At 41.3% G+C, this 461,373-nt stretch carries 336 protein-coding genes, 1 tRNA gene and 1 pseudogene (2 of these 338 cut by a window edge); 211 read left to right on the forward strand and 127 right to left on the reverse strand.

The window, feature by feature from the left end:
• The 5 genes from C2869_RS05430 to C2869_RS05450 all read left to right on the forward strand — a co-directional run.
• Window positions 1-5,329, forward strand: partial view of an FG-GAP-like repeat-containing protein gene (locus C2869_RS05430; protein ID WP_159084052.1) — the 3' portion only. Its footprint begins 1,691 nt before the window's first position; 5,329 of the gene's 7,020 nt are visible here — the last part of the coding sequence; its start codon lies off the left edge, out of view; the stop codon is at window positions 5,327-5,329.
• 1 nt (window position 5,330) lies between these two features.
• A complete protein-coding gene (locus C2869_RS05435) occupies window positions 5,331-5,921 on the forward strand; it encodes a hypothetical protein (RefSeq protein WP_108601992.1) in 591 nt (196 codons plus the stop codon).
• Between the two features lie 646 nt (window positions 5,922-6,567).
• The gene (locus C2869_RS05440; RefSeq protein ID WP_228710817.1) at window positions 6,568-7,896 is read left to right on the forward strand and encodes an RHS repeat-associated core domain-containing protein; all 1,329 of its coding nucleotides are present in this window, start codon (window positions 6,568-6,570) and stop codon (window positions 7,894-7,896) included.
• A gap of 322 nt (window positions 7,897-8,218) precedes the next feature.
• Window positions 8,219-9,481, forward strand: coding sequence for a hypothetical protein (locus tag C2869_RS05445; protein WP_108601012.1), 1,263 nt, complete (start codon window positions 8,219-8,221; stop codon window positions 9,479-9,481).
• A gap of 169 nt (window positions 9,482-9,650) precedes the next feature.
• The gene (locus C2869_RS05450) at window positions 9,651-9,884 is read left to right on the forward strand and encodes a hypothetical protein (RefSeq protein WP_108601994.1); all 234 of its coding nucleotides are present in this window, start codon (window positions 9,651-9,653) and stop codon (window positions 9,882-9,884) included.
• A gap of 709 nt (window positions 9,885-10,593) precedes the next feature.
• On the opposite strand, the gene C2869_RS22570 is transcribed toward C2869_RS05450, so the two are convergent.
• Window positions 10,594-10,821: a hypothetical protein gene (locus tag C2869_RS22570; protein ID WP_108601995.1), complete on the reverse strand. Its 228-nt coding sequence runs from the start codon at window positions 10,819-10,821 to the stop codon at window positions 10,594-10,596.
• Window positions 10,811-11,215, reverse strand: coding sequence for a DUF6088 family protein (locus C2869_RS05460; RefSeq protein ID WP_108601996.1), 405 nt, complete (start codon window positions 11,213-11,215; stop codon window positions 10,811-10,813). Before C2869_RS05460 ends, C2869_RS22570 begins: the two co-directional genes overlap by 11 nt.
• 144 nt (window positions 11,216-11,359) lie before the next feature.
• On the opposite strand from C2869_RS05460, the gene C2869_RS05465 reads away from it, so the two are divergent.
• Window positions 11,360-11,539, forward strand: a complete 180-nt coding sequence (locus C2869_RS05465) for an RHS repeat-associated core domain-containing protein (protein WP_108601997.1) — start codon at window positions 11,360-11,362, stop codon at window positions 11,537-11,539.
• A 164-nt stretch (window positions 11,540-11,703) separates the two neighbouring features.
• On the opposite strand, the gene C2869_RS05470 is transcribed toward C2869_RS05465, so the two are convergent.
• On the reverse strand, window positions 11,704-12,654 hold the full coding sequence (locus C2869_RS05470; RefSeq protein WP_108601998.1) for a M56 family metallopeptidase: 951 nt from the start codon (window positions 12,652-12,654) through the stop codon (window positions 11,704-11,706).
• Between the two features lie 4 nt (window positions 12,655-12,658).
• Window positions 12,659-13,126, reverse strand: coding sequence for a BlaI/MecI/CopY family transcriptional regulator (locus C2869_RS05475; RefSeq protein ID WP_228710772.1), 468 nt, complete (start codon window positions 13,124-13,126; stop codon window positions 12,659-12,661).
• A gap of 94 nt (window positions 13,127-13,220) precedes the next feature.
• On the opposite strand from C2869_RS05475, the gene C2869_RS05480 reads away from it, so the two are divergent.
• On the forward strand, window positions 13,221-15,257 hold the full coding sequence (locus C2869_RS05480) for a TonB-dependent receptor (RefSeq protein WP_108601999.1): 2,037 nt from the start codon (window positions 13,221-13,223) through the stop codon (window positions 15,255-15,257).
• A 148-nt stretch (window positions 15,258-15,405) separates the two neighbouring features.
• On the opposite strand, the gene C2869_RS05485 is transcribed toward C2869_RS05480, so the two are convergent.
• Window positions 15,406-16,599, reverse strand: coding sequence for a GAK system CofD-like protein (locus C2869_RS05485; RefSeq protein WP_108602000.1), 1,194 nt, complete (start codon window positions 16,597-16,599; stop codon window positions 15,406-15,408).
• Window positions 16,600-17,576: 977 nt separating this feature from the next.
• Between C2869_RS05485 and hppD the strand changes: the two genes are divergently transcribed.
• From hppD to C2869_RS05510, 5 genes are all read left to right on the forward strand, one after another.
• On the forward strand, window positions 17,577-18,659 hold the full coding sequence (gene hppD / locus C2869_RS05490; RefSeq protein WP_108602001.1) for a 4-hydroxyphenylpyruvate dioxygenase: 1,083 nt from the start codon (window positions 17,577-17,579) through the stop codon (window positions 18,657-18,659).
• 52 nt (window positions 18,660-18,711) lie between these two features.
• A complete protein-coding gene (locus tag C2869_RS05495) occupies window positions 18,712-19,836 on the forward strand; it encodes a homogentisate 1,2-dioxygenase (protein ID WP_108602002.1) in 1,125 nt (374 codons plus the stop codon).
• A 266-nt stretch (window positions 19,837-20,102) separates the two neighbouring features.
• Window positions 20,103-21,107: a fumarylacetoacetate hydrolase family protein gene (locus C2869_RS05500; protein WP_108602003.1), complete on the forward strand. Its 1,005-nt coding sequence runs from the start codon at window positions 20,103-20,105 to the stop codon at window positions 21,105-21,107.
• 49 nt (window positions 21,108-21,156) lie between these two features.
• Window positions 21,157-21,804: a maleylacetoacetate isomerase gene (gene maiA / locus C2869_RS05505; RefSeq protein WP_108604970.1), complete on the forward strand. Its 648-nt coding sequence runs from the start codon at window positions 21,157-21,159 to the stop codon at window positions 21,802-21,804.
• 27 nt (window positions 21,805-21,831) lie between these two features.
• On the forward strand, window positions 21,832-22,383 hold the full coding sequence (locus C2869_RS05510; protein ID WP_108602004.1) for a cyclic nucleotide-binding domain-containing protein: 552 nt from the start codon (window positions 21,832-21,834) through the stop codon (window positions 22,381-22,383).
• 2 nt (window positions 22,384-22,385) lie between these two features.
• On the opposite strand, the gene rrtA is transcribed toward C2869_RS05510, so the two are convergent.
• A complete protein-coding gene (gene rrtA / locus C2869_RS05515) occupies window positions 22,386-23,009 on the reverse strand; it encodes a rhombosortase (RefSeq protein WP_108602005.1) in 624 nt (207 codons plus the stop codon).
• 36 nt (window positions 23,010-23,045) lie between these two features.
• Between rrtA and C2869_RS05520 the strand changes: the two genes are divergently transcribed.
• The 4 genes from C2869_RS05520 (at window position 23,046) to glpD (ending at window position 28,638) form a co-directional block, all read left to right on the forward strand.
• Window positions 23,046-23,756: a DTW domain-containing protein gene (locus C2869_RS05520; protein WP_108602006.1), complete on the forward strand. Its 711-nt coding sequence runs from the start codon at window positions 23,046-23,048 to the stop codon at window positions 23,754-23,756.
• Between the two features lie 11 nt (window positions 23,757-23,767).
• Complete coding sequence (gene ggt / locus C2869_RS05525; protein WP_228710773.1) at window positions 23,768-25,579, forward strand: gamma-glutamyltransferase; 1,812 nt, start codon at window positions 23,768-23,770, stop codon at window positions 25,577-25,579.
• A gap of 71 nt (window positions 25,580-25,650) precedes the next feature.
• Entirely contained in the window at window positions 25,651-27,135 is a 1,485-nt protein-coding gene (glpK, locus tag C2869_RS05530; RefSeq protein WP_108602007.1) for a glycerol kinase GlpK, read from the forward strand.
• Between the two features lie 9 nt (window positions 27,136-27,144).
• Complete coding sequence (gene glpD, locus C2869_RS05535) at window positions 27,145-28,638, forward strand: glycerol-3-phosphate dehydrogenase (RefSeq protein WP_108602008.1); 1,494 nt, start codon at window positions 27,145-27,147, stop codon at window positions 28,636-28,638.
• On the opposite strand, the gene C2869_RS05540 is transcribed toward glpD, so the two are convergent.
• The 3 genes from C2869_RS05540 to C2869_RS05550 all read right to left on the reverse strand — a co-directional run bounded on the left by C2869_RS05540 (window position 28,635) and on the right by C2869_RS05550 (window position 30,734).
• On the reverse strand, window positions 28,635-29,093 hold the full coding sequence (locus tag C2869_RS05540) for a hypothetical protein (RefSeq protein ID WP_108602009.1): 459 nt from the start codon (window positions 29,091-29,093) through the stop codon (window positions 28,635-28,637). The genes glpD and C2869_RS05540 overlap by 4 nt on opposite strands.
• A 134-nt stretch (window positions 29,094-29,227) precedes the next feature.
• Window positions 29,228-30,190, reverse strand: coding sequence for a cysteine synthase A (gene cysK, locus C2869_RS05545; RefSeq protein WP_108602010.1), 963 nt, complete (start codon window positions 30,188-30,190; stop codon window positions 29,228-29,230).
• Window positions 30,191-30,419: 229 nt separating this feature from the next.
• Window positions 30,420-30,734, reverse strand: a complete 315-nt coding sequence (locus C2869_RS05550) for an isoamylase early set domain-containing protein (RefSeq protein ID WP_108602011.1) — start codon at window positions 30,732-30,734, stop codon at window positions 30,420-30,422.
• 572 nt (window positions 30,735-31,306) lie between these two features.
• On the opposite strand from C2869_RS05550, the gene C2869_RS05555 reads away from it, so the two are divergent.
• The 4 genes from C2869_RS05555 to C2869_RS05570 are packed head-to-tail and all read left to right on the forward strand — an operon-like array spanning window position 31,307 to window position 34,745.
• Window positions 31,307-31,936 carry a paraquat-inducible protein A gene (locus C2869_RS05555; protein WP_108602012.1) on the forward strand — a complete coding sequence of 210 codons (630 nt, stop codon included), beginning with the start codon at window positions 31,307-31,309 and terminating at the stop codon, window positions 31,934-31,936.
• Complete coding sequence (locus tag C2869_RS05560) at window positions 31,933-32,589, forward strand: paraquat-inducible protein A (protein ID WP_108602013.1); 657 nt, start codon at window positions 31,933-31,935, stop codon at window positions 32,587-32,589. Before C2869_RS05555 ends, C2869_RS05560 begins: the two co-directional genes overlap by 4 nt.
• A gap of 15 nt (window positions 32,590-32,604) precedes the next feature.
• Complete coding sequence (gene pqiB, locus C2869_RS05565; protein ID WP_108602014.1) at window positions 32,605-34,239, forward strand: intermembrane transport protein PqiB; 1,635 nt, start codon at window positions 32,605-32,607, stop codon at window positions 34,237-34,239.
• Window positions 34,239-34,745, forward strand: coding sequence for a PqiC family protein (locus C2869_RS05570; RefSeq protein WP_108602015.1), 507 nt, complete (start codon window positions 34,239-34,241; stop codon window positions 34,743-34,745). Before pqiB ends, C2869_RS05570 begins: the two co-directional genes overlap by 1 nt.
• Window positions 34,746-34,747: 2 nt before the next feature.
• Here C2869_RS05570 and C2869_RS05575 read toward each other — a convergent pair whose 3' ends face one another.
• Entirely contained in the window at window positions 34,748-35,122 is a 375-nt protein-coding gene (locus C2869_RS05575) for a helix-turn-helix domain-containing protein (RefSeq protein ID WP_108602016.1), read from the reverse strand.
• Between the two features lie 159 nt (window positions 35,123-35,281).
• On the opposite strand from C2869_RS05575, the gene C2869_RS05580 reads away from it, so the two are divergent.
• Window positions 35,282-36,109: a CPBP family intramembrane glutamic endopeptidase gene (locus tag C2869_RS05580; protein WP_108602017.1), complete on the forward strand. Its 828-nt coding sequence runs from the start codon at window positions 35,282-35,284 to the stop codon at window positions 36,107-36,109.
• Window positions 36,110-36,115: 6 nt separating this feature from the next.
• On the opposite strand, the gene yfaE is transcribed toward C2869_RS05580, so the two are convergent.
• The 5 genes from yfaE to ubiG all read right to left on the reverse strand — a co-directional run bounded on the left by yfaE (window position 36,116) and on the right by ubiG (window position 41,737).
• The gene (gene yfaE, locus C2869_RS05585; protein WP_108602018.1) at window positions 36,116-36,385 is read right to left on the reverse strand and encodes a class I ribonucleotide reductase maintenance protein YfaE; all 270 of its coding nucleotides are present in this window, start codon (window positions 36,383-36,385) and stop codon (window positions 36,116-36,118) included.
• 50 nt (window positions 36,386-36,435) lie between these two features.
• Entirely contained in the window at window positions 36,436-37,566 is a 1,131-nt protein-coding gene (gene nrdB / locus C2869_RS05590) for a class Ia ribonucleoside-diphosphate reductase subunit beta (protein ID WP_108602019.1), read from the reverse strand.
• 101 nt (window positions 37,567-37,667) lie between these two features.
• On the reverse strand, window positions 37,668-39,941 hold the full coding sequence (gene nrdA, locus C2869_RS05595) for a class 1a ribonucleoside-diphosphate reductase subunit alpha (RefSeq protein ID WP_108604972.1): 2,274 nt from the start codon (window positions 39,939-39,941) through the stop codon (window positions 37,668-37,670).
• Between the two features lie 390 nt (window positions 39,942-40,331).
• Window positions 40,332-41,006 carry an HAD family hydrolase gene (locus tag C2869_RS05600; RefSeq protein ID WP_199915631.1) on the reverse strand — a complete coding sequence of 225 codons (675 nt, stop codon included), beginning with the start codon at window positions 41,004-41,006 and terminating at the stop codon, window positions 40,332-40,334.
• Between the two features lie 2 nt (window positions 41,007-41,008).
• Window positions 41,009-41,737 carry a bifunctional 2-polyprenyl-6-hydroxyphenol methylase/3-demethylubiquinol 3-O-methyltransferase UbiG gene (ubiG, locus tag C2869_RS05605; RefSeq protein ID WP_108604974.1) on the reverse strand — a complete coding sequence of 243 codons (729 nt, stop codon included), beginning with the start codon at window positions 41,735-41,737 and terminating at the stop codon, window positions 41,009-41,011.
• Between the two features lie 530 nt (window positions 41,738-42,267).
• Between ubiG and gyrA the strand changes: the two genes are divergently transcribed.
• The 8 genes from gyrA (at window position 42,268) to pyrF (ending at window position 51,044) form a co-directional block, all read left to right on the forward strand.
• On the forward strand, window positions 42,268-44,910 hold the full coding sequence (gyrA, locus tag C2869_RS05610; protein WP_108602020.1) for a DNA topoisomerase (ATP-hydrolyzing) subunit A: 2,643 nt from the start codon (window positions 42,268-42,270) through the stop codon (window positions 44,908-44,910).
• Window positions 44,910-45,995: a 3-phosphoserine/phosphohydroxythreonine transaminase gene (gene serC, locus C2869_RS05615; protein ID WP_108602021.1), complete on the forward strand. Its 1,086-nt coding sequence runs from the start codon at window positions 44,910-44,912 to the stop codon at window positions 45,993-45,995. Before gyrA ends, serC begins: the two co-directional genes overlap by 1 nt.
• Before the next feature lie 29 nt (window positions 45,996-46,024).
• Window positions 46,025-46,723, forward strand: a complete 699-nt coding sequence (cmk, locus tag C2869_RS05620; protein WP_408011890.1) for a (d)CMP kinase — start codon at window positions 46,025-46,027, stop codon at window positions 46,721-46,723.
• Between the two features lie 103 nt (window positions 46,724-46,826).
• The gene (gene rpsA, locus C2869_RS05625) at window positions 46,827-48,500 is read left to right on the forward strand and encodes a 30S ribosomal protein S1 (protein ID WP_108602023.1); all 1,674 of its coding nucleotides are present in this window, start codon (window positions 46,827-46,829) and stop codon (window positions 48,498-48,500) included.
• 89 nt (window positions 48,501-48,589) lie between these two features.
• Entirely contained in the window at window positions 48,590-48,868 is a 279-nt protein-coding gene (ihfB, locus tag C2869_RS05630; protein ID WP_108602024.1) for an integration host factor subunit beta, read from the forward strand.
• Between the two features lie 19 nt (window positions 48,869-48,887).
• Window positions 48,888-49,184 carry a LapA family protein gene (locus tag C2869_RS05635; protein ID WP_159084053.1) on the forward strand — a complete coding sequence of 99 codons (297 nt, stop codon included), beginning with the start codon at window positions 48,888-48,890 and terminating at the stop codon, window positions 49,182-49,184.
• Complete coding sequence (locus C2869_RS05640) at window positions 49,184-50,335, forward strand: hypothetical protein (RefSeq protein ID WP_108602026.1); 1,152 nt, start codon at window positions 49,184-49,186, stop codon at window positions 50,333-50,335. Before C2869_RS05635 ends, C2869_RS05640 begins: the two co-directional genes overlap by 1 nt.
• A 7-nt stretch (window positions 50,336-50,342) precedes the next feature.
• The gene (pyrF, locus tag C2869_RS05645; protein ID WP_108602027.1) at window positions 50,343-51,044 is read left to right on the forward strand and encodes an orotidine-5'-phosphate decarboxylase; all 702 of its coding nucleotides are present in this window, start codon (window positions 50,343-50,345) and stop codon (window positions 51,042-51,044) included.
• Between the two features lie 97 nt (window positions 51,045-51,141).
• Here pyrF and C2869_RS05650 read toward each other — a convergent pair whose 3' ends face one another.
• Both C2869_RS05650 and rne read right to left on the reverse strand, forming a co-directional pair.
• A complete protein-coding gene (locus C2869_RS05650; protein WP_108602028.1) occupies window positions 51,142-51,546 on the reverse strand; it encodes an Imm39 family immunity protein in 405 nt (134 codons plus the stop codon).
• Between the two features lie 145 nt (window positions 51,547-51,691).
• Entirely contained in the window at window positions 51,692-54,790 is a 3,099-nt protein-coding gene (gene rne, locus C2869_RS05655; protein WP_108602029.1) for a ribonuclease E, read from the reverse strand.
• 739 nt (window positions 54,791-55,529) lie between these two features.
• Here rne and rluC point away from each other — a divergent pair.
• Both rluC and C2869_RS05665 read left to right on the forward strand, forming a co-directional pair.
• The gene (rluC, locus tag C2869_RS05660) at window positions 55,530-56,480 is read left to right on the forward strand and encodes a 23S rRNA pseudouridine(955/2504/2580) synthase RluC (RefSeq protein WP_108602030.1); all 951 of its coding nucleotides are present in this window, start codon (window positions 55,530-55,532) and stop codon (window positions 56,478-56,480) included.
• Between the two features lie 10 nt (window positions 56,481-56,490).
• The gene (locus C2869_RS05665; RefSeq protein ID WP_108602031.1) at window positions 56,491-57,138 is read left to right on the forward strand and encodes an HAD-IA family hydrolase; all 648 of its coding nucleotides are present in this window, start codon (window positions 56,491-56,493) and stop codon (window positions 57,136-57,138) included.
• Window positions 57,139-57,285: 147 nt separating this feature from the next.
• On the opposite strand, the gene C2869_RS05670 is transcribed toward C2869_RS05665, so the two are convergent.
• On the reverse strand, window positions 57,286-57,879 hold the full coding sequence (locus tag C2869_RS05670) for a Maf family protein (protein ID WP_108602032.1): 594 nt from the start codon (window positions 57,877-57,879) through the stop codon (window positions 57,286-57,288).
• 98 nt (window positions 57,880-57,977) lie between these two features.
• Between C2869_RS05670 and yceD the strand changes: the two genes are divergently transcribed.
• The 20 genes from yceD to C2869_RS05770 all read left to right on the forward strand — a co-directional run bounded on the left by yceD (window position 57,978) and on the right by C2869_RS05770 (window position 76,468).
• Complete coding sequence (yceD, locus tag C2869_RS05675) at window positions 57,978-58,508, forward strand: 23S rRNA accumulation protein YceD (protein ID WP_108602033.1); 531 nt, start codon at window positions 57,978-57,980, stop codon at window positions 58,506-58,508.
• Window positions 58,509-58,517: 9 nt separating this feature from the next.
• Window positions 58,518-58,688 (forward strand): 50S ribosomal protein L32, encoded by a 171-nt coding sequence (gene rpmF / locus C2869_RS05680; protein ID WP_108602034.1) that lies wholly within the window; start codon window positions 58,518-58,520, stop codon window positions 58,686-58,688.
• An 11-nt stretch (window positions 58,689-58,699) separates the two neighbouring features.
• Window positions 58,700-59,728, forward strand: a complete 1,029-nt coding sequence (plsX, locus tag C2869_RS05685; RefSeq protein ID WP_108602035.1) for a phosphate acyltransferase PlsX — start codon at window positions 58,700-58,702, stop codon at window positions 59,726-59,728.
• Between the two features lie 7 nt (window positions 59,729-59,735).
• Entirely contained in the window at window positions 59,736-60,695 is a 960-nt protein-coding gene (locus tag C2869_RS05690) for a beta-ketoacyl-ACP synthase III (RefSeq protein WP_108602036.1), read from the forward strand.
• A 43-nt stretch (window positions 60,696-60,738) separates the two neighbouring features.
• Complete coding sequence (gene fabD, locus C2869_RS05695; protein WP_108602037.1) at window positions 60,739-61,674, forward strand: ACP S-malonyltransferase; 936 nt, start codon at window positions 60,739-60,741, stop codon at window positions 61,672-61,674.
• A gap of 4 nt (window positions 61,675-61,678) precedes the next feature.
• Window positions 61,679-62,419, forward strand: a complete 741-nt coding sequence (gene fabG / locus C2869_RS05700) for a 3-oxoacyl-ACP reductase FabG (protein ID WP_108604975.1) — start codon at window positions 61,679-61,681, stop codon at window positions 62,417-62,419.
• 297 nt (window positions 62,420-62,716) lie between these two features.
• Window positions 62,717-62,953 (forward strand): acyl carrier protein, encoded by a 237-nt coding sequence (gene acpP / locus C2869_RS05705; RefSeq protein ID WP_108602038.1) that lies wholly within the window; start codon window positions 62,717-62,719, stop codon window positions 62,951-62,953.
• Between the two features lie 92 nt (window positions 62,954-63,045).
• The gene (fabF, locus tag C2869_RS05710; protein ID WP_108602039.1) at window positions 63,046-64,284 is read left to right on the forward strand and encodes a beta-ketoacyl-ACP synthase II; all 1,239 of its coding nucleotides are present in this window, start codon (window positions 63,046-63,048) and stop codon (window positions 64,282-64,284) included.
• Between the two features lie 332 nt (window positions 64,285-64,616).
• Entirely contained in the window at window positions 64,617-65,297 is a 681-nt protein-coding gene (locus tag C2869_RS05715; protein WP_108602040.1) for a YehS family protein, read from the forward strand.
• Between the two features lie 375 nt (window positions 65,298-65,672).
• A complete protein-coding gene (gene pabC, locus C2869_RS05720) occupies window positions 65,673-66,446 on the forward strand; it encodes an aminodeoxychorismate lyase (RefSeq protein ID WP_159084054.1) in 774 nt (257 codons plus the stop codon).
• Window positions 66,436-67,452: an endolytic transglycosylase MltG gene (gene mltG / locus C2869_RS05725; RefSeq protein ID WP_159084055.1), complete on the forward strand. Its 1,017-nt coding sequence runs from the start codon at window positions 66,436-66,438 to the stop codon at window positions 67,450-67,452. The genes pabC and mltG overlap by 11 nt, the downstream gene beginning before the upstream one ends.
• 24 nt (window positions 67,453-67,476) lie before the next feature.
• On the forward strand, window positions 67,477-68,094 hold the full coding sequence (gene tmk / locus C2869_RS05730) for a dTMP kinase (RefSeq protein WP_108602043.1): 618 nt from the start codon (window positions 67,477-67,479) through the stop codon (window positions 68,092-68,094).
• Complete coding sequence (gene holB, locus C2869_RS05735; protein WP_108602044.1) at window positions 68,087-69,028, forward strand: DNA polymerase III subunit delta'; 942 nt, start codon at window positions 68,087-68,089, stop codon at window positions 69,026-69,028. The genes tmk and holB overlap by 8 nt, the downstream gene beginning before the upstream one ends.
• A gap of 10 nt (window positions 69,029-69,038) precedes the next feature.
• A complete protein-coding gene (locus C2869_RS05740) occupies window positions 69,039-69,365 on the forward strand; it encodes a PilZ domain-containing protein (protein WP_108602045.1) in 327 nt (108 codons plus the stop codon).
• Between the two features lie 213 nt (window positions 69,366-69,578).
• Window positions 69,579-70,361, forward strand: coding sequence for a TatD family hydrolase (locus tag C2869_RS05745; RefSeq protein WP_108602046.1), 783 nt, complete (start codon window positions 69,579-69,581; stop codon window positions 70,359-70,361).
• Between the two features lie 83 nt (window positions 70,362-70,444).
• Window positions 70,445-70,705: a DUF3565 domain-containing protein gene (locus C2869_RS05750; RefSeq protein ID WP_329604291.1), complete on the forward strand. Its 261-nt coding sequence runs from the start codon at window positions 70,445-70,447 to the stop codon at window positions 70,703-70,705.
• Between the two features lie 189 nt (window positions 70,706-70,894).
• Window positions 70,895-72,820, forward strand: coding sequence for a molecular chaperone DnaK (gene dnaK, locus C2869_RS05755; protein WP_108602047.1), 1,926 nt, complete (start codon window positions 70,895-70,897; stop codon window positions 72,818-72,820).
• Window positions 72,821-72,997: 177 nt separating this feature from the next.
• Window positions 72,998-74,122, forward strand: coding sequence for a molecular chaperone DnaJ (gene dnaJ, locus C2869_RS05760; RefSeq protein ID WP_108602048.1), 1,125 nt, complete (start codon window positions 72,998-73,000; stop codon window positions 74,120-74,122).
• Window positions 74,123-74,354: 232 nt separating this feature from the next.
• Entirely contained in the window at window positions 74,355-74,675 is a 321-nt protein-coding gene (locus tag C2869_RS05765) for a c-type cytochrome (protein WP_108602049.1), read from the forward strand.
• Window positions 74,676-75,217: 542 nt separating this feature from the next.
• Window positions 75,218-76,468: a glycoside hydrolase family 27 protein gene (locus C2869_RS05770; protein WP_108602050.1), complete on the forward strand. Its 1,251-nt coding sequence runs from the start codon at window positions 75,218-75,220 to the stop codon at window positions 76,466-76,468.
• Window positions 76,469-76,570: 102 nt separating this feature from the next.
• Here C2869_RS05770 and C2869_RS05775 read toward each other — a convergent pair whose 3' ends face one another.
• The 5 genes from C2869_RS05775 to C2869_RS05795 form a co-directional block, all read right to left on the reverse strand.
• Window positions 76,571-76,732 (reverse strand): hypothetical protein, encoded by a 162-nt coding sequence (locus C2869_RS05775; protein ID WP_329604292.1) that lies wholly within the window; start codon window positions 76,730-76,732, stop codon window positions 76,571-76,573.
• 32 nt (window positions 76,733-76,764) lie between these two features.
• On the reverse strand, window positions 76,765-77,328 hold the full coding sequence (locus tag C2869_RS05780) for a hypothetical protein (protein ID WP_108602051.1): 564 nt from the start codon (window positions 77,326-77,328) through the stop codon (window positions 76,765-76,767).
• A gap of 92 nt (window positions 77,329-77,420) precedes the next feature.
• Window positions 77,421-78,524, reverse strand: a complete 1,104-nt coding sequence (locus C2869_RS05785) for an SGNH/GDSL hydrolase family protein (protein ID WP_108602052.1) — start codon at window positions 78,522-78,524, stop codon at window positions 77,421-77,423.
• 261 nt (window positions 78,525-78,785) lie between these two features.
• The gene (locus C2869_RS05790; RefSeq protein ID WP_159084056.1) at window positions 78,786-81,884 is read right to left on the reverse strand and encodes a TonB-dependent receptor; all 3,099 of its coding nucleotides are present in this window, start codon (window positions 81,882-81,884) and stop codon (window positions 78,786-78,788) included.
• An 88-nt stretch (window positions 81,885-81,972) separates the two neighbouring features.
• Window positions 81,973-85,188: a glycosyl hydrolase gene (locus tag C2869_RS05795; RefSeq protein WP_228710775.1), complete on the reverse strand. Its 3,216-nt coding sequence runs from the start codon at window positions 85,186-85,188 to the stop codon at window positions 81,973-81,975.
• A gap of 1,475 nt (window positions 85,189-86,663) precedes the next feature.
• Here C2869_RS05795 and C2869_RS05800 point away from each other — a divergent pair.
• Window positions 86,664-87,206: a hypothetical protein gene (locus C2869_RS05800; protein ID WP_108602054.1), complete on the forward strand. Its 543-nt coding sequence runs from the start codon at window positions 86,664-86,666 to the stop codon at window positions 87,204-87,206.
• 99 nt (window positions 87,207-87,305) lie between these two features.
• Here C2869_RS05800 and C2869_RS05805 read toward each other — a convergent pair whose 3' ends face one another.
• The 5 genes from C2869_RS05805 to C2869_RS05825 all read right to left on the reverse strand — a co-directional run bounded on the left by C2869_RS05805 (window position 87,306) and on the right by C2869_RS05825 (window position 93,862).
• Window positions 87,306-88,418, reverse strand: coding sequence for an ABC transporter substrate-binding protein (locus C2869_RS05805; RefSeq protein WP_108602055.1), 1,113 nt, complete (start codon window positions 88,416-88,418; stop codon window positions 87,306-87,308).
• Between the two features lie 3 nt (window positions 88,419-88,421).
• Entirely contained in the window at window positions 88,422-88,928 is a 507-nt protein-coding gene (locus C2869_RS05810) for an NUDIX hydrolase (RefSeq protein ID WP_108602056.1), read from the reverse strand.
• 405 nt (window positions 88,929-89,333) lie between these two features.
• Complete coding sequence (locus C2869_RS05815) at window positions 89,334-90,692, reverse strand: phosphohexomutase domain-containing protein (RefSeq protein WP_108602057.1); 1,359 nt, start codon at window positions 90,690-90,692, stop codon at window positions 89,334-89,336.
• A 22-nt stretch (window positions 90,693-90,714) separates the two neighbouring features.
• Window positions 90,715-92,628, reverse strand: coding sequence for a sulfatase-like hydrolase/transferase (locus tag C2869_RS05820; RefSeq protein WP_228710776.1), 1,914 nt, complete (start codon window positions 92,626-92,628; stop codon window positions 90,715-90,717).
• A gap of 61 nt (window positions 92,629-92,689) precedes the next feature.
• Window positions 92,690-93,862: an AGE family epimerase/isomerase gene (locus C2869_RS05825; protein ID WP_108602058.1), complete on the reverse strand. Its 1,173-nt coding sequence runs from the start codon at window positions 93,860-93,862 to the stop codon at window positions 92,690-92,692.
• Between the two features lie 796 nt (window positions 93,863-94,658).
• On the opposite strand from C2869_RS05825, the gene ltrA (C2869_RS05830) reads away from it, so the two are divergent.
• Window positions 94,659-95,894, forward strand: a complete 1,236-nt coding sequence (gene ltrA, locus C2869_RS05830) for a group II intron reverse transcriptase/maturase (RefSeq protein ID WP_108601131.1) — start codon at window positions 94,659-94,661, stop codon at window positions 95,892-95,894.
• Between the two features lie 103 nt (window positions 95,895-95,997).
• On the opposite strand, the gene C2869_RS05835 is transcribed toward ltrA (C2869_RS05830), so the two are convergent.
• Window positions 95,998-96,996: a LacI family DNA-binding transcriptional regulator gene (locus C2869_RS05835; protein ID WP_108602059.1), complete on the reverse strand. Its 999-nt coding sequence runs from the start codon at window positions 96,994-96,996 to the stop codon at window positions 95,998-96,000.
• A 408-nt stretch (window positions 96,997-97,404) separates the two neighbouring features.
• Between C2869_RS05835 and C2869_RS05840 the strand changes: the two genes are divergently transcribed.
• The 5 genes from C2869_RS05840 (at window position 97,405) to C2869_RS05860 (ending at window position 103,938) form a co-directional block, all read left to right on the forward strand.
• The gene (locus tag C2869_RS05840; protein WP_228710777.1) at window positions 97,405-98,793 is read left to right on the forward strand and encodes an MFS transporter; all 1,389 of its coding nucleotides are present in this window, start codon (window positions 97,405-97,407) and stop codon (window positions 98,791-98,793) included.
• Between the two features lie 156 nt (window positions 98,794-98,949).
• Window positions 98,950-100,110 carry a glycoside hydrolase family 130 protein gene (locus tag C2869_RS05845; RefSeq protein WP_108602060.1) on the forward strand — a complete coding sequence of 387 codons (1,161 nt, stop codon included), beginning with the start codon at window positions 98,950-98,952 and terminating at the stop codon, window positions 100,108-100,110.
• Window positions 100,111-100,122: 12 nt separating this feature from the next.
• Window positions 100,123-101,340 carry an AGE family epimerase/isomerase gene (locus C2869_RS05850; RefSeq protein ID WP_108602061.1) on the forward strand — a complete coding sequence of 406 codons (1,218 nt, stop codon included), beginning with the start codon at window positions 100,123-100,125 and terminating at the stop codon, window positions 101,338-101,340.
• Window positions 101,337-102,917, forward strand: a complete 1,581-nt coding sequence (locus C2869_RS05855; protein ID WP_108602062.1) for a glycoside hydrolase 5 family protein — start codon at window positions 101,337-101,339, stop codon at window positions 102,915-102,917. The genes C2869_RS05850 and C2869_RS05855 overlap by 4 nt, the downstream gene beginning before the upstream one ends.
• Window positions 102,918-103,218: 301 nt before the next feature.
• Window positions 103,219-103,938, forward strand: coding sequence for an outer membrane beta-barrel protein (locus C2869_RS05860; RefSeq protein WP_108602063.1), 720 nt, complete (start codon window positions 103,219-103,221; stop codon window positions 103,936-103,938).
• Between the two features lie 167 nt (window positions 103,939-104,105).
• Here the strand turns inward: C2869_RS05860 and C2869_RS05865 are convergent, their stop codons facing one another.
• From C2869_RS05865 to C2869_RS05875, 3 genes are all read right to left on the reverse strand, one after another.
• Entirely contained in the window at window positions 104,106-104,585 is a 480-nt protein-coding gene (locus C2869_RS05865; protein WP_108602064.1) for a CreA family protein, read from the reverse strand.
• Between the two features lie 152 nt (window positions 104,586-104,737).
• A complete protein-coding gene (locus C2869_RS05870) occupies window positions 104,738-105,724 on the reverse strand; it encodes an IS110 family RNA-guided transposase (protein WP_108602065.1) in 987 nt (328 codons plus the stop codon).
• A 697-nt stretch (window positions 105,725-106,421) separates the two neighbouring features.
• A complete protein-coding gene (locus C2869_RS05875) occupies window positions 106,422-107,384 on the reverse strand; it encodes a diguanylate cyclase (RefSeq protein ID WP_159084057.1) in 963 nt (320 codons plus the stop codon).
• Between the two features lie 354 nt (window positions 107,385-107,738).
• Between C2869_RS05875 and C2869_RS05880 the strand changes: the two genes are divergently transcribed.
• The 4 genes from C2869_RS05880 (at window position 107,739) to C2869_RS05895 (ending at window position 116,958) form a co-directional block, all read left to right on the forward strand.
• Window positions 107,739-109,088 (forward strand): sugar porter family MFS transporter, encoded by a 1,350-nt coding sequence (locus C2869_RS05880; protein ID WP_108602067.1) that lies wholly within the window; start codon window positions 107,739-107,741, stop codon window positions 109,086-109,088.
• A 172-nt stretch (window positions 109,089-109,260) separates the two neighbouring features.
• The gene (locus C2869_RS05885) at window positions 109,261-110,484 is read left to right on the forward strand and encodes a hexokinase family protein (RefSeq protein WP_108602068.1); all 1,224 of its coding nucleotides are present in this window, start codon (window positions 109,261-109,263) and stop codon (window positions 110,482-110,484) included.
• A gap of 877 nt (window positions 110,485-111,361) precedes the next feature.
• Window positions 111,362-115,606, forward strand: coding sequence for a CBM35 domain-containing protein (locus tag C2869_RS05890; protein WP_108602069.1), 4,245 nt, complete (start codon window positions 111,362-111,364; stop codon window positions 115,604-115,606).
• 167 nt (window positions 115,607-115,773) lie between these two features.
• Window positions 115,774-116,958, forward strand: a complete 1,185-nt coding sequence (locus C2869_RS05895; protein WP_108602070.1) for a cellulase family glycosylhydrolase — start codon at window positions 115,774-115,776, stop codon at window positions 116,956-116,958.
• 460 nt (window positions 116,959-117,418) lie between these two features.
• On the opposite strand, the gene C2869_RS05900 is transcribed toward C2869_RS05895, so the two are convergent.
• The 3 genes from C2869_RS05900 to C2869_RS05910 all read right to left on the reverse strand — a co-directional run bounded on the left by C2869_RS05900 (window position 117,419) and on the right by C2869_RS05910 (window position 125,078).
• Window positions 117,419-121,060, reverse strand: coding sequence for an Ig-like domain-containing protein (locus C2869_RS05900; RefSeq protein ID WP_108602071.1), 3,642 nt, complete (start codon window positions 121,058-121,060; stop codon window positions 117,419-117,421).
• A complete protein-coding gene (locus C2869_RS05905) occupies window positions 121,060-123,675 on the reverse strand; it encodes a hypothetical protein (protein WP_159084058.1) in 2,616 nt (871 codons plus the stop codon). Before C2869_RS05905 ends, C2869_RS05900 begins: the two co-directional genes overlap by 1 nt.
• Before the next feature lie 386 nt (window positions 123,676-124,061).
• Complete coding sequence (locus tag C2869_RS05910; RefSeq protein WP_108602073.1) at window positions 124,062-125,078, reverse strand: AraC family transcriptional regulator; 1,017 nt, start codon at window positions 125,076-125,078, stop codon at window positions 124,062-124,064.
• A 216-nt stretch (window positions 125,079-125,294) separates the two neighbouring features.
• Here C2869_RS05910 and C2869_RS05915 point away from each other — a divergent pair, with 216 nt between their 5' ends.
• Window positions 125,295-127,256 carry a sulfatase-like hydrolase/transferase gene (locus C2869_RS05915; RefSeq protein ID WP_228710778.1) on the forward strand — a complete coding sequence of 654 codons (1,962 nt, stop codon included), beginning with the start codon at window positions 125,295-125,297 and terminating at the stop codon, window positions 127,254-127,256.
• A 771-nt stretch (window positions 127,257-128,027) separates the two neighbouring features.
• Here C2869_RS05915 and C2869_RS05920 read toward each other — a convergent pair.
• The 3 genes from C2869_RS05920 to C2869_RS05930 all read right to left on the reverse strand — a co-directional run bounded on the left by C2869_RS05920 (window position 128,028) and on the right by C2869_RS05930 (window position 131,472).
• On the reverse strand, window positions 128,028-128,642 hold the full coding sequence (locus tag C2869_RS05920; RefSeq protein WP_108602074.1) for a GntR family transcriptional regulator: 615 nt from the start codon (window positions 128,640-128,642) through the stop codon (window positions 128,028-128,030).
• 272 nt (window positions 128,643-128,914) lie between these two features.
• The gene (locus C2869_RS05925; RefSeq protein ID WP_108602075.1) at window positions 128,915-130,885 is read right to left on the reverse strand and encodes a carbohydrate binding domain-containing protein; all 1,971 of its coding nucleotides are present in this window, start codon (window positions 130,883-130,885) and stop codon (window positions 128,915-128,917) included.
• Window positions 130,886-130,908: 23 nt separating this feature from the next.
• Window positions 130,909-131,472, reverse strand: a complete 564-nt coding sequence (locus C2869_RS05930) for an RNA polymerase sigma factor (RefSeq protein ID WP_159084059.1) — start codon at window positions 131,470-131,472, stop codon at window positions 130,909-130,911.
• A 254-nt stretch (window positions 131,473-131,726) separates the two neighbouring features.
• Here C2869_RS05930 and C2869_RS05935 point away from each other — a divergent pair, with 254 nt between their 5' ends.
• The 3 genes from C2869_RS05935 to C2869_RS05945 all read left to right on the forward strand — a co-directional run bounded on the left by C2869_RS05935 (window position 131,727) and on the right by C2869_RS05945 (window position 136,908).
• Complete coding sequence (locus C2869_RS05935; protein WP_108602077.1) at window positions 131,727-133,649, forward strand: sulfatase-like hydrolase/transferase; 1,923 nt, start codon at window positions 131,727-131,729, stop codon at window positions 133,647-133,649.
• Between the two features lie 140 nt (window positions 133,650-133,789).
• A complete protein-coding gene (locus C2869_RS05940) occupies window positions 133,790-136,123 on the forward strand; it encodes a beta-galactosidase (RefSeq protein ID WP_108602078.1) in 2,334 nt (777 codons plus the stop codon).
• 89 nt (window positions 136,124-136,212) lie between these two features.
• Window positions 136,213-136,908 (forward strand): SDR family oxidoreductase, encoded by a 696-nt coding sequence (locus C2869_RS05945; protein ID WP_108602079.1) that lies wholly within the window; start codon window positions 136,213-136,215, stop codon window positions 136,906-136,908.
• Between the two features lie 868 nt (window positions 136,909-137,776).
• Here C2869_RS05945 and C2869_RS05955 read toward each other — a convergent pair.
• The gene (locus C2869_RS05955) at window positions 137,777-138,505 is read right to left on the reverse strand and encodes a hypothetical protein (protein ID WP_108602081.1); all 729 of its coding nucleotides are present in this window, start codon (window positions 138,503-138,505) and stop codon (window positions 137,777-137,779) included.
• Between the two features lie 339 nt (window positions 138,506-138,844).
• Between C2869_RS05955 and C2869_RS05960 the strand changes: the two genes are divergently transcribed.
• On the forward strand, window positions 138,845-139,939 hold the full coding sequence (locus C2869_RS05960; protein ID WP_108602082.1) for a transposase: 1,095 nt from the start codon (window positions 138,845-138,847) through the stop codon (window positions 139,937-139,939).
• Window positions 139,940-140,213: 274 nt separating this feature from the next.
• Here the strand turns inward: C2869_RS05960 and C2869_RS05965 are convergent, their stop codons facing one another.
• The 5 genes from C2869_RS05965 to C2869_RS05985 form a co-directional block, all read right to left on the reverse strand.
• Window positions 140,214-140,528, reverse strand: a complete 315-nt coding sequence (locus C2869_RS05965; protein WP_159084060.1) for a DUF3592 domain-containing protein — start codon at window positions 140,526-140,528, stop codon at window positions 140,214-140,216.
• 90 nt (window positions 140,529-140,618) lie between these two features.
• Window positions 140,619-141,002, reverse strand: coding sequence for a hypothetical protein (locus C2869_RS05970; RefSeq protein WP_108602084.1), 384 nt, complete (start codon window positions 141,000-141,002; stop codon window positions 140,619-140,621).
• A gap of 122 nt (window positions 141,003-141,124) precedes the next feature.
• Entirely contained in the window at window positions 141,125-141,559 is a 435-nt protein-coding gene (locus tag C2869_RS05975) for a hypothetical protein (protein WP_108602085.1), read from the reverse strand.
• Window positions 141,560-141,687: 128 nt separating this feature from the next.
• Complete coding sequence (locus C2869_RS05980) at window positions 141,688-142,113, reverse strand: DUF4262 domain-containing protein (protein WP_108602086.1); 426 nt, start codon at window positions 142,111-142,113, stop codon at window positions 141,688-141,690.
• 362 nt (window positions 142,114-142,475) lie between these two features.
• Window positions 142,476-143,408, reverse strand: a complete 933-nt coding sequence (locus C2869_RS05985; RefSeq protein WP_159084061.1) for a hypothetical protein — start codon at window positions 143,406-143,408, stop codon at window positions 142,476-142,478.
• A 132-nt stretch (window positions 143,409-143,540) separates the two neighbouring features.
• On the opposite strand from C2869_RS05985, the gene C2869_RS05990 reads away from it, so the two are divergent.
• A complete protein-coding gene (locus tag C2869_RS05990; RefSeq protein ID WP_228710779.1) occupies window positions 143,541-144,446 on the forward strand; it encodes a response regulator transcription factor in 906 nt (301 codons plus the stop codon).
• A gap of 134 nt (window positions 144,447-144,580) precedes the next feature.
• On the opposite strand, the gene C2869_RS05995 is transcribed toward C2869_RS05990, so the two are convergent.
• From C2869_RS05995 to C2869_RS06005, 3 genes are all read right to left on the reverse strand, one after another.
• Window positions 144,581-149,977 (reverse strand): hypothetical protein, encoded by a 5,397-nt coding sequence (locus C2869_RS05995; protein WP_108602088.1) that lies wholly within the window; start codon window positions 149,975-149,977, stop codon window positions 144,581-144,583.
• Window positions 149,978-150,405: 428 nt separating this feature from the next.
• Complete coding sequence (locus tag C2869_RS06000; RefSeq protein ID WP_108602089.1) at window positions 150,406-153,876, reverse strand: bacteriohemerythrin; 3,471 nt, start codon at window positions 153,874-153,876, stop codon at window positions 150,406-150,408.
• 1 nt (window position 153,877) lies between these two features.
• Window positions 153,878-154,840, reverse strand: a complete 963-nt coding sequence (locus tag C2869_RS06005; protein ID WP_108602090.1) for an ABC transporter substrate-binding protein — start codon at window positions 154,838-154,840, stop codon at window positions 153,878-153,880.
• A gap of 345 nt (window positions 154,841-155,185) precedes the next feature.
• Here C2869_RS06005 and C2869_RS06010 point away from each other — a divergent pair, with 345 nt between their 5' ends.
• Both C2869_RS06010 and C2869_RS06015 read left to right on the forward strand, forming a co-directional pair.
• Window positions 155,186-157,066 (forward strand): sulfatase-like hydrolase/transferase, encoded by a 1,881-nt coding sequence (locus C2869_RS06010; RefSeq protein ID WP_108602091.1) that lies wholly within the window; start codon window positions 155,186-155,188, stop codon window positions 157,064-157,066.
• Window positions 157,067-157,451: 385 nt separating this feature from the next.
• Complete coding sequence (locus C2869_RS06015; RefSeq protein ID WP_108602092.1) at window positions 157,452-160,157, forward strand: DUF7133 domain-containing protein; 2,706 nt, start codon at window positions 157,452-157,454, stop codon at window positions 160,155-160,157.
• 598 nt (window positions 160,158-160,755) lie between these two features.
• Here the strand turns inward: C2869_RS06015 and C2869_RS06020 are convergent.
• The 3 genes from C2869_RS06020 to C2869_RS06030 form a co-directional block, all read right to left on the reverse strand.
• Window positions 160,756-162,006, reverse strand: coding sequence for a DUF1501 domain-containing protein (locus tag C2869_RS06020; protein ID WP_108602093.1), 1,251 nt, complete (start codon window positions 162,004-162,006; stop codon window positions 160,756-160,758).
• 19 nt (window positions 162,007-162,025) lie between these two features.
• Entirely contained in the window at window positions 162,026-167,257 is a 5,232-nt protein-coding gene (locus tag C2869_RS06025; RefSeq protein WP_108602094.1) for a DUF1800 family protein, read from the reverse strand.
• Between the two features lie 1,080 nt (window positions 167,258-168,337).
• A complete protein-coding gene (locus C2869_RS06030) occupies window positions 168,338-171,814 on the reverse strand; it encodes a cadherin-like domain-containing protein (protein ID WP_108602095.1) in 3,477 nt (1,158 codons plus the stop codon).
• Between the two features lie 367 nt (window positions 171,815-172,181).
• Between C2869_RS06030 and C2869_RS06035 the strand changes: the two genes are divergently transcribed.
• Together C2869_RS06035 and C2869_RS06040 are read left to right on the forward strand one after the other, a co-directional pair.
• The gene (locus C2869_RS06035; RefSeq protein WP_108602096.1) at window positions 172,182-172,838 is read left to right on the forward strand and encodes an HAD family hydrolase; all 657 of its coding nucleotides are present in this window, start codon (window positions 172,182-172,184) and stop codon (window positions 172,836-172,838) included.
• Window positions 172,839-173,272: 434 nt separating this feature from the next.
• Window positions 173,273-176,179, forward strand: coding sequence for an RICIN domain-containing protein (locus tag C2869_RS06040; RefSeq protein ID WP_108602097.1), 2,907 nt, complete (start codon window positions 173,273-173,275; stop codon window positions 176,177-176,179).
• Window positions 176,180-176,269: 90 nt separating this feature from the next.
• Here C2869_RS06040 and C2869_RS23025 read toward each other — a convergent pair whose 3' ends face one another.
• Window positions 176,270-177,121, reverse strand: coding sequence for a bifunctional transcriptional activator/DNA repair enzyme AdaA (locus tag C2869_RS23025; RefSeq protein ID WP_108602098.1), 852 nt, complete (start codon window positions 177,119-177,121; stop codon window positions 176,270-176,272).
• A gap of 403 nt (window positions 177,122-177,524) precedes the next feature.
• On the opposite strand from C2869_RS23025, the gene C2869_RS23120 reads away from it, so the two are divergent.
• Window positions 177,525-181,913 (forward strand): carbohydrate-binding protein, encoded by a 4,389-nt coding sequence (locus C2869_RS23120; RefSeq protein WP_108602099.1) that lies wholly within the window; start codon window positions 177,525-177,527, stop codon window positions 181,911-181,913.
• Window positions 181,914-182,360: 447 nt separating this feature from the next.
• Here the strand turns inward: C2869_RS23120 and C2869_RS06055 are convergent, their stop codons facing one another.
• Complete coding sequence (locus tag C2869_RS06055; protein ID WP_159084062.1) at window positions 182,361-183,356, reverse strand: Fic family protein; 996 nt, start codon at window positions 183,354-183,356, stop codon at window positions 182,361-182,363.
• Window positions 183,357-183,631: 275 nt separating this feature from the next.
• Here C2869_RS06055 and C2869_RS06060 point away from each other — a divergent pair.
• A protein-coding gene (locus C2869_RS06060) for an IS3 family transposase (protein ID WP_108602101.1) occupies window positions 183,632-184,782 on the forward strand; the annotation gives its coding sequence in 2 pieces (ribosomal slippage) (window positions 183,632-183,872 and window positions 183,872-184,782; 1,152 coding nt in all).
• A 22-nt stretch (window positions 184,783-184,804) separates the two neighbouring features.
• Here C2869_RS06060 and C2869_RS06065 read toward each other — a convergent pair.
• The 3 genes from C2869_RS06065 to C2869_RS06075 form a co-directional block, all read right to left on the reverse strand.
• Window positions 184,805-186,580 (reverse strand): TonB-dependent receptor plug domain-containing protein, encoded by a 1,776-nt coding sequence (locus C2869_RS06065; protein ID WP_108602102.1) that lies wholly within the window; start codon window positions 186,578-186,580, stop codon window positions 184,805-184,807.
• A gap of 166 nt (window positions 186,581-186,746) precedes the next feature.
• Window positions 186,747-187,106: an SPOR domain-containing protein gene (locus tag C2869_RS06070; protein WP_108602103.1), complete on the reverse strand. Its 360-nt coding sequence runs from the start codon at window positions 187,104-187,106 to the stop codon at window positions 186,747-186,749.
• An 8-nt stretch (window positions 187,107-187,114) separates the two neighbouring features.
• A complete protein-coding gene (locus C2869_RS06075) occupies window positions 187,115-187,786 on the reverse strand; it encodes a FlgO family outer membrane protein (RefSeq protein ID WP_108602104.1) in 672 nt (223 codons plus the stop codon).
• Between the two features lie 183 nt (window positions 187,787-187,969).
• On the opposite strand from C2869_RS06075, the gene C2869_RS06080 reads away from it, so the two are divergent.
• Window positions 187,970-188,614: a response regulator transcription factor gene (locus C2869_RS06080; RefSeq protein ID WP_108602105.1), complete on the forward strand. Its 645-nt coding sequence runs from the start codon at window positions 187,970-187,972 to the stop codon at window positions 188,612-188,614.
• A gap of 50 nt (window positions 188,615-188,664) precedes the next feature.
• Here C2869_RS06080 and C2869_RS06085 read toward each other — a convergent pair whose 3' ends face one another.
• Window positions 188,665-189,822 carry a tyrosine-type recombinase/integrase gene (locus C2869_RS06085; RefSeq protein ID WP_108602106.1) on the reverse strand — a complete coding sequence of 386 codons (1,158 nt, stop codon included), beginning with the start codon at window positions 189,820-189,822 and terminating at the stop codon, window positions 188,665-188,667.
• 315 nt (window positions 189,823-190,137) lie between these two features.
• Here C2869_RS06085 and C2869_RS22785 point away from each other — a divergent pair, with 315 nt between their 5' ends.
• From C2869_RS22785 to ltrA (C2869_RS06120), 6 genes are all read left to right on the forward strand, one after another.
• Window positions 190,138-190,464: an NAD(P)H-binding protein gene (locus tag C2869_RS22785; RefSeq protein WP_228710780.1), complete on the forward strand. Its 327-nt coding sequence runs from the start codon at window positions 190,138-190,140 to the stop codon at window positions 190,462-190,464.
• Window positions 190,465-190,496: 32 nt separating this feature from the next.
• Window positions 190,497-190,688: a hypothetical protein gene (locus tag C2869_RS22790; RefSeq protein WP_228710781.1), complete on the forward strand. Its 192-nt coding sequence runs from the start codon at window positions 190,497-190,499 to the stop codon at window positions 190,686-190,688.
• 202 nt (window positions 190,689-190,890) lie between these two features.
• Complete coding sequence (locus tag C2869_RS06095; protein ID WP_108602107.1) at window positions 190,891-191,376, forward strand: AAA family ATPase; 486 nt, start codon at window positions 190,891-190,893, stop codon at window positions 191,374-191,376.
• A 218-nt stretch (window positions 191,377-191,594) separates the two neighbouring features.
• Window positions 191,595-192,617, forward strand: a complete 1,023-nt coding sequence (trpS, locus tag C2869_RS06100) for a tryptophan--tRNA ligase (RefSeq protein WP_108602108.1) — start codon at window positions 191,595-191,597, stop codon at window positions 192,615-192,617.
• A 288-nt stretch (window positions 192,618-192,905) separates the two neighbouring features.
• Entirely contained in the window at window positions 192,906-200,075 is a 7,170-nt protein-coding gene (locus tag C2869_RS06105) for a LamG-like jellyroll fold domain-containing protein (RefSeq protein ID WP_108602109.1), read from the forward strand.
• 810 nt (window positions 200,076-200,885) lie between these two features.
• Window positions 200,886-202,157 carry a group II intron reverse transcriptase/maturase gene (ltrA, locus tag C2869_RS06120; protein ID WP_108602111.1) on the forward strand — a complete coding sequence of 424 codons (1,272 nt, stop codon included), beginning with the start codon at window positions 200,886-200,888 and terminating at the stop codon, window positions 202,155-202,157.
• Window positions 202,158-202,415: 258 nt separating this feature from the next.
• On the opposite strand, the gene C2869_RS06125 is transcribed toward ltrA (C2869_RS06120), so the two are convergent.
• The 3 genes from C2869_RS06125 to C2869_RS06135 all read right to left on the reverse strand — a co-directional run bounded on the left by C2869_RS06125 (window position 202,416) and on the right by C2869_RS06135 (window position 204,720).
• Window positions 202,416-203,039, reverse strand: coding sequence for a zeta toxin family protein (locus C2869_RS06125; RefSeq protein ID WP_108602112.1), 624 nt, complete (start codon window positions 203,037-203,039; stop codon window positions 202,416-202,418).
• Window positions 203,027-203,290, reverse strand: coding sequence for a hypothetical protein (locus C2869_RS06130; protein WP_108602113.1), 264 nt, complete (start codon window positions 203,288-203,290; stop codon window positions 203,027-203,029). Before C2869_RS06130 ends, C2869_RS06125 begins: the two co-directional genes overlap by 13 nt.
• A 279-nt stretch (window positions 203,291-203,569) precedes the next feature.
• A protein-coding gene (locus tag C2869_RS06135; RefSeq protein ID WP_108602114.1) for an IS3 family transposase occupies window positions 203,570-204,720 on the reverse strand; the annotation gives its coding sequence in 2 pieces (ribosomal slippage) (window positions 203,570-204,480 and window positions 204,480-204,720; 1,152 coding nt in all).
• A gap of 96 nt (window positions 204,721-204,816) precedes the next feature.
• Between C2869_RS06135 and C2869_RS06140 the strand changes: the two genes are divergently transcribed.
• The 4 genes from C2869_RS06140 to tnpC all read left to right on the forward strand — a co-directional run bounded on the left by C2869_RS06140 (window position 204,817) and on the right by tnpC (window position 207,493).
• A complete protein-coding gene (locus tag C2869_RS06140) occupies window positions 204,817-205,131 on the forward strand; it encodes a hypothetical protein (protein WP_108602115.1) in 315 nt (104 codons plus the stop codon).
• Window positions 205,132-205,209: 78 nt separating this feature from the next.
• Window positions 205,210-205,524 (forward strand): IS66 family insertion sequence element accessory protein TnpA, encoded by a 315-nt coding sequence (gene tnpA, locus C2869_RS06145; protein WP_108602116.1) that lies wholly within the window; start codon window positions 205,210-205,212, stop codon window positions 205,522-205,524.
• Window positions 205,521-205,886 (forward strand): IS66 family insertion sequence element accessory protein TnpB, encoded by a 366-nt coding sequence (gene tnpB / locus C2869_RS06150; RefSeq protein WP_108602117.1) that lies wholly within the window; start codon window positions 205,521-205,523, stop codon window positions 205,884-205,886. Before tnpA ends, tnpB begins: the two co-directional genes overlap by 4 nt.
• Before the next feature lie 35 nt (window positions 205,887-205,921).
• Window positions 205,922-207,493 carry an IS66 family transposase gene (gene tnpC / locus C2869_RS06155; protein ID WP_108602118.1) on the forward strand — a complete coding sequence of 524 codons (1,572 nt, stop codon included), beginning with the start codon at window positions 205,922-205,924 and terminating at the stop codon, window positions 207,491-207,493.
• Here tnpC and C2869_RS06160 read toward each other — a convergent pair.
• Together C2869_RS06160 and C2869_RS06165 are read right to left on the reverse strand one after the other, a co-directional pair.
• Window positions 207,490-208,098, reverse strand: a complete 609-nt coding sequence (locus tag C2869_RS06160) for a hypothetical protein (RefSeq protein ID WP_108602119.1) — start codon at window positions 208,096-208,098, stop codon at window positions 207,490-207,492. The genes tnpC and C2869_RS06160 overlap by 4 nt on opposite strands.
• 23 nt (window positions 208,099-208,121) lie before the next feature.
• Entirely contained in the window at window positions 208,122-208,541 is a 420-nt protein-coding gene (locus tag C2869_RS06165) for a hypothetical protein (RefSeq protein ID WP_108602120.1), read from the reverse strand.
• A gap of 342 nt (window positions 208,542-208,883) precedes the next feature.
• Between C2869_RS06165 and C2869_RS06170 the strand changes: the two genes are divergently transcribed.
• From C2869_RS06170 to C2869_RS06185, 4 genes are all read left to right on the forward strand, one after another.
• A complete protein-coding gene (locus C2869_RS06170) occupies window positions 208,884-209,558 on the forward strand; it encodes a hypothetical protein (protein WP_108602121.1) in 675 nt (224 codons plus the stop codon).
• Between the two features lie 98 nt (window positions 209,559-209,656).
• Window positions 209,657-211,663, forward strand: a complete 2,007-nt coding sequence (locus tag C2869_RS06175) for an AAA family ATPase (protein WP_108602122.1) — start codon at window positions 209,657-209,659, stop codon at window positions 211,661-211,663.
• 58 nt (window positions 211,664-211,721) lie between these two features.
• Entirely contained in the window at window positions 211,722-212,156 is a 435-nt protein-coding gene (locus C2869_RS06180) for a DUF2787 family protein (RefSeq protein ID WP_108602123.1), read from the forward strand.
• Window positions 212,157-212,178: 22 nt separating this feature from the next.
• Entirely contained in the window at window positions 212,179-212,613 is a 435-nt protein-coding gene (locus C2869_RS06185) for a hypothetical protein (protein WP_108602124.1), read from the forward strand.
• 24 nt (window positions 212,614-212,637) lie between these two features.
• On the opposite strand, the gene C2869_RS06190 is transcribed toward C2869_RS06185, so the two are convergent.
• The 3 genes from C2869_RS06190 to C2869_RS06200 form a co-directional block, all read right to left on the reverse strand.
• Window positions 212,638-212,724 (reverse strand) — tRNA-Leu (locus C2869_RS06190).
• Window positions 212,725-213,045: 321 nt separating this feature from the next.
• Window positions 213,046-214,968: a sensor histidine kinase gene (locus C2869_RS06195; RefSeq protein WP_108602125.1), complete on the reverse strand. Its 1,923-nt coding sequence runs from the start codon at window positions 214,966-214,968 to the stop codon at window positions 213,046-213,048.
• Window positions 214,965-216,209, reverse strand: a complete 1,245-nt coding sequence (locus C2869_RS06200) for a sugar ABC transporter substrate-binding protein (RefSeq protein WP_108602126.1) — start codon at window positions 216,207-216,209, stop codon at window positions 214,965-214,967. The genes C2869_RS06195 and C2869_RS06200 overlap by 4 nt, the downstream gene beginning before the upstream one ends.
• A gap of 147 nt (window positions 216,210-216,356) precedes the next feature.
• Between C2869_RS06200 and C2869_RS06205 the strand changes: the two genes are divergently transcribed.
• The 3 genes from C2869_RS06205 to msrP all read left to right on the forward strand — a co-directional run bounded on the left by C2869_RS06205 (window position 216,357) and on the right by msrP (window position 218,401).
• A complete protein-coding gene (locus C2869_RS06205) occupies window positions 216,357-216,899 on the forward strand; it encodes an RNA polymerase sigma factor (protein WP_159084063.1) in 543 nt (180 codons plus the stop codon).
• A gap of 15 nt (window positions 216,900-216,914) precedes the next feature.
• Window positions 216,915-217,289 (forward strand): DUF6768 family protein, encoded by a 375-nt coding sequence (locus tag C2869_RS06210; RefSeq protein ID WP_108602128.1) that lies wholly within the window; start codon window positions 216,915-216,917, stop codon window positions 217,287-217,289.
• Window positions 217,290-217,384: 95 nt separating this feature from the next.
• The gene (msrP, locus tag C2869_RS06215) at window positions 217,385-218,401 is read left to right on the forward strand and encodes a protein-methionine-sulfoxide reductase catalytic subunit MsrP (protein ID WP_108602129.1); all 1,017 of its coding nucleotides are present in this window, start codon (window positions 217,385-217,387) and stop codon (window positions 218,399-218,401) included.
• A 110-nt stretch (window positions 218,402-218,511) separates the two neighbouring features.
• Here the strand turns inward: msrP and C2869_RS06220 are convergent, their stop codons facing one another.
• Both C2869_RS06220 and C2869_RS06225 read right to left on the reverse strand, forming a co-directional pair.
• The gene (locus C2869_RS06220; RefSeq protein WP_108602130.1) at window positions 218,512-220,017 is read right to left on the reverse strand and encodes a sulfatase family protein; all 1,506 of its coding nucleotides are present in this window, start codon (window positions 220,015-220,017) and stop codon (window positions 218,512-218,514) included.
• A 66-nt stretch (window positions 220,018-220,083) separates the two neighbouring features.
• Window positions 220,084-221,352 carry a right-handed parallel beta-helix repeat-containing protein gene (locus C2869_RS06225; protein ID WP_108602131.1) on the reverse strand — a complete coding sequence of 423 codons (1,269 nt, stop codon included), beginning with the start codon at window positions 221,350-221,352 and terminating at the stop codon, window positions 220,084-220,086.
• A gap of 365 nt (window positions 221,353-221,717) precedes the next feature.
• Here C2869_RS06225 and C2869_RS06230 point away from each other — a divergent pair, with 365 nt between their 5' ends.
• The 3 genes from C2869_RS06230 to C2869_RS06240 all read left to right on the forward strand — a co-directional run bounded on the left by C2869_RS06230 (window position 221,718) and on the right by C2869_RS06240 (window position 225,832).
• On the forward strand, window positions 221,718-222,350 hold the full coding sequence (locus tag C2869_RS06230; protein WP_108602132.1) for a 3-keto-disaccharide hydrolase: 633 nt from the start codon (window positions 221,718-221,720) through the stop codon (window positions 222,348-222,350).
• Window positions 222,351-222,368: 18 nt separating this feature from the next.
• Window positions 222,369-224,171, forward strand: a complete 1,803-nt coding sequence (locus tag C2869_RS06235; RefSeq protein WP_108602133.1) for a glycoside hydrolase family 43 protein — start codon at window positions 222,369-222,371, stop codon at window positions 224,169-224,171.
• Window positions 224,172-224,452: 281 nt separating this feature from the next.
• Window positions 224,453-225,832, forward strand: coding sequence for a hypothetical protein (locus C2869_RS06240; RefSeq protein ID WP_108602134.1), 1,380 nt, complete (start codon window positions 224,453-224,455; stop codon window positions 225,830-225,832).
• A gap of 630 nt (window positions 225,833-226,462) precedes the next feature.
• Here the strand turns inward: C2869_RS06240 and C2869_RS06245 are convergent.
• The 3 genes from C2869_RS06245 to kdgT form a co-directional block, all read right to left on the reverse strand.
• Window positions 226,463-227,176 (reverse strand): LrgB family protein, encoded by a 714-nt coding sequence (locus tag C2869_RS06245; protein WP_108602135.1) that lies wholly within the window; start codon window positions 227,174-227,176, stop codon window positions 226,463-226,465.
• On the reverse strand, window positions 227,169-227,540 hold the full coding sequence (locus C2869_RS06250; RefSeq protein ID WP_108602136.1) for a CidA/LrgA family protein: 372 nt from the start codon (window positions 227,538-227,540) through the stop codon (window positions 227,169-227,171). The genes C2869_RS06245 and C2869_RS06250 overlap by 8 nt, the downstream gene beginning before the upstream one ends.
• A gap of 434 nt (window positions 227,541-227,974) precedes the next feature.
• On the reverse strand, window positions 227,975-228,979 hold the full coding sequence (gene kdgT, locus C2869_RS06255) for a 2-keto-3-deoxygluconate transporter (protein WP_108602137.1): 1,005 nt from the start codon (window positions 228,977-228,979) through the stop codon (window positions 227,975-227,977).
• A 546-nt stretch (window positions 228,980-229,525) separates the two neighbouring features.
• Here kdgT and C2869_RS06260 point away from each other — a divergent pair.
• Window positions 229,526-230,980: a tetratricopeptide repeat protein gene (locus tag C2869_RS06260; protein WP_108602138.1), complete on the forward strand. Its 1,455-nt coding sequence runs from the start codon at window positions 229,526-229,528 to the stop codon at window positions 230,978-230,980.
• Between the two features lie 671 nt (window positions 230,981-231,651).
• Here the strand turns inward: C2869_RS06260 and C2869_RS06265 are convergent.
• A complete protein-coding gene (locus C2869_RS06265) occupies window positions 231,652-232,791 on the reverse strand; it encodes an IS110 family RNA-guided transposase (protein WP_108601389.1) in 1,140 nt (379 codons plus the stop codon).
• Window positions 232,792-233,493: 702 nt separating this feature from the next.
• Between C2869_RS06265 and C2869_RS06270 the strand changes: the two genes are divergently transcribed.
• The 3 genes from C2869_RS06270 (at window position 233,494) to C2869_RS06280 (ending at window position 241,514) form a co-directional block, all read left to right on the forward strand.
• On the forward strand, window positions 233,494-236,835 hold the full coding sequence (locus C2869_RS06270) for a TonB-dependent receptor (protein ID WP_108602139.1): 3,342 nt from the start codon (window positions 233,494-233,496) through the stop codon (window positions 236,833-236,835).
• A 96-nt stretch (window positions 236,836-236,931) separates the two neighbouring features.
• Complete coding sequence (locus C2869_RS06275; protein WP_108602140.1) at window positions 236,932-238,548, forward strand: VCBS domain-containing protein; 1,617 nt, start codon at window positions 236,932-236,934, stop codon at window positions 238,546-238,548.
• 26 nt (window positions 238,549-238,574) lie between these two features.
• Window positions 238,575-241,514 carry a VCBS domain-containing protein gene (locus tag C2869_RS06280; protein WP_108602141.1) on the forward strand — a complete coding sequence of 980 codons (2,940 nt, stop codon included), beginning with the start codon at window positions 238,575-238,577 and terminating at the stop codon, window positions 241,512-241,514.
• Window positions 241,515-242,508: 994 nt separating this feature from the next.
• Here the strand turns inward: C2869_RS06280 and C2869_RS06285 are convergent.
• Together C2869_RS06285 and C2869_RS22975 are read right to left on the reverse strand one after the other, a co-directional pair.
• Window positions 242,509-245,670, reverse strand: a complete 3,162-nt coding sequence (locus tag C2869_RS06285) for a TonB-dependent receptor (RefSeq protein WP_108602142.1) — start codon at window positions 245,668-245,670, stop codon at window positions 242,509-242,511.
• A gap of 777 nt (window positions 245,671-246,447) precedes the next feature.
• Window positions 246,448-246,573 (reverse strand): hypothetical protein, encoded by a 126-nt coding sequence (locus C2869_RS22975; protein ID WP_268958804.1) that lies wholly within the window; start codon window positions 246,571-246,573, stop codon window positions 246,448-246,450.
• Here C2869_RS22975 and C2869_RS06290 point away from each other — a divergent pair.
• The 13 genes from C2869_RS06290 to C2869_RS06350 all read left to right on the forward strand — a co-directional run bounded on the left by C2869_RS06290 (window position 246,572) and on the right by C2869_RS06350 (window position 263,541).
• Window positions 246,572-247,831, forward strand: coding sequence for a BNR repeat-containing protein (locus C2869_RS06290; protein WP_228710782.1), 1,260 nt, complete (start codon window positions 246,572-246,574; stop codon window positions 247,829-247,831). The two genes, C2869_RS22975 and C2869_RS06290, sit on opposite strands and share 2 nt — an antisense overlap.
• Window positions 247,832-247,991: 160 nt before the next feature.
• The gene (locus C2869_RS06295; protein WP_108602144.1) at window positions 247,992-248,954 is read left to right on the forward strand and encodes a class 1 fructose-bisphosphatase; all 963 of its coding nucleotides are present in this window, start codon (window positions 247,992-247,994) and stop codon (window positions 248,952-248,954) included.
• An 830-nt stretch (window positions 248,955-249,784) separates the two neighbouring features.
• Window positions 249,785-251,977, forward strand: a complete 2,193-nt coding sequence (locus C2869_RS06300) for a bifunctional rhamnulose-1-phosphate aldolase/short-chain dehydrogenase (RefSeq protein WP_108602145.1) — start codon at window positions 249,785-249,787, stop codon at window positions 251,975-251,977.
• Window positions 251,978-252,089: 112 nt separating this feature from the next.
• Window positions 252,090-253,352, forward strand: a complete 1,263-nt coding sequence (rhaA, locus tag C2869_RS06305) for an L-rhamnose isomerase (protein WP_108602146.1) — start codon at window positions 252,090-252,092, stop codon at window positions 253,350-253,352.
• Window positions 253,353-253,512: 160 nt separating this feature from the next.
• Window positions 253,513-255,216 carry a purine-cytosine permease family protein gene (locus C2869_RS06310; protein ID WP_108602147.1) on the forward strand — a complete coding sequence of 568 codons (1,704 nt, stop codon included), beginning with the start codon at window positions 253,513-253,515 and terminating at the stop codon, window positions 255,214-255,216.
• Between the two features lie 405 nt (window positions 255,217-255,621).
• Window positions 255,622-257,028: an FGGY-family carbohydrate kinase gene (locus C2869_RS06315; RefSeq protein WP_108602148.1), complete on the forward strand. Its 1,407-nt coding sequence runs from the start codon at window positions 255,622-255,624 to the stop codon at window positions 257,026-257,028.
• A gap of 122 nt (window positions 257,029-257,150) precedes the next feature.
• Entirely contained in the window at window positions 257,151-258,830 is a 1,680-nt protein-coding gene (locus C2869_RS06320) for a methyl-accepting chemotaxis protein (protein ID WP_159084064.1), read from the forward strand.
• A gap of 415 nt (window positions 258,831-259,245) precedes the next feature.
• Window positions 259,246-259,743 (forward strand): hypothetical protein, encoded by a 498-nt coding sequence (locus C2869_RS06325; protein WP_108602150.1) that lies wholly within the window; start codon window positions 259,246-259,248, stop codon window positions 259,741-259,743.
• A gap of 154 nt (window positions 259,744-259,897) precedes the next feature.
• Entirely contained in the window at window positions 259,898-260,302 is a 405-nt protein-coding gene (locus C2869_RS06330) for a hypothetical protein (protein ID WP_108602151.1), read from the forward strand.
• 125 nt (window positions 260,303-260,427) lie between these two features.
• Complete coding sequence (locus tag C2869_RS06335) at window positions 260,428-261,324, forward strand: alpha/beta hydrolase (RefSeq protein ID WP_108602152.1); 897 nt, start codon at window positions 260,428-260,430, stop codon at window positions 261,322-261,324.
• Window positions 261,325-261,339: 15 nt separating this feature from the next.
• Window positions 261,340-262,143: a helix-turn-helix domain-containing protein gene (locus C2869_RS06340; protein WP_108602153.1), complete on the forward strand. Its 804-nt coding sequence runs from the start codon at window positions 261,340-261,342 to the stop codon at window positions 262,141-262,143.
• A 92-nt stretch (window positions 262,144-262,235) separates the two neighbouring features.
• Entirely contained in the window at window positions 262,236-262,721 is a 486-nt protein-coding gene (gene fabA / locus C2869_RS06345; protein WP_108602154.1) for a bifunctional 3-hydroxydecanoyl-ACP dehydratase/trans-2-decenoyl-ACP isomerase, read from the forward strand.
• An 85-nt stretch (window positions 262,722-262,806) separates the two neighbouring features.
• On the forward strand, window positions 262,807-263,541 hold the full coding sequence (locus C2869_RS06350; protein ID WP_108602155.1) for a helix-turn-helix transcriptional regulator: 735 nt from the start codon (window positions 262,807-262,809) through the stop codon (window positions 263,539-263,541).
• Window positions 263,542-263,571: 30 nt separating this feature from the next.
• On the opposite strand, the gene C2869_RS06355 is transcribed toward C2869_RS06350, so the two are convergent.
• From C2869_RS06355 to C2869_RS22455, 4 genes are all read right to left on the reverse strand, one after another.
• Window positions 263,572-263,820, reverse strand: a complete 249-nt coding sequence (locus C2869_RS06355) for a DUF2798 domain-containing protein (RefSeq protein ID WP_108602156.1) — start codon at window positions 263,818-263,820, stop codon at window positions 263,572-263,574.
• A 345-nt stretch (window positions 263,821-264,165) separates the two neighbouring features.
• Window positions 264,166-264,735: an NADPH-dependent FMN reductase gene (locus C2869_RS06360; protein WP_108602157.1), complete on the reverse strand. Its 570-nt coding sequence runs from the start codon at window positions 264,733-264,735 to the stop codon at window positions 264,166-264,168.
• Between the two features lie 161 nt (window positions 264,736-264,896).
• Window positions 264,897-265,574, reverse strand: a complete 678-nt coding sequence (locus tag C2869_RS06365) for a pirin family protein (RefSeq protein WP_108602158.1) — start codon at window positions 265,572-265,574, stop codon at window positions 264,897-264,899.
• Window positions 265,575-266,044: 470 nt separating this feature from the next.
• Window positions 266,045-266,416: a helix-turn-helix domain-containing protein gene (locus C2869_RS22455; RefSeq protein ID WP_159084065.1), complete on the reverse strand. Its 372-nt coding sequence runs from the start codon at window positions 266,414-266,416 to the stop codon at window positions 266,045-266,047.
• 299 nt (window positions 266,417-266,715) lie between these two features.
• Here C2869_RS22455 and C2869_RS06375 point away from each other — a divergent pair, with 299 nt between their 5' ends.
• Window positions 266,716-267,408, forward strand: coding sequence for a GntR family transcriptional regulator (locus C2869_RS06375; protein ID WP_108602160.1), 693 nt, complete (start codon window positions 266,716-266,718; stop codon window positions 267,406-267,408).
• Window positions 267,409-267,580: 172 nt separating this feature from the next.
• Window positions 267,581-268,279 (forward strand): FadR/GntR family transcriptional regulator, encoded by a 699-nt coding sequence (locus C2869_RS06380; RefSeq protein ID WP_108602161.1) that lies wholly within the window; start codon window positions 267,581-267,583, stop codon window positions 268,277-268,279.
• 196 nt (window positions 268,280-268,475) lie between these two features.
• Here the strand turns inward: C2869_RS06380 and C2869_RS23125 are convergent, their stop codons facing one another.
• From C2869_RS23125 to C2869_RS06395, 3 genes are all read right to left on the reverse strand, one after another.
• The gene (locus C2869_RS23125; RefSeq protein ID WP_408011891.1) at window positions 268,476-270,674 is read right to left on the reverse strand and encodes a thrombospondin type 3 repeat-containing protein; all 2,199 of its coding nucleotides are present in this window, start codon (window positions 270,672-270,674) and stop codon (window positions 268,476-268,478) included.
• A gap of 750 nt (window positions 270,675-271,424) precedes the next feature.
• On the reverse strand, window positions 271,425-274,400 hold the full coding sequence (locus tag C2869_RS06390) for a TonB-dependent receptor (protein WP_108602162.1): 2,976 nt from the start codon (window positions 274,398-274,400) through the stop codon (window positions 271,425-271,427).
• A gap of 648 nt (window positions 274,401-275,048) precedes the next feature.
• Window positions 275,049-275,897, reverse strand: a complete 849-nt coding sequence (locus tag C2869_RS06395) for a type 2 periplasmic-binding domain-containing protein (protein WP_108602163.1) — start codon at window positions 275,895-275,897, stop codon at window positions 275,049-275,051.
• A gap of 513 nt (window positions 275,898-276,410) precedes the next feature.
• On the opposite strand from C2869_RS06395, the gene C2869_RS06400 reads away from it, so the two are divergent.
• From C2869_RS06400 to C2869_RS06480, 17 genes are all read left to right on the forward strand, one after another.
• The gene (locus C2869_RS06400; protein ID WP_108602164.1) at window positions 276,411-277,877 is read left to right on the forward strand and encodes a mannitol dehydrogenase family protein; all 1,467 of its coding nucleotides are present in this window, start codon (window positions 276,411-276,413) and stop codon (window positions 277,875-277,877) included.
• A 115-nt stretch (window positions 277,878-277,992) separates the two neighbouring features.
• Window positions 277,993-278,763, forward strand: coding sequence for a 2-dehydro-3-deoxy-D-gluconate 5-dehydrogenase KduD (kduD, locus tag C2869_RS06405; protein WP_108602165.1), 771 nt, complete (start codon window positions 277,993-277,995; stop codon window positions 278,761-278,763).
• A 17-nt stretch (window positions 278,764-278,780) separates the two neighbouring features.
• Window positions 278,781-279,623, forward strand: a complete 843-nt coding sequence (gene kduI, locus C2869_RS06410; protein WP_108602166.1) for a 5-dehydro-4-deoxy-D-glucuronate isomerase — start codon at window positions 278,781-278,783, stop codon at window positions 279,621-279,623.
• Between the two features lie 72 nt (window positions 279,624-279,695).
• Window positions 279,696-280,685, forward strand: coding sequence for a TRAP transporter substrate-binding protein (locus C2869_RS06415; protein ID WP_108602167.1), 990 nt, complete (start codon window positions 279,696-279,698; stop codon window positions 280,683-280,685).
• The gene (locus C2869_RS06420) at window positions 280,678-281,169 is read left to right on the forward strand and encodes a TRAP transporter small permease (RefSeq protein WP_108602168.1); all 492 of its coding nucleotides are present in this window, start codon (window positions 280,678-280,680) and stop codon (window positions 281,167-281,169) included. Before C2869_RS06415 ends, C2869_RS06420 begins: the two co-directional genes overlap by 8 nt.
• Window positions 281,170-281,176: 7 nt before the next feature.
• Window positions 281,177-282,475 (forward strand): TRAP transporter large permease, encoded by a 1,299-nt coding sequence (locus C2869_RS06425; protein WP_108602169.1) that lies wholly within the window; start codon window positions 281,177-281,179, stop codon window positions 282,473-282,475.
• Between the two features lie 11 nt (window positions 282,476-282,486).
• Window positions 282,487-282,966: a gluconokinase gene (locus C2869_RS06430; protein WP_108602170.1), complete on the forward strand. Its 480-nt coding sequence runs from the start codon at window positions 282,487-282,489 to the stop codon at window positions 282,964-282,966.
• A gap of 4 nt (window positions 282,967-282,970) precedes the next feature.
• Complete coding sequence (locus C2869_RS06435; protein WP_108602171.1) at window positions 282,971-284,260, forward strand: lactate racemase domain-containing protein; 1,290 nt, start codon at window positions 282,971-282,973, stop codon at window positions 284,258-284,260.
• Window positions 284,261-284,295: 35 nt separating this feature from the next.
• Window positions 284,296-285,582, forward strand: a complete 1,287-nt coding sequence (larC, locus tag C2869_RS06440; RefSeq protein ID WP_108602172.1) for a nickel pincer cofactor biosynthesis protein LarC — start codon at window positions 284,296-284,298, stop codon at window positions 285,580-285,582.
• A gap of 18 nt (window positions 285,583-285,600) precedes the next feature.
• On the forward strand, window positions 285,601-286,473 hold the full coding sequence (locus tag C2869_RS06445; protein ID WP_228710783.1) for an adenine nucleotide alpha-hydrolase family protein: 873 nt from the start codon (window positions 285,601-285,603) through the stop codon (window positions 286,471-286,473).
• Window positions 286,470-287,141 carry a nickel pincer cofactor biosynthesis protein LarB gene (gene larB, locus C2869_RS06450; protein ID WP_108602173.1) on the forward strand — a complete coding sequence of 224 codons (672 nt, stop codon included), beginning with the start codon at window positions 286,470-286,472 and terminating at the stop codon, window positions 287,139-287,141. The genes C2869_RS06445 and larB overlap by 4 nt, the downstream gene beginning before the upstream one ends.
• Window positions 287,141-287,767, forward strand: a complete 627-nt coding sequence (locus C2869_RS06455; RefSeq protein ID WP_108602174.1) for a hypothetical protein — start codon at window positions 287,141-287,143, stop codon at window positions 287,765-287,767. Before larB ends, C2869_RS06455 begins: the two co-directional genes overlap by 1 nt.
• Window positions 287,768-287,800: 33 nt before the next feature.
• A complete protein-coding gene (locus tag C2869_RS06460; RefSeq protein WP_108602175.1) occupies window positions 287,801-288,688 on the forward strand; it encodes a hypothetical protein in 888 nt (295 codons plus the stop codon).
• A gap of 83 nt (window positions 288,689-288,771) precedes the next feature.
• Window positions 288,772-290,094 (forward strand): alginate lyase family protein, encoded by a 1,323-nt coding sequence (locus tag C2869_RS06465; protein WP_108602176.1) that lies wholly within the window; start codon window positions 288,772-288,774, stop codon window positions 290,092-290,094.
• A gap of 339 nt (window positions 290,095-290,433) precedes the next feature.
• Window positions 290,434-291,150, forward strand: a complete 717-nt coding sequence (locus C2869_RS06470) for a FadR/GntR family transcriptional regulator (RefSeq protein ID WP_228710784.1) — start codon at window positions 290,434-290,436, stop codon at window positions 291,148-291,150.
• Window positions 291,151-291,265: 115 nt separating this feature from the next.
• On the forward strand, window positions 291,266-292,720 hold the full coding sequence (gene gnd / locus C2869_RS06475; RefSeq protein ID WP_108602178.1) for a decarboxylating NADP(+)-dependent phosphogluconate dehydrogenase: 1,455 nt from the start codon (window positions 291,266-291,268) through the stop codon (window positions 292,718-292,720).
• 59 nt (window positions 292,721-292,779) lie between these two features.
• Complete coding sequence (locus C2869_RS06480; RefSeq protein ID WP_108602179.1) at window positions 292,780-293,685, forward strand: DUF4861 family protein; 906 nt, start codon at window positions 292,780-292,782, stop codon at window positions 293,683-293,685.
• 36 nt (window positions 293,686-293,721) lie between these two features.
• Here the strand turns inward: C2869_RS06480 and C2869_RS06485 are convergent, their stop codons facing one another.
• On the reverse strand, window positions 293,722-294,468 hold the full coding sequence (locus tag C2869_RS06485) for a FadR/GntR family transcriptional regulator (protein ID WP_108602180.1): 747 nt from the start codon (window positions 294,466-294,468) through the stop codon (window positions 293,722-293,724).
• A 251-nt stretch (window positions 294,469-294,719) separates the two neighbouring features.
• Here C2869_RS06485 and C2869_RS06490 point away from each other — a divergent pair, with 251 nt between their 5' ends.
• The 11 genes from C2869_RS06490 to C2869_RS06535 all read left to right on the forward strand — a co-directional run bounded on the left by C2869_RS06490 (window position 294,720) and on the right by C2869_RS06535 (window position 306,118).
• Window positions 294,720-296,672 carry a sulfatase family protein gene (locus C2869_RS06490; RefSeq protein WP_108602181.1) on the forward strand — a complete coding sequence of 651 codons (1,953 nt, stop codon included), beginning with the start codon at window positions 294,720-294,722 and terminating at the stop codon, window positions 296,670-296,672.
• 41 nt (window positions 296,673-296,713) lie between these two features.
• Window positions 296,714-298,483, forward strand: a complete 1,770-nt coding sequence (locus C2869_RS06495) for a sulfatase family protein (protein ID WP_228710785.1) — start codon at window positions 296,714-296,716, stop codon at window positions 298,481-298,483.
• Between the two features lie 131 nt (window positions 298,484-298,614).
• On the forward strand, window positions 298,615-298,803 hold the full coding sequence (locus tag C2869_RS22460) for a hypothetical protein (protein WP_159084066.1): 189 nt from the start codon (window positions 298,615-298,617) through the stop codon (window positions 298,801-298,803).
• Between the two features lie 7 nt (window positions 298,804-298,810).
• On the forward strand, window positions 298,811-298,972 hold the full coding sequence (locus C2869_RS06500) for a hypothetical protein (protein ID WP_159084067.1): 162 nt from the start codon (window positions 298,811-298,813) through the stop codon (window positions 298,970-298,972).
• 55 nt (window positions 298,973-299,027) lie between these two features.
• Window positions 299,028-299,447, forward strand: a complete 420-nt coding sequence (locus C2869_RS06505) for a hypothetical protein (protein WP_108602183.1) — start codon at window positions 299,028-299,030, stop codon at window positions 299,445-299,447.
• A 14-nt stretch (window positions 299,448-299,461) separates the two neighbouring features.
• The gene (locus C2869_RS06510) at window positions 299,462-300,208 is read left to right on the forward strand and encodes a DNA alkylation repair protein (protein WP_108602184.1); all 747 of its coding nucleotides are present in this window, start codon (window positions 299,462-299,464) and stop codon (window positions 300,206-300,208) included.
• 290 nt (window positions 300,209-300,498) lie between these two features.
• A complete protein-coding gene (locus C2869_RS06515) occupies window positions 300,499-301,476 on the forward strand; it encodes a phosphotransferase (RefSeq protein ID WP_108602185.1) in 978 nt (325 codons plus the stop codon).
• Window positions 301,477-301,926: 450 nt separating this feature from the next.
• Window positions 301,927-303,063, forward strand: coding sequence for an ATP-grasp domain-containing protein (locus C2869_RS06520; protein ID WP_108602186.1), 1,137 nt, complete (start codon window positions 301,927-301,929; stop codon window positions 303,061-303,063).
• 24 nt (window positions 303,064-303,087) lie between these two features.
• Complete coding sequence (locus C2869_RS06525; RefSeq protein WP_108602187.1) at window positions 303,088-304,866, forward strand: lysophospholipid acyltransferase family protein; 1,779 nt, start codon at window positions 303,088-303,090, stop codon at window positions 304,864-304,866.
• Complete coding sequence (locus C2869_RS06530) at window positions 304,856-305,377, forward strand: DinB family protein (RefSeq protein ID WP_108602188.1); 522 nt, start codon at window positions 304,856-304,858, stop codon at window positions 305,375-305,377. Before C2869_RS06525 ends, C2869_RS06530 begins: the two co-directional genes overlap by 11 nt.
• Window positions 305,378-305,389: 12 nt before the next feature.
• Window positions 305,390-306,118: an NRDE family protein gene (locus C2869_RS06535; protein WP_108602189.1), complete on the forward strand. Its 729-nt coding sequence runs from the start codon at window positions 305,390-305,392 to the stop codon at window positions 306,116-306,118.
• 197 nt (window positions 306,119-306,315) lie between these two features.
• Here the strand turns inward: C2869_RS06535 and C2869_RS06540 are convergent, their stop codons facing one another.
• Window positions 306,316-306,654: a hypothetical protein gene (locus tag C2869_RS06540; RefSeq protein WP_108602190.1), complete on the reverse strand. Its 339-nt coding sequence runs from the start codon at window positions 306,652-306,654 to the stop codon at window positions 306,316-306,318.
• Between the two features lie 358 nt (window positions 306,655-307,012).
• Here C2869_RS06540 and C2869_RS06545 point away from each other — a divergent pair, with 358 nt between their 5' ends.
• Entirely contained in the window at window positions 307,013-309,481 is a 2,469-nt protein-coding gene (locus C2869_RS06545; protein WP_108602191.1) for an alpha-amylase family protein, read from the forward strand.
• A gap of 249 nt (window positions 309,482-309,730) precedes the next feature.
• Here the strand turns inward: C2869_RS06545 and C2869_RS06550 are convergent, their stop codons facing one another.
• Both C2869_RS06550 and C2869_RS06555 read right to left on the reverse strand, forming a co-directional pair.
• On the reverse strand, window positions 309,731-310,243 hold the full coding sequence (locus tag C2869_RS06550; protein ID WP_108602192.1) for a DUF3087 family protein: 513 nt from the start codon (window positions 310,241-310,243) through the stop codon (window positions 309,731-309,733).
• A gap of 341 nt (window positions 310,244-310,584) precedes the next feature.
• Entirely contained in the window at window positions 310,585-311,037 is a 453-nt protein-coding gene (locus C2869_RS06555) for a hypothetical protein (protein WP_108602193.1), read from the reverse strand.
• Window positions 311,038-311,498: 461 nt separating this feature from the next.
• Between C2869_RS06555 and C2869_RS06560 the strand changes: the two genes are divergently transcribed.
• Genes C2869_RS06560 through C2869_RS06575 form a run of 4 tightly spaced genes read left to right on the forward strand, consistent with a single transcriptional unit; the run spans window position 311,499 to window position 312,984 of the window.
• Window positions 311,499-311,927, forward strand: a complete 429-nt coding sequence (locus C2869_RS06560; RefSeq protein WP_108602194.1) for a tetratricopeptide repeat protein — start codon at window positions 311,499-311,501, stop codon at window positions 311,925-311,927.
• Window positions 311,928-311,951: 24 nt separating this feature from the next.
• Entirely contained in the window at window positions 311,952-312,140 is a 189-nt protein-coding gene (locus C2869_RS06565) for a hypothetical protein (protein ID WP_108602195.1), read from the forward strand.
• A gap of 9 nt (window positions 312,141-312,149) precedes the next feature.
• A complete protein-coding gene (gene sodN / locus C2869_RS06570) occupies window positions 312,150-312,653 on the forward strand; it encodes a superoxide dismutase, Ni (protein WP_108602196.1) in 504 nt (167 codons plus the stop codon).
• A 7-nt stretch (window positions 312,654-312,660) separates the two neighbouring features.
• Window positions 312,661-312,984, forward strand: a complete 324-nt coding sequence (locus C2869_RS06575; protein ID WP_108602197.1) for a S24 family peptidase — start codon at window positions 312,661-312,663, stop codon at window positions 312,982-312,984.
• 534 nt (window positions 312,985-313,518) lie between these two features.
• Here C2869_RS06575 and C2869_RS06580 read toward each other — a convergent pair.
• The 6 genes from C2869_RS06580 to C2869_RS06605 all read right to left on the reverse strand — a co-directional run bounded on the left by C2869_RS06580 (window position 313,519) and on the right by C2869_RS06605 (window position 322,498).
• Window positions 313,519-314,376: a sugar phosphate isomerase/epimerase family protein gene (locus C2869_RS06580; RefSeq protein ID WP_108602198.1), complete on the reverse strand. Its 858-nt coding sequence runs from the start codon at window positions 314,374-314,376 to the stop codon at window positions 313,519-313,521.
• Window positions 314,373-315,701 (reverse strand): DUF6005 family protein, encoded by a 1,329-nt coding sequence (locus tag C2869_RS06585; RefSeq protein WP_108602199.1) that lies wholly within the window; start codon window positions 315,699-315,701, stop codon window positions 314,373-314,375. Before C2869_RS06585 ends, C2869_RS06580 begins: the two co-directional genes overlap by 4 nt.
• Before the next feature lie 241 nt (window positions 315,702-315,942).
• Window positions 315,943-317,217 (reverse strand): AMP-binding protein, encoded by a 1,275-nt coding sequence (locus tag C2869_RS06590; protein WP_108602200.1) that lies wholly within the window; start codon window positions 317,215-317,217, stop codon window positions 315,943-315,945.
• On the reverse strand, window positions 317,210-319,057 hold the full coding sequence (locus C2869_RS06595; RefSeq protein ID WP_108602201.1) for an IucA/IucC family protein: 1,848 nt from the start codon (window positions 319,055-319,057) through the stop codon (window positions 317,210-317,212). Before C2869_RS06595 ends, C2869_RS06590 begins: the two co-directional genes overlap by 8 nt.
• Window positions 319,044-320,915: an IucA/IucC family protein gene (locus tag C2869_RS06600; protein ID WP_108602202.1), complete on the reverse strand. Its 1,872-nt coding sequence runs from the start codon at window positions 320,913-320,915 to the stop codon at window positions 319,044-319,046. The genes C2869_RS06595 and C2869_RS06600 overlap by 14 nt, the downstream gene beginning before the upstream one ends.
• Window positions 320,916-321,112: 197 nt before the next feature.
• Complete coding sequence (locus tag C2869_RS06605) at window positions 321,113-322,498, reverse strand: MATE family efflux transporter (RefSeq protein WP_108602203.1); 1,386 nt, start codon at window positions 322,496-322,498, stop codon at window positions 321,113-321,115.
• A 157-nt stretch (window positions 322,499-322,655) separates the two neighbouring features.
• On the opposite strand from C2869_RS06605, the gene C2869_RS06610 reads away from it, so the two are divergent.
• Both C2869_RS06610 and C2869_RS06615 read left to right on the forward strand, forming a co-directional pair.
• The gene (locus C2869_RS06610; RefSeq protein WP_108602204.1) at window positions 322,656-323,339 is read left to right on the forward strand and encodes a response regulator transcription factor; all 684 of its coding nucleotides are present in this window, start codon (window positions 322,656-322,658) and stop codon (window positions 323,337-323,339) included.
• A gap of 182 nt (window positions 323,340-323,521) precedes the next feature.
• Complete coding sequence (locus C2869_RS06615; protein ID WP_108602205.1) at window positions 323,522-323,857, forward strand: DUF2218 domain-containing protein; 336 nt, start codon at window positions 323,522-323,524, stop codon at window positions 323,855-323,857.
• 33 nt (window positions 323,858-323,890) lie between these two features.
• Here C2869_RS06615 and C2869_RS06620 read toward each other — a convergent pair whose 3' ends face one another.
• Window positions 323,891-324,328, reverse strand: a complete 438-nt coding sequence (locus C2869_RS06620; protein WP_159084068.1) for a hypothetical protein — start codon at window positions 324,326-324,328, stop codon at window positions 323,891-323,893.
• Window positions 324,329-324,710: 382 nt separating this feature from the next.
• Window positions 324,711-325,019: a hypothetical protein gene (locus tag C2869_RS06625; protein ID WP_108602207.1), complete on the reverse strand. Its 309-nt coding sequence runs from the start codon at window positions 325,017-325,019 to the stop codon at window positions 324,711-324,713.
• A gap of 204 nt (window positions 325,020-325,223) precedes the next feature.
• Here C2869_RS06625 and speA point away from each other — a divergent pair, with 204 nt between their 5' ends.
• The 3 genes from speA (at window position 325,224) to nspC (ending at window position 329,707) form a co-directional block, all read left to right on the forward strand.
• Window positions 325,224-327,203 (forward strand): biosynthetic arginine decarboxylase, encoded by a 1,980-nt coding sequence (gene speA, locus C2869_RS06630; RefSeq protein ID WP_228710786.1) that lies wholly within the window; start codon window positions 325,224-325,226, stop codon window positions 327,201-327,203.
• On the forward strand, window positions 327,200-328,411 hold the full coding sequence (locus tag C2869_RS06635) for a saccharopine dehydrogenase family protein (protein ID WP_108602208.1): 1,212 nt from the start codon (window positions 327,200-327,202) through the stop codon (window positions 328,409-328,411). Before speA ends, C2869_RS06635 begins: the two co-directional genes overlap by 4 nt.
• A gap of 111 nt (window positions 328,412-328,522) precedes the next feature.
• Entirely contained in the window at window positions 328,523-329,707 is a 1,185-nt protein-coding gene (gene nspC, locus C2869_RS06640) for a carboxynorspermidine decarboxylase (RefSeq protein WP_199915632.1), read from the forward strand.
• A gap of 240 nt (window positions 329,708-329,947) precedes the next feature.
• Here nspC and C2869_RS06645 read toward each other — a convergent pair whose 3' ends face one another.
• From C2869_RS06645 to C2869_RS06660, 4 genes are all read right to left on the reverse strand, one after another.
• The gene (locus tag C2869_RS06645) at window positions 329,948-331,036 is read right to left on the reverse strand and encodes a heparan-alpha-glucosaminide N-acetyltransferase domain-containing protein (RefSeq protein WP_108602209.1); all 1,089 of its coding nucleotides are present in this window, start codon (window positions 331,034-331,036) and stop codon (window positions 329,948-329,950) included.
• 542 nt (window positions 331,037-331,578) lie between these two features.
• Entirely contained in the window at window positions 331,579-332,010 is a 432-nt protein-coding gene (locus C2869_RS06650) for a hypothetical protein (RefSeq protein WP_108602210.1), read from the reverse strand.
• A gap of 25 nt (window positions 332,011-332,035) precedes the next feature.
• Entirely contained in the window at window positions 332,036-332,878 is an 843-nt protein-coding gene (locus tag C2869_RS06655) for a DHHA1 domain-containing protein (protein ID WP_108602211.1), read from the reverse strand.
• Between the two features lie 131 nt (window positions 332,879-333,009).
• On the reverse strand, window positions 333,010-334,680 hold the full coding sequence (locus C2869_RS06660) for a polysaccharide lyase family 7 protein (protein WP_108602212.1): 1,671 nt from the start codon (window positions 334,678-334,680) through the stop codon (window positions 333,010-333,012).
• A 609-nt stretch (window positions 334,681-335,289) separates the two neighbouring features.
• Between C2869_RS06660 and C2869_RS06665 the strand changes: the two genes are divergently transcribed.
• From C2869_RS06665 to C2869_RS06705, 9 genes are all read left to right on the forward strand, one after another.
• The gene (locus tag C2869_RS06665; protein ID WP_228710787.1) at window positions 335,290-336,033 is read left to right on the forward strand and encodes a response regulator transcription factor; all 744 of its coding nucleotides are present in this window, start codon (window positions 335,290-335,292) and stop codon (window positions 336,031-336,033) included.
• Between the two features lie 2 nt (window positions 336,034-336,035).
• A complete protein-coding gene (locus C2869_RS06670; protein WP_329604293.1) occupies window positions 336,036-337,379 on the forward strand; it encodes a sensor histidine kinase in 1,344 nt (447 codons plus the stop codon).
• A gap of 310 nt (window positions 337,380-337,689) precedes the next feature.
• The gene (locus C2869_RS06675) at window positions 337,690-339,816 is read left to right on the forward strand and encodes a TonB-dependent receptor domain-containing protein (protein ID WP_108602213.1); all 2,127 of its coding nucleotides are present in this window, start codon (window positions 337,690-337,692) and stop codon (window positions 339,814-339,816) included.
• 260 nt (window positions 339,817-340,076) lie between these two features.
• Window positions 340,077-340,385 (forward strand): hypothetical protein, encoded by a 309-nt coding sequence (locus C2869_RS06680; protein ID WP_108602214.1) that lies wholly within the window; start codon window positions 340,077-340,079, stop codon window positions 340,383-340,385.
• Window positions 340,382-341,980, forward strand: coding sequence for a PepSY-associated TM helix domain-containing protein (locus C2869_RS06685; RefSeq protein WP_108602215.1), 1,599 nt, complete (start codon window positions 340,382-340,384; stop codon window positions 341,978-341,980). The genes C2869_RS06680 and C2869_RS06685 overlap by 4 nt, the downstream gene beginning before the upstream one ends.
• Complete coding sequence (locus C2869_RS23130; protein ID WP_108602216.1) at window positions 341,980-342,288, forward strand: DUF3325 domain-containing protein; 309 nt, start codon at window positions 341,980-341,982, stop codon at window positions 342,286-342,288. Before C2869_RS06685 ends, C2869_RS23130 begins: the two co-directional genes overlap by 1 nt.
• A gap of 655 nt (window positions 342,289-342,943) precedes the next feature.
• Complete coding sequence (locus C2869_RS06695; RefSeq protein ID WP_108602217.1) at window positions 342,944-343,414, forward strand: hypothetical protein; 471 nt, start codon at window positions 342,944-342,946, stop codon at window positions 343,412-343,414.
• A 274-nt stretch (window positions 343,415-343,688) separates the two neighbouring features.
• A complete protein-coding gene (locus tag C2869_RS06700; RefSeq protein ID WP_108602218.1) occupies window positions 343,689-344,360 on the forward strand; it encodes a hypothetical protein in 672 nt (223 codons plus the stop codon).
• Window positions 344,361-344,462: 102 nt separating this feature from the next.
• Complete coding sequence (locus tag C2869_RS06705; RefSeq protein WP_159084069.1) at window positions 344,463-344,711, forward strand: hypothetical protein; 249 nt, start codon at window positions 344,463-344,465, stop codon at window positions 344,709-344,711.
• An 800-nt stretch (window positions 344,712-345,511) separates the two neighbouring features.
• Here the strand turns inward: C2869_RS06705 and C2869_RS22805 are convergent.
• Window positions 345,512-346,621, reverse strand: a complete 1,110-nt coding sequence (locus C2869_RS22805; protein WP_228710788.1) for a transposase — start codon at window positions 346,619-346,621, stop codon at window positions 345,512-345,514.
• 235 nt (window positions 346,622-346,856) lie between these two features.
• Here C2869_RS22805 and C2869_RS06715 point away from each other — a divergent pair, with 235 nt between their 5' ends.
• Entirely contained in the window at window positions 346,857-347,177 is a 321-nt protein-coding gene (locus C2869_RS06715; RefSeq protein ID WP_159084070.1) for an energy transducer TonB, read from the forward strand.
• A 258-nt stretch (window positions 347,178-347,435) separates the two neighbouring features.
• On the opposite strand, the gene C2869_RS06720 is transcribed toward C2869_RS06715, so the two are convergent.
• From C2869_RS06720 to C2869_RS06750, 7 genes are all read right to left on the reverse strand, one after another.
• Window positions 347,436-348,191: a substrate-binding periplasmic protein gene (locus C2869_RS06720; RefSeq protein ID WP_108602221.1), complete on the reverse strand. Its 756-nt coding sequence runs from the start codon at window positions 348,189-348,191 to the stop codon at window positions 347,436-347,438.
• A gap of 433 nt (window positions 348,192-348,624) precedes the next feature.
• Window positions 348,625-350,679: a methyl-accepting chemotaxis protein gene (locus C2869_RS06725; protein WP_108602222.1), complete on the reverse strand. Its 2,055-nt coding sequence runs from the start codon at window positions 350,677-350,679 to the stop codon at window positions 348,625-348,627.
• Between the two features lie 686 nt (window positions 350,680-351,365).
• Window positions 351,366-352,808, reverse strand: coding sequence for a sulfatase family protein (locus C2869_RS06730; RefSeq protein WP_199915633.1), 1,443 nt, complete (start codon window positions 352,806-352,808; stop codon window positions 351,366-351,368).
• Window positions 352,809-353,100: 292 nt separating this feature from the next.
• The gene (locus tag C2869_RS06735) at window positions 353,101-354,621 is read right to left on the reverse strand and encodes a sulfatase family protein (RefSeq protein WP_228710789.1); all 1,521 of its coding nucleotides are present in this window, start codon (window positions 354,619-354,621) and stop codon (window positions 353,101-353,103) included.
• A gap of 31 nt (window positions 354,622-354,652) precedes the next feature.
• Window positions 354,653-356,098: a sugar porter family MFS transporter gene (locus C2869_RS06740; RefSeq protein WP_108602223.1), complete on the reverse strand. Its 1,446-nt coding sequence runs from the start codon at window positions 356,096-356,098 to the stop codon at window positions 354,653-354,655.
• Window positions 356,099-356,117: 19 nt separating this feature from the next.
• Window positions 356,118-357,239, reverse strand: coding sequence for a hypothetical protein (locus tag C2869_RS06745; RefSeq protein WP_108602224.1), 1,122 nt, complete (start codon window positions 357,237-357,239; stop codon window positions 356,118-356,120).
• Between the two features lie 19 nt (window positions 357,240-357,258).
• Complete coding sequence (locus tag C2869_RS06750) at window positions 357,259-358,443, reverse strand: glycoside hydrolase family 88/105 protein (protein WP_108602225.1); 1,185 nt, start codon at window positions 358,441-358,443, stop codon at window positions 357,259-357,261.
• A gap of 597 nt (window positions 358,444-359,040) precedes the next feature.
• On the opposite strand from C2869_RS06750, the pseudogene C2869_RS06755 reads away from it, so the two are divergent.
• Window positions 359,041-360,028, forward strand: a pseudogene (locus C2869_RS06755) (IS110 family RNA-guided transposase).
• Between the two features lie 222 nt (window positions 360,029-360,250).
• Entirely contained in the window at window positions 360,251-361,021 is a 771-nt protein-coding gene (gene tpiA, locus C2869_RS06760) for a triose-phosphate isomerase (protein ID WP_108602226.1), read from the forward strand.
• A gap of 83 nt (window positions 361,022-361,104) precedes the next feature.
• Here the strand turns inward: tpiA and C2869_RS06765 are convergent, their stop codons facing one another.
• The 3 genes from C2869_RS06765 to C2869_RS06775 all read right to left on the reverse strand — a co-directional run bounded on the left by C2869_RS06765 (window position 361,105) and on the right by C2869_RS06775 (window position 365,312).
• Window positions 361,105-361,827, reverse strand: coding sequence for a tetratricopeptide repeat protein (locus tag C2869_RS06765; RefSeq protein ID WP_108602227.1), 723 nt, complete (start codon window positions 361,825-361,827; stop codon window positions 361,105-361,107).
• Window positions 361,828-361,894: 67 nt separating this feature from the next.
• Window positions 361,895-363,103, reverse strand: coding sequence for a sugar ABC transporter substrate-binding protein (locus C2869_RS06770; protein ID WP_108602228.1), 1,209 nt, complete (start codon window positions 363,101-363,103; stop codon window positions 361,895-361,897).
• Window positions 363,093-365,312 (reverse strand): ATP-binding protein, encoded by a 2,220-nt coding sequence (locus C2869_RS06775; RefSeq protein ID WP_108602229.1) that lies wholly within the window; start codon window positions 365,310-365,312, stop codon window positions 363,093-363,095. Before C2869_RS06775 ends, C2869_RS06770 begins: the two co-directional genes overlap by 11 nt.
• Window positions 365,313-365,994: 682 nt before the next feature.
• Here C2869_RS06775 and C2869_RS06780 point away from each other — a divergent pair.
• Window positions 365,995-367,575: a BNR-4 repeat-containing protein gene (locus C2869_RS06780; RefSeq protein WP_108602230.1), complete on the forward strand. Its 1,581-nt coding sequence runs from the start codon at window positions 365,995-365,997 to the stop codon at window positions 367,573-367,575.
• Window positions 367,576-367,880: 305 nt separating this feature from the next.
• Complete coding sequence (locus C2869_RS06785) at window positions 367,881-369,281, forward strand: IS4 family transposase (RefSeq protein ID WP_108602231.1); 1,401 nt, start codon at window positions 367,881-367,883, stop codon at window positions 369,279-369,281.
• A 156-nt stretch (window positions 369,282-369,437) separates the two neighbouring features.
• Here the strand turns inward: C2869_RS06785 and C2869_RS06790 are convergent, their stop codons facing one another.
• The 3 genes from C2869_RS06790 to C2869_RS06805 form a co-directional block, all read right to left on the reverse strand.
• Window positions 369,438-370,628, reverse strand: coding sequence for a sugar efflux transporter (locus C2869_RS06790; RefSeq protein ID WP_108602232.1), 1,191 nt, complete (start codon window positions 370,626-370,628; stop codon window positions 369,438-369,440).
• Window positions 370,629-371,056: 428 nt separating this feature from the next.
• The gene (locus C2869_RS06800) at window positions 371,057-371,551 is read right to left on the reverse strand and encodes a DUF4411 family protein (protein ID WP_108602233.1); all 495 of its coding nucleotides are present in this window, start codon (window positions 371,549-371,551) and stop codon (window positions 371,057-371,059) included.
• Window positions 371,548-372,690, reverse strand: a complete 1,143-nt coding sequence (locus C2869_RS06805) for an XRE family transcriptional regulator (protein ID WP_108602234.1) — start codon at window positions 372,688-372,690, stop codon at window positions 371,548-371,550. Before C2869_RS06805 ends, C2869_RS06800 begins: the two co-directional genes overlap by 4 nt.
• Before the next feature lie 490 nt (window positions 372,691-373,180).
• Between C2869_RS06805 and C2869_RS06810 the strand changes: the two genes are divergently transcribed.
• From C2869_RS06810 to C2869_RS06845, 8 genes are all read left to right on the forward strand, one after another.
• The gene (locus C2869_RS06810; RefSeq protein WP_108602235.1) at window positions 373,181-373,555 is read left to right on the forward strand and encodes a BlaI/MecI/CopY family transcriptional regulator; all 375 of its coding nucleotides are present in this window, start codon (window positions 373,181-373,183) and stop codon (window positions 373,553-373,555) included.
• A gap of 40 nt (window positions 373,556-373,595) precedes the next feature.
• Window positions 373,596-374,783 (forward strand): M56 family metallopeptidase, encoded by a 1,188-nt coding sequence (locus C2869_RS06815; RefSeq protein WP_228710819.1) that lies wholly within the window; start codon window positions 373,596-373,598, stop codon window positions 374,781-374,783.
• Between the two features lie 464 nt (window positions 374,784-375,247).
• Complete coding sequence (locus C2869_RS06820; protein WP_108602237.1) at window positions 375,248-377,854, forward strand: heparinase II/III domain-containing protein; 2,607 nt, start codon at window positions 375,248-375,250, stop codon at window positions 377,852-377,854.
• Between the two features lie 154 nt (window positions 377,855-378,008).
• On the forward strand, window positions 378,009-379,175 hold the full coding sequence (locus C2869_RS06825) for a hypothetical protein (RefSeq protein WP_159084071.1): 1,167 nt from the start codon (window positions 378,009-378,011) through the stop codon (window positions 379,173-379,175).
• Between the two features lie 33 nt (window positions 379,176-379,208).
• Window positions 379,209-379,802 carry a hypothetical protein gene (locus C2869_RS06830; protein WP_108602239.1) on the forward strand — a complete coding sequence of 198 codons (594 nt, stop codon included), beginning with the start codon at window positions 379,209-379,211 and terminating at the stop codon, window positions 379,800-379,802.
• 172 nt (window positions 379,803-379,974) lie between these two features.
• Window positions 379,975-380,544, forward strand: coding sequence for a hypothetical protein (locus C2869_RS06835; protein WP_159084072.1), 570 nt, complete (start codon window positions 379,975-379,977; stop codon window positions 380,542-380,544).
• On the forward strand, window positions 380,541-385,862 hold the full coding sequence (locus tag C2869_RS22810; RefSeq protein ID WP_108602241.1) for an RHS repeat domain-containing protein: 5,322 nt from the start codon (window positions 380,541-380,543) through the stop codon (window positions 385,860-385,862). Before C2869_RS06835 ends, C2869_RS22810 begins: the two co-directional genes overlap by 4 nt.
• Before the next feature lie 22 nt (window positions 385,863-385,884).
• A complete protein-coding gene (locus C2869_RS06845; protein ID WP_159084073.1) occupies window positions 385,885-386,373 on the forward strand; it encodes a hypothetical protein in 489 nt (162 codons plus the stop codon).
• A gap of 106 nt (window positions 386,374-386,479) precedes the next feature.
• Here C2869_RS06845 and C2869_RS06850 read toward each other — a convergent pair whose 3' ends face one another.
• From C2869_RS06850 to C2869_RS06870, 6 genes are all read right to left on the reverse strand, one after another.
• Entirely contained in the window at window positions 386,480-386,668 is a 189-nt protein-coding gene (locus C2869_RS06850; RefSeq protein ID WP_108602243.1) for a hypothetical protein, read from the reverse strand.
• A 327-nt stretch (window positions 386,669-386,995) separates the two neighbouring features.
• Window positions 386,996-387,169 carry a hypothetical protein gene (locus C2869_RS22465; RefSeq protein ID WP_159084074.1) on the reverse strand — a complete coding sequence of 58 codons (174 nt, stop codon included), beginning with the start codon at window positions 387,167-387,169 and terminating at the stop codon, window positions 386,996-386,998.
• Window positions 387,166-387,972, reverse strand: coding sequence for an ExeA family protein (locus C2869_RS06855; RefSeq protein ID WP_108602244.1), 807 nt, complete (start codon window positions 387,970-387,972; stop codon window positions 387,166-387,168). The genes C2869_RS22465 and C2869_RS06855 overlap by 4 nt, the downstream gene beginning before the upstream one ends.
• Window positions 387,969-389,207 carry a DDE-type integrase/transposase/recombinase gene (locus C2869_RS06860; protein WP_108602245.1) on the reverse strand — a complete coding sequence of 413 codons (1,239 nt, stop codon included), beginning with the start codon at window positions 389,205-389,207 and terminating at the stop codon, window positions 387,969-387,971. Before C2869_RS06860 ends, C2869_RS06855 begins: the two co-directional genes overlap by 4 nt.
• Before the next feature lie 172 nt (window positions 389,208-389,379).
• Window positions 389,380-389,925: a hypothetical protein gene (locus C2869_RS06865; RefSeq protein ID WP_108602246.1), complete on the reverse strand. Its 546-nt coding sequence runs from the start codon at window positions 389,923-389,925 to the stop codon at window positions 389,380-389,382.
• Between the two features lie 433 nt (window positions 389,926-390,358).
• On the reverse strand, window positions 390,359-391,747 hold the full coding sequence (locus tag C2869_RS06870; RefSeq protein ID WP_108602247.1) for an SEL1-like repeat protein: 1,389 nt from the start codon (window positions 391,745-391,747) through the stop codon (window positions 390,359-390,361).
• A gap of 172 nt (window positions 391,748-391,919) precedes the next feature.
• Here C2869_RS06870 and C2869_RS06875 point away from each other — a divergent pair, with 172 nt between their 5' ends.
• The gene (locus C2869_RS06875; protein WP_408011892.1) at window positions 391,920-392,996 is read left to right on the forward strand and encodes an energy transducer TonB; all 1,077 of its coding nucleotides are present in this window, start codon (window positions 391,920-391,922) and stop codon (window positions 392,994-392,996) included.
• A 288-nt stretch (window positions 392,997-393,284) separates the two neighbouring features.
• On the opposite strand, the gene lldD is transcribed toward C2869_RS06875, so the two are convergent.
• Entirely contained in the window at window positions 393,285-394,424 is a 1,140-nt protein-coding gene (gene lldD / locus C2869_RS06880; RefSeq protein WP_108602249.1) for an FMN-dependent L-lactate dehydrogenase LldD, read from the reverse strand.
• A gap of 150 nt (window positions 394,425-394,574) precedes the next feature.
• Between lldD and C2869_RS06885 the strand changes: the two genes are divergently transcribed.
• Window positions 394,575-395,480: a LysR family transcriptional regulator gene (locus C2869_RS06885; protein WP_108604991.1), complete on the forward strand. Its 906-nt coding sequence runs from the start codon at window positions 394,575-394,577 to the stop codon at window positions 395,478-395,480.
• Window positions 395,481-395,734: 254 nt separating this feature from the next.
• Entirely contained in the window at window positions 395,735-397,228 is a 1,494-nt protein-coding gene (locus C2869_RS06890; RefSeq protein ID WP_108602250.1) for a sulfatase, read from the forward strand.
• Between the two features lie 429 nt (window positions 397,229-397,657).
• On the opposite strand, the gene C2869_RS06895 is transcribed toward C2869_RS06890, so the two are convergent.
• Window positions 397,658-398,188, reverse strand: a complete 531-nt coding sequence (locus C2869_RS06895; RefSeq protein WP_108602251.1) for a Crp/Fnr family transcriptional regulator — start codon at window positions 398,186-398,188, stop codon at window positions 397,658-397,660.
• Window positions 398,189-398,267: 79 nt separating this feature from the next.
• Between C2869_RS06895 and C2869_RS06900 the strand changes: the two genes are divergently transcribed.
• The 5 genes from C2869_RS06900 to C2869_RS06920 all read left to right on the forward strand — a co-directional run bounded on the left by C2869_RS06900 (window position 398,268) and on the right by C2869_RS06920 (window position 405,761).
• Window positions 398,268-399,071: an SDR family oxidoreductase gene (locus C2869_RS06900; RefSeq protein ID WP_108602252.1), complete on the forward strand. Its 804-nt coding sequence runs from the start codon at window positions 398,268-398,270 to the stop codon at window positions 399,069-399,071.
• Between the two features lie 104 nt (window positions 399,072-399,175).
• Window positions 399,176-399,571 (forward strand): DUF2141 domain-containing protein, encoded by a 396-nt coding sequence (locus C2869_RS06905; protein WP_159084076.1) that lies wholly within the window; start codon window positions 399,176-399,178, stop codon window positions 399,569-399,571.
• A 27-nt stretch (window positions 399,572-399,598) separates the two neighbouring features.
• A complete protein-coding gene (locus C2869_RS06910; protein WP_108602254.1) occupies window positions 399,599-400,270 on the forward strand; it encodes a TVP38/TMEM64 family protein in 672 nt (223 codons plus the stop codon).
• 789 nt (window positions 400,271-401,059) lie between these two features.
• Complete coding sequence (locus C2869_RS06915) at window positions 401,060-404,932, forward strand: Ig-like domain-containing protein (protein ID WP_228710790.1); 3,873 nt, start codon at window positions 401,060-401,062, stop codon at window positions 404,930-404,932.
• A 367-nt stretch (window positions 404,933-405,299) separates the two neighbouring features.
• Window positions 405,300-405,761 carry a hypothetical protein gene (locus C2869_RS06920; protein ID WP_159084077.1) on the forward strand — a complete coding sequence of 154 codons (462 nt, stop codon included), beginning with the start codon at window positions 405,300-405,302 and terminating at the stop codon, window positions 405,759-405,761.
• 228 nt (window positions 405,762-405,989) lie between these two features.
• On the opposite strand, the gene C2869_RS06925 is transcribed toward C2869_RS06920, so the two are convergent.
• The 3 genes from C2869_RS06925 to C2869_RS06935 form a co-directional block, all read right to left on the reverse strand.
• Window positions 405,990-406,244: a hypothetical protein gene (locus tag C2869_RS06925; protein WP_108602256.1), complete on the reverse strand. Its 255-nt coding sequence runs from the start codon at window positions 406,242-406,244 to the stop codon at window positions 405,990-405,992.
• Window positions 406,245-406,319: 75 nt separating this feature from the next.
• Window positions 406,320-407,963 carry a LamG-like jellyroll fold domain-containing protein gene (locus tag C2869_RS06930; RefSeq protein ID WP_108602257.1) on the reverse strand — a complete coding sequence of 548 codons (1,644 nt, stop codon included), beginning with the start codon at window positions 407,961-407,963 and terminating at the stop codon, window positions 406,320-406,322.
• A complete protein-coding gene (locus C2869_RS06935) occupies window positions 407,960-408,544 on the reverse strand; it encodes a sigma-70 family RNA polymerase sigma factor (RefSeq protein ID WP_228710791.1) in 585 nt (194 codons plus the stop codon). Before C2869_RS06935 ends, C2869_RS06930 begins: the two co-directional genes overlap by 4 nt.
• A gap of 429 nt (window positions 408,545-408,973) precedes the next feature.
• Between C2869_RS06935 and C2869_RS06940 the strand changes: the two genes are divergently transcribed.
• The 6 genes from C2869_RS06940 (at window position 408,974) to C2869_RS22580 (ending at window position 416,673) form a co-directional block, all read left to right on the forward strand.
• Window positions 408,974-412,330 carry a glycosyl hydrolase gene (locus tag C2869_RS06940; protein WP_108602258.1) on the forward strand — a complete coding sequence of 1,119 codons (3,357 nt, stop codon included), beginning with the start codon at window positions 408,974-408,976 and terminating at the stop codon, window positions 412,328-412,330.
• 28 nt (window positions 412,331-412,358) lie between these two features.
• The gene (gene rhaT / locus C2869_RS06945) at window positions 412,359-413,441 is read left to right on the forward strand and encodes an L-rhamnose/proton symporter RhaT (RefSeq protein ID WP_108602259.1); all 1,083 of its coding nucleotides are present in this window, start codon (window positions 412,359-412,361) and stop codon (window positions 413,439-413,441) included.
• Window positions 413,442-413,642: 201 nt separating this feature from the next.
• Window positions 413,643-415,049, forward strand: coding sequence for an L-fucose/L-arabinose isomerase family protein (locus C2869_RS06950; RefSeq protein WP_108602260.1), 1,407 nt, complete (start codon window positions 413,643-413,645; stop codon window positions 415,047-415,049).
• Window positions 415,050-415,351: 302 nt separating this feature from the next.
• Window positions 415,352-415,924, forward strand: coding sequence for a hypothetical protein (locus C2869_RS06955; protein ID WP_108602261.1), 573 nt, complete (start codon window positions 415,352-415,354; stop codon window positions 415,922-415,924).
• Between the two features lie 23 nt (window positions 415,925-415,947).
• Window positions 415,948-416,250, forward strand: a complete 303-nt coding sequence (locus C2869_RS06960) for a hypothetical protein (RefSeq protein WP_108602262.1) — start codon at window positions 415,948-415,950, stop codon at window positions 416,248-416,250.
• Window positions 416,251-416,673: a protein-export chaperone SecB gene (locus C2869_RS22580; RefSeq protein ID WP_199915634.1), complete on the forward strand. Its 423-nt coding sequence runs from the start codon at window positions 416,251-416,253 to the stop codon at window positions 416,671-416,673. It begins immediately after the preceding gene.
• Between the two features lie 122 nt (window positions 416,674-416,795).
• On the opposite strand, the gene C2869_RS06970 is transcribed toward C2869_RS22580, so the two are convergent.
• Complete coding sequence (locus C2869_RS06970; protein ID WP_108602263.1) at window positions 416,796-417,092, reverse strand: type II toxin-antitoxin system RelE/ParE family toxin; 297 nt, start codon at window positions 417,090-417,092, stop codon at window positions 416,796-416,798.
• Between the two features lie 6 nt (window positions 417,093-417,098).
• Complete coding sequence (locus tag C2869_RS06975) at window positions 417,099-417,341, reverse strand: type II toxin-antitoxin system Phd/YefM family antitoxin (RefSeq protein WP_108602264.1); 243 nt, start codon at window positions 417,339-417,341, stop codon at window positions 417,099-417,101.
• Window positions 417,342-417,817: 476 nt separating this feature from the next.
• On the opposite strand from C2869_RS06975, the gene C2869_RS06980 reads away from it, so the two are divergent.
• A complete protein-coding gene (locus tag C2869_RS06980; RefSeq protein ID WP_108602265.1) occupies window positions 417,818-419,317 on the forward strand; it encodes a BNR-4 repeat-containing protein in 1,500 nt (499 codons plus the stop codon).
• 118 nt (window positions 419,318-419,435) lie between these two features.
• Window positions 419,436-420,329, forward strand: a complete 894-nt coding sequence (locus C2869_RS06985) for a DUF1961 family protein (protein WP_228710792.1) — start codon at window positions 419,436-419,438, stop codon at window positions 420,327-420,329.
• A gap of 537 nt (window positions 420,330-420,866) precedes the next feature.
• Here C2869_RS06985 and C2869_RS06990 read toward each other — a convergent pair.
• A complete protein-coding gene (locus C2869_RS06990; RefSeq protein WP_108602267.1) occupies window positions 420,867-422,006 on the reverse strand; it encodes an IS110 family RNA-guided transposase in 1,140 nt (379 codons plus the stop codon).
• A gap of 236 nt (window positions 422,007-422,242) precedes the next feature.
• On the opposite strand from C2869_RS06990, the gene C2869_RS06995 reads away from it, so the two are divergent.
• Genes C2869_RS06995 through ybaK form a run of 3 tightly spaced genes read left to right on the forward strand, consistent with a single transcriptional unit; the run spans window position 422,243 to window position 428,491 of the window.
• Window positions 422,243-425,725 carry a glycosyl hydrolase gene (locus tag C2869_RS06995; protein ID WP_228710793.1) on the forward strand — a complete coding sequence of 1,161 codons (3,483 nt, stop codon included), beginning with the start codon at window positions 422,243-422,245 and terminating at the stop codon, window positions 425,723-425,725.
• 31 nt (window positions 425,726-425,756) lie between these two features.
• On the forward strand, window positions 425,757-427,973 hold the full coding sequence (locus C2869_RS07000) for an alpha-L-rhamnosidase-related protein (RefSeq protein WP_108602268.1): 2,217 nt from the start codon (window positions 425,757-425,759) through the stop codon (window positions 427,971-427,973).
• A gap of 50 nt (window positions 427,974-428,023) precedes the next feature.
• Entirely contained in the window at window positions 428,024-428,491 is a 468-nt protein-coding gene (gene ybaK / locus C2869_RS07005; protein WP_108602269.1) for a Cys-tRNA(Pro) deacylase, read from the forward strand.
• Window positions 428,492-428,544: 53 nt separating this feature from the next.
• Here the strand turns inward: ybaK and C2869_RS07010 are convergent, their stop codons facing one another.
• Entirely contained in the window at window positions 428,545-429,432 is an 888-nt protein-coding gene (locus C2869_RS07010; protein WP_108602270.1) for an AraC family transcriptional regulator, read from the reverse strand.
• Window positions 429,433-429,634: 202 nt separating this feature from the next.
• Between C2869_RS07010 and C2869_RS07015 the strand changes: the two genes are divergently transcribed.
• The 13 genes from C2869_RS07015 (at window position 429,635) to ltrA (C2869_RS07075) (ending at window position 451,163) form a co-directional block, all read left to right on the forward strand.
• Window positions 429,635-431,065, forward strand: coding sequence for a sugar porter family MFS transporter (locus C2869_RS07015; protein ID WP_108602271.1), 1,431 nt, complete (start codon window positions 429,635-429,637; stop codon window positions 431,063-431,065).
• Between the two features lie 33 nt (window positions 431,066-431,098).
• Window positions 431,099-434,329 (forward strand): DUF5107 domain-containing protein, encoded by a 3,231-nt coding sequence (locus tag C2869_RS07020; protein WP_108602272.1) that lies wholly within the window; start codon window positions 431,099-431,101, stop codon window positions 434,327-434,329.
• A gap of 5 nt (window positions 434,330-434,334) precedes the next feature.
• Complete coding sequence (locus C2869_RS07025; protein WP_108602273.1) at window positions 434,335-437,307, forward strand: sugar-binding domain-containing protein; 2,973 nt, start codon at window positions 434,335-434,337, stop codon at window positions 437,305-437,307.
• A gap of 190 nt (window positions 437,308-437,497) precedes the next feature.
• The gene (locus C2869_RS07030; RefSeq protein ID WP_108602274.1) at window positions 437,498-439,129 is read left to right on the forward strand and encodes a sulfatase; all 1,632 of its coding nucleotides are present in this window, start codon (window positions 437,498-437,500) and stop codon (window positions 439,127-439,129) included.
• 137 nt (window positions 439,130-439,266) lie between these two features.
• Window positions 439,267-442,128: an alpha-L-rhamnosidase gene (locus tag C2869_RS07035; RefSeq protein WP_108602275.1), complete on the forward strand. Its 2,862-nt coding sequence runs from the start codon at window positions 439,267-439,269 to the stop codon at window positions 442,126-442,128.
• A 233-nt stretch (window positions 442,129-442,361) separates the two neighbouring features.
• Window positions 442,362-443,867, forward strand: coding sequence for a BNR-4 repeat-containing protein (locus C2869_RS07040; protein ID WP_108602276.1), 1,506 nt, complete (start codon window positions 442,362-442,364; stop codon window positions 443,865-443,867).
• Between the two features lie 58 nt (window positions 443,868-443,925).
• On the forward strand, window positions 443,926-445,125 hold the full coding sequence (locus tag C2869_RS07045; protein ID WP_108602277.1) for a glycoside hydrolase family 88/105 protein: 1,200 nt from the start codon (window positions 443,926-443,928) through the stop codon (window positions 445,123-445,125).
• A 96-nt stretch (window positions 445,126-445,221) separates the two neighbouring features.
• A complete protein-coding gene (locus C2869_RS07050; protein ID WP_108602278.1) occupies window positions 445,222-446,277 on the forward strand; it encodes an energy transducer TonB in 1,056 nt (351 codons plus the stop codon).
• A gap of 84 nt (window positions 446,278-446,361) precedes the next feature.
• Window positions 446,362-446,760 (forward strand): hypothetical protein, encoded by a 399-nt coding sequence (locus C2869_RS07055; protein ID WP_108602279.1) that lies wholly within the window; start codon window positions 446,362-446,364, stop codon window positions 446,758-446,760.
• Window positions 446,761-447,126: 366 nt separating this feature from the next.
• Window positions 447,127-447,525 (forward strand): GFA family protein, encoded by a 399-nt coding sequence (locus tag C2869_RS07060; RefSeq protein WP_108602280.1) that lies wholly within the window; start codon window positions 447,127-447,129, stop codon window positions 447,523-447,525.
• 116 nt (window positions 447,526-447,641) lie between these two features.
• Window positions 447,642-448,106 carry a DUF4265 domain-containing protein gene (locus tag C2869_RS07065; RefSeq protein ID WP_108602281.1) on the forward strand — a complete coding sequence of 155 codons (465 nt, stop codon included), beginning with the start codon at window positions 447,642-447,644 and terminating at the stop codon, window positions 448,104-448,106.
• A 279-nt stretch (window positions 448,107-448,385) separates the two neighbouring features.
• A complete protein-coding gene (locus C2869_RS07070) occupies window positions 448,386-448,973 on the forward strand; it encodes a hypothetical protein (RefSeq protein WP_159084078.1) in 588 nt (195 codons plus the stop codon).
• Window positions 448,974-449,927: 954 nt separating this feature from the next.
• The gene (gene ltrA / locus C2869_RS07075; protein WP_108601131.1) at window positions 449,928-451,163 is read left to right on the forward strand and encodes a group II intron reverse transcriptase/maturase; all 1,236 of its coding nucleotides are present in this window, start codon (window positions 449,928-449,930) and stop codon (window positions 451,161-451,163) included.
• Between the two features lie 244 nt (window positions 451,164-451,407).
• On the opposite strand, the gene C2869_RS07080 is transcribed toward ltrA (C2869_RS07075), so the two are convergent.
• Both C2869_RS07080 and C2869_RS07085 read right to left on the reverse strand, forming a co-directional pair.
• The gene (locus C2869_RS07080; protein ID WP_108602283.1) at window positions 451,408-452,139 is read right to left on the reverse strand and encodes an SDR family oxidoreductase; all 732 of its coding nucleotides are present in this window, start codon (window positions 452,137-452,139) and stop codon (window positions 451,408-451,410) included.
• Window positions 452,136-452,612 (reverse strand): RidA family protein, encoded by a 477-nt coding sequence (locus C2869_RS07085; RefSeq protein WP_228710794.1) that lies wholly within the window; start codon window positions 452,610-452,612, stop codon window positions 452,136-452,138. Before C2869_RS07085 ends, C2869_RS07080 begins: the two co-directional genes overlap by 4 nt.
• Window positions 452,613-452,718: 106 nt before the next feature.
• Between C2869_RS07085 and C2869_RS07090 the strand changes: the two genes are divergently transcribed.
• Entirely contained in the window at window positions 452,719-453,633 is a 915-nt protein-coding gene (locus C2869_RS07090; RefSeq protein ID WP_108602284.1) for a LysR family transcriptional regulator, read from the forward strand.
• A gap of 276 nt (window positions 453,634-453,909) precedes the next feature.
• Here the strand turns inward: C2869_RS07090 and C2869_RS07095 are convergent, their stop codons facing one another.
• Entirely contained in the window at window positions 453,910-455,946 is a 2,037-nt protein-coding gene (locus tag C2869_RS07095; protein WP_108602285.1) for a methyl-accepting chemotaxis protein, read from the reverse strand.
• A gap of 320 nt (window positions 455,947-456,266) precedes the next feature.
• Between C2869_RS07095 and C2869_RS07100 the strand changes: the two genes are divergently transcribed.
• From C2869_RS07100 to C2869_RS07115, 4 genes are all read left to right on the forward strand, one after another.
• Window positions 456,267-456,500: a ubiquitin family protein gene (locus C2869_RS07100; protein WP_108602286.1), complete on the forward strand. Its 234-nt coding sequence runs from the start codon at window positions 456,267-456,269 to the stop codon at window positions 456,498-456,500.
• Window positions 456,487-456,747, forward strand: a complete 261-nt coding sequence (locus C2869_RS07105; RefSeq protein ID WP_108602287.1) for a type II toxin-antitoxin system RelE family toxin — start codon at window positions 456,487-456,489, stop codon at window positions 456,745-456,747. Before C2869_RS07100 ends, C2869_RS07105 begins: the two co-directional genes overlap by 14 nt.
• Window positions 456,748-456,972: 225 nt before the next feature.
• Complete coding sequence (locus C2869_RS07110) at window positions 456,973-460,386, forward strand: glycosyl hydrolase (protein ID WP_108602288.1); 3,414 nt, start codon at window positions 456,973-456,975, stop codon at window positions 460,384-460,386.
• 332 nt (window positions 460,387-460,718) lie between these two features.
• On the forward strand, window positions 460,719-461,373 hold the 5' end (the start) of the coding sequence (locus C2869_RS07115) for a glycosyl hydrolase (protein WP_108602289.1). 3,002 nt of this gene lie beyond the right edge of the window; only the first 655 of its 3,657 coding nucleotides appear in the window; its start codon is at window positions 460,719-460,721; the stop codon falls past the right edge of the window.

Genomic DNA, 461,373 nt, shown 5'->3' on the forward strand with positions numbered 1-461,373 from the left:
ACCTAACTTTAATACCTCAGGTACCGTGATATCTACAATGGGGAGTTATGGCTCGGATCCGGAAAATGCAAAAGTTATCGACTACAACGGAGATGGGAAACTAGATTTACTGGTTGCGAACGATTCAGACTCTAATTGGTACGTAATGTATTACGAACCATACACGATAGAAAATGGTGAATGTGTAGCCTCAGATGGGGTTCGTTGTTATGCCTATAGAGATGTAACGGTTTCATTTAAAATCGAAAATTTAGGTGTACAGGCAGTTGGTTTTGACGATTCAACTCGAATAATGGATGTTGATGGCGATGGCCTACAAGACATTGTTTTCGTGGAAGGGAATTATTTAAAAGCCTATTTTAATGAATACTTTAAAGGTGGTAAGTTCTCAGTTGCAACCACAATTCAATCATTCTCTAGCTCTCCGTCATTATCATATGGTCAGACGAAACATACTGCCGAGATGGATAACGCAGCGTCAATTGACTTTAATGGCGATGGTGCATCAGACCTGTTAACTAATGTAATCACGAACAATACTGGGTGTATTGTTAATAATAGTGTTGTAGATACCGATTATGGTACTTGTATTTATGGTCTAAGAGGACAGTGGACAGAAAACACAACACATGATTGGCAAGTATTTTTAAGTGAGCGTTCAAACGGCACTGCGACATTAGTTCACCACCAGAGCCTAGGGAATTTAGGTAATAGCGTACGAGTTGCAGATGTTAATGGTGATGGATTAACTGATATTGTTTACCACTCTGGCACTACATGGTATTACCGCCTTTCAACGGGTAAAAGCTATAGTGCCGCACGCGAATTTTCTTTTGATGTTACTAACATCAATGCCGATAGTACTTATTTTATTGATTTAAATGGAGATGGTCGCTCTGATGTGTTGGTTCCAGCAGGGAATAACTGGGAAGTGTACTTATCTAGGCCAACATCAGTCCATGATTTAGTTTATTACTCTAAGCGTGCAGTTATTAGTCGCCCGCAAAATGCGATGATCCAGTTTGCTGATGTTAATAGTGATGGGTACATAGACTTGTTATCCAGTACAGGTAGTAATTGGACGGTCAAATATAATTATCAACAACACTTTTTCAATAATGTGATCACTGAGTTTGATAACGGTTGGGGAGTTACCACAAACGTTACCTATGACAACTTGTTGAACAACGATGTTTACGTATCTAAGTCAGCGTCAGATGATAAGGTTATATCGCCAGTGTCGCCTATGGTGGTGGTAAAAAGAGTCGAGAGTGATATTACAGAATCAAACAGCTTGGCTATTTCATATGAGTACGGCGGCTTGAAGTTCCATCGCACAGGGTTTGGTAATCTTGGTTTTGAGATGTTAGCAACCATTGATGAACAAACAGGTATTAAGACAGTCACTCAATATTACCAAGATGCTGAGAATGGTATCAAAACAGGACTTCCTGTCAGTACTCAACAAGTTTATACAGATGGCAATATAGTACTAAGCGAGTCGATCAACGATATTCAGACGATGACAACCAGCCAAGGCGGCTATTTTCCTTATATTGATAGTTCAACGGAAACGAGTTATCAACTGACATCAAACTTAACCCAAGCGTTTATAAATAAAACTATCAGTGGGTTTGTTTATGACGAGTGGGGAAATGTTAAAAATAGTGCAGTCTCTGTATACGACAGCTTAGATATTCTTCAGCACCAAACGACTAATACGAATGTTTATAACGGTGCTGGTGGAGGCAGTAAAAAAGGCCGCTTGTCTACCGCAACAGTGACTAAAACGTGTTATGCGGACACTTGTGATTCTAACTCATCAATGAGTAAATCAAGTTCATTCACTTATTACCCTGATGATGGCTTACTGGAATCATCGACGATTGATAACCTAACAACCACCTATGTCTACGATGACTTTGGTAACAAAACCAGTGTATCTAAATCTGGTAAACTTAATCGCGATGATAACGATCCAACAACGATAGTTAGTTCAACTACGTATAGTGACAATGGACGATTTATTATTAGCACGTCGGCAAGCAATTTAACGACTCTTATTGGTTATAACGATACAACTGCGCCTGACTACATTGGTCGTGTAACCAAGCAAACAGTAACCTTACCAAATGATGAGGTCACAACAAGTTATAGCGATGCTTGGGGTGTTGTATACGCGAGCAAGTCAGTCGCAGCGCCTTATAAGTACTCTCGAATAAAGTATTGCGCTAATTTTGGTTGTACCGCATCGAATGCTTATTATGTTGCGTATGAGCAACAAGAAGGGCAGCCAGAATCATTTATTGAGTTTGATAAATTTGGGCGTCAAATACTGACTAAAACCCGTCACTTCAACGGCAACTGGTTATATCAACGAAAACAGTACAATGAACAAGGCCGTATATGGAAAGATTACATACCATCGTTTAGTAGCAGCTATCCTTCATATTTTACAGAGTATTTTTACGACGAATTAGGGCGTAATAATAAAGTCATCCAAGCTAATGGCAATTTTCAACAAAGCTATTATTTAGGCCTTACCACGGAAACGGAAGACTATTTTGGCAATATTACTACCCAATACAATAACGTATTAGGTCAAATCCAAAAGGTTGTTGATGCTCTCGATGGTGAATTGGAGTACCAATACAACGCCTACGATAATTTAGTTAAAGTGACTAAACGTAGCGATAATGAAGAATACGTTCAGGTTACTAACCAATATAACGCCCAAGGCCGAAAAGAATCTATGGACGATTTAGATAAAGGCAAATGGAGTTATGAATACAATGATTTTGGCGAAATTGTTTACCAAAAAGACGCTATCGGAAATGAAACTTTCACTGAGTATGATGAATTCGCTAGAAAAAGGCGTGTGGCTAGTGACAACAGTACCCAATGTTGGATTTATGGAGCAAGTAGCCATAACAACTATGGTAAAGGACGTTTAATAGAAACCCGTAACTACGAAAGTAACCTTGATTGTGAGGCTAGTAATCCTAAACAATTAACTCAGTTAAGTTACGACAGTAAAGGGCGTAACTATCATTCAAAAGTTACTTATACAGGTGTATTAGGGGCATTGGATGGTTCTTATCATACTTATACTAGTTATGACGACTATGGAAGAGCCTATAAAACGGCTTATCCAATGTTGGGTTTAACAATAGAGAAAACGTTTAATCAATATGGCTATATGCAATCTATCGTTAATGCTGATACAGGGCGAGAATATCAAAAAATTGTAGATGTCGATGAGTTTGGTAATACCCGTGAAGTGGAATATGCCAATAATACTTCGGTTTACAACCAATCTAGCGCAAGTGATGGTTCAATATGGCGCAGTACCGTCTATAGCCCAGTCGGGACTAAAGTTCATCAGTTGTGGTATGGCTATAAAAAAGATGGTTCGTTAGCGAGTCGTGAATTTGACTTCTCTAATCGATTTAGAGATTACAAAGAATACTATGATTATGATGCACTTCGTCGATTAGAAGAGCGCCGCGTAACAGTAGACTTTGGCGGCACGGCAACGGAAAACTACGTATATAACGGCTTTGGTGATTTTATTACAAAGGCAGGTAAAGCCTTCCAATTTGAAGATGAAAACCGCAACCGACCTAGCGGGTTTGACGGTCAAAGTTTTGCCTATAACTTAAATGGTGATTTGGAGTACGCCAACGGCAACCAAATTGCTTACCATAGTTTCAATAAACCATCGATGTTGACTAAGGATGATTCAAACTGGACTCGATTTAGTTATGGTATGGGGCATTCAAGATACTATCGTAATGATTTAAGAAATCAGAAAAATACCCATACGTTGTACCTAGGTGGTTCAGAGAAGGTATATACGGTCAGTAACGGCAAGCATAACTTTGAGTATAAATTCTACGTTGGTGATGTAGTAATTCGCGAAACAGTCAATCAGTCAAAAGCGACCGAAAGTTATCTGCATAAAGATCATTTAGGTAGTCCAGTTAGCATTACTGATGAAGATGGCATCATTGTTCAACGGTCTATTTATGACCCATGGGGTAAATCGACATCAATTACTGATTCGTACTCTGGCTTGAATCTACATGACAGTGTCACTTTTACCGGACATGAAACAGTCTCTGGCATAGATATTATTCATATGAACGGTCGGATCTACGATCCAACTATCGGGCGCTTCTTGCAAGCAGACCCACATATTCAGGCACCAAGTAATAGTCAAAACTATAATCGTTATAGTTATGTGCTGAATAACCCGATGAGTTATACCGATCCGAGTGGGTATTTCTTTAAAAAGCTGCTGAAAGGTGTTCAAGAGATAACTGGTACGGGGCATATACTTCGAGCGTTAGCGGGTAATAAATACCTCAACATGATTGCGCAAGTTGGCCTTGCTGTGGCTTGTGGTCCAGCAGCTCCAGCGTGTATGGCTGCTTATAGCGGAGCACAGACTTTTGCTGTAACAGGTAGTTTAAATGCAAGTATTAAGTCAGCTGGTATCGCCTATGCAACAGGGAAAGCATTCCAACAAATAGGTGAGTATTTCAATGAGCTAGGAGGTGATAACCTAAGGTCTGCAATTGCAGGCTCGACAGAGAAAACATACAGTTTTGGTGGGAATTTACTTACCCCTGAACAAATAGCAGGACAAATATCGGCACATGCAATAGTCGGTGGAATAGCAGCAGAGTTACAGGGTGGTAAATTTGGACATGGTTTCTTTAGTGCGGGTGTTACTAAAGGTGCAGGTGGCGTTTATTTACCAGGGGGTAGTAACTTATCTACGGGTGAAATTGCTTACGGAACCGTTGTGTCAGCTGTAATTGGTGGTACAGCATCGGTAATATCAGGCGGGAAATTTGCCAATGGTGCGCAAACAGCAGCATTTCAGTATTTGTTGAATCAGGCGGGGGAAAGCCTGAAAATTGGGAAAGCCACTCCTGAAGAAGCAAAAATACTTAAATTGGTTAGAGGGCTAGCGCAAAATGCGGCTGATGAATATGATATGGCTTGTGGAGCTAGTGATTCGTGGACGTGCGGACTACCATGGATTAGAGGTACTGGCATTCACAAGATCTTTGCTGATAAAATTGATCAATTAGGGACTGATTTTTCTTCCGAGGTATCTTATTTAAATGGTGTTCAGGTTCCTTATGGGACAAAAAATTCAGTTAGGGCAGATGCTGTTTTTGGCTCTATAGCCTCTCCTAAATTAGTATTTGAGTTAAAAACTGGTTTTAAGAGTTGGCTTGGAAGAAGGGAAGCAGCTAATTATGTAGAGAATTTACCCAGCAACGATTGGCGGTTAGTAGTAACAAAAGTAAACTAAAATGAATACAAAACAATTGGCAATGAAAGTTAATCGACATTACTCAAATTCGTTTGTGTTGGGTAGTGCTTTACTGGGTAAAAAGTATGAACACGTTCTTTCTGGTTTTTTCTTTGAGAAAACCAGAAATAGTATTTATGTGTATCGATTTTTCTTTCCTTTATTTGATAACTCGACACCAATACACCTTTTATTCAGTGAGAGAATTGCAAGTATTGCTCTAGTAGAACAGAATTTTGTCAAGAAAAGTAATACTGAGTTGATAAATAATCTGATTGATATTATCGAGCTGCAAAAGGAGGTGTTCGAGGCGGTTATTAGTCTTGAAGATTTTTGCTCTTATATGGAATCAAACAATGGGATTTTAAGTAACGCTCATGGTCAACTTATTTATGCGTTTACAAATAGCTTGTTGGAAAAGCATGACGTAGCAGAAAATTACTTAAATAAGGCTTTCCCCCTGTTACATAAAACTAAATTAGAGATCTGCAAACAAGCATTATCTTTACTAGTAAGCTCTCCTGAGGAATTAATGAACTTTTTAGCAATGGAAGAAAGTAGTTTTAAACTAAGGTATTTGACTAACCAGTAAGACGTATATGGACTCCTCAGTGTTGTTTGTCAAAATAACGTCATAACTTTTCCCAATTTAAATATCGAACGATTTGGCAAAGTTACGACGTTTTTGCCCTCCATGAATGGAGGGTAAGGGAGTAACGCAGGGAGCAGTTACTTTGGCGGCACGGCAACGGAAAACTACGTATATAACGGCTTTGGTGATTTTATTACAAAGGCAGGTAAAGCCTTCCAATTTGAAGATGAAAACCGCAACCGACCTAGCGGGTTTGACGGTCAAAGTTTTGCCTATAACTTAAATGGTGATTTGGAGTACGCTAACGGCAACCAAATTGCTTACCATAGTTTCAATAAACCATCTATGTTGACTAAGGATGATTCAAACTGGACTCGATTTAGTTATGGTATGGGGCATTCAAGATACTATCGTAATGATTTAAGAAATCAGAAAAATACCCATACGTTATACCTAGGTGTGATCTGAGAAGGTATATACGGTCAGTAACGGCAAGCATAACTTTGAGTATAAATTCTACGTTGGTGATGTAGTAATTCGCGAAACAGTCAATCAGTCAAAAGCGACCGAAAGTTATCTGCATAAAGATCATTTAGGTAGTCCAGTTAGCATTACTGATGAAGATGGCATCATTGTTCAACGGTCTATTTATGACCCATGGGGTAAATCGACATCAATTACTGATTCGTACTCTGGCTTGAATCTACATGACAGTGTCACTTTTACCGGACATGAAACAGTCTCTGGCTTAGATATCATCCATATGAACGGTCGGATCTACGATCCAACTATAGGGCGCTTCTTGCAAGCCGACCCACATATTCAGGCACCAAGTAATAGTCAAAACTATAATCGTTATTCGTATGTGTTGAATAACCCGATGAGTTATACCGATCCGAGTGGGTATTTCTTTAAAAAGCTGCTGAAAGGTGTTCAAGAGATAACTGGTACGGGGCATATACTTCGAGCGTTAGCGGGTAACAAATACCTCAACATGATTGCGCAAATTGGCCTTGCTGTGGCTTGTGGTCCAGCAGCTCCAGCGTGTATGGCAGCCTATAGCGGAGCACAGACTTTTGCTGTAACAGGTAGTTTAAATGCAAGTATTAAGTCAGCTGGTATCGCCTATGCAACAGGGAAAGCATTCCAACAAATTGGTGAGTATTTCAATGAGCTAGGAGGTGATAACCTAAGGTCTGCAATTGCAGGCTCGACAGAGAAAACATACAGTTTTGGTGGGAATTTACTTACCCCTGGACAAATAGCAGGACAAATATCGGCACATGCAATAGTCGGTGGAATAGCAGCAGAGTTACAGGGTGGTAAGTTTGGACATGGTTTCTTTAGTGCGGGTGTTACTAAAGGCGCAGGTGGTGCATTCTTACCTGGAGGAGCTAATTTATCTACATCAGAAGTTATCCAAGGTACTGTTATCTCTGCTGTTATTGGTGGTACTGCATCGGTAATTTCAGGAGGTAAGTTTGCCAATGGTGCAAAAACAGCTGCTTTTCAGTATTTATTGAATCAGGCTGGGCGTTCAGCAAATGCAAAGAGGTTGAAACAAAAGAGAATTAATGCGCTCTTGCAAGGTGCTCAAGATGGTCACCTTACTTTAGAAGAAGCTAAAGCTTGGTATCGCCATGCTAATGGCGCTTCTTTAAATGTTGATATGTCAAAAATTGATTTTGGGTCTATATCCGCATCTGATTTTCCTAATGGTGTAGGTAGTTCTGAATATATTAATACGTTTTTTAAAGATACACCTGATGGGAACGTTTTGGGGAGTATAAAACTTACACTGACATCTCAAAATACTGTTGTTGCAACTTTCGGTTATGATGGCTATGACTTTAATATTAACTGGAGTGATGGTCGACTACTTCGAAATGTTGCGACTGCCGTAGGTGATACTTATCATGGAAGTGGAACGCCATTTAGAATTTATTTACAGGGTACAGGAACATTAAATCCATGACATATAAACGTTTAGCTTTTTTAGCAGTTTTTTGCTGTATGGTTGGTATCTATTTGTACTACCCTATATCCTCTGATGAGGCCAGCAATTATTGGTAAATACACAACGCCAAGGAATTCAAGGTTTACAAGGGACTAAAAAATAAAGTTTTCGCGCTAAATTTGTCGAGATAGGTCAATCGATCACAACAAGTGTGGAAAAAGATCACAGACAAAATGATTTAAGTGTTGCATGCTAATACCATAATTAATTGGCTTGCATAATTTTGAATTCTTTAACGAAAAGTAAAAAGCACCTTAGTTTCGATGCGTTGCGAAAAGCCATGTCATCGCATATTGAAAGTTTTGATGATCCTCGTCAACAAGGCAAGTGCACGTACACCCTTCACGATACAGTCATGAGTGCGTTTGCTTGTATGTATTTTCAAGACCCTTCGCTGGTTCAATTCCAAAAAAGACTAGAGAGAAAGTATCAACGAAGTAATTTAAATACCCTATTTCGTATCAAAGAGACGCCCAAAGACAACCAGATGAAAGACATTCTGGATACCATAGACAGTGAATGCTTTGCACCGGTTTTTAAAGATTACTTTGAACGACTTAGACGTCATCATCACTTACAAAGCTTTGAAGTGCTACCTGGTAAACTCCTTTGTGCCATTGATGGAACTCAATACCACAGCTCCAAAAGTGTCCACTGTGACGGCTGCCTAACGAAGCAACATCGTAATGGCGAAATCACCTATAACCATGCGGTATTACAAGGTGCCATTATGCATCCAAGTCAGCGACAGGTTATTCCGGTTATGCCTGAAGCCATAAAAAATACAGACGGTGCGAAAAAACAAGACTGTGAAATGAATGCGGCTAAGCGCTTTGTAAAAAGGCTGAAAAAAGCTCACCCTCGTCAATCCTTTATTATTTGCGGTGACGGTTTAATGTCGAAACAACCCTTAATCGAATCGACATTGGCAGAAGGGTTTAGCTTTCTATTTATGGCAAAGAAAGATGACCATAAGTACCTGTATGACTGGTTAGCGGCTTATGAGTCACTATCTAGTCAGTCATACACAGATGAAAAAGACGTGACTCACCAATTTAGTTGGCAAAATGATGTGCCACTTCATGGTGGCGAAAAGAGTATCCATGTCAATTATCTAGAATATCGGCAAATCAAAAAGGGTAAACAGACATATCTTGGTAGCTGGGTCAGTGACATTGAGATAAATAAAGACAATGTGATTGCGTTGGCGAAAGCAGGGCGCTGTCGATGGAAAATAGAAAACGAATGCTTCAACAGCCTTAAAAACCAAGGGTATGAAGTTGAACATAACTACGGTCATGGCCACGAGAATTTAAGTTACAACATGTACCTACTGACCTTGCTTGCCTTTTTCTACCATCAAATCTTTGAATTGACAGATGGAGCGTACCAACAGTGTCGGCAAGAGTACGGTTCAAAGCGTTTTTTATGGGAAAACTTCAGAGTCACAATCCGGTATGTTTTGTTTGATTCATGGGCAGATTTAATGACTCATCTACTCACAGACCATGAAATTACAGAGGAAGCTTATTATCGACCTTAAGTAGAGAAATTGTGAATAAAGGATGCTGAAGCATAGGTTCACCCCTGCGCGAAGCATAGAGATTAAATGGGTCCCACCAATCTAAGATGGCTTAACTTGGCAAAATAACAGTAAAAAGGCCATCAGTGCTTGCATATACAGCTTCACCAATAATTGCTGTGATGAGGCAATGAAACGTGCAGAAGACGAACTTTTATTTTATTGTACCGACCTTAATTTGGATTGCTCAGCATATAAATTAAATGGTCTTGTTAAAGATGACGGGGACTTACGTGTTTATGAGTGGGTGGCTAATGATGATCCTAATTACATATTGCATGTTAGAGTGCCATATAGACGTATAGGTGATGCTACATTTGGTTTAATTGGTGCAGATGTCACTGTAGGCAGTATAGGCAGGTAATTGTTTTGTTGGTTACACAAATGTAGGTTGTCGGTGTTTTTAGTAGAGCCAGTGATATTACTATCGCTGGCTCTACTAAAAACCGTCGTTGTTGTAGGTTACAAAATTAATGTCATAACTTTTGCCAAATTATGTCTCTTTTGCTACTTCAGGTATGACATCAAGTAGAAGTTGAACCTGTTGTTTGTACTTATTGCTCATGTGTATTCCTCTAGTGCGTGTGGAACGGTTTGGCTGTGCATCAGGGATATGATTATGTGTCAGCATTTCCAAATTATGGGGGGAAGTTAATGATCCAAATGGAATATAAATTTAGTCGAAGCACCGTTAATGAGTAATAATCTTTTCCGCCAATATCGAAATAGAGTTATTGATTCATGCGGTGAATCACAGCAAGTCGTAACTGTTGTTTACCAAAATAATGTCATAGCTTTCGCCAATTTAAATATCGAACGATTTGGCAAGGTTATGACACTTTTACCACGATAATATCGACCGATTTTTTCGCCTTACCAAATTCTTATCGCACGATCTGCCAACCCCGATCATAACCCTTCCCGAACTGCATCATACTTTTAACCAAACTGCCGTCATATATGATAATTTTGGTCATCTGAATATGATTAAAATTTCGCAATGACCAAACGTAAAACGCCTGAGGTTTTAACTCAGGCGTTGGCTTTATGATGATCTGGCATATTGGGTTTAACTATTCATCTTTCTGTTCTTCATTTTCCTTCAACTTTAAACGACTGCGATGATGTTGGCGTATTTCTTCCCCATAACTTGCGACTAGCATGGCTCGAATATCGTCTAGGAATTGGTTTGGTTGAAGAAGCTTTAGAAGTTGGACTACATAGTAGTCTTTTTCGACGATAGTTGGATTGCCTAAACCAAGCGCATCCGAAACATCGACAAAGTAGGAGCTATCTATCAAGGTTTACACCTTGATTGCCGATCACAATTTTTCGCTTAAAACGAGATGAAGTAGGTTTTACTTTAACCTGACTCGGGATTTGGGTGCTAAGCCCATCAATATTGAGCTGTGATAGGTCATCTAGCGTATAGTTAGTCCCAAGCCTTTGTAGTGCTTCAATCAGCACACCATCCGCTCCAGCGTTATTATCTGGCATGATTTTACCGGTAATTCGATTGATACGCGCTTTGGCGTATAGGCCATAGCCAATTTTCATTAGCTTGCCTGCGGTTACTAATTCACGTAGAACTCGGCCAACTTGATCATAACCACCAACGTCTTCAAAATCTGAACGCATAAATACAGTCTGTTTCGCGCGGCTTAAGCGATTACTGATTGTACTTTTAATAGTCATGACAAACCTCCAAATTGATGATTTAATTCTATGCAAAAATACGACATTCAGCAATGCAAAAATACGACACTTTGCATGAGTAGGATTGAATACAACTAGATAATTGTTGAGATAAATATCTCTTCTAATGTCTTGCATATACATATGAACGGTCGGATCTACGATCCAACTATAGGTCGATTCTTGCAGGCAGACCCGCATATTCAAGCACCAAATAATTCGCAGAACTATAATCGTTATTCGTATGTGTTGAATAACCGGATGAGTTATACCGAGCGATTTTTTGCCTTGCCAAATTCTTATCGTACGATCTCCCAACCCTGATCATAGTTTTTACCAACCACCATCATACATTCAACCAAATTGCTGTCAGATATGACGATTTTAGCCATCTGAATATCAATTTAATTTTGCTATGACCAAGCGCAAAACGCTCAAGTTGTTAACTTAGGCGTTGGTGTATGACGATCTGGCATAATTGTAGCAATTTACAATATTTGCGCTAACCATTCGATAAATGGGTGACTTAGGTAGACATATAAAAACATTATGCCTAACCATATACATAACATAGCTGTATTGGCCGTGAGTAAACTTAGAAAGTGCAGTGGTTGTAATGTTAGTTGCTGAGTTAAAGCTTGTTGTCGTTTGGCATTGGCCTGTTGAGTGGCGTTTTGTTGTTGGCAATGCTGGCCAATAAGCTGGGTAATAGCCGTGAGTTTTTCGGGGCTTCCGGCAATTTTTAACGCGGCTAAGTCACAGATTATTTCGCTATCATTGCTGTAATGCGTGCGAATTTGTTGTTTTAATTTGTGTGGCCATATTGTTGTTAAACAAAACAATAGCCATTTACGTAGGTTGTCGCGGCGGCTTGCATGACAAAACTCATGGGCGAGCACGCACGCTAATTGCCGCTCGTTAAGTTTATTGACTAACTTATCGGTTACATACACCTGAGTTTGCCAGTAGCCAATACACCAAGCAGACATGGCATCGGCTTTAACCAGCCGATAATTGGCCGCTTGCTCGCTAGACAGTTGCTTAAGCGCCGCCACATAATGCCGGCTAATAAACAGTTGGCGTCCTAGTATAAATAAGGCGGCCACGACTAATACCAAAAATAGGCCGAGTAAAAAAGCTCCTTCAATGGGCGTGGTGTCAAAATGTAAATTGTGTGGTCCGCATAATTCGCCATGGCAATGGCTGGCGACGAGTGTGCTAGGTAGATTAGGTGATTGCAGTAGCAATAATACTAAACTGGCCGAAATAATCGGCGTTACAACATAAATCAACTGCAAGGCATTGCGTTGATACACATTCAGCTTGTTTAGTAAGTGACAAGTAAAAGGGTAAAGTGCGGCAAACAACCAAGTTAGGCTAACGCTTAATAACAACCAAGTTACCGCTAAATTGGCAAACTGGGTTAGGGAGCTAGTCATTGGTTTAATTCTTAGGTTTAGGGTTGTCGGCTAGGTGTGGTCTAACTTGCGGAGTGACTGCGCTTTCTTGCTCGGTTTTTGTGTTGGGCGAAGCCGAGTTGTCGTCGCCAATAAATTGCATAAAGCCTGAAATCATCGGGGCTTTGTCGCCACCACTGATCTGACTAGCAATATCTTGCATTAATTGACTAATGATGGTGCTTTGGCTGATCGCGGCTTGATATACGTAATGCCGCCCTTGTTTTTCACGTTTAACTAGGTTTTTGCGATACAGGCGTTCAAGCGTGCTTTGCAGGGTACTCAGCGAAAGCTGTTGCTCTGCTATTTGCTCTAATACTTGCTGGACTGATTGATGCGGCTTGTGCCATAAAATACGCAAAACTTCGATTTCGCGTACACCTAAACTAGGCACTGTTTGTTGGCTGGATTTGTTGCCAAACCATTGGCTCAACCCCTTGCTAATACCTTTCACGAAAACCTAGCCCTTATCGGTTTTTAACTCTTAGCTAATAATGAGCGCAATTCTTGATAATTATCAGCGATAAGTCAACGCCCTAGGAGAAAAGATGAGCAAGCTGACTTTACCATTATTGCTGTCGTGCAGTTTACCTGTTTTTGCGCACGAGCAAGCCGCAGAGACAATTGAAGTACAAGGTCGAGCCTTGAATTTAGTGGGTAGCTCGGTGTCTGCCTCCGAAGGGGTGGTTGGTCAAAAAGAAATTGCCTTGCGCCCGCTATCGCGCACGGGTGACGTATTAGAATTGGTGCCAGGAATGGTTGTTACCCAACACAGCGGAACTGGCAAAGCCAACCAATATTTTTTACGTGGCTTTAATTTAGATCACGGAACCGATTTTGCTACGGTTGTTGATCACATGCCTGTCAATATGCGTTCACATGGTCATGGCCAAGGGTATACCGATTTAAACTTTTTAATACCAGAAACCATACGCCAAGTGAGCTATAAAAAAGGTGCATATTATGCCGATGTCGCTGATTTCAGTGGCGCTGGCAGTGCGCATTTTAAAACAGTGTCTAAGTTGTCTCATGGTAGTGTTGGGTTAACGCTAGGTGAGCATAGCTTTCAACGTTTAGTCGCAATGCAAGACGTGAGCCTTGGTCAAGATACATTATTGGCGGCGGTTGAATTAAATCGTTATCAAGGACCCTGGACCAACATTGATGAAGATGTCGATAAACGTAATCTGTTATTAAAGTATGAAACAGAGCTAGATCACGGCCAATTTGGCCTCACTTTTATGGGTTATGAAAATACTTGGAATAGTGCAGATCAAATTCCAAGCCGTGCCGTTAAGCAGGGTTTAATTGATGCGTTTGGCTCAATTGATGACAGTGTTGGCGGTACCACAGATCGTTATAGTTTAAGCACTTACTATCAAGCAAATAACTGGCAAGCTTCTGCTTATGTTATTCAATACGGTTTGAATTTATGGTCTAACTTTACCTATTTTTTGGATGATCCACTCAATGGTGATCAATTTGAACAAGTTGATGACCGTTGGATATACGGTGGGCAAGCCAGCTTAGATTTAGATGGCAATTGGCTGGGTGTCGATAGTAGCAATACTTTAGGTGTTGATTTTCGGCTTGACGATATTAGCGAGGTGGGTTTGTACCATACCAAGCAACGATCTCGCTTAGGTGTCACCCGCAGCGATGCGATTAATCAGCATAGCTTAGGTTTATATTGGCAAAACCGCATTGAATGGACTCATCATTTAAGCTCTGTTGTCGCGGCGCGTTATGATTATTTTGATTTTGATGTTAAAGATAAAGCTGGTGTTAATCGTAACAATGTCGATTTATCCGTTAACAGCGGTCAACAATCAGATGATTTGTTGTCGTTAAAAGGCAGTGTAATTTATACCTTTAATCCAGCATGGGAAAGCTATGTTTCGTTTGGCCAAGGTTTACACTCGAATGATGCGCGTGGTACAACCATTAAGGTTGATCCAGTCGATGGTAGTGCAGTACAAACGGTTGACCCGCTTGTACGATCAACCGGTTACGAAATTGGCTTGCGCGGTTTTATTGACGAAAAAATTAACACTTCCATTGCGCTTTGGAACCTAGAACTCGACAGTGAATTACTGTTTGTGGGTGATGCCGGTAATACCGAAGCCAGTGGCGCATCTAAGCGTCAGGGTGTCGAGCTTACCGCTTATTATCATATCAACGAAACATTCAGTTTTGATGTGGAATACGCCTATACCGATGCTAAGTTAGACGATGGCAGTGCAATTCCAGGAGCCGTTGAGCATGTGCTCCAAGCTGGGCTTAATTTAGATTATGCCAACGGCTGGTTTGGCAGTTTACGCACGCGTTATTTTGGTGAACGCGCGTTAATTGAAGATAGCACAGTGCAGTCTGATCCGACTCACATTTGGAATTTACGTGCTGGGTATAGTACGGATAAATGGACGGTCACAGCCGATATTCTCAACTTAACTAACGAGCAAGATCACGACGTTGATTACTTTTACGAGTCGCAACTTAGCAATGAAGCCAGCCCACTAGAAGACATTCACTATCATGTGTTAGAGCCAAGAACAGTGCGTATCAGCGCTAGCTTGCGGTTTTAATAAAAGCGCTCTTTGTTTAAAAGTCCCATGGCACGTGGTGGGAGTCGTACGACTACCGCCACCATACGGGTTATTTATGTTGCATAAGTAAACATAAATATAACCAGACACCCATCTAATAAACCAAAGCCAACTAAACCAAAGCCAACTAAACCAAAGACAGTAACGCTGCGACTAATTTTTGGTTGTCATAAATATTGGGGTTTTGTTTATCCACAAGGCTTACGTCAATGACTTGAATGCCTTGTTTTTGTATATATTCAAACGGCACGCCACCTGGGTAATTGCCGTTTTTGCTGTCGAGTAGAACAAAGCTAATTAGGCGGTTAGCTTTTACTTTACGCTTAAATGTTTTGCTTAGAGCAGATATGAGGGTTTCAATCGCATGTTGTAAGCTCATGCCTATTTGTTCGGGGTCGACACCTAAATTGGGAATAAATACCTTGGGGTTTTCGTTGTGTAAAATAGCTTGTGGCACACCTTCAGGTAATAAATTAGCTAATAAGCTGGTGTAAAAGCTGCCCATGGGGTAGCACAGGAGTTCGGCTTTTTCGATTAATTTGCGGTTCTTTTCTACTAAAATGGCTTGGGCGGGTTTGATTTGGGTATTGGATGAACTTAAATACAAATGTTTAATTGGGCTGTCGATGGGGGCGACTTCTTTACCGGTTAAATTATGTTGACCAATAATGCGTTTACCATTTTCTAATTCGGCCACTAGGTGTAAATGGTCGTTGACTACTGCGCGTACCGTACCTTGTACGTTAACCAGTTTAGAGAACAGAAAAATAATCTGATCCAAATTTTGTTGGTTGTTCAAATAGCCGCCCGACAAGATTAAGTTACCTATGCTTGCACCTCGTAGATCAAAACCTTTTGGCATATTTTGGTAAAACACGTTGAGTTGGGTGCAAATTAGGTTGCGCATAGGGTTGGCTATATCGTTTACTAACTCATCTTCGCCAGCGATCATGTTTTCTAATCGGCTTAGCAAACTTTTGTGTTTTTGTTCTATCGGCAATCTAAAGTTAAACAAACGATAAATTTCAGGATGGCCGGTGATAGATTCATCGGCTAACGCCATTAATCTGCTACGTAAATCGCCAATAGCCGGCATATTAAACGCATCACGTAATTTAGCTGAGCTACCACCAGAATCGAAAGGCGTTACCAAATGGGTCGAGTTATGCGTATACAGTTTTAGTATGCGGCTCAAGCCATTAAGTGCTGAGCCGCCGCTAAAAAATAAAATGCTAGGGCCAAGCTCAGGTATTTTTTGATAGCGGCTCATACGCATAGGATCAGGAATAGTGACTTGACGGCTAACTTTTATATGACTCATGGGTGTTGTTGGTCCTAAAGCTAATTTGGCTGCTAAAAAGAATGGCGTAATGTGTATGTAACAACGTTAGCTGTAGCTTGTCTACCTTATCTAACCCTGATTGGTAATGAGGTTATTTTTAACCTAAAGATTGTTATCAGCAATGTATCAATAATGTAAGCTATTTGCTATTGATAGTTTTTAGGTTTGTTTTAAGTGTGTTGCCGCTGTAAACGTGTTGAGTAACTTAGACAGAGTGAAGGCGATAACCATAGCTAAGTTGTTGCTTTTATAGACATTAAACTTCATTAAGGTTCGATTATTAGGCGCTATTGTTCTAATACAAGCGAAAAATTTAGCTAAACTATATTGGTAATGTAGGTCGAGATTTATTGGGATCGTTAATAGATCGTGTTGTTGCAGACTTTTATAAATTTCGATCTACATTATTTTGTTCCACTCTAGTTTAACTAACAAATACCTGTTCAAAAAAAACAGCGCTTTTCTAGGGCTGAATTTATTTAGGCTAGCTCTTGATTTGTCGATGTAATATCGCGCCCATTGATGAGCTGTGGTTAAATTCAACTATTCTAAATCTATCTGTTCGGTACGGTGGTTCATTATTCATTCATTTGATAACGATAATACTATGCACACCGTTATTGGTGTAATACTGTGATGAGTCAAGTTAACAGAAAATGTTGTTGTTAAATTCTCATGTAATATTGCTCTGAACCATTTGTAAATACAGGTTTACAAAAATATCGTCTTATTCGAATGGCGATAATCTTGTCATTCTACTTCTCAGTTTTACTAAGCTTCGCTTAACTTGTTTATATAGTCAAAGCGATCAGGTTTTAGGGGAAGCCGTCAAGCTTCGAATTCCCATGAGCATATGCTCTATTATGTGATTGGGGTGAGTAAGCGCTGACAATGAACCATAAGACCTGAGCGAGAAGACTATAAACTCTATTTTTACGTGAGCGAAGAGGTAGCGCATGCTGTTTAACCCGTTAGGCACAGATGGCTTTGAGTTTGTCGAGTATACCGCCGCTAATCCACAAGGTATCGAGCAGCTTAAATTGCTGTTTACCCAGTTAGGTTTTGCGCAAGTTGCTAAGCATAAATCTAAGCAGGTGTGGTTGTTTAAACAAGGCGATATTAATTTTATTGTTAATGCTGAGGCCGATTGCCAAGCGGCGGAGTTTGCAAGCAGCCATGGTGCTAGTGTTTGCAGTTTGGCATTTCGGGTTGAAAATGCGCGTTTGGCGTTAGATTACGCAATTAATCATGGAGCAAAACCCTTTACAAGTCGAGTTGCGGCGATGGAGCTTAATATTCCCGCCATTTATGGTATTGGCGATAGTACATTGTATTTGGTTGATCGTTATGGGGAACAGGATATTTATCATATCGACTTTGAGTTTTATCCCGACTGGCAATCAAAAGTATTGCAACAAGACGTGGGACTGACGCAAGTCGATCATCTCACTCACAACGTTTACCGCGGTCACATGGACCAATGGGCTGACTTTTATCAGCGTATTGGTAACTTCCAACAAATTCGTTATTTCGATATTGAAGGCCAACTGACAGGGTTAGTGAGCCGAGCTATGACATCGCCTTGCGGCAAAATTCGTATTCCTATTAATGAGGCCACTGATGAACAATCACAAATTGAAGAATTTCTTACGGCTTATCACGGTGAGGGTATTCAGCACATTGCGTTGAGCACGCGAGATATTTACCAAACAGTAGAAAAACTCAAGGTTAATGGCATACAGTTTATGCATACTCCAGCTATTTATTATCAAAATTTAGCCGAACGTATTGGCCAACATAATGAAGATATGGGCCGTTTGCAGCGTGAACAAATATTAATGGATGGCTCATTGGGTAAAGAGGGGCTGTTACTGCAAATTTTTACCAATACCGTTATAGGTCCGGTGTTTTTTGAGATCATTCAACGCAAAGGTAATCAAGGCTTCGGCGAAGGTAATTTTCAAGCTTTGTTTGAATCAATAGAGCAGGAGCAAATCCGCCGAGGCGTCCTAACCGATAAGGCCAGCCAGTCCCATTAATGGTTGCAAACTGGGTTAACGTTAACTAACCAAAATTGATTGGGAGTTCATTATGCGACAGTGGATAAAACCTTCACATTGTGAGGGACAAGTGTCAAAGCAAGCCCACGCGGATTTACCCGATCAGGCGATCTATGAGCGAGAAATTGGTCGAGAGGGTTTTTACGGCCCTGCCACACATATGCATCACAAGCATGCGCCCACGGGGTGGACAGACTGGCAAGGTGAGCTAAAACCACGGTTATTTAATTTAAATCTGTGTGTTTGTCATAGTCAATTGCCTTGGCAGCAGGTGCCATTGCTAGAGAATCAATATTGTAAGCTAAGGTTTTGGCTTTGCGAAAATGACATGGCGCAGTTGGTACGTAATGCCGATGGTGATGAGTTACTTTTTGTGCATACTGGGCATGCTCAACTGTTTTGTGACTACGGCCATCTTAGTGTGAGTGAAGGGGATTACGTATTGATCCCCCGTGGCACTATGTGGCGGTTGGACCACACTGACAATTTGCGGCTTTTAATGATTGAAGCCACAAATAGCCATTTTCAATTGCCTGATCGTGGAGTGTTAGGCCAGCATGCGTTTTTTGATCCGGCCATGTTGCAACGCCCGCAAATTGATGAAGCGTTTATTGAGCAACAAGACGAAAAGCAACATCAACTAATTATTAAACGTCATGAAAAGTGGTCAACCTTGACCTATCTATTTAACCCTTTGGATGCTGTGGGATGGCATGGTGATCTGTCAGTTGTCAAAATTAACTGGCGTGATTTACGCCCTATTACTAGCCATCGTTATCATTTACCGCCCTCAGCTCATACGACTTTTGTTGCTGAGCAGTTTGTGGTGTGTACCTTTGTGCCTCGTCCGATTGAAACTGATCCGGGAGCATTAAAAGTGCCTTTTTACCATAGCAATGATGATTTTGATGAAGTCCTGTTCTACCATGCTGGCCACTTTTTTAGTCGCGACAATATTTCCTCCGGTTGTTTGACTTGGCATCCAGCGGGCTTTACGCATGGCCCCCATCCCAAAGCCTTTACGGCTGGGTTGCAAGGTAGCAGAAAATATACGGATGAAGTGGCGGTGATGATAGACTGCCGCCATGCGTTAACAACTTGTGATGGGTTATTAGCGGCGGAAGATCCTAATTATGTTAATAGCTGGCAAGCTTAAAACCTAAGGTATAGTCTTCTCGCTCAGGTCTTATGGTTCATTGTCAGCGCTTACTCTCGACTTTGGCTCCTGCGTCGTTCTACTACCTAAATCCATTTAGGCAGCCCCAATCACATAGTAGAGCATATGCTCATGGGGTCTCGAAGCTTGCCTACATGGATGTAGGTAAGGAGCGTGAGCACGGATGCGGTAGCTTTGACGGCTTCCCCTAAAACCTGATCGCTTTGACTATAAGTATTTATGTTTTCAGCAATAAGAGAATCAAGATGAAACTAGCAAGCCTTAAAACCAACCAAGAAGGACAATCTAGCCGCGATGGTTACTTGGTTGTTGTAGATAGAAGTTTACGCTTTCAGGTTGATGTTAGCCATATTGCTGAAAATATGCAGCAAGCGTTAGATAGTTGGGCTAATGTTGCGCCCGTATTGCAGGCGATTTACGTTTCACTTAATCAAGGGCGAGTGCAAAATGCTCAGCCGTTTGACGTAACACAATGCTTGTCACCTTTACCGCGCGCTTATCATTGGGCCGACGCCAGTGCCTATGTCAATCACGTGGAGTTGGTACGTAAAGCGCGTGGTGCAGCAATGCCCGAAAGCTTTTGGCATGATCCACTGATGTATCAAGGTGGTTCCGATACGTTTTTAACCCCGAACCAAGATATTTGTATGCCGACAACCGATTGGGGTATCGATTTTGAAGCGGAATTAGCGGTGATCACTGACGATGTGCCTTTTGGAGTGTCTGCGCAAAATGCACAGCAACACATCAAATTACTGATGTTGGTCAATGATGTATCGTTACGTAATTTAATTCCTGCAGAACTCGCAAAGGGGTTTGGTTTTTATCAAAGTAAACCTTCTAGCAGTTTTTCACCTGTGGCGGTTACGCCGGATGAATTAGCATCAAATTGGCGAGACGGTAAAGCACACTTGCCGATGCGCTGTTATTTAAATGACGAATTATTTGGTCAGCCGAATGCAGGCATAGACATGACGTTCAATTTTTACCAACTGGTGGCTCATGCGGCTAAAACCCGCGCATTAGCGGCAGGAACCATTATTGGCTCTGGCACGGTTTCTAATTGCGATCGTGCGTTGGGCAGTTGTTGTATTGCAGAACAGCGCATGCTGGAAATATTAGAGTTTGGGCAGGCAAAAACCTCATTTTTACAGTTTGGGGATACAGTTAAAATTGAAATGCAAGATGAGCAGGGAGCCACTATTTTTGGGGCAATACAGCAAAAAGTGACGCGCCGAGCAGAAAGTTAGTTATCTTGAACTAAACTAAGGTTAGTTCATTCTCAACTTGGGTTTGCTTGTGAAACTTTACAGTTATTGGCGCTCTTCAGCGGCGTATCGCACCCGTATTGCATTAAATTTTAAACAACTTAACTACAAAATTGTGCCGGTTAATTTGGCGCCAGACAGTAACGAGCAGCAAACCGCCACTTATGGTGAAGTTAACCCAGCACGATTAGTGCCGGCGCTTGACGATGACGGTTTTATTATTCACCAGTCAATGGCTATTATCGAATATTTGGACAACAAATATCCGCAACAAAGGCTGATCCCAGAAGATAGTCAATCCGCCGCTCAAGTTAGAGCTATTGCGCAGGATATTGCTTGTGATATTCATCCGTTAAATAACTTGAGGGTTTTGAATTATTTACAAGATAAAATTGGCATAGACGACAAGCTAAAGCAATCTTGGTATCACCATTGGTTACACACTGGGTTTGCAGCGATTGAACGACAATTGCGTCATTGTGCTGGGCATTACGCTGTGGCTAACAACTTTAGTTTAGCTGACGTGTGTTTGGTGCCTCAGGTTTACAATGCCTTACGCTATAAGCTGGATATTTCACCTTATTCTATGATCCAGCGCGTGTATGGTCATTGCCTAGAACTTGAAGCGGTTCGCAAAGCCAAGCCTGAAATTCAACCAGATGCAGTTCACAGCCGATAACTTAAATACTTAGCGGAGGTAACAATAATGAAGAGAATAGGCTGTGTTAGTTCCATCACTGAAATGGATGTTATTGCCCGTGTACCTTTGTTTAAACAGTTGACCTCGCAAGAGCGCAGTTTTATTGCCGGCGACGAAGTGGCATTTTTTCAAGCGGATAAAGGTGATTTTGTTATTCGTGAAGGTGAATCCGACAGGTGCTTTTATGTCTTGCTATCAGGTGCCTTGCAGGTAATAAAGCATGAGCAACACAAACAAGTGGCAGTGATAGAACCTGGAGAATTTGTCGGCGAAGTGGCGTTTGTGACTAGTCAAGCCCGAACAGCCGATGTTATCGCCAGTGATACTTGTATTCTATTAAGGGTTGACCAAGCCTTAATGGCTAAATTGCCTGCAAAATTAAAAGAACGAATTAACGAGCAATTAATAAGTGCATTGGTCAGCCGAGTGGAGCATCTTACTGAGCAAGTATTTGATTTAAGTGAACAACTGGAATGCGCCATGCAACAAGACGAGGACCAAGCGGCATCTGTGCATATCGATGGTCAAGAGCAAGTTAAAGAAGTGTTTGGTGGTTAACCCTATTGATCCAACAATTTTGTCTTACGAGGTAAGTTTTTACCCCAAGTGACAATATAAATCACGCCAATAATACAACCGAATATTGTGCCAAATAGGTGGGCATCGGTTGCAACATTTGCATTAATTAGTTCGGCGACTTGCATACTACCGCCTGCAATTTGTTCCCAAATGACTTTACCAATAACAAACAGCAGAATAAGTTCGCCACCATTGACTTTACGTTTGATATCTTCAATGGCACCAAAGCAGAAAAGACCATGCAAAATCGCGGAAAAGCCAACGTAATGAGTATAACTTTGCCACATAACAATGCTAGCGGAAATGGCTAAACCGAGCAGCAAGCTAACAATAGCTAATTTGTATTTAGCATAATATTCGCCATGTAAAGCCCATACTGCCAGTACACCACCTAAGTTGAGCAAGCTGTGATAGGTATTACTGTGCACTAAATGGCCGGTAATTAAACGCCACCATTCACCATTGTTACTAAGAGCTGGAATTAAAGCCCAGCTAGCGTTTAATTGTGTTTCACCAGCCGTTGTCAGCAAAATAAGTGCGCCAAGGGTAATAAAAGGCAGACTGAATTGGCGTTGGTAAGGCAGCTGTTTTATGATGGCGAGCATTATTAAAAAATTCACTTATTGGCTGATTGTAGTTAGATGTCACGTGTTATTTGCCAAACTTGCTTTCGACCGCAAAAAGCATGTATTTGTCACCTAGTGCAGGTTGTCGAAAATTCGGCTTCGGTGCGTATTATTCAACATTGTAAGGAAGTAACACAAGCCAAAGGCACGGCAAAGTTGGCTGAGTTGTGTTTAAGTCGTTGCGAAATCGAAGTGATCAATCCAGAAACTCAGTTTTGGCAACTAGCGACTAACCAAGTGGTGTTATTTCCAGCTGATAATGCTATTGATGTTGAAAAGTGGTGGCAGCAGGTCCAAGTTGCTGAGCGTAATAGTCCAACAGTAGATGGTGATAAACGGAACAAAGTGGCTGTGTTCCATGAACCTAGTATTGTTTTGTTAGATGGTACTTGGCGCCAAGCGAATCAGTTGTTGCGTGCTTGTCGTAATTTACAAAATGTGCAGTTTATTCGTTTATGTCCGACGATAATTGATGAAAAAGCGTCTAATCTTCGTGATTTGTCGTCAATATCGCCAGCATCGAAAAAGAATAGCCAAGTTCATACAACAGAGCCAGCGACAGGTTATGCAAGGTTGCGTAAAGCAAAACGTACAGATTCTTTGTCGACTATACAGGCTATAGCCGCTTGTTTAATTAGCAGCAAAATTGATAAAAATGCCGGTTTAGAACTAATAAAAATATTCGAACGTTTTGTCGATTTTCAATTAAGGTTTCGCCCGCAATAGGGTGTTTTATTATGTTTAAAAATATTATTCGATTAACACCCAATACGTTATTCGCTTGCTTAATGACAGTATTCGCGGCGCTATCTACAATCAGCTGTGCGTCAAGCTCTATTGTTCAGTCAGAATCAAGCATAAGTAGTAACAGGAAAACCCCAGCACAAATTGAAACACGAGAACCTGAAGCTGCGACAGGCGTTACCCAGCAGCAACTTGTGGTTGCCGAAAAGTTTATGGTCGTGGCGGCTAATCCTTACGCCAGCCAAGCGGGCTTTAATATATTACAGCAGGGTGGTGATGCAATAGACGCTGCGGTTGCTGTGCAAGCCATGCTAACCTTGGTTGAACCACAATCATCAGGCATTGGTGGCGGTGCCTTTATTTTATATTGGAATAATCAAGCAAAAAAATTATTCAGCATTGATGCGAGAGAAACGGCTCCAGCTGCCGCCACACCTGAGTTATTTTTGGATGAAACCGGTAAACCAGTTAAATGGATTAAAGCGGTTGTTGGAGGGCGCTCAGTCGGCGTACCCGGTGTTTTAGCTGGATTAGATTTGGCGCACAAACGCTGGGGAAATCTGTCATGGTCAGCCTTGTTTGACGATGCCATTGAACGTTCTGCTAATGGTTTTAGCGTGTCACCTCGTATGGCGAAAATGGTTGCTATGGCCTATAACCCAGGAATTAAACAGTTACCTGAAGTTAAGCGCTATCTATATCCAAATAACAAACCCGTGGCGGCAGGGCATCTACTGAAAAATCCTAAACTGGCGCAAACGTATCGGATCATCGCAAATCAAGGCGCACAGGCTTTTTACCAAGGACAACTCGCTGAGTCTATAGTTAGTGCGGTGCAAAACGCACCGATTGCGCCGGGTACATTATCGCTCGCTGACTTAGCTAATTATCAAGCGGTTTATCGTCAGCCTATTTGTGCTGAATATCGCCAACAAAAGCTCTGTGGTATGGCGCCGCCTAGTTCAGGAGGAACTACAGTATTACAAACATTGAAGCTGCTCGAACCCTTTAATTTAGGTAAGCAAGCTAATTCGCTAGCCGCTATTCATCTTATTAGCCAAGCTGCGCGTTTAGCGTTTGCGGATCGTAATCGTTATATTGCTGATCCTGATTTTGCGCCAGTACCGGTTGAGCAAATGTTTAACGACGACTATTTAGCAACGCGTCGCCAATTAATTCAATCTAATCAGGATATGGGTAAGGCTGTAGCCGGAGTTTTGGCGCCAGTCGGCAGTGATAATGCGATTGAGCGGCCAAATACCAGTCACTTTTCTATTATTGATAAGCAAGGCAATGCTATTTCGGTGACCACGAGTATAGAGATGGCGTTTGGTTCTGCATTAATGGTCGAGGGCTTTTTACTTAATAATCAATTAACTGATTTTTCATTATCGCCTACTCAAGGGGGGAAATTAGTCAGTAACCGAGTTGAGCCTAATAAACGGCCTCGTAGCTCGATGGCCCCTTTTATTGGTTTTGATAAACAAGGTGAGTTATCTATGGTGCTTGGCTCTCCTGGAGGCTCTCGTATTATCAATTATGTCACGCAAAATATTATTGGCATGATTGACTGGCAACTCGACCCATTGCAAGCCGCTAGCCTGCCACATTTTACTCATCGTAATGATTATCTTGCGTTAGAGAAAGCTACTGAAATCACTGAGCTAGAGGTGCAATTATCGGCTATGGGGCACAAAGTGAAAGTCATCAATTTAAATAGCGGCGTTCATACCATCCAAGTAAAAAACGGCAAGTTGTTGGGAGCGGCAGATCCGCGGCGTGAAGGAGTCGCGTTAGGACAATAGCAGGAAAATTTGTAGTTTTATTGGCTTAGGCAATACTTAAGACAGGTGAAATGTCTTTTTAAGAGCGGCTAATGACTCAATATTTGATTGCGATTGATCAAGGAACAACGAGCTCTCGCGCTATTTTATTTCACGAAAATGGCCAGATCGAGTGTACAGCTCAACAAGAATTTGAACAAATATATCCTGAGAATGCATGGGTTGAGCATGATCCGACAGCCATTTTGTCGTCTGTACTATCTGTTTTGCAGCAAGTTGTGAGTTATGCTCAACAAAATAATTTGTCCGTTGCAGGTATCGGCATCACCAATCAACGTGAAACCACTATAGTTTGGGATAAAACCACGGGCAAACCTGTCTATAACGCGATTGTTTGGCAAGATCGGCGCACGAGTGATTATTGCCAACAATTAAAAAAACAAGGGTTAGAACAGCAAGTTAGCAGTAAAACTGGATTGCTGATCGACCCTTATTTTTCCGCTACTAAAATTCGTTGGATTTTAGATAATGTTGCTGGTGCCAAATTGCGCGCGCAACAAGGTGAACTAGCGTTTGGCACGGTTGATACTTTTTTATTATGGCATCTGACTGGTGGCCGAGAATTTAAGACTGATGCCAGCAACGCATCACGCACAATGTTATTTAATATTCATCAACAAGCGTGGGATGCCGATTTACTTTCCTTGTTTGATATTCCTGTGAGTATGTTGCCACAAGTGTGTGACTGTGCTGCGCATTTTGGTCACACTGATCGACAACAGATAGGAGATAGTATTGCTATTTTGGCGATGGCCGGTGATCAACAAGCGGCGATGATAGGGCAAGCCTGCTTGCAACCAGGTGCGGTTAAAACCACATATGGTACAGGTGCGTTTTTAATGCTGAACACGGGAAATCAGGCGGTACAGTCGCAACATAAACTACTCACCACTGTTGCTTATCGATTAAACGGCAAAGTCACTTATGCGCTAGAGGGCAGTATATTTGTTGCCGGAGCGGCTATTCAATGGTTAAGGGATAAACTACAAATTATTGATAGTGCAGAGCAAACGAGCCAGTTAGCACAGTCATTACCCTTAGATCACGGCGTTTATACTGTACCGGCTTTTACTGGATTAGGTGCGCCTTATTGGGACCCTGATGTGCGCGGTATGATCTGTGGCTTAACCCGTGATTCAGGGAATGCAGCCTTGGTTAGCTCTGCTTTGCAAAGTGTAGCTTTTCAAACATTGGATTTGTTAAATGCCATGCAAGCTGACAAGGCAAATGTGCAAATTTTGAAAGTGGATGGTGGCATGACGGCGAATACTTGGCTTTTGCAATTTATAGCTGATATTTGCCAGTGTCGTGTAATGCGTCCAGTAATATTAGAAACCACGGCACTTGGTGTCGCTTTACTGGCTGGTTTACAAGCTGGGGTGTACGCCAACTTAGAGCAAATTAGCCAGCAATGTTTGATGGATGTTGATTTTTCGCCAGCAATGGATCCCCAGTTGCGCGCAAGCCTTATATCGCGTTGGCAACTGGCGGTGCAATTAGCCAGTCAATTTAAGTAAGTCATTTTTATGGAAAAAAACTCTTTACGATCAACTGATTATGATATTTGTATTATAGGTGGTGGCATTAATGGGGTGGGTATTGCACGAGAGGCAGCGTTACAGGGCTTGAAAGTATGCTTGCTGGAACAAAATGATTTGGCTTCAGGTACTTCCTCGGCAAGTAGTAAATTAATTCATGGTGGATTGAGATACCTAGAACATTTTGAATTTGGCTTGGTAAAAAAAGCACTGGCAGAGCGCGAAGTGCTATTAAATATGGCGCCCCATATTATTTGGCCGTTGTCTTTTGTTTTGCCGCACCAGTCTCATTTACGCCCTGCATGGTTAATAAGAATAGGTTTGTTTTTATACGATAATTTAGCCAAGCGCTCTATTTTACCCTCATCCCGAGTACTTCAATTTGATGAAAGTTCACCCTTACAGTCACATATACAGCATGGTTTTGAATATGCTGATGCGTGGGTTGATGATGCTCGATTAGTGGTGCTAAATGCGCTTGCTGCTAGTGAGTTAGGGGCGGATATTTATAATTATACGCGCTGTGTTAATGCTAAAGCTGTTGCTGGAGTTTGGCGGGTGACACTGCAGGCGACAGCAACTGAATTACCGCAAACAATTACGGCGCGTATGGTTATCAATGCGGCAGGTCCTTGGGTCAATAATGTGTTTGAACAGGTTTTGCAACAACCGATTGAGCATCAAATTCGCCTTGTTAAAGGTAGCCATATTATTGTGCCTAAACTCCATGAACAAAATAAGGCCTATATTTTACAAAATGCGGATAAGCGCATCGTTTTTGTCCTGCCTTATGAACAAGATTTTTCGTTAATTGGTACTACGGATATAGAGTTTAAAGGTGAACTACAACAAGTTAGTAGTTCGGAAGCGGAAAATCGCTATTTAATCGAGAGTGTAAATAGCTATTTTAAAACGCAATTGCAAATTCAAGATATTGTTAGCAGTTATGCTGGTGTGAGACCTTTGCTCAGCGATGCCGCAGAACAAGCGCAAAAGGTGACGCGAGATTATAAATTAGCCTTGGATAACCAAGGCTCGGCTCCTTTACTCAGCGTCTATGGCGGTAAAATTACAACATACAGAAAATTAGCACACGAGGCGATGCAATTGATAGCGGATGTTTTTACTATTCAGCTCCCCCGTATCACGTCTGAATTAAGTCTACCGGGTGGTGATTTTACCTGCATCAACGCTTTACAAGGCGAAATAGAAGGGCGTTATCAATGGTTACCCAGTCAGCTTTTACAACGATTACTTAGAAGTTATGGTACGCGCTGTTTTGATATTTTAGGCGACAGTCAGACCCTTGAAGCGCTGGGGATGGATTTTGGCCACGGATTGTATCAAGCCGAAGTTGATTATTTACTCGATACTGAATTTGCTAAAACGCTAGATGATATTCTTTGGCGCAGAAGTAAACTTGGGCTGCGCTTAGAGGTAGCGCAGCGTAATGCGTTGGCGGACTATATAAATAGCTGTTAACTAGCGTAAGGATCTGACTTTATTTTTTTTACCTTCCAGCCATCTGCCTGCTTGGTCATTTCAACTGTTTTTAAGTCTTTCATCTTGCGGCCATCATAATGGCCACTAAAAAATAAAGTCACTTTAGCGGATTTAGCCGTTTTTTCGATTAATGGTTGGCCGCGTCCTGTTTTGTCGATTTCAATAACGACTTGATCATATTTCATATTGAGCACGTGGCGTTGCACCGCAGATGCCGTTTTATAATGCAACATAATGCGTTTGATTTTCGGTGTTGTGTAAGTGACCGCTTTGTCTAAATCTTTTTGGTTGTATAAAGCTTCAAAAAACTCAATGGCCACTTCTTCAGGGGTTGGTCCTAAATCTGAAGCGGATTGATTACAGCCGAATAAAGAAAATGAAAATATTAGGATGAAAATTTTTAGGTAATGAGCGTGATTTTGAAAAGGCGACATTACAACTCCATAAATGCGAATGACGAAACGCTTGAAATGAATTTTCGGATGAATAAAGGCGTAAGTAAAGCGCTAGAAACAAAAAAGCCAGTAAAAACACTGGCTTTTTAAAAGGATTGCGAGCTTTGTACAGATTATTGCTCTAATTCAGCTTCACTAAAGAAACCGGCAAATAGAGGGCTAGATAAATAACGCTCAGCTGAACTTGGTAAAATAACAACGACGTTTTTACCTTCGTTTTCTGGTAATTCAGCAACACGCTTAGCAGCAACTACCGCAGCACCAGAAGAAATACCCGCTAAGATACCTTCTTCTTTCATTAATTTGTGCGCCATTTCGATAGCTTCATCGTTAGAAACGGCTTCTACAGAGTCAACCATGTCTAAGTCAAGGTTACCTGGAATAAAGCCAGCGCCAATACCTTGAATTTTGTGAGGACCTGGTGTTAATTCTTCACCTGCTTTAGCTTGCGCGATAACTGGTGAATCAGTTGGCTCAACGGCAATTGATTGGATCGCTTTACCTTTGGTGTTTTTGATATAACGACTGACACCTGTGATAGTACCACCCGTGCCAACACCCGCAACGAAGATATCGATTTCACCTTTAGTGTCTTCCCAGATCTCAGGACCTGTTGTTTTTTCATGGATCTCTGGGTTAGCTGGGTTTTCAAATTGTTGCAATAATACGTATTTATCGTCAGACGCAACAATCTCTTCAGCTTTAGCTACGGCACCTTTCATGCCTTTAGGGCCTTCGGTTAATACAATGTTAGCACCTAATGCTTTAAGTAATTTACGACGCTCTAAGCTCATTGTCGATGGCATAGTTAAGGTTAGTTTGTAACCTTTAGATGCTGCAACAAATGCTAATGCAATACCTGTATTACCTGAAGTTGGTTCTACGATTTCTTTACCTTCAGTTAAGATACCTTTCTTTTCAGCATCCCAAATCATGTTCGCACCGATACGACATTTTACGCTGAAGCTTGGGTTACGTGATTCAACTTTTGCGTATACGTTACCGCTAGTAACCTTATTTAATTTAACTAGTGGCGTGTTGCCAATTGATTGTGGATTATCTTCAAATACGCTCATTGTTCAGCTTGTCCTATTTTTTTAATGAAGTAGGGGGAATTGCTATGATTAGCAATTTTGAATATCAGTTCAAAGCTTAAACCTAAACCGAGTAAACAGAAGTGTCAATTTGTTATAATAAATAGCGAACAGAGTATAAACGCGTTTTCACTGTTGGAAAGTCGTATTAAGAAGGTGCGGTAAAGAAAAACGCCAGTGGAGTCACTGGCGCTTTGGAGGCACTATGTATTTATGCTTCGCAGTTAACGACTGAGTTATCAGCGTCACCGACTGAAGATGGTGTATAGTCGTCAGCGTCCCAGTCATTTTCCCAAACATCAGCGTTTAGTAAATAACGGAATTGATAAGCTTTACCTGATTCCAAATCTAAGCCTAAGGTGAAGTCACCGTTTTTAAGCTTTTTCATTGGCGTAGCTGATTCGTCCCATTCATTGAAGTCACCAACAACGTGAACAGTGTCAGCTGCTTGGGCTTGCTCTTTAGTTAAACGAAAAGTTACTTTACAAACAGGTTTAGATTTAAGGAATTGTTTTTTTAAGCTCATGGTTGAGTCCCTTTAAAAGTTACTTAATCAAAAATTCAGGATCTGGTTAAATTATGGACTTATTGTAATTAAATTTCAATTTTTGCTGTGTATTTCATGGTTTTGGCTTGAATGTTGAACAAATGTTGAAATTTAGTTACACCATTAACCACCTTTTTAGGAGGTAATTTTATAATATGTTAGCCGCACTGGGTGTTTATTCACCTCCTAATTTTTGTCGCTTTTAGGGTGTAGATGAAAAACCGCAATATTAAACCTTGAGTAGATGTCATCTTCATTACATCTTATAAGCTGAATTAATAAAGCGAGTTTGTTCATCGTTCTGCAATATTCATGCTAGAAAATCTAACAGGATTGTTTGTGCTTGGTATATTGTCCAAACTGCCCTTGTATTCAAGCATAGAGCAAAAATCACAATTTGCTAATCTGACCATTCGATTTAGTTATTTCGATTTATTGCCCAATATGTGACCACTTGTCTGAGTATTTCGCTTAGCTTGCATTGTTATGCAGCATAAGGCTGGTTACACTTAACTTAATTCTGGTTAGCTTTGTGAGTTATAAATACATCTATGCAGGAAAATATTGCTTGTTTAGAATGTGATGCGTTACTGCATGCACCGAGTCTCAATAGTAAGCAGTCTGCTTATTGTCCTCGTTGTGGCGCATTGGTCACCGCAAAGTCGCCAAACAACTTGCAGTACAGTTTAGCTTTTTCGCTGGCAGGTCTTAATTTTATTATTGTCGCGCATTTTTTTCCTTTTCTTATTTTTGAAGCACAAGGTCAAAGTTTGCAAATGAGTTTGATGCAAAGCGCTTGGGTTTTGCATGACTATGGGCAAAGTTTGCTGGCCGTGGCTGTTTTTTTCTTTATTGCCTTGATCCCAGGCGGTTTATGTTTAGCCATCATTTATGTGTTGTTTAGTATGCTATTTTTACGCACTTTGCCGCCATTAGGACTGGTGTTAAGTCGCTGGCTATTTCAAGTCAAAGTTTGGAGCATGGCTGAGGTGTTTTTGGCAGGTGTATTAGTGAGTTTGACCAAAATAGTGACAATGGCAGATATTCGTATTGGTTGGTCGTTTTGGGCGTATATTTTGTTTGTAATCTGCTTGTCAGCCAGCTTGAGTAATTTAGATCGTTATCGCTTTTGGCATTATTATGAACATTTACGCCACAGTGCAAGGCAGAGGTTTAAATGAAGACGGCATTAGAACAAGACATTGCAGTTTGCCGAGTCTGTGGTTTTTTAAATGCTTTAGAGCACCGACATTGCCAACGTTGTTATGCAACATTGTATGCTCGAAAACCTGATAGTTTGCAACGCACCATCGCTTGGTTAATGACAGCTATTTTGTTGTATTTTCCTGCCAATTTTTTGCCGATTATGCATACACGGCAATTTAGTCAGCATTATAGTACAACGATAGTGGGTGGGGTTGTCGATCTATGGGGGCAGGGTTCTTACTTGGTGGCGTCTGTTATATTTGCAGCGAGTATCGTGATCCCTATAATTAAAATATTAGTGTTAATTTGGCTGGTGTTATCGACCCATTATTATCATGTTAGACATCAAAGGCAACGCACATTAATGTATCGCATGACTGAAGTTATCGGACGCTGGTCAATGATCGATGTATTTGTTGTGGCTATTCTAGTTGCATTATTTCAATTAGGCGGAGTATTAACTATTATGCCGGGTATTGCTGCATTAGCCTTTGCTGGGGTTGTGATTACCACAATGTTGGCAGCCCAAGCTTTTGATTCTCGATTAATTTGGGATCAAGCGACAGAGCTTGAAGATTTTTATGGGGGAGATTCAGTTCATTCCTCCCCAGATAACAACTCAATATAAATACGGAGCGTTGCCTTGAATTCTGTTGCCGCTGTGGTGAAAACCCGGCCAAAACTTTCATCTATCTGGTTTATACCTTTGGTGGCTTTGATCGCGAGTGCTTGGATTGTGACTCAATATTATCTCGATCGTGGCCCTGAAATTAAAATTACCTTTACCACAGCAGAAGGTATTGAAGCGGGTAAAACAAAAATTCGCGCGTTAAACGTTGAGGTTGGCGTTGTAGAGCGGGTTGAATTAAACAGCAACTTAGAGAATGTGGTGATATATGCGCGTATCAAGCCGGATGCGGCTAACTTATTGCGGCAAGATACGCAGTTTTGGGTAGAAAAACCGCGCGTAGGGTCGCGAGGCATTTCAGGGTTGTCGACTTTACTTAGTGGGGCGTATATTGAGCTAGAGCCTGGCAAAGGTTACCCCGGTAAAACTAAGTTTATTGGTTTAAATAACCGACCGCTCACTCCGGGCACGCAAAAAGGTTTAAATGTCTTCCTAATTAGTGATGCGACTTCATCTTTAGCTGAAGGTGCCCCTGTGTTGTACCATGGCTTTCGAGTCGGCCAAATTACCCATCTTGAAGTCTTATCGTCTGGCAAACTTAGAGCCAGTGCGTTTATTAATGAGCCGTATAATAGATTGGTCACCAGTACCAGCCGATTTTTCAATGCTAGTGGTTTTTCTTTTCGATTGACGCCAGAAGGGATGGACTTTGAATCTGAATCTATTAGTAGTTTATTGTCTGGTGGGGTGGCGTTTGACGTGCCGCAAGGCATTAATATGGGCACCATGGTAAAGGATGGCAGTGAGTTTAATTTGTATGCTGGTGAAAAACACATTCACTTGCATCCGTATCAATATACCAATGAGTATTTGTTACTGTTTGATGCGTCAACACGTGGCTTACAAGAAGGTGCCCCCGTTGAATATCGAGGCATACCGGTTGGTACTGTTGCTGCAATATCACTGGATTTGGTGCCTCGAAGTGTTCATAACCAGCAGAACGTTCCGCAAGTTCCGGTGCTTATCCGTATCGACGCTGGACGTATTGTTGGTGAAGACAGTCCCCAAGGTCAGCAAAAATTGCAGGCGCGGTTTAATGAGTATGTTGCGCAAGGTATGCGAGCAGCCTTGAAAAATGCCAGTATAGTGACAGGGCAAAGAATTATCACGTTAGACTTTTACCCTGAAGTGCCTGCTGGGCAAATGTCACAATTAGCGGGGCATCAGGTGATGCCGACGATCAGTGATGATATTGATCGCGTGATCAGCCGTGTTGGTATTTTTGTAGATAAGTTGAATCAATTGCCATTAACCGAAACCTTGGTATCTGCGCAAACTACCTTAAGTCAGGTTAATAAAGTATTGATTGATGCTGATGAGTTAGTGAGAACGGGCAATAGTTTATTGAGTCAGCCTGAGTGGCAAAATATGCCTCAAGAATTAACCGCCACTATACAGGAGTTGCAAGTGACGTTAGCGGGCTTTCAACCAGATTCAGCTTTTTATCAGGATCTGCAGCAAACCTTACAACAGGCTAAACAAACGTTAGAGAGTATTGAACGTGTGGGCCATGCATTAAATAGCCAACCGTCGTCAATTATTTTTTCTGAACCACGCCAAGCGGATATACAGCCAGGAGCAACAAAATAATGTTACGTTTAATCTTTTTCCGTTTTTTTTTGTTGATGGGCTTTTTATCTGTCCTGTTGGCTTGTTCTAGTCAGCCCATGCCCCAAACGCAATATTTTTTACTGCCAATAAAAGCCATGGCGCAAGCCTCTAATTTGCAATTAGAAGTCGCTTTAGCACCCCAGTTACAAGATGAGCGAATATTACTCAAGCAAGAAAATGCTATTATCCCTGCACACTACAATCGTTGGAAAATTGATCTAAAAGATAATTTGCAACAGGTGCTTACAGCTGAGCTAGCAAACGAAACCGAGTTGAAAAAGCTCCATGTGTTTTTTGACCAGTTTTATGCAACACAATCAGGACAAGTATTATTGCGGGGCCATTTTCAATTGCATGATAACTCTGTAAAACCTTTTTCCTACACTTTGCAGCAAGAGCAAACCGGTTACGCAGCGTTTGTAAAAACGGTTTCTGCTGGGTTAAGTCAGCTTGCTCGTGATATTGCAAAAGAAGTCACTCATTGAGCTTAAGCTTGCTGAAGCAGTCGATATTCGCCGGGTGTTTGATCTAAGTGTTTTTTAAATGCTAAACGTAATGATAAAGCAGATACGTAGCCACAAGCTTTGGCAATACTGTCGATTGATTGTGACGTTGAGGCAAGAAGATTTTGCGCTTTGATTAACCTGACTTTAATTAGCCATTCTCTAGGGCTCATATTTTGGGTTTGTCGAAAACTGCGTTCAAATGTACTACGCGAGACATAGGCTTTTTCTGCTAAAACTTGAGTATTGATTTTTGTACTGAGGTTTTTTGTCGCCCATGCGATAACGTCGTCGATCCTTGCGGTTTTTAAAGCGTCTGGTGAGTGAATATGGTTAAGGTGGGTGTCTTTTAATTGCATCTGAACTCCTCTTAGTAAAAACAAGGATGAATAAGACAATAGCGCAACGATGCTAACGTTACTTCTTTTAAGACGAATCAGAGTAATAAATCATCTATGTCTATCTTCATTATTTTACTTGATGAGCCCAATTCCACTTTATGAACGCAAAATGGGATATTGCAACAACTTGGTGAAATTAAATTGCTATTAGAACGGTTTAAGAACAATAAATGGCCTATTGGTTTTAGTGTATTTGGCTTGATTACGCTACTAGCACTGGGTGCTATTGAATTGGTTGGCTGTGTTATTGCTTGCCTTTATTTAATTCTAATTTATATGGATAAAGCGCTATTTAGTGGGTATCTGATTTTACGTATGGCTGTGTTTGTTGTTTTTACCGCAGCTTTACTTTTACACGCCTTACCTGGGTTTAATAATATACTGATTTACCAAGATTTAATTATTAGCCCAAATGCGCAACCGCATACCTTGTATTTCAACTTTGATAAGTTTGTCATTGCATTATGTTTGTTACCTTATTTATTAGTACGTGATACTAAATCATCAAATGCTCTGATGAGCCCTGACAAGTTGTACACTAAGCCTTGGTTTATTGCTATTGTCAGTATAACTCTAACATTTTCGCTAGCTGTGCTGTTAGGGATAGTAGAATGGCACAGTAAAGTACCGCCACATTTTATGGTCTTTTTGACTTGCATGCTATTTAGTACAGTTATAGCTGAGGAGTGTGTATTTCGCGGTATATTGCAAAAGCCAGCTAGTGATAAGTTGGGGGTTTGGGGCGTAGTGGCTATATCGGGTGTGTTTTTTGCTGCGGTTCACATAGGCTTTTCACCGTTATTTGCGTTAGCTAGTGTGATTGCTGGGTTAGGCTATGGTTTTATTTATTACTATAGTCGTAATATTGTCTACCCTATTGTTTTTCACTTTGTTGTCAACACACTGCATGTGTGCTTGTTCACTTACCCTATGTTGCAGGCATAGGCGAGGCTATGTTTTCTCAGGTTTGGTTTTAATGGTGATATCAGATTGAGGATAACTACAGCAGGGTAGAAATTCGCCTTTGCGTATAAAGGCTAAAGGTTCTTTGTGATAGCGGATCTCGCCATCAACGAGCTTTGTACGACAAGCGCCACAAAACCCATCGCGGCAATGGTAATGCACATCTAACTTTTGTTGCTCAATATACTCAAGCAAGTTTTGGCAGTTAGTATTTTTATAGTCTTCCGTGACGATAGTGAATTCTATTTCTTCAGACATGCGTTAAACAAATTATTGCGTGTTAACGCATTAACAATAGTTTTTGAATGTTAAAGCTCGAAGTCATCAAAGTCATTAGCGTCAAATTCACTGTCGATTTGACCCACTAAGTAGGAGCTGATTTCGGCTTCCTGTGGTGCAACTTGCACATTATCACTAACTAACCAAGCGTTAATCCAAGGAATTGGATTTTGGTTGGTGTCAAATATACTAGGTAAGCCAACACTCAACATACGGCTATTGGTGATATATTCTACATATTGGCAAAGAATATCTTCATTTAGGCCTATCATAGAGCCGTCTTTAAACAAGTAGGCTGCCCATTCTTTTTCTTGCTCGGCCGCTTTTCTGAATAACTCAATGGCTTGTTCACGACATTCTTCGGCGATTTCTGCCATTTCAGGATCATCTTCACCTGATGCCATAATATTTAACATGTGCTGCGTGCCGGTTAAATGCAGGGCTTCATCACGGGCGATAAGCTTGATAATTTTTGCGTTACCTTCCATAACTTCGCGCTCGGCAAAAGCAAAGCTACATGCAAAACTGACATAGAAACGGATTGCTTCTAACACATTTACAGCAACAATACACAGATAAGTAAGCTTTTTCATTTCACGTACGGAAACGGTTAATTGCTTGCCGTTAATGCTATGTGTGCCTTCACCTTGAGTATAATAAACTTGGCACATTTCAATTAACTGGTCGTAATAAATTGAGATGTCGTTAGCGCGCTTAATGATATGTTCGTTAACCACGATATCATCGAACACAACGCTAGGATCATTCACTATGTTACGAATAATGTGCGTGTATGAACGGCTGTGTATGGTTTCACTAAACGCCCAAGTTTCGATCCAGGTCTCTAACTCAGGTAATGAGACTATAGGTAACAAAGCGACATTGGGTGAACGGCCTTGAATACTATCGAGCAGTGTTTGATATTTTAAGTTGCTGGTAAAAATATGCTGTTCATGCGGTGTTAAACGCTGAAAATCAAGGCGATCTTTACTGACATCAACTTCTTCCGGTCGCCAGAAAAAGCTCAACTGTTTTTCGATAAGGCGCTCAAAAATAGGATGCTTTTGCTTATCGTAACGGGCAACGTTAACAAGGTTGCCGAAAAACATAGGTTCGTTAAGGTAGTCTGTGTTGGCCTGGTTAAAAGTTGTATAGCTCATATGGCTCTGTCTTTACATGCAATAAAAGTTGATAGATTAAAGGCATTAAGGGCGGTAAAAACCGCCCTTTAATTTTTGGTCAATTACCTAGTAGAGGTGCTTTATATCTTACAAGCGCCGCCTGCGCAATCATCTTCTTTAAGATCTTTTTGCGAGTCTTCGGCTCCATCACGGGTATTATGATAATAAAGTGTCTTAACACCTAGCTTATAAGCTAGCAACAGATCAGCAAGCAATTGCTTCATTGGTACTTTACTGTTCTCAAAGCGAGCTGGATCATAATTGGTATTGGCAGAAATAGTTTGGTCGATAAACTTCTGCATAATACCAACTAGGGTTAAATAGCCTTTGTTGTTAGGGATGTTCCATAACAATTCATAGTTAAAACGTAAACGCTCAAATTCAGGAACAACCTGCTTAAGAATACCGTCTTTACTGGCTTTAACACTAATAAAGCCACGAGGAGGTTCGATACCATTGGTTGCATTTGAGATCTGTGAAGATGTCTCAGAAGGCATTAGTGCTGATAAGGTTGAGTTGCGAAGACCATGGGTGGTAATGGACTCGCGTAGAGCTTCCCAATCTAAATGCAATGGCTCCGAACAGACTGAATCTAAGTCTTTTTTATAGGTATCAATCGGCAGGATACCTTTTGAGTACGTGGTTTCATTAAACTTAGGACAAGCGCCAAACTCTTGTGCTAACTCGTTTGATGCTTTCAATAGGTAGTATTGGATTGCCTCAAACGTTTTGTGAGTTAAGCCATTGGCTGACCCGTCGGAATAACGTACACCATGCTTAGCTAAATAATAAGCAAAGTTAATAACCCCAACACCTAAAGTACGACGGCTTAGGCTCGAATTTTGTGCCGCAGGAATAGGGTAATCTTGATAACTGAGTAGGCTATCTAAAGCTCTTACGACTAAATTACTTAACTCTTCTAATTCAGATAAGTCTTCAATTGCACCTAGGTTAAATGCCGATAAAGTACAAAGTGCAATTTCACCATTAGGATCGTCAACTTGCTCAAGTGGTTTAGTTGGTAAGGCAATTTCTAAACACAGGTTGCTTTGACGAACCGGTGCCACGGCAGGGTCAAATGGACTGTGTGTATTACAGTGGTCGACATTTTGTAAATAAATACGGCCAGTAGATGCACGTTCTTGAGCAAACATACCAAATAAGTCAGTCGCTTTTACGCGGCGCTTGCGAATGCTTTCGTCTTGCTCGTACTTAACGTATAGCTCTTCAAATTTGTTTTGATCAGCGAAGAAAGCATCATATAAACCAGGCACATCAGATGGGCTGAATAGAGTAATGTATTCACTTTTAATTAAGCGTTGATACATTAATTTATTGAATTGCACACCGTAATCTAAATGACGAACTCGGTTTTCTTCAACGCCACGGTTATTTTTAAGTACTAATAAGGCTTCGACTTCTAAGTGCCAAATTGGGTAAAACAAGGTGGCAGCACCACCGCGAACACCACCTTGTGAGCAGCTTTTAACCGCAGTTTGGAAATACTTGTAAAAAGGAATACAACCTGTGTGATAGGCTTCACCACCGCGGATAACACTACCTTCGGCACGAATACGTCCAGCGTTAACTCCAATACCAGCCCGCTGGCTAACATATTTAACGATTGAGCTAGCTGTCGCATTAATAGAATCTAAGCTATCACCACATTCAATCAATACACATGAACTGAATTGACGTGTTGGTGTACGAACGCCAGCCATAATAGGTGTTGGTAATGAAATTTTGAAAGTTGAGATAGCGTCGTAAAAACGTTTTACGTAATCCATACGAGTATCTGCTGGGTATTTACTGAATAAACAAGCAGATACTAAGATGTATAAAAACTGAGGGCTTTCGAAAATTTCACCAGATACGCGGTTTTGTACCAGGTATTTCCCTTCTAACTGCTTAACCGCAGCATAAGAGAAATTAAGATCACGGTTATGATCCATGTAGTCATTTAATTCTTCAATCTCTTCTTTGCTGTAGTCTTCAAGAATATGTTTGTCATAGCGTTCAGATTCGGTTAACGCTTGCACATGATCATATAAATGAGGTGGCTCGAATTGACCAAAGGCTCTTTTTCGTAGGTGAAATATTGCTAATCGAGCAGCCAAATATTGATAATTAGGCGTCTCTTCTGAAATCAAGTCGGCGGCAGATTTGATTAGCGTTTCATGAATAGTTGAAGTGTCAATGTCGTCAAAAAATTGGATCTGCGATTTCATTTCGACTTGAGAAACAGAAACATTGTCTAAGTCCTTTGCAGCCCAGGTAATAACACGATGGATTTTTTCTAAGTCTAATGACTCTTTTAATCCATTCCTTTTTTTAACGAACAGTTGCTCACTCATAATCGCGCCTAAATTTAGTGTTTTGATTTCTTTATTATTAGATACATCTTGTGAGACGACTGAGATCAAATATTTTTGCCTCTCGTCAAACTGTCATACACAAGATATAGGGTTAATCGGTTTGGAAGACCACAAGATAATGAGGTTTTGGTGATTTAGCAAGTGCTGCTCTGCTCGCATTTTGAGCGTATATAAGTGGCCTTTTTTTATGTAAGTACCTACTTACTTTTTATCTCGTAAAATGCTGAATGAAATCGCTTTGCAAATAAAAAATATTTTTTTGTTTTAGCTAAATTTTTTATTATCGAATTTAGCATTTAATTATGGTGAATCGGAATAAGCTTTTGGCTTGAAAAATGCGAGTCCATATACCACCTGACCTGCGGGCATTTACCTTAGATTCTTTATGGTCTTTGCCAATTCAAACGGGCTGTCTAAATGATAATCGGCTTGCCAGCAATTTGTCGGTAATGTGTCCTTGGTGTAACCCCACTCTGCGACAAAAGTCAGCATATTGGCATTATTCCCAGCTTCAATATCTCGTAACGCATCGCCTATATACCAACATTGACTTGGATCCACTTGCATTTGTTCGGCTGCCAACAATAAAGGTGCGGGGTGAGGTTTTCGCTCGGGTAAAGTATCGCCAGAAACAATAGCTTGGCAGTTTTTAAACAAGGGAAACTGAATTGCAAGTTGATCAGTCAAGTAACCGGGTTTGTTGGTAACGATACCCCATGGAATATTTTGCTCGTCAAGGGCTAACAAGGTTTGTTTGACACCGTCAAATGCAATAGTGGCTTGGTTAATTGCAGATTCATAGTAATCTAAGAATTTTTGCCTAAGTTCTGTTGAAATCAATTTGTCGTAATCTTCACCTAAACCTATACGCAACATGCCATAAGAACCATGGGAAGCAGAGTCACGGTATTCATCATAGGATTTTTCTGGGTAATTTAATTCTCTTAACACGGCATTTAACGCATTGCCTAAGTCACGAGCGGTATCGAGTAAAGTACCGTCTAAATCGAATAATACGGCCTGAGGTTTAGTGATTATATTCATAGTTATACTGGCTTCGTGGCATGAAGAATGTAGTTGACAGCTAAATCGTCGTTGAGTGATGCATCTTTGGTGAGCGGGTTGTAATGTAATCCCTTAACGACTCTGACTTTTAGACCTTGACGCTCGATCATGGCAATTAAATCAGCAGGGCGTATAAATTTGCTATGTTCGTGAGTCCCTTTAGGGACCAAATTTAAAATATGTTCTGCTGCCACTATACCTAATAAAAATGAGCGTATCGTTTTATTGAGTGTTGAACAAAATAAATCACCGCCTGGCTTGAGCATTTGACAGGCAGATCGTATGACTGACTCTGGCTCAGGTACGTGTTCCAGCATTTCCATACAAGTCACAACGTCAAATTTATTCGAATTTTGCTCAGCAAATGGCTCAGCATAGGTATTGAAGTAATCTATGTTGAGTTGTTCGGCTTTGGCTTGCAGTTTTGCGACGCCGATCGCTTGGCTAGCCGCATCAATACCTGTGACTTTAGCGCCTTGTTTAGCAAGCTCTGTTGTTAATATCCCACCACCACAGCCAATATCTAAAACAGTACGGCCAAAGATGCCATTAGTGTAGTGTTGAATAAAGTTGACTCGGCAGGGATTAATATTGTGCAAAGGGGCAAATTCTTGCTCTTTATCCCACCAGTTATGCGCAATTTCATCGAATTTCGCGACTTCTTGATGATCCACGTTGGCTGGGGTTGTAGTTGATTGTTTTACTTCCATATCGACCATGGTTGCTGGTTAATGACCTTAATTTGCGAGCCATTTTTGAAGTGTTACGTTAAGTCGCATTATACGGAGAATGTTTGTTGCCGCAATCTTATCGTCGATAGTTATAGTCAAAGCGATCAGGTTTTAGGGGCAGCTTCCGCATCCTGCTCACGCTAAGTACTTACATCCATGTAAGCAAAGCCGTCAAGCTTTGAATCCCCATGAGCATATGCTCTATTATGTGATTGGGGTTGCCTAAAGGGATTTAGGTAGTAGGACGACGCAGGAGCCAAAGTCGAGAGTAAGCGCAGACAATGAACCATAAGACCTGAGCGAGAAGACTATATCTATGCGATAACGGCACTGTTCTTGTGAATAGATGTGTGGATGGATGATTTATCGCGTCGATTTACAAATATTTTACATGGTAAGCTGGCACAAGTGTGGTAGAATCTGCGCGCTAATTTTTACGCTTTGGTAAGTGACCAAGCGTTATACAAGAAAAATCAAGTAAAACAACTATTTAGGGATTTGTCTGGTTTATGAGTGATTTGGCCAAAGAAATACTTCCTGTCAATATTGAAGACGAACTGAAAACGTCTTATCTCGATTATGCTATGAGTGTAATTGTTGGACGTGCATTACCGGATGTTCGTGACGGCCTTAAGCCTGTTCATCGTCGCGTATTGTTTGCTATGAATGAGCTGAAAAATGACTGGAACAAACCTTATAAAAAGTCGGCACGTGTTGTCGGTGATGTCATAGGTAAATACCATCCACACGGTGATAGTGCAGTGTATGACACTATTGTGCGTATGGCTCAGCCATTTTCTTTGCGTTATATGCTGGTTGATGGCCAAGGTAACTTTGGTTCAGTAGATGGTGATTCTGCTGCTGCAATGCGTTATACCGAAGTGCGTATGGCTAAAATCGCGCATTCATTGTTAGCGGACTTGGAAAAACAAACTGTTGATTTTGTGCCTAACTATGACGACAGCGAAAAAATTCCTGAAGTTTTACCGACGCGAGTACCTAATCTATTAGTTAATGGTTCATCGGGTATTGCAGTTGGTATGGCGACCAACATTCCACCTCATAATTTAAATGAAGTGGTTAATGGCTGTTTAGCCATGATAGAAAATCCAGATATTACGATTGAGCAATTAATTGACTACATTCCTGGTCCTGATTTTCCAACGGCTGCGATTATCAGCGGACGTAAAGGAATAGAGGAAGCGTATCGTACGGGGCGCGGTAAAATTTATTTACGTGCTCGAGCTGAAGTGGAGTTAGCTGATAATGGTAAAGAAACCATCATCGTTACTGAGATCCCATATCAAGTTAACAAAGCGCGTTTAATTGAAAAAATTGCTGAATTAGTTAAAGAAAAACGTATCGAAGGCGTAGGTGCATTACGCGATGAGTCTGATAAAGATGGTATGCGTATTGTTATCGAAGTTAAGCGCGGTGAATCTGGTGAAGTTCTGCTAAATAAGCTTTACTCATTAACCCAAATGCAAGTGGTGTTTGGTATGAATATGGTGGCATTGGACAATGGTCAGCCAAAATTATTCAACCTGCGCGACATGATACATGCATTTATCAATCATAGACGTGAAGTTGTTACTCGCCGTACTATATTTGAATTACGCAAAGCTCGCGAACGCGCTCATATTCTTGAAGGTTTAGCCATAGCGCTAGCCAATATCGATCCTATTATCGAATTAATTAAAGCATCTCCTAGCCCTTCTGAAGCCAAACAAGGCTTAATTTCAAAAGCTTGGGATTTAGGTGATGTATCAGGCATGCTTGAGCGTGCTGGTACTGATGCGGCTCGCCCTGAGTGGTTAGAACCTGAATACGGTATTCGTGATGGTAAGTACTACCTTACCGAGCAACAAGCGCAAGCTATTCTTGAATTGCGTTTGCATAAGCTGACAGGCTTAGAACACGAAAAAATTCTTGACGAATATAAAGCGTTATTAGACGAAATAGCTGAGTTATTACATATTTTGGCCAGCGCTGTGCGGTTGATGGAAGTTATTCGTGATGAGTTAATTGCCATTAAAGAAGAGTTTGGTGACGAGCGTCGTACTGAAATTTCAGCCTCTTCTCACGATATTAGTTTAGAAGACTTGATTGCCGAAGAAGATGTTGTGGTTACCCTTTCACATGAGGGTTATGCTAAATATCAGCCATTAACTGAATATGAAGCGCAGCGTCGTGGTGGTAAAGGTAAAGCGGCAACCAAGATGAAAGAAGAAGATTTCATTGAAAAACTACTGGTTGCCAACACCCACGATACGATCCTTTGTTTCTCGACTCGTGGTCAGTTGTACTGGTTGAAAGTATACCAATTACCATTAGCTTCTCGTCAGGCTCGTGGTAAGCCAATAATCAATTTATTGCCTTTACAAGACGATGAGCGTATTTCAGCGATCTTACCGGTTCGTGAATACGATGCTGACAAATATATTGTGATGGCAACGGCTAACGGTACTATCAAGAAGACCGCGTTAACTGAATATTCGCGTCCGCGTGCCAACGGCATTATCGCTCTTAACCTAAATGATGGTGATAAGCTAATTGGGGTTGATATTACGCATGGTGATAGCGACATTATGTTGTTCTCCGATGCGGGTAAGGTTGTTCGCTTTAACGAAAGCCAAGTTCGCTCAATGGGACGTACCGCGACCGGTGTTCGAGGTATGAAACTGGATGAAGGTCAGCAAATAGTTTCCTTGATTATTCCTCATTCAGATGGCGAAATCTTAACGGTAACAGAAAATGGTTTTGGTAAGCGTACGCCGCTAGAAGATTATCCAGCGAAAAGTCGTGCAACCATGGGTGTTGTATCCATTAAGGTTAGTGAACGTAATGGTTCGGTTGTCGGCGCTGTTCAAGTGTCAGATAACAACGAAATTATGTTGATCAGTGATAAGGGTACTTTGGTACGTACGCGCGTTAATGAAGTATCCATTGTTGGCCGTAATACTCAAGGTGTAAGACTGATCCGTACTGCAGAAGATGAGCGAGTTGTCGGTTTAGAGAAAATCGAAGAGCTTGAAACAGATGAAGATTTAGTTGCAGAAGATGCTGAAGTGACAAATGAAGCGGAAGCAACAACAGATAACCCATCCACAGATGCGGCGTCCTCTGAACAACAAGATCCGGCAGAAGATTAATGGATAACAGTATTTTTAATTTTTGTGCTGGTCCTGCTATGTTACCTCGAGAGGTTATGCAGCAGGCACAGCAAGAATTTTTAGATTGGCAGGGCCTAGGTTGTTCTGTCATGGAAGTCAGTCATCGCAGCCCTGAGTATATTGCTATGGCTAAAGAAGCTGAGCAAGACTTACGTGAATTGTTGTCTATCTCTGACGATTATGCCGTGTTATTTATGCATGCTGGAGGTCGCGGACAATTCTTCTCGATCCCGATGAACTTAATGCCACAAGGCGGTGTAGCTGATCACGTTGTCACAGGCTCTTGGTCTCGTGGCGCTGTTAAAGAATGTCAGAAATATGGTCAAGCTAAGGTTGTTACCGATATTACATATCAAGGTAATAATCGTGGTATTGCCCCGCAGTCTGAGTGGCAGTTATCTGATAATGCAGCTTATTTACACTATTGTCCAAATGAAACGGTCGAAGGTGTCGAGTTTGATTACGTGCCACAGGTAGACGCCCCGCTGGTTGCGGATATGTCATCCTGTATTCTATCACGCCAGATCAATGTTAATGATTTTGGCTTGATCTATGCCGGAGCTCAGAAAAATATTGGGCCAAGTGGCTTGGCGATTGTCATTGTTCGCAAAGATTTATTAGGTAAAGCACGCAGTGACACGCCATCGATCTTTGATTATCAGCAACAATTTAAACTAGATTCAATGTTGAATACCCCTCCTACCTATGCTTGGTATTTGGCGGGGTTAGTTTTCAAATGGCTTAAAGCGCAAGGTGGCGTGGCAGCGGTTGAAGAAAAAAATATAGCGAAAGCAAAGCTTTTGTATGACTTTATTGATGAATGTGATTTCTACGAAAATAGAGTGGTTAAGCACTATCGTTCACGTATGAATGTACCCTTCTATTTAGCGGATGAAGCACTTAACGATAAGTTTTTACAAGAATCAAAACAAGCTGGTTTATTGGCACTAAAAGGCCACCGTATGGTGGGCGGAATGCGAGCAAGCATATATAACGCAATGCCAATAGAAGGGGTGAAAGCCTTAACCCAGTTTATGGCAGACTTTGCTAAGAAAAACGGTTAACCCGTAAGTTACAATATTGAGGTGTAATGATGGCCGATATTTTCCCGGTGATCACAATTGATGGACCAAGCGGTGCGGGTAAAGGCACTGTTAGTAAACGCGTAGCCCAAGAGTTAGGTTGGCATTTTTTAGACAGTGGTGCGATATATCGAGTTTTGGCACTCGCCGTTGTTCATCATGATATGGATACAACGGATGAAGAATCGTTGATCCCGTTGGCAGCTCATTTAGACGTTTGCTTTGAAAATGATGAAAACGGAGAAACACGTGTTGTGCTCGAAGGTGAAGATGTTTCGGGTGCAATCAGAACTGAAGAAGTGGGTGCTGTCGCTTCTAAAGTTGCATCATTACCAAGAGTGAGAGAAGCCTTATTACGTCGTCAACGTGCATTTCGTGAAGCTCCCGGTTTAGTTGCTGATGGCCGCGATATGGGGACTGTGGTTTTTCCAAGTGCCGAAGTTAAAGTTTTTTTAACCGCGAGTGCGGAAGAACGTGCGCGCCGTCGCTATTTACAGTTGAAAAACAGCCATCCTGACGTTACACTTGAGCGCCTTTTGAGCGACATCCGTGCAAGAGATGACCGAGACTCTAATCGAGCAGTAGCACCATTAGTGCCTGCAAGTGATGCAATGGAGCTTGATTCAACATCTATGGATATCGACGAAGTGGTTGAAGCGGTTCTTAGCTATGCTATGACTAAGCTAAACCAAGAAGATTTATCTGTTTAAAATATTTTTAAACTAGTTAAAACCAGTAGTTCAGGATGAATTACTTTTTATAATAACCCTGGTGCGTTTGGATGCAAGCCAGATATTTAATTAAGTTATTGAAATGACTGAAAATTTTGCACAGCTTTTTGAAGAAAGCTTACAAACCATCGAAACCCGTCCTGGTGCCATTGTTAAAGGTACTATCGTAGCAATCCTTAAAGACGTTGTATTAGTTGACGCAGGTCTTAAGTCTGAAAGTGCTATCCCAGTTGAGCAATTCCAAAATCACACTGGTGAAATTGAAGTAAACGTTGGTGATGAAATCGACGTAGCTTTAGATGCAGTTGAAGATGGTTTCGGTGAAACTCTACTATCACGTGAAAAAGCTAAGCGTCATGAAGCATGGTTACGTTTAGAAAAAGCATGTGAAGAATCAGAAATCGTTAAAGGTTTCGTTTCTGGTAAAGTTAAAGGTGGCTTCACTGTTGAAGTTGAAGGTATCCGTGCATTCTTACCAGGTTCTCTTGTTGACGTACGCCCTGTACGTGACACTAGCCACATCGAAGGTCAGGAATTAGATTTCCGTGTAATCAAGTTAGATCAGAAGCGTAACAACGTTGTTGTTTCACGTCGTGCTGTTATCGAGCAAGAGTCTAGCGCAGACCGCGAAGAATTATTGGCGAAATTAGAAGAAGGTATCGAAGTTAAAGGTATCGTTAAGAACCTTACTGACTACGGTGCGTTCGTTGACTTAGGCGGCTTAGACGGTCTACTTCACATCACTGACATGGCTTGGAAACGCGTTAAGCATCCAAGTGAGATTGTTAATGTTGGTGACGAAATCGACGTTAAAGTACTTAAGTTTGACAAAGAAAAATCACGTGTATCATTAGGTCTTAAGCAATTAGGTAGCGATCCTTGGGCAGAAATTGCAGCTCGCTTCCCTGAAGGCGCTAAGCTAACTGGTCGCGTTACTAACCTAACTGACTACGGTTGTTTCGTTGAGATCCAAGAAGGCGTTGAAGGTCTTGTTCACGTTTCTGAAATGGATTGGACTAACAAAAACATCCACCCATCTAAAGTGGTTAACTTGGGTGACCAAGTTGAAGTTATGGTTCTTGAAATTGACGAAGAACGTCGTCGTATTTCTCTTGGTCTTAAACAATGTAAACCTAATCCTTGGGAAGAGTTCGCTAAGAACTTTGCTAAAGGCGACAAAGTTTCTGGTAAGATCAAGTCAATCACTGACTTCGGTATCTTCATTGGTCTTGAAGGTAACATTGACGGTCTTGTTCACTTATCTGACATTTCTTGGAATGCTAATGGCGAAGAAGCTGTTCGTTCATACAAGAAAGGTGAAGAGCTTACCGCTGTTGTTCTACAAGTGGACGCAGAGCGCGAGCGTATTTCACTAGGTATTAAGCAAATTGATGAAGATCCATTTACTAAGTACCTGACGGATAACAAAAAAGGTGCTATCGTTAACGGTACAGTTACTGAAGTAGACGCGAAAGGTGTAACCATTGAGTTAGCTGATAGCGTTGAAGGTTACTTACGTGCTAGCGACATCTCACGTGAGCGTGTTGAAGATGCATCTACTGAATTTAGCGTAGGCGATTCAGTTGAAGCTAAATACACTGGCGTTGACCGTAAGAACCGCGTAATTAGCTTGTCAATTAAAGCTAAAGACGAAGCAGAAGAGAAGGCTGCATTAGAATCTGTTAATCAACAAGATTCTGGTAACTTCACTAATGCTATGGCAGAAGCATTCAAAAACGCTCAAAAAGGCGAATAAGATTGCTTTTTAGGCGGGGATTATTCTCCGCCTATCCTCTCCGTCCTTCAGTAACAAAATCCTTTTTTGTTAGCGTACTGGAGGCTTAAATGACCAAGTCCGAACTGATTGAACAATTAGCAGAACAATTTCCTCACGTGCCATTTAAAGATTTAGAGACTAGCGTTAAAGAGTTGCTAGAATATATGGCGCAATCCTTGTCAAAAAACGATCGTATTGAAATCCGTGGCTTTGGTAGCTTTTCTTTACATTATCGCGCTCCGCGTGTCGGCCGTAATCCCAAAACCGGCGACAGTGTTGAATTAACTGGTAAATACGTACCTCACTTTAAGCCAGGTAAAGAGCTGCGAGATCGCGTTAACTTATAACTCAAACGGAAGTCATTTGGTGAAAACACTTAAAGCGCTTTTTGCCTTTATTCTTATTTTCTTGGTTGTGGCTATTAGCCTAGCGTTATCTAGCCACAACACGCAGTTAATTAAGCTTAACTTTATTATTGCTGAGAAAACATTAGTTTTCTCTCAGGTATTAGCCATATTTTTCTTCGTTGGCGTTGTTTTGTCGTCATTAGCTTGGTGGTGGTTATTAGCAAAATCTAAGCTGAAAAACTTTCAACAAAAGCGTAAAATAGACTCGTTGACTCAAGAAAACGAGCGTCTTCGGATCCAACTCAAAGATCAATAATGCCTGAATTACTTTTTTTATTGCTGCCTATCGCAGCACTTTATGGTTACGTTATTGGCCGTAACAGTTTTAAGCAGGCGCAATTGCGTCAACATGAAGAGATTAATCAAAACTTCTTGTCAGGCTTGAACTTGTTTCTCAATAATCAACGAGATAAAGCCATAGAGGTTTTAATTGAGAACCTTGAAGTTAATAACGAAACATTCACGACTCATATTGCGCTTGGCAAACTGTTTAGAGCTAAGGGTGAAAATGATCGTGCAATTAAAATTCATCAATTTCTAGCCAAGCAAGATGCCCTTTCTCCTAGTCAGCGGAAAACCTCGATTCTGCAACTCGCTAAAGATTTTATAGACAGTGCGTTATACGACAGAGCAGAAGCGCTATTAAAACCATTAGTTGATGATAATGATTTGGATTATGAAGCGAGAACATTGCTTTCTCGTATTTATCAAACTTATCGAGACTGGTTGCCGGCATATGAAATTATAAAAGGCTTGGAACCGCAAGAAGGGGACAATCTCGATAATGTTCGTGCCTATTTGCTTTGTGAGTTAGCAGAAAAGCAGCAGGGACAAGAGAAACAGCAAAGTTTATTACAGGCGCTAAGTTATGATTCACGTTGTGCACGGGCTTATTTAGCCTTAATTGCGTTTTCGTTAGAAGGTGAACAATTGGATAAAGCGCAAAAATATGCTCACGATCTAGTTGAACAGGCGGTCGACTTTGTTTCATTAGTCGTACCGAAACTGGATGATATTTTTCCTTGTAAAACAGAGCAGTTAAAGTTTTTACAGCGAACAGAAAAGTTAAGTACTTCAAGCACGGCTATCGCTGATAAAATAGCCAAATTACAACTAGAGAATAACAATGCATCTGCTGCGCGAAAGACCTTAGTTAATATGCTGGAAGGACACGCAACGATCCGAGGGTTTGCTAGTTTGATGGATGTTAATGCTAGCCAAGTAGATTCTGAACATGCTCGCTCTATGATGAAAAGCTTGCAGAGCATGGTTGTGAAAAAAATAGAGCAGTTACCCGATTTTGAATGTGACCAATGTGGTTATCAAGGCAGCTTTTTATTTTGGCAATGCCCTCGTTGTAAAAATTGGGGCAGTGTGAAGCCAATTAAAGGCCTAACCGGAGATTAAATAGACAATGGCGAACAATTCGCAAATTATTGTCGCGTTGGATTTTGCTGATCAGCACGACGCGCTTTCACTTGTAGATAAAATAAAACCAGAGCAATGTCGCTTAAAAGTAGGTAAGGAAATGTTTACTTACTTTGGTCCGCAGTTTGTCGGAAAGTTAGTAGATAAAGGCTTTGATGTTTTTTTAGATTTAAAATTTCACGATATTCCGGCAACGACAGCTAAAGCCTGCGTTGCAGCCGCTAATTTAGGTGTATGGATGGTTAATGTACACACGAGTGGTGGGGAAGTTATGATGAGTACTGCTCAAGAAGCATTACAAGGCTTGTCGGGCAGAAAACCATTACTTATTGGTGTAACTGTATTAACCAGTATGGATCAATCCGATTTAAATGGTTTGGGGATCCAAAAAACACCACAAGAGCAGGTGCTTTCTTTAGCAACGTTAGCGGCTAAAAGTGGTTTAGATGGAGTCGTTTGTTCTGCGCAAGAAGCAATAATGCTTAAACAAGCGTTAGGCCAAGACTTTAAGTTAGTGACGCCGGGAATTCGCCCTGCAGGTAGTGATAAAGGTGATCAAAAACGCATTATGACACCTGAACAAGCGGTTAAAGATGGTGCTGATTACTTAGTGATAGGCCGACCTATTACCCAAGCTCAAGACCCTTATGCTGTATTAGAGCAAATAAACTTATCATTAAAGGGTTAATAGCAACGCCTAAATCTGGGGTTTATTGCTGTTGGCTAAAATGTGAAGCGAAGCGCAACTTAGCCAACCGTTAGAAGTCCCTGCCTGTATTAGCTTGTTATATTGCGCTTAACTTAACTAATTCCAACTCTAATTCTTTCTTAGATAGTTTGTACTTTTCAGCAACTGCAAGTAAACATGAAAAAGTTAACTTTTTAATATATAGAGCGAACTCATCCTTATTTTTATGAATTTCTAATATATCATTTACATCTACTTCAATCGCTATTGGTAAATCACCATTCTTTTTATTTACATTTTGAAAAGCGGGGAACTCGTCATTTTTTAACCCATAACGGACAATTAAACCTACCCATTTAAAAGGAGCACCTTTAAGCCAATCAAAAGAGATTAAAATCTCTTCGACATAATCTCTAGCTTCTTCAAATGCCTCTATTGAATTATGGACTCTCGCTTTTACTAAAGCGACAGCACCTATTACTAATTTACGATTATGAGCCATGCTTTACTCGCAATATAACAGTTAATGTTTGTGGTGGGCTTATCCAGTATAAAGTTATTTATAAGCATAAAAAAAGCCGCATTTGCGGCTTTTTTGATCATGCTTTATAAGCAGAATAATAAGCCCTATTGCTAGGGCTTAGATATTAGACAGCTCGAGTCATTGACGATTGACTTTGACCTGATGCGTTCTGGCCACCAGCAGCCTTACCAGACGTTTTTATAAGTAAACGTTGGTCAACAGGCATAGCTTCGATTTTAAGCGCTTGGCTTAGATCGAGTTGCTCAGGTTGTGTTTTAGCCATTGGTGCGAAGGCATGGCCTTTTGCTGTAAAGCTAGGCTTGTGCTGCTGATTTAAACCTTCGGTAGTTTCTGACAACGCAATAGCTTCTGTTACTGCATCTGACGAACTATTAGGTGTTGTTACTGGTTGCTCAGAGCTAGCGATTGGCTTAGCTTCTGCTTCAACAGCTTCAACAGCTTCAACAGCTTCAACAGCTTCAACAGCTTCAACAGCTTCAACAGCTTCAACAGCTTCAACAGCTTCAACAGCTGCTGTAGTCGCTTCTACTTCTGTTTCAGTCGACTCTAAAGGCAAGCTTTGTTGAAATTCTTGTCTTACTTGTGGTGCTTCGACTGTTGCAGTTACTGTTGTTGAAGGTGTTGTTGTGTTTTCGCCTTCTTTAACGTCAACTTTATCAGTTTCGGCTACGACTGGCGTTTGTGCTTCAACCTTGGTTTCTTCAGCAACTGGAGCCGTTTTGTCTTCGTTAGCGACAGACGACTGTTCTACACCAGGGTAACGACTTTCAACTGGATCTGGGCTAGGCTCAGGATGACTATACAACTCCTGAGATTCAGCTTGTGTCACTTCAGGATGCTGGTTGCTTGCTTCTGCTGTGGTTTCTGGTTTAGTTTCGTCTTTACGGCGTTTTTGTCCAGATGTACGAAGGTGACGTGGTGTGCGACGACTACGGCCTTCACGACGTTTTTCTGTCGTTTTCTTCGTTTCTGCATTATCAACGACGTTTTTCTCGTCACTAACGGCTGATGTTTCTGCGCTATTATTATCTGCAATAGGCTTATCATCGACAGTTTTGGCTGTTGCAGTACCAAGTGCTTTTTCTTCTTGCTGTGGTTTTGAAGCTGGCGCCTTAGGGGCTTTAGCTTCTGTTTCGTTCGCCACATCAAGGGTATTTACCGCTTGGTTCTCAGTTTTTTCTTGGTTGTTATCTTTCACACGCACTTTACGTCTTTGATTACGACGTTGGCGGCGCTCTTCAACCTTTTCTTTAACCTCTGTATTTGCCGTTTCAGCACGACGAGGTTTTCTTTCCTTGTTAGGGCGTTCGTTAGTTTTTTGTGACTTACGCTCTTCGTCTTTATCACCATTAGGGCGACGATTACGATTGTTCCTATTACCACCGCGACGGTTATTATTACCTGAGCGTTTACCACCACGGCCATTGCGTGATTGATTACCACGTTTCTGAGTCGATTTTTTCGGCTCTGGCTCTTCTTCAACAGCGAATAGTGATTTAAATAAGTCGGCAATTTTGGCAAATAACGACTTAGGTTGCTTCTCATCTGTTTTTGGCTGTGCTGTAGGGGCTGGCGCTACAGGGGCAGGAGGTGGAGCTGAAAATCCTTTTAGTGCGGGTTCTTCTTTTTGCACTGCAGTGGTGGTTGGCGTTTCAACAAACTGCTTAATACTAGGATCAAGTTCCAACTCAGGTGTTTTGACTAACGCGTAGCTAAGTTCGTCCGTTAAATCATCTTTCTTCAAACGCACCATTTCGTAATGCGGTGAATCTAAATGCGGATTAGGTAGCACTAATACGCGAACACCATGACTTTTCTCGATAAAGCGCACAGCTCCGCGCTTTTCGTTAAATAAGTAGGTAGCAACATCAACCGGCACTGTCGCTCTGACTTGCACTGTGTTTTCTTTAATCGCTTCTTCTTCAAGTAAGCGAAGAATCGATAAGGCCAGTGACTCAGTTGAACGAATATTGCCCGTGCCTGAGCAGCGTGGACAAGGTATGTTGGCATTATCACCCAGAGAAGGGCGTAAACGTTGACGAGACATTTCTAGCAAGCCGAAACGAGAAATTCGACTTAATTGAATTCGAGCTCTGTCTTGACGGGTTGCATCTCTAAGGCGGTTTTCGACTTCACGTTGGTTGCGTGCCGGTGTCATATCGATAAAGTCGATAACCACTAAACCACCTAAATCACGTAAACGTAGTTGGCGAGCTATTTCGTCAGCTGCCTCTAAATTGGTGTTGAGTGCGGTTTCTTCAATATCACCACCTTTTGTTGCTTTAGATGAGTTGATATCAATTGATGTTAACGCTTCGGTCGGATCAATAACTATTGAACCACCTGATGGTAAGCGTACTTCACGTTGGAATGCAGACTCGATCTGACTTTCTATTTGGTAGTGAGTAAATAACGGTCGATCACCATCATACTTTTTCACACGGTTAATAAAGTCAGGACGAACACGTGATATATGTTCTCGCGTACGCTCGAATACTTTTTTACTATCGATAAGAATTTCATCGACATCACGGCGTAAGTAATCGCGAATTGCACGAACGATAACATCGCCTTCTTGATGAATTAAGAAAGGTGATGGACGTTCATCAGCAGCACGCTGAATTTCTTTCCAGTGATGCTTAAGTAAATTTAAATCCCATTCTAGCTCTTCATAAGATTTACCTACACCGGCAGTACGAACAATTAAGCCCATGCCTTTAGGTAATTCAAGCTTATTCAGTGCTTCTTTTAATTCGGTGCGCTCGTCACCCTCGATGCGACGGCTAATACCACCAGCGCGAGGATTATTTGGCATTAAAACCAGATAACTACCCGCTAAGCTGATAAAGGTCGTTAATGCAGCCCCTTTTTGACCGCGCTCTTCCTTATCAATTTGAACAATGACTTCTAAGCCTTCTTGTACAACGTCTTTGATATTAGGGCGGCCTGAAAACGTATAGCCTTCAGGGAAGTAGTTTTTAGCGATTTCTTTTAAAGGTAGGAAACCATGGCGCTCAGCACCATAGTCGACAAAAGCAGCTTCAAGGCTGGGTTCTACGCGGGTAATTTTACCTTTATAGATACTGGCTTTTTTTTGCTCGTGGCCTGACGCTTCGATATCTAAATCGTATAAACGTTGGCCGTCTACCAGAGCAACGCGCAATTCTTCTTCTTGCGTTGCATTGATTAACATGCGTTTCATGGCGTTCTAATTGTCCTAACAACGCCTAAACAAATTAATTTAAGTTACCTTGCCGTGTCGTTCTCCCGAACATCACGTATTTTTACAATTGAATTAACAAAGTCCGATAGTCGCTGATAGTTTGTGATCTCAAATGTGAGACACACAACACCGCCTAGCTCAGTGTTATTCACTTTGCTAGCAGCGCTTTCTCCTTTGCATATAGTCTTCTCGTTCGGGTTTTATGGTTCATTGTCAGCACTTATTCCCTATAACATAATAGTTCATATGTTATGGGCCTCGAAGCGTGACGGCTTCCCTTAAACCCCGATCGCTTTGACTAACTAAGGCTAGCAGTCTTTGGAGTGTTTTTTCACTCCTCATTAGCACTGCAAATAGCCTTACTTTCTTAACATCAAAATTTGTGCATTTGATGCTTGTAGATTGGGTTAACTTATTTAATCGCGTTTAGGCGAATTTTCAATATTGATGACCACTCCCGACAGGATTTTCACGTTTTAACCGACCGCGAAAAAGTACACACTCCGGATAAGTTAAAAATGCGAATGGCACATAAGTCTAATACTTAAATTAGCTTATATACATGCTGCGCGTAAACCTCTTACGTAAGCGAGGGTCACCTTCAATCTTAATACATTTGGAAAAATAACTGGCATTGTAAAATGCCATAGCGGAAAATATAGCAAACGCTTGCCAATTACGGCAATTGAAATCATCGATTAATGCAGAAATATTAACAATGAAAGAAAATGACTACAAGTCAGTTAGTTTTGTTACCTTGGATGAAGAGATTTGTGGTCAAAGAATAGACAATTGGCTAAAAAGGAACTTGAAAGGTGTGCCGACATCGCTCATCTATCGGATCATTCGTAAAGGCGAAATTCGCGTCAATAAAAAGCGAGTTAAACCTGAATATAAGTTACAAGAAGGTGATGTCGTTCGTATTCCGCCTATTAAAATAGATGAAGCCGCAGATAAACCTAAGCAAGTGGGCCAACATATTTTAGATAGTGTAGAAAAAAATATTCTATTTGAAGATGAAAGCTTGATGATTATCAACAAGCCATCTGGGTTAGCTGTGCATGGCGGCTCAGGTTTAAATTTTGGCTTAATTGAAGCTGTACGTAAATTGCGGCCTAATTGCCGTTCGCTTGAATTAGTTCATCGCTTGGACCGAGATACATCTGGGGCTATCGTCATTGCGAAAAAACGCTCGGCATTAAAGTCATTACATGAGCAATTAAGGCATAAAACGGTTGATAAGCGTTACTGGGCGTTGGTCAGAGGGCGTTGGTCCGATAAATTACGTAAAGTAGAAAAGCCTTTGCATAAAAACCAACTGTCTTCGGGAGAACGCTTAGTTAAAGTCGATGCTAAATTGGGTAAACCGAGTTTAACTAAATTTCGTGTATTACAACGCTTTGATCAAGCCACATTAGTTGAAGCTTCGCCTGTGACTGGACGCACGCATCAGATCCGTGTTCATACCGCAGCCAGTGGCCACCCAATAGCTTGCGATGATAAGTATGGTGAAAAAGATTTTGATCAAGTTGTCAAACAGGTTGGTGTGAAGCGTTTATTTTTGCATGCCGCATCGATCAGCTTTTTACACCCTAAAACCGAAACCACACTAAGAGTTGAAGCCCCTCTTGATGATAAGCTCGCGCAGGCTTTAAATAAATTAAAGTAGGAAGCAATTAATGAAATATAAAGTTGTGCTGTTTGATTGGGATGGCACCTTAATGGATTCTATCGCTAAAATTGTCAATGCGGTGCAAGTCGCTGCTGAGCTAAACCAAGTGGTTGTCCCCAGTGTTGATAAAGCTAAATCGATTATTGGCTTATCGTTAGAAACGGCCGTTGAAGTTTTATTTCCTGATTCTACTTTGGCTGTACAGCAACAAATCGGTGCTGACTATAGTCGTACCTATAATAATAGTCAGGTGGCGTCGCCTTTATTTGCGGATGCTCTTGATTGTTTAACCCAACTTAAAGACGCTGGAGCTGTATTAGGTGTTGCGACAGGAAAACGCCGCAGGGGATTGAATAAAGTGCTGGATTCAAGTGGTACTAGGCATTTTTTCTCTGCCAGTCGCTGTGCAGATGAGACAGCTTCTAAGCCTGATCCGCAAATGCTTAATGAAATATTGGCTGAGTTAGACGTGCGTGCCAGTGAGTGTGTTTATATTGGTGATACGGTACATGATTTAGCTATGGCACAAGCTATCAATATGGACCGGATTGGCGTGACTCATGGTGTTGATGATTTTGATGCATTAAATAAGCATAAGCCGGTATTGATTGCCGATAACCTGACTGGCATTGTTAATTATATTTTGCAGCCTTAATTTTTAAGCAAATGGTGTAAAGATCTAAATTGGCGAAAACGGCTGACGAAAGCTTATTAAAGTTTAAGTGCTAATACCCTAAGTACAAGATGCCAATACATCTTTTACTTAGGGAGCTAGGTTTTAATGATCTTTAAAGCATTAAATTTAAAAGTCAGTTAATGGGTTAACGCCAAATTCACGTAATACTTTTGTTAGTGCTATTAAAGGTAAACCCATTAGGGTGTTCGGATCATCACCTCTTAATGCGTTAAATAAGCTAATACCTAAAGCTTCACTTTTAAAACTACCCGCACAATTATATGGTTGTTCCTTATTAAGGTAAGCTTTTATTTCTTCTAGGGATAATTCTCTAAATTCAACTTCAAACGGCACAACTTGGGTTGAAATTAAATCTTTGGCGAGCCATTGCACACTTAAGCCAGTTAAAAACGTGACGGTTTTGCCATTAAGTTGTTGTAATTGTTTAACGGCATTTTCGAAATTTCCCGGTTTGCCAAGAATTTTATTGTCGATAACAGCAACTTGGTCAGAACCTATGACAATCGCGTTTGGCGTATTTTTAGCAACCGCTTGGGCTTTTAGTAAAGCAAGGCGCTCAACTAAGGCTGATGCGCTTTCATTTTCTAATGGTGTTTCATCGACATGTGGCTTCGCGGTATCGAACGGTAACTGTAATTTTTCGAGAATTTGCTTTCGATAGGGAGAAGTAGAAGCAAGAATGATAGATGTTTGACTCATAGGTAGACACTTTTATTTTAAGCAGGAACATAATAGGTTGTGTATTTTCGTTAAATTCGTTTGACTAAACAAGTCCAGATCTATACTATTCGCGCGCTATGCAAAAGGTTAAGATGCCAATTGAGATTGACCCAATAAAAAGTGCGCAAAAACGCTCTGATTATTCTGGTGTTTATCTATTGGAAAATTTAAAACGACTCAATGATATTACTCTCGATAAAAGCGGGGTAGTTGACGTTGAGTTATGTTGCAAGGTTGATGAGCAAGGCTTAACGGTTCTGCTTGTCGATGCTCAAACGGATGTGCTAATAACTTGTGAACGCTGTGGTGGGGAAATGCCCTATCATTTGACTTTTTCTACGGTATTTACACCAGAATCGAAAAAAGTTGATGAAGACTTAGTTCCAGCGGAATATGAAATCGTTGCAGTTGATGAGTTCGGCTTGATCAACTTACGAGATTTGGTTGAAGATGAATTAATTTTATCTTTGCCTAATTTTCCCAAGCACGAAATAGACGATTGTCTTATTTCACAAGATGCGATGAGTTGGGGTGAAATTGACGAACAAGTGTCAACCAAGCCTAACCCGTTTGATGTACTGAAAAAGTTGAAAACTCAAAAAGATTAGGAGTGGGCAATGGCTGTTCAAAAAAGTAAAAAATCTCGTTCAAGACGTGGTATGCGTCGTTCACATGATGCATTAACTGGCGCAACTTTATCTGTAGATGGTACTACAGGTGAAACGCACCGTCGTCACCACGTAAGTGCTGATGGTTTCTACAAAGGTAAAAAAGTAATCTCTAACTAAGAGTTACTGCCTTGGTCAATCTAACGATCGCGTTAGATGCTATGGGAGGCGATAATGGGCCTCCCGTAACCATTCCCGCTGCCATTGAAGCCCTTGCGGCTAATAAAAGTCTAAAGTTTCTGGTATTTGGTGATCAATACCAAATCAATCCGTTTATCCAAAACACGCCCAAATCAGTATTAGACCGTCTTGAAATAATTCATTGTACCCAATCTGTATCAATGGATGAAAAGCCGTCTTTGGCTCTGCGTCAAAAACCAGAATCTTCAATGCGCTTGGCGCTTGAGGCCGTTAAAAATGGTGAGGCACAAGCCTGTGTCAGTGCTGGCAATACTGGTGCGCTAATAACAATTGCTTATTATGTGCTAAAAATGTTGCCAGGTATCAGCCGCCCAGCCTTAGTGACTGCAATGCCTTCTTTGTCTGGCCATAAAACCTACTTGCTTGATTTAGGTGCCAATGTTGATGTAGATGAATTGACTTTGCATCAATTCGCCTTAATGGGCAGTGTATTAGCGGAAGCAAAAGGTACGCCCAATCACACCAAGCCTCGAGTGGGTTTGTTAAATGTCGGCGAGGAAGAAATTAAAGGCTCTAGTAAAATTAAACGTGCGGCTAAATTAATTAATGACGATGATGAAATTAATTATGTTGGTTACGTAGAGGGTAATGATATTTTTACTGAGCGAGCCGATGTCGTGGTTTGTGATGGATATGTCGGGAACGTGTCACTAAAAGCCTGTGAAGGTATCGCTAAACTAGTTGTCGAGAGCATTAAAGAAGCTGTTGGCAAAAGCTGGGTAAGTAAGTTATTAGCATTTCTCGCTTTACCTACGCTGAAAAAAATGTATAAAAGGGTCAACCCCGATCAATACAATGGGGCAAGTTTGCTCGGATTACGCGGAATTGTCATTAAAAGTCACGGTAATGCATCGAAAGATGGCTTTAAATACGCCATTGTTGAAGCCGTGAATGAAATAGAGCATAAGGTGCCAGAAGCAATTGGTCACCGTATTGCAGCTTTAAACGAAAGGTCTTAAGTTCGTTATGTATTCAAGAATTACAGGTACAGGTAGTTATTTTCCTTCTCAAGTACGCACCAATGCAGATTTAGAACAAATGGTTGATACCAGCCACGAATGGATAATCGAAAGAACCGGTATTTCTGAACGCCGTATTGCGGCACCCGACGAAAATGTCGCGACTATGGGCGCCGAAGCGGCTAAAAAAGCGTTAGAAGCCGCTAATCTTGACATTAGTGATATCGATTTAATCATTTGTGCTACGACAAGTTGGGAAAAAGCGTTTCCTAGTGCGGCTTGTGAAATTCAAAAAATATTAGGTGCGCCAGGTGTGGCGGCTTTTGACGTCGCTGCGGCGTGCTCAGGTTTTTGCTATGCAATTGGTGTTGCCGATAAATTTATAAAATCGGGTACGAATAAACGCATACTAGTGATAGGTACAGATACCCTTTCACGTGTTGTTGATCCGACCGATAGAACAACCATTATTTTATTTGGTGACGCAGCGGGTGCTTGTGTATTAGAAGCCGATGAAGAAACGGGTATTTTATCGACCCACCTACACGCAGATGGCAACTATGGCGAGTTGTTAACGGCGGGTATTCCAACTCGAGGCGAAGAAGAAACCGTTCACAGTTCTTGGGGTTATATGAAAGGCAACGAAGTATTTAAAGTTGCTGTCACCAAGCTAAGTGAGATTTGCGAGCAAACATTAGCGGCTAATAATCTACAAAAAGAAGATATTGATTGGTTAGTTCCGCATCAAGCGAATTTACGTATTATTAAAGCGACCGCTAAAAAATTAAATATGACCATGGATCGTGTCATTGTGACCTTACCTAAACACGGTAACACCTCCGCAGCTTCTGTTATAACTGCATTGGATGAAGGCATTCGCGACGGTCGAATTCAAAAAGGTCAAACCATTCTTATTGAAGCCTTTGGCGCAGGATTTGCGTGGGCATCAGCCTTACTTAAATATTAAGCTCTGTTAGCAGAGCTTCTATCTAGTTAACGAAGAAGAAATTATGTCAGATAATAACATTGCATTTGTGTTTCCTGGTCAGGGTTCACAAACCGTTGGTATGCTTGCCGACTTATACCAAGAATACGATGTCGTTAAGCAAACCTTTGCTAAAGCCAGTGATGCCTTAGGCTATGACCTTTGGGCGTTAGTTGCTGAAGGTCCGGCGGAAGAGTTAAATAAAACACATATCACGCAACCTGCGTTATTAACTGCCAGTATCGCTATTTTTGAGGTGTTGCGTGAAAAAGGCGTGGCCCAGCCTGCTTTAATTGCGGGGCATAGTCTTGGCGAATACTCTGCTTTAGTGGCAGCGCAAGTGATTAAATTTGAAGATGCAGTCAAACTAGTTGAATTACGTGGCCAATTAATGCAAGAAGCCGTTCCTGCTGGAACTGGCGCTATGTATGCCATTATTGGTTTAGCAGATGATAAAGTCAAAGCTGCGTGTGAAGAAGCTGCGCAAGGCGAGGTTGTATCTGCGGTTAACTTTAATTCTCCTGGTCAAGTCGTTATCGCGGGACAAAAAGAAGCGGTAGAACGAGCCGGTGCTTTATGTAAAGAAGCGGGTGCAAAACGCGCATTGCCTTTACCTGTAAGCGTGCCTTCTCATTGTGCTTTAATGAAACCAGCCGCAGATAAACTAGCTGAGAAGTTAGCTGAAATTGAATTTTCTAACCCAAGCTTGTCAGTCATCAATAATGTTGATGTGGCAATCGAAACAGAAGGCGATGCTATTCGTGATGCCTTAGTTCGTCAGCTTTATTGCCCAGTTCGCTGGACAGAAAGTGTTGAGCAACTCGCGGCTCAAGGTATTAGCCAATTAGTTGAAGTGGGCCCAGGTAAAGTATTAGCGGGTTTAACAAAACGTATTAATAAATCATTATCTGCAACATCGGTTAACGATATTGCATCAATCGAATCTTTCATTAGTGAGTAATATCATGTTTGGAAACTTAGAAGGACAAGTCGCTTTAGTCACTGGCGCAAGTCGTGGTATTGGTAAAGAAATCGCACTTAAATTAGTTGCAGCCGGAGCAACAGTGGTTGGCACGGCAACAAGTGACAATGGTGCTGCTGCTATCAGTGATTATTTAGGTGAAAACGGTAAAGGCTTAAAACTGAATGTAACCGATGCTGACAGCATTGCTGAAACATTTGATGCAATTAAAGAAGCTTACGGTGTCGTTGATATTTTAGTTAATAACGCGGGTATTACGCGCGATAACTTAATGATGCGCATGAAGGATGACGAGTGGGATTCAATTATCGACACGAATTTATCTTCTATTTTCCGCATTTCAAAAACTGCTTTACGTCCTATGATGAAAAAGCGCTACGGTCGTATCATCAATATAGGCTCAGTTGTTGGTTCAACGGGGAACCCTGGTCAAGCTAACTATTGTGCGGCGAAAGCTGGTGTTATTGGTTTTTCTAAAGCTTTAGCAAAAGAAGTGGCTTCTCGTGGTATTACAGTTAACACGGTTGCTCCAGGTTTTATCGACACTGATATGACAAAAGCGCTAAATGATGAGCAAAAAGAAGCTATCTTCGGTAATATCCCAGCTGCACGTTTGGGCCAACCAGAAGAGATTGCTTCAGCTGTATTATTCTTAGCGTCAAAAGAAGCTGGTTATATTACAGGTGAAACTATCCATGTAAATGGTGGTATGCACATGGCATAAGGCTATAAAGCCTATGTCCGCACGCACGTAATGGTTATTTATTAACCTACTTTTGCTTAACTGCGTTAAACAGCGCAGTTAATGCTTGAAATGCCGCTAATAAGGGCTATTATGTGCGTAATTTTAATTTGCACACTCAAAACTTGACACTATAAGTGCGTCAAAGATTGTTGAACTGAGCAATAAGAATACAGGTTTGACCAGAAGCAATTTAATAATTTTAACTTGCTACTGATTCAGCCAATCAAATAAACTATCAGCAATTAAAATTGCGTATTTTCTAAGGGAAACCTACTTATGAGTTCTATCGAAGAAAGAGTTAAAAAAATTATCGTTGAGCAATTGGGCGTTAAAGAAGAAGACGTTCGTAACGAAGCATCATTTGTTGACGATTTAGGTGCAGATTCTTTGGATACAGTTGAGCTAGTTATGGCTCTTGAAGAAGAATTCGACACAGAAATCCCTGATGAAGAAGCGGAAAAAATTACTACGGTTCAATCAGCAATTGATTACGTAGACGCGAACAAAGAATAAGATTCTTTATGGGCGGTTCTTCACCGCCCTTTTCATATCCATATAGATAAAGCAAAAACCCATCTGTTTTTCTCCATTCGGAGGCAAGAAAAGTGTCTAAACGTCGTGTAGTCGTCACTGGTCTAGGTATGTTATCGCCTGTTGGTAACTCAGTAGACGAATCATGGAAATCATTATTGGCAGGTCAAAGTGGTATTCAAACCATTGATACTTTTGACGTGTCTAGCTTTGCAACCAAAATCAGCGGTCTAGTAAAAGGTTTTGATATAGAAGAATATCTGCCTAAAAAAGAAGCCAAAAAAATGGATGTTTTCATCCAGTATGGCGTTGCCGCGGGTATGCAGGCGTTTAAAGATTCAGGTATCGAAGTCACCAGCGACAATGCACATCGCATTGGTGCTAGCGTTGGCTCTGGTATTGGTGGTTTAACCTTAATTGAAGAAAACCACAGTAAATTATTAAAAAGCGGCCCGAAACGCATGTCGCCTTTCTTCGTGCCATCGACCATTATTAATATGATCTCAGGTCATTTGTCGATTATGTACAACTTGCAAGGGCCGAATATTGCTATTACAACCGCTTGTACCACAGGTGTTCATTGTATTGGTCATGCTGCGCGTATGATCGCGTATGGTGATGCTGATGCCATGTTAGCAGGTGGTGCAGAAGCCGCTACGACTCCACTTGGTTTAGGTGGTTTTGCTGCTGCTCGTGCACTTTCATCACGAAATGATGATCCAACTCGTGCTAGCCGTCCTTGGGACAAAGACCGTGATGGTTTTGTCATGGGTGATGGTGCGGGTGTTGTTATGCTTGAAGAGTATGAGCATGCCAAGGCACGTGGTGCAAAAATTTATGCTGAGCTAGTTGGCTTTGGTATGAGTGGTGATGCCAATCATATTACGTCTCCGCCGGATGATGGTCGTGGTGCTCAAGCTGCAATGGCTAATGCCATTCGCGATGCAGGTGTTGAACTAGAAGCGATTGATTATATCAATGCCCACGGTACATCAACTCCAGTTGGCGATAAAGCAGAAACAGCGGCTGTGAAAAACTTATTTGGCGATCACGCATACAAGTTAGCGGTTAGCTCGACTAAATCGATGACAGGCCATTTGCTTGGTGCAGCCGGTGCCATTGAAGCGATTATCACGGTTAAAGCAGTACAAGATGGCGCTATTCCGCCAACAATTAACCTAGATAATCCAGATGAGGGCTGTGATTTGGATTATGTGCCGCACGAAGCACGCCAATTAAATATGGAGCTTGCGCTTTGTAATTCATTTGGTTTTGGTGGAACTAACGGTTCACTTCTATTTAAAAAAGTTTAAATCCAAACGCTTTTTAGTATTGTAAAAAAGGTCAGCTATGCTGGCCTTTTTTAATTGTATTATAGTCAAAGTGATCGGGTTTTAGGGGCGGGTTCTAGTTCCAGACGAAACCTAAGTACTTACATCCTGTCAGCTCCAAAAGTTGGGGCTTGTAAGCCAAGTCGAGGGCAAGCGCAGACAATGAACCATAAAATCTGAGCGAGAAGAATATTAGGAGTTATTTTCACTGTTTTGCGTATAATGCACCCAAATTAATTCAAGCTATTGCTTTTTGATGTTCAGACTGATCATCTTTACTAGCGAATAGCTATGATACTTTGGAGCAGACTAAAATGACCAACAATGATATTTTGCGTCGTATTCGCTACACCTTTAATTATAACGACGCCAAAATGGCCAGTATTTTGGAATTGGTTGGTTATAAAGTTGAACCGGCGTTAATTACCCAGTGGTTAAAAAAAGAAGAAGATGAAGCTTATGTGCGGTGTAGCGATCGCGAATTTTCTAACTTTTTAAATGGCTTTATTGTCGAAAAACGCGGTAAACAAGAAGGTAAACCTTTACCTAAAGCGGAAGACCATTTAAACAACAATATCATTCTAAAGAAACTAAAAATCGCGTTAAATTTACAATCAGAAGAACTCATTGCAATGATCTCGCATGGAGACTTTTCCATCAGTAAACATGAATTGAGTGCGCTATTTCGTAACCCGCAACATCATCATTTTCGTGAATGTAAAGACCAGTTGTTACGCAAGTTTTTGAGCGGAATGCAGGTAAAATATCGTGGTGATAGTGAAGTTTCTTCTGCAGGTAATCAATTCTCAAAAGCGCCTAAAAAGCCTTTCAATAAAACGCCCAAAAAGCCAAGTGATAACCCATATGCTAATTGGCAACCTTCTGGTAATGAAACAGTGAAAGTCACGAAAAAGTCGTTTTCTAAGCCAGTTAAAAACAAACCTAAAACCAGAATATCTAAAGATAATTTTAAATGGCCTGACATGAAAAATTAGAAAAATTAGGTCGATTTTTCTATTATTTTATCGTAAGTATAGTCAAAGCGATCAGGTTTTAGTGGCAGGTTTCTGGTTCCAGACGAAACCTAAGTACCTACATCCATGTAGGCAAAGCCGTCAAAGCTACCGCGTCCTGCTCTCGCCCCTTACCTGCATCCATGCAGGCAAGCTTCGAATCCCCATGAGCATATGCTCTATTATGTGATTGGGGTTGCCTAAAGGGATTTAGGTAGTAGGACGACGCAGGAGCCAAAGTCGAGAGTAAGCGCTGACAATGAACCATAAAGCCTGAGCGAGAAGACTATATTAGGTTTAACTTTGTTATTAGAAACACTTTAAATGCGCCTCCATTTTATTTCTGAACGGTCAAAATTGAGTCCTTATAATCGGGCTATACAATTTGGTGACGCACACTTTACAACCATGAAAGTGTGCTCGGGTGAAATTCAGCTATTTTCATATCATCAAGCTCGTCTGCAATTGGCGTCATCGAGGTTGGGTTTTGTCATTGATGAAAGTGAGTGGCAATGGCTTTTTGAGATGCTGTCCTCCCATGCAGAAGGTAAGCAAACGGCGGTTGTGAAAATCATTATTAGCCGTGGCGAAAGCCAACGCGGTTACGCCATACCTGAACCACCTGACTATCAAGCTTTTATCTATACATCGGAATTACCAATTGATTGGCTTGCACAATTACAACAAGGTATCGCGTTAAACATTGCTGATTTTACGTTAGGTCATCAACCTGCTTTAGCCGGATTAAAACATTGTAACCGCCTAGAGCAGGTAATGCTTAAACAAGAATTACAAGCTAAAGGTTGGAGTGATGCCATTGTTTGTGATTTGACTGGAAATGTTATCGAAACTTCGATTGCAAACTTGTTTTTTTATGATGGTCATACTTGGTATACCCCAGAATTAAGTTTGGCTGGTGTGGCTGGGGTATATAGACAATATATACTGCAACAGGCGAAAAAACATAATATCAAAATTGAAGTTTGTGCTATTGCTAGGCAAAACTTAACAAACTTCACCGCGGCTTTTGCCTGCAATGCATTGCAAGGTATTGTGCCTGTGACGCAAATCGCCGAAAATAGCCTATCAGTTGAACCCGTTCATCATTTTAAGCGCACTTTTGAAAATTAAATTATCCACATTTTTAAAACTATTGGCCGCGAGTATTTTTGCTTGTTTAACTGTCGCAAGTGTTTTGGCATTTAAAATTGCTAGCCAATGGCAACAACCTGCGGCTATACATCAGCCGTTATTTACTATTGAATCGGGTTGGTCGTACTACAAATTAATCGAGCAGCTTGAGCATAGCAATATGATTCAAGAGCCGTTTGCATTTAAAATACTCGTTTGGCTAAATCCGCATTTACGTGACATTAAAGCGGGGACTTATCGCTTGCCGGAAAAGGCAACTCAGCGCGAATTAGTTGAAGCTTTAGTATTTGCCAAACCAGCCGAGTTTAAAATCACGTTTATTGAAGGCAGCCGATGGCAAGATTGGTATGCCAAATTACAAGATCACTCATTTATTCAAACCACTTTACAATCATCAAAAGATGAGCAACTTAAACCTTATTATGCAAATGGCCGTATAGAAGGTTTGTTGTTTCCCGATACTTACGTATTTTTTGCTGATACCCCAGATATTAATATTGTTGAGCAAGCATATCGACGTATGCAGTCTGTGATGAATCAAGCCAAGCAAGCGCAACAGAGCCGAGGTAAACATGTTTATCCATTGGATGATTACCAAACGCTAATTTTGGCTTCGATCATCGAAAAAGAAACCAGTATAGTGTCGGAAATGCCTTTGGTTTCATCGGTATTTCATAACCGGTTACACAAAAAAATGCGCCTACAAACCGACCCAACCGTGATTTACGGTTTGGGAGACGAATATCAAGGCGATATTACGCGTGCTCATTTAAAACAAGCGACGCCATACAATACTTATGTGATTAAAGGTTTACCGCCGACTCCCATTGCTATGCCGGGTAAAGCGGCCATCGAAGCTGCGTTTAATCCACAGCAGAGCGAATATTATTATTTTGTGGCTGACGGAAAGGGAGGACATAGTTTCTCTCGAACCCTACGCGAACATAATGCAGCGGTTAAGCGCTATTTAAAACTCAGTAAGTAGTACTGCGATAAATAAGAGACAAATATGCAAGGTCAGTTTATTGTTATTGAAGGTTTGGAAGGTGCAGGAAAATCAACTGCCGTTAACGCCATTCAAACCTGGTTAAGTGAACGTGGTATTGAGTTTATTAATACACGTGAACCAGGGGGCACACCCATGGCGGAAGCGTTGCGTACGCTGGTTAAAAAAGTGCATGAAGAAACGGTTACCGCAGAAGCCGAGCTATTAATAATGTATGCAAGCCGTATTCAATTGATTAAAAATGTCATCGAGCCTGCGTTAGCTCAAGGTAAGTGGGTTATTGGTGATCGCCATGATTTATCGTCACGTGCATATCAGGGTGGTGGCCGTGGGATACCAGACGATTTAATTGAACCTATACGTCACGCCGTGCTTAAAGGGTTTAAACCTGATTTAACTTTATATATGGATATTGACCCAGCGGTTGGCTTAGCCCGAGCGTCAGCCCGTGGCGAACTCGATCGCATTGAGCTGGAACAACGAACGTTTTTTGATAACACGCGTAAAAAATATCAGCAAATTGCCGCTAGTGACGATAGCATAGTAACTATTAATGCTGAACAAAGTATTGAACAAGTCGCGCAAGATATAACGGCAGCACTGAACACCTATTATGGTTAACGAAACTTATCCTTGGTTAGAATCTACTCTGTTGAATATTGGCCAGCAATATCAACAGGGGCGTTTACATCATGGTTTACTGATTGATGCCAATCATGGCATGGGTAAACTGACACTGGTTAAGCAATTAGCTCAACACCTGTTATGTACGGCTGGTCAAGACAGGGCTTGTGGTCAATGTAAATCTTGCCATTTATTTAGCCAAGGCAATCACCCTGATTATTTGTTGATTTCAGATAGAGAGGCAAACTCTGTTGGTGTAGATGCCATTCGTGAATTAGTGGCTAAATCGCAACATAAGTCGCAGTTGGGCGGTAATCAAGTTTTCGTTATTGACCAAAGCCATAAAATGACGGAATCCGCGGCTAATGCATTACTTAAAACGTTAGAAGAGCCAAACTCCCAAACCTACTTATTGCTGACTACGACCTCTGTTAGTCATTTATTACCGACTATTTTGAGCCGTTGCCAAATTTATAAAATCACCGCACCCACTTTGCAAGCTTTACAACCTTGGTTACAAGCCAAGCAAGTTAATATTGATGATTTTGCGATAGCTTATCAAGATATGGGGCAAGCGCCGTTGTGTGCACTCGAGTTATTGGCTGACGATTATATTAGTCAACGCCAAGCGTTTTTAAATGAATTTAAGCAAGTCTTATCCGGTAAAATTTGCGCTATGGAATTTGGTGTTAAAGCTGAAGAAACTTCGTTGAGTTTTTATTATATTTGGATGATGCAAGCATTGAATAAATGGCTGCAAGTGAAAAGTGCACAGCGGCAAAAGGCGGGCTTCAATCATGCTCAGTTATATAAAATTATGGATTTGTACCAAGCCGTGTTGACCAGTCAAAAGCAAAACGGCTTAACTGGTGTCAATAAAAAACTGAACTATCAGCAACTTTGCCATAAAATAGCACAGGTAAATAAGTAAGGTTAAGGTTATGGAAGCTATCCCTCTGGAATTTAGAAGCGTTCAAGATTTATACAAAAGTTATATGGCATTTTTGCCAGAAGGCGGCTTGTTTATTGAAACCAGTCGTCAGTACGAAATGGAATACGAGCTTGAATTAGATGTGTTAGTGCCTAATGCGATTGATAGCTTAAAAGTTACGGGAAAGGTCTGTTGGATTAACCCAGTTAGCGCTTCTAGTGCCACCCCACAAGGTATAGGTGTGGTATTTACCGAAGACAAGCAGCATTTAAAAGATCGCATAGAAACCATGCTCGGCGGTTTATTAAATTCCAGCGAACCGACCTTTACTATGTAACTGAGGTTATTTTTGTATGCCTAAATCAGCAGAGCAATTTGCTGCAGCTACCACATCCTGCGCATATTTAGTTGTTGTAGCTTGGGCTTCGTACCAACAATAGCTGCTGTAAGCGTGCTCTAGAAATTTTGTTTTAGACAAACCTCAGCTAATTATATCCATATAAGCCAGTGCTAAACCTTGGTTGGTTATTCAAATGAAAGGTAAGATTTTTTGTTAGTTGATTCTCACTGTCATTTAGACAGACTAAAGTTAGACGAGTTTGAAAACGGGTTAGATACCGTATTAGCTAATGCTGAACAGCAAGGTGTTGAGCATTTTTTGTGTGTTTGCGTATCGCTGCAAGACTTTAATAAAATGCGTGACGCGGTCGCGGGCTACAACAATGTTTCGATCTCTTGTGGGGTGCACCCATTACACCAAGAAGACGCCGCCTATACTTATGACGATTTAATTGCGTTAGCCGCTGATCCCAGTGTCGTTGCCATAGGTGAAACAGGGTTAGACTTTTATTATTCGCCTGACAGTAAAGCGATCCAAACCGAATCTTTCCGTAAACATGTGCGCGCTGCAGTTGAATTAAATAAACCATTAATCATACATACGCGCGATGCACGGCAACTCACCATTGATATTCTGCGCGAAGAAGGCGCAGAGAAAGTCGGCGGGGTATTGCACTGCTTTACTGAATCGTTGGAAATGGCCCAGCAAGCCATGGAATTGGGCTTTTACATTTCTATTTCAGGCATTGTTACCTTTAAAAACGCTAAAGAGTTACAAGACACGGTACGGCAAATTCCACTCGAGCGTTTGCTAGTTGAAACCGATTCACCTTGGTTAGCGCCTATTCCTTATCGTGGAAAACAAAACCAGCCGGCTTATGTAAAAAATGTCGCGCAATTTGTCGCGGACTTAAAAGGTGTGAGCTTAGAAGAGTTGGCTCAAGTGACGACCCAAAATTATTACGATTTGTTTGCCTTGAGTAAAAAAGTCTAAGCATATTTTAATCATAGTCAAAGCGATCGGCTTTTAGGCAAAGCCGTCAAGCTTAGAGTCCCCATGAGTTTATGCTCTACTAAATGATTGGGGCGAAAAGCGCAGACAATGCCGTCCTAGAAACCGAGCGAGAAGACTATATGCTGCAACCCATTATTGGTTATTACAAGGATGAACAAGGTCATTGGGTTGCAAAATTATCCTGTCATCATAACCAACATGTTCGCCACCAACCGCCTTTTATTAATCGACCTTGGGTAACAACCCCAGAAGGACGAAACAGCAAACTGGGTTTTGAACTTAACTGTGTTAAGTGCGAGCGTAAAGCCCCTAAAGATTTCTGAAATTATCCTCAGTTTTACCAAGATATTGCCATTAAAATATGCTTGGCTAGAAATTTGCTTAGCCAAAATGAAAAAAATTCAATTATTTCGAAAAAAAATCACCCACAAAGCTTGAAAGTCTATTCCTCGACCCTACTTATAAACCAAGAAATTAATCCAGAGTTATTTATTAGTTGAGGGTTTTCCAGCATGGGTAAAATCATCGGTATCGATTTAGGTACAACCAATTCATGTGTTGCTGTTTTAGACGGCGACAAAGCAAAAGTTATTGAAAACGCCGAAGGCGATCGTACTACTCCTTCGATTATCGCTTACACAGCTGAAGGTGAAACATTAGTTGGTCAGCCAGCGAAGCGTCAGGCGATCACTAACCCACAAAATACGTTATTTGCTATTAAGCGTCTTATTGGCCGTCGTTTTGAAGATAAAGAAGTTCAACGCGATGTAGACATCATGCCATTCAAAATTGTTAAAGCTGACAATGGCGATGCATGGGTAGAAGCCAAAGGCGAAAAAATGGCACCACCGCAAATTTCTGCTGAAGTTCTTAAGAAAATGAAGAAAACAGCAGAAGATTACTTAGGTGAAGAAGTGACAGCGGCTGTTATTACAGTTCCGGCTTACTTTAACGATTCACAACGTCAAGCTACTAAAGACGCGGGTCGTATCGCAGGTTTAGAAGTTAAGCGTATTATCAATGAGCCAACTGCTGCTGCCCTTGCTTACGGCATGGATAAAAAGCAAGGTGACAACATTGTTGCAGTATACGACTTAGGTGGTGGTACATTCGATATTTCAATTATTGAAATTGATGAAGTTGAAGGCGAGCACACATTTGAAGTATTAGCGACTAATGGTGACACTCACTTAGGTGGTGAAGACTTTGATAACCGCTTAATCAACTACTTAGTGACTGAATTTAAAAACGAGCAAGGCTTTGATCTTAAAAATGATCCATTAGCAATGCAACGTTTGAAAGAAGCTGCTGAAAAAGCTAAGTGTGAACTATCATCTTCACAACAAACTGAAGTTAACTTACCTTACATCACAGCTGATGCAACAGGTCCTAAGCACTTAAACATTAAAGTAACCCGTGCTAAGTTAGAGTCTTTAGTTGAAGATTTAGTCCAACAATCTCTTGCGCCACTTAAGCAAGCTTTAGCAGATGCAGATTTATCAGTTAGCGACATCAACGACGTTATCTTAGTTGGTGGTCAAACACGTATGCCATTAGTGCAAAAAACCGTGACTGACTTCTTTGGTAAAGAGCCTCGTAAAGACGTTAACCCTGATGAAGCCGTAGCCGCAGGTGCAGCGATTCAAGGTGGTGTATTAGCAGGTGACGTAACGGACGTATTATTACTAGACGTTACACCATTATCACTAGGTATCGAAACCATGGGTGGCGTAATGACACCTGTAATTGAGAAAAACTCGACTATTCCGACTAAGAAGTCACAAACTTTCTCAACAGCTGAAGATAATCAATCAGCGGTAACAGTACACGTTGTACAAGGTGAGCGTAAACAAGCGAGCTTGAACAAATCGTTAGGTCAGTTCAACCTTGAAGGTATTCGCCCAGCAATGCGTGGTACCCCACAAATTGAAGTGACGTTCGATATTGATGCGGATGGTATTTTACACGTATCTGCCAAAGATAAAGATACGGGTACAGAGCAGAAGATCACCATTAAAGCGTCTTCTGGTTTAAGTGATGAAGAAGTCGAAGCAATGGTTCGCGACGCCGAAGCTAACTCTGACGCAGACGCTAAGTTTGAAGAATTAGTTCAAGCGCGTAACCAAGCCGATGGCCTTGTTCATGCAACTAAGAAGCAAATCGAAGAAGCTGGTGATGAGTTAGCGACTAACGATAAAGAAGCGATTGAAACAGCGGTATCTGCGTTAGAAACAGCGATCAAAGGTGACGACAAAGCAGAGATTGAAGCAAAATCTCAAGAGTTGATCACAGCATCGGCTAAATTAATGGAAATCGCTCAAGCGAAAGCACAAGCTCAAGGCGGTCCAGAAGCGACTGACGCCGGTGCACAACAAGCGTCTCCTGCTGATGATGTAGTCGATGCTGAGTTTGAAGAAGTTAATGACGACAAAAAATAAGTCAGACTTTTAAAACGACTAAGGACGGGCGTATTATGCGCCCGTTTTTGTTGTTGCTAAAGGTGAATACCCATACGTTTAAGCCTTTAGCCTTGCGTTTATTTTATTGTAAAAATAAGGCTAAAGGTTTACTGGTTTTTTAGGCAATATGCCAATGGTTGAGTGAAGTAAAAGATTATGTCAAAACGGGATTTATACGAAGTCTTAGGCGTCCAGAAAGGCGCAAGCGAGCGTGAAATTAAAAAGGCCTACAAGCGCCTAGCTATGAAATATCATCCAGACCGTAACCCGGATGAAAGTGCCAAAGAAAAATTTTCTGAGATCCAACAAGCTTACGAAGTCTTAACTGACGACAATATGCGCGCCAGATATGATCAATATGGTCATGCGGGTATTGATCCACAGCAAGGTGGCTTTGGCGGCGGTGGCGGCGCACAAGACTTTGGAGATATTTTTGGTGATGTGTTTGGTGACATTTTTGGTGGCGGCGGTGGTGGCCGTCGTCAGTCGCGAGCGCAACGCGGTGCCGACTTACGTTACAACCTAGAGCTCACATTAGAAGAAGCGGTTAAAGGTAAATCAGTTGAAATTAAAGTGCCGACTTGGGTCGCTTGTGATCCATGTGATGGCAGCGGTGCGAAAAAAGGCACACAAGCGCAAACGTGTCCAACCTGTCATGGCCAAGGTCAAGTACAAATGCGCCAAGGCTTCTTTGCGGTACAGCAAACTTGTCCAACCTGTCATGGTAAAGGCAAAATTATCAAAGATCCGTGTAACGTATGTTCGGGTCAAGGTCGCGTGCAAAAGAGCAAAACCTTGTCTGTTAAAGTACCTGCTGGCGTCGATACAGGTGACCGAATTCGCTTAGCCGGTGAAGGCGAAGCAGGACAACATGGTGCACCAGCTGGTGACTTATATGTACAAGTTTCTGTGCGCGAACACTCAATCTTTGAGCGCGACGACAATAACTTATATTGTGAAGTGCCAATTGGCTTTACAACAGCCGCATTAGGTGGCGAGATTGAAGTTCCGACTTTAGAAGGTAAAGTTAAGTTGAAAATCCCAGCGGAAACGCAAACCGGCCGTATGTTCCGCATGCGTGGTAAAGGGGTTAAGTCAGTGCGCGGTGGCGCTGTCGGGGATTTAATTTGTAAAACAGTTATTGAAACGCCGGTTAACTTAAGCGAAGAACAAAAAGACTTTCTACGTCAATTGGAAGCTTCGACCACCCATAAACATAAACCGAAAGAGCAAGGTTTTTTTGATGGGGTTAAGCGCTTTTTCGATGACTTAACTAGCTAGACCATTGTTAGTCGAGAACAATTTGACTCGTTATTAGATGCTAGAGCCCGCAGTGTTTCGCACTGCGGGTTTTATTTTGCCTGAATTTTATCTTAACCTAGGTGTAATTAACCCTAATTCTGGTACAAAATGATCTTTATCAAATGCGGGTGGGTAAATTACATGATAAATTTACTCAAAATGCCCAAGTGATTGGGTACGCAGCATTTTTACTTATCCACGGAGAATAATTATGAAAACACTTAAAACCTTGGGTGTTGCAACAACTTTATTAATGGGCGCATTATCTGGTCAAGCTATGGCGGCTGACGCTGCTGCTGGTAAAGCTAAAGCCGTTATGTGTGCGGCTTGTCACGGTGCCGACGGCAAAGCGCAAATCCCAACTTACCCAAATCTAGCAGGTCAAAACGAAGCTTATTTAGTTTCAGCCATGAATGCTTATAAAAAAGGTGAGCGCACAGGTGGTCAAGCGGCCATCATGGCTGGCATGGCAGCACCTCTGTCAGATGCTGATATTGCCAATTTAGCGGCTTATTTTGCATCTTTAAAATAAAGCTAGTTATAAATGTATAGTGCGATTAACAGCCATTTTAATCGTACATTTCTAAAAACGTCAGCTAAAGCTGACGTTTTTGACAAAGTCCCCCTCAGCCTAAATCATTTTAAAGAGCCTAATTGACAGTTGAACCGATCTTTCAAGGGCGATCTACGGTTTCTATTTCAGCTTTGTTAAGTAGGTTATTCCCTTTATTAGTTTCAATTGTTTTTTGTTTGGGCTTTATATTATTTTTAAAACCAATGTTATGTCGCAATAGCCATTCATACCCAAATTGTGCTTTAAAATCATAGAGATTTGTGAGGGTGTTATCAGCTCTATATAGCGTATAAACGCGGAGTGTTTTTCTTGCGCGAGCAACTAATGTGGCTGATGCTTTGTAGTAAACGTTGTTTGCTGCGGCTATTTTGAATTCTACTAATTAACAACGTTGGTTTTGCCGTGTTTTTTTGCTGGTATCAAGTTAGTTTGTTGCCCTGAGTATTTTACTTTTGCATTGTAACCGGTTACATTGTTTGTTTTTACGTAAAGGAAAGGATATGAAAATTAATAAGGGTCTATTTAACATCAATGTTATTTGTCTTGGAATATTGATCGTAGTTTTCTCTATGACTCAGGTGCAAGCGAGTAAAGCACCTGAATTGGCCAATTCACCACCTATGGGGTGGAACAGCTGGAATCACTTTGCATGTGATATTGATGAAAAACTTATTAAAGAAACAGCTGATGCAATGGTTGAATCAGGTTTAAGGGATGCTGGTTATCAATACGTTAATATGGATGATTGCTGGCACGGGGAGCGAGATGTTAATGGCTTCATTCAGCCTGATGAAAAGCGTTTTCCATCAGGAATGAAAGACTTAGCAGATTATGTTCATGCTAGAGGGCTTAAGTTTGGCATATATTCAGATGCAGGTTTGAAAACGTGTGCTGGACGTCCAGGTAGTCAGGGTTACGAATATCAAGACGCATTGCAATATGCTCGTTGGGGCGTAGATTATTTAAAGTATGATTGGTGTAATACAGGAGAAGGCGCCGCGCAGCGTAACCCAATTGAAGCTTACACAACCATGAGTCGCGCATTGATGGATTCAGGTCGGCCAATATTACTTTCTATCTGTGAGTGGGGGGACAGTAAACCATGGCTATGGGCAAAAAACGTCGGGCACATGTGGCGAACAACTGGAGACATTATAAATTGCTGGGATTGTGAAGTCGGCCACGGTACTTGGGCATCAAAAGGTATATTACCTATTTTGGATCAGCAAGATGCACTGCGCTCTTATGCTGGCAAAAATGCTTGGAATGATCCTGATATGATGGAGGTTGGAAACTTACCTACGTTGGGTGAAAATCGCGCTCATTTTGCAATGTGGGCTATGTTAGCAGCGCCATTAATTATTGGTACTGATGTTCGTCAACTAGACCAGCCTATCTTGGATATATTGCTCAATCGCGAAATCATTGCGATTAACCAAGATCCGTTAGCTATTCAAGGCTTTCGCTATTACCAAGATGAGAAGCTAGAAATATGGCTAAAATTGTTAACTGGAGGTGACTTTGCACTCGCTTTTTTAAACAGAAGTCAGCAAGGCGTAGAACATACGCTAAAATTTGATTTACTCGATCTAGAGGATAGCCTCCATCATTGGCGCTCCAAATTTGCTGAAAATCACTACACTATTGTAGATTTATGGAATGGTGAAAATAGCAGGGATACTAGAAGTGCATTAACAGTTCAAATTGCCCCGCGAGACGTTCAAATATATAGATTCAATAAGGTTAAATAAGCTTGATTTTAAGTCACAAAACAATAGTTTATTGTTTTGTGACTTAACCTTTTCTTTGGCAAAAATTTCTATCCAGAAATAAAAAAGAACTATTGTTGTGTATTACAACTTGTTTAATTTCGTGTGCAGCAATTGATGTTGGGTTGCTTCGCCACAATCGACTAAATACCAATTTTTACCTTGGCTTTCGATTAGGGCAATAGCACTGACATTGCGTCTTTTAGTAGGGGTGCCAGACGAGGTGCCTAAAAATAAAAATTCCATGTTGTTAATTTAATTCTTAATAAATATGCGGTTTATTGTGGGTCAAAAAATGTGTATTCATAGGAAATATACAAATGCTGTGGCGAATGGCCTCTATAGCGCTCTGGTAAAGCATTACGATCTGATTGCTTAGTCGCTTTAAAATGGACTGGAAGGTTATTTTTATCTTCTAACCATTTTAGTCGGTAGTTAGCATCAAGGCTTGCACAAATATCGACTATGGGTGCGGTATGTGGCGTTTTATAGCTGACTTTTGTCGATAGTTGCTTATCAAATCTAGCTTGCATTCTTGGTAAATATTGGCTGTATTCAGGCTCTTTGAAAAAATCTAACGGGCGCAAGTCTAATTCGCCCGTCTGCTTATTTTTCCAACCAGAGGTAACAAGCTGATTTTGTTCATCGTAAACATATACGGGTGTTGAACCTGTTCTGCCAATACCACTTTCTACAATATTACCTCGTTTATCAAAACCATAAATGTAAGTAACACAAGGAAAATATTCTGGTGGTTCTTTGCCTTTCTCGTACCTAGAGACTTTTATAAAAAGGGACTTAATTTTATGGTCGGTAAGAGTCTCTCGATCAAAATGCTCCATCCCCAGAGCTAAGCTATAACCGCTTGTTGCGAGTAAAACCAAATGTAATTAAAGTTAGCATAATAACTTCCTTATTTATAAATCAAGCAAAGTTACCACGCTAATTTCTGCTTAATAAATTTCGTTAGTTTATCGGCATTGCGTTGGTGCTGATGCACTCTTGGGTGAGCTTTGTAACCCGTAAATTCGAAAAAGAGCGTATTAATATCTGCAGTGTTATCTTGCTGTTTTATTCTTTTAACCGCTGTTTTAACTAATCCTGGCCATTTAGAATTCGACTTAGTGATATCCATACTACCTAGCGCGCAAATAACGGGTTTATTGGGGTATTTACTGCGAATAGTATTCACAAATTTGATATAGGCTTGAATAATATTTTCATCATTAGGAATAGGGGAAATGCGCTTGGGATCGTGTACCAACCAACTGTCATTTTGAAATAGGTTAATCACGACTATATCCGGTGTCCACTGTTTAAAATCCCATTTTGAATCATTATTACCCGCGCCATTTACCTGGTCGTAATACTCAGGCATAGTGAAATCAAACCAACTGGCCATTATGCCAATACCACTTAGCGAGATAGTATGGTGTTCGGCGTTTAAATTTCTGGCGGTGATGGATGCATAAGATAGGTAATTGTTCTTTTCCGACAGTTGTTTATCGCCAGCGTTATCCGCTGCTTCGTTGCCCATGCCGCTAGTAATCGAATCACCAAAAAAGGCAATTCTGCGATTAGGACGAGCAGGCGCAGGCAACAGTTTTGCGTTGTCACTTAGCTCTAACCCTAAAAAGCGACTATAACCTTCATGGCCTTCAGTACGCTTATAAATCTCTACAGTGTGGATCCCGTCTTTAAGATGATGGGCTACAGGGTAGGTGTGTAAACCTTGTTTAGCTTGAATAACGTATGGGAATTGATCGTTACCATTAATAATGACATTAAAGAAGTTTTCACCTCGTTGGTCATCTAATCTGATGTTTAGTTTATTGCCAGTAAATTTCGCTTTAATCGAGGTACCAGCAAAACTAATTAGCGGTTGCTTGGCTTGGGTAAAATCGATGCGCCCTGTGTATTGAAAGTGGTTGTTATCGGCTTCAAAAAATTGTGCCGCGCAGCTGAAAACGCTTACCGCAAGCATACATAAGCCAAATACGATTTTGTTAGCGAGTTTTAATTTAGCGCTTAGTGTCATTGTTATTTTTCTCTGTCGTCTACAAGTCCTAAGTGGTTTTGTGACAATTTTATTTTATGAATTAGGTAATAGTGTTGTGTTAAGCAGGGGCAGATTGAACAAATATAAAGTCGAAGTCAAACAAATATCTAATGGTTAAGATTTAGCAGCTTTGACTGATTAGAGTTTGATGGATTTAAGTTTGAGTAAAAATAAAAAAAGCCTTAACTCGTTTGAATTAAGGCTTTACAGGACAACACAAGGAGTTTTAATTACTGTAAATTACATTTTAACTTGAACGCCCAAAGTTAAACGGCGCTCTGCGTATACCTGACCATCGATATTAGATTCCCACTGATGGTAGTTTTCTTGATGCTCTTCGGTTAAGTTAGTACCTTGCAAAGATAAGGTAACTAAGTCAGATACCTCATAACTAACAGACGCATCTATATATGTAGTAGGGGCAGTAAAGTAAGCAAACTTATAAGCACCATCGTTTTTCAATGTTTGGAACATTTTGCTACGCTTATTTTGAGCAATACGGGCTTGTAAGCCATCTTTTTCATACCAAATAGCGATGTTACTTTGAGTTTTAGACTGGCCGACACTTGGTAATTTTTGACCATAGTAGTCAGTTAAATCACTTTCGCCAGGCGAATAAGTGTAGTTGGCGGTTATGCCGAAACCACTCCAAATGCCAGGTAAAAAGTCAAAACCTTGTTGATAACCCATTTCAATACCCGTATCTGACCAGTCGCCTTTAGCTGGTACATTAACTTTCGCTTGAATAGGTACAACGCCAGTATAGGTGCCAGTTTCTATATCAAAACCACGCACAACACCGTCACTATCTGGAATGTTATCAAGCATTAAGGTTACATCGACTTCTTTAACATTACCTTTGTTTCTAAATGCGCCAACATTAAACATACCTGACTCGCTGAAATACCACTCAAACGATAGCTCCATATTGTCATTTTGTTGTGGCTCTAGGTAAGGGTTACCAAATAGAGTACCGCTGGTAGCACAGAACACAGTCTCGCCAGTGTCGGTGGTTTGCTCACAGGTTTTAGTACGGTTAACGTTTAAGCCGCCACCAATGTTATCCGTGTCGTGGGTTGAGATTGTTTCGGTATATGAGAAACGCAACACCATATCTGGATTTAGGTTTAAGGCTAAGTTAAGTGCAGGCAACGCATTGTTATATTTATTAACCGTTCTTAAGGTATTACCCACTGGTTTTTGCATACCAGGGCCAAGCAAGAAGTCTTGACCATTAAAGTTAGCCACAGTTCCTTGTAGGGCTTCACTCTGTGTAACGTCAAACTCAGTCTCAACATAGCGTAAACCAAAATTACCAATTAACAGCATACCTGCTATGTCGGTTTCTATGTTTAATTGCGCGTAAGCCGAAGTCACGGTTTCTATTACTTCATAAACGTTGGCCGCATCTGGTGTTAAAACATGAGTGCCATATATTTCATTGTGCCAAGCGATAGGATCTTTCATGACTTCTGGGTCAACGAAATATAAAGTTCCTAAACCGGTTGTACCATGGAAATCATCAATGGCTTTGATCATGCCTTTTTCATTTAATTCGGTAAATGAAATTGGCGCAATGTAAGACTCAACGGTTTCAGGCGCGTCTGTTGCAGTATCTTTCCAACGGGCTAAGAATGCATCACCATATTGGTTAGTGCGGGCAACACCGCCGTACCAGCCTTGTTTGCTAACGGTGCGTTCTGCTGAACGAGCACCAAATTCAATTGAGGTAAAACTATCTAAAACAGGGATACTTAAATCTAATTCGTATTTACCGTCTAGTCGAATAACATCAAGATCGGCATTGGTATAAATACCGTACAAGTTACTTGATTTAGCACTGTAACGATTTAAGTTGCTACCAAATGCTTCAGTAGTGCCATCGTCCAACATCATATCTGGAAATGCCCAGTGTTGTTTGCCACCTGAATAAGCAATGCCTACTGGAATTTGTGTGTAAGCCCCCTCTACTACTGTGCCGTCTGGTAGGTAAGCTTCAGTTCCTTGATAACCCCAAGGGTTAACGTGGCTAATGAAGGTTTTACCCGGACCATGGTATGTATCACCGATTGATGAACCATCTGTTACGAATGAATCGACAACACTGTTGGTCTCATCTGCAGCCGCTTCACCATGAACCCAACGTAAGGTTAATGACAAAGAGTCGCCAACGTAATCAAGCTGTAAGTTTGAGTTAAAGGCTTCTTTTTCGTCTGCGCGAGTAAAAGATTGAGCTTTAACAACACGTGCTTGATACAAAGCTGACTGTAAAGTGTAAAACTCACCTTCGTTTAACACAGGCTCACCGTCTACATGGGTGACATTGTGATAACCCGTAGCCTCTAGTGGAGTAAACCAGCCTGTTTCACTTGACCAAGCTTGGCTTGCAGTAATGGCATTGGCCATCGCATATTCATCTAACTTGGTGTAGAACATTTCTGCGGTGAGTTGTAGCTCATCAGTAATTTGATATTGCAATGATGAGTTGATACCAGTGCGGTCACGCTCAATAAAGCGGTTAGCAGCTTGATGACCTTGGAATGAATAAAATACATCGTTGGTATCGCCGTCACCACTTACATCAATATCGTCTTGCACAAAGTTGTTAGCTTCGGTTGCCATAAAAGACCAACCGCCGTAACGACCTGGTTCACCACCTTGTGAGCCGTTAGTGTAGTCAGCTAAGTAGCTTTCTGATTTGGCGATATTTAACGTAAAGCCAAGGCGCGTATCTAGGTTATAACCCACAAAAGCAGAAACCGACGGGTCAACTTCGCCACCCAAAGAGCCACGAGTCGCTTCGACTTTACCGAGCGCTGTCCAACCTTCATCTAAGCTAAGCGGGCGAGTGGTTTGTAAATCAATCGTACCTGCCAGGCCGCTAACAAGATGTTTAGCCTGCGTTGACTTTAATACGTCAATACCCGAAACCATAGTCGAAGGAATATCGGCAAAATCGGCTTCTAGCTTGGTGATAGCACCCGCGGTGATCATTTGCTCGCCGTTTAATGTAGTCGTTACATTCTCATTACCACGAATATTAACTTTAGTACCTTCACCGCCTTCACGAGTGATTTGGATACCGGTAATACGTTGTAAAGAATCAGCGATAGTCGCATCCGGTAATTTACCGATATCAACTGCGGTAATTGAATCAGACACGTTGCCAGAAAAACGCTTTTTATTCATGGATTCAATTAAAGAACCACGAATACCTGTGACTTCTATTGTTTCTATTTTTTCTTCTTCAGCAAACGCTGGCAATGAGCCCACAGATAAGCTAGCAAGAACACTAGCGGTTAAAATATTAAATTTAAATTTGTTTGTATTGGAAGACATATTCATTCCTATTTTCATCAGTTTAATGGTGCGAGATGAGTGGGGCAGGATGCATATGGCCCCACTTTCGAGTCATTTGTTTTGGTTTTTATTTGAACTCAACTTTATCGATATAGAATTGAGCAGGCGTTGTGCTATTGTCTGGGCTCATAAACCGGACGCCAAAGCCACTTAGCTCGCTTAATCCTGATACGTCGATTGATAGTTCAACACCACCGTCAACTACATCTACCGCACCACTGTCTGACCATGTACCGTCTTGATCTTTGACGAATAACATAGCTTGAAGTGATGAACCGGCATCTTTCGCGCTAGCGGTAATATGTAAGGTTGTTACATCGCCAAGCAAAAGTCCGTCTACTGGATACGTTTGCAGAACCACGTTATCGTCGCCATCTGCTAATTGCACGACACCAGATAATGAGTTTGCACCGTCGGCAACCCAATCTTGCGCCAATTGAATACCTGATACAGGTGACCAGTTATTTTGGAACTCCCATTTTCCTGTTCCTTCAAAGTCAAACAACACTGCGTCGTCTAAACGAACATTGTCTAAATAGAACATCGCGTCAGTCGCTGTCGCATCAAAGTTTTCAATTTGTAAGCCAAAGCCGCTTACGTTGTCGATATCAGACACATCAACAGCTAGCTCTAAACCGCCTGCAACCAAGGCGGTAGCGCCAGCATCACGCCAAACACCAGCGCCATCTTTTGCCCACAACTTAATAGTTGTTGCATCACCAGCGTTGACCGCGTTGGCACTGACTTTCAACATATTCACGCCAGTAACATCAATCCCACCTTCAGGGTAAGTTTGCATAATGACGCCATTGGCACCCGCTTCAGCGGAAAGGTCTTTAACATAGGTAAGTGCTTGTACACCACTGGTAGCCCAGCCGTTAGTTACGGTAATACCAGGTTTAGTGCTCCAGTTGATCTGTCCTTCAAAGCCTGATGTTTGTGGCTCGAAATCATGGATCAGGGTGTCGTCTAAGCGAACATTGTCTAAGTAGAACTTAGCATCGGTTGCTGCAGTATCAAAACCTTCAATCTGTAACCCAAAGCCGCTTACGTTGTCGATATCCGAAACATCAATCGCTAGGTCTAAACCACCTGCAACTAAGGCAGTTGCGCCAGCATCACGCCATACGCCTGAACCATCTTTAGCCCATAATTTGATAGTGACAGAGTCACCAACATTCATGGCATTGGCATTTAGGCTTAGGGTATTAACACTAGAAACGTCTATACCACCAGCAGGATAGGTTTGCATGATTACGCCGTTAGCACCTGCTTCAGCACTTAGATCTTTACTGTAAGTTAATGAATAAGCACCACTTGCGGCCCAATCACTCATGACTGACAAACCAGGTGAAGGACTCCAATTGATTTGCCCTTCAAAACCAGCCGAGCTGATCTCAAAGTTATCAAAGATACCCGCTTCTGTTTTAGCGCGTCCGCCCGGAATGTCGGCTAAGTTAATAACACCGTCTTGTGCATAGAAGGTATCCACATCAGTTGAATTGGCACCTTGAGGACCAATCACTGAGCTTGAATCCCAAACTTCAGAATTCCAAGTGATAAAGAAAGACCACCAAGCATTGGCACCATGCATGGTTTCAACATTTGGAATGGTACCTGTTTCAGTTAAGGCAATAAGTTTTTGACCGTCGTGGCGATCTTTTAGGGTTGCGTACTCTTGAGAGAAGGTCGCACTGCTGTCGTTTCTTGGATCGGCATAGCCGTCAAAACCAACAATATCGACGTAATCATCACCAGGGTACCAATCTTCTGGCAATCCATGTGTATGGGTAAATACCCAAATCAAATTGTCTAGGCCATGGTGAGTCGTCATACGGTCGTACATTAACACCCAAAGATCTTTAAGCGCGTCTGCACCGTGGTTACCCCACCAGAACCAACCACCTGACGCTTCGTGCAATGGACGCCATAATACAGGCACATCGGCATCTTCTAGTTTTTGCAATTCTGCTGCAATGATGTCAATGTCGGCAATCAGTTCTGCATATTCTGCACTGTTAGTATCGGCTAAGGCTGCGGCCAAATCGAAGTTAGTACCATTGCTGTAGAACGAGCCTTCTGATCCGGTATTACCACTTGGCGCGCGCCAGTGCCATAAGGCAGAAATCACGATATTTTTGGCTTCGTGCTCGGCAATGATTGATTCGGTTAAGCCGTCAAAGTTGTTACCTGAGTGTGACGACGAATAATTCATATAGTCAAAAGCAACAATAGCAGGCGCATCGTCTCCAGTTGCTGCCGTGATCTTGTTGAATTCGGTCAATGGGAAGCTATCACCGTCTTTGCGTGGGAATTCTGTTTGACCAGAAAGTGTCGCAGAACCGTAGTTTTCAACTAAGAAACTCATCAAATCTTTTGCAGACTGAGTCGCGTTGTCATTAACTAGCTGATCGACGACAGGTACCGGGCCAGCAGGGGCTTCAGCAGTTACCATTGCTATTGAATCTAAGCGGTAGTAATCCCAGCCGCCACCGACTTCGATGATGTTGTCACCGGCATTTAGTTTATATACACCATAGCGATATTCGGCAAATGAGCCTGTCGCTGGAATAAATACTTCGGTAGACAGACCGTTAACTGTAATTACAGCGCCTTTGCCATCACCGTAACCAGACGCTGGTATAGCGAACGTACCATATAAAGTTACAAAGGTATCTGAAGGCACATTAACCGTAAATGTCACACTAGTGCCAGGGATGAAATCACTTGTATGAGAACCGACACCACCAGGTAAGAAATTCGCATCACCGTCACTTACAATAGTAGGCCCGGTTGAAACACCTTCGGTTTCAACTTCTAAAACAATCTTGGAAGATTCATCAAAAACGGTGATTGTTATTTCATCAAGGACTGGATTACCGTTTTCATCTAATTCAGGGTTGCCGTCACCATCGAGCACACTTAATTGAAAGGTAAATGTTTCCGTACCAGAAACGGCTGGAGCGGTAAAAGTTAATTCTTGTTGGTCTAAACCAGTTAACCCATCTAATGGAGTACCGCTCGTTTGGGTCCATACAACAGTTTGGTCAGTTACAGGGCCAAGTAACCGAGAGGTCAAGGTTACTTCTGTATTTGGTGGTACTTCTGTTTTATCTTCTTCAACACCGGCTACCACCGCGACTGGTCTTTCTTCTGGTGTATATTCAACCGTATCTGTATTTAGTGTTTTTTCTTCTACTGGACCACAGCCTGCTAATACAGCTGAAATAGTGGCAGCTAGAAGAAGAGAACCTGCCGATTTGAGTTTACATGGAATATTCACGGCTTATACCTCGCTATCGTTTGCACGTTGGCTAATGAATTCCTGCAAAGCAGGATAGACGACAGCACTTGTCGGAATACTCAATCGTGTAGACCTTGTCATTTTTCACCTCATTGTATGGCAAATGTCAGTTCCGGTGTGTGTTTGGATGGTTGACACTTTTGCGTTTAATGCTTTAACTGATAAATGCCAGTTCTAATTGTAGACCTTGGACATCTATCAGTAGAAATTAATACTTTAGTAACAAAACCTCTCTCGTTACGTAACCGGTTACATTGTTGTTTTGTTTAAAAGAAACCGGTTACATAAATTTAGAGTAAATTTTTATTTAATGCAACGATAATTTAACAAAAAATGAACTAATTTTTTTTTATATATAAAGAAAAAGTGGAATGGAATATTTACATTTAATTTTAAATGTTTGAAATATATATAAATTATTTTTTCACCGATAAATTAATAGTGATGTATTTTGTTAAAAAGACATTCGATTACAGCATTTTGTAAAAGATCATTTTTCAAATACTTTTTATTAGGCAGCGCGTGTCCACGAAACATCTAAACGTCGTAGCAAAATAATTTAACTTTTGTCATTCACTAAGTCTTTATTCCAATTATTTCGTAACTACTCAGCGAATATAATTTTACGCGCCATAGTGTCGCTAGTTACTCTCGTCTTTGCCGTGCCTACATTCATGTAGGCCTGTCTCTTGATCACAAGTTTCAGAAGCGCTCTGTTAGGTCAATGGGTCGAAATCTTATCACCGTGGCGTAGGAAAATACCCTCGTCATCCTCGCGCCAGCGGGGAACCAGCGACTTTTGTTGGATAAACATAGCCTAGTTTAAGCAAAAGACACTGGGTTCCTGTCTGCCTGCGTGGATGCAGGTACTTAGCGCTAGCAGGACGCGGTAGCTGTACCTACGCAGGAAAGACGGTACTTTTTTAACCGTTATGTACTATCTGCTAATCCGTATTTTTCATCGACTTTTGGTTGTTTAAGTTAATTTATGTTTGTGTAGAAGAGACAGACTTACATCCATGTAAGCACCAAAAGTAGGGGCTTGTAAGCCAAGTCGAGAGTAAGCACTGACAATGAACCATAAGGCCTGAGCGAGAAGACTATATTTAGCAAGTGAAGTGCAGAATGCTCATATTCCACAATGTGCCAATGAATGTAAGTTGTTTTTGTCTAAAATCTGTTTTGTTGTTTATCGCTAAATATTGGTCATTCATCTAATAACGTCAATATCTTGTTTAACCGGTTACATAAATATGAAACCATTAAACCACTTAAATTTAACGTATTGTTAAAGTTTGTTACGTTGAAAGTGGAGCTTCACTAATATTATTTAACGAAATAAGCGAATAGCAATAATGTTTATTTAAGGTGAAAACATATGGAACGGACGAATATTCAAAAATATGTAACCGGTTTCTAAATTAAACACACAAAATTAACTGAAGGAAACAATAATGAAAAAAACTATACTCGCTTTAGCATTAAGCGGACTGGTATCAAGCACCTCATTTGCCGGTAATACACTAACTACAATGGCTTCAACAGGGTCGTATGGTTATTCTTTGCATAATAGCTGTAGTTGGATCGTAGATCATTCAGGTTCAAGTGGATTGTATAAGCATTTGACTTGTAATGATGTCAATGTTGCTTTTTACGCGCAAACGACAAATGGGTGTACATTACAGCTAGCTAACCCAACGTTTAATTATACAATGACAGGCAGTGGTTGTTTTAATTACAGGATCAGCAAAGTTGAAGTAAGTTCAACACCGCCGGCTCAACCTGTTTGGGTCGCTGATGCGCATTCAACAAGCAGTAGTTGTAGTTGGGTAACCGAGTATTCCGGTTCTTCTGGCGTATATAAGCACTTGAAATGTGGTAATAAGCAAGTTGCTCGTCTTGACCAAAGCACAACGAGTTGTAGCTCTTACGTAACTGATTCCGATTATTATATGGATAAATCGTCTTGCTGGAACTTTGATATTTATAAAAAATAATGCTGATGTTTTAGCTAATTACGCCGTACTATTTTAGTGTGGCGTATATCCAATTTTTCTATAGATGTTAACCCAATTCATTAATTTGTATATAAATAGTTAAAGGCAACCGTTAGCTGTATTACTTGTAACCAATCGTTCAAAATCAAATTGGTAATATGTTTGGTTGCGATTTAATGCTAAAGAGAACTGTTTGAAATTTATACAATGCCATATTTTTGATTGCCAGAGCGAGTGAAAGTGTTTGGCATTGTCTTGGGTAATAAGCTGGTGTGACAATGGCATTGCCGCCTGACTATGGCCAACATCTAACCCCATACTATGATCGTATGCCATGATGATAGCCCATGCGGCTTGCATAAAATGTCCGCCAACGGTTGCGGATATGCGTTGCTTTTTGACGGCTTCGATAGCATCGATTGACCAATCGATGCCACCTATTATCCAATTTTTATCCGTAGCTAGCAGCTTTAGCTCTTGCGAAATGGCAATAGCGATTTGATCTGAAGCTGCCCAAATGACATTGCTATTAGGATAGCGTTGAATGGCTTTGCGAATTTGTTGCTTAGCAATAGTTGGGTTCCAAAAAGTATAGAAAACCTGTTTAATTTGCGCTTGGTATTGATTGGCGCTTGTAATCAAGCCATCAGCTCTTTGTTCCGACAGTGATGAATGATCTCCGTTAAATGCTAAAATATTCGGTTGAAGTTCACCATGATTTTTAGACTGCTTTAACAGTGCTGAACCAAGTAATTTTCCAGCCTGCCAATCGTCGTAATATACCTCAGCAAGCCATAAAGGGTATTTCTCTTGCGGTTTACCAACTTGCTTGAACTCGGTTTTATCAATGGCTCTTTCCAAAGTAATAAAGTGCACGCCTTTATCAGTGAGTTGTTCAAATGATGCTGCGGCCTTGCCTCTATGTGGCATAAAAATAACGTAATCATATTTAGTGCTTATGTTGCTGATAAGCTTGTGGTTGGCAAACCTATCGCCACCACCATATTTAACATCCAGTTTAATGTTTAAGTTATTGGCCGCGGCTTTGGCGACTTCTGTGGTTAGATCCCAAAACGGACGTCCTGGTTGATCAGGATTGATTAGCAGTATTTGCGTCGCCTGTGTTGTACAGGCGAATAAAGTCAGAGAAAAAGTTAAGATTAAACGTCCGATCTGTTGGTATATGTCCTTACATATACGCGAAAATTTCATAATTTAGCCAATTGATGCTTTGTAGTTGTCTACCGCTTGGCGCAATGAAGCAAAGGCCATTTGGCTGGTATCTAACGAGTTTAATTTAAGCCATTGATAGCTTGTGATTTCATGTTGCTCTATTTTGATTCGTGGCTTTTTATCTAAATGTGCAACGAATACACAATCCATAGTGTAGTAGGTGATGTCTTTATAGGTGTAGGTATTAGGTAAGCCGCTAAAGTATTGCCATTGATTTATGTCTATTGCCAATTCTTCTTTAATTTCGCGGCTTAGCGCACCTTCTAAAGATTCACCTGGGTCAACGAAGCCACCGGGTAAATCTAGCTGACCTTTACCGGGTTGTTTAGCCCTAACTGTCATTAATATCTCGTCACCACATAAAATGATAGCTGCAGTTGCAGCTGCTACATTGTGGAAATAAGTAAAGTTGCAATCGTCACATTTAAAAAAGCGACGATTTACAAAATCGATTTTATTGCTTTGACAGTTGGGGCATGTGTTAAACATCGTTTATTCCTAATCAATTCTAATACTCGTCATTGTGGCGAACGCCGCAATCTAGTGTCATGGAGGTAAGAAGCATGAGTTGATGAAATCTACCCAAGCGTTGAAAAAGACACTGGATACCTGCTTTTGCAGGTATGACGATTGTTTGAGTATAGTCTTCTCGCTCAGGTCTTATGGTTCATTGTCGGCGCTTACTCTCGACTTTAGCTCCTGCGTCGTTCTAACACCTAAATCCCTTTAGGGGGCCCCAGTCACATAATAGAGCATATGCTCATGGGGTCTCGAAGCTTGACGGCTTTGCCTACATGGATGTAGGTACTTAGGTTTCGTCTGGAACCAGAAACCTGCCCCTAAAATCTGATCGCTTTGACTATAGTAAATGAAGTGATTAAATTACTTCATTTACTACTCAGCTAATCCTTTGATTAGTTTAAGCAACTCTTGGGTTTTGTCATCCATTAGTTGCTTGTCATTTCTAGCTTCTACATTGACTCTTAGTAATGGTTCGGTGTTAGACATACGAACATTAAAGCGCCAGTTTTCAAACTCAATGCCTAGGCCATCGGTGTGGTCGAGTAATTTCGCTTCTTGCTGATAATGGCTCGATAACTCGGTTAAGATAGTAGCGGCATCGTTTACGCGTAGATTAATTTCGCCACTACATGGGTATAAAGCCATGCGCTCACTAACTAGTTGGCTAATGGTTTTTTTGCTATCGGCAATAAGCTGACATATCAATAGCCAAGGAATGGTGCCATTGTCGCAGAAAGCAAATGAACTAAAGTAGTGATGCGCGCTCATTTCGCCACCATAAATGGCTTGTTCTCGACGCATGGTTTCTTTAATAAAGGCATGTCCGGTTTTGCTCATCACAGGTTTGCCGCCCGCTTGTTCAATCATTTCTACCGTATTCCAATATAAACGAGGATCATAAACGATAGGTGAACCGGGTTGTTGCTTAAGTAGCGTTTGTGCGAGCAAGCCAACTAAGTAATAGCCTTCGATAAATTCACCGCTTTCATCAAAAAAGAAACAGCGGTCAAAATCACCATCCCATGCAATACCCAGATCTGCTTTATTGTCGATAACCGCTTGCTGGGTAGCTTGACGGTTTTCAACTAACAGTGGGTTAGGTACGCCATTAGGGAAGTTACCATCCGCTTCATGGTTAAGTTTAATAAATTCAAATGGTAAATGTGGTTCTAATAAATCTATGACTTTACCCGCGCCACCATTACCAGCGTTAACCACAATTTTTAATGGTGGCAGGCTAGCTAAATCAACGTATTTTAATAGATGATCTAAGTAAGCATTTTGTGGGTCTTTATAGCTAATACAGCCTTCAAATTCAGCATCGGTAAATTGATTGGCTTCGGCTAATGCTTGAATTTCGCGCAAGCCACTGTCACCACTGATTGGCTTGGCATCTTTGCCAACGAATTTCATACCATTGTAGTTTTTCGGGTTGTGGCTGGCGGTTACACAAATGCCACCGTCGACATGTTCGTTAAAGGCAGCGAAGTAAATTTCTTCAGTGCCGCATTGGCCAATATTGATTACATCGGCGCCGCCGGCCATTAGGCCTTTGGCGAGAGAATCACATAGTTGCTGACTCGTTAGACGAATATCATAACCAACAGCTACAGCTGAAGGTTTTAAAAACTGTGCATATGCTCGACCAATACGAAAGGCAATATCTTCGTTTAGTTCTTCTGGCACTTTGCCGCGAACATCGTAGGATTTAAAACAGGTTAATGAGGTCATAGTACAAAACCTTTAGCTTAATTTAATTAGGTATAACAATATCAGCAGGTGTTAAAGAACTGGCTGCTGCAATTAAGTAAAAACGACGTAAGCTATTTAATGATTGCCAGGTGGCCATTGTATCATTGCTTAGCATGGAAAATTTTAAGGTTACTTTACCTTTTGGCAGATCTAGCTGACCTATTGGTGCTAAAGCATACTCAGATAACTGGGTAGTAAAGCTGTCGACTTGTTTACCTAGAACATAAGCTGTCATTTTAAAATTAAAGCCAGCTCCAGCATGGCTTAGTTTATCTAACTCAATTCTATATTTGCCAGCTTGTTCAATATCAATTTTGTATTCTGCGAAGTCACCTTTGGCCTTAAAACCGCCTAGTTGATGCGCTTGGCTTTTTACATTACCGCCAGTCCGTGAAGGGCCAAATGCGTTAACGACACCGTATTCTGCATTTACCGGATAAATGGGTGTATCGAAGCTGCCATTAGCAGCAAATATGTTTTGATAAGCTTGCTGCATTTGGGCTTGCATACGCTTGGCGATCTTTGGCTTGGTCGTCACTAGGTTTTTGCTTTCTTGCGGATCGTTTTGCATATCAAATAGCAAATAACCTTGGGTTGGTTTAGGGTAGTGGGGTTCATCCAGTACTGGTCGTTTAATCAACTTATAACGACTGTCGCGTAAGGCAAACATTTGTTTTTCATAGTGCATATTATCGCGTGCGACTGAGTCTATCGGCGTCCATTGGTTAAAATGCTTTTTATCCGACATGACGTCGTGACTGCCAACCAACTGTGGTATTTTGCGTTTAAAAGCCTGGCCTGTTAGCAATGTGCTGCTAAATGATTCGCCATCTAGTGGTAGGTGATTTGTTTCCAGTTTGCTACCCGTCACATCAACTAGAGTAGGGAAGATATCCGTAACGTTGACGTAGGCATTGACAGTCTTGGGTTTAACTTTGGACGGCCAGCGTACAAATAGAGGTGATTTAATACCATTTTGCCAGTTACGCCCTTTCATGCCATGCCAATCATTTGGGTTGCGTTGTTGCCATTCTTTGGTTGTCATTGCGCCATAGTTGCTAGAGCCAAACCAAGGGCCATTATCACTCATAAAAATGACCATGGTGTTGTTGCTTAGCCCGCTTTCGTCCAAGTAGTCGATTAAACGGCCAATATGAAAATCCATTTCTTCAATCATGCCATATAAGTTAGCAATCGCTTCGCGCTGGCCTTTGGCTTTGTATTTATCGACATATTGTTTCGGTGCTAACCAAGGTTCGTGTGGCGCCAAGTAACTTAAATAGGCAAAGAAAGGCTGTTGTTTATTGCGTTCAATAAAGTTGATTGCTTTATCGGTAATCAGCTCAGATACCCATTGCTGGCTTTTGTGTTTTTCAACCTTGCCTTGCTGATTAGGTTGGTAACCATAGGCGTTTTTATGCACGTACAAAGCTGAGTAATAGGCTTCGTCAAAGCCGCGATCCCAAGGGCAATAACCTGGTGTTTTACCTAAATGCCATTTACCCCAGGTGCCTGTTTTGTAGCCATTGTTGGCTAATACATCTGCAATAGTGACTTCGTCTAAGCGCATATAATCGCGGCCACCATGAACGCCAGAAACTCCTGTTTTGTAATAGTGGCGTCCAGTAAGCAAGGCAGCGCGAGTGGTCGCGCACACCGGTGATACGTTGAAGTCACTAAATTGCAGAGATTGTGCCGCAAGTGAATCTAAGCGTGGCGTTTCGATGATGGGGTTGCCATGCAAAGATAAGTCGTCATAACCCATATCATCTGATGTGATTAAAATGATATTGGGTTTGCTGATAGGTTTAGCCGCCGCAGCGTGGCTAGGACCTGAAAACGCCAACATAAGAATTAATGGTCCAGCTAAAATAATGCTAAGCCAAATCAAGGGATCAATCATTTTACGGGTCATGATGGCCACCTTTACATTGCTGTCTTTAATATTGAGAGACGTAAAACTTAATTTTCCGTTGTTACGCATCTGTTTGGTTACAATAGTTTAAGGCTTCACGTGCCGCTATTATTAAATGATATAGGGTGCTGGCTGGCGCAAACTCAGCGATCACTTTATCGTCAGCGTCCAACTGGTCAAAATAGCCGCCTTTAACATCGTTATTTACATAGAATTCCATTAGGACTTCAATGGCCTCGGCAGCATTATCTTCATATTGGGCTTTTAACTCGGCATCGGTAGCTTGCTTAGCTTGAGCAACACTGGCTTTAATTAGCTCAGTCATTGGCCAACAGCGTTTTGTCGCTTTGATGACTTTTCCGGTTTCAGTTGTTTCGTCATATATTAAACCGGTTACATTTTTACCGAAAGCAATGGCATTGTCATAAAGTGTGTTGGCATAACTATCGACTGGAGCAGAAGTACGGTCAGAGTATTCACGCAATAACCACACCCATTCCAACATATGACCTGGCTCAACAATTTTGCCGTGTGTACCAAATTGCGGTGTCCAGTCGGCATTAAAGTATTCTAGCAATACCCTAGCACCGGCATCGTAAAAGTGTGATTCAAACATATTGAATATTTCACCGGCGCGCGCCAACCATTTAGGTTGTTGACTGGCATCGTATAAAGCCATAAACGCTTCAAACAAATGCATATGTGGATTTTGGCGACGTTTGTCTGCACTATAATCACCTTCTAACCAACCGCCTTTTAAACCTTTGATATAACTATCAAGGTTGGCCATCATGGCGTCGGCTTCTTGCATGGCTTTTGTGTCTTCAAATGCTCTAAAGCGCCATGCACATGAAAGTAAGTAGAAAGCTAGGTCATAGGTATCTTGTTTGCTATCAAGAATATTACCTTGTGGACCAAGCAGGTGAGCATAGGTACCAGGTTGTTCAGGATTAGCGCCATAGCGGTTTACAAATTGGTGTAGCTGATTCACTAATTGCTGGCCATTGTCGATCCAACCTAACTCATTCGCCATAGCAAAAACAAACATTTGACGATAATTAACTCTAACACGACGGTTGCATTCTAGATCTGGTTCGCCTTGTAACGTTAAGCGTTCATGAGAACCACCTGTGGTCGCATCAATGCCTTTAGTCGCCCACAAAGGAATTGATTCTTGCTTTAGCCAATTAGCAAACTTAACGCTAACTTGTTGTAATCGTGTCAGTTTTGTCATGTTTATTTTAACCAAAATAATATTGATACCGGTTACATATTATGTGTAAGTTGGTGCTGCATTTGCACTTAAACTTTACCGGCCAGTGTTAATGTTTCGTTATATTAACTATGATACATAATGTAACCGGTTACAAGTCGTTTTTATCAAAAAGTGAACAAATGGAGTTTATAGGATTGAATTGATTGGCAATTTTGTTTGTTGTGGGTGAGCATTTATGCTTACAGAGCCTGCAAAATGCAAGCATAAATGCTCGCCCAGTGTGTTACGAGTTACCAACAGTACAAGGAAGGCTGGAAGGTAACGCAACTATATAAAACATGATGGTTTGGCCCATCCCATCGGCATTCAGGTGCAGGTGGAAACCACCTTATGCGGCATTGGTTAAGAGTCACTGTCGTGAGCGATAAGGGAAAGGCAAACACAATGATTTGTCAGGTGTGAGTTAAAGAGACGAACAGCGTAGGTGTCGAAATATTTAACCGTTGCATCCCGAAACCAAGCTACTGGGTGGAGTTTGGGAAGAGCTTAGAGGCAACCTGATTACCAACTAAGCGGGAGCCGGCAAAGAGCTGACGTGAATTTAACTCGGGGTTTTATATGGAACGTAAGAACCAGTCGTTTTGATGTTAACAGATATCCTCGAATGGAAACCCCATGAGAGCCAAGTCTGAATGCAAAGCACTGGGGCGGAGCAATTCGTAGTAGTGATGATGATAGCTGTAATGGTTATCTAGCGAAGGGATTGCCTCGTTTTAAATGAAACTTTCATCAACTGCTGCAGCAGGAGGAATGATTGAATTCAGCAAAACCATTTAGTATTTCGAAATGGACAGTTTATGAAGCCTGGTTACGTGTAAGAGCCAACGGTGGAGCGGCAGGAATTGATGAGCAATCGATGAGTGATTTTGAACAGGACTTGAAGAAGAACCTGTACAAGATATGGAATCGAATGTCATCGGGCAGCTATTTTCCACCGACGGTGAAGCGTGTCGAAATCCCTAAGGATAAGGGCGTTCGAGTACTAGGCATACCCACGGTATCAGACCGAGTTGCACAGATGGTCGTCAAGATGGAGTTGGAGCCTGAATTAGAATCGGTATTCGATAATGATTCTTATGGTTACAGACCTAATCGCAGTGCACATGATGCATTAGCGATAACGCGCCAGCGGTGTTGGCGATACGACTGGGTGATTGATTTAGATATCAAAGGCTTCTTTGATAACTTGGACTGGGTGTTATTGGGCAAAGCGTTACGCAAACATACCAATAACCCATGGGTATTACTCTATATCGAACGTTGGCTTAAAGCGCCAATGGAAACCTCGGATGGTCAGATAATAGAGCGAACGAAAGGAACACCACAAGGAGGCGTGATAAGCCCATTGCTAGCCAATTTGTTTTTACACTACGCATTCGACAAATGGTTGCGAAGAGAACATCCACATGTTCAATTTGCACGCTATGCGGATGATGCAGTGGTTCACTGTCGTAGTGAGCAAGAAGCAAAGGCGTTAAAGCAAGCTATTGAGCAACGCATGTTAGATTGTTGTCTAGAATGTCATCCAGAGAAAACTAAACTGGTTTACTGCTTTGATGAAGGTAGACAAGAAGCACATGAAGTCATTAGCTTTGATTTTCTTAGTTACTGTTTCAGGCCAAGGTTAGTAAGGAATCGGTGGGGTCGCATGTTTGTTGGCTTTACACCTGCTATTAGCCCTAAAGCGAAACAGAAAATTAGAGAGAAAGTTAAAGCGCTCAAGCTACATAAGCAAACGGGGTTAACGATACAAGAGTTGGCGTATAAGCTTAATCCGATGATAAGCGGGTGGATAAATTACTTCAGTCGGTTTTGGAAAACAGCATTAAGGCCACTTATGTCTTGGATAAACCTTAAATTGTTGAAATGGGCGAAGAAGAAATACAAACGGCTGAAATTCAGTTACCAAAGAGCAAGAAAATGGATGCAAAGGGTGTGTAATACACAACCGTATCTATTTTCTCATTGGCAATTTGGTTGCAGGCCGTAAATGGTGAAACGAGAGGAGCCGTATGAATTGAGAGGTTCACGTACGGATCTGTGAGAGGCTGAGGGGGAAGCTCCCTCGGCCTACTCGACCAAATGCCTATAATTTAACGTTTAGGCGCAGCCGTACTTTCGCGCACCATAAATTCATGCGGAAGTATATATTCTTGCTGACTTAACTCTTGGCCTTCTAACATGCGATGTAAAAGATTCATCGCAGTATGGCCTAGCTCTGTTGCTGGTTGCGCAATAGTGGTTAGGGTAGGGTCGATATATTTGGCGACTTCAAGATCATCAAAACCAGTAACCGAAATATCTTCTGGAATAGAAAGGCCTGCTGATTTAAAGCCTTTCACTGCACCTATGGCCATTTGGTCGTTAAATGCGACTACCGCGGTAGGGCGATGATCCATATGGGTAAACTGTGTCGCAGCATTTAAACCGGACCATTTTGAGTAATCACCCTCGATAACGATTTTATCATCATAAGGGATCCCGGCTTGCTCTAACGCGGCTTTATAACCCTTTAAACGGTTTTTAGAGTGAGCATTGTCACTAAGGCCAGTGATAGCGCCAATTCGAGTATGACCCAGTGAAATCAAGTAATCGACAACGGTTTTTTGTGCTGCCGCGTTATCAATACGCACTGAAGGGTAGGGAGTTCCTACACAGCCACAGGCATTGACAACGGGAAAGTCGGTACCAACGAATGTGCTTTCATCGCCTTCACGGTGCGGACGTAATTGAATAACACCATCGGCTTGGCGGGTATCGATTAGTTTTAAATACTCTTGTTCGCGTTCTAACGAATCTCGTGAATCACCTAATAGGACGTTAAAGCCTTTTTTACGGGCGACATCTTCAATCCCTTTAACCACAGTCGAGAAAAAGGGGTTAGCTAAGTCAGGTACCAAAACGAGAATGGCGTAACTGCGGTGAAAACGGAAATTGCGGGCTAACATGTTGGGTTTGTAGCCGATTTGGTCTATCGCATCCTGCACTTTCTTAAGGGCTTTTTCAGACACTTTTTCAGGGTTGCTTAGTGCTCTAGATACCGTAGCAATAGATACACCGGCAACTTTAGCCACTTCTCGAATATTAGACATAAAACCACTTCCACTTGCTGTAACACTTTTTTAATGTAACCGTTATACACCAGATAAATCGTGGCTGAAAACCGTTACAAACATAAAAAAATTGTACCCGAAGTTGGCGCTAATTCCCAGTTTTTACCTGACCTTGGTAAAGTTTTGAGTTAATTTTTTAACCAGTAAAGTCTGAATTTCATATCATATCGGCTATTTAACTCCTTGTTAAATATAGAAATATCTTATTTGGTTATAACAAACTGATTTTTATCCGGTAAAAATTTTGTAAAAACACTGGAAAATTAAAAGGTAACCGGTTACATTTTAATTAGATGTTAGATTAACTATGACTTGTACTAGTGTCTGGATTTGTAAAAAACAGTCTAAGCTTTTACAAAGTCGATTAGAAATAAAGGTAAATTGAGTATGACAGTGATGACGGACAGACCCGATTTTAAAGAAAAGGTCGGTTATGGCTTGGGAGATTTTGCTTCTTCCATGTTCTGGAAATTATTTTCTGTGTACTTGATGGTGTTTTACACCGACGTATTCGGTATTAGTGCTGCAGCGGTTGGCACTATGTTTTTGTTAACTCGTATTTGGGATACCGCCAACGATCCTATTATGGGTATTTTGTCTGATCGCTTAAATACGCGTTGGGGTAAATTTAGACCTTTCTTGTTATTTGGTGCGGTGCCTTTCGCGGTAATTGGTGTAATGACCTTTACCACCCCTGATTGGTCGGCGGAAGCTAAACTAGTTTATGCGTATGTGACTTACACCTTAATGATGATGGCTTATACGGCTGTTAATGTACCTTATGCCTCGTTACTTGGGGTGATGTCTCCGCATTCTGAAGATAGAACGCAATTAGCATCGTTCCGCATGGTATTTGCTTTTGCTGGTAGTATTTTCGCGTTCTTGCTTATTGATCCATTAATTGATTTCTTTTCTACCTTAGGTACAAGCGAGCCTAATCCACAGCAAGGCTGGATGATGGCAATCGTTGTATATGGTTTTATCGCGGCTATTTTATTTTACGGCACCTTTGCCTTAACTCGTGAACGTGTGCAGCCGCCAGCGGATCAAGAGAACTCACTTAAAGACGACTTAAAGAACCTTTCAAAGAATATGCCTTGGTTTGTATTACTTGGCGCGGCGCTTTCCACTTTGATTTTCAATAGTATGCGTGATGGTTCAGCAGTGTATTACTTTAAGTACACCTTTGCTGTGCAAGAAGTCAGTTTGCTGGGTTTAACCTTGGGTGTTACCACGACTTATTTAGTACTAGGGCAGGCAGCTAATATTTTAGGTGTGATTTTAGCTCAGCCTATTTCTAAATTAATCGGTAAAAAGCAAACCTTTATGTTTGCCATGTTTGGTGCAGCTATCTTTAGTTGTGGTTTCTATTACTTAGATGAATCGACTTTCTGGTTAATCCTAGTATTACAGTGTGTTGTTAGTATGTGTGCGGGCATTATCTTCCCATTGTTATGGTCAATGTACGCCGATATTGCTGATTATTCTGAGCATACAACAGGGCGTCGTGCGACAGGCTTAATTTTCTCTTCGTCTTCATTTTCACAAAAAATGGGATGGACATTAGGCGGCGCGTTAACCGGCTGGACGCTAGCTTGGTTTGGCTATGAAGCTAATGTAGAGCAAACCGAGCAGGCCAAAGAGGGTTTACGTTTAATGATTAGTTATATCCCGGCAATTGGTGCTTTGTTATCAGGTTTATTTATTGCCTTTTACAAGTTAACCGATGACGTGGTAGCCAATATCAATCAAGAGTTGGCGTTAAAGAGAGCTTAGTGTTGTAGGCGAGCATTTATGCTTGCGAATGGCTGTAAAGCCAAACCAATGCAAGGCTACCAAAAGTAGGGGCTTGCAAGCCAAGCCTTGCCTACGATAAATATGTAACCGGTTTATTTTTAATTTGTTTTTCAGTTTGTATTTAGAGGAAAAAACATGAGTGATTTTCAACAACGTTTGCAAGGTTTACAGGCAGAGCAAGCGGCATTATTAGAGACTCCAAATCAGCCTACGGCTAAAACTAACGGTATTTATCAGCGTTACAGCAACCCAATTGTGACACCTGAGCATATCCCATTGACGTGGCGCTACGATTTTAATGAAGCGACTAACCCATATTGCATGGAGCGTATCGGGGTTAACGCAACGTTAAACTCGGGTGCTATCAAGTTCAACGATAAATACGTAATTGTTGTGCGTGTTGAAGGTAATGATCGTAAATCTTACTTTGCTGTAGCTGAAAGTGACAACGGTGTTGATGGTTTCACATTCTGGGATCGCCCAATCACTATGCCAGAAACCGACCGTCCAGATACTAACGTTTACGATATGCGTTTAACTCAACACGAAGATGGCTATATCTACGGTTTATTCTGTACTGAGCGTAAAGACGAAAATCATCCAGAAGATACGTCAGCAGCTGAAGCGCAATGCGGTATTGCTCGTACTAAAGACTTAGTCACTTGGCAGCGTTTACCTGACTTAATTACCTATTCAGGTCAACAACGTAACGTGGTTTTACACCCAGAATTCGTTGATGGTAAATATGCATTATATACACGTCCGCAAGATGGTTTTATCTCTGTTGGCGGCGGCGGTGGTATCGGCTGGGGTTTAAGCGAGTCGATGGAAAATGCTGAAGTTAAACAAGAAGTGATTGTAGATACTAAGATCTACCACACCATTAAAGAAGTGAAAAATGGTCAAGGCCCTGCGCCAATTAAAACTGAGCAAGGTTGGTTGCATTTAGCACATGGTGTGCGTAACACGGCTGCTGGTTTACGCTATGTGTTGTATGTATTTATGACTGAGTTAGATCGCCCTTGGGTTGTTACTCATAGCCCCGCAGGTCACTTTATTGCGCCTGAAGGAGCAGAGCGTGTTGGTGACGTGTCAAACGTAGTATTCAGCAATGGTTGGATCGCAGACGATAATGGTGATGTATTTATTTATTACGCATCATCAGATACTCGTATGCATGTAGCGACTAGTTCAGTTAAACAACTTGTTGATTACGCGATGAATACGCCAGAAGACGGATTACGTTCAGCGACGTCTGTACAAGCGATTAATGCGTTAATCGATCAAAATTCTTAATGGAGTTAGGCTATGTTGCAACCAGTTAGTACTCAGCTTGAAACATTAAAGCAAGAATTTGCAACCGAGCTGCAAAACATTACCGATTGGTGGTATGACAATACCCAGGACAATGAGCAGGGCGGATTTATTGGCGAAGTTTCTCATAACGGGGAACGCATTCATAAAGCCAATAAAGGCATTATTTTAAATACGCGACTTCTTTGGTATTTCAGTGAAGCCGCTTATTTTACTGGTTGCGACAAGGCCAAAGCCATGGCTGATCGCGCCTTTGATTATTTGTTAACTTATTTCGACGATAAAGAGTTAGGTGGAGTCGTTTGGGAGCTAGATTACCAAGGCAATTTAGTCGATGGTAAAAAGCAAACCTATGCGCAATCTTTCGCTATTTACGGCTTATCGTCTTATTACCAGTTAACTAAGAATCAAACGGCTATCGATAAGGCTTTGGCTTACTTTGATTTATTAGAAGCCAAAACTCATGATGATAACCGAGGTGGTTATTTAGAAGCATTCTCACGTGAGTGGCAAGAAATCGAAGATATGCGTCTTAGTGAAAAAGACGCCAACTTGCCAAAAACCATGAATACCCATTTGCATGTGTTAGAGGCTTACGCCAACCTGCAAAAGATCTACCCGACTAATAAAGTCGCGGGAGCTTTAAAGCGCTTAATCGGTTATTTCCAAGGTTCAATTGTTGATCATTCTAGCTACCATTTACGCTTATTTATGTGTCGTAACTGGGGTGATCACTCAGAGGCCTATTCATATGGCCATGATATTGAAGCCAGCTGGTTGATCCATAAATCGTTAAAAGCGTTAAAACATCCGGCTACCACAGTGCAAGTGATGCCAACCGTGATCAAACTAGCCGAAACCTGCTTGGCTGAGGGTATAGGAGAGCATGGTCAGGTACTAGATGAAATAGACATCAGTACAGGCAAAGTTCACGCAGAAAGCTGTTGGTGGATCCAAGCTGAAGCGATTGTTGGCTTTTTAAATGCCTATCAAGCCACTGGCAATCAAGCATTTTTTGATGCCGTGATTGATATTTGGCAATTTACCAAAAAATACCATATCGACGCAGAGAACGGCGAATGGCATTGGTTATCGACACTGGATCAAGACGATAACTACGACATATATAAAGCGGGCTTTTGGAAAGGTCCTTACCATAATGGTCGCGCAATGATGGAAGCGATTAAACTTCTAAAGAGCATACATTTATGATCAAGCACACACACACACTACCTTTATTATTTGCCGCCGCTAGCTTGTTGTTAACTGCCTGTGGGGCAGGCTCACAAAATACGGCTGCAAATAATCAAGCTTCTTCGTCAGCAACTGTGAGTACTGAGAGCAAAACGGATAAACCTCAGTATGCTGACAGCAAAAGCTTTAAACACTTTATTACTCGTGAGGGTCATCAACTTAAAGAAGGTGACAAGGAATTCCGCTTTGCCGGGATTCATGCACCAGAGTTGCACCGCATAGAAAACGATGCTCGTGGCAAATGTAAAGCCGATCCGCGAGGTTGGGGACAATACTTCCAATGGCCAACCGCAGACGAGCAAGAGAATTGGATTAAAGCTTTAGCTAAATCTGGCCACAAAGCGATGCGCGTTTATGTGTTATCCATTGAACACGAAACTGACTTAGCTTGTGAGCGCGAAACTCATATTCTTAAGCCGTTAACCCCAGGCGGAATGCCACGTTTTAACGAAAAAGCCATGCAGGTTTATGACCGCATGATAGCTTTATCAGACGAACATGGTTTACGTTTAATCTTGCCATTTATTGATCACTGGCATTGGTGGGGTGGTCGTGAACAATTAGCTGAATTTTATGGCGAAACCAAAGACGATTTTTACGATATAAACAGTAAAACGTACCAAGCTTATTTATACATAATCGATCAGGTGATTAATCGTAAAAACACCATTACAGGCCGTTTGTATAAAGATGAAAAAGCTATTATGGCTTGGGAAACCGGCAATGAGTTAAAAACTACCACGGCAGAGTTTTTGGCTAAAACCGCAGCCTATATTAAATCGTTAGATAGCAACCATTTAGTGATTGATGGTACTTATACCAAGATCAATGAGTTCGCGTTAAATGACGATAATGTCGATATTATTTCCAACCATTACTATTCGAATGTCGGCAATAACAACCCTGAGCAAGTCTTAAAAGATTTAAAAGCGATTGATGGTAAAAAGCCCTATTTTATTGGCGAGTTTGGATTGCTGAGTGCAACTGAACTGGGCGAAATCATGAATGCAGCGGTTAACACCGAATACAATGATGCAAAAGCAGTTGGCGCGTTTATCTGGGGCTTCCGCGGCCATAGACACAATGGTGGTTTTTACTGGCATCGTGAATGGACAGGTCACTACAGCTATCATTTACCAGGCTTCCCTGAAAGTGATTCAAATGAAGAAATGGCAATCGTCGATATCGTGCGTAAAGCGCAAGCAGATATGGCGGGTTTAGATGTAGTACCTGCATTACCAGCACCAGAAGCACCAAAACTTCGCCCGATTAAGAGTAACGGTGCGGTTAATTGGTTAGGAGCGCCATTAGGACGTCATTACACCATAGAACGATCAACCCGTGCTGATTCAGGTTGGCAGGTGATTGCTAAAAATGTGTCGGATGGTAAGAACGAATATGATCCTGCCAAAGATGACCTGTATATCGATACTGGCGCAGAAGCAGGTAAAACCTATTACTATCGCGTTACAGCACATAATGAAAGCGGCGACTCAAAACTGTCAAATGTGCAAAAAGTTACGTACAAGAAGTAGAGTACTAGGTCGCTAAATTTGTAGGTCGCACGCTTGCGTCGACAATTTTCAGTACGCAATGTTGGGCACTAATATTGCGTACTGAACTCCTGAATGCGGCTAATTGTAAGTTCGAAGTTTATGTGAAAAATCAAGTGGTTCATGCAATAACCTTAGCAACTAATATGTAAATCCAGGTATGTCTAAATGTTGATTTGTAGCTTCAAACTATTCCCTTAAAAGCAGACTTATTCTAAATAACACTAATACAACTTTGATTGGCGGATTAAAATCTTTTCTTTTAAAAAGATAACAACGGGATATGAAAAAACAGCTTTTAGGGATAGCCCTTTCTTCACTGTCATTATTTAGTTACGCTGAAATGGATATTTATGCTGAGTTGCTTGTCGGCCAATCTAGTTATAAATTAGATTCGCAAATGAAACAGGGAAATAAAGATTACAATTATTCAACTTCGTTAGATGCGACATCTTATGGTTTGCGGCTAGGTCTTGATATATCAGAGCATTTTGCACTCGAGATCGCAGCACATCAGCATGGCTCAGCAGATTTAGACTATGTACTTTACGCCTCTCAAGTAGTAACTGGTCCACCTGATGCATTTGGCAATGTCGATCTCATTGTTCTAGATCCAAAATTTGATGTCCCTTATGACACGTCTATGCCTATTGAGTTGCAATCAGTGCGCCTTGGAGTAAAGGGGCAGTGGAAAATAACTGAAAGTATGTTTTTCAATGGCCGCCTAGGTATTGCGAATTGGCGATTTAATAACTTTATTTACCAAAGACCCCCAGACAACAGTATGGCTTTATATCATGAGCGAAGCGGTGCAGATATATATTATTCGGTTGGAACTGATTACTACTTGACTGACAATTTTTACCTAGGTTTGGAATATTCGTTGCTAAATGTTAGCGAAAATTTTAATGATCATGAGTTATTCGAAGGCTGGGAGTTGGTCGATGGTTCATTTGAGCATGCTATCACCGATTTATCTTTAGTGGTTGGTTGGAATTTTTAGGCAAATTTTGTTTAAGTTAATATAAAATCGCCTATACGGTCAGCATTGGTTTAATTTATTCGACCAATGCTTGCTGTGTATTCAGCTCATGGTTGTAATCTCAACATTAAAACTAGCCACGAAGTGGTGTAAGACACCTTCAATAACTACCCAGGCTACCAATATTTCTAACTTTTAGGCGCTGGCGTAACGTAAGCCTGCGTTCCCCATAAAGGTACGGTTGATAAGCTATGTTTAAAGCTGCCTGATGTTTCTTTGGTTGAATAAGATACATACATTAATGTTTGGCTGCTGGCATCGAAGATCCGCCGTACTTTCATATTTTTCATAAAAATACTTTTCGATTTTTTGAATACCACTTCACCAGATTTCGACTTATCTATGCTAGCTATCATGGCTGGTGTAATCGCTCCGGTTTGACGACACGAAATAGAGCTATCACTAGGGTCTGACAAGCTTAAATCGGCTTCAATTGACGCTACATGACAGGTGACACCAGGGATTTTCGGATCTGTCATTTGATCTAATTTAATATCTTTAGTGGTAAACAAGCCAAGTGACACATCACCTACTTCATTATCGGAGCAAGCGACTAAACTGCTAACTGATAGCACTGTAGCAAAAGCTAATAAGGTTTTGGTTTTCATATGGTTAGGAAATTGAGTATTAGAGGCTGGCTAAAGTTTAACATAGAGACTTTTGTTCGATAGAGGTATTCGCTGTCATCAAACTGATTAATGAGGTGGTTTAGCGATTATATTGTAGATACCATCTCTCTATACCGGTCTCAAGTACTAATTTATGTTACTTGAGGCTGATAATTTGTTTGTGTTTTGACCACGCCAAAACATATTTGTGCAAGCTTTCGCATCGCAGCGCCCAAGGCTTCCATTTTCGTTTTTCCTTTGGCTAATAAGCGCACTTTCTGTGCCCTTATATCTGGATTATGCTGGCTAGCAACAACCGCTGCCATATACAATTTTTCTCTTATGTAACCCGGCCCTTCTTTGCTCAAGGTCGTTTTTCCAGCTCGCTTTCCGGACTCTTTCATCTTAGGAATTAACCCCAAATAAGCCGATAATTGCTTTGCATCCTTAAAATCTTTACTGGCAAATAAGCTCACCATAATCCTAGAAATAACTGGACCCACACCTTTGATAGTTAATAAGAAATCTCTGTTTTTTCCTAAATCTGGGTGACGGTCAATATGGTCATCAATCTCTTCTGTGAGCTTATTAATTTCTTCTTTTAACGCTGAAATCATGTTTTCTAATGATTCAATTACACGTTTTGATGCACTTGAAAAATCAGCCGCTTCAAATCGATTTTCTTCTCGTTGTAAATCTTTCTCTAGTGCTTCCAATCGACGCAACATAGCTCTTAACTCCCTGAATTCCTTGGCCTCTGGCTGCCAATGAGATAAAGAATACTGTCTGTCGTGGCCATACCTCGCTAGCATTATCGAGTCTGATTTATCTGTCTTGTGAACCAAATCTAAGGCCTGAGCATACTTGTATGCTTTACCAGGATTAGCTTGTTGTAAAATAAAGCCTTTTGCATGTAAAAAATACATCAAGGGTTCACTATAAACACCGGTTGGTTCAACGGTGATAACAATCTCTTGAGGTGTTAAACCTGTATTTTTAAGTAACCATTCGGCTAATGCTTCATGGCCTTTAGAGGTGTTTTTTAACACCTTTGTTTTCTTTTTATTTGTGGTGACATCACGAAGCCAACACACGTCTAATTTATCTTTACTAACATCAATGCCTGTAAAAGCCTTCATCTCTATTTACTCCCCTTGTACATGCAGCGTCAAGCGCTTGGATACCATTCAGTTTTATGGAGGTTAGGAAGCCAGGGTATAATCTACAAAACATCATTTTCTGATAAGACGAGCAACATACTTCACTGGCTTCCCGATGTGATAAGTGCTAGCTAAACACCTATCACAGAGAGATACAAGGCGAGCATTTATGCTTGCACGGTTGCAGGTACTTAAGATTTGTCGGGAACAAAATCTTGTATGCTTACATAACCCCAAGCCTTTTGGTGGCGATTTTATAATTAATATGCAGATAAAAAAGCCCTTAAAGCAAGGTGACCACATTGTGCTTTAAGGGCTGTGCAACTAGGTAGTTGGTATTAAAAGGAACAAAAGTCCTGACAATATAGTCTTCTCACTCAGATTTTATGGTTCATTGTCAGCGCTTACTCACCCCAATCACATAATAGAGCATATGCTCATGGGGATTCGAAGCTTGACGGCTTCCCCTAAAACCTGATCGCTTTGACTATAATATGCGGATAAAAAAGCCCTTAAAGCAAGGTGACCACATTGTGCTTTAAGGGCTGTGCAACTAGGTAGTTGGTATTAAAAGGAACAAACGTCCTGAAAATAAAAAGCCCCTAAACCTGGCGTACACTCCAAGTTTAGGGGAGGGACAGTCACGAGACACAACTGTAAGAACTGGGTTAACCGGTTACATTTTTGCAACAACTAATTGGTTTTTTTTTGCATCATTGTCAGATTCAATATCTAGCCATAATTCTTTTCGATCTAGCGGTGTTGCTGCAGGTAAGTTAGGGTTTTTGATTCTAAATACCTTTCGTTCCGACAAGTTAGCGAGTTTCAACGCGGCTTTTATATGAGGAGTGTTGTAAAACACCTTATCAAATTCGCCATTAGCTACCGCGCGGTTTAAACCTTGGCGCAGCATATTGGCTAAAGCGACGTCGTCTTTGCCTGTGAAGAAGTACATAGCCATAGGGTAAATTAGGAGAATTTGCTTCTCGACTGCGAGTTGTAGATCTTGGCGACTTTGCACCTCAGACCAAGGCTCGTGTACTGCTAACGGAAAATAATCAAAACGTTCACCATCCACCATGTAAAACAAGCTTTCTTTCTTTAACGGGGTGACGACAGGTAAGTCGGCATTTTTTAAGATTGAGGTATCGCCCCAAAATCGACCTTGCCCGGCTTTAAACTGCTGTAGGTCAGCAAAGGTATTAATTGAACTGAATCGCGCCTGATCATTAGCGCGAATGATAAATATACGATGGCCTTGTAGCCCCTTTAACAACGGAATACGAATTGGGTTTAGACGCTCTTCGTAGTCAGGCGTTGTACCAGCCCACATAATTGACAAGCGGCCGTCATTAAGGCGTATTGCCTGCTGTTGCTGATTAAGCTTTTGGTTAATCTCTTCGGTTTTATATTTATGGCCGTTGTCAGCATGTTTAATCGCTAGTTTTATTAGCTCACTAAAGTATTGATCTTGAGCAGATTGAATAGGTAAGTGGCTAATAACTTGGGTTTCTTTGGCTTCAAGCTGAATTGATAGGCCTACGGCTACTAGCACTAACACATGTAGAAATTTAAAACGACTTAACATAATAACCTCAAAGCTAATATTGGAGCCGGTTACCTTTATTGTTTTAAACACTGTTTAATACAATTCAGGTTTTATCCCTAGCGACTCGTTGTCACTGTTTGTGTGTACCACAACATTTGATGTTGCGACTTTGTTAATAGTAAAGCATAATGTGTAACCGGTTACAAACTAAATTAGCAATTAATTTGTTTGAGTATGATGCTTGTAACGCCCGGTTTACGGCTATTAATTTGTAAGTTGATGATTTTAATAAGATTAAACAAAATAAAACTAGAAAGATTATTTGGTTATAAATGTAACCGGTTACTATTTGTTTAGGTTAGGTAGAAAGTTAAAAGTAGATTGAGAGGTTAAGTCTCAATTGGTGGTATCAAAAAATAAGATGAACTGCAGGAGTTCAAGTAAATGAAAAATTTAGTGTTTTGGTCAGTTACGGTCGCAATGGCCGGCTTTTTGTTCGGCTTTGATACTGCAGTGATTTCTGGTGCAGACAAGCCAATTCAAACTTTATGGAATACTTCACCTCTAGTTCATGGAGCCTTGATAATGTCCTCCGCGCTATGGGGGACAGTATTAGGTGCACTAACTGGCAGTATTCCATGCGATAGATTCGGACGTAGAACAACCCTAATCTTAGTTGGTGTTTTATATCTAGTTTCAGCCTTGGGTTCAGCGTTAGCGACCGATCCTTATACCTTTAGTCTTTTTAGGTTTTTAGGCGGTATTGGTGTTGGTATGTCCACCATAGTGGTGCCTGCTTATATAACAGAGATTGCACCTAATCAGCATAGAGGCAAACTAGTTGCTTTGTACCAGTTTCAATTAGTATTCGGTATTTTGATCGCGTTTTTATCTAACTATTTATTATCAGGTGTGATCAGCCACGATTGGCGTTTAATGCTTGGGGTTGAGGCTATTCCGGCGGCAGCCTTCTTATTGTTAGTGCTAAAAGTTCCAGAAAGTCCGCGCTGGTTATATTTGTTTAAGAATAAAACCGACCAAGCTAAACAAGTCTTAAATCGTTTGTACACTGAACCGCAGGAAGTAGAAGCCGTTCTGCAAGAATATAAAGCAGGTTTAAGCCAAACAAAAGCTAAGTTGTTTAGCAAACCATTCGCTTTTTCCGCTTTACTTGTTTTCTTACTGGCGTTTTTTAATCAAGTCTCAGGTATTAACTTTGTAATCTATTTTGCCCCACGCATTTTCGAGTTGGCTGGCTTAGATACGTCTGCGGCTTTATTGTCTTCAACTGGAATTGGATTGACTAACTTACTATTTACTATGTTGGGTGTTTATTTAATCGATAAATTAGGGCGTAAGCCTTTAATGCTAATAGGTTCGATTGGCTATATTTCTTCATTAGCGGTTATTGCCTATGCCTTTAGTCATGATCTTGGTGGCATCACAATCGCTATGTTTGTGTTTGCCTTTATTGCTTCGCATGCGGTCGGGCAAGGCGCTGTGATTTGGGTATTTATTGCTGAAATTTTTCCAAGTTCATTGCGTACCAAAGGTCAAGCATTGGGCTGCGGAACACACTGGGTATTTGCTGCGATTATTACCCTGGTTATGCCTTGGTGTTTAACTCAATTTTCCGCTAGTGGCATATTTACCTTCTTTGCCGCTATGATGATATTACAGTTATTGTTTGTGTTGTTTTTAATGCCAGAAACAAAAGGCCGCTCGTTAGAGGTTGTGTCTGACAAAGTGGATGATGTGGAAGAGCGTGGGAAAGTCGAGGCTGCTGTTGGTTAAAACAGAGTTGTTAATCATCTGTAGGCGAGACTTCAGTCTTGCTCTTTTGGATTTGGTTTGCCAACGAGGGTTCGGTTTGCAGGCTCTGCAAGCTTAAAAGCTCGCCTACAAGAGACTGGTTTGCAGGCAAATGTTCGGCATAAGGCAAATAGATAATTTATAGGAGCTAAAGATGCGAACTGCATCCTTACTTTATTCAAATGAACAATTGATTGATATAAGTCGCGATTTTTATCGAGCGTTACAACTTGGATTGCAAGATGATAAGCAACCTATTCGTTGCTTGCCGACTTATATCAACCCAGATTTTGGCCGTTATCAAGGCCAAGTTTATGTATTGGATCTGGGAGGTTCAAACTTGCGTGCTGCGCGTGTCGAATTAACCGAAGATGGCGCGATTTTAGCGAGTGAAGTTAAAGAATTTGTTATGCCTTGGCTGCGTGGAGAAATATTTTCCAAAGCCGATTATTTACATTGCTTGGCTCGTGCTATTGATGCTGTGCGTATTAATAATAGTTTGCCATTGGCGTTTTGTTTTTCGTTTCCTTGTACCAGCCTGACAAGTGGTGATGCGGTACTTAATAAATGGACGAAAGGATTGTTTGTTCCAGATACCGAGGGGCAAAGCGTTACCCAAGATCTATTAGCGTTGTTAGACTCTGAGTATCAGTTAGCGATTAGTGGGGTGCAAATCGTAAATGATACCGTCGCTAGTTTATTAGCTGGACTTAGTGGCAATTCCGACAACGTTGACGTCAGTTTTGGAGGCTATTTAGGCTTGATTGCCGGTACTGGTTTTAATATTGCGACTATGATGCAAGTGGGGGAGGTTGCTAAACTTGAAAATGCCTCGCTTGCTAAGCAACAACCCATTCCGATTAATTTAGAATGTGGTAACCATAAGCCTCTGATGTTGGCTGATTGCGATAATGTATTAGACGCAGCATCAGAGCTACCTGGGCAACAGCAGCTAGAAAAAGCCTGTGCCAGCATGTATTTAGCGCGGTTATTTAATATATTATCCGACGATGTAAAAGTAGACGCGAGTGAGGGTGCTAAGGCATTTTCTGCTGTAGTAAAAAACCATGGTATTGATTCTACTCCTGGGCAAATAGCTACTCAGCTTTACGAACGCTCGGCGCAATTAACTGCCTGCAGTTTAGTAGCTAACTTGCTGCTATTAAGTGATAGTCGTCAGATTGATAGTATAAAAGTAGTGGCCGAAGGCGGCTTGTTTTGGAGTCAGTTAACTCCTCAACATACCTATGAGCACTTAACCCAAAACTACATAAAACAGCTGGTATCTGAGCTAGGACTAGATACTGAATTCGTTATCAAAAGAGTAGAGCACGCTAACCTATTGGGCTCGGCAATGGCTTTGAATTTGGCTAGTTAAGTATTATTTATTGGATTTTATATCTAAGGACTTAAATTCGTAATTTGGGTCGATTTCATATCGACAAATATTGTAATAGCTGGAGGAAATTCGGCTTTGCAATATATCTTGTGTGCTCTTCGGCTTAAGTCAAAATATCCTCCTGTAGGTGGCCGATGCTTATTCCAGAACGCTCGGCACTTCCTAGTTCCCTGTAGGTGCAGATTTATCTGCATAACACTAAAGTATCCGCTAACACAGGTTAAACCACCGCAAGCCTTGGTGCTGACTGTCTTTGATAGCTATCTCTAGGTTAAAACTGGTGTTTATGTAATTGGTTAGGCACTACAGGAACAGCGCACGGCGACCTACAATATTGAACAAACCACGACCCTAAAAGCTCTCTAAAATTTATTAACATATCTATAAACACACCCTTAATGTAACCGGTTATAATATTTACATATAGAATATTGTGATATTTTACATAGACCCTTTCGAGTTGAATTTATCTTTTTAAGATATTGAATTTAATAATAAAAATATCAATCAAGGATTTCATTTTAAATGTTTCAATATAGTTATTTGCAATATACATTTTGACAACATAAATGTAACCGGTTACTTTTATTTATGTAGTCAAAGCGATCGGGTTTTAGGGGAAGCCGTCAAGCTTCGAGACCCCATGAGCATATGCTCTATTATGTGATTGGGGCGAGTAAGCGCTGACAATGAACCATAAAGCCTGAGCGAGAAGACTAGAGTGATAAGTTAGCTTGCTGTGGACAAATGCTTCGCTGTATTTGTTTTGGTTTACCAAATCACCCTCGACACGATCACGGCTTACTAACTGACTCACTAATCACACATAAAAATAACAAAACAATTTGAGGTTAAAATGTTCAAGACAAAACTCAGTACGCTTACTACTTCTGTGGTAGCGCTGGCGTTGCTTGGAACCACACACGCCAAAGCCGGAGAGGTTTATCCTACTTCGGTTCAATATGATTTAAACACTCAGCAAGATATCCAAGTTGATCTGATCCCTGATCCTGGAACAGGCTTTTGGTATCTAAAAGACGTCAACAGTTATTCCAACTATCAAGGTGTACTCACCATCAACAGCGATTTTTTACAAACGCTAAGTGCAGGTGAGCATGACTTTGAAGTGTACTTTAGTGATGGTAGCTATGATGTATTAACTGTCGCTGTTAGTGATGGCTCTAATAATAGCGGAGGCAATGGCAACACGGGTAATGATACTGGAGACACAGGTTCAGGGCAGGACTCAGGTTCTGATTCTGGTAATAGCGGCTCTGACAATACGGGTACAGATGCTTCGAATACATCACTTGTATTAACTATCGATCAAGCTAACCTATCAGACGGTGCCAATCTAGCCAGTGATCACATCAATTTGAACAAGGGTTTAGCGCAGTGGAGCTACAATGCCCCGACGTCTGGTCAATATCAAATCGATGTTATTTATCAGTCGCCTTATGGTAGTAAGGTTAATAACTTTTATGTAAATGATAACGTGCAGAGTGTGACGACAGCTCAAACTAGCAGTGATGCCAGCTATCGTTTTACATTGGAGTTAGCTGCAGGAAATAACACTATAGGCGTGGATGCTCGTAATCAATGGGGATATATCTGGCTGCGTGGCGTCAATATTATTGCTCCGGCAGATAGTGACAGTAGCACAGGTGATAACGGCACTGGTGACAACGGTACCGGTGGTGATAATTCAAATTATCCAGGCAGCTATGTTACTGATAGCACGAAAGACAACTTTGCAGATTTCGCTGACACCATCCCTAGTGTCGCCAGCAATCAATACATAGTTCAAACCGATCAAACTCAGGTGTTCGGTGATTATGGTGATCTATACGATGGTGCTTTGTTTGACAAAGGTTTGGGCCAAGACGTTGGTATCGCGTGGGCAGGATGGAACCCATATCACTACGAAGCTAATAAAGCGACCAAGATGGCGGTGATTGATGAATACAATATCAAGCGCGTGTCTTTCATTCCGACCTATTTTATCAGCACATATGCAGAGGGTATTCGTTGTCATGACGATAACAATACGTTAAGTGCTGCCAAACAAGCCTCTTTAATAAAAGAATTAATCGATAAAGGCGTACGCGTTAACTATCGTCCACATATCGATCCTATCCAATTCTCTTGGTTGGGAGCTAACGGAAATGAAAATCCTGGTTCATTAAATTGGCGCGGTTTGTTTGATCAACTTGATCCTATGGCCGATGACTATAAATGCGTAATTGATAAAGGCTTAGCAATTATCGAAGATGTTTTAAACCAAGTGAACCTGCCTTTAGCCGAACCAATTCGATATGACATTGGTGCTGAGTTAATGGAGTCTACTAAAAACTATCCGGCACGTTGGGTCGAGTTATTAGCCTATGTTAGGGCGCAAGTTGCAGCCAATCCGACATTAGCCAACAACGTATTTTTTAGTCACAACTTTAGTCATCATATTCAATACTTGATGGAGCTTGAAAATCACCCTGAGTACTTCTCAAGAATTGTTTCAGGTTCCAGCTTTCAACAGTATCAACACTTGTTGTTTTTGGATGATATGACGGATCAGCAACGTGCAGATATTGCCAACTACATTAAGGCGTTGGATACGGTTACTGTGTCGCAATATATGCCAATGGATATCTTAAATCCGGTTACGGACAACAATTCAACGAGCATACCGACTACCCCAAGCGATGTAAAAGATGCCTTGCAGATCCATGAACAAAACTTTTTGCAAAAAGTGTTGATGGGCAAATTGGGTATTGCTAAAGATGATCTGCCGCCATTCCATTTAGGTGAATATGGTATGGGTGTTAAAGGCTTAGTGACACCTAATGTTTGGGATAGAGATGAAGTCACCGCTGCAGAATTGGTTAGCTACGAAGCTCATCAAAAACATGCCGAAGTTGCGATTAAGGGCTTACTTGAATATATGCAAGATCCTAATACTGTTGCTAAATCATTAATGATTTGGGTCAGCGGTGCGCCTTATGATGTGATTGGTTTTTATAATGGCGATGGTGTTGGATTAGATGTTGGTGACGCCGAGCATGGTTATCCGGGACAATCTCCGTTTAATGTTGAGGCCGCTGCAGCATTAAAAGATTACTGGACAGCTAATTCAAATAATCCTCAGGATCCAATAGATCCAATAGATCCAATAGATCCAACCGATCCGACAGATCCAACCGATCCAGTTGACCCTAACGATCCTGTGATCCCGCCACTATCCACCACAACTTTAACAATTGCTGATGCCGTTGATTCTAGCGTTACTGTGCAACCCGTTACGATTGAAGCTGACTATATTCAAATTGAAAATAGCCAAGTAGGTTCTTCTGCAGGTTGGGACTTTACCGTTGAAACCGCAGGACAGTATCGCATTACTTTAAATGTCGAAAACGTTAATGGTGATAATCGGGTTAACCAAGCTTTTCTTAATGGCACGGTTAAAGACTTTACTGTTTCTTCAACAGCACAAATAGTTTTTGATGCTGAGTTAGAAGCCGGTTCGCATAGCACTGGGATCCGAGTTGCCAATACCAGTACACATTGGGGATATGTTCAGCTTAAATCCGCTACGGTCGAGCATTTAGGCAGTTTATCGATTAGTTCACCCACTTCAGGTGCGCAATTACCAAGTGGGCAAGATATTGTTGTGCATTTTGATAAGTTAGGTAATGGTGATATCACCTACAGCATAAACAGTGGTGCACAGCAAACTTATAGTGGTGCTAGTCCATTGGTTATCCCTGTTACCAATGAAGGTTTTTATCGTATTAGTTTAGGTTTACAAGGTACGAGTACAACGCAAAGTATTGGAGTTACCGTGGGTGAACTCACCACGGGTTCATTTGTTACCACCAATGGCACCCAATTTATGTTGGATGGTAAACCTTGGTACTTTAATGGCACTAATCAGTACTATCTGATGTACAAGCCAGAACCTATGGCGCAAGACTTCTTTAATCGAGCCGAGGCGGTTGGTTTAAATGCGGTTCGCACTTGGATGTTTTGTAATGACGAGAAAACCCATGACGGGGTTTGTATTAATCTGCAATCCGGCAATAGTTTTGTATTGAGCAAAGCGCCTAGTGAGCGAACGGCTGCTGAGCAAGCCTTTATTGATCGCAGCTTTGAGTTGTTCGATAACTATGTGGCGTTAGCGGCTGAGAAGAATATTCGCTTGGTGCTGAGCTTAGCGGACGAGTGGGACTATTTCGGCCGAATTACCGATTACGGGCCCTATACCGATATGACAGGGCGCGCCCAGTTTAAAGCCTTTATCACTAACTTACTTAATCACACCAATCAAATTACTGGTATCGCCTATAAAGATGACCCGACCATTATGATGTGGGAATTAGCTAACGAACCGCGGATTGCCAATGGTTTTGCTGATTGGGTAGATGATATTGCAAGTCATATTAAATCAATTGCACCACAACATTTGGTATCGATTGGTATGGAGTCTTCGTTCAACTTTAATAGTTCAGGCGACGATTACCAAACCCTTAAATCACTTAATGCCAATCCTAATATTGATGCTGTTAGTGCGCATATCTATCCCACTTGGTGGAATATGACAGATGCACAAACCGTTAATAATTTTGAACTGTTGGCGCAGCTAGGTCGCGAATTAAACAAACCTACCTATATTGGAGAATTTAGCTGGCCAGCCAATGTAATTCGACCTGTTGGTCAGGAAGACAGCGCGGCTTATACCACGGGCACTATTGAAGCGGGTTTGGCTAAACGTACTCAAGTGTTTACCGATTGGTATGCGGTTGCTTGGAATAACAAAGACGCAATCGGCGGTATGTTGAGCTGGCAACTTAGCGGCCTTGAATGGGGCAATGGCAGTACTGGCGGCCAGTGGGGTTCAGGCCCTTATGGTGAATATTCAGGCGGTTGGTCGGCTAACAATGATGGGTTCCAATTCTACTGTGTCATCAACGATAACGAATACAACATTACTGGCTTAGGTGCGCCAGGAAATAATGTTGAAGGCAATACCATTCACTTAAATCTGCATAAGCCCGTATGTGATCTGATCAAACAATACTCAGCGGATTACCGCGCATTGTTTGAATAATCAGTAGGTTGGGCTGAAGAATGAAGCCCAACAATTTAGTAAGAGGTGTTGGGCTTCACAAGCTCAGCACCAACCTACGAAAAACAATAACAAGGCCAAGGATGCGCCACCAATTTACTTAAATAACAAGTGTAATTAACACACAAAACACGATTTTGAGGATATTTATGAATAAATTAGCAAAAGCAATAACGGCAACTTTAGCCTTAGGTATGTCAGCTTCAAGTTTCGCTGGTTTCTATGTAAATAGTGGCGATATCTACGATGGTAATGGCAACAAGTTTGTTATGCGTGGTGTTAACCATGCTCACGCTTGGTTTACCGACAAGCTTGATACTTCGCTTTCGGGTATAGCTGCAACAGGCGCAAATACGGTGCGTGTTGTGCTAAGTAATGGTCATCGTTGGACAAAAAATAGTGCTAGCGATGTTGCCAATATTATTCAAAAAGCTAAAGACCATAACTTAGTGGCCGTGTTAGAAGTACATGACACCACGGGTTATGGTGAAGATGGTGCAGCAGCGACATTATCATCGGCGGTAGACTATTGGATCAGTATTAAAAATCAACTTGTCGGTCAGGAAGACTACGTGATCATTAATATAGGCAATGAGCCATTTGGTAACAATCAGGCGGCAAGTAGCTGGATTAACGATCATAAAACGGCGATCACACGTCTGCGTAACAATGGTTTTACCCACACGCTAATGGTTGATGCGCCTAACTGGGGACAAGATTGGCAAAACGTGATGCGCGATAATGCATCTCAAGTATTCAATCATGATCCAGACAAAAACATCGTATTTAGCGTGCATATGTATGAAGTTTACGACAGCTACAACAAGGTTAATAACTATATGTCGACGTTTGCCAATAATGGCCTACCACTTGTGGTAGGTGAGTTTGCAGCGACACATAAACAATTTGATGTTGATGAAGCGTCAATCATGGAACGTGCTGAATATTATGATATGGGTTATCTAGGTTGGTCTTGGGATGGCAATGACGCCAGTTATGGTGAAATTGATATCGTTAATAATTGGAATGCTAATTCGTTAACCACCTGGGGCAATACCTTACTAAACAGCAGCAATGGTATAACTAACACCTCAGTATTATCGACTATCTATACCGGTGGCTCAGGCAATTATCCAAATTGTAGTTCAGCTGCGGCTGATCCTGATGGAGATGGTTGGGGTTGGGAAAACGGCCAAAGCTGTATTGTTGTTAATACCCATGCGCCGAATGGTTTCCCTTACTGCAGCTCATCATCGGTTGATCCCGACGGTGACGGCTGGGGTTGGGAAAACAATGGTTCTTGCGTAGTACAAGGTTCTGCCGCGGATTACTAAATCATACTGTTTTTAGCTATCTTCTAACATGGATGCCAGTTTGATCTGGCATCCATTATCTAATAGTAAAAAGCGTTTAGTTCCTTTTCAATTTAATTTTGATTAGTAGAGTGGTCTTTTGTAGGTCGGGTTCTCGCTTAATGCACCGAGTGTGATACGAGTTATCATGGACGGTAACCTAACTATATAAAACGTGATGGTTTGGCCCATCCCATCGGTATTCAGGTGCAGGCGGAAACCAACTTATGCGTCATTGGTAAAGAGCTATAGTCGTGAATGATAAGGAAAAGGCAAACACAATGATTTGTCAGGTGTGAATTAAAGAGACGAACAGTGTAGGTATCGAAATTTAAGTACACTAAGACTGCTCGCGCTCAGAGGTAATTTGTATTGTGTTTACTTTATTAAAAAGCGGGAAGGTTTATAACGCCTTCCCGCAGCTTATTTAAGTTAATTTTTGCTACTCATCATCAATATATAGCTCGCGGTCAATTGAGTGTAGATATTCGATTAAATCGCTGCGCTCACTTTCGCTGATATCGACATAATGATCACCAGTGCTTAATACATCTTGCAACGTTGCTGCACTACCATCATGGAAATACGGCGCGCTCATCCAGAGTTCGATCAAGCTTGGCGTACGGATGACAGTTAATGTACCGTTTAATCGCTGACCTGAACTAGCTTTGATGGTGCCAACATCATGACTTAGACCATCACGATACGCTTGGCCACTATGACAATCGGCACAACCTTGCTGATTAAACACTTGCTGACCACGCTGGGCAGCAGTACTTAGCTGACCAGAATACTCACGGTATGGCGAGCGGGCGACTCTGTCTTTACCCAAGCCATTTACGTATGCCGCCAATGCATCTAACTGTTCAGATTGACCACTGGTGATATGGCTTAATGGTGACATGCCTTGCGTAAAGGTAATGTCTGGAATTAAGCCATCGCCACCATTAAGTTGTTCCATTTGGATCTCAAAGTCTTGTACTTCATCAAAGTTAGCCGACCAGTGTAAGTTACCAAACCGCGTACCACTGCTACCATTTAACGATAAGGTGTTACGCAAACCTTCACCTAGGGCTGTGATATCCCAAGTCATACCATCATGACCACCATCAGCGTGGCATGAAGCACAAGTCATATAACCTTCACGCCCCATTTCTGGAATGCTCGAAAAGTAGAAAGTTTGTAAGCCGAGTAGCTCTTGGTCTGATAGCTTTTCTTGGGTCACTGTCGATAAAGTTTCTATCGTTGGAGTTAGGTTATTGCTGTGCATATAGCTGGCAACATCAATAGCACTGACCGTGCGATCCGTATAGTTTTTCACATAGAGGGTACGCAAAGTGGTACACATTTCTTGAGGCGCTGAACCTGTGGTGATCTGCGCTGAACTGTTACGTTCATGATTAGTTAAAATCAGATTGTTGTTACCACGCAAAGTATGGGCTTGGATCTGTGGATTGGCTAACAAGGTAATACCTGAAGGATCGGCGCTGTTATCCAAATCGATACTGCCTTCCGTCGTAGTCGGATCAATATTGGCATCCGCGCCTGCGGTTAAGTCGAGAATGGCGATCATAGGTCTGATCGTATTGTCTTCATCAAGTGGCTCGCCACTGCGTTGTAAACCGCGATCGACATTGGCTTTATTGGCAGTGATCCAAGCGCGTGTGCCGTCTTGATTGATAACTATGCTAGATAGGTAGTTAGGTACACCCGAGCCATTGACAATATCGTCTCTGACCAAGACTTTATTAATGGTAATGGTTTGGCTTAGCTGCATGTCATCACCAATTTCAATGTCATACACCTCGCCATGTTCCATGGTCGAAATAAAGCGTGTGACTAACAAGCGATCGGCAAATAGCGCCATGGCTTTTGGTGTTGGGCCAACGGTTATTCGTTGTGATATTTCCCGCCGACCAACATGCAGCTTAGCCACTTCACCACTGCCATATAAGGCAACATACAAGTTATCACCATCAGCTACTGAAGCTATGGGATGGCTGCCGTGGCCGGTATCTATGGTAAAGCGAGGATAACCATCTTCGTTATAAAACACTACCTTGTCATCATCGGCATGGGTAACAGCAAATAAACCAGCAACCTTGCTAACTGAAGTTGGCTTTTCAAAGTTAAGTTTAACTTCGCGGCGCAGTTGGTGAGTTTTGCTGTAGTCATTCGGGTCTAAACTTGTTGAGAATATCGCGACACTGTCGTTATCTGGGTTAACTACCCATAAGTCTTTATTTTCCGCTTCGGGCTGACAGGCCATTTGGCTCGACTGATTCGGAAAATAAGGAACACCTGAGTATGACGGCGCGACTTCTCTTGGCGCTCCACCAATTGCTCCTGGCGTTGGTTTAAATAAGTCGCCGTTATCGGTAGTAAAACTGAACTCATACGGCGTCATCACATTGCCCATAAAATCAGCAATGCCAGAAACCTGTACTCGGTATTCGGTATTCGGCTCAAGATATTCATCAGGCCAAACACCTAATATTCCGGTATGCGACAATTGCAAACGGAAGTTAACCGCTTCGCCAGTTTCAGCGATAGTTAGCTGCACAGCATTGTTTAAGGTTTCACTACGCAATGTTTCTGGGATATGAATTTGGATCAGGCCATCAATTGGGTATTCACTTTGCCCAGCTAGTGGTCTGTGTCCCGCAACATAAGGTGCATTAGTGTCAGGCTCATCGTCGGTTACAAAAAAGCACATACCTTGTTCATTAACATCATCGGTTTGCCACCAATCATAACCACCAAATAAGCCAACTTGGCCTAATGGTCGGAAGTATTGGCTGGAATCACATTGATTCGCGATATCGTCAAACTTGTAAACGATCTGTTTGAATTCGGCATCCGAGATATGTTTATCGACATAAGCAGATTCGCAAGCTTGCATATCCACTTTGAAATGATCGACATAGGCATAGTGATCTTGGAAGTTAACATACATAGGATCACTCGAACCGTCGCCATCACTTTGGTCGGTTTTATCGACATCGAAGTACAATTCACAACTTAGTTGTGGATTGGTTGGATCGGTAAAATCGACAATAAACATGCCCGGATTAACTCGGCGTGGCCCAGCATCACGAGCGCGTGCCGAGAATACCATTTTATTAGCGCCGTAAGATTCTACCCAGTAACCACCTATACCGATTTGGTTAACGCCACCGTTGCCATCAGGCTCAGACAAGGTAGGTTGATAGACACTAAGTAAACGTGGTTCGCGACCTTCTTTAAAGCCTGATACATCATAGATCGCCATACCGGTCGAGAGTTGATCCGAAGTCACCACAACTAAATTACCCAACCAAGTGGTAAAGCCTGTTACGCTAGTTGTACCAAGATGATCCCAATGGGTTAACACTTCACCTAACCAACCATGGCGCTGACTAACACCTAACACGCCATCTGCAGGAAAATCGGCAACGATGCGTGAGGTATCTCGAATAGCCATGGCACCTGAAGTATCAAGATCGTAGTTCCAGTAATTGCGCACGTAATAGGGCGCGGTTAAATGGGTATAGCTAATCGGATCATAAATAGGTTGGGTTCGATTCCAACGCCAAAAATCATCGACTCGGACGAGCTGGCTATTTGAATCAGCCCCCGATGGGTCAAATTGCAGATCACCCGCACCGCGGCCATAGAGTAATGGCCCGCGCTGCTCATCAACTCGGATCACTGTGGCATGAGCATGAATTGGCATGGACGCGACTTGGCGTGGTTCACGTAGTTCACGGATCAACTGTGGGTTAGTGAGATCCGATAAATCCCACGCTGAATCGCGCGCTACATCGATTAAATCATTGGCACCTTCAACGTTAACTAAACTACTGCCGGGTAATTCCGGTAAGTTGATCATAATTGGGCCAATCGGCATTAAGATCGCCGTGCGGCCATATTGCTCACCACGTTTAACAACAAAATCACCTTGCTGACCGTAATCGATATTCGGTGGATAGTCTGCTGCTTGGCTCAAGCCCGAAATGGCAAGGCTAGCGATTAGGCTGAGTTTTAAAAATGCTTGTTTGCCTATGATAGAGTTTAGGGTTGATCTTAGATTTGAAATATTCATTACAGCGCCTCCACAATAATTGGTTGGCTATATACGGCATTGCCTCGTTCGTCACTAGCTTCGATAAGAATGGTTAACCCAGTTAATTGGCTTAAGTCATTTAACGTGACGTTTAATGCTTGAGTGACTATCTCGTTTGGCGTTTCGTTGCCATACCAATATAAAACTCGGTACTGGTTAGCGCCGCTGTCGGCCCAGCTTAGACTAACTTGATTGCCTGTCACTTGGCTGGTTACGACAGGCTCTGCTAGCGCAATGGCTGTACTAGAAGAATATTCAAATGGATATAAATCACTGTTGTTACCTAAACCATCGCCATCTGAGTCTTGGCTTTCAGTTGGATCGGTTGGAAAGGCATCGCGCCCGTCAATTACCCCATCGCCATCGGCATCATTTTGACCATGGTCTTGCGACCAGCCGTTGAACTCGGTTACCACTTGCCACGCTAAAGCTTGATAATAGGCAGCCTTGTCAGCCGCTATATTGGCTGGGCTCGGATAAGGTGTTTGCGGATGTTGCACTGAGCTGTAACCAAACTCGCCTTTACCGTTAAATTCAATATTGGTGGTGGCATTAACAGGGTTAATTTCGTAAACGCTAGCGTAGGTAACTAACGCGATAAAGTATTCACCTTCTGGGCTTAAGCTGACGATACGGTTAGTACCATCGCCACCTTCCCATTCGTAAAAGAAATCTGGGTACTTAAAGACTTCAGAGATAAATTCACGACCTTGTGGTGGTCTTTGCCCGGCTTGGTATCTGTCGTATAAGGTCGCTAAGGCTAACCCCGCGGGGATCACGCCAACGCCTCTCGCCTCAGGTGTTAAGCTATCAACACTTGGTAAATAAAACGTACCAGGCTCTGAGCTGGGTTCAATTACACCATTTACCGTATCGGCCACTTGCTGCCAACGTGGGGTATTAGTTGCTAATTGTTGACGCCATGTCGTGAGATCACCATTTAATACAAACGGCCATGTTTGCATGAGATAGGTTTTACCTTGTGGATTTTGTTGATACAGATACTCAGCAAAGCGCGCGGTATAGCGGCTTAAATGGCCCCAGCCACTGCGGATATGATTCCAGTTATCAGCGATAATTAAGGTTGCATAATCTCGGCTGTTTAATGCGCGCTCATCATTGTAATTAATACTGCCTAAACGATGGCGTAATTGTTGTTGGCCAACATAAGCAAAGTCACCAATTTCGCCATTAAAATCGTCTCCCCAGTTTTGATACAAGGAATCATTCCAAGCCATTTGATAGCCATAATCCATAGCATGACCAAAATCATCACTGATATTTTCCAGCATGGACATCATGTTGTTGGAAGTTAGTGAAGTACCGACAAAGAAAATATCACCGACGTGATTAGCTTCAACCAAAACACTTAAGTTAGGATCATTTGGGTAAGCATCGGCGTTATCACCCACACCATCGCCATCGCTATCAATCGACTCCGTGGCATCTAGTGGGAAGTGATCTTGATGATCCAATACTTGGTCACTATCGGCATCCCATAAATAAAACTCGCTTAAAAATTGCCAAGCTAAGTTTTGGTAAAATTCGGCTTTAGCGGCAGGGATTTCTGCCGGTTGCGGGTAGGGTGTTGCAGGGAATAACTTGTCGCTATAGCCACTCCAACCTCTGTGATTAAATTCAATGCTGTTTGAAGCACCGATAGGACTGCGTTGATACAAGGCTCCATATGTTACCAGCGCAATAAAGTATTCGCCCTCAGGACTAAGATACCCGACATGTTCACCACCATTGGCGTTTTCAATACCGTTTGAAAAATCGGGGTATTTAAACACTTCCGAAATAAATTCCTGTGCTTGCGGTGGGCGTTGCGGATTTTCGTTATGAAAAGCATCGTACAAATAACCAAGGGCATTAGCAGCCGGAATTAACTCGACATCTGGCGCTAGTTCGGCGCGAATATCGGCAGGTGCTAAATAGAAAAACTCAGCTGGATTATTGTTAGCTGGCGAATCGCCATTGACGACATCAATTACACGTTGCCAATTGGCAAAACTCGAATCGATTTGCGCGCGCCAACTGGTTAAATCCAAAGATTCAACGGTAGGCCAAGTTTGAAATAGATAAGTTTGGCTACTTGGGTTGGCAATATTGGCTTCATTGGCAAATCTTGCTACATATTGTGGCGTATGCCCCCAAACATGGGCTATGGCGTTAGGTGCTTCGGCCAGTATTACTTTGTCGAAATTACCACTGGGTAACCCTTGGCTATCGTTATGGGCTAAGCCATTATGTGAAGCATATATTGGCCCAGATTTAGCTCTAAAACCTTCTGCTTCTGGGTTTATTTCATCACCCCATAAGTGGAATAAGAATCCGCCTATGTGGTAATCATACTGGTGATCAGTGCCAAATCCCGAACCTATATTTTGCAAGGTGGATAATGACGACCAATTGAGTTTGCCATAGCTAGCCACATAAAGATTACTAGTGGCTGGTGGACTGCGAAATGATGTGCTTTGAACGTCTATTAGACTATTTTCAGACTGACTGTTTCCAGATAGATTATCGCCCGGTGCGGCTAATACCACTCCTGACATGCTCGCTAACAACAGAATAGATAATGACCTATTCATAGCTATCTCCCTATTTTTATTTTGTTGGTTATGTATGCTAGAACATCAAGTATTGCTAAATAGCTATTTGCAATTAATGAAGTGCTCCAGATAAGCGTACCGGAGTTCAAACAAATTAATTTCAAAAAATAGAAAGGATTAGATTGAATTGGTTAAAAGTGCGATGGGTGTCTAATTTTTTGCATCTAATTTTTTGCAGAAAGTATGTAGGTTGCCATGAGCGCAGCGGATCGCAACACGAACATGTGACTGTGTTAAGCCCATCAAACAGAGAATATGAAAAACTTGGGTAATTAAGTAGGGAATGCCATTGGTGTCTGCAACCACAATCGGTGCGGTTCGTTGAACTCACGGCACCCTGCTGTAACCTGCGCAGTTTTTATCATTTAGGATATTTTCCTTTGCTGCTTAAGCCACTGCTTTGGTGGCAAACCATACTTTTCTTTAAAGCAGCGTGAGAAATATTGGCTATTGGAAAAACCTAATTCAAACGCTAAATCGGTTATGGATGTATAGGTTTCATTTAATAATAAGCGGCTGGCGTGTTGCAGGCGACAATGAGCTAAAAATAGGATTGGACTGGTATTAGTGAGTTGCTGACAATAATTGCTAAATGCCGAGCGCGCCATGCCGCAGTGGCGAGCCATATCATCTAATGTCCATTCATAGCCTGCGAGTCGATAGTTCGATTCAAGCTCTTGTAAAAAGACTTCTACCGCTCTTGCCTTTGTGGTTAAGTGCTCTTGCGAAACGATATTTTGTGTGCGTAATAACTCAAGCAAAGCTAGCAATAGATGATTGAGATGAATTTTTAAATGTGAAATGTAGGGTTCAATCGGTTCGGCAGTCACATAGCTTTGAATGCGCTTAAATATATTGAGTATTTCGTTATTGGCTTGCCACGCCGGATGTTCATTACCGCGTAGTAATTGTTCTAATTCTCGCTTGTCGTCTTCGGTTAAAATGCACCACTCTGGCCAGTGCCACGCTTGATTGGGGCGGCGCACACCGACATCTAAAATTATCCAATGCAATCGCCCTGGGCCAATATTGGGGCTACCGACTTGATGCAGTTGCCAAGGGCGAGTAATAGTTAAGGTTTTGGCAGGCGTGTTATAGTTTTTACCATCCACAGTCAGTGTATTAGTGCCATTTTCCTGAAAGCATATTTCTATCCCTTCGTTACGATGTGGCTCAATTCCCCAGTCTTGCTCGCCAACCACATGCATAAAACCCATACTACTGATCCCTGCTAATTGTTCGGCCGCTAACGCTTTACCAGGGTAATTACCGTGAGTTAGCGCGTGCATTTCAATTTTATTGTTTTGTACTGCCGACACCTGAGGTAAGCAATTGTCAATTTCAAAACGCAGTTTATCAAGGGTGTAGATGGGTTTATTCATTCTGGTTTTTACTGTCTGTTGGTATAACCTAAAGTCTTTATAATATTTACCAAGTGGTTCATCAAGCAGTGTTTTCACTTAACGAGTAAATTTTTGTTTTTACATGTGGCATTTTGTGGTGGTTAAGACATTAGGTATATAGGCTTAAATTTTTTTGCCCCAAGAACGTTATACAAAAAACAACTGTAAACAAAAGACAATTTTAATAGTGGTAATATGAATAAATTGATGACAAATAAGTATTTAAGTAAAACCGCAGCACTTGCTTCGGCTTTTGCCTTATCTGCTGGCATTGTTGGTTGTGCCGTGAATGGCAACAACAATAGCAGCCAACAGTCTGTTAATAATGACAGCTACGCCGTTAGTGCTGAGCGCCTTGCCAAAAATGTTGCCAAGCCTGTACCGCAACAAACCAATAAAGTTAAACCTAATATTTTATGGATATTAACCGATGACCAAAGGGCGGATTCTATCGCCGCGGTTAATATGGCTTTGCGCGGAACAAAAGAAAGTGAATTAGGTTATGTTGAATCACCAAGCTTAGATGCCTTAGCACAAGAAGGTGTGTTGTTCCCACTGGCTTATAACCAATCACCGGGTTGCTCACCATCACGTTATTCTATGGCTACAGGCCAATATCCGCACCGCAGTGGTCGCTATGGTTTTGAATACGCGCATCGCCAAAGTGAACATGCCAAACCTACTATTCCAGAAGTGTTGCGTGAGCATGGTTATCAAACCATGTTAGCCGGTAAGGCGGGCTTACGTCTTAAAAATGGCATTAATGTTAAAGGTGTACCGCTGACTTACGATTTTGAAGTTGAGCGCTATGCGTTAGAGCGAGCGGGTATTGGTGACTGGACTAAGAAAACGGTAAGAGATAAAAAAACGGGTAAGCCAAGCGTGACAGAATACTTTCACTATGCGGATGGCAGTAAAGACTCGTTCGTTTACTCACGTAACGGTAAATTTGTTGACGAGCCTAACCCAGCAGATAAAAAACTGGATATTATTCGCTCTTATACTCGTGCTTTACCTGTGTTGATTTTAGCGGGTGAAAGCCCGATGCCAGAAGACAAAACCACAGATGGTAAAATTCTCGAAGCATTTCAAAACTATTTAGGCAATGCTAACCAAAGCTATACATCTATGCTGGGTAAAAAGATCCAAGGTCCAACTGACGATAAACCAGTAATGGTGAGCTTGAGTTTTCACTTTCCGCATACTCCGGTTTTACCGCCAAAGTCTTACCAAGATCGTTTTGAAAAAATTCCTTACAAATTGCCAAAATTTAGTAAAGACGAAGTAGCTAAATTGCCACAACAGCTAAAAAAGCTATACAAGAATACCAAGGCAGATGGGTTAACCGATGCTGAAAAGCTAAGAACCATCCAAGATTATTACGCGTTTACCGCCTATGGTGATTCATTAATTGGTAAAGCGATTAAAGATTTTAAAGAATACAGCAAAAAGACTAATCGCCCTTATTTGATTGTTGCCACCGTCGGCGATCACGGTTGGCATTTAGGTGAGCAAGGGATTCAAGCCAAATTTGCACCTTGGAACAAATCTGGCCACGGCGCCATGATAGTGGTTGATTCTTCTGGTGAATACTTCCCGAAAAATACTGTGCATACGGATTATGTTGAATACGTAGACATTGCTCCTACCTTATTTGCTGCCGCGGGTGTTGATATAGATAACGATCATCAACACTTAAATGGTTTTGATTTAGCTGATGTTATTCGCCAGCCTGAGCTTAAGCGTGACTATGTATTGGGTGAAATGAACCAGATTATCGGTGATCGGGTTTATTTGCGCTCTAAACGTTGGGGTTTCTCGATGAAGATCCGCCCGAAAAATGGCAAACCGGGGGAAACTCACGAAGCCGGTGAAGATATTATGTGGGCCGTTAATGCAACACCGCAACAAGTTGAAATGGCGTTGTATGATATGCAATGTGATCCAAATGAGCGTAACAATGTTGCCTATGATCCGCGTTACAAAAATATTGTAGAGGCGTTACGCTTAAAAACTCAAAACATCTTTTTGGGTGATAACCGCTTAGAGGTTAATTGGAAAAAGCAAAACGTTTACCACATTAGTGATTTTGCGGTTGGCGCGCATGATCGTAAATTAACTCAAGTTGACGCGATTGCTGCACCTGAATGTTTTTAGACTATAGTCTTCTCGCTCAGGTCTTATGGTTCATTGTCAGCGCTTACTCTCGACTTTGGCTCCTGCGTCGTTCTAACACCTAAATCCATTTAGGCGGCCCCAATCACATAGTAGAGCATATGCTCATGGGGTCTCGAAGCTTGCCTGCATGGATGCAGGTAAGGGGCGTGAGCAGGACGCGGTAGCTTTGACGGCTTTGCTTACATGGATGTAAGTACTTAGGTTTCGTCTGGAACTAGAAACCTGCCCCTAAAACCTGATCGCTTTGACTATATTAATAGAAAGAGGTCCATTGTCAAAACGCAATGGACCTTTTGTGTTGCAATGCTTATATAGACAAGGAAGACAAGCGCGGCGTGAGATAATTAAATCCTTCCTTGGTTTACCAGCATAATCCTTAATCTTCTCTGAAATATGACATATTCATCGCTTATATTTTGATCAATAGGCCTATCAATAACCAGTTAAATTTATAACCATTTGCCAAATTGTAGGGTCGATTTCACATCGACAAATTTTGCTTTAGCCGAAATAAATCCCAACAAAACCGTGGCTGACGAAACCTAAGTGCCATGCTCTGTAGGCGCGGTAAAGGCGAGGGTAAATAGCAAAACCATGGCTTGTATAACCAACTACGCTGAATAATGACGATCTTTAGTGGCGTAGTACTCGGTATGAATTTTACGGCTGCCGTAATGTTTTTCGTCGTAAGGAGGCTGTTAGGGCGAAGAGGTGGCGGGAGGTAACCCCGCCCTTGGATGAAAATCTGGCTTAGGATAAAAAGCCTAAACTTTTGGGTAAGGCTTTTAAAGCGGCTAGTTCGTCTTGATTGGTCAGCGCCTCTATAATGGCTTTATAGTAGTCAAAATGTTCTGGGTTAATGTTTGTATAGTCGGTATTCATAACTAAGCGCATCACGATAGGGTGCCAAACATTAACTAATTCATCACCACCTTCCATATCAACTAAATACTTGTGGAAATCAATCATGGCTTCGGCAGTGTCGACTAATTGATTGTGTTTGTAATGCAGTTTAATACAACCAAAAATGATACTGAGTGAATCAATATCCGCTTGGCGTGCTTTATTAATTTGACTACTAATCGCTTGGATTTCGATTTTTTGCATTAAGGTTAACAGCAATTGACGCAAGTCTTCACTAATTAAAGGTGCCACAGTTGGCGGTGTATTTTTTTTACATTCAATTACGCCTTCAATATTCAATTGGAATATAGCATCTCGCACTGGTGCTGACGACACACCAAATTTTTTGGCAAGCTGTTGTTCATCTATTTCAGTACCTGGCTTGATTAAGCCTGAGATGATTTCTGTTCTGATCACTTTGGCTATTTTATGATGAGTCGTAATGGCGAGTGGTGCGTTCATCGTGTTACCTCGTTCTCTATTAGAGTGTGTTTTCTTGTTGTGTTGTTAATAAGATGTAATCAGAAGGCGGTTTTGACACAGGACGCGTGAAAATAATTTAAAAAAATGATGCTGTTAAAATAAAAGTGTTTAAAATCAATTAGTAATGCTTTTAAGGTTTTTTATTTTATTTTGTAATGAAGAATTAAATATTTTAATTGTTTGCAAAGTAAACATAAATGGGGTGGATAGCCACCCCATTTGTTAGTGAATTATTACATTCTTTGTTTTGACTAATTTTGCTCGTCAGCTACAAAGAATTCAAAGTTATCCATATGGAAAATTCCTTTTGTTTTTGAGTAGATATTGATTTCGAGATAGCCTGAATCAGGAATAACTTCATGCGGAACACGCATACGGACTTTGATCATACCGCGTTCACTGACTGCTTGATTAATAAAGTTAAAGCTCATGGGCTTCCAACCTGGAACAGCATGCACCCAGCCTGAAGGGGTCGTGTGTACTAAATTAACTTCCCCTTCTTTTAATCTGACGTCATAGGAAAATATGTAGTCTTTGTCAGGATCAATGCGCCATTTACTCAGGGCTTTGTAGTTTACTTTTATTGCCATATCACCCACATAGGTGTTGGCATAAATACCGTAATTGCCTGTAATTGCGGCCTCTTCACGCACTTCAATTTGCGCGTAGTTATTTTCGTTTTCGCTGACCTTTTCTTGAATATAGGTGCCGATTTCGCCGTTTTCGATATCGCCATTGTATTTAGTTAATATGTTGCCTTGCGTGATCACAGGCTCAATTTTAATGTTGTCTATGTAATATTCTTCTTCTGGTTTAAAAAACATTAGCTCAAAGCTAGTGCCGCTGGCAGGCCAGTTTTCACCAGGAATGTATTTTTCAATGGTGATCCACTCACCTGGTTCATTTATCTCAAACCATCGACCAAAAGCGGTGCCAATAGGTTTAGCACGGTTATTAAATAGTCGTCCGGTAATGCCTGTTTGACCTGTATTATTGTTTAAGCGTTTAATGTCCATCGACAATTTAAACAATTTGCCATTGTGCATATAACCTTGTGGAAAGCTTTGTTTTTTGACTTCCAAATAAACATTGCCACCTTGAGTGTTAACGTATAAACCATAATTGCCATCTTTAGCCGCTTGACTAGTGACTTCGGCATAACCTTGGGTTTCCGGCCGAGAGCGCCAATGTGTCAACGCCCCTGTTTCAAAGTCACCATTTAAACCGAGCAATAAATCATTGCTGGTAAGTTGAGATGCGGCGCGCACTTGACTATTTGCGGCTGTGTTTTGTTGGGACGTCGGTGTGGCATCGAGTAAGGCTGAATTGGCAGCATTGTTCGCCAAGGCCAAATTATCCTGTGGTGATTGGAATGAGGCTTGGTGAGCTAATAAGCTGGTATGTGTTGGTACATTGGTAATAGCTTGCGGCATATTTTGATTAAACTGAATATCGCCACTGGCACTGATATCAAAGGAGATACTGTCAGGTTGGTGCCAAGCGATCCAACTCGTTGGTTTGGTATATTCGTGTTCAGCATCATTGAGCAATTGGCTTTTATCCGCATTATGCAGTTTAAAAAATCGCCCGCGAGTTTCAATTTGGGCGTGCGTGCCATGAGGTATTTTAGTGCGTATCTGCCCTTGTAAAAGCTCAATTTCATTTTGATTGCGAATTAAAAACTCGCTATCGGCTTTGGCGACTAGCGTGATGCCATTGTCGAGTTCAATCCATTCATTGTCTTGTTCAATAGTATAGTGAGTGCCTGAATCTGTTGTTACGCCGCGATTTTGAATAATACTTGGGGTTGCGGTGCTAACGATTGGGTCGTCAAACGCGTTATCTTGCGGTAAATACAACCAAACAATGAAAGCCAGCATGATGCTGGCAGCAACTGAGGTAATGGCTTTATAAAATAGTTTATCGTTAGCCGCTGGCGCTTGCGAGAACGCTGGGGAATTGCCATGTAAAGCGTGTAGTTTTTGTTTAACTTGATCTGCAAAGGTGCTGGACTGTGGTTCGTTTAAACGCATGCGCATTTCTTTAACGAATATATCGCTGCCTTGATCTTGCGTATTAAAGCGTAAAATTCTATCAATCAATTTATGTTTGGCTAGGTAATCAAGCAATTCAGGATCGTTTTTACATTGCTTGGCGAGTGCCAACTGATGGCTGCGATCCTGTATATAAGCGGCAACGCGTTTTTCTGTTTCTTTGTCCATTCGATTACTTCACTATATTCATGTTATGCGGTTTGCGCGGCTAACTTTTCATCTATGCACTTACGTAGTTTGTCTCGTACTCTATGCAAGCGCATAGTTAATGTAGAGTGTTTAACGTCGTGCATTTTAGTTAAATCGCCTACGCTATAGCCTTCGCTATAATGTTGAACCACCAGTTTTTGTAAATCGTCGCTTAATAAGCCCATGCAGCCTTGCAGGGCCGAAACTACGGTATTTTCACCATCGTGTTGTAAGTTTGCTTCGATCTTGCTGTTTAGCATGTCTTCAAGATCGTTAGAATCACCTACCGCGAGAGGTTTGACTTTACGTCGGTAATTGTTCAGCAGATTTAATGCAATGGCTCTAAACCAATATTTAATGGGGCGTACTGGTTCGTATTCATCAATACGGCTAAAAGCGATAATAAAAGCCTCTTGCGCTAAATCTTCTGCTTCGTGCGCGGTATCTAAACGAGCCGCAAGACAAATGCGAACTTCTCGCTCATGGTTTTTCACTAATTGCGAAAAAGCGTCAATGTCCTTGTTTTGCGCTTTAACTATTAATTCTTGCTCGTCAATGATATTCAAGGACTGTCTCCAACATCTTTCAGGCTTTAGCTTAATAAAAAAGCCTATTAATAAATGTAATTACAGGGTCGTTTTGACACAGTTGTCGTTAATAAATTTTAGGCGTGATTTAGATATTATGCATATTTTAATGCTGACAGAGTTTTGTTAACAATATTTTTGTTTTTTGTGTCAAAAGGGCAGGCTTGTGACATAGAGTTAATAATGAATAGGTAATTGGCCTATTCAACCAAGCTATGTGATTAGGAGTAAAAATGATCAGCCGAGTTAATAGGTTAATAACAGGTTTAGCCAGTTTAAGTATCAGTATCTTGTTAGCTAGTTGTGCAAGTAATCAAACCGACGTTAACCAAGCCGTAGTGGTAAATAAACCCGCTTATATTAACACTAAAACCAAGCCAAATATTTTGTGGATTATTACAGATGACCAGCGCCCAGACTCAATTGCTGCTTATAATCGCGCAGTTTACGGCACAGCCAATAGTCCGCTAGGCTATGTTGAATCCCCAAATGCTGACAAGCTCGCCGCCGAAGGTGTTATTTTTACCAATGCGTTTAACAACTCGCCTGCTTGTGGTCCTTCTCGGGGCTCTATGCATTCTGGTCGCTATCCTTTTCGCAATGGCCATTATGCATTTGAGTTAACCCACCAAGAGCCAGACTTTGTTAAACCTACGGTTTCGCAAACCATGCGAGCGAATGGCTACGGTACAGCAACCTTTGGTAAAGAAGACGCATACATTTTTAAATGGGGGCCTGGCCAAGGGTTTCATGATGCTAACCTGTACGACTATAAAGTACATTTTAAACACGATTTACAAAAAAATGGCTTTGGTGATTTATTTACCAAATTAAAGTACGGCAATGTTGATGGTAAATTTTCGCCATTGGGTTTAACTGAAACCGTTTTATATCCTAATGGCGATAAAAAATCTTATTATTTAAAACGCCACAAAGCGCCGCGCAATGCTGAAGACCAAAAGCAACTGGAAGCAACAGATAAAGAATTCGATTTGTTGCGCTCTTATACTCGCTCTAACCCAGATTTAATTATTGGTGGTGAAAACCCTAAACCAGCGGGTGAAACGGTAGATGCTTATATTGTTGAAGAATTTAAGCGTTATTTGGCGAATCAAAACCAGTCGTTTAAAACCTTGTGGGGTAAAAAAGCCCAAGGAGCAAATTCAAATAAGCCGCAGTTTTTACATTTAGGTTTCCATTTGCCGCATACACCGGTTTTACCGCCAAAGTCGTATCGTGATCGTTTTAAAAAGATTAAGTACAACGTGCCGCAGTTTGATAAGGCGGCCGAGCTAGGTAAATTGCCTGCTCAGTTGGTTAAGCTATACAACGCAATGCAAGCCGACGGCATGACAGATGCTGAAAAGCAGCAAGCGATCCAAGACTATTATGCCTTTTGTGCTTATGGCGATGCCTTAATGGGTGACGCGATTGAAGCATTTAAGCAATACAGCAAAAAGAACAATCAAGAATATGTGATTATTTTTACCGTAGGTGATCATGGTTGGCATTTGGGTGAGCAAGGAATTGAAGCTAAATTTGGTCCTTGGGCGCAATCGGTAAATAACGCAGCGATTGTAGTGTCTTCTGACAAAGACAGATTCAAACCAGGTTCAGTTAATCAAGACTTAGTTGAATTTGTCGATTTTGCACCAACCATTTTAGCGTCTGGTGGGGTGGATATTAATAAGCCCGCGTTTGATTATTTAGACGGCTATAGCCTGTATGATGTTGCCGCCAAAACCAAGCCAGCCCGTGATTACGTGTTAGGTGAAATGAACTTGGTTATTGGTCCCCGTGCCTATTTGCATACTAAGCGTTTCCGTTTTTCAATGCGCACACGGCCGTTTAATAACGTCAACTTAAAACCTAAGCAATTAGGCAATAACATTAAATGGGCATTGGTTGCGCCAGCAGAAAAAGTGGATATGGCATTGTATGATCTTAAATATGATCCACTCGAGCGTAATAACTTAGCCAACGATCCTAAATACCAAAAGTTAGCGGCTTGGTTCCGCAACAAGTTGGGCAATATTGTATTAGGTGATGGCCGAGTTGAAGCAGACTGGTCTCAAGCCAATGCTTATCACATCAGTCATTTTGCAAAAGGGGCGGATGACAAAATTGCTGACATTCCAGCTCATTTAATTCCTTAACTCTTCGTTTATCGCTACGCGGAGCACTGATATGCTCTGCGTGACTTTGCTTTTTGAACTCTAATTAATCAGGCATTAATTGAGCTTTGTTGGTTAAACGGCTGTAGTTCGTCTTGCCACAAACGATTAAGTGAAAAATCATGAAAAAAAATATCAAATTATTAACACTGTCGCTTTTGCTGTCGATGACAGTTGGCACAGCTTTATTACTGAGCGCTTGTCAGCAAAATGGCAATCCAACTGATGAAAATAAACACAAGGTAAAGTCTTTACCTGATGAGCTAATTTTAGGGTTTGAGCAAAGCGTTATTCCAGCTGCAATCAAGTTAAAAAATGCCAAAGGCCAACTAGTAACAGAGGCAAGTGCCGTTAGCCAAGGCCAGCAAGCGTTACGGGTAAAGTTTGACGCCAAAAACAAAGAGCATACATCCATAGTGATTGAGCCAAAAACACCGTTTGATTGGTCACATATGCAAGACTTTAGTTTAGCGTTTGATATTGCCAACCAAGGTGAAACCTCGGTTCATTTAATGTTGGGTGTTACTGATATTAAAGGTCGCTCGTATACTCGCGCGGTTAATATTCCGGTTGGTCCTAGTAAAACCTATTACTCAAAAATGCATGGCCATGATGTCGGCAGCCCGAATAATAAAAAAGGCGATAAGGTAGAGTTGAATTTAAGCTCGGGCTTACGCTCCAATCCTGCTACATGGCAAAGTGACGACACCCAGTTTGTATGGATGTGGGGTACTAAAAACCTTGAGTTATCAGGTATTAAGCGTATTAGTTTGAGCACGTCGTACAATCTGCGAGATAAAGAAATCACCCTAGATAACATTCGCTTAATGCCACACCCAGAAATGGATAAAAACTACTTGGTTAATATTGTCGACAAGTATGGGCAAAGCGCCAAGATGGAATACCCTGAAAAAGTCCATTCCGATGAGGAATTAGCTGCCAAAACCCAAGCAGAATTAAAGCGCTTGCAAAATGGCAAAATGCTGGCCGATCGGTCTAAATACAGCGGTTGGAAACAAGGACCAAAATTAACTGGCACGGGCTATTTTAGAACAGAGAAAGTTGACGGAAAATGGTGGTTAGTGGATCCCGAAGGCTACTTATATGTTGCCACCGGAGTCGATATTATTCGTTTGTCTAACGCGTCGACGATGACAGGTTATGATTTTACGAAACGCTCAGACAAAAGCACACGTAAAGTGGTGTCTGATACGCGCGCTAATATGTTTGAGTGGTTGCCTGAATCTTATGATCATCCGTTAGCCGACCATTTTGGTTATCGTGGTGGTGCTCACTCGGGCGCGCTTAAGCGTGGTGAAGTGTTTAGTTTTTACAGTGCCAACCTTGAACGTAAATACGGTGAAACCTCTCCACAATCCTATTTGCGCTCATGGCGTAATGTCACTATTGATCGCATGCGTCATTGGGGCTTTACCTCGCTAGGTAACTGGACTCATCCTATGTATTACGACAATACTAAGATCCCTTATTTTGCCCACACATCGATTAACGGTAAGTATAAAACCGTATCGAGTGGTAACGACTTTTGGGCACCCATGCCAGATGTGTTTGACCCAGAGTTTGCTCGTATTGCAGATAAAAAGTTGGCGCAAGTGGCCAATCAAGTCAAAGGTTCAGAGTGGTGTGTTGGAGTGTTTGTCGACAATGAAAAAAGTTGGGGACGCTCCAATTCGCGCAGTACCGAGTTAGGAATTGTCATCCATACCTTAAAGCGCAACGGTAAGCAGGTTCCGACCAAAGCTAAATTTACCCAAGTTATGCGCGATAAATACAAGGATATTAAATCGCTTAACCAAGCTTGGAACACCAATATTGCCTCGTGGGCCGCATTTGATAAAGGCGGCTTTAATAGCCAATTGCAAAAGCGTAATAAGGTACAAGACGCAGACTATGCGCAATTACTTGCTGTGTATGCTGATCAGTATTTTAAAATTGTTAGCACAGCAATGAAAAAACATATGCCTAACCACCTGTATTTTGGTGCGCGCTTTGCCAGTTGGGGCATGCCAATGGAGGTTGTTAACGCGTCTGCACCTTATACCGATGTCGTGAGTTTTAATAACTATAAACCTGGGATCACCCAACCTACATGGGCGTTTTTAGAAGAGCTAGACAAACCGACTATGATTGGCGAATTCCATTTCGGCACCTCGTCGTCTGGCTTTTTTCATCCGGGCTTGATCCACGCAGCCGATCAAAAAGATCGCGCTATGATGTACAAAGACTATATGCGATCAGTCTTTAACAACAATTATTTTGTGGGGGCGCATTGGTTTCAATATCACGACTCGCCAATTACTGGCCGAGCTTACGATGGTGAAAACTACAATGTTGGTTTTGTCACTGTAGCGGATGAACCCTACGAAGAAATGGTGAAAGCTGCAAAAGAGTTACACGGAGAAATGTACTCGCAGCGCTTTAATCGCGCTAAGTAAACATATGTTGTTAATAAGTTAGCAGACAGCTAGCCGGTTAAAGCTTTGTTTTTAACCGGCTAATTGACTAAAAAGAGCAAATAATAACGATGAAAACAGTATTAATTACCGGCGCAGATCGCGGTATGGGGTTAGGGTTTGTTAAACATTACCTTAGCCAAGGCAAGCAAGTTATTGCCACTACCCGTCGAACTCAATCAAGCCAACACTTAGCTAAGCTAAAGGCGGAATACGCAGCACAATTGTTAGTTAAATCATTGGATTTAGGCCAACCAGAGTCAATTAAAAGCTTAGCTGATGAACTACAACAAGCTAATTATCAACTGGACTTGGTAATTAATAACGCCGGTATTTCATACGGCGAGCCTTTTGGCGAGTGGACAGCACCAGCGTTTAATCAGCATTTACAAATTAATACGCTAGGCCCCATGCTATTGAACCAAGCACTTGTACCTTGCTTGGCTGCGGGTTGTAAGTTAATTCAAATTTCATCAGGCATGGGCTCGATTGAATGGAATATAGGTGCAGATAATCCGTTAGATGCTTACGCAGCCAGTAAATGTGCGCTTAATATTTTGTCGCGCCGTTTAGCTGAAAAACTCAAATCACAAAATATTATTGTGCTAATGCTTAACCCTGGCTGGGTGCAAACTGATATGGGCGGTGCTGAAGCTCCTACGAGTATAGAGCAGGCAATCAAGGATATGACATCGACCATTGACAAGGTTAGTTTGGCAGACTCAGGCCAGTTTTTAGAAGCCGATGGTGCGTCCATTCCGTGGTAGGTGACTAGCGTTTTGACGTATCTCTTTTTCAAGTAGAGTGGTTAACACTTTCAAAAACTAGACGCATAGTTGGAACTATACGAGCAAGATGCATTCAGCGTAGGGTGGCCGGAGTCGGACGACTGCCGCGTTTATTCGCGGCACTTTTACTTGTGCTGGTTTATGCAAAAGCCACAATCAACCCTAAATTTGAGAGATTTTTCAAAACTAATCTCAAACGAAAATGAAGCAAACTGGCTGAAGGTATTTTTAGGTGAGGTATTTTTAGGTGGGTGTCTTGTTATTTTTAGTACCCAATATGCATTGTTCGAGGGTGAACACCAGCCGCGTAAAGCGTTTACCTCATTTATTTGAGTAAATCTCCTGTAGGTGCAGATTTATCTGCATAACACTGAAGTATCCGAGAACACGGATTAAACCACCGCCAACCTTGATTTAAATTTGGTGCTGTTTTTAAAATGGGTGTCTAGTTAAATTCTCTTAATATTTTGTCGCGCCGTTTAGCTGAAAAACTCAAATCACAAAACACCATTTTTAAACAGACACCCACCATTTTTAAACAGACACCCATTATTTATTATTACTTGCTGATATTGGTAATTTTTAAGAGGGTGTCTTGGTATTTCTTCTATTTCGTTACGGATTAGCCCTGATTTGGCGGTGATTTCCAGAACAAATCTCCTGTAGGTGCAGGTTTATCTGCATAACACTGAAGTATCCGAGAACACGGATTAAACCACCGCCAACCTTGGTTTAAATTTGGTGTTGCCTGTTTTTAAAATGGGTGTCTAGTTAATTTCTCGATACTCACGAGGAACGAGTGAAGCCAAGCTTTTTTGTGTTCTATGGCTTAATGGCTTTGTTAGTTTTACTTAATTTTCATAATCCAAACAACCGTCATTGCCGCTACTTGAAATCTTGCTTTCACTCGATAATTCGAGCTGTAAAATCCGTTTGGTTGGCCTACAAAATCTTCAGCATCATAAATTGAGAAATATGCAGCTCCATAGTACGAGCCGCGGTTTGAGAACCCGTATTTATAACCATTATCTGTAATCTGGGTTGATTCGTTAACCACACCACTTGTTGCTCCCCCTCGCAAATACAGGCCTTTCCCCGCTTCATATTTATCGCTATTTAGGTCTGGGGAATTTTGTCCATAAAGAGGTGATTCTGGATCTAAAATGATTTGTCCATTACATATAACCCACTCATCTCCTAACTCGGCAGGTACGCCTGTTAAGTCTTTGTGCCACGCTAAGATGGTTCCAACAGGGGCAGAAGGTAGCAAAGAAATGTCGTTTTGAACTTCACCTATATCTAATTGAAGGTTTTCTATTTCAGTAGAAAGCAAGCCTTTCTCATTTTGTAAATTTATTATCGACAGCTCTTGGTCGTCGATGGTTGTTGCTTGCTTGTTTAATGTTGATGTCAGTTGGCTGTTCTCATTCATAAGAGTTATTACTTGAGTAGATAGAGCATCCAATTGAGATTGCAATTGAGCTATGTCCTCCATGGTAGCTGTTTCTGCTGCAACCCCAAATACTGATTGGAACGTAATTGTTATTGCTAAAACTGGTTTTGTTAGAAATTTCATAGTGTATATATTCCTGTAATATATTAGCTTCGTGGATTGCCTTTTAAACTAACAACTTATTGATCGAAATTCACAGTTTCTAGTCTCATTCCGAACCATAAATCCAATCAATAAAAAACATTAATTTCATTAACTTAGCCACTTGAAAATTTAAGTCAACCACTAAATTTAATTGTAGAAACCGAGACTTGGATTAATTGAGAATCAAATGGCCTATTATGTAAACAATTTTAAACAGACACCCATTATTTAATAAAGTCCCCTTATTGACAAACCCTAAAAATGAATTAAATTAAACTGTATATAAACTCAGTGTTCAAATTGATTAGCAGGTGGACAATGGCAACCGCACGACGATCGCAAATTTGTTTAGAGGAAACCCAATATTATCACTGCATATCACGCTGTGTGCGCCGCGCGTTTTTGTGTGGTAACGACAAATTCACCACCAAAAACTTTGACCATCGTAAAGGTTGGATAGTCAAGCGCATCAAACAACTTGCCAGTATCTTTGCCATTGATATTGCGGCTTATGCCGTTATGAGTAACCACTATCATCTCGTGCTGCATGTTAACCGAGAAAAAGCTTTAGCATGGGATGACCAAACCGTATTAAAACAATGGGGATTACTATGTAAACCCAAACCCATTGTAGAGCGCTGGCTATCAGGTAATATCATCAGCCAGTCTGATAACCTCATTATTCAACAATGCGTGAGTGAATATCGCCAACGATTAATGGATATTAGTTGGTTTATGCGCTTTTTAAATGAACATGTTGCAAGGTTAGCCAATGATGAAGACAACTGCACAGGCCGATTTTGGGAAGGACGGTTTAAATCACAAGCCTTGTTAGATGAAACAGCATTACTGGCGTGTATGGCTTACGTGGACTTAAACCCCATTCGCGCTAATATCACGAATTCGTTGGAAACCTCTGATTACACCTCCATTCAAGAGCGTATGGGCTTACAACCTGAACCACAAACCAACCCAATTCTAGCAGGCGATAATGACCTAAACAACAATCAGCAAAACGACAAAGTCCAAACTTTACTAGAGGATAGGCTAGCATCAGTCCCATTAGCCCCCTTGCAGCGCTTTGCGGGTAACAGTCATATCGATAACGACAAACAAGCCATTCAACATGAACTGATTAATTACTTAGCATTGGTTGATTGGACGAGTCGACAAATTCACCCAAACAAACGCGGCAAAGTCGCAGCAGAGCATCCCACTATATTAACCACACTCAATATCACAGAAGATAATTGGCTCGCCTTTTCCAACCAAATAGAACAAGACTTTAGCCAAGCCATTGGTGCAGAAACCCGCTTACACAGTTTTGGACGCGCATTACATAAAAAACGCCATCGAGGTGTGGGTAAAGCCAAGCGCTATTACGCCATTCCAGCAGCATTGACATCAGCTTGAATACCGCCGAATAACAAAGAACGTAATATTAATCCCACCATCCCATCACGCGTTTATTCACGGCACTTTTACTTGTACAAGTTTAAGCAATTTCCACAACTAACCCTAAACTAGGGCGATTTTTCAAACCATTATCAAACAAAAATGTAGCAAACAGGCTTAATGGCGATATGTGTTTGCTATTCAACCCAAGTCGTTGGTTTATTTTTAAGATGGGTGTCTAGTTAATTGTAGTTAATTGATATTTTGTTTATTTTTAAAGATGGGTGTCTAGTTAATTGTTAATATTACCAACACTATATAGAACGTTTACTTGCTCTTGTTCTTTATAACAAGCAGGGCTACAACCAAAACTCGATTGAAAAGTATGCTGTTTTTTAGTTTCATCCGTGAAACTTACTACAGGATAGAACGAGTCATCTCTTCGAATTAACTCAATTACAGTGCCGTTTGCTGATAAAGCGTTGTCGATAAAATCTGACGTACTCTTTGTGATATACAAGCCGCTAAAAAACATCAAGGTACCAAGAATAAAATACAAGTATCCCACTTTAGTACTATTGTTCATCCAGTTGACGAAACTGATCATGCTTAAGTTACCTAACGCCGCAATATGGGGCGCGAAAAAGCTTGGCTATAATTAGGAACGAAGTGACGCAGCCAAGCTTTTTGCGTCCCTTCATAATTGCTTTGTTATATTGCCATTAACCATTTTGTAATAGCTAAAAATGTAAATACCAAGACCAACAATATATGCTACTGACGACATTATTTGAACAGAGTTACCTGTTAATCTATGGATAAAACTAGAATCCAAAATAGTTGAGCTTAGCAGTAGCATAAAAAACGGAAACATCATTAAAGCAATTAACCATTTATATTTTGGCTTTGTAATGGGGTAAGTTGAAAGAAACAACCCCAACTGAGACAAAACACCCCAAATTATAAAGGTCACTAATTTAATAAAACTTTCCTCACCAACACCATCTGAAAATGAAACCAATAAATAGGTTGACGCTATTGCGAAAAAACAAGCTACTATTCGAATAATGATTTTATTCATTTTTACCAGAGCCAAAAGGCAATATAACGCCCGCATAACGGGCTAATAAAGTTTGGCTATAATTAGTGAGGCACGAACTAAGCCAAACTTTATTAGTCCATGCGTTGATGCGTTTGTTATGTTTACGATTCGCCATATATCTCATGACGCAGCAAAGGTCTCACAATAGCAAGAACCACAACCATTGCGAATATTAAGCAACCAAATAATTTGTAAAAATGTATAAACCAAGTTTGCTCATAAAACTTAATTGGTGAATTAATAAGGCTTTCGATGTTGCCACTTATAGGTTGAGTTGTTTCATCAATATGCAATTTGTTTAATGCGCCCAAAGCGGTTTGATACTCTGAGGCGGGTACGAAGAGTATGCTTTCCGACGTATTAATTTTATAACTGATATCGTTGGCCTCAAGAGAGTTTACAATTTTTACTGCATTGCTCTTGGTAAGATCTGATACTAATGGTTTATAAACTGTGCTATCGCTAAACCACGCGGCTATAAAAAGAAATGCAATTAAGCCATATGAAAGATAAATGTATTTAGACTTGTTCTTCATTCCCTAACCATACTCTCCAGTAAACATAACGCCGCAATAAGTGGCGCACAAAAGCTTGGCTATAATGTGCGAGGTACGAGCGCAGCCAAGCTTTTTGCGTCCACCCTTAATTGCATTGTTATACGTATTTACGCAAGAATATCCTGGTTAACATCAGTTTCAAGTTGAAAGTTACCATCTTTATCAGGCCAAATACATTGGAGAGCTTGAAAATTGTCTTTTCCATAGTGCACTACAGCCGCTCGAAAATACTCTTCAACTTGATGAGAACTAACAGATAAAAATTTGACCGGATAGCCTTTTATTACTTCGTTACAAGTGTCACCATCGTTAAAAGTATATCCTTTCTTAATTAAATTCCCGATATTGTTTAAAAGTTTATGCATGAGTTCTGTTCTTAAACCAGACATTAATATTTCGGGGTGTTTTAATGTTTCTTGAAAACCGATGGTATAAGAAAAACTAGGAGATTCCTTTCGCAAAACGGAAAGTACATGCCAGCCATGTTTTTCTATGTCATGTTCTAGCTTTTCAAAAACGGTTGAACTGCTCACTGAACTTCCTTATACGTATAACAGTTTAGTAGACGGGCGAACCCTAACTATTACATCCGTCTATCACAACTTAAATTTTTAAAATATCGCTCTAGGCTACTGAAAACAAACCCCGCAATCAACCCTTTACAATACCCTGAGCAAATTACGGTTCAACCTTATGTTTTGCGTTAGTTCGGATTGAGTAAAATTGGCTGATAATCAGAGGCTATATTGCATTTGAAAACCAAGTTTGTAGCAGCTGTACAGCCATTGTCGAAATAAATTTCGACCTACACGGACGTAGGGAATGCCAATAAGCGTCGGGAACAGCGCATTATTTTATAAGATGGGTGTCTTGAGAATTGAGCAATGGAAAACCCTTAATTAGGTTTTATTTGATTATTTGCAGCTTTATGTAAGTCGATCAAATCGACAACGTTTGGCCATTGGTCGACCTCTTGATTAAAATAGCCTGAACTTAGGTAAAATTGGCGGATTTTACCTTGCAGCCTAAAGCGCGTAATCCCTAGGTTAATGGCTTGAATAATGGCGTTATTTGTGTTGCTTTGTTTTGTAACAATGTAATGGCGAGAATAGGGAATAGACAGTTTTATGTTACGAATGGGCTCAAGCTTAAAATGGTCTTCAGGGTAATTTTCGATTGGTGAAATAGTATACGAGAAGTCTGCAGCATGGAAGTAGAAAGGCCAGAGGACAAAGTCTGCATAACCCCTTTTGACTATGCTAAACATTTGAAACGCGGTGCGTTTTGATAACCGTTTACGCAAGGGTAGCTTGTTTAAAAGTTGCCAGTCATTAACCCAGAATTGATTGGACACGCCAGTTAAAGATTTGAAATCTTCTAAGGTTTCTATTTTTATGTTTAATGCTTTTTCGGGTGTAGTGTACAAGCCGAGTAGATATTCATTTTTTCGGTAAATCGCGTCGCTTTTTTCTACTCCTTCATTGATTAGATTTGACCAAGATGTTTCCCCCATCATATGGGCTTTTCCTTCCAACACGAGTTTTTCAGCGTGTTGGTAGTCAAAAGCCGGAATAAAGCGAAATTGGCTTTTTAAGCCACCAGCATTAAGCAATTGGCATAGTAGGTGAATTTCAACTGCGCCACGATAGGGGCTAGTTAATGCCTGATATTGTTGCTGGTAACAAGGCACTGAGTTTGTCATATGTAGGTATTTTGTACTGTGATAACGCGAGGTGGCAATATTAATATCTAATACTTGAGCAGATACGCAGGAGGTGATGGCTAAATAAAGATAACAAACTATTAACCCAGCCAATAATTTAAACACCACTTAACCCCGCTTGCTGTATGCTTATCTATTTTTATAGAGTGATTCATTATTTTAAGTATCAGTATAGCTTAGTTACTTGAAGCTCAAGAAAACTAAGGGTTATTAATTACCCACTTTTTAGCTGAAAAGTTGATTAACCTACCCTTGTTATTTAGCGGTAATATCTATAAATTGGCTTTATTACTAGTGCAATTACCCATTTCTAGCGACAATCCTTTTATGTTAAATATTGATGTAGATAATCTAGCCGTTTTATTGGTTGAGCCTTCCTCAATGCAACGCAAGTTGATGGTTCGAGAGCTGAATAAATTAGGGATTAAAAATATTGAAGAAGCGAGTAATATTGAACAAGGTATCGACCAGTGCTTAGAGTTTAAGCCTGATCTGGTTTGCAGCGCGTATTACTTTGATGATGGTACGGCGATTGATTTACTACAAAGCTTCGCTGTGTTTGATGACATGAAAGAAAGTTTGTTTATGTTAGTCAGCAGTGAGTATCGCTGTGCACAGCTTGAAATATTCAGACAAAGTGGCGTAGTTGCCATTTTGCCTAAACCGTTTGCAGCAGCACAATTACAGTCAGCATTTGATAACGTATTCTGTTTACTCAACCCACAAGAGCTTGAATTAGACGGAATTTACGAAGAAGAATTAAAAATTCTGTTGGTAGATGACAGCGACACAGCACGTAATCACATTAAGCGCGTATTCCGTAATTGTGGTGTCGAGCAAATCGATGAAGCGTCGGACGGCCAAGAAGCGATTTCGCTAGTTGAGCACAATAATTACGACTTAGTGGTGACTGATTTACACATGCCTGTGATGGATGGGCAAGAGTTAACCGACTTTATTCGCAATTTTTCAAACAAGCCGGATATTCCGATTTTAATGGTGACGTCTGAGCAAAACAGCGCCAAATTACAAGCGGTGCAAAATAGTGGAATTAATTCATTATGTGATAAGCCGTTTGAACCCACCGTGGTAAAACAGGTTATATACTCATTATTAGGGCACGAGCACGAACTGGAAGCCTAAGCTTATTTTTTGAATTAGCTCAGCTTTATGAGCCAATTTAATAACTTAATAAATTAACTAAAACAACAAAAAGGCCAGTTATCAAAACTGGCCTTTTCTTTTTACACTATAAAGTGTGTATAGGTGAGAATTGATTAAGGCTGACTTAGATCCACTGTCCAACGCTCGGCTGGGCAAGCCTGCATGCCGTAGTAGTCACATACACGACTTGATGGCGTATTGTTGTCAATCTTTTCAATAAAGGGATCAGGGAAGCCAATCATTTCTAAGCCTTCAATATTAATATTAAAGTTGTAATCCACACCCGGTTCATTGTGGTCAATGATGGCACTGGTTGATGGACCAAGATAAATTTGCCCACGGCCTGCCCACATTTCTTCCGTTGGCAAACATACGTTTTCACAGGTTTGGTTAGTACTTGAGAAGTAGTTCAACTGGTTTTGTTTTAAGTGAGCATTAGTGCCATAGTTAGCAGTCACGTTGTACACGTATGATTCAGCAAACCAACCCGGTTTTAAGTTGTGGCGCTGGTGCACCGCATCTAAACAAGATTTGATTGGGTTGATACGCGCCGCCCATTGATTAACACCACGCTGGTAAGGCTGGGCTGAACAGCCTTCACCATAGGTTTCATTCACTTCGGCCTTCCATGAATCACGCGTATAGCTTTGTCCTGCTGGGCTAAATAGCTCAACAAAACCATCGTCTACGCGCACCGCTTGTCCACAACCATTAGCGGTAACACCGTTAACTTGCACAGAGCCATTTTCTTGGAAGTGCGGGCCAAACATCAATGGGGCTAAACAATCGGTACCAATGACGTTTTCAGCAAAAATATCACGCACGCCACCTTTGCCATATTCTTTCATGGTTAAGTTGTCGGTTTCGATACGTAAGGTAATACCGCCTTGGCTATGAATGTTACGGAATAGAATGTTATCCGCACCATACATTTGTACTAGGCCGTAGCCAAACAGTGAGTTTCTTTGGTCTACGTTTTCGATAATACCGTTGACTGGCCAGTGAATATCATTGTCGCGTTCAGTAATACCCACCATGAATGAAGCAAAGATTGTTTTACCGTCTTCAATAGTAAAGTTAGCAAACTTAAAGTTTTCGATATCGCCCATTTTGAATACGGCGGTACGAATGTTAGGCGCGTTGCGTAGGTCAACTGTGAAGCCGTCACCTAAGCCAACCATGCTGACATTTTCAACCTTGCCTTGGTTGCCGTTTCCGGTTTCGAACATCCATACATTGTAGCCGCCACCTTCAGCCATGTAGAAGGTTGCACCAGCATCGACTTCCATATGGACATTTGAGCGTAAGTGTAAGCTGCGGAAGTAGTAATCACCTGCAGGCAACACTAACTTACCACCACCGTGGTTAAGGCTAATGTCGTCTAATGCCAATTGCATGCTAGCCGTGTCGTCTAGGGTATCTGTTACGTTGACAGCATAGTCAACGACTGCGTTGCGTTGAACATTGTACGACGCTGGTGGCGTGTAAAAATCACTATCTACCACAGCAATCGGTTGTGGACGAGGGTTAGAGGTATAGGTGTTGCTGCCATCATGGAAACCATAATCAGGTAATTCCACTAATGTGGTCACAGAGACACCGTACTCGTTGTCACCAACTAATACATAATCGTCAATGATGACTTTATCGCCGGTTTCTAATCCACCGAAGAAGAAAGACGGCAATACATCAACAATGTCGCTACCATTAGCTAATTGCCATGACTCTGGAATGGTGAAAATGGGTGAATTGGTATTGGCATCTACAAAGGTCACTTCAACCCACTCACCAAAGTTGCTGGCACTGACTGAAGCGGTATAGTCAGCGGTAACGGCTTGCGCAGCTGCTACTTTCTCAAATTTGTTCGAGCCGCTAATATTCCAAGGCAGTAGATGGTGTTTAATGACTACGTCATCGGTACCGACATTACCGTCTGCTTTTTCAACTTTAACGCGTAAGGTGACAGAGCGAACTTCAGTGTTGATTTGACCACCACCTAGCGCGCCACTCCATGGGTTAGCGGTGCCCCATTTGTGCCACAGTAACGAATGATTACCAATCGCGCTGCCATCGTTAACATCGGTATAGCCGATCGCTTTACTATTTTGATAGCCAGTACCTTCTTCTAAAGCAATAGCGCCAAAGCCATTAAGAATAAAACCCCAACCACCGTTTTGGGCGACGGTTGCTGCTTCAAAGTCGTATTCAATACTAAAGTCGGTTGGAATAGCTAAAGGCTCACCTACTGTTGATGTTGCAGAGTAGTCATCTAAATAAATTTTGTCGCCCACTTCGGTATTGGCAAATTTAAATTCAGGATAAATTTGTAATTCGCCACCTGTTGCATGGAACCAAGTTGAAGGAATAGTAAAGTCGATACCATTTGTGCCTTCAATAACAAAGTCAACTTCTACCCAGTCGGTACTACCGGCCGGAATAGTACCCACTAAGCGTGGTGATGCTTCAATACCCGCTGGATAGTTGACACTCTTATTGCCAGCTACAAGGCCGTAAGGCATAAGGTAGTGGATAACTTCAATATCTTTTTCAGAGACGAGATCGGTTTTTGCCCACAGTTTTACCGTATTGATAGTATGACCAAAGTTATGGAACATGGCGGTAAATGGGTTGGCATTCCAGTCTTGCAAATAGGTACCGTTTTGCTCAGGGTTAACATTAACGCTGGCATCTGTGTATGACATGGCTGAACCCGTGCGGCCTTGGTTTTCTTCAAAAGCTAACGTACCGCGATCCATAATAGAGTAAATCCAACCTTGGCTGCCTTGGCCGCCTGCCACTTCGTTAACATCAAAGTTGTAAGTGAAGGTTAGGTTGTCTTCTAGCGCAAATTCACCATTGCTGCCTGTGGCACCAGACAGTGACGCTACTGCTGTCGTAAAGTTACCGTTTGTGCTTCCTCCCGTATTACCACCAGAACTACCACCTGATCCATCACCAGAGCCTGAGTTGTTATCATCATCAACTGGCTCACAACAAGCGTTAGCGACTGGTTCGTTACCGATAAGGTAGTCGTCCACGTACACTTTATCGCCTACGTCTAAGCCGTCGAATAAGAATTGTGGATAAACTTGAATGTTTGAGCTGCCATCAAAATGCACCCAGGTATCAGGGATGGTAAATTGAGCAAGACCTGTTTTGCTGTCTACAAACTCAACTTGTACCCAAGTATTATTGGCAGATGCAGGGATCACCATTTCATATTCAGGACTTTGTTCTAAGCCGGCATTAATCGTATTGCCTTTGGTGTCGTCCACTAATGGATATGGCACTAAATTGTGACGAACCGTAACGTTGCCAGCTGTGGCTTTTTCAACCTTTACCCATAATGAAACTGACTCTAAGGTTTTGCCGTGGGCATTTGCTAAAAAGTCTGTCCAAGGGTTGATGTTGTCTTTGTTAGTACGGTTGTTAAAACGAAAGCCATTTTGGGTAATATTGCTGTTGGTGCTGGTATCTTGATAAGCATAAGCGGCTGTACCGTTTTGACCAGCTGATCCTTCAAATGTCATCACACCGCGGTTTAGGGTTGGGTATACCCAACCTTCCCAGTTGTTGTTTTCCATCTGAATTTGGTTAAGGTTAAAGTTGTAACTAAATTCACCTTCGTTAACCGGGTTGCTGGTGCTGATCTCTTCTTCAGGTTCCGTTTCGACTGGCTCGCCTTCTATACCGCTAATCTGATAGTTATCAATATAGACTTTGTCGCCGACATCTAACCCAGCGAATAAAAACTCAGGATAGACTTGAATCGCAGAGCTGCCATCGTAATGTTGCCATGAGGTTGGAATCGTAAAGTCAGTTGAGTTATTGTTGATTTCAACTAACTGAACTTGTAGCCAATTGCCGTTTTCTGAGGCTGGAATGGTCGCTTGATACTCTGGGCTAACCGCTCTACCGGCGGCAATTTGTGCGCCTTTAGTATCGTCAACGATAGGATAAGGCACTAAATTGTGTTGGATGGTTACCTCACCCGGTGTCGCTTTTTCTACTTTCACCCAAATCGTCGCGCTTTGAATAATGTCGCCGTGCGACTCTAGGTTGGCGAAAACATCTGTCCATGGGTTGATATTGGCTTGATTGATACGATTGTTAAAACGTAAGCCGTTTTGCGAAAGCGTAGTGTTAGTACTGGTATCTTGGTAAGAATAAGCAGCGCTACCATCTTCACCGGCACCCACTTCAAATGCCATCACACCACGGTTTTGGGTTGGATACACCCAACCTTCCCAGTTGTTATTTTCGGTTTGAATTTGATCGGTATTAAAGTTGTAGCTAAGCGAGAATGTACCTTCTTCGCTATAACGCAGATCGTCTAGTGGGTAGGCATCTTCACTGTCATTGTAGCCGTCACCATCAGTGTCGGCGTTGAAAGGATCGGTGCCATTGTTGACTTCATCATCATCACTGATGCCATCATTGTCATCGTCAGGATCGGCATTATTACCCATGCCATCGCCATCAGCATCCGCTGATTCAGTCGCGTCAAGCGGGAAGATATCTAAGCCGTCGTTAACACCATCGCCATCTGAATCGGCATTGAGTGGGTCAGTACCAGTAGCGACTTCTTCAATGTCGTTAACGCCATCGTTATCATCATCCAGATCGCTGTTATTGCCGATACCGTCATTGTCAGTATCAAGCCATTCGTTGGCGTCTAACGGGAAGACGTCTTCTAAGTCGTTATAGCCGTCAGCGTCTGTATCTGGGTTGAGTGGATCGGTACCGTTAGCTAGCTCATCGGTATCACTCACGCCATCGTTATCGTCATCCAGATCGCTGTTATTGCCGATACCATCGTTGTCGGTATCAAGCCACTCACTGGCATCTAATGGAAAAACATCCACTAAATCGCTGTAAATATCGCCATCAGTGTCTGGGTTGAGTGGATCGGTACCGTTAGCTAGCTCATCTAAGTCACTTAAGCCGTCGTTATCGTCATCAAGATCAGCGTTGTTACCTGCACCATCGGCATCTGTGTCTATCCACTCGCTAGGATCAAGCGGGAACACATCTACTAAATCGTTGAAGCTGTCGCCGTCTGTATCTGGGTTTAGTGGGTTAGTGCCGTTGGCTTGTTCATCTGTGTCACTCACACCATCGTTATCATCGTCAAGATCGGCGTTATTACCTGTACCGTCACCGTCGGTATCAAGCCATTCGTTTGGGTCGAGTGGAAAAACATCAGTACCGTCAATACTGCCATCGGCATCGGTATCTGGATTTCTTGGTTGCAGACCGGCGGCTAGCTCGTCGATATCTGAGATGCCATCATTGTCATCGTCGAGATCATCACCGTTTTTAATGCCATCACAGTCAAAGTCTTTACCGTTGGCATTGCCTTGGCCGGTACTTTTGTCATGGTTGGGTTGGCAGGTTGCATTTGCCTGTGCGCCGCCGATATTTTTATCAGGTTTTGCCACTACGTTACTGCTTGCACCCACTAATAGTGCAGAAAACAGCAGTGCGCGGTTTCTTGAATAAAACTTCATTAATTGTTCCCCTTAGGGTTGTAAATCAATTGCATGGTGTGTTTCACACAATCTTTTGTTATTAAAGATTTGTGATTTATTGTTATATCAATGTAAACATCATATGTATAATGCTGTATTGCATGATTTAGGTCAAGCGCTTGCTCGTTTTTACTAAGTGAAAAAGGTCATCAATTAGCCATGTTGGCTGGTGTGGTTTAAGACATGAAAAAGGTAATAGTCTTTACAGTTTTCATCGTAAATAGCTGTTTATTCGTGATTTTGTCTGAGTTGGTAATTAAATGAAGGCTGTCAGGTATAGCGAGTTTTTAAGACATTAGCGGTTTTTAGATATAGAAAAATCTTATTAAAAAAGACAGGGTTGTTTTTTTTGATTGCTTTTTGCAGTCAGGTATTAATGAGTGGGAGGAGTCGCACGACACCCATTGCTATTGTTCGGTTGTTTTGTTCCGCTCACTCATATAATGAGCAGCAGAACGGTCTAGCGTAATAATATGTTCATTCCACCAATCAGTTAAAAATAATAATATTTGCTGAACGGGGGCGTTAAATTTACTGATTTTTTCGCGGAGATCACGCGTTTCGAGTAATAACTTTTGATGGGCGAGTTTGTGTTGATCTAAATTCGGGTAGTGCGCTTTCTCCATCATTTTTTCTTCAGCGGTAAAATGCTTAATGGTGTATTTTTCTATATCCAAAAGGAGTTTATTGACTTGTTCGCTGTCTTCTTCATGATTTAAGTTTTGATTACATTTTTGAATTAAATCAAAAATGACTTTATGGTCGTGATCCATCAACGCATTGTCTAGCATATAATCTGGCTGCCAACATATCGATGTTCTGGCCTGTTGGGTTTGTTTAGTTGCTACAGCATGGGTAATAAAGTCAACGAGGGTTTTTTGGTTGTATGGCTTTTCAAGCAGCAAGGACGGGTCTAGCCGACCTGATGTTGAAAAGGCGGAAGCGCTATAGTAACCAGATGCATAGCGCACAGGTATGTTAGGAAATAAAGTGGATACTTGGTTTGCCAAATCAAACCCTGATTCACTTTCGAGTAAAATATCGGTTAATACAAGAAATATATCGGTTCGTTGTTTTAATAAAGCTAATGCTTGGCTGCTCGACTCAGCGGTAATACAGGCAATGCCAACTTGATTTAACATTTCGCTTGCCATTTGTAGCATAGATGATTCATCGTCTACATAGAGTAAAACCCCGCTAAGGTCATGACTTTTTAGCATTTCTTTATGAGTCGTTGGGGTTAATTTATCGTCGGCAAAGCGTGGAAACAAGAGTTTAAAAATACTTCCTTTTCCTAGCGTGCTATCTAATTTTATTGTGCCTTGACTCGATTGCATAAAGCCAAAGACAGAAGCTAAACCCAATCCTGTTCCTTTGCCTTTAGGTTTAGTCGTGAAGAAGGGATCAAAAATTTTATTTTGAATGTCTTGGTTGATTCCTACCCCTTGGTCTTGAATGGTGAGTTGCACATAATCACCCGCGCTGCATTGATAATAATGTTTTGCATCGTAGGCTGAAACGCTTAAGTTTTCGCTACTAATGAGTACATCGCCACCATTAATCATTGCATCGCGCGCATTGATAACAAGGTTTAATAATGCATTTTCAAAGTCGTTTTTATTAATATTTACTGCCCATAAATTATCTTGTAAACGATAATTGAGTTGCATGTTTTTATTAATCGCTTGATTCAGTAGCTCTGCTACTTCGTTAATAACCGTGTTAAGGGTAATGGCTTGTTTTTCATGTCCGTGACTGCGTGAAAAACCCAACAATTGCTTGGTTAATACAACAGCGCGTTGGGCTGATTTTTGAATATTGCACAGCTTTTGGTAATTTAAGTCGTTTGGTTCTGTTTTGAGCTTGAGTAATTCAATATTACCTAAAACAATCCCCATGATATTGTTATAGTCATGGGCAATACTGCTAACCACACGACCAACCGACTCCATTTTTTGAGCTTGGATCAAGGCAGCTTCGGTGAGCTTGTTTTCGGTTATGTCCCTAATACTTCCCACAAGGTTTATGGCATTTGTAATTGGGTTGATAAAGTAGCTTTTTCGAGTGGCAATGTATCTATTACCTTGTAATGTTTCAAGCTCATCTTGATGCTCAACTTTTTGCCGTTGTTTTACTACAACTTCATCTTGTTCTTGACTGCGTATAGCAAAAGCCTGGGGAAACAAATCAGGATCCGATTTGCCAAGTATATCTTGGCGTTTGCGCCCAACAAGTAAGCAAAAGGCGTCGTTTACTTCACTGTATTGTTTGTGTTGGTCTTTAACAAAAACGGGATCGGGCAAGCTATTTAATAACCCGAGCAAAAAGCTTCTGTTGTTTTCTAATTTTATTTCTAAGTTGTGCTTTTGCGTAACATTACTGGCGATAATAATGTGCAGAGGATCTTGATACCCTGAGCAATTTGCTTGGGAACGAGTAATTTGTAGCCAAGAGACTGCCCCCGTTTTTTCCTTCCATTGTATATGTTCATTTTGGTTATTATTCACTGGACACTGAGTCGATTGAATTAAACTACGCGACTGTGGTTCGAATTTAGTTAATTCAGCTACTGAAAGTTGATTTAAGCGCATGGCTTCTAAGCCAACGAGTTGAGCAAAGGCTTTATTAAAGGTAATCACGGTTGATTGCTGGATAACACAAAGAGCCTGTGGCATTGATTCGATAATTGTATGTAAATAGCGTTCTTTTTGCTCAATTGCGTGCTGCTGTGCGAGTTGCTCACTAATATCGCGTACCGTGGCTACGATAAAGTCATGTGCATGATGGCTAATAAATTTGGCGCTTATTTCAACCGGTATTCGCTTTCCTGATTGGCTTATATGCTCAGATTGGTATTTAGTACCTTGCGTATCGGCTAGGTGCTGTAAATTGTTTTGCCAGTCTTGTAGATTATTATATTTAGCGCCAAACTGATAAATCTTGAGCTTTTGCAATTCTTGTTTGCTATAGCCCAGCATTTGACAAGATTTTATATTGCAATCGATAACCTGCGCAGTATTCGCCTCAATAATGTATAAAGCATCATTGGCTTGTTCGACCAAATCTTTAAATAAGGTGAGCGCTTGTTCTTTTTGCTCTAGCGTGTTGATGTTTTTGCTGATTGTCAGTTGAACGTGTTGTAAAAGGGTATCTAACTCGTGTAATTCAGGCGGTTTGCAATTAGTTTTTAGCTGTAATTCAGCTGGCAATGCGTCGGTTTGTGCAAGTTGCTGGATACGGCTTAATAGATTATTGAATGGCTTGGTAATTTGGCGTTTTAATAACCAGACGAAAATAAAAGTAGATAAAAGTACAATGGCGCCAATAACAAGTGATGCATAGATAAACTTATTGACTAAAGTCGCGCGTTGCTCGCTAAGGTTAGACAGCATTAGAATAGCGCCACGTCGGCTTGCGCGTAACTCATGCGGTAAACGTTCTAATGCCAGTGGATAATAGGCTGTGATTTGATAGCTGCCTTGATCTGTCGTTACGATAGGACTTCTGCTGTCTAGTACTCCTTGAATAGCGTTGCTTGAAAACGCAAACGGTGTGTCGGCAATATGTTTGTTTATGTATTGGAAATGATTCGCCGCCCAAATATTATAATTTTCATCAATTGCCAACAGTAAGTCGTAGTTAGTATAAATACCACGACTGGCTAATGAAGCTTTTGCCCCAAGACTGTCTTGTTTGATGAGTTGGCGTTCCATCTCCCTTTGTAAAATTGAAATATCTTTGCGGATCTGTTTTTCGTTAACCGTGTAAATGTCTTGCTCAAGTTGATTGAATAACAACCAACTGCCCGTTAGCCATATGGCAGACGAGCATAATATAGCAACTAATATCACTTGTGTTTCAAGGCGGATGGCTTTCATATTATTTGTGTTTTAGTTCCAAAAGTAGGCTGGTGTCTATTATGTTTTTGGCATTAATTTGTTGCTGTAATAAGCCGCGTTCTTGCATGAGTGTTGCAAGCTGATTTAAGTTTTGTATTAATGTTTGTGGTTGCTTAAACGTGGTTACACTTTGTTGCGCGTTAGGAATAGTTAAGCCAGAAAATGCCTTTTGCAGCAGTGTGGTGTTAATGGCCAATCGTTGGCTAATTTTATGATGCGCGGTAATTGGATCCTTTTGTAGGTAATCAACCCCCTGTAAATAGCCCCGCAAAACAGTTTTAACTTGTTGGCGCTGGTTAACTAATATATCGCCTCTAACAACTAATACATCGATGATGCGTTGAGGTATATGACTACTATCAAATATAACTCGGCCACCTAAACTTACAATTTTACTTAGTGCAGGTTCAAAGGTAATTAGGCCATCGGTTTTGTTAAAGCATTCGAGATGGATATCGACAGTACAGGGCACAACGGTAATATCACTAATGACTAAATTAGCACGTGAAAGAACCGCATCAAGCATAATGGCACCAACGGCGGTACTTTCAACTCCAATGCGTTTATTGCGAATGTCGTTAATAGATGTAATGGTGGGATTGACAACTAAGGCGTCGCCACCTGAAGAATAATCCATTATTGCAATGATTTTTATATCAAGCCCGTCATCAATTAGGGTAAAGGCTTCATCTGCGGTTAAAGCGGCCATTTCTAAGGTGCCATTGCGCATGGCATGTAATACATCAGATGCCGAGGCGAGTTCAATCAGCTTGATATTATCATCCTGATAGTAGTTCATACTCTGCGCTAGATATAACGGCTCATAACCAGGCCAAGTATTGGTGCCTATGCTTAAAGACTCTGATTGCTGCTTAATACACCCTAACAGCAATCCACCCAATAAACATAACTGTACTAAGTGACGTCCATAATAATGTCTCATGCAGTGATTCCTTATTGAGCAAAATATTGAGCTATGCGCTTAATCCATTGCCTGTAATATCGCCAAATATGATAATTTAGAATTGATTAAATTAGTCTTTTATAAAGTATAGGTGAGCTCTTAATTTTTGCTGTTTTTGACAAGGATATTATTGGGCGGTTTATGAAATTTTGAGCTTAGTCCAAAGGCTAGATTAAACATAACGTGGCACAAGGTTTTTGCTGATCTTTAAAATTTTGTTAGTAAATTACTGAAAAGTTGATTAAGTATGTGTCAGTTTTGTTTTTTAATGACATTCGTATACAGATAACTGAAAACAATTAAACTCAAACCAAGTGAACTACTATGCGAAAATCGATCACTAAATTAACGACTTTATTGGGCGCTGTTTTAGCGTCTAATATCTGTTTGGCGAAAGCTGAACAACCTAATATTTTATGGATTATTACGGATGATCATCGTCCTGATTCTATTCAAGCATATAACCGCGCGACCACGGGTAAGAGCGAAAGTAAGTTAGGCTATGTATCGTCGCCTAATATAGATAAATTGGCCGCCGAAGGCGTCATGTTTACGCGAGCTTACAACCAATCGCCGGCTTGTGGCCCTTCACGTACGTCAATGCATACTGGGCGCTATCCTTTCCGCAATGGTAAATATGGTTGGGAGTCGACTCACCAAGAAGCCGATTTTACTAAACCAGCTTTGTCACAGCATTTAAGTGATGCAGGTTACGGTACGGCTTTAGTCGGTAAAAGCCATGTTGGTATTCGCGTTAAGCACAAAGGTAAAAGCCAACCGATTTTCGATTACGAATTAGAGTTTAATCGCGATTTACATCGCAAAGGTTTTGGTGGTTGGTATTCTACTGGTGCTTATGGTTTAGTGGATGAAGTATTGCTACGTAAAGATGCTACTGAAACTATTCATTATGCCAATGGTGAAACCAAGACCATTCGATTGTCGTGGGCCGATCGCCAATTGAATGCCCAAGAACAGGCGATTAAAGACGGAGTTGAAAAAGAATTTGATATTTTACGTGCTTACACTCGTATCAATACAGGTTTGATTTTAGGCGGGGTTAATCCACAACCGGCAGATAAAACAGTTGATGCGTTGATTGTAAAAGAGTTTAAAGATCATCTTAAATACGCTGATCGCTCATACAAGACTTTGGCAGGCAAAAAAGTGAAAGGTGCAGATGGCGACAAGCCGTTGTTTGTTAACTTAGGCTTTCATTTACCGCATACACCTGTACTACCCCCGAAGAAGTTCCGTGACCAATTTAAAAATCGTCAATACAAGATCCCAGAGTTTGACACGGTTGAGTTGGCGTCATTCTCGCCGCAGCAACAACAAATTTATAATGAATCAAAAACCGATAGCATGAAGCCTGAAGAGAAGCTGCAAGCGATCCAAGACTATTATGCGTTTACTGCATTTGGTGATTCATTAATCGGTGAAGCGGTTGAGGCATTTAAAAAGTACTCAAAAGAGCAGGGGCGTGAATATTTAATTGTATTTACTGTGGGCGATCATGGCTGGCATTTAGGTGAGCAAGGGATCATGGCGAAATTTGGCCCTTGGAAAGAGTCTACCAATGGTGCTGTGATTGTTGTGTCGTCAGACAAGAAAAAATACCCAGCAGGCAAAGTTGTTAACAAGTTAGTGGAGTACGTTGATTTAGTGCCGACCATGTTAGCTGCGGCAGACGTTAATATTGCAGATAAAGCATTTGAGTATCTTGATGGTTTTGATTTAGCAACGGTAGCCAATGATAAAACGTTTAAGCGCGACTACATTTTGGGTGAAATGAACTTAGTTTGTGGTCATCGCGCTTATATCCGTACCGATGATTTTGCATTTTCTATGCGAACGCGTGATCGTCGTACCGTAGCCAAAACCCCATTGTTAAATGATGATGTGACTTGGGCATTAACTACGACTCCGATTAAAGCTGACATGGCCTTATACGATTTACGAGTTGATCCGTTAGAGCGTAAAAACGTGGCTTATACGCCAGAGTATTTAGCGTTGGCTGAATGGTTCCGTAAAAAGCTTGGCAACATTGTACTGGGTGACGGTAGGGTTGAAATGGATTGGCGCACTAAAAATAACTATAACATTAGTAATTTTGCAGCGGGTTCCGACGACAAAGACATTAGTATTCCTGCTGGTTTAGTACCAAAGCAAGGGATCACTAACCCAGAGCGTTTTAATCTGTAGTCTTGACTAGTTAGCCTATGCGCAGGGTGTTAATGTTTATTAGAGGCACCTCACCCTGCTTGCTGAGTTTTTTATATGCAAAAGTCGCTAGCTCCCTGCGCGCGGAGTTTGTAACAGTACTTTTAGCATTAACCTTTCACCTTTCATTGTCAGTGCTTGCTTAGCAATCATGCTGGTTGTGATCGACTCTTTAATTCACTCTTTATCTGTTTATCAATTATAACTGAATACTAGAAAGCTGAGTTTAAGTATGAAATTTTGAATGTTGACATATGTTGAATGTCAACAATAATTAGTAATGCCAATTAAGTGACTTAAACAAGAGTTAACTTAATAACTGTTTTTATTTTTCACAATAAGCCTAACTAATTCATTGAGCCAATTAATGACTAAAACCGCATTTACGTCTTTACTATTTTTGGTTGCTAGCATTCAGCTAGGGTGCCAAATGCAAGAGGGTAGCGCTGACAGCTCAGCCAAATCCGCAAAAATAACTAATCAAAGCCAACAGCAGCCAAAAGCTAGCAGCAAGGTTAAAGCCGGTCATAGTGCTGAATATCATAAACATGATCACAAGCAGGGTAATAATCCAGAGCATATCAAAGGTTTATCGCCAGAAGATTCTCTGGCAACCATGGTGTTGCAAGACGGTTATAAAATGGAGTTGGTCGCGCATGAACCTATGGTTGAAGAGCCAGTATTAGCCACGTTTGATGGTAATGGCCGTATGTATGTGGCTGAGATGTTGACCTACATGCAGGATGTGGATGGCACTGGGCAAATGAAGCCAATTAGCCGTATTAAGCGGTTAGAAGACACTGACAATGACGGCGTAATGGATAAATACACCATCTTCGCTGACAAGCTATTGTTGCCACGTATGATTTTACCGCTTGAAGATGGCAAAATTTTAGCGCGTGAAACCAATACTTTCGATTTACTATTACTAGAAGATACCGATGGCGATGGTGTAGCTGATAAACGTACAAGGGTATTTAAAGGTGGTAAACGCGGTGGCAACTTAGAGCATCAACCCAGTGGTTTAATTTGGGGTATTGATAACTGGTTGTATGTGACTTACACCAATGCTCGCTATCGTGTAAAAGGTGACAAAGTTATTCGCCAGCCTATACGCTTTGGTGGTGGTCAATGGGGCTTGGGGCAAGATGAAGCCGGCCGTTTATACTATTCAGCGGCAGGAGCTGAAGATCCGGTATTTAGTTTTCAACAGCCGAGTGTTTACGGCATGATCCCGATTGAAGGCGAAACCGCAGATGGCTTTAATGAAGTTTTCCCGATTGAGCAAATTCCGGATGTGCAAGGCGGTAAGCCGCGCTTACGCCCTGATAACAGCTTAACCGTATTTACCGGTATTGCTGGGCAAAGTGTTTATTTGGGCGATAAATTACCTGAGCTATATGGTAACTATATTGCGCCAGAGCCAGTCGGCAACTTAGTTCGTAGTGCTAAAATCACCCGTCAAGATGGCCATACTGTGATTAGCCATCCTTATCAAGCTCAACAAAAAGAATTCATTGCTTCAACCGATACGGCGTTCCGTCCAGTTTGGAGTGAAACCGGCCCAGACGGCACCTTGTACTTGGTTGATATGTATCGCGGTATTATTCAAGAAGGTAACTGGACTAAAGAAGGCTCTTTCTTACGTAAAATCATTAAACAATTTGGTTTGGATAAAATTATTGGCGGTGGACGCATTTACCGAATTACCAAGCCAGGGGTTGAGTTAGGAGAAAAACCTAATTTATATAACGAAACACCAGCGCAATGGGTTAAACATTTATCTCATGCTAACCAATGGTGGCGTATTAACGCACAAAAATTGATTGTTCTTAAGCAAGATAAATCGGTTGTGCCTGCGCTTAAAACAATGGCTCAAAGCCATAGCAATCCGTTAGCGCGCTTACATGCGTTGTGGACGTTAGAAGGCTTAGGGGTTATCGATAGAAAATTATTGGTTAGCAAGTTTAACGATAAAGACAGCAATGTTCGTGTAGCGGCGGTGCGTATTTCAGAGCAATTGGTAACTAAAAAAGACAAGAGCATAGTTAAGGTTTGGCAATCATTATTGAACAAGGCTGATATTGAACTTGCGCAACAAATATACCTATCAAGTACTTATGTTGATATACCTAAAGCCACTAGTGGCAAAGTGACGCAAGCCATACTTGCTAAATACCCAAATAAAAAAGGCTTAATGGCCATAGACAAAGCCATTAAATACCAAATAAAAGAACAAGAAGCGCAAGCGGCTTTAGCCAAAGGCAACAAAGCATTAGCGCAAGCGGTTAAACGCGGTAAACAACACTTTAAATCGCTTTGTTCTACCTGTCACGGTGCGGATGGCCAAGGGGCGCCAGCAGGTAATGGCTTATTAGCGCCTTCATTTGTTAAAAATCCTCGAGTCAATGGTGATATTGCCTCACTGGGTAGCATAGTGCTACATGGTTTAACTGGGCCTATTGAAGGTAAAACCTACATGGGTGGCATTATGGCCTCCGTTGCGGCTAATGATGACCAATACCTTGCGGATGTATTAACGTATATTCGTAATGACTTTGGCAACAAAGCCAGTATGGTTAAACCAGAGCAAATTGCTAAATTGCGTAAGCTTAATCAGCGTACTACACCGTGGACAATAGAAGAACTCAACAAAACCTACGGCCAAAAGCTAACCAACAAAAAACAATGGAAGTTTAGTGCTAGCCACGGTAACGACAAGTTTAAAGTGTTGATTGACGGCAAGTTAGGCTGGGCTAAATGGAGTAGTGAAGATCTACAAGAAATCGGTATGTGGTTACAAATTGAGTTACCGCAAACTTATCATGTCAGTGTAGTGGATATGGATTGTCGTAAATGGGCTTGGCATTGCGCCCGCGCGTTTGATTTACAATTCTCGCAAGATGGCAAAACATGGAAAACCGTGGATACTAATGTTGAAAACGGTGGTAAACGTATTAGCCAAACCTTAGGGGAAAAAGCCCGATACATTAAATATGTGTTGAAAAACGGCAGCCCTAAAGTGGCTTGGGCGATCACTGAAATTGATATTTACGGTAGTCCGGTAGAGTAATTGCATCCGAGGTGTTTAATGTAGGGCAGGGTTTACCCCTGCTAATGCAGAGTGGTTAGATACTGAGTGTTAGCGGATATAAAGTCCGCCTCACAAGGGGATAATGTAGGGCAGGATTTATTCCTGCTAATACAGAGCGGTTAAATACCGCATGTTAGCGGATATCAAATTCGCCCTACAAGGGATTAATGTAGGTCAGGGTTTACCCCTGCTAATGCAGAGTCGTTAGATGCCGCGTGTTCCGCCCGACAAGGGGATAATGTAGGGCAGGGTTTACCCCTGCTAATGCAGAATGAGTTAGATACCGTGTGTTTGCGGATATAAAATCCGCCCGACAAGGGGATAATGTAGGGCAGGGTTTACCCCTGCTAATGCAGAGTGGTTAGATACCGCGTGTTTGCGGATATAAAATCCGCCCTACATGGGAACAATGTAGAGCAGGGTTTACCCCTGCTAATGCAGAGTCGTTAGATGCCGCGTGTTTGCGGATATAAAATCCGCCCTACAAGGGAATAATGTAGGGCAGGGTTTATCCCTGCTAATGCAGAGTCGTTAGATACCGCGTGCTAGCGGATATAAAATCCGCCCTACAAGACAGCTATACATTAAACAACCCAAGGCTGGATGCGTTAAACCCCGGTAAAACGCTATTTATATCAGCATTGGTTAAGTGGTTGCTGAGGATCTCAGCATAGATATCTCGGTAATCGGTTGCCATGGCTAAATACCGGCCATTATGCAACTGATCCGCTGCTAACCCTGGCCAGTCACCGTAAATACCACCCTGTATACCGCCACCAAAGGCGAACCATGCCGAGGCATAACCGTGATCCGTACCAAAGCTACCATTTTCACGAGAAGTGCGACCAAACTCAGTCATGGTTAATACCACCACATCGTCTAAATGGCTTTGAATATCGCGATAGAAGGCGGCTAGACCATCGGCAAAGGTTTTAAGTGAACGGCCTTGGCGACCTGTTGTTGTGCCACCGCCTTGATTAGCATGGGTGTCCCAACCGCCAATACTGACCGTGGCTAGCTCTAGCCCCACGCCAGCTTTGATTAATTGCGCAGTTTCACGTAATTGGTTAGCAAAACCGTTACTTGGATAATTGGCATTTTGTGCGGGAGTGTAACCGGCATCTCGTACTTGGGCGATAATATCTAAATCACCTAGCATTTTTCGGCCAAAGCGATTAAGCAACTGATGGTTTGTCAGTTGTTTAGCTGGTTGTTGATAGACTTGTAGCAAATTGCTCAGCAACAAGCTTTGTTCTTCACTATTAATACCTAAACTAAAAGCATTGAGGTTAGTTAAGGCCGACACACTTTCAGCACCACGTAGCGATTGAGCCAAATCATTACCAAAGCTGACCGCGCGAAACGGCACATCAAACATTTGGCTTTGAATATGACGGTTTAACCAACCGTCAGATTCGCGCACGGACTGGCCACTTTCAATATAGTGTTGCCCTGTAAAATGCGAGCGACTGCCATTGGGGTAGTGGACCGCTGGCATAACGGCCAAATGGTTGTTTTGCCACAACGGCATCATTTCTGCCATCGCTGGGTGTAAACCAAAATAGCCATTTAAATCCAGTGCGGCTTCTGGGTTACTGTCATCGGGCGGTGCTATGCCTATGGTTGGGCGTAAGTCATAGTAATGGCTGTCACCATAAGGCACGACTTCATTTAGGCCATCACAGCCACCACGCTGAAATACCACCACTAAGGTTTTGCCTGCGGCAGCTTGTGCTAAATTTACTTTAAAATTAAACGGCATCCCTGATAACCACATACTGCTGCCAGCCGTTGCCATTATGCCTTTTACAAAATTACGACGTTTCATGATCTTATCCTTTTGCTGGTTACTGGTATTGATAAGCCGGTAGGCTCAACATAAATGCCATTAATCGACGAACCTTATGCTCGGCATCTTGATGTTGCCAGTTGAAAGCGTCATCTGGCGATAAAATGCCGACTGCAAGGTTGCGCTCTACGTCCGATAAATTACCGGCTAAGGCCAAATCGGCTAAATAAGCGATAATGGCTGTATCAGACTGATAACCTTGAGTTTGCAGCAGGGTGATCACATCAACTTCAATACCGTCCTGCGAGTTAAGTATGCCTCGGCTAACAAAACGTGCACGTTGTGCTAGTGCATTGGTGTTTAGCCAATCAGCCCCTTCTTCTGAGAAGCCAGTTGGTACTGGGAACTCAAATAAACGCATGCCCAAATCATCAACCGAATCGGCTAGTTCAGCTAAGTCGACATCCGCTTGGAAGTTACGGCCAACAGATGTCACCAGCTCTAACGGTGTTTTCACTTTGGCTCGGGTTTCACCTGCTTGACCAAATTCATCTGAACTTAAAATAACGCTCAGCACCGCTGTCATGTTGGCACTGCTAGCGATCCATTCTGCTTCACATTGAGATTGCAAAGCCGGTAGTGGATCTTCATCAACAAACACCATTAGTAGCTTGCTACACAAGTACTCAGCGGTAGAACTATGGGTTGTGAGAATATCCAGCACTTGTTCCCCTTCATCTAAACCTGTGCCCAAAATGGTTTGCCCAAGGAAAGACTTATCACCAAAATCATGCAGATCTTGGTTGAAGAAGAAGTCACCATCTTGTTCATGCCAGCCGGTGAAAATACGCGCGAGTTCTGCAATATCTTGTGCGGTATAGCCGTTACCTTCGCCCATGGTATGCAGTTCCAAAATTTCACGTGCGTAGTTTTCGTTGGCGGCACCGGCGACGTTTTGTGCATTGTTTAAATAGTAAATCATGGCTGGGCTTTTGGCGCTGACTTCTAATAAATCGCGGAAGTTGCCCAACGCATGTTGGCGAAATCCTTGGTTTTCACGCCATTCCCAATCAACATTACGCGAGGTGTGGTAATTGGTATTGAAGTGGTTTTCCCAGAACCATGCCATGACTTCTTGCAATTGTTTAGGCGAGGTAAGCATATGTTGCAGTAAGCGTTGCTTAAGCTCGTCTAAGGTTTGAGGATTATCGCTTGGCAAACTGGCTAAAAATACACTGTCGTCGATATTGTCAGGCGCTAGCTGTTCTTGCAAAATGAGCTCACTTTCACCTTGATACACACGGTTGATTAAATCTGGCGTAGCACCAAAAGTGATCCGGCTCAGTAGATGCAACGGATTCAATTCAGCGGCAATGGCAAACAAGGCTAAATCGTATTGGGTTTGTTTGCCCGCGATGTCGGTGGCTAGTAATTGAATATCGATACGTTGGCTATCGCTAACTAACCCACTGGTAATGCTATAGCTCCATAACCCAGTTTCAGGGTTAAAGCCAACGGGTTGATTAGCTATTGTGGTACCCAGAGCACCATCAATTAAGTTCAGGGTTAGGCTTTGCACGCCAATATCGTCGGTGACACTGCCCGCCAAAGTGAAGCCGCTAACATTAACCGCTTGTTGTTGACCATGCGAGGTGACCTGCAAACTGGGGCTGGCGATGTCGGCTTGTACTTGATAGTTAGCCATTACACTAGCTTGGTTTAGTGCATAATCATTTGCCGTGGCGGTGATTTGAATATCTTGCAATCCGGCCAAGACACTTGCATCAATCATTTGTTGCCACATACCGGTTTGGCTGTTGTGCAATACATTGTAGGTTTGAACAACAGTGCCATTGCTGGCTAGCTGTACGCGGATGTCCGCCACGCTATTGTTGTCGGTTGCAATACCTTGCAGCATAAAGCCTTGGTCGTAGGCTAAACCTTCACTTGGTGCTGTGATGCTGATATCAGGTGCAATTAAGTCAACCCGCGTTGGGCTGTTTTCACTCACTGCAAATCGAACAAAACCAGGTTGATTCACAATTGGACCATAGTAGTTTTTGTTATTACCGAATGGGTTATGGACGCGTACAACAAAGCGTTCCCCATCATATAGGCCAGACGGATCAAAACGCACCTGACCACTTTCGTCGGTTGCAGAACGCGTTGTCCAATGTAGTTTTTGGCCGTCAATGCGATATAAGGTGATGGTTTTACCGACTAGAATGTCACCTGAATCTTGGTTAACTAACTCTACCGGTAAGCTGCCAACGGTAAAGTTCACGTCGCCTGGGGCTGAAATAGTTTGGCTGTAGGCGTAAATTCCATTATACGCTTTAGCGGCTAGGCGGTACTCGGCACCTTGGTTAATATTGTCTAGGTCGAATACGGCAAGGCCGTTTTCATCTGACATTACCGAATGTGCCCACACCCAGTTACCTTCGTCGTTTAAACGCTGGGCTGCAATTTTGACTGCGGCCAAAGGTTGGCCCGACATATAATCTGTTAAGCTTACGGTAACCGCTGGATTACCAACCACAAATTCATAGTCGCCATTGGCTTGCATACTTTGGCTTACTTTGTATACCCCATGCGCGCTTTGTGCTTTTAAGCGATAAATTGAACCAGAGCCTAAGTCAGGTAAATCTATGCGCAATTGGCCATTAACATCTGTATTGGCGCGAGAGTAGTAACGGAATTTTCCTTGATCATTTAGCTTTTCAATGTAAACGCGTTGTTCGGTTAGCGGTGGTGCCGCATCTTGACTGCCATCTAGTACATTCACTAAGGTTTTACCGACATTCCACTCAAGCGAGCCCGACGCACTAATTGGGTCGCTGTATAAATACATGTCGTTATAAACCTGAGTCACTAAGCGATACTGCGAACCAGAGTTGACGCCGGGTAAATCAATCGCTACTTGACCTGCAGCATTAGTGTAAGCGCGACTAAACCATCTAAAACGATTTTGTTCACTATCCCAGCGGCTTACGTCAATACGTTGCTCGGAAATGGGTAGCGTACTGCGAGCATCTTTTATGCTGACATTAAACGGCAAGGTGCCAACAGTGAAAGTGTGATCACCCGCTTGCGCTGCGTCGAAATAGTAACGTGTTTGCCCATCAATCGTCGATTTAGCGGTTAGCACATACTGAGCAACATTTGGTGATTTATCTAGCTGTAATAACCCGCCATCGTCTGTATTGAAATAGCCCATGCCATGCTTTTTACCATCGAGCATAATACGATGAATATAAACTGGTTGATTGGCTAGGGCGCTTGCTGGAGTTTGGCTACCATCAAGCATACTTATTTGCATACTACCTAGGTTTAAATTTACCTCTCCAGGCTGATTGATCAGCGCGCTGTATACAGGGAAGTTGTTATAAACGCGCGTCCGGAATACAAACTCACTACCTGAACCTATGCCAGCTAAGTCGAACGCGGCTAAGCCATTTTGATCTGTCGTGAGAGAGCCCGCGCCGTGCAGTTTGCCTGCGCTATCGACGCGATAGGCATCAACCCGAATATTAGCCAGCGCTTGGCTGCTAGTGGCTTGCTTGACTTTAACCAGTACAAATGGATTGCCTACGGCTAAGTCTTGCTCGCCTGTGCCACTCACGTCGTAGTAGGCCCAAAGCTTTGAGTTACTCGGACTAGTGGTTTTTAGTTGATATTTAGCGTTTGGATCTAAGTTGAAACGCAGTACGCCGTTGTCATCGCTGGTGGTGTGTTGCACATATTGTCGGCTGCCATCTTCTAGTAGTTTATATAGCCATATTTTATGGCCTGCTAGCACGCTGTTATTGGCTAAATTGCCGTTACGCAATGTTACCGCTGTGGTGCCTAAGTCGAACGTGAAATCACCAGTTTGACTAATTGGCGGTGAATATGTCCATTGTCCTGCAAAGTATTGGGTTTGTAGCTGGTAATGAGTACCTTGACCTAAGCCGTCTAAGTCTAAAACCAGTTGACCATTGGCATCTGTCGTGGCGCGTCTTAGCCAATGACGTTTGCCATTTTCATCGAGCCGTGTCACTGTTATTTGTTGATTGCTAATGACTTGTTGGCTAATCCCATCGCGCAATGTGACATTTAACGGTAAGTTACCTACCACAAAGTCATGTTGACCCGAGCTTGTAATGGTTTGCGAATACTTTTTACTATTATCAGACGGGCTGTACGCGCGTAAAACATAGGGTTGGCCACTATCAACGTCGGTTAAGTCAATCTTGATTTGTCCTTGCGCATTGCTAACAGCACGGCCTATCCAGTGTTTTTTTGTGTCTTCTATGCGGTATACCTCGACAGTGGTATCAGCTAACCCAGATTGCTCAGGGATGCCGCCATTTAAAATATTGACTTGTACTGTACCAATAGGCCAATTGATAGAGCCAGGTTGGCTTTGCACGGCAGAGTAAGTTTGGAATTGATTAAACACTTTGGCTGAGAAGTAATATTGACGTCCTTGACCTATGCCATCTAAATCAAATACAGCAATCCCGTTATCATTTGTCGTGGCGTTCCCTCTTCCTTTTCGGCTGCCATCTTTTAGCTGTTCATATACAGCAATGCGTGTTTCGGCAATGGCTTGATTGTTGCTGGCATCAAGTAATTTAACGTTAAGTGGTAAGTTACCAACAACAAATTGCGTGTCGGCTAAGCTGGTAATTTCTGGGCTGTATTTGTAGACGCCACTGGTTAAGCTTTTGGCTTGCAGAATGTAGGGCGTATCTGCGGTCGGCTCAGGTAGCGTTAAACGCACAACGCCATTAGCGTCACTTTTGGCGCGACCTAAATATTGGCTTTTCCCTGTAACTAATTTTTGCCGAATGTACACCCGGGTGTCAGCCATGGCGGCTTGTTCTGCTGTGCTGCCATCCAGCAAGTTTACGGTTAGGTTACCGATCACAAGGTTGGCTTGGTTGCTGGCACCATCGTTATCAACTAGGTCAGTTATAACGTCGCTGTAGGCACGAAATTCACTGAAATATTCAGAATAGGCAACATAGTCGTAGTCTGCATCTATTTCAAAATGCGCTTGGCCTGCATCGTCAGTGGTTGCTCTTGCATACCATTCTCGTGAGTTATCACTTTGAATTTGCAGTAAGGTAATTTTATCACCGCTGATCGCGGTATTGGATTTGGCATCCAGTAGATTTATAACGAGATCTGCCGCCAACACTTGAGTTGGTAACAGCACCATTATGCTTGTCCATAAAAGTACTTTGCAGATCAAACGATAGGTATTGCGCAACCCTTTACGCAACGCGTTTGATTGAGTTTTCATTGTATTGTCTCCAAGACAACAACTGCCAATGTTAAATAATGAATGCTAAGTGAGTGGTAAACTTGCCATTTAGCATTCGCATGAGGTGTAACTTGTATTGCACTTACAAAGAAGGGTGTAATGAGGATTAGTAGAGCCAGAATGTAAACAGGGCAAAATAATGCAAAGTTAACCGGCACTTGGCATAGGCCAAATGGACGATTTTATTGCAACTATATTTGTCGTGTTGAGCAAACTGCAATACGGTTAGCGTTAACGCTAGGTATTAATACTCAAAAACACACCTGCCTAATTTCTTAATTTGCTGAGAAACTAAACAGGTTCCAGTATAGAACCGCTTGTCATTTTCGCTGTATATAGCAGAGGAAAATTAGATGACAGGGCGATTAATTGAGAAATTAGTCACAAACTTATAGATGGGGGGATAGGGCATTTCCACAAGAGATTAATGTAGGGCAGGGTTTATCCCTGCTAATGCAGAGTCGTTAGATACCGCGTGTTAGCGGATATAAAATCCGCCCGACAAGGGGATCATGTAGGGCAGGGTTTACCCCTGCTAATGCAGAGTCGTTAGATACCGCGTGTTAGCGATATAAAATCCGCCCGACAAGGGGATCATGTAGAGCAGGATTTACCCCTGCTAATGCAGAGTGGTTAAATACCGCGTGTTAGCGGATATAAAATCCGCCCACAAGGGGGATTAAGTAGGGCAGGGTTTATCTATGCTTATGCGGAATGAGTTAGATACCGCGTGTTAGCGGATATAAAATCCGCCCTACAAGGGATTAATGTAGGGCAGGGTTTCCCCCTGTCAATGCAGAGTGGTTAAATACCGCGTGTTAGCGGATATAAAATCCGCCCGACAAGGGGATCATGTAGGGCAGGGTTTATTCCTGCTGATGCAGAGTGGTTAGATACCGCGTGTTAGCGGATATAAAATCCGCCCTACATGGGGATAATGTAGGGCAGGGTTTACCCCTGCTAATGCGGAGTGAGTTAGATGCCGCGTGTTAGCGATATAAAATCCGCCCTACAAGAGATTAATGTAGGGCAGGATTTATTCCTGCCAATGCAGATTAGTTAATTGCCGCTGTTGACTTGCTCAATACGAATATTGTCAATATAAGCATCAATTGCGCCTGATCCGGTAACAAAATACAGCTCAAATCGTGCTAAGTGTCCTTGCCAATCGACTTCATCAAAATCAATGCTGATGTTTTGCCAATTCATGTTGTTGCCAACACTGGTGCCTTTTTCAATACGGGTACTCCATACATCTTTGTTGGTTGAATCGTCACGTGCCACCATAAAAAACTTCATTGCTACGTCACTGCCAACATCTGTATTGAGTTTAATATCATAGGTTAGGCGGAACTTGCGGCCTTGTCCTTCACCAAATACCTGAGGTGGCACGCCTTTGGTTAAAGATAAGCCGTTATGCGATGAGTCATCGCTTATTTGCACATGCAAACCAAAATTACCATCTTTTGCGGCTTCGGCTTTTACATCAAACTGGCTAGACGCTTTAGTTTGCCAGTATGTACTCCAAGGCGAATAAACGCCTGTTTCGAAATCCGCATTTAAGTCAGATAACAAGTTTGGATCGGCTGCTGGAACAGTGACAGCAAGCGTGTCACTTAAGCCATTGGCAGTCATAGCCGTAATTGTTGCATTACCTTCAGCGACAGCGGTGATCAATCCTTGGTTGTCTACTGTGGTTATCGCTTCGTTATCGGATGACCAAGTCACAGACAAATTTGGCGCATTTAGCGGTGCTAAAGTCGCATTGGCTTGAAACGTTTGGCCCGCTTTAATGGTTTGGTCGTCATCGATGGTGATATTAGTGACCACTACATTATCGATCTCGTTATTCATTTCTAAAATCATCGAGCTGACTTTACCGCCACTATCTGGGAAGGTGACTTTGATTTCGTTGTTAGCTTGGATCAAGTTGTAAGGTACAGGAATATCGATTGCGCCAAAAAAGCCATCTTTACGGTTTTTCTGATCATAACCTGCCCAATCATTTGGTACTTGTACTTGCGTGCCGTTAACCGTTAAGGTTGGCTGCAGTGTACTGGTGTGAGCGCGGCCAATACTCATGCGTAACATGGCGCTAGAGCGTGCAGCATCTTTTGTTGTGACATCAACCCCATTGATATTAAAAGTTAGTGCTTGATTGGCAGTGATCTTTAATAGGTGGTCATCAGAGTAATAGCTCTTGCGTTGCAACGTATTGTTGATGGCAAGAGGCTGATCTAAATCCACAGTAAACTTAATGGTTTCGCCAACTGCGATTTTTATGGCTAGTTTGTCATTTGCTTGCCCGTCTACCGAACCCGTTATGCTTAAGTTTTCGCTAGTATGTGTGGCAGGCGAATCAACTGGTACGGTTAATCGCTCTAGTTCGACACCATCAAAGTTAGCACCCGTAATGGCTTGAATATCTAACTCAATGTCAACCGCGTCATCATCTAAGTTGTTAACTATGATGTATGCTTTATCGCCGTTAACATAAGCTATGGTTTGTAAGTCTGGATCCGGTGAATTAACTTCAATTCTATGCCCTTCAACGTCTTTCCAGAACTCAAAAAACAAATGATTAATGTTGATTAAGTAGTTGTCTGGATCACTCGGGTTTTTAAATTCCCAGCGATTGGTTGAACTGTTTAACTGAATTTTATTCGGATCCGGTCGCCATAGTGATGGAATATAAGGGTTACCATTACCACCGTTCGGATCCTGCCAGAACCAAGTCGCATGGCCGGTAATAAATGGAATAGAGGTGATCACTCTATCTTCTCGTGCTAATAGTTCCATCAATATGTTATTAATAGAACGTATAGTCTGGCTGCTTACGGTTTCATCATAGTCTATTTCGCCAGCCGCACGGTCAACAATATTGCCGTACTCGGTAATCGCATGTGGTTTGACTGTATCCCATTTAATTTGTGAATAGGTTTCAATTAAATCTAAGATAGCTTGCGAGTTTGAACCACTACGACGGGTTTCGCTTTCGTCGTCTGGCACACTGTCATCAATAATGTTGATACCGTCGTATAAGTGAACAGAAAAGGCGTCTATATGATCGCCAGCATTGTCCATAAACATCTTTTGTCGACTTTGCCAATGCGCGAAATACTCGCCAGTGTTGAATGGTAATTCCATGGATGGCCACGCAGAGGAGAAGCCAACAATAAGCGTATCTTTGATGGCTGGACGGCTATCAAAAGCTTTGCCTATTTCCGCAAACCATTTTGTCATATGCTCGCGTGTTTCGGCATCGCTGTTATTGTACTGGCTTTTGTATTCCCAAGCGTGAACAAAAGGTTCGTTCATTGGTTCATAGAACATGGGGCGAGAAGCGTTATCGTAATAATGTTCAAAGTAATCCGCCGCCCAGCGTGCGCCCTCTACCGGATCATTGCCCACTGCCATGGCGTTTTTCGGGTGGGCAGTAGATACACTTCGATTTCGTTCACCCAAATACTTTGAACGTGGATTAGTGTGAAATTTAGTAACCTCGTTTGGTCCCTGCTGCTGAGCGACACTTGTTGCAGGGTAGGTGGCATCGGCATTGGTGATTTGTTTGGCGACATCAATCGGGGTCCAAAAGCTTCGACCTTGGCCAATTTGAAATTCGTTCACATAACGCTTTAGTAAATCTACACTGTTATTGTTAGAGGTAAAACTGTCGTGCATATTGAAGAAGCGCTCGCGCTCTAAAGAACCTGAGTCTTCATAATATTGCTGAGTATCCAATGACGTGGATATTTTCAGGGCATTGGCAACTGGAACGTCTGACATGCCAGTGATGGTGACTTCTAATGTACGAGCAACCGAATCTTTGCCATCAGTAATATCAAAACTGTATTTAATTTTTTGGCTATCGCCATCATGTAACGCGCTGGCAAAAGCCGAAGGCGTGATGGTGATCTGACTGCCTGATTGACTAACTCCTGACGAAGGGTTGTTAGCATCAGCAGTTAGGTTTATCACGCTTAAAGTGTCACCATCGCCATCACTAGCACCAGCCAACAGATCAATATTTTTAACTGAGTCAGATTCAGTATAAGTTTGACTAATATTGCCACTATGGATAGGTGCTTGGTTAGAGATTGGAGTAGATTTACCACTAATCGTTACCGTTAAACTACGAGTAACAGTAGCCGTGCCGTCGCTAACTTTATAACTGTATTTGATGGTTTGGCTTTCACCTTGATCTAAGTCGCTGGCAAAAGCAGTCGGGTCGATTGTGATTTTGCTACCGCTGACGCTAATGCCTTTACTCGGGTTGGCAGCGTCGGCATTTAAGTCTGTGATGCTTAAGCTATCGTTATCTGCATCGGTAGCGCCGCTTAGCAGATCAATGACTTTACTCGTGTCGCTTTCACTGTAGTTAAAAACCAGATCACCATTATGTTGAGGTGCTTTATTACTAGGCTGTGGTTGCTCACCACCTGAGCTTGAGTCATCACCGCCTCCGCCGCCACAGGCGAGTAAATTTAAACTCGCAATAATTGCGACTAAGGGTTTAATTCTGGTTTTCAATGTCATAACAGATGCCTATACAAAATCAGTGAAAATTAAATATAAAATTTTACTTTCATAAATAGTCTTTTTTGATAATGTCACAAATATTGAGTTATGTAAACTTATTGTTAATAAGTGGTTTGTTGTTAACCTTGTAGTAAAGGCGAAGTGTTACTAGGTTATTTGCTAATTAATGTTTTTTAGCCGTACAGCTTGATTTTTAAAGTTATATTATTTGTGTTTTTATGATTTTTTATGTGATTGTTTTGGGTTTGTAGGTTTGATTCAGAAAAATGGCAAAGCTTGATGTCATGGCAATTGCTCTCGTTAAAATTTACAATGGTAAACAATAAACAGCTAAAACTGATTTAAATTACAGTGAGAACCAAACATGACCTTGCCCTTTAAGGCTATATTATTTGATAAAGACGGTACTATCTTCGATAGTGAAGCCATGTTTTGCCAATCTTGGGTGGAATCAGCCAAAGAATTCAATGTGCACTTTACTGCCGAAATGTACGATCAATTTGTCGGGGTGAGAGCCGATGAGTGCTATCGCCGCGCAGTTGATATTTTTGGTAAAGACTTTCCAATGGATGAGTTTAAAGTATACAACCGTAAATGGATCAATGATCAAAAAGCCATTGGCGTGCCGTTTAAGCTTGGCTTTCAAGCATTTTTTGAAAAAGTGTTGGCATCCAAGCTGCCTTTAGGCTTAGTCACTTCAAGCACAGCCGAAGCCACGCGTTTAAGTTTTGGTCCTTACCCTGAATATTTACCGCATTTTCAGGTGCAAATTACCGGTGATAAGGTAGCTAAGCCTAAGCCTGATCCTATGGGGTATTTAATGGCTTGCCAAGCGTTAAACGTTGAGCCAAGTCAGGCTTTAGTATTTGAAGACTCTACGGCAGGTATTACTGCTGGGCTAGAAGCGGGTTGCCAAGTTGTAGCTATTCCAGATTACCTACCGATTGCCCAACCTTTATTAGATCGCTGTGCTTATGTACTAGAAAGCTTTGAGCAAGCCGATTTTTTGCTTAACACCTAGTTAGAAATTAGGGTGGGGATGCCCCCACTCTTGCATATCCTTCAAACCTAGACGAACATAAATATTTGTAGAGCCAGCAAATACAGCCCAAGTTAAAATAATGGGTTATTCATTCTACTAAACTATCCTACCCAACTATCGTTAACAATAAACAAAATTGTGTTTATTTGATTGATCTCTAGCTCGCCGATTCTTGTTAACTATGTCACCTGCTTTTATGAAAAATATCATTTTGCAGCTTATTTGTGTCGGATATTTGTTAACTTAAGTGTTTTAGTTTACAAAACTTTAAAAAATTATTGATCTATATTTAAATTATCACATAATGAGATTGTTCAAATTAAAAAGTTGTAAGTTATATTTGAACTTAAAAGGAAGTGTATAAAGAAAAAGTAAAATAAAACACAAACACTCAAAACAACTTAGGTGTCAAAATGAAAATGATAAAATCAGTTTCAGCATGGAAAAAAGTGAGTCTTGCTCTGGCAACCGCCGTAATGTCTCATTCTACACTGGCAGCCACCACAGCAACTATTGATCTCAACACACAAAAATTTATAGGCGGGCAGTCTGATTTAGATCGCGCAAAGTATTTTAATTTGCACTCGATCAATAGCGAAAACAAAATGACGCAAGCGGAAGTATCGTATTTAGTTAACGATTTAAACGTGGGTTTTGGTCGCAGTTTTTGGAGTCCTTTTTCATCGTATAGCGGTGATGCGCCATACCCTAGTGCGTCTTACGCCCAAACTAACGGTCCAGCGGCCATTAGCAGTACAAAAAATCATCCCAATTACAATTTGTTCAGCAAAAACTATATTGTGACAGAGCACCCCAGCAAAATTTTTGTTGCGAATGAAGATCCTGTGCAAGTGGCTGAGTGGGCAGCTAACTATTTTAAATATTATTTTGATAACGATACTCGACCAGAATACTACGAACCCATGAACGAGCCATTTGTTCATTCGCATGAGTTTGGTATTGATCAGGTTGTCGCGCGCCAACAGATGACAGCCGTGTTTGCTGAAATTGGCAAAAAGTTCAAGCAGGAAGGGATCTCAACAAAAATTATCGGCTATTCAAGCGCTTGGCCTTCAATGGAAAAGTGGGACTTTGCCCATTTTGATGGTCGTATGAAGTACTTTATGGACGTAGCCGGCCCACATATTGACGGTATTTCAGTTCATCCTTATGACGGGGTAAACGTGACAGGGGCTGACAATGAACGTTCGGGTAGTAACCTTGAAGCGATTCTTGATTTAGTTGAAACGTATAGCCATTACAAGTGGGATGCCGTCAAGCCACTTGCTATCTCTGAGTATGGCGGCATTGAATCAGGCTATGGTGACACTTATTCTGATCTACGATCGGTACAGTCATTGCGTTCACAAAATAAAATGTTGATGCAATTACTTAATCGTCAAGACCGTTTATTAACCTCTATCCCATTTAATACGGGTAAATCTAGCTGGCATTATAACGCGGCTAATAATTGGAACCCTTATGGTGCGGCAATTTTGCGCCCTGATCCAAACAGCATAATTAATGGTCAACCCACACAGTTTTTCTGGACTAAGCGCGTCGATTTTTATCGTTTATGGTCTGACGTAAAAGGCAAGCGCGTTAAAGTGCAGTCGACCAATCCTGATATTCAAGTTAATGCCTTTGTTTCGGGTAATAAAGCGTATGTGGCATTAAATACTTTGGCTGATTATTGGGAAACCGTGAATTTAGACTTTGTTAATAGCTTAGGTAATGTCACGAACGTTCGTCAGAAACGCTTGGTTGCGCATCAGAGTAATACGCCGATTTACCAAGATACCACTATTGCAGCGCCAAGCAGCTATGCCATGCAACCGGGTGAAACTATAGTACTAGAGTACACCTTTGCCAATAATGTGAGTTTTACCGACACCTATCATACTGAACATTATTATGCTGATGAGCATACAGTCGCCATTACTGCTGGTACGGCACATAGCTTTACTTTTAACGGTGTGACGACAGGCGCAGGTAATAGTGTATTGCGCATTAGTATGGGACGCGCGCATGGTTTGTCTTTGCAACCTACGGTTAAAGTTAATGGTACAACGGTTGCGATCAAGCAAAATTGGGGCGGTGGATCACAAGCTACGCGAGACGAGTTTTTTGGTGCGATAGAAGTGGATTTGACTAATAGCTTACTGCAAGCCAATAACACGGTCACGGTTACCTATCCTGACACTGGCGGTAAAATTGCCTCTGTTGTATTACAGGTTAACAACGACAGTAATGGCGGCGGCGCGACTGACAGTGTTACCTTTGCTAATTCAATCACCTCGTTAGCCAGTCAAACCGACTATGCGTTCTCTATGAATTATGGTGCCGCGGCGAGCAGAGATATTGCGGTTGAATTATGGCAAGGCGCGACCTATTTAGCGGGCGGCAAGACAACAGTTAATGCTGGATCTGGTATTGCTACCGTTAACTTAAGCGTATCACCTGCGCCGACAGTTGGATCGACAGACTATATTTTAAAAGGGTCTATTCGCCCAGCGGGGACTAATTGGCAGCAAAATATTGATACTCAGCAAATCAACAACATTACTATCGGAAGCGATGACTTTGCATTTACTAATGCGCTGACCCACTTACCCAGCCAAACCAGTTATGATTTTTTAGTTGATTACGACGCATTACAAACCCGAGATTTGGTGGTTGAAATATGGAACAGTGCAGGCTGGCAAGGCGAGGGCAAAGCCACTGTTCAGCAGGGAGCTGGCACCGCGACGGTCACGGTTAATTTAGCGACAGCACCAACGGTAGGTGAAACCGGCTATATCTTAAAAGGGTCTATTCGCCCAGAAGGGACGAACTGGCAACAAAATATTGATACTGCGCAATTAAACAACATTACTATCAGTAGTTTGACTTTACCAAGCGGTTATACGCAATTGGCGTTTGGCTCGGCCGGTAAGTGTGCTGATGTGCCTAATGGTAGCGCAACCGATGGCGTGCAATTGCAGCAATGGGCATGTTACGCCAGCGCAAATCAATCGTTTCAATTAACCAATTTTAGCGCTGGTTATTACCTTATTGAAAACCAAGCCAGTGGCAAATGTATTGATAAAACTAATTCTGCCAATGCAGGCGCTATTGTCCATCAATGGACTTGCTCTGCTGCAAATGACAATCAAGCTTGGACCGTGCTAGATGCTGGCAATGGCAGTTTCCAATTGCAGAACAAACATAGTGGTTTGTGTTTAGGAATTGTTGGCGGTAATGCGGGTACAAGCAATGGTGATCAATTAACCCAAGCAGCTTGTGGTAGTGATAGTTCGCAGTTGATTAGCTTTAATTAGTTCTAATCGTGTTAGTTTCGTCGAACCTTTCCTCAAGAAGTCTCGACACCTTGGCCCTGCTGAAGGTTTTTAGCAGGGCGTTTTTGTTTTTCACCTTTTTGTAGCCCGCACTTCTTCTCGCGCTAGCATGGCTTGTTTGCGGGTTTCTCTCCAACGGTAGCCGCCTAAGCTGGCATCTTTACGTAATACTCGATGACAAGGAATAATAAATGCGAGTGGATTGGCACCAATGGCAGAGCCTACGGCGCGCACAGCATTGGGCTTGTTGATCGTTTGCGCTATATCGCTATAGGTGGCTAATTCGCCGGCGGGTATGCGCAACAAAGCCCGCCAAATGTTAATTTGAAAATTAGTGCCCTTAACCCACAACGACAAGGGTGTGACTGCTGATTTGTGGTGATGTTCTTGCGAGTTGTGATAAAAAATACGCTCTATCACCTGTTGGCACTTTGGCTGGTCATGTTGCAAAGTGGCATTAGGCCAAGTCTGCTTAAGTTTATTTAAGCCAAAGGTTATATCGTCATTGTCTAATAAATCGAGTTGATTTAGCCCTTTATCACTTAAGGCCACAAATGCAAAACCAAAGGGCGTAGGGTGCAAGCCATAATAAAGCGTTAACCCCAAGCCTGCGGTTTTGTACTCGCTTGGCGTTACGGCATCAAGCTTTACAAAATGGCCGTGCAAACGCGACTGACTGCTTAAACCTACATCTAAAGTAGTGTCGAATAAAGATTGCTGCTGGCTGATCTTTTGTTTGGCATTTTGCAAAGTTAAGGCTTGTAAATAGCGCTTTGGGCTGACTCCAGCCCAGCGACTAAACAATCGCTGAAAATGAAATTCACTTAAATGTACATGTTCAGCAATATCCGCCAGGCTAGGTTGTTGCAAAGCTTGCTGGCGAATAAATTCAATGGCAGTGGCTATTTTTTGGTAGTCAGACATAAGTTTGTTGAGTAAGTGATGTCTGTCTATTGTGGATCACTGCCAGAATTAAATCGATCCGCTTCTTGCTAATTTATTTGTAAAGTAAATAGCGATAAAAAGTACATAGATTATAAAAAATCCTTCTATATGTATTTTTAATTGTTAACAACTTCTCTGTAAGCCTGATTAAATCCGCCTTTCTGTTAACAATAATTATAAATAACCCCTGCCTAATAACGAATTTATTGTTAATTGTTAAATATTAATTATTGATCAAATCGCAATTTGAGTTAATTATTGAATGGCTTGTAAAAGCACATAACACGAAAAAAGAAGAGTTTTGAATGCAGTTAGGCAAGGTACAGGGTTTGGTATCTAAGCCTATCGAAATTTAAAAAATAACAATCAAAAGGGCATCACTATGTTTAAAACAAAGCGTTCTCTGCTGAGTTCAAGCATTGCAATATCATTTGCATTGTTTGGTGCTAAGGCTTATGCAGACACTATACAACTGCAAGCTGAAGCATTTGTTAACTCAGGCGGTACCTATCAAGACGGCCAACCTAATCCAGTTACTATCTATAATGTTAATGGCCAAGGTGCGATTAACTTTATTAACGCTGGAGATTATGTTGATTACAACGTTACTGCTGAAGGCGGCGAATACGAAATTGAATATTTAGTTGGAACCAGTGTTCAGTCAGGGCCTAACATTGAAGTATTAGTTAATGTTAACGGCGCTTGGCAAAGTCAAGGTTCGGTTGCGGTTCCTTACGGTAGTTGGGACGATTTTCAATCGTTAACTCCAGCGCATACCGTCACTTTACCGGCAGGTTCTTCAACGGTGCGTTTACTAGCCGTTGGTTCAACTTGGCAATGGAATTTAGAGTCTTTCTCGTTAACTCAAGTCACGCCAATCCCACCTGTTGGTGATTCTGATAATGACGGTGTTAATGATGATGTCGACCAATGTCCAAATACACCTGCAGGTACCGCAGTTGATGCAACAGGTTGTCAAACCGGCGGTGGCAGTCAGCCTAGCGGCGATTCATTTGTCATTGAAATGGAAGCCTTTGACTCAACCGGCAGTGATGATCCGCGCGCACAAGGCGTGGTAGTCGGTGAGCGTGGCTACCCGCAAGACAAACATACAGTGGTCGATAGCGTACAAACCACTGATTGGGTCGACTATACAATTAACTTCCCGAGTTCAGGTAATTACAGCATTAGCATGTTGGCATCAGGCCAAACCGATCATGCAACGGCAATTCTGTTTGTCGATGGTTCACAAATTAATGAAGTGCCGGTACACACAGGAAACCAAGCTGATTTCGCCGACTTTACGTTGGCTAGTTCGCTATACATAAGTGCAGGCACACACACTATACGTGTGCAAGCGGGCAGCTCTACCGGCACCTTTAGCTGGTTATGGTTTGGTGATGCTTTAACCTTTACCAACCTTGATGGTGGTAATGGTGGTGAGCCTAACCAAGATGCTGACAACGATGGTGTAGTCGATAATTCAGATGTTTGTCCGAATACGCCAGTAGGCGAAACGACAGATGCTAACGGTTGTAGCGCTTCGCAATTAGATGATGATAACGATGGCGTATATAACAACCTTGATCAATGTCCTGCAACAGCTCCGGGTGCACAGGTTGATGCCAATGGTTGTGAAATCATTATCGACAACGATACTGATAATGATGGTGTTAACAACAGCGTCGATCAATGTCCAAATACTCCGCCAGGCGCAACTGTAGATGCCAATGGTTGTGAAATTATCTTTGCTGATGCCGATAATGACGGCGTGCAAGACTCACAAGATTTTTGTCCGAACACCCCAGCTGGCGAGGCGGTTAATGGCTCAGGTTGTGGCGCTTCGCAACTGGATGACGACAACGACGGCGTGATGAACAATGTTGATCAATGTCCTAATACGCCAGCCGGTACTCAGGTTGATGCAACAGGGTGTGAAGCCGACAATGGTGGTCAGCCTCCTAGTGGTGGCTACGATCACGATGGCCAAGGTTTGTTGTGGAGCCGAGTGGACGGCGCAACTAACTTTGCAGGCGAAGCTGGATATGTGGCTAACCCGCCTAACTATGATGTGACTACAGACTTGTTAGAAACAGATGATGCTATTCGTGGTAATTCAACCGAAGTGTTCCGCGGTGAAATTTACGATGCTGACGGCCATATCTCGTTCTATGAACATATTGATGACAGTGTGCGTTTATACATTGACGGTCAACTCGTGCTGAGCAACGACAGTTGGGAAAATTCATCACAAACTACAGATTTAAATTTAACTCCAGGTTGGCATAACTTTGAATTAAGGCTGGGTAATGCTGACGGTGGCAGTGGTGCAGTCAGTGGTATCGGCTTTGGTATTGATATTGACGGCGGTACTAACTTTGTTCACCCAAGTAACTTAAGCCCAAGCTTGTTTAGATCGAGTGGTCAAGTGGTGGTTGACCCAATTTTACCGCCTCCAGGTGGTATTTATATTCAACTCGAAGACTTTGATGAAACGGGTACAGTTGGCCGAGTGGCGAGTGATCCGAACGATGGTTTTGTGGTTGGAGAATCCAATGTTGGTTGGGTGACCAATGGTGACTATGGTAAGTATCACAATGTGTTTCTTGAAGCAGGTACATATCGAGCCTTTATTACTGTGTCGACCCCAGCGGGTGGTAGCTATGGTGCGCGTATTGATATTAATGGCGAACCTTTTGCTTGGGGCTATTTTGACAGCACAGGTGGCTGGGATGTGGCCGCGGAATATGAGCTGTACGGTGGTGATTTAGTGGTAGATAGCACAGGTAACCACACAGTACATGTGGAAGCAATTGGTGGTTCAGATTGGCAGTGGAGTGGTGATTTTGTGCGCTTTGCTAAAGTGAGCGACAGCACAGCCAAACAACCGCGTGTTTATAATCCGAACGAGCACACAGTGGCCGAGATTCAAGGCCCAGCAACTGGATTGCAATACTTAAAACCGCCGGTTGATATTCCACTTGCGAACCAAGTATTGAAGTCAGATGTGTGGTACACCTATCCGCAAAATCGCAATTTAGTGGTCGATGGTGAAACGCCTTATGCCGACTTTGGTGCCACCGGTGCGTTTTGGGGACACCCACCAGAGCATGATTTCTACGACGATACTGTCATTATGGACTGGGCGGTCAACGTAGTTGACGACTTCCAAAGTGAAGGGTTTGAATATACCGCTCGTGGTGAGTTTGACTGGGGCTATGGTTGGTTTACTGAGTTTACGACTAATCCACAACCTCACTATGTACAAACCCTAGATGGTCGCAATGTACGCATGACTTTTATGGGTTACTTAAGCCATGATGGTTACAACAACAATTGGTTGAGTAACCACAGCCCAGCATTTGTGCCTTTCATGAAATCACAAGTGGATCAGCTGTTAAAAGCCAATCCGGACAAGTTGATGTTTGATACGCAAACTAACTCAACCCGTTCGACCGATATGCGTGACTTTGGCGGTGACTTTTCACCTTATGCCATGGCTAACTTCCGCACTTGGTTGTCGAAAAAATACAGCAATGCTGAGTTAGTGGCCATGGGCATTAATGATGTTAATAGCTTTGATTATGGCGATTACTTACGTGGCCAAGGTGTAACACACACGGCTTGGTCAAACGCAGGTGATAGACTAGAAGGTAATATTCCATTACTTGAAGACTTCATCTACTTTAACCGTGATGTTTGGAACCAGAAATTTGCTGAGGTGTTGGATTACATTCGCCAGCAACGTCCTAACATTGAAATTGGCGCTAGCACCCACTTGTTTGAATCGCGTGGTTATATCTTTAATGAAAATATCACCTTCTTATCGGGCGAGCTTAACCTAGGTGCGAGAACCACAATTGCTGAGTTACCGACTAACATTTTGGTACATTTAAAAGGCGCACAAGCGGTTGATAAAACCTTAGCTTACTTCCCATATCCTTGGGAATTTGACGAGCTGCGTATACAAAATGCGCCGCGCTTTGGTCGTGGCTGGGTAGCGCAAGCTTATGCTTATGGCGGTTTATTCTCTATACCTGCTAATGTTTGGGTAGGTGGTGAAGTATTTACTTGGTCACCGGGAGCGGATAACTACCGTGATATTTACCAGTTTGTTCGCGCCAAAGCTAACTTGTTAGATGGCTATACCTCGTATGCTAAAGCTGGATATGTACACGCCATGTTCTCGTCGATGAAAGCCGGATTTATTGATGGTGGTAACCAAGTGCAATCGAGCGTTAAGATCTTAACGGAAGATAATATCAACTTTGACATGCTAGTGTTTGGTGATGCCGGCTACCCTGTGGTGCCACGCCAAGCGGACTTTGATAAGTTTGAGCATATCTTCTTTGATGGCGATTTGAACTACCTAACCGCTGAGCAACAAGCTGTATTGGATGCGCAAGGCAGCAAGGTGCGTCATATTGGTCAGCGTGGGGCAATAGCAGGCTTACAAATCAACGTGAGTGTTAATGGCAGTGTGTCTAACGAAACCGTATCTGCGGTATCGCGTATTCACGAGACCAACACATCAGCACCTTATGTTGTGCATTTGGTTAACCGTCCGTTTGCTAACGGCGTAACCCCCATTTTGAACAATGTTGAAGTGGCTATTCCAGCCAGCTATTTCCCTGAGCCAGTCAGCTCAGCGACATTGCATTTACCTGACGGTACTACCACTACCGTCGGCGTAACCAACAACGCCAATGGCGATGCGGTTATCGCCGTGAGTAACTTAGAAGTGTGGGGTATTTTAGAATTAGCTCATTAATTCTTTAATAACTTAGAAACAGGAAAAAGGGCCTCGATTGAGGCCCTTTTTGTGTTTTATCTAATTCATGTCGGTATTTTGCTTTTATTATCACCTTGCTACAGGGCAATCCCCTTTGCTTACCTTGACTGTAAGGTTATCAACTTGAGAGTTCCAAGTTTTTGTGGGCGAGCATTTGTGCCAATGCCCTTAAGTTAACGACATTGACATTTATGCTTGCAAAGCCTGTAAACCTCTCTGGCTAAAAGTGCAAGACTACAGAATTTTGTTCCTGACAGCTCCCAAGTACCTGCATCCATGCAAGCACGAGGATGACGAGTGTATTTACCTGTGCCAGGTATTTACCTATGCCAGGGTTATAAAATTTCAACCCATTAACGTAAAAGATTGCTTCTGAAACTTGTGATCAAGAGACAGGTGTTGGAGTACATAGGCTACTGAAATCAGTTATTCGTCTTGAATACTTTCAATTAGGTTTATTGTCTCCTGATAACATTCTTGGCAAAAATCACTAAATGCATCTAACTCTTTTCCTGAATGGAATAAAGGCTCGCCTACACTAGGAGCTTTGTGCTTGGCACTGTAATTGGACAATATGGCAATATATTCAAGTCGACGTGTGGCGGGGATTATTAATGGGGCATATCCAGATCTGAGTAAAATCAGATTAGCGATCAATCGTGCAATACGACCATTGCCATCCCAAAATGGGTGTATCTGTCCAAACACTAAATGAGCAGTGGCATACATTTTTATTGCCTGATTGATGTTTTCCGGCTGACAGGAACCGATATATTCGACTAAGCCTTGCGTTAGCTTGGCAACATCTGTTGGTCGAGAGTAAGCGTGGTATACACTTGAATTATCTTCTAATAACAAATAAGTGCCATTGGGTACGACTTTAAAGTCACCATAAGGTTTGTCGATATCGAATACGATATCGGTTTGTACAGCTTTATGCAGCTGCTTGATTTTATCGACTGTCAGTTCGTGATCGAGCATATCGTAAAGAATATCGATTGCTGTTGCATGCCCAACAATCTCTTTATGGTCTTTTAATGGCTTCCCTGATACGGTTAAACCTTCACTTAAAATAAATCGTGTTTCACCTAAGTTAAGGGTATTACCTTCTAAAGCTGTCGAATTGTGAGTCCACATAGTTCGTAGCATGCTTAACAATTCTGCTTGCTTAGAGCTAGGTAACCCTTCTAAGAATTTAAATGAGGGTTTGCGTGGTGTTATTGTACCTATGTATTTACGCGATTTTCGCTGACCTAAAGTGACAACAACCCCTTGCTCAGTGGCTTGGTTTAACCAACGCTGCACGGTACGGTTATCAACTTGGAAGTCAGTTGCTACTTTAATTTCACTAATGGAAACTGGGGTTTTACAAGTACTTACATACTTGATTACGCGTTGTTTTTCAGTGGAATCTTGTCGCATAAAATCAAACTTTTCGGACATTTATTGCTTTATACGACATTGTCGCATAATTAAAATTATCGGACAATATTGGCTTTATCAGACATTTATAAATAGAATTGAATTTCTCCCGCTGGTATAAAAAATTACCGTCATACCTGAGTATTCAGGTATCCAGCGCCTTTATTAAAGTAAACTGAGCTCGCGTACACTAAACAAAGTCACTAGATTACTGATCTGAACCAATAATTTTGGACACCCTGTTAAGTATGTAAAAATACTGATTGAGGTGTTAAATGACAAACAAGAAATCCCGCAAAAGATACACTACCGAATTCAAAGCAGAAGCCTTGAAACTAGCAGAAAGAGTTGGTGTTAAAGAAGCTGCTAATCAGTTAGGCGTTTATGAATCACAAATTTATAACTGGCGATTAAAAGCACAAAAGAGATCAACAGTCAGCCAACGAGAATCAGACCTTGCAGCTGAAGTGGCAAAATTGAAACGTCAACTTGCTGAGCAAGATGAGGAACTATCCATCTTAAAAAAGGCGGCTACCTACTTCGCGAAGAACCTAAAATAAGCCGATTTGAGTTTATGTTAGAACATCAGCACCGATTCAAAATGAAAACAATGGTATCGGTGTTGGATGTGTCGCGTAGTGGGTATTATGCATGGCGAAAACAGGATGGAAACCCCAGCCCTAGACAACAAAAAAGGCAAGAGCGGGACGAAAAAGTAAAAGCCGCATTTGATGCAAGTAAAGGCCGCGATGGTGCTCGGCGTATTCAAGTCGAATTAGAGGAAAATGGCACGCAAGCAGACGTGAAAACGATTAATGACAGTATGAAACGGCAAGGGTTAGAAGCCAAAGCCACCCGTAAATTTAAAGTAACGACGGATAGTAATCACAAGCTCCCCGTTGCTCCTAATCTACTTAATCAAGAGTTCAGCGCCAAAGCACCCAATGAAAAATGGGTATCGGATATCACGTATTTGGCAACCAGTGAGGGGTGGCTTTATTTAGCCGTGTTTATAGACCTTTACTCGCGAGCGGTCGTAGGATGGTCGATGGCACCAAGAATGACGTCTGACTTGGTTTGTGACGCACTCACGATGGCTCAATTTAAACGAGACATGCCTAAAGGCGTGCTTATCCATAGTGACCAAGGTAGCCAATATTGCTCACACGCGTTTAGGGACATAATCAACACACATGAGCATAAGCAAAGTATGAGTCGTAAAGGGAATTGTTGGGATAATGCAGTCGCTGAAAGCTTCTTTCACTCGATGAAAGTTGAAGCGATTGACAATGAGCTAATGAAAACCCGAGAAGAAATGCGCCAAACTGTTTTTGAATATATTGAAGTTGATTATAATCGAACGAGGCGACATAGTGCGCTTGGCTATCTTAGCCCTGAAAACTACGAATTAAAGAAAATAGCTTAACTAAGTGTCCACTGTTTCTGGTTCAGATCAGTTGTTTGTAAATAGCAAATTCAGTTGATAATCGATTATCCCAGTAGAGACCTTTAAAACCCAACTCCATAAGCTTCGATCCTAAAATAGCTTCATTGTCTTCCAAGACGGATTTCGAAAGGTTGGACGAAAAACCTAAGTTGATATAATGATTTTTTTGCCATGTGGCGTATATATTACTGTTGTCGCTTGGTTGGTAGCTTAAGCTAGTTGCATAAGAAGGTTTGCTAGCGGTTTGAATACTACTTTTACTCTGTTTGTGATCATCTACCTCAATGGTAAATCGATCTAATCTGGCACCTACCATCCAGTTCAGGTTTTCAGTTATGCGAGTATATGAATTAAATGCAAACCCGGCTTCAGTTGCATTAGTGGTAGTCTCGTTAGAAAACTCGCGATGTGTATCTTGTGATGCAAGTAGAATTCGGTCATTAGATGTAACACCTTTCGATATATCGCGCCGATCAAAATATTGATAGTCAAAGTCAACAAAATAATCTGATTCACTAGTGTGGTAATTTATGGCAAATGACATGTCGGTAGAATACATATCAGACCATTTAACCTCACCTTCCAAACCTAGCTTTGTCGCATAACTATCTATTTTTGCCTGTTGCTCATAACCAAAGCTAGTTTGTATATGCGTCGCTTGGTTTTGAACAAAGTTATCTATTGAGCCTTTCCAATTACCTAGGTACCAACTATCGAACCCAACAAAAGCGTCCCATGCTTGAGTGTTCGCTATGTCACTTTCGTCAATCAAAGTATTTCTCGGAGATAAACGAGTTTTACCAAGGTTATTCAATGCTAAGTTTGGAGATACTTCATTGAGCTTAACAAAATGGGGAGAGCAGCAACCACCTTGTTGACCATGTGCAAAGCCGCCTAAACCGCCTATTTGATCCACTTCACTCCCAGATGTATAGCCATCTTTATTTAAGTCAGTATCAATAGCGCTGCCTGATATATACGTACCATGATCGATAAGCTCTTGAGTTACGCGATTCCACCCTGTTACTTGTTGGCCTTGATAATCTTGAAAACTCAGATCGATACTAAGACGACCGGGAACATTATTAAATAGGGTTTGGCTCGCTAACTGGGTGTAGATGTTTTCAGAATGGTTATTGTGATAATAACTATCACTATTGTCATACTCCGTGAACCAGCTTATGTCAGTAGAAAATTCAGAGTTTGAAGTGGCGTTTCCTTGCAATGAATAACTAACTGATCGCTTGTTATACTGACCAAGAGTTAAACCCAAGGTATGCTGAAGATCACTTGGCTTAAATATAGGTTGAATATGTATAAAGCCACCAATTCGACCACTTCCATAAATGGGCGAAGGAGCGCCCTTGTGCAAAGCGATTTGATTTAGCGGATTAATAGTCGTTTGGTAGTTACCGGGATTAATTAAACGTTTCATTCCACGATAAAAGTTATCGGTTTGACCACCTCGAATATCCATACCGCCTGCAATCCCAAAAAATGAGCTATTAAAGCTTCCCGGTGTATGAATAATAAGTTCGTTGATTGAAGTAATTGAAAGCTCATCCAGCGTGTTAGGTGACAAAATACTATGGCTTCTAGGTGATTCTAGTGAAGTTAAGTTGTGCCCAAAGAGATTGGTGACTTCGTGAAGCCCAATGTTTTGCGACGAACCAACAACACTAATTTTTTCAATTACTTGTGTATTGTTGTCTTTTGATTGTACAGAAAGGCTTGTTAGTAAAAAAACGGCATAGACGCTAGCTGAAAGGTACTTCATAAATCCATTTATAACTCAAAGTTTTAAAACCTCATGAATTCTACCAGAAAGAGTCTTAGTAACTGTGAGAATTTTTCTTATAGAAAAATATTGAGTTGTATGCTCGCAGATTTAAACAGTTTTGAAATGAATATAGAGTCAGGGGGCTGATGCCCCCCTAAGGTTTTTATCCACACTTTTTTACAAGACTGTCTTTAGGAAGCTCACTATTCGATTGAACAAAGGCTTCAGCGGCAGATTTGGTCGCGAATGAAGTCGTTTTGATAACATATAATTTTCCTACTTTAATAATGACAATGCCTTTAGTTAGTAAGCTATTGTTAGACAGCTTCTTTACACTCGGACTAATGTTACTCATTGACTCCAGTGATACTAGCTGAACGTAATAGCAATTACCTTGAGGTTCTTGTTTATCAGTTATATTTCCAACCAATTCTGTTTGTCGAATTTTCTTATTTGCAAAAGAGTCATGACTATTCGAACTAAAACTTATCAACACTAAAACAACAAACATTATTCTCATCATCTTACTCCTCAGTGTTTTGAATAACCCGTAAAGCGGTGTTGTTCTGGACCAGCAAAAATTGAGTCGGTTACAAAATATGGAATAGACAAGCGAGCAGCAGAGAGAACACTGTTGTCATTTAAGCTTATGATACGCGCATTAATAACTAAACCTGTTTCATGCCATACCATTGTTCCCGATAGGACATTATTAATACCTTGAGTAGACTTGAGCTCTCCAACTGTTCTGCTAAAAACAAAATCACCTTCTGGTGTAACCTGTATATTGCCAGTCGTTTTAAAGTCGATAACAGGTAAACCTAATTTTCTCAACTCCGTTAGCATTTCTTCGGCAATTTGATTGCCTGCCAAGTTAGTTGTTTGTAGATCTGAGCTCAGGTTAACAAAGGAAGTAACAGCAATCGGGTAAATATATTGTTGATTGAGATTACTTATCAAGTCTTTAGCTAGCCGAGATACGTAATTAGTAAGAACTTGTCGACTCGCATGATGCGAATGAGGTCGAGCTTGCCAGTTACTGTGAAAATTTTCTGGTGAGTGACTTGGTACAGGAAACAAACCTGATGGCGTAGTTTGAGCTACATTTAAATCTACATTGGGTAATACAACTTCTGATTCCGGGGAGCTTGAGCACCCGAACATTTGAACTAAGCAAGCAGATAGAAATATTTTTTTAATCATTGGGACTTCCTTTTATATTGTTTAAGTCCCTTATTGTTTCGGTATTTTAATTCGGTTATCGATAAGTAAACTTCTGATTTTGTTTCAGAAAAATTCTGATAGCATCCAAAGTAAGTTTATGTTCTAGTGTACTATCTTGTGAAAGTTACCCTTGCAACTTACTAATATTGAGAAATTCAAAACATGGATGAAATTTCAATTGCCATTCTGGATGATCATGAAATTGTTAGATCAGGCTTTGCTCAATTACTTGCTTTAGAGCCGCAACTTAACGTAGTTTTTCAAGGTTCTGATATTCGTTCAACCGTTACATTTTTGGAAGAACATACAGTTGATGTGTTGATCACCGACTTATCGTTGCAGGACGAACATGGTTTTGAATTACTTGATAATTTAGCGACATGGCAGAATAAACCAGCCATCATTGTTCTTAGTATGCACGACACTGTTGCGCATATTCAAAGTGCACTTGATAAGGGAGCGAATGGTTACGTATCAAAATCAGCCGCCCCTGAAGAATTAATAAAAGCAGTTCTTCAAGTTAATAACGGAGGCTCTTTTTTAAGTGATAAAGTGATCAGTGCTCTACATTTTTCTGCAACTGACCCTCAGTTAATAGCGATCAATAGTCTTACTGAACGAGAAAGGCAAGTATTTAAACAGTTAGCATTAGGTAAAGAAGTAAAGCAAGTCGCTTACGACATCGATATCGCAGTTAAAACGGCGCATACTCACCGAACAAACATATTTAACAAGTTAGGTGTGAGTAGTAATTTTGAGATTGCAAAAATTGCATTCAAGTATGGAGTTATAGATGGCTTTAATTAATATATCAGCCACCTTACGCAAGCGAAGTCGATATTGTCAAATTCCTCTGCTTAGCTCGAAAGCTCTTCCTGAAACATGCTTGGTACAATGTGGCTATAGTGTTGCTCTATCATGCTGACACTTGTCCCGCATTGTTTGGCCAATACATCCATTCTTATGTTCCGATTTAACAATTGCCACGTAATGTAGGTATGTCGTAGTGAATATAATGTTCGTTCGCCATCCGCTGATTGCTTTAAACCAGCATTGGTTAGAACTCGCTTAAATGTTGCGCCTAGTTCTTTAGTTTCACTGCCGTCAGAGAGAAGGAATATTTTGTCGGAGGGAAGCCGATTAGGAAAACGAGCCATCAAGGCTTTGATTGTCGGGGCAATAGAATCCTTGCAAATGATCACCCGTGTACCGGTATGCTTCGTGGTTTTACCTTTTCTGACGCGAACTTTGTAAATCGTTTTACCATCTTGTTTATTGGCTTCTATGTCACCCCAAGTCAGAGCTTCCATTTCTGTCCCCGGTCTTAGCCCTGTATTTACCGCAAACGCGACATAATCAAGAAGCAGTTCTCGTATCAAGCGTGTGATTTCTTTGCGGCTGTTGTCCCGCATATGTTTGATCGTCTTTATTACTGTCGCATATTCTTCTTTAGAAAATGCAGCACGCCTTTGGCCTGAAGAACCTTTATTGGTCAATGTCGGAACTTGAGTAGTGAGCATCCACTTCTTCTCGACTGCTTCGGTAAACACACGATTAAATGCTGCATTGTGATTCAAGATAGTTGATTTGTTTGGGATCCGTTTAAATTGTTCAATGCGCCATTGTTCAAACTCATACAGTTTCACTTGGTCAATAGATGTGATGAACATATTGCCAAAATAAGGTATGTGGTATTTGCGGAGGATCCCGATGTAGTCTTTGTAAGAACGTTTACCAGTGCCATACGAAAGTTCGTTCTGCATTTTTTGTATGGCTAAATTGGCAACATCGGCAAACCGTTTTGATGAGATCACTTGGCCAGATTCAAGTCGTATCTCATATTCCATTTTAATCCGATGTGCTTTAGCTAATGCTGGGATCAAATCTGCTTCTTTAGTGGTTTTAGAGTACCACTTGCCAGCCAGTGAAAAACGACTTAACCAGTTGTCACTATTCGCAACTTTGTATAAGTAAAACGACCGCTCGATATTATGACGATGTGTTTGTTTAGACATGATATTTTTCTCAATATAATTGTCATGTCTACTTGTAAACTTCTTGTAAAGCTAGATCTAATGACGCTGAATCCGTTAACGTATAAGGGCTTCAATTAGAGTTAACCCATTCAAAATCCCCCGCCTTCACGGGCGTGGCGGTTCGAGTCCGCCCGCTGGTACCATTCTTTCCTATATAATTCATATATTTACTTCTTAAACTTAGTATTCAAAATACTTATCTAATTCACCAAGCTCTGCAGTTTTAATCAAATTAACGATCACCTTCTGCAGTTCGAGCATTGTTCCAACTTAATTAATTGTTTGGAGATAGGTATGACAACCTTAGTTGTTGGGGCAAGCGGTGAAACAGGCAGATTAGTTGTTAAAAAGCTACTGGCTGAAGATCAACACGTTAAAATTATTGTTCGCTCTACAGAATATTTACCCTATAACCTCAAACAGCACCCTAAGCTACAGGTTACACAGGCAAGTTTGCTGGACTTGCCTGATGAAGCACTACAAGCTCAGGTACAAGACTGCCAGACGGTAGTCTGTTGTTTAGGACACAACCTCAGCTTTAAAGGCATTTATGGCCAACCCCGCCGATTAGTGACTTTGGCTGTTGAGCGTTTATGCCAAGCGATTGAGAAACGCATTTAGCCAATATCCAAACACCAATCAAGTTTATTTTAATGAATTCATCGGGTGTGCAAAATCACCATGCGGGTGAAAAAATCCCTATGTCACAAGCGGTAGCCATCGGTATGATCCGCCGCTTAGTTCCACCGCACGCCGACAATGAAGCCGCCGTAGAATATTTGCAAAAAACTACACGCACGCGCAAAGTAAAATTGAGTGGGTCGCTGTTAGGCCTGATACGTTGATCAATGCAATAAGCGAAAGTGCATACGACATTCATCCATCGCCCATTCGCAATGTCATATTTAATGCCAGCGATACCAGTAGAATAAACGTTGCTCATTTTATGGTAAGTTTAATAAACCAGTCTGAGCTATGGAATACATGGAAAATGTGGCCGCCGGTAATATATAACCGCTAAGCCAGCTTTATTAACGGAGAAATATTTTGCACAAAATTATCATTTTTGGAAATTCAGGTTCCGGTAAGTCAACCCTCGCGAAACATTTAGCAAAGACTCAAGGATTAACCCATTTAGATTTAGACACGATTGCTTGGTTAGATGTAACCCCGCCTGAACGTAGGCCAATGGAGCAATCGGTTAAGTCTATTAATCACTTTTTACAGCATAATACCCATTGGGTCATTGAAGGCTGTTATGCCGATTTAATTGAGTATGTGGCTCCAAGCGCACATAAGCTGATTTTTTTAAACCTATCAGTGACTGACTGCGTAACCAATGCCAAAAACAGACCTTGGGAGCCACACAAATACCCAAGTCAGCAAGCACAAGATGAAAACCTAACTATGCTAATTGAATGGATTAAACAATACCCAAGCCGTGACGATACCTTTTCTCTGACAGCCCATAAAAAGTTATATCAGGCGTTTAAAGGAGAAAAGGAAATGAGAACAGAAAATGAACCAACCTAATAACCATTATCGCCCTGTTCAGGATAGTTGAATTTAACTACAAATATTGCTAGTTTGCCCTTATGAAAACTATTTCAATCACTTCAACATTCTTTTTCTGGTGGCGCTCTATATAGAGCGGCACAGAATTTTTACATTCTTAAGCTGCTGGAAGGTAGCTAAGACTGTCATTTCTTTTGTATCTCCGGTAGCAATCTATTTTAACTAGGAGATATACCATGAACATAAAACAAAACACGGATAAACCAGAAGTTATTTTAACGGGTGATAGGGCAACAGGTCCATTGCACCTCGGTCATTATGTTGGCTCTTTAAAGCAACGCATTGCTTTACAGGAAAATCACGAGCAAACGATCTTGGTTGCAGATATGCAAGGGCTTACTGATAACGCTCACCAACCGAAAAAAGTATCAGCCAATATTTTAAATGTCGTTGCGGACTATCTAGCTGTTGGTATCGACCCTGCCAAAACAACCATTTGCTTACAATCACAACTTCCTGCCCTTGCTGAGTTAACTATGTATTACAGTAACCTTGTCACCATCAGCCGCTTAGAGCGCAACCCTACAGTTAAACATGAAATCCAAAGCAAGGGATTTGAACGGTCGATCCCAGCGGGGTTTCTTACATACCCCATATCACAAGCTGCTGATATAACTGGGTTTAATGCATCTTTAGTGCCTGTCGGAGACGACCAATTGCCTATGCTTGAGCAAACGAATGAAATTGTGAGAAAAGTAAATTCACTAGCAGGGCATAGTGTTTTACAGGAGTGTAAACCTTTACTGAGTGACGAATCGCGGCTACCAAGCACTGATGGCAAAAATAAAATGTCTAAGTCGATGGGCAACGCCATTAACCTTGGATCCACGGAAAAAGAAATTTCCGCCGCTGTAAAGTCCATGTATACCGATCCCAATCACTTAAAAGTTGATGATCCCGGTAAAGTCGAAGGTAATGTCGTATTTACTTATCTTGATGCCTTTCATCCTGATAAGAACTATATTCACCAATTAAAGGCGCATTATCAACGTGGCGGTTTAGGTGACGGTACAACAAAGAAAATACTCGAAGAGTGCTTGCAGGACATGCTTCAACCAATAAGATTAAGACGAAACGCATTTTTAAATGATAAGGCTTATCTCGTTGATATTTTATGCAAGGGAAGCCAAATTTCTAGAGAAAAAACATCGCAAGTCCTTTTCAAAATCAAGGATATTTTTGGGCTGAATATATTCTGAAAACTACGCTGGCAACAGCTTGGTACCAGAGATCCCATTAATGGTGCTCTGGTACCTATGTCTATAATGATGGTAACTTAAATGACAACGCCACTAGTTCTAATCTTAACCACCAACAATCTACAATAAAAAACACTACATATAAAAACCTGAATTAAGTCACAAAATTAGACTTGCAAAAATACAAGCCACCTCCGAGCGGCAACTTCCTTATTCTTTGCTTATTTCCCTTGCATAAATACAAGTTACTGAACTGGCTATTGCCAGATAACGAGGAGTTTATGCTTTATGAGCTTGAAAAAACTATACGTAACCTTGCTTGCTGGTAGCACTTATTTTGCTAGTGCCACTGCACAGGCTACGCTCGTACCCATCAGCATCGAGGTTGATGAGAATACGAAAAACAATACTACAATCGGCAAAATTAACTTTGTTGATGGCGTATCAGACAAAACAGTGCGTTTAGAAGTTGGAACAACAGATATCAAGAACTGGGCAACAAACGGTGAAGCGTTTGAGCCTATTCCATTTACGTCTAACTTTACCCAAGCACCAATAGTATTTGGGCAAATTCAATCGAATAGTGATTATGAAGTTGAATACGAAGTCAGTACTTATTCTTATAATGGTGTTGAGGATAAAAACCACAGCGACCTGTTGATGCGTCACCGTTTAGATAACGTGACTGCGTTGGGTTTTGACGCGATCCTTGAGTCACAATTAGATAAAAAAGGTACCAGTGTTATTCAAAGTTTTACTAACACAGGTGCGGGTGAAAAATTAGGTTGGATCGCGTTTGCTGAGCCCATTTCAGGGTTCTGGAATGACAAACCAATTGACGTGTCAAGCACAGGTACAGTGGTAACTCACAATACTCATGGCCATGCGTTTAGCGTGCCGATGACAGACACGCCGGTCATACTAACGTCTTTATCGTCATACAATGGTACTTCTCAAAGTGGCGTTGCCATTGAAGAACTATCGACAAATAAAGTTAAACTTCATATTGATAACCTAGATGATGCAGCCCACGTCGCGGAAAACGTTAACGTATTTGCGTTACAGGGCACGGGTTTATTAGTAACAGAAGCGAGCGCCATCGTTGGTGAAACGGGCGTGATCACGGTTTCTGATACTGACATCGAGAATCCTTTCTCCATTACATTCTCTAAATCTTACAGAGAACCAGTGGTATTCGTACAAGCGGTTGGTAAAGACAAACAAATTTTTGACGCAGCAATACGCTTAAACTATGTCGCGCCAATGATGTTACAAGGGTATCTGCACTCAGATAACGAAAATCTTGTACCTAATCGTTTTGGTGAATTTGAATTGCATTATCAAATTTTTGAAGCGGGTCGTTGGGATATTCCACTAGAACATTACACCTATTCCATCATTGCTGGTAACGATGCAGGTGTGTTCTCAGTTGATCCGGTTAAAGGTGAAATTAAAGTTGCGGATCAAGCACAACTAGATTATGAGCTTGGCAACAACCAATACGCATTAACCGTTCGTGTGACTGACGGCGTTGGCAATCAGTATGATACACAAGTCACCATTAAGGTTAATGATATCAATGACTCATTAAACAACAACGCACAGTCAATCGATGGTTTAGACGCTGATGATTGGACTGGTTGGGCAGTTGCGCCAGCGGGTGACGTTAACGGTGATGGTTTTGACGATATCATCGTTGGTGTACCGCAAATGGATTGGCGTGATAACGACAATGTAATTATTACTGAAGACATTGGTGCTGCTTACGTATTATTCAGCGATGCAACGGGCTCTTACCCAACGTTAACTCAAGTTCAAGCTGGTACTCGCGGCTTTGGTATTCTTGGTGCACAAGCGGGCGACAACGCAGGTTTTGCGGTTGCGGGTGGTGTTGACATTAACGGCGACGGATTGTCCGACGTTGTAGTTGGTGCACCTTATGCGGGTACTAACGGTGACAACTCTGGTTCAACTTATGTAGTATTTGGTAAAGATGATACTACCCATGTAGCACTGCAATACTTAAACGATGGCAGCAGCGATAAAGGTTTTGCTATTCACGGTGCATACACTCAAGACTACTCTGGTGGGTCTTTAGTGGTTGGTGATGTCAACGGTGACGGCCTTGGTGACATTGTTATCGGTGAAACAGTCACTCGTTTCTTAGCAGGTACAGGTTCTTTTGCATTAAGAAACTTGTTAGAAGATGGCGCGGCTGATCCAAACTTAGCGTATGTTGTTTACGGTAAAAAAGACAGAAACGTTGTGCAGTTAACCAACGTTGCAACCGACTACAACGAGCAAGGTTTTGCCATTACTCGCCCTAGCAGAAAGTTATTTAGCGACTGGTATTACGGTGCTCAAGTATTACCAACGGGTGATTTTAACAGTGACGGTTTAACTGACTTTATCGTCAGCAACGGTTTATACGTTGATACCGCCGGCACAAGCTATGTCGTTTACGGTCGTATTGGCGGCGAAGCGATTAAATATAACAACATTTATAAAGACGAAAACGGCATTAAAATTACGCCAGAAGGCAGTGGCAATTACGGCTTTGACTTCGGTAACGCTACACTTAATGCTTTGCCATCCTTTACTACTTCTCATGTCGGTGATGTCAACGCCGACGGTGTGGACGATATCGCATTGTTATTAACAGACACAGGCTGTTGTTCTGATATCGACGATCCTCGTGCTTACATCATTTTTGGTGGTGTTAACGTTGCTGACGAAATTAACCTAGCCGACATAGCTAACGGTAACGGTGGTTTTGTTATTCACAATGATGCCTCAAAAATCGACCACGGAGACCTACAAGTTATCTTAGGTTCAATTGGTGGTGCGGGTGATTTAAACGGTGACGGTTTTGACGACATCATTATTGGCGACCCGTTTGCGGAAAATAACAAAGGTCGTGTTTATGCAGTTTATGGCCGTGCTGGTACTGCCCCAGTTTATTTAGACAACATCATTGAAACCAGCCAAGGTTTTTACTCTGAAGGTAACGGTGGTGAGCAGTTAGGTCAGTTCATTGCAAGTGCAGGTGACATCAATGGCGACGGCATCAAAGACATTCAATTTGGTACACCTTCAGCCAACAAAAACAACCAAGAAAACACAGGTGCCGTTTATGTTCTAAATGGTGATGGCAAGTTAGTCACGCTTTGGGGTACTGACGGAAACGACACTATTACAGGTACAGCGGCGGCAGATAACATCGCAACTGGCACAGGTGACGACGTTATTCGCACTAATGGTGGAGCTGATGCAGTTTACGCCGGTCCTGGTGAAGATACTATCTACATATCAGACAATACCTTCACGCGTATTGATGCGGGCGGTAACACAGATACCTTAGTATTTGACGGTTCAGGCATTAACCTTGACCTTGCGACTCAAGCTTCTCGTGTGCGTAATGTTGAAGTATTTGATATTCGTGGTTCAGGTGCTAACTCAATCACCCTTAATAAGAGTGTGAGCAGCAACTCCAATTTACGTATATTAGGTGACAACGACGATTTTGTTGGTGCAGCAAACAACCAGTGGCTTGATTCTGGCTCAACACAAGTCATCGACAACATTACTTATAAAGTGTTCACGTCGGGTTCAGCCACTATGTTAGTGCAAGATGGTTTAACGGTTACGGTCAACAACGAGCCTACCATCGACCCACAACAATTCTCAGTCAGTGAAGCAGCTGCCAGTGGCACAGTTATTGGCACGATTGTCGCCGATCCTAACGATATTGGTGACTTTGTTACTTTCCAAATCCTAACTGGTAACGAAGACGGCGATTTAGTATTAGACGCGCAAACCGGCGTGTTAAGCATTAACAATACGGTTTCTCGTTTAGACTATGAAACAACCTCAACATACATCTTAGACGTCATCGTTTACGACCAATACAACACCACTGATACCGCACAAATCACGGTTAACGTATTAAACATGGAGTCGATGGAAATCACTTTAGAAGGTGATGTCAGTGGTGAAGGCAGTTACTGGGGTGACAACACCGTATTAGAATTGCTTGGTATGAGTTCACCAGAGTGGGCATCAACTGAAACTAAAATGACGTGGGATGTGCCAGAAGAAAATCTACCGGATGATCCTGCGATTATTAGAATTGAATCACACGGTAAAATCCATTATGTGGGCGGCATGGACTTATACGGCGGTTGGGTTGAAGCCGACATTCCTCTTGAGATGAATTTACGATTCCCTGACGAAATTGCAGCCGGTCAGCCGGTTAACTTAGCGACTAAGTTTACGGTAGGTGAACACGCGAATTTTATTGCGTCTTCTCCTGGCGTACAAATTTCAGCTGAGTTAATTTTTGAAGATTATTTAATCAAATATGAATCAGCGTTATTTGAAAAATTAAACGGTCAAACCAAAATTGATTATGCTTCTTATGAGAAAGTCGTCGGTTCAGAATCGTTTGGTGTTTATGGTGACAACTGTGCAAATGCACTGAATCGTGCTGACTGTTACAAGCTAGAAGACGGTATAGAAGTTTATGACTTAGTCCGTGAACTAACAGATGAAAAAATCACGTCAATCATTGAAAACAACTTTTATGAGTTATCAGTGGTAACTGCGGAAAACCATGCAAGAAGCGTAAGTGACAACATTACGCACGGCACTACTATGGTTAATGGTGTTGAAGTGATTGACGCTGTTTATGCGCATAAAGGTGCGGTTGATAGTATTGAAATTATCAGTACTGATGTTTCAGACCCAACAGCAACGACAATTTCTTTCATTCCTGCCAATATGACAACTGAGCAGATTTCAACAGTTGTTAAAAATTTAACGCGTGACACCTTGGCAGAAGTACCTTCAAACGCCAGAAAAGCGATTGAAAAAGCCATTAATTTAGACGTAGACAAGTTACGTTTCTTAGCGGGGCACGACTTAACTGACTGGGTATCAGAGGAGATCTACTGGGGTTCTAACTGGACGAAGTGGCATGCACAAGCAGGCATGGAATCAATGGAAGGCACGTCTGAACAATGTATTGACGGATATTTCGCCCCGTCGGGTGAAGATTTATATCGTAAATACAAATACAGTACCCTTGATACCTTCTTAAGTGCAGCGCTAGATTTAAAACAAGACTTTGAGCTGAACATTGAGTCAACCGCGATCTTAGTGTTAGAAGACGGCACAGAAATTTATTTCGACCCAGAACAAGACATTAGCTTTACTCCTGAGCTTACTCATGACGTCAACAATGACGGCATGATTGACGCTACGTTAACGGTGAATGCTGCATCTAACTTTGTTAACGAAAGTCGCATGAGAGCATTCTTCAGAATGCCGTTTAAATTGCTTGAGTTTGAATACAACGTGCAAGAAGCGATTTGTACATACGACAATATCTATACTATGGGTAACCAAGGTTTGATGTTTGAAAAAGGTTCTTATGGGCCATTATTAGACAACGAGAAAGAGATCCAGTTTGACACCACAGACTTTGGTGGTCCAACGGAAATCACCATAGCGCAAAACTCGTTCACGACTGAGTTATCCTTTGACTTGTGTAGCAACAGTGCTGCGTGTGGTGAGCCAGTATTGTTATACACAAACAATGCACCCGTTGCTTCTAATGTAACGGTCGCTGGTGAGTATGTTGGTAAATCAACGTTAACAGCATCTTATACCTACACTGATCACGAAGGTGACATCGAAGAAGCAACTCGTTACCAGTGGTATCGTTCTGCAACTGGCAGCAATGATGACGCACAAGTGATCAATGGCGAAACGTATCAGACATACAACTTGATGATTGAAGATATAGACAACTATGTTTCATTCTGTGTGACGCCAAATGACGGTACGTTATTCGGTGGCCCGGTATGTTCACAGTGGACGTATGTGGAAAGCCCATTCCATCAAGATTTATCTATCTTAAATGGTTTTGGTCAATCAATTGTGTTGAACGGCACAGATCAGGTTATGGTGCAAACCATGAACTCAGGTTTCAATCCAAATAGTTCATACACCATTGAAGCATGGGTGAAAGTGAATGCTATCAATCCTGAGGAAAACTCTAACTTATTCACCTTCTCCGAAAATGCAGATACGTCAAATGCCGCTATCCGGATCCTTACAGACGGTACATTGCGAGTGAAAGCGACAAAAGCTGCGTTTAAATCAACTCAGACTATTACCGTTGGTCAGTGGCAGCACTATGCATTAACGTATGATCAACCAACCCAAACCGTATCTTTATACTTAGATGGCGAGTTGGTTATCTCACAAGTGAATGCTGCTAACGACAGCAATGTGTACTTTGTATGGGGTGCGGGTAACGATCGTGTAAGCAAGATGTTCAACGGACAAATTGATGAAATCCGCGTTTGGGATCATGCAAAATCGCAAGATTCTATTGTTGCCCATCGTAACTTAGGTGCGTCGTTAAGTGATTCAAGCTTGTTGTCGTACTATAGTTTCGACAATGAGCTAGATGGTGAAGTTGAAGACTTAACGGGCGAAAGCTCTATGGAACTAGTGAACACACCAACCTTTGAAAAACATAATGCTTACTTAACCTTCGATGGCAATGGCGACTATGTGCATATTCCTTATGAAGATCTTGATCTTAACTTCGGAAGTGAGAGCTTTACGATTAAAGCGAAGATTTATATCGAACCAGGCACGAAAGGGGTACACCGTTTGATTGCAGCCAAAAAAGCGTCTAACAGTGATACACATAAAGGTTGGCAATTCTTGGTGAACCAACATAATCGCTTACAATTTAACTATCACACCACCAATGATGGCGCACGTTCAATAGTTTACGAGGGACATGGTAATGACCTTAAAACTGGTCGCTGGTACGACGTTGCAGCTCTTATTGATTGGGAAAATAATGATTTCAAACTATTTGTTGATGGTGTTCGAGTTAAGCGAATTAACTTAGGTCAGCAGAAAAACATGAGCAACACACATCCACTTCGCATTGGTGCATACAGTACGGGCGATACATCAACAAGTGCTTTCCAAGGGCATATTGATGACGTAGCTGTTTGGAGACGCGCGTTGACGGATACTGAAGTTGATGATTGTACTGAAGATATGGTGTTAGGTTGTGAACAAGACCTGTTTTTATATTATGACTTCGAGCAAGACAGTGCGAAGAACTTAGCAAATGATAAATTTCACGGAACTGTTTATGGCGCGATTGCGGTTGATGATGCAATAAACGCATCGTTCACAACCGGTCATAACGAAATATTTGAAGGTACCTTACCTTCTGGTGTTGGCCTTGAGTTTAACGTAACTGAGATGCCATCTCACGGTGAGTTATCGTTCAGCTACTACACAGGTGGATTCACTTATATTCCAGACGGTGATAGCACAGTAACGTCCGATTCGTTTACTTACATTGTATACAATGAAAACGACGGCTACGGCGTTGAAAAAGTGGTAAACATTATTAGGGAATAATCAATTACCAAAAAAAGAGTAATAATATTTAAACTCTGTACTTAATGTAGCCGCGACCCAGTCGCGGCTTTTTTGTTTGCCCAGCGAAGCTGGCAAACCCGCTAGGTTGAAAGAAACCTAGATCACCCCGACTGAGGGGAAGATAATCCGAATCGCAAGGGCGTTATTGGCCAACGATAAGGTCTGAAGGAAGCGATAGGAAGTTAACAGTACGCAATGAAAATGAACCTGTTTCGGCAGTTTAGGTGGGTAAGTTTGCAAAATAGCACGAAGCCCGATACTCAGTCAGACCTAAACTGTGTTTGAGGGTGGCATTGTTAACAGGGCGTCAGTGCAGTAACTGGGGAAGCCTGGCATCTACTCCACTTATGTGTGGAAACATCAGTTCAAGAAGTGATTCGAGAATGATGTTGGTGTGAGGTGGCAGATGAACCCGTAGTAGTGATAAAGCCTCGGCCGATGAAAGCCAGTAATGGTGTGGAGGACAAAACCAAGGCGACCATTAGCGAAGAGTCTAATGGCATTTGTCAGTATCAAAAGTACGACAAATGGCGAAGGGGGGAAGTATTCTTTAAAGGTATCGAAAGCACAATTTTTTTTTTTTGCAGAGGTTCATAAGCACCCTGACGAGGGTGGACACCGCAGACTGGAACACTAGGAATAGCGTATCTGGACTGACGGGTTGAATGTGGAGTAATGGTTAACCGCTCAGGCAGATTGCCGATAGGCTAGCACCCCTGAAGTTAACATGAAGCGTCAGCTCTGCAAGAAACAAAGTGACATTAGATACCGCAAGTCATAAGGCAATAGATGAAGGTATATTACAGTCTGTATAGTCGTATACTCAACGCAGATGCGTTATACAGCGCTTTCAAAAAAGTGAATAAAAGCAAAGGCGCGGCCGGAATAGATAGGCAGAGCCTGAGTGATTATGCATCTGATTTGGATAATAACCTGAATACGTTGCTAATCGAACTGCAAACGAAAACCTACCAGCCACTACCAGTCAAACGGGTAGAAATCCCGAAAGACGATGGAGGGATCAGGCTGTTAGGTATCCCCGCAGTGAGAGACCGTATAGTCCAGCAAGCATTAAAACACGTGCTTCAACCGATTTTCGACCCTGAATTTCATCCATCGAGTTATGGATACAGGCCGAAAAGAAGTTGCCATGATGCTATCAGCAAAGCGACGCTCTTTATCAGAGAGTACCGTCGTCAATGGGTAGTGGATATGGATTTGTCTAAATGCTTTGACCGACTCAATCATGAGTTGATATTAGCAGGCGTTAAACGCAGAGTGACAGATGGCAGTATTTTAAGGTTGATAAAGCAATTTCTAGACAGTGGCGTGATGATTGGTGACTTCTGGGAAGCGAGTGAAGAAGGCAGCCCGCAAGGCGGAGTGATAAGCCCGTTACTGGCGAACATCTACCTAGACGCATTTGACCAAGAAATGAAACGGCGAGGTCACAGGATAGTGAGATATGCCGATGATATTTTGATTTTATGCAATAGTCAGGCAGGGGCGAAGAACGCCTTACTCAAAGCGACCTTGATACTAGAAAAGGAACTGAAATTGACCGTTAATAGAACGAAAACGCACATTGCGCACAGTGGTGATGGTGTTAAGTTTTTAGGTGTTGAAATCGGTAGCCAATATACACGGATACAAGATAAGAAACTCAAACGGTTCAAAAGCAAAGTCAAAGAGATCACCAAACGTAATCAAGGACGGAATATTGAGAGTGTGATTAAGGAATTAAATCCAGTGGTGAGAGGCTTTGTAAACTATTTCAGAATTGCGAACTGCAAAAGGGAATTTGATAAGCTAGCAGGATGGATAAGAAGAAGGTTAAGAGCGATCCAATTGAAACAATGGAAACGGCCAGCGAAGTTACACAGGCGACTTAAGCAATTGAAGTATAAACCGCCATTTAAGTTCATCAAGATGAACTCGTGGCGCAATTCAGCGAGCCCATTGTCGAGCTTTGCGATGCCGAATAGTTGGTTCACAGAACTTGGCTTATTTAATCCTTCGGAAGTTAAAACGGGATGGCTTGTCTTAACCGACAAGATATGAAGAATACATGAGCCGTATACGAGGCCCGTACGTACGGTTCTGTGAGAGGGCTGAGGTGTAAACCTCACCCTACTCGATGTATTAGGCAATTCCTTTGTAACTCGGCCGGAAAGTAGTATTAAGCAGCCTTGAAGGGCGCCTGGAAACAAAAAGAGCCTCAATCGAGGCCCTTTTTATGTTTTTGAATTGAATTATTAAAAAATTATAACCTGCTCTTACATATTTTGCTCTGGTTGCATGCAGTACTCCTAAATAGGCCTACCTAATAATCCGAACTTTAGACTTATCCCACTTTTTCAATACATTGGCTCGAAACCACTCTGGTCGTAAGGTGTAATATACAGCCTCTTTAATATCCAAAGTTCCGCTTGGGGTTACTTCAGCAAAAGGCGTTAGCGTATTAGTATTGTCAAAAAAATAAACTCGTCGACATTGTGAGGCCATCTCGAACAACTGATTTAGACTGCGATGGTATCTTGCAATTATTTTTTCTTCTGGTACGGGATGACCGCCAGAAATAACCCTTTCATCAACTCTGCTCAAATTAATTTCAGGATCAGCGATACAGACATAATATAAATAAGTCTTAAAGCCTAAATTATTTGCCTTATTAATATACTCTAAATGACTTTCATGACTCATCACTGATTCATAGCTATGAGATATACCTTCAGTAAGCCACTTTTCTCTTTGATCTTTAGATATTTTTTGAGCTAATTTCGAGCGTTCAAGTTTATCAGAAATAGCCTCTTTTAATGATAATTCGACTTCATCTGGATTGGTATATTGCCCTAATGGAACATCATATTTATGTCTTAACGCATCCGTTAAGGTTGTCTTACCTGAGCCATTCGGCCCAGCAATAAGCCTTAATCTAGGCATAAATCATCTTCAATACGAGGAAATTCGGCTTTGGTATCTAACTCTTTAATAACCTCTTTTTTGCCATCCGGATATTTACGATACATAACTCCATCATCAACAAACGTAACTGAAGCACCATTAGCAAAGGCTTTTTTTCTAGCTTGCTTTGTCGCTGCACGCCCTATAGCCGCTAGAGTAGACATGTCTGTTAAAGGATCTTTTCTACTACGGGCTGGAATTCGAGGAATTTGATGTGTACGTATTGTCATCTAAATATCTCCTAGCTTTATTGATAAATAAATTATAAACCCAACTACCCGTAAACTGAATACACTTAAAACACAAAAAGAGCCTCAATCGAGGCCCTTTTTCCTGTTTCTAAGTTATTAAAAAATTAGTATCTACTCAGCGTAATTTGTTTTACGCACCTTAGTATTGCTAATTACCTCGTCTTTGTCGTGCCTACAGGACGTAGGTACTTAGGTTTCGTCTGGAACAAGAAACCTGCGAATACGGTATGATCTGAACCAGAAACAGTGGACACTTAGTTAAGCTATTTTCTTTAATTCGTAGTTTTCAGGGCTAAGATAGCCAAGCGCACTATGTCGCCTCGTTCGATTATAATCAACTTCAATATATTCAAAAACAGTTTGGCGCATTTCTTCTCGGGTTTTCATTAGCTCATTGTCAATCGCTTCAACTTTCATCGAGTGAAAGAAGCTTTCAGCGACTGCTATATCCCAACAATTCCCTTTACGACTCATACTTTGCTTATGCTCATGTGTGTTGATTATGTCCCTAAACGCGTGTGAGCAATATTGGCTACCTTGGTCACTATGGATAAGCACGCCTTTAGGCATGTCTCGTTTAAATTGAGCCATCGTGAGTGCGTCACAAACCAAGTCAGACGTCATTCTTGGTGCCATCGACCATCCTACGACCGCTCGCGAGTAAAGGTCTATAAACACGGCTAAATAAAGCCACCCCTCACTGGTTGCCAAATACGTGATATCCGATACCCATTTTTCATTGGGTGCTTTGGCGCTGAACTCTTGATTAAGTAGATTAGGAGCAACGGGGAGCTTGTGATTACTATCCGTCGTTACTTTAAATTTACGGGTGGCTTTGGCTTCTAACCCTTGCCGTTTCATACTGTCATTAATCGTTTTCACGTCTGCTTGCGTGCCATTTTCCTCTAATTCGACTTGAATACGCCGAGCACCATCGCGGCCTTTACTTGCATCAAATGCGGCTTTTACTTTTTCGTCCCGCTCTTGCCTTTTTTGTTGTCTAGGGCTGGGGTTTCCATCCTGTTTTCGCCATGCATAATACCCACTACGCGACACATCCAACACCGATACCATTGTTTTCATTTTGAATCGGTGCTGATGTTCTAACATAAACTCAAATCGGCTTATTTTAGGTTCTTCGCGAAGTAGGTAGCCGCCTTTTTTAAGATGGATAGTTCCTCATCTTGCTCAGCAAGTTGACGTTTCAATTTTGCCACTTCAGCTGCAAGGTCTGATTCTCGTTGGCTGACTGTTGATCTCTTTTGTGCTTTTAATCGCCAGTTATAAATTTGTGATTCATAAACGCCTAACTGATTAGCAGCTTCTTTAACACCAACTCTTTCTGCTAGTTTCAAGGCTTCTGCTTTGAATTCGGTAGTGTATCTTTTGCGGGATTTCTTGTTTGTCATTTAACACCTCAATCAGTATTTTTACATACTTAACAGGGTGTCCAAAATTATTGGTTCAGATCACAACAGAACAGTTTTTTTTCTCAACGGGATGTAGTGAACAGTTCATTATTACAAACACAAGGCTTGGAATTTAGTTTAAACGGAAAAGTTAATTCTCAATTATCAGTTACTTTTAATCATTCTCACATGGATTCGGAGTACATAAACAAGTTAAATCAATTTGCCTATTTTGGTGCCGCTGACTTATCTGATTCCATTGACCCTAAGGTATTTTGGGGCGGTACGCTAAGCGGACTTATTAACACTGAAGATGGTGGGGAAAAAGGTGGAACACCTGACGATATAAGCTCTCTGCTACTGCGCTATAAACTAACACCTACTTTTTTACTCCACTTCGATTTAAGGTAAGCGCCTAATGAACTGACGTACTTACTTTCGAGAACTGAGAACCGCATAATTTCCTCATCATTCACGCGAGGAAATAACATGACTACAGATAAACAAGCATTCTGGCAAACTCACATCGAACAATGGCAAATGTCAGGGTTAAGCCAAGCCGCCTATTGCCGTCAGCACAACTTATCTCAAAACAGTTTAAGTTACCATAAACATAAAATAGGCAATCCCAATCCACCCTGCCATGTGAGCACCGTTACCAACGGATTTGCTCGTGTGCAAGTCATGGAAAGTTACACAACCAGTGAGCCACTGAGTGTACAACTGAACAATGGCCTTAAGGTGTGTGGGATTAACCATCATAACTTAGAGTTGGTTAAACAATTGGCTCAGGTGTTGTCATGAGCCAAGTGATGCGCCCCAATACGGCACTCACACAGGTTTATCTTTACTGTCAGCCAGTTGATTTTAGAAAGTCATTTCGTGGGTTATCCGCTATCGTTGAATGTGAGTTAGGCCATAATCCATTTGAAGGCCATTTATATGCCTTTACCAATCGTCAACGCAATAAAATCAAATGCCTTTTCTGGGAAAACAATGGCTTCGTCCTTTATTACAAAAGCCTCGCCGAAGAAAAATTCAGGTGGCCTCGTCACAATGAAGAGGTGATGACGTTAACCGGCCAGCAGATAAATTGGTTACTGGATGGCTATGATATCAGTGCTATGCGAGGCCATAAAAAACTCAATTATGAGTCTGTTTTTTAACGACTTTATGACCCAGGTTTGGTATAATTCGTGGCATGAAATTGCCGCCGAACACCCCACTAAATCTAGCATCTGACTCGACCAACATCATGGAAGATATGGCGGCATTGTTGTCTGAAAAAGACGATATTATTGACAAAAAAACAGAAGTGATTGCTTGGCAACAACAGCGTATCGCTTTATTAGAAGAGTACCTCAACCTTGCTAATCAAAAACGTTTTGGCGCCAGCAGTGAGCAAACCAAAGCCGAGCAAGGTAACTTGTTTAATGAAGCCGAAATCACCGCTGAGCCAGAACAAGAAGAGTTACCGTTACCGGATACCCCTTCAAAAGCCAAAACAGGACGCAAGCCTTTTTCTGATAAGTTACCACGTGAGCAAGTATTCGCTTATTTATCTGAAGAAGACAAAGTCGGTGCCATTGACACTTTCTTTGTCAAAGTCAGAGAAGAGTTAGATATCATTCCGGCTCAAGTTCGAGTGTTGGAATACATGCAAGAAAAGGCGGTGTTTAAAGATAAGCAAGACAAGCGCATTATCAAAACTGCTGACGTGATATTACATCCTGTGGCTAAAGCCATGGGCAGTGTTAACTTGATGACTTATATTATCGTGTCGAAATATGCTGATGGTATGCCGTTGTATCGTTTAGAAAATATCGTCCGTCGTTACGGTGGTGATATATCAAGGGCGACCTTAGCCAATTGGGTTATCGCGTTAGCGAGGCAGGTTCAGCCACTTATCCATTTACTTCGTGAGTATCAACATAACGGCTCACTGATAATGGTCGATGAAACCCGAATTCAGGTACTCAAAGAGCCTGGTGCATCCCCAACGAGCAACAAATACATGTGGGTCACCCTCGGTGGAGAGCCAGAACGACAATCAGTCCTGTTTGAATATGATCCTTCGCGCGGTGAGGAGGTACCCTTGCGCCTGCTGGATGGATTCACTAATGGCTATCTGCAATCCGATGGATATGCAGGGTACAATGCTGTCTGCAAAGAATACAAACTAACCTCGTTGGGTTGTTGGGATCATGCAAGGCGTAAATTTAAAGACGCTCAGGTCGCGCAACCGAAAAAGGTCAAGAACAAAGCGAGTAAAGCGGATATGGCGCTTAGCTATATCAACAAACTGTATGTGATAGAGCGTAATATCAAATCCTTGAGTGCCAATGAAAAATATCAAGCACGTCAAAAGCAAAGTGTTCCTGTCCTGAACAAATTAAAGAAATGGTTAGATGTGCAGCGCCCCAAAGTGGTCAAAGACAGTTTAACCGGCAAAGCCATGACGTATTTACACAATCAATGGGACAAGTTAATGGTTTACTGCGAAGATGGTCGATTGAATATCAGTAATATCTTAGCCGAAAACGCAGTACGCCCGTTCGCTGTTGGCAGAAAAGCATGGTTATTTGCAGATAGTCCAGCTGGCGCTCATGCCAGCGGAATACATTATAGCTTGATTGAAACGGCTAAGGTGAATGGCCTTGAACCTTATCATTACCTCAACGCGGTATTCAAAGCCTTGCCATATGCAGATACGGTTGAAAAGTTAGAAGCACTCCTACCTTGGAATTTTAAAACAGAAAATAAAGAAAGCTAGCCCCGCCAGTTCATTAGGCGCTTACTTTTCATTAGGTGATTGAAGACCTGAACCTGCCTCTCCTTAGGTAATTCTTCTCGATAAGATTTTGTGAATGTCTCATCTATCAAATATTGGATACGTCTGAGAGTAATTGTTTGGTTCTGATTCGATTTTGCTTGCTTGTAAATCCTTCGAGTATCGTCATCAGATATATTTCCGCTACTGTGATATTTATTTAGGTACTGCAGAGCATCGCCAGGGTCGTCGGTAAATTCGGTAACATCATCAAAAATTACACCTAAAATTCTAGCTTCTTGAGATAATCGCGAAAGCTTGTCTTTATTAAAATCAAAGTGAACCTTATAGAAGTCCTCTCGGCTCATTCCAAAATCTTCAACAATATTTTGATTATCATATATGTGGACAATTGCCCTTTCTGTTATCTTGCTTTTTCCGAGCAATTTACTCAATTTAGCGAATGTACTTTTTGAAAGCGTTTTTCTTTTTGATGAATTTTCTTTAATAGAATTAAACAAGTTTATGTAACTTGCTGATATCGAAGCCAAGTTGCCGCTAATTGTTTTCTTCTTTCTGTTCGTTTTACGTTTACGAGTGATAGTCATGTTTATCTCCTCATTCAATTAAGTTAGTGGTTATCAGTTGCAGTGATTTGAATCAAATACTCTTCAGTATCTGGGCAATGAAAAACTAGTCGGCATACAATTTGGTCGTTTTCATCTTGATATAACTCACCATATCCGAACTGAACGTATGCAATTTCTCCTTCAAGCTCGTATGAAAACTCAATTCCAGCTTCGTGTGGATGGGCTATACAGCTAAAATCAACTCCGTTAATTCGCATGGATAAGTTGTCATTCTCGACAACTATAAAATCTGGGTCGCCTTTAATTTCGTTCATTAGCTCCTCTGGTAATTCCTCATCTTCTGAGACGTTAAATTCATCTCTAAGCTCTTCTTCTTTTGCCTGTTTCCAATCGGTAAGCTCTTCTTCAAATGGTAAGTATTGGTTTTTAGCTGGTTTCCAGCAGCCGTTAAAAATAGTCATATTTGACTCCTATAAATTTGTTAATAATCGGTTCTTCATGAACTTGTTGTTCATGGACTTTTTGTTGGCCAACGAAGTACATAATAGGAATTTCATGGAAATTTATTACCTAAAGAAACTCTAGTTAAATTGCAGTTATGTAAGTTGTGTAACCGTATGTTTTAAAAGGATATTTTATGGATTAAGTTGAGTTGTTTTTTTAACTTTTGTTTTGTTAGAAGAAAAAGTTGAAATTAAAGAGAGGTTTCCATTTGATGCAACCGCTACTTATCAGTACCTTAGAGGGCAATTCAAAACACATTGATTGAATTTTTTACGATTGGTTTTTATGGAGTAACGTTAATGAAGTTAGGTACTGAAGATAACCGAATAAAACTTGTTCAAGAAAACAACAAAAGGAACCTTCTACTATCGCATTCTACATTTGCTGACAACGGAGGTTATGATCTAGGAAAAATCCCTACGTCCAACTCAGATGGAATTATCTTTCTCAATAACATAATGACCAACCAGCACTTGTCCGACTTGGATATCAGAATCGCATATCATCTGTGGGAGTTAATGTGTGGAGATGATTCGATTTTATTTGGAGAGCTTTTATGTGTTGTCGTTCGCTCTTCTGATGTTAACTTAAGATTTTTTGGTGAAGATGGCTGTTTGTATTTTTCTAAAACTAACGCCATGAAATTTGACTTTGTTGATTTAGAAAAATTTAGTTTGCTAGATTACCTAAACGATAAAAAAAGACTGAGAATACAGTCTAACGAGCTAATTACTTCTTTAAACAATCTTCACTCGTTTTACTACCTAACATGTACTGAAATCGCTGATATAAACTCTGCCGAGTCCAGAAAAGGCACCCTGTATGAAAAAGAAGAAATTTTGCTTTCTAGCGAAACCAAATTAGCTTTCATTCGAATAAACTCCCATTTCGAAAGAATAGATATGACAAACAGGTGGTTCGCGAAAACTTCAAATAACTCTAAATCGAATACAGAGGTAAAAAACAGCGACTGAAACCATCCTTCTGTCTTGTTAGCCTAAAACCAATGTTAATAATCCGGAGTTGACTATAGCTCCGTATTAACCAGAACACTTGGTTTTAGGAGCAACCCATGAGTGACAACTTTCGTCCATCATCAATAAATCAGTCGGTATGCATACACGCCACTAAGATCCTCGAAAAGCTCGATTCAGACGATGAAATCAATGCAGAGATCATCGAAAATTTATCCAACAAATCACAGGGTAGTTGCAAGCTTCTAACTGTTCGTAAGGCTTTGTCTTGTCTGCGGACGAAGGTAGAAGCATCTAGTGATCGAACGAGTACGTTGAGTGAAAACCTTCTGTTTATTTGCAACACCTTTAAACTCCCCAAAATAGGCTATTCAATAGTTGAATTTACAGTTTTAGCGAACCTAAATCCGGGATTTTCGGCACTGTTAGACGAACATAGTTATTCGCTGGGCGTGGCCAGCTACTCACATTTACTTGCGACACATTTTAACTTTGATATTAATGAAGTTGACGAAGTCCTAATTAAGCTGTGTGGTCAAGGTGTTCTGTCTCGATCTGACACTTATGTCTTGGAAATCCCTGTCCTACCGAGCTATTTAAAGCAAGTAATCACAACAGAGCTGTTTAATTCTCGACATTGTATTATTAAACATCTAATTCACGAGTCATCTAGCACAGAGCTAGACGTTAAAGATTTCCCACATGTGAACTTCAACTTGCTTAATAGCTATTTGTCCGAAGCAATCGCTTCTAATCTTGTCGGTGTCAATTTCTTGCTACATGGTGAGGCAGGTACAGGAAAGACAGAGTTTGCGAGGGCATTGGCTAAGTCGAACCAATGCAAGCTTCTTGAAGTGAAAGCGACATCGTTAATAGGTGGTGAGCTGATGGATGAGCTAGAGCATCGCGATAGTGGACGTGAACGGTTGCGATACTTAAGACTAGTGCAATCAATATTACAGCACGATAACAAAACCATTCTATTAATAGATGAATGCGAAAGTTTGTTTGAACAAGCCGACAAACACTACTCGAAAGACTTGCTCCATAACCTGTTGGAACAAAACGCAATACCGTGTATTTGGATCACTAATTACTCTTATTGCTTAGAGGTTTCTTCCATACGACGTTTTAACCTTGTGCAGGAGTTTACCAGCATCAGTCCAAAGACGATTGCGCGTTTGACTGAACCGGCATTGCGAGGTCTTCGTTTAAGTAAAACGTTTAGAAATCAGTTAACTCAGGTTAGCAATATAACACCTGCCAATATTGCTAATGCAGCACATGTAGCCACCACTATCGGACATTCGGGTAAAGCAGCAGAAGAAACAATTTTGCAGATAGTCGAGAGTACATTAGAGGCTTCTGGATTAAAAGAAGATGATCTAGCGTATCGTCCAGCTCAGGAATTTATGCCTCAGTTCTTCAACACCGATGCTAACTTCGAACCATGTGATGTTCTGCTTAAAGCAGTTCAACAATATAAATCGGTTCGAGTATTGCTGACGGGTGTTCCGGGTACTGGCAAGACAGCTTTTGTCCATCACCTATTTGAAAGAGCAGATGTTCCACTGCAACACGTAAAAGTGTCTGATGTTTTAGGTAAATATGTCGGTGAGAGCGAGCAGAACTTAGCGCAAATATTTAGACAAGCTCACCTAGACGGCAGCGGCATACTGCTTGATGAAATAGATGCTCTTTTAGCATCACGAACATCTTTAAACTCTCATCATGAAAAGCAACTCGTTAACGAACTGCTCATGCAAATTGAATGTTTCGATTTGCCGCTATTTGCAGCAACCAACTTCGAAGGACAACTAGATCGAGCAGTACAGCGACGTTTTGACATAAAGCTCGCCTGCACTTATTTGCGCCCCGAGCAGGTGACCGCGTTATTTAAAAAGACAATGGGAATTAGAAAGCTCAAACAAAAAGACAACAGCTCGCTCACTGGTCTCAAATACCTAACACCCGGTGACTTCGCAATCATTGCTCGACGTCTTGAGCTAGGCCTAGAAAACATCCAAATAGTCGATGCTATCGATTTACTCGGACAAGAAAACGAACGAAAACAGCCGAAATCAAGCATCGGCTTTATCAACTAACTCACTTTACTTCCAACAGTTTTACATCAAACCACATCTTAATAATTAGGAGAAAATTATGCGTATTCTTTACGACGGACTCGCTTTGCCTGTTTCCGAGGCTCTTGGCGAACGACTTAAAAAATGTCTCGAAAATACTATGGAAAAGATGACTGACGCAGATATCTTGTCGTTATCTTCAGTGATCTTAAACTTTCGAGACCCCGATTATGATGCGATTAGCGGCGGCTATCATCCTGTTGAAATTCGTTTCGAACAAGTTAATCAAGGCTGGTGCTTTAGCTACATCACAGACTTTAGTTATCAAGGTCAACCACCATTCGCAGAGCTAGCTAAAGAGCTCGACTTTGATTTTCAGGCAGGCATTACTCAAATCATACACTGTGGCGTAATGGCTATTGAAAATACTCGCGACATCTACTGCATTTGGGAAAAGAACTTCTTGCACTATGCAAGCTGTGACATTTACCAAGTGTTTATTTCATTCGAATAGCAAATCAAGTGAGGTACTTATTATGACGACTTCAATTTTACAATCACTGACATTGGAAAAGCGCCCTGAAGTTAAGGGGGGAGATCAACAGTTACAAGCTAAACGTTTTAAGCTTGTTAAAAGGTTAGAGCTGCAACTTGAGTTAGTTCAGTATGCGATGGAAGGAAAACCATACATCCATATAGTGACTAAGCGAGTCAAAGATCCAGAAACGGGAGATAAAATAGAAAAGAAAGTTCAGAAGCGACACAAACCTTGGTTTTATCGCTGTGGCGACAACCACTACTTTGAATTAAGGGTCAGCAATCGAGTCGTTGAGCTAAAAGCGGGTTGTCCTGCTATTAAAGTTGGAACAATGTCTGAACTGCAGAAGGTGATCATTAATTTAATTAAAGCTGCAGAGCTTGGTGAATTAGATAAGTATTTTGAAACTAAGTTTAAGAAGGTTGGGAAGTAAGTATATGATTTATATAGGAAAGAATGGTACCAGCGGGCGGACTCGAACCGCCACGCCCGTGAAGGCGGGGGATTTTGAATCCCCTATGTCTACCAATTTCATCACGCTGGCACATTAAAATTACAGGCAATTTACCTAGTAACTTTTTAAAATCAAATTGTACGTTTTTAGCTTGGTAAAGCAATTAAACTTTGCAAGTGTTTACAAATTTTTATTTGCGATTCAAAAGCGTAAACTTTAAGTTTATCAACCAGTTATGCTACTAAAACTTCAAGACGGGCTCAATTTTGAATCCCCTATGTCTACCAATTTCATCACGCTGGCACATTTAAGAATTCAGGCTTGGATGCCTGATTTGCAAAGCATTATACAAAGCGCTTTATGTGTGGCAAGCACTTTTTTAACCTTTTGTTGCAAGTGGTTATAATTCCATCAATGTTTTGTTTTTTGCTCAACAATCAAGGGTAGCAACAGGGTAAATTTTACGCCTTTACCGAGATCCGATTCGGCTTCTATGGTGCCACCGAGTTTTTGAACGACTAAGTTGTAGATAATGTGCATGCCAAGGCCAGAGCCGCCGTCGCCACGTTTGGTGGTGAAAAATGGGTCAAATATTTTAGGTAAGTCTTGTTGAGGAATGCCTTTGCCGTCGTCTTGGTAAATCATGACTAATTGTTGGTCATTTAAGTAACTTTGAACTTTGATTGTATGGTGTTGTGCTTGGCTAAAGCCGTGAGTAAGTGAGTTGATGACAAAGTTGGTGATAATTTGCGCGATAGCGCCAGGGTAGCTTTGCATTTCGATGGCTAAGTCGATTTCGCTTTCTATTGTTACATCATACTTTTTCGTTTGTGGTTGCAGCGAATTGAGTACTTCTTCAATGTAGTTGGCTAGTTTAAAACGCCGGAGTTCTTCATGGCTTTGGTCAACGGCGACTGATTTAAAATTGTGGATCAAATCGCCTGCGCGGGTGAGGTTTTTAAACGTAATTTCAGAAGCTTGACGCAGGTGTTCCATAAATTCGTTAAGTTGACTGCGGGTGAGGCGATTGTCATTAAGGTTAGCCTCTAATTCTTGTATTCGAGATAACAAGGATGTGCTAGCGGTTAACGCAACACCGATAGGCGTGTTGATTTCGTGAGCGACGCCAGCAACTAATTGGCCTAAGGATGACATTTTTTCACTTTCTACTAAATGGCGCTGCATGTCTTTTAATTTCTGTAAAGTGACTGTGAGCTCTTCATTGGAATGGGCGAGTGCTTCGGTGCGTTCTGCCACTTTTTGCTCTAAATGCTGGCGTGATTCCATAATAGTACCGGCCATGGTATGCATTAAGCTGGCAAGCAACTGAAACTCGGCGTAATTAAAGTTGGGCACTTGTGCTTCAAAATCGCCTTGGCTGTAGTCTTTTACCAATTCACTAAGATTATTAAACGGTTGTGATAACTGCTTAGCCATAAAAAAGGCTATAAAAATAGAGGCTACAATAATAATCAAGCTAATAGTGAGTACCGTTATTAATGCTTTGTTGATCGGTTCGACTGCATTTTGTTTTGGGATGGCGTAACGGATCTCAAATTGAATTTGTCGCAAGGTCAATTCAACTGTTTCAAATAAGAAGTCATCTGGGTTATTGATAATTTGGCCGTGGGTGGCGATGTCTTGATCTTGGTAACGAAAGGCGATGTTTTCTTGTTCGCTTATGGGTAGACGACTAATCAGTTTATCTATCGGGATGACACTGACAATAGTGCCGACCACGGTTTTTTGATTTGGCAGGCCTTCAAAACGTTTAATTAGTGGTACACCAACAATAATAAATTTGTCGTGCGGGTAGGCAGTGCCTGTGTGTTGTTCTACTAGGGTTTTAAATTCTTGAGTGTTGAGTTGAAAAAACAAGGCTAAATCTGAGTCGCTATCTCGCAGTTTATAAAATATGTCATTCAGTGGCTTAGCTATGAACATTTCATAGTCTTGTGGGTGGGATTCAACCGGCCAATTCGTGGTGTCATACACCTGGGTTATATCCGCAATGGGGTTACGGTTTGCGTATTGGCGCAGGCGGTCTTGTACTTTGGCGGCGAATATTGCGTGTTCTGTTACCAGTACTACGTTTTGGTCGTGTGCTACTTGTTCAAGGCTGGCTGCCAGTAATCGTAAATCGGTTTGTACTTTTTCTGCTAAGCCCTGCACTTTGATTTGCATTTTAGTGGTGAGTTGCTTGTAGTGATTTTGGTTGAGTTGGTAAATCAATACAGCAGCAACAAGCAACGACGGGATAATAACGGCAGGTATGATAGTGCTCAGTAAAATTATCCGAAAACTGCGGCCTCGCGTTTGGTTATATTGATTCATGGTTGGGCCTTTTGCTGATTAAGGATGACCAATTCGCGCTCTGCGACGATCTGCATAACTTTAGCTGCACGCTCGGCACTGACCTTGGTGCGCCAATATAAATCGAATCCTTTACGCATTCCGGACCAAGCCGCTGAAATGCTAGGTTGCGGCGGAATGGGAATGGATTGGCTGAGTTGTGATACTAAAGCTTGATATTGGGCGCTAAGCTGTTGGCCAGATTCGGCTTGGATCTGGCTGAGGACTGATATTGCTCCTAGTTCAATCGACATTTTTTCTTGAAAAGTGGGTGCTAGCGTGTAATTGACTAGTTTGGTTAACGCTAGGCGCTTGGAGGAATTATGTGATTGATTGGGGAACAGCCAGCATATTGATGAAAAGTAGGCTTTCATGGGTTTGTCGTCAATATAAGGCAACTGACTGACACCTAACTTTTCGCCCAATGCTTGTTTAAAATCTTTAAATGCCCAATCGCCATTGATCGAGTAAGCCACTTTACCTTCCATAAATCGTTTAAAGCTACAATCGTAATCGCAGTTTCTGTCTATAATGTTTTGCTCTTCTAGGCTTCTATAAAATCGCAAGGCTTGCGCCATTGCAGGTGTGTTTAAATATACTTGTGTTTCGCCCACAATGTTGGCGTCAAATGCCGTGGTAAACGCAAAAAACCAATACATTTCATTGTAGTTCCAGCCTATGGGTTCGACACCTTTGGCTCTTATTTCCGCTGTTTTACTTTTTAGTTGCGCCCAATTTTTTATAGGTTGTTGCACTAAATCTCGGTTGTAGTACATAACTAAATGATTGCCAACCGATAGGGGGATCCCGTAAATATGCTGGTTGGCGGTGACGGTTAACCAAACATTGTTAGCGATAGGCTCTAGCGCAAAGTCGTTAGGATTGACTTGAGAAAAGCCCATAATATTGCGGTCACTAATGAAATCGGAAGGCGCTAAGACTAGATCAGGTGGGGTGTTTTGCATTAATGCTTTAACTAGAGCGGTTTTTAAATCGGTTGTGCGTAAGTAGGTCAGTTCGATTTCTATGCCGAGTTTTTCGCTTGCTATTTGCATTTGCTGTTCAAAAAATACAGCGGCGGCTTGTTCTTTTTGATACCAAATTTTGATCTTAGGCTGTTCGGCAGCATGACTGAATACCGCTATCATTAACAGGCTGATTAATAAAAAAATTTGGCGCACAGTGATTTCACATAAAAAGCATTTGCCACTAAGTATAAGCATGGATTTTCAGCTCTTCCATTTACTGATAGAGAAGAAAAGTTTTAATTTAATGAACCTTTTTAAAAATGGCTTCGTCTTTTAAGTTAAACACCTAGGCATATAGCAAAAGCGAGAAGACTACATTGATTAATTTGGATACGGACAGCAGTGCAGCAAGCGAAAATTGATTTACTGGTTATTTCAGCGCAGCGTGGTAATCAAGCGGCATTCTCTGAGTTGGTCAACGAGTTTAACCAGCCTTTATTGCGGTTCGGTTATCGTCTTTGTAGCGATACCGAGCTGGTTAAAGATGCGGTTCAAGAAACCTGGTTAACCTCAGCAAAGGGATTAAGCAAACTTAATGATCCGCGCGCATTTCGCTGTTGGCTTTATCAAACTTTGCGGTGGCGCTTAACGGATTTAGCGCGTAAACAAAGCCAATTTGAGTTGGTCGAGTTAGCTGAGCACAAGGACGTATCTGAAGGTGGTGTGCCGGAACAGCCAGCGGTAACCAAGCCAATAGAACTCGATAATGAGGTGTTAAAAGCGATTGCCCAACTGGGTGAAACTGAACAGCAGATCTTGCATTTGTTTTATTTAGATGAAATGAAAATGGTGGAAATAGCGGCCATTCTAAGCATCCCAGTCGGTACGGTTAAATCTCGATTAAACCGCGCTAAAAAGCAATTAAAGACCATTATGCAAGCCTAAATAGGGGTAAATGTCATGAAGTTAGATGATCAAATAAAACAATCGTTACAACAAGAAGCGCAACAGCTAGATGCCATACTGGCACAAGAGCCGGGGATATTCGGCATGATAAATAACTCGTACCGAGGCGCTTTGCGTATATGGCTGATTATTGCCAGCGTTGCGGGCGTAATAGCGACCCTTTGCTTTGTTTGGTGTGGCTATCAATTTGTTATGGCCGAATTAGCCGTTGATAAAGTGTTTTGGGGTGTGTGGTTTATTGTGGGTTTGTATATACAAGCGATGATTAAACTGTGGTTTTTTATGGAAATGAATCGTACATCAACCGTTAGAGAAATTAAACGCCTTGAGTTAGCGGTTGAAAGGCTTTACGCTCGTTTGGAGCAATAACGGAACTAATCGACGATTTAGGTCTGCTAACGAACAATTTATGCCAGTTAGCAGGTCTTATTGGTAGTCATTAAAAATAATAGAAAGAGTGCCCAGTGAAAATTAGCAAATCCAATAGAAGCCAATTTAAAGACCATCAAATTACTGACGAGAGTGTATTTAATGATCGCCGCAGTTTACTCAAGCAACTGGGTTTTATTGGCGCCTCTGGGTTAATCGCTAATCAAGCGCAAGCGAGTTTGTTAGATATTTTTAAAGACGATAAACCGCAAGCTAAACCAGCTGGAACTGAGCTACGTCCGCTTAAATTTAAAGCATCAACATTATCGCGTGAGGGCTTAACGCCGGAAAAGAAAGTGACGACTTATAATAACTTTTATGAGTTTGGCACCCAAAAATCGGATCCTGCCCAAAATGCTTATCAGCTGTCAATTGACCCATGGCAAGTTAAAGTCGGTGGTTTATGTAACAACGCGTTTGAGCTGGGTTTTGAAGATCTGTTTACGCGTTACCCGTTAGAAGAGCGCATTTATAATTTTCGCTGTGTCGAAACTTGGTCCATGGTTGTACCTTGGATTGGTTTTCCGTTAGCGTCACTATTGAAAGAAGCGGATCCAACGAGCAAGGCCAAATATGTCGCCTTTGAAACCTTGTACCGACCAGAAGAGATGATAGGGCAAAAATCACGCTTTGCTGGTGGGGGAATTCAATACCCGTATGTTGAAGGTTTGCGTTTGGATGAAGCCATGCATCCGCTGACCATTTTGGCGGTGGGTTTATACGACAAAAGTTTACCTAATCAAAATGGTGCGCCTATTCGCTTGGTAGTGCCTTGGAAATATGGTTTTAAATGTATTAAGTCCATTGTCAGTATAAAGCTGACTGACAAAGAGCCGCCAACGACATGGAATATTAGCGCGCCCCAAGAGTATGGTTTTTATGCCAATGTGAATCCACAGGTCGACCATCCGCGTTGGAGCCAAGCACAAGAGCGACGTTTAACTACAGGTGGTTTGCTAGCGCAACGTTATATTAAAACCGCTATGTTTAATGGTTACGCCGAGCAGGTAGCGAGTTTGTATAAAGGCATGGATCTCGCCAAATATTATTAGAGGCGTATAGGGTTGTTTTTGTAGGGCCGGTTTTATACCTGCAACCCCAGCGTATCTAAAATAAGTTAGGGTTGGTGGATATAAAATCCACCCCACATATACAATCCACCTTAAGATTTAATCAGTTTAAATACAGGGTCATTTGTGCTGCGCATTTTGTCTATAATCGCGTTATGCAGCTTAGTGACAATGGCTTTTTGTTGAGGCGTTAACTGGGTTTGTAATAAATTGTGAGATTCGTCCGGATCGTTGACAAGATCATAAAATTCATCGCGCCCTTGGTTGTTAAAATCGCGGATTAATTTGTATTTGCCGTCGCTATACATGCGCATATGGGTAATGGATTGATGTTGTGTCGAGTAGGCGGCGTAATAATCGGTTGAGAGCAGGGTGTTTTCATCTAAAAGTGCAGGCAAAAAGTCTTTACCCCGTACAATGTTGTTATCACTGACTTTACCTTTAGCAATGCTCACCAAGGTTGGAAACCAGTCTATGTTGGGCATAGTCGAACGGTTTTCCGTATTGGCTTTAATTGCGTTTGGCCAGCGGACTATAGTGGGCACTTTTAAGCTTGGGTCGTACATATTAGGGCGTTGGCCGCCGGGTACGTTTTCTGTACCTTTAGGTTTGTTTTTTAATAGCCAAAAGCCATTGCCTTTATGCCAAATACCATTTAAACCTATGTTGTAGCCATGATCAGAGGTAAAGACTAAAAAGGTATTGTCGGCTAAATTAAGCTCATCCAACACTTGCATAATGCGCCCGACATTGCGGTCGATACCACGCACGCTAGATAAATATTCGCGCATTAGTTTTTTGCCGCGCTTTAAATTTAAACCTGGGTAGTCAGGGTGGGGCAGTTGCATATCCATATTTTTATACGGTGCTTCATCTTCCGGTGCTACCGGTAAAAAGCGATAATGCGGAGCGCGTAAATGCAGTGATAAAGCAAATTTATTGGCTTTATTTTTGTTGATAAAGTCGATGGCGTAGTCGGTTAAAATATCAAAGGTTAAGCCCTTGTGTGCTGTTTCTACCCCATTCACTTCCATTTGCGGATTGTCGGGTGGCGCACCCGCTTTTCTAAAACCAACAAATTCATGATAGCCGTGTTTTTTAGGATGGTAATCATCGGCTTTACCTAAATGCCATTTGCCGATTAAGCCAGTGTAATAACCCGACTGTTGAAGTATTTCTGGCCAGGTTTCAAATTTAGTATCCAAGCCTAGGGTAAATTGATGACCAGTAAGGGTTTTGGCTTTGGGATTATCATTTATCCAATCATCAATACCTAACTCGTAACCGTATTGCGAGGTTAATAAACTAGCGCGAGAAGGACTACAGACAGGGGTTGTAGCATAGGCGTTAGGTAAATACATGCCTTGGCTTGAGAGTTTATCTAAATTAGGCGTTAAGGCTTGTTTATTGCCTGAGCGTCCTAGGGCCCACGGCGCTTGATCGTCTGTGTAAATAAAAACAATATTAGGTGGCTCAATGTCTTTAAGGCTAGTGTTTTTAGCCTGAGTTTGCGCATCCTCAGGTGTCTTATTACAGGCTGTCAGAGCAACCGTTGCGAGTATAGCTGGAATGATTTTTACGTTATTTATCTTAAACATACTTTTTCGCTTTCAATGTAATCAATTTGTTGGGCGCTCGCTGCCGATTAATCGCTGCAAAAAGGCTTACTTAAATTGTTGAATATCGCTATCCAAATCGTGAAACAGGTTATTAATGGCTAAGTAATCCGTTGTCGGTCGTTTGTTGTAACTACGGCTAACAATGCCATAGGTTTTAAATTTTATTGTGCGCTTTCCATTCACACCCTGAATGGTATTGTTTTTGATCACTAAATTGCCTTGTGCACCATCTAAACCAATGGCTTCATAGTGGCGGCCACGGGCATTTATCGGCGATGTTTTACCCGCGTAAATATCACCTAAACCTGAAATAACATTGTTGGCAACGGTAGCGTCATTCACTCTTTCTAATGAAATAGCTCTAACCGCGCTTTTTATCGTGTTATTACTGATATTCGCTTGGTATGAAGTTCGACCTGAAAATAAGTGCTTTATGCTTAAACCAACCGCAACATTGTTAAGCCTGTTGTTTTGCATGGTGATACGATCTGCGCCTCGCTTACTGGTAATGCCATCGTAAGCGCGCTCAACGTAATTGTTTATCAGCACAAAGTCGTCGCCAATTTCACCATTTTTTCCTGCCGCGGTAACGTAAATAGCCGCGTCTCGAATACCAAAAAAGTTATTGTTTTTAATAGTCGCTTGGCGTGTTCCGGCCATGAGAATACCGCTATCGCCACCCGCTAAATAAAAAGGATCTTTGGCTGTTTTAGTACCGACTACCGTAATACCGTCGACAATGACATTACGTAATTTTTGAAAGCCATTGTGGTGGCCTCTAATCGATAGCGCATCTGCGGTTTTTTTCGTTCCTGTTCGGCCTTGAGGTGTCATTTTAGTAATGGGAACCACCTGTGATACTTTGGCGTTGGCTATATTGATAAAACCACCAACCCAATGAACTTCGCTTTCAACCTGCAAAGCACATTTTTGAGAATGTTTGCTGTGTGCATCTAAACTGAACAGATCACCATCAAGCTTGCTGGTTGCGAAGAAAAGCGCTTGGCTTGCATCCACGATTAAGTCATTTCGTAAAATAACCTTTATTTCATTGTCTATGTAATATTGGCCGCTAATTTTTACAGGCAAGCCAGTGTTGGTGGCATTTTGCAGGGCTTGTTGCAGAGAGTTAACGTTACCTTTGGGATCAAACGGTAAAGCGTGGCATTGACTGTCGCTGCCGATACTGTCAACTCGCGATTTATTGTTGTGAGCGACAGCCGCTTGATTATTGGGGTGTGTATTTGCGCAACTCAATAGGACTGAAGCAGATAAGATGATCAGCAGAAGTTTGATTTTACATTGTGACATCATTGCTTACTTCTTAGATAGAACGCTTAACTAGTCATGATAAATCAATAAAAATTAATTAACAATCTTGTAAAGTCATTAATATATTGAATTAAGCGACTTTTAGTTGGATTTATGATTTTTAGTGATTGTTAATGACTTGTTGTGAGTGTTTTATTGATGTATATTTCGCAGCAATAAATTGGAATAAGTCATGTTCTGATGTTGGGCAGTGGTTACGATCTGCGATAATTTTTCGGCTGGATCGTGCGAATTGACATTAGACATAGAAGAGTTGGCACTTAGCAATTTGCTACTGAGTCATTTGCTACTTAGTCATTTGTTACTCAGGAATAAGCTCTTTTGAATTCACAAAATAAGGTACTCACATGAAAAAATTAGCTTCAGCGCTTTTTGTGGCAAGTTTGGCATTAATCGGTTGTCAGTCAACGTCATCATCGTCCTCAATGGTAGAAAAGCAACCTATTCAGTTGTTTAACGGTAAAGACTTAAGCAATTGGACGATTGAAAGTAATGGACAATTTTCGGTGGAAAATGGCGTTATCAAGTTAAACCGCGGCACAGGTTGGTTACGTTCAAACGATACTTTTAGTGATTATGTGCTTACCATGGAATTTCGCTTTTTAGAGAAAGAAGCCAACAGTGGCATTTTTGTGCGTACCCAAGCAACCAAACATCAAGACGAAAAAGGCTATCCAAATAATGGCTATCAAGTGCAAGCTAAAGACACGCTCGAAGGTATCGCATTGGCGCAAATGATCCCTTACGGTGCCCCACCTTTTCAACACGCGTTTGATTTAGAAGCATTAAAGCTTGCCTACAAACCGCATGGTGAATGGCACACCTACGAAATTACGGCTAAAGGCGAAACGTTACAAGTTAAATTAAATGACATCGTTATTAGTACTGCAACCCATATTAAAAACCTTGATGGCCATATTGGCATTCAAGGTGAGTTTGGCCTTTTAGAGTTCAGAAAAATTGAAGTATTACCCTTGTAATCGTTAGGAATTATTAACATGAAATTGCTTACACAAAACATTAAAAGTCTCATAGGCTGTTCGTTACTCGTTGGGTTAGCAGGGTGTAATGCTGTTGCTGATAAAAATACCTCTGCCAGTGCGCCAAAGTTGATCCCAGCACAAACGGGGAGTTTTGGTGATCAAGGCGACGGTACCTACATTAACCCTATCTTAAATGCTGATTATCCGGATTCAGATATTGAGCAAGTCGGCGACACCTACTACATGATCACATCTAAGCAGCATATGTCGCCTGGTATGCCAATTTTAGAGTCAAAAGACATGGTTAACTGGACCAACACCGGCCATGCTTTTCCTAAATTGTCATGGGCGCCAGAATATAACTGGGATCGCATGAATGGCTATTCGTTTGGTACATGGGCAGGTGATATTGCTTACCACGAAGGTAAATGGTACGTCTATCAAATTGATTACCAACACGGCCTTATGGTTACCATGGCTGACGACATTAGCGGCCCGTGGAGTGAGCCTATTATGATGCTACCGCATGCGGAAGTATTAGATGATCCAGGGGTATATTTTGATCACGAAACGAAAAAAGCTTACGTCATCATTAATACAGGCTTAAAACATAAAAGCCCAGATAACAAAATTGAAGGTAACGAAAACTACATTTATGAAATGAGCTGGGATGGCACCAAAATCCTTGACGAAGGTAAATTAGTTTACACCGGCATGGGGGCAGAAGCGGCTAAAATCTACAAGATTGACGGCACTTGGTATATCACCATGGCGCAATGGACCATGGGTGATTACTCAACCAAGCCGGGTGTTAAAAACCCTAAAAACGACCGTAAACAGTTAATTTTGCGTTCAAAAGAAAGTATTTACGGCCCATACGAAGTTAAAACTATCTTAGAAAAAGGCAAAGAGTTTAACAACCGTAGTGCCAGTCAAGGTGGCTTTATGACCGCACCAGATGGATCTTGGTGGTACATGCATCAGCTTATTCAAAATGACGATATTCCGTTCCAAGGTCGCCCACAATGTTTAGAGCCTGTGACTTGGGTTGATGGTTGGCCAATTATTGGTTTTGACGAAGATAATGACGGTATTGGTGAGCCACTTAAGCGTTATAAAAAGCCGATTAATGGTTATCCTATCACCGCACCTAAGAGCGATGATGATTTCTCATCAAGCAAACTCGGACCACAATGGGAATGGAACCATAACCCAAGAGACAGCCATTGGTCGCTAACAGAACGCCCAGGTTGGTTACGATTAAAAGCTAGCAAAGTATTGCCAAACAACAGCAACCACGGCCCTAAAATCAACGAATGGACCAATAATGATGGGTCAGATTCTGATTTTTGGCGCGCGCCAAACACCCTAAGCCAACGTATGATGGGTATCACTACCGGTACCGCAGTGGCTAAATTTGATATTTCAGGCATGAAGCCAAATCAATTAGCCGGTTTTGTCCGTTACGGCGGAGTATTTAACCTGCTAGGTGTGGAAGTGGATGCTAATGGCAAGAAGCATTTGTTCTACATGGATAAAATGAGTAACAAAACCAAAGGCCCAGAGATCACAGGTAACGACTTATACGTGCGTACATCAAACGCGCGTGACCAAGCTACCTACGAGTACAGCTTTAACGGTAAAAATTACAAAGCCTTTGGCCCAAGCTTTACCATTGCTTTTGGTAAATGGACAGGCGATCGTTTAGGTTTCTTCTCGTGGAATGAACAACGCGACACTGACGCCGGACACATAGATGTTGATTGGTTTACATACGATTATGATGGTCCTAAAGCCGCTCGTATCGCTTTTAAATAAATAACAAATATAAATCTGTAAATCTTAAGCCCGCCTTGATTGTTATTAAGGCTGGCTTTTTTGTACTTATAGGTGAGTATTTATTTACCAAAATGATAATTTTTTCAATATGGGATTGTCATTGCTAATCCTGTTGAGAGTGACAATACTTGAGTGAAAACAGGTAGCTAGTAACTTATAAATTAAGCTCTATAAATGTATAAATATTGTAAATATGCTTGATTTTAAACCTTTGGCTGGTTACATAAACTGATAAAAAATAAACGTTGAAAAGGTACAGGATGTATAAATTAACCATTTCATTATTGGCTGGTGTTGGCTTGGGTTATGGCGTTGCAGTGCTGACTCAGGGAACGGGAATGACTGAATTATCAAACCCTAATGCGCCTCAACTTGATGTAAAACCCGTTAATTTAGATAACGTTAAACGCGGCTTATCAAGCACTCACTCGCCAACGGATCCTCAATCAAAATCACCAGCTGTCTTTCAAGATGAATCTGAAGCAAAGGGCAATCAACATTCGCTGGATATTGCCGCGTCTTGGCAAGAGCAAGTTGCACTTATTCAAGCCAATACGGATTTATCTGCTGTTGATTCTCGTATTGAAATTTTAAAACTATTGTCAGGTTTACAAAAAGAGTCGGTTAGCGCCCAACAAGATTTTTTATTAGCCAATTTACACCCTAATAGCGATGCCAGCTTACGCGAAGCGTCTTTTCTTTTACTAAAAGACTTTGCCAAAAGACATCCAAGCTCAGCTGTTGATTTACTTAATATCATGACAGATGAGCAATTAGCTGACAGTGGTGCAGCCATTATGCATACGCTAACGCAAAACTCGGTAGATGTGGCCTATGAATGGTTAGTTAATGCGGATCTGGATAGAGTTAAGCAAGTGGACTCCAGTAAATTTGGTCATACTTTGCGCCGTATTTTATCCGTTGCAGCGCAAGACCCTAACATAGGTAAGCAAGCTTATCAGTTCGCTAAGCAGTCTGATTTATGGCTCAAGGCCAATCAGAAATATGCACTTAGGGATATTGCCAGCAGTTTAGCGCAGCAAGAGCCGTATTCTTTGCTCGATCAGGCCATGGCAGCAGGTAATGATAATGGACAATATGACATGATATTGGTTAGCGGGGCATTAACTGAAATTGCCAAGCAGGATGTATTATGGACCACAGACTTTTTAATTGATAACCCTAAAATAAATAATAAAGACATTAAACGGGACCTGATCCGCTCATTGACTCAAGCGGATAATCCAGAGCAGCTAAAGCAATTTTATCAAGCTATGCCAAGTCAGGATAAAGCCAATATTGCGGCTTATGCAGCGCAAGGTTATGCGCGAACCGACATGGAACAAAGTGTCGATTGGCTAAAGAAAATAGACAACCCGAAAAAACTCACCTCATCGCTTACGAGTATGTTAGTCACAGCTAAGTATAGCCAAGACATTTCTCTTAATGATCAAGTCAATATTGTTGAGCAACTATTGAATCAACATCCGCAAAATAAGGCATCTGCTTATAAACGACTTTATGCGAGTTTATCGCGTTCAGATAAAGCCCAAGCCAATGCATTAATTGAATTAGTGCCAGATGACGAAACCAACACCCGCCAGCAATTACAAGACTTTGCTAACCGCAGAAAACGCTAGGTTTGCCGGTGTAAAACCGGCTCCACAAGGTACATATTTGTCGGTTGAAATTTATTTCAACGAATGTGTACGTAGGGTGGATTTTATATCCACTAACCCTAACTGATTTAAGATACTCTAGGTTTGCCGGTGTAAAACCGGCCCCACAAAGTAGATGTTTTGTCGGTTGAAATTTATTTCAACAAATTTGCATGTAGGGTGGATTTTATATCCACTAACCCTAACTGATTTTAGAACCGCTAGGTTTGCCGGTGTAAAACCGGCCCCACAAGGTACATATTTGTCGGTTGAAATTTATTTCAACGAATCTGTATGTAGGGTGGATTTTATATCCACTAACCCTAACTGATTTAAGATACGCTAGGTTTGCCGGTGCAAAACCGGCCCCACAAGGTAGATGTTTTGTCGGTTGAAATTTATTTCAACGAATGTGTACGTAGGGTGGATTTTATATCCACTAACCCTAACTGATTTAAGATACTCTAGGTCTGCCGGTGTAAAACCGGCCCCACAAAGTAGATGTTTTGTCGGTTGAAATTTATTTCAACGAATTTGCATGTAGGGTGGATTTTATATCCACTAACCCTAACTGATTTTAGAACCGCTAGGTTTGCCGGTGTAAAACCGGCCCTAAAATAACTGCCATAACAAGGGTAGTAAGATGGCGGTGGCTAACGCGTTTAGTCCCATTGCAAGACCTGAAAATGCGCCAGCAACATCGTTCACTTGCAACGCTCTGGCGGTGCCAATGCCATGGCTAGCCGTGCCTAAAGCCATACCTAATGCTGCATTATCTTTGATTTTGATTAGTTTAACTATCCAAGGCCCAAGCATAGCACCTAAAATACCGGTAAGAATAACCAATACAGCAGTTAAAGACGCTAAGCCGCCCAATTGTTCTGAAATACCCATTGCCACAGGTGCGGTTATCGATTTGGGGGCTAAAGAAACAATAGATAACAATTTTGCATCTAATAACCATGCTATGCCAATTGCACTTACCGCTGCCGTCGACGAACCTATTAATAAGCTAGCGACAATAGCGCCTGCGGATTGTTTAATACGGTTGAACTGTTTATAGAGCGGAATAGCCAAGGCTACGGTAGCAGGCCCTAATAAAAAATGGATAAATTGTGCGCCTGTAAAATAGGTGTCATAACTGGTATTGGATAGCAATAGAAAAGACACAATAACCATAATGCTAATTAACACAGGGTTGAGCAGTGGGTTGAAATTAGCTTTTTTATAGATTTTATTTGCTAAAGCAAATACCGCCATGGTCATGGTTAAATGCAATAAAGGATTAGAACTTAAATAAACCCAAACATTTTGTTGCTCAGTCATGATGCAGTTTTCCTTTTTGCATTAATTTGTCATCTTTATTGAACATTGCCATGGAAAACGCGGTAACAATAATGGCGAGTATCGTACTAATAACGATAGCAACTGAAAGTGGCACGAGATCCGCTTTTAATAAAGATAAGTGGGTTATGACACCAACCCCAGCAGGTACAAACAGCAAAGACAAATTGCTTAATAAAAAACCACCAACACTTTCTAGTTTTTGCGGAACGCCACCTTTAATCACGAGGAACAAAAACAATAAGCCCATACCCACAACTGGACCCGGTAAGGGTGCACCAGTCGATATGACGAACAGCTCGCCCAAGAATTGGCAAAGCAAAATTAAGGTAAAATATTCAAACATGTAAGGCCTTGTGAAATAGCGCGTAGATATAGTCTTCTCGCTCAGGTTTTATGGTTCATTGTCAGCGCTTACTCTCGACTTTGGCTCCTGCGTCGTTCTACTACCTAAATCCCTTTAGGCAGCCCCAATCACATAGTAGAGCATATGCTCATGGGGTCTCGAAGCTTGACGGCTTCCCCTAAAACCTGATCGCTTTGACTATAGATATTTATGCAAGCAAATTATTAATTAGAGGCGCTGGATATTGATGAGTCAATCTGTATTGGCGGTATTATTTCGAATATTTATAGTCAGTGCAATCAGTCGGTTTATATTGATTGATTTGCGTCAACTGATAGCCGAAAGAAAGAATATTCGTAAGGTGGGAAAGTTAGAAAAACAAAAAAGCGCTACATCATATAGCGCTTTTTAGGCAATAAGGCGGCTGTGAGCGATTAGTGGCTCATTTCCACACTTTCAGTATCGATAGCACCATCGTTATCAACTTGTGATGGATCGCCATATCGCTTGAAGTACATAGAGGTAATAATAGGGACCAAAATAGAAGTTACGATCACACTTGTCGCGATCAATGCTGTTGCACTTTGCGCCGCGACAGCGAATTTAGGTTCGATGGCGGCAATAGCAGCAGGGTTAGCAATAGCGGCCCCCGCGGTAGAAGACGCAGCGACACCCGCTGTTCCGTTACCTTTACCAATCCAACGGTCAGCAAAAATCAGCGGAATACCTGTAATAACAATAACGGCAACACCTAATAAAATACCGAGTAAACCTGTATCAAAAATAACACCTAAGTTAATGGTGTTACCTAAGGCGAAACCAACAAATGGGATCATGATTGCACTGGCTCGACTAAAAAACTCGCGCAGACTAACGTCCAAGTTACCTAAAATAAAACCAGCAAGGAACGGCAATACCGCACCCACAAAGTGATGTAATTCGAATGTAGCGGCGCCGACTGAACCTAAAATTAGCATAGTCATAAGAGGGCCAGATTCTAAAGACATTAAAATAAAGGCGCCAGATTCTTCTTTTGAACCGTACTGGTTCATTAAACTGGCGTATAGGCCTCCATTAGTCATATCCATTGCCGAAACAATAGCAAGAGTTGATAAACCAGCAAATAAACCGGCTTCAATTCCGTGTTCAGGTAATAATGAGGCAGCAATAAGCGCAACAATCCAAGCAGTACCAATTTTAGTGACAACTAAAGTACCGGACTTACGTAACACGGTTCCAGTTGAACTTAGGTCGATGCTAGCGCCTATACAGAAAAACCAGACCGCAAGAATAGGTAAAATCCCAGTCATGATCCCTTTGGTGAATCCACCAAAATAATCCGCAGAATCCGGTGCTAAAGTGTTAATTACTGCGCCTAAAAATAGAGGGACTAACATCATACCGCCAGGTACACGTTCTACAGCTTGTTTTATCTTCATTGTTTTCTCTTTATCGTTAACTTGACCTAAGGAGCAAAACGGTTATTTCGCCATTTGCTCCAGTGAATTAAGTTCTACTTAAGATAATCGCATGCAATTAAAATACAATCCAGTCAAAAATGTTAATAAATAGTCATAAATAATCACAAATGTGTTTTGAAAAGTCATTGTTGGTTATAGAAAAAGGTTGTGAATGGGTGATTATTTTTAATAATTATAAGGGTTTACATAGATATGTTAGTTCCATATTTTAAACTTCATCTGATTTTTAATGATTTGTATTTTGGTAAATATATTGTAAAAGATTAAATCTGATTGTATTTTGCAGGTATAGTCTTCTCACTCAGATTTTATGGTTCATTGTCTGCGCTTACTCGCCCCAATCACATAATAGAGCATATGCTCATGGGGTCTCAAAGCTTGACGGCTTCCCCTAAAACCTGATCGCTTTGACTATATTTTGTCGATTGGTCTGATTTAGCGGGTTTTCAATATGACAATATTGCTTAAAGACAAAGCCAACGTACTCAATAAGAGGGAACTTACATGTTAAGTAAACCATATAAATCTTTAATTTTACTTGCTGCCATTTATTGTATTGGTTCAGCAAATGCCTCCATTTTTAAAGCGGATAAACATTACACGAGCAAGGAATACGAATTAGCGAAAAAAGGCTATTTAAACGCAGCTAAAGTAGGCAACCCACATGCATATTATCAACTTGGCCAAATGTATCGTCAGGGGCAAGGGGTAAAACCTGATTTGCTAAACGCCTTAATTTACTTTGCATTAGCAGAAGAATACGATTTTCATTCCTCGCAAAAAATACTAAATCAATTGCTAGAAAGTTTTACAGAAATTGAACGGCAGAAAATTATAGCCATCCTTGATGATTACAAACGCAACAATGGCAAAAGCCAGATTGAGCAAAAGTATTATCCTGAACTCATCGTAGCAAACCTGCAAAAGAAAGTGCTATTCGACGGTGAGTCTAAGTTGAAAACGCGCTTTTATGCAGATGAATATGATGCCGAAAATGAAATGTTAAATGCATCAGACTTTGGTTTTGATGATGAGGAATCAAATGACTTGTATGGCATTGTTTCGACTCCGAAACTACCTTATCTCATTGTTGACAACGACATTGGCCGTGACGGCTCGGTTAGATATGTGTCTGAAGTGCAAAAGAGTGGTTCCGTGACTTCTATTATTAAACAATACAAATTGTTTGCCGGTCCCAAGCCAACATTCGATGGTAAACCGGTAGAATTTGTTAATAGGGTGTCGATGGGCGCCGCTAATTTTGACCGGTTTGCCTTGATCCGAGAAAACGAGAAATTATATGGTGCCATTCTTAGAGCCAAGAAAAAACTGGTTAAAGACCAATCTCTTAAAAGCCAGTATGAGCTAGCGATGGCTTTGCAAAACTTCCCTTGGTTGGAGCAAGAAGAAGGAGAGGTTGAAAAACGATTATTGGATTTATCTAAACAAGGCCACCCCAGTGCTATGTTTGAATATGGTGCTAAGTTGTATCGTGAACAGCGCGATTTAGACAGTGCGGTTAAATGGATATCAAGAGCCAGCAGTTACGGATTGGCTCGCGCTGAGTATCGTTTAGGTAAATTACTCACAACTAGCCCTTGGGTTAAACAAGACGAGAAAAAAGCGTTATTTTGGTTTGAATCGGCAATGGTAAAAGATCATATTGCCGCGACCATTAAAGTTATCGAATTAAAATTATTAGCAAAAGATAAATCGCTACATGATCTGGATACAGCGATTAAATTACTGGAAAAAATAGAAAGTTCGCAAACCAGTAATCCAGAATATTTTTATCTTTTATCCTTGTCGCATATTGATCGAAAAAATCGTGATTACACTCAGGTGATCGCTAATTTGGAACACGCCATCACTTTGGCATCGCGTTTTGATTGGGATGTAGCTGAATGGGAGTCGTTACTGGGTAGATTAACACAAGGCACAGTTTATATTACGGAGTAGGGCGTTGGAACAAAAGTTGGCCGATATTTAAAGCCATGTGATCCACCCTCATTAACTTAAATAAACCCCCTTTACACAAGGATAGACGTTATCACTCTATAGCTAGAGACAAGATACAAGGGGGTATTTCACATCGACAATAGCCGCCAAACTTTTCTCCTGTAGGCGAGCATTTATGCCAATGTCGTTAACTTAAGCCAACGTAGGTTGGTGCTTGCTTATATGGATATAAGTAGCTGGGATTTGTCTGGAACAAAAATCCCTAGAGCTTGCGAAGCCCAACACAAGCCGCGGTTTTGTTGGGCTTCATTCTTCAGCCCAACCTTCTATGAAGGACAGGAAGTCAATACCCAACCTTTAATTTATAAAAATCTCTTATGCTCTTTCTTCAAACCATAAGCTTTTTCCCATTTTTGAAGTTAATCAATTGCCCAGATTAATTTATTCGTGCTACTCAACATCAAGTGTGAGCGCAACCACCTTCTATCCGTTCCAGCCCTAAGCTGGCTACCTCAAACTGCATTCGTATGTGCAGTGAAATCTGGTTGAAGGTGCCCCTTCTACAAAAACGGTCAAGCTTGGCTTACCAAGGTTGGGCACGAGCACCTTCTCACAATCGTTAACGTTAATTCCTTATGTGTTTGTTGTCATTTGTGACTGCCTCTGTGCAATTAACCTTCCGTTAATTGTGCACCCTCGGGAATAACACCATGCTCAAGGTAACGCCACAGAGCCACTAATAATTTTCTCGCGAGCGCGACTATTCCCACTCTTCGCATCCGCTTGCTGCCTTTGTCAAAGCGCTCCTTAAACCATTGACTTAATTTGCTGCCTTTTTGGTAACGTAACCACAGCCAAGCAAACTCTATCATGACCTTGCGCACCCGCTTATTGCCTGCTTTACTTATTCCCTGTTCGCGTTGGCTGTCTCCGCTGTCATAAGGTGTTGGAGTTAATCCCGCACAACTCCCCACTTGCTTAGCGTTTTTGAAATCTCGCCAGCTAAAAAATTCTGCAACTAAGTACCAACTGGTTTGCCATCCTACGGCTTTGAGTTGCATCATTTGCTCTATCTGTTTTTCCATACTGCCGTCTTGGGCTTGGGTAACTCGCTCTTTTTGTAACGCTTCAAGTTCTTTCACTTGATTATCTACCATGACATAGCGCTCGTATTCGCGTTGTAATTCGTTCTTCGTATCAACTGGAATGTCATACCCCGTGACGGCGCCTTTAAGTTTAGGCAGTAATGTTTTTAAATCTTTTATGTTTGCTAGCCGTATGCCATGCAGAAAAAGTAAAGATTTTATCCTTGTTGAATGCGCCCCTCGCTCTTCGATTAATCGCCCTCGTTCGCGTTGTAATCGTCGTTTATCTTCTTGCTCAATAGTCGGGACTCTAACAGGCCTCATTGCCGTCAAATCACCTGAACAATAACGAATGAGTAGTCTGTTTAAGGCTTTTACGTCCACACCATCACTTTTGACTTGGCGTTGACGCCGATTCACTTCAATAGCGGCTGAGTCAATCACATAATTGGTGATATTTTCTTTTTCCAATGCTCTGTGTATCCAAAACCCATCTCGACCCGCTTCGTAACAGCTAAAAACCGGACAGTCTGGTGTGCATTTTAGTTTTTCTTTTGCCAGTTCAATTTCTGCAAGTAGGCTATTCCAATCACCAGCATCAATCGTTTTCTGTCTGAGCTTAACTTTATTACTAAATCCTAGCTTCCAGCTTTTTGCACTTAATTCAAAAGCAAGGTACAAAATATTTGAATTTGCGTTATCTTTATCTTGAAGGACAGTATTCATCTTTATTCACCTTTTTTGGTTTTGTCACCTTAAGGTTAGTCGATATACTGTCCTTCATAGTTTCTACCAGAAATCGTTAACTTAATGGCATTGGCATTCATGCTTGCAGAACCTGCAAATTGTTCTACCCAAGAGAGCAAGTTTATAACTTTTAGATGGTTTGACGCTTGTTGCTTGAAATGCTGAATAGTTACCAAATCTTAAGAATAAACTATGTGATTGGGGTTGCCTAAAGGGACTTAGGTAGTAGGACGACGCAGGTGTCAAAGTCGAGAGTAAGCGCTGACAATGAACCATAAGACCTGAGCGAGAAGACTATATTGTCCGCTACGGAAACCCGCCGTCACCCACGTTCGCTTTGACTATACTACTTATCTACAGGCATTAAAAACTTTCAATTAACGTGTTTTTTACAACTGGCCAATAAATTATAGGTTCGCTTTATCTATTTAGCATTAATAGCAAAACTGAAATTTTTTGTGATTGTTTATTTTCATTTGTGCAAAAAGTAGACGTAATTTACAACATTGGGTTGACTATAAATGACTATTTATGACACTATGTTTATATTATGTGAATAAAATTGACCCTTTATTTAACAAAGTAGGGGGTAGCAATTTTAAATAATCACAGCTTTTCGTTGTAGAGGGTAAATTTCTCTACAACCTAAAATTACGTTACTAGCATGATTAGGAACTATTAATGAAGACAACCATAACTAAAAAAGCGCTACTTCTTAGCAGCTCTGCCAGCGTACTGATGACTATGTTCGCTCCGTCAGTTTTAGCAGAAGAAGTAAAAGCAGCGATAGAAAGACAGCAACAAGAAACAGAAGTGATTGAAGTGAGTGGTGTTCGAGGTTCATTGGAGTCAGCACTACTTGAAAAACGTGAAGCGCTATCAATTATCGACGCCATTTCCGCTAAAGATATGGATGCTTTACCAGCACTAGATTTAGGTGAAGCCATGCAGTCTATCCCTGGCGTTCAGTTAAATACTGACGATTCTGGCCGTAACTCCAATATTACCTTACGTGGTTTACCAGGTGGTTACGCCAAAACAATGGCTGAAGGTCAGTCATTTGCTATTCCAAGTCGCAGTAAAGGGGTTGTGGGTGCATCAAATCCTTTTGGTTCGTTCGAAGCCAGTGTATTTGATGGCGTAACCGTTGTTAAAGCGCCAACGGCTGACTTACAAGAAGGCGGCATGGCTGGTGTGGTAAATAAAAAATTACAACGCGCGCTAGGTTCAAAAGACGGTAAATTCTCACTAGGCATAAATGGCCGCTGGGAAGAACTGACTAATGATTGGAATAAGGGTTTCAAATTATCCGGTTCAAAGCACATTATCAAAGACAAATTAGCGTTTGCCTTTAAAGCAGCAGGCTCTGTACAAGAATTCCGTAGTGATACAGCCAACTTCACTGATTATATCGCGTTAAACTCAATTCAAGATCATCAAACCGTTGATACTAACTTTATCAGCCGCGCAGATCTTGAAGCTTATAAAGCAGAGCATAACATTAACGCCCCGCTTTCGGTTATTAAAACCATAGGTAAGGCGCATCAGGTTACCGTTAACAATCGCGGTGATCGTTTCTCTACAACCGGTAATATCGAATGGAAACCATTTGATTCATTAAAAGTCGGTGCCAACTTCCTTTACACAAAAAAGGAAATGCATAACAGCAATATGGAAGACGTACTGTTTTCGATTGATCGCTCGGGTAAAAATAATACGCAGCGCGTCACTGAATTAGGTACTCCGATTCAAATCGATTCAACGGCCAACCCAGATTATATAGAAGGCGTACATAACCCTGACTTAGCCATGATCCCGACTTATGTGGTCAGTAGTGCTAAGCTAAGCAATGTTTCCTATAAACCATCAAACCGTTTAAATCGTTCAGTTGATGAAGCTAAAGGTATCTTTGTTTACGCAAATTACACTAGTGATGACTGGTTAATTGATACAACCTTTGCTAAATCAGAGTCAGTCAGTGAAGGCATAAACAACGGTTACGACCTTCGTTTATCCAACAAATCACATAGTACCTATAGTGATATGGACACTGGCGAGCGTTTATCTTACGCACCAACCGGTATTGATGGCACCATCTATACTGGTGAAGGCGATATGACAAAAGCCTACGCGACTGTCACAGGTTTGGATAGTTACAATTATTCTGATGTCAACGGTGTTTTACAACAAACCGATGCTGACGGTAATTTGCTTTATGATTTAGGTGATCAATCTTGGCAGCGCTTTGCCAATGGTTGGCGAAGAGCTGGGCTAACTCAGTTTGGTCCTAGCCTTGACCCTAAAATTAATCCAGCTAACTTTGACGATTACCCCGAAGATTTCTTTTATGATAAAGCCGTTGCTGCACTTCAAGCTGCAAATAAAGAGCTAACCGCAGAAAATATCGCCGAAGAAGAAGCGAATCAAAAAAGCAAAGTTGGCGGTAAGTCGCTTGATTTTTATATAAATGGCACAGTAGAACGTCCTGAACGTGTGATGGATTCAGCTGAAATTAATTTTGAACGTTACACAGATTTAGGTGGTGATGCTTTCACATTAACCAGTGTTAAATTTGGTGCTCGTCACTCTCGTGAAACCCTAGAAGCCTATAACATGCGAATTGGCGGCGGTGGTGTTAACATGACTAATATCACAGGGGATGACTTCTATAAAGCTGGCTTAACGTCTGACAGTGAAAATGAATATTTCAACGGCGACTACCCAGGTCATTTTGGTTCAGATGCCGGTTGGTTGGTGCTTGATTCCAGAAACTTAACAGCGGTTCTGCAAGACGGTTTAGTTGCCTATGATGGCGACGGTAATGTGGATGAAGCCCTACATATTATCCCAGAAACTGGTTTTGCTAACCGTTTAAGTACTCAAGAAAATACCAAAGTTAACGAAAAATTCCGTGATAACTTTAGTGCCGATCAAGCCATCAATGCTGCTTACTTTATGGGTAAATTTGCAGGTGAAATAGGCGGATTTACCTACTCTGGTAACGCAGGTTTGCGTTATGTTGAAACCTCAAACGATGTTATCGGTCAAGGCTTTAATATCGACGGTAATCCGATCCGCGTATTAACAGAAACTGACTACACCAATACCTTACCTTCATTCAACTTAGCGGTTGATTTACATGATGATGTCGTATTACGTACTGCTTATTCAAAGGCGTTAGTCCGTCCTAACCTATTATCGCAAGTGCCCAGCCCGATTTATACTTTTGATGAAAACCGCGTAAAAGTAGAAAACTCGAAAGCAGAAGTACTGCCTTATACGTCAAATAACTATGACTTGTCCTTAGCTTGGTATAACCGTGAAGGTTCATCAATTTCTGCTGGTTTCTTTTACAAAGAAATTGAAGGCAAAATTGTCACAGAAACTATCTGTCCAATTGGCAATGAAGCAGCATGGGGTGTAGGCGAAGTTGCTCTTAACGACCAACGACAGTGTGAAGAAGTGGGTGAGTACGTTGATCCGGAAACAGGCGATGTTTACAACGGCCGTATCGTCAATGTAAAAGCGACCTACAACAGCGACATTCCTGTCAAGCTTTACGGCTATGAATTATCTGTGCAGCAAAAATTGGATTTCTTGTCTTATCCGTGGAACGGTTTTGGTGGCAAGTTGAACTTCACCAAGATTGACCTAGATGAAGGTGGCGGGATCCCAATGACCAAAATTTCCCCTCACACGGCTAACTTAATTGCGTACTGGGAAAACCATGGTTTTAGTATTCAAACTATCTACAACTGGCAAGACGAAAAGCTGTTAAGTACAGGCAATGAGTCTGGCACTTTCTTAGGCACTGATGCTCGTACGCAGACCGCAGGCGGCCGCTGGGACTTATCTGCCAGATACAGATTCCGCAAGAGCCTTAAAGGCTTAGCACTAAACCTTAAAGTAATGAACCTGAATAACCGTCAAGAGTATGAATATATCGGAGGCAATGATAGAGCCATTAGCCGTATTCGTTATCAAGGGCGTATCGTTTCTGTTGGCATGAGCTACAGCTTTTAACTGACAGTCTAATTTAGATGATTCATTACGCGTGCGTATCACGGCTTAATAGCCCTGTACGCAGCATAAGAAGATAAGATTTACAGGAATAATCCTATGAAAAAACAAATTTTAGCCATGTCGGTTATAGCTGCTTTAGCTGGGTGTGATCTTGATAACAAAGACGCATTACAAGTGCCTGCAACTTTTGGTAACGACTTTACAACAGAGGTAGGCGCACAAGGTACAACGGGTAAAGGTTTTACCGTTGATTTAACAACGGGACATGGTAATGCAAATGGTACTTTCATCGTTAACGACGTTAACTTTGGTGAAGCTGAGCCGAATTACGATCTAACACCTGAAGCCATGTACGGTACTTTTACCCTTGAGTACCTTCAATCGGGTTATGCCTCATGGACTTATGATTTGGATGAAACCCATCCAGACGTCGCGGCGATTTTAGATAACCCAGACGCTTCACTGACAGAAGAACTAACAATCACCACTAAAGATGGTTCGACTCAAGCGATCACTATTAACATTGTCGGGGTAGACCCAACATTGCCTGCAGAAATTGCAGGCGCATTGGTCGCAAACCCGTCTATCAGAAATACTTCAGCCTTCGGTGCCACCTCCATTTACGATCCAAACTTTAATCAGTCTAAGTTTGTTGCCAATGCGACGTATGATCCTTCCACAGACAAGGTCACACCAATGAAGGATGACAATGGCAATACGTTCGGTATTGTCTCTGATAATGGTTACGGTTCACTCTATATTGCAGAATCAGGTGACTGGGAGTTCAAGGTTAATAAAAAAGCCAAAGTACCAGGTGATGATACTAAAACACTTGCCGATTTATTACCTTTACCAGACAGTGACCCAGTATCAGATTCGGTTACCATAACCTCTGTTGATGGCACCACAAAAACCATTCAAGTCAATATTTATGGCGCTGTGCCTAACTTTGCGCCAGAGATCCTTAGCTACACAGATAAAGATAGTCAGTTTGAAGTAATGATGTCGCAATTAGGCGTAAATGATGGGCAATCAGGCAATGGTAAAATTACCTTTAAAGTCAAAGTTACTGAAGACATTGCCAGAAAAGCCACTTTATCTTTTGGTTGTAGTCGTAACTTCCACGACAGTGAGAACCGAAGAGTCGTGACATTCTATATTCAGCCAACTGGCGAATTACAAATGTGGGCAGCCGAACTTAATCCTGGGATTAAGCCGTCTAACCGTGAAACCAGTGGTATCTATCCAAGTACTATAGTGACAGATATAGTGACCTTTGATCAGAGCTTAGTGCCTGGTGAATGGTCTGAATTTACCATGACTTGGCAGGGCGCAAAACTGGGAACCAAAGCTTTACTTCATGCATGGCTTGATGGTGAAGCGTTAACCTCTGATCATTATCAGATGCCAACTAACCCTGCCGATGGCTTTGTCGGCCCAACCCTTGCCGGTAAGTTGCCTACCATGTGTATGAATCAGTTCCGTTTCTATGTCGATGCAGATGAGCAAAATGGCGGTATTGGCGCGCTGTTAGTTGATGACATTCAATACTATTTAGATGTCGACGCTAATCCTAAAAAAGATTCTGCAAACGCCAAACTTAACGAGAGTTTTGCTAACAACGTCGTTGGCGATATTGTCAAAGATATTATCGTTAAAAATAAGACGCCATACGCTGCTTCTAGCGAAGAACTAAAAATTGCACGCGATTGATAAAGAATAAGAAATAGGTTAATTCAATGAAACAGACATTATTATCATTATCCATTATTGCTGCATTAAGTGCTTGTAGCAGCGATGACGACAAAGTTACCGAACAATCAGCAGCAGCTCCTGAGTTTTTTGTTACTGATAGTGAAGGCAATAAAACATCAGTTGAAACATTTGAAACCGTAGCCACTAAACAGTTAAACCCTGAAGGCACCTATGAAATTTCAGATGCTAACAATGGCCAGTCTCTTTATATGCCATTGGAAGCCGTAGGCACTTATGGTGAATTATCGTTCAATAGTGCCGGTGACTGGTCTTACACACTTTGGCGTGGCAAAGAGTTTTCAGCCACGCCGGAACATGCAAGTGTCACAGATTTAGTTAAAGCTGGCTTACCTGATTTAACCGATACATTCGAGATTAAAACAGCAGATGGCACGACTAAACAGTTTAAAGTGATCATCAGAGGTATTGATGAAGACGCGACTTTCTCAGGTAACATTGAAAAAGCGGTGTCACGTGATACAGGCAAAGGCAATACTAACGGTACGGTAAATGTAGCTGACGCAAACCCTGCTGAAGCTGACTTCTTACCTGCCTCAGCCCAGCCAAATGTCGCTGATGGCGCAACCGAGGAAACTGCGACTATTCAAGGCATGTATGGCCAAATTACCATTAAGGTGATTAAAAAGATTGAAGCCGTGGCGGCTGATCCAGACAATGGGGTCGCAGCGGTTAAAGGCGTTGCAGGTAAAGTTGAGTGGACTTATGACCTTGACGAGATGCATGCGGATGTTGTCGCGCTGCCTGATTCTAGCCAAACCTTATCTGACACTTTCACTCTAGTGTCGGCTGATGGTACAGAGCAAGTGGTTACTGTATTAGTGTTAGGTGCAGATCCAATTGCTGCGACTTTCACTGGTGATGCTAAATTAACAGCGGTTGAAGGCGAAGCCGGTCAATTTACCGGTAAAGTTGGCGGTAATGTTGGCTCTCTTGTTAGTGCTATTTCGGTTGAAGATCCAAACTATGAAGAGGAATTCTTTAAACCGCTTGACGTAACCGCAACTGAGTTTGGTAGTGTATCAATTGATGCAGCGGGTCTATTCACTTACAACGTCGACTACAGTAAAGATGCAGTTAAGGCATTGTTTTCTAATGACTTACTCGACCCATTACCGACCATTGTAGACACGCTTAGCTTTGAAACTATCGATGGCACACTTGCGACTGTTAAGTTAACCATTGAAGGTGCGCAATTAGTGCCAGCTGTGATAGATGGGCTTCCCGTTGTTGAAAATGGGGTTTCAAGCACAACTGTCGATATGGAAGCGAATGAAGCGTTTGGCACATTAAGTATTACTGATGTCAACAAGTGGCAAGCGTCGTTTGAGGCAACAAGCTATGCAACAACGTATGGTTCATTCACTATTAATAGCACAGGTAATTGGAGCTATAAATTAAGTGACGCAACCATCACTTTACTTGAAGCTGGATCCTTAACGCTACCTGTTACTGATAATATTACAGTGGATGCGCTTGATGGTACTGAAGTGACATTACCTGTCAGTATCAAAGAGTTTGTACCAGCCAATAATAGGTACCTACAGCTTTCCAGTAAAGGCGGCACTCAAGGCATTACCAATATTGACGGCTTTGGTAAGCAACCTAAAGGTAAGCTGACGTTAGACGTGCGTATGACGGATGGACCAGACGTAGGTTATGTTCAATTATTCGGCGCAAATTCAAACAACCCAGCAACAGCAATGGTTAATTTACAGTTGAAGTCTTCAGGTGTTATTGATATCGATAAAATCAACGATGAAGCGCCAGAAGTTAAATACACAGCGGGTGAATGGTTCCCTGTAGAATTGACTTGGGACTCGACGCAAACGCCTGCGCAAATGTCGGTCAGTGTCGATGGTAAATTAGTCAGTGACTTTGCGACGCCATCTACAGCTACTTCTTCGCTTGCAGAGGGGGCTTTCCGTATTTCATTACGTTGTGGGAGAGGAACAGACGTGCCTCCAACCCAGTGTCACTTTGATAACCTCAAAATCACGCATATGTCTGATGATGGTGATGCGGTTGCTCTGAATGAAAAATTCCAGGATATGGATGTAGGTGATATCGATGTATCAGATAATATTTCGTTAGCTAATGGTGGCAGATTCAAGAAGCATACTACTGGTTACAAGCACGTGAATTCTGAAATATTAGAAGATGGCGGCGCACCTTCAACTCAATATGCTCAGCTAACTCATGACTCGGGTTATGGTTTGTTAAGAGTTGATTTACCCGCGCAAATCCCTACAGGTAAAGCAGTCGTTCGCGTTAAGGTAACGGATCCAGTTCAATCGGCTTACTTAAGCTTATTTGGTAATACGGGTGAACAATCGCGTGCCATGGTGGATCTAAACTTGAAAACCGATGGTTCAACGCAATTGCGCGGTGTTCAATCACGTTTAGTGACTTTTGATAAAAACCAAAGAACTTATGAAAACATTAACTTAGATCAGTCACACACTAAAGGTGAGTGGAACACGATTGAAATGACATGGGACGCAACTAACGCGGTTAATGATACTGCAGATGGTGGTGTTGGTGGTGTTATGCCAATCGTGACTATGACGATCAATGGTGAAAAAGTCAGTGATGGCGCAGGCGGTAAAATTACTGACGGTGCTTTTGATTCACCTTCTTTTATCTCTAGCAACGTAGTTAATGGCGTGAAAATGCTGGGCTTCAAATGTGGTACGAGTGCTAACGCTAATGCTGGTACATGCGACATTGATGACATCAAAATTTACCAAGATGTTGCCGGCAAACAGATGATATTTTCTCAATCTTTTGAGAAATCAGATCTCGGTACTGTTGCTAAAGGTGATATTCCAGCAAAAGACGAGGTGGGTCATGACACTGCCAAATATGGTGACTCGCGCTTAGTGACTGTAGTGGAAGTTAAATAAAGAAATTTTTTAGTCAAATTTAACGTTAAAAGCGCTACTAACGCTTAGTTAGTAGCGCTTTTTTTATTTATGTTGCTAGTGAAAAGCTGCAAGTGAAATGTCGATACCCTTGTAACTACACTTGTAACTATTCAGTATTTCAAGCTGCAGACTTTAGCCCTTCCTAAAGTTACAAAACAATAAGCCTTTTTGTAGGCAACACTTAGTTTCTCCCTCGCAACTTCTTGCAGCCTTTCTTCTTGATGCAAGTATAAAAAGCTGTGTTTTTATAATTAGTACTGTTTCCAGAAAGAAATGATCAGTTGAATCACTCGCATAATTTACTATCACTCGTGATGTTTTTAACCATATTTAGAGTAAACAAACAACTTCAGGCTGAGCTCGCTTAAGGCGCCTACTTTTGGTGTCGAAGTCTTATTACTTTCTAATTTATCGACACTTCGACTGCTTCGCGCTCAGTGTGAAAGTGATCATCAATGTTTTCAACTAATCAAAATTAAATTGAAAAGGTACTTGCTTTGTACCAAAGCCTCACAAAACCGCGGCTTTTGTGGGTGATCATTTATGCTTGCAGAGCCTGCAAACCTTTCTGATCAAAAGAGTAAGAATATAAGAATGTGTTGCAGATAAACCTGAAGTGCTTGCTACACATGCAGGCACACGGCTTCCTGCTTGAGCCTAGAAACACAGTATGTAGCAGCTCTGCTACTATTGTCGGAATGATTTTCTCTCGAGCGTGACTATTCTCAGTAGGCCGCATAAATCAAAAGCGAAAGTGTTATTTTTCTGAGCTAGTGAATATATTAATGATTGAAAGACAAGTTAATCCTGCTTGTTTATTCTTACAGGTTTGCTTGGCTGCCAATTTACTATATCAGTTAATACAAAGGGATATTGCAATGGAAATGGTGTTTTAAGAAATGAAAAACCCCATGCAAGCATGGGGTTTGGTTGTTACTCAGATTAACCGTTTAAGGTTACTTACAAACATACATTAGAATTTGTAGTTAAATGACGCTTTGTAAATACGTCCGTTGTAAGTTAACTGGTGTATTGCACGGTCGTCGTCACCATAGTGCGAAGTGACCACTTCATCTGTTAAGTTAAAGGCTTGGAAGTATACCTTCATATTCTCGTTAATTTTGTAAGAACTTGAGAAATCAAGGCGACCTTTCGCTGCAATTGTTCTATCTAACGTACCTAAGAAACTATTTGCACCAGAAGTCGTTTGGTCATCACGCCAGTTATAAGCAAAACGTACACTTATGTCTTCATCTTCCCAATAAGTAATGATGTTATAAGACTCTGGTGATACGCGAGAAAGTAGGGTCTCACTACCAGATTGTCTTAGTTTAGTGTAGTTAAACACGCCACCAAAACCATTCCAAGGGTAAGGTAAAAAGTCTAGGTTTTGCTGAATTGCTAATTCAAAACCTTCTACTTTAAGTTCTTCGTCAACATTGATAGAACGCTCAATGTTAACGTCGCGGTTAAATGACTCACCTTCAGTCTCACCTTCTGCTGGTGGTAATGTTGTAACAGCAATTTCTTCACAAGTATAGTTTGTAGCATCCCCTACACGATGGAAACTATCACCTAAGAACTCATTAACAATTGGATCAGAGCCATCATCTGGGCAATAGCCTTTTTCGGTTTTAAATAGATTGCTAATATTTTTCTGGAAGTAACCAATCGAAATAGCACTACCTTCACGGTTATACCATTCTAGTGATAAATCAAAGTTATCCGCTTCATATGGTTTTAAGGTTGCGCTTGGTAATTCAAGATCGATCTTTCTCTCAGCTGGAATGAAGCTAGGAGATGGAATTTGCTTGTTGATATTAGGTCTTACAATACCTTCGTAATATGCAGTACGTAAGATGATATCTTCAGTTAATTCCAAAGAGATGTTAGCCATAGGTAAAGTATTGCTGTAATCATCTTTAAAGGTGTATGGTGTATTACTGCCTAGCTCAAAGCCGTCAAACGTATTTTCAGTTTTAACATAACGCACACCAAAATTACCTGAGTAGCTCATATCTAACGGTAAATCACCGGCAAAGTCTGTGGTCGCGTAAAACGCGGTTAATTCCTGTTTGACATCATAGTTGGTACTAACTAACCAGCCGTGACCATTACCTCTGGCTCTATCCCAGAAACCCGCGCGGTTCATGGTTAGGGTCGGTTGCACTTCTACGCCATTCTTGCGTAATACTTTTGTTGGGTCTGTTTCTATGCCATTTTGAAATGCGGCAATAGCGAGGTCATTATCTAATGTTACCCAACCACTGTTATGGTCAAATGTGCCACCAATTTTACCGTTAAAGAATGCTGACTGGTGTGCTGAAAGGGGCTGATTTGATAAGTATGATGAACCAAAGTTAGAAGCATCAATACCGCCTAGCCCGTTAACTTTATCGATACTTTCAGTGTCTTCAACTTGATATCGTGTACCAAATTTAATTGAATCAAAACGCAACGCATCACTAAAGCTTAAATCTAGGAAACGTTGAGAATTAAATTCAAAGCTATCCAACGTCGACTTTAAGTCACGAGTACGACCATTAAGATAGGTAGAAAGGTTACGATTTTGGTTTTGCGGATCTCGAACTGACAGTAAGTTTTCATCAATGCGAGGATCACGCCACGCTAAGTCATCGACTACATAGTCTATATATGGCTCATAAACTTGTACGCCATCTAGCTTACCGTCATCGAGGCGCTCAACTCGGATTTTGTCTAAATCGCCACCACCCGTATTGATATAGGCATTAAAACCAGTTTGTGCATTACTGGCTTTATTATCACCGCGGGCACGATAACCCAAACCAATATTAGTAAATTCATTTGACGCTTTCGAAGAAACGATTTGTGCATCAAAATTCCAATCGCCTACTGCATAGTCAGCATATAAAATGACACCTTGTGTTTTCTCTTCGAAGGTGGTTTTGCGGTTTTCATGCTGTAAGTGACCGTTTGTGAAAGATATAGCAGGGGCGATATAGGCATCAGCACCCGTGCCATCTGTAGCTGTATTCACGTAAAAGAACGGCTCTACATCCATATCTAATGTAACTTCACTGCCAAACCAGTCATTTTTTGGGTTAGTTTTATGTAAGCCGGATTCAAAGTTTGTCACTTCTTTAGTACCGTCATCAAGCACACGTTGTGATTTTAACAAGTGAGCTCCAACCTTGAAATTGTCACTAATACGGTATTCAAGGTTACCCGCAAATGAATAGCGATCACCTACACTGTATTGCGTCACATTTTTCGCTTTTTGTGGAACGCGTAGTACTGCATCAGATGGTACATTCCATTTTTCACGATATTGATCAACGTTAGTTGAACGTTCATGGACAATTTTGGTGATATTGCCATCGGCATCTTTTTTCTCTTCAATAAAGTCATCCGCATCGGTATAGTCAATAATGTCGAATGTATCGCGGCGGAATTCTTGCTTTGAATGGCTAAATTTAAAACCAACGGCTAGCTTGTCTTCAATTAAGTGCTTAACCCCCGAAAGCTTAATGTTAGGGTTAGTGGCTTCAGGTAGTGCTTCGTAGCTTGCACCAACACTGATATTGAATAAACCGTCTTTTTTCGATAATGCTTGTTGTAATTGCATATCAACCACACCAGCAACACCACCTTCTTGCAGGTCAGCTGTAGGAGATTTAACAACCGTTACCCCGTCGAAGATACCTGATTCGAATGCTGAAAATGGGTTAGGAGCACCAACTTCATGGCCTGCTGCGGCAGTGGGCGTAGCAAAAGATTGACCAAACGCTGTTGTTTTAACAAAACCACTGCTTAAGCCACGTAAACTAATGGTTGATTGGCGACCTTCTGTTTCTGAGTTTAACTGAATACCCGGTAAAGCTTGTAATGCTTCACCTAAATCTAATGCGGGCAAAGCTTCCATATCTGTTGCTGAGATCGCGTCAACAATTGAAGTTGCTTCACGCTTTACATGTAATGCTTGTTCTAATGAACCACGTACGCCTGAAACTTCAATGACTTCTGTTTCTTCTTCTGCTGCTAAAACCGTAGGTGATGCCAAGGCAACCATTAAACCTGCTGCGCTGCCGACGAGTATGTCTTTGGTTGCATATTTACGCGATAAGATTGCGCGAGTAATTCGTGTCTTTTGCATGTCTTTTCTCTCTAAATTGCTTTTTATTATGATTATTTCTGTTAATTAATGAGTCATGACTAGTCATGTGGGGTCAATGATACACTCATAGAAATCATTATCAATCATGAAATGTAATAAAACTTAGCTTTTGTTATATCTTTTTTTAACATTTATCAAACAAGTGATTACTTTTGTTTATTACATGCTGGGTTATTTGCTGATTTATGAAAAAATATAGTCAAAAAAATCAAATTTTCATGTTTATTTAACGGTTTTCTTTTTATTTAGGTTGGTCCAATTCATTTTAAAATGAGTTTGTAAGTAAAATTAGAATAGATTTTTCAGTGTTATTTTGATTTTAAGTTGCTGATATATAGGTATTAATTTCCATCTTGTTGATCTTTGTTTATCATTTTTCTATGAGTTTGAACCTTGTCATAGCGCTTTATAGACTATTTAATTATGCTTGAAATCTATCTTAGCGTTTTGCGTTACTTAATATTGGTTAACTGACGTTGCGAGCAGATATGTCTTACACGTTACAAGGCTAGTTGCGTGGCTTGGCGCCTATATTGTAAGTATGAACGAGAGATGTTACAGGTAACAAATGTTAACATTTAGTAATATCTCCAGTGATTGAAAATGATTGTAAAAGGTGTGTTTGTGAATATAATGCAACAAACTTAAACATAACGTGTTTTAATTTAGATTAAATACACAAATGATTAGTGAGTTGTGTAACATGCTGACTTCTTTATTGTTCCCTCTATATTCTTGTCTATCATTTCGTCTTTTCTATTCACGATTAGTTGATTGGGTGAAATTGGCAGTATTGTTTTGCTCTCTGTTGCTGGCGAATGCAAATATGGCTGTTGCTAATCCTGCTGCCGCGCCTTCCGCTAAGGTAAATAGTCTTGCCATGGATTTTGTTTGGTCTGGTCATCGAATTAAGCCTTATTTATTAACCAAAGGTAACAATCAGTTTGTCGCCTATTTTGATGCGAACAGACAAATGACAATTGCACAGCGTGAAATAGGGCGTCCTTGGCGTTACTACAAGGTTGATAGCTGGCTCGGGTGGGATAGCCATAATTATGTGACCTTGGAGTTAGATAAAGCAGGCCATATTCATGTGATGGGTAATATGCATGGCGACGCGATGGAGTATTTTCGAAGTAGTCGCCCTTTAGATGTTAGATCATTGCAACGTGTACCCATGATGGTTGACCAAAGTGTCGAATTACGCATGACTTATCCAATATTCCTGCTTAATAACCACAATGAGCTAGTGGTTAAATATCGCGACGGCGGTAGTGGTAACGGCAACGAAATTTACAATATTTATAACACTGAGACTAAACAGTGGCGCCGCTTACACCGCAACCAATTTTTAGATGGTGAAGGTAAAATGAGCGGTTACTTTGAAGGGCCGATCCGCGATGCTAATGGTCGTTTTCATTTAATCTGGGTATGGCGTAATACCCCTAATGCCGCGACTAATCATAGTTTGTCTTACGCAATGAGTGATGATTTGATCCATTGGCAAGACTCTAATGGTAAGCCTATTGCATTACCTTTAACTTTAGATAAAACAGAAGTGGTTGATCCCGTTCCCGCATTTGGTGGCATGATCAATGGTAATGTTAAGCTAGGTTTTGACCATAACAACCAACCCGTGATTGTTTATCATAAATATGATCAGCAAGGCTTCACGCAAATTTACTTGGCTCGAAAATCAGGTAAAACTTGGCAAAGCCACAAGATCAGTCAATGGCAAGGTTTTCGCTGGGACTTTAGTGGCCATGGTTCGTTAGGGCGTTTTCAAGTTAAACCTTATGCGCCTGTTGCCATTGATAATAATCAGCTAGCCATCACTGTACGTCGTTTAGATTCCGTTAAACGTTTTATTGTTAATGGCGACACACTTGAAACCATTCGCGTTGAGAATGGTTCGCTGTACCCACCAGAAATTTTAGCTAAAACGCAAGTTGCCAACCAACACTTGTTGCAAGCCAATACGTTAGCGTTGGAACATCACGTATTTGTCGGAAAAGGCGATTTGAGCCCGAGCGGTGGTCAATATTATTTATCTTGGTATAGCCAACCCGGAAATCGTGACAGAGCTCATGCTGTGATTTCACCAGCGAGTGTGTTGTCGCTGCATGAAGTGAAACAATAGTAAAGGTCGCTATTGTTTGGTTTGTCAGACAATGTCTTGCCAAAGTCCGCTGTAAGTTTGCGGACTTGTACTAAGAAAATATTAATCATTTACAACCAGACTTTTTATAGGCTGCCTAACTGGCGGCTTATCCTCCCTCAATTGCAGTAAAGGTAAAATTATGAAACGACTTATCCCCGTGCTAAAGCAAGACGGAGTCTCAATTGATTTAATTATGTTGATCCGTACGGTATTAGCTGCATCAAAAGAGATCTCTTTTCGTGTCAGTCAAGGCGCTTTAGCCGGTGTGCTAGGTTCAACACTTGATGAAAACATCCAAGGAGAAGTACAAAAGAAATTAGATGTGTTGGCCAATCAGTTAATAAAAGACATGTTATTGGCTGATGATTCTGTACGTGCTATTGCCTCGGAAGAAGAAGACCACGTGGTTGGCGGCAACCCGCAAGGTCAATATATAGTAGCGTTTGATCCATTAGACGGTTCTTCCAATATCGATATTAATGGTCAAATAGGCACTATTTTTACCATATATAAAGCCCGAGATGATGTGCCGCATGACAGCGATTTACAGTTTTCACAAAAAGGCGCTGATCAGCTTTGTGCCGGTTATGTTTTGTATGGCGCCTCTACTTTATTGGTTATGTCTACCGGTGGTCCTACTCGTTGCTTTACCTTAGACCAAACTCACGGCGGTTATTTACTGACGCAACAGACTATGAGGGTTCCAGAAAAAAGAAATGAATTTGCTGCCAATATGGCAAACTATCGATACTGGAATGATGCCAACCGTCAGTTTTTTGCGGATGTTACCCATCAAGATGAAAAGTATGACAAGTCATCAATGCGCTGGAACGCAGCTATGGTCGGTGATGTCCATCGCGTTTTAAGCCGCGGCGGTGTATTTATCTACCCAGGAGATAAACGAGCAGGGGTTGAAAATGGTAAAATCCGTTTATTGTATGAAGCAAATCCACTGGCCATGCTGGTCGAAAATGCCGGCGGACTTGCACTGTCCAATGGTCAATCTATATTGCAGATAGCGCCGACGTCTTTGCATCAAAGAGTGCCAATTGCTATGGGCTCTAAGTTGAATGTTGAGCTATACACAGCAGCGACCACTTAGCATGATTAATATCAATTGTCGGGCCGAATTTATTTCGGCTAGCACAAGATTTGGCGATGTAAAATCGCCCCTGCAATCACCTATATTACAAAAAGAAAGTTTTATTGTAGGGCTGGCTTTATGCCAGCTAACACAAGGTTTGTCGATGTAAAATCGACTCTGCAATCACCTATATTTCAATAAGAATGTTTTATTGTAGGGCAGGCTTTATGCCAGCTAGCACAAGGTTTGTCGATGTAAAATCAACCCTACAAGTTAGCAAATGGATATAAATTTAACCCTTCATAACTTGAAAGTTGAAGTACTTGCTAGATCATCCTGTGCACTGACCTCAAGCTCCCAACAAATTAAACTCCATACAAGAATGCGAAATTCATATTAACAGGGTTGGCTTAAATGGCAGATTTTGAGCGTTTTGTTCGTTAACCTTGTTATCCAACCTGAATATCTTCAATTGTTACCCTGAACCATAATGGTACTAAGCTGTTCCAGTCATAAAATGGAAAACAAACGTCTTTATTTATCAATATAAGAAGGTATCAGTCAAAATTATTCTAACTATAATAAAACCAATCACTTATCGATATAAGCCTGGAATTTAGTTTTAAATCCTTAAATATCTATTTAAATCAGTAGTTTATACTGGTTGTTTAATATGTGTTTTTATTTTGTTATATCATTTTTTTCATTTTGTGTGATTGGTATTGATTAATTGTGCTTGACTGTGTTTGTTTGGGCGTTACTATTAGGGCATTATTTAATCGTAAATCGTTATATTTCATTTTAAACACAGATTGTTGTTAGACATCACGAGTTGGAGAAGAAGGCCAATGCCTATTAAAAAAGATGAATTTATCCATGTTGATTACAACTGGGATGATGCTGTAGCTGAAGGTTTAGACCCAGTAGAAAGTTTAGTTTACCGTTCAAATGTATTGGGTGCTGATCAACGTATTACAAACACGGGTGGTGGTAACACATCAGCCAAAATCATGGAACTTGACCCATTAACCGGTGAAGAAGTCGAAGTGTTGTGGGTTAAAGGCTCTGGTGGCGATTTACGTACAGCGAAAAAAGAAAACTTTTCTTCTTTGTATCAAGGTAAATTAGAAAACCTTGAAGAAGCTTACCAAAAGCAACCTGAAACGGGCTATAAGTCAGCCGGTGAAGATGCAATGGTGGGTATGTATAAGCATTGTAACTTCTGTTTAAATCCTCGCGCTTCGTCAATTGATACACCATTACACTCAATGATTTCTGACAAGCATGTTGACCACTTGCACCCGAATGCGGTTATTGCTGTGGCATCTTGTAAAGACCAAAAAGAGCTTACCGAAGTGATTTGGGGCGGCAAAATGGCTTATGTACCATGGATGCGTCCTGGGTGGGAAGCGGCAAAAGTATGTGAAGAAGCATATGCTGCGGCACCTGACAGTATAGGTATTTTGCTAGGTCAGCACGGCCACACTAACTGGAATAGCGAGAGCAAAAGCTGTTACGAAACGTCATTATGGGTTATTGAAACAGCAGCACGTTATATCGAAGAACATGACAAAGGTGAAATGACCTTTGGTGGTGCTAAAGTAGATAGCTTAGCAGAAGACGCACGTAACGAATTACTTAGCAAATTTTTACCGGTTGCGCGTGGCTTATTGTCAAATAAAGTTAAATTTATTGGCACAGTGCAATCAGATGAAAATGCGTTACGTTTTGTTAATAGCGTAGATGCACCGCGTTTAGCTAAGTTAGGTACCTCTTGCCCTGATCACTTCTTACGTACCAAAATTCAACCATTGTATGTTGACTTTAACCCACAACAAGACAGCTTTGAAACCTTAGTTGAAAAGTTCAAAGCGGGTATTGAGCAATACCGTGAAGACTACACAGCGTACTACAATGCGTGTAAGCGTGACGATTCACCAGCAATGCGTGATCCTAGCCCTACAGTCGTGTTAATCCCAGGTGTTGGTATTATTGGTTGGGGTAAAAACAAATCTGAATCACGTGTGACTACTGAATTCTATAACTGTGCAATTGAAGTGATGCGTGGTGCTGAAGCTATCAGTGAATACACAGCCTTACCACAACAAGAAGCCTTTGATATTGAATACTGGGCGTTAGAAGAAGCCAAGCTACAACGTATGCCAAAAGAAGCGCCACTAGCGCGTGATATCGTGGTTGTGATTGGTGCTGGCGACGGCATTGGTAAAGAAACTGCCTTCCGTGTTGCAAAAGAAGGTGCGCATGTAGTGTGTGCTGATTTACGTGCAGAAGCTGCGCAAAAAACTGCTGATGAATTAACCGCTATCTATGGTCAAGGTATTGGTGTAGCCGGTACGGGTATTTCAGGTTGTGGTCCAGCGATTGCGGCTGAAGTGAATATCACTGACCGTGAAAGTGTTAAAGCCATGTTCGACAAAGTGATTTTGGCTTACGGCGGTATCGACAAAGTTATCGTGACTGCGGGTGTCTTCTTAGCACCAGGTCAAGCGGGTATGTCAAACGACCAGCAATTTGATGTTAGCTTCGCGGTTAACGTTAAAGGTGGCTACATTGTTGGTACAGAAGCGAATGAAATCTGGCAAGCACAAGGCCTAAAAGGTGCCATGGTATTAACGACTAGTGTTAATGCAGCAGTATCGAAAAAAGGTTCATTGGCTTATGACACGTCAAAAGCCGCTGCTAACCACTTGGTTCGTGAATTAGCGGTAGAGTTATCACCATTAGTTAACGTAAACGGTCTAGCCCCAGCGACAGTAGTTAAAGGTAGCACCATGTTCCCACGTGACCGTGTGATTGCGTCATTAACTAAGTACGATGTCGAGTTTGCACAGAGCGATTCAGATGATGAATTACGTGACAAGCTAGCAAACTTCTATGCACAGCGTACCTTGACTAAAGCGCCAATTACGCCGGCTGACCAAGCTGAAGCGGCATACTTAATGGTATCTGGCCAGTTAAGTAAAACCACAGGCCAAATCATTAGTGTTGATGGCGGTCTACACGAAGCGTTCTTGCGTTAATTTTTATCAATAGGGTGGATCGAGTTGGTTCATCCGATTGAATTATTAATTTGGTACGTGCAAGAAAGCACGTACACAAGGCATATTAACTAGTTTTTAGTTGGATTAAATCATGAATAAAGATCAAGTACTTGCAGCGTATGAGCAAGCAAAAGAAGTTTTTGCTAAGCAAGGTATCGACACCGAGCAAGCACTAGCGCAATTAGCTAAAACGCCTATTTCAATTCACTGTTGGCAAGGCGATGATGTAAAAGGTTTTGAAATTGCACAACGTGAATTAAGCGGTGGTATTCAAGCCACTGGTAATTACCCAGGTAAAGCGACTACGGCGGTTGAGCTTCGTGCTGATATGGAAAAAGCGTTCAGCTTAATCCCTGGTGCTAAGCGCGTTAATTTACACGCTATCTATATTGACTCTGAAGAAGATGTTGATCGTGACAAAATTGAACCACGCCATTTCGAGCGTTGGGTAACATGGGCCAAAGAGCAAGGTATTGGTTTAGACTTTAACCCGTCTCTTTTCTCGCATGAAAAATCAGATGATGGTTTTACTTTATCTCACCCTGATGATGAAATTCGTCAATTCTGGATCGATCACGTTAAAGCCAGCCGTAAAGTATCTGAATACTTTGGTAGAGAATTAGGCACACCTTCATACATGAATATCTGGATCCCAGATGGTATGAAAGATCAGCCTGCTGATCGCTTGTCGCCGCGTAAGCGCCTGCAAGAATCATTAGACGAAGCGATTTCTGAAAAAATTGACACTAAGTATCACGTTGATGCGGTTGAGTGTAAATTATTCGGTATAGGCGCTGAAGCTTACACGGTTGGTAGTAATGAATTCTATTTAAGCTATGCTGCTACTCGTGGTACAGCGCTTTGTTTAGATGCCGGTCACTTCCATCCAACAGAAGTGATTTCTGACAAGATCAGTACGTGTTCACTTTACATTGAAAACATGCAGTTACACGTAACTCGTCCAATGCGCTGGGATTCCGATCACATCGTATCTTTCGACGACGAAACGCAAGCAATCATGCGTGAAATCGTGCGTAACGACTTATTAGACCGCATGTCTATCGGTTTAGATTTCTTTGATGCGTCAGTAAACCGTATCGCTGCTTGGGTTATTGGTACACGTAACGCGCAAAAAGCATTGCTTAAAGCGCTTCTTGAGCCGGTTGCTAAAATCAAAGCGGCAGAGCAAGATTTTGATTACACGACTCGTTTAGCATTAATGGAAGAAGCACATTCACAACCTTGGGCGGCTGTATGGGATTACCATTGTTTACAGCAAGGCACGCCAGTAGGTGCTGATTGGTTACAAGATGTAAAAGCTTACGAAGAAGAAATTTTACTTAAGCGTTCGTAGTAACTTGTCTGATATGTGAAGACTAATGTAATAATAAATAGTGAAGGTGCTTAGGCATCTTCACTTGTTTTAGATAATTAGAATTATAATTAATAACAACAATACATATTCATTGTTAGTACACAGCAAGCTGGGTGCTGGCAATAGCAAAGGGGCTAATATGTCATCAGCAGAAGAATTTGAAACTCAACCAGTCGGGCCTAAAAAGCTCCAAGGCGCAAAAACATTTGCGGCCAGTTACGCTGGTGAGCACGTTGCCGGTACAGAGTTTGTTATCGGTGCATTATTTGTTTCATGGGGCGTCGGCGCCATGGATGTCATTATCGGTTTATTATTTGGTAACCTGTTAGCCGTTTTAACATGGGGCCTTATCACGGCTCCTATTGCAACCGATACCCGTTTAACCTTATACGCCTATTTAGAGAAAATTGCCGGCCCTGGCACGATCAAACTCTATAGTGTCGTTAACGGTATTTTGTTCTGTGTACTGGCGGGCGCAATGATCACGGTATCAGCGTCGGCGGTGCGTATTCCGTTTGGTATTCCTGATCAAGTTGGTTATTTCCCAACTGATATGCGGTTTGTCGCAGTGGTATTAGGGGTTGGTGCTGTTGTTGTGTACATGGCGGTTAAAGGCTTTAAAAAGCTTGCAGCATTTGCAGAAATTTGTGCACCTTGGATGATATTAATGTTTTTTGTTGGCGCATTAGTCATGATGCCGACCACGGTTGGCGCAACAGCCGGCGTTGATAGCATTAACAGCTTTGGCGATTTTATGACGGTTGCCAGTCAATCTATTTGGAAAGATAGCGACGGCGACATTGGTATTTGGCATGTTATTGCTTTTGCTTGGGTCGCTAACTTAGCCATGCACGGTAGCTTAGGTGATATGACCTTATTGCGTTTTGCTAAAAAAGCTAAGTATGGTTACTTCTCGGCATTAGGTATGTTTATTGGCCACTACATGGCTTGGATCTGTGCCGGTATTATGGGTGCAGGTGCAGCGATTTTACTCCAAACTAGCATTACAGCTATCGATCCGGGTTCTGTTGCTTATACCGCATTAGGTGTATCAGGCATTATTGCGGTTATCATTGCCGGTTGGACAACGTCAAACCCAACTATTTATCGTGCTGGTTTAGCCTTTAGCTCGTTAAACCACGCTTGGGGTCGTACTAAAGTAACGATTGTCGTGGGTGTTATTACTACGATTATTGCTTGTTCGCCATTTGTATTCTCTGGCTTACTTGGCTTTGTTGGCTATATGGGCTTATTGCTTGCTCCTGTTGGTGCCATCATAGTGACTGAACATTGGTTGTTCCCTAAACTTGGCTTAACGCGTTACTGGTCAAGCTATAAAGGTAACACGACTAATATGGCCGCCTTTATCACTTGGATTGTATCAATGGCCGCTGGTATCGCCGTTGAGCAAGCAGGATTACTGCACTTATTCTTTATTCTTATCCCGTTATGGATTTTCTCTACCTTGCTTTATATCGGTTTAGCTTCAGCCATGGGGGCGAAAGAAACCTACCCACAAGCGGCGGTAGCTGAACAACAAGAATTAAAGCGTAAGCAAATTGAAGCTGAATATTTAGCATCACCAAGTGCTCAGCAATCAGCAGATGAGAACACCATACCAGCACTGGCTAAGATGGCTAAATATGTTTCTTGGGCAGCACTTGGACTATGCTTGTATTTAGGTGTTGCTTCATACGCTGAAGGCAATATTGCTTTAGTGACTGATTGGCTAATTTTCCCAACCTTGGTTTACTTTGTGACCGCGACTTATGCTTACATTGCTAGCAATAATGCAGAAGAAGCAGCCGTAGAAGCCAATGGCGAAACGGTTGAAGCTAATTAGTACTCCGACACAAAAGTTTTGATAAGTTGAGCTGGCTTTTATTGTTAATCTAAGTTGAAAAGCATGCAAGATTAACGACCAGCTCCATTGTAGGGCCGAATTTATTTCGGCTAGCACAAGGTTTGTCGATGTAAAATCGACCCTACAATTTAGCAAGTGGTTGTAGATTCAACCGTTCAAACTTTTGGGGAATGCCTGTAGGGCTGAAGAATGAAGCCCAACAAAACCAATACTTGTTTTATGCGCATAAGGTCGTGATTTAACCGAGTTCTAGGTTTTGCTCTACAGTAATTTCAACGGATCAATTTTTTAGCAAGCATCGATATATAACAAAGAAGCTAGTGACTAAGTTACTGGCTTTCATTTCCTTTATATTTTTTACAATTTTCAGTGCCAGATCTTGATATGACTCAATCAACTAATGAAAACACTCTGATCCTTGATATAGGTAAAACGCATGTAAAGTTACATGTTTTAGATGACAGTTACTTATCTATTTATTCAAAAGAAATGGATAACCTTGTAGTACACACAGGTCAATATCCAGCAGCCAGTGTTTCTGCTATTTGGCATTGGTTTAAAACGAATGTTAAAGAATTTGCCGGTAACTTTAATATCACTCGCATCACTATTACGACCCATGGAGCGACAGCGGCATTGATCGATCGCAATAGTGAGACAGACGACGGGTTAGTATTACCCGTTTTAGATTATGAATTTACAGGCACCGATGAGCAAAGCCCAAACTATGCTCAAGTGCGTCCCGATTTCAGTCAAACCTATTCACCAAATTTACCCGCTGGGCTTAATTTAGGTCGCCAATTATATTGGCTTAAAAATCAGTTCCCGCAGGAGTTTGCCAAAGCGACTGATATTTTGATGTATCCGCAATACTGGGTTTGGCGTTTAACAGGCCAGCGGTATTCTGAAATCACCTCGTTAGGTTGTCATACTGACCTTTGGTCTGTTGCCGGCAATGATTATTCGTCACTTGTTGATGAGTTGGAATGTCGTGATAAGTTTCCACCATTAGCGCCTGCTTGGCAAAATTGTGGTGGGCTACGTGCAGAGTTAAGCGAAGAGTTGGGTATTGATAGCCAGTGCCAAGTATTTAGTGGTTTGCATGACAGTAATGCCAGCTTTTTACGTTATAAATTAACCCAAGGTGACAAGCCGTTTACGGTTGTCTCTTCAGGTACTTGGACTATTTTAATGGCATCGCAAGTGCCGTTAACTAACCTACAACAGTCAAAAGACATGTTAGCCAATATTGATGCACTAAGCAGTCCGATTGCGTGTGCTCGCTTTATGGGCGGGCGAGAGTTCGCGGCTATTTGTGAGCAAACTCAGGCTAAAGTGAGTGATCATTTTGATGAGCAAGATTTGCAAGCGGTTATAGATAAAGCGGTATTGGCCTTGCCAGACTTTAGTGGCGGCAGTGGCCCATTTGGTGGCTGTGAGCCCGCATTTAAAGGCCCAGTCGATCAGGTGAAGGGCGCTGCGCTGGCCACCTTATATTGTGCTTTACTTGTTGATTATCAACTGAGTGTATTGCAGTCCAAGGGTACGGTTTATATTGAAGGGGCCTTCCTTAAAAACCCATTACTTTGTGCGCTGATTAATCAACTAAGAACTGAGCAAAATGTTGAACTTTCGCAAGATTCAACCGGTACTGTGATGGGCGCGGCTTATTTAACGGATTGGGATAATGTGCAAAGCCAAATTGAAACATCGCAAGCTAAAACAACCCAATTGCAAGGGCTTGCGGCATATCAAGCCTTGTGGTTAGCACAAATTAATCAGCAAAATTAACTATGCTATCTATACTCAATGTGAGGGAGATGTAAGTTAAGGAGTTTTATTAAAATATTTATGCTGTGCTTTTTGCACAGCGTTACCTTGAACAGTGGTTCGGAGCCAACATGCTAAAAAAAATGAAATTGCTTAAAAACAAATTGCTCGCAATTTGTACATTACCGCTAATTATCATTTCAGTTATTTTGTTGTGGGTTACTTTAAATGAGCTTGAGTCGTTTAAACAACAACAAATTGAGCGCGAACGAGCCACCTTGCTAGCTCAGAAAAAGAATGAGCTTAAATCACTTGTTTTGCTTGCCCTGTCTTCCATGGATGGCATTTTAAAACAAGCGCCATCCGACTCTCGTGACCAAGCGATTAAAGACATGATTTACCGCCTGCGCTTTGGCGAAGGCACTTACTTTTTTATTAATAGCTACGATTTGTATGCTATTGCTAACGGCAGAGTAGGGCCTAAACCGGCTAAAAAGCTCAATATAGACCCCAATAAATTTCCTGGTCGCAAACATCCATTGATTGAGATGGTTGATGTTGCAAAACAGGGGGGCGGCTTTATTCACTATACCGCATTTAAAAAATTAGGTGACGAGGACCAAGCGCCTAAATTGGCTTATGCGCAAAATATTCCCGGCTATGACTGGCTGATTGGTACAGGTTATTTTATTGACGATATTGAAGTCATGGTACAAAAGAAAATAGATAGCTTTGACTCAACATTTCAGCGTATTACTACCAAAACTGTGATCACTGCAATTGTTATCTTAATTGTCTGTTGGAGCGCGTGTTTAATGCTGATCCTTAAAGCATTACGCCCATTAGACAACATGAATGAAGCGTTACAAGATATCGCTCATGGTAACGGCGATTTAACCCATAAATTAAAAGTAGAATCTGATGATGAAGTGGGGCGTTGTGCAAAATCGTTTAACGATTTTTCTGAGAAAATTCGCCAGATCGTTAAAAACGTAACGGATGAGGCCAGTATTATCAATGATGCTACCGTGAGTTTAGATAACTCGTCGAAAGTCAGTTTGAAACTGGTGGAAGAGCAACGCATTAAAACCGAATACTTAAACCAAGTTATTTACGAAATGGTCGCCAGTGCGCAAGAAATCACTAAAAATGGTAACAGGGCAGCCAGTGCTGCAAATGATGCTACTAATGAAGCGTCAGCGACTTCAGAAGCTTTGTTGAAGGCAGTTAATAAACTGCAGTCGTTAGATGATGATATTCAGCAATCATCTGTCGCAATGAATGAGCTAGAGCGCGAAACTGATGCCATCGGCAGTGTATTGGAAGTGATCCAACAAATCGCTGAGCAAACTAATTTACTCGCATTAAATGCCGCAATAGAGGCCGCTCGCGCAGGAGAGCAGGGTCGAGGTTTTGCCGTTGTCGCAGATGAAGTACGCACTTTAGCTAGCCGCACGCAAGCCAGTACAGAAGAAATTCGCGAGATGATTGATAAGTTGCAATCAGGCGCTGCCAATGCCGCCGCGGCTATGCAAGTGAGTAAAGCTTCTAGTATGGAAGCGCGAGATGTTGCCGTGGCCTCGAATGAGTCATTGCAAAAAGTCAATTTGGCCATAAAGGTTATTAACGAGGTTAACTCTGTCGTCGCGACAGCCGCCGCGCAACAAACCAGTGTTACAGAAGAGCTTAATAAAAACCTCCATGACTTACACGAACTCACGAGTAATACCGAGCAAGAATCGAGAATTGTCACCGAAACTGGCCAAAAGTTAAAATCGAATGTGTTAGTGCTGAACAAAGAGGTTGGGTGTTTTACGGTTTAATTTCTTTAAATAAGGTAATTAATTTACCAAGTTTTGTGGAAAATTAGCGTTTTAAAATATTCAGTTTTTGTGGGTGAGTTTTTATGCTTGCAGAGCCTGCAAACCTTTTTGACTAAAAGAGCAAGTCAACAAGCTCTTGATCCAGTCAAATCATAAGTACAAGCTATCCATGCAGGCAAAGCTACCGCGCCCTGCTAGCGCTAAGTTCCTGCATCTATAGACAGCAAAAGTTGCTCCCTGAAGCCAAATCTAGCCTAAAACAAGGCTGATTGTGTTGTAACTTTTAGCTGCTGCTGGAGATATTGCTGTCAATCACCCCTTGGTATCACTATTTACTACTTTTTACCTTTATATCTTCTTTACGAAAAAAATGTGGTTAACTATCGATACTTAATTCCGAGATAAAAAATGCAATATGAAAATTTTAGCTGCTGTATTAGTTTTAATTACCTTAAATGGTTGCACTGTTGTTCCAGCTACAGTTGCAGGTTTGGATAGTTTGATTCCTCGTGAATCAAAACCAATTCCAGGACACTTTCTAATTTCATACCAAGACTTGCGAACATCAGAAACTACCCATATTAAAATTAGCTGCGAACACTATTATCGTGCAGGATTTAGTACCCAAGGTAACGCTTGGAGTTTGCGATACGTTCAAGAGCCGCAAAAATTCCAGTTCACTTTACCTGATGGTCAACAGGGAGAGTTTGATAATCCCAGTTGTTTTCAATTGCTAGAGCCTGAACACTATAAATTCAACAATATTCGATTCAATTTAGCGGCTCAAAAATATATCTGGTTTAGTAAAGAAAGTGATAAGTGGGTTTATCGTAAATATAACCGTACCTTAAAAAAGCCAGAGGTAATATTTGAAGTACCTATCAAAATTGAATTGCAAAAAGTAGAAGATTAAAAGACCAACCAATTTATATATTCGTCAACTAATTACATAACAACCAAAATGACATCGCTGTCATTTTGGTTGTTATGTGTTATATATTTGTCTGTAAACCCATTTTTTCTTGATCTGTATTGATAGTTCTTGAGTAACCGGAGACAAATATTTAATGAAACGCTTAACTAAAATCACCTTGATAGGTATTTTTATCCTGTCTGCCAACGCTTTTGCCAATCCGTTTTCAGGTACATGGAAATTGGTTGCTGGTGAATATATCAACCATGAAGGTGTGTTGGTCAACTACCAAGATTTAAACCTGAGTTCAATTAAAGTCATCACTAATCGCTATTTTAGTTTTGTTAGCATGTCCGGCGATAAATTTTGGAGCTCAGGTACAGGTAAGTTTAGTTACACTAATGACGAATATATTGAGGTACCTATCTACACGTCATACAAAACAGCGAGCGGTAAAACTTATACGTTTTCATATCAATTACTCGGTGATATATGGCATAACGCTAGATGGGAAAATGGCCTTAGAGTAGAGTATGAAACTTGGCAGCGTATTGAGTAGTGCTTTTCCAATAATGGAATGACCTGCTATCCTGCCGGCACCCAGTGTTGCTAGCTTAACCGAGCGGCGCACTGACAGAAAGTATTAGTATTACTTTAACTGTTTATAATTAATAAGGATTTTTGATGAAAATTTGCCAATTAATGCCACTGTTATTTTTGCTTGTTTGTGGCATAACACATGCTAGTACAATCAAAGATCCTGAGACACAACACTTATTAAATTTTACGGGTTTAAAAACAGATATTCTAATTGGTGAAATAGAAGGGGTTAAGTTAACAATTAATATTGCCCAGCCCAAAGTAAGAGGGAAGAAGCCAAGACCCGTATTGGTATTCATCCATGGTGGCGGGCTTATTAAAGGCGATAAAAATTCGTTAAACCAACGTATTGTTAAAATGGCTAGTAAAGGCGTTGTTACTGCCAGTTTGATGTATCGCCTAGCGCCAGAATATAAGTTCCCTGCTGCGATTGAAGATGTAAAAGCCGGCATTCGGTTTATAAAGGCGAATGCCAAAGTGCTGCATATTGACCCTGATAATATCGTGGTTAATGGCGCGTCAGCCGGCGGGTATTTGGCGGTTATGTTGGGGGTTACAGGCAATTCATCGGCTTTTGCCAAGCATGGCTTATACACAGAGTATGATTCGGTTGTCAAAGCGGTTATGGCGCAATCACCGCCGGTGGGCGATTATACTAAAGCCAATTATCAGGATTTTGCTTTAGTAAAACGATTTAAAAACAATAGTAACGACATGCAAAAGTCACTAGCTGCTATTTCCCCCGTTACTTATTTAGATAAACAAGACCCACCGTTTTTTATTTCGCACGGTACTGCGGATACCGTTGTCCCAGTCGAAATGAGTCGACACTTTACAGCCGAACTTAAAAAACTAGGGCATGAGTACGAATATATAGAAGTGGAGGGCGGAAAGCACAGCCTAACGCGTTCTAAGCCTCTACAAGCGAAGCTAGTATTTAAAGCTACGATGCAGTTTTTCGCGAAGCATACTAGGGACTGAACTTAAAATTCTATTATGAGTACTTTGTATAAACCTTTTCAACCGACGTTAACCCTAGCCGGTTTAACAAAATTTGGCTTAGCTTTAAATATTTGTGCCTCAAGTCCAGGTTTAAAAAATACGGTTAGCGCGTTTGTTCAAGTTTCAACTCAGCAGGCTACTTTATATCGAGTGTTGCCTGATGGAACTCAAGCTATTTATTTATCAAAAAGCGGCGCGCTTTTTTCTGGGGCGCAAATCAAGGTTTGTGATGTGCCTATGTATATGTATGCTGACGAAGAATATTTTGGGGTGTGGTTTTGCCCCGGTGTACTGAGGCGGTTGTTTAATATCGATTTATCAGAAGTGGCTGGGCAACTGGTACCGGCCGATGATCTGTTAAATAGCGAGTTACAAAGACTTACTTATCAAGTATACGATAAAGCCACTTTTGCAGAGCGTGTTACCTTATTCGAGTCATGGCTAATGACACGATTCCATCAAGTGTTAAACCCGAAATTAGAGCATGCATTGTCTTTGATATTATATTTGCCAGAGCGGCCGTCAACATTCGAAAAGGTTTCAATAATTGCAGAAAAAATTGGTGTTACAAGTCGTCATTTAAATCGCTTGTTCTTACAAAATATCGGGTTAAATACCAAGCAATTTATCAATGTAATTCGAGCCCAGCAGGCTTGTAGAACACTATTCAATCAATCTAAGGCTAAGCATTTAATCGACAATGAGCTTGGTTATTATGATCAAGCTCACTGTATAAATGAGTTTAAAACCTATTTTGGTGCTACACCGATTAACCTAGTTAACCAATATACGGTTTAAATATTGGCCTTGATTAAAATGTCCGATTCTTCCAATCAATTTGTATTTATCTAAATAAAACTAGATGTCTCAATCATTTAAGAGGCAAACAAATGCAGTTTTCAAACAAACAAATATTGGCTATGGCGCGAGGTGGCTTTTTTGGTGAGGGCAACGCTCAACTGCCTTCAGAACAAATGCTAATGATAGATCAGATTAACAATATCTGTTCCGAGGGTGGGGTTTATGATAAAGGTCAACTGGCTGCAAGTTTTAACATTAAACCAGAGCATTGGTTTTTTGATTGTCACTTTGCTGGCGATCCTGTTATGCCGGGCTGTTTGGGGCTAGATGCTTTGTGGCAACTATTAGGCGTATATCTCGGTTGGCTAGGTTTACCTGGTAGAGGACGTGCTTTAGGCGTAAATAAAGTTAAGTTTAGCGGGCAAATTTATCCAGACGCCAAAAAAATTGAATATCGGCTTGATATAAAAAGAGTGATCAAACGACCTTTGCCAGTTGGCATTGCTGATGGCAAAGTATTGTTAAACAATGAAGTGATTTATCAAGCTGATTCACTTAAAGTTGGCCTGATTTAACATATATCGAGTAAATTTTGAAATTATTATTGGCTTGCTTGGGTCAATTTAGAGCCAGTAATATTTCAGTAAAAGGAACTTATTTGTGCTCTTCGAACATACAACCTCTCAAGCATTACTTTCTTTGCTCTCTAACTGTGTAAAAGCATCGAGCGAACCACAGGATATTGCTAATGTGTTAGAAGAGCTAAACAACATCATTCCGTTTGAAAGTGCAATCATTGTTTTAGACACAGAATTAAATTTTGCTTTAAAAGATCAGCAACAAGTTGTGAGTTACAACCTTGATCATGCCTGGCCTGAAATTTATTTTAAACGCCAGTTTTACAATGTAGATCCGATTCTTAAGGCGGTTAACGAAGTGGATCAGGTTGTCAAATGGCAGGATGTGTATAACAACACTCGATTTGACGCTGTTGAATTTAAAAATATGGCCAAGCAGTATGTCGGTGAGAACGGTTTAAGCATATTAAGAAAAAACCAGCAAGGTTCTACACTTATCTCGCTAGTGTTTAGTCATGAAGATATTGAACAATGGCGCGATATTTTAGAGTTTGTAACTCCCCATATTCACGAAATATTTAATCGTGAAGGGCAATATCAACGAAAAACCTTGTGGCAGCCACAGCTTACTGATCGCGAGCTAGACGTGCTTAACTGGGTAAAAGAAGGCAAAAGTAACTGGGATATATCTCAGTTACTCTCTATTTCTGAACGCACGGTTAAATTTCATCTTTCCAATATCTATGAAAAACTCTCGGTTGTTAATCGCTCGCAGTCTATCGCAAAGGCAATTCACTTTGGTCTGATTTCGACTTAAAGCGCTTTTAATGTAAAGGCTAGATTTAATCTACCCGTGCAAGGTGACTTTTGCTGCCATTATTGCTGCTAATTTAGTTGCTAAAGCATCGACAATAGGAGCCAATAAAAATACCGTAGGTAAAGCGATTACAAAAGATAAAGCCCATGTCGAGATAAACTGCATAAATGCTAAATTAAAATTTGAAAACACAAACTCAAGTGCTGCCGACATGACACCTGACATAAAAAACGCCATGAGTATTGCCGCTAAATTAGCTTTATTACTTAGCCATTTCATTGTTAATTCCTTGTTGTATTGTAATTACTAAACGTTGTAAATTTCACAGGCCTTAGGCTCGTCATTGTCGTCCCTACAGGACATAGGTCTATCTCTTATACACAATTTTCAGAAGCGTTCTTTTACCTCAATCGGTTGTAATTTTATCACCGAGGTTTAGGAAAATACCCTCGTCATCCTCGCGCATACGGGGAACCAGCGACTTTTGTTGGATAAATATTGTTAGGTTTAAGTAAAAGACACTGGATACCTGAATTCTCAGGTATGACGGTACGCTTAGAGGCTAGCAGCCAATTTTATCTCTGCATTTAAAACTCACTGAGTAGGTACGTTGTACTTAACTTATTAAACCGCCTGACAATAGCTATCGATACTCAGTACAAACTGGTTTAGTAGATTGTCGAGTTCGCTTTCGATTAACGCAGAAAACTGGCCATCAGCATAAACATTGTAGAAATCTCCTATAGCCAGTTTGCTGATAATATTGGCTCCCCACCAAGGCATTACGTCTGATAAATGATTCAGATTAGTTAATCCACCGCGTTTACCCGGAGAGGTACTTAATAATAAAACAGGCTGGTTTTTAGGAAATACCATTTGCTGTTTGGTCTCCAAACGTGACATCCAATCTATCAGATTTTTAAAAACCGCAGGTGTTGAGCCATTATGTTCAGGGCAGCAAATAACCATAGCATCAGCATTTGCAAATAATTCTCGTGCAACATGCACTGGTTCAGGAAAGCCATGTTGTTTTTCAAATGGCAAACTATAAATAGGCAATGGGTAATCGCGAATATCGGCGAGCTTAGTTTGCACTGAATATCGAGTTGCTATTTTGTTTACGACAATATTAGCAAGAGTACGGTTAATCGATTGGTCATTATTACTGGCGCAAAAAACGGTGATTTTGTTCATGTTTAATTTTCCTCACATTACTATTATTTAAAGGTTATATAGTCTTCTCGCTCAGGCTTTATGGTTCATTGTCAGCGCTTACTCGCCCCAATCACATAGTAGAGCATATGCTCATGGGGTCTCGAAGCTTGACGGCTTCCCCTAAAACCCGATCGCTTTGACTATAGTTCAACGTAAAAAACGCTTAGGTGGACTTGTTCACTGGTAACCAATAAATTGAGATCTGCCCCGCGAACTAAATCACCATCTTGAACAAGCTGATCATTTATCGTCGCTTGGCCGTTAACGACATAGATTAAGCAGTCTCCTTGGCGCTCGATAACCGCTCCTTTGTTAAGTACGCCAACCTCAATAACCGTGTTGCTATCGAATGTTTCGGTTTGCGTTTTATTACCACCGTAAATACGTTGCATTTGATTTAAAGCTGGGTTGTACACTTTGTATTGTGCGGGTAATCCTGCTTGCTCGGGCAATACCCAAATTTGTAGCAAACGCGTTCCGTCTTCGTTAGGGTTTATTTCGTTGTGAGAAAAACCTTCACCCCCAGCACGTTGCACTTGCACCTGCGGTGCTTCTAACGATTGACCGTGTTCAAGTGAGCCTTCATGTGCGAGCTGTCCTTCCAATAACACTGTAACTATGTCTATTTCTTTATGGCTATGCATTTTCGTTTCGCCATATGGTAAGTACTTAGCATCGGCTAGATAAACAAAGTTCCCTAAGCCTTGCCAAACGTGATCAGGAGCGGAAGGGTTAATTCGTTTATCGTAAATTAAACGAGTTTCGCGTAAGCCAGCAAAGCCGCCACGAGGTAAAGAGTCTCTGTGTAAAATTTTCATTGATATTTTCCTTAGTGCTTTTTCAAATTTATCGCGAATAATTGAAGCAACTAGCAGTTCAGCCTTTGCTGAAACGCTAATTATTCGCGGCCTGAGTTATCAACTCTGTGTAACCGTGAGTTTAAATAAATTGTAAAGTGATTAATTTGTTTCACACCTGTCTGAATGGGCAGTACTGAGGGTATAGGCTGCAGAGGGTCAGTTTTACGCAGATTGTTTTAGAAACGTAGATGGCAATTAGTTGAATGTGTATATTTCGGGGAACTGTATAGAAAAACCAGATTTTTTAGCTGATGAATAAATAGGGGAAATCAGCAATGATTACCCCTATTTAACCAATTGTGGCCTGTTCAAGAAAGAACCGTATAGTTGGGTTTATTCGCTCGGCGAGCAGCAATTATTAACACCCTGATGTTAGTATGCTTATTTTGATTACATAAAATGGATTACGCTGAGTAATTACATCTAAATTAAGACTTATCCTGATTTTCAACAAATTCTCGGCGATAATAACCAGGGGTATAGCCTAAATAACGTTTGAAAATTAGGCGTAATGATAACGCTGAAACGTAGCCACACTTTTGCGCTATTTTGTCTATTGAATGCGAAGTTGTCGCTAATAAATGTAAAGCCTTTTTAAGACGCATTTGAATTAACCAAGTGCGTGGACTCACTTGTTGAGTTTGCTTAAAAAATCGCTCAAACGTACTGCGAGTTAAATAGGCTTTTTCCGCAATATCAGCAATACTGATCGGTAAATGTAGGTTTAATTCCGCCCATTTTAGTGCGGCATTAACATGTTCATATTTTCTTTGTTGTTTGTTACGTGTGTTGGTCGTCATGTATAGTTGTTTCCTATGCTTGGCAATATGCAACAGTGGATACGTTATTATTATTCTGTCACTGTTAAGTATTGGATTGTGACTGCCGTATTTAAACGAACATTTATTGATCACAACCTTGATTGTGTGTGCAAGCAAGTTAAAACGCGCTAAGTTGTTTCTAGTCTTTTTTATCATCCGTATAACAAACGAATAATTGTAACTAAATAATGTAGTGCTGGTTATCATGTTATATGATAACTAAGATTGATTTTATACACTGATATTTATATTCACTATTTATTTAGAGGTAATAGCTCTTGAAAAAACGTACCTATTTTAAAATAGGAGAGCTGATTAAAGAGGATATTTTGCAAGCGCGTTATCGGATTGGTGGCCGCCTGCCGTCTGAACGTATTTTAGCTGAGCGATTTAAAGTGACTCGCGCGATAGTGCGCGATGCTATAACTATGCTTGAATTACAAGGTTTAGTTGAAGCGCGTAAGGGCTCAGGAGTTTACGTTATCGCTTTTCCTATGGTAGTTAAGGAGCAAAGCTCTGCTAAGCAATTTCATGCTTTTAGTAAACCATATTCAACTAGTTTGCATGCGGCCGATATTTTTCAAGCCAGACAAGTGGTTGAATGCCAAGTGGCTGAACTGGCGGCAATGAACATGACTAAACCCGATTTAATTAAGGTAAAAAACGTTATAAAACAAGAGTTAACTTGTAAAAGTCATGAATTGGATGATAGCGGGTTTTATATTTCAGTAGCACAGGCCTCGCAAAATACGGTTTTGGTTGATGCCGTTCAGCGCTTACTTTCTTTATATCAATCTTCCCGCCAATGGCCGGCCATGCGCGCCAAACTATTCGATGAAAAGGCAAGGTTGAGTTGGATTGCCGAACACCAAGCCATTTACAGTGCATTACAATGTAAACAACCAAGCTTAGCTCGCAACGCGATGTGGCAGCATTTACAAAATAGCAAAAGCTTAGCCGAAGGTTTGTAAATTCAGTTAGGTTAGGTGGTCAGACAGAAATACCAGCTAAATAGCGGCTTATTGAACCCAAACGAAGCCATAAACCTAAGCGAGAAGACGATACAATTGTTTATCGTTTGCTTGGTAAATGGTAAGATAACCTTAATAAGTAGCCATTCACGTTCGATTAGGAGTTTTCAAATTGGCATTTAAAGTTATCACCACAGATCGCCTTTATATAAAAGTGGCAGACCAATTACGACAACTTATCGAAGATGGTACGTTTAAAACTGGGGATAGATTTCCTGCCGAGCGCACCTTAGCAGAGAAATTGGGAGTCAGCCGTCCGACAATTCGCGAAGCCATGGTTGCGTTGGAATTAGCGGGTCTTATAGAAATTCGTACAGGTTCTGGTATTTATGTTGCCGATACCCCAGTCGAAGAGCAAACCGAGCTATCGCAAGATGGCATTGGCCCGTTTGAAATATTGGAAATGCGCTATGTGCTTGAATCGGAAATTTGTGCCTTAGCTGCTAGACGTATCACAGATGACCAATTGCAAGAATTAGAAGATATATTGCAGGAAATGGAAGGGGCGTTAAGTGATGGTAAAGCCTGTGAAGAGGCCGACAATAAGTTCCATTTAATTATTGCTCAAGCTAGCCAGAATACGGCTATGTATGAGTCGGTTAAATGGCTTTGGAATTTACGTAATCGAGAGTACAAAAACACTGCGTTTTTTGAAAAAATTCGTGATGAAGGTATTCTTCCATCCATTGAAGAGCATCGTAAAATTCTGTCGGCATTAAAAAACCGCGACGGTGAACGTGCCCGCTTAGCCATGAAGAATCATATTGATAGCGCGACCGAAAATGCTGCCAAGCACTTTGATCACGAATAAATATTAATATAGCAAATGAATGTAAAAAGCCCGCTGCAATAGCGGGCTTTTTTTGTAGGTCGAAGGCCTACTTATGAAGCCTCGACAAAAGCTACAAAACTAAGGCAATGTAACCTCTGGAAACTAAGTCTGTGCCTAGAACGCTGCTGATGTCGAAATAAATTTCGACCTACTCAACCAAGCAAAACTTAATTGATTAATAAGCTTTAACCTTGATGTAAGGACAACTGTTGTTTGACTCAATTAATAAGGTTGTGCCACTAAGCGCTTGGCTTGAAACATAATTACTATTAATTGCCAAACTACCTGAACCATCCACCGATGTCACTGTGCCACGGAAGTTACACGAAGTATTTTCATCGCTGTCCCAAAATTGATTGTTTTCGCCGCTTAAGTCACGATCAAATCTGATACAAGTCCCAGCTGCTAGAGTGACTTCCGTTTTCGTGCTCCAAGGTATATCTATAATTTGGCTACAGCCGCCGACAACCACTTCACAACCATTGCTATCAACAGTTGAGCCGGCTGGCGTATTCGGACATTGATCAACGTTATCTAATACGCCGTCATTGTCGCTATCACCAATCACTTGACAACCATTGCTATCAACAGTTGCACCGGCTGGCGTGTTTGGACATTGATCAACATTATCTAATACGCCGTCATTGTCACTGTCGCCAATCACTTCACAGCCATAGCTATCAACAGTTGCACCGGCTGGTGTATTTGGACATTGATCAACGTTATCCAACACGCCGTCATTGTCTGTATCGTAAGTGGATGTCGAACTGGTTGTTACACCTGAATTGGGAATATTGGCGTAAACTTCTTCGGCTATTTGTTGAGTCCAAGTGGCGACTGGGCCAGAGTTATCTTCTAAATGCTTATAGCCAGTGCCATCCCAACCGAGGTAGTAAGTGACGTTTGGTGTATCAAACAATCCCCAAGTGTTGATTGCAGCGCCAGATGATAAGGCTTTTTTAAAGGTGTTATTGGTAAGCTGATTGTTTGGTCCTGTTGGCCCCGACCAGTTAGTTGCATGGTCGCCTGATGCCCACCAGAAGGGTTGCCAAGTGCCTGTTCCCGGTGCGCCACTGCTCCAGCTTTGATGTTCATAAGGGACTAACACCGTGTTATTGCGAATAATGTTATTACGCTCCCAGCCACCGTGTAAGTTGATATCGCAATTTAATGTATTGTTTTCGACAAGGTTGCCCGTGGCTGACCACTGCAATGTGATGTGTCGTACGTTTTGAATATCATTACCTGTAATCCAGCTATCATATAGTTTCGAACCACGTATATAGCCATTGCCACCAGCCCCTTTGTTCCAAGAGCCGTTAAAGGTATTGTTGGAAATCGTCATGTTTTTAGCAAATTCAGTAACAATTGGATGAGAACCAATCATTTCCATTGCGACATTATCTACCCAACCATTGTAGGCCCATTTAAATAATATGCCGTGAATGGCATCTTGTGGGCATAAGTTTTCATAGCGAAAAGTGACACCATTAGGGTTAGAGGCAGCATCGTACACTCCCGTATTATAGGGCGCACAATCTGTATTGGATTTGTCCATGGTTAAGTAAAAGTCTTGAAAACCGGCCTGTTCAATGGCAGTGACTGGCATAACCCGACTTTTATAACCACTGTCGTTGGTTAAAGCGATGTCAAATTCAAGAGGCTGATCTAAAGTCACTTGATCATTGCTATTGTTTACCGCAGTGACTTTAAATATTTGAGTACGCATGTGACCTGTTGTGACGTGACTCTTGTTACGTTTGCTACTTGGTACTTGGCCTAAATCTAAAAAAGCGGTGTCATTAGCGGCACCAACATAGATTAAATCACCTACTGAGAAGTGGCTTGCGCCGTTGTTTTCAAGCTTCAAAACGGTATCGCCAATGGCTGCACTTTGATCAAATTCAATGGCATGCTTCCAGTGAAAGTTAATACTGCCTTCGTAGGCTTGTTCATTTGGGTGTTTTAAGCGCGTTTCAACACGAAAAGCGGCAAAACCTGGCCAGTATTTTTTATCAAAATCAGGTGCACCATCGCTCGCTGTGCCATAAGGCTGCCAAGAGTTGATTACAATGTTTGTGCCGCTTGTAGGGGAGTTACCCATACCTTTGATAATTATGCCTGAGCGATCAATATGAACTTCTTGAGCAATATTAATTTCCCCTGCTGGAAGTTGAATGGTGATCAAGTTGTCAGGACTATTGTTAAGGTTTATTTCGTTATCGATGATAGATTGAATAGCCGCAGCGTCATCTTGCCCATCATTGGCAATAACACCGTAATCGACAGCATTAATAACACTATTGCTGGTGGTTGGTAATGCTGATCCATTATTAAAGCCAGCTGTGGCATAGGCTGAGCTTACGGTCGCCATACAGAGCATAGCTAAAGGCGCAACTGTATACCTTGTCTTCATTTTTATCGTGTTGTTCATAGTGTGAGTACCTAATACATTTAATTTATAGTGAACTATCATCAACCTCTTACTTGTTTAATTGGTAAGGCCATATGATAGTGATATAAGTATTGGTGATCTTTTACACTTAGGCAATGTATGTAACTAAAAATTAACAAATAATATCGCTATATGTTATTACCTTGTGTTTTTTAGTTTTTTGTAAGGGGGGTAATTTGCTTTGGTAAATAAGGTTTGCTGTAGGTTAAGGCTGGATTTTATACAGCGCTCTTGCTTTTTCAGGCTTAAAATAATCGTTTTCAAAAATAAAATTTTTGTGGGCGAGTATTTATGCTTGCAGAGCCTGCAAACCTTTATGTCGAAAAAGCAAAGCTAGTGCTGATTCCAGAAAGAAATGATCAGTTGAATCCCTTGTAGGTTGGCCTTCAGGCCAATATTTAAACCCTTGTAACTCGCGTACCCATCGGCCTAAAGACCGGCCTACACTGAACAACCTCAATTAATCAAAATTAAATTGAAAAAGTACTAGCAAAAGAAAAGTAGGGACTTTTAAGCCAAGTCTCGTCATAACAGCTTTAGTATGTTTTAACTTATCGCGAGAAGCTCGCTGCTTGAGATGTTGAATGGTTAGCTTTAAATAAAAAAGCGGTACTAACTGAGTTAATACCGCTTGCATATAGACAAGGGAGTTAATGAAGTTATGCGAGCTTAGAAGAAGTTATATTTAAGCCCAACTGTAAATACTTTACCTGCGTACTTGGTTGTACGTGGCATCCAGTCATTGGCTTGATATTCCTCATATAAGCTCTCAGTTAAGTTGTATGCTTTAAAGCTGATTTCTGCATCTTTGGTTATCTTGTAGTAAGCAGAGGCGTCTAAACGTCCCGCGGCTGCTACACTTCTATCACCTGAACCATTAGCCGTTCCTGTTGTTCTTAGGTCATAGGCTGTACGATAGTTATAAGCTAAACGCACACCAAAGCTTTCTTGCTCGTAATAAACGATAGCGTTGTACGTATCATCTGAAATACCAGGAATACGGCTTTCGTCATCATCATCTTGGCTAGTTTTCGAGTAGTTAAGAACACCGCCTAAGCCATTGAATGGGTAAGGTAAAAAGTCCAGATTTTGCTGGATTGAAAGTTCAAAGCCGCTAACTGATATTGTCTCAGCTAAGTTGACTAAACCAGACATGCGAACTTCATCACCAGCGCTTAATAAGCTTGGGTCTGACAAATTATGATTACCATCAGTAATACACGTGCCGTCAGCTTGCTCAGATAATTTACCTAAATTAACCCCAGTACCTTCTAGTGCGCTTGAATCACAAATACCCACACTATCAAATAAATTGCTAATTTCTTTTTGGAAATACGCTAACGTAATTGCACTGCCTTCTCGGTTATACCATTCAAGCGACAAATCGTACGAATCAGCTTCGAAAGGTTTTATTCCTGTACCTGGTAAGTCAACGGTAGCTAAACCTGGAATATACTTAAACTTGGCTGTTGGCGATGCAGAACGCAGATCAGGACGCGCTAAGTTTTTGTTATAAGCAAATCGCATGATCAGCTTTTCATCTTCATCTAAATTTGCCGATAAATTCACACTGGGTAAAAAGTGGTTATAGTCATCAGTGTATACACCAACTGGCAAGTTATTAATATCGCCTTGCCCCGCTAATGGCGCTTTAGCTTCAGTTTCTGATTGAATATAGCGACCTCCAACATTACCGCGTAAGTAAGTCGGACCAAATAATTCAGCTTCAAAGTTAGCCATACCGTATAAAGCATGAGTTTTAAGCCCTGAGCTATACACGAAACCATCAGCTTGACGGCCACCACGTTTAATGTACCCAGTTGGTGTAAATTCAGCGACTTCGCCATCAGATGAAGGAGCGATGTCGTTAATATTGATACTGCCAATTAATGCTGCACTCATGCTATCAAAATCAAATGAACGCCAACCTTGTGCTGCAGTAACAAAACCATCTGCTTTACCATCAAAGAAATGTTGCTCCGACACATAAGAAGGATCGGTGATTTTGCTACTGGTCATGATTCCAGTGGGATCAATACCAATAGAGGAGCCTTTAGCATAAGTTGAATCTTGGAAAGAATCGGCAAAGCGGTAACCAAATTTAATACTGCTAATTAAACCATCGTCAAAGTCACGCTTAGCGTTAAAACTAAATGAATCTTTTGAATGCTCAATTTGCTCAAAATTACCGGTTATCAACATATACAGTTTGTTAGCAGATTCAGCTGATGAAAACACGGTGGCAGTATTGGCAACGGCCATTTTAGGACTCCAAACAGCGTTGTCAAAATCCATCGCGTTTTCAGTGCCTGTCATATTGAAATAAAATGCGCCAATATCACCTTCACCTGTGTAAACCGAGCCATCGACTCCTGTTTCTACTTTATCAATACGGTTTGATAATAGAACTTCGGTACGGCGGTTAGTGGCGTCAGATAAGGTTAAATTCCCATCAAATGTCCATTGTTCGCCTTCCCATTTTGCGTCAAACATAAAGGCTTGGGCATCTTGTAATTGTTCATCTTTACGGTTGTCGTAGTAATAGCCGGCATCACTAAAGTCGATGCCAGATAATACGTATATCGATTGACCGTCTTTACCTTTTGTACCAGTATCTCGTGGCCCGAACTGTGCAACAGGCGTAATACCTGAAGTACCTTTGTCTAAACGCACCTCCAATTGCTCTAAGCGCGAATCATCTAAGTTACGCTCTGTAATAATAGTGGTGGCACCTAAGGTTAAATTATCATTCGGTTTATATTCGATACCGCCTGAGAAAGAGAAACGGTCACCGCCTGTCACTTCACTTTGTTGGCGATATTCTCCAGGGAATTGCACGATAGCATCGTCAGCAAGGTTGTTTGCCGCTTTCCACTCAGCAAAGGTTTGGTTGCCATTCTCGAACCATGAATCTTTCATAGTTTCGTAAGCATTGATTTTAATTACGTCTTGGCGGAAAGTTTGCTTGGAATAGGCTAACGTACCAGAAACGGCTAATTCACCCTCAATTAATTGTTTTGACGCGGCGATAGATACTTGAGGATCCATTGAGTCCGCTAGCTCCTCGTAACGCGTACCAATTTGCATACGTAATGAATCTTTGCGTTGTAACGGGCTTTTAACTTTTTTATTGACTGTTCCAGCTATACCACCTTCTACCATATCAGCAGTTAATGATTTTTGTACGCTAATGCCGTTGAATACTGAAGGGTTATATGCGCCAAATGGGTTTCCTGGGCCATAGGGTGAGGTGCCACGAGTTGGTGTAGCCATGGCTTGCCCATTTGCGGTAGTGGCAACAAAACCTGAAGGTAAACCACGTAAGTTAATACTTGATTCGCGGCGAGTGCCTTCACGGTTTAATTGTACACCTGGTACCGCCTGTAAAGCTTCACCCATGTCTAAAGCGGGTAAAGAACCTATGTCGTCTGCTGAAATACCGTCTACAATAGTAGGTGACATTTTTTTCTCGTTTATGGCTGACTCTAAGTTGCCTCTAAAACTACTAACGATTTCGATTACTTCGACTTCGTCATCTGAACTTTGCTCATTGGCATAGGCGCTGGTGCAGGCTAATGCAATACAAGCACTGATAGTTGTTTTTTTAAATAGTGCAATGTGTGTGTTTGGTTGCTTAATGGTCATTCTATGTCCCCATGAAATTACGATATGTGTACAACTTCGATTTAAAGATTAGCATCAAGTTAGATGATGATAAAGTGGCCTGTCCAATATTTTTTAAATAAAAGTTAATTTTCGTCAGTTTTGTTACAATGGTGAAACAAGTTTTCATGTCTTGATAATTGGTGGATTTGATGAAAATTGATTTAAAATCAGTTTGTTATGATTTTGTTGGTTGGTTTTTTAATCAGTAAGGCCAGTTGATAGATTTTTTGGATCTAAATTTAGTGCTGTTAGTATATTTTTGACTTAAAAGGTGAAATGGTAAATTTATCTATTGCTGTGATGTGCTTATCAGGCCAATTTGTGGAGGTAATGAGAATACATTAGAACGCGATTCAATCTAGGCTGGTCATTGCACATTCATTGTGGGTATTTAGCTGGGGGCTGTGTCTTTTGTGTAGGCGAGCATTTATGCCAATGTCGTTAACTTAAGCCAACGTAGGTTGGCGCTGAGCTTGCGAAGCCCAACACAAGCTTTATTTTTTGTTGGGCTTCATTCTTCAGCCCAACCTACCAAAAATCGTTAACTTAATGGCATTGGCATTTATGCTTGCAGAGTCTTAAAATTTTGCATTTTTTAAATTAAAACCTGATCGCTTTGGCTATAGATTATTGCGCAACCTTAAAAACTTTGCGAGTGGATAAATTTAATGCCTGATCTAAATGGGCAAAATACTGATTAAATAAGCGATCAAATTGACCTGTGTGCTCTAGGGTATCTAAGCCTCGTGTTATATCGACAGCTAATTGCGGCTTGGAAGGCGTAACATAAAAGTATACGGGTAGGTCAAGTTGTAACAGTATGGTTTTTTCAATAGTCAAATTAGGGTATTGCGGTTTACGATAGCGATACTCAGCAATGACTTCGTTAATGCCACGTGGAAAATAGTCAAATCGTTGCTTGCTTAACATAGCAAATAATCCGTCATAGCTAGAAGAAGTGACAAGGTTAAAGCCATGGCGTTTTAAAATGGGAGTAATCGACCAGATATGTCCGGTTCCTAAATTGAGTGCTTTAAGTTGATGTAAATGATTAATTTGATTAAACCTCACTTGCTCTTGTTGATTGATTAAAAAAACACGTTGGCCGAGCAATCCTTTTAGTATGGGTTTATTGATTTGGTTGAGTTGTTGCTGCCAATGTGCTCTATAGGCTGCCCACATAACGTGTAAGCTTCGGCCTTGGGTTAATTGTTTATAGGCGCGGGCCTCGTTAATCGGTTGGCTTAACTCGACTTGGTAGTTTTGATTGAGTTGACTGGCGTTGAGCGCCTTTTGTAAAAGAGTAAATGCATACTCGCCTCGTGCATCATTTGGCGAGTCACTCGGAGAAATTAAAATAACTTTTTCAGCGCAATAGACTGGCCAACTACAGACTAAACAAACGAGCAATATTAAAACCCTTTTGGTTAATCTATTGATAAACATTGATTTTTTATCTAAATAACGCCAAAGCATAAAGCTTAGCCTCGAACTGGTTTAATCTACTCACACTCATTATAGTGTATAATCTTCTCGCTCAGGTCTTATGGTTCATTGTCAGCGCTTACTCTCGACTTGGCTTACATGGATGTAAGTGCTTAGGTTTCGTCTGGAACAGGAAACCTGTGGCTCCTGCGTCGTCCTAATACCTAAATCCACTTTCTTCCATTAAGAGCGGCAGCCCTAATCACATAGTAGAGCATATGCTCATGGGGTCTCGAAGCTTGCCTGCATGGATGCAGGTAAGGGGCGAGAGCAGGACGCGGTAGCTTTGACGGCTTTGCTTACATGGATGTAAGTACTTAGGTTTTGTCTGGAACTAGAAACCTGCCCCTAAAACCTGATCGCTTTGACTATATATTAGTGTAATTATATTGGTAAGGCCACTTGACTATACTATTTCTATGCTTATACTGTGATTATTGCATACACAAATGATAGCTCAAATTCGTTAAAATTTAGTTATCGTATAACTTGATAGGTATAACAGTGAGATTAGGTGAGCCGTTGTTGGCGCAGTTCAAGCTAAATACGCATGCGCAATTGATTGATTATCCAAAATATCAGCGTCAGGACTTACAAATAGGGATTGTCCACCTAGGTTTAGGTGCATTTCATCGTTCTCATCAAGCGGTCTTTACCGACCTTGCGTTAAATAAAACTCAAGATACCCGCTGGGGAATTTGTGGCGTTGCTTTTAGAAATGAAGCATTAAAAAGCGCACTTAATGAACAACAAGGTTTATATACCAATGTTATTTGTGGTACCGAGCAACATTTCCAAGTGATTGGCTCGATTAAACATGCGTTAGTGGCGTCCAGCCAAATTGACCAAGTGTTGGCGACCATTGCTTTACCTAGCGTAAAAATGGTTTCACTGACGGTTACTGAAAAAGGCTATTGCCTGAACGAATTAGGCCAATTGAATCAAGAAATTGCCGATGTCCAGCACGACATTGCCCACATTGAGCAGCCAAAAACCGCGGTCGGTATTTTAGTGGCCGGTTTTAAACAACGCTTTGATAATCAACAACCGGCTTTTAATGTATTGGCCTGTGATAATTTGCCTGATAACGGCGATAAATTAAAGTCAGCTGTGATTGCTATGGCCAATCATATCAATCCTGCTTTAGCGAGTTGGATTGAAAGTCAGGCATTATTCCCTAATACCATGGTGGACTGCATTACCCCTAAAACAGAAAGCGAAACATTAAATGCTGTGGAAGCTAACTTAGGGTTTAGTGATTTAGTGCCCGTGCAAAGAGAACCTTTTGCGCAATGGGTAATAGAAGATTTAGACGGCTTTGAGCGCCCTGCGTGGGAACAAGCCGGTGTATTGTTTACCAATGATGTAGCCGGTTTTGAACGCGCTAAGTTACGCATCTTAAATGGTACCCATTCAGCGCTGGCGTATATTGGCACCTTGCTGGGCTATGAAACAGTATACGACGCGATAAGCAATGATAAAGTTCGCAGCTTTATCGCTAGCCTATTAACTTACGAAATTATCCCGAGTATAGATGCGCCAACTGGACTTGATTTAGCAAGCTATGCTGACGATATATTAAGTCGCTACCAAAACCCTGCTATTCGTCATTTATTGCTGCAAATTGCGGCAGACGGTTCGTTGAAAATTCCTGTACGCACCTTAGCCCCAATTGAAGAAAACATTAAAGCGGGACGTTCTATCGAGCAGTTAAGTATGGTGGTTGCTGCTTGGATCCGCTTTGTCGTTGCTCGCACAAAACAGGGTGATGAAATAGCAGATCCTAAAGCACAGGCTTTAGTTTTGGCAGTTAATCGTTTTAATGGTGATGTCGCTCAAGATATTAAAGCGTTTTTATCCATTGACGGTGTGGTGTGTCAGTCATTACTGGAAAACTCAATTTTCATTGATTCAGTTGTGTCTGCTTATCACAGGTTGGATGATTTATTAGCTAGATTAGCGGCTCGCTAAATGGATTTGTCGCTGGGCTTTTATTTAATGAAAGCACATTTAAAAAACTAGATGCTGTCGCAGAGTAACGTTAAAGCAACAGCCAATACGTAATAGAAAAAATAAAAGGTTTATCATGCTTGATGCAAATAAGATGTTCTCTTTACAAGGTAAAACAGCCTTAGTCACTGGTAGTAGTCGAGGCTTAGGTCAAGCACTGGCTTTAGGTTTGGCTAACGCCGGTGCCAAGGTAGTTTGTAGCAGCTCTCGCATGGGCGGCTGTGATGATACGGTGCAAAAAATTACTGAAATGGGTGGCGAAGCGATCCAGATTGCAGCTGATTTAAACGACAGTGAGTCGGTTAGCGCACTTGCCCAATCTGCTCTTGAATGGCAAGGCAGTATTGATGTGTTAATTAATAACGGCGGCACTATTGCTCGCTATCCGGCTGTAGACTTTCCTGAAGACGAATGGCTAAAAGTCATTAATATCAATTTAAACAATGCATTTTTGTTAAGCCGCTTAATTGGCAAAAAAATGATTGAGCAAGGCAGTGGTAAAATCGTCAATATCGCCTCTATGTTGTCTTACTCAGGCGGTATTACTGTACCTGCTTACACAGCCAGTAAACACGGTATTGCCGGTGTAACCAAAGCATTAGCCAACGAGTGGGCCGCTAACAATATTCAAGTTAATGCTATTGCGCCAGGTTATTTTAGAACGGATAACACACAAGCATTACAAGACAATCCTGAGCGTAATCGCGACATTCAAAATCGTATACCCGCTGGTCAATGGGGTGAGCCAGAGCAATTGGTTGGGGCTGCGGTATTTTTATCGTCTGCTGCAAGTGACTATGTCAATGGCCACATATTGGCTGTTGATGGCGGTTGGTTAGCTCGCTAAATATTGAGGAAAGAAAAATGACAGTTAATTGTACTACGCGCTACGCCATTGGCCGCAATGAAGTTAAAACCTTTGTAACCGAACAGTTACGTGACGAGTTTTTGTGCCAAGACTTTATGACGCAAGATCAGATCACTTTAATCTATACTCACTATGACAGATACATTGTCGGTGGTGTGGTGCCGGTTGATGAGGCGTTAAGCTTAACCGCTATCGATGAAACAAAGTCTGAACACTTTTTAGACCGTCGTGAGTTAGGCGTAGTTAATGTGGGTGGTTTAGGCACTGTTACTATTGACGGTACTGAATATCAGTTGGCAGCTAAAGAGGCCTTATATGTTGGTCAAGGTAATAAAGAGGTTGTGTTTAGCAGTGTTGACAAGGCTAACCCTGCTCACTTTTATATAAACTCGTCACCCGCTCATAAAGCATTTCCGATTAAAAAGGTTGGTTTGCAGGATGCTAATATTTTAGAACTGGGTAGTTTAGAAACGTCTAATCAGCGCCGTATTCACCAGCTTATTGTCAATGGTGTGGTTGATACCTGTCAGTTACAAATGGGGATCACTTGCCTACAACCGGGTAGCGTTTGGAATACGATGCCTGCGCATCAACATGATCGCCGAATGGAAGCTTATTTTTATTTTGATTTACCTGAGAATCAAGCCGTTTGTCATTTTATGGGCGAACCACAGGAAACGCGTCATATTTGGGTTGCCAATGAGCAAGCTGTCGTATCACCGCCTTGGTCTATCCATTCGGGGTGTGGTACGTCTAACTACTCATTTGTATGGGGTATGGCAGGTGAAAACTTGGCCTATGATGATATGGATGTTCATCAAGCAAGCGATTTACGATAACAGTTTGTGTGTGCGAAGGCAGTGGAGGATGGATTTATCTCTCTGCCTTCTTTTTAAAACGAGGCATTAAAAATGCGGTGGATTAAAACGAGTTTTCTCATCGGTTTAACATGGTTAATCGTTGGCTGTATGGATGGTGGCGATAAGGTTGTGTTACGCATGGGACACACCTTAGATACAGAGCATAGTGTACATAAAGCTATGGTGCACATGGCGCAGCGCTTGGCTCATTACTCTAATGGCACAATGGAAATTATAATCTATCCGAGTGCTCAGTTAGGTAACGAACGCGAAATGGTCGAATTACTGCAAATTGGTAGTTTAGCCATGGCTAAAGTGTCGGCTGCGACGATTGAGGGCTTCGTACCTGAGATGAAGGTATTTAGTCTGCCGTATATTTTTCAAAGTCGTGATCATCGTTGGTCGGTATTAAATAGCGATATCGGCAAAAGCCTGTTGTATGAGGCGCAAAAAGCGCATTTGGTAGGACTCGGTTTTTATGATGCAGGCAGTCGTAGTTTTTATATGACTGACACTAAAGTTGAGACGCCTAAAGATTTAATTAGTAAAAAAATCCGCGTGATGGAAAGCCAAACAGCGGTGCGTATGGTTGAAGCCTTTGGCGGTGCAGCAACGCCAATTTCATTTGGTGAGTTATATGCAGCGTTGCAGCAAGGCGTGGTAGACGGTGCCGAAAACAATCCCCCTTCGTTTTATTTGTCGCGCCACTACGAAATCAGTCAATATTATATTTTAAACGAACATACCTCTGTTCCCGATGTTGTCATGGGCAGTAAGCATATTTATGACAATTTAACTGCCCAGCAAAAACAATGGCTTGAATTAGCCATGGCTGACTCCGTTGAATTACAAAAAGAGCTATGGCGAGCAGGCGAGCTAGAAGCCCTGGCCGAAGTGAAAAAAGCTGGGGTTGAGGTGATTTATCCTGATAAAGCCCCTTTTGTTAATGCGGTAAAAGATTTTCATGCATCCTTTAAAGGGACGCGTATTGGCAATTACTTAGAGCGTATTGCAGCTATGTATAGGGGGGATAATGGGTAATTTAGACTCAGTGGTATTTCATATCGAGGCTTTACTGAAAAAGTTACTGGTTGCGCTTATGGCGATTATTGTTGTTGGGGTAACTTGGCAAGTGTTTAGTCGTTATGTATTGCAGTCGCCTAGCTCAACAACCGAAGAAGCAGCGCGTTTTGTTCTTATTTGGATCAGCTTGTTTGGTGCGGCTTATGCTTATCAATTGGGATCTCATTTAGGTTTGGATGTTGTGGTAAACAAACTGTCTGAGCGCGGTAAGTTGTTGGCGGCAACCTTGTCTCATAGCTTGGTTGTTGGCTTTGCTATTTTTGTAATGGTGTACGGCGGAATATCTTTGGTCGATTTAACCATGACACCAGTACAAACCTCGGCAGCGCTTGGCTTGAAAATGGGTTACGTTTATTTTGCTGTCCCTATCGCCGGTGCCATTATTGCTTTATTTGGTATTAATAAAGTTCGCCACCTCATTACTCAAATTAAATCCTTGTAGGTTCATCATGGAATATTCAGGCATTGTATTAGTTGTCACTTTCTTTGCGTTATTGCTATTGAACGTGCCGATCTCCTTTAGCATAGGTATTGCCACTGCGGTTACCATGCTGTTCAGTATCGATTTTGCGCCAGCCGTGACTACCGTTTCTCAGCGTTTGGCTGGTGGGGTCAACAGCTTTGTATTATTGGCTATCCCATTTTTTGTGCTTTCAGGTTTGATCATGGGACGCGGCGGAATAGCCAAGCGGTTAATCGAATGTGCCATGGCATTGATTGGTATGTTACCTGGTGGTTTAGCGCTAGTTAACGTGCTGTCTTGTACTATGTTTGGTGCTATTTCCGGTTCAGCCGTGGCGGCCACGAGTGCGATTGGTAGCTTTATGATCCCGCAAATGGAACAAAAAGGTTACGACAAAAACTTTGCTACTGCGGTGACCAGTGCAGCGGCAACAACCGGTATGTTGATACCACCGAGCAATATTTTAATTATTTACGCCATCGCTAGTGGCGGGGTGTCAATTGCGGCGTTATTTGTGGCGGGTTATTTACCGGGTATTTTGGTGGCATTAGCACTGATGATTGTTTGTGCTGGTTATTCAAAACTGCATGGTTACCCAACGGGTGATCGTTTACCTTTCAGTATTGTTATTGAAAAAGTGGTTGCGGCCCTACCCAGCTTATTGCTTATTTTTATTGTCATCGGCGGCATTATAGGTGGTGTGTTTACCGCGACTGAAGCGGGCGCCATTGCTGTACTGTATTCTTTAATTTTATCCGTTGGTATTTACAAAGAAGTTAAGATTAGTGAGCTTTCTAGCATTTTACTTAAAGCCGCTGAAACCACAGCCATTGTTATGTTGCTGATTGGCGCGTCGTCGGCTATGTCTTGGATTATGTCCTATGTCAATATTCCACAAGCTATCAGCGAGTTCTTATTAACCCTAAGTGAAAACCCGATTTTAATTCTACTTTTGATTAATTTGTGTTTGATTTTAATTGGCGCCTTTATGGATATGACGCCTGCGGTATTAATTTTCACACCGATCTTTTTACCGGTTGCTGAGCAGCTTGGTATGTCGCCGTTACATTTCGGTATCATGATAGTACTTAACTTGTCGATTGGTTTATGTTCGCCACCAGTTGGTTCCGTATTATTTGTTGGCTGTGCCGTGGCAAAAACCTCAATAGAGAAAATCATTAAGCCGTTATTACCTCTGTATTTTGCCATGTTTTGTGTACTCATGTTGGTAACTTACGTGCCAGCGATTAGTGAGTTTTTACCGGCATTATTCGGTTTAGGTTAAGGATAAGTTAGATGATCTATGTCGTAATGGGAGTAAGTGGTTGCGGAAAATCAACCGTAGGGCAAATGCTAGCTGAACAGCTCAATGTCGCTTTTTATGATGCTGATGATTTTCACCCTAAGGCCAATGTCGCCAAGATGACGGCAGGCATGCCGTTAAACGATGAAGATAGATGGCCTTGGTTGCAAAGTTTGGCTGACAATATGGCGCAGTGGCAACGTGATGGCGGTGCGGTATTAGCTTGCTCAGCGTTAAAGCAGAGCTATCGTGATTTATTGGCGTCAGTTGATAGCCAAGTTGTGCAATTTATCTATTTACAAGGTTCGTTTGCGACTTTGCTTGCTCGCTTAAAAGGGCGTAAAGGTCATTTTATGCAAGCTGACCTTTTGCAATCTCAGTTAGATACGTTGGAAGAACCAGCATCCGCTATTACCGTTTCGATTGATCAACCCGTAGATGAGCTTGTCTCCGATATTTTAAAGGCTTTATAATTTTATGACTTTTTCTCTTCATCAAACGGCTGAAAACGCCCAGATTAACGACACTCAATTATGCGCGTTAATTGACCAATATATTGCTACGCGTTTATCGACAGCAAAACGTGTGTTGCTATTACCGCCAGACTTAACCCGTTTTCATTCTAAAGCAGGATTCATCACTCAGCACTTATATCAACAACTTAAAGACCAATGTGAGATCCAAATTATGCCAGCGCTTGGCACTCATGATCCGATGACCGACAAGGAATTGGATATGATGTTTGGCACAGATATTCCAAAGTCTTGTTTTAAACCGCATTTTTGGCGCAAAGATGTAAAAAAAGTTGGGCAAATCAGCTCAGAGCGTATGTTGGCTTTATCTGAAGGTAAACTTAATTACACCATGGATGTTGGGGTGAATAAGTTGCTATTAGATGAAGATTGGGATGCCATTGTTTCAATAGGGCAAATTGTGCCGCACGAAGTGATTGGCATGGCTAACTATACTAAGAATATTCTCATTGGTGTTGGCGGTGAAGATACTATACATAAGTCTCACTTTTTGGGGGCTGCGTATGGTATGGAGCGTATTATGGGGCGTATTTTAACCCCAGTGCGTCAGGCATTGAATGAAGGGTTTGATCAATATCTAGCTCACTTACCTATTGATTTTATTTTTACAGTATTGGGTAAACATCAGGATGAGTTAGCGCTTAAAGGTGTATTTTGTGGCAATAGTTATGCGACCTACGAGCAAGCCAGTTTATTAAGCCAGCAGCAAAACCTAAATTTATTAGATAAGCCAATTAAAAAAGCCGTGGTGTATCTTGATCCGACAGAATTTAAAACCACTTGGTTAGGCAATAAGTCGATTTATCGTACTCGCATGGCGATTGCCGATGGTGGTGAATTAATTGTGTTGGCACCTGGCTTAAAACGCTTTGGTGAAGACATATCTATTGACGGCTTGATCCGTAAATTTGGTTACCGCACGACGGACGAAACCTTAGCGGCAATTGACAATAATCCTGATTTAAAAGACAACTTGTCTGCGGCGGCTCATTTGATCCACGGCACGAGTGATAATCGTTTTACTGTGACTTATTGTCCAAAAGATGAAGTGAGTCAGCAAGAAATTGAGCAAGTTAACTATCAATATTGCCATTACGATGAGATGGTTCAACGTTACCCAATTGAGTCTTTAAAAAATGGCTGGAATACCCTGCCTGACGGCGAAGAGATTTTCTATGTGAGTAATCCGGCGCTAGGGTTATGGACAACCAAAGAAAACTTTGAAAATCAGTAATTATCAGCCTATTTTAAAGTTTTAAGAGGTTAATTATGAGTTCCACACACATTCATCTCGATATTGTTGGCGGGATTGCCGGCGATATGTTTATTGCCGCTATGCTCGATTGTCAGCCTAGCTTAAAAAAGCCTGTGTTAGAGGCTGTAGCTCAGGTGATCCCTGACAATATTGGGCAGGCGGAGCTTTATGCTGGGATTAACTCAGGGATCAGTGGTTTAAAATTTAAGTTAGCACTTAACAATAACGCTGAAGAAAATGGCCATCATCATACACACGAACACGAACACGAACACGAACATAAGCACGAGCATGGACATAAGCACACACATGACCATACTCATCATGAGCATGAGCATAGCCATTCTGAACGCACAACTTACCGATTTATTTGCCAACTAATCAATCAAAGTCAGTTAGCTGAGTCAGTTAAATTGATTGCGATTGATTTATTAACCATCATAGGTAAAGCCGAAGCCAAGGTGCACAACAAAACCTTAGACGATGTGCATTTTCACGAATTAGCCGATTGGGATTCTGTGATGGATGTGGTCGCGATAGCCGTTATTCTGGCGCAATTAACCAAGGTTAAATGGAGTATTTCTGATCTGCCTTTGGGAAGTGGTTTAGTGAAAACGGCTCATGGTTTGATCCCCGTGCCGGCACCGGCCACGGCCGAGATATTAACGGGTTTTCGTTTTATTGATGATGGCGTAGCAGGTGAACGAATAACCCCAACAGGCGCGGCTATTCTTAGGTATTTAAAGCAACAAAAATGCTTGGTTACGCGTAGTTGCGGCGTATTACAAGCCATAGGTTACGGGCTAGGTACTAAGCAATTTAAAGGCATGCCGAATATTTTACGGGCCACCGCCTTTACCCAAAACACTTCGTTAAGTGAAGAACCCAGCTCTGAATCCATTACCGTGGTCGAGTTTGATATTGACGACATGACAGGTGAAGAGTTGGCGTTAGCAGCAGATAAATTACGTTCTTTTACCGGAGTTGTCGATTTAGTCACTTATGCTAGCAAAGGGAAAAAAAACCGAGCGACAGAATCTTTCCGTTTATTGGTTAAACCACAACAGTTAGATGAAGTCGTTCAGGCTTGTTTTCAGCAAACCTCAACGATTGGCCTGCGTTATCACCAGCAAGCGCGACAATGTTTAGCGCGTACCGCAGGTCATATTGAAAATTTAGCGGTTAAATGGGTAGACAGACCCGAAGGGCAACGCACGGTAAAAGTGGAACATGATGAGCTAGTTAGCTTACCGACACTCGCTGCGCGTCGAGCGGTAAAATACAGTAAAGAGTCAGTTTAATTTTGTGGGGTAAGTATTATGCTAGTTGATATTCGAATGTTGCTTGATCCACAGCTTAGTGAAAAATTTAATAAGTTAGTGGCGTTTGCTGATCGTTACTCGCAAATATCTGTTGCTGTTAGCGGTGGTATCGACAGTATGTTGCTAACCTATTTACTGCATCGTTTCTCTAATAGTCAAATTACCCCTGTACATGCTTACTCACCGGCTGTACCTGCGGCTGCTTTTGCCCGCGTACAGTTTTATGCTGAAGAATATCATTGGCCATTAAAAGTGATTGATGCTAATGAGTTAGATGACGAAAATTATCGACGTAATCCGGTAAATCGTTGTTATTTTTGTAAAAGCAATTTGTATGAGCGAATTTTTAGCACGACAAAGTCGGTTATTTTTTCTGGCACTAATGTTGATGATCTCGATGACTATCGTCCAGGGTTAACTGCAGCCAAAGAGCGTAAAGTCCAGCACCCTTATGTTGAAGCAGGTATTAGTAAATCGGATATTTATCAGTTAGCTACTGCATTTAAATTAACCGAGTTACAATCCTTACCTGCTCAACCCTGTCTCGCTAGCCGCATTGAAACGGGGATCCAAGTTAGCAAGCAGGATATGCGTTTTATAGACAATATTGAAAATCAAACCCGAGCGTATTTTCCTAACTTGCAACATATTCGCTGCCGTATTACTCACCAAGGCGTGATGATTGAATTAGATCATTTGCCGGAACAAAAAATATTAAACCAATTTACAACCTACATAACGCCAACTTGTCGCAAAAAAGGCTACAAGTTACTTGGGGTTCGACCGTATAAAAAAGGCGCGGCTTTTTTAACAAATAATCCGCACTCAATGCCGGCTCAGGTTATCGCGATTAAAGAGGTTAGAGCATGAATGATGCATTTATTTGGGATGCGGAGCGAGCCAGTCGCACAGGTGTAGCTGAAGCGGTTTTTTGTCAAGGCAAAGCCAATGGCGATTTAATTGCGATTATTGAGCACAATTTAAGTCAGCAACGGCCTTTATTCATGACACGTTTATCACAAGAGCAGTGGTGTGCGTTGCTTGAACAGCAGCAGTCAATTTTAGATTATGACCCGCATTCACAAACAGCCATGGCCAATGTTAAAGCCAATAGTGTCGATACCAAGTCGGTTTGTATTGTTTGTGCAGGCACATCTGACCTTAGTGTAGCAAAAGAAGCTCAGCGCAGTTTGTTGTTTAACGGCGTTACTGCGCCACTTATTGCAGATGTCGGTGTTGCAGGCCTTTGGCGCTTAATGGATAAGATAGAGCTTATCCGCCAGTACAAAATGATAATCGCGGTTGCGGGTATGGAAGGCGCGCTGTTTAGTGTACTGGCCGGCCTTGTGACTGCGCCCATTGTGGCCGTACCAAGCGCGGTGGGTTATGGGGTTTCTGCTCATGGCCAAGCTGCGTTGTCGAGTGCCCTTGCATCCTGTTCTCCGGGTATTATGACGGTCAATATCAATAATGGCTTTGGTGCAGCCGCTTGCGTGGTGAAAACCTTGCGTCAATTTAAGCAATTAGAGGATCAGTAATGATGGATATGCAAACACTTAGTGCGCTAGCGTTAGGCTTATTCGTTGGGGTATTTCACGCGTTCGATGCTGATCATGTTATGGCTATGTCATCCTACGCCAATCAAACGCAAAAGCGATTAATGGTTTTAAAATATGCCAGCAAATGGGGATTAGGTCATGGCGGTATTTTATTACTGCTGGCATTAACATTGGTTTTAGTTGGTTATCAATTACCTAACTGGTTTGTGCATTCTGCTGAATTAGCGGTCGGACTATTATTAATCTATTTAGGCGCGCGGTTATTTATTTTATTTAAGCGTAAGCGCTTAGTGGGTTATCAAGACTCATCCGCTGATAAACAGACAAAAAAAGCTGACCATGTGCCTTTATTCATTGGTATGTTGCATGGTGTTGCCGGCAGTGCGCCTATGCTGGCTTTGCTGCCAAGTATGTTAGATACGCAATTTTTACAACATATTGGCCTTTTTTCAGTGGGTTGTTTGGTAGGTATGTTTTGTTTTGGTTTGGGGTTTTCGCAAATACAAGCCAAACTTAACTTGCACGCCAAGGCATCTCAAGGGTTTACTTTGGGTCTTGGCTCTTTATCAATAGGTTTGGGTGGTTACTGGCTAATCCTTGGTTAGTTTAAGTACTTTTATATTGAGCGGAGTTTAAAGATGAAAATAGCCGATATTGTTTCAACAAATAGGGTTAAACGTTACATAAGCCTATTGTGTTTATTTGGCGCTTTCATTGGTAATGGGTTTGCTCAAACGATCAATATATATATTGAAGAATTATCTCTTAAGGAATACAACCAACATTTGTTAACAATGGCATTACGCCACGCTAATGCGCAACACATTAAAATTAATGTTATTAATAAACAGTTGTCACGAGCTCAAGCATTTAGCCAGATGGATGCCGGTTTAATTGACGTTATGTGGCTTAACACCAATCAAGAAATAGAAGACCGCTTTATTCCTGTTCGTGTGCCCATTTTAAAAGGCCTAATGAGTTATCGCACCTTGATGATCCGTGAAGGGCAAGAAGCGGTATTTAAAGATGTTGAAACGTTTGAACAACTTAAAGCGATCCGCTCTGGGGTTGGACGTTTTTGGACAACCACCAAGGTGTTTAATGCCGAAGGGATTAATACAGTACTCACCACAAAATCGAGAAATTTATACCCTATGCTTGAAGGTGGCCGTTTTGATTATATTCCGCGCGGTGTCATGGAAATAGCGCCAGAGCTTGAAAAATACAATCATTTACCGCTTAAGCTAGAAACCACTATCCTGTTACGTTTACCAACGGCGGTTTATCCATTTGTCACCAAAGCCAAGCCTGAACTTGCCACAATCATCGAGCAAGGCATGTTGAAGTCTATTGATTCAGGCGAGTTTGATCAATACTTTGAATCGACCACCTTATACAAGGATACGCTGAAAATTATTAGTCAGCACAAATGGAAAGTGATCCCGATTAATAATCCCATTTTGCCTAAAGAAACGCCATTGGATGAAGCAAAACTTTGGGTTGATTTCAGCCAATATTTACAATAACGCTTAGAGATTACAGTAAAAGCGATAAGGCTATAGCTATTGTTAAATAGCTTGCTAGAGCTAATGTTAATAAGGTAACCATAATGATAAAACGCGCTACGGCACTGCTAGCGGCAGTGGGCTGTTTGACAGCTTGTGCTTTAAACGACCAAACACCATCTGCCAATAAATTAACATCTGTTAATCCAATCATTATTAATGCTGAGTGGTTAAATCAAGGCTTACAAAGGTATAGCGACAACGAACCGGTCACCCGCCGAGTGGTTGATAGTTTAATTAGTGCGGCCGACTCAGCACTAGAGGCGAAGCCGGTTTCTGTGCAGGATAAAAATTTAATCCCGCCCAGCGGTAACAAAGCCGATTATATTAGTGTCGGACCTTATTGGTGGCCTGATCCCGATAAGCCAGATGGTTTGCCTTGGATTAAAAAAGATGGCCAAGTGAACCCCGCGAGTAAGGGTTCTGGATCAGACAAACCTGCAATGAATGACATGTTGATGCAAATTAGCAGTTTGTCTTTAGCCTATCATTATACCAAGCGTGAGCAGTATGCTCAGCACGCGGCTTTACTCATTGATACTTGGTTTTTAAACCCACAAACTGCGATGAATCCGTCTTTAAACTATGGGCAAGCTGTACCCGGTAAAAGTGACGGTCGTCCCTATGGTGTAATCGAAACACGTTGGTACATGCGTATGTTAGACGATGTTGCGTTACTTGCACCTTCGGGTGCTTTATCAACCCGCCAACAAACCCAATTAAAAACATGGTTTGCTGATTATTTACAATGGCTAACGACAAACCCCATTGGGCAGCAAGCTTGTCAGGCCCATAATAATCACGGTACTTATTGTGAGGCTCAGGTTGCTTTTTATGCTTTGTATACAGGGCAGAAGTCATTAGCTAAAACATTTGTTGATAAAGTGTTTAAACAGCGTTTGGCTCAACAAGTTGATGAGCGTGGCGCACAACCGGATGAATTAGCGCGTACTCGGCCTATTCATTATTCGCTGTTTAATTTAGAGGCCTACTTTATTGCTGCTCGTGTTGCTGACCAACTTGGTTTAGATATGTGGCGTTATCAAACAGAACAAGGCATAGGTTTACAGCAAATGATCGACTTTATTTTGCCGGCTATTAAACAGCAAGGTTATTGGCAAAATGTGAAAGATAAAAAAATGCGTTTAGGTCGCCTTTACTATTTCTTACAGCTTGCATTTGATAAGTATCAACACCCTAAATATTTTAATGGCATGCAAGATTTGTTGGCCATTGTTGCAACCGAAGACAGGGCTGAACTGGCGCAATGTTTATTGATACAACCAAAACCTGATTTTATAACACTAGATGTGCTGAAACATATCGACCCAACTGGCAGTAAATCAGCATATCGTTGTTATTATTAGTCCCTTTTCAATTTAATTTTGATTAGTTGACAGAAGCTAGAAATCGTTAACTTAATGGCATTGACATCCATGTAGGTCGCCGTACGCTGTTCCAGACGCTTAACGGCATTCCCTACATCCATGTAGGTCGCCGTGCGCTGTTCCAGACGCTTAACGGCATTCCCTACATCCATGTAGGTCGAAATTTATTTCGACAATAGCAGCATAGCTGCTACGGGCTTGATTTCTAGCGGCGACATGACTTTAGTTTCTTAACCTTGAACGAGGCAGAATAAAAGGCGCTTTTAGCGCACAAGCCATTTTTCTTGATAAACGCGAACATAATAAAAAAACGGTGAAATGATGGAACTAACCGCTATTAAAACAGACAGGCTGTACGTAAAGGTTGCTGATCAAATTACCACTTTGGTTGAGCAGCAAGTGTTAAAGCCTGGCAGTCGCTTACCCTCTGAACGAACGCTGGCGGAACAACTTAATGTCAGTCGTCCAATTATTCGCGAAGCCATGATTGCGCTTGAATTGTCGGGTATTATTGAGATCCGCACTGGGTCAGGCATTTTTATCAATGAGGTGCAAACTAAGTTACCGGTATTGGATAAAGGGGCTGGGCCATTTGAAATTTTGCAACTTAGGTTAGTTGTTGAAACCGAAGCTTGTGCATTGGCCGCGCAATATATTAGTCAAGCTCAATTATTGGCATTGCAACAGGCCATTTCAGGTATGGAAGGCGCAGTAAACTCGAAAGAATGTGCTGAAGCTTTTGATCATTTATTTCATTCCATTATAGCGGATGCGTCAAACAACAGCGCCATTAGCTCAGTGATCAATTGGCTTTGGGAGCTACGTAAACAATCTGATCTAAGCCGCTCTTTTTCATCACGCTTGTTAAAACGTGGTGTGCATCCATCGATCCACGATCACAAAGAAATTTATCAAGCCTTATCGCAAGGCGATAGCGAAAAATCAAGGCAAGCCATGCGTAAGCATATAGAGCAAGCGACAGAAGACGCAGCGACCTTTTTTGACTCTACGTCATTCAAGAAGATCAAAGTTTAAATGTATCTTTATTGGTAAGGCCACTTTACAATCATATTTCTAGGTGTACAATGCGTATATGTCGGCTTTTGGGTATAAGAGCCAATTTAACGTCTCTAAACTGGAACTGTGAAACATGAAACAAAAATCAGATATTGGCTTAGTGGGATTAGCTGTAATGGGTGAAAACCTAATCTTAAACATGGAGTCAAAAGGCTTTACGGTAACGGCGTTTAATCGTAGTTACGCTAAAGTTGAGAAGTTTTTACACGGCCGAGCAGAAGGTAAAAATATTCGTGGTGCTGCAAGTATTGCAGAGTTGGTCGACTCATTAGCAACGCCACGTAAAGTCATGTTAATGGTTAAAGCTGGCCAGCCCGTCGACGATTTTATTGAGTTACTCGTACCGCATTTAGATGAAGGCGACATCATTATTGATGGCGGTAACACACATTACCCAGACACTATCCGTCGTGAAGCTTACCTTAAAGAAAAAGGTATTCACTTTGTCGGTGCGGGTGTGTCAGGTGGTGAAGAAGGCGCTTTGAAAGGGCCTTCAATTATGCCGGGTGGCTCGTTAGAAGCATGGCAACAGGTTAAGCCTATCTTCCAAGGTATTTCAGCTAAAGTTGAAGGTGGTGAGCCTTGTTGTGACTATGTTGGTGAAAATGGCGCTGGCCACTTCGTTAAAATGGTACACAACGGTATTGAATACGGCGACATGCAATTGTTGTGTGAAGCGTATCAAATCATGAAAGAAGTGGTTGGTTTGTCAGCCGACGAAATTCATCAAGTATTCAAACAATGGAATACCACTGAATTAGATTCTTACCTAGTTGAAATCTCACGCGATATCATGGCGTTTAAAGATGAAGACGGTGAGCCATTAGTTGAGAAAATTCTTGATACGGCTGGTCAAAAAGGTACAGGTAAATGGACAGGGGTTGTCGCCCTAGATTTAGGTGTTCCGCTTACCCTTATCGCCGAATCAGTCTTCGCTCGTTGTATTTCGGCATTAAAAGACGAGCGTGTTGCAGCATCTAAGATTTTAGCAGGCCCAGAAAAGTCATTCACTGGCGACAAAGCTGCGTTTATCGAAGACTTACGTCAAGCAGTACTAGCGTCGAAAATTGTTAGTTACGCACAAGGTTATACCCTAATGCGTGAAGCGGCGAAAGAGTTCAACTGGAACCTTAACTACGGCGGTATCGCGTTAATGTGGCGTGGAGGTTGTATTATTCGCTCGGCTTTCTTAGGTGACATCAAAAAAGCGTTTGAGAAGAACCCAGAGCTTAATAACTTACTACTGGATGACTACTTTAAAGAGACTGTCGTCAACGCTCAATCAAGCTGGCGTAATGTCGCAGCGACAGCAATTGCTAATGGTGTGCCAGCGCCTTGCTTAACTGCGGCACTTAACTACTTTGATGGTTACCGTACAGCGCGTTTACCCGCTAACTTGTTACAAGCGCAACGTGATTACTTTGGTGCTCACACTTATGAGCGTACAGACAAACCACGTGGTGAATTCTTCCATACTAACTGGACAGGGCGAGGGGGCGATACCGCCTCTACTACTTACGACGTGTAAATTGTTAAAAACAGGGGCTGTATTGCCCCTTTTTGTTATTTATTTTATAGGGCAAAATTATGTATAAATTTAGCTTTCTTCACCTTCTGGTTGCGAGCGTCATTATTGGATGCAATGCGACAACCCCTTTATCCTCTCAAGACCAACAGGTTGAAGTGGCATCCGCCACTAAGTCGACTTACGCTCGCTACGTACCAGAACGCAAAGATGACTTTGCTTGGGAGAACGATTTGGTGGCGTTTCGTGCTTATGGTCCTGCTGCGCGAGCTGGCGCAGAGAACGCTGGCGTTGATTGTTGGTTAAAGCGTGTTGACTATCCCATTATCAATAAATGGTACAAGTTGCATTTTGAGCAAGGTAAAAGCTATCACGAAGACCATGGTGAAGGGTTAGATAACTATCATGTTGGCTCATCTGCTGGTTGTGGTGGTACCTCGTTGTGGCTAAATGGCCAACGAGAGCCTTTGGAAACTTGGACAAAATGGCAGATCCTTGAACAGACAAAAGAAAAGACAAAATTTAAACTGTTTTATGAACGTGACATTGCGGGTAAAACCTATCAAGAAGAAAAGTTGATCACAATCGAATTAGGTCAGCGTTTATATTCAGTGTCTTCGCGTTTTTTGGTTGATGGTCAACCTGCTCCTTCGTTAGCCGTTACTGTTGGTGTTACCACGCATGATGGCAAAGCTCAGGTTAAAACCAACAAAGATAAAGGTTGGATAGCCACTTGGGAAAACCTAGATGGTTACGGGCTAGGTACTGCGGTTGTCGTTAACCCTGAAAGTGTTGTGGAATTTAAGACGATCGACAGCAATGGAGTTAAGGATGCAGGTCATGCGTTAATTTTACTCAATACCAATAGTCAGGGTGAAATTAGCTATAAAGCGGGTTATGGCTGGCAAAAAGCCAAGGCGATTGAAACATTTAGTCAATGGCAAAACTACCTGAACAATCACAAGTAATTTGCTTGCAGCGTGTGCTAAGCACGCTGCAACTTACTATAAGTTTGGCTCTGCTACCAGATTAGCTTCCACTTGGCTGTGGCGTTTAATGCTATTGCCAAGGTGAGCTTTGACTGAGGCTTTGGCTAACTCAGGATCTTGAGCTTGAATAGCACGAGCAATCTGTCTATGTTCATCTTGGATTAAATCGAGCAATCCTTGAGCTGCGGGCTCCTGCTCATATTTGGTAATAATTTCGCGAGCTGGGATCACGCCTGAACCAATATACTCAATAAAACGCCTAAAGTAGGGGTTGCCAGACGCGTCCGCAATGGCTTTGTGGAACTCGAAATCTTCTTTAATTGCGTCTTCACCTTGGGCAATCTTTTGTTCCATTTCTAGCATGCGATCAAGTATGTTTTGCATTTGTTGCTCGGTGCGTTTTTGCGCTGCCATGGCACTCATTTCCACTTCTACCGACATGCGTAATTCTAAAATTTGCACTGCGTTGTGCACAGTTTCAAATTCGGCTTGATCTATTTCGAATCCGGCTTTTTTTGGTTTAGAGGAAACAAAAACGCCTACGCCTTGGCGGCTGTCGACTAAGCCTTCTGCGCGTAATTGAGCAATGGCTTCGCGCACTACACTGCGGCTCACACCCGTTTGTTCTTCTATTTCCTTGGAAGGGGGTAATTTTTCACCTACTTTAAATTTACCGGAGAGAATACCTTGCCTTAATAGCTCAGCGAGTTCATGAGTCAGACTATGGCTTTTCTGCACTTGAGTAAATTGGAACGACTTCATATCAGATAACAGTTTTCATATAAGTAAAGATAAGAATATCAAATCAATAGATAATGCGCTATGAATCGACTCACTCCCTAGCATTATTTACAAACAGTGCAAGCATAAACCTTCTTCTAGCAATATTTTGTAAATAAATGGTAAGTTGGTTCTAATATAGCAACAAAATTGTTAGTTTTAGCCTATCATTTGTGTCATTTATAAACCTGCTGACATAGTCAAGTTAAGGTTTCTAACTAAAGATTAACAAAATGCAAATTGCCCAAATTACAAAAACGTTAATATTAGCCGCTGGACTCGTTACGAATTTTTTCAGTGTACAGGTTAACGCAAATACCGTTAATACAACGAATAACTCAGATAATACCGTCTCCAGTAACACAGCAAAAAAACCGAACTTCGTTTGGATTATTTCAGAGGATAATTCAGCCGAATATTTACGTTTATATAATTTAGAGCACGGCGCAGCCATGCCAAATGTAGAGCGACTGGCGGCACAAGGGTTAACGTTTGATAACGCTTATGCCAATGCGCCTGTTTGCTCAACGGCGCGTAGTACTTTAGCTTTAGGCGCTTATGCGCCAAAAGTGGGTACTATGCATCACCGAGCTTTTGCCCGCGCACAATATCAAAATAGTATTAAATCGATTTATCGGTTGATGAAAGAGTCGGGTTATTTTGTGACTAATAATGCCAAGACTGATTTCAATTTTACCCATGATCCGTTAATTGAATTCAACGAGAATGGCAAAAAAGCCCATTGGCAAAATCGTCGCGCCGGTCAAGCGTTTTTCCATATTCAAACTTTCACGACCACGCACGAATTTAATTTAATGTTCAAAGCGGGTGATGTGAACAATAAACCGACTCAGCATGATCCGGCTAAAGTCGCTTTAGCCGCGAAACATCCAGATACCGCCTTATTTCGATATACTTATGCACGTTATCTTGATCAGCACCTTAAGCTTGATGTTCAAATAGGTAAAGTGATAGCGGAATTGCAGCAAGCAGGCGAACTCGACAATACATTTGTGTTTTATTTTGGTGATCATGGCGGTGTTTTACCGGGTTCTAAAAGCTTTGCTAATGAGCAAGGCTTACGCATTCCATTAGTTGTACGCATACCTGATAATTTTCGCCACCTATTGCATGATGATTTGACCTCAGGTAGTCGGGTTAACAACATGGTGAGCTTTGTTGATATGGCGCCGACAGTGCTGGATTTAGCTGGGCTACCAAGTGCTAACTACCAAGACGGACAGTCGTTTTTGGGTAAACAAAGCGAGCAAAATCGCGACAAGGTGTTTGCTTATGCCGATCGTTTTGGTGAGCGTTATGATTTGGTGCGTACGTTAAGAATAGGTAAATATAAGTATGTACGTAATTACTTACCTATGAATCCAGATGGATTGCAGCAAAATTACCGCTTTAAAAACCTAGCTTACCAACAGTGGCGAGAGCTGTATAAAGCCGACAAGTTAAATGCGACTCAGGCGCAGTTTTTTAAAGCTAAACCTGTTGAGGCCTTGTATGACTTATCTGTTGATCCGCAAGAGCTGAATAACTTAGCAACACAGGCTGAACACATTAAGCAACTTACTTTGATGCGCAAACAAGTGCAAAATCAGGTAAAAAACAGCGGTGACTTAGGCTTTATTTCAGAGGCTAAGCTTGATCAATTGCAAAACCATGACAGCGTCAAATTTGCCGCAAGCCAGAAAGCGCATATCGCTAAATTAGTCAGCGCGGCCGATCTCATGTTACTGCCTTTTAATCAAGCGCGCCCTCAGCTCAAGCGAATATTACAACTGGGCAATCAAGATGAAAAATACTGGGCGTTAGTGGCGTTAAATTATTTTGGCCAGCAAGCTAAAGCCTTCACGCGTCAAGTGCAAACCTTAACGACAAACAATCATTTTAAGTTAGTTCAAGCGCGGGCAATTGAGTTTTTAGCACGAGTTAATAATTCGGATCCAGTTGCAGCTTTTGAAAAGCTGATTGCGCAATCGGAGCATCAACTTGAAGCGCTAGAGATCATGAATATTGCAGCAGTACTGCATGATACGCTGGGCTACCAATTTAATATAACACCTAAAGAGGAATGGTCGAGTTTACCCGATAAATCAGACCCGTATTACAGCCCGAAAAAATACCAAAATGGCTCGGTCGCTGCACGTATTGCCTACTTGAAAACGGCTTGGTAGTTCTTTCATTTAATAGTTGTCATTTTATAAAGGAAAAGATTATGTTGCGCTCATTGTTATCAATGTTGGGTTATTTGAGTTTATGCTTAGGCTTGATTAGCCTGCTTGGCGCTTGCCAATCTAATCAATCTAACCAATCCAATATCGGTACCCAACATGCAATCAAGGAGGGCGGAAACCAAGGGGTATCTTCTCCATCTAGTGTTTTAGCGTCTAATGCAGGTCAATCTAGCCCTGCAAAAGTCAACACACAGCAACGGCCTAATATATTGTTTATCATGTCAGACGACCATGCTTATCAAGCGATAAGTGCTTATGGTTCTAACTTGATCCAAACACCTAATATCGACCGCATTGCTAAGCAAGGTATTCGCTTTACTAATGCTAGCGTAACCAATTCGATTTGTGCGCCATCACGCGCCACCATACTGACGGGTAAACATACTCATATAAACGGCAAAATAGATAACCGTATGCCGTTTGATAGTACGCAGATCACCTTTCCGCAATTGTTACAACGTAATGGTTATCAAACCGCTATGTTTGGTAAGTTGCACTTTGGTAATAATCCCAAAGGGGTTGATGATTTTATGATTTTGCCGGGGCAAGGCGATTATATTAACCCTGACTTTATTACCAAACAGGGCACGGTGCGCAAGCAAGGGTATGTGACAGATATCATCACAGATGAAACCTTAAACTGGTTGAAGCACAATAGAGATGAGTCAAAACCTTTTATGTTGGCTTATTTGCACAAAGCCCCACATCGCTCTTGGTGGCCACGCGCAGATAAATTTGCCGAATTTTATGGTAAGCAATATCCCATTCCAGACACGTTATTTGATGACTATGCAACACGAGGAGCTGCGGCAAAAAGTGCAGAAATGACATTGCGCAAACATTTATTACCCGTTAAAGACACGAAAGTATCGCCAGACAGATACGATCCGCGTTACGAGCCTTATGTAAACCCGTGGGATAACATTAAAGTATTTGAACGTCAGTACACTAACCGCGCAACGCCAGCTCAAAAAGCGCAATATGAAAAAGTTCTAAGCCAAATAGCCAAAGACTACAATGAAAATTGGCCAAATATGACTGAACGAGAAAAAACCATCTGGAAATACCAGCGCTATATGCAAGATTACTTAGCGACGATTTCGTCAGTCGATGACAATATTGGTCGGGTGCTCGATTATTTAGACGAGGCGGGTTTAGCCGACAACACCATAGTTGTCTATACCTCTGATCAAGGGTTTTATTTAGGTGAGCATGGTTGGTACGACAAACGCTTTGCTTACCAAGAATCCATGAAAACACCTTTGGTTATTCGTTGGCCGCAAAAGATAAAACCGGGGCAAGTGTCAGATGAGTTAGTGCAAAATTTAGATTACGCTCAAACGTTTCTTGATGCGGCGGGACTAAAACAGCCAGAAGATATGCAGGGGCAAAGCTTTTTACCTTTGTTAACTGGCCAAACGCATAAATGGCAGCGTGAAGGGGTTTACTATCACTATTACGAATTTCCGGGCGCGCATGCGGTTAAACGCCACTATGCCATCATGACTAAACGTTACAAGTTGATCCACTTTTATCATGACGTTGATGAATGGGAGTTATATGACTTACAGCGTGATCCAAAGGAAGTAAATAATGTTTATCATGATGCTAGCTATCGCGATCAATTAGCAAAACTTAAACAACAACTGCGCGACTTAAGGATCCAATACAAAGATTCCCCTGAGCTTGATCAACAAATGATTGAGCGAACCAAAAATTGGAAAAATAGCAAAAACAAAGCGAAGCACTAAATTTATTTGCCTGATATTTGAGTAACAATGTCAATCAGTTTTTGATTGGCATTGTTTGTATAAAAACTGTCGCTAGTTTGATTGTTTTACGTTAAGTTACTGTTGGATATTGATTTTTTAATAGTAGTTTTATGAAGTTCAAACTGGCAATTGCCGCTAGCTGCTTGTTGTTTACCTCGCTTTCTAGCTATTGTAAAACGACTTATCCGCAGTTGATCCATCATCAGGTTAATCCTTACGATATTTATGTCAGAACGGGTCGAGGCGAGCAAAACTGTGGTCGTAAGAAAATGGCAGAAAATCGACATTCCAAGGCCTAAACATTTAATGCAAGGCTATCGTGGTAGAGATGCTTATCAAGTAACGGACCAAGGTATTGCTTGGACATTTCCAGTCTATGTTAAAGGCGACGCCAATGCCCAAGCGACAGGAGGTGAACGCAAGCTAGTTTATTCGTTTAAAGAACAGGTTTGGTCAGAAGTACATTAAAATTTATTCGGCTAAAATCGACATATTTAAGGATAATTAAAAATTGAGAACATTTATGAAAACCATTGTTGCCCTGTTGTTTAGCTTAGTGTTAATGGCTTGCCAATCGACCCAAGTTGAACCAGACACAAGCATTTTAGTTAAGTTACCAGTTAACCCTGTAATAAAAGTGCAGCCTCGCTTAGTATCGGGCATTAACTATCAGCAAGCGGTTTGGGTTGATCTGGCTTTTGAGTTTGACAATGCTCAATCAGCCAAGATAACAGAGGTTAAGTTTGTTGATTCCAGTCATCCCAACTCAAGCCAATTAACGGAAAACTCCATTAAAGCTTTTACCAAGTGGAAGTATTCGCCTAAAAATATTAAACCTTACGTAGGCCAACGTCTTTTGGTTAGGGTACATAGTACTAAATCAAATAAACAGCCGGATTTTCGCTGTAATGCTCAAGGTTGTAAAAAGGTCAAAAAGCCTTAACGGTATGTAATGGTATGACGCAGCCTAATTCGTATTACATTGCAAGAGTCAAAGCTGATTTAAACAAGCTGGCGACAGTTGAAAAGGCCATTGCCAGTCAGCGTTATTTTCCCGCGGGTATTCATTGTATAGGGGCGAATGCAGCTGATATCAAAACGATTATCAGCATTTTGCAAGTTGAACACCCAAATCTTAGCGCGCAAGATTGGTTGGCGATCTGCGAAGGGGTTTTAGCTCAAGCCGAATACAGCGAAGAGGTGTTGGTTGCATTTGGCTTAATTAATAAGTTTGTCAAAAAGTCGTTTGACGACAGCTTGTTAGAACGTTTTCAGTTTTGGCTAGAAAACTATGCGTCTAATTGGGCCCATGTTGATGATTTATGTATTAAAACCATTTACCAATTCTTTTTAGCTCGGCCTCATTTAATACCCCGCACTCAACATTGGACATTATCGCCAAGCCCTTGGTGCCGGCGCGCGAGCTGCGTGGTTTGGGTTAAATTTATTCAACGTAAAATAGGTAAAGCGGTTTACTGTTTAGATACGGCATTGGTGTTTAATAACTGTGATGTGCTGTTAAATGACGATGATGAATTTGTGCAAAAAGGCGTTGGTTGGCTATTAAAAGTCACTGCCCAGCATCACCCACAAAAAGTCATCAATTATTTAGAAAGTAATATTGCCAACATGCCACGCTCGACAATACGTTACGCCATTGAGAAGTTAGACCCGCAGCAACGAAAAGCTATTTTGTCTTTATAGTGCATTAATATCTCGGTATTTTCTCACAATGACTCGATATAGTCTTCTCGCTCAGGCTTTATGGTTCAATGTCAGCGCTTACTCTACACAAATATTAATTATCTCAAGCTAACCAAAAGGCGAATAAAATTGCGGATTAGTAGGTAGTATTTAATGGTTAAAAAAGTACCGTCTTTCCTGCGAAAGCTGCCCCTAAAACCTGATCGCTTTGACTATAGTTAATCGATAAATTATCGTCCGAAACCGAAACCGAAACCGAAACCGAAACCGAAACCGAAACCGAAACCGAAATGGAAATTTTAGCTGAAATAAAAGCCTTGCTTAACGATGACAGTGTCACGCTAGGCGAACAAGTGCAATCGCTTTGGAGTGGTTATGGACAAATTGTTCGTTGCTATTCAGCACAGCAGCAAGCAAGTTATATTGTTAAAGCGATAGCACCGGCTAACGCGACTCGTCACCCGCGAGGCTGGAATACATCAGCCAGTCATCAGCGCAAACTTAAGTCGTATCAAGTTGAGGCTAATTTTTATTTGCACTATGCGAAATGGGTTAGTTTTGACTGCAAAGTACCACAATTACTCGCCTGTAAAGCGACTGACGACTTTACCTTATTAGTGATGGAAGACTTAGATGCGCTGGGTTATAGCGAGCGCAAAGACTTTGCGACATGGCATGACTTATCGCGAGCCATTAAGTGGTTAGCTTATTTTCACGCAAGGTTTATGAAAGAAGTAAACGATGGGCCCAGCTTTGATTTATGGCCAATGGGGACGTATTGGCATTTAGCCACGCGGCAAGATGAATTAGCGGCCATGCCAGATAATGTTTTCAAAACTTATGCGGGTGCGCTAGATACGCTATTGCAACAAGTCAAATTTCCAACTTTGCTGCATGGCGATGCTAAGTTTGCCAACTTGTGTTTTCATACTGATGGAGAGCTAGTGGCGGCGATTGATTTTCAATACGTAGGATTGGGGTCTGGGGTACGTGATCTGGCTTACTTGGTGGGCAGTTGTTTAAAGCAAGACAAGTTAATGGAATATGATCGCTTAATTGTGCCCGAGTATCTTAAGTATTTACAACAAGCCCTAAACACTTATGGCAAAACTATAGATTTTAGTGCGTTACAAGCAGAAACCGAGTTGTTGTACCCCGTTGCTTGGGCTGATTTTTATCGATTTTTGTTAGGTTGGAACCCCAAAAGTTGGAAAATAGGCGACTATATGTTGCAAAAAGCGCAACAGGGGTTAGATCGCGTTCTATAGTCTTCTCGCTCAGGTCTTATGGTTCATTGTCGGCGCTTACTCTCGACTTTGGCTCCTGCGTCGTCCTACTACCTAAATCCCTTTAGGCAGCCCCAATCACATAGTAGAGCATATGCTCATGGGGTCTCGAAGCTTGACGGCTTTGCTTACATGGATGTAAGTACTTAGCGTGAGCAGGATGCGGAAGCTGCCCCTAAAACCTGATCGCTTTGACTATATAGTTTATAACCCTACCTTACGTCAGCATTCTGGGCGAAATTGATCAAATCAGGCCATGTGAGCAAGTGATTGAAATAATTCTATAAATATTCGGTCTTATTATGACTATGGTTCAAAAAGTTATTCGACGTTACTGGTGACTGGGTCTATCTTGAGAAGTTAGAAAGTGGCAACGAATCAACTGCAAACTCAATACTAAGATCAATAACTAAGATCAATAAGATCACTTTTATGAATGAACAACCAACGGCCAATGTGAGCACGAAATCCTCAGCAAATTCTTCAGCCGATTTGCCAGCAAACTTGTCATCAGAAAAGGTCACCTCCTTTTTTGAGTTTTGGCCTACTTGGGTTATGTATCTGCCAGTGATTATCCAAACTATGATATTGGCGGTGCGCTATCGATCATTGTCATTGCCTTTACTGGCCAACCCTAAATTAACTATTTCCGGTATGGTTGGGGTGGCGAAAAGTGAATTGATGATGCAAGCACAAAATGAATGCCAACAGGCGATTTTGGATTGGTATCAGTTTCTTGTCACTAACCAACCCGCTGCAGAACAAGTGGCTGATATTATGCCTTTGGTTAAACAGCAAGCTTTAGATTTTCCCTTGGTATGTAAGCCAGATATTGGTTGTCGCGGATCTGGGGTTAAACTGGTTAAAAATAGCCAACAACTGGCAGAGGTTATTGCCAGTTACCCGCGTGGCACATCGTTATTACTGCAAAAATTGGCGGATTATGAACCTGAAGTGGGCGTGTTTTATGTCAAAATGCCTAATCAAACCCAAGGTAAAGTGGTTTCCTTGACCTTTAAAGACAGCCCAACTGTAATGGGTAACGGCGAGTTAACATTAGAAGAATTAGTCTTGTTAGATCCGCGTGCTAGCAAGCTAACCCATTTGTATCAAGAGCGTCATCCAAAGCGCTGGCAACAAGTGATCCCGTTAGGCGAGGTTGTGCGCTTAGTCTTTTCTGCTAGTCATTGCCGTGGCGCGGTGTTTACCGATGCTAGAGCGCATATCACCCCAGAGCTTGAACAACGCATTGAGTTGATAATGACGGGGTTACCCGAATTTTATTATGGCCGCCTTGATGTTAAATACCCTGACTTAGACAGTTTAAAACGAGGTGAAAACCTGCAAATTGTCGAGATAAATGGCGCAAGTGCAGAGTCTATTCATATTTGGGACAAAAACACGTCGTTTTTAGAGGCGGTTAAAACCTTAATGTGGCAATACCGCACGCTATACAAAATAGGGGCTTATCAGCGCCGCCGTGGTTTTAAAACCCCAGGTATTGGCAAATTGTTTAAGCATTTAGCGATTGAAAAACGCTTAGCCCGTTATTACCCAACCACAGACTAACCATAAAAAAGCAAGGACGTTGGTATGAGCCAATCTTTAAATAACCCGCTGGATTTCGCTTTTCGCTCCTCATGGCTCAAGTGGCTAGTTGAACGGGCAACTCGCTTACACGTGGTTAAACAATGGTATCAAGATTGGCTTGAAAATGACCTACCGCAACGCAGCCTTGATAACCCACAAATTGGCAGTGAATTTTTGGATTATACCTTGGGGCGGCTCAATGCTGGCACTGTGGTTCTTAACGAAGCACCTTGTGCAATTAAACCGACAGGTGCGCAATTATTTGTGGCCAATCATCCGTTAGGTGGATTAGACGGTATGTTATTAACCCAATATTTGTTAAAGCTCCGGCCAGATCTAAAAGTATTAACCAACGAGTTGTTATTAGCGTTTCCTGAGTTTAAGCACTTATTTGTTGGGGTTGATGTATTAAACCCCAACAAGCAGCGCGAGAATGCCAAAGGGATCCGCGCGATTAATCAGCATTTAAAAGCGGGCGGCGCGGTATTGATATTTCCTGCGGGTACGGTATCAGAATTAAAGCTGTCGCAAATGAAAATTAGCGACGCACCTTGGCATGAATTGGTGGCTAAGTTGCAACGTAAACATCAAGTAGATTGCACGCCTATTTTTGTTGAAGCGAAAAACAACATTCCGTTTTATGTCTCAGGGCTGATCCATAAGCGTTTACGAACCGTGTTTTTGTTACGAGCCATGTTGGCTAATAAAGGCATACGCATGCCTATTCGTATCGGTAACACCATTACAGCGCAAGAAGTGGCAAGTTTGCGTGATGGTCGCGCTCATACAGACTTTTTGCGTTTATGTTGTGAATCATTACAAAGCAAGCCGCATAAACCGAAAACTCGGCAAGTTAGCAGTATTAAAGGCAATGCCAATCGTGAAAAACTTATCGCCCATCATCAGCAATTAGATGAGTATTTATTGGTCGAGCAAGGCGATTTTGCGGTTTACTGTGCGCCGCATGCAAAAATGGGCTGCGTGATGCAGCAAATTAGCATTAGCCGAGAATTAACCTTTCGCGCTGTCGATGAAGGAACAGGCAAAGAATTAGATAGCGATGGCTTTGACCCTTATTACTGGCATTTATGGGTATGGGACAAGCAAGCTCACACTGTCGTTGGTGGCTATCGCATGGCTAAGGTCGATGAGTTGATCAATCAACATGGTGTTAAACGGTTATACAGCAATTCCTTGTATAACTATGATCCTAGCTTTATTGCCAAGTTGCAAAACTCGGTTGAGGTTGGCCGCTCTTTTATTGTGCCTGAATATCAAAAACACCCACGCGCGCTAGACATGTTATGGAAAGGCATTGGTGCTTATATGGTTAAAAACCCGCAATACCATACCATTTTTGGTTGTGTCAGCATTTCGTCGCAATATTCGCAAATGGCGCGTAGTTTACTCGCCGACACGTTTGCCTATCATTACGCGACAGATAAAGCGGTAACTAAACTGGTTAAGCCGCGCAAGCCTTTGAAAAACAATTATAAACCTTGGAGTGATGCCTTACTGCAATCCATGGCCGAGATCCCCATTATTAATAAATTAATTGGTCGGCTAGACGCTGGCAAAACTGTACCTGTGCTTATTCGCCACTATTTAGCGCTAAACGGCAAATTTATTTCGTTTACGGTTAATTCCAGTTTTAATAATTCGCTTGATGGCCTTATTACGGTTGATTTACGTTGCGCGCCAGACAAATATGTAAAACGTTATTTAGGCAAACAGGGCGCTGAGCAATTTAAAATAAAATGGGGATTGCAAGATGCTGCTTAGCCATGCCGTCAATGTATTGGATCAAATCGAAAGCTGCTTGCAAGTCATGGCTGATTTACCTGCCGAGCAACGCAAATACTATGCTGAGTTGTCATTAGGGCGCCATGTTCGGCATATTAGCGATCATTATCTGGCGTTTTTAAGCGCTTGTGGCGGTACTGTTTTTACATCTGAACCTTGTATTGATTACAACACCCGTCATCGTGATAGCCCGATTGAAACCGATATTCATTTGGCACGTGAACATATCCGAGCCTTACAGCGCAAATTAGCCAGTATACAGATTAGTGTTAAAACCAAGGTCACTGTGATGTCTGAAATTGATTGCAGTGACATGCAAACTTACGCGTTTAGCTCAAGCATAGAGCGTGAACTCTTGTATTTAATTAATCATACTATTCATCACGCAGCCTACATGGCGTTATTAGCCAAGCAAAAGGGTATTTATTTTCCTGAGAATATTGGGGTTGCACCCAGTACGCTGACTTACCAACGCCAGTTAAGTGAATAGTTGAGACAAGCTATGTGTACCTATACTTGGTTACCGCAATCTTCGGGCGCTATTGTCACTATGAATCGTGATGAAAGGCGAGAGCGTCCCGAAGGAGATAAGATCACGACGCTCAGTTATCAGCAAGGTTCTTTGCAAGTCTATTATCCTATCGATAAACAAGCAGGCGGAACTTGGTTTGGCTATAACACCGCTGGCTTATGCTTAGCCTTGCTTAACCGCTATCAAGACGCTGAAAACCAATCGATACCCGAAGCAGTCAAACGTAGCCGAGGTGACATTATTCCGCATTTGCTTAAATGCGCCAGTTTACCGCATGTGATACAACAAATAGAGACAAACGATTTTAGTGGGTACCCGGCATTTGATTTAATGTTTACCGATGGTCAGGAATTGTGGCAACTTAGCCACCGTAACCCACAACAAAAGCCAGTCTTGCAACAGCATGCATCTGACTTACCCTTTATGCTGACATCGTCTTCTGTCGCACCCGAGGTCACGTTTAATTATCGGCACCATCAATTTACGCAATTTTTGAAGCACACAAGTAAAACAACTGCCGAGTTTATTTTAGAACATTTTCATTTAGTGCAAACTAAAGGTCTTGAAAGTGAAAGCGTGCTAATGTCGCGCGACTTGTCCCACACCAAAAGTATTTGCCAAATTGACTTAGGCGCTCAATCTTATTTTTTACGGTATCTGCGCCAACCAGAATTTGCCCGAGCTTTCGCTTCGCTGTGAATTGATTTTTGTTCTGGTTGGTGATGATTGGCAGGTTGGTGATGGTTGGAAGCGGCGGGAGTCGTCCGACTTCGGCCCCCCCAAGGGTCTATATTGAAACGTTAAATGGATGTCGAGAGCCCCGAGCGAAGCGAGTCGCACCGTTAAAAGTTTCCGTTTTAAGCATCACTTTTTAACGGATGACTAATTTAATATCATTATACGCCTAGCTGGCTAAGATAATGATTTAAATAGTCTTGACCATCATAAAGTGAAGAACTTAAGTCGAAAATGTTTGTTGAACCTACTCGCGCTTCGCAATGCATTGAGACTTCACTGATAGCTGGCAGTAAAAAGCTTTGTTCATGTACATTTAACTGTCCTTTGCGTTCTCTTTTTTCCAATTCCTTTAAGTGTTCACCAATATTTGTTTTTAATTGTGAGTATTTTTCTGAACACAGTTTCAGATTTTTGTTGGCTCCATCGACTAATTTGAAAGCTTCCTCGAACTGTTGCCTGTATTCTTCCAATATTTTTTTTATTTGAAGTAATTCCATGAGTTCTCCGTAGGTATATGACAGCCAATCAACCGGACGAACCCTATTTCCCCCGTCCGCATTAACAAAGCTTAAATTTTACTTACCTCGTAGGCTACTGAAAACAAGCCCTGCGATCAACCCTTTAAAATAAACCGAGAAGATTACCCTTAACCCTGTTTTTATTATGATCTCGGATGTCGTTCATATATAGGTAAAGTTAAAGAAGTGTTAACCTAAATGTACTTTATATACATATGATGTTTATATATGTATTATTTGGTGGTTGTAGTGTTTAGCCATTCTGCACTCACATAACAACTAAAATACACAAGCATAACTCGCCATTTCGATGGCAATCACAACAATGGGATAACACATGAAACGTCATTTACTTGGAGCCTCTGTCGCTTCAGCTTTGCTGCTATTAAGTGCGTGCAATGGTAGCGGTTCGAGTAGCACTAAAAACATCGAGCCTAAGTCGGCTGAGGCATCAATGGAATCAGGCCAAACCCAGAACGCTAACAGTGCGCCAATTAGCCCATTAGAGCGAGAAGCTCGCGGGAAAATTGAGCAGCTATTAAGCATGATGGAAACAGCCAAGGCTAAAAACATAGACGTTACCCGTGAAGAAACCATTGTGTGGTTTGCCAAGCAGTTTTTAAAGTTTGCTAATTGGGATGAAGCCAACCCCGAAGCAATTGAAGCCGCATTCGGTTATGAGCGTTATTACGCGGCCAATAAAAAACAATTGGCTGCCGATTTACCGACATTTGAACGGCAAAAAGTGATTGAAATTGTCGATAAAGGGATCGGTGTTTTAGGGCAAGAGTTGCGCGGCGAAATCAAGCGTCGTCCAGTTCGTAAAGTGGATTGGCAAAATACCAAAGCCGGTGACAATATGTTTGTTAGCAATGGCAAGCCGATTTTTCCGTACGATTACTTTTCTAAAACGGTTGGCCAACCGTTAACGAATACTGATATTTATAACGATCATCTCGGGGCATTGTACCATGGCGGTGAAGATTTATACCCAGTTGATCATGACCGAGCGATCAACTCATTTTTGCTCAAAGAAGATGGCACATTTGATCAGCAACTGATGGAAGAATTAACCCGCATTCCTGACACCAATATTGGCTTTTTAGTTTATTGGATTATGGGCATTCCTGAGTGGGTTGAGCAAAGAGAACCAGAGGTGCGTAAAGGTCGCTCGCTATTTACGGGTTTTGATGTCGACAATCCATTGGCACGTGAAGTTTGGGGGAAAATTATTCGTGAAACCGGCCGCTTAACCAAGGGCAAAAAAGTGACTGAATTAGGTTTTGTATTGGCGAACGAACCGCATTGGTTTTCAGAAAAAGACCATTGGACAGCCAGATTTCACGAAATGACCGAGTTGTCGTCTTACACAGTGAAAAAATTTCAAAACTGGTTAAACGCTAAATACAGTGGTGATATTACCGAGCTAAACCGTAATTGGGGCAGTGCATTTGCTAGCTTTACCCATGTTCAAGTTGCAATACCTATGGATAAAGCGTTACTGGGCACAGCGCAATGGTACGACTGGATGCGTTACAATATGGACCGTGGTACCGAGTGGTTCAAGTTTATGCAAGATGAATTGCATGCGGTCAATCCAGATGCCGATACGCATATCAAAATTATGCCGCGCATGTTTATGGAAAACTCGCGATCGGGTGGCATTGATACCGAAGCTTTAGCTGAATTAACTACTATGGTTGGTCATGATGCTAAATCATTGGGCAGTAAAAATATCCGTCCGAGTAAGTCATCAAAATGGTTAGAACGCTACGCTTATTATTGGAGTGGTGTCAGCATGTTCCACGACTTTATGGAGTCGGTAGCGCCAGACAAAATTAACGTCAACTCCGAGTCACACTTTTTATCTTCGGGTCAATGGCGCGATTTAGACACACGCACCAGTTATGTACGTAGTGTTTACTGGTTAGCAACACTAGGTGGAATGGACGCCAACATGGCTTGGTTCTGGGCGCGTGATCCTGATGGTTCACCAGAAGATAGATTAGAAGGCGAACTAAACTTTTTTGACCCAGGTTTAGCGGGAGCTTACGCTGGCTCTAACAATATGCAACCGCATGTGAGCAATGAGTACACTCAAGTTATGTTCGATATGAACAGCTTTTCTGAAGAAATTATTGCGTTACGTGAGCAGCGCCGACCGGTGCGATTGTTCTATACAGAAACAACAGCTATCAATACCAAAGATTATATGACGCAAGGCTATAAACTGTATGAAGCTTTGCATTTTGAAGGGTTCCCACTGGGGTATGTGACAAACAATATTATTCAAAAGCAGGATAACAAGAATTGGGATGTGGTGGTTGTACACAATACCCCATATGTGACAGACCATGAGTTTGCAACTTTGCAGTCTTACCTAACAAACGGTGGTACTGTGATTGTTGATTCTAAAAAGTCGCTATCGCTTAATGAATACGGTAAACCACGTGCGCAACAATTAACCGCGGGTAAGGGCAAACTACTGGTATTGAATACGCATGATATTGATAAAATTAAACAGGCTGCCTTAGGTGCAATTAAACCCGCTAGTTTACCTGCGGTTGTTGTAAAAGAGGAAAATGGCAAACCTTATAAAACCACGAGCTGGCGTGTGGTGGATAATGGTAAAGGCGGTTATACAGCTATTTTGTTTAACTTAGGGCATGACACTGCCAAACTGCAATTGTCATTGCAAAATGGTCAAGGCTTTACGATAACCGATATGATGACCAGTAACGCAATGCCGTCGTCATTTGCCATTCAATCAGAAGATGTGTTGCTGCTTGAGGTTATGCCAAACTAAGCTAGCACCGCGTTTTATCTCTAATAGGCGGGATGCCTATTAGAGAGATACAAGGCGAACATTTATGTTTGCAGACCCTGCAGAATTTTCTTTTGTAGGTGAGCATTTATGTTTGCAGAGCCTGCAAAATTTTCTTTGTAGGTGAGCATTTATGCTTGCAGAGCCTGCAAAACTTTCTTTGTAGATGAGCATTTATGCTTGCAGAGCCTGCATAATTTTCTAACCAAAAGAGCAAGACTAAAGCCTCGCCTAGCTTGTAAGGTTTTCTAACCATTCGTGTTGAAAAACATCGCCTTCAATCGGTAAATTGAGCGCTGTCATTTTTTCTTCCAATGCCGCTATTTTTTGATTGAGTTCACTCATGGTGATGGTGTTATCGTCTAATTGATAGACCTGTTGTGAGCCTTTATAACTAAACAATAAAATGCGCATGGCGCTTGGGTTGTTGTTATCGACCCCAGCTTGGATTTTTTTATGCGCTCGAGTGATCAAGTTGAGGGTTTGTTTTAAATCCCATACGTATTTTATTTCAGTTAAATAATCATGGTTTTGATAGGCTTTTAATATTTGCCAAACAATGATCATCGCCAGCACAACGCCACCTAAATTTATCCAAAAGTGAGTGCCTTCACCATCAGTAAATAGTTGAATAATTAAGGTGGATAACCCTAGGGAGAGGGTAGCAAATATCGCGATAGTACCGACAATCACTTTGTTTAAGTGTTCACGGTAACGTTGTTTATTAATGGATTTTAGTTGCATATCATTATTCGGCTAATCATTAATGGGCTAAGACTAAAGCGCGAATATAGTCTTCTCGCTCAGGCTTTATGGTTCATTGTCAGCGCTTACTCTCGACTTTGGCTCCTGCGTCGTCCTACTACCTAAGTCCCTTGAGGCAACCCCAATCACATAATAGAGCATATGCTCATGGGGATTCGAAGCTTGCCTACATGGATGTAGGTAAGGAGCGTGAGCAAGGATGCGGTAGCTTTGACGGCTTCCCCTAAAACCTGATCGCTTTGACTATAATAAAGTAACATTGAATAATAACAAGCCTTTGTTAGACAAAGGTAAAGACTTAAATAACCTCCTAAAACCAGCTAATACAAGCGGTTAGCGCATTTACTAAAACGGCTTGATTTCATGATATTGAAACGAGCCAACGCCAGCTTAGTGGCTGCTTGTTTTTCAATAGAGAACACTAAACGAGATACTTGGTTAATACCACTGCAAAGCGATTGTTTAAACGAGTTGTTATTGATTGACGCTTCGACCACGCCAACCATATAAGCGATAGCCATACTTTGTGCGAGATCGTCTGGCAGTTTTTTATCATACATCCAAGGTAATAAATGCGTTTTAAGCTGACTTGATACAAGGTTTTGGGTAATACCATACTGCATAAGATCAAAGCCAACCGCACTGCCTTTGGTTAACGGGTTTGATTTATAGAGTTTAATGGCGCTTTGTAAATCCGCAGGCGTTTGCAATTCTGTTGCATGAGATTGAGCAGAAAACAGTACTAAACTGATAAGAGCAATGACTTTGAACATATATCAAACCTTAAACATATGATGTTTAATAATAGTATACATCATATGTTTAAGGTTTGTTAATAGATCTTGGTTTTTTAAGTGATATTTCGACTCATTGCGTGTTGATTGCTTGCGGTACTAGTACCTTTTCAATTTAATTTTGATTAGTTGAAAACATTGGTGATCACTTTCACACTGAGCGCGAAGCAGTCGAAGTGTCGGTAAATTAGAAAGTAATAAGACTTCGACAAGCTCAGCCTGAAGTTGTTTATTTAATCTAAATATGGCTAAAAACATCACTAGTGATAGTAAATTATGCGAGTGATTCAACTGATCATTTCTTTCTGGGAACAGTACTAGAAATCATCTCCTTTTATCTACATTTTCCTCTTAAATTCAACAAAAGTGTCATTCACTCTTTACATGTTATTACTAAAAAGATAATCTAAATGGTAATGATTATCAATAAGGTTATTGGAATGGGAACTTGGCAAGGTTTAATGGTAAAAGGCAATGAATGCTTTAGTGCTAAATTGTGGTCAGATGCTGAATATTATTACGATCAAGCCATTGATATTCTTGATGGTATGTTACATCAAAACCCGAAAAGCATTGAAGCTATCCAAGGTTGGATTTGTGGTTACCATAACTTGTCGACTCTATTTCAAAAAACAGGTGAAATTGCTCGCGCTCAAAAGTGCTTGTTGATCCCGCATCAATCTATGATGCATATGGCACAGCGTGAAGACATTGATGATGATCAACAATTAATCGCGATACAAGCGACAAAACTGACACTGACTCCCTTATTGGAGTTTGCTCAAACATACCCAACATGTGAAGGGTGCGTTGATATGTTGATGGATCAATACAGAGCCGCGTATCAAGACAACCGAACCTTTCATTAATTACTAAGAGAAAGAGATAAGTATATGAAAACGACAATGATGCGTGTGGTGGCATTCACTCTAGTTACGTTACCCACTTTAGCTTCAGCTCACTCGGGTCACGATCACAGTGCGCCTGAATCAGGTTTAATTCACTTGGCTTGGTTAGCGCCACTGGTTATTGCCGGTGCGGTCATTTTCATCAAGCGTCGTAATAACTCAACGGATAAATAGGGTACTGTCATGATGCATAATTTGATTAAAAAGTTAGATAAGTTGGTGGGTTTCAAGCCGGTTTCTGCACATTGCGATATTCCATGCAAAATCTATGATCCGTCATCGGCGCAAATTGCTGTATTAACTATGATACGCATGGTGGACTTATTGGAGGAGTTAAATGCAAAAGAAACGCTTAATGCCAATGACCAAGCGCAGTTCTCGCGTTTGGTTGCGCAAAAAGAAGAGCATGGCCATAAAGTTAAGGAAGAAGTTCGTGTAATCTGGGGTGATTATATCAAGGCACCGCAATTAGAAAAATTTCCAGAATTACACGAATTGGCTCACAGCATCATGTTGGCCGCTTCAAAAGCTAAACAACACATTGATAAAGATGCAACATTAGAGCTACTAGCGAAAGTGAATCGATTTGCTGAAATCTTTTGGGAATCTAAAGGTGTTGCCACGTTTACGGCGACTTGTCCGTATCCACCAGCTCAGCCAGTGGTTTATCCGGATCTCAAGGCGTAAGCATAACATGCTAGGGTTTACTTTAAACCGCGTTGAAGGCGACAGTATGTCGCCTTTAATCCCTGCGGGTACTTATGTCCTATTTAAGCGCTTTTACGTTAAGAAGTGGTTAAAGGTAGGGGATTTGGTTAAAGTGAATCACCCAAAATATGGCATCATTATTAAATCCATAGTCTATAAAGATCACAATGGCTTTTATTGGCTGGTTGGTGAAAATGAATATAGTGTTACCACAGCGGAAATGGGGCCTATCAGTAAAGCAATGATTGAAGGTAAATCTTGCTTGGTTATTAAACCTAAACCTCACATTAATGGATTACCTCTTTCCTAAATAAACAATGTATTCAGCGTAATTAGTATTACGTGTCCTTTGTCTGCAACAAGAAACCTGTTAATGCGGTAATCTGGCTCGTTATATAGTCAAAGCGATCAGGTTTTAGGGGCAGGTTTCTAGTTCCAGACGAAACCTAAGTACCTACATCCATGTAGGCAAAGCCGTCAAAGCTACCGCGTCCTGCTCTCGCCCCTTACCTACATCCATGCAGGCAAGCGTCGAGACCCCATGAGCATATGCTCTATTATGTGATTGGGGCTGCCTAAATGGATTTAGGTAATAGAACGACGCAGGAGCCAAAGTCGAGAGTAAGCGCCGACAATGAACCATAAGACCTGAGCGAGAAGACTATAGTTTGCAAGCCCTGCAAACATAAATGTTCGCAGGGTTACAGTTGTAGGGCAGGATTTACTCCTGCAAATGCATAGTCAGTAAGAGTGCTCAATGTTCATCCAACAATAGTCGCTGGATCCCCTTGCTAGTATATCTTCAATTCAATCAACATAACGATAAGGTGCATACGATAGCTGATTAGCCCGCTTGTGATGAATAGGATTGAGAGCTCTGTTGCAACTGTTGGATCAGATACCTGTCTCGCGTCAAAATGGCTTTACTGTGATCGCCAAACCATTCTAAAGATGCTTCCATATTGCGGATTTGTGAGTCGGCATGTTGATTAACGTAACGCAAAAAGGATTGATAATTTACTGCACCTTCAAATAAAGGCACTATGCCTTCTCGCGAACCCGAAGCAGAGTAAACGGTCGCTGGAGCGAATACGTCCAATAAATCCGCTGAGCTAACATTTTTTAGGTGAAAGTGATTGATGTAGGGTTTTAGTATTTCTAACGCTGGGATCACGTCCGCTTTTGATTCCCACACATGCAGTACATCAAAATTTAATTGCAGATTGTCACGTGCTACCGCGGCAAATAGCTGTTGCGTTGCCGCCACAGTATCAGCAAATGTGTTGGGATGGGTTTCAATAATTAAATTCAAACCGTATTGTGCTAACCAATCACAAGATTGTTGTAGGGCACTGACAAGGCTATTGAATTGCTCGGTTGTAGTCTGTTCGCTAGCGAGTTTACCGGCGAAGGTTCTAATTTTTTTTGCCCCCCAGTGGTTAGCCAGGCGACACATGAGTTCCACTTGTTGACGTAACTCGGGTTCACTGGCATGTAACGGTAGGTAGTCGCTAAGCATGGTGGTTTTTAAACCATATGTAGCCAGCCAAGCTTGGTTGTAGTCTGGCTCGCTTGATAAGTTTTTAGCGTGTGTTCCCCATAATTCGATACCCTGAAAATGATTGGCTTGTGCCCAATGTGCGAGTTGTTCAATGGAGATCAATTGGTGCCGAAATGAAATAGTGCATATTGATAATATCATAAACTAGTCTCTGCCATTGTTTGCTTTTTAGTTAATCCGTTATGTTGAAGCCACTGTTGATATAATGACGTTAAGCGCTGTTTAATGCTGAATTCGCGCTTGTCTTGTTGGTTGAGTATTTCTTCAATTTCAGATAGCAATACCTTGTTTTCTGCGTTTTCTATCGACATACCTTCGGTGACATTGCTGGCTATTTTCATGGCGCGGAATTGGATATGCTTGTAACTGGAAACGAGTTCTTCTATTACGTCACACCAGTCTTCAAATTCAGCAAAATCTAATCCTAGCTCTAACATAAAAAATGCCAGTCCGTGTTCGTAGGCATATTTGCGTATGGCGAGTACGGGTAATTGAGTTAAGGCTTGAGTTAATGCCGAGGCATTTAATCCTGTTGCTGGCTTTGTGTGGGCATGGATAATCTTGCGCACAGCGTCTGTCATGGGGTTTGAATCTGGCTTAAAACAGGCAATAAAGTATTCGCTTATTGAGGCTTTTTCGCTAGGTTTAATGTGTTGACTATCAAATAGGTAGCCGCCTGCCACCGCATCGGATTCAATTGCGTGTAGCACTTGCTGTTTATCTTGTTCGCCTTCCCAACGGAAATCTGGATCCCACATGAACAATTTACTTGGGTCTTGCGTGTTTTCTAGCATGACATAATGTGGAAATGGATTTTGATTGAATTTATTTTCCCGTTCTGGCAAGCGGAACATATCCAGCATAACCATAATGTTTTGGCTTGCTGTTTTGTTGTCAAGTAGGGATGTTAGTGTTGCTATATTGTCGCTTTTCGAACTATGTGCTTTGTACCAAGGCTTAACTTCGACGCCGTAGAGTTTTTGAAACCACAGGCGGAAGAAATCGTGGTTTAGGCCTTCTGCGTGATAGTTAATTTGGTATTGGCTATCGACAACGACATCGGCATCCCAGACACCAAAATAGAAGGGTCTATGATCCACTAAATCATGGGCTTTAATACATTCACACAAACAGCTAACGAAGCAATGAACTTTGATATCTTCAAACTCTTCTGTTTCTTGGTTCTGTTGAGTTGACTCTGCAAGGGGAGCATCCCCTTGTATTTTGCCTTTCAAAAAGTCAGTTAAGGTTGCGACAGTGGCAAAATCCTTGGCATCTAATGCATCGTCAGGGACATTAAAATCTAGCTTTAACTCAAGGCCAATTAATAGTTGTAAGACTAAAACTGAGTCTAAATAGAGGTCTTCATTGAGGCGAGCAGTTGCACTGAATGCATCAATATTTGCTATGTTTAATTCGTAAGCGAGTACATCGTGGATCGCTTGTATAATTTCTGAATCTTGCATGATTAAAGTTTTCTTAGTTTCTTTACTACTCTGTTGATCAGAGCTCGTTTATTGGCCAAAAGGGTTAACTTGAACCAAAGAAGGTTGGCGCTGGTTTAAAGGGTTATCAATACTGGGATTGACCTGGAATATAAATCCCTAGCACTAGACTAGCGAAGCGTAAGCTTTGGTTTGCTTACCCTACTCTGGAGCAAAGCCAAAGCAGGGTAAACCTACGAAAATCGTTAACATAGCGGTATGGCTATTTAGCCAAGCTTGCTTGGTGATCCTTGGCTATCTGTTTACGATTGATTTTGCTATTGGCCATACGTGGGATGGTGTCGACGGCTTTAAGTATTTGCGGTATTTGAAACGGCGCTAATTGCTGGCTACACCATAAACGCAATTCACTGGGCTCAATGGCTGGTTCAGCGACAAAATGTAGGCAAACACGGTTTCCGGCGATGGGATCGTCTATTTTGAAAATCACGGCATCGGTTACTTGTGGATGGGTTAATATGATGTCTTCGACTTCACTCGGGTAAACATTTAAGCCAGATACAATGATGGTGTCGTCCAGTCGGGCCAGAAAATACAAATGGTTGTTAGCATCGATATAACCTAAATCTTGGGTATGGACCGTTTTAACACCGGTTGAAGTTTCAACCCGAGCAATAATTTCACTCGGTGATTGTTCATCATGACTGCAATCCAATTGCACATGTGGGAACGGCTTGCCGATATCGGTAGCACTTTGTAAATTCTGGCTAATGCTAATACAGCCCGCTTCGGAACAGCCGTATTGCTGGTATAGCTTCTCAACTCGCGGGGCGATTTGCTCAAATACTTGGTTCGACATGGTTGACCCCGATGTCATTGCCGCATGTAATTTTTCTTGTTTTGGCCACAAGCGTAATAAGCCTTGCAGCATAACGGGAGATGAGTAAAGCAAAGGGCGTTCACAGCTCTGTAAAACTTTAATTAGGTACTTGGGGTTAATGCTGTTAACTATTCTAGGCTCGACACCGCGGGCCAGCGCTACCATCACTCCACAGATAAGGCCATAAGAATGCGTGACAGGACAAGCGATAACGGGTGTCATATTGTTAGCATCAGTAAAGGCTTGACGATAGCTAGCTATTTCAATGTCGATATCCGCCCAGCTGCGTAAAATACACTTAGGCTCACCTGTGGTGCCAGAGCTCATTTGAATAATACCGGCATTCGCTCGTGTCAGTTGGTCGTTATCTACTCGGTTGTGCAATTCTATTTGTTGTTCAATGCCACCGTAAATGAGTAAGCCACAGCCGGCTTTTTCAGCCATACGTTGCGCAGTGTCCAATGGAATACTAGGATGGATAGGCATGGCGGATATGCGTTGTGACTTTAGGTAATAACACAAGGTTAACCAAATAAAGTTATCTTCAACACAAACCGCAATGGCTTCTTGTTCGTTAATTAATGAGTATGACGAGTACGATGCTTGCTGTTGGTTAAAATCAGCTTTGGTATAAAAATCGTCGTTTATGTTAAGCATGCGCTTCTCCGTCGTGTATGACTTGTTTTGTTTCTTGTTGCGGTGTTTTGTCTAATTGCTTGGAAAGCCTGTGGGGTGTGGTGCCAATTGGGTTATGAACTAGGTGATGATATTCAGCTGCACGTCTACCATCGAATTTTTTCTTCAGCAAAGATTCTGTTTTTATCTCAGCTTGATAAATATCCATCTGGTTTAAGCGTTGTTCTGAGGTTAATCCTGATGCTTGGTAGTCTGCAAAACACTGATCAATAATTCGCCAAAAGTCGGCCTCAGCAAATTGATAATAATCTTCTAGTAAAACCTCTAAATCAGCTAAGTTAAAGACAAATAGGGTGTCGATAATTAATTCACGCAAGGCTTCAACGTCTGACATCCAATAATATTGATCGGGTTTGGCGGTGGCGTACTCGGCTTCGAATTCGCTAAAAATCGGCGCGATTTCCGGTTGCGCTAAATAGTCGTGCACGTACTCAAGGCTTTCATGAAAATCGCGCACAATCACTTTACAAGGCCAGCCTTGCTCATGTTGCAATAACATGTTTTGTCCATGGGCTTCTATACCAATGCCATGATGAACCAATAGGTGCCAGATAGGTAATATCGCGGTTTCGACTAATTGTTTAAGCCACTTCTCACAACCATGTTGTCTTATCCAAGGTTCAATAAATGGGGCATTGTCTTGTTCAATTAATGTCAGGGCGACAAAAGGAATAACCTTGTTTTCAGGGCAATAGTTAGCCAGGCTCTCACGATATATTGCACCTAAATGACCATCTAATTCGCTTATCCATTGTTGCGTTTGCTCAGTGTCATTTTCCGGTCGAATGCCTGCATATTCAGGTAATAGCACCATCTTTTGTTGTAAGTAACTATCTTGTTCAGTTAGTGCAACAAGCCATTTTGAAAGTACTGGAGCGGTGCAAAATGAATGACTTTCAATCGAACGCAACGACGAGGTATTAACCATGTTTAACGGTAATTTAATGTTGGCTTTTTTAGGGTGACTAATATTGAATAAAGTACGCACTGAGATCCCTGCTTGATACAGATCTCCCGCCGAACCTAAATAAATAACTTGTTTTTCAACAATCGCTTGTTGCAGCTTGTCTTTTAAATTATGCCACTGCCATGGATGGATTGGCATCAAAGAGAAGGCTGCGCCATCATTTGTTTGTTTGGCGACTTCTTGAAGGAGAAAGTCGTATGTTTCTGTACCAAGCTCTTTGATCCAAAATGCTTGCTCCGAACCAAGGTCAAAACGACGTTTTAAATAACAACGACGAATAGCCAACCAATCTAATCGAAAGGTATTGCCAAATTCAGGGCCGTAAATTTTGTGATCTTGCTCAGTAAACCCAGTTCTTGCTTTAAAGCAAGGGTGGTATGGGTGACCTTCATCAATTGCACTTTCCAACTGATGGTAATTAAGTTGGCGGCGGTCGTTAACGCGAGGCAAATATTGGTCATTGTACAAACACAGTTTTATGGTTTGCTGTAGTTCACCTAGCAGTCTTTGTTTTACATCGGTTGTTGTCGGCAAATCTTCTACTAGTTCAAGTAAGCCAACGGCTTGCCATTGCGGATCATGGTTTTGCGATAAAGGCGCAAATAGCATTTGTTGAGCATTAAGCCTTACGCGACTAAAGCCTGATATTTTCCCTGCTAAGCAGTATTGATGTTGGCCTAAACTGAACGTGAACAAGCCTTGTTGGAAGCTATATTCACAAATTTTTTCGAACAACAAGGCTTCCAATAACTGACGAATAACACGATTAGTAATAATTTGGTGTGGTAAATTACTTGCACTGTCATCGGTGAGCGTTTGATTATGCTGATTCAAGTGTCACCTCGTTTTCTTTGTTTTTACCTTCTTCAGTTTCTTCACCGACATCATCACCAGCTTTTAGGCGAGACATGGCCTTTTGATGAAAATCAAAAATTGGGTTGCGTATATCTGTGTATACCGCCAGCTCTTGTTCGGCTTCTAATTCATCGACATCTTCCACTCGCGTCAGTAGGTTAGCTTTGCATGGAATCGTTGCTTTATTAAAAAGTTGTTCGATAAAGTGCACACCCACACCATTTAGCTCGGTTTTAAGCTGAGTTAATTTGCGGTAACACCGCTCGAGTAATGCTAATTCTGAGACTAGCCCATCCTGTCCTAAACGGCTGATCACTGAGAACAGTTGATTGATAAACAAGTAGTAACCTACCCGATCGGCGATGGCATCATCGTCGTAGAAAAGGTCTAAATTTTGATTTAAGCTTGGTTCGCGTTGCAGTAACTGTTCGCGCATACTTTGAGAAAGATAAAACCCTTGGTTGTCACGATAATAATATTGACTGGGTCGGTTATTGCTGATGGTTATCAGCGAGTTTTGCTGGTGAGCCTCTAGTGCAACACCATGACTGTCGTAAAGTCTGATTGCCGGGTCAATTGCACAATGCCAGTAGCAGTCAAACCAGAGTTGAGCTGCCGTGTTTAAGCTCTTTTTTTGCTCTTGAGCCAATGCCTCGACTTGTTGAGTGAGCTTTGTTTTGCACCCCGCGAGTATAGGTTCTTGAACTAAAGCGGCAATGGATAAGGTAGCGCGTTGATTAATAGCATTTTCGGTAAAAGGGTTTTGTCTAATAATGGTTTCAAAACCACTTTCTTGCATTCCCGGTAATTTAACCGTGATATAGGCAGGATCTTCTATCATGGCAAATTGCGGGTATTTTTCCGAAAAATCGCTTTGCGCTAATAGCTTGCCAACATTGAGCCCTGGCTCTAATTCATGCGCTTTATTTTTACGTAGTGAATTAGTGATTTTTACCGGTATAGACAGCTTAATCATATAGTTGAGTTCAGCACAATATAGTGTGCGAACCGACGATGTAGGGGTAAATTTTTTCCCCATAACGCCTAAATCTTCGATTAAACCTTCTCGGAGTAATTGCTGTATATAGTCTTGATGCTGTAACCAATGGGCTTGCAGTGGATGCACAGGGACGAGTTGTTTATCAACATCAATTGCGTCGCAGTCTACTTCTGCGATTTGATTAATAATTTGTTCTACGCTTTGCTCAATCAGTGAGTTTTGTTGCAGTAGTTGGCGAGATACGGCAAAAAAATGTAGCGCAAAACTCGCTTTTAACTCAGGCGTGTAATTTTTATGTTGCCATGAATGAATGCCTTGACGCGACTTGGGCGTCGGGTGCAGCCAATGGCCAAACAGTAACGATTGTTCTGATTCGATAAAGCCCAAATGGTCAAGAGCACTGTCGTTTTGCCGTTGCACCAAATATTCTTGCATAATTTGATGGCTTTCCAACGTTCTGTTTAATAGCTCTAACTTTTGGCTAGCAGCTTTTCGGTTACCTTGGCTTTTGGCATAAATATTGTCGATCATCATTACAATGACAGATACAGAATCAACGCGTTGCCAATCCCAAGGATTTTGCTGTTTTCGATAAACATTGGTAACTAAGTGCCGGCCGACAATAGACCGATAACTAACACCTATTCCTAAGGTGATACCCAATTCGATTAGCTGTAGTTCTAATACATAAGGTTCATCATGTTCCAGTGAGATCCCCGTTTGTCGTTGCCAGTTGTCAGCGATATGCCAAACTCCCGGATCAACTTCTCTTATGTAGCAATTAGCAAAGGCTTGGAAAGACGCGTTTTCTGCTAGTCGGTTTGCCGTATGGGGCATGATAATGCACTCCTAAAACGTTAGGCACGGGTAATTTTTACCGAATCTTAATGATATCAATTATCATTATCAAATTTGTTTACAATTGTTACTAATGCCTTTTTAAGGTGAAATATTTTGTTTTGTTTAGTTTTCAATTTAAGGGGGTGTAGTTGCTTGGAGGGGCAACATTTTGTTGCCCATTAAATATTTAGTGACTACGATTTACACCTTGATGGCTGTCGTAAATTATTAGGCCGATACTGATAACAGAAATAGCCAGCCAGTATGAATGCACACCATTCAGCTAAAGGAAAGGCGATGATAAATGAAAAGTCGTTAATTGGGTTGGGTACAGGTAACCAAATCGGCATCCAATAATACAAAAGTACTAAGAGTCCTGCAGGTAAAATGAGTCCGCGTGATATAGCAATGAGAGCTGAAGGTTTGGGCTGGTGGATCGCAGTTAAATAGCAGGTCAGGACAATGTTAGTACCGTTTATCAAAAATAGTGGTAGCAACAGGGGAATAAGCTGACTACTGACTTGGGCAATTTGTTGCTCTTGCTCGCTGACAAACCAAGCTAAAATTGTTGAAGGCCAAAACGTTAAAACAGTAACAATGAACAAGCCTAAGCTGATAGAGCTGGCAATTGCCGTGGATAAAAATTGGTGAACGCGCTTTAAATATTGAGCGCCGTAGTTTTGACTAATAACCAAGTGCAATGCATCGGCTAAACCATAACTCATCATGATGCTTAAAAATATAAAGTAATTGACTAAGGTGAATGCAGCGACACCGTCGACGCCTAAACGGGCAATGAGTAAAGCATTGAGAATAAAGAAAATGATACCTACAGAAATCTCACCAATAAATTCGGATAAGCCGTTGTAGGCCGATTGTCGCAACAAATGCCAACGACCTTGTACAAGATTAAATTTTAAGGTGCGTTGTCGACTTAAAAAATAGCGACTCAATACTAAAAACTGTACCGTTTGCGCGATAGCAGTTGCCCAAGCTGCACCAGCTAAACCCATATCAAGGTATAAAATAAACCAAGCATCTAATGCAATATTCAGTGCGGCTCCTGTGACTAGGGCACTGGTTGCGAGTATTGGATGGCCATCGGCACGCACAAAGTAATACAGTACCATGGTTGTGAGTTGCAAAATAAAAACCCAACGAATAATGCCGAAATACTCTTTAGCTAAAGGTTGGATTGATTCAGGAATATTTAATAAAGCAAAAAGTTGTGATTCAAAAACCAAACTAATTAACGCGAACAAAAGGTTAATGGTGGCAGCCGCAATCAGTGATTGGCTGAAAATATCACTGGCGGTATGTGTATCGTCTTCACCTATAGCTTTTCCAGCGGATACCGCCCCCCCTATCGCGAGCATTATTGCAATGGCAATAAGCAATGTGAACAAAGGAACCATTAATGTGATTGCAGCCAGTGCGTTTGCCCCTACCGCGTTGCCAACAAAAAATCCATCAATTAAATTTGCGCTAGTAATGGCAATTAGCCCAATAACTGACGGTAAAACATAGTAAAAAAAAGTGGAGACAATTCGCCCTGTTAAGGCGGGATTGTGAGTCGACATGGTAAATTCTCTAATTTTTGTTGTTGCTGGCAGCGGTCATTAGCGCAACTAAGCTTGTGAAAAGGCGCTAGTATAATTTGTAAATTATAACTTGCAAATGATATTCATTATCATTATCGTATGTGCGTGATTATAGAGTGTTAGATAGGGGGATATTTTGACCGTTACACGCCTATTGGTCATTGAGCAAGATAAAGTGTTCAGTGATCGGATGTCGGGTGTATTACGCGGACAAGGATATGAAGTGACTCAGTGTTTTGATAGTCAACAAGGATTGACTGCTGCTTTAAGTAAAAATATTGACCTTATTTTACTTGATGCCTCGCTACCGACAATTGAAGGTTTATCGTTGCTACAGCGTATACGTATTAGTATTCCAATTCCTATTATGGTGTTATCGGCTGAAAATTTGGAGCAAAGCCGAATTGAATATTATCAACAAGGCGCTGATGACTTCATCGCTAAACCGGCCAATATGATTGAAATTTTATTACGAGTGAAGGCCGTTCTTAGACGAACTTTTGAGCAAGAAAATAAAAATAGCAGTGTATTAGATGTTGATCAACTCACCTTAGTGAGAGCTCAACAACAGGTGATGTTTAACGGTGATCATCTTGAATTTACCCCTATTCAATTTCGCTTGTTGTGGGTACTTGTCGAAAATCGTTATCAAGTCATGAGTAAGCCTTACTTGTACCAAGCTGTGCTCGATCGCGCGTTCAGCCGCTATGATCGCAGTTTAGATATGCATTTAAGTCGTATTCGTAAAAAGTTGGTTGAAATGGGTATGGCGGCCGATCGCTTAGCCACGGTTCATGGCAAAGGTTACCGATTTGCATAGAGCCCGCTGGGATCACTGCAAAACGAGGCTGTTAAAAGTAACAGTTGTAAAAATATTATCTTTTTTGCGATTAGTCCTAACAATGGCGCTGATAAATTGTCATCAGCTTTTAAAACAGGCAAATAACGGATGAATGGTTAACGCCGCGTATTTTGCTTTTTTACAGTTTAGTAGGGTTAGCAATGAGTATTATAAACCAAGTTCAATCACAACAAACTGCGAAATTTAAGGTTATTGCCGCAATCAATAACTTGGATAGCAGCAGAATGATAAAGCGTTTATGTAAACACTATTCGCATAAAGTCGACGCTGGCTGGAACCAAAACCAAGGCTATATTCAGTTTGCAATGGGGTTTTGTGATCTACAAGCAAAACCTGAGCATTTGACCTTAACTTGTTGGGCCAATTCGCAAGCAGAACTTGAAGAAATAGCCCAATGCGTGGCACGGCATTTTGCCCGATTTATCAAGCAACCTGAAATGCAACTGACATGGAATTCACCTATATGCGAAACCTAGGTTCTATTTATCACGTGTAAATGACTTTTATATTTAAGTTGTTATTAACCATTGATTAGAAAATAGGTTTTGTTGGTCATCAAAGCCCATTAGATCTATATTGTATTGAAAAGCTAAGGTTTCCATTTTATACACGATCTCTTTAAATTTAATACTTTCCATAAATTGATGGGATTTTTCAGATTGATAATGAAATACATAAGCTATTCTGCTGTTTGATACCATGTAAAATAAACAGCGATCTGATGTGGGTGGTGAAATTAACCTGTTTGTTAACCACCTATTCCAGTAGGCTTTAGTTGATTTTTTATGAACAGCGGGCTTTGTTGATAAGGGAAAAATACTAGGTTTTAAATGGGTGTGTCTATGCCCTATAGGTGGATTTGGCCTCGCCGTTGCAATATCTTTCCCAATTCTAGGGTTGTAGCCGTTAAACCAATAATCTTTGAAATCATCTATATAAGATTTCAAAAGGGCGTCTTTTTTACGTTCGTTATCTATCTCTGTTGTTAGTATTACCTTCCCTTGGTATAGCAAAAGTATTAAGCCTCTACCAAACCTAATTTATTAGATGCCAAGGTGTTTCTAACTAAACGAGAAGAGATAAGTCTTTGACGTGTCTCACTAGATATAGGTAATGATTTTCTATGCAAATTCCTAGATGCCTTATGGGTACTAGGCTTGTTGCAATTCATTATCTTTCTAACATAAAAACTCATGATTTACCCCACTGATAAAACTTGATTTAATTATATGTTATCAGCAGCAACCTATCAAATTTGTTTATAAATTACATTCTGTAAATAATATTTTCATAACGGGCGTCTGGTCTAGGTTCCTTTTATTACTTAAATTATTTTTTTACCCAAGTTTCTTGACCGCTGTAGGTATAAATAAGTCTTACTGTTTTATCTGTGGTTAATAATAAGGTGTATTTGATAAACCGGCCATTTGAAGCCCAATGTACATTGAAAGACAGGGCTTCGCCATTGTACTTCACTTCATAGATTTCGGCTTGCTCGCCATCATCAGAATCAACCACAGATACCTTATAGTCCTCTTCTTCTTTGGTAATTGAAATGACAATATCTGAGTACATATCTGCGGGAACCCAGTCACCGACGAGTGGGTCGTTTGATTTTAATGGGACGATTTTGTTCATGTAAACATTGCAGGTAGTTAGCCGAATAAACGCGATTATATATCAATAAATATGGCTAAAGAGTAACAGTTGTAAATTTAATATCTTTTTATCAGCCAATCCTAACAATAGACCTAATTAAAAATAATTATCATTTACATAACCGATTAAAACGTTGCTAGTTAGGTTTACAGCATCGTTTTAACAGGTCTGGAGTCGTTAAAATTGTCTAGCGTAATTAATATACCCAGCTTCAAATCTTCTCAATGGACAATTGAACAAGCTGATAACTTGTATGGCGTCAATCATTGGGGAGGTGATTACTTTTCAATTAATTCATGCGGTGACGTGGTGATTAATAACCCGCATGACGGCGATGTACATCCCATTTCGATCATGAAAATCATCGAAGGTATGCAAGATCGCGAGCTACAAATGCCAGTATTATTGCGTTTTGAAAATATTCTTGATCAAAGCATTAGCAAGCTTAATGAAACTTTTCAGCAAGTGATAAATAAAGTGGGTTATCAAAATAAATACCAAGGTGTTTATCCGATAAAAGTCAATCAACAAGCGCAAATTGTTGAAGAGATTGCCCAGTTTGGCGCACGTTACAATCATGGTTTTGAGGTTGGCAGTAAAGCCGAAATGATTGCCGCATTGTCTACCATTGAAGCCACTGACAGTTTAATTATTTGCAATGGCTACAAAGACCAAGAGTTTATCGAGTTAGGATTAGAAGCAATAAAGCTTGGCTATAAATGCTTTTTTGTGATTGAAACCTTAACTGAATTGCCGATTATTGTTGAGCGTAGCCAAGCATTAAATATACGCCCGCATTTAGGGGTTAGAGCAAAAATGACCTCACAAATTAGTGGGCATTGGGGAGCAACTAGCGGCGAGCGCAGTGTATTTGGTTTAAATTCAAATCAGTTAATTAAAGCCGTTGATTACCTTAAACAGCACGCCATGTTGGATTGTCTTGAACTATTGCATTGTCATTTAGGTTCGCAAATTCCTAATATTCGCGATATACGTGGCGGTGTGGTAGAAGCCTGTCGATATTATGCCGATTTGTGTAATGAAGGCGCGGCCTTAGCCTATATTGATTTAGGCGGTGGCTTAGCAGTGGACTACACTGGTCGTCAATCAGCCTCAGGCCAAAGTCGCAATTACTCGTTAACTGAATACTGTGAAGATATTGTTGACACCATTAAAGCTACACTCGATCAACAAGGATTACCGCACCCTGTTATTGTGACTGAATCGGGTCGAGCAACCGTGGCTTATACCTCGGTTTTGCTATTTAATGTATTGGATGTGGTCGATTTTGAACCAGAAAGTTTGCCGCAAGCTAGTGATAACGAACATCAATTGCTGAAAAATATGCGTGAGATATTTACGTATATGAAACCACAACGTGTACAGGAATGTTACAACGATGCTCAGTACTATCGCGATGAAGTACGAGAGTTATTTAAGCGTGGGCAAATAGACTTACGTATGCGCTCGGTAGCCGAAACTTTGTATTTTAGCATTTTACATGAGATTAAAAATACCCTAGCAACAATGGAGCGCATGCCGCAGGAGTTAGCAGGGTTAGCCGATTCGTTAGCGGATATTTACTACGGTAACTTTAGTTTATTTCAATCTTTGCCAGATAGTTGGGCTATCGATCAATTGTTCCCGATTGTGCCGATCCATCGTTTAAATGAAGAGCCAACCCGCCGCGCTATGTTGGCTGATATTACCTGTGATTGCGATGGCAAAATAGAAAAGTTCGTAGTCGACCAAAAGGTAGAAAAAACCTTGCCTCTGCACAGTGTAGAGCAAGACCAAGAATACTATTTAGGCGTATTTTTAGTTGGCGCGTATCAAGAAACTCTAGGCGATTTACATAATCTATTTGGTGACACCAATGTCGTCAGCGTGCGCTTAAATGCCGACTCAAGTTTTGAGTTTGTTAAAGAAGTGCATGGCGACACAATAGAAGACGTATTAAGTTACGTGGAATACCAACCACACGAAATTAAAACCCGTTTTCGTAACAAGGTAGAAGCGGCAGTGCGTGAAGGTAAAATTAGCGCGCGTGAGCGTCAGCATATGATCAAAACCTTTAATGCCAGTATGCAAGGCTATACCTACTACGAAAAAGAAGAAGCCGAAACCCAACAGAATTCACAAAACGTAAGAGCAATATCATGAGCAAAGTTGTTATTATCGGCGCCGGTGGCGTCGGTCAAGTAGTTGCACATAAATGTGCCCAGTTACCGGATATTTTTACCGATATTACATTAGCCAGCCGCACTGAATCTAAATGTCAGGCGATTGCCGAACAAATTAAACAAAGCCAAGGTCGTGAGATCGCGACAGCGCAAGTCGATGCTGACAATGTACCTGAATTAGTCGCATTACTTAACGAGATCAAGCCTGCGCTAGTGATTAATGTCGCTTTGCCATACCAAGATTTAACCATTATGGATGCTTGCTTAGAAGCCGGTGTTCATTACATGGATACCGCAAATTATGAGCCGCTTGATACCGCAAAATTTGAATACAAGTGGCAGTGGGCTTATCAGGAAAAATTTAGCAAAGCGGGGTTAACCGCATTGCTAGGGTCAGGTTTTGATCCGGGCGCGACCAATATGTTTACCGCGTACATTGCCAAACACTATTTTGATGAAATTCATACGCTAGATATTATTGATGTTAATGGCGGTGATCATGGTTATCCGTTTGCTACTAACTTTAACCCTGAAATCAATATTCGCGAAGTGACTGCCGAATGTCGCCATTGGCAAAATGGTGAGTTTGTTAGCACGCCAGCCATGTCGACTCAGCAAAGTTTTACCTGTCCTGATGAAGTCGGTACATATAATATTTACCGTATGTACCACGAAGAGCTGGAATCGTTAACCAAACATTATCCGAGTTTGAAAAAAGCTCAATTTTGGATGAGCTTTGGTGACAGTTACCTTAAACACTTAGAGGTATTGGGTAATGTCGGTATGACAGGCATTGAACCGATTGAATTTCAAGGTCAGCAAATAGTACCGATTCAGTTTTTAAAAGCGTTGCTACCCGACCCATCAACGTTAGGTCCGCGTACCCAAGGCAAAACCTGTATAGGGTGCGTGGTGACAGGTATAAAAGATGGTAAAGAAAAAACGGTTTATGTATATAATGTCAAAGACCACCAAGATTGTTATCAAGAAGTGCAATCTCAAGCCATTTCCTACACCACGGGTGTCCCTTGTATGATTGGCGCTAAGATGATCTTAGAAGGTCGTTGGCAAAAGCCTGGTGTTTGGAATATGGAACAACTCGACCCTGATGCATTTATGCAAGATATGAATGCCTATGGATTACCTTGGAAGGTGATTGAAAACCCAGATTTTGATTTGTTAAATTAAACTGATTGTAGGCGAGTTTCACTTAACGCAGCCTGTTACTGCTGATATAGCATTCACTATGCTAAGAAGCGCGCCTACAAATGTTGTTAAACCGTTTCAGTTATCTTTCCTATGATGAATAGCAAAACATTCCATACATTCGATCCTAGTCGTGTTCCGTCGCCATGCTTTGTGGTCGACGAAGTCGCCGTTGAAAACAACCTAAAAATATTGGATCGCGTGCAACAAGAGTCGGGCGCTAAAATATTATTAGCACTAAAAGCTTTTTCCATGTTTAGCCTAGCGCCGCTAATTAGCCGTTATTTGCACGGCACCTGCGCCAGTGGTTTGCATGAAGCAAGGTTAGGCCGTGAAGAGTTTTCTACACAAGAGCAATATCGCGAAGTTCATACCTTTAGTGCGGCTTATACCGAGGCCGATTTGACCGAGATTTTACAGATTTCGGATCATGTAGTGTTTAATTCGTTTGGTCAGTGGCAACGTTTTCAACCCTTAATCCAAGCGGCGAAACAGCAACGGCCTGAACTGGAATTTGGTCTTAGGGTTAACCCTATGCATTCCGAAGGAGCCGAGCCTATTTATGACCCTTGTGCTCCTGGCTCGCGCTTAGGTATTCCATATCCTGAATTTAAGTCGAACTCGCTTGACGGTATTAGCGGTATTCATTTTCACACCTTATGTGAGCAGGCATTTGAGCCATTGGAACGCACATTAGATGTGATAGAACAGCAATTTGCTGATCTACTGCCGCAACTTAAATGGGTAAATTTTGGCGGTGGTCATCACATAACCAAGCCTGATTATAACGTTGCAGGTTTAATTGCCCGCATCAAAGCGTTTCAAGCCAAATACAATGTACAAGTTTACTTAGAACCGGGTGAAGCGATTGCAATACATACTGGGGTGTTGGTGAGCGAAGTATTGGATTTGACTTACAACACCTTAGATTTAGCCATACTGGATACCTCGGCGACTTGTCATATGCCAGATACCTTAGAAATGCCGTATCGTCCTGATGTGTTTGGCGCAGGAGCAGCCCAGCAACATGCTTATACCTATCGTTTAGGAGGGCAAACCTGTTTGGCAGGTGATGTGATCAGCGATTATTCATTTAGCGAGCCGCTACAAATTGGCCAGCGTTTAATGTTTGATGATATGGCACATTATACTATGGTTAAAACCTCAACCTTTAACGGCATCGGCTTACCTGCTATTGCAATTTGGAACTCGAAAACAGATGAAGTGCGGGTTGTTAAACAGTTCGGTTATGAAGATTTTAAAGGCCGCTTGTCTTAGGCCTGTTTCCTTCTATTCTTCCATTGTAGAGCCGAATTTATTTCGGCTAACCCAATATTTGCCGATGTAAAATCAACTCTACGATTGGCGAATGGTTGTAGATCCGTTGTAGGGCCGAATTTATTTCGTCTAACCCTATATTTGTCGATGTAAAATCAACCTCAAGATTGGCGAATGGTTGTAGATCCAAGGGCCGAATTTACTTCGGCTAACCCAAGGTTTGTTGATGTAAAATCAACTCTACGACTGGCGGAAGCTAATAGAGCCGCGCGCTTTAAACTTCAGCCAAGCTCTCGTTGATAAATCTGACGCTAGCGTGACGGCAACCATCATGGTAATGCTACTGATTAAATTGAGCTGCTGTACACCGAATAACATTAATCCCCAACCTAAATATAACCAGTGGATCACGTAAAACAGAGTGACGTTTTGACTCCAAAAATAGAGTAACTGATAAAGGCGATTAGGGGGCGTAAGGTTGACTAACTTATGACAAAGGCTAAGCCAAATAAGCACGAAGCCACAGATCATAATAGTTGCTCCAGGCCCTGCGCGCATATAGGTTGCCATGTGAAATTTAACATCCAAGGCTGTCACCAAAATACCGCTCATTAGCACAACTAAACCGACCGCACTGGTTTTAGCAAATAGGGCATTAATATTGTTACAAGACTTAAGCTGTGTACCTAAAACCATGCCGAGAATAGGATAGGCTAGCCAGGGTAGCAATGGGAACATCGCGCCTTGGTGCTTATTGCCCCACAACAGTTTTAAAGCCTCATCAACCCATAAATAACCTGTTGTCAGATCCCATAGATAAGGTGAAGTTAAAATGATCAACGCTGCAAGTATTAAGTAGTACTTAGGATTTGGACAAAATCGTTTTAACAAGGCGCAAATAGCTAAGGCTATTGCGGCAAACTGCAATATATCAACAATTAAGAATTCACTTAGCGGGCTATAACCGCCCAGTTGCTCATGGCTAACCAATCCAAGTTGTAAGGAAAGCCACATGGGAATAGTCCCCCTGGTTAAATTAAGCAGGTAGCCAAGTAAAAATAGTAATGCAGCTCTTTGTAAACTAACGGTTAATTTAGGACTTTTAGTGTAGGCAACAAATAACCCCATTATAAAGACGAATATTGGTGCTGCAGGCCATTCACCTAAGCGTTCAATAATAAATCCAAAGGTCGTATCACGCACTTGGGGTTGGCTATAAAAGTGTAATACATGGATCAGCACCATAAATAAAATAGCTAAGCCGCGTGCAAAGTCGAATGCCAAAATACGACGCGTTTGGTTAGTGTTTGTTTTCAGTGTGTTTGTCATGAGGTGCTCAGTAATAAGATTCGTGTTAAATAATCGTATTAAGCCTTATGGTATTACAAATTAACGAAAAAATAAATGCTAATGATTATCATTTGGGTTTATGGGTGGGATTTTGCTTTCGAGCCATTAGTACCATTTCCAGAAAGAAATGTTCAGTTGAAAGTACCGAGGTAGTAAGAAAAATCAAATTAATGTAGAAGGTCGCCGTATGCAGTTCCAGACGCTTAACCGCATTCCCTACATCCAGGTCGAAATTTATTTCGACAATAGCAGCAGAGCTGCTACAAGCTTGGTTTGTAGATCGAAGCTGTGTTTGGTCAAGGGCTTTAAATACGACGCATAGGGTTTTGTTCCCGACAAATCCTAAGCGCCTGCTATCCTGTAGGCACCAAAAGTAGGCGCTTTAAGCGAGCGTCGTTCCTACAAAAAATAGTTAGCCTTGTTTCAACTAATCAAAATTAGTCAGGCTGTAAGGGAAATAATCTTAACAGTCAGGGCGTTGTTAGTGTTTACTGTTGATTAACGGCAAGTTTTTGAAGTGATCACATTGACCAGTTTTCTATACTGTATAAATACCAACAATCCATTTTTTTGAAGTGGTATTCGACTAGGTGACCTGTATTGGGTTTTGTTACAACAAATGTAAAAGTGTTTGTTTGCGATTTATGACGGGTATCCAGACCTCTTATTGCGCTGGGGCTTAACATAATTTGTAACGTATCATCCCAGTCGTGCTTTTTAGTTGTAATATCTAAAGGATCAGGGTTTCCAGTAGGATCAACATACAAGTATTGTAGTGGAAATATCGTATATTTTTCTTGAAGTTGTTTTGAGTGGAAAAATGCTTGCGTGTATTGCTCAAAGTTGTCGTAACTACATAAGTTGACCACGTCATCATTTATTTTATTGCTTGTCGCGCCAAATGAAATAAAGGCTATCAATAAAAGTAAAATGTGAGTGGGCTTTATATACATTGTAATTTCATCCTGAATTTTATATTTAGTCTTTCTGCATTATGGTTACGACAGGATTATCCAAGCGTATTTGCGGCTTGGCAACGGAAAAGCCAGCGGCATGAAAATGCCCGCCACCGCCAAATAACTTGGCTATTGCTGATACATCGATCCCACCTTCGGCACTGCGTAATGAGTAAATGCGCTTATCTGCGGTATCAACATACAAAGCGGCAAAAGGATGACCTTCAGCGAGCTCGTTACCTAATTCACTGATAAGGTGATTCGTATTTAGGCAAGGGACTAAATAACCCGCTATGGTTACCTGTTCAATATCCTGTGCCAATATTTGCCTTATTTGCGCTTGTTGATATTGCAGAATAATTTTGCCTTGTTCGATAACCTGATTGGTTTGTTGATTGTCGAGCAAAGCCGCCCAAATATTAAAGTCCATTGGTTTAGCTTGTAATGCGGCAGAGTATGCTTGGCTTGAGGGTAACTGCCAATGCCACAAATCTTTATCTTGAATGTAGCGGATGAGATCAGGAATTGGCCTATCTTTAAAAAAATACTGCCATGTCATCATGGCGCCAGAGCGTGTCATGTCGAATTGGCAGAAATCTAACCCTTGTAAATCGGCTTGCGCTGTTTTGTGATGGTCCAACACAAGTAGGGAGTTGGCTTGTTTATGCATGGCAAGCAATGTTTGTCGAGGGTAGGCAAAATCGACAATATAAATATTTTTTCCGCTGACATCGGGTGGGGGATCTCCATGAAACGCAGCTATAAATTCACAGAGCTGATTGAGTTGCTCAAGATAGGTTTTAACGGCTAATGCCGCACCAAAACCGTCGGCACAGTTTTTATGGTAGATACACAAATTAGCCATGTTAGTTTCCTTGTGCTCGCGACAATTAACTCATTATAGGCTTTGTGTTGCATATTTGTCGAAACGATAAAGCCCAGCTTGGCTGGGCTTATCGCTACTAACGTTCAACGCTGCTTGACAGTGAACTCATTTTACTCATGGTCTACCCAAAAATCATAAACAACTACTTCACCATAGTTGTCCGGATGATTGGTATAGCTACCCTCTTTGTCGCTATTACTTTGTGTATAGTTACCTATTTTGAAGTAAGCGTCGCCGTAGCTGCGATCCATAACATAATCATTTGAGCCATCTTTAACTAAATATTGGTCGGCATTACCTGCAGCATATGCGCTGTTTAAATTACCGTCTTCGCTATAGTAAACATAGTGTTTGCCGTTTATAACCTCAAACATAATTTCATGAACTGTGCCTAAGCTATAGTTGGTTTTTATCGTTAAGTCGTCACGTAATTGACCCCCGTTAAAGCTTAAGAATAAGTGTGAACCTTCTAAGCGAAGTACTAAAGCATCGTCAATGCCTTCACTCTTATTGCCGTGGATTTGAGTCGCCACGATATGATCTTTTACGATAGGCAAATGAGTAATAGCTTGTTTTGCATAAACCACATGCTTGCCCGATGTTGTCCAATAAATATCTGAGCTACCATCGGCTGTGCGCTCTCTTAATTCAGATCGAATATAGGTTGAGTTTTCAGTTGGCGCGTTATCATCATTAATTGGCGCATAAAAAACGATACCATCACCTGTTTCGTTTACGTAAAAGTACTCGCTAGTTACTTGGTATAACTGTTTAATTTCTACGGGATCACCGTCGCTATCAGCAATAGGGTAAGTGATCTTCCATTGGTTATAGTTATCCATTAGATCAGAAGGGTATTCGGCAATAGGACCACACGGATTACATTCGGCTTCTGAGCCATATAATTTTACTTCAGTGATGTTCATCCAATTGCTACCCGCACTGTTTGATTGTGCTTTAACGCGCACTTGCTGGGCAGTAATGTCGTCAATATTATAACGTTCAATATCAGTCGTATTACCTGAGCTTACGCTGTCATGTACCTTGGTCCAAGTGCCGCTTGTACCTGGGCGAGCATAAATTTCAAATGTATGCGTGCGAGAATCACCTTGACCCCATGCAACCCCAACTTCTTTTACTGATTTGGCTTCTGCTAGTTCTAAGGTTAAATTAACCGCAGAACCACCCGCTTCAGCGGCCCAACGTGATGCCCACGCAGTGCTGTTATCTATTGCATTGGCTGGCGGGTAACTCGAGTGGCTTGTTCCGTCATCAAATGCGCGGTCGACAGTCAGCTCACCATCTTCTTGGCTACCTGCGCCGTATATTTCCACTTCTTTGATGTTGGTCCAGCTTGTTCCTGCACTGTTTTCAAATGTTTTAATTCGCACTTGTTGTGCTTCGATGTCATCAATATCATACACTTCAATACTGGCACTCAAGCCGCTAGATACGCTATCGTAGACCTTAGTCCATGAGCCACTAGTCGCTGCGCGAGCCCAAATTTCAAAAGTATGGGTTTGATCGCCGCCTTTCCCCCATGAAACACCGACTTCTGTTACGGTTTGTACCGAACCTAGGTTAAGTTGCAGGTTAACAGGTGAACCAGATGCCGCCCAACGTGACGCCCATGCTAGGCTGCCATCAATGACATTAGACGCTGGGTAGCTAGCATGGCTACCTCCCCAATCTTCTGCACTTTCAATATTGAGTGTCGCTGCGTTTGCTACCGATGTTGTTAAAGCCAATGCGGCAAAGCCGAATGCTTTTATTTTATCCATGTTACGTTTCCTAATTATGTTTTGAAATTGTGTGGTATGAATCACTAACAAATAAAGGTGTTACATCTTTCCTTATGATTGGTAATTCCAATTTTGTTATTTGTTAGGCGATTCGTTATGAACAATAAGCTAATTTTTTACTTAATAGAAACAATACCTTTACACTTTGTAATTATCTTTTATTGCAAAAAGAGATAAAGATTAAAGTGAAAAATGATTGACTTTTTCGTAAGGGGTTATCTTTGTGGCTTTTTTTGTATATGAAATCAGATTCATATGTGGCTTTCGGAGGATCGTAATATTAAAAATATAACACCAAGTTAATTATTGTAAGTGAATGTGTATTGTTATACCTATTTTAAAATTGGTAACTTTATTGTTCCTTGGTATCATGGTTTTTCAAATGCAATTTTAATTTTTCATCTAATAAATAATAATGTTGAATTAAATTGGTAATATAGGTTGGGTGTTATTTTAACTATTGACATGAAGTTAGTTAAAAGGATAATAATAATAATTCTCAGTATCACTATTGTATCGTTAATTAGGGTTTACACGTAAAATAGCGTAGTAAGCTACTAGTCATTTTTAATCGCTCTAGGTGTTTTTGTGTTTGCTCAGCCAATTAATTCGGGTGCTTGTCGCATTTTAATCGTTGAAGATGATCAACAACTCAATCAGCAACTGTCAGAGTTAATATCGGCTGCTGGTTATCAAGTAGATAGGTGCTTTGATGGAGAGCAAGGGCTGGTTTCTGCTGCAAAACAAACTTATGATTTAGTGTTGCTAGATGTGATGTTACCCAAGCGCGATGGGCTAAGTGTATTGTCTATATTGCGTAAAACCAGTCAAATTCCTGTGATTATGTTAACCGCCAAAGGCGCTGAAGAAGAACGCATTGCTGGCTTAAGTCAAGGGGCGGATGATTATGTTGCCAAACCTTTTAGTCGTACCGAGTTGATTTTACGCATAGAGGCGATCCTGCGGCGCTCATATTTGGCGCAAAGCGCTAGTCCGGGGCAAAGTTCAAATCCGTTAAATTCGTCTGTTACACCCCATTTACTAGCAGTGGATGAGTTGCAGATTAATCGCGAATTACAAACTATTACTGTGGGTGAACAGGCGCTGGAATTAACTCATATTCAATACCGTTTGCTAACCGAATTGGTTCAACATAAAGGCGAAGTACTCTCTAAAGCCTATCTTTATCAACGCGTGCTTCGTAAAACATTGGGCGCGCACGATCGTAGCCTTGATATGCACTTAAGCCGAGTGCGCCGTAAATTAAGCGCCGCGGGCTGGCGCGGTGAGCGGTTAGAAACTGTGCATGGTAAAGGCTATTGTCTAGTATAAAGATGAGTATGACACGTCGCTTGTTTTGGAAACTTTGCTTAATTATTGCCACCGGGGTAGTGGCATTTTTTTATTGTTTGAACCTAGTTGCGTTAAAAACAGAAGAAGAAATGAGCATGTTGGCGCTTGATGATCGTGAGCAAATTAAAGCGTGGGGTAAGCAAGCAGAGCATTTATATAATACAGGAGATTTAGCGGCTGTTGAATTATGGTTGGCCGAATTACAGGCCAAAGAAAACACCTGGGCGTCGATAGCATCTTATCAGTTTTCTCGGGTTGCCGGTGGGCAGTTGCAAGATAAATACCCAGAACGTTTGTACTTGGGGCGCAGTGTAGATTGGAAAATTCACCTCTATTTTACCGAGAACCCAATTATGGCGGTGCCATTTGTTCAAGGTCGTAAGAGTTTTTTAATTCAATTGCCTGATAGTATGCGTCCCGGTTCGTATTGGCAAACCGTACGCATTTTTTTGCAGATTATCATTCCTATGCTGTTATTAGGCCTGCTGTCGTGGATTTTGTATCGTCATATTATGAACCCGTTACGAGAACTTGAGCTTGCAACACGTGAATTCACCAAAGGTAATTTCGATATCCGTGTACGGAAAACGATTGGTAAGCGAAATGATGAAATAACCGAGTTAGCCGCTACTTTTGATCGTATGGCTGAACGTATTGGCGATTTAATTATTAGCCAGCGTCAATTGATTGCGGATTTATCGCATGAACTGCGCACCCCGCTTACTCGGTTAGATATAGCAGTACAAACCATACAATCAGAACAAAACGTTGCGCAAAACTTGGCTCGCGTTGAACGTGAATCCAGTTTGATCCGTAAGTTAGTTGACGACACGTTAACCTTAGCTTGGTTGGAAAATGAAAGGCCTAGCTTAACTAATGAATCGTTGGATTTGGTTGATCTTATTGATGTAATTACCGAGGATGCTCGCTTTGAATATCCCGATAAAAACCTCAAGCTTGTTACGCCAAATAGCGCGATATTGCAAAAAAGTAGTCATCGCGCGCTTGGCCAAGCAATAGAGAATATATTGCGTAATGCATTGCGCTATACCGCCATTGAAGGAACAGTTGAGGTTATCTTAAGGCAACAAGAGCAACACTTTTGTTTGTTGATTAATGATCAAGGGCCGGGCGTTCCGGAACCCTTGCTTGAATCGATTTTCTTACCGTTCTTCCGAGTTGATAAATCTCGCTGTCATGACCCGAATAGTTTTGGTTTAGGGCTAGCGTTAGCTAAACGACAACTAAGTGCCGTGGGGGCTAGCGTTCATGCTATGAATCGAGCTGCAGGCGGACTAGCAATGCGCATTATTATTCCTAAGTAAATATTCCAGACGCTTCACGGCCTATTCAACCATCCATGTAGATACAAGCTCTAAATCTATTCTGACAATAGCGGCGTAGCGGCAGCTACTCATCAAAATGCAACAGCAAGAGTATAGTTAAAGCGCATTGAGCGAAAAGTGATAGCAACCCCATGCTAAAGTCTGGTCGATATGTTTATATTAGCTTGGTGGCTATTCGTAACAAAATTTTGTCATATGTAACAATTGCAAATTTTCTGTCCTTTTATTTGTAAATAAGAATAATTCTCACTATCAAAATGAGATAGCAATACAAACAATGGGACAGTTCATGTCATTAACAACTAAAACCAATAAATTAGCCGCGTTGCCTTTGGCCATTACAGCGGCGCTAACAACGCCAGTGTTAGCAGACAACACAGAACAAGAAAGCAGCGTAGAAAAAATTCAAATTGTCGGTAAAACATCAAATACCGAAATTACGGTTGAGCAACTAGAAAACTACATCGCTAACGATTTAGAAGATATTTTTCGTCATGTGCCTTCGGTGACTATCGGTGGCTCTTTAGGTGTAGCGCAAAAAATGTTTGTGCGAGGGGTTGAAGACACCTTACTTAATGTCACCGTGGATGGCGCTCCGCAAGCCAGTACCTTGTTTCATCATACCGGTCGATTATCAATAGAACCTGAATTATTACGCAGTGTTGAAGTGCAAGCTGGCGCGGGTGAAGCAACCGCCGGAGCCGGTTCTATTGGCGGTGCTATTCGTTTTAAAACGAAAAGCGCAGATGATTTACTCGAAGCAGAACAAACCTTTGGTGGTTTAGTTAAAGCTGGCTATTTTACTAATGGTGGTCAAAAACAAAGCCTTTCGTTATATGGCAAAGTGGCTGATAAAGTAGGCATCTTAGGTTCATTTGTTAAAGCCAAACGAGATAACATTGAAGATGGTGATGGCAATACGATCCCAGGCACTGAATCGGACCAATCACTGGCGTTTATTAAGTTCAATGCACAAGTCGCTGATAATCAAGAACTTACCTTAAGTTATGAAAACCGTGAAGAAGACGGTGAGTTTCCGAAGCAAACCAATTGGAACCCATTAGCAACAACTGCGTTTACCCAAACATGGTTAGACCGAGAAACCATTATTTTAAATTACACGGCTAATATCAGCGACTTCGTTAATATTGAAGCCACAATTTACGATACTGAATCTGAACTTAAACGTGAACTTTATACTTGGTCTGGCGCGATCAAAACCAAAGGTTTTGACTTACGCAATACATCACAAATTGGTGAGCATACGTTAACTTATGGTCTTGAAAAGCGTACCGATACCTTATTAGCTCAATCGTACTCTGATAGCTTTGGCGGTATTTTTAATGAAGAAGGCAAAGTCGCTGGGTTGTATATACAAGACCAATGGCAGGTATTGGATGACCTATTGCTCAGCTTTGGCTTACGTAAAGATAGCTATGAGTTAGATCACTGTGGTGTAAAAGCGGTTTGGGAAAAAGTTGATGGCAAGTGGCGTACCAAGACGGATGAAAATGGTGATCCTGTTACCTCGTCTGCTGCATACGCAATGCCGAAACAAGACGGAATTAGCAAAAACCTAGGCTTGGTTTATAACCTAACGGACAACTTGGCTTTTTCAGCCGGTTACGCTGAGGCATTACGTGGACGCTTAACAACCGATGCATTTGTGGTAGGTGAGTTGTCGCAAGGCCTTAATACCGAGCTACAGCCAGAACAAGTTAAAAATAAAGAAATCGGCTTAGAGTATAACGACGGCACACTTATTTTTGAGCTTTCAGGTTATCAAAGCGATATTGAAAATGTGGTATTTGATAAGTTTAAAGGCGGTACTTTTTACGAAAATATTGGCACATTAGCATCACAGGGTGTTGAGATTGTAGCTGGCTACCAAGCTGATAATTTCCAAGTCGTGTTGAGCTATAACAATAACGATGTGGTATTGGATGACGCTGAATTTAATTGGCCTGATAGCAATTCAGATAGTGGTTTCAGCGTGGTTAAGCTGAATGGTGTAGACCTTGAAGCTTATGAATATGGCCACTTAGGTAATGGGGTTGGCGATTCAATCAACCTTAATTTCCACTATGAAGTGAATCAGCAAATTGAACTAGGCTACAACTTTAACTACGTTCAAAGCTTAGATAACGTGAATGTGTTTTACCGCTCTATTGAATTAGGTTGGGTTGACGAGCTAAATACTATCAATAAGCCAAGCTACAAGGTGCATGATGTGTTTGTTAAGTACCAAGCAACAGACAACTTAACTTTCGATTTTAGCGTGCAAAACTTGTTAGACGAGTCTTACCTTAGCCATGGTAGTGTCGCTAACTATGGACATATTACTGGCTATGAAACTGTGGTGGGTATAAAAGAACCTGGACGTGATATTCGTTTATCAGCCTCATTTAAGTTCTAACCTTCTATATATACAAGTGTAACGCGGCCTGTCGGTCGCGTTTTTTGTTTTATAGTCTTCTCGCTCAGGTCTTATGGTTCATTGTCAGCGCTTACTCGCCCCAATCACATAGTAGAGCATATGCTCATGGGGTCTCGAAGCTTGCCTACATGGATGTAGGTAAGGAGCGTGAGCACGGATGCGGTAGCTTTGACGGCTTCCCCTAAAACCTGATCGCTTTGACTATATATAAAATTAATTCCTTTGTTAGCGGCATGACAATGAGCCTATTTCAGATTAAAACCGACAGGTTTAGCCTTGTCTTTCGTATTAGTATTGCCGTGTTTGGTGGTTTTTTATTGGCCAACTTGAGCGCTTATTTAGTGTCTTTAATATTGACTGGTTCCAATTTAAATAACCTTGTGGCTGGCATGTTACTAGGATTTGTTTTTTACAGTGCCGCTATTATTGTGACTTTTTCAGTTAAAACGAGTATGCGAGCTTTTATTTGGGTGGGTGCCAGTTGTTTACTGTGTTTTATCGCTATCAATTGGATTGAGTTTATTACGACTGAGCAAGCTGTATTATGAAGGGGCGTTTTCGACAATCCATGAACTGGTTGCACACCTGGGGCGGTTTTGTTCTGGGCTGGTTGCTGTATTTTATATTTGTTACGGGGGCGCTTGGCTATTTCGAAGATGAAATAGATCGTTGGCTAAAGCCTGAAATGGTGGTGGTTAAAACCGATTTAAATCAGCAACAAACCTTAGCAAATGTCGAGGCACATTTAGCTGCCCATGCACAACAATCACCCAGTTGGTATATTAGTTACCCAACTGAGCGCTCCCCGTTTTTAAATGCAACTTGGTTACAGTTGGCGGATAAAGAAAATAATATAGAGAAAGCTTGGGTCACTAAAAATATTGACCCTAGCAGCGGTGCAATGGTGCAAGCGCGAGACACCGCCGGTGGTAGAACCCTGTATCGCTTACATTACAATTTGCACTACATACCGCATGAATTAGCTTGGTGGCTGACCAGTTTTGCTGCTTTAGTGATGTTCATTGGTTTGATCACCGGCATTATTATTCATAAAAAAATCTTTATTGAACTCTTTACCTTTCGTGCCAATAAAGGGCTGCGCGCTTGGTTGGATATTCATAACTTATTCAGTGTCCTGCCACTACCGTTTCATTTAATGATCACTTACAGTGGTTTAGTGCTACTGATGACAGTCACCATGACCAATGTGATTAAAGCTGGTTATGCTGACGACGACAAAGCGGGGCTACGCTTTTTTAATCAAGCATTTGCCGACAGTTACTTGCGCCAACCCAGTGATATTTTGCCAGAACAACTTTCTTTGCAATCTGTATTGCACGATGCGCAATTGCGTTACCCACAACAAAAAGTGAGTTACATAGGTTCATTAGCCCGTCATTCAGACAAACAGCATTATGAAGTTTGGTTTGATAAATATGAAGGCATAGAGCTAGCCGCCGCGTTAACCTATCGTATTGAACAAGATCAGGTTGTAATTGATGTGGCTAATGGCAAACAAGGTGTAGCAGCCAAGATATATGATTGGTTTGAGCACTTACACGAAGGACTATTTGCCGATATTTACCTACGATGGTTGTACTTTTTATCTGGGCTGATGGGGGCTGGCATGATAGCCACTGGCATGATCATTTGGGCATTAAAGCGTAGAGAAAAACCGACTGGCAATCAGCCCATTAAACTTGGCGTTATTGAGCGACTCAATGCCGGGATCATATTAGGATTACCGATAGCGGTAGGTGTGTTTTTCGCAAGTAATCGCTTATTGCCGATCGATATGCTTGGGCGAGAGTTATGGGAAATGCACTGTTTATTTATTGCATTAGGCTGTTGTATTGTGTTTTGTTTACTGCGCTGTGCGTCTCGGGTGTGGTTGGATAGCTTGATTATCGGTGCCAGCCTATTTATCTGTTTACCCTTGGTTAATGCTATGACAACGGGCCAGCATTTGATTTGGAGTTGGCAGCAACAGGATTGGTTAATGCTGGGCGGCGACCTTACAATGCTTGGTACGGGGGGAGTATTTGCTCTATCCGCTGTAATATTAAAACGCCGATCAACACGACAAAACCAACAACCAGCTAGGATTAATTCCACTATAGGCCAAGTTGAGGTGATGAAATAATGCTAAACCCAGTTTTATATTTGTTTGGACTCACCTTAATTGGATTTTGCTTATTAAGTTTATCTTTACCCCGCCATTATCAGCAGGTAACGCATCGCCAGTGCCAGCTAACAAATAAAGCCAAACTCATTTACCGATGGCTTGGTTATAGCGCAATGGGTTTGGCTATCGTAATTGCTGTATGGCACTGGGGAGGAACGTTAGGGCTGGTGTATTGGTGTGGATTAGCCACATTAGCTTGTTGGCTCATATCACTGGTCTTAAGCTATCGTCCGCACTTGTTGAGGCTGCTGGTCTTTGGTCTTTAGTGGTGAGTGATTAGTGGTGAGTGATTAGTGGTGGGTATGACGTATAGCTTGTCGTTAACTTAAGCTAACGTCGAAGTTTGGCACCTGAGCTTTCAAAGCTCAGCTTTGAATTTCACACTTTGTATTTCTCTGGTAGCCAAACAAGTGATGTGAGGATGACTGTTTATATATTCAATTTTATTCAAGTCCGTATTAATACAGAAACACAGGTTGAACCGTCATTTTTTCATCCTTTTTTAATGGGTTGATTACAAGCCTTATTTTCAGTAGCCTAGAGCGATATTTTTAAAATTAACGAAATAACAAGACACCCACCAAATAATTTATTCTCAAATAATGGGTGTCTATTTAATGTCATTGATGCAGTAAGCTGACTTGTGCGAAAAATGAAAATGAGGCGGTAAACGTATAAACAGAATGTTGGTTAGCAAAAATTGGCATAATGCTAACATCAACAGAGTTGGTAATTTAAGACTAAACTTAAAGTGTTTGTTACAAAAACGACTTCCTTCAAAAAGCAAATTCCTATAGCATAAATGATACCAAATAAACGGGTTAGGCGTGGGCATCAGCTTAGTCCAACAAGGTATTTATACGTCACAAACTGCATGACGTATAAATACTAAGCGTTATGTGATTACGGAATTCGGCAGGTATGGAAGAATTATTAGTAAAAAATGCGAGTGCTGTTTTCGCAATTATTGGCGGGCTACTCGGTTCTATTATTACGGGTTTTTTTGGGGTTTACGGTAAATCGAGAGAAACAAAGCTTAAGTTAGCTGAAAAGATCGTAGATAAAAAAATTGAAGCTCATGACCAAATAATCAACTTAACTAATTTTATGAGGGTTATGTGTGTAGTTGAGGGGACTCCAAAGGGTAACGAATTACCTCGCTACCCTGCGTTTCTTAAAAGTAGAGACGCGTTTGATGACTTTTGGTTTCAGCTAGGTAAAGTTCAATCACAATCAGATCGCTGGCTTTCAGCAGAACTAAAGAGAGAGCTTTATTTTTGTGTCGATTATCTAGTGACGCTACATAAATGGACTGAGCAAGAAATAACTAGACACCCACCAAATAATTTATTCTCAAATAATGGGTGTCTATTTAATGTCCCCTCTATTTAATGTCATTCTCCAATAATTTAATGGCTTGGTTAGTACAAAGTTAACCCTAAATTTATGATTTTTATATATTTATTAATTTACATAATAGGCCATTTGATTCTCAATTAATCCAAGTCTCGGTTTCTACAACTAAATTTAGTGGTTGACTTAAATTTTCAAGTAGCTAAGTTAATGAAATTAATGTTTTTTATTGATTGGATTTATGGTTCGGAATGAGACTAGAAACTGTGAATTTCGATCAATAAGCGTTATAAATCATAATCAAGGCATGGTGATGCATCCAGAATTAAATAATGTTCATGAGCATATGAGGGAACTTGGTGTGGCTGCCTTAGCTCATGCTAATTGGCATGCTAATTACCATAGTTGGGAAAATGATAAGTGGTATGAACTTTCAGTATTGCAAGCGGCACATGCCGCTGAAATATTGATAAAAGCTAGAATTGCACAAGAACATCCTTTATTAATTTTTGATAAAATTCCGCGTTCAACTCAAGTCGAAAGTGGCTCCTTGGATTTTCAAGCCTTGGTTCAAAATGCTAAAACAATTCAATATAGTGATTTACCTGAAAGGTTATGGGCTACTACGGGAATAAAAATACCAAATTTGGAGCTATACAAGTCGTTTGGCGCATTAAGAAACTCTATTCAACACTTTGCAGTACCGGGTAGTTTTGGTTGTGGGACTATAGATTTTATCTATAAGGTAATCGATCCTTTTATCAATGAGTGCTGGAATCTTTTTGCAGTTGATTATAATGAAGATCATGAAGCTTATACTTACTTGATAGAAAATTTGGTGAGGAATAAAGCTAAGTTTTTAGTGTCACCCGAGTGTGTTTCTTCGCTAAGTTTTGTTACTTATGAATGGGATGATGATATAGCTTACCGTAAAGAAATGAACAAGCGTTTTCGTGCTGCGGGCTATGAAGGAAATGATTTATAACAAGTCGTTTAAAAGGACAAAAAACAGTTGGCTTTTGCTCCTTCGTCGCTTATTTTAGCCAACTATTTTGTTGCCTCTTAACGAGGCGTTATGTGAGAATCTATGACTGATACATTGGTTCAGCAGCGAGTTAGAAATAGGATAATGGAGCTACTTGATTGGTTCAGTGACAAATCAGAGTTTGGTAGTGCCATTTCAAATATTGAGATGTGGGAGGATTGGGTGCAGGACAATAAACCCGATTCCTTTGAACAACCAGTATTTACAGCTGAAGAAATCGTTTCACTCTATCCGGTTTCATTGGCATGGGAAGCTATTTCACTAGAAACCAAGCAAACCGATATTGAATAGAAAATTAACTAGACACCCATCTTAAATACACCTTAAAAAGTAAACCAGCGACTTGTGTTGAATAGAAAATTAACTAGACACCCATCTTAAATACACCTTAAAAAGTAAACCAGCGACTTGTGTTGAATAATTAACACATATCGCCATTAAGCCTATTCAGCTTCATTTTTGTTTGATAATGATTTGAAAAATCGCCCTAGTTTAGGTGGAGTTGTGGAAATTGCTTAAATTTGTACAAGTGTAAGTACCACGAATAAACGCGCGATGGGATGGTGGGATTAATATTACGTTCTTTGTTATTCGGCGTTTTTTAAGGTGATGTCAATGCTGCAGGAATGGCGTAATAGCGCTTGGCTTTACCCACACCTCGATGGCGTTTTTTGTGTAATGAACGCCCATAACTGTGTAAGCGTGATTCGGCACCAATGGCTTGACTAAAGTCTTGTTCTATTTGGTTGGAAAAGGCGAGCCAATTATCTTCTGTGATATTGAGTGTGGTTAATATACTGGGATGCTCAGTTGCGACCTTGCCGCGTTTGTTTGGGTGAATTTGTCGACTCGTCCAATAGTAATTAACTAGACACCCATCTTAAATACACCTTAAAAAGTAAACACAGCGACTTGTGTTGAATAATTATAAGCCTATTCAGCTTCATTTTTGTTTGATAATGATTTGAAAAATCGCCCTAGTTTAGGGTTAGTTGTGGAATTTGCTTAAACCTGCACAAGTAAAAGTGCCGTGAATAAACGCGTGATGGGATGGTGGGATTAATATTACGTTCTTTGTTATTCGGCGGTATTCAAGCTGATGTCAATGCTGCTGGAATGGCGTAATAGCGCTTGGCTTTACCCACACCTCGATGGCGTTTTTTATGTAATGCGCGTCCAAAACTGTGTAAGCGGGTTTCTGCACCAATGGCTTGGCTAAAGTCTTGTTCTATTTGGTTGGAAAAGGCGAGCCAATTATCTTCTGTGATATTGAGCGTGGTTAATATACTGGGATGTTCTGATGCTACTTTGCCGCGTTTATTGGGGTGTATTTGTCGACTCGTCCAATCAACCAATGCTAAGTAATTAATCAGTTCATGTTGAATGGCTTGTTTGTCGTTATCGATATGACTGTGACCGGCAAAGCATTGTAATGGTGCTAAAGGTATAGATGCCAGCCTGTCTTGCGGTGGATTGTTAGTGGTTTCGTCTTGTTGTTTTTTGTTTTGCTGATTGTCGTTTAGGTTATTTTCGCCTGCTGGTATTGGGTTAGTTTGTGGTTCAGGTTGTAAGCCCATGCGTTCTTGAATGGAGGTGTAATCAGACGTTTCTAAGGAATCAGTGATATTAGCGCGAATGGGGTTTAAATCCACGTAAGCCATACACGCCAGTAATGCAGTTTCATCTAACAAAGCTTGTGATTTAAACCGTCCTTCCCAAAATCGGCCTGTGCAGTTGTCTTCTTCATTGGCTAATCTTGCAACATGTTCATTTAAAAAGCGCATAAACCAACTGATATCTGTTAATCGTTGGCGATACTCGGTTACGCATTGTTGAATAATCAGGTTATCAGACTGACTAATGATATTGCCTGATAGCCAGCGCTCAACAACGGGTTTGGGTTTACACAGTAATGTCCATTGTTTTAATACAGTTTGGTCATCCCATGCTAAGGCTTTATCGCGGTTAACATACAGTACAACATGATAGTGGTTACTCATAACGGCATAGGCGGCAATATCAATGGCAAAGATACTGGCAAGTTGTTTGATGCGCTTGACTATCCAACCTTTACGATGGTCAAAGTTTTTGGTGGTGAATTTGTCATTACCACATAAAAACGCTCGGCGCACACAGCGTGATATGCAGTGATAATATTGGGTTTCCTCTAAACAAATTTGCGAGCGTCGTGCGGTTGCCATTGTCTACCTGCTAATCAATTAAATAACTGATGTTATATACAGTTAAATTTAATTCATTTTTAGGGTTTGTCAATAAAGGGACTTTATTAAATAATGGGTGTCTGGTTAAATTCTCTCTCTTCTGGTTAAATACTCTCGTTATTATAGCCAACTATTTAAAAGCCCTGAGTGGGGCGTTAGCAGTCGCTTTTAACTTTGTTTAATATTCATGCGCTATTTATTTTTTGTATTAATAATGTTTAGTAACTTCGCGGGTGCTACCGAAAGTTACACTCCCAAATTATTGGTAAAAATAGTTCCAACTTATCCTTCTCAGGCTCAAACTGAAGGAATTGAGGGGGAAGCTATTGTTAGTTTTGACATTTCTCGTACAGGTGAAACGCAAAACGTTAAAATATACAGTTCTTCACCTAAGTTAGTCTTTGATGCAAGCGTTATTAATGCAGTCAAAAAGTGGAAGTTTATGCCAATTGTAAAAAATGGAAAAAGTCAGAATTTAAAAAACTATACTTATCGAATTACTTATAATTTAAAGTACGGCGTAAGTATTGATTAACTCGTTGCGAAATATTGTTTAGGCAACTGCTAACAAACATAAAATAACAAGACACCCACCAAATAATTTCCCACCAAATAATTTATTATTAAATAATGGGTGTCTGTTTAAAATCTTTGTTTAAAATCTTATTAATTAAACCTATTGCACGTTTTTGTCGAAATGAATTTCAACCTACATAACACATTGTTTTTATTGGCATTTAATTTTCAAACATTAATGACAACAGAGCCAATTCGTTAACTTTAAAATATTAACTTAAAAGCTAGTTGTTACCGGTTGAGTTGCCCAAAATGAAGCTAGATTTTGGCGTGATTCGGTGGTTAGTGTTGTATTGGGAATGGTCAGTAAACGGCGTTGCTTTACGTTTAATTGCTTTATTGATTTAGCAAAATATTGGGCAAATTTTTGTTCATATTCGCCATTATCTATGATGTTTTGTAATCCGCGGCGTAAGCGTTTAGCTAATTCAGGGTTATTGGGGTTGATAAAGAAATAGACCGGCATTGGGGTGTAAGTGACTAATGACTCTTCTATGGTCAGGTTAGCGTAGTGTGGTTTAAATCGCGCTAATTCTTCTTTGACCTCGACAATGCCGCGCGGAAAATAGTCGAGTCGCCCCTTATTCAGCATTTTTATTAAGGCCGAAGTGTCCTCCCCCAATACCACTTTAAAATGTTGTTGTTGATAAAGGTTTGAAAACGACCAGCCACGACCTGAGCCTAATCTAATTAATTTAAGACGTTTAAGATTATCTATTTTAGTGAAATAGTCTTGGGTGTCTTTATGAATAAAAAATACGCGATACCCCATCAATCCTTTTAGTAATGGCACTCGTACGGTGAGCAATTGGGCTTCCCAGTGCGGACGAGTTACAGCATAAGTTAAATCTGTAATGTCGTTGAATTGATTGCTGAGCATTAAACGCCGTGTTTGCTCGTCGCTGGCAATGGTTAAAAACTTGATTTCATAATCGTTCGCGTCAGCATAGGTAGAGGCAATTGCGCTTTGCATTATTTCGTAGGCGAATCTGGCGGTTGTGCCAATTTTGTTATGGGGCTTTTTGACCGATATGATGTCTTTTGCATTGGCAGTGAAATGCAAACTTGCGATGACGATGAGTGACAAGGTAAAAAAGCAAGTGAAAATAGATTTGGAGAACAGCACGATTGTAGTAATGGGTTAACAATATCAAGGTGTACTGTTTTACCTAAGGTGCTACAGGCCACATAAAACAATGAGTAGTTAATTTACATGATTTGTTGTGATTGTTAAAGATTTTTTATGATTGTTTGACTTGTGCTGGGTTAGATTGTCAAAGTTGCGATAGCAAAAAGTCGGCTATTAGTAAAAATAGCAATTAATCTTGAATGTGATCCCCCCTGAGTCTAAATAAACAGGCTTGTTCTTCAGTCTACAAACCTGTTCCATACCCATTTAAGTGTTGCTAAAAATGAAATTCTTCAATTTTATCTTTTAGTTCTTGGCCGCCTTGGATTAAAGATTGGGTCGACTGGCTTGTCGATGTGCCCTGCTGATACATAGTTTCAGAATCATCTTTAATGGCATGAATACGTTCATTAATTTCATCTGCCACATTGGTTTGCTCTTCTGCGGCAACGGCAATCTGGTTGGCCATATCTGTTATCTGATCAAGCTCAGCTTTTATGGTAATAAACGCATCAGAGCTTTTTTGCACTATGCCCACAGCATCATGACCGTTTGTTTGCAGTACTTCCATTTTGTCGCTGGCTTGTGCTGCGCCCGAGGTGAGTGCTTCTATCTGCGCTTGAATGAGCTCGGTTGAATCATGGGTGCGTTTTGAAAGCTCTCGTACTTCATCTGCCACAACCGCAAAACCACGGCCTGCTTCGCCCGCCCGAGCGGCTTCAATCGCGGCGTTTAAGGCCAATAAATTAGTTTGCTCAGATATACCTTTGATAACTTGTAAAATATTACTGATTTGATTGGCTTCGTTGTTAAGCTCTGACACCAAATGGCCGGTTTCGCCTAATTCCGTGAATAGTTGATCCATGCTTTGTTTCGATTTTAACGCATCTTTTTCACTGGCAACCGCAAGATCATAGGCTCGTGAAACGGCTTCTGACGTCGCAGACGACATGTTTGATACCTCATGTATGGTTGATGTCATCTCATTAACCGCGACTGAAATACTGTCGGTGGCGTTCCTTTGATTATCGATTGATACCATAGAGGTTTTAACTGAATCAGAAACATTGTTAGTTACATTATCCATGGATATGACTTGTTGACGTACGGCATACAAAGTTTGCTCAAACGAACTAATCAGGGTATTGAATGCTTCGCCTACTTGGCTTAGTTCATTATTGCCTTCAATATGACTTCTGAGGGTCATATCTTTGGTATTGGCCAAATGAGTTAAGTCTGTGATTAACTGCTTTAATGGTCGGTTAATACTGCTAATGATTTTGATCGATACCGCAATTAAAACAATGAGTAAAACACCAATGACAATTAAGGTATTAATCACCGCTTGCTTGGCTTCTGCCAGTAATTCGTTTTTGGTCGATTCTAGTTGTTGTAAGGTTAAATCGATCACCTTGCTGTAGCCATTACTAATATCATTACCCTTGGCTAGCCACTCTTTATTGTCCAGATCTAATGGCTTGTCTATTAATGTCTTAATGTGTTTGCGAATTTCTAAGTATTTGGCTTTGGCATAGCCAAATGATTCTTGGCTTTGTAAATGTTGTTCAAAGCCTTTTTTCACCACAGGTGGCGCATAGAGTAAAAAGTTCTCGGTATAAGCAATTTCTTGAACTCTATACTGCATAATATCGCCGTAGGTACTCGCTACCAAACCACGCGTTGTTGCCGAATAAACAGCGAGGATCTGTATCATTGAGGTATCTTGGGCATGTACCAGATACTTGTATGAGTTAGACAGCAGCGACAAGCGTGGGTTAATACTGGTTAATAACACGACCTCGTTTGAACTGTTGCTGAGAGCGGCTATGAGCTTATTAAAGGTGAGAAATGTCCAAAAGTATTTGCCTGACATGCCTTCGAGAGGTTGCGATTTTTTAATACGTTTGTCGACGTTACTGCGTGCTAATTCAAAATGGGTGAGCTGCAGTAATGTTTCATCTATATCTTTACTTAATGTTGGAAAAATACTTAATCGCTCGCGATCCGCAATAAATCTTTTGTAGTTTTTCAAGGCTTGATCAGTCGGAGCTCGACTCTCGACCACTTGTGATTGGTATTCCATACCAATTGGATCGGTAGGCGAGCCTGGCCCCATATACAATTTGGAATAAAGACGTTCTTGTTGTAAGGCGGAAAGTAAAGGTGATACAACGCCAATATATTGTTGAAGGATTTCTAGCCGCTCGACATTTTCAACTTCTTGGCTGGCTTTTTGATAACGCTCAATGGCGAAAAAAAGAGTGACGAATAGCGGGATCAGTACTAAAACGATGATACGTGTCTTGATACTTATCTGATTTATAAAACTCATTTAAAACCTCTTAATTTTTAATCGCTATTTCATCCTTTTCATCGCTGTTCCAACGTATCTTGGAACCAGTTTTCCTTGGGTGTGGCTAAGGTCATCATGAAAAAGATTGGGTTCACAATCAGCTTAGAACACGCATTAATAAAAGTAGAATTTTTATGGCGTAACGGTTTGTAGCAGACGGCTTTTAGTATAGATGTGATTCAATATGATTAAAAGTGAAAATTATTGTTTGTTTTTTGTTTTATATGTGTGAGGTATGTTTTAAATATCTAGTAAAGACAAGTACTTAGTTGTCTCTTCTACACAAATATTAATTATCTCAAGCTAACCAAAAGTCGAATACAATTGCGGATTAGTCGGTAGTATTTAATGGTTTTAAAAGTACCGTCTTTCCTGCGAAAGCACAGCTATCGCGTCCTGCTAGCCCTAAGTACCTGCATCCATGCAGGAACCTAGTGGCTTTTGCTTAAACCAAACTATGTTTATCCAACAAAAGTCGCTAGATCCTCGCATGCGCGAGGATGACGAGGGTATTTTCCTAAGCCTAGGTGATAAAATTTCAACCTTTTGACGTAAAAGAACGCTTCTGAAACTTGTGATCAAGAGACAGGGATGTAGGTACTTAGGTTTCGTCTGGAACGAGAAACCTACCCCTAAAACCCGATCGCTTTGACTATTAACAGCGGTTACTTTTGTAGTACTTTACGTTTGGTTACTGGATACCAATCGGCTATTTTTTTCGACAAGCGAGCGACAATTTCTGGGTGCTTAGCAGCTAAATCAACTTTTTCGTACTCGTCTTTTTTTATGTTGTATAAGCGCGGGCCCACTAAAAAGTCATCATGATATTTTTGATAACTGACGTTGGTGCCGTCATAGCTCAAGATCAGTTTCCATTCCCCATCAATAACCCAACGATAAAGTAGCGTTGATTCGGGATCATTTAAATCATCCATATCATGCGCAAAACCTTCACCAAAAATAGTATCGCGTTCAATTGGTGTTTGGTTTTTCATATTGTCGAATAAATTAACACCTGGTAATTCTTTAGGAATATCGATACCGGCTGCGCCTAAAATAGTAGGGACGATATCGATACTGCTCGTCGCTTCGGTGCGCATTTGTGGCTTAAATTGGCTAGGTAATGAATACATTATTGGTGTACGAACGCCACTTTCGTTCGGGCTTTGCTTCGATTTAGGTAAAAAGCGGTCGGTTTGTTTAGGATTGGTGATCCAACCATTATCAGAAACATAAACCACAAGTGTGTTGTCTTTTAAGCCTGTTTTTTCTAGGTGATCCATTAATTGGCCATTGGTTTCGTCAAACCACTCGATCATGGCGTAGTATTTAGCGACAGACTCAGCTAAGCCAAGGTTTGAGTATTTTTTAAGTAAGCGCTGTGGTGGTGTATGCGGGGTATGTGGCATAAATGGCGCGTACCAAACTAAAAATGGCTTGCCAGCCGCGCTGCTTTTATCCATAAAATTGGTGATGATGTCGACACCTTCTCGGCCAATTTTTAAACCATCGTCACCGTGACGGCCACCTTTTTGAGGAAAACCACGTGTCATGCCTTCATCAAAGCCACCACGAGCAAAATTACCTTCCCACCATTTACCGGTTTGTAGCGATACATAACCTTTTTCTTTAAGTAAGTTAGGTAGTAATTTTACCTTGTCTATTTTGGCGATAATCTCGGCACGTTGTTTTTTATACTCTGCGCCTTTTTTACCACCAGGTAGTTTACGTGAAGGATCATTACCGGTAATACCGTGCTGATAGGCGTATAACCCTGTCGCGATTGTCGCTAACGACGGGCGGCATAATGAGGTTGGTACATAACCGCGCTTAAAGGTAACCCCTTCTGCGGCTAGCTTATCTAATGATGGCGTTTTTACAATTTCATGACCCATAAAACTGTAATCATTCCAAGCGTGGTCATCCGACAAAATCAATAAGATATTAGGCGGCGTTTTAGCTGATTGCTCAACACTTGCTTCGGTTTTATCGCTTGATGTTAGAGAGCAGCCGGTTGATAGAGCGATAACCGAAGAAACCATCAAAGTTTTTAAGGTTGCTGTAGGCTTAAATTTAATTAATGCCTGTTTGAGTTTAAAAAATTGCATTGTGTTGTTCCTGAATTTCTATTTAGCCCTTAGGGGCGATGGCGATACTAGTTTCTTTTCAATAAAGAAATGATCAGTTGAATCACTCGCATAATTTACTGTCACTCAAGATGTTTTAAACCTCATTGAGATTAAATAAACAACTTCAGGCTGAGCTCGTCGAAGTCTTATTACTTTCTAACTTACAGACACTTCGACTGCTTCGCGCTCAGTGTGAAAGTGATCACCGATGTTTTCAACTAATCAAAAATAAATTGAAACAGCACTAGTTATTTTTTTTCATTAAAACCATTTAATTGCGCTGATTAATATAAGATTTTCTTTGCTTAACCTCTTCACTGCGCTGAGCTTCATATTTCGCTATATATTGGTCTGTGCGTTGGCTTAATTCCTTTAATGTTGCTTGATGCTGAGCTGAGTAGGCCAAATTGTGTTGTTCTTCTGGATCATTCACTAAGTCATACAACTGTTGAAAGTCGTGCTTGTAAAAATCAACATACTTCCATTGTTGAGTACGAATACCGACTGTTGGTGGTATAGACACACGCTTAGGTTGATACATATGCTCGAAGAAGAATTCTTGGCGCCAAGTATCTGGGCTTTCGCCGTTTAGAATAGGAGTTAAGCTTGAACCTTGATAAGACTCTGGAGCTTTAACGTCAGCTAGCGCTAATATTGTTGGGGCAATATCGATATTTAAGGCAATTTCGTTATGCTCTTTACCCTTGGTCTTAGCATTGCGTGGATCGTAAATGATAAGCGGGATGCGTAAGTCTTCTTCCCAGCCAAACCATTTACCGGCTAACTGGCGTTCGTTCATGCTATAGCCATTGTCACCGGCATAGATAATAACAGTGTTATCGGCCATGCCTTGTTTTTCCAGTTCTTGGTAAATTTTACCTATGGCTTTGTCGACACCACTGATAGCGCGGTAATGGCGTTTAACCATTTTTTGATAGATGGCTTCAGTGCCAAAACGATACTTCCATCTAACATGGCCAATCGACTCTTGCAGAAATTGAGGTAACTTAGCAAACGTGTCGTCTTGCGAAAATTTAGCTGGTGGAATGGTAATGTCCTGATAGTAACTTTCAAACTCTTCAGGGTAGTGATATTGCAACTCTTGGTCGCGATCATGGGCATGCGGATCCCAAAAATTAACGGCCATTACCCAAGGTTTTTCACCACCTTGGTTTTGCTGAATAAATTCTTTTGCTAATTCTGCAATGTAATAGGTTTGCGGTAGTTCTTGACCTTTATATTCCACCGTTTTGGCTTGTAATAATGGTTTAAAAAAGTCAAAGCGACTTTCATCAGGGCCAGATAGTTTAATTTCATACTTGCCGACAAACGCTGTGTTATAGCCGTTGTCTTTTAACACTTTGGGGTAAGCGCTATTACTTTCAGCTAAGCCAGTTGCCGGACGACGAAAGGTAAAGTCATGGGTGCGTTCGGTTAAGCTGGTCAAAATACTAATACGACTGGTCGCACAAATAGGTGTGGTAACAAAGGCGTTTTTAAATACTGTACCTTGGTTGGCTAACTTATCTAAGTTCGGCGTTTTGATAATCGGATGGTATTTACCGATGAGATCCCAGCGGTGATCATCTGACAGAATAAACAGGATATTGGGCTTTTTCTGCGGTTTAACCTGAGCTGCCTCGCCAGAGGTTTTTGTATCAGAATGAGTACCCGAACTAGTACCACAACTTGCCAGTAACAATGGCAAGGCTAACACGGCGACTGTGGTTAATGGTTTGCTAATTTTTTTGAGTAACATAGTGGTTAAAATTTTCTTTAAATATTTATTCACAGCGGAATGGTTTTGCGCTTTGATGCAAGGGTTAACCTTGCATCTTTTCTAGCTCGATACCTTTGGTTTCATGCACTAATTTGATAACAAAAAATACTGAAATCAGCGCACATAAAGCATAAAAACTATAAGCGCCCGCTAGGCCAATACTGGCTAACATAATTGGGAAACAAATAGTGATAGCAAAATTAGCTAACCACTGGGCCAAACCAGCAATCGCGAGTCCAGAACCACGAATTTGATTAGGGAACATTTCACCTAACATTACCCACATAACAGGACCCCAAGAAATGTTAAAAAAGAACACATAAGCATTAGCAGCAATTAGGGCAAGCGTACCTAAGCTACCTAAAACTAGGTTGCCACTGGCATCGGTGGCAGAATTGGCAAAGGCGAAAACCATCGCCGCTAAAGTGAGCGTCATACCTATAGAGCCAATGATTAATAAAGGTTTTCGGCCGATTTTGTCGATCAATGCCATGGTGATAAAACAAGCGGCGATACTCACACCACCACCAATCACATTAATTAATAGTGCGTCACTTTCAGAAAAGCCAACCGCTTGCCATAACACGGCTCCGTAATAAAAAACCACGTTAATACCAACAAGCTGCTGGAACACAGCCAAACCAATACCAACCCAAACGATAGGTCGGACTTTGCCTGATACTTTGTCAATTAAATCTGATAATTTGGGGCTGTGATGATCTTGCGCTAACGATTGGTCTATTTCAGCCGCTTTATCTTTAGCGACATCTTTACCGTATAAGCGACTTAATACATTTTGCGCTGCGTCGATTTTTCCTTTAGCCACTAAATAACGTGGGCTTTCTGGAATAAACAACAGTGCAAACATGAATAGGGTGGCTGGAGCTAGCTCTATCCAAAACATCCAACGCCATGCTTCAAAGTCCAGCCATAATGGAGAGACTGAAGACCCAGCGACATCGGCAATTAAATAGTTGCTAACAAAGGCCATAAACAAGCCAAAGATAATCGCAACTTGTTGGATTGTGGTTAACATGCCGCGATATTTCGCCGGTGCGACTTCACTGATATAGGCGGGTGCCATAACACTAGCGGCACCAACGGCAAGACCACCAATGACACGATACAGGATAAACTCAAGCGAAGAGTCGGCAATGCCGGATCCCCAAGCACTAATAATAAATAAAACCGCAGACACAATAAGCAGGGCGCGACGACCATATACATCAGCTAACGTACCGGCAAAAAAAGCACCAATAGCACAACCGAGTAACATAGAGGCCACGTTAAAACCTGTGCCGACACTGTTAGAATTAAATGCGGTTTGTAGGCCGTCGACTGTGCCGTTGATTACGCCGCTATCAAAACCAAATAAAAAGCCGCCTATGGTTGCAATACAACTAATAAAGACAACAAACCAGGTGTTCTCGTTGGTGTTACTACTGGCCATTGTTGGGCTAGCAGTCGGGTTGAGAATATCTTGACTCATGATGTTCCTGTTAAATTGTTTAGCGGTTGGCTGCGCTTAGCGAGCGACCTAAGTTAAGTTCTTCTTGATGGACAATCGCAAGTGCGCGCCATTGACCGGTTTTTTGTTTTGAGTTTGCTAACGCAATCACTTTTAAGCTGTCACCTTCAGTCAGTGTTACTTTGTCGATATGAAAGTGCTGCTCTTGGCCACTCTCTTGGTCATTCTCTTGCTGTTTGGTCTGAACAATAGGGTTTTGAAACTCGCCAATCACTTTGCCATTATGCTGAACTTGATATTTTGCGGCGTTTTCATTATTGGCGACTGTGACCAAAGTTAAGCGATATTCACCTGCGTCGCGGCGTTTGACTTGGTACTGAGCAATATTGTTATCAACTTGCAGATCCTGTGGATAGCGCAATACCTTTTTATATTGCTTAATGCCGAAAAGATCTTGTTTTAAAGCTAAGGGCTTGGGCTTAGCAACAATACGCGTTTTATCTATGCCTTGGGGTTGGTATGTTTCGTCAGTGGTAAGCAATAGCTTGTCGAGTTCAAAGCCATCTTCACGCATCGAGATCATCACAGTGTGAACACCCGGTGCTGGCACTTCTAGCGTGATGGTTCTTGGTGTTCCGCAATGATTATCTGGCACACGTTGCGCGGAAGACCAAGTCCATACATGCTTGCCGTCACATAATTGCAAGCGTTGGCTTGTTTCTGGCCATTGCCCATTAAGGCCAATATGCACGCCGTTATCTTCACTGCCGGTACTGTAGGCACGAGCCCACACGTAATAGGTTCCGGCTTGTGCGAAATAAACCGGATAGGTGAGTACCGCGACTGTACCGGGTTCAGAAGAAAAGTTCTCGCCAATAATGAGTGCTTCCGAATGGTTGGCGCGAGTATCAGGTAAAATCTCAATATAACGCCCTAAACTGGCATCGTGATAGTGAGCTAAGTCGCTATCCGCATAGCCATGTTCGTGATTCTGCTTTGAGAATACCAACCAGCGACGCTTATCATCTAAGTGTTGGCTGGCAAAATCTTCAGCTTCAATTACCACAAAACCGTGGTTCGGGATCTGACTGGCAGCGACACTACTGAAGCTTAAACACGCTAAGCCAGCTAGCAAACTCGAATAAAGTGATTTAAATTTCATAATCAATGCAACTGCTTACTTAGCGTGTTTGCCAATGGGTCATTTCAGATGCAGCTAGCAATACCGCACCAACACCATATAACTGCGTATCATCTTTACTAACCGGATCCGGTGATTTCCCCACCTGTTGCACCCAGTTAACTCGACCATTTGGCTCAATCGCTTTTTCAATTGCCGCCCAGCCTTTTTGTACCGAGCTTGTATATTTTTGCTCGGTTAAAATGCCGTTGTTAACACCCCAAGCTAAACCAAAAGTAATAAATGCAGTGCCGCTTACCTCTGGCGTTTTCACTTTGTTCGGATCAAGCAGTGATGCAGGCCAATAGCCATTTGCGTTTTGAATACGCTGTAAACCAGCGGCATTGCGTTTATATAAATCGATGTAACGATCACGCGAAGGATGATCTTTCGGTAAGTCGTCAATAATTAAGGGTAACGCGGCAAATACCCAGCCATTACCACGACTCCAAAATACGGGTTCGCCATTGTCACTCTTTTTATCGAAGTAACTGCTATCACGGAAAAACAGACCGTATTTGTCTGAGAATAAGTAATCAACTGTGGCCCAAAATTCTTTGTCGGCAAACTCAAAATATTTAGGATCGCCAGTGACATTACTCAACTTTAACCAAGCTCGCGGTGCCATAAATAAGGCATCTGCCCAACACCATCTATCCTGACAAGGGCCTTCAAAACCCCAACGCTTGGGTAACGCGTCGTGTTGCATTTCTAAACCGACATTGGAAGGCGAAGCGAGAATGGCATCAAATAAACCTTTAGTCGGAATATAAGTCTCTTTGTTACCGGTTTGCTCGGTTAGCCATAAATAAGTTTGACCAATTGCATGATCGTCAGCATGTTTGCCGCGCTTTAAACGCATGCCGTACTTTTGTTGTTTTGACATAGAGGCGATATGGTCAAACAACTCTTGGTCATTCACTGTTTCTGTCCAGCGAGTTAAGCCAATATAGAAAGTCGCTTGGATCCAATTTCTTGGCTCGGCGGTGCCTATTCGATAACGCTCTGCCAAATAGTCAAAATTATCCAAGTGAGCTAATTGCCATTGAGCCACGCGTTGCCCTATATCATGCGCAGCAACTTGAGTGGTGTTTTTAATTTCTGTGCTGTCATCGGTTAAAGAGCAACTTGCGATACCTAATGATAAAAGCGCTGACAGGCCAAATCTTAAAAATTGTTTATTCATGTATTTACACTTAATTCTGAATAGCGCGCTAAACGAGTAAAGCCCTAAGACTTTTTTACATCGTTAACGAAATAATCTACATTTGTTATTTATACATTAAAAATCATTTGCAGTCATCTGTGGTCATGTGTAAATATTATCAGTCTAGGTATGATATAAGGGTTCTTAGCAAAAATTTACATTATCTGTATGAAATTAAAGGTTATATTTATTTTGTATTGTTAGAGGTGTTTACCAATCAATAGGTCATTAGCAGTCAGATGATTTCAAGTTGGCTATAAATAATGAAGTTTGATTTTAAAGATATGTTAAATATCTCTTTGTGGCTTCTAGGTGAGACTTGGCTTACAAGCCCCTACTTTTGGCAGTCTTGCTCTTTTGGGTTGGGTTTGCAGGTTCACAAGCATAAATGCTCGTCTTGTATCTCTCTGTGATAGGTGTTTAGCTAGCACTTATCACATCGGGAAGCCAGTGAAGTATGTTGCTCGTCTTATCAGAAAATGATGTTTTGTAGATTATACCCTGGCTTCCTAACCTCCATAAAACTGAATGGTATCCAAGCGCTTGACGCTGCATGTACAAGGGGAGTAAATAGAGATGAAGGCTTTTACAGGCATTGATGTTAGTAAAGATAAATTAGACGTGTGTTGGCTTCGTGATGTCACCACAAATAAAAAGAAAACAAAGGTGTTAAAAAACACCTCTAAAGGCCATGAAGCATTAGCCGAATGGTTACTTAAAAATACAGGTTTAACACCTCAAGAGATTGTTATCACCGTTGAACCAACCGGTGTTTATAGTGAACCCTTGATGTATTTTTTTACATGCAAAAGGCTTTATTTTACAACAAGCTAATCCTGGTAAAGCATACAAGTATGCTCAGGCCTTAGATTTGGTTCACAAGACAGATAAATCAGACTCGATAATGCTAGCGAGGTATGGCCACGACAGACAGTATTCTTTATCTCATTGGCAGCCAGAGACCAAGGAATTCAGGGAGTTAAGAGCTATGTTGCGCCGATTGGAAGCACTAGAGAAAGATTTACAACGAGAAGAAAATCGATTTGAAGCGGCTGATTTTTCAAGTGCATCAAAACGTGTAATTGAATCATTAGAAAACATGATTTCAGCGTTAAAAGAAGAAATTAATAAGCTCACAGAAGAGATTGATGACCATATTGACCGTCACCCAGATTTAGGAAAAAACAGAGATTTCTTATTAACTATCAAAGGTGTGGGTCCAGTTATTTCTAGGATTATGGTGAGCTTATTTGCCAGTAAAGATTTTAAGGATGCAAAGCAATTATCGGCTTATTTGGGGTTAATTCCTAAGATGAAAGAGTCCGGAAAGCGAGCTGGAAAAACGACCTTGAGCAAAGAAGGGCCGGGTTACATAAGAGAAAAATTGTATATGGCAGCGGTTGTTGCTAGCCAGCATAATCCAGATATAAGGGCACAGAAAGCGCGCTTATTAGCCAAAGGAAAAACGAAAATGGAAGCCTTGGGCGCTGCGATGCGAAAGCTTGCACAAATATGTTTTGGCGTGGTCAAAACACAAACAAATTATCAGCCTCAAGTAACATAAATTAGTACTTGAGACCGGTATAGAGAGATGGTATCTACAAGGTTTGGTTTGTAAACTATGGATTGGTTTGATGTATGGGGGGCGGCAGACATATGTTTCACCATAAGCAGATCTAGCTTAGGCGCGATAAATATCATTTATTGTTGTTATTTTGACATTAAATTATTGTAAATGATCTTGTGTGATTTAAAATGATTAAAAATAATCAATTAAGAGATCAACATGAAACACAAGCTCGTTATTGCAAACTGGAAGATGAATGGTGATTTTTCTTCAAATTTTTCACTGTTAAAATCTATCGTCGCTTTTGCAGACAAACCTCAAAATACTCAAATTGCTGTTTGTCCGCCGTTTGTATATCTATCGCAAGTATACGATTTGTTAGAAAGCAGCCCAATTGCATTAGGTGCGCAAAATGTTGGTTTTGCTGAAAAAGGCGCCTACACCGGTGAAACTTCAGCTAGTATGCTGCAAGAGTTTGCTTGCCAATACGTATTGGTGGGGCATTCTGAGCGTCGTACCTTATTTAAAGAGTCAGATGAACATATCGCTGAGAAAATAAAGCTAGCCGTTGCGCATAATCAAACGCCCGTATTGTGTATTGGTGAAACATTAGAAGAAAGAGCCAGCAACGAAACGCAAACTGTCATTTTATCTCAAATAAAAACCATTATTGATAAAGTGGGTAGCGAAGTTTTTAAATCAGTTGTTATTGCTTACGAGCCTATTTGGGCAATTGGTACAGGCCAAACTGCAACGGCAGAACAAGCCCAACAAATTCACGCGTTAATTCGTGCTTACTTACGTAGTTTAGAGCCAATATTGTTTGATGAAATGACCATTCTTTATGGTGGTAGCGTGAATGAAAATAACGCCGATGAGCTTTTTGCACAAAATGATATTGATGGCTTTTTAGTGGGTGGCGCTTCACTTAAAGCAGCCTCTTTTGAGAAGATCTGTTTTGCAGGGCAAGCTGTTTTAGAAACCGCTTAATAGATTATTGATTGCAGTGCCTGTAAAGACGCAGGCACTTGCATTTAATGATGGGTAACAGGCAGCAGTTACCAGGTAAATTGTTAATGGCGCTTGCTTGGGCCGTAATACTTGCCGCTTTTAATTTGCCAATAAATACTATCCGCTTCTGATTTAGCCTGTTTAATTTCTTGCTCATTTAAACTGCGCTGGTCGATTTTTTTACTTTTTTTAGCATCTAAATGGCCGTTATAAGCGGCGATGGTATTCCATATGTAGGAGTGTTTGACGCTTTTTCTTACGCCTTTTCCTTCGTAATACATTAAGGCTAAATTAAACTGCGCTGAGCTACTGTTATTCGAGGCGGCTTTTACATACCAGTCGAAAGCTTGCTTATAGTCGCGTGTTACCCCTTGACCATTACTGTACATCACACCTAAGTTAAATTGCGCGGCGACCATATCTTTCAGTGCGGCGCGTTTAAACCAAAATACGGCTTTAGCTAAATCTCGTTCAACACCAATACCCTCTTTGTACATGACACCCAGTTTAAAAATGGCCTCTGGCAGTTGCAAGTCTGCGGCTTGGGTGTATAGCGCAAGTGCCTTGCTTGGATCTTTAGCAACCCCTAGGCCTTTGGCGTATAACTCGGCTAAATGATACATGGCAGGCGCATAGTTCTTTTCTACTAGCGCTTCAAATTCGGCGCGCGCTGTTAAAAAATCGCCAAAATTAGCGGCATCAATTCCCGCTTCTAAATCAGCTAAGGCAGAACTTGAGAATAACAATAGGCCAAGTCCGGCAGAAAAAAATCGTTTAAATTGCATAGGTTTACAAACATTGGTGTTAATAAAATTATTTTAGCTTGCTAGCGTGGATCAAGCCAGTTGTGTTTTAGTCTTGGCTAAGCTCTTCTACTGATTTAGTGGCTATATGTTGCATGTAGCGACTGGCTTGATTGACATCAAATACATCGGCCCAGTAACGTCGGTTACCTTTTAACATAGCCTCCCAAACAATCGACATGGCTAAATCGTTTGGCATGGGCTCTGCATCGACTAGCTGGCGAATAATTGCTTGCAAATTATCATCAGCATTGAGCAAAATTTGCTGCATAACATTTTGGTGAACTGGTAATGAGTTTAAATTTTGCCACATGGCTAATTGAGTGGCTTCAGATTGAAAAAATAACGCTAACTGTTTGAGATTGTCGGTGAGTTTTTTGTTTGACTTGTTTGAGAGTGTGCTCGGAAAACCCAGTGCATGTACTGAAAAATACGGTTTCATTGGCCGCTTGCCAATTGCAGGTAACCTGGTAATACCCAAATTATCGCCTAACGCCTTTTGGTACAAGCCATATGCCCACACACCATTATAAACATAGCGTAATTGTTGTTGGGTAAACTTGTTTGATGAGCATTCGTAATCACAGTTTTCATTGACCAAGCCGCTTTTGGCTAATTGGTGATAAAAGGTCATGGCTTGTCGCATAGCCGCAGTGTTTAGGTTAACTTGGTTGTTAGCTAAGGGGGAACCACCAAAGGCATTTAAAAACGGTGCAAACCAAAACATTTCGTTGTAACTCCAGCCGATTAAATCAATTTGCTTATCGCTGTTTAATGTTTGCTTTTGCTGTTGCAGTTCAACCCAAGAGCGAGCGGGTTGCTTGACCAAGGCTTTGTTGTAATACAAGAGTAAGTGATTACCGGCAATAACCGGTACCCCTTTGATCTGTTGGCGATGGCTAACAGCCATTAAATTTGTTTTACCCACATTGGGGTTTATCCAATCTACCGACAAGGTTAAAAAGCCAATATCTTTAATGCCTAAAAAATCCGCGGGCACGATAACCGCATCGGGTAAGCTATTATTTTTGGCTCTTTGCAATAACTCCACTTTGAGCAAGTCATTTTTATAACCGGCAATGTTGACCTTAATATTCGTTTGTAACTCAAACTTTTTAATTAGTGGTGCAAAGTCATAATTTTCATAACCAAACGCCAAAGTGATGGTGTTACTTGAGGTTTGGCTAAACACTGACTGCCAAGGGCACAATAACATTAATAGTAAAATGGTTCGCGCTAGCCAAGCTCTAATCAACATTGATAGCTCCTAAAGCATAGCTTTGCATGGTTTGATATAACTCTGCTGGATTAATCGGTTTAGCGATATGACTGTTTGCGCCGGCAGAAAGGTAAGAGTCTACTTCTGTTTGCATCACATTGGCTGATTGCACCACGATTGGGGTTGAAATACCCATTTGGCGGATCAGCTTAGTCGCTTGTAAACCGTCCATTACTGGCATTTGAATATCCATTAAAATAAGATCAAATGGCTGTTTAGCTGCTAAGTCAACCGCTAGCTGGCCATTTTCCGCCGTGGTTACTTGGGCATGGGTAGGTTGAATTAAATGGCAGATCACAGTGCGATTAATTTCATTATCTTCAACCACCAAGACTTGCTTGTTAGTTAAATTGGGAATGTCGAGCTCTTCTTTGCTTTGGCTTGGCGCTTGATGGCAAGGTTTAAGCGCGAACGACGCACTGAAACAAGAACCTTTACCGACTGTACTGGTGACATTAATGTCACCTCCCATGAGTTGAGCTAAATGTTTGGCAATCGACAAGCCTAAACCGGTTCCGCCGTATTTTCGGGTTGTTGAAACATCGGCTTGTTTAAACGATTCAAATAAAGTGGGCAGTTTGTCTTGTTCAATACCTATACCAGTATCAATAACATTGAATTCGACTAATGGTGGATTGTGTTGATTATTAACGGCAACTTGAATCGAAACACTGCCTTTTTCGGTAAATTTAATGGCATTAGACACCAGATTAAATAGCACTTGGCTGATCCGAGTTGGATCGCCAATGTAATAGGGTTGCACATCGGCTTGCATTTCATATTGTAAAGTCAGCGCTTTGTTTTGAACTAAAACCTCCATGGTACTCATTAAGGTGTCTATAATTGAATTGAGATTAAATTCAATGTGTTCGACTTTAACTTCACCTTTTTCTAATTTTGAAAAATCTAATATGTCGTTTACTAGCATTAACATGAGTTTTGCTAGGTTGCGGGCTTCATCTAAGTGGCGTTGTTTGGCATTAAGATCAGACGTATCACTGGCAATATTAATTAAGCCTGTTATGCCATTTAACGGCGTACGTATTTCGTGACTCATGTTAGCCAGAAATCGGGCCTTGGCTTGCTCAGATATTTCAGCTCGTTCTTTTGCTTGCTGTAAATTGTTCATCTGATTAGTTATTGTCGCGGCCATGTTATTCATATTTTCAACCAGTTCAACAAACTCTTGGTACTCGGCTTGATAATCGGCGGCGGCATAATTACCACTGGCGAATCGTTGGCTCAGCAGTTTAACTTTGATTAAAGGAGAACTGATTTTTTTGCTGAAGGTGAGCAGGGATAAGGTCAATATAATCAGTACCGCGACAAATAAGCCTCCAACCGCAATAGTCGACTGATACACATCTTGTAAATGACTCTCTTTGTCTTGGTTTATCTCCACTGTGATGTCAATCGGTTGACCATCTGAGACTAATTGCTTTTGCATGCTGGCTTTACCACTAATAACAGGGTTAGTCAGTGTTTCACCTGTATGCAATATGAGTTGTTCGTTAAGTAACCAGGTTTTATTGCTAGGTATATCAAGGTGGTGTTGCGAGTTGAAATTAAACAAGGCTTGCGTGTCGATAAATGCATACAAGGCCCCCGTCGCTTTATATGGCTCTATGATAGATTTTTGACTTTTGAGTAGAGGAAAGCCCAATATTAATAGGGTTTTATTGCGATCGGCTACTTGCTTAAATAATGTAGATTTTTTGAGTGTTAATATCGACACCTTGCTGTCAAAGTGGCTGGTGGCCATTAGTTGTTGCGTGGCGATAACTAATTGCTGGGTTTGTAGTTTAAGTATATTGGTTGGGTAAGCTTCTACAACAAACTCAGAGCCGTCTAAAATAGCTACGCCATTTACGTAAGGGTTATTTTCTACCAGCGACTGCATTTCGTTGACAACATATTGTGAATACAAAATGTTGACCGCGACTTCCCCCATGACTTGTTTACGTATCAGTCGATTAATTTCATGATTGATTTCAGACAGCTTCATCGACAAATCAAACACTTCTGACTCGGCTTGTAAGTTTACTCGTTGATAAGCTTGTCTAATATTAATTTGATAAGTTTGATAAATAAAATAGCCAGCAATCAGCAATAACGGGATCAGAACAAACGCGGTAATAGAGCCGATAAGTACTTGCCTGAATTGCGGTTTGCCTGGGTTAATACTCAATGTACATTCTCTGTAGGTGGTTTAGCTGATCTAAAGTTTGTCGATGTTAAATCAACCCTATAATGGGTTGTTGGTTGCAAATAAAACGGTTCAAAACTTTTTATAGTCTTCTCGCTCAGGTCTTATGGTTCATTGTCTGCGCTTACTCTCGACTTTGGCTCCTGCGTCGTCCTACTACCTAAATCCCTTTAGGCTGCCCCAATCACATAGTAGAGCATATGCTCATGGGGTCTCGAAGCTTGCCTGCATGGATGCAGGTAAGGGGCGAGAGCAGGACGCGGTAGCTTTGACAGCTTTGCCTACATGGATGTAGGTACTTAGGTTTCGTCTGGAACTAGAAACCTGCCCCTAAAACCTGATCGCTTTGACTATAGTTAATGCGCTAATACCTAAAGGTATAGCATATAAATTGATTATCGACTGAGCACTTTTCTATTAGGAAAGGGTTAAGAATGGACTAGAAATGGGCAAAGAATAGATTAGCCGCAGGGTAAGGCCAAAAAACCAATAAAAACTCCTAGTAAAACAATTAATTAATATCAATCAATTTAAATCTTTGTAAATCATGTTTAATCTTTTGTGAAACTGGTTTATAAATACATGTGTTTTTTTATAAGTTGAACTAGTCATTTTGGCTAATTCTGACTTATCTTTTGTATAACTTTTTAAAAAAGTAAAACTCATGAATAAATATAAACGATTATGCTTACCCTCGATCAGCAGCTTAATAGCCATTGCTTTGCTAGCTGGCTGTACTGCTACTGAGCAGACTTCATCTTCTGCAGCCTTGTCTTCTGCGACTTTGGCAGCCAAAAATAAGGTGACTTTACAAAGTCAAACTAAAATTACCGACGGTGCTTTGCATTTTGACGGTAAAAAATTAAACCATAAAACCTTTGAAAACCCGTCAAAAGGCGCGGGTTACGATTATTTCTTTGGTAAAAACATTTCAGCGCACGGTGATGCGGTTAAGCCCTATAAACACTATGTATTTATGACATGGTACAAAGGTGGCAAAGATAATCGTAACGTTATGCTATCGCGCTTAAACACCAAAACCGGAAGTGTTAAAACAATTGAGTTTCCACATCGTCATACTGGATTCCGTGGTGATCCGTTAGTGGGTGAATCGCACAACACCATAGGGTTAGCGGTTAGTCCTATCAATGGCACTATTCATATGGTGTACGATATGCACGCCTACCGTAATGACGATAAAAACGGCAGATTCAAAGGCCGTTTTATTAATGATTATTTCCGCTATTCATACTCGGTAGCCGGCGCTGCTGATGTCAGTGATGAAGACTTTACCCTAGCGCAATTTGTTAAAGATACCAGTGCAGTGAGTGAAGGGCCGGATGATTACAAGCATCTAACCATGACAGGTAACTTAGATGACAAAGACAACTTTGTTGCTTTTACTTACCCTAAATTTTACACCACTACCGACGGCACCTTAATTCATTATATGCGTTGGGGTGGTAACAATAACGGCGCGTATTATTTCAACAAATATGATGCCGAAAAACAAAAATGGACACGATTTACCCCATTTAACCATAAAGACCAAAAAACGCATGGCCATCCTTACAATTGGGGATTATATGGTTTTATGAAGTATGTTAACGGTAAGCTACGAGTCGGTTTTCAGCAACGAAGCGCAGATAATAACGACCGTTATAAATACCAAAACGGCGTGTATTACGCCTACTCAGATCATCCAGATGGTATGGGTGATTGGAAAAACCACAAAGGTGAGCCAATGACATGGCCTTTGGTTAATTCAGACGAAATTAAAGTGTTTGAGCCGGGCGACTACATGAGTCATCAAGAGCCTAACGCGATCCACATTGTTGGTGGCTTTGACTGGACAGTGACTGAAAACGAAGATATTCACTTTATAAGTAAAGCGCGCTCGACTAATCGTAAACGTGCTGATTATGAAGAAGTGGCGATCCATGCTTATAAGCCAGCAGGAGCCAAAGAATTTAAGATCTCTACTGATTTTACCGGTGGTGATTCAATTTATACCGCAGGTGACGACATCTTTATTATTGGTTTGAAAAACGGCTACCCTTACGTTGAAAAAGCCAAAGGCGGCACCAATGATTTTAAACCTATGTATCAACAAAAGGGTGGAACGCAATTTGACCACGGCACGATACATATTAAAGATGGTAAAGCGTATTATTACTTAATGGAGCGTGGCTCAGGTAGTTCGTTACCTCTATATTTACAGATCATCGATTTAGGGGTTAACTAACCAGACATCCCCTGTTTTGATAATAGATGATTAAAAAAATTGGCTCAGTGTTGTAAAACTGAGCCAATTTTTCACTTCACTAATACTGTTTCCAGAAAGAAATGTGCTATTGAATCCATGTAGGTCGCCGTACACTGTTCCAGACGCTTAACGGCATTCCCTACATTCATGTAGGTCGCCGTACACTGTTCCAGACGTTTAACGGCATTCCCTACATCCATGTAGGCTGTCTCTTATACACAAATATTTTATATTTTTATAACTCTATGATCTAATACACATTTTATAGATGTAAGGTCATATTAATGTTTAATTCAACTACAGAAGAATGGGCCAATTCAATTTTTGGAAATGCTGAACTAGGCGATTCAAGAAGAACTGACCGATTAGTGAAATTCACAACAGATATGGCCAACCATGCTGGTAATTCTGTTGTTAGTGCGAGTGAATACCCAGCCTCAGTTGAAGCGGCTTATCGTTTAATTCGAAATCACGCTGTTCGACCAGAACACATTGCTCTGTCAGGGTTTAAATTCACCGATACTATTGTCAAAGAAAGGCCGTTAGTACTTGCTATTCAAGATACAACAGGGTTGAGTTATCGGCATTCTATTTGCGATAAACTGGGTAATGCCAGCTCAGCAAAAAAATCAGCTAAGAATCCTCAAGGGCGTTCGTTATTTGTTCACTCTACACTCATGATGGATGCTGATTCTGAGCAGATACTTGGGTTAGGGAATCAATATTATTGGTTTCGAGAGCAAAAAAACTCAGAAAAAAAAGAAGTGCTTCAACAACGGCCAATAGAAGAAAAAGAAAGCTACAAATGGCAGCAAAATATAGAAACACTGTCAGCTCGAATGGGTTCTTTAAGCAATGTAATAGATGTTTGTGATAGAGAAGCTGATATTTACGAATATTTAGATTATCAAAAACAACAAGGGAATCGCTTTCTTGTACGAGCGAAAGAGAACCGTAAACTTAATTTACCTAAAGGCTGTTTAAACGATGCAGTTAAAACGATGTCAGCCAAAAGCCATTATACGGTGCACGTGCCGCAAAAAGGTGGAAGAAAAGCTCGAGATGCAAATGTCGCATTAAGTTATAGAAGTATCACCATTAACAAACCCAAAAGAGCGACTGGTTCGGCTGAACTAACGGTTAATATGATTGTGTGCCAAGAAGTTAATGCCGAGAATGAAGACGAAAAGTTATGTTGGGTGTTATACACATCAGAACCGATCACTTCAGACGCGCAAGCTAGAAAATTAGTGCGTTTTTATGAATTACGCTGGCGTGTGGAAGACTTTCATAAAGTCTGGAAGTCTGATGGCACTCAAGTTGAAAAACTAAAGATGCAAGGTGTAGATAACTTAAAGCGAGTGGCTATAGTTCAAGCATTCATCGCAATAAGACTCATGCAGTTACAGCAGTTAATCAAGAATAAAGAAGCAGCCCGCAACATATCATGTGAGAGATTATTACCTCAATTGTTGTGGAAACTGTTATGGAAAAAAATAGAAAAGAAAACAGAGCTCCCCCAAGAGCCGCCGTCTTTGTATTGGGCTTATTATGCGATTGCCAAAATAGGTGGGTGGTATGATAGTAAAAGAACAGGCCAAGTGGGTGTAAAAGCTATATGGGTTGGCTGGAAAAAGATCATGATATACGCCGAATCTTTAGAACTTATACAAGCGTTAGATTGAGTATAAGCTTATGAAAAAAATGTGATCAAGAGACAGCCATGTAGGTCGAAATTTATTTCGACAATAGCAGCAGAGCTGCTTCAGATTAGGTTTCTAGGCGCGATATTGCTAAATATCTGCAACCTTTGCCCGTTAAACCGCAACCCCACAATGCGCTTAATCAGCTATAGCCTTATTTTGCTGCCAGTTATACAAAACCAGAAACAATAAACCGAGCACCGAAGAAAGCATTGCGCCAACCAACGCTAAGCGAAAGCTTGAGTATTGGGCGATAACTCCCATGCCACTTGAACCCAACATAACACCCACTTTAAAACCGTTGGAATACACAGCTGAGGTGAACCCAACGCGGTTCGGTAATTGCGCTTGTAATAAAGTTAAACCCACACCCGCAAATAACCCATAAAACACCGCATTAATAAATTGTAGAGCCAGCATTTGCCAGAACTCAGTAGCCACATACATACCAGCATAAAAAACAAAGCCAAAACCAAACGCCACTAGCATCACGTTTATTTTACTAAAACGTTGGCATAAGCGATTGGCCCATAACATGATCGGCACTTCAAGCCCGGCTACCAAGCCCATTAATATGCCCGGCGTATACTCAGGTAAACTCAGCTCTTTAATGGTATATAAGGCTAATGAAGACGAGTACATGTTATTGCCCATGGAACCCGCCACAACAGCGATGGCTAAAAACCAAAAGTGCAGCGGGGCAGGTGTTGTCGCTTCGTTTTTATGTTTAGATTTTTGCTGACTTAACTCAGGTAACTTTAGCCAAACAAAAGCCATGCTCAGTAAAGCAACCATAATAGCCGAACTAAACGCACCAACAAAACCAATACTGGCAACCAGAGCAAAGCCCAAAGGAGGGCCCATCATCCAAGCAAAAGAAATACCGGCTCTAAGTTGTGCATTAAACTGAGTAATATCTATGGTTTGTTTATTTGCCCATTGACGACCTAATGTCAACATAAGAGGAATGCTAGCATTGCCGAACGCCATGCAAAAAATTCCTGCCGCCAGTACCACCCAAAACGAATGGGTGTTCATGTAAATCAACAAGGCCAATACAATGCCGCTGTTAGCTAACAAGTACATTTTGCGGGCACTAACGCCTTTATCTGCTAATTTCCCCAAGGTTTGACTGATCACGATCCCCGCCAGCGTGACACTAACCATATAAATACCCACATATATCGGCGGATTGTTAAGTTCATCAATTAAGAAATAACTCAACAGAGGATAGATAAATGAGCCAATCATACCGGTTAACGAGCTAAGAAAAATAAACTGCTTGGCTGATAAATGATGGGGTTGTGAAGATGTGGAAATAAACAACATGAAACCTAATACACTTGCTCTGAGACGCCAAATTTTTACGGGTTTTAGCGAGCGCGATAAAAAGCGAGGAAGGGTACGGTAAATCAGCGTAAATTGATAGTTGGATTCAGTGATAATGGCGGATTAACAATGCCTAACTTTTTCAGCGCAGATAAAAACCCTTACGAGTTAACAAAACAAAAGTGAGTTAAATGGTGAAGTAGGGTATAGCTTGGCTCGATATTTAAGTTATGACCATGGTGTTTTTTCAATTTTGTCAGGTTTGTTTAAACAAAATTTATAAGATGGGTGTCTGGTTAATTATCTTCTGGTTAATTCTCAATGTGTATATGCTTAGATGCTTACTCTATACGCACGTAAGTCGTAAAAAGTTGTCTGAAGTTTATGAAGCGACTCACACTTCTGCTGAAAGGTGGTAGTGGGGTGTTTTAGTTTGCCATAACAAACTTAGCATTCAATTTTCTAAGCAATTCAAATGTATTGATATAGCTAACGCCAAATTGCTTGCAAATATTAGGGATTTTTACTTTCTTACTATTCGGGGGGACTAATGCTTCATGGGTCACTATTGTTGCACCTGTTGTAGAAGCTTTTGCGATTATCCAAGGATCGGCTTTGCTTAAAAAGTTTGCGATATCAGCTTGAGATTTATCTGTAAGAGAAACTACATGGTTAGCTATTTCAGTAAACATATCTTGAGTGGTTTTGTCAGCCACAGGTAAGAAATGAGATTTGTGGGCTTTAGCCCACTTCGATAATTCATCATTAGAGTCAGTGAGTTCGAGATAAACATTGTCTATGCTCATAACTTGTCCGGCCCGAAACTGCTTCTCTAACCAATCCCAAAACGCGGGACAAAAATTCATGTCGTAATAAAGGTTTTTTGCTTGAATGTAGGTATTAGAGTCCATTAAATAATTCAAAAATCATATCCCTTAGCAAACTTATTAATTTTATCCGGCTTTATCCCAAGTAGCTGCCCAGCATCCCTAAGTAAAACTTTACCACTTAGTGTTTCAGACAAAACTGCTCTCGCTAACCTTTCGCTTGTTTGACTTTTTAGAGTTACATAATAGCTAGGGCCTGTTCCTTTTCGCTCTCTTTCGTCATATTGCTTTTTGAGAAATTGAATAAAGCGATGATATTCATTTTGAGAAATGAACCTGAACGTTAAAGCTCTTCGCGCTAAAACCCATTGACTTACATGGAAGTGAGATTCTAAACCCGCTAAATTATCTTTCCAGTCTTCTAGTTGTTGCCAATAACTCTTGAACTCTTCTCCGGGGACTAGAAACTCTGCCGCTACTGCATTGCAGAGAATTTCTTCTTTACGATGTGTAGAATCAGACCCGTCAGAAACGCCACTTTGTCCAATCCATATGTGAGCTAATTCATGAATTAAAGTGAACAATCGTGCAACAGGAGCATCTGCTAAGTTAATAAAGATCACTGGTGCGATTTCATCAGCAATGGCGAAACCTCTAAACTCATTAACAAATAAAGGCTTTGTGTGATGTCCCAAATTACTTTGGCGCATTATAAGTACACCAATATTCTCAATCTTTTTGATAAGATCTTTGTGGTAATCTTCCCAGTTTCCCCTAGTAGGGTGAGGCGGAACCCCAAGCTCATTTCTCATATCATTGACAATATCAATTGCACTAGAGTTGATATTAAAGCGACCGACAAAACTCAATGGTTCAGTTCCTTGGTCGGTCAAATATTCTTTATACCAAGCTTGTTTAGTGAGTGTATTTTGCACAACCTTGTATAACTCAGCGCTTGGCTTTCTTAAAGGTTCACCATCAACGGTTCGCAAATCTGGAATTGGAAGCTTATCTTCAGGCTGCTCTCGAAGAAATAAATAACCAAAGGGGACATATGTTTTTTCGGCTAGTTCCATAGCTTTGCGCATGGTAATAGGCTTTTCACCGTTTTCCCAAGCACTTACCTTTTCTTCAGTAGTTTGGAGTTTTGTGGCAAGCATACCCAAAGACAGGTCGGCACGTTCTCGTGCCCACCTTATCAAATTTGGATTAACTTGTGCGTATGCTGTTGCCATCTAAAGTCCTTTTCTTTTATCTCATCTTAATCATAAAGAATTTAAGATAAAAGAGGTTTGTAAAAATTTTAGTTAGTATTGGAACTAAGGTTCTATCTAATATTATATAAAAGTTGTTTTGCTTTATCACTTGTTAGATTGATTTGAGGCATCATTGTTCAATTGTTGGCTGTAATTTTATGGGATCGTAGTTCGTACTAATTTATATCCAGGCACGATACTATGATCCAGTCATAGGTCGTTTTTATTCAAATGTTCCGGTGGGAGCTGTTGAGCATATAATTAACAAGACACCCATCTTATAAGTTTAACCAAAGTTTATAAGGTGGGTGTCTGGATAAAATTCCTATTTCTAAGCTACAAGTTATCCGTTTAAACCCAACACAAATTTTGGCAACCAAGAGCAAACATTATTAAACAGTAATTCACTTGACAACTTTGATTACAGGTGTAATCTTAAACTTATCGATTACACCTGTAATACATAAAGATGACTGAAATTACCAATACCGAGTTTGAAGTTTTAGAAGCTTTATGGGTTAACTACCCCGCTACGGCAAACAGTATTATTGAGCAACTAAATAAAAATAAACCATGGCACGAGAAAACGGTAAAAACCCTGATAAATCGTCTTGTCAAAAAAGAAGCGATAGGCTTTGAAAAACAAGGGCGTTCTTACCTTTACTATCCGTTAGTTGAACGAGATTCGTATATGGCCACGCAAAGTCAGAGCTTTATTGACCGTCTATTCAGAGGAAGGGTATCGCCGCTAGTTGCAGGGTTTGCAAAAACGAATAATTTAAAAAAAGAAGATATTGAAGAATTAAAAGCACTCATTGAAAAATGGGAGCAAGACAATGATTGATTTCCTTATTTCGTTATTACTGCCCTTAACATTTTTACTGATGGTATTGCTGCTTGGCCATAAATGGCTGATACGCACATTAGGCGCTATCAACACTTACTTATTATGGTTAACCGTACCTTTAGGGCTGGTAATTTACTGTTTACCACTGCCGTGGCAACAAAGTAACGTATTGCAAATAACTGAAATCAAACGTTACTTGGTGGATGCTGATACATCATTTCAACAAAGTATTTCCATGTCTTGGTTTGTCTATATTTGGCTGGGTGTTGCCGTGGCAATAACGGCCTATTGGTTGTTGAGCTATTTTACATTTAATAAACAGTTACAACTCATACCTGTTGATAAATCAATATTGCCGGTAACTCTCCCTAAAAAGTTAAGTGTATATCAGCACTCAAAAGAATATAGCCCGATGCTTGTCGGTATGGTTCAGCCAAAACTTATTATTCCAGAAAACTTTTTTGAGCTTTACAGTGTAGAGCAACAAAAACTTATTCTTGAACACGAAATTTGTCATTTTGATCGGAATGACATTTATTGGAACTTGGTAGCGATAACTTGCTTAACGTTATTCTGGTTTCATCCCCTTGCTTGGCTATCGTATTTTAGATTTCGCCAAGATCAAGAACTCTCCTGTGATCAACTCGTTGTGGCGCGCAAACCAAAAGAGAGCAGGATTACCTATAGTAAAGCACTGTTAGTGACGGCACAGTCGACACCGCCATTAGCTTTTGCTCAGCTATCCTTTACAAAATATGGAGATAAACAAATGATGTTTGAACGTATTAACAATGTAAAAACGAGTACGAAAGCCTCTAAATCGATATTAGCAACTGTCATGTTTGCAACTATTACCATGCTCTCTGGGCTAAGCTATGCCGGAAATCAACACGATAAAGCAGGAGCCCAAATAGCCCACAAAAATAACCTAATGGCAGAAGTACGTATTAAACCTAAATATCCACTGCAAGCGGCGCAAAACAAGACTGAAGGTTCAGTGGTTCTTAAATTTGATGTAACGGCAAGCGGTGCGGTTCAAAATGTTGAAGTGGTCAATGCAAAACCCGCCTATGTATTTGATAAGGCTGCCGTAACAGCGTTAAAACAATGGAAATATTCAGCCCCCGGTCGCTTGGTAAAGAATAATTTAGTTCAACTCGATTTTGCGATGAATGATAACACTCATCACGACAATTTAATTGAACAACTTAAAGTGACCAATTAAGTTTGTTCGGGTACATAAAACATAAATAAAAGGTCGCAGCTGCGGCCTTTTTCAATTTAGGAACCTCCATTCCTCACATCGCCCATACACGCACCGCCAACCACAGTTACAAAACATAATTAGCCAAAATTTATAAGATGGGTGTCTTGTGATTTGTTTAGTTGGTGAGTATCTACAGTGGTTTTATTTATTGCCATGTATATTGAAGAAAATATATCGATCCAAACTGAAGCCGCCTAAAAACTAATGGGTGTCCAGTTATTTCTCTATATAACCTAATCCTTGTGCATATTAAACTGCTGCAAGTTTTCAATTTTCTACACCACACACCAAAAATTAATCAAAATAGGTGATTTTAAGATTGATTTAGATTTATTTTTTGGTTTTATGAATTTGTTTTGATTGATATTGATTTTATATGATCATAAAATCCGATTTTTTTAATAAGGGAATAATTAATAATAATGTTTTCGAATGCGTTGGGTAAACACAGTTCATTAATTGAACTGGTTAAATTGGTTAGGGTCTTCTTAAAGCAACCACTTAATCAAATTTTGATTGGTATTGTGTTGATTGGTATCTCCAGCGGAAAATCGGCAGCTGTAGAACGCCCAAGCATCTGGGTTAAAAATACCGATAGAGCTAAAATTTTAGATAAAATAAATACCCAACCATGGGCTAGTTCACTATTCACTGAGCTTAAACAACGTGTAGACCCACTCGCCTCTGAGTCACTCAAAGCAAGAAAAACTCTAGTTCAACAACTGCCATTTGTTTTAAGCCAAAAGCAAATTTCTGTTTTACCTCGATTCCAGGTAAAAGGTGGCGGTACTGAAGAACAATGGGAACGTTTATCTAAAACGGTTCTTGATGGCGTAGACTGTGGTGTACTTTATTATTTAACGCAGGAAGACAAATACGGAAACTGTGCAGCGGATGTATTACATAATGTTGTTTTTGCGCTAAAACATATGCCTGTCGATATTACCACCCCGACAAATAAGGCCACAAGAAATGCTGGTTGGTTATTTCCAAACAACCATCTGTTTGAAACTAGGGGGATTGGTGCGCAATTACCCATCATCTATGATCTAATATACCCATACATAGCAGCACAGAATAAAGTTTATAATTACACTAGTAATCAATTAACTGCATTCGATTTTGTTGATGCCCAAGACGTATTTAAAACATACCTTTGGCTAGCACTTAACCGTGGCGATAAAAAAAGTAACTGGTCTGTTATTGAATCGCCAAGCTTGCTACATAATGCGTTAGCACTAGATAACCCGCAGCAAACTAAACAGTACATCACACAATATCTTAGCACTGATAGCCAGTATCAAATGTCATTCAATACTTTGGCAAGTCATTATAAAAATGCAGGAGATATTTGGCCGGAATCACTAAACTACTCAAAACGAGTAGGGGAAGTGTCTATATACATTTTAGCCTTGCTTGAACGCTATGACTCGACACTTGAATTAGCTAACAAGTATCCTAATTTACTCGGCAATTATAAATCCTACTACAACCTACAATTCCCGAATGACGATTATCCCTTTATTGGTGATGGAGACAGACAATACGAGATAAACTATCCAATACTCGAAATGTCACTGTCTGTGGCAAGGAAAAACAAAAACAGTCTGCTTACCAATGATTATGACGAATACTTAGCCTCAAGCGTAAAAAAAGATTTATACGATCGCGGTGAGTTATCTCCACGATTTTACGGTGGTAGGGTGTATACCACGCCGTTACAACTGTTGTGGAACGAAGCTAGCCTAACAAATAAAACATCACGCACAATTAACTCGCAAAGACCACGCACCGCAGCTTTAGACTATGCAGGAATGGTTATCCAACGTAACACTAGTTTCAAAGACTCCACTAAAAACGGCTTAATGGCCTACGTCGCTGGTGCATCCTATATTCATGGCCACGCTTCTGGAATGGACATGGAACTCTACGGGCAGGGTCATGTTTTGGGTATCGATGGTGGTAAAGGAATATACAAGACTAATACTCATGAAAACTATTACCGATTATTTGCTGCCCATAATACCGTGATCAGCAATGGCTCATCCGGATCTGAAAAACGTTGGGTAAACTTGGGTATAAAAAAAGTACAGCAAGTTGCAATGGAACCTCTGCCCAACCAACCAGCCGTGTCGCCAAATCATTCGTTTTCTATTTCGTCTTTCTGGGACAAATTTAATTTAGTATCTCAGGCTGAACATGAAAGAACCCTAGCTTTAATAAAAGTGTCTGATACACAAGGGTATTACGTAGACATATTTAGAGCAAAAGCAAGGAAGAGAAAATTCGGCACGTATGGCATGCAATATCATGATTACGTTTATCACAATATAGGTGAAAATGTTGCAGTTACGTCCGAAGCAAAGCCGGTTAGCCTAAAAAGCAATAATCGTCGTTATCTCAATAATGATGATTTGCCATGGGTTCAAAATAAACACTATAGGCATCCTGGTTGGCATTTCTTTAAAGACGTTAAATCAACGCAAGTGTCTTCCCGTCAGCACGAAATTACCTTCACTGCATCTAAGTTAGGTGACGAGCCTATTTATATGCGAGCTATTTCGCCCAGTAACATAGCGTTAGATTTCACTACGGTTATGGCACCACCGTCAGTAGGCGCGCCGTTACCTTATCAGGATAAACCGTTACCTACATTTATCGCCCGCAAACAGGGCGATGCATGGCAAAACCCTTTCGTTTTTGTTTATGAGTCGACAACGGGTAATGCTGGATTTGCGGTGAAATCGGTCGAACGACTAATGGATAAACGCGGCTTTAATGGCTTAAAAATTAAAGTTGATACTGGTGCTACAACCTTAACTCAGTATGTGATTTTAAATCGAAAACTTAACAGTAGTTACCGCAACGATAAAGAGAAAATTTACTTTAAAGGCCACTTTGCCGTTATCTCGGTAGACGATCAAACCCAAAAGGGAGAGCTATATATGGGGTCTGGGTACGAGCTTAGCTATGGTGGCAAAAGGCTTTATCCCAACAGAGGGGCCACAGCAGGGTATAAAACCTTTTAGCGCTTAGCGATATAACTATTGGCGCTAACGCAGGTTGTTAGTGACTTGCCCAGCTGTATATAGGAAAAAATAAAGAGTAATCAAATCTATGTTTATAAGTGGTCAGTTAACACAAAAACTTACTTTCTTTACTATCGTCATGCTATGCGTGTGTATGGCAATGAAAGCTAATGCCAACGATAATTTGTCGATTAAAATGACAAACCACTCTAATGCTTTTAACGAACAGCAGATATCTTCCAAACTTTCACAAGCGGAATCAGCATTTTCAAACAAAAATCTCGACGAGGCTATTGCACAAAGCAACGAGGTGATTAACACCTTAGAAGCGCAGGAGAAATTTGGATCTGAGTTACTAAAAGATGCGCTCCTAATCGATTATAAAGCGAGATTCCTTAAGAAGCTTGGCTCAAGATCAATACATGCAATTAGACGTGGTAGCCAAACTAGCTTTTCTCACTTTAACCCGCTTATTAAACATGCGAACGAAAACTTAACTCCCCACCAGCGTCAGCAGGTCAAAGAAAGTATCGCGTTGTTTATATACGAACTACCAATGTCTTCTCGGAGAAACCCAGCCGTTTCAGACGATTTTCGCTCTAAAGATACAAGATCTCGGTATATAAAAAGCGCAACTTATCATACCTTAATTGGTACATACAAAGTGCCAAACAAGACGTTACAAACGATCGTCAGTAATCCACAATATCCTTTAGATGAACCAGTCAAAGCATATTTTTATCTTGGTAGAGAGGAAATGATTAAACATCGTTTCAATCGCGCTGAAAACTTTCTGAAACAAGTCATTAATGCTGAAGATAGGGGTGACGGCTATGAATCATACAAGATGTTAGCAATAGACTACCTTTATCATTTGGCGTTGAGAAAAAAAGACTTATTTAGCGCTAACTTATACTGGTTACAACTTGCTGATGCCCAGCCAACAATAGTGTATCAGCCTGATCTTGTCGTAGCTGAATATATCGATATAAACCAACTTAATACACAGCAAATCGAGTTGGAATTGACGATTGATAAAATGGGGTATGTTAAAAATGCGGTCTTACAACAGCCAGTGACAAGTAATGCCAGAGCAACCTTTAATTTTGTTGAAAGTACACTGTTAAACTCTCGTTTCTCTCCTCTAAGAGGTAATGATGGCTCTTTTACAGCATCAACCATCTCTCTCTCTGTAGAAATTAACCCAGCATTTGATAGGGTAATTTCGAGAAAGCAAACTAACTTACATAGAGCTTTATCTGAATTTTATCCTGGTGGTTATCGTAACTCAGAATTATTCACTCAACTTATAAACCCCTAATGGAATATAGTTAATAACTAAAAGGTACAAACAATGGCCAATATAAACTTTGTAAAAAAACTGGCTACATCAGCATTTCTTTTCAGTAGCCTCACTAGTGTACAGGGAGTGGCTAATAACTGTGATGTCTATTCTGATCCACCGCCTTCTGAAGATCCTAGTGATGGTGGCTATTATGATCCGCCCCAAGGCGAAAGTGGCCAGCAACAGTCGGGGTTTATATACCCCACTAATATTTCGGCGAGCCCGAGTGTAAGTACAAATGGTAACTTTACCATTACTTGGGACCTAGTCACTCCAATAATAGATCATGGTAGCTATATTGAGGAATGCCAGTATATCTGGTTAGAAATATATAAGGACGGTGATGAGTCAAGAATATTCGACACTAAATTTACCAACGACTGTACTGCTACCAGCTACCAATTTACCGACTACCCAGTTGGTTCATATAGTATTGGTTTAGGGGCAGAAATAATAGGTACGGACACTACTGAGGGCTATGAAGCCAATTATGGTGAGTGGGACTACGACAATAATACGGTTAACGTGAACGTGTATTTTGGCCGGAAAGTAGTTTACATACACACTGATATGCTGGGTAGTCCGATTGCCGAATCACATTAACAACCAAAGTACACAAATTTCCATGAGTCTTCGATATAAAGCGCATGTTCTAATTTCTCTACTAATAACAGGTTGCTTATCTTGTTCATCTAGTAACACACAAACAGTATTTTATTCAACTGAACCCAGCCAGGGCATGGTTTTGCTTAAACTACCTGTCAATGTGTTTGTATTGAAATCAGATAAAAGCCATGAGCTAGATGCAAATATTTCTGAACAAGAAATGAGAGATGTTTTGGCTCAAGTTAACTCAATTTGGCAACAGGCAAAAATAGAATATATTTTGAGTGGGTTTGAGGCTATTAATGCGATAGGTGCAGAGCATTTCCTTTCTTATCGCAAGACTAAATATAAGGGTATTTCTTATCAAAAAGAAATGAGCCTATTAACTAGAGATAGTTGCGAAACACAGCTCTATCAACAATCAGAAATCAACGTATGTGTAGTTGGCCAAATATTTAACCGAAGTGGTGGGATATTCATCAATTTTGAATCCCCGCTAGTTATATGGCCGTTAACATCTAAATCATCCCAATCGTTAAATGCCGCAAGCCTTGCCCATGAGATTGGACACCACTTGGGTTTGTCACACAATTATTTAGGCGCTAGATATTTAATGCAAGGATTAGGTATATCAACAGTGAAACCAGAGCAACAACATTTGTTATTAACACAAAAAGAAATTGATACAGCCAGAAATCAAGCAGAGTTTTACCATATTCGCAAGGAGTATTTACTATGAACGGAATAATTAAAACCAAACTAATACTAAAGGCTATTGTTGTAGCGAGTAGTTTTATAGCTCTGAATGTTAATGCTAAAAACATCACCTTGAACCCAGTGGAAGAAAATTCAGCTGTAACACCTATGTCCGCTACTGAGTTACCAGAGATTAGCAAGGTTGAAGATAAAGAAAGCATGGTCGCAAAGACAGGAGCCAATCTTGAGCTAGCTGCTGACAAAGGGGCTTCTGAAAAAAGGACTAAACAAAATAAATCCCCTACAACAGCCAAAGGCTTACCTAAAGGTATCTACTTCAATGATATCGACTACATCCCTGGCTATGCAGCAAACCATATAGATTCAAAACACTTTCAATCTAAACAGGTTTCTCCTCTTAGCGCAGATGTATTTGGAGACACTATTAACCCGTTAACGGGTGAGTTGTCGATACGTGTTACAGACATTTCTATCCCAGGAAACAGCCATTTACCTGTAGAAATTACTCGACGAAAAGATGATATTCACGCAAATGGAACAGATGACCCTAATTATAAAGGGCCAAATGTACCTAACATAGGCCCCTTTACACTCGAGTTACCACATCTGACAACCAGAGTTTTTAGGCCTAACTATATGCCGACTTTGGGAGTCTACGATGGAAATAATTATGTTACGGGGCAAAAATTAGGTTGGCCAAAAGATCGTTGTTCAAATCTCCTTTTAAAGACTTTTAAAACCAGCTCTAATTTACGCTACGCGGAGTCAGGGCTCGAACAAATCCGTCCAGTTGACCTTGAGCATCATGCGGGGGACTTTTTTCAAGGTGTTACCTTAAATGTAACCGGCAACTGGGGTGAACAGTTGATGTATCCAATGGATGATATCGACTACGGGAGTGTTTCACCTAGTTATGTGACAAAGTCTAATTGGAAGTTCGAATGCATGGATAATTCCGCTTCTGATGGTGGTCAAGGTTTTAGAGGCATTGCCCCAAATGGCGACGTCTATGAATTTAAAGAATTGTATTATACCGAAACTTCAGCGGTCGCTCCTGATTTCAGGGCTGTTGATGAGGCTGGATATACTGGGCTGGGTAAAGGACCAACATTTCAAGCGGTGTTATTTGCAACTAAGGTGACAGATGTTCATGGAAATACTGTTCAGTACGATTATGTTGACGGAAAGCTAGACAGTATATACGCCAGTGATGGCCGCCGAATTGATGTGACCTATAATAGCTCTGAGGTAACAATAACGGCTCATGGCAAAACCTGGCGCTATAAACCGGAGGGTGACGGATATAGCGTCTACCTACCCTCTGAAGCCAATGCTGAGAGAAAGTGGATATACAAGATGTATTCGGGGGATTTGTTGACCGCTTATGGATATGAACCTTCAACCTTTGGTGACGAAGATACTGGCATGATTGTGTTCGAGGGTCCCTGTAGCACTCTCGGGGGTGATTATTCCTTGGCAGAAATTACTCACCCTTCGGGCATGACCGCGACGTTTACGCCAAGAAAAAAAGGTACGAATTCGCCATTTGGTGAGGTCGAGAAGCGAATTTTAACAACTACAATGTCGGCAATGACCCATAAAAAGTTCAGCAGCGACGATAAACTCTGCGACGGGATTCTACCGAAGACATCTTCCAGTGATAGACCTTATGCGAGTGTAAAATATAGTGTGCCGGTAGGCAAAAAGGTAGTTACAGGCCCTGGGTTATCACCAATGACCTGGTACTATGGTTATGAGGAAGGGGAGGTTATCAAAAATTCTGTTGGGCGTGAGGTTGTTGAGGACACATCCCCGGAAGATCCTAACGCAAGCAAGGTTCCCGTTGGCAATAGAGTAAAGCGTTTTACCAACGACTTGGCTAAACCTACAACAAGGCGCTCAATTATCGATCCAGATGGGAACTTAACCGTGCTCCATGTTAATCGCCAGCATAATGCACTTTATGGGCAAGTTGAACAAGTAGATTACTACGGGCGAAGTGATATAGCAGCTCCGTATAATGATAGTGAGAGCTATACTATTCAAACGAACGGCGCGCTTTATAATTATGGGTTTAGTCAAAAAACTATAAAGAATCACTATGGAGTTAGTACTCGCCTAGGAGAGCATTGGCTTTATCATGACATAGGTACAAGACCAGGCTTATGGCCAAGGCCTAGTATCAATATCGACACGTCACAGCACAAGCCCTTGTTATTCCACAGAGAGATAATTCAAGGTGCAACATATAATACTGTATATGCCTATGATGATGATCCAATCTCATCCACTTATAGTTATCAACTACCCACTAAAATTCAGAGGTATTCTAATCTTTCTTACAAACTAGAATGTGGTGGCTGCAATTCAGAAGAGAGTATGGTTCAAGAAGAAGAAACTACATACAAACACCTCAAAGATAAATGGGTAATTGGCCTCATTGAAAAAGTAAATATAGGTACATTGAGCAATAAAAGCACAACGTTAAAAAATGTCTACAAAAACAATTCTCCACTTATAGATAAAGTCTACAAGTTTGATAAGTTAGTACAAACCAATAATGAATATCACAGTGACGGGAACTTAAAAAAAGTTACATATAATGCAACGCCAGCTCGAGTACTGACCTACACTGACTATAAAAATGGAATTGCAAGAAAGGTTGAGCAACCAGGCACAGCTGAAAATCCTATTTCATATCTTCACACTGCAGTAGATGACTTTGGTCAAATTACCAAAATAACCGATTTTACAACTCAGACGGATATTAATTCAGTAATTGAGGGCTGTACAACATTTGATTACGATTTCGCATTTAGGTTATCTCTGATTAACCCTTGTGATTTTGCAGAAGCAGGCAATGAACCAGACAAACACAGTAATTTAGCCAGTACTACTATTTCATATTCTAAAGGAAGCAGTTCACTCGGTTATGCTTTAAAAAAATCGACCACCAAAGGAGATTTTAGAGCAGAAGTGTTGTACGACGCCATGCTACGTCCAATACAAAGTAAAACGTGGGATGCTACTTCTAGTACCCCAGCTGTTTACATAAACTCAGAATATAACTCGAATGGACTCGTTACTTTCAAGTCACGCCCAAGTCATATTTCAAATTCAACAAATGGAATAAGTAGTACTTATAATGGTGTAGGCGAATTAACAAAGACTACGGATTCTGAAACTAATCTGGAAACAATATATTACATTTATGGTAGCTCCTCTCAAGTAATTCATCCAAACGGCAGTACAACTGTTTCATATTATTTAGGGCTGGGAAGCCCAGCAAGAGACGTGCTTATTTTCTCAACGACATACAATAGCGAAGGCTGGGGCTTGACATCTATTGAAGTCGAAGAGTTTACCCACCTCTTACAACCTCAAATAATTAGTCATGACCCTGCTGGCTACGATTATGACGAAACTGATACAGTATTAAGTCCTAAGATAACCGAGTATAGAAGTTATGATGGCCCGAATTTATGTAAAACGTCTAGAAATGAGATAGGAACCAAGTGGTATGGACATAATGCTCTAGGAGATGTTACGTGGGCAGAGCTAGGAGGAGATTACACAACTGAGCATGGTTGTAAAAGTGCAGCCTCTTCAGGAAACAGTATCGATTTCACCTATGATGAGAGAGGTAATGTTAGTCAAATTGATTACCCTGATGACACACCTGACAAAGTATATAAGTACAATCAAAATAACATGGTTACCCAAGTGAGCCTTGGTGATGTTACTAGAAACTTTGATTATCGAGATGAGCTGTTAACTGAAGAAAAAATAACAATTGATGACAAAGCCTTGGCGTTAAGCTACCTCTATGACAAACACAAAAATGTAAAAAGAGTTACCTATCCTAGCGGAGAAAAAGTTTACTTTGACTATAACTCTATGGGACAGGCTATAACTGCTGGCTTTTTTGCGTACGATGCTGTTTATCACCCAAATGGAGCGTTAAAAAGCCATTACTACGGAAATGGTGTGCAATTTGAAGTAACCCTAAATTCAAAAGGGTTGTCAGAAAGACAAACTGAGTCAAGCGATGGTTTGGGAATGATTGTCGACACTGCACAAACCTACGACGTACATAACAACCTAAAAACGCTAACAGACTATGTTGATCAACGATATAACTTATCGTTACGGTATGACGGTGCTGACAGACTTAGATATATTGATGATAGCTTTAATGGTACTGGCGAAATTAAATACGATTCTATCGGGAATATCGTACAGAAACGAATTGGTAACCAAACAATTGATTACCACTACAATGCTAATAACCAATTAGATTATGTCTCTAATGGTTACGCAAAGGATTATGATTACGATGAGCATGGCAATGTTACATCAGATGGAAGTTTTACCTTTACCTATAACCTAGGCGGTCAAATGGTAAAGGCATACAATAGTTCTACTACCAATGACTATCTGTATGATGAGGCTGGCAAACGAGTAAAGGTTGCTAGTAGCCAAGCAGGGGATTCATACTCGATGTATGGCCAAGGTGGAAAATTGATGTATCGCTTTACTAAAGGTAAACACATTGATTATATATACCTTGGTAACAAGTTGGTATCTCGCCTAGAAAGCCTAGCTGAAGGTTCCGCATCATTATCATCAGGCAATGGCGTCGAGAGAATGCACTACAAGCCGTTTGGTGAAACCATTGAAGCACCAAAAGATGAAGCTGGCTATACCGGGCATAAGTTTGATACCGACTTGGGATTAAGCTATATGCAGGCACGATACTATGATCCAGTCATAGGTCGTTTCTACTCTAATGATCCTGTTGGGTTTACAGGGGAAATTGATACTTTTAACCGATATTCATATGTCGCCAATAATCCTTTTAAATATACTGACCCCAATGGTGAAGAAAAAATAATCGTTGGCGTGGGTGTTGATGCAATGCTTATTGCTGGCGTTAGAGCGGGGTTTTCTGTCAGCTTTGATACTGAAAATTTAGAACTTGGAGGCGGATACAACGTTGGGCCTAGACTAGGTGTTGGGCTTGGTGTTGGGGGTAGTTTTGGTATATCGCAAAGTGAGAATGAACCTGCAAAAAGTGAATCAACACACGATATCGCTGTATCTGCCGATGCAACTGTTGCTCATAAATCATATGGGGGAGATATTATGTCTGAAAAAGTAATTAAAGATGAAATAACAACTCAGTTGAGCCAGGGAGATGGAGGTACTGGAGGTAAATCTGATAAGCCAAGTAAGGGTAAATTGGGTCTATCAGCTAGTATTGGAGTTGAATTTAGAGGTGAACAAACCACGGATGTAATTGCTAAATCATATGAATATGTAAAAAACTTATTCGAGTAACTTAACTTAGAGTACAAATATTTTGAATCATAACGTTCCAGAAAACCCTTTTTACACGTGCAGTCTTAGAAAGGTTGTAATTGCTTCATTTTTTACGATGGGGCTATTTAACATGCTTTATTTTTATAAAAATTATATGAAACTTGGCTTATACAAAGATAAATGGGAGCCAATGTTATTGGTTAAATCTATTTTGTATCCATTATTTTTATATAAGTTAATTAAAGCTTCATTGTTGAGAGTGGGGGGAGCATTTATCATAGTTAGAGCTGTGTTGCTAAGTTTCCTGCTGTTTTTTTTCGTGTTTTCAGGTGTATTTGGAAAGTTAGTGGGATTACTTGCATTTTTTACATTCTTTCCATTGCTCTTGATTAATATGTGTTTTCAAAAGGCTAATTCAGCAATAGGAATTAAGGAATTTGATAATAAATTCAGCAAAATAGAGATTTTAATGTCTCTTGTCGGAACTAGTCTTATGGCAAAAGAGGTTTTAGGCTTACTAAACTTGTAAGGTGCGAACATAGGGGGGCAGGTCTTTCCCTTTGATCTTATTTAAAATCAATCACTTAAAGCCCAGTTAACGTTGTTGGCTGGGCTTTTTATTAGCGGCTAAAGACTTAGCTGCTGATCTGGGCGATCCGTTTAGTCTCATGCTTTAAGATCATGCCTTCAAGTAATGCTTTAATGATCTTCTTCTCGTCCGCATCAAAATGGCTGATGGCTTCAAATTGTAATCTCAATTCATCATCAGGCCCACGCTCGGTTTGCTCAAAAACCAATGAATCAATACTGACATGTAAGGTCACTGCAATCTTTTTAAGTACCTATTGTTGTTTACCTAAATAATGTCATAGCTTTTGCCAAATTAAATATCGAACGATTTGGCAAGGTTATGACGTTTTTACCACGATAATATCGACCGATTTTTTCGTCTTGCCAAATTCTTATCGCACGATTTTCCAAACCTGATCATAGTTTTTACCAACCTCCATCATACATTCAACCAAATTGCTGTCAGATATGATGATTTTGGCCATCTGAATACCAATTTAATTTTGCTATGACCAAACGTAAAACGCCCGAGGTTTTAACTCAGGCGTTGGCTTTATGACGATCTGGCATATTGGGTTTAACTATTCATCTTTCTGTTCTTCATTTACCTCCAACTGTAAACGACTGCGATGATATTGGCGTATTTCTTCTCCATAACTTGCGACTAACATGGCTCGAATATCGTCTAGGAATTGTATGATGGACTCGGCGTCTTCAGCACTTAGATATTGGGTGGTTTGCATGATCTTCATCATGCCACCTGTTGCTTAATTAAGTCTTCATGGCTGCGCCAATGGGGCTGGATAAGCACATTATTAACATGGCTGATAGTGACGATCTTTTTGGCTTCGCGACAGGCTTCGATAAGGCTGGCATAACACAGGTTACGACATAGGCGTAAGTTACCATTGCTGGAGCGCAATATGACCTCAATAGCGGCGCTATCGAAGGTATTAACGCCCATCTTAGCCGCTTCTAATTCTTTGATGATATAACACTCAAGGTCATCATCATTCAGCGGTTTGATGGTTTGGGAAAAAGTAATGCGCGACTTAATATCGGCATTAACGTTAAGTGATAGATAGTGTAATAAATCGGGTTGGCCGAATAACACCAAGTTGTGCTTTTTGGGGAACTTCTCAAACAACAAGCGCAGTTTGCGTAACACCTCAATATTGAGTAAATGGGCTTCATCAATCAGGATATACAAGGTTTTACGCTGGCGGATATGCTCATAGGCCGCTTTAATTAACTCGGCTTCTAAGTCTTTGGTTGGCACATCTACTTTAAACGATAAGGCCAATTGTTTAAGGATATTGATGTACGTGTGCATGGTTCTGGAAATGGCCACGACCGTGGTATCGCGCTCGTTATGCCAGTGTTCAATATGCTCACGCAATACACTTTTACCGACACCCGGCTCACCGATAATCACGGAAAACCCGCCTTGAGAGGCGTGGATTTTAATGATATCGCTGATGTGTTTTTGTTGTGATAATAACGCTAAGTTTGAGCGATTAAACGGCTCTTTCGTGATAGCGAAGATACTGGAAATCATACATCACCTCGCAAGTGTCTAATGGCATTGGCGTGTAAGTCTAAGTGTGAGGCTTGCCCCATACGTTGGCCTTGATAATAGACAATAAATTTATCTTGAGCGGAACGATTAAATCTAACCTGTACCGTTTTACCGCGTAAATCGACTGGGCATTCAAACTGTTGTTTATTGATGGAAAAGACATTCGTTTTACTGACTTTACGGTCTTGCTCCACAAAGAAGACTTCTTCTGTAAACTCATCATCGGCCATAAATTGAATGCGGTTTAAATCAAGGCTAAACCTATCGAGTGGTGTCATTTGAATACCGGAGTGAAACTGACTGTTGTACCTGGCTTCTACCCAATCATGGGTCTTATCATTCAGTTCATCAAGGGTGGTTATATCAGGATTATCCACCAAGAACTGGTCACGGAAACGTCGGAAAAAGCGTTCGATTTTACCTTTAGCCGCGCCATCGCGAATAGGGGCATGAGACAGGTGAATATCCAAGCGCACACAAGCTTGTAGAATTTCTTTAGAGGTGTAATTACTGCCATTATCAAAATATAAGCGTTCGGGCTTGCCGCGCTTAAACAAAGCGGTGCGAAAGGCATCACACATATTGACCGTGTTGTCGGCATAGAAAAACTCAGCATGGGTAATCAACCTTGAAGCATCATCAATGAAAGCGATTAAAAAGGTTTTACGTTTATGGCCATCACTATCGATAACCCTAGGGCCATACATGGTATCGGCCTGCCACAATTCATTAGCAAACTGCATTGCGAACGATTGACGCAGTTTCTGGCACTGCTCACTATCCAGTAAGCCATGGTTGCGAACCATGCGGTAAAACGAAGTTTGAGACAGCTGCGAACGTTTAAATAACCCCGAGCTTAACAAACGCCGATACAACGCCATTTTAGGCACAGAGCCATTTTTACTGCGGCCTAAATACGGCAATACCTCATGAATACCCTCGGCCAACTCATTAGGTTGCACCTTACGGTAACTGTTCTTATCGCGACGCGTTTTATTATCCAAGGTCGTCACACCATTGCGCTTAAATCGATAATGCCAAGTGCTAATGGTGCGCCAAGTAAACTGATACTCCACATTGGTTTGCTTATCAACAAAGGTGCGCGTTGCAACAGACTTAATACGCTCACGAATACTGTTACCAGGCGCATAATCAACCGCACTTAGCACTTGCAGTCTAATTTCTAATGGGGGCTTGTTAGCTTTCATCTTCATTCAGTGGTTCTCCTTGTGTTTTACCTGAGGGTAGCGAAAACCAAGGCGGGAGCCGACTGACTTCTTATGTGGGGTGAATAACTCCCTCAACGAAATAACTCAATGACGAAGATAAAGTGGTAAATTGAATGATGAAAAAGCCGTAATAAATCCTGATATCCCCATCAATAGGTTAGATAAAGGCGGTTTGTGCGGATAATTGAAACGCCAGACAGACGGGTGCTGTTAAATCATCCACAAGTGCACAAAGGGTAGCAAAAACAGGATGAGTACAACGCCAAGAAGAGGTAACAGAAACGGGTGACTTAAGCCTTAATCGATACTGCATGATATTACGTTTTAAAGCGGCTACCCAACGCCAAGCCTGACGGGTACTCACCTGTTTAGTGGCTTGCTGATAAGCTTTAACCACAGCGACATTCGTCAGTAACAACACAATAAACACACTTAATTGCCAAGCGCTATATTGGCGATTAGGTACACATTCAGCCAAGACTAACTGGGTGGTACGGCCACAACCGGAATGACCGTAACGATTAGAACAAACGACCCGCTTGCCAATGGTTTTACGCTCATGCATAGACAGCTGTTTGTAAATAAAGCCATGGCTAATTAAATGCCCACCTAAACCACAATGTTGACAGGTCAATGAATAATAACGATGACAAGGCTCAAGATAACGCTCAATATCAGATAAGGATTGAAAGAATGTTTGCATGCCAGCATCAAACAAAAAATCTCGACGTGACTCAAGAAAAATATTGAGTAGAGTGAATAAAAATCCTCACTGCCAAATTACACGTTATAACAATGAGTTATCCGTTGTTTGCAGTTTGGTTGGTAAGTCAATGATGGGTTGATCTGATTGTGGGAATTAACAGCAAGGTTATGACGTTTTTACCACGATAATATCGACCGATTTTTTAGCCTTGCCAAATTTCAATCATACGCTCTCCCAAGCCCGATCATAACTTTTCCCAAACAGCATCATGCTTTTAACCAAACTGCCGTCATATCTGATGATTTTGGCAGGCTGAACATTATTTAATTTTGCTATGACCAAACGCAAAACGCCCAAGTTGTTAACTTAGGCGTTGGTGTATGACGATCTGGCTAATCCGATTGTCTAACTCTTATTCAAGCTCTAAAACCTAGCTAGTCTGCTTTAACTGATTAAACTCAGTCCGCCATTGTTCGGTGTTCCATTCTAAATCATTGGCGTGTTCTAGCGCGTCTTCAAACCATTCCAAACCTTGTTGGCGTTTATTTTGTTTTAGTAAAGCTTTGGCGTTGTAGTAATGCCAGTTTGGGTTATTTTCGTGGTTTATCTCAACTTCAGCTAATAATTGTGTTGCTAGAGACAGTTCATCAGATGTGGTTTGCTCTTGATCTAACAAGGCGCGTGCTAGCCAGTACTTGGCGTTTTCATCATTGCCGTTTACGGCTTGTTTTAGCCAAAATATCGCTTTTTGTTGGTCTTGCTTAACTATTTGTCCAGACAAAAACTCGCGACCTAAGCGGTATTGCGCTCGGCTTTCACCTGATTGCGCGGCTTTCACTAAATAGTCGAGTCCGGTTGCTATATCGCGGCGCGTGTATCTACCCAAAATTAAAAAGCGGGCATATTCCGTTGATGCTTTAACATGACCAGCTTCGGCGGCTTGCTCTAACAGTTCAAATGCTTCTTTTTTAGAGGTTTGCAATGCAGGAAAGGCAATAATATACATGGCGAGCTGATACTTAGCGTCGGCATTGTCTTGTTTGACCAATTTCTCGAGTTGACGAATGTGTTTGTAAATTTTAGGCGAGTCGGTTTTTAAAAATTCGCGGGTTACGGTAGTTTGTCCCCAAACTGTGCGCTGTCGCTCGATAGTATTTGTTTGATAGGCAGGTTTGTTAATAACCTTGTGTTTATACTCGTAGCTAGCGTTAACCATATTGCGCAAGCCACTTTTATTAACAAAATAACTATGTGAAACGCCAATATCTCGGGCTGTGCCATCAGGGGCGATATCATACTCTAATACAGCTGAGGATAAGGTGGTGCGTTTTACCGCAAAAATCGAGCCGCTTACTCGCTGACTGGCACTGACTCTTCTGCCGGGGTTTAGCACGAGTGGCTTGTCAGCAATCGAAGGCATAATATTTGTTTGCAGGGCTTGTTCTCCCCATTTCGCGCTATCGCTTTTCAGCTGGTTTTTCGCTTGCTGTTTTTGATCTTCTGATAAATGTGCAAACACGGCTTTGGCATTTTTTGCTAAATCGGCGCTGGGTTGGTTGTCATTAGCCAACGAATAGTAAACGTATGATTTTACTAAGTCTTTTTCTACCCCTGCGCCGTGTAAATATAGCTGCGCCATTACCGACTGCGACTTAGCGTGGCCAAGATGGGCTGACAATTCAAAATGTTGTGCTGCTAGCTTGTAGTCTTTGTTTTGATAAGCTTGATATGCGGTAACGAGATCGGCCTGGGCGGTATTGACCACCGTACCTAACATAAAACATGCAACCAATCCTTTGTTAATCCGTTTTTTCAACATTGTTGTTTCCTTAATTTGATTAATATCCTAACGAGGTGGCGGTAATTTAACCCCGATTGATCAAAAATCAATACAAAAATGGATGAAATTGATTATATTTGAGTTTAAATGATGTTTTATGTATGTAAAAATCTGTTTAAATTAATTAAGTCATTTCAAAGGAATGGATATTATGTTTTTCCGCTTACTAAAATTAACTCTGTTGACATTGAGTTTATGTTCCGTATCTAACTTAACGCTGGCATGTGATAGCAAGCCGAAAAAAGTCGAGCCTTGCCAGAAAAAAGCCGGACTCAACAAGGGCACGAGACCTAAAATTATTAAGCGACAGCAGCCAAAGTATCCCATGGATGAACTTAGAGCCGGTCGTGAGGGATGGGCTAAATTAAACTTTGCAATAGACCCAAATGGTCGAGTTAAACATATCGAAATTGTCGATCATTCTGGAACTGCCAGCTTTGCGCACTCAGCCCGTGAAGCCGTTAGAAAATGGCGATTTGATCCTGCCACCCAAAATGGTGAACCCGTTTATTCATGTCGTAACTCTGTGCAGCTTGATTTTGGTATTAGTAAAAAAAGAAATGGGGCGTCTGAAGAATTTATTAAACAATTTAATAAAGTTAAACAGTTTGCCGCGACAGATGATACTAAATTATTTAAAACCTCATTAGCAAAACTGAAAAAGCTCTCGTTTAAGCGTTATGAACGAGCCCGCTATTACCTTATGGCCGGTATATATGCACATAGAATTGGAGACACTGAAGGGCAGATAGCCGCATTAGAGCGGGTTAAAAATTATGGGAAAACCAGTATTGGGGCTGAAATCTATATTCAGAGCGTGCGCGATCTTTATCTAGCGCAAATGGATTCAGGGCTGTTTACTCAAGGGCTCGAAACACATAAAACACTGGCGAAATTTGATGATCCTAATGCTACAACTTACCAAGCGATCACTCAGCATAAAAACCAAGTTGTTGAATTATTGGCCAGTGATAAACTGATTGCGACAACGAAAAAGATCCAAGCGAAAAAACGTTTTGCTTATTTGCCCTTATCCAGAAAATCTTTTTCAATCAAACCGATTGAAGGTGACTTAAGTAAGCTACAAATGCGTTGCGGCTACAATTATAGCGAGCACAAAATCACGGAAGATAAAGTTTGGCATACACCAGAAGAGTGGGGTAAATGTGCTATTCACGTTTATGGTGAATCAGGCGCTAGCTTTAAGGTGATTGAGCATCCAGCTTAATGTTTTGCAAACCGCAAGGCGCCACTTTTTGTCTTACTTTGTGTCTTGTGCTAATCGGTATTTTATGGAAGTTTATCGGTAACAAAATTTTGTAGTCTTGATCTTTTAGACGCAAAGGTTTGCAGGCTTTGTAAGCATAAATGCTCAGCCACAAAAAACTTGATACTTTTAAATGGCTATTTTTCACAAAATAACTTGAGCATATTCACCATCTAAAAAAAGCCTCCCTAATAGAGAGGCCTAAAGGCGTGCAACAGCCCAGATATATTGATTAAGCTAGATTGCTAATTACTTAATATTTACCAAAGAGTCGCGGCTTAATTCGCTGATATTTTTAGCGCCGGTGAGTGTCATTGCCACTTGCATTTCTTTTTTGTATAAGTCGAGTAAGTTCTCAACTCCGGCTTGGCCTTGTGCCGCTAGTGCGTAAATAAACGAGCGACCTAATAAGGTTAAATCAGCGCCCATCGCTAGCATGCGTACAACATCTAAGCCATTGCGAATACCTGAGTCGACCATAATTTTTAAGTCGCCTTTAACCGCATCCGCGATAATAGGTAAGGCTTTAGCCGAAGACATAACACCATCTAATTGGCGACCACCATGGTTAGAAACCACAATGCCGTCGGCACCAAATTTAACCGCATCTTTGGCATCCTCTGCATCTAAAATACCTTTGATCACCATAGGACCGTCCCAATAGTCACGGATCCACTCTAAGTCTTTCCATGAAATTGACGGATCAAAGTTAGCGCCTAACCAGCCAATATAATCTTCAAGTTTGGTTGGCTCACCACGGTAAGTTGAAATATTACCTAAGTCATGTGGCTTACCTAGCAGCCCCACGTCGAACGCCCATTGTGGATGACGCATTGCTTGCAATACGCGACGCATCGCAGCATTAGGGCCACTCATCCCAGAGTGCATATCACGGTAGCGTGCGCCTGGCACTGGCATATCAACCGTAAAGACTAAGGTCGTTACGCCAGCCGCTTTCGCACGCTCTAATACGTTTTTCATAAAGCCGCGATCTTTCAGTACATATAACTGAAACCACATTGGGCGCTGGATCGCTGGCGTGACTTCTTCGATTGGACACACAGAAACCGTCGACATGGTAAATGGAATGCCTTTGTTTTCAGCCGCTTTTGCAGCTTGTACTTCACCACGGCGAGCATACATTCCGGTTAAGCCAACTGGTGCTAGTGCGATCGGTAGGTCTAATTTTTCACCGAAAATTTCGGTTTTAAGATCCAGCTCCGACATATTATTTAACACGCGCTGTTTTAAGGCGATTTCAGCTAAATCTTCAACGTTTTTGCGTAGTGTATGTTCGCTATACGAGCCACCATCAATATAGTGAAATAAAAACGGAGGTAACTTGGCTTGTGCCGCTTTGCGGTAATCGGTTGAAGCTGAAATGATCATCTATCTGCCTTTAAATTATATATAAGCCCAACGCGCTAAGATCAGCCGAGCAACTTATTGTGTTGATTTTTGATGTTGGCTAATTTATCGCTTTATTTTTATGTGATAAATGGAAATAATGAAAAACACTATTTCCAAAAGTTTAGTATTATGTTGGCGAATGACCTAATCTTATTTTCTCAAGTGATTGAGCTGGGCAGTTTTAGCAAAGCAGCCGAGGTGAATAACCTAACCAATTCAGTGGTCAGCAAGCGCATTGCTAAGTTAGAAGCCGAATTAGGCGTACAATTGCTATACCGAACCACGCGTAAATTAACCGTAACCGAAGCCGGCAGCATTTTAGCCATGCGTGCTAAAAACGTACAACAAGCCACGCTGGAAGCCATTAATGCCGTGTCGGGTTTAGGTGACCAAATTAAAGGTCATATAAAAATGTCGGTACCCACCATATCGGGTGATTTATTACTGGCAGAAGCCACGGCTGACTTTTGCAATCAGCACCCTGGTTTAACCGTAGATATGTCAATGGATAACAAGTTTGTTGACTTGGTAAACGATGGTTACGACTTGGTAATACGCACAGGCCATTTGGAAGACTCAAGCTTAATCGCGCGTCATATTATTGATTCACAATGGGTGGTTTGCGCCTCTCCCCGCTATTTAAAACAGTTTGGTCAACCGCAGCAACCTATAGAGCTACAACAACACAATTGCCTAAAATATACCTATCAAACATCTGGCGCGGATGAATGGCAGTTTAAAACCAACAATAAGGACTATTTTGTCAAAGTGACAGGAACCCTCGCCACTAATAACGCCAGCGCCTTGCGCAAGGCTGTACTGGGTGGGCATGGCATTGGCTATTTACCGCGCTGTTTAGTGTATCCCGATTTATGTAATGGTGAGTTGCTGGAGTTGTTTGCTGATCAAGTAGGTAAAAAATTAGGTGTATATGCGGTATATCCTTTTACTAAACACCCACCTAACAAGGTAAAAATGTTGGTTGAATATATAAAAGCGCGTTACTTAAGTATGGCGCATTATTTTGTGAGCTAGCAGGTTTTGGCGAGTATTTATGTCGATGCCGCTAACTTAAACTAATAAAGTAAGTCAGTGCTTACTGATAGGGATATAACTCGCTGGAGTTTATCGAGAACAAAAAACCTAGCTATGCTTCCACTAATCAAAATTAAATTGAAAAAGGTACGAGAATAAAAAAGTTGTTGATCTTGGGGTGTTAGTTTTTCAATTTTTCGTCTTTTCTTAATAACAGCGAAGGCTAACTCGCAAAGAATTAAGAGAGAACTTACATGTTTAAAAATTTAAAAACCTTGTCGTTAACTGTGATGGTTTGCTTACTTGCAGCTTGTAGCTCATCAAATGACGTAAACGTTGCTGCCAATCAACAAAACCTAAGTCAACAAAGCATAAGCCAACAAAGTACAAGTCAGTCTGAAAAACAAAATGTCGTGATGATTATTATCGATGATTTACGACCAGTAATTGGTGCCTATGGCGATAGCCGAGCGCATACACCTAATATTGATGCTTTAGCAAAGCAAGGGGTTCTTTTTAACAAAGCCTATGTCAACGTACCTGTATGTGGTGCATCGCGGGCCAGCATGATGACAGGGATAAGACCCACTCCAACGCGCTTTATTGATTACAAAGCCATGGCTGAAAAAGATGCGCCGGGTGCTAAATCGCTGCCGCAAGTCTTAAAAGAGTCAGGTTATTACACCATGGGCATTGGTAAAATCTTTCATAAAGGTCAAGATTTAGCCGAAGAAAGTTGGAGCGAGCCATTACAACATTCTGGTTTACCACATGGCACAACGTTCAATCCTGAATCTGATAAATACCGAAAAGGCAGTAAGAGCGACGCGAAGAAGAAAGGCAAAGGGCCTTTTTATGAAATCGCTGACGTAGCAAATGAAGATTACCCCGATGGCAAGGTTAAACAAAAAGCCTTAGCTGCGCTTGATAAATTATCGCAAAATCAGCAACCGTTTTTCTTAAGCGTTGGCTTTATTCGTCCGCATTTACCGTTTAACGCGCCTAAAAAATATTATGACTTGCACCCTGAGTCGAAATTCCCACCATTTTTTCATCGTGAGCAACCGAAAGATGCCCCAGAGTCATTAAAGAGCTCAGGCGAAATGCGCTCCTACCATCTTAAAGATTACGACTACAACAGCGATGCTTTTCATACTGCATCGCAGCGCGGTTATTACGCTTCAGTCAGTTTTGTTGACGCTTTAGTGGGTGATGTTGTCGCAAAAATTGATCAATTAGGTTTGCGCGACAACACCACCATAGTGTTATTAAGTGATCATGGCTTTAACTTAGGTGAGCATAATTTTTGGACTAAACACAATATGTTAGATACAGCGCTTAGGATCCCAATGATTATCTCAGGACCTAATACAGCGCAAAATCAACAGTCAGATGCGTTAGTTGAATTGGTTGATATTTTTCCCACCATTACCGAGTTAACCCAAGTGGCAACGCCAAAACAGGTTGCCGGTCAGAGTTTTGTTTCTGTGTTAAAACAGCCTTCACTGAACCATAAAAATTATCTATATAGTCGTTTTAAGCCAGGTGATTCTATTATCAATCAGCAGTTCATCTTTACCTCCTATAAAACTGAAGCTGGAGCACGAGAAGAAATGATGTTTGATCTAAAAAATGACCCGCATGAAACCGTAAATATTGTTCAACAACCGCAATATGCAAAAGTTGCAGCGCAACTTCGTTCTCGCTTAACCGCATGTATGGCCAAGCAAGACTGTCAAACCCATTAAAACCCAAGCTGTGTAGGGTCGACTTTATATTGGCAAAATATTTAATTCGGCTCTACAACTCTTTCCTGCCTGCTGGTGCATGAGCTGAGCAGATAAAAACATAGAGCCATCGCTAACAGGACAGCCATGTTAGTGTCATTTGTAGGTCGTGCCTTTAGGCCGATAGGTAAACAAGGTCGCGCTATTAAAAAACACAGCCAAGGGCGTAAAATAATCTTAAGTTAGCCTGTTAAACATTAAAACCAACCTGAACAGAACAAACCCAATACCTCGTTTACTTGCCATTAACTGGCATTTAAACCTGATAATGTGTGTATCCATTGGCCTAAAGACAAACCTAAAAAAAAGATAAAAAGACAGTCAATGCAAAGGTAAAGACCTGACCCTACGCCCGTGCAAAGGTAAAGACCTGACCCTACGCCCGTGACCCTACGCCCGTAGTCTAGTTTTAATCCGACTCAGTCCGACATCGGTTACGCCTAAATACTGAGCGATTTCGTGTTGTGGTACTTTGTGGAATAAATCTGGCCATTGTTGTTTTAGCTGAATAAACCTTTGCTCTGCTGGTAAACATAAAAAATCATGCTCTCGTTTTTCTTTTTTTATTGCGAGTTGAATCAACAAAGTTTGCATCTCGTTGGCAAACTTTATATCGGTTTGACTGGTTTCGAGCAACAACGAAAATGGTAATTTAATCAAGGAGCTATTTTCTTGAGCGACTAAACTGTAAGAACAGGCTTGTTCAGCATAGCATGCACTTAAACAGGCAATACTGGTATTTTCACCAATAAAAGATTTAACAAAAGACTTACCCGATTCAGCAATATAGTAAGCTTTTAAAAAGCCCCTTCTCACATAATAAAAATGAGCATCCAACTCCCCTTGCCGAAACAAATGCTGTTTCTTTTTCAATTCAATTAATTGACCTTGTGTTGCCAGTAATTGTTGTAAATATTCCATTTTATTAACTCAGGTTAATGAATCGGTTAGCGATAAGTAAGCATAATTTGCCCATAAAAAGCGCAACAAGGGTATATTAATGACTTTAATAAATAAACAAATTGTATTGACTGGCGGCACAGCAGGCATTGGCTTCGAATTAGCCAAAAAGCTCGCTCAAAATAACCAACTAATAGTATTAGGACGCGATAATGCTCAGTTAGAAAAATTTAAAGCAGACAATCCTCCACTCGCAAATAATCTTATTTTTATCTACTGTGATCTAGCTGATCTCAATTCAACCATCAAAGCAGTGGAACAAATACAGCAAATTTGCACCTCGCTCGATTTGTTAATTAACAATGCAGCAATCCAATATGCGACGACTTTTTTAGATACAGATTACAAGTTGGCTCAAATTCAGCAAGAAATTACCATTAACTTAACCTCTGTCGCGATCTTATGCCATGCGCTTCTGCCTTTATTACAGCAAAGTACTCATAGCAACAAACAGCAACTTAATCATAATCATCAACCGAACCAAAATCAGAGCCAAGCGATTATTTTAAATGTAAATTCAGGCTTAGCGATTGCACCAAAATCCCAATCCGCAATTTACTGCGCCACTAAAGCGGCACTCAATCATTTTTCACTATCGCTTAATTACCAACTTAAAAATAGCCAAGTCAAAGTGCAGCAGTGCTTCTTACCGGTAGTCGATACCAATATGACAAAAAACAGAGCGAAAGATAAAGGAAAAATATCAGCCGTAGCAGCTGCAAAGGCCATTTTTCAAGCATTAACCACAAACCAAACTCAAATAGATATTGGCAAGGTAAAACTACTCAGAATTATTAATCGACTCAGTCCAAGCCTCGCAATGAAAATAATGGAGAAAGCATGAAACAACTCAATTGCAACCTCAACAAAAAGAGCAAGCTCATTTACAGCAACAGCTTAATGTTAATCATCATTATGTTGGTAAATTTCAGTCTAATAGGAAAAAGCATGGCCGCGACCAAACAACATCAACTCAAAGTAACAGTCACTAAGATTAACCCCGCACTGAACGGCAATATTGTACTCATGCTGTTTACTGAACAAGGCTTTCCGAAAAAACATCAACTCGCCAAACACAGCATCAGCTTACCAGCGAACCAAACTGAACTGACATTTACATTAGCAACCGATTTAACTGAATTTGTGCTTAAAGTGCTCCACGATGAAAATGAAGATGGTAAAGTCAGCAAAAATTGGACGGGGATTATTCCAGCAGAAGGATTAGGCTTTTCAAATAAGCAAACTTTGAGCTTTACTGGGCCGCCTTCGTACAAAAAATCTAAAGTATCGATAAACCCAACCCAATCAATTAGCGAATTTCAAATTGAGATTAAATACCCTTAAATTAAGGTCTATTCAAGGAAATAAATTATGAAAGCCCTGATTAAAGTAATTATCACCTTAGCCTTAGTTTTCGCTACTACTTTTGTTATCGCTAAGCTCACAGGCATACTCAGTTTTGAACAAATTGAAGCTTGGTTAATTCAAGCCAAACAAGTATCACATTTAAAATTAATGCTATTGATAGTTGTTGTGTTATTTGCTGATTTATTTATCGCCATTCCTGTACTCAGCATTTGTATGTTGTCTGGCTACTTACTCGGCGCAGTTCTCGGATTTGCCGCATCAATAACAGGGATTTTATTAGTTGGGGTAGTTGGTTATTTACTCAGTCAGAAATACGGTGAATTGATATTGAAACGATTAGTCAAATCAGAGACCGAACGCAAACAAATGAAAAGCTTATTTAACCAATACGGCTTTAGCCTGATCATTATGTCGCGTGCTACGCCAATATTACCTGAAGTCTCAGCCTGTTTAGCAGGCATGAGCAAAATGCCATTTTTAAAATTTTTACTGGCTTGGACTTTGGTCAATATTCCATACGCCGCTATCGCTAATTATTCTGGTTCTATCAGCAGTATTGAAAACCCAAAGCCGGCAATATTAACTGCGGTTGCGATTGTTTTTGTTTTTTCAACTAGCTGGCTGTGGTTCCAACACAAGGTTAAACGACAAAATCAGATTTCTAACACAAATTAGCGCCAATAGGACAGCCATGTTAGAGTTACTTGTAGGTCGTGCCTTTAGACCGATAGGTAAACAGGTTAACAGGTAAACAAAATGGCGCTTTAAAAAAACACAGCCAAGGGCGTGAAATCATTTTTAGTCCGTTGTTAAACGATTCAAACTAACCTGAACCAAATAAACCCAATACCTCGTTTACTTGCTTTTAACTGGTATTTAAACCTGATAATGTGCCTATCCATTGGCTTAAAGACCTAAAAAAAAGATAAAAAAGACAGTCAATGCAAAGGTAAAGACCTGCCCCTGTTCACATCCAATCATTTGTAAACAACTCTTGCGGTTTATGACGTAATTCTGCGGCCATTCAGCTATTCTTTTATACAATATTGTTCTTACAAATACCTAATTTGCGATATTTAACGGAGGAATTATCGTAAATATTTTTATATTTAAGGGGAATTAAAAAGAAAATAACACCTTGCTTTGATACAGAAGAGTATATTTAAGTACCTGTTTTAATTTAATTAAATCAAAAAACCTTAACCTCATGTCTCTATTTCATTTTTAAAGCTTCGAAGTTTTTATCCATCTTAAGTAACCAGCTTAATTGGTAATCATTAAAATGAACTTAAATGATTTATATTGATTTAATAAGATTGTTAATTATTATTAACGCGCTATTAACAAGAAGACTTAAGTCAATTTTATTCAAATATCAAAAATGTAGCGAAATCGTGCCCGTTAACGACCTAGCGAATGTTTCGTTAATTGCCGGTTAAACACAACAAACACGAAGAGAGACCCATGAAAAACAGCAAAATATCCAGCCGTAAAACGCTGAAGTCGCTATTTATGCTTGCTTCAATGATGAGTGTCACAGCGTTTTCAAATGCCGCTGTGACATTAGAACAACAAGTTAAGATCGCAGATGATGGTTTGCATTTTAACGGCAAAAAACTTACCTATGGCACTTTAGGTTCGGCCGATACCTCTGTTGAAACGTTCGATTACTTTTTTGGCCGTAGTATTTCAGCCCATGGTGATGCGGTAAAAACATACAAACAGTATGTTTTTATGACTTGGTACAAGGGTGGCAAAGATCAACGTAACGTGATGCTAACGCGTTACAATACCGAAACCGGTACGCTAGCGACAATAGAATTCCCGCACCGCCATACAGGGTTCAGAGGCGACCCTAATATTGGTGAGTCGCACAATACGATTGGTTTAGCGGTTAGCCCAGTTAACGGCACGATCCACATGGTGTACGACATGCACGCGTATACGCAAACCAACCACAGCGGTAAGTTTAAAGATGATTACTTTCGTTACAGCTTCAGTTTAGCCGGTGCGGCAGAAGTTGACGATGCCGAATTTACCCTAGATCAGTTCGTAAAAGACACCAGCAATGTGAGCCAAGGCCCAGATGATTATAAACACTTAACCATGACGGGAAACATTGCGGATAAAAGTAATTTTTCTTCGCTAACTTATCCTAAATTTTTCGTTAACACCGACGGTACTTTGCTGCTTTATATGCGTTTAGGCGGCAATAACAATGGCGCTTACGTGTTTAACCGCTACGATGCGACAACTGAAACTTGGTCTAAATTCACTAAGTTTAATCTTAACAATCAAAAAGCTCAGGGTAACGAATACAACTGGGGTTTATACGGCAACATGAAATATGTGAATGGCAAGCTTCAGGTTGGCTTCCAGCAGCGTAGCAGTGACAACAATGATAAATACCAATATCAAAATGGGGTTTATTACGCTTACTCAGATCACCCAGAAGGCTTTGGCGATTGGAAAAACCATAAAGGCGAGCCAATGACATGGCCGCTGGTAAACTCAGATGAAATTAAAATTTTTGAGCCAGGTGATTTAGTCGAAACAACAGCCAAAAACCAAGTGTATATCGTTGGTGGTTTTGATTGGACAGTCACTGAAAAAGGCGACGTGCATTTTGTGCATCAAGTTAAAGATAACGAGAACAATGTGACTGTGCGTGCGCATACCTACAAGCCAGTTGGCGCGGAAGAGTTTATTACGACCACAGACTTTACTGGCGCGTCTAACATTTATACCGCTGGTGACAATATCTACATCATAGGTATGCAAAACGGTCGTCCATTTGTTGAAAAAGCGGCAGGTGGTACTAATGATTTTGTGCGTGTGTATGAAGATACCGACGGTATGCAATTTGATCACGGCGTTGTTTACATTAAAGACGGCAAAGCTTATTACTACCTAATGGGTAAAGAGGGCACAACGGCTAAGCCACTCTATTTACAAATTATTGATTTAGATATTGAAGCTGACTTAAACAAACCGCAAGTGGTATTCCCGCAAGCCAGCATGAGTGTTAACGAAGGCTACGACAAGTTAGCGATTACGCTAGATGCCTCTTCTCCGGTGGCAGGGCGCACAATTCAAGATGTTGCTTTGTATATCAATGGTGAACTTGTACGCGTAGACAACTCAGATCCTTACTTATTTGGTCACGGCTCTAAACCGCACGAAACCGGCGCAATGGGCTGGTTAGATACCCATGAGCCTAATCCAAATCCACTCGGTGTTGGCACGCACTTATTTAAAGCTATAGTCACCGATAGCGAAGGTGAAACCGGCGAAGCGCTTATGCGTTTAGAGGTTAAATCGACCGCGCCAGTTGTAAGCTTTGGACAACAAAATAAAACAGTAGATGAAGGCTTTGAGCAGCTAGGCATTACCGTCAACGCCGAACCGTCTGTCGAAGGCCGTACTATTGAATCGGTTACGCTTTATATTAATGGTGAAGAAGTTCGTAAAGACACCTCTAGCCCTTACAATTGGGGACACAAATTTAAACCGCATGAAACAGGCGCGATGGGCTGGATCAGCTGTGAGCAAGATCCGGTTCCTAACCCTTGTCATGAACCAAATCCTAACCCATTAGGTGTTGGTGAACATACCTTTACCGCAGTGGCGGTTGACAGTGCAGGGCAGTCTAGCTCAGCAACTATGACGCTTAACGTAGCTTCGTTGGCACCAACGGTTAGTTTCCCTTATGCAGAGAAAACACTTGAAGAGGGATATGAAAAACTCGCCGTCACCATTGACGCACAACCTGCGGCAGATGATCGTACTATTGAATCAGTTACCCTGTATATCAATGATGAATTAGTTCGCGTAGACACTTCATTACCATACCTATTTGGCCATGGTTCTAAACCACATGAAACTGGCGCAATGGGATGGTTAGATACGCATGCGGCTAACCCAGCTCCGTTTACTGAGGGCGAATATATTTTCAAAGCGGTTGCCTTAGATAGTAAAGGTGCACAAAGCGAAGCCACTATGATATTAACGGTTGTTGCACCGCCAGAGCCACCAGTTGTTTCTTTCCCGAACGATGTTGTTAATGTATATGAAGGGTTCGAAAAGCTTAACTTTTCAGTACAGGCTGAAACGCCAGAGCAAGATCGCATTATCGAATCGGTTACTCTATATATCAACGGTGAGTTGATCCGTGTAGATACCAAGCCATCTTGGAATTTTGGTCATCAATATAACCCTCATGAAACGGGCGCTATGGGTTGGGGTGATAAAGTCCTAACTAAAAACCCCAATCCTTTAGGTGTTGGTGAGCATATTTTTGAGGCCGTAGCCAAAGACAGTGGTGGTTTAGAATCAACCGCGACTATGACTTTAGTGGTTAATGAGTTACCAGGGCCTTCAGTTGATTTTGCAGAATCGGATGTCAGCTTAATTGAAGGCTATCAACAATTGTCATTGTCAGTTAATGTTGAAGCGGCAGCCTCTTATGTTGACGTTTACAGCGTCGCTTTATACTTAAATGGCGAGTTAATTCGTGAAATTTATCAAGGGCCTTATACTTGGGGGGCTGGTGATTATGCTAATGAGTTGTTATCTATCCCTGTAGGTTATAACACGTTAACCTCTGTTGCCACTGATAGTTGGGGTAATCAGTCAGAGACATCAATCGATGTTGAAATCAAAGAGTTAGTATTACCAGAAGCCAGTTTTGAGCAGGACAAGTTGATAACAAATGTTGGCTACCAAAACTTAGCGTTAACAGTTGATGCGACTAACGCGGCTAGCTATATCAGCATTAGCCAAGTTGACTTATATATAAATGACGAACTAATAAGTTCTGATTTTGCAGCGCCTTACGAGTGGGGAACTGACAATTCAGACGACCCTTATGAGTTAACAGGGTTGCCATTAGGTGTTCATACCGTTAAAGCGGTAGCAATCGATACGCAAGGTAGCCAAGTTGCCGCTGAAATGGTTATTGATGTTAAACCAGCACTGGTATCGGTTGAATCGGAATCTGAACATTCACCGGCTATTAACCTATTCGATGGTGATTACAGCGACGAGTCTAGCTGGAGCTCAGATAAAAATGGTACTAAGAGCTTAGTCATTGATTTGGGTGATACCAAAACCATTATTGGTGCTCAGTTATGGACAACCGGTGGTGAGTCCGTCAAGTATCATATTTTTGTAGCAAACTCTTTAGATGAAGACTTTGTTAAAGCGGGTTCACATATGCCTAAACGCGGCAGTTCTCAGCCATTTACCGCAAACTTTGTTGCTGAAGGACGCTTTGTGAAGCTAATGGTGCTTGGCAATTGGCCAAGTATTAACGAGTTTGAAGTTATCACTGAGTAATCTGTTAAGCTCAAAATACAGCTAATAAACACAACCTCGGATCGGTTAAAGCGGTTCGAGGTTGTACGATGTCTGTCCTAATATCTCGTCTAAATAGAGTAAACAAGTGGTGCGACTCGCTTCGCTCGGGGCACCCTACATCCAGTTAATTAGTCGACATATCTATGCCTAGGTAGGGTGGCCGGAGTCACACGACTCCCACCAATTTAATATTAACAGCAAACGGGACAGCCATGTTGGTGTCATTTGTAGGTCGTGCCTTTAGGCCGATGGGTAAACAAACGCTTTTAAAAAGATCAGCCAAGGGCGTAAAGTCATTTTTAGTCTGTTGTTAAACATTCATTATTAGGGCTTTATGATTAAAAAGATGAATCGCACATTAACTACAACGTTACTTACGATTTTGATATCGGGGTGCGCCTCCAATAAAATGTCGCATGAAGAGCTGTGGCACAGTCATGACCTTGCTAGAGTAGAACGAGCTAAGACACTTTATAGTTGTGGGATGTTTTTCGCTATTGCAGGTGATCAAAGGCAGAATGAAATTGAGAAGAGTCGATACCATAAATATTCTGCGAAGGCGACTAATCTCGCTAAAGAACTTACTCCTATTGATGGTTCTATCACTGATGATCAAAGGAAAAAATTGAAGAAAAGGTATAACCTATATGCATTCCGTACAAGTCAAAGTTGGATTAAGGCAATAGGTAATGATCCGGAGGGAAATGTGTTTAAAAACATAACTAAGGACTGTGTGAGTGCCATTCAAAATGAAGATTTTATCGATACAATTGATAAGTTACACAATAAGATAAGTCCAAAACCATAATCAGGTAGCCGAGGGTATCTAGCCCTCAGCCCCACAACACCCAACATGCGGCTCCGCACAGGGCGTTTCATTTAACAATTACCGGTAGTGTAATGGACTTTTACCAATCCCTCTCGAAATGAATAAAGTCCTTCTCTTCTCAGGTAGTCCAAGTTTAACGCTTGCTGAATACCTATGTAGGGTGGCCGGAGTCGCACGACTCCCACCAATTTGATTTTTATTAGGCCATTACTTTTTCAGGCTGAGTTCATTCACAACTTTTAGTAATAAACTCACTTCAGCTCGGCCAGACCAAGAACCCAAAGTGTATGACAAACCCGCGATCCCCAAGATTAGCAAAACTAAATCTTCGCTGTATTGAGTAAAAAATAACCCCAAGCTAATCAAGGCGCTTATTACAATAATCCAACGTAAATATGACCAACTAGCATCTTGCCTTTCTAGCCATTCGATCATTTTTTTGTCTTTATCGCTAAGCTTCATTTCAACTCCATAATTACATAGCTTTTAATATTGGGTTACTTGATGCGCAGAGCGCAGCAAGTGGATCACGTTAAGTTAATTTGGCTGCTCTTTAATGGGTAAGCCGGTATTGCGGTCGATTAAATAGCTAACTTGATTATCTAATTTAATATTGATTGATTGCGGTAATGGCTTGGCATTGGGTTTAAACCCATAATAATTATTGCCTTGTTGTATTGCGGTTAAATGCTGTTGGATAATGTATTTTGGCAACGCAAAATCGTAAAAAGCCACTTCATCTATAATGCCAAAAAAGGCTTCTCTATCATCAAGTACATTTGGCGAGTTACCAATATTTGCCGTGCCTGCGCCGCCACTTAGCATTTTTGAACCGGCAGGGTATTGATAGTACGCCAGCATTTTGCCATTTAAATAAATGGCCTTTAAACCGCTAGAAACGTTGTAAGTGGCCACCACATGATGCGCTTTACCGTCTTTTAACTCGGCTAAGGTGGGTCGATTATTTTTGCCATCTAACGCTAGTTTCAATTCGTGGTAGCCTTGGCCAACTAAATAAAGGCCGAAGCTTAATGATTCAGCATAGTTACCCCTTGGTCTTAGGTAATCTTTGCCTTCGTCTTGTTGAAAACTTAATAGCATTCGGTGCTCTTGATCATCCTGATCTTTGCGAAAAATTTCATCTAATTCACCAAACGATTTGCCTTGTCTTTTTTCGCCTGTGAACTTAGGCACCACTAAGGCTTCAATGGTTACGCCATCGGTTGCTGAAAAGCTGCCGGTTGCGGGCGCGGTTCCGCCACCGCTACCCACATCAATCCGCGCCGCTTGGCTATTGTCAAAATAATAGGCACCGGAACCGACTAATCCTTTAATGCGTTGCGCACCCGAACCGGGAATGCCCGAGGCATTGCCTGCTAAGTCTATCGCGCGATCGCTTTGACTATCAAAAGGCCAAAAGTGATTAGGTCGCCAACGTTTGGGGGTGAGCGTAGTATTGTTACCCGCTTGAATGATGGGGTTTGCTTCTGTTACATCCACTAACAAGGTGCCGCCACCCGAGTGAACATCAAAGCTTTCATTTAATACAACAATATTTTGGCCACTCGCTTGCTCAATTGCCAATTTCCCTTGTTGTAATTCAATTTCGCTTTCATTAAAAAACTTAATTTGACTACCTTGGGCTATTGTCATGATCTCCCCTGAAAACAGGCTAATGCGGCTGGTTTCGTCAACAAAATAGCTGCCTCTGTAAAAGCTATTGTCGTCAATTTTGCCTAACCCATTAATGCGTAGCTGGCCGTTTAACACTTCGCCTAGCGCGTCGCTTTTATTGCTGGCAAAAAAGCTGATAAACAAAACCATAAAAAGCAGTAGGGGAATACTGGCAATCAAAATATACCATTTAGAGAAAAACATAGGTTTGGGTTCTATGTTAGGCATTGATCTTGGTTGTGGCTTTGGCTGGTAGTCAGAGTTAGCGCCACTTGGCCGCACAATGACTTCTTCTAAATGTAAACTACGGCGCACCACTTCCATATCAGGTGTGGCGTTGGCCTGCATTTGCAAATGCAAGGTGATGTATTGATGATAAAAAGCTTGTGCTTGTTTATCATCTTTGAGTAATTGGTCTAACTCGGCGACTTGCTCCTCGGTAACGGTTTGATCGGCTACGGCGTCCGCTATTTTTTTAATTTCTGGATACTTATCAGAACGGTTCACAATAAATCTCCACGCAGTTTGCGATCGACACAGTCGAATAATTTTTTTCTTAAGCGATGAATGGATTTACGAATTGCATAAATCGAGCGGCCTGTCTGTTCGGCGATTGCGGCGGCGCGATTGTTTTCAACATAAAAGGCTTGGTAAAGTTTTTGATCCGGTTCAAGCAACTGCGAACGGCAGGTTTGTAATAATTGCCATTGTTGCTCTGTGTTATCTTCGATTGATTCACAAGCAAATATTTCTTCTAACCTTTCTTCGCTTAAGCCTAAACTGAGGTGCTTATTGTTGCGGCGAAAGGTTCTTACTCGATTAAAAACAATACCATTCGCCCATTTAGAAAAATTAGTGCCGATTTCAAATTTTTCAAACTCTCGCCATAACACCATGCTGGTATCTTGAAAAATGTCATCAGCTGCGGCTTTATCCATTACGTAAGCATAAATATAGGCGTATATACGCTTACGATCAGCCTCAAATAAGTCTAAAAACTGATTAATTTTACTCTGTTCTAGTGTCTCAAGATCGCTTGATGTTGTAGCACTATCAAGATCTTTACCTAATTGTTTGGAAATAACCAACGCAAACCTCAGACATAAATTGACTAACCAGAGCGACTTTTTATTTAAGTTGCTAGTACTGTTTCAATAAAGAAATGATCAGTTGAATCACTCATGATGTTTTTAACCATATATAGAGTAAATAAACAACTTCAGGCTGAGCTTGTCGAAGTCTTATTACTTTCTAACTTACCAACACTTCGACTGCCTTGGTTTATAGTGAGCTCGACGAACTACGCTCAGTGTGAAAGTGCTCACCAATGTTTTCAACTCATCAAAATTAAATTGAAAAGGTACTAGCTTAAACAAGCAAGTATTCGCATATTAAATCCATATTCGTCATTTTTTAACAAAAAAATAAAAAATCTGTCCCTTTTTTAAAATTACCTGCCTTTTCTTATTAATTCTGACTAACCCCAAAATTATCGCAAATTTATTAATGGAGTTAACGTGCTAGTAAAACGCCTAATTATTTTTTTATTGTGTCTGTGTTCGTACACAGTTACTGCAAGCTCATTACAACAGCAGTTTGAACAGCCAAGTGAGCAACATAAACCTTGGGTATTTTGGTATTGGATTAATGGCAATATCACAGCACAAGGGATAAAAGCTGACTTACAAGCCATGGCCGATGCAGGTTTAGGCGGTGTATTACTAATGCACATTAACGAACATGAGGTAATACCCGCTGGGCCTGTTCGTTTTTTATCAGACGAATATCAAGCTTTATTAAAACTGACCTTTGAAACCGCCGCCGAGCTAGGTTTACAAGTTAATTTATACAATGGTGAAGGATGGTCGGTTGCAGGCGGCCCTTGGATAACGCCAGAGCTTGGCATGAAAGAGCTGGCATGGAGCGAGTTGAATACCAGCAGTTCAACGAAAACTATTCAATTTCCTCAACCGCATGCGCCACTTAGCTTTTACCAAGATATTGCCACCCTAGCTTTTCCAACACCAAAAGGTTTTATTGAGCCCAACTTTGTCGACTTAGTGGATAAAGTGACTGTTTCGGGCGAAAAATGGTATCAGTTTAGCCAAACAGACAAAGTGATTGATGGCGACTGGAATACAAATATTAAGCCAACGCTTGATGCGGATACTGGCGAAACTTACATCAAGCTAGATTTCAAACAAGACTACACCTTTAGTAACGCATTTGTGAAGTTTGCCGCCTACGGCATGATGGGGCGCAACTACTTAATGGTATCGGACGATGGCGAAAATTATCGCGAAGTGGCGTTGAGTAAACGTGGCCAAATTTACGATGATATTAGCTGTTTCCAATTTGAGCCTATTACCACCCGCCACGCCAAATTTGTTTTTAAACCCACTGACAACAAATTGTTATATACCGCCATGCCTAAAGTTAAGGTGTCGGTACGCGAGATAGCCTTGGATAACCGCCCACGTATTGATAACTGGTGCCAAAAAGCCGCACATGCGTTTCCATTTTTTATGCCTGAAACGGAAAGGCAAATTGCGCAACCCTCACTCACTAGCAACAGCAATATAGACTTAAACTCAATCATAGATGTCAGCGAATATTTAACCGCTGATGGCAAACTCAATTGGACACCACCATCTAGCTCAGCTAATTCAGAGAAAGTAGGCAACTGGACAATTGTGCGTTTTGGTATGTCATCAACTGAGGCAATCAACCGCCCAGGTTCAAAAGGTGGTGAAGGTTTAGAAGTAGACAAAATGGACGAACGCGCGCTCGATGTGCATTTTGCTAACTACTTAGCGACCGCTAAAAAATTAGCAGGCGATCAAGTGGGTAAAGCATTTGCCAGCACCCATGCAGATAGTTGGGAAGTAGGCCGACAAAACTGGACACAAAATTTTGCCAACGAGTTTAGCCAAAAACGCGGTTATTCACCGATTAAATATTTACCAGCGACTTTAGGTTACCAAATAACCAGCCCACAAGCAGGCGAACAAACCAGCGAACGTTTTTTGTGGGATTTACGTAAAACCATGGCCGATTTAATTGCCGAGCGTTTTTATGGCGGTATGACGAAACGCGCCAATGCGATGGGCGTTAAATTTTCTGCGCAATCAATGAAACCTTTTATTGATAACCTATACGCGCTTGGCCAAGCCGATATTATCTACGCCAACAGTGCTTTTAGATCGCTCAACCCGAAAGACAATGTTAAAAACCAAGAATTTGCTTATTTAACCGCCAAAATGACCGCATCGGCAGGCTCTATTTATGGCAAACCTGTGCGCTCTGAGTCATTTACCTCATTACCTGAAGCCAACCGCTGGTTAAGTCACCCACTTACTTATAAATCACAAGCCGATACCGACTTTGTGGGTGGGGTCACTTTAGTTACTCATCATTTATTTACCCATCAACCTTGGACCAATTTACAACCCGGCATGACCTTAGGTTATTGGGGCCTACATTTTGAACGCACCCAAACTTGGTGGCATGAAATTAATGCTTGGAATAGCTATGTACAGCGCAGCCAAGCTTTATTAAGCCAAGGCCAACCTGTATTTGATGTACTCCATTTGTTGGGAGATGACTCATCCACCAAATTCGACCGCGAGTTTGTCTATAACACACTGCCTAAAGGCCACGACTTTGAGTTTATTTCAACTCATGGTTTGTTGAATGAATTGTACGTCAACAACAATAAAAAATTGAGCTTCGCCACAGGCCGCGAATATCAAATATTGTCGTTGGCCGACGATATTAGTATGCGTCCACAAGTTTTGTTAAAACTTAAACACTTGCTAGAACAAGGCGCGGTTATTGTTGGTAAAGCACCAGAGTTTTCACCTAGTTTGACCAATGCACAGCAAGCAGACAAACAAGTGCAACAACTCGCCAAGCAAATTTGGGGCGGTCAATATAACCAACAAGTATTTGCCAGCCTGCCCGAAGCTTTTACCCAGTTAAACATTCAGCCAGACGTGCGCATAACTGGCACAGATAATCGCATTATTTGGCGTCACCATCAGCTTAAAACACAAAATAGTCATTTCTATTTTGTCAGTAATCTTGAGCAAACAAAAACCACAGCCAAGTTAGACTTCAGAACAACAGGTAAAGTGGTTGAATTGTGGGATGCCATGTCGGGCAAACGCCAACGTTTAACCGATTATTCCGTTAACAAGGGCCGCACGCAAATTGACTTAACCTTTGAACAAGCACAATCGTTTTTTGTCGTGTTTAGCGACACAGCAAGCACCACAGAAACATATCAGCAAGCGCCACTTGTACCAGTGCAAAATATTCAAACAGCTTGGCAGTTAGACTTTATCAAAGGAGCTCAGCAACCCAATTCGGTTGTGTTAAACCAACTAATCGACTTAACCGAGCACCCAACTGACGATGTTAAATACTTTGCAGGTACAACTCGCTACCAAACTGAATTCACTTTTAACGGCAGTGTTAATCCGCAAGCGCAATATTTATTAGATTTGGGTCAAGCTCATCAGTTTGCCCGCGTTTATCTAAATGGCCAAAACCTAGGCGTGCAAATGTGGGCACCATATCAGTTTGATATTAGCCAATACCTAACAGCCGGAACTAACCAACTGACAGTTGAAGTGACCAACCTTTGGCCAAACCGTTTAATTGGAGATGAGCGCCAATATTCTGATTCAGCTAAGTGGAAACAAAATGGTTATCAAGGATGGCAACTGATTGAATTTCCAAACTGGTTAAAAGGCGCAACACCACAACAACCCGGCAAGCGCAATACGTTTGCGACATGGAAACACTGGGGCAAAGACGACCCATTAATGCCATCAGGCTTGATTGGGCCAGTGCAAATACTAAAACGCTAAGCACACAATACAAATAACAGGTAATAAGATGTTTGATTTATTTCAAGTACAAGAAAACCCATTTACCGGCGTATTGTTTCACGCCATAGGTGGTTTAGCGGCGGCGAGTTTTTATATTCCGTATAAAAAAGTCAAAGCTTGGTCGTGGGAAATTTATTGGATGATAGGCGGCTTTTTTAGCTGGATTATCGCCCCTTGGCTGTTGGCTATGTTGATTTTGCCACAAACGCCACAAATACTCACACAAGCGTCAACCTCCAGTTTAGTTTGGACCTTTAGCTTTGGTTTGCTCTGGGGGGTGGGTGGCCTCACCTTTGGTTTAACCATGCGTTATTTAGGCATAGCACTAGGTTATTCAATTGCATTGGGCATAAGCGCAGTTATCGGTACGCTGGTACCGCCAATATTTGAAGGCAAATTACTTTCTATTGCAGCTACCCAATCTGGCCAAGTGATGTTACTCGGGGTATTTATTTGTTTAGCGGGCATTGCGCTTGGGGGTAAAGCGGGTACCAATAAACAAAATGAATTATCCGACGAAGACAAAAAACAAAGTGTTAGCGAATTTCACTTTGGTAAAGGTTTAGCGCTGGCGCTTTTTTCAGGCGTGATGAGCTCGTTTATGGCATACGCCTTTGCCGCTGGCAAACCCATTGCCGATATTGCCTTAACACAAGGCTCACCCAATTTATGGCAAAACCTGCCAGTATTAATTGTTATTTTAGCTGGCGGTTTTGTGACTAACTTTGTTTGGTGCGCCTATTTAGCCACTAAAAATAAAGCATGGACGCAATTATCTTCTCCAACAGTGAATAACCCAAGGCTGAGCAATATTTTGTTTTGTGCGCTCGCTGGGGTGACTTGGTATATGCAGTTTTTCTTTTATGGCATGGGCACCACCATGATGGGCGAATACGAATTTTCAAGTTGGACGCTGCACATGGCCAGCATCATCGTTTTTAGCACACTATGGGGCTTAGCATTAAAAGAATGGCAAGGCGTTAGTGCGGCAACACAGCGTTGGAATTTAGCTGGATTAGCTGTGCTTATTTTAAGTATGGTCGTGATTGGTTGGGGAAACACCCTCGCAAGTGCAGGCTCAGCGCATTAACTATCGTCTTCTCGCTCAGGCTTTATGGTTCATTGTCAGCGCTTACTCTCGACTTTGGCTCCTGCGTCGTTCTAACACCTAAATCCATTTAGGCGGCCCCAATCACATAATAGAGCATATGCTCATGGGGACTCGAAGCTTGACGGCTTCCCCTAAAACCAGATCGCTTTGACTATAAATACACAAAATTAAGGGTTAAAAATGAAAACAGGTTTATTCTCAATAGGATTAGATACTTACTGGCCGCAGTTTGACGGCTTATTAGATAACTTAAACGGTTATCACAATCACATCAGCGAACAAATAAAAGGTATGGGTGCTGAGCTAGTTGATGCTGGCATGGTGGATACCCCAGAAAAAGCGCAAGATGCCGCTAAATTATTTAAAACTGAAGATGTAGAAATCATCTTCTTGTTTATCTCTACCTATGCTTTGTCATCCACGGTTTTACCTGTGGTGCAAAAAGCTAAAGTGCCAATTGTTATGCTCAATATTCAACCGGTTGCACAATTAGATTATGAAAAATTTAACGCCATGGGCGATCGCGGCAAAATGACAGGCGTGTGGTTAGAGCATTGCCAGTCGTGTTCATTACCCGAACTTGCGTGCGTATTTAACCGCGCAGGGGTTGATTACCATGTTGTGTCTGGCTACATGCAAGAAGACTACGTGTGGCAAGAAATTAACGACTGGGTAGATGCAGCAAAAGTTGCTGAAGGAATGCGCCAAAACCGTGTAGGCATTTTAGGCCATTATTACAATGGCATGCTTGACGTATACAGCGATTTAACTCAACAAGCGGCCGCCTTTGGCAATCATTTTGAAATTTTAGAAATGTGCGAATTATTTGATTTACGCCAAGCCGTAACTGCCAAAGAAATCGCTGCCAAAATTAACCTATTCCATGAAAAATTTGATGTATCAGACGAATGTGAGCAATCAGAGCTTGAGCGCGCGGCACAAACCTCAGTTGCGCTAGACAAATTAATCGCCAAACATAAACTCGGCTCTATGGCGTATCACTACGAAGGTACAGGCGAGTATGAAAAGATCGTGACCTCAGTGATTGCCGGTAACACCTTACTAACAGGCGACAATACGCCGATAGCGGGTGAGTGCGAAATTAAAAACGTACAAGCGATGAAAATTATGGACTTATTTGGCGTAGGTGGCTCGTTTTCAGAGTTCTACTTATCAGACTTTAAAGACGATGTTGTTTACCTAGGTCACGACGGCCCAGCCCACTTCGCAATAGCCGAAGGCCGTGTAGGTTTAGTGCCATTGCCAGTTTATCACGGTAAACCAGGCAAAGGCTTGTCGATTCAAATGACTGTTAAACATGGCCCAGTAACGGTTTTATCAGTGGTCACACGTCGTGATGGCAGTGTGTTTTTGCAAGTGTGTGAAGGGGAATCTGTTGCAGGTCCAGTATTACATATCGGCAATACCAACAGCCGCTACAAATTCCCTATGGGCGCACGCGCCTTTATGAACGAATGGTCACGCGGCGGCCCGTCACATCACTGCGCGATTGGTGTTGGTCATATCGGCGACAAACTTGAAAAGCTTGCGGCGATTTTAGGCATTGAAGTGCGCAGGTTAAGTTAGAGCGTATTGAATGACAGTGATAAACAGCGCTGTTTGAAAAACAAAAGTAGTTGAGCGAAGAAACACAACATATAACCGAGTTTCATAATACAACGTCGAATTAACTGCTAAAATGTACTTAAATACGATTTTGGATTGCTTTACTCTGTATACCTATACAACACTGGTTAAAAAGTTAGTGCTAATTAACGCAATTCTTAAAGGAAAAAATTTACATAATTGTAAAATTAACTTAGTATTCGCGGCAATTCACCGATATTTCTACTGTAAATAGTCTAATATTAAGTTAAAGGAATAACGATTTGGCAGCATTCAACTACACCGTTTACCAAGCTTGTGAAAGAACAGGTGGGGCAAAAGGCGTAAAATCGGGGATGCCCTTTCATAGTGAAAAAAACGATCGTCAGTGGCTTGGTGCTGGATATTATTTCTGGAAAGAAGATGTCGACCTCGCACATACATGGGGGGAAAAGTCTGTTAAGGGCACAGATTATGCTATTACTGAACATGAACTAAACTTTGACGAAAATGAACTGCTAGATTTAATTGGTAGTCCGCTAGACATCAAATGCTTTATTGAGCTAATTGACGATTGGAAAACCTATACCAACAAAACATTTGGTAACCATGGAAAAAAGGCTACTGTATCGAAAATTATACAGTATTTTAAAAGATTAGACGCCTTTCCGTGGAAAGGCGTTGCGGCGTGTCACGATACAACAATCAGTGACGCAGGTGGTAGGCACAAGTTTATTGATCTAAATAGAGCCAGAGAAAGTATAGCTTTAAACAGATTTCAACAAATTTGTCTTTACGAAGGGAACGAAGAACACATAGAGCGATCAAAAATCGTGTTCCCTAAAGATTGGCAATGATTAAGTAACCTAAGGAGCTCACAATGAATGCAAGAGAGTTAGCCAGAGCTAATTTGAAAAAGGCATTAGCAGAAAAATCACCTGAAGAATTAATGGCGATTTTTGAATCTGCAGAGGACACTGGTGGCCCTTGCGTAGATTCTTTTACGGACAATTTAAAAAAACATTATAACAAAGGTTACGCCAGCGTATCTAAATCTTTCATCGTAGACGTATGCGCTACTAGAGTAGGTAAATCTAATGTGAAAGCTAACAAGATACAAGGAAACAGCCAAGTGATGGACGACTTTTGCTGTAATACAGAATGGCTAGAGGAAGCCGCGTAAATGAACAAATTGACACTGGCTAGAACTATAGTAGAGCGCTTAAATATTGAGCGTGCAGAAGTTCCGAGCGAGGAAGAAGATAGATTCCATTTAACCCACAACGCAGGCTTCAATCCTGAAGAATTGCCGAATAACTTCTGTGTAAACTTTTATCTAGAAATATACCTAGAAGAAGGTTTTAAAATGGAGCTGCAATATTTTGCTGAATTTGATTTGGACAGTCCAATAGATCAAGAGTTTATGGATAGTTCATTTCCGCACGTTAATGCGCCTGCTATAGCCTACCCTTACCTAAGATCAACGGTGTCAACAGTATGCTTAAACTCTGGATACAACCCAGTGATATTACCTACAATTAACTTTCAGGCCATGTATAAACGTAGCATAGAAGAACAAGAAGATGAAAAACTAGAAAGCCGCTAAAAAGCGGCTTCTTACTAGTAACTACATACGCGCGTCTAATTTCACCACCTAATTTATCATAATTATTAATAACTTAAACAAAACAACCATCCCAAATTACCATTTGAACTCTAAAATCGCAATTACAAGTGATTTTGTGGAAGTTGTGTTTGACCGAGTACAGCCACTATTAAAATAAAGCCGTCTTCTTTTGTAAAATAAGCAATGTGCTTGCCGACAGGGAAATAAAAACCGTTTGGGTAAATATCGTCGCAACAGCGACCAAGTGCTGGGTTATCTGCAAGCATTTGAAATCCAATCAGTAGCGTATCTTTGTAGCTTCGCCATTGTGTTTCTGATAAATTACTGACGGTATAGCTTTTGATTTTTCGTAAATGAGCCTGAGCTAATTTACTCAGTTTGTATTTATTCTTTTGCATGATGGGTTATAAGGCGTTTAAAAAGTCTTCACCATCAACCACATTACCTTGTGCTAGGTCTTGTTTAGCGGATTCGAAACAATGTTTAATGTAGTCAGCTTTCATTGCCTCTAATTCTTCAAAGTCCTTAATAGACATTACAACAACCGCGTCTTTGTTGTTTTTGCTAATCTTTATTGGTTCACGTTGAGCACTGAGTAGTAATTCGCCAAAATTACGTTTTGCATCATTTGCCGTTAATGTGTGCATGTTCAATCTCCAAATATGAGTCTACAGTATGATTATAGAGGGTCGCATGAAATGGTCAATTTAATTAAATCGTGCGATTTGTGCGAAATTAAAAATATCCAATAAAACAAACAAGATAAAAGAGCATCCAGCGATACATAGTGACTCAATACGCAACAACAGCATCATGGCAGCAAAGTCGGTGGGAGTCGTACGACTTCAGCCACCCTTTAGGAACGCATAGATGCTGATTCATTAAACAGATGTAGGGTGCCCCGCAATGCGAGCGAGTCGCACCGTTCAAGGTATCAGTTTCAGATAAAGTTTTTTCCCTCGGCTCTTGATGAGAGTAGAGGTTTATCTCGTTTCTCTAAAGTGGTTTTTGTATTCACGAACCCTAATTCTTTAAATAGAGGGGTAGCAATTTAACAAAATTCTGGCTTGTCTTATTAAGCACTTAATTTTTTACAAAAATAAAATGAGATCCAGGACAATTTATGAAGTTTGTTAAACTTGCTTGCGTGTTATTAACTAGCACCTTGGTCTTGCTTGGCTGCCAAGCTAATAACGGTCAATCGAATAAAGCCGCTAACAGGGCTAAGGTTACCTCGTCTCCTACACCTGTACTCACATCCGCACCAGCAGTAAACAGTAATAGCGTTGACTACTTTACCGATAATGGTCTTAGTAATTCGGTTTCAACTTTACAACACCCAGCCGGTGAATATTTTAATGGCGTCACTTACGTTACCTATCAAGGCTTGCTGGAAGATGCTTATGTTGCCGCCTACAACCACAAAACCAAACAGTGGGTTGGTCCGTTTAAAGCCGGTACCAGTGCAATGGGTAAGGATCCAAAACGTAAAATTGATAATCATGGTAAGCCTGCGTTAATTGTTGATGACCTAGGCTATATTCATATTGCGTTTGGTGGGCATGGCGGCACGCCAGACATGGGTGAAAACGATTTAGGTAACTACAACTATGGCAAGTTAAAACACGTTGTTTCAAAACGCCCGTACGACATATCCGAATGGCAAGAACTCGATAACGTTTCGCCATTTGGTACTTATAATCAATGGGTAAAAACCAGTAATGGTGATCTGTATTTATTCTATCGCCATGGGGCTCATCAAAGTAACTGGGTTTACCAAAAGTCTACTGACCATGGTCGCACCTTTGGTGAAAGAGTTTCTGTTTTTAAAACCCAAAAACGCGATGACGGTTTAGGGGTCGATTCTTGGTATGGCTATTTTAGTGAAGGCAAGAACGACACAATCGCCCTAACTTATATTTATCACCGTTGTGGTAACAATCATGCCAATGGTAAACATTTGGGTGAACGTACCAATGGCTACTATATGCAAATGGACACCAAAACAGGGGTATGGACCAATGTACAAGGTGAGCCAGTCGCAACGCCGATAGATCGCGCTACCGCTAATCAAAAAACCTTAGTCATGAAAAATGATCACACCGAAAATTGGTCTGGTATAACTACGGTACATCATGATGAAAAAGGCTACCCACATTTACGTTTCGACCAAGGGCATCATAAAAACCGTCATCAAGGCGGGCCGAAAAGACCAAAATACTATCGCTGGAATGGTGAAAAATGGTTAATAGGCAAGGGCGGTCAGTTGCCTATTTCAAAAGGCGATCACATAGTCCATTCACCTATGCAAATCAGTGCTTTACTAGCCAGTAGAGATAAGGAAAAAAACAGTATTATCGCTTGGCGCCATAGTAACGATGGCGGTAAAACATTTAAGCAAGGTGATGTTCTTTTAGCGCGTAAAAATAACGGCTTTGAAGTCACCTCGATTATTCATAATGCTCACCCAGATGCACTAATGTTAGTGGCAGGCAAAGAAAAAAGTACTCATTTAAGAAAGATGTATTTAGTGGGCGTAAATGGCCCTATACAGCGTGCAAAAGAGCAAGCGCATCACGTTAACGAGTCATTTGCAGCACGCTATAACATTAAGAAAAAATAATAGAGCAGAACTGGCAGCATTCTATTTAATAGCGGAACTTTAATTTGTTGAGCTTCGTTTGTAAGCTCAACCTGCACACATCAAAACAATGATAGAGATAAACGAAAAGAGATTAGCAATGGAAAAACGAAAAATACGGTTATCAATGTTGGTTAGGTTAGTTAGCTTAAGTGCCATTTTTATGGCCGCTGGCTGCGGTATTAACTCAGCAGATAAAAACACAACGGATAAAAACATAACGGATAACAACGCCACGCTGATCCAAAACGATATGACGGATAAACAAGCCGTATTTAACCAGCTAAATGAACTGGCTTGGCAACAAGTGTTATTTGATAGCGGCGAACAAAACTGGCGCGATAACTGGTTGGTAGATGGCCTTGTCGGCACAATTGAGAATACACCACAAGGTATGCACATTAAGGCAGGGCCAGAAGCCTATAATCACGCCCATCATATTGTCGCGTGGACTAAACAGTCGTTCTCTGGTGATATTAAAATTGACTTCGAATATACACGAACTGATAACGCTGAATTATTTGTTAATGTTTTATATTTACTTGCCACGGGTGAACAAACGCCAGGTTTTGACAAAGACATTATGAATTGGGCTGAGCACAGACAAGAGCCTTTCATGAGACATTATTTCGGTAAAATGAATACCTATCATATTAGTTATGCGGCATTTGGCTTAGGGGAAGTCGATGCCCCAGACGACTACATTCGTGCGCGTCGTTATATGCCGTTAGCCAATCAAGGGCTAAAAGATACCGCATTAGAAGGTGACAACATTAATACGGGCTTTTTTAAAACGGGTGTTCGCCATCAAGTCAGCGTAATCAAAAAAGGCGATGCTTTATGGATGAAAGTAGCGAACCCTGAGCAATCGCAGGTTTACTATTGGTCAACGGCTAGTCACCCTGCCATCACAGAAGGGCGCATTGGTGTAAGGCATATGTTTACCCGCAGCGCTTTGTATCGTAATTTTACCGTTTCGACATTGACTCACTAACCTTGAGGTATGAAAGTCAAAGGCAGGAACATCAGATTTTATGTCGTTAAAGAATAGATGAGCCAAGGCGAGACAGGTTCTGCAAGCATAAAGGCCAATGTCGTTAACTTAAGCCAACGTAGGTTGGCGCTGAGCTTGCGAAGCCCAACACATGCCACGGTTTTGTTGGGCTTCATTCTTCAGCCCAACCTTCTATGAAGGACCGGAAGTCAATACCCAACCTTTAATTTATAAAAATCTCTTATGCTCTTTCTTCAAACCATAAGCTTTTTCCCATTTTTGAAGTTAATCAATTGCCCAGATTAATTTATTCGTGCTACTCAACATCAAGTGTGAGCGCAACCACCTTCTATCCGTTCCAGCCCTAAGCTGGCTACCTCAAACTGCATTCGTATGTGCAGTGAAATCTGGTTGAAGGTGCCCCTTCTACAAAAACGGTCAAGCTTGGCTTACCAAGGTTGGGCACGAGCACCTTCTCACAATCGTTAACGTTAATTCCTTATGTGTTTGTTGTCATTTGTGACTGCCTCTGTGCAATTAACCTTCCGTTAATTGTGCACCCTCGGGAATAACACCATGCTCAAGGTAACGCCACAGAGCCACTAATAATTTTCTCGCGAGCGCGACTATTCCCACTCTTCGCATCCGCTTGCTGCCTTTGTCAAAGCGCTCCTTAAACCATTGACTTAATTTGCTGCCTTTTTGGTAACGTAACCACAGCCAAGCAAACTCTATCATGACCTTGCGCACCCGCTTATTGCCTGCTTTACTTATTCCCTGTTCGCGTTGGCTATCTCCGCTGTCATAAGGTGTTGGGGTTAATCCCGCACAACTCCCCACTTGCTTAGCGTTTTTGAAATCTCGCCAACTAAAAAATTCTGCAACTAAGTACCAACTGGTTTGCCATCCTACGGCTTTAAGTTGCATCATTTGCTCTATCTGTTTTTCCATACTGCCGTCTTGGGCTTGGGTAACTCGCTCTTTTTGTAACGCTTCAAGTTCTTTCACTTGATTATCTACCATGACATAGCGCTCGTCTTCGCGTTGTAATTCGTTCTTCGTATCAACTGGAATGTCATACCCCGTGACTGCGCCTTTAAGTTTAGGCAGCAATGTTTTTAAATCTTTTATGTTTGCTAGCCGTATGCCATGCAGAAAAAGTAAAGATTTTATCCTTGTTGAATGCGCTCCTCGCTCTTCGATTAATCGCCCTCGTTCGCGTTGTAATCGTCGTTTATCTTCTTGCTCAATAGTCGGAACTCTAACAGGCCTCATTGCCGTCAAATCACCTGAACAATAACGAATGAGTAGTCTGTTTAAGGCTTTTACGTCCACACCATCACTTTTGACTTGGCGTTGACGCCGATTCACTTCAATAGCGGCTGAGTCAATCACATAATTAGTGATATTTTCTTTTTCCAATGCTCTGTGTATCCAAAAGCCATCTCGACCCGCTTCGTAACAGCTAAAAACCGGACAGTCTGGTGTGCATTTTAGTTTTTCTTTTGCCAGTTCAATTTCTGCAAGTAGGCTATTCCAATCACCTGCATCAATCGTTTTCTGTCTGAGCTTAACTTTATTACTAAACCCTAGCTTCCAACTTTTTGCACTTAATTCAAAAGCAAGGTACAAAATATTTGAATTTGCGTTATCTTTATCTTGAAGGACAGTATTCATCTTTATTCACCTTTTTTGGTTTTGTCACCTTAAGGTTAGTCGATATACTGTCCTTCATAGTTTCTACCAGAAATCGTTAACTTAATGGCATTGGCATAAAGGCTCGCCAACAAATAGAATTAATCATTTAAAAATTCAGCGCTAAGGGTAGCAATTTCTTAAATCGAAGCCTTTTCTAATTAAATGCTCTTAGTTCGTGTCTGTTGTACGGACTCTGTTTGATTTAGGAAAAGTTCATGCGCTATTTACTTGGCAAAAATAATAATTCGACGTTGTTCAAAACGTATTCACTTTTCAGTTTGGCTTTACTGGCAATCACTGCTTGCTCAGATCCCAAAGAAGACCAAACGGCAACATCGAAGCCTGCGACCCAAACAGATACTAAGCAAACCGCAACTACAGCAATCTCCAACCCATCAATTTCAACAACACAAAACCTAGCAGCAGAATTTAAAAATCCTCCATATGAAGCCAAGCCGCTAACTTGGTTACATGCCATGAGTGGCAATATGTCGGCAGCAGGGCTGACCAAAGATTTAGAAGCCATTGCAGAGGCCGGAATAGGTGGCACTATGTTGTTTAACGTCACCCAAGGTATTCCGCTTGGCAATGTGCGTTTTAACTCTAAACAACATATCGATTTGATTGGCCATCTAGCGGCTGAATCGCAGCGTTTAGGCTTGTCATTTGGTATGCATAACTGTGATGGCTGGACATCGAGTGGCGGGCCTTGGATCACGCCTGAGCATTCGATGAAACAAATTACCTTTAATGAAACCATAGTTGATGGCGGTGAGGTAAACATTAAGTTAGCGCAACCGGCGACTATGCTGGATTATTATCAGGATATTGCGGTTATCGCTTATCCAGCACTGGCTACCGAATTAGCTGATTTTAATCAACAACCTACTATTACAACATCAGACCCTAATTTCGATCCGGCTATTATCCGCAATAATATTTGGACTGATTTTAGTAGCCTTACACCAACAAGCCCAGAGCAACCGGCTTGGATCCAGTTCTCGTATCAACAACCTTATACTATGCGACTCATCGATATGTTGCTGCATAGTGGCCGTGGTTTAGATGTAGCGCTGCATATTTCAGATGATGGCAAAAACTTTAAGCCAGTCGATAAGCTAACCTTGCGCCGCCCCGGTAAATCGACTTATGCGTTTGACGAAGCCTTTAGCGGTTATACCGCCAAGTATTTCCGTTTGGTGAGTGACAAAGTGATGAACATTAAAGAGGTGCGCTTATCATCGACACCAAGCATGGATAACTTTTCTGGTCGCACGGCCGCTAGCCGCTCGGATTATCAAGAGTTTAGCCATATTGGTAAAGCGCCAAATGATTTGATTATTGACCCTGATAAAGTCATTAATCTAACTCATGATTTAAACGGCAATGGCCAATTAGTGAGTCAATTACCACAAGGTAAATGGACTATTATGCGCTTTGGTTACACGTCGACTGGTGCGGTTAATATTCCTGCATCTCGCGAGGGGACTGGCTTAGAGGTTGATAAATTCAGTAAAGCGGCGTTTAAAAGCCATTACGATGCCTACATCACCAACGTTATCAACAAGTTGAAAGAGGTTGCGCCCGGCGCTTTATATTCGGTTGAGATCGACAGCTACGAGGTTGGCGCACAAAACTGGACGCACGATTACGAAAAGTTGTTCCAAGCAAAGTTTGGCTATGATCTGGTGCCATTTTTACCCTTATTCGCCGGTAAGTTTGTCGACTCACCACAAACATCTGAAGCCGTGTTATGGGATACGCGTGATTTAAACAATCAGCTAATTAATGAAAACTACTATGGTTATTTTCGTGAGTTAGCCCATAAAGATGGCATTAAAACCTATCTTGAGCCTTATGGATCAGGGCCATTTAATGAACTGGATGTCGCGAGCAAAGCTGATTTGCCTATGGGTGAATTCTGGTTGGATAACAACAATTTTAGGTTATCGGCGTCAGCTTCGGCCGCTCACCTTTACAACAAGCCTATTGTCGCCGCGGAAGCCTTTACGCAATTTCCGCGTAATAACTGGTTATTTCATCCGGCTGAGGGTAAAGCCGATAGTGATAAAAGCTGGGCATTGGGTGTCAACCAACATGTATTCCATCGCTTTGCACATCAAGCCAATACCCATGTTATGCCGGGTATGACCATGAACCGCTGGGGCGCGCATATGGATCGCACGCAAACTTGGTGGTCGGTTGCGGGTAAACCTTGGTTTAAATACATCGCGCGCGGTCAACATTTATTGCGAGTTGGCCAGCCTGTCGCCGATGTTTTATGGTTTTTAGGCGATGCGACGCCAACTACTTGCCCAGAAAAAGATCCTTTGAGTGCTGTGTTGCCAATCGATATTAATTACGATTGTTTAAATAGCGACATTTTGCAAAAACTCACTGTGCAAAATAAGCAGCTAACATTGCCACATGGCAGCCAATACAAAATGCTGGTGTTAAATAACCACGATACCTTGACGTTTGCCTCGCTTAGTAAAATCTATCAACTAGCTAAGCAAGGCGCGGTAATTATCGGCACACCGGTTAAACAGCTAGCAGGGCGTTTTATTAGCACAGAACAACAGCAAGAGTTTAAAACCATGGTGGACTATATTTGGTCGCAGCCCACCACTTATAATATATCGACTAAAGCTAAAACCAGCCATGGTCATACTGGTGTGTTTGCTGAACATAAGGTTAAGAAAGAGACCAAGGTTGATTGGCAAAAGATTTACGCCGATAACCAATGGCAACCGGATTTGACGATTACTAACGCTGAAAAATTCTATTTCGCCCATCGCCAATCTGAGCAAATCGATATTTATTTTATCTTTAACGATTCAGAGCAATCACAAGTATTTGATGCGCGCTTTAATGTCAGCGGCAAAATCCCTGAACGTAGGAATGCAGATACAGGTGAAGTTGAGTTACTGGGTGCGTTTAGTGATAACGGTCAAACTACCCAAGTGCCGCTTAAGTTAGACGCCTATGGTTCTACTTTTGTGGTGTTTGAAAAATCTTCGAAAAATGTCAAACCACTTAGCCCAAAAACCGTATTTAATCAGCCAGAAATTGATGTGTTATTAGACGACGACCTAAAACCTCAGGTAATTCAAACATCAGAACCAGTCTTGGCTATTAATGGTGCTTGGCAGGTTGAGTTTGCAGAATTTTACGGGTTAGACAAAACCTATACCTTTAAGCAGTTAATTGACTGGAAACAACATCCTGATCAACAAATTCAAGACTACTCCGGCACGGCTATTTATAAAAAAGTCATTAACGTGCCAGCTGAATTACTGAAGGAAAATTTGCAGTTAACGCTAGATCTTGGTCAAGTTAATATTGCCGCGAGCGTATATATTAATGAACAGCGGGTTGGCACGGCTTGGCATCAACCGTATCAGCTAGATATCTCCAAACACTTGCAAGCGGGTGACAACACCTTAACCATTGAAGTTGCCAACTTATGGGTTAACCGCTTACTCGCCGACCGTAAATTACCGGATACGTCAGGTTTTAAAATTGCGCGCTGGCAAGATCCCATTACCCCAATGCCGCAATGGTATGTTGATAACAAACCAGCACCTAAATCAGAACGACTGACGTTTGTGACTCAGGTATTTATGGATGAAGATGAACCGCGTCAATCTTCTGGATTGATTGGCCCCGTCCACATAAGTGCAAGACAAGTAAAATAAGATCAGCTAATTGGGATGAAAACATAATTAAATGATGAATATTCAAGCGTTTATTAAATCTATATTTATCGTCACCGGTATAACGTGCCTGGTTGCTTGTCAATCCTTGGTATCGCAACAATATGCAATTAATGCTAATGCTTCCTATCAAGCTGTTGCGCTGCGTACTGAACTCTTGCTCGGCAATTGGGTAAAAGACATACAGGATCGTCAACCAGAGTTCTCTTGGCAGGTGAATAGTGAACAAGACAAGGGAAGTCAGATCGCCTATCAAATTCAAGTATGGCGATTAAACCCAGTGGCAAAAAAAACACTTGTCTGGGATTCTGGCAAGGTTAATACCTCACAAGCTCAAGCCGTTTCGTATAAAGGGGAAGCCTTGAGTGTTGAAACCGATTACCAATGGCGAGTTAAGGTTTGGATGTCTGATAATACAGGACAAAAACAGCAAGGTATTTGGTCACAACCACAGAAATTTAGCACCGCCGAGCGATTTAGTCATCAAACCAGTGTTCACCCTTTGATGGCGAGTCCAATTAAAGCAAAAAGTATAAAACGCTTAACCAATGGCCGATACTTAGTCGATTTTGGTCGCTCCGCGTTTGGATTTCTTGAGCTGAGTCTTACCAGTGGTTCAGCTGGTGTGGTTAACATTCATTTTGCTGAGCGCGGAACCGATATCGGTATTATCAACAAGCTGCATCGCGGTTCGAGTGTTCGTTATTATAAAGTGCCACTGCCAGTCAACGCTAAGTTTGATACTTACCGTGTTCAGCCACCGCGTGATAAGCGTAATACCAAAGCTAACAAAGCGATAGCCATTCCCGGTCGATTTGGCCGTATAGCGCCTTTTCGTTATGTTGAAATTGAAACAAATGATATTGAATTAAGTAATATTTCAGCCACGCAAATGGTAGTGCATTACCCATTTGATCCGTATTCATCATCCTTCGAATCCAGCAGTGAAGTGCTTAATGCAGTATGGGATTTATCTAAATACAGTATGAAAGCTACAAGTTTTGCCGGTTTATATGTAGATGGTGATCGTGAGCGAATTCCCTATGAAGCCGACGCCTACATTAACCAACTGTCGCATTATTTAGTTGATAGCGAATATGCCATGGCACGTGCCACACATGAATACTTACTAAAACACCCAACTTGGCCGACAGAATGGAAGCAACATTCAATTATGATGGCGTGGCAAGATTGGATGTATACTGGTGATCGTGAATCTTTAGCTAATCATTACCGAGTGTTAAAAGAGGACAAAAGCTTTTTGTCTTTGCAGAACGAGTTGGGTCTATTGCAAACTTTTCCACCAACTAAAAATCGTCGTAAACCAGGAGAAAGTCGAGACATAGTTGATTGGCCGCCGAATGAACGTGACGGTTATGACTTTAAACCGGTTAATACCGTTGTTAATGCATTTCACTATTTGAATTTACAGCAAATGGCCGACATTGCGTTGGTACTAGGGAAAAACACTGATGCACAAATGTATAAACAGCGGGCGGAAAAACTTCATTTTGCTTTTAACCATAACTTGTTTAACCAAAAAACCGGATTGTATGTAGACGGTTTGGGCTCAAGTCATAGCTCGGCTCACGCTAATATTTTACCTTTGGCCGTTGGCTTAGTGCCGGCCAATAAACAAGCTAAAATCATTACGTTTTTGAAAAGCAAAAAGATGGCGGTGAGCGTTTATTTTGCGCAATATTTAATGGAAGCGCTTTATCAAAATCAGCAAGCTGACTACGCGTTATCGTTATTAACCTCAACGGAGTTACGTAGTTGGTACAACATGATCCGAGTTGGTTCCACTATTACCCTAGAAGCTTGGGATGATCAGTTTAAACCTAATCAAGATTGGAACCACGCTTGGGGGGCAGTGCCAGGAAATATTGTTGGGCGCTTTATATTAGGCGTAACACCATTGACTGCTGGGTTTGAGCAATTTGTTATTGCGCCACAACTCGGAGGGTTACAGTTTGCTAAAGGAAAAGTACCGACAATCAAAGGCGCCGTTTATGTTGATGTTGAACAGCAAAGCGACAATAAATTAAGCATTACTATCGATATTCCCAACAACAGCCGCGCGAAAGTTGTCGCCCCAATTTTAACCGGTAAAACGATAAAAGCTGTTTTAGTTGGAGGAGAAGCAATCGCCTTTGATGCTAATTCAGGACAGTTAGGTAATGATCTATTTAGCCCAGGCCATTATCATATTGAAGTGAGCTACCAGTAGTCGCAATGAATAAGAATCAATACGAGTAAATAATAAGCAACGAGAATCAAATGACACCAGGTATAAACGCGGCTAAAAAAGCCAAAATTAGCCACAACATTCATGAATATTCGCATGATTCGGCTAGCGAATCTTACGGCTTAGAAGCCGCAGAAAAGCTAGGTATTGCCCAGGAGCGTGTATTTAAAACCTTGGTCGTCAGCCTTGAAGGCAAAGAACTGGCGGTAGGGGTGATCCCCGTTGCTTGCAAACTTAGCATGAAGCAAATCGCCAAGTCCGCTAGTGCCAAAAAAGCGAAAATGGCTGAACCGGCGGAAGTCGAGCGTTCAACAGGCTATATACTGGGCGGTGTCAGCCCGCTAGGGCAAAAGAAACGCCTAAAAACCTTTATTGATATTTCAGCTCAGCAGTACGAAACAGTTTTTGTGAGTGCAGGGCGCAGAGGGCTTGAGATAGAACTGAGCCCGAATGATTTAGTTAAGCTTACCAACGCTAAGTTTGCTGAAATTACGGCCTAGTACGTTTTAAAATGAATTGGGTGCAATAATTAAGCTCAACGGAAACAATAGTTTTATATCGATTTTGCCGCGGCTCTGTATTTAACAGGAGATTGGCCTTGTACTTTCTTAAAAATACGACTGAAATAATATGGGTCTTGGTAACCTAACTGTTCAGCAATATCACGTATGCTTAGGTTGGTTTGGTATAATTGCTCACAGGCTTTGCGCATCTTTAATTGTATATAATAAGCGGTGGGGGATTGGTTGGTGCGCTCGCGAAACAGCTTACTGTAATGCGCCACACTTTGCCCCGCTTGTGCGGCTAAATCACTAAGCGGGATCGCCATATCTAAATGCTTTTCCATAAATTTAATGCTGGCGTTAATCCCATCTTCTTTGAGTTTGTGCTTAATGTTGGTCAAACCATGATTAAGCTTAATACGACTTAATAAACGGATTAATTCTGCTGACATTGCAAATAAACCTGCTTCAGAATGGTTGTAGTTTAAGCAAACATAAACATCTTCAAAGGCTTGGCGCATCGCCTGAATATCGGCAACAAAACGCAATGGTTTTACCAGATCCACCTCCAAATTTATTAGATGATTTTTCACTTGTCGGCCATCGAAATGGATCCAAAATAAAGACCAAGGGTCGTGTTTGTCAGCTTGATAGACATGAGGCGTTTTAGGTGGAATTAATACAGCACAACCGGCTTTTACTTCAAAAGTAATATCATCCAGTTTTAACCAACCTGTGCCTTTTAAACAGTATATTAGAATGGCTTGTTCTACACCCTCACGACGCGCAACATAATGATTCGGCGCAGACGGATAAGCACCCAGGTGCGTTACATAAAGCTGGCTGATCACCTCTGATTCTCTGCACCTTTGGATGGCAGCAGGAGGAAGAATCACTAATCGTTGGCGGGGAAAGCCATCTTCAACTCTAAAAACCATGTTCAATCCTAATCACGTAATGGTCACCTAACACTCACATAATTTCAAATAATAACATAATCCATCTTTTTAGAGCGAATTAGCCATTCAAGTTAAGGTTAATGAAGTGTTAAATACTTACTATGAACCTAACTTAATGAAGTAAAACATTTTGGCTAACAGTGAAATAAATAACATTCAGCAATTGGACAGGCATCCCCAAATGGCTTCAGCCTACAATCTGACGTTTATTGGCATGATCAGTCTTGTCGCAGCAATGGGAGGCCTACTGTTTGGCTACGACTGGGTAGTCATTGGCGGGGCAAAACCTTTTTACGAAGCTTATTTTAATATTGGTGGAGAGGGACAAGCTTGGCTAGCAGGTTGGGCAATGAGCTCGGCCTTGGTGGGGTGCTTAGCAGGCGCGCTGTTATCAGGTTTAATAACAGACAAATTAGGCCGTAAAAAAGTACTCATTATTGCCGCAGCACTCTTCACTATATCAGCCATATGGACTGCTCTGACCCAAGGTTTTAACGAATTTATATTGGCACGCATAGTGGGTGGTATCGCGATAGGTCTAGCGTCAAATGTATCACCTATGTACATCGCAGAAATCGCGCCGGCTTCTCTTCGAGGGCGCTTCGTGTCAATAAATCAGCTAACAATCGTGTTAGGTGTATTGGCCGCGCAAATTGTAAATTGGCTTATCTACAGCTCAAATCCGATAGATACAGAAGGTACAACAGAGCTAATTATCAATTCTTGGAATGGACAAATTGGCTGGCGCTGGATGTTCGCTGCCGAAGCCGTACCTGCTTTGCTTTTTTTACTTCTGACCCTGTGTATTCCTGAATCACCAAGATGGCTGATAACAAAGCAGCAAACAGATCAAGCTTTTAATACCCTAGAAAAAATTGGTGGTCACGCCTATGCCAATATCGAGCTGAATAAGATCAAGCAAACACTCGCGCAGCCATTGCAAACCAAGCCATCGCCAACCAAGCCATGTAAAACACTGGCTATATCACAGCTGCGCAGTGCAAAGCTGGCCAAAATAATAGGCTTAGGCATTTTTATTGCGGTGTTTCAGCAATGGTGCGGCATCAATGTCATTTTTAATTACGCTCAAGAAATCTTTGTGCAGGCAGGCTACGACGTCAGCGGCATGATGTTTAACATCGTGATCACTGGCGCAGTCAATCTGCTATTTACCTTAGCCGCCATGAAAACAGTTGATCGCTGGGGGCGCAGGCCTCTCATGCTATTTGGCTCAGCCAGCTTAATGATCACCTATGCGGTACTAGGAGCATGCTACTACTTTGCATTGCAAGGTGTCGTCGTGCTGATTGTCGTTTTAATTGCTATCGCCTGTTATGCCATGACCTTGGCTCCCATTACTTGGGTTTTGTTATCCGAAATGTTCCCCAATCGCATTCGTGGTGCGGCAATGAGTGTATGTGTCAGCGCATTATGGATTGCAAGTTTCGGGTTAACCGTAACCTTTAAACCCATCAATGCCACATTAGGCGCAGCAGGTACATTCTGGCTGTACGGTTTTATCTGCTTAATCGGCTTTTTCGTGATTAAAACCCTGGTTCCCGAAACTAAAGGTAAATCGTTGGAAGATATCGAACAGCAATTTGTTGATTAAACACAATCACTTATTTAACAACAGGTTTAAAAAATGAATTTAGTCAAAACCGTTAGGCAAGTTCTTACCTTGCCTACCTATCCGCTTGGCGAGCCAGAGCGCAACCCATTATTTTTTGAAAAGCGGGTATATCAAGGCTCTTGTGGCAAAGTCTACCCAGTTCCCTTTATTGACAAGGTATATGACAAAGCTGAACCACAAGATTACGACTCAGTGACTTTAGAAAATGACTTTGTCCGACTTGTCCTGCTGCCAGAGATCGGAGGGCGCATTTTACTGGGTCAAGATAAGGTCAATAACGATTATGATTTTTTCTATCGACAAGATGAAATTAAACCGGCTTTAGTTGGACTGGCTGGCCCGTGGATTTCAGGTGGGGTTGAATTTAATTGGCCACAACACCATAGGCCTGGAACTTTTATGCCAACTGACGTCCATATTGAACGTGAAGCAAGTGGTGCGCAAACCGTGTGGATGTCAGAGCATGATCCGCTTAATCGAATGAAAGGGATGCATGGCATAAGATTACAACCGAATAGTGCCTTAGTTGAACTCAAAGCAAGGCTTTACAACCGTACCCCTCTTACACAAACGTTTTTATGGTGGGCCAATGTAGCAGCGGAAGTGCATGACAACTTTCAAAGCTTCTTTCCACCAGATGTTCACTATGTTGCTGATCATGCCGTGCGGGCGTTAAGCAGTTTTCCGGTAGCCAACAACCATTATTATGGCGTTGATTATGAAAATCGCCCCGGCGCTAACGATTTAAGTCTATACAAAAATATACCGGTTCCAACCAGTTACATGGTTTGTGACACCCAATATGACTTTTTTGGTGGCTATGACTTTGATGCCGAAGGTGGATTTATTCACGTTGCCAATAAGCATATTGCGCCCGGTAAAAAACAATGGACTTGGGGTAATGAAGAATTTGGCTGGGCATGGGATAGAGAGCTAACAGATAGGGTAGGTCCAACAGGAAAACCCGCCCCTTATGTTGAACTAATGGCGGGCGTTTACACCGATAACCAGCCCGATTTTACCTATTTATTGCCGTATGAAACCAAAACATTTTCGCAATACTGGTGGCCTTATAAAAAAATAGGCCCTGTACAAAATGCCAATAAAGATGCTGCTGTGCGTTTAGTCAAAAACAACGATGGTACGCTCGATTTAGGTGCGGTCGCGTCGCGTGAGTTTAGCCAAGCGCGGATCGTTCTAACACAAGGCAACAAGGTATTAATAGACGAAACGGTTTTATTAAGCCCCGAACAGCCGTGGCATAGGCCAAATAGCAAGGTGATTTATAGTGACTTCTACGCGCTTGAACTGGCAATCGAAGGGATCATTGCTTATCAACCAGTAGATGTAGACACATTATCCCAAAATCGAAACCAAGCATCAGAACCGCCATTACCTGAAAAGATTAAGTCTATCGATGAATTGTTTTTAACTGCTGAACACTTAGAGCAATACCGTCATCCGACGCGCTATCCTGAATTGTATTGGGATGAAATACTAAAACGTGATCCATTAGATGCACGAACTCATATTGCATACGGCAAAAAGCAGTTAAGCCGAGGCCTATTCAACACCGCGGCTGACCATTTTAAAAACGCGATCTCGCGTTTAACCTTGCGTCATCCTAACCCCTGTACAGGTGAAGCTCACTATTACCTTGGTTTAGTGCTGCGCCTGCAAGGCAACTTAAGTCAATCATACCAAGCATTCTATAAAGCCACTTGGAACTACGAATGGCGCGCAGCCGCTTATCATGAGCTTGCTCTGTTAGATTGCCAAAAAGGCCAGTTTCAGCAAGCGTTAGAGCATGTTAACTTGTCTCTGGATACCAATCGCCAAAACAATAAAGTGCAGGTATTAAAAGCGCTTGTCTTACAAAAGCTCGGCGAGGACTATGGTTCAGATTTAAACGCACTATTAGCACAAGACCCACTCGATCATTGGGCCAGATACGTGTCAGGCGATATCGAGGGCATGTTAGAAAAATCTCGAAATGATGCGCAAACCATACTGGATCTGGTTTATGATTTTGTTGATGCGGGCTTTCGCCAAGAGGCTATTTCTTTGCTGGAATTGCACCATCAGCATAAAGTGCAAGAGGTTGCTGTACCCAATCCACTGCAAAAATCACAGCTTACCCACTATGTGTATGCTTGGCTAACAAAAGACTTAACCAACTTAGAAAAAGCGCGTTCATTAAACTGTGATTATCTTTTTCCATCGCGCTTACATGATCAAATTATGTTGGAGTGGGCGCTAGCGCAACCCGGTGACGACCACAACGCTGCATTTGGCTTAGGAAATTACTATTACGATAAAAAACGTCATCAAGAAGCAATTGCGGTTTGGCAACAAGCGGCAACCACCGCCACCGTATGGCGCAATTTAGGTATCGCCTATTGGAACGTAAATCACGATGGTGAAGCGGCGCGCCAAGCTTATCAAACTGCGTTGTCGCTAGAGCCGAACAACCCTCGTATTTTTTCAGAATTCGACCAATTACGGGAAAAACTAGCAGATGATGTACACGACAGATTAAGCAGCTTACTCAACAATATTGAGCTAGTTAACCAGCGTGATGATTGCGCAGTCGCACTCGCCAAACTATACAACGACACCCATCAACCAGAAAAAGCACTAAACTGGTTAAAAAGCCGCCGGTTTCATCCATGGGAAGGCGGTGAGGGTAAGGTGTTAAAACAATACACCACAGCCCATTTGCTTTGCGGACAAAAAGCATTAGCTAAAGGCGATGCGGCTCGCGCACTTAGCTTTTTTACCTCGGCAATGCAGCCTCAAGAAAACTTAGGCGAAGCCTATCATTTACTGCAAGCCAAAGCCGATGTGACCTATTGGCAAGGTAAAGCCTACCAAGCACTGGGGCAAGAAGAACAAGCTCGGGCTTGCTTTAGCCAAAGCGCCAATGAAGCGGGAGATTTTCTCGCGATGGCAGTGGCTGAATACTCAGAGCTGACTTATTACCGTGGCTTGTCATTATTAGAGTTAGGACAAATACAACAAGCTAAAGCCTTGTTTAACCGATTTAAAACCTATGCAGAGCAGCAGTTACACGAGCCTGCAAGCATTGATTACTTTGCCACTTCGCTACCACTGCTGTTGGTATTTGAAGATGACTTAGACAAAACCAAACAACACGAAATGAAAAAACTCATTGCTTTGGCGGACAAAGGTTTAAAGACAGTCGCCTCCTTTGAACATTCGTTAAGCACTATCGGAGCATAAAACTAATGATAAATATCATCAAAAGCTCAAAGCTAATTATTTTACTGATCATGCCTATGCTGCTTCATATTATGGGTTGCAGTAACAAAGAGCAGCCAATTCAACAGGTTCAAACGCTCGATTTAGCAGGGACTTGGCAAATCAAACTCGATCCAGATAATGTCGGCATTCAACAAAATTGGCAAAACCAAAATTTTCAGGATTCACTGCAACTGCCCGGTGCCTTGCAAGAGCAAGGCTATGGCAACATTCCGGGGCCAAATACACCCTGGTATGGAAATGCGGAATGGGCAGGTAAGGGCGGCCTTAATGGATGGGGCCCAGAATGGTTGAGCAAATATAAAGAGCAAGGCATTTTCAGAATGCATCATTTTTTGCGGCCAGATCGCCACTATATTGGCGCAGCTTGGTATAGCAAAACGTTCGAGGTGCCGCAAACGTGGCAAGGAAAGTCTGTTTCAGTATCATTTGAACGTGTTCATTGGGTATCACAACTATGGTTAAACGAGCAAAAAATAGGTCAGCAAACCAGTCTAGCTGCGCCCCATCAATACACACTAGGCAAACTAAAACCGGGAAAACATAAAATTACCCTGCGTGTTGATAATTCAGAGCATGTTCATATGGGCTACAACGCGCATTCGGTTTCTGAACAAACCGCGGGCACATGGAATGGTGTTGTCGGACAACTCACCATGCAAGCTCGCCCCAACGTTTGGATTGAAAAATTCACGGTTTCGCCAAAGCCTGTCAATGGCATGGTAAAAGTCAGTTATCAACTGGGTAAAACAGAAGGTACAGATGGTGAATATCATCTTACGCTAGACGCTATTGGTAAAAGCCAAGGCAATACTCACAACCCAGCACCTTTAGTTATTAAAGGCAATATCGCCGACATTGACCAAGATATCCTTAGTGTTAACTATCCCATGTCAGAGCAAGCGTTATTATGGGATGAATATGAACAACACCTTTACCAGTTAGACGCTAAGCTAGAAACAGAAACCGCTCTTGATACACGTCAGCTTACCTTTGGTTTGCGTGATATGACGGTAGATGGAAAACATTTCAGTGTTAATGGCTATAAAACCTACATTCGATCTGTCGATGACTGCGCTGTGATGCCTGCTACGGGCTATGCACCCATGGATGTCGCGTCTTGGCGAAAAGTTTGGCAAACCTACAAAGATTTCGGACTGAATCTTGCTCGTTTTCATTCTTGGGCACCGCCAGAAGCCGCGTTTGTCGCCGCCAATGAAGTTGGTATTTACCTAAAACCTGAAGTGGGCGAGTGGGGGCCAGTTAAAACTCAGGACCAATTTGACTTTATGCGCGCTGAAGCCAAACGAATTTTGGATACCTTTGGTCATCATCCTAGCTTTGTGCAAATGGGGTTAGGTAACGAATATGACGGCGATCATCAATTCTTTGAAGACATCATTAATGAATGGAAAGCCTATGATGACTCCAAACTCTACACAGTCAAAGCCAATTCATGGAGCCCTAATAACGCGGATTTTCAAGTTCAGCGCGGCATTTGGCCGGAGCGTACCGTCAAGTTGCGCCATCAATTTGGCTGGCCGCCTAAGCCTGATCGTACTGAATTCAACTTAAACCCGCCAAATACGGCAATTGACTGGCGAGAAGCCAGTTCTACTTTCAATGTTCCGCTTATTTCTCACGAAATCGGACAAATTTGTACCTACCCCAACATTGATGCGGAAATTGATAAATACACAGGCTATTTAAACCCTGATTATTTAGAAATTGCCCGAGATCAATTAAAAGAACGTGGCATGTATGAATTATTACCTGAAATCGTTGAATCATCCGGCAAATGGCAAGTTGAACTGATTAGAGAAACATTTGAAGCAAACTATCGAACCCCTAATATGGCGGGATTTTCTTGGCTTTCACTGGCTGATTTTACCGGACAAAGTAGTGCGCCAGTCGGCTTAGTTGATCCATTTTATGATCCACATACCTATGTTGACATAGACTATGTGCGTCGTTGGAATGCGCCCACAGTGCTATTAGCTCGTATGCCAAAGCGAGTATTAACCCAAAGCGAAACATTTAAAGCGGGTATCGAGGTAAGCCATTTTGCAAAACAAAAACTACATTTGAATGATTTGGTCGCGACACTTCGCACTGACGCCGGCAAAACGATCAAAACATGGCGTTTACCAAAACAGAGTTTCGCACAAGACACTGCTCAGGCCATTGCGACAATTGAATTTTCGCTAAATACTATTGCCGCACCCGCCAAGCTTAACTTGCAACTTGAATCAAAAACCAATGGCTTAGTTAACGATTGGAATATTTGGGTTTACCCTGAAGAAAATATCACAAACTTTCCAGCTGATATTCATGTCAGCAAAGCATGGAATAGTGATACACAGCAACGACTAGCCGCGGGTGAAACCGTACTGCTATTACCTAATATTGGCGATATGAAAGGTAATTTACCTACCTTATTTACTAACCATTTCTGGACGGCGTTGGGTGAAAAAGGTGGCCAATCATCCGCATCCGGTATGTTGCTGGATCCTCAGCATCCGTTGTTTCAATATTTTCCAACCGATGCTCACGTAAACTGGAATTGGTGGGATATTCTTAATCACGCACAGCCAATGATATTGGATTCTTATGATTCGATAAATCCGTGGCCTAAAGCTTATCGAGCGCTTATTCAACCAATAGATTCATGGAAAATTAACCGTAAGTTAGCGCTTATTGTTGAAGCTAAGGTTGGTAAAGGTAAGTTGCTCATTAGCAGCATTGATTTAGAAAACGACATGCAAAATCGTCCAGCAGCGCGTCAATTGCGCAAAAGCTTAGTGGCATATTTGCAGTCTGCTGATTTTGCGCCGAGCTGGCAAATACAACCAGAAGTCATCGCTGAAATATTCCAAAAAGAAACTAAGCCCGAAAAGAAAATGGATTTTAGTGCTAATGCGCTGCCGATAGACAACTAAACTCTATAAACAAAGCCATGAACAGATGAATTAGCGGTAGCAATTTGGCTGTTTGATGGCTTTTCTTTTTGAGTAACCGCTAATGTTTTACGTCTAGCGTACTGTGAAAGTGAGTATGGATCGCTCACGATATTAGCGGTTGTTGCATTACAACGTACCCGAAACTATCCAAATTAATGAAAGGTTACTTATGAAAAACCTTAAAAACCTATCCTGCCAAGCACTCTGTGTTAGCGGGTTGCTTGCCAGCAGCTTGCTAGGTTGCACAACACAAAATAAGTTGCCGAGCGCAGAGACTGCGGAAATTCCCGCGCCGAAAAATGTATTATTTGTATTAGTTGACGACTTAGGTATCAAAGACTTAAGCGTGGAAGGTTCGACTTTTTATGAAACGCCAAACATTGACCAACTTGCCAATAAAGGCGTTCGTTTTAGCCAAGGATACGCTGCATCACAGGTATGCAGCCCGTCTCGTGCGTCGCTATTAACCGGAAAATATGTCACTAATCATGGGGTGACTACCTGGATAGGTGACAAATTTGGCAAGGCATGGCGCGAACGTGGCCGATTTGATAGCCATGATCCGGCACCATACAAGCATGTGATGGATCAAAGTGAAGTCACCTTAGCCGAACAGTTTAAAAGCAATGGATACAATACGTTTTTTGCCGGAAAATGGCACTTAGGCGGCAAAGGCTCAAGCCCTGAAGATCATGGTTTTGATATTAATGTCGGCGGTTGGGATACAGGCACACCACAAGGTGGCTACTTTTCACCCTATAAAAACCCTAAGCTTAAAGACGGCCCAAATGGCGAGTCACTCACATTAAGGCTGGCGCAAGAAACAGCCTCCTATATTGAAAAACAGCAAGGTGATAAACCATTTTTTGCTTACTTGTCTTTTTACGCAGTGCATGCACCGATTCAATCAAGCCAAGCCTTGTGGCAAAAATATCGAGATAAAGCCGAGCAACAGGCTTTGGCCAAACAGCACCCAAGGTTTGAATTTGATCGCCGTGGCGTAATGAGGCAAATTCAAGATAATCCAATTTTTGCGGGTTTGGTTGAATCTATGGATAACGCGGTCGGGTTAGTCTTAAATAAGCTTAAAGCGACCGGTTTAGACAAAAATACTATCGTCGTTTTTACGTCTGACAATGGCGGGTTATCGTCAGGTGATGGATTAGGCACAAGTAGCTTACCTTATCGTGGTGGTAAAGGCAGACAATTTGAGGGCGGGGTAAGAGTACCTTATTATATTTATGCTCCGGGTATGTCCGCCAATGGTTCAACTGTTGCTATGCCGGTTTCAGGTATTGATTTATACCCAACATTGTTAGATTTGGCTGGTATTAAACAAGACGCCAATCATCAATTGGACGGAATAAGTTTAAAGCCGCTTTTACAAGAGAAAACAGTGGGGCAAGTCATGGCGAATCGGCCGTTATTTTGGCATTTCCCACACTATGGTAATCAAGGTGGCGAACCATCGTCTATGATCCGCCAAGGTGATTGGAAGCTAATTTACTATCATGAAGATCAGCGTGTTGAGTTATATAACCTAGTTAATGATATAGGTGAGCAGCACGACTTAGCTCAACAAGAATTGGCGATGACAACATCATTAAAAGCTAAGCTAGATGACTGGTTATTAACTACCAAGGCTGTGTTTCCTCAACCAAATCCTGAATATGATCCACGTCTGCGCCAAGCTTACTTAGATAAAAAGAGAAATAGCATACCCAGATTAGATAAACGTCATGAAGCTTATCTGGATAAAAACTTCACGCCAAATAATAAATGGTGGGGCAGCGAGGAGTAATCATTAGGCAATTTTGTTTGAAGTATAAGGGTATTAATTTTGACATTTCGTCACTATTCCTCATAGAAGCGTTTAATTACCAGTAAGGAATAAACCCGGCTTAGGTTTGATTACCAAAGCTGGGTGACGGCGAACATATGAAAAGTTATTGCAAAGCCATCATGCTATTCGTTTGCATTTACTTGCAAGCTTGCAGCGTAACAACAGACAAACCAGCACAGGAAACTCCACAAGCATTAAAAATTAATCAGGGCTTTGTTAACCCACTGGGGTTTTACGATGCAAGTCCGAGTTTTTCTTGGCAATTGCCAAGCCAAGGCAGAGTTAAAGCCCAAACGCACTATCAAATCTTAGTCGCCAGCGCACCTGAACTATTGCCACAAAACCCAGATCTTTGGAATAGCCAACAAGTAGCCAGTAACAACACCAGCTTTATCCCTTATCAAGGCAAACCATTAAGCTCTCGCCAACAAGTATATTGGCAAGTGCGTTACTGGGGGGTGAAAAAGGGCAAAGGACAAGAGCCTCAGCCTTCAAACTGGAGTGACATTGCGCAATTTGAACTGGGTTTATTAAACAATAGCGATTGGCAAGCACAATGGATTGAAATAGACAGTGATAAGCCAATTGCGCTTAATCGGTATAAGACACCGATTCATATCCCTCAGTATTTACGTAGCCAATTCTCAACTGACAAAGCAATAAAACAGGCGCGTTTATATATCACTGCTAAAGGTGTGTTCGAAGCGTTTATTAACGGCCAGCGTATAGGTGATGATGTACTGACACCGGGCTATACGCCTTATAAAAAGCGTATTGAAACCTTAACCTATGATGTGACTTCGCATTTATTAAAGGGTGACAACGCATTTGCTATTACGTTGGCCGAAGGCTGGTATGCCGGACGATTTGGTCCTAAACGTCATTGGCATAAAAAGCTGAAGCTAACCCCGAAAGTGTTAGCGCAATTAGAGATCACCTACACAGATGGCAGTGCACAAACCATAGTGACAGATGAAAACTGGCAAGCCACGCAAAATGGCCCAGTACGCACCTCGGGTTTATACGATGGTGAACGTTACGATGCTAACTACGAACTTGCCAACCAAAGTGGCGATTGGCATCAAGTGGGTTACCAAGCTAACAATTGGCAAGGTGTTAAAACATCAGCGTTAGATAGCGACATTTTGCTACAACCCAAACGCCACTTTACTTCAAAAAACAAAGAGCTATTGCCCGCCTTAGCCATTAAACAGGTAGCAGGTAAAACCATATTTGATTTAGGCCAGAACATGGTGGGCGTACCACGTATAAAAGTCCCCATGCGCAAAGGGCAAACCTTAAATTTACGCTTTGCTGAAGGGGTTAATAGCGACGGTTCGCTCTATACTCGTAATTTGGGCAGTGCCAAGCAATTAGACTTTTATACCGCCAAGCAAGATGGTGTAGTTGTGTGGCAACCGCAATTTACTTTTCATGGTTTCCGTTATGTTGAGCTAAGTGGCTTTGATCCCAGTGCCAAACCCGATCTATCTTGGGTGACGGGTGTGGTGCAATATACAGACTTTGAATTAACCGGAAGATTTAACTCATCAAACGCACAACTTAACCAACTGCAATCGAATATTGAATGGGGTCTTAAAGGCAACTTTTTAGATATACCCACCGATTGCCCACAGCGTTCAGAGCGTTTGGGTTGGACAGGGGATGCCCTCGCGTTTGCCAACACGTCACTCTTTATTGCCGACAGCCATGCCTTTTGGGCGGCTTGGATGCAATCTATCCGCGAAGAACAATTTGCCAACCACGGCGTACCTGTCGTTGTGCCTAACGAAGTCGGCGAGATAGTGCAATCCGGTTGGTCAGACGCGGCGGTAACGATCCCGTGGGATGTGTATTGGCGTACTGGCGATAAACAAATTTTGGCAGAAAACTACCAAATGATGACGCGCTGGATTATCTATCACCAAAGCCAGCTCGAAAATGGCATCAGCAAGATGTGGACAGTCGGTGATTGGTTGCAGCCATATTCCAAACGCAAAGATACACGTCGTGGCGAAACGGATCATAGTTTGATCTCGACTGCATTTTACGCGCGTTCACTCGATTTAGTGGCGCGTAGCGCGAAAGTATTAGGTAAGCAGCAAGACTGGTTGAAGTACCAGCAATTGTTTAACGACGCTAAGCAAAAGTTTCAACAACACTTTTTTGATCAACAAGGTCGATTACAAGTCGGCGAGCAAACCCAAACTGCTTATTTACTGGCGATAGGTTTTGATTTACTCGACGAAGCTACCACGCAAAAAGCCGTACCGCATATGCTTGAGCAATTTGCAGCCGCGGGTGGTCACTTGCGTACCGGATTTTTGGGTACACCTTTAATTGCTCCAGTTTTAGATAAGGTTGGCAGAGCCGATGTCGCATTCGATTTAATATTCAAGCAAAGCTATCCGTCGTGGTTGTATTCGGTAAGCCAAGGTGCAACCACTATGTGGGAACGTTGGGATGGCTTTACGTATGATAAAGGCTACGCCAAAAAAGCCGGATCGCTCAACCACTATGCGTATGGCGCTATTGGTCAGTGGATGTATGATCGTATGGTTGGTATAAGCCCGTTAGAGCAGGGTTATAAAAAAATCCGTATTGCACCATTGGTCACTGAACATTTATCTTTCGCGGAAGGCTCATTTCAATCTGTACATGGTGTGATCAGCTCAAAATGGCAACGCAGCTCTCAACACAATTTGGATAGTCTAACCATGGATATTGTTATCCCGCCTAATACCAAAGCTGAAATTGAAATTCCGAAACAGGTTTATGCCATCAATAACCCTGCCGAGGGCGCAAAATTTAAGCCTCTTGGTTCGCAAGTTTTTATCAACGACCAACAAGTACTTTCGCAAGCCGAAAACACAGGTTATTCGTTAATTACGCAAAGCGATTCAAGCATCACTATTGCAGCCGAACCTGGACGTTATCGCGTACAGGTTAAAAATTAAGATTTAGGTTAGGCTGATTTTGTGGGCCGAATTTATTTCGGCTAACACAAGGTTGGTCGATGTAAAATCGACCCTACAATTTATCCAATGGTTATAAACTCAATTAAACAAATCAAATGTAATCAATAGTTTTCTATAATGCTCATTAGGTGTTAATATAAATCAAATTTAATGGGTGAATACGACAAAGAATGCCAATGCGTTTTAGTGTAAACAGCAAAGCAAAGTCGCTTATGAAAACAAAATTTAACCTGCTCTTAATTGGTTTAACTCGCCTCCAGCATTTAGCAGCAAGTTTGATATTAATTACGCTTGGCAGTGGCAACAGTTTCGCATCGAAACTTGATATTGCTTTATTGTCGCAAACCCAGATCACCGACAGCGCCATGTTTTTTAACGGCAAAAGGGTAACGGGCAAACATACTGCAAATAACCCAAATGGCTATGACTATATATTTGGTCAGGCGTTGTCTCCGCACGGTGACTGTATCAAGGTTTATCAACACTTTGTGTTTATGACTTGGTATCAAGGCGGTAAATATAATCGTCACGTTATGCTATCACGGCTAAATACTCAAACGGGTGTGATCAAAACGATCCAATTCCCCCATCAGCATACTGGTTTTAAAGGCAAATGGTGGTTGGGCGAAACGCACAATACGATTGCCGTTGGGATAAGCGCTAAAAATGACACCATTCATTTGCTATACGACATGCATCGCAATGGCCGAGTGGAAGCATTTGCTAACGATTATTTACGCTATTCTTTCTCAGTTGCTGGCGCTGCTACCGTGGCTGATAAAGACTTTACCTTAGATTTATTCGTTAACTCAAAAGCAGGGCATTACAAGCATCTAACATTCAATGGCATCGATGATGTTGAAACCACCAAATTATTAACCTACCCCGCCTTTTTCAGTGCAGATAATGGCGATCTGTTTATGAAGATGCGCTATGGTTTTTCCGCTAACGGTAAAATGTTATTTGCCCGATACGATGGCCTACAATGGCATGGCTATTATGACTTTAATCGCGTATTAGCCTCTGAACACGGCAGCAAATACAACTGGGGTTTATACGGTGACTTTAAATACACGGGCGGTAAATTCAGAGTTGCGTTTCAGCGCCGTTCAAAAAACAAGTCCGATAAATTCCTTTACCAGAACGGTATTTATTATGCCTATTCAGATGATCCGACAGGCGCATCGCAATGGAAAGATGCTCATGGCAACAACGTTGATATTCCATTAGCCAAATCTGAATTAATTAAAATTGCTGAGCCAGGTGACTGGGTTAAAACGCAAAAGAAAGATCAGGTATCCATTACCCATGGCTTTGATTTTGTTGTTAGCGCCGCCGGTGATGAGCACTTCATCAGCCAAATCACGGATAAAGAATTTAATGTGGTCAAACACCTGCATACCTACCGCAAAGCAGGCGCTAAAAAATTCAGTACGGTAGAAACTGATTTTGGTGGGCAGTTGCACACTGCAGGCAATAATGTGTTTTTAATCGGCCTTAAAAATGGTCGGGTCAATATAGCTAAAGCGCAAGGTGGAACGAGCCAATTTCAAGTCGTTTACCAACATAAACAAGGGCCAAAATTTGATAAAGGGGTAATGACTGTCGCCGAAGGTAAGGTGTATTACTATCTAAAACAAGAAACTGGCACGGGCGATAAGCGAACGCTTTATCTACAAGTATTTGATTTAACAGCATTAACCAATGAGGCTAAATAACAGCCTCGGCAAAACCTTTGAAATGTAATGAGAAGTGAATAATTTAAAAAGGATAATAATGACAACGCTTAAAAAAATCAGTCGAACAATAGCCGCTAGCTTGCTAGTCGTTGGCTTAACTTCATGCGGTTTGACAGCACAAAACAACTCTGATGTTAAACCAGTTGAAACAAGCTTGCCTAATGCCACTAGCGTCATGCAGTTGATGGAAAAAGCCGCTAACTGGCAAGTCGCTCGCACTCAATATATGCCACATGTTGGGCGGGCGCAAAAAGGTTCAGAATCATATGGCCGTTGGATCCAAGGTGCATTTTATGTCGGGTTAACAGAATTAGCCGAACGTTCACCAAACCCATTTTACGAAAATTGGATGGGTTATGTGGGTAAAGCGCATAATTGGCGTATGGGTAAAGTTAAATACTTTGCCGATGATCACGTCATTGGCCAAATGAATCTTTGGTATTACAACCGCCACAAGAATAAAGAAGCGGTAACGCCGGTAAAAGAAACCTTTGACTGGTTAATTGCGCAAAACCCGACTAATAGCTTGGAGTTTGTCGCTGGTCGTAACAAAGACCGAGTGCATAACTGCCAATGGCGCTGGTGCTGGGCAGATGCCTTGTTTATGGGGCCGCCAACCTTGTTCGCCTTATCACAAGTGACGGGTGATCCTAAATACACTGAATACGCGCATAAAGAGTTTCAAGCCACGGTGGATTACTTGCTCGATCCTAAAACCGGCTTAATGTTTCGCGATTCACGCTACTTCGATAAAAAAGGCAAATATGGCGAGCAAATCTTTTGGTCGCGCGGTGTCGGTTGGGTTTACGCAGGTGTGGTTAACTCGATTGAAGCCTTACCGGCTAACCACAAGTATCGCCCGTACTATGAAGACTTATACCTTAAGTTAACCGCAGCCATCATCAAGTTACAAAAACAAGACGGCTCTTGGCCAATGTCCCTGTTGGCGGGTGAAAAGGATAAATACCCAGAATCGAGCGGCACAGCATTTTATACCTATGGCTTAACTTGGGGTATCAATCAAGGCTTATTAGATAAACAAGAATACCTGCCTAACATTTTAAAAGCTTGGAATGTATTGACCAATTCGGTACATCCAGACGGTAAATTTGGTTGGGTGCAAGGCGTTAATGACAAGCCAGATGTGGTCGCCTACGAAGACTCGCAATTATACGGTGTAGGCGCATTTTTATTGGCTGGCTCGCAAATGTATGACCTAGTTAATAAAACGCAATAATCCGTAGTTACTTATATAGGCAAAGACAGCGACACAAAGCCATAGTGCATTTCCCGCGCTGTCTTTTTTAACCTTAGATTTAAAAGGATCTTAATAATGAAATTCATTAAATTAACGACCACATTGTTGGCCATCTCGCCCATCGCATTTACCTTTAACGTATTAGCTAACGATGACATAGCTAAGCATTTATATACCACCGAAGCGCCAAAACCGATTAAGCGAATTCATCCTAAATATCCGCTAGGTGCATTAAAGCAGGGCAGAGAAGGTTGGGCTGTTGTCAATTTTGTGATTGACGAGCAAGGTGATGTGTCAAATGTGGTGGTGTCAAAAGATTCAGGTAGCCAGGATTTAACTGATGCAGCGGTAGCGGCTATTAAGCAATGGAAATACAAACCACGAGTGGAGAATGGTAAACCCGTACAACAATGTGCTAATGATGTTCTAATGCATTTCAATATGCAGGATAGTGAAAAAGGGGTTTCTCATCGATTCAAAGGTAAGTATCAAAAAGCGGTTAATGCTTTAGCAAAAAAAGACTTTGAGCAAGTTGAAAATATTCTGTCAGAGATGAAACGTAACGATAATCAGCTATTAAGTCAAAGCGCTTTTTATCACCTTTTAGCTGCAGATTATGCTAAAGCGCAGGGTGATATACGCAGCCAATTGAGTCATTTAGAAACCGTTGTGTTATCGCTGAAGAACCTAACTAATGACAAACAAAAGTTATCCGTACTCTATCAAGTGCTGCAATTACAAATACAGCAAAAGCGTTATAACGCGGCTAATCTCACCTACAGCCGTTTGAAAAAGTTACCAGCAGCAAAGCCATATTTACCTAAATTAGCGAAAACCATGCAACTTATTGACGATCTCATTGGCGGAGAACAGTACATAAGCTATGGCGCAACTATTAAGCCCAATAACTTGTGGATGGTGAATTTAGTACGCAAGCAATTCAGTTTAACCAACGTTGAAGGCGGCGAATTAAGCTCATTAGAGCTGCGCTGCGCCAATAAGCACCACATTTATACCGCAACCACCGACAGCACATGGACTATTCCCAATGATTGGAAAAAATGCAAGTTATACGTATTTGGCGAGCCTGAAACAACATTCAAAATTACCGAGCACCCGTTTAAGGCTTAGGTGGGTGTTGAATGATGGGACAGCTTAACCAAATGAATTCAACACAGTATGGCTCGTTTATAGCTTTTGGCTGGAATTTTTGATATGAACGAATTAGAAAAACGACAATTGGAAAAGCTAGACTATGAACTGGGTCAGGCTTTAGAAAAATTAGGTACATCAGCGAAGCTAGTGAGATACATTGAAAGCCAAGGCTTTGACTTTAGCTTACGTAAAATTGGTGATTGTTCGATTTCCCTTTGGGATATTAGAGAGCAAATCTATAGTCTTGCTCCTGAACTAAAACCGAGTTTTATTCAAGAATTTGAAGCTGACCGCTCTCGTTTTGATACATTGAGTAAACTGAGTCGTCAGGCAAAAAAGCTTGAAAATGACCAAAAGTTCCAAGAAGCCAGTCAGGTCTATAAGAAACTATTAGCACAATCAGAACACGGGCACTTTAGACGAGTGGCTGAAGCTGGTTTATATAGAGTAGGCACTTAAATAGATAGCTATTTAATCTAGATTTTAGGAAAAAACTACGAGGTCAGGTCTTTCATCTTGATCTCGTTCAAAATCAATCACTTACAGCCCAGTTTACATTGCTATCTGGGCTTTTTATTTAGCGTTTAAATAATGAGTGTCTGCTTAATTTGCTTTTAAGCCAACTTATTGTCTCTATCCGAACTAATACAAAAACAAAGATTGAACCGTAAATTATTCAACTTTATTTAAAGGGTTGATTGAATGGACTGTTTTCAGTAGCCTAGAGCGATATTTTAAAAATTAAAGTTGTGTTAGTACGGATGGAATAGTTAGGAAACGTCCGGTTACTAAACAGTTATATCTCTATGAAGTAAAAGGAAAGTCATGAGTAGTATTAAAGGAAGTTGCAACTGTAATGCAGTAACTTATCAAGTCACTGGTGATATTAAAAAAGTAGTAAATTGTCATTGCAATCTATGCCGTAAAATGAATGGCTCAGTATTTTCAACTTACGCTGCTGTGTTAACTTCTGATTTTTCATTATTAAGTGGCGAGCTTAAGTCACACAAAGTATCAGAGAACGCGACTAAACATTTTTGTCCCAATTGCGGTACGCCGATTTTTAATTCAAACCCTAAATTGGCTGGTTTAAATATTTTACATTTGGGTTCGCTTGATACTTCCAATGAACTAACCCCTGACGTAAATATTTATTGTGAATCAGAAGTTTCTTGGGCTAAGAATGTAAATTCAATACCGAGTATTGAACAAGGTGTTGGCTAGCGAGATATAACAAGCCATTGCAGTGCGGGACTTTTTACAGTTGGCTTTTCTCACTGCGTTCGTTATTTTAGCCAACAATAAAAAGCCCCTGAATGGGGCGTTAGCTATAAAATCAAATGTCCGAAGAAAATTTAACTAAAATCCATCTAGACTTACCGAGAAACGAAGAGGTAGGCGGAGAATCCTTCTGGGCTGAAGATCTCGGAGAAAATTTATATCGCATGCGAAATACTCCTTTCCATGCGTATGGAATAAATTTCTACGATATCGTATTAGCTAAACCAGAAAGTGATGATTTAAAACCTTCAATACTAAAAGTTCATGAGTATTGTGGCCATAAAACACTGCGAGTCATATTTTTAAATCAAGCATCAGCACAAGAGCGTGCTTCGCTCTTATCTCAACTAAATCAATTCAAGGCGTACCATGAAAACGCGGATGGTACGTTATTCGCGATCGACGTTGAGCCAGAAGGCGACTATGGCGAGGTGTGTAATTGGCTTTATCGGTGGGAGAACGAAGGGATTTTATCTTACGAAACATGTGAGGCAAGAGAGGGCCTCGGCTTTGATGGCGAGTAAAAACGACAGGGTCAGGTCTTTCATCTTGATCTCATTAAAAATCAATCACTTAAAGCCCAGTTTACATTGCTATCTGGGCTTTTTATTTAGCGGTTAAATAATGGGTGTCTGCTTAATTTGTCGCCAGCGATGGTTAGATGATAATGGTTTACAGGCTCTGCAAGCATAAATGCCAATGCCATTAAGTTAAGAATTAGTGTATAATTATCATATACTTAATGGCATTGATTATAGACAGGATACGTTAATGACAATAAAAAATAAAAAGCTAGAGCAAACTTGCGCACTAATCACCCCCAAATTTCGAACAAAATTCATACAACTATTGAATCTTCTGAGTTTCTATCACGTCATCGGTTAAAACCAACTTACTTTAAACGCAAACGAAAGCTTCCTTTTCCAACTCTCATTTTGTCTTTTCTAAATATGATGCAGTGCTCAGCACGAACTGAATTAGAAAGACTTTTTCAAACTCTTTCGTCTGACGAAATCAGTTTTGAATCAATCACTACTTCCGCCTTTACCCAAGCCCGAGCCAAGTTTTCTGAGCAGGCCTTTGTCGAATTAAACCAAGACTGCATCCTAGCGCCTTTTTACTCACATTCAGACTATAAAAAATGGAACGGATTTAGACTATTGAGTGTTGATGGTTCTTTACTTGAATTGCCTCCAGAATCAGCACTATATAAAGCCTATGGAAAGCTAAACCCACAAGCTAGGTTACCAGGTGCAAGACTTTCGCAACTTTATGACCCACTGAATCAATTAACGCTTGAGAAACTACGGGGTCAGGTCTTTCATCTTGATCTCATTCAAAATCAATCACTTACAGCCCAGTTTACTTTGCTATCTGGGCTTTTTATTTAGCGGTTAAATAATGGGTGTCTGCTTAATTTGTCGCCAATTAAAGGAACTACGGGGTCAGGTCTTTCATCTTAATTTCATTTAAAATCAATCACTTAAAGCCCACTTTACAATGCTATCTGGGCTTTTTTATTTAGCGGTTAAATAATGGGTGTCTGCTTGATTTTCCATCATCTATGGTTAGATGATAAAGGTTTGCAGGCTCTGAAAGCATGAATGCTCGCCCACTGTAAATAGACCCTATTGCAGGTTGCAACCTATTAAATAGACATGACGCCGAACCAGAAAGTGCTTAATGTACCCTTGTAGGTTCGAATTTATTCGAATAACACCGAAATATCCGACTACGCGGATTTAACCACCGCCAGCGAAGGTTAGATGATAACGGTTTGCAGGCTCTGCAAGCATAAATGCTCGCCCAGTGTGTTACGAGTTACCAACAGTACAAGGAAGGCTGGAAGGTAACGCAACTATATAAAACATGATGGTTTGGCCCATCCCATCGGCATTCAGGTGCAGGTGGAAACCACCTTATGCGGCATTGGTTAAGAGTCACTGTCGTGAGCGATAAGGGAAAGGCAAACACAATGATTTGTCAGGTGTGAGTTAAAGAGACGAACAGCGTAGGTGTCGAAATATTTAACCGTTGCATCCCGAAACCAAGCTACTGGGTGGAGTTTGGGAAGAGCTTAGAGGCAACCTGATTACCAACTAAGCGGGAGCCGGCAAAGAGCTGACGTGAATTTAACTCGGGGTTTTATATGGAACGTAAGAACCAGTCGTTTTGATGTTAACAGATATCCTCGAATGGAAACCCCATGAGAGCCAAGTCTGAATGCAAAGCACTGGGGCGGAGCAATTCGTAGTAGTGATGATGATAGCTGTAATGGTTATCTAGCGAAGGGATTGCCTCGTTTTAAATGAAACTTTCATCAACTGCTGCAGCAGGAGGAATGATTGAATTCAGCAAAACCATTTAGTATTTCGAAATGGACAGTTTATGAAGCCTGGTTACGTGTAAGAGCCAACGGTGGAGCGGCAGGAATTGATGAGCAATCGATGAGTGATTTTGAACAGGACTTGAAGAAGAACCTGTACAAGATATGGAATCGAATGTCATCGGGCAGCTATTTTCCACCGACGGTGAAGCGTGTCGAAATCCCTAAGGATAAGGGCGTTCGAGTACTAGGCATACCCACGGTATCAGACCGAGTTGCACAGATGGTCGTCAAGATGGAGTTGGAGCCTGAATTAGAATCGGTATTCGATAATGACTCTTATGGTTACAGACCTAATCGCAGTGCACATGATGCATTAGCGATAACGCGCCAGCGGTGTTGGCGATACGACTGGGTGATTGATTTAGATATCAAAGGCTTCTTTGATAACTTGGACTGGGTGTTATTGGGCAAAGCGTTACGCAAACATACCAATAACCCATGGGTATTACTCTATATCGAACGTTGGCTTAAAGCGCCAATGGAAACCTCGGATGGTCAGATAATAGAGCGAACGAAAGGAACACCACAAGGAGGCGTGATAAGCCCATTGCTAGCCAATTTGTTTTTACACTACGCATTCGACAAATGGTTGCGAAGAGAACATCCACATGTTCAATTTGCACGCTATGCGGATGATGCAGTGGTTCACTGTCGTAGTGAGCAAGAAGCAAAGGCGTTAAAGCAAGCTATTGAGCAACGCATGTTAGATTGTTGTCTAGAATGTCATCCAGAGAAAACTAAACTGGTTTACTGCTTTGATGAAGGTAGACAAGAAGCACATGAAGTCATTAGCTTTGATTTTCTTAGTTACTGTTTCAGGCCAAGGTTAGTAAGGAATCGGTGGGGTCGCATGTTTGTTGGCTTTACACCTGCTATTAGCCCTAAAGCGAAACAGAAAATTAGAGAGAAAGTTAAAGCGCTCAAGCTACATAAGCAAACGGGGTTAACGATACAAGAGTTGGCGTATAAGCTTAATCCGATGATAAGCGGGTGGATAAATTACTTCAGTCGGTTTTGGAAAACAGCATTAAGGCCACTTATGTCTTGGATAAACCTTAAATTGTTGAAATGGGCGAAGAAGAAATACAAACGGCTGAAATTCAGTTACCAAAGAGCAAGAAAATGGATGCAAAGGGTGTGTAATACACAACCGTATCTATTTTCTCATTGGCAATTTGGTTGCAGGCCGTAAATGGTGAAACGAGAGGAGCCGTATGAATTGAGAGGTTCACGTACGGATCTGTGAGAGGCTGAGGGGGAAGCTCCCTCGGCCTACTCGACCAAAATAGGCCCTGTTGCAGGTTGCAACCAATCAAATAGACATGACGACAAATCGGAAAAGCTTAATGACCCCTTGTAGGTTCGAATTTATTCGAATAACACCGAAATGTCCGACTACGCGGATTTAACCACCGCCAGCGATGGTTAGAATGGTTTTAGGTTAGCGAATAAGCCCCATCCAGATTAAGAATAGTCCCTGAAGCATATTGATTTTTCATCAACATTACTGCTGCTAGGCCTACATCCCTTGTCTTTCCAACGTTTCCAGCCGGTATTTTGCTAGCAATACTTTGCAGATAATTTTTTCTATCATCGCTAATGTCTTTAGTTAAAGAGTCACTATTGTCAACCACATAAGGAGCAATGGCATTAACTCTAATTGGTGCAGCCGAGATTGCTAACGATTTGCAGAGTGCCTCTACCGCCCCAACAGATACGGAGCTCATAAATAAGTTGGCGTTTGGTTTTACGGAGAAGATACCAGAGATAAATAGTATCGAGCCCTCTTTCGACAAGTAAGGCAAAGCGCGTGTTGATAATTTGTATTTCAGCCAAAAGTTTCTTTCCATATCGCCACGAGCATCTTCTTCGGTAGTTTCTTGTAGGCTTTTTACCATTGCTTCCCCAGCACTGATAACAAGATGGTCAAAGCAGCCTATTTGTTGATAGACAGCGTCAATACAATTATCATTATTTGCGTCTATCTGGACGCCAGTTATTCTATTATCAAGAAAGGCTGTTGCATTAGATAGTTTTTGTTTACATCGACCTGCGATAATAGTGTCTGCACCGTAGTCAGCGCATACACTAGCAATGCCAAGCCCAATGCCTGAACTTCCACCGATAATAAGTATCTTCTTTTTATGCAGCATATTTGTTGGTCTCATTTATTTAAATCCGTTACCGAATAATTGGGTAGAGCAAGAATGGCTTCAACTTCAATTTTAATTTCAGGAGAAAATAAGGCATCTACCTTGACCAGTGAACTTGCTGGGATGTGCTTATCGTAGATTTTACTAAGCTCTTCTCTTAGCAGGGCAATCTTACTGAGGTCACTCACAAATAAGGTCACTTTAATTAAGCTGCTTAGGTCAACATGCTCTTCTTTTGCTATCGTACTGATCAGCTCAAATATTGTTTTGGCTTGCTTTTCAATAGAAGCATTCTGATTGTCCGTACCAAAAGCCGTTAAACCACTTACATATAAGGTGTCATTATGCTTGACTGCGTGAACATAAGGCCCCACGGGATCTTTAAGTTTAGAATAGTTGTTTCTTTTCAGATTCATATGTTGCTCATGGGCATTGGTTAAGGTTGAAAGTAAGATGATTCCTAACACAAAAATTTTTGTCGGTTTCATGTAACTGCCTTTTTAAATGTATTAACAATTTACGGAGTAATCATATATAATTCCGAATAAGACGAATATACCTATAAAATCAATCTTAAATTCCAAAAATGAAATTATGCTGGACGATTTAGCCTTATTTATTAAAGTGGTGGAAAATGGAAGTTTAGCGGGGGCATCGAAGAAACTTGGCCTTCCGCCGGCTACGGTCACTAGGCGTATTCAAAAGCTTGAGCAGAAGCTGGATTGCCAGTTGATAAACCGCTCGGCACGTCAGTTTCATTTAACTAATGAAGGTGAACGATATTATTCAGAATGTGCGTCATTGGTTTCTGAACTTGAGGATCGTGCTGCCAATCTGGATTCCATATTGCACGAGACCACTGGACGACTTAAAGTTCTTGCGCCAACGAATATGGCTGTGGGTATGATGAGGGATATTTGGCCTAGTTTTTCCAGCAAATACCCTGAGATTCAACTCGAAGTCAATGTAAATAATACCGTGCTGAACTTTTCTGAAACGCAAGCAGATTTGGCTATTAGAATTGGCCCGCAGTCAGACTCTGGTTTGTTTCAGAAAAGGCTGGGAGTGGTTAAAACTATACTCGTTGCATCTCCAGAATATCTGGCGTTATCAGCACGTTTAGAAACACCTGAAGATCTTCAACAGCATCAATTAATTACGGTTGATACCATTCCTAGTTGGATTTTATATCAAGATAACAAAAAATTTATAAGCCGCTTCCCAATTGTTGGCAAGACTAAAGTCAACGATATCCGGCTTGCTGCCCAGTTATGCAGTCGTTCTATAGGTATCGCGTTATTACCTTGTAGTGAAGTTGTTGATGAATTAAATAATGGTGATCTAATCCAGGTTTTGCCAGAGTGGGTGGGGGAAGCAAGAGAAATTTATGCTATTTGGTCCAGTGGTCGAATGCTTCATAAACGAGCAAGGTTGATGCTAGACGTTTTAATTGACTTCGTTAAAAATGAGCCCGTGTTACAGGGTGAGATACCTATAAAATCAGAGTAAGCGTTAGCATGTTTAGCCTGATATAGCGTGGTTTAACTATTAACCAGAAAGAGCGCAATGACCCCTTGTAGGTTCAGACTTTATTCGAATAACTCCGAAATAGCCGATGATGCGGATTTAACCACCGCCAGCGAAGGTTAGATGATAACGGTTTGCAGGCTATGCAAGCATGAATGCTCGCCCACAATAAATAGACCCTTTTGCAGGTTGCAGCACTTAATTCTCTCTATTCTTTGTCACGGTAACTTGCTGCAATAACCGCTCTATAATTATTTTTTAAAACTTAAATACATTGATGTCGTTTCTGAGTGATTCAGCATTAGCCTGTAATGTATCAGTTGAGCTTAAGGTTGCGTTACCTTGTTCTAGCATGATTTCAGAGTCGCTTTTAATGGTATGAATGCGCTGGTTAATCTCGTCTGACGTTTTAGCTTGTTGGGTCGATGCCGTGGCGATTTGTGTTGCCATTTCGGTGATCTTGTCCATTTCCGCTTTTATGGCAACAAATGCGTCAGAGCTTTTTTGTACGGCTTGCACTGTTTCAATACCATTAGTATGCAGCGTATCCATTTTTTTCGAGGCGGTAGAGGCCCCTTCTAATAGCATGCTTATTTGCGATTCGATTTGTTCGGTTGAGTCTTGTGTACGTTTGGATAACTGCCTGACTTCATCCGCTACCACAGCAAAGCCTCGGCCGGCTTCGCCTGCGCGTGCTGCTTCAATGGCGGCATTTAGCGCCAGTAAATTGGTTTGCTCCGAAATACCTTTGATAACCTGAACAATATTGCTGATCTGATTCGCTTCATTATTTAAATCTTCAACCAATGCACTGGTATCACCTAGCTCTTCAAATAATTGCCCCATTGCGGCACGGCTATCGATAGCATCTTTTTCACTGGCTGATGATAATTCATTGGCGCGTAACACAGTATCAGATGTTGATACTGCCATATCAGACACTTCATGTATGCTTGCGGTCATTTCTTCGGTGGCAACTGAAATGGAATCTGTGGATTGTTTTTGGTTGTTGATAAGGCCAATGGATTGGTGCATTGAACTGGATACATCGCTTGTTACCTTACTCATGGAATCAATTTGCTGTTTTACCGACCCTAGCGTTTTTTCGAAATCGCTAATCAAGGAGTTTAATGCCTCGCCAACTTGATTCAGTTCATCTGTACCCGTTACCTCGTAGCGCATGGTCATATCTTTTGTACGAGCTAGATTGGATAGCATATTCACGAGTTTGTCGAGTGGTTGAGTAATGCTCGAAATAATTTGTAAAGATATAAAGAGTAAGACGGCTAGCAACACAACAATCAAGATAATCGTGTTATATAGCGAGCTTTTGGCGTTATCGAGCATGCTATTTTTTTGCTTTTCAATTTCATCTAATAGAATTGTTGCCAAATCTTCATAGGCAGCATTAACTTGTACGCCATTTTTAAGCCATTCATCTATGTTTATATCTAGTTTTTGCCCGACTAGCCTTGTACCGCGTCTTATCATGTGTCGAAAGTCTTTCTGGGCTTGTTGAAAGTAGGGTTTGTCGCCAATCGTTTTATCAAATTGCTGGTCAAGATGAGGTGGCGCGAAATTTTTAAATCCTTCTATATAAGCTTCTTCAAGGGAAAACGTCTTATTAACCGTCGAGTACACATAAGCACTATATTCATTTTTAATGCCATGGTAAGCCTCGCCATTGGCTATCAGCGCATTATGTTTGGCGAGGATTAAATTTTGGTAAGCATTTGCCAGCAAAGACAATTCTTTGTTGCCACTGGTTAATAACACGACTGCTTGCGTGCTATCTATTAGTGCGAATGTTAGAGCTCTAATTTCGTTAATTGTGTATTTTTTGCCATCGGGAAAGTCTTTATTGCGAATGCGTTGATTAACGAGCTTTCTGATAGTGGGAAATAACTCAAGTCGCTTTTTGATTGCAATAATATCTTTTTGTAATCCTGGAAATAGCGCAAATTTGTCTGTATCAGCCACAAAGGTACTGTATTTGACTAAAGCCTTATCCACCGGCACACGACTGTCATGCATGCTTTGTTCAAATTCCAAGCTGGGATTAGCGTAAGAACGTCCCATATACATTTTTGTATATAAATGCTCCACTTGAAGGCTTGAAACTAATGGCGTGGCATTGTAAATGTACTGCTGCAATACTTCTAAGCGCTCAACCTCTTTCATCTCATTGTCTGCTTTTACATAGCGCTCAACTGCGAAAAACAAGGTTGCGAAAAGTGGGATCAGAACAAGTAAAAGGATACGTAGTTTAATATTGATGCGACTAAAAAAATTCATCAAGAGACTCGCTAAGTGTATTGGGTTTCTATTTATCAGCGTAACTTTATCTTAACTTGACTATTTTTTTAACAATGATTTGAACTATTTTGACTATTTATGAAAGAATTTTAACGAATTTAGGCAAGTGAGATTTTTTTAAAATCAATAAGCAAGGCGTCCAGTTTACAATTTTTTAATAATGGGTGTCTGCGTAATTCTGCTGTTACAATTAACAAGAAATCCACCAAATAATCTTACCCTAGCGTTGAACTGCCTTTCTAGCATACATTAACATCATGATGCTATAATGTTATTAATTGAAATTCGAGGCAATAGTTATGGCACACTTATCAAAACGCTCTACCGTCTATTTTGATCCTGCTATTCATCAGGCTTTAAAAGTTAAATCTGCAACGTGTGATCAGTCAGTTTCTGAATTAATAAATGAAGCTCTAAAATTATTTATGCGTGAAGACCAAGAAGATTTACAAGCTTTCACAGAGCGAGCAACTGAACCAGAGATGAGTTATGAAGAGCTATTAAGTGATTTAAAGAAACATGGCAAAATATAAAGTCACTTTCAAAAAATCGGTTTCAAAAGATCTTCGTAACATACCAAACCATGATGTAGCTAAAATACTTTTTAAAATAGACAAATTAGCGGAGAACCCACGTTCGGAAGGTTGTATTAAATTGTCTGGTCAAGAACGTTATCGAACTAGGCAAGGCTTGTATCGGATTGTGTATGAAATTATAGATTCAAAATTAGTCGTACATGTCGTTAAAGTTGGTCATCGTTCGAACGTGTACGACAGTTAAAAACCACACTTCTATCATCTTTATCTCTTTTAAAATCAACACTTAAAGCTCAGTTTACCTAGTTATCTGGGCTTTTTGTTTAGCGGTTAAATAATGGGTGTTTGCTTATTAGCTTTGCGGATGTTTCGCTGTTTTACCAACAAATACGCATCGACAAAGGGGTATCAATTTTTTAGATTTTTGTCTCTTCTTATCAAGCAACAAATGTTTAACGATGAGAGAAATATGAAATTAAAATGGAGTTTCGCATCCGCTTTGCTAGTTAGCCTTGTTTGTCACTGTGCTAATGCTAGTGAGTTATCAGCGACCGATTTTAAAAATCCACAAAAGCCTTATCTGCCGAAAACTTGGATGCATGCCATGAATGGCAATTTAAGCAAGCCGGGGTTTACCGAAGACTTTAAAGCTATGCAAGAGGCTGGTATTGGTGGGGCTATTTTCTTTCATGTGCATCGTCGTAATAAACCTTATTCTTCACGCGGGTCTGTCAGATTTGGCACTGACGAATTTTTTGATCACTTAGTGCATGCTGCCGAACAAGCGGATAAAAACGATATTGAGTTTGGCATTCATAATGCTGACGGTTGGACATCTAGCGGCGGGCCTTGGGTGACACCAGAAATGTCGATGAAGCGCATTACTTGGTCTGAGTTGGCGGTTGAAGGTGGTAAACGCTTAGTTCCGCCACAACCGGGGTACTATGAAAATTTTTATCGTGATGTGGCAGTCATTGCGTTACCAGCCAACCCATACAATCAAAGTAATGCTTTTGCGAATGCAAAAATTACTAGCTCAGATCCCAGCCTAGATACTGCCACGTTATTGGATAATGATTGGGATAGCGTATTCAGCTTTAGTGAAAGCCCAGATTATGGCAGCTTTGATAGTAAGCCTGCCCAAAGTGAAAATAAAGGCAATGAATATTGGCTACAAGTTGAAGTTGAAAAGCCAACCACGTTACGCAGCTTACATATTGAAACACCTAACCGCAATGGTGACGCTGCATTACAAATTTCAGACGACGGCGTTAACTTTACTACGGTTGTTGAAAAGTTAAGACGCCCACGACCTGGCGCGCGCCTGTGGGCATTTAGCCCGCAATTAGTTGATGACAATAATGATGGTTACACAGCTAAATATTTTCGCTTAGTTTTTAGCCAGCCAATCACGATCAAGCGTTTTGATTTATGGTCAGTCCCGCGTTTTAATGATTGGTTTTCGATGAATTCGATGGAGCGCGGTAAGTTAAGTTTAGCGCCACAAATTAATCCTGCGGCCATCACTAAAGCCAGTGATGTGTTGGTATTAAACCGAGGTGAGCTGCCAAAAAATGGCGTGAAATTACCCAAAGGTCACTGGCGAGTTTTACGTTTTGGTTATACCAGCACGGGCGCGTTTAATGTACCCGCCACGGTTGAGGGCGAGGGCTTAGAAGTCGATAAATTCGATGCTAAAGCCTTGCAATTTCACTTTGACCAATATGTCGGTAAATTAGTTAAAAAAGCGCAAGCCAAGGGCATTAACTCGCTTAAAACAACTGAAATTGATAGTTATGAGGTTGGCGGGCAAAACTGGACGCAAGCTGTCGACCAAAGCTTTAAAGCTAAGTTTAATTATGACTTTATTCCTTGGTTACCCTTGATGACTGGCCGAGTGATTGAATCACCCGAGCATACTGGTGGCATACTGCAAGAGTATCGCCAACATTTATCAGATTTAATGGTTGAAAATTACTTTGGTGAATTTACTCGCCTGACTAAAAAATATGGTTTGGAATCTTATATTGAACCCTATGGCTGGGGACCGTTTGATGAATTAGCCTCGGGCGGTAAAGCCGATCGCTTAATGGGCGAGTTTTGGGTTAAATCGCCATTTGCTAAAAACAAAAAGTACCACGGTCGTACCAGTGCCGCGATTTCGTCTGGCCATATTTATGGTAAGAAGGTTATTTCAGCCGAGTCTTTTACTTCTATCAATGTCGTGCATTGGTCGGGGCATCCGTATTTTTACAAACACCATGGCGATCATATGTGGACTCGTGGTATTAACGAAACCATGTTCCATCGTTTTGCCCATCAGCCCAATAATCATATTAAACCCGGTATGACTATGGACTCGATTGGTTCGCATTTCGATCGCACGCAAACTTGGTGGTATAACGGCGGCGTAGAATGGTTTAAATATTTAGCTCGTGGCTCTTATCTTTTACAGCAAGGTGTACCAGATGCTGATTTTCTTGTGCATTTAGGCGATGTTGCGCCCGTGCGCGGTAACAGTAGTATCGATGTGCCAGATGGATTTGGTTATGATTTTACTAATACGGACGTTTTGCTAAATAGAATAAGTGTGAAAGATGGGTATTTGGTGCTGCCAGAAGGTACGCGCTACAAAGCCTTAGTGCTAACAAAAACCGACTTTATGCACTTTAAAACCCTTAAACGCATTCAAGAGTTAGTGGCCGCAGGCGCGACTGTAATTGGCAATAAACCGGAAAAAGTCATTGGCTACAACGAGTGGTCACAGCAAGCTGAGTTTAGTCGTATTGCCGATTTATTATGGGGCGGTATGACTGAAAGTAGTACTCATGAAACAAAGGGTTGGTTAAGCGGGCTTGTTGATAGTCTGTTTGGGCAAAAGTCAGAGTTAGCGAACGAAAGTAACACCAATAAAATTCATGTGTATAAAAAGGGTTTAGTTAGTCATTTTGATCTAGAAAAATCAATTGAGCTGTTAGATTACCAACCTGATTTAAAGGTCAATGATATACCGGCTAAACATTTTGCTAAACGTCGCATTGGTGATAATTACCTATACTTTTTTCACAATGATCAGCCAGAATTTAAACAAGTGACAATCGATATGCGCGATGGAGATGGCATTGCAGAGATCTGGAATATTGATGACGGCAGCATAGAACAAATTCAGCAATGTACACGCAATGGTGATCGATTGATCACTAAATTAGCGTTAGAGCCACATGCTAGCCGTTTTGTACTTATTCGTCGTGATCAGCAAAAGCAAAATTATAACGGTAAACATTCGCAATTAGTTAAAGACATCTATGTCAATAGCGCTGACAAAGCTGAGATAGAACAACTAACAGGACCATGGCAGGTTGAATTTGATACTCAATGGGCAGGCCCTGGGCAAACAACATTACCTAAGCTGATCGATTGGATAGAAAGTGATGTTGCAGGTATTAAATATTACTCTGGCACGGCCAATTACAGTAAAACCTTTAATTTGAGTGCTAAACAAGTATCAGGCACGCAGCCTTTGTATCTTGATTTAGGAGACGTGCAGCAAATTGCCGAAGTCAGTATTAATGGCACCAAGCTAGCAACGTTATGGAAGCCGCCTTTTGCAATCGACATCAGCTCGCTGGTTAAAGTCGGTAAGAATACTTTAAGCGTTGCCATTACTAACACTTGGGTTAATCGCTTAATTGGTGACGAAGCTTTACCTGACACCAGTGGCTATAAAATGACAGGCGATACAGTGCCTTGGTTAAATGCCAACCAAAAGCCGCCAAAAAGCGAACGCGTAACCTTTACTGGCTATAACTTTTTCGCCAAAGATAAAAATAAGCAGCTACAAACATCTGGCTTATTGGGGCCAGTGCGTTTGATAAAAATGTAAGTTAGTCTGCTCCAGACGCCCACAGCATTTCCAACTTACACGGATGTAAGATATGCAGTGGGCGAGCATTTGCCTGCATGGATGCAGGTACTTAAGATTTATCGGGAATAAAAATCTTGTATGCTTGCAGAACCTGCAAACCAAGCCAACTAAGCAACATTCCCTTCGGCGGTCGAGATCCAATGCCGTTAAGCGTCTGGAACAGCGCACCACCTCGTTTTGGTTTTTCATATTACATCTAGCCATTCAATTGATTATTTTCCCCACAAGGGTAGCAATTTCGCCAAAATTTGCCTTTTCTTAATACGTACTCTTTTATTTGAATAATAATTATGCCTATCCGGTTTGTAACTTGGCGTCAGGTTGCACGACGCTTATCTTTAACGATAGCAATTTCCTTATTGCTAACAAGTTGCCTGAAAACTGACGACGCGAAAACGCAAAATACAACTGCAAAAAATAGTAACGCGTCAACAAGGTTAAAAACGCCGACAAGCTATGAAAACATAGCGCTGCATAAACCGAAAAGCCCAATGCCAGAGTCGTTTTATCATGCGCCGGCAGCAGAGTTAAAAGCCAACTTTAAAACGCCACCGGATGCAGTTAAACCTTGGGTATATTGGTATTGGATCAATGATCATATCTCGAAACAAGGAATTGAGAACGATTTGGCCGCCATGCAAAAACAAGGCATAAACACAGCATTGATTGGCATTATTCACCTAAATGCCAGTATTGGTGGTTATGGGCAAGTATCAGCCCTGAGTGAAGAGTGGTGGGACCATTTGCGCTTTGCTATTGAAAAAGCGGCTGAATACAAGATTGATATTGGCCTGTTTAATTCACCCGGTTGGAGTCAATCTGGTGGGCCTTGGGTTAGCCTTGATCAATCCATGCGTTATTTGGATTCCAAAGAATATCAGGTTGATAGTCAGAGCATTAAATCGCTAAAACTAAGCAAACCAAAAGGTTACGCACAAGACGTTA

This window comes from Saccharobesus litoralis (assembly GCF_003063625.1).
Taxonomy (GTDB): domain Bacteria; phylum Pseudomonadota; class Gammaproteobacteria; order Enterobacterales; family Alteromonadaceae; genus Saccharobesus; species Saccharobesus litoralis.

What these genes read in the sequence shown, in the direction of transcription:
- C2869_RS05435 (WP_108601992.1), top strand. Translation starts at nt 5,331, where the DNA reads ATGAATACAAAACAATTGGCAATGAAAGTTAATCGACATTACTCAAAT.
- C2869_RS05445 (WP_108601012.1), top strand. Translation starts at nt 8,219, where the DNA reads ATGTCATCGCATATTGAAAGTTTTGATGATCCTCGTCAACAAGGCAAG.
- C2869_RS05450 (WP_108601994.1), top strand. Translation starts at nt 9,651, where the DNA reads ATGAAACGTGCAGAAGACGAACTTTTATTTTATTGTACCGACCTTAAT.
- C2869_RS05460 (WP_108601996.1), bottom strand. Translation starts at nt 11,215, where the DNA reads ATGACTATTAAAAGTACAATCAGTAATCGCTTAAGCCGCGCGAAACAG.
- C2869_RS05465 (WP_108601997.1), top strand. Translation starts at nt 11,360, where the DNA reads ATGAACGGTCGGATCTACGATCCAACTATAGGTCGATTCTTGCAGGCA.
- C2869_RS05470 (WP_108601998.1), bottom strand. Translation starts at nt 12,654, where the DNA reads ATGACTAGCTCCCTAACCCAGTTTGCCAATTTAGCGGTAACTTGGTTG.
- C2869_RS05480 (WP_108601999.1), top strand. Translation starts at nt 13,221, where the DNA reads ATGAGCAAGCTGACTTTACCATTATTGCTGTCGTGCAGTTTACCTGTT.
- C2869_RS05485 (WP_108602000.1), bottom strand. Translation starts at nt 16,599, where the DNA reads ATGAGTCATATAAAAGTTAGCCGTCAAGTCACTATTCCTGATCCTATG.
- hppD (WP_108602001.1), top strand. Translation starts at nt 17,577, where the DNA reads ATGCTGTTTAACCCGTTAGGCACAGATGGCTTTGAGTTTGTCGAGTAT.
- C2869_RS05495 (WP_108602002.1), top strand. Translation starts at nt 18,712, where the DNA reads ATGCGACAGTGGATAAAACCTTCACATTGTGAGGGACAAGTGTCAAAG.
- C2869_RS05500 (WP_108602003.1), top strand. Translation starts at nt 20,103, where the DNA reads ATGAAACTAGCAAGCCTTAAAACCAACCAAGAAGGACAATCTAGCCGC.
- C2869_RS05510 (WP_108602004.1), top strand. Translation starts at nt 21,832, where the DNA reads ATGAAGAGAATAGGCTGTGTTAGTTCCATCACTGAAATGGATGTTATT.
- rrtA (WP_108602005.1), bottom strand. Translation starts at nt 23,009, where the DNA reads ATGCTCGCCATCATAAAACAGCTGCCTTACCAACGCCAATTCAGTCTG.
- C2869_RS05520 (WP_108602006.1), top strand. Translation starts at nt 23,046, where the DNA reads ATGTCACGTGTTATTTGCCAAACTTGCTTTCGACCGCAAAAAGCATGT.
- ggt (WP_228710773.1), top strand. Translation starts at nt 23,768, where the DNA reads ATGTTTAAAAATATTATTCGATTAACACCCAATACGTTATTCGCTTGC.
- glpK (WP_108602007.1), top strand. Translation starts at nt 25,651, where the DNA reads ATGACTCAATATTTGATTGCGATTGATCAAGGAACAACGAGCTCTCGC.
- glpD (WP_108602008.1), top strand. Translation starts at nt 27,145, where the DNA reads ATGGAAAAAAACTCTTTACGATCAACTGATTATGATATTTGTATTATA.
- C2869_RS05540 (WP_108602009.1), bottom strand. Translation starts at nt 29,093, where the DNA reads ATGTCGCCTTTTCAAAATCACGCTCATTACCTAAAAATTTTCATCCTA.
- cysK (WP_108602010.1), bottom strand. Translation starts at nt 30,190, where the DNA reads ATGAGCGTATTTGAAGATAATCCACAATCAATTGGCAACACGCCACTA.
- C2869_RS05550 (WP_108602011.1), bottom strand. Translation starts at nt 30,734, where the DNA reads ATGAGCTTAAAAAAACAATTCCTTAAATCTAAACCTGTTTGTAAAGTA.
- C2869_RS05555 (WP_108602012.1), top strand. Translation starts at nt 31,307, where the DNA reads ATGCAGGAAAATATTGCTTGTTTAGAATGTGATGCGTTACTGCATGCA.
- C2869_RS05560 (WP_108602013.1), top strand. Translation starts at nt 31,933, where the DNA reads ATGAAGACGGCATTAGAACAAGACATTGCAGTTTGCCGAGTCTGTGGT.
- C2869_RS05570 (WP_108602015.1), top strand. Translation starts at nt 34,239, where the DNA reads ATGTTACGTTTAATCTTTTTCCGTTTTTTTTTGTTGATGGGCTTTTTA.
- C2869_RS05575 (WP_108602016.1), bottom strand. Translation starts at nt 35,122, where the DNA reads ATGCAATTAAAAGACACCCACCTTAACCATATTCACTCACCAGACGCT.
- yfaE (WP_108602018.1), bottom strand. Translation starts at nt 36,385, where the DNA reads ATGTCTGAAGAAATAGAATTCACTATCGTCACGGAAGACTATAAAAAT.
- nrdB (WP_108602019.1), bottom strand. Translation starts at nt 37,566, where the DNA reads ATGAGCTATACAACTTTTAACCAGGCCAACACAGACTACCTTAACGAA.
- nrdA (WP_108604972.1), bottom strand. Translation starts at nt 39,941, where the DNA reads ATGAGTGAGCAACTGTTCGTTAAAAAAAGGAATGGATTAAAAGAGTCA.
- C2869_RS05600 (WP_199915631.1), bottom strand. Translation starts at nt 41,006, where the DNA reads ATGAATATAATCACTAAACCTCAGGCCGTATTATTCGATTTAGACGGT.
- ubiG (WP_108604974.1), bottom strand. Translation starts at nt 41,737, where the DNA reads ATGGAAGTAAAACAATCAACTACAACCCCAGCCAACGTGGATCATCAA.
- gyrA (WP_108602020.1), top strand. Translation starts at nt 42,268, where the DNA reads ATGAGTGATTTGGCCAAAGAAATACTTCCTGTCAATATTGAAGACGAA.
- serC (WP_108602021.1), top strand. Translation starts at nt 44,910, where the DNA reads ATGGATAACAGTATTTTTAATTTTTGTGCTGGTCCTGCTATGTTACCT.
- cmk (WP_408011890.1), top strand. Translation starts at nt 46,025, where the DNA reads ATGGCCGATATTTTCCCGGTGATCACAATTGATGGACCAAGCGGTGCG.
- rpsA (WP_108602023.1), top strand. Translation starts at nt 46,827, where the DNA reads ATGACTGAAAATTTTGCACAGCTTTTTGAAGAAAGCTTACAAACCATC.
- ihfB (WP_108602024.1), top strand. Translation starts at nt 48,590, where the DNA reads ATGACCAAGTCCGAACTGATTGAACAATTAGCAGAACAATTTCCTCAC.
- C2869_RS05640 (WP_108602026.1), top strand. Translation starts at nt 49,184, where the DNA reads ATGCCTGAATTACTTTTTTTATTGCTGCCTATCGCAGCACTTTATGGT.
- pyrF (WP_108602027.1), top strand. Translation starts at nt 50,343, where the DNA reads ATGGCGAACAATTCGCAAATTATTGTCGCGTTGGATTTTGCTGATCAG.
- C2869_RS05650 (WP_108602028.1), bottom strand. Translation starts at nt 51,546, where the DNA reads ATGGCTCATAATCGTAAATTAGTAATAGGTGCTGTCGCTTTAGTAAAA.
- rne (WP_108602029.1), bottom strand. Translation starts at nt 54,790, where the DNA reads ATGAAACGCATGTTAATCAATGCAACGCAAGAAGAAGAATTGCGCGTT.
- rluC (WP_108602030.1), top strand. Translation starts at nt 55,530, where the DNA reads ATGAAAGAAAATGACTACAAGTCAGTTAGTTTTGTTACCTTGGATGAA.
- C2869_RS05665 (WP_108602031.1), top strand. Translation starts at nt 56,491, where the DNA reads ATGAAATATAAAGTTGTGCTGTTTGATTGGGATGGCACCTTAATGGAT.
- C2869_RS05670 (WP_108602032.1), bottom strand. Translation starts at nt 57,879, where the DNA reads ATGAGTCAAACATCTATCATTCTTGCTTCTACTTCTCCCTATCGAAAG.
- yceD (WP_108602033.1), top strand. Translation starts at nt 57,978, where the DNA reads ATGCAAAAGGTTAAGATGCCAATTGAGATTGACCCAATAAAAAGTGCG.
- rpmF (WP_108602034.1), top strand. Translation starts at nt 58,518, where the DNA reads ATGGCTGTTCAAAAAAGTAAAAAATCTCGTTCAAGACGTGGTATGCGT.
- C2869_RS05690 (WP_108602036.1), top strand. Translation starts at nt 59,736, where the DNA reads ATGTATTCAAGAATTACAGGTACAGGTAGTTATTTTCCTTCTCAAGTA.
- fabD (WP_108602037.1), top strand. Translation starts at nt 60,739, where the DNA reads ATGTCAGATAATAACATTGCATTTGTGTTTCCTGGTCAGGGTTCACAA.
- fabG (WP_108604975.1), top strand. Translation starts at nt 61,679, where the DNA reads ATGTTTGGAAACTTAGAAGGACAAGTCGCTTTAGTCACTGGCGCAAGT.
- acpP (WP_108602038.1), top strand. Translation starts at nt 62,717, where the DNA reads ATGAGTTCTATCGAAGAAAGAGTTAAAAAAATTATCGTTGAGCAATTG.
- C2869_RS05715 (WP_108602040.1), top strand. Translation starts at nt 64,617, where the DNA reads ATGACCAACAATGATATTTTGCGTCGTATTCGCTACACCTTTAATTAT.
- tmk (WP_108602043.1), top strand. Translation starts at nt 67,477, where the DNA reads ATGCAAGGTCAGTTTATTGTTATTGAAGGTTTGGAAGGTGCAGGAAAA.
- holB (WP_108602044.1), top strand. Translation starts at nt 68,087, where the DNA reads ATGGTTAACGAAACTTATCCTTGGTTAGAATCTACTCTGTTGAATATT.
- C2869_RS05740 (WP_108602045.1), top strand. Translation starts at nt 69,039, where the DNA reads ATGGAAGCTATCCCTCTGGAATTTAGAAGCGTTCAAGATTTATACAAA.
- C2869_RS05750 (WP_329604291.1), top strand. Translation starts at nt 70,445, where the DNA reads ATGATTGGGGCGAAAAGCGCAGACAATGCCGTCCTAGAAACCGAGCGA.
- dnaK (WP_108602047.1), top strand. Translation starts at nt 70,895, where the DNA reads ATGGGTAAAATCATCGGTATCGATTTAGGTACAACCAATTCATGTGTT.
- dnaJ (WP_108602048.1), top strand. Translation starts at nt 72,998, where the DNA reads ATGTCAAAACGGGATTTATACGAAGTCTTAGGCGTCCAGAAAGGCGCA.
- C2869_RS05765 (WP_108602049.1), top strand. Translation starts at nt 74,355, where the DNA reads ATGAAAACACTTAAAACCTTGGGTGTTGCAACAACTTTATTAATGGGC.
- C2869_RS05770 (WP_108602050.1), top strand. Translation starts at nt 75,218, where the DNA reads ATGAAAATTAATAAGGGTCTATTTAACATCAATGTTATTTGTCTTGGA.
- C2869_RS05775 (WP_329604292.1), bottom strand. Translation starts at nt 76,732, where the DNA reads ATGGAATTTTTATTTTTAGGCACCTCGTCTGGCACCCCTACTAAAAGA.
- C2869_RS05780 (WP_108602051.1), bottom strand. Translation starts at nt 77,328, where the DNA reads ATGGAGCATTTTGATCGAGAGACTCTTACCGACCATAAAATTAAGTCC.
- C2869_RS05785 (WP_108602052.1), bottom strand. Translation starts at nt 78,524, where the DNA reads ATGACACTAAGCGCTAAATTAAAACTCGCTAACAAAATCGTATTTGGC.
- C2869_RS05790 (WP_159084056.1), bottom strand. Translation starts at nt 81,884, where the DNA reads ATGTCTTCCAATACAAACAAATTTAAATTTAATATTTTAACCGCTAGT.
- C2869_RS05800 (WP_108602054.1), top strand. Translation starts at nt 86,664, where the DNA reads ATGAAAAAAACTATACTCGCTTTAGCATTAAGCGGACTGGTATCAAGC.
- C2869_RS05805 (WP_108602055.1), bottom strand. Translation starts at nt 88,418, where the DNA reads ATGAAATTTTCGCGTATATGTAAGGACATATACCAACAGATCGGACGT.
- C2869_RS05810 (WP_108602056.1), bottom strand. Translation starts at nt 88,928, where the DNA reads ATGTTTAACACATGCCCCAACTGTCAAAGCAATAAAATCGATTTTGTA.
- C2869_RS05815 (WP_108602057.1), bottom strand. Translation starts at nt 90,692, where the DNA reads ATGACCTCATTAACCTGTTTTAAATCCTACGATGTTCGCGGCAAAGTG.
- C2869_RS05820 (WP_228710776.1), bottom strand. Translation starts at nt 92,628, where the DNA reads ATGACCCGTAAAATGATTGATCCCTTGATTTGGCTTAGCATTATTTTA.
- C2869_RS05825 (WP_108602058.1), bottom strand. Translation starts at nt 93,862, where the DNA reads ATGACAAAACTGACACGATTACAACAAGTTAGCGTTAAGTTTGCTAAT.
- C2869_RS05835 (WP_108602059.1), bottom strand. Translation starts at nt 96,996, where the DNA reads ATGTCTAATATTCGAGAAGTGGCTAAAGTTGCCGGTGTATCTATTGCT.
- C2869_RS05840 (WP_228710777.1), top strand. Translation starts at nt 97,405, where the DNA reads ATGACAGTGATGACGGACAGACCCGATTTTAAAGAAAAGGTCGGTTAT.
- C2869_RS05845 (WP_108602060.1), top strand. Translation starts at nt 98,950, where the DNA reads ATGAGTGATTTTCAACAACGTTTGCAAGGTTTACAGGCAGAGCAAGCG.
- C2869_RS05850 (WP_108602061.1), top strand. Translation starts at nt 100,123, where the DNA reads ATGTTGCAACCAGTTAGTACTCAGCTTGAAACATTAAAGCAAGAATTT.
- C2869_RS05855 (WP_108602062.1), top strand. Translation starts at nt 101,337, where the DNA reads ATGATCAAGCACACACACACACTACCTTTATTATTTGCCGCCGCTAGC.
- C2869_RS05860 (WP_108602063.1), top strand. Translation starts at nt 103,219, where the DNA reads ATGAAAAAACAGCTTTTAGGGATAGCCCTTTCTTCACTGTCATTATTT.
- C2869_RS05865 (WP_108602064.1), bottom strand. Translation starts at nt 104,585, where the DNA reads ATGAAAACCAAAACCTTATTAGCTTTTGCTACAGTGCTATCAGTTAGC.
- C2869_RS05870 (WP_108602065.1), bottom strand. Translation starts at nt 105,724, where the DNA reads ATGAAGGCTTTTACAGGCATTGATGTTAGTAAAGATAAATTAGACGTG.
- C2869_RS05880 (WP_108602067.1), top strand. Translation starts at nt 107,739, where the DNA reads ATGAAAAATTTAGTGTTTTGGTCAGTTACGGTCGCAATGGCCGGCTTT.
- C2869_RS05885 (WP_108602068.1), top strand. Translation starts at nt 109,261, where the DNA reads ATGCGAACTGCATCCTTACTTTATTCAAATGAACAATTGATTGATATA.
- C2869_RS05890 (WP_108602069.1), top strand. Translation starts at nt 111,362, where the DNA reads ATGTTCAAGACAAAACTCAGTACGCTTACTACTTCTGTGGTAGCGCTG.
- C2869_RS05895 (WP_108602070.1), top strand. Translation starts at nt 115,774, where the DNA reads ATGAATAAATTAGCAAAAGCAATAACGGCAACTTTAGCCTTAGGTATG.
- C2869_RS05900 (WP_108602071.1), bottom strand. Translation starts at nt 121,060, where the DNA reads ATGAATATTTCAAATCTAAGATCAACCCTAAACTCTATCATAGGCAAA.
- C2869_RS05905 (WP_159084058.1), bottom strand. Translation starts at nt 123,675, where the DNA reads ATGAATAGGTCATTATCTATTCTGTTGTTAGCGAGCATGTCAGGAGTG.
- C2869_RS05910 (WP_108602073.1), bottom strand. Translation starts at nt 125,078, where the DNA reads ATGAATAAACCCATCTACACCCTTGATAAACTGCGTTTTGAAATTGAC.
- C2869_RS05915 (WP_228710778.1), top strand. Translation starts at nt 125,295, where the DNA reads ATGAATAAATTGATGACAAATAAGTATTTAAGTAAAACCGCAGCACTT.
- C2869_RS05920 (WP_108602074.1), bottom strand. Translation starts at nt 128,642, where the DNA reads ATGAACGCACCACTCGCCATTACGACTCATCATAAAATAGCCAAAGTG.
- C2869_RS05925 (WP_108602075.1), bottom strand. Translation starts at nt 130,885, where the DNA reads ATGGACAAAGAAACAGAAAAACGCGTTGCCGCTTATATACAGGATCGC.
- C2869_RS05935 (WP_108602077.1), top strand. Translation starts at nt 131,727, where the DNA reads ATGATCAGCCGAGTTAATAGGTTAATAACAGGTTTAGCCAGTTTAAGT.
- C2869_RS05940 (WP_108602078.1), top strand. Translation starts at nt 133,790, where the DNA reads ATGAAAAAAAATATCAAATTATTAACACTGTCGCTTTTGCTGTCGATG.
- C2869_RS05945 (WP_108602079.1), top strand. Translation starts at nt 136,213, where the DNA reads ATGAAAACAGTATTAATTACCGGCGCAGATCGCGGTATGGGGTTAGGG.
- C2869_RS05955 (WP_108602081.1), bottom strand. Translation starts at nt 138,505, where the DNA reads ATGAAATTTCTAACAAAACCAGTTTTAGCAATAACAATTACGTTCCAA.
- C2869_RS05960 (WP_108602082.1), top strand. Translation starts at nt 138,845, where the DNA reads ATGGCAACCGCACGACGATCGCAAATTTGTTTAGAGGAAACCCAATAT.
- C2869_RS05965 (WP_159084060.1), bottom strand. Translation starts at nt 140,528, where the DNA reads ATGATCAGTTTCGTCAACTGGATGAACAATAGTACTAAAGTGGGATAC.
- C2869_RS05970 (WP_108602084.1), bottom strand. Translation starts at nt 141,002, where the DNA reads ATGAATAAAATCATTATTCGAATAGTAGCTTGTTTTTTCGCAATAGCG.
- C2869_RS05975 (WP_108602085.1), bottom strand. Translation starts at nt 141,559, where the DNA reads ATGAAGAACAAGTCTAAATACATTTATCTTTCATATGGCTTAATTGCA.
- C2869_RS05995 (WP_108602088.1), bottom strand. Translation starts at nt 149,977, where the DNA reads ATGAAGTTTTATTCAAGAAACCGCGCACTGCTGTTTTCTGCACTATTA.
- C2869_RS06000 (WP_108602089.1), bottom strand. Translation starts at nt 153,876, where the DNA reads ATGAAAGCCATCCGCCTTGAAACACAAGTGATATTAGTTGCTATATTA.
- C2869_RS06005 (WP_108602090.1), bottom strand. Translation starts at nt 154,840, where the DNA reads ATGAGACATTATTATGGACGTCACTTAGTACAGTTATGTTTATTGGGT.
- C2869_RS06010 (WP_108602091.1), top strand. Translation starts at nt 155,186, where the DNA reads ATGCGAAAATCGATCACTAAATTAACGACTTTATTGGGCGCTGTTTTA.
- C2869_RS06015 (WP_108602092.1), top strand. Translation starts at nt 157,452, where the DNA reads ATGACTAAAACCGCATTTACGTCTTTACTATTTTTGGTTGCTAGCATT.
- C2869_RS06020 (WP_108602093.1), bottom strand. Translation starts at nt 162,006, where the DNA reads ATGAAACGTCGTAATTTTGTAAAAGGCATAATGGCAACGGCTGGCAGC.
- C2869_RS06025 (WP_108602094.1), bottom strand. Translation starts at nt 167,257, where the DNA reads ATGAAAACTCAATCAAACGCGTTGCGTAAAGGGTTGCGCAATACCTAT.
- C2869_RS06030 (WP_108602095.1), bottom strand. Translation starts at nt 171,814, where the DNA reads ATGACATTGAAAACCAGAATTAAACCCTTAGTCGCAATTATTGCGAGT.
- C2869_RS06035 (WP_108602096.1), top strand. Translation starts at nt 172,182, where the DNA reads ATGACCTTGCCCTTTAAGGCTATATTATTTGATAAAGACGGTACTATC.
- C2869_RS06040 (WP_108602097.1), top strand. Translation starts at nt 173,273, where the DNA reads ATGAAAATGATAAAATCAGTTTCAGCATGGAAAAAAGTGAGTCTTGCT.
- C2869_RS23025 (WP_108602098.1), bottom strand. Translation starts at nt 177,121, where the DNA reads ATGTCTGACTACCAAAAAATAGCCACTGCCATTGAATTTATTCGCCAG.
- C2869_RS23120 (WP_108602099.1), top strand. Translation starts at nt 177,525, where the DNA reads ATGTTTAAAACAAAGCGTTCTCTGCTGAGTTCAAGCATTGCAATATCA.
- C2869_RS06055 (WP_159084062.1), bottom strand. Translation starts at nt 183,356, where the DNA reads ATGCGACAAGATTCCACTGAAAAACAACGCGTAATCAAGTATGTAAGT.
- C2869_RS06065 (WP_108602102.1), bottom strand. Translation starts at nt 186,580, where the DNA reads ATGAAGTACCTTTCAGCTAGCGTCTATGCCGTTTTTTTACTAACAAGC.
- C2869_RS06070 (WP_108602103.1), bottom strand. Translation starts at nt 187,106, where the DNA reads ATGATGAGAATAATGTTTGTTGTTTTAGTGTTGATAAGTTTTAGTTCG.
- C2869_RS06075 (WP_108602104.1), bottom strand. Translation starts at nt 187,786, where the DNA reads ATGATTAAAAAAATATTTCTATCTGCTTGCTTAGTTCAAATGTTCGGG.
- C2869_RS06080 (WP_108602105.1), top strand. Translation starts at nt 187,970, where the DNA reads ATGGATGAAATTTCAATTGCCATTCTGGATGATCATGAAATTGTTAGA.
- C2869_RS06085 (WP_108602106.1), bottom strand. Translation starts at nt 189,822, where the DNA reads ATGTCTAAACAAACACATCGTCATAATATCGAGCGGTCGTTTTACTTA.
- C2869_RS22785 (WP_228710780.1), top strand. Translation starts at nt 190,138, where the DNA reads ATGACAACCTTAGTTGTTGGGGCAAGCGGTGAAACAGGCAGATTAGTT.
- C2869_RS22790 (WP_228710781.1), top strand. Translation starts at nt 190,497, where the DNA reads ATGAATTCATCGGGTGTGCAAAATCACCATGCGGGTGAAAAAATCCCT.
- trpS (WP_108602108.1), top strand. Translation starts at nt 191,595, where the DNA reads ATGAACATAAAACAAAACACGGATAAACCAGAAGTTATTTTAACGGGT.
- C2869_RS06105 (WP_108602109.1), top strand. Translation starts at nt 192,906, where the DNA reads ATGAGCTTGAAAAAACTATACGTAACCTTGCTTGCTGGTAGCACTTAT.
- ltrA (WP_108602111.1), top strand. Translation starts at nt 200,886, where the DNA reads ATGAAGGTATATTACAGTCTGTATAGTCGTATACTCAACGCAGATGCG.
- C2869_RS06125 (WP_108602112.1), bottom strand. Translation starts at nt 203,039, where the DNA reads ATGCCTAGATTAAGGCTTATTGCTGGGCCGAATGGCTCAGGTAAGACA.
- C2869_RS06130 (WP_108602113.1), bottom strand. Translation starts at nt 203,290, where the DNA reads ATGACAATACGTACACATCAAATTCCTCGAATTCCAGCCCGTAGTAGA.
- tnpA (WP_108602116.1), top strand. Translation starts at nt 205,210, where the DNA reads ATGACTACAGATAAACAAGCATTCTGGCAAACTCACATCGAACAATGG.
- tnpB (WP_108602117.1), top strand. Translation starts at nt 205,521, where the DNA reads ATGAGCCAAGTGATGCGCCCCAATACGGCACTCACACAGGTTTATCTT.
- tnpC (WP_108602118.1), top strand. Translation starts at nt 205,922, where the DNA reads ATGAAATTGCCGCCGAACACCCCACTAAATCTAGCATCTGACTCGACC.
- C2869_RS06160 (WP_108602119.1), bottom strand. Translation starts at nt 208,098, where the DNA reads ATGACTATCACTCGTAAACGTAAAACGAACAGAAAGAAGAAAACAATT.
- C2869_RS06165 (WP_108602120.1), bottom strand. Translation starts at nt 208,541, where the DNA reads ATGACTATTTTTAACGGCTGCTGGAAACCAGCTAAAAACCAATACTTA.
- C2869_RS06170 (WP_108602121.1), top strand. Translation starts at nt 208,884, where the DNA reads ATGAAGTTAGGTACTGAAGATAACCGAATAAAACTTGTTCAAGAAAAC.
- C2869_RS06175 (WP_108602122.1), top strand. Translation starts at nt 209,657, where the DNA reads ATGAGTGACAACTTTCGTCCATCATCAATAAATCAGTCGGTATGCATA.
- C2869_RS06180 (WP_108602123.1), top strand. Translation starts at nt 211,722, where the DNA reads ATGCGTATTCTTTACGACGGACTCGCTTTGCCTGTTTCCGAGGCTCTT.
- C2869_RS06185 (WP_108602124.1), top strand. Translation starts at nt 212,179, where the DNA reads ATGACGACTTCAATTTTACAATCACTGACATTGGAAAAGCGCCCTGAA.
- C2869_RS06195 (WP_108602125.1), bottom strand. Translation starts at nt 214,968, where the DNA reads ATGAATCAATATAACCAAACGCGAGGCCGCAGTTTTCGGATAATTTTA.
- C2869_RS06200 (WP_108602126.1), bottom strand. Translation starts at nt 216,209, where the DNA reads ATGCTTATACTTAGTGGCAAATGCTTTTTATGTGAAATCACTGTGCGC.
- C2869_RS06210 (WP_108602128.1), top strand. Translation starts at nt 216,915, where the DNA reads ATGAAGTTAGATGATCAAATAAAACAATCGTTACAACAAGAAGCGCAA.
- C2869_RS06220 (WP_108602130.1), bottom strand. Translation starts at nt 220,017, where the DNA reads ATGTTTAAGATAAATAACGTAAAAATCATTCCAGCTATACTCGCAACG.
- C2869_RS06225 (WP_108602131.1), bottom strand. Translation starts at nt 221,352, where the DNA reads ATGATGTCACAATGTAAAATCAAACTTCTGCTGATCATCTTATCTGCT.
- C2869_RS06230 (WP_108602132.1), top strand. Translation starts at nt 221,718, where the DNA reads ATGAAAAAATTAGCTTCAGCGCTTTTTGTGGCAAGTTTGGCATTAATC.
- C2869_RS06235 (WP_108602133.1), top strand. Translation starts at nt 222,369, where the DNA reads ATGAAATTGCTTACACAAAACATTAAAAGTCTCATAGGCTGTTCGTTA.
- C2869_RS06240 (WP_108602134.1), top strand. Translation starts at nt 224,453, where the DNA reads ATGTATAAATTAACCATTTCATTATTGGCTGGTGTTGGCTTGGGTTAT.
- C2869_RS06245 (WP_108602135.1), bottom strand. Translation starts at nt 227,176, where the DNA reads ATGACTGAGCAACAAAATGTTTGGGTTTATTTAAGTTCTAATCCTTTA.
- C2869_RS06250 (WP_108602136.1), bottom strand. Translation starts at nt 227,540, where the DNA reads ATGTTTGAATATTTTACCTTAATTTTGCTTTGCCAATTCTTGGGCGAG.
- kdgT (WP_108602137.1), bottom strand. Translation starts at nt 228,979, where the DNA reads ATGAAGATAAAACAAGCTGTAGAACGTGTACCTGGCGGTATGATGTTA.
- C2869_RS06260 (WP_108602138.1), top strand. Translation starts at nt 229,526, where the DNA reads ATGTTAAGTAAACCATATAAATCTTTAATTTTACTTGCTGCCATTTAT.
- C2869_RS06265 (WP_108601389.1), bottom strand. Translation starts at nt 232,791, where the DNA reads ATGAATACTGTCCTTCAAGATAAAGATAACGCAAATTCAAATATTTTG.
- C2869_RS06270 (WP_108602139.1), top strand. Translation starts at nt 233,494, where the DNA reads ATGAAGACAACCATAACTAAAAAAGCGCTACTTCTTAGCAGCTCTGCC.
- C2869_RS06275 (WP_108602140.1), top strand. Translation starts at nt 236,932, where the DNA reads ATGAAAAAACAAATTTTAGCCATGTCGGTTATAGCTGCTTTAGCTGGG.
- C2869_RS06280 (WP_108602141.1), top strand. Translation starts at nt 238,575, where the DNA reads ATGAAACAGACATTATTATCATTATCCATTATTGCTGCATTAAGTGCT.
- C2869_RS06285 (WP_108602142.1), bottom strand. Translation starts at nt 245,670, where the DNA reads ATGCAAAAGACACGAATTACTCGCGCAATCTTATCGCGTAAATATGCA.
- C2869_RS06290 (WP_228710782.1), top strand. Translation starts at nt 246,572, where the DNA reads ATGGATTTTGTTTGGTCTGGTCATCGAATTAAGCCTTATTTATTAACC.
- C2869_RS22975 (WP_268958804.1), bottom strand. Translation starts at nt 246,573, where the DNA reads ATGGCAAGACTATTTACCTTAGCGGAAGGCGCGGCAGCAGGATTAGCA.
- C2869_RS06295 (WP_108602144.1), top strand. Translation starts at nt 247,992, where the DNA reads ATGAAACGACTTATCCCCGTGCTAAAGCAAGACGGAGTCTCAATTGAT.
- C2869_RS06300 (WP_108602145.1), top strand. Translation starts at nt 249,785, where the DNA reads ATGCCTATTAAAAAAGATGAATTTATCCATGTTGATTACAACTGGGAT.
- rhaA (WP_108602146.1), top strand. Translation starts at nt 252,090, where the DNA reads ATGAATAAAGATCAAGTACTTGCAGCGTATGAGCAAGCAAAAGAAGTT.
- C2869_RS06310 (WP_108602147.1), top strand. Translation starts at nt 253,513, where the DNA reads ATGTCATCAGCAGAAGAATTTGAAACTCAACCAGTCGGGCCTAAAAAG.
- C2869_RS06315 (WP_108602148.1), top strand. Translation starts at nt 255,622, where the DNA reads ATGACTCAATCAACTAATGAAAACACTCTGATCCTTGATATAGGTAAA.
- C2869_RS06320 (WP_159084064.1), top strand. Translation starts at nt 257,151, where the DNA reads ATGAAATTGCTTAAAAACAAATTGCTCGCAATTTGTACATTACCGCTA.
- C2869_RS06325 (WP_108602150.1), top strand. Translation starts at nt 259,246, where the DNA reads ATGAAAATTTTAGCTGCTGTATTAGTTTTAATTACCTTAAATGGTTGC.
- C2869_RS06330 (WP_108602151.1), top strand. Translation starts at nt 259,898, where the DNA reads ATGAAACGCTTAACTAAAATCACCTTGATAGGTATTTTTATCCTGTCT.
- C2869_RS06335 (WP_108602152.1), top strand. Translation starts at nt 260,428, where the DNA reads ATGAAAATTTGCCAATTAATGCCACTGTTATTTTTGCTTGTTTGTGGC.
- C2869_RS06340 (WP_108602153.1), top strand. Translation starts at nt 261,340, where the DNA reads ATGAGTACTTTGTATAAACCTTTTCAACCGACGTTAACCCTAGCCGGT.
- fabA (WP_108602154.1), top strand. Translation starts at nt 262,236, where the DNA reads ATGCAGTTTTCAAACAAACAAATATTGGCTATGGCGCGAGGTGGCTTT.
- C2869_RS06355 (WP_108602156.1), bottom strand. Translation starts at nt 263,820, where the DNA reads ATGAAATGGCTAAGTAATAAAGCTAATTTAGCGGCAATACTCATGGCG.
- C2869_RS06360 (WP_108602157.1), bottom strand. Translation starts at nt 264,735, where the DNA reads ATGAACAAAATCACCGTTTTTTGCGCCAGTAATAATGACCAATCGATT.
- C2869_RS06365 (WP_108602158.1), bottom strand. Translation starts at nt 265,574, where the DNA reads ATGAAAATTTTACACAGAGACTCTTTACCTCGTGGCGGCTTTGCTGGC.
- C2869_RS22455 (WP_159084065.1), bottom strand. Translation starts at nt 266,416, where the DNA reads ATGACGACCAACACACGTAACAAACAACAAAGAAAATATGAACATGTT.
- C2869_RS23125 (WP_408011891.1), bottom strand. Translation starts at nt 270,674, where the DNA reads ATGGCGACCGTAAGCTCAGCCTATGCCACAGCTGGCTTTAATAATGGA.
- C2869_RS06390 (WP_108602162.1), bottom strand. Translation starts at nt 274,400, where the DNA reads ATGACCATTAAGCAACCAAACACACACATTGCACTATTTAAAAAAACA.
- C2869_RS06395 (WP_108602163.1), bottom strand. Translation starts at nt 275,897, where the DNA reads ATGCTTTGGCGTTATTTAGATAAAAAATCAATGTTTATCAATAGATTA.
- kduD (WP_108602165.1), top strand. Translation starts at nt 277,993, where the DNA reads ATGCTTGATGCAAATAAGATGTTCTCTTTACAAGGTAAAACAGCCTTA.
- kduI (WP_108602166.1), top strand. Translation starts at nt 278,781, where the DNA reads ATGACAGTTAATTGTACTACGCGCTACGCCATTGGCCGCAATGAAGTT.
- C2869_RS06415 (WP_108602167.1), top strand. Translation starts at nt 279,696, where the DNA reads ATGCGGTGGATTAAAACGAGTTTTCTCATCGGTTTAACATGGTTAATC.
- C2869_RS06420 (WP_108602168.1), top strand. Translation starts at nt 280,678, where the DNA reads ATGGGTAATTTAGACTCAGTGGTATTTCATATCGAGGCTTTACTGAAA.
- C2869_RS06425 (WP_108602169.1), top strand. Translation starts at nt 281,177, where the DNA reads ATGGAATATTCAGGCATTGTATTAGTTGTCACTTTCTTTGCGTTATTG.
- C2869_RS06430 (WP_108602170.1), top strand. Translation starts at nt 282,487, where the DNA reads ATGATCTATGTCGTAATGGGAGTAAGTGGTTGCGGAAAATCAACCGTA.
- C2869_RS06435 (WP_108602171.1), top strand. Translation starts at nt 282,971, where the DNA reads ATGACTTTTTCTCTTCATCAAACGGCTGAAAACGCCCAGATTAACGAC.
- larC (WP_108602172.1), top strand. Translation starts at nt 284,296, where the DNA reads ATGAGTTCCACACACATTCATCTCGATATTGTTGGCGGGATTGCCGGC.
- C2869_RS06445 (WP_228710783.1), top strand. Translation starts at nt 285,601, where the DNA reads ATGCTAGTTGATATTCGAATGTTGCTTGATCCACAGCTTAGTGAAAAA.
- larB (WP_108602173.1), top strand. Translation starts at nt 286,470, where the DNA reads ATGAATGATGCATTTATTTGGGATGCGGAGCGAGCCAGTCGCACAGGT.
- C2869_RS06455 (WP_108602174.1), top strand. Translation starts at nt 287,141, where the DNA reads ATGATGGATATGCAAACACTTAGTGCGCTAGCGTTAGGCTTATTCGTT.
- C2869_RS06460 (WP_108602175.1), top strand. Translation starts at nt 287,801, where the DNA reads ATGAAAATAGCCGATATTGTTTCAACAAATAGGGTTAAACGTTACATA.
- C2869_RS06465 (WP_108602176.1), top strand. Translation starts at nt 288,772, where the DNA reads ATGATAAAACGCGCTACGGCACTGCTAGCGGCAGTGGGCTGTTTGACA.
- C2869_RS06470 (WP_228710784.1), top strand. Translation starts at nt 290,434, where the DNA reads ATGATGGAACTAACCGCTATTAAAACAGACAGGCTGTACGTAAAGGTT.
- gnd (WP_108602178.1), top strand. Translation starts at nt 291,266, where the DNA reads ATGAAACAAAAATCAGATATTGGCTTAGTGGGATTAGCTGTAATGGGT.
- C2869_RS06480 (WP_108602179.1), top strand. Translation starts at nt 292,780, where the DNA reads ATGTATAAATTTAGCTTTCTTCACCTTCTGGTTGCGAGCGTCATTATT.
- C2869_RS06485 (WP_108602180.1), bottom strand. Translation starts at nt 294,468, where the DNA reads ATGAAGTCGTTCCAATTTACTCAAGTGCAGAAAAGCCATAGTCTGACT.
- C2869_RS06490 (WP_108602181.1), top strand. Translation starts at nt 294,720, where the DNA reads ATGCAAATTGCCCAAATTACAAAAACGTTAATATTAGCCGCTGGACTC.
- C2869_RS06495 (WP_228710785.1), top strand. Translation starts at nt 296,714, where the DNA reads ATGTTGCGCTCATTGTTATCAATGTTGGGTTATTTGAGTTTATGCTTA.
- C2869_RS22460 (WP_159084066.1), top strand. Translation starts at nt 298,615, where the DNA reads ATGAAGTTCAAACTGGCAATTGCCGCTAGCTGCTTGTTGTTTACCTCG.
- C2869_RS06500 (WP_159084067.1), top strand. Translation starts at nt 298,811, where the DNA reads ATGCAAGGCTATCGTGGTAGAGATGCTTATCAAGTAACGGACCAAGGT.
- C2869_RS06505 (WP_108602183.1), top strand. Translation starts at nt 299,028, where the DNA reads ATGAAAACCATTGTTGCCCTGTTGTTTAGCTTAGTGTTAATGGCTTGC.
- C2869_RS06510 (WP_108602184.1), top strand. Translation starts at nt 299,462, where the DNA reads ATGACGCAGCCTAATTCGTATTACATTGCAAGAGTCAAAGCTGATTTA.
- C2869_RS06515 (WP_108602185.1), top strand. Translation starts at nt 300,499, where the DNA reads ATGGAAATTTTAGCTGAAATAAAAGCCTTGCTTAACGATGACAGTGTC.
- C2869_RS06520 (WP_108602186.1), top strand. Translation starts at nt 301,927, where the DNA reads ATGAATGAACAACCAACGGCCAATGTGAGCACGAAATCCTCAGCAAAT.
- C2869_RS06525 (WP_108602187.1), top strand. Translation starts at nt 303,088, where the DNA reads ATGAGCCAATCTTTAAATAACCCGCTGGATTTCGCTTTTCGCTCCTCA.
- C2869_RS06530 (WP_108602188.1), top strand. Translation starts at nt 304,856, where the DNA reads ATGCTGCTTAGCCATGCCGTCAATGTATTGGATCAAATCGAAAGCTGC.
- C2869_RS06535 (WP_108602189.1), top strand. Translation starts at nt 305,390, where the DNA reads ATGTGTACCTATACTTGGTTACCGCAATCTTCGGGCGCTATTGTCACT.
- C2869_RS06540 (WP_108602190.1), bottom strand. Translation starts at nt 306,654, where the DNA reads ATGGAATTACTTCAAATAAAAAAAATATTGGAAGAATACAGGCAACAG.
- C2869_RS06545 (WP_108602191.1), top strand. Translation starts at nt 307,013, where the DNA reads ATGAAACGTCATTTACTTGGAGCCTCTGTCGCTTCAGCTTTGCTGCTA.
- C2869_RS06550 (WP_108602192.1), bottom strand. Translation starts at nt 310,243, where the DNA reads ATGCAACTAAAATCCATTAATAAACAACGTTACCGTGAACACTTAAAC.
- C2869_RS06555 (WP_108602193.1), bottom strand. Translation starts at nt 311,037, where the DNA reads ATGTTCAAAGTCATTGCTCTTATCAGTTTAGTACTGTTTTCTGCTCAA.
- C2869_RS06560 (WP_108602194.1), top strand. Translation starts at nt 311,499, where the DNA reads ATGGGAACTTGGCAAGGTTTAATGGTAAAAGGCAATGAATGCTTTAGT.
- C2869_RS06565 (WP_108602195.1), top strand. Translation starts at nt 311,952, where the DNA reads ATGAAAACGACAATGATGCGTGTGGTGGCATTCACTCTAGTTACGTTA.
- sodN (WP_108602196.1), top strand. Translation starts at nt 312,150, where the DNA reads ATGATGCATAATTTGATTAAAAAGTTAGATAAGTTGGTGGGTTTCAAG.
- C2869_RS06575 (WP_108602197.1), top strand. Translation starts at nt 312,661, where the DNA reads ATGCTAGGGTTTACTTTAAACCGCGTTGAAGGCGACAGTATGTCGCCT.
- C2869_RS06580 (WP_108602198.1), bottom strand. Translation starts at nt 314,376, where the DNA reads ATGATATTATCAATATGCACTATTTCATTTCGGCACCAATTGATCTCC.
- C2869_RS06585 (WP_108602199.1), bottom strand. Translation starts at nt 315,701, where the DNA reads ATGCAAGATTCAGAAATTATACAAGCGATCCACGATGTACTCGCTTAC.
- C2869_RS06590 (WP_108602200.1), bottom strand. Translation starts at nt 317,217, where the DNA reads ATGCTTAACATAAACGACGATTTTTATACCAAAGCTGATTTTAACCAA.
- C2869_RS06600 (WP_108602202.1), bottom strand. Translation starts at nt 320,915, where the DNA reads ATGCCCCATACGGCAAACCGACTAGCAGAAAACGCGTCTTTCCAAGCC.
- C2869_RS06605 (WP_108602203.1), bottom strand. Translation starts at nt 322,498, where the DNA reads ATGTCGACTCACAATCCCGCCTTAACAGGGCGAATTGTCTCCACTTTT.
- C2869_RS06615 (WP_108602205.1), top strand. Translation starts at nt 323,522, where the DNA reads ATGAGTATTATAAACCAAGTTCAATCACAACAAACTGCGAAATTTAAG.
- C2869_RS06625 (WP_108602207.1), bottom strand. Translation starts at nt 325,019, where the DNA reads ATGAACAAAATCGTCCCATTAAAATCAAACGACCCACTCGTCGGTGAC.
- C2869_RS06635 (WP_108602208.1), top strand. Translation starts at nt 327,200, where the DNA reads ATGAGCAAAGTTGTTATTATCGGCGCCGGTGGCGTCGGTCAAGTAGTT.
- nspC (WP_199915632.1), top strand. Translation starts at nt 328,523, where the DNA reads ATGATGAATAGCAAAACATTCCATACATTCGATCCTAGTCGTGTTCCG.
- C2869_RS06645 (WP_108602209.1), bottom strand. Translation starts at nt 331,036, where the DNA reads ATGACAAACACACTGAAAACAAACACTAACCAAACGCGTCGTATTTTG.
- C2869_RS06650 (WP_108602210.1), bottom strand. Translation starts at nt 332,010, where the DNA reads ATGTATATAAAGCCCACTCACATTTTACTTTTATTGATAGCCTTTATT.
- C2869_RS06655 (WP_108602211.1), bottom strand. Translation starts at nt 332,878, where the DNA reads ATGGCTAATTTGTGTATCTACCATAAAAACTGTGCCGACGGTTTTGGT.
- C2869_RS06660 (WP_108602212.1), bottom strand. Translation starts at nt 334,680, where the DNA reads ATGGATAAAATAAAAGCATTCGGCTTTGCCGCATTGGCTTTAACAACA.
- C2869_RS06670 (WP_329604293.1), top strand. Translation starts at nt 336,036, where the DNA reads ATGAGTATGACACGTCGCTTGTTTTGGAAACTTTGCTTAATTATTGCC.
- C2869_RS06675 (WP_108602213.1), top strand. Translation starts at nt 337,690, where the DNA reads ATGTCATTAACAACTAAAACCAATAAATTAGCCGCGTTGCCTTTGGCC.
- C2869_RS06680 (WP_108602214.1), top strand. Translation starts at nt 340,077, where the DNA reads ATGAGCCTATTTCAGATTAAAACCGACAGGTTTAGCCTTGTCTTTCGT.
- C2869_RS06685 (WP_108602215.1), top strand. Translation starts at nt 340,382, where the DNA reads ATGAAGGGGCGTTTTCGACAATCCATGAACTGGTTGCACACCTGGGGC.
- C2869_RS23130 (WP_108602216.1), top strand. Translation starts at nt 341,980, where the DNA reads ATGCTAAACCCAGTTTTATATTTGTTTGGACTCACCTTAATTGGATTT.
- C2869_RS06695 (WP_108602217.1), top strand. Translation starts at nt 342,944, where the DNA reads ATGGAAGAATTATTAGTAAAAAATGCGAGTGCTGTTTTCGCAATTATT.
- C2869_RS06700 (WP_108602218.1), top strand. Translation starts at nt 343,689, where the DNA reads ATGCATCCAGAATTAAATAATGTTCATGAGCATATGAGGGAACTTGGT.
- C2869_RS06705 (WP_159084069.1), top strand. Translation starts at nt 344,463, where the DNA reads ATGACTGATACATTGGTTCAGCAGCGAGTTAGAAATAGGATAATGGAG.
- C2869_RS22805 (WP_228710788.1), bottom strand. Translation starts at nt 346,621, where the DNA reads ATGGCAACCGCACGACGCTCGCAAATTTGTTTAGAGGAAACCCAATAT.
- C2869_RS06715 (WP_159084070.1), top strand. Translation starts at nt 346,857, where the DNA reads ATGTTTAGTAACTTCGCGGGTGCTACCGAAAGTTACACTCCCAAATTA.
- C2869_RS06720 (WP_108602221.1), bottom strand. Translation starts at nt 348,191, where the DNA reads ATGCAAAGCGCAATTGCCTCTACCTATGCTGACGCGAACGATTATGAA.
- C2869_RS06725 (WP_108602222.1), bottom strand. Translation starts at nt 350,679, where the DNA reads ATGAGTTTTATAAATCAGATAAGTATCAAGACACGTATCATCGTTTTA.
- C2869_RS06730 (WP_199915633.1), bottom strand. Translation starts at nt 352,808, where the DNA reads ATGCAATTTTTTAAACTCAAACAGGCATTAATTAAATTTAAGCCTACA.
- C2869_RS06740 (WP_108602223.1), bottom strand. Translation starts at nt 356,098, where the DNA reads ATGAGTCAAGATATTCTCAACCCGACTGCTAGCCCAACAATGGCCAGT.
- C2869_RS06745 (WP_108602224.1), bottom strand. Translation starts at nt 357,239, where the DNA reads ATGAAATTTAAATCACTTTATTCGAGTTTGCTAGCTGGCTTAGCGTGT.
- C2869_RS06750 (WP_108602225.1), bottom strand. Translation starts at nt 358,443, where the DNA reads ATGAATAAACAATTTTTAAGATTTGGCCTGTCAGCGCTTTTATCATTA.
- tpiA (WP_108602226.1), top strand. Translation starts at nt 360,251, where the DNA reads ATGAAACACAAGCTCGTTATTGCAAACTGGAAGATGAATGGTGATTTT.
- C2869_RS06765 (WP_108602227.1), bottom strand. Translation starts at nt 361,827, where the DNA reads ATGCAATTTAAACGATTTTTTTCTGCCGGACTTGGCCTATTGTTATTC.
- C2869_RS06770 (WP_108602228.1), bottom strand. Translation starts at nt 363,103, where the DNA reads ATGTTGATTAGAGCTTGGCTAGCGCGAACCATTTTACTATTAATGTTA.
- C2869_RS06780 (WP_108602230.1), top strand. Translation starts at nt 365,995, where the DNA reads ATGAATAAATATAAACGATTATGCTTACCCTCGATCAGCAGCTTAATA.
- C2869_RS06785 (WP_108602231.1), top strand. Translation starts at nt 367,881, where the DNA reads ATGTTTAATTCAACTACAGAAGAATGGGCCAATTCAATTTTTGGAAAT.
- C2869_RS06790 (WP_108602232.1), bottom strand. Translation starts at nt 370,628, where the DNA reads ATGTTGTTTATTTCCACATCTTCACAACCCCATCATTTATCAGCCAAG.
- C2869_RS06805 (WP_108602234.1), bottom strand. Translation starts at nt 372,690, where the DNA reads ATGGCAACAGCATACGCACAAGTTAATCCAAATTTGATAAGGTGGGCA.
- C2869_RS06810 (WP_108602235.1), top strand. Translation starts at nt 373,181, where the DNA reads ATGACTGAAATTACCAATACCGAGTTTGAAGTTTTAGAAGCTTTATGG.
- C2869_RS06815 (WP_228710819.1), top strand. Translation starts at nt 373,596, where the DNA reads ATGGTATTGCTGCTTGGCCATAAATGGCTGATACGCACATTAGGCGCT.
- C2869_RS06820 (WP_108602237.1), top strand. Translation starts at nt 375,248, where the DNA reads ATGTTTTCGAATGCGTTGGGTAAACACAGTTCATTAATTGAACTGGTT.
- C2869_RS06825 (WP_159084071.1), top strand. Translation starts at nt 378,009, where the DNA reads ATGGCAATGAAAGCTAATGCCAACGATAATTTGTCGATTAAAATGACA.
- C2869_RS06830 (WP_108602239.1), top strand. Translation starts at nt 379,209, where the DNA reads ATGGCCAATATAAACTTTGTAAAAAAACTGGCTACATCAGCATTTCTT.
- C2869_RS22810 (WP_108602241.1), top strand. Translation starts at nt 380,541, where the DNA reads ATGAACGGAATAATTAAAACCAAACTAATACTAAAGGCTATTGTTGTA.
- C2869_RS22465 (WP_159084074.1), bottom strand. Translation starts at nt 387,169, where the DNA reads ATGATGAAGATCATGCAAACCACCCAATATCTAAGTGCTGAAGACGCC.
- C2869_RS06855 (WP_108602244.1), bottom strand. Translation starts at nt 387,972, where the DNA reads ATGATTTCCAGTATCTTCGCTATCACGAAAGAGCCGTTTAATCGCTCA.
- C2869_RS06860 (WP_108602245.1), bottom strand. Translation starts at nt 389,207, where the DNA reads ATGAAGATGAAAGCTAACAAGCCCCCATTAGAAATTAGACTGCAAGTG.
- C2869_RS06865 (WP_108602246.1), bottom strand. Translation starts at nt 389,925, where the DNA reads ATGCAAACATTCTTTCAATCCTTATCTGATATTGAGCGTTATCTTGAG.
- C2869_RS06870 (WP_108602247.1), bottom strand. Translation starts at nt 391,747, where the DNA reads ATGTTGAAAAAACGGATTAACAAAGGATTGGTTGCATGTTTTATGTTA.
- C2869_RS06875 (WP_408011892.1), top strand. Translation starts at nt 391,920, where the DNA reads ATGTTTTTCCGCTTACTAAAATTAACTCTGTTGACATTGAGTTTATGT.
- lldD (WP_108602249.1), bottom strand. Translation starts at nt 394,424, where the DNA reads ATGATCATTTCAGCTTCAACCGATTACCGCAAAGCGGCACAAGCCAAG.
- C2869_RS06885 (WP_108604991.1), top strand. Translation starts at nt 394,575, where the DNA reads ATGTTGGCGAATGACCTAATCTTATTTTCTCAAGTGATTGAGCTGGGC.
- C2869_RS06890 (WP_108602250.1), top strand. Translation starts at nt 395,735, where the DNA reads ATGTTTAAAAATTTAAAAACCTTGTCGTTAACTGTGATGGTTTGCTTA.
- C2869_RS06895 (WP_108602251.1), bottom strand. Translation starts at nt 398,188, where the DNA reads ATGGAATATTTACAACAATTACTGGCAACACAAGGTCAATTAATTGAA.
- C2869_RS06900 (WP_108602252.1), top strand. Translation starts at nt 398,268, where the DNA reads ATGACTTTAATAAATAAACAAATTGTATTGACTGGCGGCACAGCAGGC.
- C2869_RS06905 (WP_159084076.1), top strand. Translation starts at nt 399,176, where the DNA reads ATGGCCGCGACCAAACAACATCAACTCAAAGTAACAGTCACTAAGATT.
- C2869_RS06910 (WP_108602254.1), top strand. Translation starts at nt 399,599, where the DNA reads ATGAAAGCCCTGATTAAAGTAATTATCACCTTAGCCTTAGTTTTCGCT.
- C2869_RS06915 (WP_228710790.1), top strand. Translation starts at nt 401,060, where the DNA reads ATGAAAAACAGCAAAATATCCAGCCGTAAAACGCTGAAGTCGCTATTT.
- C2869_RS06920 (WP_159084077.1), top strand. Translation starts at nt 405,300, where the DNA reads ATGAATCGCACATTAACTACAACGTTACTTACGATTTTGATATCGGGG.
- C2869_RS06925 (WP_108602256.1), bottom strand. Translation starts at nt 406,244, where the DNA reads ATGAAGCTTAGCGATAAAGACAAAAAAATGATCGAATGGCTAGAAAGG.
- rhaT (WP_108602259.1), top strand. Translation starts at nt 412,359, where the DNA reads ATGTTTGATTTATTTCAAGTACAAGAAAACCCATTTACCGGCGTATTG.
- C2869_RS06950 (WP_108602260.1), top strand. Translation starts at nt 413,643, where the DNA reads ATGAAAACAGGTTTATTCTCAATAGGATTAGATACTTACTGGCCGCAG.
- C2869_RS06960 (WP_108602262.1), top strand. Translation starts at nt 415,948, where the DNA reads ATGAATGCAAGAGAGTTAGCCAGAGCTAATTTGAAAAAGGCATTAGCA.
- C2869_RS22580 (WP_199915634.1), top strand. Translation starts at nt 416,251, where the DNA reads ATGAACAAATTGACACTGGCTAGAACTATAGTAGAGCGCTTAAATATT.
- C2869_RS06970 (WP_108602263.1), bottom strand. Translation starts at nt 417,092, where the DNA reads ATGCAAAAGAATAAATACAAACTGAGTAAATTAGCTCAGGCTCATTTA.
- C2869_RS06975 (WP_108602264.1), bottom strand. Translation starts at nt 417,341, where the DNA reads ATGCACACATTAACGGCAAATGATGCAAAACGTAATTTTGGCGAATTA.
- C2869_RS06980 (WP_108602265.1), top strand. Translation starts at nt 417,818, where the DNA reads ATGAAGTTTGTTAAACTTGCTTGCGTGTTATTAACTAGCACCTTGGTC.
- C2869_RS06985 (WP_228710792.1), top strand. Translation starts at nt 419,436, where the DNA reads ATGGAAAAACGAAAAATACGGTTATCAATGTTGGTTAGGTTAGTTAGC.
- C2869_RS06990 (WP_108602267.1), bottom strand. Translation starts at nt 422,006, where the DNA reads ATGAATACTGTCCTTCAAGATAAAGATAACGCAAATTCAAATATTTTG.
- C2869_RS06995 (WP_228710793.1), top strand. Translation starts at nt 422,243, where the DNA reads ATGCGCTATTTACTTGGCAAAAATAATAATTCGACGTTGTTCAAAACG.
- C2869_RS07000 (WP_108602268.1), top strand. Translation starts at nt 425,757, where the DNA reads ATGATGAATATTCAAGCGTTTATTAAATCTATATTTATCGTCACCGGT.
- ybaK (WP_108602269.1), top strand. Translation starts at nt 428,024, where the DNA reads ATGACACCAGGTATAAACGCGGCTAAAAAAGCCAAAATTAGCCACAAC.
- C2869_RS07010 (WP_108602270.1), bottom strand. Translation starts at nt 429,432, where the DNA reads ATGGTTTTTAGAGTTGAAGATGGCTTTCCCCGCCAACGATTAGTGATT.
- C2869_RS07015 (WP_108602271.1), top strand. Translation starts at nt 429,635, where the DNA reads ATGGCTTCAGCCTACAATCTGACGTTTATTGGCATGATCAGTCTTGTC.
- C2869_RS07020 (WP_108602272.1), top strand. Translation starts at nt 431,099, where the DNA reads ATGAATTTAGTCAAAACCGTTAGGCAAGTTCTTACCTTGCCTACCTAT.
- C2869_RS07025 (WP_108602273.1), top strand. Translation starts at nt 434,335, where the DNA reads ATGATAAATATCATCAAAAGCTCAAAGCTAATTATTTTACTGATCATG.
- C2869_RS07030 (WP_108602274.1), top strand. Translation starts at nt 437,498, where the DNA reads ATGAAAAACCTTAAAAACCTATCCTGCCAAGCACTCTGTGTTAGCGGG.
- C2869_RS07035 (WP_108602275.1), top strand. Translation starts at nt 439,267, where the DNA reads ATGAAAAGTTATTGCAAAGCCATCATGCTATTCGTTTGCATTTACTTG.
- C2869_RS07040 (WP_108602276.1), top strand. Translation starts at nt 442,362, where the DNA reads ATGAAAACAAAATTTAACCTGCTCTTAATTGGTTTAACTCGCCTCCAG.
- C2869_RS07045 (WP_108602277.1), top strand. Translation starts at nt 443,926, where the DNA reads ATGACAACGCTTAAAAAAATCAGTCGAACAATAGCCGCTAGCTTGCTA.
- C2869_RS07050 (WP_108602278.1), top strand. Translation starts at nt 445,222, where the DNA reads ATGAAATTCATTAAATTAACGACCACATTGTTGGCCATCTCGCCCATC.
- C2869_RS07055 (WP_108602279.1), top strand. Translation starts at nt 446,362, where the DNA reads ATGAACGAATTAGAAAAACGACAATTGGAAAAGCTAGACTATGAACTG.
- C2869_RS07060 (WP_108602280.1), top strand. Translation starts at nt 447,127, where the DNA reads ATGAGTAGTATTAAAGGAAGTTGCAACTGTAATGCAGTAACTTATCAA.
- C2869_RS07065 (WP_108602281.1), top strand. Translation starts at nt 447,642, where the DNA reads ATGTCCGAAGAAAATTTAACTAAAATCCATCTAGACTTACCGAGAAAC.
- C2869_RS07080 (WP_108602283.1), bottom strand. Translation starts at nt 452,139, where the DNA reads ATGAGACCAACAAATATGCTGCATAAAAAGAAGATACTTATTATCGGT.
- C2869_RS07085 (WP_228710794.1), bottom strand. Translation starts at nt 452,612, where the DNA reads ATGAAACCGACAAAAATTTTTGTGTTAGGAATCATCTTACTTTCAACC.
- C2869_RS07090 (WP_108602284.1), top strand. Translation starts at nt 452,719, where the DNA reads ATGCTGGACGATTTAGCCTTATTTATTAAAGTGGTGGAAAATGGAAGT.
- C2869_RS07095 (WP_108602285.1), bottom strand. Translation starts at nt 455,946, where the DNA reads ATGAATTTTTTTAGTCGCATCAATATTAAACTACGTATCCTTTTACTT.
- C2869_RS07100 (WP_108602286.1), top strand. Translation starts at nt 456,267, where the DNA reads ATGGCACACTTATCAAAACGCTCTACCGTCTATTTTGATCCTGCTATT.
- C2869_RS07105 (WP_108602287.1), top strand. Translation starts at nt 456,487, where the DNA reads ATGGCAAAATATAAAGTCACTTTCAAAAAATCGGTTTCAAAAGATCTT.
- C2869_RS07110 (WP_108602288.1), top strand. Translation starts at nt 456,973, where the DNA reads ATGAAATTAAAATGGAGTTTCGCATCCGCTTTGCTAGTTAGCCTTGTT.